The sequence below is a fragment of the Cellulosimicrobium protaetiae genome, from assembly GCF_009708005.2.
GTDB classification, from domain to species: Bacteria; Actinomycetota; Actinomycetes; order Actinomycetales; family Cellulomonadaceae; genus Cellulosimicrobium; species Cellulosimicrobium protaetiae.
In genome coordinates, this window is record NZ_CP052757.1 from 1,432,440 (window position 1) to 1,893,812 (window position 461,373).

A 461,373-nucleotide genomic window follows, 5' to 3' on the forward strand; every position below is an offset into this window, starting at 1 on the left:
CGTCGAGGAGATGCGCGCGCTGGTCGACGGCACGGACCCGGCGACGTGGCGCGACGACGGGCTGCGGACACAGCTCCTCGACGCGATCGACTACGAGGTCGACCTCTTCACCGTGCTCGCCGACTACCGCGAGGTCGTGCTCCAGCACGGGCGGTGGCTCGCGACCGGTGACGGCGCGGCCCGCGCCGCGTGGGACGACGCCCGGGTCCGCTTCGAGGCGTCCCGGTCCGCGCACGTCGAGCAGTACGGGGACGACCTCTACCTGCCCGCGTACACGTTCACCGCCGCCGACCTCGGCCTGGAGCGCGCCGGGCGGGACCTGCCCGCCGCGTGGGCCGCACGGGCGCTCGGCGTCCTGCTCGTCGCCGCGCTGCTCCTGGGCACCGCACCCGGGCAGCGCCTCCTCGCGCGGCTCGGCCGTCGCCGGCCGTCCGGTGACCCAGGCCCGGCCGGGCCGGTCGCCGGCGGTCTCGCCCTGCGCGCGCTGTGGCTCGGCGCGACCCGCCCGTGGCGCGTCGCCGCCGCCGTGACCGGCGCCGGACGAGCCGACCGCGTCGTCCTGCTGGTGCTGCCCGTGGTAGCCGTCGTGCTCAGCCGCGTCGTGTACACCTGGGCGCTCTCCTGGGTGCACCTCGCTCTCGTGCTCGGGGCGTGGGCGCTGTTCGTCGGCGTCCTGCGGCTGGTCGCCGGGAGGCGCGGCTCCCTCGCGCTCGCGGGCGCGGTCGGCGGCGCGGCGGTCCTGCGCACGGTCCTGCTGCTCGGGGCGCTCGTGCCGACGGGCCCCGGTGGGTACTGGTACGGGCTCTGGGCGGAGCCCGGCGCGCGGACGGCGTACGTGACGCTCGCGACGGCGGCGTTCGGGTGGGTCCTCGTCGCGGCGTGGTTCGCGCTGCGCTCGCTCGGCGCCGGGGTCCTGGCAGCGACGGGCCGAGTCCTCGTGGCGGTCGCGGCGCCGCTCGTCGTCGGTGGTGCGGTGGTGGCCTGGGTCGGGCTGGAGCACACGCTGACGGCCTGGAACGACCAGATGATGATCCTGCCGTGGGGGCTGTCGAGGATCCTCGGCCTCACCGTCCACCTGGGCATCCCCGCGGACCTCCCGGTCCTGGTCGCCGCGGCGGGCCTGGTGGTCGGCGGCGTCGGGGTACTGGCCTGGTGGCTCGGCCGACGGGTGCCCGGCGCCGCGTGACCGAATCGTGACCGCGTGACACGCGCCGTTAACAGCACGGGCAGATCGGGCGAAACACGGCGTCACTAGCGTCGACATCAGTGGGCACCCCCACGGGCACATGAACGTATACATGCCTGTACCCGGTGCTCCCGGCGAGCGACCGCCTGCCCGGCGGCCGCCGGCCTCCTGCTGAGAAACCTGCGGAGAACTCCGCTGTGCGAACCTCGCTGAAAGGACTCTCGTGACACCTTCACGCGCCACGACCCGTCTCGCCCCGGCCGCCGCTCTCGTCGCACTCGCGCTCACGCTCACCGCGTGCGGCGCGAAGACGGAGACCGGCGACGGCGCGAGCGCCGCGACCAGCGCCGCAGAGAGCTGCGTCGACACCTCCGGCGACACCGTCAAGATCGGCTTCCTCAACTCGCTCTCCGGCACCATGGCGATCTCCGAGCAGACCGTCGCCGACTCGCTCGCCCTCGCGGCGGAGGAGATCAACGCCGACGGCGGCGTGCTCGGCAAGCAGCTCGAGATCGTCCAGGAGGACGGCCAGTCCGAGCCCACCGTCTTCGCGGAGAAGGCGGAGAAGCTCATCACGAGCGACTGCGTCGCCGCGGTGTTCGGCGGCTGGACGTCCGCGTCGCGCAAGGCGATGCTCCCCGTCTTCGAGGCCCAGGACTCGCTGCTCTTCTACCCGGTCCAGTACGAGGGCCTGGAGTCGTCGCCCAACATCTTCTACACCGGCGCGACGACCAACCAGCAGATCGTCCCCGCGCTCGACTACCTCAAGGAGCAGGGCGTCGAGTCGATCTTCCTCGTCGGCTCCGACTACGTCTTCCCGCGCACGGCGAACAAGATCATCAACGCCTACGCGGAGGCCAACGGCATCGAGGTCCTCGGCGAGGAGTACGCGCCCCTGGGCCACACCGACTTCTCCACCATCGTCAACAAGGTGAAGTCCGCCGGCGCCGACGCCGTGTTCAACACGCTCAACGGCGACTCCAACGTCGCGTACTTCAAGGAGTACAAGAACGCGGGCCTCGGCCCGGACACGATGCCCGTCGTGTCGGTGTCGATCGCCGAGGAGGAGGTCGGCGGCGTCGGCGTCGAGAACGTCGAGGGCCAGCTCACCGCCTGGAACTACTACCAGACCATCGACAGCCCCGAGAACACGACGTTCGTCGAGGCGTTCCAGGCGAAGTACGGCGACGACCGCGTGACGTCCGACCCCATGGAGGCGGCGTACACGTCGCTGTACCTGTGGAAGGGCATGGTCGAGAAGGCGGAGTCGTTCGCCGTCGCCGACGTCCAGGAGGCCGCCGACGGTGTGACCTTCGACGCGCCGGAGGGCTCCGTCACCGTGAACGGCGACAACCACCACATCGCCAAGACCGCGCTCATCGGCAAGATCGGCCCCGACGGCCTCATCTACACCGAGTGGAGCTCGGGCGAGCCGATCGAGCCCGACCCGTACCTCGAGGGCTACGACTGGGCCGAGGGCCTCTCGTAGTGGGGGAGCTCCGCCGGGTGTGAGCCCGGCGGGGACCGGGGTGTGCGCGCCGGGTCTACCATCCGCCCGCTCGTTCCTCGCGGGCTCCGGTGTTCTCGGTCGGGATCCTCCTCCGTTCGCAAGCTCACTACGGAGTCTCCCTCGGCCAGACCCGGGCACGACCCGGCGCGCACACCCCGGTCCCCGCCTCTCCCGTCACCTCGCCGCACGCCTCACCCTGTCCACCTCGCACGCACTCACCGGAAGGCGTACCGCCCATGGATGTGCTGTTCTCGCAGCTCTTCGCGGGGCTGAGCCTCGGCTCGGTCCTGCTCCTCGCCGCCCTCGGGCTGGCGCTCACGTTCGGCCAGATGGGCGTCATCAACATGGCGCACGGCGAGTTCATGATGGCGGGCGCCTACACGGCGTTCGTCGTGCAGGGGGTCGTCGGGAACGCCGGCGTCTCGCTGCTCGTGTCGCTGCCGCTCGGGTTCCTCGTCGGCGGCCTGCTCGGCCTGCTGCTCGAGGCGACGCTCATCCACCGCATGTACAAGCGGCCGCTCGACACGCTGCTCGTCACGTGGGGCGTCGCGCTCGTGCTGCAGCAGGTCGCGCGCGACGTGTTCGGCGCGCCGAACGTCGACGTGCGCGCCCCCGCCTGGCTGAGCGGCGCCGTCGACCTGTTCGGCCTCGCCGTCCCGAAGACGCGCGTGTTCATCCTCGCGCTGGCGGTCGTCGCGGTCGTCGCGCTGGCCGTCGTGCTCAAGGTGACGCCGCTCGGGCGGCGGATCCGCGCCGTCGTGCAGAACCGCGACCTCGCCGAGGCGAGCGGCGTCTCCACGCGGACCACGGACCGCCTGACGTTCTTCATCGGCTCGGGCCTCGCCGGGATCGCGGGCGTCGCGCTCACGCTCCTCGGGTCCATCGGCCCGACGCTCGGCACGAGCTACATCGTCGACGCGTTCCTCGTCGTCGTCGCCGGCGGGATCGGCCAGATCAAGGGCACGGTCATCGCGGCATTCGCGCTCGGGCTGCTCCAGGCGACCTTCGAGTACTCCACGACGGCGAGCATCGCCAAGGTGCTCGTGTTCGTCGTCATCGTCGTCTTCCTCCAGGTGCGACCCCAGGGCCTCGTGTCGGTCCGGACGAGGAGCCTCGCATGAGCGCCGTCACGACCGGGAGCACGTCCCGGTTCTCCGCGCTGTACCGCTCGTCGCGCGCTCGCGTGATCGTCGGGTTCGCCGTCGCGGCGGTCCTGCTGTTCGCGGTCGCCCCCGCGACGCTCTCCACGTTCCGCCTCGGCCTGCTCGGCAAGTTCCTCTGCCTGGCGATGGTCGCCGTCGGCATCGGCCTCGCGTGGGGCCGCGGCGGGATGCTCACGCTCGGCCAGGGGGTGTTCTTCGGCCTCGGCGCCTACATCATGGCGATGCACCTCAAGCTCGCGGACGCCGGACCGGACGGGGTGCCGGACTTCATGATGCTCTACGGCTCGGGCGAGGTGCCGGGCTGGTGGGAGCCGTTCCGGTCGCCCGTCGTGACGATCCTCGCCATCGCGGTCGTGCCCGCCGGTGTCGCGGCGCTGCTCGGGTTCGCCGTCTTCACGCGGCGCGTGCGCGGCGCGTACTTCGCGATCCTCTCCCAGGCGCTCGCGGCGGCGTTCGCGATCCTGCTCATCGGGCAGCAGGCGACGACGGGCGGCACCAACGGCCTCAACGGGTTCCGGTCGTTCTTCGGGTACGACCTCGCCGACCCGGTGAACAAGCGCATGCTCTTCTTCATCGCCGCCGGGGCCCTGCTCGTCATGGTGGCCATCGCGCGCCAGCTCATGGTGTCCCGGTTCGGCGAGCTGCTCGTCGCCGTGCGCGACCAGGAGAACCGCGTGCGGTTCCTCGGCTACGACCCCGCGAAGGTCAAGGTCGTCGCGTACGCCGTCGCGGCGTTCATGGCCGCGGTGGGCGGCGCGCTGTTCGTGCCGATCGTCGGGATCATCTCGCCCGCCGACGTCGGCGTCGTCCCGTCGATCGGCTTCCTCATCGGTGTCGCGATCGGTGGCCGGGCGACGCTCCTCGGCCCGGTGCTCGGGTCGATCGCCGTGAGCTGGGCGCAGACGAGCCTGTCCGAGGCGTTCCCGTCCGGCTGGATCTACGCGCAGGGCGCGCTCTTCATCCTCGTCGTCGCGTTCCTGCCCGGCGGGCTCGCCGAGCTGTTCACGCGGTGGCGCCGCTCGCGCGGCGGCACCGTGCCCGACGGCGGTGCGCCCGTCCCGGTGGGCGGCGACGCCTCGGACGGGGGCCGCCCGGGCGAGCCGGACCCGGGCGACCCGACGGCCGAGGCGCCGACCGCCGTCGACCACGACCCCGCCACCCCCGGGAGGACCGCATGACCACGCAACCCACCGGACCGGCGTCGGGCACCGCGCGGGCGCCCGAGGTGGGCGCCGCCGTCCTCGAGACCGGCGTCGCGGGCGACGGGCTCGACCTCGAGGCCGCGCAGTCCGTCCTCGGCGTCGACGACTCGCGGTTCCGCCACGACTACCTCGAGGTGCGCGGCCTGCGCGTCGAGTTCGACGGGTTCGTCGCCGTCCAGGGCGTCGACCTCACCGTCACCGCGGGGGACCTGCGGTTCCTCATCGGGCCCAACGGTGCGGGCAAGACGACGATCGTGGACGCGATCACCGGTCTCGCCAAGGCGTCGGGGTCCGTGCAGTTCGGCGGGGTCGACCTGCTCGGCAGGAAGACGCACCGCATCGCGAGGGCCGGCGTCGGGCGCACGTTCCAGACGGCGAGCGTGTTCGAGGAGCTCAGCGTGCTCCAGAACCTCGACATCGCGGCGGGCGCCGGACGCGGCCCGCTCACGCTGCTGCGGCGTCGTACCTCGACGCCCGAGGCCGTCGAGCAGGCGCTCGAGACCGTGGGCCTCGCGCACCTGCGCGACGTCCAGGCCGGCATCCTCGCGCACGGGCAGAAGCAGTGGCTCGAGATCGGGATGCTGCTCGTCCAGGACGCGCGCCTGCTGCTGCTCGACGAGCCCGTCGCCGGCATGAGCCAGGCCGAGCGCGAGCAGACCGGCGAGCTGCTCCAGCGCATCGGCGCGCAGCGGACGGTCGTGGTCGTCGAGCACGACATGGAGTTCCTCCGGGCCTTCGCGTCCTCGGTGACCGTGCTGCACCTGGGCCAGGTGCTCGCCGAGGGCACGTATGCCGAGGTCCAGGCCGACCCGCGCGTGCAGGAGGTCTACCTCGGCAGCGCCGGCGCGACGCGCGGCGCCCGCCGCCGCACCCCGGGACGTGCCACGGGAGGTGACGCGGCGAGCGAGCCCGCGGCGTCGGCCACGGGGGAGCGCGCGACGAGCCCGGCGACCACCACGAACGACGACGAGGAGGCGTGATGCTCGAGCTCACCGGACTGCACGCGGGCTACGGCCGGACCATGGTGCTGCACGGCGTCGACCTCAGCGTGCCCGCGGGGGGCGTCGCCGCCGTGCTCGGGCACAACGGCGCCGGGAAGACGACGCTCCTGCGGACCGCGCTGGGGCTGCTCAAGGCCCGGTCCGGCAGCGTCGTGCTCGACGGCGAGGACGTCACCCGCCTGCCGACCCACCAGCGCGTGCGGCGCGGGCTCGCGTACGTGCCGCAGGGGCAGCAGTCGTTCGGCGACCTCACGGCGCGCGAGAACCTCCAGCTCGTCGCCGACACGTCGCGCGAGGGGCCGCGACGCCTCGACGAGGCCCTCGACCTCTTCCCGGCGCTGCGCGGGCTGCTCGGGCGGCGTGCCGGGCTCCTGTCGGGCGGGCAGCGGCAGCAGCTCGCCATCGCGCGTGCCCTCATCACCGGCCCGCGCGTGCTCGTGCTCGACGAGCCGACCGAGGGCATCCAGCCGTCGGTCGTCACCGAGATCGAGGACGCGATCCTCACGCTCACCGACGCGGGCGGGCTGTCCGTCCTGCTGGTCGAGCAGCACGTGGGGTTCGCGCTCGGCGCGGCGCGCGACTATGTCGTCCTGCAGTCCGGGCGCGTGACGAGCCGCGGCTCGGGCGGCGAGGCGGCCGAGGAGAGCGTCCGTGCCGCGATGGCGGTCTGACGGGTGCCGCGAGCAGGCGGAGGAGGCATGACGACGGCCGGGATGCGGGAGGATGGGACCAGGGCGGGACCGGACCGCGCGGCACGGACGAGCAGGAGACCCAGCATGGACATCGTGACCGCGACGCAGGCACCCGCGCCGTCCCTGCGCGAGGTCGTCTACACGCGGCTGCGCGCGGACATCCTCAACGGGCGCGTCGACCCGCGCGAGCGGCTCACCGAGCCCAAGCTGAGCAAGCGGTTCGAGGTGTCGCGCACCCCCGTCCGCGAGGCGTTGTCGCGCCTGCTGTCGGACGGCCTCATCGAGCGCACCGACTTCGGGTACGCCGTCGTCGTGCCGAGCCTCGCGGAGCTGCGCGACCTCTACGAGCTGCGGGTGACCCTCGAGCTGCGCGGCGTCGAGCGCATCATCGAGAACTCCGAGCTGCACTACGACGTCGAGGCGCTCCGCGACGAGCTCGCCCGGTGGGTCGAGCTGCGTGCCGCGCCGCCCGAGCCCGACCCGAGCTTCGTCCTCCTCGACGAGCGCTTCCACACGGTGCTGTCCCGCGCGGCGGGGAACGACCGTCTCACCGACGCCCTCGTCGAGGTCAACGAGAAGGTGCGTGCCGTCCGCATGTACGACTTCGTCGAGTCCGAGCGCATCCGCGTCACGATCGACGAGCACGTCGAGATCCTCGAGCTCGCGATCGCGGACCGGCTCCCCGAGGCGCGCACCGCGCTCCACCTGCACGTCGGCGAGTCGTTGGCCGTCGTGATGGAGCGTGCGGCGCGGGCGCTCTCGCGCATGGCGCTCGCCGGCTGATCTCTCCCTCCCGCACCGTTACGCGCGGTTAACCGGGGCCGACCTCGGGCGAAACACGGGCTTCCTAGCCTCGCAGCACTGAATACGTGGGTGTATACACCCCGTCCGCGCAGTGCTCGGAGCTGGAGGTCTCGATGTTCGACACGGTCCTGGTCGCGAACCGGGGGGAGATCGCGTGCCGGCTGCTCCGCGGCGCGCGCGAGCTCGGCATCCGCACCGTCGCGGTGTACTCCGAGGCGGACGCGGGGGCGCCGCACGTGCGGCTCGCCGACGAAGCCGTCCTGCTCGGGCCCGCCCCCGCGGCCTCGAGCTACCTCGACGCCCGCGCGGTGCTCGACGCGGCCCGGCGCACGGGCGCCGGCGCGATCCACCCGGGGTACGGCTTCCTGTCGGAGAACGCGGGCTTCGCCGCGGAGGTCGAGGCGGCCGGCCTGGCGTTCGTCGGCCCCACGCCCGAGCAGATCCGCGTCTTCGGCGACAAGGCGAGCGCCCGCGACGCCGCCCGGGCGTGCGGCGTCCCGCTGGTCGCGGGGACCGGGGTCCTCGACGGCGTGGACGACGCCGTGGCGCAGGCGGCCGTGATCGGGTACCCGGTGATGCTCAAGGCGGTCGGCGGCGGGGGCGGGATCGGCATGCAGGCGTGCCAGGACCCCGACGAGCTCGCCGCCGCCTACCGGCGGGTCGAGCGGCTGGCGGCGGCCAGCTTCGGCTCGGGCGGGGTGTTCCTCGAACGGTTCGTCTCCCGCGCCCGGCACCTGGAGGTCCAGGTCTTCGGCGACGGGCAGGGCCGGGTCGTGAGCCTCGGGGACCGCGACTGCTCGCTGCAGCGCCGGCACCAGAAGGTCGTCGAGGAGGCCCCGGCGCCCGGGCTCCCGGACGCGGCGCGCGCGGCCCTGCACGCCGGTGCCCGCGACCTCGCCGCCTCCGTCGGCTACCGCTCGGCGGGCACCGTCGAGTACGTGTACGACGTCGAGCGCGACGAGCTGTCGTTCCTCGAGGTGAACACGCGCCTGCAGGTCGAGCACCCGGTCACCGAGGCCGTCACGCGGGTCGACCTCGTGCACTGGATGCTGCGCCTGGCCCGGGGCGAGACCGTGCTCGACGGCGTCCCGGACGCCGGTCCGGCGGTGCGCGGGCACGCGGTCGAGGCGCGGGTCTACGCCGAGGACCCACGCCGCGACCACCGGCCGAGCGCCGGCCTGCTCACTCGGGTCGAGCTGCCCACGGGCGGCGCGCGCGTGGACACGTGGGTCGAGGCCGGGCAGGAGGTCACGACCCACTACGACCCCTTGCTCGCGAAGGTCGTCGTCCACGAGCAGGACAGGACGGCGGCCCTCGACGCCCTGGGCGTCGCGCTGCAGGCGTCGCACCTCGTGGGCGTGCAGACCAACCTCCCGCTGCTGCGGGCCGTCGCGGCGGACCCGGTGGTGCGCGCCGACGAGCACACGACGGGGACGCTCGCGCACGTCCGGGACGACGAGCCCTGGATCGACGTCCTCGCGCCCGGCGTGATGACCACGGTCCAGGACTGGCCCGGCCGGCTCGGGCACTGGGACGTCGGGATCAGCCCGTCCGGGCCGATGGACGACCTCGCGTTCCGGGAGGGCAACCGGGCGCTCGGGAACCCCGAGGGGGCGCCGGGCCTGGAGTGCACGCTCACCGGTCCCCGGCTGCGGTTCAGCCACGAGGCGCTCGTGTGCGTGACGGGGGCGCCCGCCCCGGTCACGCTCGACGGCCGTCCCGTCCCGCAGTGGGAGCCGGTCGAGGTCGCGGCCGGGGCCGTGCTCGACGTCGGCGCCCCGCACGACGCCGGGCTGCGGACCTACGTGCTCGTGCGCGGCGGGCTCGACGTCCCCGAGTACCTCGGCTCGGCGTCGACGTTCACGCTCGGCGGGTTCGGCGGGTACACCGGGCGCGCGCTCGCCCCGGGCGACGTGCTGGTCCCCGGCACGACCCCGGCGGTCGCCGCGCCGGGGCCCGTGCCGGAGGAGCGACGGCCCGTGCTGACCCACACGTGGGAGCTCGCGGTCCAGGAGGGGCCGCAGCCGGCGCCGTCGTACTTCACGCCGGCCGACATGGCGCAGCTGTACACCACGACGTGGGACGTGCAGTCGCACGCCAACCGCACCGGGATCCGGCTGTCCGGGCCCGCGCCGACCTGGGCGCGACCCGACGGCGGGGACGCGGGCCTGCACCCGTCGAATCTGCACGACAACCCGTACTCCGTCGGCGCGCTGAACGTGAGCGGCGACACCCCGATCCTCCTCGGGCCGGACGGCCCCAGCCTGGGCGGGTTCGCGTGCCCGGTCACGGTCGTGGCCGGGGCGCGGTGGAAGCTCGGCCAGATCCGGCCCGGCGACACGGTGCGCTTCGTCCCCGTGAGCGACGACGGGGCGCGACGCCTGCGGAACGACCCCTTGACGAAGGCGCACGGCCCCGTGCGCGGGGCGCTGCGCGCCGTGCCGTCCGACGACGGGGTGCTGGGCCGCCGGCCCGGCGACGACCGGCGACCTGCCGTGTCGTACCTGCGGGGCGGCGACGACAACGTGCTCGTCGAGTACGGCGACGCGGTGCTCGACCTCGGGGTGCGGCTGCGGGTGCACGCGCTCGCCCGGGCGCTGCGCGCCGCCGCGCCGGGCGGCGTGGTCGACGTCACCCCCGGGGTGCGGTCCCTGCACGTCCACGTGGACCCGGACGTCCTGCCCGTCGACCGGCTCGCGGGCCTGCTGGCGGAGCTCGAGGAGGACCTGCCGGCGGCCGACGAGCTCGTCGTGCCCAGCCGCCGCATCCATCTGCCCCTCAGCTGGGACGACCCGTCGATCCGCGAGGCGGTCGACCGGTACGCCGCCGGTGTGCGACCCACCGCGCCGTGGCTGCCGTCGAACGTCGAGTTCATCCGTCGCATCAACGGCCTCGCGTCGGTCGAGGACGTGCGCCGGACCGTGCTCGACGCCGAGTACCTCGTGCTCGGCCTCGGCGACGTGTACCTCGGTGCGCCGCTGGCCGTCCCGCTCGACCCGCGGCACCGCCTCGTGACCACGAAGTACAACCCGGCACGGACCTGGACGCCGTCCGACGCGGTCGGGCTCGGCGGGACGTACCTGTGCGTGTACGGCATGGAGAGCCCCGGCGGGTACCAGCTCGTGGGCCGCACGGTGCCGATCTGGAGCGGGCACCGGCAGCGCGGGGTCTTCGAGACCGGCGTGCCGTGGCTGCTGCGGTTCTTCGACCGGATCGTGTGGGAGCCGGTCGGGGCCGACGAGCTCGTGGAGCAGCGCGCCGCGTTCGCGGCGGGGCGGCTCGACGTGCGGGTGGAGGACGGCGAGTTCTCGCTGCGCGACCACCTCGCGTTCCTGGAGGCCGAGCGCGAGGACATCGAGGCCTTCCGTGCGCGGCAGGCGGACGCGTTCGCGGCGGAGCGGGCGGCGTGGGAGCGCAGCGGCGAGCTCGACCGGACGCGCACGGGGCCCGCGCCCGAGCCAGGGCCGGGGACGGCCGACGGCGCGGGCCTCGAGGTCCCCGACGGGCACCACGTGGTGCACGCCCCGATGGTGGGCAGCGTGTGGCGGGTCGCGGTCGGGCACGACCAGCAGGTCGAGGCCGGCGACGAGCTGCTCGTGCTGGAGGCGATGAAGCTCGAGCTGCGCGTCACCTCGCCTGTCGCCGGTCGGGTCGCGCGGCTGCTCGTCGAACCCGGGCAGCAGGTGACCCCGGGCACGGCCCTCGCGCTCGTCGCGCCCTGAGCGCTTCACCGCACCTGTCCACCTCTCCGCACGACCCATGGAGCACCCCCGGATGACGACGACGCTCGGCCCCACCTCGACCCGTGCCGCGGCCGCCCCCGCGACGGACCCCACGACCGCGGCCCGCTACCGGGTCCGGCGTGCCTTCGCGCGGATCGCGGAGGTGGACCGGCCCGAGGTGTGGATCACGCTGCGCGCCGAGGAGGACGTCCTCGCCGACCTCGTCGACGTCCACCGCAGGGCCGACGCCGGTCAGCGCCTGCCGCTCGCCGGCGTGCTGGTCGCGGTCAAGGACAACATCGACGTCGCGGGACTGCCCACGACGGCGGCCGCGCCCTCGTTCGCCTCGACCCCGGACGTCTCCGCGCCGTGCGTCCAGCGGCTCGTCGACGCCGGAGCCGTCGTGCTCGGCAAGACGAACCTCGACCAGTTCGCGACCGGGCTCGTCGGGGTCCGCAGCCCCTACGGCGCGGTGCGGCACGCGACCCTCCCGGACCGGGTCTCGGGCGGCTCGAGCTCCGGGTCCGCCGTGGCGGTCGCGCTCGACGTCGTCGACCTCGCGCTCGGCACCGACACCGCCGGGTCGGGTCGCGTCCCCGCCGCGCTGCACGGCCTCGTCGGGATCAAGACCACGGTCGGGCTCGTGCCGACCGACGGCGTCGTCCCGGCGTGCCGCAGCTTCGACGTGGTGACCACGTTCTCCCGCGACGTCGCCCTGGGCCGCCTCGCGACGTCGGTCATGACGCGCCCGGGTTCTCCCGCGGCGCGGTCGGCGCCCGCCGACGCGCGCCTCGGCCTGCGGTGGCGTCCCGTCGTGGCCGTCCCCGTCGCGGCGAACCTGGAGGCGCTCGACCCGGCCTGGCGCGAGGCGTTCGCGACCGTCCCGGACCGGCTCGCCGCGCTGGGGGCGGAGGTCGTCGAACGGGACGTCGCGCCGCTCCTCGACGCCGCCCGGCTGCTGTACGACGGCGCCCTCGTCGCGGAGCGCTACGCCGCCGTCGGGGCGGCGGTGGACGCGGGCGGTCCGGACCTCGACCCGACCGTCGCCGCCATCATCGGCGCGGGCCGCGACGTCCCCGCGCACCGGTACGTCACGGACCGCGCGGGCCTCGACCGGACCCGCACGGTGCTGCGGGACCTGCTCGACGGCGTCGACCTCCTCGTGACGCCCACGACCACGGAGCACCCGACGATCGCGGCCGTCCAGGCCGACCCCGTCGCGATCAACGCCCGGATGGGGACGTTCACGAACTTCGTCAACCTCCTCGACCTCGCCGCGGTCGCCCTCCCCGCGGGGGTCGAGGCGGCGGGGACGCCGCTCGGCGTCACGGTCCTCGCCCGGGCGTTCGAGGACGACCTCGCGCTCGACCTCGCCGCGCGCTGGCTGGGAGAGCCGACCGGGGCCGGCGAGGTCCCGCTCGTGAGCACGGCCGCCACGGCCCTCCTCGCGGTCTTCGGCGCCCACCTGCGCGGGCAGCCGCTCCACCACGAGCTCGAGGCGCTCGGCGCCCGGTTCCTGCACCCGGTCCGCACGAGCGCGCGCTACCGGTTGGTGGCCCTCGGCACGACGCCCCCGAAGCCGGGACTCGTGCGGGTCGGGACGGAGGGGGGCGCGAGCATCGCCGGCGAGCTCTACGAGATCTCGGTCGGTGGGCTGGGAGCGTTCCTCCGCGACCTGCCCGCGCCCATGACCCTCGGCGCGGTGACGCTCGACGACGGGTCGAGCGTCGTCGGGTTCGGGTGCACGCACGAGGCGGTCGCGGGCGCGCGCGACGTCACGGCGGCCGGGTCGTGGCCCGCGTACCTCGCGGAGCGGTCCGGCGCGGGGACGACGGGTGGTGCGTCCACCCCCTGAGCCCACGCATCCGTGGCCCCGGCCGACGAGATGACGAACTGTCCTGATCTGTCCGATCCGTGGACACGCCCTTCCCTCCGGGACTTCGCTGTGCTGAGGTAAGCCTCAGTGAGGCAAGGTTTACCTAAGTAATCCTTCCTCGCGTCGACCGAGACACCAGGTATGGGGGAACCATGGGACTGCCGACGATCGCCGCCTACGACGGGCCGGCCCCGCACGAGTACCCGGGCAACCGGGTGGGCTGGCACGTGGACCCGGCGCGCGCCGTGCTCCTCGTCCACGACATGCAGCGGTACTTCGTGGACGCGTTCGACCCGTCGTCGCCCGCGCTGCGCGACGCGGTCGACAACATCGCCCGCCTCACCGGCGCAGCACGCGAGCTCGGCGTCCCGGTGGTCCTGACGACGCAGCCGCCCGCGCAGCAGCCCGCCGACCGCGGCCTGCTCACGGACTTCTGGGGACCGGGGATCCCCGCGGGCGGGAGCGACGCCGTGATCGACGAGCTCGCGCCGCAACCCGGGGACACCGTCGTGACCAAGTGGCGATACGACGCGTTCGTCCGCACCGGGCTGCGCGACCTCCTGCGCACGCAGGGGCGCGACCAGCTCGTGGTCACCGGGATCTACGCGCACATCGGCTGCCTCGTCACGGCGTGCGACGCGTTCATGCACGACGTGCAGCCCTTCCTCGTCGGCGACGCGGTCGCGGACTTCTCGCTCGCGCACCACCGCCAGGCGCTCGACTGGGCGGCGGGCCGGTGCGCCGCCGTCGTGACGACCGACGACGTGCTGACGCACCTCGGGGCGCGCGTCCCCGCGGTGGCGGGGGCATGACCGCGCGCGTCGCGCTCGTGACGGGTGCCGCCGGCGGCATCGGTGCGGCCGTCGTGGACGTCCTGGCGGCGCGGGGCCTCGTGGTCGTCGCGGCGGACCTGGGCTCCCCGGCCACGCGGGCGCTCCCCGGCGTCGACGCGGGGAGCGTCGTCCCGGCGCGGCTCGACGTGACCGACGAGGCCGACGTCGTGCGCCTCGTCGACCGGGTGGAGAGCGAGGTCGGGCCCGTCGAGGTGCTGGTCAACGCCGCGGGCGTCCTGCACCCGGGCCCCGTGGCCACGTCCACGCTCGCGCAGTGGCAGCACATGCTCGCCGTCAACGCGACGGGGGTCTACCTCGTGTCGCGCGAGGTCTCGCGCCACCTCGCCGCGCGCCGCCGCGGTGCGATCGTCACGGTCGCCTCGAACGCCGCGGGCGTCCCTCGCGCGGGGATGGCGGCGTACGCGGCGTCCAAGGCCGCCGCGTCCAGCCTGACCCGGTCGCTCGGCCTCGAGCTCGCGCCCGCCGGGGTGCGGTGCAACGTCGTCGCACCCGGCTCGACCCGCACGCCCATGCTCGCCGCGCTCGCCGGCGCGCCGGGACCCGACGGTCCCGTGCTCGACGGCCCCACCGAGGAGCGCGTCGTGGCCGGCCGGCCCGACGAGTTCCGGCTCGGCATCCCGCTCGGCCGTCTCGCCGAGGTGCAGGACGTCGCAGGAGCCGTCGCGTTCCTCGCGTCCGACGCGGCCCGGCACATCACGCTGCACGAGCTCGTCGTCGACGGCGGCGCCACGCTCCGCTGACACGTCGCACGCCCCCTCAGAGCACCCGCACGACCTCTCGCACGTCTGCCTGCGGACGACCGCGCAGGCCACGACACCTTCGACAGGACGAGGACGCCACATGAACGGCTTCACCGTGCTCGACGACCCGACAGGGACCGTCACCGCCAGGACCACGAACCCCGACGGTGCCGCGACGCCCCGGTACGCCGAGTTCCGCCTCGCGTCGCCCGAGGTGGCGCTCGACGCGCACGGGGTGCGCGAGCGGCTCGACGTGCCGTCGTGGGACGGCCCGACGGTCACCGCGGCCGCGCGCGAGCTGCTCGGGCGCGCCGCGTCCGCACGCTGGGCGGGGGAGCCCGCGCCGATCCTCGTCGGCACGATCCCGTTCGACCCCTCGCGTCCCGCGCACCTCGTCGTCCCGGCGCACCAGTCGTGGCGGCCCGTGGCGGCCGCGTCCCGCCGCAGGACGGGGGACGTCGCGGGCGCGGCGACCCACGACCTGCCCGGGCGCGACGACGCGGTCTTCCGTGCCGCCGTCGGGCGTGCGGTGTCCCGGATCGAGGCGGGCGAGGCCGAGAAGGTGGTCCTCGCCCGTACGCTCGACGTCTCGGCCCCCGCGCCGCTCGACCGCGCTGCGCTGCGTGCCGCGATGCGGGAGGCGAACCCGGACGCGTACGTGTTCGACGTCGCGCTGCCGGGCGGGCAGGGCCACCTGGTGGGAGCGAGCCCGGAGCTCCTCGTGTCGGTCCGCGACGGCGTGCTGCACAGCCACCCGCTCGCCGGCTCCGCGCCGCGGTCCGCCGACCCCGAGGAGGACCGCGCGACCGCGCAGCGGCTCCTGGCCTCGGAGAAGGACCTGCGCGAGCACGCGTTCGTCACCGACGCGATCCGCGAGGTGCTGCGCGGGTTCGTCGAGCACGACGACGACCTCGACGTGCCGACGACGCCCGAGCTCGTCGCGACCTCGCACCTGTGGCACCTCGGCACACCCGTCACCGCGCGGCTGCGGCCGGGCACGTCGGTGCTCGACGTCGTCTACGCGCTGCACCCCACGCCCGCGGTCTGCGGCCACCCCCAGGACGTCGCGCGTGAGCTCATCGGCTCGCTCGAGCCGTTCGACCGCGGCTTCTACACCGGGCTCGTCGGCTGGGCGGACCAGGCCGGGAACGGCGAGTGGGCCATCGTGCTGCGGTGCGGCGTCGTCCGCGGCGCCGACGTCCGCCTGTTCGCGGGGGCGGGGGTCGTCGCCGGGTCGACGCCCGAGGCCGAGCACGCCGAGACCGCCGTGAAGCTCTCGACCCTGCTGTCCGCGCTGGGCGGCGTCGCATGACCGCCGGGACCGCACCGACCGCCGTCCACCCGGGCCGGCCCGTTCTCCCCGCGCCGCTCCTGCTCGACGGCGTGGTCCCGGTCCCGGCCGAGGCCGCGGAGCGCTACCGCGCGGCCGGGTACTGGACCGACCAGACGCTCGGCTCGCTCGTGCGGGACGCCGCGACTGCCACCGCCCGGCCCGACGCCGTCGCGCTCGTCGACGCGCGCCGCACCCTCACGTACGCCGACCTGGACCGCGCCGCCGACGACCTCGCGCACGGGTTCGCGGCCCTGGGCGTGCGCCGCGGCGACCGGGTCGTCGTCCACCTCCCGAGCTCGGTCGAGCTGGTCGAGGTCCTCGTCGCGCTCGGGCGGTCCGGCGTCGTCCCGGTCCTCGCCCTGCCCGCGCACCGGCGCACCGAGGTCGAGTACTTCGCGGCGCACACCGAGGCGGTCGTGCTCGTGACCACCGGCGCCGAGCCCGGCTTCGACCACGCGGGGCTCGCGCGCGAGGTCGCCGGTGCGGTCGCGTCGGTGCGGCACGTCGTCGTCGCGGGTGCGGGGTCCGCCTCGCCGGCCGAGGCCGTCGACCCGCGCGCCGTGCCCGCGACCCCGGGCGACCGCGCCCCGTTCGCGGAGCACGCGCTGGACGACCTGCGCCGGACCGACCTGACGGCGGCCCGGGGCGGGTTCGACGACGCGGCGCACCCGTCCGACGTCGTGCTCCTGCAGCTCTCGGGCGGCACCACGGGGACGCCCAAGCTCATCCCGCGCACGCACGCCGACTACCTGTACTCGGTGCGCGAGAGCGCGGCGATCTGCGGCCTGGGGCCGGGCTCGGTGTACCTCGCGACCCTGCCGGTCGCGCACAACTACGCCCTCACGTCGCCCGGCGTGCTCGGCGTGCTGCACGCGGGCGGCACCGTCGTCCTGTCCCCGCACGGCGCGCCCGACGCGGCGTTCGCGCTGATCGAGCGGCACCGCGTCACCCACGTGGCCCTCGTCCCGCCGCTCGCGCACGTGTGGGCCGCCTCGCCGCTCGTCGCGACGCACGACCTCTCGTCCCTCCGCGTCCTCCAGGTCGGGGGAGCCAAGCTCGGGACGAGCGCGGCCGAGCGGCTGCTCGCGGTCTTCGGCGACACCCTCCAGCAGGTCTTCGGCATGGCCGAAGGGCTCGTCTGCTACACGCGGGAGGGCGACCCGCGCGACGTCGTCGTCGGCACGCAGGGTCGCCCGATCTCCCCGGACGACGAGGTCCTCGTCGTGGACGACGACGACCTCCCGGTCGGCACGGGAGAACCCGGACACCTGCTGACCCGTGGCCCCTACACGATCCGCGGCTACTACCGCGCGCCCGAGCACGACGCGCGCTCCTTCACGGCCGACGGCTTCTACCGCACGGGCGACCTCGTGACGCGCGACGCCGACGGCTACCTCACCGTCGTGGGACGGGCGAAGGAGCAGATCAACCGCGGGGGAGAGAAGGTCGCGCCCGCGGAGGTCGAGAACCACCTGCGCGCCCACCCCGACGTGCTCGACGCGAGCGTCGTCGGCGAGCCCGACGAGTACCTGGGCGAGCGCGCGCTCGCGCGCGTCGTCCCCCGGCCCGGGGCCGCGCCCCCGACGGCCGTCGTGCTGCGCCGGTTCCTGCGCGAGCGCGGCATCGCCGCCTACAAGATCCCCGACCGCTTCGAGACCGTCGAGGCGCTCGCCACCACCGCGGTCGGCAAGGTCGACCGCACCCCGGCCCCCGCACCCGCGCCCGCCGGCACCGAGACCCGCACCCAGCCGTGGAGCACGCAATGAGCAACCCGAACCGCACGCAGGACCCCCACCCCCGCCGACCCGGCGCCGCGGTGGACGTCGACCTCCTCGGTCTCGGCTTCGGGCCCTCGAACATGGCGCTCGCGATCGCCGTCGAGGAGCACAACGCCATCGCCGCCGATCCCCTGCGCGCCGTCTTCCACGAGAGGCAGGCGACCTCGCGCTGGCACGACGGGATGCTGTTCGACGACGCGCACATGCAGGTCGCGTTCGCCAAGGACCTCGTGACGCTGCGCAACCCCACGAGCGACTACGCGTTCCTCGCGTTCCTGCACGAGCAGGGCCGCCTCGTCGACTTCCTCAACCGGGGGAGCCTGACGCCCCTTCGCGTCGAGTTCGCCGCCTACCTGCGCTGGGCCGCGGCCCGCCTCGGGGGCGTCGCGCGGTACGGGTCGACGGTCGAGTCCGTCGCGCCCGTGCGCGACGGCGGCCGCGTCGTCGCGTTCGACGTCACCGTGCGCGACGCGCAGGGCCCGACGACGACCCGCGCCCGGGACGTCGTCGTCGCGGCGGGCCTCCAGCCGCGGCTGCCCGAGGGCGTCGTCGAGTCGGCGCGCGTCTGGCACAACCACCGCCACCTCGACCGGGTCGCGCTCGTCGACCACGAGGTGCGGCGCGCGGTCGTCGTGGGCGCGGGGCAGAGCGCGGCCGAGGTCATGCTCGACCTCTACGCCCGCTTCCCCGGTGCCGAGGTCCGGTCCGTGTCGCGACGCTTCGGCTTCTCGCCGTCGGACTCCACGCCCTACGCCAACGGGGTGTTCGACCCGGGCACCGTCGACGTCTTCTATGACGCCCCGCCCGCAGGGCGCGCCCAGATCGTGGCGCACCACCGCAACACCAACTACTCGGTCGTCGCCGAGGAGACGATCCGGGCGCTGCACGAGCACGAGTACCGCGACCGCTGGCTGGGGACCGAGCGCCTGGGCTGGCACCGCTGCACCGAGGTGCTCGACCTGCGCGACGTCCCCGGCGACCGCGTCACCCTCACGCTCGCCGACAACCTCACCGAGACGACGACCCGGCTGGACGCCGACCTCGTCGTCGTCGCGACGGGCTACCGCCCGCTGGACGTGACGACGCTCCTGACGGGCGCCGGGCCGGACGATCGTGCGCTCGTCGTCCGCGACACCGCCGGGGCGCCGGACCTGCACCGCGACCACCGGGCGCGCCTCGCGGAGCCGTCGGACGCGGGCCTGTACCTCGTCGGGCAGTCCGAGCACTCGCACGGGCTCTCGTCGACGCTGCTCTCGACGCTCGGCGTCCGCGCCGGCGAGGTTCTCGGCTCCGTGCTCGCGCGCCGCGCGGCCCTCGGTGCGGGCGAGCCGGCGGACGCGGCGGTCACCGCGTCGGAGCATGCCCGGCCCGAGCCCGTGGGGGCACGGTGAGCCTGGCGACGACCGACCTCCGGGTCGGGTACGGCGGGAACGACGTGCTCCGCGGCGTCGACCTGGAGATCCTCGAGGGCGAGCTCACCGTGATCGTCGGGCCGAACGGGTGCGGGAAGTCCACCCTGCTCCTCGCGCTCGCGCGCGTGCTGCGACCGTCCTCGGGGACCGTCGAGCTCGACGGTCGTGCGGTCTCGGCGATGCCGTCGCGCGAGGTCGCGCGCCGGCTCGCGTTCCTGCCGCAGTCGCCGCTCGGTCCGGACGGCATACGCGTGCGCGACCTCGTGGCGCGCGGACGCCACCCGCACCAGGGTCTCCTGCGCCCGCTGACGGCCGAGGACCACCGCGTCGTCGACGAGGCCCTGCTCGCGACCGACACGCTCGACCTGTCGACCCGCCGCGTCAGCGAGCTCTCGGGCGGCCAGCGCCAGCGCGTGTGGATCGCCATGGCGCTCGCGCAGGAGACGCCGCTCCTGCTCCTCGACGAGCCGACGACGTTCCTCGACGTCGCGCACCAGCTCGACGTCCTCGACACGTGCGCGCGCCTGCACGACGACGGCCGGACCGTCGTCGCCGTGCTGCACGACCTCAACCTCGCGGTCCGGTACGCGACCCGGCTCGTCCTCATGAAGGACGGCGCGGTCGTCGCGCACGGCCGGACCGAGGACGTGCTCGACGTCGCGTTGGTCGAGCACGTGTTCGGGATCCGCGCCCACCTCGTGACCGACCCGGAGGGCTGGCCGCTCGTCGTGCCCGCCCGGTCGGACGTCCTGGCCCGGCGCGCCCGGCCCGGGGCCGTGGCCCCGAAGGCGCTGCCGACCGAGCCGCTGACCGAGCCGCTGACCGAGCCGCTGACCGAGCCGCTGACCGGACCCCTGACCGCCCCGCCCTCGACCGGAGGACCCGCATGACCACCACGGCCCCGCCCACGCGCGAGCAGGCTCTCGCCGACCTCGCGGAGGTCCTCGGCGCGGGGGCCTCCGCACCCGAGATCGGGCTCGACGACGACCTGACGGACCACGGCCTGGACTCCGTGCGCCTCATGGCCCTGGTCGAGCGCTGGCGCGGCGCGGGCTGGCCCGTCGAGTTCGCCCAGGTCGCGGTCGACCCGACGCTACGCGGCTGCCTGCGCGCCCTCGGCGTGCCGCACGACTGACCGCCCCGTCACCACCACCCATCCCGACCGCCCCGGTCACCACCCAGCCCGAGGAGAACGACCGCATGTCCCGCACCCGACCCACCACCCGCCCGACCCGTCCCGGACGGGCGGCCGCGCTGCTGCTCGCCCCGGCCATCGCCGCCGCCCTCGTCGTGAGCGGGTGCGCGCCCACGACGGACGCGGGCGAGCCCGCGTCGACCGCGGCGGAGTCCGCGACCCGCACGGTCGAGACCGCCTTCGGCGAGGTCACGATCCCGGCCGACCCGCAGCAGGTCGTCGCGCTCGAGGGCGGCACCGGGCCGCTCCTGGAGGCGGGCATCGTCCCGGTCGCTACCGCCGACGGGGACTGGCCCGACTCGTTCCTGCCCGCCGAGTACGAGCAGGTCGCGGACCTGCCGATCGTGCTGGGCGCGGACGGCTGGGACTACGAGAAGATCGCCTCGCTCCAGCCCGACCTCATCGTCGGGTTCGTGCGCGGCGGCAAGGAGGAGGAGCTCAGCGCCGAGAAGCACGCGGAGTACGACAAGCTCTCGCAGATCGCGCCGACCGTCCTCGTCCGGGCGACCGGCTCGGCGACGGTGAAGGACGCGTCGCTCGAGATCGCGAGCGCGCTCGGCGCGGGCGAGGAGGCCGAGGCGACCAAGGCGGAGTACGACGCCCGGGTCGCCGAGCTGCGCGACACGTACGGGGACGTCATCGCCGCGAACACGTTCGCGGCCGTCGACTCGTTCGAGGAGGTCACGGTCTACTCCCAGATCTCGTGGCTCGGTGGCATCCTCGACGACCTCGGGGCCCCGCTGCCCGAGGTCGTGGCGGACGAGACCGCGGAGAACGCCGCGTTCCTCTCCTACGAGCAGCTCGGGCAGATCGCGGACGCGACCGTCGTGCTCACCGAGCAGACCGTCGACGGCGCACCCGGCCCCGGCGCCGAGGAGCTCGCCGCGGCCTCGACGTACCAGGAGCTCCCGGCCGTCCAGGCGGGGCACGCCTACGGCGTCCGGTACTTCTTCGCCGACCGCTACAGCCTGGCCCTCGACGTCCTCGACCAGCTCGAGGTCGTGCTCCAGGACCTCCAGGGCTGATGACGACCTCGACCACCGCCCCCGACGCCGCGCGCACGACCAGCGGGGGGACCAGCACCGCGCGGACCGCCGTCGGCCTCCCCCTGACGAGCGCGCAGCTCGGCGTCGTCGGGGCGCAGCTCGTGCGCCCCGCCACGACGGCGTACGCGGTGGGCGAGGTCGTCGAGATCTCCGGCGACCTCGACACGGCGGTGCTCGCGCTCGCCGTGGAGATCGTCGTCGGCGAGACGGAGGCGCTGCGGACGTCGTTCGACGTGTCCGACGGCGTGACGCAGGTCCTGCACCCGGCGCCCGTTCCCGGTGCGGGGCGGGCCGGGGCGGGTGTCTCGTCGGGTGTCCGGGTGCTCGACCTGTCGGCGGACCCGGACGCCCGGTCCCGCGCGGCGGCGCTCGTGGAGGCGGACCGCGTGCGGCCCTTCGACCTCGCCGTGCCCGGCCTCGCCCGGCAGACGATCGTGCGGGTCGACGCCGGGACGGTGTGGTGGTCGGTCGTCGCGCACCACGCGATCCTCGACGCCTACGGCATCACGCTCGTCCTGCGGCGGGTCGCCGAGGTCGTCACGGCGCTCGCGTCCGGCCGCGCCGTGGGGCCGAGCCCGTTCGGCCGCCTCGCCGACGTCGTGGCGGAGGAGTCGCGCTACGCCGCGTCCGCCGAGCGCGGGCGCGACGGGTCGCTCTGGCGGTCCCGGCTCGCGGCGCTCGGGAACGCGGGTCCCGGTCGCTTCGCGGACCGGCCGGAGACCACGGGCGCGCCGGGGGACGTGCCGGACGACGCCGTCGTGCGCGTGGTGCTCGACCAGGGCTGCCCGGTCGGGCCGCTCGAGGCGGTCGCGGCACGGTCCGGCGGGGGATGGCCCGACGTCGTCGCGGCCGCCCTCGCGGTGCACCTGGCCCTGGTCTCCGGGCGCCGGCACGTCGCGCTGGGGATGCCCGCGATGAACCGCATGGGGTCGGTCGCCGCGACCGTCCCGACGATGCGCGTGAACGTGCTGCCCGTCGTGGTCGACGCCGCGCCGGGGCAACGGCTCGACGCGCTCGTCGGGCAGGTGCGCGAGCGCGTCGGCGAGCTGCGCCGCCACGGGCGCTACCCCGCCGAGCAGATCGCGCGCGACACGGGCGGCCCCGTGACGGCGGCCGAGCTCAACGTCAAGCTGTTCGACCACGACCTGCGCTTCGGCGCGGCGACCGGTCGGCTGCGCAACGTCGCCGAGGGGCCGGTCGACGACCTCGCGGTCTCGGTCGCGCGCGTGCCCGGGCCGGGCGGGGACGAGCTGCGCCTCACGGGCACCGCGCCCGCACGGCTCTTCACGGCCGACGACGTCGCGGCGCGCCTGCGCGAGCTCGCCCACCTGCTCGGGGCGGTCGGCCGGGCGGCGCCGGACGCGCGGGTCGGGAGCCTCGGCCTGGCGGACGCCGCGGCCGAGGGGGAGGCGCTCGCACGCTCGCGCGGCCCCGAGCCGGAGGAGGACGCCCCGCCGCTCGCCGGGGCGCTGTTCGACCGGGCCGTCGCCCTGCGCGGCGACGCCGTCGCGCTCGTCGCGCGCGAGACCTCGACGTTCCGCGAGCTCGACGACGCGGTCGCCCGGCTCGCGGGCCGCCTCGTCGCGGCGGGGGCGGGGCCCGAGACGCTCGTCGCCATCGACCTGCCGCGCGGGACCGACTACGTCGTGACCCTGCTCGCGCTGCACCGCTGCGGTGCGGCCGCGCTCCTCCTCGACGACCGGAACCCGCCCGCACGGCGCCTCGCGCTCGCCGACCGGCACGAGGCGCGCCTCGTCGTCACCGAGCCCGCTGCAACCGCTGCGCCCGCCGAGTCCGCGGTGCCCGCCGAGTCCGCAGTGCCTGATGTGCCCGCCGCGAGCCTGTGGGCGGGGAGGCGCGTCGTCGCGCCCCGCGAGGGGATCGCGCCGCGGGACGCCGCGTCGTCGGACGGGGTGCCACGGGACGAGGCCGCCGGGGCGGAGACCGTCCCGCTGCGGCACGCGCTCGACGTGCCGCGCGACGCGCTCGCGTACGTCCTGCACACGTCCGGATCGACGGGCGAGCCGAAGGCCGTCGGGGTCAGCCACGGCGCGCTCGCGCGCTTCCTCGCGCACCACCGGGCCCACGTCGTGCCGCGGGTCGAGGACGAGGTCCAGCGCGTCGCGCAGACCATGCCTCTCGTGTTCGACGGCTCGTGGGACACGCTCCTCGCGCTCCTGCTCGGGCACGAGCTGCACCTCCTGGACGTCGAGCAGTACCGCGACCCCGCGACGCTCGTCGACCTCGTCGTCGAGCGCGGCATCCACCGGATCGACCTCACCCCGACCGTCATGTCCGCCGTCGTGGACGCCGGGCTGCTCGACCGCGAGCACCGGCTGCGGACCGTGTCCGTCGGTGGGGAGGCGTGCCCGCCCGCCCTGTGGTCCACGCTCCGGGCGCAGCCGGGGCTCGCCGTCCTCAACCTCTACGGGCCGACCGAGTACACGGTCGACGCCGTGGGCGCGCGCGGCACGGACTCGGCCGAGCCCGTGATCGGGCGCCCGCTCACCGCGACCGCGGCGCTCGTCCTCGACCAGCACCTGCGCCCCGTGCCGGACGGCGTCGTCGGCGAGCTCTACCTCGCGGGCCCCCAGCTCGCGCGCGGGTACCTGCGCCGCCCCGACCTCACCGCCGAGCGGTTCGTCGCGTCGCCGTTCGGCGCGCCCGGCGAGCGCATGTACCGCACGGGCGACCTCGCGCGCCGCACGCCCGACGGGCTGCTCCACTACGTCGGCCGGCGCGACCAGCAGGTCAAGATCCGCGGGTTCCGCGTCGAGCCTGGCGAGACCGAGGCGGCCCTGCTCGCGCTGCCGGGCGTCGGGCAGGCCACGGTCCAGGTCCGGGGGTCCGCGCTCGGCGCGCGCCTCGTGGCGTACGTCGTGCCGGGCCTCGGCCACGAGGCCGACGCCCACGCCGTCTCCGAGCCGGACGGCGACGGCGAGCCGACGGGGGAGGGCGTGCGGGCCGCGCTCGCGCAGGTTCTCCCCGAGCACCTCGTGCCGTCCGCCGTCGTCGTGCTCGACGCGCTCCCGCTGACGACCAACGGCAAGCTCGACGTCGCGGCCCTGCCCGACCCGTCGCCGTCGTCGGCAGGACTCGCCGGTCTCCCGGGCGACGGCGCGGCCCCGGGCACCGGGCACGCGCCGACCGCGGCCGAGGCGGCCGTCGCAGCCGCGTTCGCGTCGGCGCTCGACGGCGGCCACGTGCCGCCGGACGCCGACTTCTTCGCCCTCGGAGGCGACAGCATCCGCGCGATCCACGTCGTCGCCCGGCTCCGGGAGGCGGGCTGGGGGTCGAGCGTCCAGGACGTCTTCGAGCAGCGCACGGTCGCGGCCGTCGCCGCGCGGCTGCACCCGATCGCCCCGCCCGCCGACGCGCCGACCGCTCCACAGGGAGACGACGGCGCCGGCTCGACCCGACCCGTCCAGGCACCGCTCCTCGACCTCGCTCCTGGCGACCTCGACCGGCTGGGCGCCCTCCTCGGCGACCGCCGACGGACACGGAAGGCACGACCATGAGCACGACCGACAGCATCGAGGCCGTCTGGCCGCTCACCGCGCTGCAGCGCGCGCTCACCGCGCACGCCGGGCTCGCGGCCGACGGGCGGGACCCGTACGTGGGCCAGACCCTCGTCGAGCTGCGCGGCCCGCTCGACGGCCCCGCGCTCGAACGGGCCCTGGACGTGCTCCTCGTCGCGCACCCCAACCTGCGCGCGGGGTTCGCCGTCGACGACGACCTCGACCCGGTGCAGTTCGTCCCGGCCCCGGGCGCGGCCGAGGTCTCCTGGTACGACGCCCCGGCCCCGGCTCTGGTCGCGGCTCCGGCTCTGGCCCCCGCCCCGGACGCGGCCCCGGAGGCGGCTCGGGCCCTGGCTCCGGCCGAGGTCACGGACGTCTCGACGCGACCCGGGGACGCGGCCGACGTGGTGCGTGACGCGACGCGGAGCGCCGCGACGGCCGAGCGCGCGCTCCCGTTCGACCCGGCCGACCCGCCGCTCGTGCGGTTCGCCGTCGTCGTGCTCGCGCCCGATCACCACGTGCTCGTCGTCACCGCGCACCATCTCGTGCTCGACGGCTGGTCCGTCCCCGTCCTCGTGCGGGAGGTCGCGCGGCTGTACGGGATCGAGACCGGCGCTGACGCGGCGACCGGGCTCGCGCCCGCCCGCGGCCGGTTCGCGGACCACCTCGTGTGGCTCGGGCAGCAGGACCCGGACGCCGCGCGCGCCCACTGGCGTGCAGCGCTCGCCGACGTCGACCCGTCGCCCTGGCCGGCGACGACGACGTGGGCCGACGCACGGTCGGACACTGGGTCGAGCGCAGGGTGCGGCACCGGGTCCGACACCGACACCGGGTCCGGTACGACGTCCGATACCGGGCCCGACACCGGGTCTGGCACCCGGTCCGGCCCCGGGTCGAGCGCCGAGGCAGGGTCCACCGAGACGGGCCCCGTGGGCGCCGACACCGCCACGACCAGCGGCAGCCTCGCGGCGGGGGCGGTCGAGGCCGTCGTGACGGGGGCCCGGCGCCAGGGCGTGACGCCCGCGACGCTCGTGCGGGCGGCGTGGGGCCTCGTGGTCGCCGCCTACGCGGGGACGACGCACGCGACGTTCGCCGTGCCCGTCGCGCTCCGCAGCCCGGAGGTCCCGCACGCCGACGAGATCGTCGGGATGCTCACGGAGACCGTCGTCGGCCGGGTCGACGCCGACGCCGCGACGACGCTGGGCGACGTCGTCGCCGCCCATGCCGCGCGGTGGAACGCGTCGTGGCCGCACCAGCACGTCGGTCTCCACGGTATCCAGGCCGCGACGGGGTCCGAGACGCCGGTCGCCACGACGCTCGTGTCGTTCGAGCACGCACCGACCGCGCCGGTGGCGGTGACGTCGCCCGGCGGCGCGCCCCTGACCCTGCACGTCGTCGCGACGCGCGACGCCACGCACTTCCCGCTCGCCCTGGCCGTCGAGGCCCGCGACGACGCGTGGCGGCTCGAGCTCGACGTGCGAGCCGACGTGCTCGGCGCGGCGGGTGCCCGCGCGCTGCTCGCGGCCTTCGAGCGGACGCTCCTCGCGGTCGCCACGACGCCCGAGGCCCGCGTCGCGAGCCTCGTCCTCGTCCCGCCGCGGCACGCGGCGAGCGCCGACGGCGACACGGCGACCACCGACGGCGACACGGCGACCGCCGACGGCGACACGGCGACCGCCGACGCGGACGTGCCGCCGCTCGTCACCGACGTGCTCGCGGCGTCGATCGCGCGCGACCCGCAGGCGTGCGCGCTCGTCGTGGGGGACCGGCGCTGGACGTTCGCCGAGCTCGACCTCGCGGTCACCCGTGCCGAGCGCCGTCTCGTCGCGTGCGGGGCGCGGCCGGGCGACGCGCTCGCGATCGACCTCCCGCGCGACGAGCGGATCGTCCACGTCATCCTCGCGGCACTGCGGCGGGGGCTGGCGGTGACACCCCTGCCGCACGGCGCGCCCGAGCGCCGCACCCACGTCCTGCGTCTCAGCCGCGCGCGCCTCCTGTGGGACGAGTCCGGTCCGCGGCCGCTCGGCGCCGACGGGGCGACGAGCGCCGTGTCGACGAGCGCCGCCGACGGGTCCGACCGCCCGACTGAGCTCGCACCCGCACCGGACGCCGCGACGCTGCGCGCGTGCGTGGGCAGCATCATCTTCACGTCCGGCTCGACCGGGGAGCCCAAGGGCGTCGCCGTCGGCCAGGACGCGCTCGCGCACCTGCTCGACCGGCACCGGTCCGAGCTGTACCCGCCGGGCGAGCGGCTCCGGGTCGCGCACACGGCCGCGTTCTCGTTCGACGCGCACTACGACGCGTTCCTCGCGCTCGCGGCCGGGCACGAGCTGCACGTGCTCGACGAGGACGTGTTCCTCGACCCGGTCGCGCTACGCGAACACGTGGCCGAGCACGGGATCGACTACCTCGACCTCACCCCGACCGTGTGGTCCGCGCTCCTCGCGGGCGCCGAGTGGACGTCGCTGCCGCGGATCTGCGTCGCGGGCGGGGAAGCCTTCGGGCCCGCGCTCTGGACCCGGATGCGCGCGCTCGCGGCACCCACAGGGGCGCGCGTCGTGAACCTCTACGGACCGACCGAGGCGACCGTCGACGCGCTCGCGGCCGACGTCGCGGACACGCCCGAGCCCGTCGTCGGGCACCCGGTGGGCCGCACGCAGGCCATGGTGCTCGACGCCGCGCTGCGCGAGGTCCCGGCCGGGACCGTGGGCGAGCTGTACCTCGCGGGTCCCCAGCTCGCCGAGGCGTACCTGGGCCGCGCGGGGCTGACCGCGAGCCGGTTCGTCGCACGTCCCGGCGGGGCGCCCGGCGGGCGCATGTACCGCACGGGCGACCTCGCCCGCCGCGCCGAGGACGGCACGCTGAGCCTCCTCGGGCGCAACGACGACCAGATCTCGCTCCACGGGTTCCGGATCGAGCCGGGCGAGGTGGAGCAGGCGCTCGTCGCGCTCGACGGCGTCGCCGAGGCAGCGGTGGCGCTCGCCGACCACCCGCGCTGGGGCAGCCGCCTCGTCGCGTACGTGACGGCGTCGGGCGACGACCTCGACACCGCCGCGCTGCACGCCCGGGCGGCCGAGCGCCTCGCGCGGCACCTCGTGCCGACCGCGTTCGTCGTGCTCGACGCCCTGCCGCTGACCCGCCACGGCAAGCTCGACCGTCGTGCGCTGCCCACCCCCGGGTGGGACGGGGCGCCGGCGCGCGCGGACGGGACCGAGGCGGCGGCACCCTCGCCGCTCGAGGCGCGGGTCCTCGCCGCGGCCGTGCGCGTGCTCGGGGAGGACGCCCTCGGCCCGGACGACAGCTTCTTCGCCGCGGGCGGCGACAGCATCGACGCGCTCCAGCTCGTCGCGGCGCTGCGCCGCGAGGGCCTGGCACTCGCCCCCGCGGACCTGTTCGCCGCGCGCACGCCCCGCGAGATGGCGCGCCGCGTGCGGCAGGAGGGCACGGCGCCGGGATCGGCGCAGGCCGGGACGACGCCGGACGGCACCGCGGTCGCCGGGCGCCACGGGGCGTCGGGCGACCGGGACGCCGTGCTCGTCCCGCTGACCGCCGCCCAGGCCGCGGCGTTCGAGGACCACGTGCGGGCCGTGGTCCCGGGCGCGACGCGCGTCGTCGACGTGCTGCCGCTGACCCCGGCTCAGCTCGGCATGGTCGCGGAGGGCGCGCGCGACGCCGACGACGCCTACCGCACGACGACCCGCTTCACGGTCCGCGGGCTGGGCGACGACGGCCCGGCACGAGTCGCCGAGGCCGTGCAGGCGCTCCTGCGCCACCACCCCGTCCTGCGCGGCGGCGTGCTCCAGCTCGACCTGCCCGCGCCCGTCCTCGTCGTCCCGGACCGGGCCACGGCGCCCGTCGACGTGCACGACGGGCGGGGCCTCACCGCGGCGGACCTGGCCCGCCTCGTCGACCGGGTCGACCTCGACGCGCGGTCGCGACCCGTCGACCTGTCGCGCGCCCCGCTCGTGTCGGCCGCGGTGGTCCGCAGCGCCGACGAGCTCGTGCTCGTCCTCGCGATGCACCACCTGCTCACCGACGGCTGGTCCGTCCCGCTCCTCGCGGCCGACCTGCGGGCCACGCTCGCCGCGCCCGAGCCTGAGGAGGTGAAGCACCCGGCGCCGGACGCGGTCGCTGGGCGCGCGCCGTCGTTCCGCGACTACCTGGTGTGGCTGCGTGACGCCGAGCCCCGCCGCGACGAGGTCGAGGCGCGGTGGCGCGCGGAGCTCGCGGGGGTCGACGCGCCGTCGCTCCTCGCGGGGACGCACCCCCGCACGGCGGGACTCACGACGGACCGCATGTCGGACGGCGGCGGCACCGGTAGCGCTGGCAGCGTCGACGACGACGTGGACGCCGGCGCGCGGGACGTCGCGGTCGTGCCCGTCGACGCAGGGACCGTTCGTGCGGCGGCGCGGCGGGCCGAGGTCACGCCCGCGACGGTCGTCCAGACGGCGTGGGGCCTCGTGGTCGCGGCGCTCACCGGCCGGTCCGAGGCGCTCGTCGGCTCGACCGTCGCCGGCCGCCCGACCGACCTCGACGGCGTGGACGAGGTCGTCGGGATGTTCCTCGCGACGTCGCCCGTCCGGGTTCCGGCGGGTGACCACCGGAGCGCGGACGCCCTGCTGCAGGACGTCCAGCGACGCCAGGCGGGGCTGCTCGACGCGCACCACGTCGGGCTCGCGTCGATCGCGCGGGTCGCGGGGCACCGGCTCTTCGACACGCTCGTCGTCGTCGAGAGCTACCCGCGCGACGCGACGGGCGGACCCTCCGGCCCGGTCGACGTCGTCGCGACCGGCGGTCACGACGCGACGCACTACCCCGTGACGGTCACCGTCCTGCCGGAGCCCGCGGGAGCGGCGGACGACGGGCAGCCCGGCCTGACGATCGAGGTCGAGACGCGGCCGGACACGCTCGACCCGGCCGTCGCCGCCGTGCTCCCGGGTGCGCTCGCGCGGGCGCTCGGACACCTCGCGTCCGGGGGCGACCTCCCGGCTGCGGACGACCTCGTCGGCACCGTCCGCGTCCCCGCCGGCGTCGACGCAGCCGACGAGGGGGACACCGGACCGTCCGCCGCGACGGACACCCGACCCTCGGGCGTCGACGGCCGGATCGCCACCGCCGTCCGGACGACCACCGACGGCCGGACCACCACGGACGTCCCGACGACCACCGACGACCGGACCGCTGCCGACAGCCCGGACGACGCGCACGAGCGCACCGAGCGCGTCCGGCAGGTGCTCGGTCGGGTCCTCGGGGCCGACGTCGCCCCGACGACCGACTTCTTCGCCGCGGGCGGGGACAGCATCACGGCGATGCAGCTCGTCGGCGCGCTGCGCGGGGCGGGGCTCGTCGTGACGGTCGGCGCTGTCTTCACGGCGCGGACCGCCGCGGGCATCGCCCGCGTCGCGAGCCTGGTCGAGCCGCCGGTCGGCCCGACGGACGGGCCGACCCCCGCACCGTCCCGGACGCCGTCCGGTGGACCGGGCGCCGAGGACTGCGGCGCGCGCGCGGACGTGGCGCTCGCGGAGACCGGCGACGCGCCGCTCCTGCCCGCGCTCGCGTGGCTCGTCGAGACCGGTGGCGACCACCGGGGCTTCGTCCAGGTGCGCGTGCTCCGCACCCCCGCCGACCTCGGCGAGGACGTGCTCCGCGCGGCGCTCGCGCGCCTCGTCGCCGCCCACGGGGCGCTGCGCCTCACGCTCCGCGACGGGCGCGCACGGGTCGCCGACGTCGCGTCGCCCGAGTGCGACGGCGTCCCCGATGTCCTGCGCCTCGCGGACGAGCAGGGCCTGGGCGAGGCCGTGCGCGCCGCGGCCGCCGAGATCGACCCCGCGGTAGGGCACGTGCTCCGCGCGGCGTGGGACCGCGACGGGCGCCGGCTCGCGCTCGTGGCGCACCACGTCGCGGTCGACGCCGTGTCCTGGCGCGTCCTCGTCGACGACCTGCGCGTGCTCGCGGCGGGCGGCGCGCTGCCGCCGGCGTCGGCGACCTTGCGGGAGGCCACGACCGCGGCGCACGAGGATGCCGCGCGCCGTACGGGCGAGCTCGCGGCGTGGGTCGACGTCCACGAGGGGCCCGCGGTGACGCTGACCGCGCGCCCCCTCGACCCGTCGCTCGACACGGTCGCGACCGCGCGCGAGGTGGTCGTCCGTCTGGACACCGACGACACGCGACGCCTGCTCGCGCTCGCCCCGGCCCACCGGACCGACCACGTGCTGCTCGCGGCGCTGTCGTGCGCGGCGGCCGAGGTCGCGCCGGGTGCGGGCGACCTCGTGGTCGAGGCCGAGGGGCACGGCCGCCGGCTGGACGGCGAGGGACCGGACCTGTCGCGCACGGTCGGCTGGTTCACGACGACCTGGCCCGTCCGGCTCAGCGCCGCCACGGGCGGCGCAGCGACGGCGCACCTGCGCGCGACGGCCCGGCAGGTCGCGACGGTCCCCGGCGACGGCCGCGCGTACGGGCTGCTGCGGCACCTGGTCCCGACGACGGCGCGCGTCCTGCGCGACGCGGCCGCGGCCTGCCCGCCCCAGGTCCTCGTCAACTACCTCGGCCGGGAGGTCGACGGCGCCGAGGACTGGTCGAGCGCCGACGACGCGGCGCAGGTCGAGTCCTCGCTCGCCCTGCACGCCGACCTGCCGTTGTCCCACCCGGCCGAGCTCAACGCGTACGTGGCGGACGGCCCGGACGGGCCCGGCCTGCTGGCCCGGTGGCTCCTCGCCCCCGCGGTCGACGACGCGGCCGGGGACGCGCTCGTCGAGGCGTGGGCCGCGCACGTGCGCGACCTCGTGCGGCGCGCCACGACGGAGCGTGCGGCGCCGGCGGCGGACGGCTCGGCCGACCGCGCGCCAGACGGTTCGGCTGACCGCGCGCCGGACCGGTCGGCGCACCGCGCCCCGGACGGGACCCCGTGGCCGCTGACGCCCGTGCAGCGGGGCATGGTGCTGCACGCGCTGGGCGCGCCCGTCGACCGGTACACGAGCGCCGTCGACGTGGGCCTCGACGGCCCGCTCGACGTCGAGGTCCTGCGCGCGGCCGCGGCCGACGTGCTCGCCGCGCACCCGCAGCTCCGGCTCGCGGTCGCCGCGCACGGCCCCGAGGACGTGGGGCTCGTCGTCACGGACGCCACCGAGGTACCGCTGCGCGAGGTCGCCCTGCCCGCCGCGGTCGCGGCCGACCCGGGTGCCGCGCGTCGCGCGCTCGACGACTTGACGGCCGACGAGCTCGACACCCCGTTCGACCTCGCCAGCGCCCCGCTGCTGCGCCTCGTCGTGGTGCGCCTCGGACCGGACCGGCACCGGCTCGTGGTCACGAACCACCACGTCCTGCTCGACGGCTGGTCGGTACCGCTGCTCGTCGACGCCCTGCTCGGGGCGTACGCGCGGCGGGCCCGGACCGGCGACGCGGCGTCCCGCGCGCGGCCGACCGCGCCCGCCCCGGTCACGGCGTGGCGGCTCGCCCGGCGTCTCGCGCGTCAGGACCCGGCGGCGGTCGAGGCGTGGCGCGACGCCCTCGCGGGCGTCCGCCCGGCACGGGTCGCGGAGCCCGAGGACACGGGCGAGCGCCCGGCCGTCCTGCACGCGGCGCCAGACGGGCTGGGCGTGCGGCTCGCGGAGGCCGCGAGCCGTGCGCAGGTCACGACGGCCGACGTGGTCACGGCCGCGTGGGGGACCGTGCTCGCCGCCGTCACCGGGGCGCACGACGTCGTGACGGGGACGGTCGTGGCGGGTCGCCCCGCGGACGTCGAGGGCGCGCACGCGGTGCTCGGGATGTTCGTCAACACGGTGCCCGTGCGCGTCCCGATGGGGCGGTTCACGGGCACCGGCCCGGCAGGGACCCTCCAGGACCTCGTGCGTGACGTGCACGCGAGGCAGGCGCTGCTGCGCGACGTCGACCACGTCGCGCTCGCCGACGTGCAGCGTGCGCTCGGGCAGGGAGAGCTCTTCGACACGCTCCTCGTGGTCGAGAACTACCCGCGCGACCCCGACGCGCAGCCGGGTGCGGCCGCGGGCCTCCGGGTGCTCGACGTGCAGGGCGACGACCGCACGTCGTACCCCCTCGCGCTGACGGTCGACGTGTCGGAAGAGCTGAGCCTGCAGCTCGACCATCTCGCCGTGGTCCCGCCGGCGCGGGCGGCGGCGGTGCTCGCCGCCGTGGTCGACGTGCTCGAGCTCTGCGCCGACCCGGCACCCGTCCCCGTCGCGCACGTCCTCGCGCGGCTCACCGAGCGGCACCCCGGGCTGCGCGAGGCGTCGCCCGACCCCACGGCGGCACCGGATCCCACCGCGGCCCCGGACCCCGGGGCGCCGGTCGCCGTCGTCCGCGAGGTGTTCGCGGAGGCGCTCGGCACCCCGCTCGTGGGCGACGACGACAACTTCTTCGCGCTCGGCGGCGACTCGATCGTCGCGATGCGGCTCACGACGGCGCTGCGCGGTCGGGGCTGGACCGTCGACCCACGGTCGGTGTTCGCCGCGCCCACGCCCGCGGCGCTCGCGCTGCGGTCCCGGCCCGTCGCGGTACCCGTCGCGGTACCCGCCGCAGCACCGGTCCCGGGCGCGCCCGCCCGCACGGCCGCCGACCCGGGCGCCACCGCGTCGGGGACCGCCACCGCTCCGCCGGCCGCCCCGCTCGTCTCGCTGTCCGCGGACGAGCTCGCAGGCCTCGACGACCTGATGAGGAACCTGACATGACGACGACCGACGAGCGACCCGGCACCTCGACCGGAGCCGACGCCGGCACCTCGGCCGGCACCGGGACCGCCACCTCGACGGGCACCTCGGCAGGCACGGCCGCCCCGGCGATCGCGGAGGTCCTGCCCCTCGCCCCGCTCCAGGAGGGCCTGCTGTTCCACGCGGTCGCGGAGGACACGGGCCTCGACGTCTACACCATGCAGTCGACCTACCGGTTCCCGGGCGGCGTCGACGAGCCGGCCATGGAGCGCGCGTGCGGGGCGCTGCTGCGGCGCCACGCCGTCCTGCGCGCGGGATTCGCGCACGAGCGCTTCCGTACGCCGGTCCAGTTCGTGCCGGCCGCGGTCACCGTCCCGTGGCGCGTGCAGGACCTCGGCGCCCTGGACCCCGACGAGCGTGCCGCGGCGCTCGACCGCGTCCAGTACGACGAGCGGCAGCGCCGGTTCACGATGGACCGCCCGCCGCTGATCCGGTTCGTGCTCGTGCGGCTCGGCGACCAGGGCGCGGCGCTCGTCGTGACGAACCACCACATCCTGCTCGACGGCTGGTCCGACGCGCTGCTCGTGACGGAGCTCCTGCGGCACTACGCCGCGGGCGGCGAGGACCGGAGCCTGCCGCCCGCGCCGCAGTTCCGCGACTTCCTCGCGTGGGTCGCGGCGCAGGACGCCGACGCCGCCGCGACGGCGTGGGACGCCGCCCTGGCGGGGCTCGCGCAGGGGTCGCTCGTCGCCCCGCCGGACCCGCGCCGTCGGGCCTCGATGCCCGACGTCGTCGAGCGCGACCTCGACCCGACGCTGTCCGTCGCGGTGCTCGCGCTCGCCCGTGCGTGCGCGGTCTCCGTCAGCACCGTCTACACGGCGGCGTGGGCGCTCGTGCTCCGCTCGCTCGTCGGGAGCGACGACGTCGTGCTCGGCAGCACCGTGTCGGGTCGCCCGCCCGCGCTCGACGGCGTGGAGGAGATGGTGGGGCTCTTCCTCAACACCGTCCCCGTGCGACTGGCCACGTCGCCCGGGGAGCCGTTCCGCGATCTGCTGCGCCGCTTCCAGTCCGAGCAGGCCGAGCTCATGGACCACCACCACGTGGGCCTGGGCGAGCTCCAGCGCCGCGCGGGCGTCGGGACGCTGTTCGACACGCTCTACGTCATGCGGAACACGCCCGAGGACGACGCCGAGCTCGACCGGCTCGGCGAGGCCGTGGGGCTCGCGGACGTGGAGGGCGGGGACGCGACGCACTACCCGCTGACGTTCGTCGTCCACCCCGGGACGCCGTACCGGCTCATCCTGTCCCACCGCGCCGACGTCGTGGACGCCGCCCGCGCCGAGCGCGTCCTCGACCAGGTCGAGGCCGTCCTGCGCCGCGGGGTCGAGGACCCCGGGGCACCGGTCGCGCGGGTGGGCGCGGTGCCCGACGACGCCGCCCCCGCGCTCCTGGAGCGCGGTGCGGGGGCGGTGCGGGACGGCGGCGAGGAGTCGCTGCTCGACCTCCTGGACCGTGCCGTGGCCGAGTACCCGGACCGCACCGCGCTCGTGCACGGGACGGAGACGGAGACGTTCGCCGGGCTGGGGGAGCGGGTCGCCGCGCTCGCGCGGGCGCTGCTCGCGGCGGGCGTCGGACCCGAGGACGTCGTGGCGCTCGCCGTCCCGCGGGGCATCGACTTCGTGGTCGCGCTCTTCGCGACCCTGCGCGCCGGGGCGGCGTACGTCCCGCTCGACGCGGCGCACCCGGCCGACCGGCTCTGCGGGATCGTCGATGCGGCGGGCGCGCGCGCCGTCGTGCTCGACGCGACGTTCCGCGGGCTCGTCGGGCCCGCGCTCGCGGGCCGCGCCGTGGTGCCCGTGCACCCCGGTCCGGGGGACGCGCGCGGTGCGGGGACGGCCGGGCGGGCGTGGCCGGCGTACCGGCACGACGCGCTCGCGTACGTCATGTACACGTCGGGGTCGACGGGCGCGCCCAAGGGCGTCGCCGTCGAGCACCGCGGCCTCGTCAACATGCTGCACAACCACCGGACCGAGATCTTCGCGCCGCTCGTCGCGTCCCTGCCCGCCGAGCGGCGCGGAGAGCCGGTGCGTGTCGCGCACACCGTGTCGTTCGCGTTCGACATGTCGTGGGAGGAGCTGCTGTGGCTCGTCGACGGCCACGAGGTGCACCTGCTCGACGAGGCCGTGCGGCGCGACCCGCACGCGATGGCGACGTACTGCGCCGCTGAGCGGGTCGACGTCGTCAACGTCACGCCCTCGGTGTGCTCCGCGCTCCTCGCGGAGGGGCTCCTCGACGACGGCCGGCACCGTCCGGCGCTCGTGCTCCTCGGGGGAGAGGCGGTCGGCGCGGAGGTCTGGGACGCGATCCGCACGACCCCCGGCACGCGCGGCTACAACCTCTACGGGCCCACGGAGTACACGATCAACACCCTCGGCGGGGGCACGGACGAGAGCCGGCGCCCGACCGTCGGGCGCCCGATCGCGAACACCACGGTGCACGTCCTCGACTCGGGGCTCGCGCCCGTCCCCGACGGCACGCCGGGCGAGCTGTACGTGAGCGGGGTCGGGCTGGCGCGCGGCTACCACGGCGCCCCGGGGCTGACCGCGGAGCGGTTCGTCGCCGACCCGTTCGGCGCGCCGGGCGCACGGATGTACCGGACGGGCGACGTGGTCGCCCGCCGCCCCGACGGACAGCTCGACTTCCTCGGCCGCAGCGACGGGCAGGTCAAGATCCGGGGCTATCGCGTCGAGCCCGGCGAGGCGCAGGCGGTCCTCGCCCGCGACCCGCGCGTCGCGCAGTGCGCGGTCGTCGCGCCGACCGGCCCCGGCGGCGGCCACGTGCTCGTCGGCTACGTCGTCCTCGCCGAGGGTGCGCACGACGGCAGCGCGGGAGACCCGGGCGACGGGGAGCTCGCCGACCTGCTCGCCGACGTGCTGCGGGTGATGCGCCGCGCCGTCCCGGACCACCTCGTGCCGTTGGCCCTCGTGCCGCTCGACGCGCTCCCGCTCACCCCGCACGCGAAGCTCGACGTCCGGCGCCTGCCTGCCCCCGAGCTCGTGCGCGACGGCGGTCGCGCACCCCGCACGGACCTCGAACGCGAGCTGTGCGCGATCTTCGCGGACGTCCTCGGTGTGCCGTCGTTCGCGGCCGACGAGGACTTCTACGCCGCGGGCGGGCACTCGCTGCTCGCGATGCGCGTGGTGTCCCTGGTCCGCACGCGGCTCGGGCGGCCCCTGAGCGTCGGCGTGCTCGTCACGGCCCCGACGGTCGAGGCGGTCGTCGCGCACTGGGAGGCCCCCGAGACGGACCCGTTCGCCCCCGTGCTGACGCTGCGTGGACCGTCCCACCCGGCTGGCAGCGACGACGGTGCGAGCCTGTTCTGCCTCGCCCCGGCGGGCGGCCTGGGCTGGTCGTTCGCGTCGCTCGTGCCGCACGTGCCCGCGGAGGTCTGCGTGCACGCGGTCCAGTCGCCACGGCTCCGGGGGCCCGACGGCGCCCCCGGCACGATCGACGACCTCGCCGACGCGACGGTCCGGTCCGTGCGCGCGACCCGGCCGCACGGCCCGTACCACCTGCTCGGCTACTCGTTCGGCGCGCACCTCGCGCAGCTCGTCGCGACCCGGCTGCAGGCCGCCGGGGAGCGGGTGGCGAGCCTGACGATGCTCGACGCCGAGGCCGTCCCGCAGGAGGGTCGTCCGGTCGTCGCGCCTGCGGCCGACGAGCAGCCTGGTGCCGTGCGGGACCCCGGGCCTGGCGCGCAGACCGGCACCGGACGGGAGGCAGAGGTCGACGCGGAGCCCGGCGCCGCACGGGAGGCCGAGGTCGACGCGCTGCGGTCCCTGCTCGCGGCGGGCGGCGCGGACCCCGACCTGCTCGCGGCGCCCACGCGTGACGACGTGCTCGACGTGCTCGCCGACGCGCCCGGCGCGTGGGGCGACCTCGACGAGGACGGGCTGTCCGCCGTCGTCGACACGTACCTCTACTCGTGCGACCTCATGCCCCGGGCCCGCTATGCGCCGTTCGCGGGCGACCTGCTGCTCCTCACCGCCCGCCCGGAGGCCGGGGAGCGGCCCGTCACGGCCCAGCGCGACGCCTGGGCCCCGCACGTCACCGGCACCGTCACCCAGCACACCGTGCTCGCCGGGCACCACGACATGGTGTCCCCGGCCGCGATCGGCCAGCTCGGCCCCGTCCTCGCGCGGCACCTCGCCGCCGCCAGCACCACCCGATGAGAGGCACCCCATGAACCCCTTCGACGACACCGACGGCACCTTCCTCGTGCTCGTCAACGACGAGCAGCAGCACTCGCTCTGGCCCGAGTTCGCCGCCGTCCCCGCCGGCTGGACCGTCGCGCTCGGTGCGTCGTCGCGCGCCGACGCGCTCGCGTACGTGGACGCGCACTGGACCGACCTGCGCCCCGCGAGCCTGCGCCGGGTGCTGGACGCGTCCGCACCGGCCCCCACGACGTGAGGGGACCCGGCGCCCTGCTCGCCGCGATCGCCCTGGACGTCTCGCCCTTGCGCGAGAGCCGCAGCTTCCGGCAGCTCTTCGAGGGGAGGGTCGTCTCGCTGCTCGGGCTCGGCATGCTCGTCGTCGCGCTGCCCGTCCAGGTGTACGCGCTGACGGGGTCGTCCCTGCACGTGGCCGGGGTGAACACGACCCTGGGCGTCACCGCGTTCGCGGGCACGCTCGCCGCGGGCGTCGTCGCGGACCGCGTGGACCGCCGGCGCGTCATCCTCTGGTCGCGCTCGGCCGCCGTCCTGGGCTTCGTCGCGCTCCTCGTGAACTCCCTCGTCGAGACGCCCTCGCTCCCCGTGATCTACGTGGTCGCGGCGTGGGACGGTCTCGCGGGCGGGTTCAGCGTCGTCGCGCTCGCGGCCGCCGTCCCCTCGCTCGTGCCGCCCGGGCGGCTCCCGGCGGTCGCGGCCCTCCAGGCGATCTCGCTCGACGTCGGGGCCGTCGTCTCGCCGCTCCTGGCGGGCGTCGCCGTCGCGCACGGCGGGTCGGCCCTCGTCTACGCGGTGGTCGTCGCCACGAGCGTCGTGAGCCTCGGCCTCCTCGTGCGGCTCCCGCCCCTGCCACCGGGTGGCTCCGACGACCCGGACGACGAGCCGGTCCCCGTCCGCCCGTGGGCCGACCTGGTCGAGGGCGTCCGGCACGTCGCCCGCGACCGCGTCGTCGGCGGCATCGTCCTGCTCGGGTTCGTCCAGATCCTCTTCGCGTCGCCGCACGTCCTGATCCCCGAGCTCGTCGACACGCAGCTCGGCGCGGGGCCGGAGGTCGTCGGGCTGCTCTACAGCGCGCCCGCCGCCGGCGCGCTCGTCGCGACCCTCACGAGCGGGTGGACGGGCCGCGTCCGCCGGACGGGACGCCTCCTGCTCGTCGTCCTCGCGGCCTCCGGCGCCGGGATCGTCGTGCTCGGCACGTCGCAGTCCGTCGCGCTCGCGGTGGTCGCGATGACGCTCGTCGGCGTCGGCGACGTCCTCGGCGAGATCCTGCGCTTCACGCTCCTCTACGAGCACACCCCGGACCACCTGCGCGGACGCGTGAGCGCGCTGTGGACCGCGCAGGGCACGGCCGGCGACGCACTCGGCGGCCCGCTGCTCACGCTCCTGGCCCGGGCGCTCGGCCCGGGCGGCGCGATCGCGCTCGGCGGGGCGCTCGCCGTCGTCGCGACCGGGCTGGTCGCCCTGCTCGTCCCGGGGCTCCGCCGAGCGGTGACCGAGCCCCCGCCCGCCGACGACGTCCCGCACCCCGACCCGCCCGCCCCCGACCCCGTCCCTGAACCCGCCGACGCGACCGTCGGCAGCACCCGAGGAGAGAACGCATGACCAGCACCACGAGCCCGCCCGTCGTCGACGGGACGGCCGGCCCCGTCGAGCAGGTCACGCTGCTGACCCACCCGCTGCGCCCGCGCCTGCTCACCGTCTCGGCGGTCGAGCGGATCGCCGCGCGCATGGTCCGTGTCCGGCTCACGGGCGAGGACCTCGCGGACTTCGTGACCGTCGCGCCCGAGGACCACGTCAAGCTCTTCCTGCCCGAGGAGCCGGGCGCCACGCCGGAGCTGCCCACGGTCGTGGACGACCGCTGGGCAGGCGGCCGGCACCTCACGAGCCGCGACTACACGGTGCGAGCGTTCGACCGGGAGTCGCGCACGCTCGACGTCGACCTCGTGCTCCACGACCACGGCGTCGCGGGCCGCTGGGCCGGGCGGGCGCAGGTCGGTGACCAGGTGGGCGTCCTCGGGCCGCGCGGCTCGTTCCTCGTCAACGACGTGTTCGACTGGTACGTCTTCGCCGTCGACGAGACCGCGCTGCCCGCGGCGGCACGGTGGCTCGAGGCGCTCCGACCCGACGTCCCCGTCACGGTCTTCGTCGAGGTCCAGGACTCCGGCGACGTCCTGCCGCTCACGACCTCCGCGCGCGCCGAGGTCACGTGGCTCTTCCGGGGCGACCGCGCGCCCGGCACCACGTCGCTGCTCGCCGACGCCGTCCGCGGCACCACGCTCCCCGAGGGGAACGGGTTCGTCTGGGTCGCGGGCGAGGCGACGTCGATCAAGCCGCTGCGCCGCTACCTGCGTCGCGACGTCGGGCTGGGCCGGGACAACCACGACGTCGACGGCTACTGGCGCCGCGGCGTCGCCGACCACGACCACCACGAGGACGACCCCGACGACGCGGAGGCCCCGGTCGCGCCCGACCGCCCGGGGGTGGGCGACGGGACGACCGGTGCGTGAGGTGTCGGCGCACCCCGCCCTGCGCACGCTGTCCTCGCCGCCCGGGGCGTCGTGGCGGGTCGTGGTCTGCCCGCACGCGGGCGGCTCGGCGAGCTACTACCGGCGGCTCGTCCCGCCGGGCGCCGACGGCGCGTCGCAGCACGCACGGGGACCGGCCGGTGACGGGCCGGGCCCGGACGGCCGCGTCGCGGACCGGGCGGACGGACGCGTCGCGCACCGGGCGGACGGGCCGCCGGCCGTCGTCGCGGTGCAGTACCCGGGCCGCGAGACGCGCTGCGACGAGCCCCTCGCGCGCACGATGACCGAGCTCTTCGCGAGCGTCGCGAGCCCCGTGCGCGAGCTCCTCGCGGACGACGTCCCGACCGTCCTGCTCGGGCACAGCCTCGGTGCGTCGGTCGCCGTGCGCCTCGCGGCCGGGCTGCGGCCGCAGGAGGCGCCCGACCTGCTCGTGGTCTCGGGCCGGGCCGAACGGTCCGACCGGCCGACTACCGGATCCTCGGCTGGGGCTGGGGCTGGGGCTGGGGCTGGGGCCGGGCGCCGCCCCGGCGCGCCGCCGTCCGCCGCGAGCGACGACGCGGCGCTGCGGGCCTGGGTCGCCACCCTGGGCGGGTCGCCACCGGAGCTCCTCGCCGACGACGCGTTCTTCGCTCTCCACGCGCGCGTGCTGCGGGCCGACCTCGCGGTGCACGAGTCGCTCGCCTCGACGTGGCCCGGGCCCGACGTGCACGTCCCCCTGCTCCTGCTCGCCGGTGCGGACGACGTCGCGGCACCGCCGTCCGCGATGGTCCCGTGGGGCCGTCGGGCTCGGGCCGGGTCGCGGAGCCACGTCGTCCCCGGAGGTCACTTCTTCCTCGGCGAGAGGCCGCAGGAGGTCCTCGAGGTCGTGCGGGACGCGCTGTCGGCCGCCCTCGACGGGGCGTCCGACCGGACCCTCGCGACCACGGGCGGTGCCGCGTGACGGGCGGTGCCGACCCGGGGACGCCCGTGCGGCGGCTCCCGGCGGGACCGGTGGGCGACACCGCGCGGCCGCGCCGGGCACGGATCGCGCTGCTCGCCGGTGCGGGCCTGCTGCTCGCGCTCCTGCTGGCGGTCGCCGCGAGCATCGCGCTCGGCTCCCAGCCGGTCCCGCTCCCGGACGTGCTCGCGGTCCTGCGCGCACCCGGCACCACCGCGGCGTCGGCCGTCGTGTGGGACATGCGGGTGCCACGGACGATCCTCGGCCTGCTCGTCGGCGTCGCGCTCGGCGTCGCCGGCGCCCTCACCCAGGCGCACACCCGCAACCCGCTCGCCGATCCCGGGCTGCTGGGCGTGACGTCGGGTGCCGCGTGCGCCGTCGTGCTCGCGATCCACGTCCTCGGGGTCACCGGTCCGTCGGCGGCGGTCGGGTTCGCGCTCGTCGGCGCCCTGGGCGCGGGGATGCTCGTCGTCGTGCTGTCGCAGCGCATCCGGGTGCTGGCGCCCGGCGTGACGCTCGTCCTCACGGGATCGATCGTCACGGCGCTCCTCGCCTCGATCACGTCGGGCGTGCTGCTGCTCGACCGCTCGACCATGGACGTGTTCCGGTTCTGGAGCATCGGGTCGCTCGTCGGCCGCGGCCCCGAGGTGATCTGGACCGTCGCCCCGTTCGTGCTGGTCGGTCTCGCCCTCGCCGTCGTCAACGCCCCGACGCTCCCCGCGCTCGAGCTCGGCGACGACCTCGGCGTCGCGCTCGGACGGCACGTGGTGCGGGACCGGGTCGTGGGCCTCCTCGCCGTGACGTTCCTCGCGGGAGCGGCGACCGCGGCCTGCGGCTCCATCGCGTTCGTCGGGCTCGCGGCGACGCACGCCGCGACCCGGCTCGGCCTGGGCGGCCCCGCGTGGCGCGTCCCGGTCGCCGGGCTGTGCGGCGCGGTGCTCGTGCTCGGGGCCGACGTCGTGGGGCGCGTCGCCCCCGCCACCTCGGAGGTCCAGGTCGGCATCGTCATCGCCCTCGTCGGCGCGCCGCTGTTCCTCGTCCTCGCCCGCGCGCACCGTGGAGACCCCGCATGACCCGCCCCGGACCCGCCACCCTGCCCGCCGACGGGACGGCGAACCCCGCGTCCGGTCCGGACGCGTCCGGTTCTGCCTTGTCCGACCCTGCTGCGATCGACGCTGCTGCGATCGACCCTGCTGCGGCCGGGCCAACTGCGTCCGGTCCTCTCGCGTCCGGCTCGGTCTCCTCCGGTCCGGTGACGACCGGCCGAGCCGTAGGGGAGCCCATCCTGACCGAACCCGTCGTGACCGAACCTGTCCTGGCCGAACCCGTCCTGACCGGACGCCCACCGACCGGAGCCCCGCCGACGGGCCGCAGGGCGGCGCCGTCCCCGGGGGTGCGGCTCCCGGCGTCGCGCGGTTCGTACCGCGCGCTGCGCCGGCACCCGGGCAGCAGACGGCAAGCGCTCGTCTCGGTCGCGCTCGTCCTGCTCGTGCTCGCCGCGCTCGTCACGTCGATCGCGGTCGGCGAGTACGTCCTGCCTGTGGGGGACGTCGTCCAGGTCCTCCTCGGTGGGGGCGAGCCCGGGGACCGGTTCGTCGTCCTCGGGCTGCGCGCCCCCCGCGCCCTGACCGCGCTCGTCGTGGGGTTCGCCCTGGGCGCGGCCGGCGCGATCACCCAGTCCGTCGCCCGCAACCCGCTCGCGAGCCCCGACATCCTGGGCGTCACGGCCGGGGCGACCGCCGCAGCGGTCGCGGCGATCGTGCTGGCCGGGACCGGCGCCGGTACCGTCGGCGCGTTCCTCGCCGCCGCAGGGCTGCCCGTCGTCGCCGTCCTCGGCGGCCTCGCCGCGACGGCGCTCGTGTGCGGGCTCGCGTGGCGGGGCGGGATCGACGGGTACCGGCTCGTGCTCGTCGGCCTCGGCGTCAACGCCGGTGCGTCCGCCGTGACGTCGTGGCTGCTCGTGCGTGCCGAGCTCCCCGACCTCAACGCGGCCCTCGTGTGGATGACGGGGAGCCTCAACCGCGCAAGCGCGTCCGTGGTCGGGCCGGTCGCGCTCGTCGTCGTGGTCGCCGTCGTGGCGTCGGCGCTCACGACCCGCTGGCTCGCCGTCCTGCGGTTCGACTCCCGGGTCGTCGTCACGCTCGGGGTGCGGCGGTCCGCCGCGCAGCTGGTCCAGATCGGTCTCGCGGTCGTCCTGGCTGCCGCCGCGACGGCCGCCGCCGGGCCGGTCCCGTTCGTCGCGTTCATCGCGCCGCAGATCGCGTGGCGGGCGCTCGCGACCCAGGGCCCGCCGCCGCTCGGCGCCGGGCTCGTGGGCGCCGCCGTCGTGCTCCTGGCCGACCTCGGTGCGCGCTCGCTGCCCGTCGACCTGCCGGTCGGGGTCGTCACCTCGGCGGTGGGCGCCCCGTTCCTCCTGTGGCTCCTCCTGCGGGAGAGCCGAGGGGTCCGCTGACGAGGCACCCGAGACGACCGTGTCCCGCGGTGCCCGCGGTGCCCGAGGCGTGCGGTCGCCCGCTTCCGTCCCGTGGCCCGCCCGATCCGGGTGACGGTGCTCGGCCGGTGGCCCTGCTCGGCCGGTGGCCCTGCTCGGCCGGTGGCCCTGCTCGGTCGCCGGGCGGGCCGGGCGGCGCCTGGTTCAGCCGGGCACCAGCCCGTGCCGCGCGAGCAGGTCGTGCCCGTCCGCGAGCACGGCGGCGAGCCCCGGGCCGGTGGCCGCCAGGCCGCCCGGCTCAGGGCCGGCACCTGCCCGCGATCGGGGCGGCGCGCACACGGCGACGGCGGCGAAGCAGGCGGGCCCGGGCCCGTCCGCGGGGAGCGGCAGGTCACGGACCGCGAGCCGATCGACCCCCGGGAGCGCGCCGCCGCTGTGCACGACGCGCGCCTCGTCGTCCGCCGGGGCGAGCACGAGGTCGTCCCGCGGGGCGAGGAGCCCCGTGCCCACCGCCTTGAGCACGGCCTCGCGCCGCACCCACGTCCGCGTGAACGACGCCGCGGTCCACCCGCCGGCCGGTCGCTCCTGCGGCGGGACGGCCTCGACGAGGTCGGTCAGGTGGTCGCGCGCCGGCGCGAGGGACTCGACGTCCACACCCACCTGGACGCCGGGACCGGTCCCGGCGCGACCACCCGGACCATCCCCGGCGCGACCACCCGGACCGGTCCTGCCGCGACCACCCGGACCGGGCTCCGCGCCGGAGCCCTCGACCGGCCCGTCGTCGAGCACGGCGACGAGCACCCACCGGTCGGCGTGCGCGACCGAGAACGGTGGCCCGCCGCCGACGAACGGCTTGCCCGGACGCACCCCGTCCCGGGCGCCGACGCGCACGTCGACCTCCCTCGGCGCGATCCCGCGTCGCTCGCCGACCACGGCACGCACCAGGGCGCGGCCGGTCGTGAAACGACGGCGGTCCTCCTCGCGCCGGAAGCTCGACGCCCGGGCGGCCTCCTCCGGCGTGAGCCACCCGTCGCCGTCGCCGTCGCCGGCACGCAGGGCGTGCGTGCACCACACGGTCACGGACGCGGGTGCGGAGGAGCGAGGCACGCCCGCACCGTAGCGCGGGTCTACCGGGTCGTGAACAGGCGCGCGGCCTGGGACTCGGCGTCGGCGTAGGTCTGCGCCGCCGCGCCGAGCGCGGCCGTGATGTCGTCGAGCGCGAGCTCGACCTGGTTCTGCGTGGCCTGCCACTGCGTCATCACGCCCGTGAAGGACGTCGCCGCGCCACCCCGCCACGACGCCTGCAGGTCCGTGAGGTGGCGCATCATCGCTCCGACCTCCGTGCGGATCGCCGTGACCGACCCGTTGACCGCCGCGCTCGCCTGGGCGACGCGCGTGCTGTCGACCTCGTACCGGCTCATGTCGTCCTCCGTCGTCTCGTGCTCCGTGGCCGGCGGGCCACCACGCCGACGGTCGCCGGCGCTCGTCGAGGACGCTAGGCCGCGAGGGGCCCGTGGCGTGCGTCCACCGAGACGACCTGTGGACGACGGGTCAGGCGCCCTGACCTGTGGACGGCGCCGATGCCTCGGCCAGCTTGAGCTGCTCCTTGCGCAGGCGCTGCAGCTCCGCGTCGAGGTTCTGACGCGCGGGCTCCTCCCACGCGGCACCCAACGGGCTCGAGAAGAGCGAGGAGCGGTCGAGGAGCTTGGTCAGGATCGCGATGCGGGCCCGCACGTAGTCGGGCTTCGGGATGTGCGCGTACTCGTCGCGCACGTCCTTGAGGTACTCCTTGTAACGCTGCGGCTCCGCCGCCAGCATCGCGAGGTCCGCGTCGCACAGCACCGCGCAGTCGAAGTCGGTCGCGTCCGGCGCGTGCCGCACGAGCGCGTTCACGAGGTGCGCGACCCGCCGCACCGCGGGCCCGGGCACGCCGAGGCGCGTGAGCTCGGCGTCGGCGAGCGCCGCGCTCGCCGTCTCATCCTCGCCGCCCTTGTTCGCGTACGTCGCGCGCCCCTTCGCGTCGAAGATCGCGCCGTGGTACCACGCCGCGAGGCGGACGAGGTCGGGGTCGTGCGTCTCCTGGGAGAGCTCGTCGACCCGTCCCAGCACGTCGGCGAGGTGCCGCAGGTTGTGGAAGTGGCGGCCGGGCTGGTCCCAGCGGTCGAGCAGCGCCTGCCCGACGGCGCGGACCTCGTCGTCCGAGGCGGTCGCCCCGGCGCCGCGGGCGCTGCGGACGAACGAGGAGAGGAACCACTGCGGTGCGTCGGCGCTGTTGACGCCCATGAACTTCAGCCTTCTTCGACGGACGAGGAGACGAGGCGGTCGTCACCGGGCGAGTGCCCGGAGCGGAGGCCACGACGTCGCCGCGCGACCCCACCACCAGCGTAGGTCTCGCGGGACGACCCGCCATCGTAGCCGCACTCGACGGTGTCTCGGGACCGAGGGGCGGCCTCCGCGCGTGGCGTCGAGGCGCGCCACTCACGGGGCCGCGGGTGGCGGGGGCGGGGGCGTACCCGACGGTCAGGAGGCGCGCGGGAGGTCCACGCGGACCGTGAGCCCGCCGCCCGTCGTCTCGCGCACGGACACCCGCCCGCGGTGGGCGCCCACGATCGCGGCGACGATCGCCAGGCCGAGCCCGGACCCTCCCGACGCGCGGTTGCGGGACGAGTCGGCCCGGTAGAACCGCTCGAACACCCGCTCGCGCTGCTCGCCGGGTACTCCGGGGCCGTGGTCGCGCACCTCGAGCACGGCGACCTCGTCGCCGGGCGGAGCGCCCTGCGCGGCGTCACCGGGCGGCGGCGAGGGGCGGGCGACGCCGAGCGCGATCTCGACCGGGGTCCCCGCGGGCGTGTGGCGCGCGACGTTCCCGACGAGGTTCGCGAGCACCTGCCGCAACCGGTCCTCGTCGCCCACGACCTGCAGCTCCTGCGGGGCGCCGGCGCCCGGTGCCAGCCCGACGAGCCGGACGTCGCGCGACGGGTCGAGCGCGTGCAGGTCCTGCGCGGAGTCTCGGGCGAGCGCGACGAGGTCCAGCGGGTCGTGCCGCAGCGGCCGGCCCTCGTCGAGGCGTGCGAGCGCGAGCAGGTCGTTGACGAGCGTGCCCATGCGGTTCGCCGAGTCCTCGATGCGCCCCATCGTGTCGTCGACCTTGTCGGGCGTGTCGAGCGCACCCATCCGGTACAGCTCGCCGTAGCCGCGGATCGTCGCGAGCGGCGTGCGCAGCTCGTGGCTCGCGTCGGAGACGAACCGCCGCATCCGCTCCTCGGACGCCTCCTGGACGGCGAACGCCTCCTCGATCTGGGAGAGCATCGCGTTGAGCGACGCCGCCAGCGAACCCACCTCGGTCGTCGGCGGGGCGGGGCGCACGCGCCGCGACAGGTCGCCCGCGGCGATGTCCGCCGCCGTCTCCTCGATCTCGCGCAGCGGCCGCAGCGCGCGGTGCACCGCGAGGTAGGCGATGGCGCCGCCGACCAGGGCGATACCCAACGCCGAGAGCGCGAGCGCGCGGCCCAGCACCTTGACCGTCTCGTGGATGCCGGTCAGCGGGAGGGCGACGAACGCCGTCCCCTCGCGTTCGCTCGTGAGGTTCGAGCCGTAGAAGAACGACACCACGCGCCACTGCGCGGGCTCCACGCCACCCTCGGAGTCGACCGTGAACGGGACCTGCTGGCTCGCCTGGACCTCGGGGTCGGACATCGCCGGGATGTTCGGCACGCCGTACAGGTTCACCGTCTGGGGCCACCGGAGCGGGATCTCGTCTCCTCCCTTCGGCCGCACGAGGACGAAGTAGTCGCTGGGCAGCTGTGACCCTGCACCGATCCGCTCGTTCAGGGTGATGTTCGCGACGGACTCGGCCGACCGCTCCAGCTGCGCGTCGACCTGGTCGACCAGGTAGCTCGACACGACCGTCGTCGTGACCGCCGACGCCAGCCCGAGCCCCGCGGCGAGCAGGAGCACCGTGATCGCGACGAGCCGGGCCCGCAGCGGAACGCGCGCGAACCAGCCCCACCCCTGCGTCGGGACGGGGCGGCCGTAGGGGCGCTCCGCCGTCGGGCCGCCGTCGCCCGGGGCCGCCGCGGACGCCACGCCGGGGGGCGGGTCGCCCGGCCCCGACGTCGCGGTGCCGACCGCTGCGCCGGACGCTGAGCCGGACGCTGAGCCGGACGCAGACTCGGCCTGTCTGCCCGTCGCGGAGTCGGTCGCGGTGGCGCGGCTCCCCGAGGGCGGGGGAGGCGGGGGGACCGGGCGGGCACCCGCCGTCGTGCGGTCGGGGCCGGCCGTCATGACGTCGTGGGCGGCTGGCGCAGCAGGTAGCCCACGCCGCGCTTGGTGTGGATGAGCGGCGGGAGGGCGACGGGCTCGCCGTCGGGGCCGGGCACGGTGAGGTTGTCGATCTTGCGGCGCAGGTAGGAGATGTAGGACTCGACGATGTTCGCGTCGCCGCCCCAGTCGTACTGCCACACGTGGTCGAGGATCTGCGCCTTCGACAGCACGCGGCCCGCGTTGAGCATGAGGTAGCGCAGGAGCTTGAACTCCGTGGGCGAGAGGTCGACGTCGATGCCCGCGCGGCGGACCTCGTGCGAGTCCTCGTCCATCTCCAGGTCGGCGAAGCGCAGCACCGCGTCCTCGACCGGCTCGGCGTGCGTGCGGCGCAGCACCGCGCGGATGCGCGCCACGACCTCCTCCAGGCTGAACGGCTTCGTCACGTAGTCGTCGCCGCCGACGGTGAGGCCGGTGACCTTGTCGCGCGTGTCGTCCTTCGCGGTGAGGAACACGACGGGCGTGTGCTGCCCCTTCTCGCGCAGGCGGCGCGTGACGGTGAACCCGTCCATGTCCGGCAGCATGACGTCGAGCACGACGAGGTCGGGCTCGACGTCGCGCACGAGCCGCAGGGCGCTCTGCCCGTCCGCGGCGGCGTGGACCTCGAACCCGGCGAAGCGCAGGGACGTGGCCAGCAGCTCGCGGATGTTCGGCTCGTCGTCGACGACGACGAGGCGTGCCTCAGGCGTGGTGCTCATGCTCCCAGTGTCCTCCCGTGGTCTGGGAGTCGCCTGGGAGGGCGCTCCACCGACCGAGCGTGCCGAGACGGGAAGGTCCGGCCCGAGATCGCCCGGATCCGGGGCGGATCCTCACGTCTCGGCGGGGGCGCGTGGGTGGCCTCCGGCAAGATGGTCGACGTGCGGATCACGGTGGACCAGAGGCGACGGCGGCTCGTCGCGCAACAGCTCGCGCTCGCGACGGACCAGCCCGGACGCCCGGCGGCCCGCACGCCGGAGGACGTCGTCGACCGGCTGCTCGCCCTGCACGCCACCGACGCCCCGAGCGTCTACCTGTCCGTCCTCGCGCGCGTCCCCGGGCTCGTGCTCGACGACGTCCGGGACGCCGTGTTCCGGCGGCGCACCCTGGTCAAGGTGCTCGCCATGCGGCGCACGATGTTCGTCGTGCGGCGCGAGACCGTGCCCGTCGTGCACGCGGCCGCGGCGCTCGCCGTCGCCCGGCGGCTGCGCGCCCGCCTGCTCAAGGAGCTCGCGACGCTGCCCACGGACCCACCGGTCGACGACGCGGCGACCTTCCTCGCCGCCGTCGAGGCCCAGGTGCACGGCGCGCTCGCGGAGCACGGGCCGATGGACGGCGCGAGCCTGTCGAAGGCCGCACCGCTCCTGCGCACCGCGTTCCTGCCCACGACCGACAAGTCGTGGGACGTGCGCCGCACGATGACGTCCCAGCTCATGTCGCTGCTCTCCGCGGAGGGCGCGGTCGTGCGCGGCGAGCCGCGCGGCTCGTGGTCGTCCAACCGGCACGTCTGGTCGCCCGTCGAGGACTGGTTCCCGGGCGGTATCTCCGCGATGGAGGAGGCGGCCGCGCGCACGGCGCTTGCCCGCTCCTGGCTCGAGGTGTTCGGGCCGGCGACGGTCAAGGACCTGACGTGGTGGACCGGCTGGAACCAGCGGGACACGCGCGCCGCGCTCGCACCGCTCGACGTCGTCGAGGTCGAGGTCGAGACCGGGACGCACGACGACCCGGCCCCGCAGGCCGGCGTGATGCTGCGCGGGACCGACGCGCCCGGACCCGACGACGTCTCGCTCGCGGGCCACGTCGCGCTCCTGCCGTCGCTCGACCCGACGACGATGGGCTGGGCCGCGCGCGACTGGTACCTCGGCCCGCACAAGGCGGCGATCTTCGACACGATCGGCAACGCCGGTGCGACCGTCTGGTGGGAGGGCCGGATCGTCGGCGCCTGGGCCGTCCGCCCGGGCGGGGAGCCCGCGTTCCGTCTGCTCGAGGACGTGGGTTCGGACGCCGAGCGGGCCGTCGCGACCGAGGCCGAGCGGATCGCGGCGCTCCTGGGCGGCGACGGCGTGACGGCGTCGTTCCCCACACCCCTGTACCGCGAGCTCCACGCCTGACGGCCCGGCGTCGCGTGAGTGCTGGGTATTCGTCGTCGGCGGGAAACCGTGACGACGAGTACCCAGCACTCAGCGGGTCGGTCAGAGGTAGCGCAGCGGGTCGAACTCCTCGAGCGGGATGATGCGCACGCGCGGCAGGACGGTCGTGAACGCCCCCGCGTGGTCCTCGAGGTCGAACACCTCCAGGCCGCGCCCGGTCAGCTCCGTGAGCCGCACGTTGACGAACTCGCGGAACGCGAGCACGCCCACGCGGCGGTCCGGGTCGTCCAGCAGCGTCTCGACCTGCGGCAGGAAGTCGCCGTCGTGGCTCGCGAGCAGCACGTCGCCCGGCTGGCCCGCGATCGCGTCCAGCATGCGCTGGATACCGATGTCCACGACCTTCTCGCTGCCCGAGCCGGCGAGCGGGATCGGTCGGTAGCCCATCGCGAGCAGCGCCTGCACGAACGACATCGGCATCTGGCCCGACGACGCGTTGAGGAAGAACAGCGGTGTGACGTCCTGGCCCCAGGCCTGGCGCGCGAACTCGACGATGCGGTCCCACCGTGGCCGCTCCTCCGGCGCGGGACGGTGCCCCAGGACGTTCATGCCGAGCGTCGCGTCGATGTTCTCGCCGTCGACGACGAGGTAGGTGCGGCGCGGCGTCGTCAGTGCTCGGCCGTCGGAGGTCTGGAGGTCGGACATGCCGGTCAGCCTATCCGCGCGACGGTCGCCTGCCATGTCCACGACGTGGGTGTTTGCGTCGGGGTACCCCGGAGTGGGTACCGTCGGACCTCGTGACCACGTACGACACCGACGCCACGGCCGCAACCGGAACCGTCCGGCTCACGGTCGTCCAGAACTCACCGGACGTCACGCTCGACGCCTACGCCGGCCAGCTCGCCGCCGACCTGCGGGTCGTGCGCCCGTACGACGGGGACCCGGTCCCCGCGGCAGGCGACCTCGGCGACGGCCTCGTCGTCCTCGGCGGGCACATGTCCGCGCACGACGACGAGCGCGCCCCCTGGCTGCCCGCGCTGCGCGAGACCCTGCTCGCCGCCGCGACGTCCGGCGTCCCGACGCTCGGGATCTGCCTCGGGGCCCAGCTGCTCGCCGTCGCCGGCGGCGGCCAGGTCCAGGTCGCGGCGCCCCCTGGGCGCGAGGCCGGCGCGACCCGCGTCTTCTGGCGCGCCGACGCCGAGACCGACCCCGTGCTCTCCGCGCTCGCCGCGGGCGACGCCCCGGTGCGGTACGTGACGAGCATGCACGGCGACGCGATCGTGGACCTCCCGGTCGGCGCCGTCTGGCTCGGGTCGTCCAACATGTACCCGTACCAGGCGTTCCGGCTCGGCTCCGCGCTCGGCGTGCAGTTCCACCCGGAGGCGACCCGCGCGGGCTTCGAGGCGTGGTGCGCCGCGTTCGACGACGTCGACACGGCGGCGGCCCTGGCCGGGTTCGACGAGCACGCACCGGAGATCCTCGACGGCGGCCGACGCCTCGCCGAGGCCTTCGTCGCCGAGGTCCGCGCGACCGTCGGGCAGAGCGTCCCCGCCTGACCCCCAACCTCGGCACCTCCGCGAGCCCTGCAGCGATCGGTCCCCGCGCGCAGGTTCGGCCCGCGCCCCCTGCCCCGCCGAGGTAGAACCCTGGTCGGCCGAGGTAGAACCGTGGTTCGCCGAGGTAGAACCGCGGTCGCGCAAGATGGAGCTCTGGCCTGCCCTGGTAGAACCCTGCCCGCGCGAGGGAGAGCTGCGGTCGTCTGGGTGGGCGAAGACCAGGGTGAGGCGAAGCCGGGCGGGGTGGGTGGTGGTGCCGCGTCGTGGCGGGTCTGGCGGGAGCCGCGAGGAACGAGCGGCGGATGGTAGACGCGGCACCACCACCCACCCCGACCACCCAGGGCGACCACACCGCCGTCGGGCACAAGAACCACGGTTCTACTTCGCGTGACCACGGTTCTATCTCGCGCAACCACGGTTCTACCTCGTGCGACCAGGGTTCTGTCTCGCGAAGCCTCGGGTCTCCCGCGCCAGGGTCACCAGTCGGAGGTCGGGGCGTCCTGGGTGGTGGTGCCGGACCCGATCGCGGGCGTGACCTGGGTGGGGGACACCTGCGGTGCGGCGGACGAGCCCTGCTTGAGGGCTGCGAGGCGTGCCTCGATCTCGACGGCCTCGCCGGACGTCTCGAGCTCGGCGAACTGCGAGTCGATGCTCGACGCCGCGACCTCGGCCTGGCCGAGGGCCTGCGCCTCCTCGCGGCGCACGATCTCCTCGTAGCGGGAGATCTCGCTCGTCGGGTCGAGCACGTTGATCGAGCTGATCGCGCCCTGGACCGTCTGCTGCGCCTGCGCGCTCTTCTGCCGGGCGACGAGCGAGTCGCGCTTCGACTTCAGCTCGCCGAGCTTGTCCTTCATCATCGCGAGGCCGGACTTGAGCTTCTCGACCGACTCGCGCTGGGACGCGATGAGCGGCTCCGCCTGGCGGACCTCGCCCTCGGCGGAGATCTGCTTGCCGAGCGCGATCTTCGCGAGGTTGTCGAACTTGTCGGCGTTGCCGGTGTCGCCCTGCTGCCGGTAGCGGTCGGCCTGCGCGGAGGCGGCGACGGCCTTCTGGCCCCACTCCTGGACGGCGGCGACGTCCTCGTTGTAGTCCTGCTCGGCGAGCCGCAGGTTGCCGATCGTCTGCGCCACGGCCTGCTCGGCGTCGGCGATGTTGTTCGTGTAGTCGCGCACGAGCTGGTCCAGCATCTTCTGCGGGTCCTCCGCGTTGTCCAGGAGCGCGTTGATGTTCGCGCGGGCGAGCTGCGCGATCCGTCCGAAGATGCTCTGCTTCTCCGCCATGGTCGTCCCTCTCTGGTGAGCCGGTCTCGTGTGGTCGGTGCTGCGTGCTGATCTCGTCCGTCGGTCTCGTGGGTCTGGTCGCGGGTGCGCGGTCGGGCGTGGTCAGAAGCGCCCGCCGCGGCCCGAGCGCCCGCCCGAGGACCGGCCGCCGGAGCGCCCGCCCGACCGGCCGCCGCCGAACCCGCCGCCACCGGAACCACCGCCGAAGCTCCCGCCCCCGAACCCGCCGGAGCGTCCGCCCCCGCCGCCGCGCAGGATCGAGTCGAGCAGGATGCCGCCGAGCACCATGCCCCCGACGTTGCTCCCGCCGCCACCGCCGCCCCCGAACGTCCCGCCGCCCTGCGACGACTGCCAGCTCGACGCGTCCTGCTGGGCGCGCTGGGCGGCGGACTGCGCCTGGGCGTCGGCCTGCTGCGCGCGATCCAGGGCCGCGACGGGATCGGTCGGCTGGAGGGCACGGGCCTCGCCGAGCAGGCGGATCGCCTCCGAGAGCCGGGTGCGTGCCTCCGGCCCGACGGCGCCGCGCCGGGTCTCGATGAAGTCGTTCGTCGCGCGGACCTGCGAGTCGACACGCGCGAGCGTGTCCCGCAGGAGGGCGTTGGCGCGCGCGGCCTGCTCGGCGCGCTCGCGGAACGGGGCGAGCGCGGCGTCGAGCGCGGCCTCGGCCTCGGTGAGACGGCGCAGCGCGGCGAGCGGGTCGCCGCCGTCGCGGGCCGCGCTCGCTCCCGTCGCCGCGGCCTGCGCCTCCGCGAGCGCGGGCGCCACGGCGGGGTCCGCGGGGGCGAGCCGGCCGACGTCGGCGATGTCGGACGTGATGGACGCGAGGCCCCGGTCGAGGCGCGGGCCGGACTCGGCGAGGTCGGCTCCGGCACGGTCGACGGCGTCGAGCAGCGTGACCGCCTGCCCGACGGCGTTCTGCGCGGCCCGGGCGAGCGCGACCGCCGTCGCGCGGTCCTTGGCGGCGAGCGCCTCGCGACCCCGGACGACGGACTCCTGCGCGTTCGCGACGAGCGCCCGCGCCTGGTCGGGGTTCTGGGCCACGGACGCGAGCGCCGTCGGCGGGTAGGTGCGGGCGAGACCGTCGAGCGTCGCGCGCGCGGGCTCGACGCGCGCGAGGACCTCGCTCGCTCGCTGGTCGGTCTCGTCGAGCACCTGGGGTGCGCGCGCCTGGAGGTCGCGCAGCTCGTCGAACGTGCGGGACTGGGCGTCGAGCGCGTCCGCGACCTCGTCGCACAGCGTGACGATGCGCGCCATCGCGTCCCGGGCCTGCGGCTCGGTCTCGGGGCGGTCGTCGTCGAGCTGCTGGCGCAGCGCGAACGCCTCCGAGACCTTCCGCTTGCCCTCGGCCAGCGCGGCCGAGAACTGCTGCGTCGCCTCGAGGCCGAACTGCGCCTGGGCGAAGCCGAGCTCCTGCTCCGAGGTCTTCACGGCGTCGTCGATCGCGACGAGGGCCGCGCTCGCGCGACGGCTCAGCTCGTCGGTCGGCAGGCTCCCCAGCTCGTCCCCGTCCGCGGGTGCGCCGGCAGCGTGGGAGCGGCGTCGCCTCGCGACCGCGCGCACGACCAGCACGACGACGACCACGAGCGCGCCCAGGCCCAGCAGCACCCAGAGCCAGGGCACGCCCCCGGAGCCCTGGCTCGCGCCCCGCGCCGTCTCGGCCGCCGCGATCGCCGCGCCCGCCCAGTCGTCGTCGCGCAGCTCGTCCTCGACCGCCGAGGCCATCCGGTCGATCTCGGCGTCCGTGAGGGACACGTTGTTGTCGTAGGAGATCCCGTAGCGGCGGTCCTCCGTCGCGACGGCGAGGAGCAGGTCGTCGACGCCGAGCCCGGACGCGTTGGCGGTCGCGTTCGCCCAGTCCACGCCGTCCATGCCGTCGAAGCTCGCGACGTAGACGACGAAGAGCTGCAGGTCGGTGTTCTGGGCGAGGCGGTCGAGCGCGTCCTCGACGTCTCCGGTCCGGTCGCCGAGGACCCCGTCGGGGTCGGTGATCTCGTTCGTGACGTCCATCGGGGGGACGGCCTGCGCGGTCCCGGCCGGGACGAGCAGGACGAGTGCGGCGACCGTCGCGGCGGCGACGAACGAGGTGACGAGGGCGAGGAGCGCACGGGCGCCACGGTCCGCGGCGTCGCGGGGGAGCGAGTGACGGTCGGCCGTGCTCACGCGCCGATCCTTTCCCAGCGACCGGGGTCCCGCAATCGGTACCGGAGCGTCCACGGAGCGCTCGCGCCGCGCCGTCGTGAGCCCCGGGACGACGGCGAGGCCCGCCTCCGTGGGGGAGGCGGGCCTCGCGGTGCTCAGCCGGGGCGGCCGCTCACCCGCAGGTCAGCGCCGCGTACGGCGCGCCGACCTCGCTCGTGACCCCGCCGGTGCTCGCGCTGACGACGGCGTCGCCTGCCGCCACCGAGGCGGCGCGGACGGCGAACGACTGGTACGCGTTCGCGCCCGGGGCGACGCTCGCGACGGTGCGCGACCCGAACGGCGTCGAGAGCGTCACCGCGAGCGGCGCCTCGCCGCCGTTGGTCGCCCGGACCGCGACGTACGCCTTGCCCGCGAGGCAGCGCGTCGTGGCCTCGACCGTCACGTCCGCCTCCGCGGGCAGGTCGGTCGGGTACGCGACGACCTGCGGCGAGGCGAACGACCCGACGGCGGACGCGCCCGTGTCGTTGACGACGTGCTCGATGCCGCCGGATCCGTTGAGGAAGACGCTCGTCATGGACCGGAACGTCACGCCCGCGCGGACGGGGGTCTGGATCCCGCTCGCGACGCGCACGTCGACGCCCTGGTTGAAGAACGAGTACACGCCCAGCCCGACGGCGTCGTGGCGCTGGACGTGGTCGCCCACCCGGTACGACGCGTACCCCTTGCGGTCGCCGTCCATGAACGCGGCCTGGCTCGGCGGGTCGTAGGGGATCTCGCTCTGGTAGAACACCGTGCGGCCGCGCTCGCCGTTCCAGATCGTCTGGTTCTTCTGGTAGTGCTCGACGAACAGGCCCGTGGCGGTCACGTCGTCGCCGTTCACGACGACGCCGTGGTCGCCCGTGTTCTGGTCCCACCCGATGCCGCTGCCGTGGTCGCCGCGCCAGGCCCAGATGTGGTCCATGAGCACGTGGTCGCTGTTGACCTCGATGCTCGTCGTCGCCCTGCCGACCCACGGGCCGCCGATGCGGACGAACACGTCGGTCAGCGTCGTCGGGTCGTCGGCGTCCGCCACGTGCGCGTCCGCCGGACCGACGCGCACGAGGACGTCCGACTCGACCGGGCCGGCGTCGACGGTGATGCCGGCGACCTTGACGCCCGCGACGTCGCCGATCTCCAGGGCCGCTGTGCCCGACGTCGGCGCGAGCGACGCGTAGCCGAGCCCCAGCACGACCGTGTCGGGGTTCTCGACGCGGATCGCCTCGTCGAGGTGGTAGACGCCGGGCGTGAGCAGGAGGTTCTTGCCGGTGGCGAGAGCCGCGTTGATCTCCGCCGCCGAGTCGCCCTCGTGGGCGACGAAGAAGCTGTCGAGGGACAGCTTCTGGCCCGCGTCCGCGTCCGTCGACCAGTCGACACCGCGAGTCTCGGTCCGCGCGTCCGGGACGAACACGGCGAGGTCCTCGCCGTCGCGGAAGAGGAACGGCGCCTCCCGGCTCAGCGGCGTCGTGCCGAGCGTCGTCTTGTTGCCGACGGTGCCGTCGGGCCGGGGCCCGAAGTCCGTGGCCGGGGCACCCTCGACGCCGGAGAACACCATGTTCCACACGCCGCCGTCCCAGGTACCGACCTCGGAGTTGCGGGTGTACCACTGCTGCTGCGAGCCGGTCACGAGGCGGCCCGAGACGCGCGAGTTCGCGAGGTAGCCGCCGCTGGCGTACTCGCCGAAGCGGCCGAACACGGTGAGGTCGCCCTGGATGTCGACGCGGCGCAGGGGTGCGGCCTGCGAGACCGCGAAGCGGAGCTGGTGCGGGTCGGTGATCCCGGCCGGGAACGGGCGGTTCACGTCCTCGTCGACCGGGCGCTGGATCGGGTTGATCGCGACGTTGCTCAGCGAGCGCCAGAAGCGCGTCAGCGAGCCGGGGTCCTGGCAGTCCCACGGGTTGTTCGGGCAGCTCACGACCGGCTGCACGCTCAGCGCGCCGTGGATGAGCACGTCGTCCGGCTGCGCGCCGAGACCCGCGATCGCGGTGTAGTAGCCGACCTCGGCGTTGACGATGCCGGTCGCCGTCGCCGGGTCGTCCTGACCGGACGCGTCGCCGTACACGCCGGGCTCGAAGAACACGGCGTGCCGGTCCTGGCTGAACTCCGCCTCGTCGTTGATGGACGCGAGGTAGGTGTTGATCTGGTCCACCGACCACGAGTCGTCGATGAAGACGACGTTCGGTCCGAGGTCGGGGTCGGTGGCCGGGGCTGCCGTCGCGGGCGCGCCGAGCGCCACGCCCGTCGCGGCCACGGCGAGGGCCGCCACGCCCGCGCCTGCGGCACGGGCACGACGGGCCGTCCTGCCCGTGCCGGGGATGGTCGTCGAGAGGGTCACGGTGGGTGTTCTCCTTCGAACGGGGAGCCGGCGCACGCGCCGACACCGACGCGTCGTCGCGCCGACGCGGGAAGCCTAGGGCACGACTGACTGTCTTGTCAGTAACTTCCTGGGAGCGCTCTCACATCGTGGGACGACCCCGTGAGTGCATGAAAAATGTCGCCCCGAATCGGTTCGAGACGACAGATTTCATGCACTCAACGGGGATCGGTCACTGCACGACGCCGTGGTCCCCGTGTCCTCGGTCGGACTGGGCGTCGTTCCGTGCCGGGCGGGTACCTTGCTGCGCTGCGGTCCCACCTGTCACTGCACGACGCCCAGGTCCTCCGCGTCGACGATGCGGTAGGCGTAGCCCTGCTCCGCCAGGAACCGCTGACGGTGGGCCGCGAAGTCCTGGTCGACCGTGTCCCGCGCGACGACGGCGTAGAAGTGCGCCGTCCGACCGTCGGACTTGGGGCGCATGACGCGGCCGAGGCGCTGCGCCTCCTCCTGGCGCGACCCGAACGAGCCCGACACCTGGATCGCGACCGACGCCTCGGGCAGGTCGATCGAGAAGTTCGCGACCTTCGACACGACCAGCCGCGAGATCTCGCCCGAGCGGAACGCTTCGAACAGGCGCTGGCGCTCGCGGATCGTCGTCGCGCCCGTGATGAGCGGCGCGTCGAGGTGGTTGCTCAGCTCCTCGAGCTGGTCGAGGTACTGCCCGATGACGAGCACCTGGTCGTCCGGGTGCTGCGCGACGATCTGCTCCACCACGCGGTTCTTGCCCGCGGCGGTCGCGGCGAGCCGGTACTTGTCCTCCGGCTCCGCGACCGCGTACGTCATGCGGTCGGACTCGGGCAGCGTGAGGCGCACCTCGACGCAGTCCGCGGGCGCGATGTACCCCTGCGCCTCGATGTCCTTCCACGGGGCGTCGTACCGCTTGGGCCCGATGAGCGAGAACACCTCGTCCTCGCGTCCGTCCTCGCGCACGAGCGTCGCGGTGAGCCCGAGCCGACGCCGTGCCTGCAGGTCCGCCGTCATGCGGAAGATCGGCGCGGGCAGCAGGTGGACCTCGTCGTAGACCACGAGGCCCCAGTCGCGCGCGTCGAGCAGCTCGAGGTGCGTGTACACGCCCTTCCGCTTGGTCGTGAGCACCTGGTACGTCGCGATCGTGACCGGCTTGATCTCCTTGCGGGCGCCGGAGTACTCGCCGATCTCGTCCTCGGTCAGCGTCGTGCGGCGCACGAGCTCGTCGCGCCACTGCCGCGCGCTGACCGTGTTCGTCACGAGGATGAGGGTCGTCGTGCTCGACCTCGCCATCGCGCCCGCCCCGACGATCGTCTTGCCCGCGCCGCACGGCAGCACGACGACACCGCTCCCGCCGTGCCAGAACCCGTCCACCGCCTGCGCCTGGTACGGGCGCATCTCCCACGGCTTCGGTGCCTCGCCCTCGACGCGCGGCGGCGTCGTCGGGCTGAGCGCGATGGCGTGCTTCTCGCCGTCGACGTACCCGGCGAGGTCCTCCGCGGGCCAGCCGAGCTTGACCAGCACCTGCTTGAGGTGGCCGCGCTCGGACGGGTGGACCTTGACGCACGCGACGGTCCCCTCGCCGACGGGCTCCACGTGCTCGCCCACCAGCCCGGCGGTGCGCTTGGACTTCAGCACCTCGGCGAGCACCGCACGGTCCGTCGCCTCGAGCACGAGGCCGTGCGTCGGGTGCTGCGCGAGCGTGAGCCGCCCGTACCGCGACATCGTCTCCGCGACGTCGACGAGCAGCGCGTGCGGCACCGGGTAGCGCGAGTACTCGATGAGCGTGTTGACGACCTGCTCGGCGTCGTGGCCCGCGGCGCGCGCGTTCCACAGCCCGAGCGGCGTGAGCCGGTAGGTGTGGACGTGCTCGGGGGCGCGCTCCAGCTCGGCGAACGGCGCGATCGCGCGGCGCGCGTCGTCCGCGCGCGGGTGGTCGACCTCGAGCAGCAGCGACTTGTCGCTCTGGACGATGAGGGGTCCGTCGGTCATGTGTCTCCTTGCCGAGGTAGAACCGTGGTGCCGCGAGGTAGAACCGTGGTGGCGCGAGGTGGAACCGTGGTCGCGACCAGGGTTCTCCCTCGCGGTACCAGCGTTCTACGTCCGCGGGGTGTCGGGGGCGACGGACGCGATGCGGTGCACCGCGACCGTGAGCTCGGCGTCGCGCGCCGGGTCCTGCGCGCGCAGCCGCCCTGCGTCCAGCGTGAGCGGCCGCACCCGCCGACGGTCGAGCGAGCCCGTGGCCCCGACCATCTCGAGCCAGACGGTCGCACCGTCCGAGATCGCCTCGCGCAGCAGGCCCAACGCGGCCACCGGGTCGGTTGTTCCCTCCCCGATCCCGTTCGCGCCGTGCCCGTTCGTGCCCGACGCCGCCCGCCCGGCCGGGCCCGGGCCGTCGCCGCCCCCTGCGGCGCGGTCCCTGCGGCCGTCGCCCTGCGTGGTGGCGCGGTTGTCGGCGGCCCGCAGCCGTGCCACGAGGTCCGCGAACCGCGCGTCCCTCCGGTCGTGGCCGGGGCCTGGCTCGTCGACGCGCGCACCGGAGCCCGGCACGACCCCCGCCCGTGGGCGACCGCGCCGACCCGCGGGGGCGAGCCGACCGCGTCGGGCCGGTCCGACGTCGTCGGGACCGCCCCGCCGCCCAGCCCGGTCCGCGACGAGCACGCGCCCGTCCGGGCCCTCCACGACGGCCGGGACGCCCCGCGCGCGCAGCGCGTCCTGGAGCTCTCCGGCGGGCGCCGCGGACGCGAGGACCGTCGGCGCGAGCAGCACCAGGCCCAGCCCGCGCAGGGCCGGGTCCTCCGCGATCCCCGCGAGCAGCACCGGGTCCTCCGCGCGCACGTACGACGACGCCGTCCCCACGCGCACCCGGCCGTGACGGCGGGCCGTGTCGCGCACCAGGTACTCGAGCGGCTGGGGAACGGGCGTGCGCGAGTGCGCCGCGAGCTCTCCGAGGAGGTCGTCGGCCGTCGCGCCGCGGTCGAGCGCGCGCAGGACGGAGTCGGGGGTGAACCGGACGGTGGTCGCGGCCCCGCGCGACTCGACGTCGGCGGCGACCTCCACGAGCCGTTCGAGCGTGCGCGACGGGCGGCCCGGGACGATGCCCGTGAGGTCGCCCTGGAGCAGCAGGTCGTCGATCTCGGGCGGCAGCACCGCCTCGAAGGCGGTGCCGAGGTCCGTCGGGGCGCCCGGGTCCGACGGCGCGCCGTCGTCGGACCCGACGAGCTCCCGCCCCGGGGGAGCGAGCGCGCCCGCTCCCGTCACCCCGAGCAGCGCGGCCTCCCGCAGCAGCCCCGCGACGGCCTGCTCCGGCGGCACCGCGCGCGGCGTGCGCCACCGCAGCACCGCGACGACGTCGGCCGCAGCGAGCGGGCGCCCGGGGGTGAGGTCGAGGACGTCCAGGACGGACCGACGGAGCCGGGGCACCCACGGGCGCCACAGCTCCGGGTCGAGCGCCGCCCGCAGGGCGCCCTTCTCGTCGCGGCTCCCCACGAGCCACGGCGTGCGGCGCGAGCGCCACCAGCCCCGGGCGAGCGTCGCCCACCGGTCGCCCAGGTCGTCGTCGAGCCAGTCCTCCGCGGCGAGCGTCGGGGCGAACGTCGGCGGGTCGTCGCCGTCGTCGGCCACGAGACCCGCGGCAGCCGCCAGCTCGACGACCGCGGCCGCCGTCGCGTCGTCGACCTCGAGCGCGAGCGCGGCGCGCCGCAGGTCGCGCACCCCGAGACCGCCGGCGCGCAGCACGCCCGGCGGGTGCTCCGTCCAGTGCGTCACGAGCCGGGCGACGAGCCGCACGGCCTCGAGCCCGGCGCTCGCGGACTCCGCGCCGACCGTCGCAGCCGGGAGCCCGGCCACCGCGGGGACCGGTGGGTCCGTCCGGACGTCGCGATGGGTGCGCCCGCCGCGCAGAGCGAGCCCGACCTCGCGCGGCAGCACGACGTGCCGCTCGTCGGTCGCGCGCAGGTAGCCGTGCCCGACGAGCCAGGCCGTCGCGTGCCGGGCGGACGCGTCCGAGCGGGGGGCGACGCCGACCGGCGGACCCCAGGCCAGCGCGTCGAGGATCGCCCGGGCACCCGGCGGTGCGTCGTCGGGCAGCGGGAGCGGCGCGGAACCACCCGGTGCCCCCGGGTCGGTGGCACCGACGACGTCCGGGGGTGTGGACGCGGGGCCGAGGCCGGCAGGGTGCGGCCCGAGGACCTCGGCCAGCCCCGGTGCCGGACGGAACCCGGCCGACCGCGCGCCCCGGGGCCAGACCAGCGCGAGCTCGTCGAGCACGGTCAACGACGAGGTGACCGTCCCGCGGTCGACCCCCGTCGCCCGGCCGACCGACGTCGCCGTCGCGACGGACCCCACCGAGTCGAGCACCAGGACCGACTCGAGGACCGTGAGCGTCAGCTCGTCCAGACCGGCGAGCGCGCGCTCCAGGCTCGTCCGGTTCATCGCGCGCGCGGCGAGCGAGAGGAGCGTCGAGGGGGACGGGGTCGCGAGGTCCGGGCGCCGCCGGAGCAGCGCGACCAGGGCGGCGTCGTCGCGCTGACGCAGCGACTCGCTGTACGTCGTGGGCCGCTCGGGCCGGGAGGTGGCCATCCGTTCGATGTTACGCGCCGGCTGGTACCGACGAGATCGGCGATCGTGGTCGAGGTCGGCGGTCCGGACTGCCGATCTCGGCCGGACGTGCCGACGTCGTGCACGACCGCCGAGCTCACAGCGGCGGCAGGAACGGGTCGGGTCGGAGGCCGCGGACGACGTCGGACGGGACGTGCCGGACCACGCGCGCCACGACGTGCGACGGCCGGTCCCGGGACGTGACGCGCAGCAGGCGGTTGCCTGTGCGCTCGATCGCCTCCTGTCGCAGCTTCTCCTGCACGAGCACACGCCCGGGGTCCTCGCGCGGCGCCAGCCCGGACGGTCCGGTGCGGTACTTCACGAGGCCGTCGAACTCCAGCAGCAGCCGCCACCGCGTCCAGCCCAGGTCGACCCGGACGCCGCCGACCTCGGTGCGGAGCGGAACCTGCGTCTCGGGCCGGGGCAGCCCGGTCCGGACGAGGACGTACCGCAGCCAGGTCTCGCGGGCCGACTCCGCGCCCGGGTCCGCGAGCCCGAGCACGTACCGGGACCGACGGGAACCGCGACCTCGCGGTCGACGGTCGAGGACGTCCTCGACGTCGGACCGTCGGAGGCCGCGCGCGAGGGCCGCGTCTGCGACGACGAGGGCGTCGAGCGCGGGCATCGTCCGCAGGCAGTCGGCGACGGTGCGCGCGAGCGAGGTCGTGGTGACGCCGAGGACGGTCGCGCGGTCCTCGACGCCGACCTCGGCCACGTGCCGCGTCACGTCACGCGCCGCCGAGCCCGACCGTCGGTACGACTGGACCACGTGGGTCGTCGTGGGGAGGGTCCACAGGGGCAGCCCGTGGAGGAGCGCCGCGGACGCGTGGCTCACGACGGGGTCGGCTCGGAGGGCGTGGGCGACGGCACGTGCTCGGGCCACCACGAGCGCGCGGGCCGCCGCGGCCGGCGGGCGGTCCGGTGGAGGCGCGTCGCGGTAGGCGCCGCGCCGCAGACGCTCCCACTCGCCGTCGGCCAGGCGCCGTCGGACCTCTTCGGGAAGGTGCTCGCGCGCGAGGTGCAGGGCGGGCTCGGGCTCTCGTCTCGACATGGTGACGGATCGTGCCGCTCCCGAGGCAGTCGCGGTCCTGCCCGCACCGGGGCTGTGGACGACGACGCACGGCGCCCGGGGTGTGGACGGCGTTCTCGACGCGTCTGCGCGAGCTCAGGCCCGCGCGATGTCGGCGGGTTCCGCCGACATCGGCACGTACGACCGCCGATCTCGTGCGCGACCGCCGAACTCGGCAGGAGGTGCCGACGTCGCGTGTCCGGTCAGCCGCGGGCGGTGCGGCGGCAGACCTCGTCCCAGGGGGTGGGCTCGATCCCGAAGCGGGTGCGCGCCGCCGTGTCGTCGAGGACGTAGGGGCGGTCCCACTGGTAGGCGAGGTCGCGCAGCTCGCGCAGCAGCGGGGAGAAGAGGCCGGCGGCGGCGAGCCCGGCGCCGCGCAGGGAGCGGACCCGGACGGGCGGGTGCCCGACGCTCGCGAGGACGTCGGTGAGAGCGTCGCGCTGCGTGCGCGGCGGGTTGCTCGGGGTGTGCCACGTGCGGCCGTGCGCGCCGGGGTCGGCGGCGGCCGCGACGAGGGTGCGTGCGGCGTCCCGGACGTCGGTGAACGTGTGCGGCTGGTCGGTGCGCCCGATCATCGTCACGGCCCGTCCCCGCAAGGCGGCCGGGACGACGCGCGAGACGTGGCCGTTGCCCCCGACGCCGGGGCCGACGAAGTCGGAGCTGCGCACCTCGACGACCCGCGCGCGACCGGCCCGGTGCGCGGCGAGCGCGTCGGCCCACAGGCGCGCGCGCAGGACGCCCTTGTGGTCCGTCGCGGCGTCGGGCAGGTCCTCGGTCATCGGCCCGTCGACGGGACCGTAGGGGTAGAGGTTGCCGGTGATCGCGTAGACGGCGCCCGTGCGCTCGACGGCGGTCAGCAGCGCGGCGGCGAGCGGCGGCCAGACCCGTTCCCACTGCGTGTAGTCGCCGGGGTTGGCGCAGTTGTAGAGCACGTCGGCGCCGTCGGCCACACGCGTGAGGGCGTCGGCGTCGGACGCGTCGAGGGCGAGGTGCGTGACGCCCGCGACGCCGGTGTCCCGGCCGCTGCGGGTGACGACGGTGACGTGCGAGCCACGGGTCGCGAGCTCGGCGGCGACGTGCCGGCCGACGGGCCCGGCGCCGACGACGACGTGCCGGTCGGCGGAGGTGGGGGCGCTGGACATGGTCTCTCCTTCCCGAGAGCAGTGCTCTCGTTCCGGTGCGAGCCTCGCACGCCGCGCCACGAAAGACAAGAGCGGTGCTCTCGTTTGTGGGCGCTGCTCTCGTCTGACACCCTGGCGGGATGACGGCACCCCGGACCGCCCGCGCCCTGGCACGCGAGACCCTCACGCGCGAGATCCTCGACGCCGCCCGCGCGCGACTCGTGTCCGACGGCCCCGCCGCGCTCTCGCTGCGGGCCGTCGCACGCGACGTCGGCATGGTGTCCTCCGCCGTCTACCGCTACGTCCCGAGCCGCGACGCGCTCCTCACCGCGCTCCTCGTCGAGTGCTACGACGAGCTCGGCACCGCCGTCGAGGCCGCGGAGGCCGCCGTCGCGCGCGACGACCTCCCGGGCCGGTGGCTCGCTGCGTGCCGGGCGCTGCGGGCGTGGTGCGTCGAGCGGCCGGGCGACTTCGCGCTGCTCTACGGCACGCCCGTCCCGGGGTACGCGGCGCCGCAGGACACCGTCGAGCCCGCGACGCGCGTCGTGCGCGCCCTCGTCCGCGTCGTCGCCGACTCCTGGGCCGACAGTGGGGACCCGGCGCCCGCGCCGGCGTCGGGAGGCGACGCGTCCGCGCTGGTCGCCCCCGCCCTCGCGTACGTCTCCGCGCGCGGGCTCGTCGGCGTCGACGCCCCGCCGGAGGCCGTCGTGCGCACGCTCATGGCCTGGACCACCCTGTTCGGCACGGTGTCCTTCGAGCTGTTCGGCCACCTCCACCGCACGGTGGCCGACTACGCCGACTGGTACGACGCCGTCGCGCTGCGGGTGGGGGCGGACGCGGGCGTGGTCCCGCGGTCCGCGACGCGCTGACCGGGGTGCCGCCGCGTCGCCCGGGAGCGGGCGCGCGCCGCCCGCGTGGTATCGATGCGGCTTTGCCGCCGCGTGCCCGGTAGCCTGGGGGTTCTGGTTCCTACGAGCACGAACGAGGTTCACGTGCCCACCGGCAAGGTCAAGTGGTTCGACACCGAACGCGGGTTCGGCTTCATCGCGGGCGACGACGGCGGAGAGGTCTTCCTGCACGCCTCCGCGCTGCCCGCCGACGCCGCCGCGCCCAAGCCGGGCGCCCGGGTCGAGTTCGGCGTCGCCGACGGTCGCCGCGGCCCGCAGGCGCTCGCGGTCAAGCTCCTCGACCCGGCCCCGTCCGTGGTCAAGGCGAAGCGTCGCTCGGCGGACGAGATGGCGGTCATCGTGGAGGACCTCATCAAGGAGCTCGACGGGATCGGCAACGGGCTGCGCCGTGGCCGGTACCCGGACAAGAACAAGTCCACGATGGTCGCCAAGGTCCTGCGCGTGGTCGCCGACGAGATCGAGGGCTGACATGGTCGCCGTGGCAGCTGCTGCCGAGGAGCGTTCCCGGGGAGTGTCCGCGCGCGCCGCGCGGGACGCCGTGCTCACGGGCGCGGTCGAGCTCGCGCGCGCCGCGGCCCAGGAGGTCGCCGAGAGCCCGGGGGACGTCGGGGAGCACCTCGGGACCTTCGCGGAGGCGGACCGCCTGATCTCCCACCGGTTCGCGTGCACGATGCGCGGCTACCGCGGCTGGCACTGGAACGTCACCCTCGCGCGCGTGCCGCGCGGCCGGACGGCCACCGTGTGCGAGGTCGAGCTGCTGCCCGGAGACGGCGCGCTGCTCGCACCGTCGTGGCTGCCGTGGTCCGAGCGCCTGCGCCCCGGCGACGTCGGCCCGGGCGACGTGCTCCCGTTCCGCCCCGACGACCCGCGCCTCGAGCCCGGCTACGTGCCGACGGGCGACGAGGAGCAGGACGCGGTCGCGGTCGACGAGCTCGCGCTCGCGCGCGCCCGCGTGCTGTCCCCGCAGGGCCGGGAGGAGGCCGCCGAGCGCTGGTACCGCGGCTCGCGCGGCCCGACGTCGCGCGGTGCCGTCGCGTCGGCCGCGGAGTGCGGGTCGTGCGGCTTCCTCGTGACGCTCCAGGGCAGCCTCGGCCAGGTGTTCGGGGTCTGCGCGAACGAGTGGTCGCCCGACGACGGCAAGGTCGTGAGCCTCGACCACGGCTGCGGCGCGCACTCGGAGACCGACGTCGAGCCGCAGCGGAGCGACTGGCCCGACGCCGACCCGCTCGTCGACGAGCTGCACGTCGAGATCGTCTCGCTGCTCGAGTCCGTGGCCGCGACGAAGGAGCCCGCGGCCGAGCCGGCGGCGGACGAGCCGCAGGAGTGACGGACGACGTCTTCGGGACGGCCGCGCTGCGCCGTGCGGTCCTGGAGGCGTGGCGGTCGTCCCCGACGCGGCTGCGCGAGGACGCGAACACCGAGGAGGACCACGCCCACGGGTCGTACCGCGGGCGCGTCGTCGTCGAGCTCGCGCAGAACGCCGCGGACGCCGCGACCCGCGCGGGCGTGCCGGGCCGGCTGCGCCTGAGTCTGCACGCGCCGTCGGGCACGGGCGCCTGGGTCCTGCGGGCGGCGAATACGGGCGAGCCCCTGGACGGGGCCGGCGTCGCGTCGCTCGTGGCGATGCGCGCCTCGGCCACGGGCCGGGGGAGCGGGCACGGTGTCGGGACCGTGGGCCGTTTCGGCGTCGGCTTCGCGGCCGTCCGCTCGGTCGCGGACCGGGTGCGGGTCGGCGCGGGGGACCAGGCCGTCGAGCTCTCGCTCACGCGCACGCGCGCAGCCCTGGACGATCTCACCGCCGACCTGCCCGACCTCGCCGCCGAGGTGGCGCGGCGCGGCGACCGGCTGCCGGTGCTGCGGCTCCCGTTCCCGACCCGCGTCGAGGTGCCGCCCGGCTACGACACGGTCGTCGAGGTCGAGCTGCGCGACGCCGACGCGCTCTCCGCCGTCCGCGCGGAGCTCGCCGCGGTGGACGACCCGCTGCTGCTCGCCCTGCCCGCTCTCGCGGAGGTCGTCGTGGCCGACGACGGCGCCGCCGAGCGCGGAGAGCCTGGCGAGCGTACGGTCGCGGACGTCGCCGACCGGTGGACGGTCCTGCGGCGCGAGGGGACGCTCGACCCGGCGCTGCTCGCGGACCGTCCGGTCGAGGAGCGCGCGACGACGCGGTGGGAGGTCACGTGGGCGCTGCCCCACGGCCCTGGACGGACCGACGTCCTGCACGCCCCGACACCCACCGACGAGCGCACGACCTTCCCCGCGCTCCTGCTCGCCACGTTCCCGCTGGACCCGGCGCGCCGGCACGTCCCGCCCGGACCGGTCACCTCGCACGTCGCGCACGCGGCAGGGCAGGCGTACGCGGAGCTCCTCGAGGACCTCGCGCCCGCGCGCGGCGCCGACGTGCTCGCCCTCGTCCCGACCGGGCTCCCGGGGAGCGCGGTCGACGCGGAGGTCCGCGCGTCGGCCGAGGCGGCGCTCGCCCGGACCCCGCTCCTCCCGCTCGACGCGCCACCCGCGCTCGCCGCCGAGGGGCTTCCGGTCGACGGCGGCCTGGTCGACGGCGTCATGGTCGACGACGTCGTGGTCGACGACAGACCCGCGGTCTCGGCCCGACCTGCCCTGGTCGCGCCCGCGGAGGCGTTGGTCCTCGCGGGTGACGTGGGTGACGCGCGCGTGCGGGCCCGTCTCGGCGTCGCGCACCTCGTCGACGTCCCGGGACCGCTCCGCGCGGTCGCGAGGTCGCTCGGCGCGCGGGTCGTGGACCTCGCGGACGTGGTGGACGACCTGCCGCTGGTCGCCGACCCGGCACGGTGGCGGTCGCTGTACGACGCGCTCGCGCCGCACGCCGTCGACCCGTCGGTGCGCGAGGCGCTGGGCGCGCTCCCCGTGCCGCTGCTCGGCGGCCGGGTCGTGCGCGGCGTGCGCGGGCTCCTGCTCCTGGACGTCGGGGCGGTCGACGAGCCGGACGCGAGGTCCGTCGTGGACGAGCGCGGCGGGGTGCTCGACCCCCGCGACGCGGCGGAGCTCGGGTTGCGCGTCGTCGACCCGCGTGCGGCCCACCCCCTGCTCGAGCGGCTCGGGGCGCGCGCGACCGACCTGCGGACCGTGCTCGCCGACGACGCCGTGCGCGAGCGCGTCCTCGCGGCGGCCGACGCGGCCGAGTCGGGCGACGACCCGTCGGCGGACGTGGAGCGGCTGCTCCGGCTGGTCGCGGCGGCGGTGGGCGACGTGCCGGAGCTGGCGCGCGCAGGGCTGCCGTTCTGGTGGGGCGAGCTGCCCGTCCCGACGGTGGACGGCGGGTGGTCACCCGCGCGCGGCTGCGCGCTGCCCGGGACGTGGGCCGCGGACGTGCTGGACACGCTCGACGTCGTCGACCCCGCGGTGCTCGACCGCTGGGGCGAGCCGGTGCTGGGCGCGGTGGGCGTGGCCGCCGGGCTCGGCGTGCTGCGCGTGCGCGACGTGCTCACGCCCACCTCCGTCGACGACGAGCCGGACCTGGACCCGCACGCGCCCGAGGGGTGGCTGTCCGACTGGGCCGGGTACCTCGGATACCTCGCGACGACGCTCGGCCCGGACGCCTACGTGGGCGACGTCCTCGCGGTCGCGGACCTGGACGCCGTCGCCGACGACGCGTGGCCCGACGCCCTCGCGCGCCTCGCCGCGGACCCGGCCGCGCGCGAGGCGCTGCTCGCCCCGGTCCGGGCCGAGGGCGGCCGTGCCGGGACGGCCCGCTCGTACACCGCGTGGTGGCTGCGCGAGGAGCTCGGCGGGCCGTTCGCGCTCGGTGCCGGCGAGGCCGTCCCGTTCCTGCGCCCGGCGCCGGCGGAGGTGACGGGTCTCGACGCCGAGGTGCTGGCCACGGTGGGCGGCGTGCGCGACCTCGCCGACCTCGACCTCGAGGACTGGGTCGATCTCCTCGACGACCTCCCCGCCGTGGGCGGCCCGGTCGATGCGCGGGCCGCGGTCGCATTCTGGCGCGCCCTCGGGGTCCTCGCGGGCCGGGGCGAGCGGCTGGACCCCCCGCCCGACCGGCTGCCGGCCCTGACCCGTGGCGGCGTGGTCGTGGTCGGCGCGGACGACGTCGCGGTCGCCCCCGACCCGATGTGGTCGCCCGTCCGTCCGGTCCTTCCGGCACCGCCGGGGCTCGTCGCGGACGTCGCCGACCTCCTGGACGTCGCGACCGTCCCGCACGAGGCCCCCGCCCCGGACTCGCGCGGGCGCCGCGCGGAGGTCCCCGAGGTGGCGTTCGCGGTCCTCGACGTCCCGGCTCCCCGTACCTGGGAGCGGCACGACGACCTCCGCGTGGACGGGGCCGCGGTCTCGTGGTGGGTCGAGCGGGGCGGGGGAGCGGACGCCGTCGTGCACGCGACCGGCCCGGGAGGTCTCGCCGTCGGGCTCGCGGTCGCGGCCGGGCGCTACGGCGCGCGGTCCGTGCTCGAGGAGGTGCTCCGCGACCCCGGCGCCGTGCAGGGCGCGATCGCGCGGACCGCCTGGGACGGTCCTCAGTCGTCCGACGACGCGCGGTAGCGGGCGCGGTTCCGGCGCTCCCACACCAGGCCGAGGACGCCGAGGAGGAGCCCGACCGCGCACGTGGCGACCGCGCGCGGGGGGAGCGCCCCAGTGACCAGGAGGACGGCGCACACGACGAGCGCGACGGCCCAGAGGCCCATCCCGGCGAGGATCACGGCACGCAGGTCGACCCGCCACGGCGCCGGGTCGGGACGCCGGCGGTCGGGGTGGAGGAGGAGCGTGACGGACGAGGGCACAGGGGCATCGTAGCCAGCCGCCGGCTTTTCACCCGCACCGCGACGTCACGACCGTGACCTGTGCCACATCTCTTTCGTCGTGAGCACACGTCCGGTCCACTCGCAACGCCGCGCTAGGATGCATGCGCCGCGCTCCGGGTTCCGAACGTGGTCATCTGTCCAGGTGGATGGGGTCGCCGGTGGGCGCACCCCGCTCCAGGACGTTCGTCCGGTGTCTCCGGACCTACGGCAGAACGTCAAACCTGGACGCCTGTCCAATCGATTTTCGCGAATGGTGCGCATCGCGTCGGAACCGCAGGATGCTGCGCCTCTGGTGATCGTGCGGCGGGTCTCTCCGAGCATCTTCTCACCCGGGTGAAAGCCCTCGACAGCTCTCGTTCTCGCCGTTTCTCGACCCTAGGATGAGTCGCCATGCAGGGTGTGGAACCGACCGGAGGTGGACGCATGTCCCACAGCGTCACCGAGGACGCCAGGCGGAGCCTGCGCACCCTTCTCGCGACCTCGCCCGCGGCCCGGATCCGCGCCGCTCGCGCCGCGTTCGCCGCCCAGGGGTGGGAGGTCGCCTACCGGCGACGGCTCCTGCTCACCGACACCGCGGTGATCGTCGTCGCCGTGCTCGTCGCCTACTTCCTGCGCTGGGACCAGTTCATCGACGAGCCCGTCCGTTCGACCCGGGTCCCGTACGTGGTGCTCAGCCTCCTGGTCGGTGTCGCCTGGTCGGTGTCGCTCGTCGCGAGCCGCACGCGCGACCCGCGCGTCATGGGCAGCGGGCCCACCGAGTACCACCGTGTGTTCGACGCGTCGTGGCGCCTCTTCGCCGTCCTCGCCGTCCTCGCGTTCCTGCTGCGCTTCCCGGAGGCGCGCGGGTACCTCGCGTTCGCCTTCCCGATCGGGCTCGGGGGCCTCCTGCTCGGCAGGTACGCGTGGCGGCAGTGGCTGCACCGCCAGCGTGCCCACGGGCGCATGCGCTCGGCCGTGCTCGCGATCGGGCACCGCGACCAGGCGGAGCGCCTCATCCGCGACCTCAACGGTCGTGACGAGTCGGGGTACCGCGTCGTCGGCGTCTGCGTCCCCTCCGGCGGATTCGGCGCGGGCGAGGAGATCCGCGGCGTCCCGGTCCTCGGCGAGCTGCGGCACGCGGGCGAGATCGCGACCCGGGTCGGGGCGGACGTCGTCGCCGTCTCGGGCTCGGACTCCATCACGGCCGAGGTCGTCCGGAGGCTCGGCTGGGAGCTCGAGCCGTACGGTGTCGACCTCATGCTCACGGCCGAGCTCGCGGACGTCGCGGGGCCCCGCATCACCATCACGCCGGCAGAGAGCGTCTCGCTCCTGCACGTCGACGCCCCCCGGTTCACCGGTCCCAAGTTCGCCGTCAAGTCCGTCTTCGACTGGGCGGGTGCGGCGCTCATCACGCTCGCGGCCCTGCCGGTGCTGGTCATCGTCGCGATCGCGGTGCGGCTCACGAGCCGCGGACCGGTCCTCTTCCGCCAGGAGCGGGTCGGCCGCAACGGGCGCACGTTCCCGATGTTCAAGTTCCGCTCGATGCGCACGGGTGCCGACCGGGAGGTCGAGCACCTCGAGGAGCAGAACGACGGCGCCGGCCTCCTGTTCAAGATGCGCGACGACCCGCGCGTCACCCGCGTCGGCCGGGTGCTGCGCCGCTACTCGCTCGACGAGCTCCCGCAGCTCTTCAACGTCCTGCGCGGCGACATGAGCCTCGTCGGGCCGCGACCCCCGCTGCCCCGCGAGGTCCAGAAGTACGAGAAGAAGGTGCGCCGACGCCTCCTCGTCAAGCCGGGGCTCACCGGTCTGTGGCAGGTCGGCGGAAGGTCGGACCTGTCGTGGGAGGAGAGCGTCCGCCTCGACGTCTACTACGTCGAGAACTGGACGATGTTCGGCGACTTCCTCATCCTCGCGCGCACGGCGCGCGCGGTGTTCTCCGGCTCCGGGGCCTACTGAGGCCGGCCGGGGTGCAGGGTCGGGCGCGGGGAGGTGCGTCGTGCGGGTCTCGGTCTCGGGATGCGGTCGCCGCGGCGTCCTGCACGCGGCCTGCCTCGCGGCGGCCGGGCACGAGGTCGTGCTCCACGACCCTGACCCGCGCGCCCTCGACGCTCTCCGCTCCGGGCTGACCGCGGCCGAACCGCGGCTGTACCGCCTCCTCGCGCTCGGCCTCGTGAGCGGCCGGCTCCGCCCCACGACGGACCGGACGGCGGTCGCGGGCGCCCGCGTGCACGTCCTGTGCGTCGGTGCCGGGCCGTCACCCGACCCGGACGGCGCGTCGCGCGTCGGGAGGCTCCGCGACGCGTTGGACGACCTCGCCCCGCACCTGGGCCCCGGAGACCTCGTCGTGGGACGTGCGCGCGTCCCCGCCGGGACCGCGGAGTGGCTCGCGGCGTGCCTCGTCGCGGACGGGGTGCGTGCCACGGTCGTCTGGGTCCCCGACGAGCACCGGCCCGGCCACGCGGTCGTCGACCTCCTGCGGCCGGCGCGGCTGGTGCACGGTGTCCCCGCCGGGCCCGACGGGGTGCGGGCCGCGGCGATCCTGGACGCGCTCCACGCCGTGCAGCTCGCGTCGGGTGCTGACCGGACCGTCACCGACCTCACGACCGCGGAGGCGCTCGGGCACGGGGTCGGGACGACCCGGGACACGGACCGTGGTCCCGATCGTCACGGCGACGACGTGGCGTCGCGCACACGCCGGGGGGAGCTCGCCGCCGCCGGTGCCGCCTGACGTGGGCGAACACTCGGCGCGTTGCCGGACCGTGCCCCGTGTGTTACCGCGCGGTCACACGGTTCTGGCACCATTTCTCCATGTCCACCCCCACCTCCGTCCACGAGGACGAGCAGGCGCCCGCCCCTGCGCCCGGCGCCATCGACCGCTTCTTCAAGATCACCGAGCGCGGCTCGACGATCGGCACCGAGATCCGCGGTGGTCTCGTCACGTTCTTCGCGATGGCCTACATCATCGTGCTGAACCCGCTGATCATCGGGACGGTCCAGGACGGCACCGGCCAGTTCCTCGGTGGGGGCGACGCACCCGACTTCGGCAAGATCGCCGCGGCGACCGCGCTCGTCGCGGGCGTCATGACGATCGCCATGGGTGTCTTCGCGAACTTCCCCCTCGGCCTCGCCGCCGGGCTGGGCCTCAACGCCGTCGTGGCGTACTCCATCGCGTCGCTCCCGGGGGTGACGTGGGCGGACGCGATGGGTCTCGTCGTCATCGAGGGCCTCATCATCCTCGTCCTCGTGCTCACCGGGTTCCGCGAGGCGGTGTTCCGCGCCGTCCCGGTCGAGCTGAAGACGGCGATCAGCGTGGGCATCGGCCTCTTCATCGCGCTCATCGGCCTCGTCAACGCGGGCTTCGTGACCGCGGGCAGCGGCACCCTGCTCGCCCTGGGCAACCTCGGCACGTGGCCGATCCTCGTGTTCGTGGTCGGCCTCGTCCTGACGATCGTGCTGTGGGTGCGCAAGGTCAAGGGTGCGCTGCTCGTCGCGATCCTCACCGCGACGGCGCTCGCCGTCGTGCTCGAGAACACGCTGCACATCGGGGCGAAGGCCCCCGACGGCTCCAACCCGAACGGCTTCAACCTCAACGCCCCCACGTTCGACGGCGTCGTGCAGGTCCCGGACTTCGGCCTCATCGGCCAGTTCTCGCTCCTGGGCTCGTTCGAGAACATCGCGACCGTCACGGTGATCCTGCTCGTGTTCTCGCTCCTGCTCGCCGACTTCTTCGACACCATGGGGACGATGGTCGCCGTCGGGGCCGAGGCCCGTCTGCTCGACGCCGAGGGGACGCCGCCGCGCTCGCGCGCGATCCTCGTCGTCGACTCGATCGCGGCCGCCGCGGGTGGTGCGGGGTCCGTGTCGTCGAACACGAGCTTCGTCGAGTCCACGACCGGTGTCGGCGAGGGCGCGCGCACGGGCTTCGCGTCGGTCGTCACGGGAGTCGCGTTCCTGCTCGCGACGTTCCTGTCGCCGCTCGTCGCGCTCGTGCCCTACGAGGCCGCCGCACCGGCGCTCGTCTTCGTCGGGTTCCTCATGATGACGCAGATCGCGGGCATCTCCTGGAAGAACGTCGAGATCTCGATCCCGGCCTTCCTCACGATCATCGTCATGCCGTTCACGTACTCCATCGCGGACGGCATCGGCGCGGGCTTCCTCGCGTTCGTCGTCATCAAGCTCGCGCTCGGCAAGGTGCGGGCGATCCACCCGCTCATGTGGGTCGCGTCGGCGATGTTCCTCGTCTACTTCCTCCTCGGACCGATCCGGGACGCGCTGGGCCTCTAGGCTCGGCACATGACGAGCGCGGCGGACGAGCGGTCGGGGGAGGCGTCGGTGGCCGACGCCCTCCCCGGCGCTCGTCCGTCCGCGTTCTACCGGCTGGAGAACACGGTCCAGCCGTACGACTGGGGCTCGACGTCGGCGATCCAGGACCTCCTGGGGGTGGAACCGGACGGTCGTCCGGCGGCAGAGCTGTGGATGGGCGCGCACCCGCTCGCCCCGTCACGGGTCCTGCCCGACGGCGCGGCGCGCCCGGGTGAGGACCCTCGCCCGGGCGGGGGGGCGGCGTCGGGCACGCTCGCGGACCTGGTGCGCGCGGACCCGGTGGGCGTGCTGGGGCAGCGCGTCCTCGACCAGTACGGGCCCCGGCTGCCGTACCTCCTCAAGGTGCTCGCCGCCGACCGCGCGCTGTCGCTGCAGGTCCACCCGCGCCCGCACCTCGCACGCGCGGGGTTCAACCGCGAGAACCGCGAGGGCGTCGCGCGCGACTCGCCGCTGCGCAGCTTCCACGACGACCAGCACAAGCCCGAGATGGTCGTCGCGGTCTCCCGCTTCGAGGGCCTCTCGGGCTTCCGACGGCCGACGCGCATCCTCGAGCTCCTCGGCGGTCTCGACGGCGACCTCGTCGCGCGGATGCGGTCCGCGCTCGTGGCACGCCCGACCGAGGCAGGCGTCCGCGAGGCCTTCACGCTCGCCCTCCACGCCCGGTCCGCGCCCGACGTCGCGGCGGACCTCGCGCGGACCGTCGCGTCGGTCCGGGCTCGGGCCGAGACGCCTCCTGGGTCGGGTGCGGTGGCGGCGTCGGGTGCGCCGCGCCGCACGTCGCGCCGCGCCGACGCCACGGTGCTCGCGCTCGCCGAGCAGCACCCCGGCGACCCGGGCGCCGTCGTCTCGCTCATGCTCAACCGGGTCACGCTCGCGCCCGGGGAGTCGATGTTCGTGCCGTCCGGGCACGTGCACGCCTACCTGTCCGGCTGCGCCGTCGAGATCATGGCGAGCTCCGACAACGTCCTGCGCGCCGGGCTCACGAGCAAGCTCGTCGACGTCGACGCGCTGCTCGAGTGCGCCACGTGCGCGCCCGGCCCCGCCGCGCGGCCGCGGCTGGTCGACGACGGCTCGGGCCTCGTCACGTACCGCCCGCCCGTGGCGGAGTTCGCCCTCCGGGTCGGCACGGTCTCGGGATCGGTCCCGGTGTCCCTGCCCGACGCGGGTCCGCGCGTCGTGCTGTGCCTCGACGGCGGCGTGACGCTCGCGGGGGGAGACGGCGCGGCCGCCGCGGAGACGGTGCTGGCGCGCGGCGCGTCGGTCTTCGTGCCTCACGCGACGGGCCCGGTGGTCGCACGCGGCGACGGCCGGGTCGTCATCGCCTACGTGCCCTGACCAGGGCGCGGACATCTCTCGTCCTGGCAGGGGTGACGCACGCCCTCCTTTCATTACCCTAGGTAATGAGTTAAGGTAACTACCATGCCTGCTGCGGACCCCACTGCCCCCTCCCGGAGCCAGTGCCGGCCCGGGACGCTCGGCGGCGAGCTCCGTGTGGCGCTCACCCGTGTCTCGCGTCGCCTGCGCGCCCAGCGCGGCGAGGCCGACCTGCCCGAGGGGCGGTTCGGCGTCCTCACCGTCCTGCACAAGCACGGCGCGATGTCGCCGAGCGAGCTCGCCGACCACGAGCGCGTCAAGCCACCGTCCATGACCCGGGCCGTCAACGCCCTCGTCGAGATGGGGCTCGTCGAGAAGGGTGAGCACCCGAGCGACCGCCGCCAGGTGGTCGTGCGGCTCACCGACGCCGGCGTGCGCGAGGTCAAGGAGACCCGGCGCCGTCGGGACGCGTGGCTCACGCAGCAGCTGTCCGCCCTCACGCCCGACGAAAGAGAGACCTTGGCCCGCGCCAGTGAGCTGTTGACCCGGATCGCCGCCGGATGAGCGCGACGTTCTCCTCCCTGAAATACCACAACTACCGTGTCTGGTTCGGCGCCGCGCTCGTCGCGAACGTCGGCACCTGGATGCAGCGCGTCGCGCAGGACTGGCTCGTCCTGACCGACCTCACCGACAACTCGGGCATCGCCGTCGGCGTCGTGACCGCGCTCCAGTTCGCGCCCGTGCTCGCCCTGTCCGCCTGGGCGGGCCTGCTCGCCGACCGGCTCCCGCGCCGTCGCCTCCTCATGGCCACCCAGGGCGCGATGGGCCTGCTCGCGCTCGGACTCGGTGCCCTCGTGCTGTCCGGGCACGTCGAGCTCTGGCACGTCTACGTCTTCGCCGGGCTGCTCGGCGTCGTCACCGCGTTCGACAACCCCGTGCGCCAGACGTTCGTCGCCGAGATGGTCCCCGCCGACAGGCTGTCCAACGCCGTCGGGCTCAACAGCGCGTCGTTCAACGCCGCGCGCCTCGTCGGGCCGGGCGTCGCGGGGCTGCTCATCGCGGCCGTCGGCTCGGGCTGGTTGTTCATCCTCAACGGCGTGACGTTCGGGGCGACGATCCTCGCGCTCCTGTACATGCGCACGCGCGAGCTCCACGTCCTGCCCAGCGCCCCGCGCGAGAAGGGGCAGATCCGCGAGGGCATCCGGTACGTGCGCCGGCGGACGGACATCGTCGTCATCATGGTCGTCGTCGGCGTCGTGTCGACGTTCGGGCTCAACTTCCAGCTCACGTCCGCGATGATGGCGAAGGTCGAGTTCGGCATGGGACCGAGCGAGTACGGGATCCTCGGGTCGATCCTCGCGATCGGGTCGCTGACCGGCGCACTGCTCGCCGCGCGGCGCGAGCGCCCGCGCGTCCGGCTCGTCATCGGGTCGGCGTTCGGGTTCGCCGTCGCGACGGGAGTCATGGCGCTCATGCCGACGTACCCGAGCTTCGCGATCGCCTGCATCCCCGTCGGCCTCGCGTCGCTCACGATGATGACCGCCGCGAACTCCACGATCCAGATGTCGGTCGACCCCGTCATGCGCGGGCGCGTCATGTCGCTGTACATGATCGTGTTCCTCGGCGCGACGCCGGTCGGGTCGCCGCTCGTCGGCTGGATCGCCGAGGCGTGGGGCCCGCGCTGGGCCATCGGCGTCGGGTCGATCACCGCCGGCCTCGTCGCCGTGGGTGCCGCCGTCTGGGCCGTGCGCAACTGGCACCTCGAGGTCCGCTACCGCGTCCTGCAGCGCCCGCACCTCGTGGTGCGCTACCTCGACGCGGGCACCCCGGCGGACCGGTCCGCCCGAGCCGAGACCCGCCGTCGCCTGGGTGTCGAGGACGCGGAGGAGGCGGCGCGCGCCGCATGAGGCACGGGCCCACGGGGCCGGGTCGGGTGGCGGTCGGGGCGCTCGCGCCGGGTCTACCACCCGCGGCTCGTCCCTCGCCGCTCCCGCCAGACCCGCCACGACCCGGCGCGAGCGCCCCGACCGCCCTCGTCAGGTCATCTCGTGCGGGCGCCCCGGTCGTGCAGGACGGGGGGCGTCAGACGAGGTGGCTGACGACGTGGTCGACGCAGGCCGTGAGGGCGCGGACGTCGTCGGGCTCGATCGCCGGGAACATCGCGACGCGGAGCTGGTTGCGGCCCAGCTTGCGGTAGGGGAAGACGTCGAGGACCCCGTTCGCGCGGAGCGCGGCCACGACCGCGGTCGCGTCGATCGCGTCGTCGAGGTCGATCGTCCCGACCACGGTGGAGCGCTGCGCCGGGTCGGCGACGAACGGCGTCGCCCAGTCGCGTGCCTCGGCCCAGCCGTAGAGGTGCTTGGCGGACTCGGCCGACCGGGCCGCGGCCCACGGGAGGCCGCCGTTGCCGAGGATCCACCCGACCTGCTCGGCGAGCATGACGAGCGTCGCGATCGCGGGCGTGTTGAGCGTCTGGTCCAGGCGCGAGTTCGCCGCGGCCGTGCGCAGCGACAGGGACTCCGGCACCCAGCGCGTGCCGCTCGACTCGATCTCCTCCGCGCGCGCGAGCGCGTCGGGCGAGCACAGCGCGAGCCACAGCCCGCCGTCCGACCCGAAGACCTTCTGCGGGGCGAAATAGTAGACGTCGGTCTCCGCGACGTCGACCGGGAGCGCACCGGCGCCCGAGGTCGCGTCCACGAGCGTGAGCGCACCGCGCTCGCGCGAGCCCGGGACGCGACGGACCGGGGCGATGGCGCCGGTCGAGGTCTCGTTGTGCGGCCAGGCGTGCACGTCGACGTCGTCGGCCGGCTCGGGCAGGGCGACGGACCCGGCCGGGGCCGTGAGCACCTGCGACGGCTCGAGGAAGGGCGCGGCCGTCGTCGCGGCGGCGAACTTGGCGCCGAACTCGCCGAAGGCCGCGTGCTGCGCCTTCGTGCGCACGAGGCACGCGGTCGCGACGTCCCAGAACGTCGTGGAGCCGCCGTTCCCGAGCACGACCTCGTACCCGTCGGGCAGCGAGAAGAGCTCGCCGAGACCTTCGCGCACGCGCCGCACGACCGAGCGGACCGGGGCCTGGCGGTGCGACGTCCCGAGCAGGGAGGCGCCGGCGTCCGCGAGGGCGCGGACCTGCGCGTCACGCACCTTGCTCGGCCCGGACCCGAAGCGGCCGTCGGCGGGCAGCAGGTCGGCGGGGATCGTGATCGGGACGTTCGCGGGCTCTGGCACGGACGCCACCCTACGCGTGCCGCGCGAGCGGGCGCAGCGAGGCCCGGGCCGGCGCGGCGACCCGTACGGAGCGGTCGTCACCCACGCCCTCAGGAACTCTCCACGGGCTCCCCAGTGCGCTGCCCGGAAGGTGTCATGAGTGCGTCATAGACTGGCGCCAGCGGCCCGCCGGTGCGGGCAGGCGCCCCGCGGGAGCGACGGACGGGCGCCCCGAGCCGACGAGCGACTGGGAGCGTGACGTGACCGACCTGATCGACACCACCGAGATGTACCTGAAGACGATCTACGAGCTCGTGGAAGAGGGCATCGTCCCGCTGCGCGCACGCATCGCGGAGCGCCTCGGCCACTCGGGCCCCACGGTGTCGCAGACGATCGCGCGGATGGAGCGGGACGGGCTCGTCGTCGTGACGGGGGACCGCCATCTCGAGCTCACGCCCGCCGGGAACGACAAGGCGACGCGGGTCATGCGCAAGCACCGGCTCGCGGAGCGCCTCCTCACCGACGTGATCAAGCTCGACTGGGAGTACGTGCACACCGAGGCGTGCCGCTGGGAGCACGTCATGAGCGAGCTCGTCGAGCAGCGGCTCATCGGGCTCCTCGACCACCCGCACTTCGACCCGTACGGGAACCCGATCCCCGGACTGCCCGAGCTCGGTGAGCAGTTCGAGGAGGTCGAGTTCCTCGACGGCGTGGTCTCCCTCCCCACCTACCTGGGCGAGCACGGGCGCGACGACGCCGAGGTGCGGGTGGTGCTGCAGCGGATCGCGGAGCCGGTCCAGGTCGACGTCGAGCTCCTCACACGGCTCGCGGAGGCCGAGGTGCTCCCTCGGCGCACGCTCGTCGTGCGCGCCGCCGGGGACGGTTCGCTGACCGTGCAGGGGGAGGGCGCGGAGGTCGTCCTGGACCTGCCCGACGACGTCGCGCGTCACCTCTTCGTCGCCCGGGGCTAGCCGTCCGTTCACCCGTAAACGGGCGCTGACCTGCGACGACGTGATCGTCCGCATCGATTCGTAATGGGAACGTGACTTTTGCAGAGGCGTCCTGTACGGTCGGTGCTGCTCCATCGGAATACCCATCCGGCGGAGTCCTCGCGCGGAACGCCTAACCCTGTCACCGCGAGAGGCCAACGACGACCCGATGACAGGGACGGGGGACCCACTTCCGGGTGCTGGAGACAGCGCCCTTGGGGTGAAGCCCGACGGACTCCGGTCCGGCGGGCCGGGTGACTCTTCCACCCGAACCCGACAGCTGACCTCGCAGGCGTCTTGGAGAGGCACAAAGTGACCGTGAGCACGACTCGCGCCCGCCACCGCGCGGCGCGGCGTCCCGTGACGCCACTCAGCTCTATCGCCCAGGCCGCGTCGAGCGGGATGTCGACCGCCGGTCGCCGCACCGCCGTCGTCGCCGCGTCCTCGGGCCTCATCGTCTCGATGATCGGTGCGGCCGCCCCGGCGACCGCGGCACCCGTCGACAACGAGTCCGGCAAGCTCAACGCCGTCGACCTCAGCGCCGTCACCGCGCAGGCGCGTCAGGCGCTCGAGGCCGCCCCCGCCGTGACCGTCGCGGCCGACGCCGCGTTCTCGATCGAGCAGGCCCAGGCGCCCGTCACGGTGACCCCGGCGCCCGAGCCGGAGCCCGAGCCGGAGCCCGTCCGCACCACGCAGACGAGCCGCACGCAGGAGCGTCAGTCCACCCAGTCCGAGGCTCCTGCGCAGCAGGAGGCCGCCGTCGAGGTCCCGGCCTCGGCCTACGGTTCGAGCATCGTCTCGATCGCGGCCCGCTACGTGGGCGTCCCGTACGTCTACGGCGGCACCACCCCCGACGGCTTCGACTGCTCGGGCTTCACCAGCTACGTCTACGCGCAGGTCGGCATCAGCCTCCCGCGCACCTCGGGCGCCCAGGGCTCCGTCGGGACCAAGGTCTCGCGCGACCAGGCGCAGCCGGGCGACCTCATCTGGACCCCGGGCCACATCGCGATCTACGCGGGCGACAACATGATGATCGACGCCCCGCGCCCCGGGAAGTCGGTCCAGTTCCGCCAGATCTGGCAGTCGAACCCCACGTTCATCCGCGTGGCCTGATCGCCCACGCCTCAGGACCACCACGGTCACTGGCCTGACGAACCCCGTCACCTCGCGCATCGTCGCGAGGGGGCGGGGTTCGTGGCATTCTTGACGTGTTCGTGACTCGTGGCAGACGGACGAACGGGCTGGTCTCGGCTAGGTTGGTCGTCCGATGGCACCCGGCCGTCGAGAGGAGAGTCGCTCATGACCCGCACGGAATCCGTCCTCGTCGGCGTCGACGGCTCGGCCCCGAGCCTCCACGCGCTCGACTGGGCGGCGGCGTACGCGCTCCAGGTCGGATGGCCGCTCCACGTCGTGTGCACGTACTCGCTGCCGTCCTTCACGGCGGCGTCCCTCGACGGCGGATACGCGGCACTCGACGACTCGGCGATCCAGGAGGGCGCGCGTGCCGTCCTCGAGGAGGCCCGAGCGCGGGCCGAGGCGGCGGGCGTCCGCACGAGCGCCACGGTGACGACCGGCGACGCGGCCGGGGTGCTCGTGGAGATGTCGCGCGAGCACGCGCTCGTCGTCGTCGGGACCCGTGGGCGCGGTGGCTTCACGGAGCGCCTGCTCGGCACCGTGTCCTCGGCGCTGCCGGCGCACGCCCACTGCCCGACCGTCGTCGTGCCGTACCGCACCGGGGGGAAGGGCGAGGAGGCGGCGCCGCAGGAGCTGCCCGCGGTGAAGCCGCTACGGCGCATCGTCGTCGGTGTCGACGGGTCGCCGTCCGCCGAGGTCGCCCTGCGTCACGCGATCCGTCAGGCGAAGGCGTGGGGCGCGGAGCTCGTCGCGGTCGCCGGCGTCCCGGTCGGGGCGGGCGCCGGCCTCCTGGCCTGGCTGCCTGCGTCGATCGACCACGAGCAGGTCCTCGCGGACATCACCGAGGGTCTGAACGTCATCATCGACCGTCACGAGGCGGAGCACCCGGGCCTCACGATCAAGCGCATCGTCCTCGACGGCACGGGTGCGGAGCTGCTCACGGAGTTCTCGACGGCCTCCGACCTCATCGTCGTGGGTTCGCGCGGTCGCGGGGGCTTCCGCGGGCTCCTGCTCGGCTCGACGAGCCAGGCGGTGCTCCACCACTCCGCGTGCCCCGTCATGGTCGTGACGAAGAAGTGCGACGACCACGAGGCGCCGACCGAGGACGGCTGAGCCGGGCCGCGACGACCAGGAGCGCTCCGGCTAGGGCCCCGAGGATCATCGGGGACGGGACGAGCACGATCGCACCCACGGCGAACCACGCGACGAGGGCCCAGCCCAGGGGGGTCGGTGGGATCGTGCCCTTCCCGGCGAGCCACCAGACGAGGCCGCCGAGGGCGACGAGCGGCACGGCGAAGCTGCCGACCCCGCTCCAGAACGCCGCCTGGTCCTGGAGCGTCGTCGCGCTCGGGTCGGGCCCCGGGAACAGGGGGACCGCGGCCCACAGGCCGGAGTCCGCCCAGGCGGCGAGGCGGTCGCGCCCGACCGTCGTCACGACGGCGAGGTGCCCGGATCCCAGCGCGACGAGCGTTCCCGCGGCGACGCGCGCCGTCCGGCGGGCGGTCGACGGTGCCTCGGTCATGTGTGGCTCCGATCTATACGGGGGCGTATCTTTCATGTGTACGGTACCGTATAGATCAAGCGATCACGAGAGGACGTGAGCCATGCCTGCCCGGACGCTCACCCCGCGGCACCGCTGGGTCGACGCGGGGCTCGACGCGCTCGCCACCGGCGGACCGGACGGAATCCGGGTCGAGGCCCTCGCGGCACGCCTCGGTGTCACGAAGGGGGGCTTCTACGGGCACTTCGCCGACCGGCCCGCCTTCCTGGCCGCGATGCTCGACGAGTGGGAGCGGCGCTGCACGGACGCCGTCCTCGCGGAGGCCGACGCCGAGGGAGGCGACGCGGCGGAGCGGCTCCGACGCGCCGGTCAGCTCTCGCACACCCCTGAGCAGCAGCGACTCGACCTCGCGGTGCGCGAGTGGGCGCGACGCGACGAGGAGGTCGCCGAGCGCCTGCGCCAGGTCGACGACCGCCGCATGGACCACCTGCGCGGCCTCTTCGCGACCTTCGTCGACGATCCCGACGAGGTCGAGGCCCGCAGCACGCTGCTCTTCGCGCTCGCCGTCGCGCGGCCGCTCATGGTCGCGCGGCACCCGGGGCGCTCGGCCCGCGAGGCCGTGAGCCTCGCAGGCGAGCTGCTGCTCCGGAAGGAGAGCTGATGCCGCTCAGCTGCGGTTCCGGTAGAGCCGCATCGTGATCGGGGCCAGGACCGCCGTCAGGAGGACCGAGGCGACGAGGACCCAGAGGATCCCGTCCGTCGCCGGCTCGCCCGCCATGAGTCCCCGGACGGCGGTCACGAGGTGGGTGACGGGGTTGACGTCCACGAACCGCTGCAGCGCCACCGGCATCGTGGACGGGTCGACGAAGATGTTCGACGCGAACGTCAGCGGCATGAGGATGAGCATCGACGTCCCCATGACGGCGTTCGGAGAACGCAGCACGAGCCCGAGAGCGGTGAACACCCAGCTCAGCGCGAACGCGAACACCAGGAGCAGCACGATCCCGAGCACGACTCCGACCACCCCGCCCGGCGGCCGGAAGCCCAGGACGAGTCCCAGGGCGAGCGTGACGATCGACGCGATGGTGTAGCGCACGGTGTCGCCCAGCAGCGCCCCGACGATCGGTGCCGGCCGCCAGACGGGCAGGGACCGGAACCGGTCGAACACGCCCTTGCTGATGTCCGTGTTCATCGTGTAGCCGGTGTAGATGGTCGTGAAGAGCACGGCCTGCACGAGGATGCCGGGCAGCAGGAACTGCAGGTAGCTCGTCACGTCCCCCGCGAGCGCCCCGCCGAACAGGTACGTGAACATCAGCGTGAAGATGATCGGTGACACCGTCACGTCGAAGAGCTGCTCCGGCACGTGCTTGATCTTGAGCAGCGCGCGCCACGTGTAGGTGAGGGTCGCGGAGACCGGTGACGGACGCGAGGGCCGGTGGTCGAGCGCGACCGCGGCCCGCAGCGCGTTCGCCTCGGGAGCCCGCAGCTCCGCTGCCGTGGTGGTGGGGTCGACGGCCATCAGGCCACCTCCTCGATCGTCTCGTCGTCCTCCATGGGCTGACCCGTCAGGGCGAGGAACACCTCGTCGAGGCTCGGCTGGCCGAGCGTGAACTCGGGCACGACGATGCCCTCGTCCCCGAGCGCGGGCAGGATGCGCGCGACGTCGGTCGCGCCGTCGTCGGGCACGCGGGCCGTGAACGCGTACGGGTCGTTCGCGAGCGTGACCTCCGTGCCGAGCAGGGTGCCGACCACCTCGGCGGCCCGGCCGCGCTGGGTGGAGTCGGCGAGCCGGACGTGGACCGCGCCCTCGCCCACCGAGCGCTTGAGCTCCGTCGCGGTGCCCTCCGCGATGACCTTCCCGTGGTCGATCACGGCGATCCGGTCGGCGAGCTGGTCCGCCTCCTCGAGGTACTGCGTCGTGAGCAGGACCGTCGCTCCGTCCGCGACGAGCACACGCACGATGTCCCACACCTGGTTGCGGCTGCGCGGGTCGAGGCCGGTCGTCGGCTCGTCGAGGAAGATCACGCGCGGGCTCATCACGAGGCTGGCCGCGAGGTCGATGCGCCGCCGCATGCCGCCTGAGTACGTCTTGACCTGCCGGTCGCCGGCGTCGCCGAGGCCGAACGCCTCCAGGAGCTCGGCCGACCGCCCGCGCGCCGTGCCCCCGAGGAACCCGTAGAGCCGCGCGAGCATCACGAGGTTCTCCGTGCCCGTGAGATCCTCGTCCACCGACGCGTACTGCCCGGTGAGCCCGACGACGGAGCGCACCTTGTCGGCGTCGTGCACGACGTCGTGGCCCAGCACGCGCGCCGTCCCGGCGTCGGGCCGCAGGAGCGTCGCGAGCATGCGGACGGCGGTCGTCTTGCCTGCGCCGTTCGGCCCGAGGACGCCGAACACCGTGCCCTCGGGGATGAGCAGGTCGATGCCGTCGACCGCCTTGGTCACGGACTTCCCGGACGTGAAGTGCTTGACGAGGCCGCGTGCCTCGACGGCGAGGTCGCCGTGTGCGGTGTCGGTCATGTCCCCTCCGCGGGATGGTCGTTCGCCGGAGCCGACGAGCCGCCCGGATCCCCGGGCCACCCACCCACCGACCGTCGGGGCCGGCAGAACTCATCGGTCGCGCACGTCTTCCATCCTGCGCCGGGCAGGGCCTCGAGGACCAGTGCGATTCGTCAGGTCCTGTGCCGCCTGTCCCGTCCCGCCGAGGTAGAACCCAGGTAGCGCGGGGTAGAACCGTGGTTGCGCTCTCAGGCCCGCGGGTCGGGTCCGCGGTGGGGGTGGTCTCGGTGCTCGGGGCTGCCGCGCCGTCACCTGGGTGTTTCGGGTGTGGGTTCTGGGAGCGCGGCTCTGACGCCCCTTCGCATCCGAGCCCACCCCCACCGCTCGGCCGTCGCCTCACCGTGGTCCGTGGTCCGTGGTCCGTGGTCGGTTCTCGTTCCTGGTCTGTCCTCTCTGCCTGGCAGGGTGCGTCCGGAGTCTCCCCTGATCGCCGAGGTAGAACCGTGGTAGGTCGAGGTAGAACCGTGGTCTGTCGAAGTTGAACCGTGGTCCCGCGAGGTAGAACTCTGGTCCCGCGAGGTAGGACCGTCGTCACTGTGCCCGACGGCGGTCGGGCGTCTGCCGAGGTCGGGGCACCCTCCTGTCGCCTGCCGGGTCGGGTCACCCTCTTGTCGGCGGCCGGGGTCGGGTCTCCTCCCGGCGTGGTCGTGCCCGACGACGGTCGGTCGCCCGCCGTCGTCGGTGTCGCCGCCCCGGGGTGGCTGGGTCGCCGATGGCGGCCGGGTCGCTCGGCGAGGCTGGGTACGGCGCGGCGGGCCACAGCGGGCGTACCGACGCCGGGTGCAGTCGCCCGAGGTGGGCGAAGACCAGGGTGAGTCGAAGCCGGGCGGGGTGGGTGGTGGTGCCGCGTCGTGGCTGGGCCTGGCGGGAGCCGCGAGGAACGAGCGGCGGATGGTAGACGCGGCACCACCACCCACCCCGCCCACCCAGGGCGACCACGCGCCGTCGGGCACGACCACGGTTCTACCTCGCGGGACCACGGTTCTACTTCGGTGGGGGAGGTGGTGGCTCGACCGGTGATGCGGCGGCTGTGACTACCCGGCGGCGGCCTCCGCGGCGGCGAGGAGGACGCAGGTCGCGACGCCGTCCATGGCGACGCGGACCTCCTCGATCGGGGGGAGGGTCGGGGCGAGGCGGAGGACCTTGTCCTCGGGGTCCTTGCCGTACGGGAACGGGGCGCCGGCGGGCGTGAGGGCGATGCCGGCGGCCTTGGCGAGCTCGACGACGCGCGACGCGGTGCCGGGGACGACCTCGAGGCTGACGAAGTAGCCGCCCTTCGGCTCGGTCCACGACGCGACGCCCGCGTCGCCGAGGCGGTCGGCGAGGATGCTCGTCACGGCGTCGAACTTGGGCGCGATGATGTCGCGGTGCTTGCGCATGTGGGCGCGTACGCCGTCGGCGTCGCCGAAGAAGAGCGCGTGGCGGAGCTGGTTGACCTTGTCCGGGCCGATGGACTGGGCTGACAGGTGCTTCTTGTACCAGGCGACGTTCGCGGGGGACGACGCGAGGAACGCGACGCCGGCGCCGGCGAACGTGATCTTCGAGGTCGACGCGTAGAGGAGCACGCGGTCGGGGTGGCCCGCCTCGGCGGCGAGCGAGATCGCGTCGGCGCTCGTCACCTCGTCGTCCGTGAGGTGGTGCAGCGCGTACGCGTTGTCCCAGAGGATCCGGAAGTCGGGCGCGGCGGCGGGCACGGACACGAGCGCGCGCGCGACCTCCTCGGTGACGACCGACCCGTCGGGGTTCGCGTAGGTCGGCACGACCCACATGCCCTTGATCGTCGGGTCCTCGGCGACCAGAGCCGCGACGGCGGCGGCGTCCGGGCCGTCGTCGGTCATGGGCACGGTGATCATCTCGATGCCGAGCGCCTCGCACACCGAGAAGTGGCGGTCGTAGCCGGGCACGGGGCAGATCCAGCGGACCTTCTCCTCGCGGCCCCACGGGCGCTCCGAGCCGGGGACGCCGAACAGGGTCGCGTACGCGAGCGTGTCGTACATGAGCGTGAGGCTCGCGTTGCCGCCCGCGAGGAGCTGCTCGACCGGGACGCCGAGCAGCTCGGCGAAGATCTCCCGGAGCTGCCGCAGCCCGTCGAGGCCGCCGTAGTTGCGCACGTCGGTGCCGCCGGCGTCGGTGTGCACACCCTCGCCCGGGAGCGCGAGCAGGGCCTCGGAGAGGTCGAGCTGCTCGGCCGAGGGCTTGCCGCGCGTGAGGTCCAGCTTCAGCCCCAGGGCCTGCAGGTCGGCGTACGCGCGACGCAGGTCGTCGAGGGACGGGGCGGCGCCGGCGGTGGGAACGTCGGCAGGGGCGGTGGGCTCAGGCTGCGCGGTGGTCACCCTGCGGACTCTACCGACCCCGCGCGAGCGCCGTGAGCGCGTCCTCCAGGGCGGACATCCCGGTCTCGAGGTCGTCCGCGGAGATGGTCAGCGGGGGAGCGAGGCGGATGGTCGACCCGTGCGTGTCCTTGGCGAGGACGCCCCGCGCGAGCAGCGCCTCGCACAGGTCGCGGCCGGTCCCGCGGGCGGGGTCGAGGTCGAGCCCCGCCCACAGCCCGAGCCCGCGCGCGCCGTCGAGCAGTCCCGTCTCCACGAACCCGGCGAGCCGGTCCTGGAACCGGGCGCCGAGCGCGCGCGCCCGGCGCTGCGGTTCGCCCGCCGCGAGGAGGTCCACGACGGCGAGGCCCACCGCGCACGCGAGCGGGTTGCCGCCGAACGTGCTGCCGTGCGTCCCCGGCGTGAGGACCTCGAGCACGTCGCGGCGCCCCACGACCGCGGACACGGGCAGGATCCCGCCGCCCAGTGCCTTGCCGAGCGTCACGAGGTCGGGCCGCACCCCCCACGTCTCGACGGCGAGCGTCGTGCCCGCGCGGCCGAGGCCGGACTGGATCTCGTCCGCGATCAGCAGCACGTCGCGCTCGGCGGTGAGCGCGCGCAGCCGCGGCCAGTAGTCGTCGGGCGGCACGATCACGCCGGACTCGCCCTGCACCGGTTCGAGCAGCACCGCGACGGTGGTGTCGTCGATCGCGCCGGCGACGGCGTCGACGTCGCCGTACGGGACGACCCGGAACCCCGGCGTGTAGGGGTCGAACCCGCGGCGCGCGTCCTCGTCGTCGGAGAACGACACGATCGTCGTCGTGCGACCGTGGAAGTTCCCCGATCCGACGACGATCGTCGCCTCTCCCGGCCGGACGCCCTTGACGTCGTAGCCCCACTTGCGGGCGGTCTTGATCGCGGTCTCGACGGCCTCGGCGCCGGTGTTCATCGGGAGCACGAGGGAGTCCGTCCCGCCCGTGGTGAGCGGCCCGACGAGCGCGGCGAGCGCGTCGGCGAACGGGTGCAGCAGGTCGTGGTCGAACGCGCGCGACGTGAGCGTGACACGCCCGAGCTGGGCGGTCGCGGCGGCGACGAGCGCGGGGTGCCGGTGCCCGAAGTTCAGGGCGGAGTAGCCCGCGAGGAAGTCGAGGTAGCGGCGCCCGTCGACGTCGGTCATCCACGACCCCTCGGCGGTCGCGACGGTCACGGGCAGCGGGTGGTAGTTGTGCGCGAGGGCGTCGCGGGGCCCCTCGCCCGCCGGCCCGGCGACCGCGCGGACGTCCTGCGCGGTCACGACGCGCTCCTCGACGTCGCGGCCGACCCGGCGGCGAGCTCGCGGATCTCGAGGGTGCAGCACTTGGCCCCGCCGCCTCCGCGCAGCAGCTCGGACGTGTCGACGGCGAGCGTCTCGTAGCCGCGCTCGCGCAGCGCGGCGGCGAGCCGCTCGGCGCGCGGTGCGTGCACGACGTGCGCGCCGTCGCTCACCGCGTTGAGGCCCAGCACGACGGCGTCCTCCTCGGTCGCGAGGAGCGCGTCGGGGTAGCGCTCGCGGAGCACCTCCTGCGTGGCGGGCGAGAACGCGGGCGGGTAGTAGACGACGTCCACGGGCGGTGGGCCGGTGAGGCCGGGGTGCGCGCCGTCGTCGGGCACCCGGGTACCCGGGGCCGAGCCGGAGCCCCCGCGCAGCACGGTGAGCGCGGTGTCGAGGTGGTAGAAGCGCGGGTCGACGAGCTCGAGCGTCACGACCTCGCGGCCCCACAGTGCGGCGGCCTCGGCGTGCGCGGCGCGGTCGGTGCGGAAGCCCGTCCCCGCGAGCACGACGTCGCCCGCCACGAGCAGGTCGCCCTCGCCCTCGTTGACGTGCTCGGCGAGGTGGGTGACGTAGCCGTGGTCGGCGAACCACTTGAGGTAGGCGGGGCCCTCGGGTCCGCGCTCGGGGTGCGTGAAGCGCGCGGAGTAGACGAGACCGTCGACGACGGTCGCGCCGTTGGCGGCGTAGACCATGTCCGGCAGGCCCGGGACGGGGTCGATCGTCTCGACGGTGTGGCCGAGGTCGCGGTAGGCGTCGCGCAGGCGCTCCCACTGGGCGACCGCGAGCGGGGTGTCGACCGGCGTGCGCCGGTCCATCCACGGGTTGATCTCGTAGCTCACGGTGAAGTACGTGGGCCGGCACATGAGGTAGTGCCGGGGCTGGCCTGGGCGCATCGCCGCCTCCTCGCGGGAGCCGGGCCCGCCGGGGTGGTGCGGCCCGGGTGGGTGGCCGGACGGGGGTGGCGTCCGGTGCTGCTGGTGAGCTGCCGGTTGGCTGCTGGAAGCCCAGCGTACGTCCGCGACGTGCGCGCGTCCTGGGACGACGCGCTCTCCACAGGCTGTTGACAGCGATATTCTATCGATATATCGTTAGCGTATCGCTGAGAGTCGAGACGACGACTCGCGACCATCGCGAGGCCGGCACGGCCCGCCACCGCTCCGCGGAACACCCGGAGCCCCACGAACACAGGAGACGCATCCCATGAGCTACGCACACCAGCACCGGGGCAGGACCCCGGAGAACGTCCAGAACATGTCCCAGCCGTTCGGCGAGCGTCCCGGGCCGCGGCCCGGCCGCCGTCGTCGCGACGGCTTCCCGCCCGTGCCCGACGACGCGGCCTGGTTCCGCGGCGACGGTCCCCGTGGTCGGGGCGGCGCGCGCCGCGGCGGTGGCCGCGGGTTCGGCGGCCCGGCCGACGGCGGACGGGGTTTCGGCCCCGGCGGGCCGGTCGACGACCGGCGAGGGTTCGGCCCGGGCTTCGGGCCGGGCGGTCCCGGCGGTCCCGGGTTCGGCCCGGGCCACGGCGGGCGTCGTCACGGAGGCCGCGGTCGCGGCCCCGGCCGCGCCGGCCGCGGCGACGTCCGCGCCGCCGTCCTGCTGCTCCTCGCCGAGCAGCCCATGCACGGCTACCAGGTCATCCAGGAGATCGCCGGGCGGAGCGAGGGCCAGTGGCGTCCGAGCCCCGGCGCCGTCTACCCGGCGCTGAACCTGCTCCAGGACGAGGGGCTCGTCGAGCTCTCGGCCGACGGCGGGCGTCGCCTCGCGACGCTCACCGAGGCGGGCACCGCGTACGTCGCGGAGCACGCGGCCGAGCTGGGCGACCCGTTCGCCGACGCCGCCGGTCGCGGCGGGCGCTCGCGGCGCGAGCTGCGCGCGGGCGTCGAGGCGGTCGCCGCGGCGGTCCACCAGGTCGCCCGCACGGGCACCGACGAGCAGGCGAAGGCCGCGGCGGAGCTCCTCGAGCGCACGCGCCGCGAGCTCTACCTGATCCTCGCCGGCCCGGCGACCGGCGCCCCGGTCGAGGACGTCCCCGTCGAGGACGCTCCTGTCGAGAACGAGCCCACGGCCTGACCTCGCCGCACCCCGCCGAACCCGGCGGTCGTTCCCTACCCGCAGCCGTGGGTGGGGACGATCGCCGGGTTCGCCGTCTCTGGTGCCTGCCGACCCCGCCAACCAGCGTTCTACCTCGGCCGACCAGGGTTCTACCTCGGCGGACCAGGGTTCTCTCTCGGCGGGTGGCGGAGGAGAGTGGTCTCGAGGCGGCGCAGCGACGTGCGCATCATCCAGCGCAGCGCGAGGCCGACGAGCGGCGCGGTCACCGCGCGGGGGAGCGGGCCGGCGAGGTAGGCCTCCTCCCACCACACGACCCGGCAGCGACCGTGGCCGAGCGGGACGACGTCGAACCCGGCCTCGCCGAGCAGCACCGGCCCGAGCTTGTGGACGCGCGTGAACCCGGTGCGGCCCGCCGCGACGGACGGGCGGTCGAGCACCTCGACGACCATGCGGTCCGTGAACCCGCGGCCCGTGCGACGAGCGGACGGCCCGCTCACCATCGTGAACCGGTCGCCGGCCTCCGGGCCGCGCGCGGCAGGGGTGGCCATGACCGTGAGCGGGATCCATCGCGGGTGCGTGCGCGGGTCCGCGACCCACGCGAACGCGACGGTCGCGTCGACGTCGAGCTCGCGCGCCACGGTGACCCGCCGCACGGGTCGACCCCGGCGGGGCGCCTCGTCGTCGCCCGTCACTCCGTGTCGCGCGCGGGGGAGTGGTCCCGCCGCCCGCGCCCCGGCAGGAGGCGACGACGTCGCCGGGGGTTCGTCGTGTCGTCGGGCACCGGGACGAGCCGCGGCGGCGCGTCCTCGACCGGCGACTCGACGACCTCGAGGAGCCGCCCGAACACCGACGGCGGCGGCCCGAACGCGCGCCGGGACTGGCCGATCACGCCGTGCCCGAGCGCGCGCGCCCCCGCGACGCCCACGACCGCCCCGATGCCGAACGGGACGAGGCGCCCGATCGCGAGGCCGGACTGCTTGGCGAGCTGGGTGCGCAGGAAGCGGTTGCCGAGCGCCTTGTTCACCTTGACGAGCGTCCCGGCGGGCATGCTCGTGAGCAGGACCTTGCCCCACGCGAGGCCCGAACCCTGGGTCGCGCGCTCGACGTCGCGAGCGCCCTTCTCGCCGAGCACCGTGGCGAGGAGCAGGGCGCGACGGCGCGCGACGTCGTCGACGGCGATCCCGTGCACGTCCGCCACCGCGAGCGCGAACGCGGCCGACGACGCGAAGAACGTCGCGACGTCGCTCGACGTGAGCGCGATCCCGACCCCGGTGCCCACCGACGGGATGGCCGCGGCCGCGCCCACGGCGCCGCCGGCGGCCTGGATGACGAGCAGGTACTCGCGCTCGAGGATCCGCACGATCTGCGCGGGGCTCGCCTCCGGGTTTCGCCGACGCACGCCGTCCACGTGTGCACGGATCACGTGCGACGGGATCGTCACGGCCTTGTCGAGCGCCGCGTCGAGCAGCGGCGTGGGCCGGTAGGCGGCCCAGTCCGTCGCGTCGACGGGCGCGTCCTGCGGCGCCCGCACCGCGCGGCGACCACGCCGCGCGACGGCGTCCGACGGGGGAGTCCCCTGGGGGTCCCACGTCCCGTAGTCCGGCGTGCCGGACGGCTGCTCGTGCGCCATCGCGCCTCCCTCGTCGGTCGGACCTCCCGGCCCGGTCGTCACTCGACGCTGCCGCCCGGCTGCTGGAACACCGTGTGCACGGTCGCGCCGGCCTTGATCGTCCGTCCCACTGTGCAGGTCTTCTCGATCGCCCGCTCGGCGACCGTGAGCAGGCGCTCGCGCGCCTCGTCGTCGAGCGAGGACAGGTCGATCTCGAACCGCTCCGTGATCTCGGGGTAGCGGTCCTCGGGCATGTCCTTGACGCCCTCCGCGTGGATCGTCACGGCGTAGTCGTCGCCGAGCCGCCGCGCGAACGTGCGGTCCGAGCTCATGCCCGCGCACGCGGCCAGCGCGATCTTCAGCAGCTCGCCCGGCGTGAACACCGCGCCCTCGCTCGCGGGCCCGATGAGGACCTGCGCACCGCGCGCGGAGTAGCCCGTGTACGTGCGCACGCCCGTGCGCTCGACCCACAGGGCGTCCGTGGGCGACGGCGACGACGGGGCGATCTCGTCGGGGCCCGTCTGCGGGGTCGTGGTGGCTGGCTCGGTCGTCATGCGTCGATCCTCGCACTCGTGCGGTGCCGGTGCGCTCGTCGCCCACCGGTCGGTCGCTCGCGAGAACGCCGGTGGGCACCTCCGGATTCCCGGTGCCGTCACGGACGACGGCTCCCGGCCGGGCGTCCGCGCGACAGAGGCCGTGACGGTCGTGGTCGCGTGCTCTAGCGTGGCCGCATGATCCCGTCGTCGAGCCCGCTCCCGGTCTCACGGGCGGGAGCACAGGACCCGGATGCGCTCGCCGCGTTCCTCGCGGCGCGGCCGCAGCTCTTCGGCATCGCGTACCGGATGCTCGGGAGCGCGGCCGAGGCGGAGGACGTCGTCCAGGAGGCGTGGATCCGCTGGCAGGGCACCGACCGCTCACGCGTCGAGAACCCGGTCGCGTTCCTCACGACGGTGACGACGAACCTCGCGCTGAACGTCACGACGTCGGCCCGCGTGCGTCGGGAGACGTACGTCGGTCCGTGGCTGCCGGAGCCCGTCGACACGTCGGACGACCCGGCGCTCGGTGCCGAGCGCGCCGAGGCGCTGGAGATCGGCGTGCTCGTGCTCATGGAGCACCTCACCCCGGTGGAGCGCGCGGTCTACGTGCTGCGCGAGGCGTTCGGCTACCCCTACCGGCGTGTGGCCGAGATCGTCGGGACCAGCGAGGCGAACGCGCGCCAGCTCGCGCGTCGTGCGCGGGAGCGCCTGGGCTCGCGGCCCGCGGTCCGGGCCGACCCGGCCGAGCACCGCCGCCTCCTCGAGGCGTTCGCCGCGGCCACGCACGACGGCGACCTGTCCGAGTTCGAGAGGTATCTCGCCGAGTCGGTGGTCGCCCGACCCGACGGCGGCGGCCTGGTGCACGTCTCGCACGTCGAGCTCGTCGGCGTCGCCCGCGTCTCGCTGTACCTCGGCAACGTGGTGCGCAAGTACTGGGCCCGCGCCGACGTGCGGGTCGTCGAGGCGAACGGCCTGCCCGCGCTGCTCATCGAGCAGCACGACCCGCACGGTGCGGCCACGTCGCTCCTGTCGCTGGACGTGGCCGACGGCCTGGTCCGGCGCGTGTTCCTCCAGGTGAACCCGGAGAAGCTCGCCCGCTACCAGGGCGTCTAGCCGCCCGGGCCCGCCGGTCGGGGCGGGCCGACGGACCCGGACGGCGGTCTCAGGCCGCGCGGAGGGAGTCCGGCACGGCGGGTTCGGGCTCTGGCTCGGGGCGCGGCGACGCCGGGGTGGCGCTCGTGGTGGCGACGCTCGCCGTCGCGCCGGCGACGAAGGCCTCGCGGGGCCGCTGGACTGCGGCGAGCGAGACGACGTCGCGCCCGAACAGCGCGCCCGTCGCCCACACGGCGAGCACGCGGGCCGTGCGCTCCCACGTCGGGATCGCGAGCACGTGGTACCCGCGGTGCATGAGCCACGCGAGGCGCCCGCGCACGACGAGACGGCGGTACTCGAAGACGCCCGAGCCGAGGCCGAGCGTCGCGACGACCCCGAGGCTGCCGTGCACGTACGGGCGGGTCGCCCGACCGCGGCGGGCCGCGACCAGGTTCTTGGCCAGGCGACGGCCCTGACGCACGGCGTGCTGGGCGTTGGGGACGGTGAGCGCCCCGGGCCGGGGGACGGCGAGGTCGGGGACGGCGGCGCCGTCGCCCGCGGCCCACGCGTCGGGGACCGTGTCGTCCACGGTCCCGACCCGCAGGTCCGGCCGCGTGACCAGGTAGCCGCGCGCGTCCACGGGCAGGTCCGTGTGGGTCGCGACCACCGGGTTCGCCGCGTTGCCCGCCGTCCACACGAGCAGGCCCGTGGCGAACGACTCGCCGGTCGAGAGCGTCACGACCCCGCCCTCGGCGGACACGAGCCCCGCCTCCAGGTGCACGCGCGCACCGCGGCGCTCGAGCTCGCGCACGACCCACCGCCCGGGGCGCTCGGTCACCTCCGGCAGGATCCGCGCGTTGCGCTCGACGAGGTGGAACCGCAGCTCCGCCGGGTCGATCTCGGGGTAGACGCGCGTGAGGTCGTGGGCGAGCGACAGCAGCTCGGCGAACCCCTCGACGCCGGAGAACCCGCCGCCCACGAACGTCACGGTCAGCAGGCGCTCGCGCTCCGGCCCCGAAGGAAGGCTCGCCGCACGGTCGAACGACGTGAGCAGCCGGTCGCGGATCGCGACGGCCTCCTCGACGTGCTTCATGCCGATCGCGTGCTCGGCGACGCCCGGCACGGGGAACACGCGCGTCACCGCGCCGGCCGTGACGACGACGGTGTCGTACGTCAGGTCGTACGGCTCGCCCGAGCGCGGCCGCACGACGACCGTGCGCCGCGCGTGGTCCACGCGCTCGACCGTCCCGTCGACCAGGCGCGTGCGGCGCAGGTGGCTGCGGTGCGCGACCGCGGCGTGCCGCGCCTCGACCGAGCCCGCGACGACCTCGGGAAGGAACGGCTGGTAGGTCATGTAGGGGCGCGGGTCCACGAGGACGACCTCGACCTCGCCGCGGCGCAGCTCGCGCCGCAGGCGCTTCTCGAGCTCCCGGGCCGCCGTGAAACCGGCGTAGCCCCCACCGACGACGACGATGCGTTCCATCACTGCCTCCTGTGACGTGAGCGAGCCGGGCGCCTGGTGCGCCCTTCCGGCGCGCTCACCCCTTCGACCGGGCAGCCCCGGACGGCGTGACATGACGTGCGTCACTCGCCGGGGGGCCTTGACCTGGAGCGCGCTCCAGGTCGCATCCTCGAACCATGACCGACCTGCTGATCCCGTCGCCGCCCGTCGAGGTCCCGCCCGGGGGCCTGACCATCGGCGACGCCGCGCGCGCCGTCGGGCTGAGCGTCGACACGCTGCGCTACTACGAGAAGGAAGGGCTGCTGCTCGATCCCGCGCCGCGCGACGGCGGCGGTCGGCGACGCTACGGCCCGCACGACGTCGCGTGGCTCGCCGGGCTCGTCATGCTCCGTGAGACGGGCATGTCGATCGCCGACGTGCGCGTCATCGCGGATCTCAGCCGCCGCGGGGGCACGGAGGCCGAACGGCTCGTCGTGCTCGAGCGGCACCGGGAGCGCGTGCTCGCCGAGCTGGAGCGCACGCGCCGTCACCTCGCCGCGCTCGACGCCAAGATCGCGACCTACCGCGCGGTCACGGGCGTCGGCCCCGGCACCACCGCCGACCACGACCAGGAGGACCAGTGACGAACACGTCCACGACCCCCACGACCTCTGCGAGCACGGTGACCCCGGAGACCCGCGCGACCCGCACCCGCTCGACCGCCCGACCGCCCGTCGTCCACCTCGGCGACGGACTGCGCGTCTCCGCGATCGGCCTCGGGGCGATGGGCATGAGCGCGTTCTACGGCCCGACCGACGAGACCGATGCCGTCGCGACGCTCCGGCACGCCGTCGACGCCGGCGTGACCTTCGTCGACACCGCCGAGGCGTACGGGCCGTTCGAGAACGAGAAGCTCGTCGGGCGTGCCCTGCGCGACCGGCGCGACGAGGTCGTGCTCGCGACCAAGGCCTCGGCGGAGACGGACGACGACGGCACGGTCCACGGGCGCAACGGCACGCCCGAGTACATCCGCCGCGCGGCCGACCGCTCGCTGCGTCACCTCGGCACCGACGTGATCGACCTCTACTACCTGCACCGGGCCGACCCGGCCGTGCCGATCGAGGAGTCCGTGGGCGCGATGTCCGAGCTCGTCGCCGCCGGCAAGGTCCGTCACCTCGGGCTGTCGGAGGTGTCGGTCGAGACGATCCGGCGCGCGCACGCCGTCCACCCGCTCGCGGCCGTGCAGTCGGAGCTCTCGCTCTTCTCACCGGACGTGCTGCGCAACGGCGAGAAGGCCGTCATGGACGAGCTCGGCATCGGGTTCGTCGCGTTCTCCCCGCTCGGGCGCGGCGTGCTCACGAGCAGCGTGCGCAGCCTCGACGACCTCGCGCCCGACGACGCCCGTCGCGGCCTGCCCCGCTTCCAGCCCGAGGCCTTCGCCGCGAACCTGCGGCTCGTGGACCGGGTGCGCGAGATCGCGGCCGAGAAGGGCGCGACCGAGGCGCAGGTCGCGCTCGCGTGGGTCGTCGCGCAGGGTGCGGTGCCGATCCCCGGGACCCGCCGCCCCGAGCGCCTCGACGAGAACGCAGCCGCCGCAGGCCTGGAGCTCACCGCCGACGACCTGCGTCGCCTCGCCGACGCCGTGCCGCAGGAGCAGGTCGCGGGCCACCGCGACTACGCCCCGACGCCGGACGGCCAGGACCGCTGAGGCGGTCGGGGTTCCGGTGCGATCGAGACACGACCGGCCGACCAGCGTGTTTGACCGGCCCGCGGCGACGACCGAGACTGGCGACCGTGGCCCTCGACGCGATCGACTCCCCGCCCGCCCGTGCGACCGAGGGCGAGCCCGCGCCGTCGGGCACCGTTCCTGACACGGTCCCGACCCCGTACGAGGACCTCCTGCGCGACGTCCTGGCGAACGGGACGCCCAAGGGCGACCGGACCGGGACGGGGACGCGCAGCGTGTTCGGGCGGCAGATCCGTTTCGACCTGGCCCAGGGCTTTCCCCTGATCACCACCAAGCGAGTCCACCTCAAGTCTGTCGCGTACGAGCTGCTGTGGTTCCTGCGCGGCGACTCGAACGTGCGCTGGCTCCAGGAGCGCGGCGTGAGCATCTGGGACGAGTGGGCGGACGCCGACGGCGAGCTCGGACCGGTCTACGGCGTGCAGTGGCGCTCGTGGCCGACGCCGGACGGACGCCACGTCGACCAGGTCGCCCAGGTGATCGAGCAGATCAGGGCGAACCCCGACTCGCGCCGCCACATCGTCTCCGCCTGGAACGTCGCGGAGATCGAGAACATGGCGCTGCCGCCGTGCCACGCGTTCTTCCAGTTCTACGTGGCCGACGGCAGGCTGTCGTGCCAGCTCTACCAGCGCTCGGCCGACCTGTTCCTCGGCGTGCCGTTCAACATCGCGTCGTACGCGCTGCTCGTCCACATGGTCGCGGCGCAGACCGGGCTCGAGGTCGGCGACTTCGTGTGGACCGGCGGCGACGTGCACATCTACGACAACCACGTCGAGCAGGTGCGCGAGCAGCTCACGCGCGAGCCCTACCCCTACCCGACGCTGCGCCTCGCACCCCGCGAATCGATCGACGCGTACGAGTACGAGGACATCGAGGTCGTCGGGTACCAGCACCACCCGACGATCAAGGCCCCGATCGCGGTCTGACCGCGGTCCGACGGACATGGAGCAGACGACGAGCGTCGGCGCGCCCGGAGGCCCGACGCTCGGCCTGATCTGGGCGCAGGCGCGCGACACCGCGGGTCGTCCCGTCATCGGGGCGGGCGGCACCATGCCGTGGCACCTGCCCGAGGACCTCGCGCACTTCAAGCGGGTCACGTCCGGCCACCCCGTCGTCATGGGTCGCCGCACGTGGGACTCGCTCCCGCCCCGGTTCCGCCCCCTGCCCGGGCGGACGAACGTCGTCGTGACGCGGCAGGCCGGGTGGTCGCCCGGAGGCCAGGCTCCCCGAGCCGGCACGTCCGGCGCCGGTGCGTCCGGGGTCGCGCTGCCGGACGACGCTGGCCCGGCCGCGGACGGCGGCCCGCCCGTGCGCGTGGCCGGGTCCGTCACCGAGGCCCTCGCCGCTGCCCGCGAGGCGGCGCGTGCCACCGGGTCCGGCGAGGTCTGGGTCATGGGCGGCGCGCAGCTCTACGACGCGACGCTGGCGCTCGCGGACCGGTGCGTCGTCACCGAGATCGACACCCTCGTCGAGGGAGACACGTTCGCCCCCGACGTCCCCGCCGGGTGGACGGTGCACGAGGGGGAGTGGGCGACGTCGTCCACCGGCCTGCGCTACCGGTTCGTGGACGCCGCGCGCCGCTGAACGGGTCGCGCCGCCGGATCGGCTAAACGAGTCCGGTCGGCTCGATGGGGCCGAGCCGCGCCGGCGGGACGGGGTGCGGCTCCTCGAGGGTCTCGACGTCGGCCTCCTGGGGCGTGGTGAGGCGCGCGACGGCCTCGTCGAGGTTGGTCGTGATCGCGGCGACCAGTCCGTCCGCGTCGCGTCGCTCCAGAAGGTCGACGATCACCTCGTGCGACGCGGCGGAGTCGGCCCGGACGGCGTACTCGTCGCTCACCGTGAAGCTCGCGACCCGGACCTCGACGATGAGCGTCGTCATCCAGCGCAGGAGCCAGGGGTTGCCACCGGCGGCGACGAGCGTCCAGTGCAGGTTGAGGTCCGCGTCGCCGATGCGCCGGGGGTCCTGCGAGTCGCCCGCGGCGACGAGCGCCTCGTAGGCAGCCCGCACGGTCGCGACCTCGGGATCGCGGGCCCGCTCCACGGCGAGGCGCGCCGCCGACGTCTCGACGGTCGTTCGCGCCGCGTACAGCGCCGGGATGCGGTCCCGGCCGATCGTCACGACGCTCAGCCCGCGCCCGGGCGTCGCGGTGAGCAGGCCCTCCTGGACGAGCCGCTGGGCGGCCTCGCGGAACGGTCCCCGGCTTACGCCGAGCTGCCCGGCGATCTCGACCTCGCGGATGGATGACCCGACGCGCAGCGCTCCGGAGTACACGGCGTCGCGCAGCTCTCGCGCGATGAGGTCGACCGTCGAGGGCCGGGTCACCGGCGAGAGGAACGGCGCGGCGCCGAGCGGCGCGCGCGAGGTCGGGCTCATCGAGTCCCCTTCCGCGTCGTGGTCGTGCGTGTGCCGTGGCCGTCCGGGCGTGCGCCCGCTCGGTCGAGGTCACGATCCGGTATCACATCATCCCCTGTCCGGTGGTCGTCGTGCTGCGCGGGCCGTGCTCGCGACCGTCCGTGTCGCGACGGGTCGGAGCCGGGCGCCGATGCGGGCGTCGGTGCAGGTCAGCACGCCGGGCCGGGGTGCTGGGCCGTGCCGCCCCGGTCCGGGTCCGGGGCGTCGAACTCGTTGATTGTAGACAATCGGACAGTAGGACGGTCGGATTGTCTAACGGTCGACAAGTGGTTAACGTGTTCGACCGTCCGCCTACCCCACGACCGTCCGCGACCGTCCGCGCTCGCCGGGCACGAAGGGAACCATGACTTCCACGCGAACCCCCGCGACCCGACGCCGCACCGCCCTCGCAGTCGGCGCCGCCGCACTGCTCACCCTCGCGACGGCGTGCTCGAGCGTCGACGGCGGCTCCGGCGGCACGACCGGGGAGGGCGGTGGGCTCCTCGGCGACCTCCAGGACTCCGGGACCATCACCGTCGGCTTCGCCGGCGAGGACCCCTACAGCTACCAGGACGACTCCGGCGAGCTCACCGGCGCGGCCGTCGCGCTCAACGAGGCGATCTACGCCGAGCTGGGCATCGACACCGTCGAGGGCACGCTCACCGAGTGGAACTCCCTCATCCCCGGGCTCAACGCCGACCGGTTCGACTCGATCAGCGCGGGGATGTCGATCCTGCCGGAGCGCTGCGAGCAGGCCGCGTTCAGCGAGCCGGAGATCATGTACACCACCGCGTTCCTCGTGCCCGAGGGCAACCCGAAGAACCTCTCCGACTGGCAGTCGGCCGTCGACGCCGGCGTGAACCTCGCCGTCATGTCGGGCGCGATCGAGGCCGGGTACGCCGACCGGACCGACGTCCGCACGACCCAGGTCGGGAGCCCGCAGGACGGGCTCGACGCCGTCGTCTCGGGTCGTGCCGACGCGTTCGCGCTGACCGGCATCTCGCTGCGCGCCTTGGCCGAGAGCGCGGACGCGCCCGTCGAGGCGACCGAGTCCTTCGTCGCCGTCATCGACGGGATCCCGCAGATCGGGGCCGGGGCGACCGTCTTCCGGACGGGCGACACGGACCTCCTCGACGCGTACAACGAGCAGCTCGCCGAGATCGTCGCCGACCCGCAGCGGTACGAGGACGTCCTCGGGCCGTTCGGCTTCACCGAGGCCGAGCGTCCCGTCGAGGGCCTGACCGCCGAGATGCTCTGCGAGGGCGACCTCGAGAAGATCGCGGACGAGCTCGGCCCGGAGCTCGGCCTGGACTCCTGACCCGATGTCGGACGACATCGAGACGCTCGTCGCGCGGCTCCCGCAGCTCGGCGACGCCGTCCTGGTCACCCTGCAGCTGACGGTCGGCGGCGCGCTGCTCGCCATGGTCGTCGCCCTGCTGCTCGGGTTCGGCTCGCGCACCCGCACCCTGTGGGTGCGCGGGCCCTCCCGGGTCGTCGTGGAGTTCTTCCGCGGGACGTCGCTCGTGGTCCAGTTCTTCTGGCTCTTCTACGTGCTCCCGGCGTTCGGCTTCAAGCTGGAGTCGATGGCGGTCGGGATCCTCGCGCTCGGCCTCAACTACGGGGCCTACGGCGCCGAGGTGGTGCGAGGGTCGATCAACTCCGTGCCCCGTGGCCAGTGGGAGGCGTGCACCGCCCTCAACCTGGGCCCGGTCCACCGGATCCGTCGCGTGATCTTCCCCCAGGCCTGGGCGCTCATGCTCCCGATGCTCGCGAACCTGCTCATCCAGCTGCTCAAGGGGTCGGCGCTCGCGACGTACGTCTACCTGCACGACGTCTTCTTCTGGACCGACCAGCTCCGCACGGCGACGCGCGACACGTTCTTCAGCTTCACCGTCGGGCTCGTCGTGTACTTCGTCATCGCCTACGTGCTCACGTGGGGCATGAACGGGCTCGAGGCCCGGGCCAAGCGCCGCCTCGGCGTCGTCCCGACCCGCCCCACGCTGCGTGACGTGCTCCGGGTGCGGCCCGCCGACCCCGCGTCGCCGGGGACGGCACCCTCCGGCCGGCCGGCCACCGGTGACGACGTCGCGACGGCCGGGTCGCAGGACGACGAGGCCGGTGCGCGCGTCGCCACGGGCGCCCGGAGAGGGGAGGACTCATGAACGGGGTCTGGAGCTGGGACCGTGCTCTCCAGGTGCTGCCCGAGCTGCTCGACGGGCTCGTGGTCACGGTGCTCGCGACCGTCGTCGGCATGGTCATCGCGGCCGTGCTCGGGCTGCTCGTCGCGCTCGCGGGACGCGCACCGAGCCGCTGGGTGACGGCGCCGCTGCGCCTCGTCGTGGACTTCGTCCGCATGACCCCGCTGCTCGTCCAGCTCGTGTTCGTCTACCTGATGCTGCCGGCCGTGCCCGGGATCGTGGTCGGGTGCGTCGTCCTCGGCGTGCACTACGCGACCTACATGTCGGAGGTCTACCGTGCCGGGATCGACGCGGTCCCGCGCGGCCAGTGGGAGGCCGCGACGGCGCTCAACCTGCCGCGCGGGCGCACCTGGCGTGCCGTGATCCTCCCGCAGGCGATCAAGAACACCCTGCCGGGCCTCGGGAACTACGCGGTCTCGATGTTCAAGGAGACGCCGTTCCTCTTCGCGATCTCCGTCGTGGAGATGTTCACCGCCGCCCAGACGTTCGGCGCCAACACGTTCTCGTACATCGAGCCGCTCACCATGGTCGGCCTGCTCTTCCTCCTCGTGAGCTACCCGACCTCGCTGCTCGTCCGACGCATGGAGACCCGCCTTGCCTGACCCGACCACCTCCACCGGGAGGACCACCGTGACAGACCGTGCGACCGAGGCGGGGAACCCCGCGGGGACCGTGCCGGCCATCGAGTTCCGCGACGTCGTGAAGCGCTTCGGCGACAACGTCGTCCTGGACGGGCTGAGCTTCGACGTCCCGCAGGGCGACCGCGTGACCCTCATCGGCCCGTCCGGCTCCGGCAAGACGACGATCCTGCGCCTGCTCATGACGCTGGAGGAGGCCGACGGCGGGCTGATCCACATCGACGGCGACCCCTACACGCACGAGTACCGGGGCCCGAAGCGCGTCGCGATCCCCGAGAAGCGGCGCCGTGTGGTGCGCAACCGGGTCGGGATGGTCTTCCAGCAGTTCAACCTGTTCCCCAACATGACCGTCCTGGAGAACATCGTCGAGGCCCCGGTGCACGTGCTCCGGCAGCCGAAGGACGAGGCGGTCGCGCGCGCGGAGCAGCTCCTCGACCAGGTCGGGCTCGCCGACAAGCGGGACGCGCGGTGCACCCAGCTCTCCGGTGGTCAGCAGCAGCGTGTGGCGATCGCCCGGGCGCTCGCCATGGATCCCGAGATCCTGCTGCTCGACGAGGTGACCTCCGCGCTCGACCCGGAGATCGTCGCCGACGTGCTCGGGGTCCTGCGCGACGTGGCCGCGAGCACGGACATCACGATGCTCCTCGTCACGCACGAGATGCAGTTCGCGCGCGAGGTGTCGAACCGCGTGCTCATGTTCGACCACGGCAGGATCGTCGAGGAGGCCGACCCGGAGACGATGTTCACCGCACCCCGGCACGAGCGCACGCAGGAGTTCTTGCGGGCCGTGCTCGGCTGAGGCACGAGGTCGGCGGGGAATCTCTCAGGTGCCCTCGCCGACCCGGCCCAGCGCGTCCACGACGAGGTCCCAGAACCGGGCGGGGTCGAGCGTGACCGCGACCTGGGTGCGGCACTCGTCGGGAGAGGGCTCGTCGCCGCGCAGGTCGGCGACCGTCATCCCGGTGGTCAGCGCGCCGTGGAGCTCGACGTCCAGCGGGGCGCGCCGCGTCGTGAGGACCTCCGGGTCGATGACGTAGGCCACCGCGCACGGGTCGTGCACGGGCGGGTAGGGGAAGCCCTGCGCGGTGCGGTACGTCGCCCCGTAGAAGTCGAGCAGCTCGCCGACGAACCGGGCCGCCGGGGTGTCGAGCGCGGCGAGCCGGGCGCGCACGTCCGGCGTCGCGACGGCCTGGTGCGTGAGGTCCAGCCCGACCATCGTCACCGGCCACGCCTCGTTCAGCACGACGTGCGCGGCCTCCGGGTCGGCGAGCACGTTGAACTCCGCGACCGGGGTGCGGTTGCCCACCTGGTACCCGCCGCCCATCATCACGACCTCCCGGACGCGCGGCACGATGCGCGGCTCCCTGCGCGCCGCCATGGCGACGTTCGTCAGCGGCCCGGTCGGCACGAGCGTGATCTCGCCAGGCTCCGCGCTCATCACCGTCTCGACGATGAGCTCCACGGCGTGGCGGCGGTCGACGGCACGCCGGGGAGCGGGCAGGACGGGCCCGTCCATCCCCGAGTCGCCGTGGATGTCGGGCGCGACGATCCGCGGCCGGACGAGCGGGCGGTCGCACCCCGCCGCGACCGGGACGTCCATCCCCACGAGCTCGGCGACCGCCAGCGCGTTGCGCGTGACCTTCTCCAGCGTCTGGTTCCCCGCGACCGTGGTCACGGCGACGAGGTCGACGGCGGGGCTGCCGTGCGCGAGCAGCATCGCGATCGCGTCGTCGTGGCCGGGGTCGCAGTCGAGGAGGACGCGGCGCGGCGCGTCGGCACGTCCGGTGGGCATGCGCCCATCCTCGCGCGCCCACGCGGCAACGGCCCGCGGGCGTCGCGACCGGGCGCCCGGCGCTTCGCCTCGGACCGTCACCGGCCGCTAGGCTGTCCCACGGCCCGGTCCCCGGGGCCGCGCGCCTGTAGCTCAGGGGATAGAGCACCGCTCTCCTAAAGCGGGTGTCGCCAGTTCGAATCTGGCCAGGCGCACCGAACCGCTCCGTGCACGCCGGGCGAGCCCGTTCAGCCGACCACGCGGACCGCGACCACCTCGCACTGCACCGGGTACGACTCCGCGCACACCTCGGCCCACACCTTCACGACTCCGTCCTCGGCCCGCGCGATCCTAGGCGGACGGCGGTGTGGACGGTGCGGGGGTCGGCGAGGTTCCGGTGCTCCCGCCCGTCTCGGCCTCGGCGCCCTCGCCCGACCCTGTTCCGGTGCCCTCGCCCGTTCCCGGGTCGGTCGGCGGGTCGGGCTCGGGGGTGGTGGGCTCCGGCGACGGGTCCAGCGTCGGCTCGTCGGTCGGGTCGGGGCTCGGCGTCGTGGTCGGCTCGTCGGTCGGCGTGGTCGACGGAGCGGGCGCCGGCTCCTGCGTCGGCACGGTGGACGGGTCGACGGCCGGGCTCGACGGTGCGGGCGTCGCAGGGGTGTCCGTCCCGGTCGAGCGCTCGCGGCTGATCGTCGTGCCCGAGCCCTCGACGCCGCGCACGGCGTCCGAGATCGGCTTGCCGATCGCGAGCTCGACCACGAGCACGACGCCCATCACCACGACGAACAGGGCCAGCGCCGAGACGGTCAGCACCCGCCCCCGCCCGTACCTGTCGACGAGACGCAGCCAGCGGTTCTGCGTCTCCTCGGGGGCGGGGGGCGCCCCGTCGTCCCCGGCCTGGACCTCGGCCAGGACAGCGGTCTCGCCCGGCGCGGTCGCGTCGTCGTCCGGGCCGACGGCGGCCGTCGACCCAGCGTCCGGCGGCGAGTCCTGCACGACGACCGTCCCGCGGGGCACGCTCGCGACGGCGGTCGTGACGGTGGTGGTCGTCGCGCGGTCGCGCGGGGTGCCCCCGGTGGTCACCTGGACGACCTTGCCGACGACCGGCACGAGCTGCTCCCGCGTCTTCTGGATCGACCGCGTGTAGACGTAGTTCGCGACGACGGTGAGGGCGCTCGCGATGCCGGCACCGATGATCGTCCCGGCGGTCCCGAAGTACGACAGGAGCACGGTCGTGCTCACGGCGGCGAGGGAGCTCGCGACGACCTGCGTGAGGGAGAGGCGGGCCGGGGCCTCGCGCTCCTTCGCGGGCGCGGGCTCCGCGGCGGCACGACCCGCCTCGCGGCCGGCGTCGTGGGGCGCGGGGCGCGGGGCGGACGAGTCGTCGCCGTCGGGGCGGGGTGCGGGGGGTGTCGTCACGTGGTGCGGGTTTCCGGTCGTCGGTGGGGCAGGACCACCCGCCGCCACCGACCGTGGGCGACGGTCGCGCGCCAGGGACCGGCGTCGGGCCACGGGCGTCCTCCCACGGTAGGCGGCGCGTGTGGACCTCGCCCAGGGGCGTCGTGCCGGGGCGCCAGAGGAACGGGGAAGATACTGTGACGCCGCCGGTCGGAGCCCTGCGGCGGCGCTGACGGCGCACCTCGAGTGCCTCCGGCGCTGCCGGGGCGGCTCTGACGGCGACGTATCCTGCCGAGGGACCCTCCGCCCCGCGGCGAGCGATCCGAGCGTACGAGGTGTGGCGTGCGTCACGCTGTTCGCCGGTACGGGCGTGGGTCGAATTCGCGGAATCCTGCGCATGTTGTGGACGCTCGTCCAGGTGGTTCTCAGGGGGCTCCGGGGGCGCCCTGGTGATTCACCCGTCCAGGTCGCCGGGCCGTGTTGACGCCCGGCATCCCGCCGTGCAAGATAGTCCTCGACAGCGCGCATCGCCTGCCCCCTGCGCGGTGCGCGCTGTTTCACACTTCTCCGGGAGAACACCCCGGAATTGCTCGGAACGACGGCCTCGGAACACGAATTCTCGTGATCCGGGGCCGTTCGTCGTCCCCGCGTCGGGTCGTCCGCGCGGGCGACGGCCGAGCAGACGCCGCCCGCCGGGTCCGGGTCACGCACCCTCCGGCGCGCCGCGCCGGGCCTCGCGAGGTCGACGGTTAGCGTCGGAGGGTGAACGCCGCAGCCCGCACCAGCTCAGCCGCCCGGAGCGTGGCCGATCCTGCTCGGCTGCCCGCGAACGCTCCCGACGGGACCGACCAGCCTGCCGCCGAGGCGGACGACACCGTGACGCCGTCACGCCCCGTGCTCGTCCCGGAGCCCACGACCGCCGACCTCGTCGACGAGGCCGTGGCACGGTGGCGTGCCGGCCTCGTCGAGCTCGCCGGCGGGTCGTCGCTCGCCGACGTCGCGCTCCTCGGCGACGCCGTCGTGGACCTCACGGCCGCGCACCCGTCCGGCGTCGCCCAGCTCTTCGCCGGGCGGCCGACGCGGCTCTCGAACCTCTTCCGGGAGGGAGGGTCGCTGCCCGCCGCGCGGCGCCGTGCCCGGGCCGTCGTGGTCCGCGCCGCCGAGCACGCCCAGCGCTACGGCGTCGCGCCGACCTACCTCGCGATCGGCGTCGCCACCTGGACGCAGGGCGTCACCTCCCCGTCCGCCGAGGACGACGTCGCCGCGCTCGCCCGCGTCACCGGCCGCGCGCGAGCCGCCGTCGTCCCCGGCGAGGACCCCGCCGTCGACGACGAGCGGCCGGTCGCCGGAGCCCCGGACGCGGGAGACGAGGACCCCGCGGACCGCACGACGCGACCCGACGCCGGGCACCCGGCCGAGGGGGCTGTCGCCGACACCGACGACACGCCCACGTCCCGCACCGTGCGCGCACCCGTCCTCCTGCGCCCGCTCACCGTCACGCCGCGCGGGGACGGCGAGACCGACTACGAGCTCACGCTCGAACCGACCGCGGAGATCAACCCGCTCCTCGCCCGCACGCTCCGCGCGCACGGCGCGCTGCTCGACCCGGTCACGCTCGCACGCTCCACGTTCACCGGCGCCGGGTTCGACCCCGGCGACGCGACCCGTCGCATCACCGCGCTGGGGCAGGCCGTGCTCGACGACTTCGACCTCACGCACCGCGTGCTCGTCGGCACGTTCGTGCACCCCGGGCAGGTGCTCGTCGACGACCTCGACGAGCTCGCCCCCGCGCTCGAGCGGCACGAGGTCGTCGCCGCGCTCGCGGGCGACGACGCGTCCGCGGCGGCGCTGGCCGCCGACCTGCCCACGCCCCGGGTGGGCGACGCGGACCCGGTGCACGAGCGGGGAGCCGGCGACCTCGACCCGTCCCAGCGGCACGTCGTGGACGCCCTCGCGAGCGGGTCGCACCTCTTCGTCGACGCCCCCGCGGGGTCCGACGTCGCGGGTACCCTCGCGGCCGTCGTCGCCGAGGCCGCGGCGTCCGGGCGGCACGTCCTGTACGTCCCGGGGCACCGCCGTGCGGCCGACGCGCTCCTCGCGCGCCTCGACGCCCTCGGCCTCGGGGGACTGACCCTCGACGTCGCACCCGAGCCGACGTGGCGCGAGACGGTGTCGCACCGCCTGCTCTCCGCGATGGCGGCCGAGCCCGAGCTCGTCGACGCCGACGCCGTCGAGCGCACCCGCGACGCCCTGCTGGGCTCGCGCGCCCGGCTCGCCGGGTACATCGAGGCGCTCCACCTCGTCCGGGAGCCCTGGGGCGTCTCGGCCTACGACGCGCTCCAGGCGCTCGCACGGCTCACCGCCGAGCGGCCCGCACCCGACACCCGGGTGCGGCTGACGACCGAGGTCGTGCTCGCCGTCGGGCCGCAGCGGGACCGGGCCGCGGCCGAGCTGCGCGAGGCCGCGCTGCTCGGTGCCTTCACGGCACGGGCCACCACGACCCCCTGGTACGGGGCCGCGCTCACCACCGCGCAGGAGGCGCACGACGCGCTCGTCCGTGTCGAGCGGCTGCGCACGCACACGCTGCCGCAGCTGCGCGCGCAGGTCCAGCAGGTCGCGGAGCGCACCGGGCTCACCGGCGCGACGACGCTGCGCCAGTGGGCCGGCCAGCTCACCATGCTCGGCGGGATGCGCGGCACGCTCGACGTGTTCCAGCCGCTGATCTTCGAGCGCACCGCGCAGGACATGGTCGAGGCGACCGCGACCCGGCAGTGGCGTGAGCAGCGCGGCGTCGAGATGGGCTGGTTCGCGCGCCGACGGCTGCGGCGCCAGGCACGAGACATGGTGCGCCCCGGCGTCCGCGTGCCCGACCTGCACGCCGCGCTCGTCGAGGTGCAGGCGCAGCGCGCCGTCTGGCAGGAGCAGTGCCCGCGCGGAGGGTGGCCCGTGCTGCCCGAGGGCCTGTCCGCGATCGAGGACACGCACGAGGCCGTCCGCATCGACGTCGAGGAGCTCGAACCCGCCCTGGTCGGCACACCGGACGGCGCCGGGCTGCTCGACACCCCGCTCGACGCGCTCGCCGCACGGCTCGACGCGCTCGCCGGGGACGCCGAGGCGCTCGACTCGCTCCCCGCACGCACCGCCGTCCTCGCCCGGCTCACGGGACTCGGTCTCGGCGATCTCCTCACGGACCTCACGGAGCGCCGCGTCGAGCCCGACCTCGTCGGTCCCGAGCTGGAGCTCGCCTGGTGGAGCTCGGTGTTCGAGCAGGTGCTCGCCCAGGACCAGGCCCTCGCCGGGCAGGACGGCGCCGGCCTCGACGCCCTCGCCCGCCGGTTCCGCGACCTCGACCGGGACCACGTCGCCTCCCTCTCCGCACCGGTCCGGGCAGCGGTGCGCGAGCACCTCGGGACCGCGATGCGCGACCACCGCGACGAGGCCGAGGACCTGTTCACCGAGCTCCTCGAAGGACGGCTCGTGAGCCTGCGCGAGACGGCGGAGAAGCACCCCGCCGTGCTCCGTCGGCTGCGGCCCGTGCTCGTCGCCACACCGACCCTGGTGCCGCACCTCGTCCCCGCGACCCGCACCGTCGACCTCGTCGTGCTCGACGCGATCGAGCACGCGCCCGTCGAGCTCGTGCTCGCCGCGCTCGCCCGCGGGCGACAGGTCGTCGTGGTGGGCGACTCGCGCGCGGCCTCCACGTCCACGGTCCGCGACCTCTCCGAGCTGCTGCCCACCGTCACCCTCCTCGCCGACGGCTCGCGCCGTGACCCCTTCGTCACGACCTTCCTCGCCGAGCACGGGTACGACGGGGTGCTCCGCCCCGCGCCCCTGCCCCGGCCCGAGGCCCTCGTCCAGCTCGACCTCGTCGACGGTGCCGGGATGCCCGACCCCGCGTCCGGTGCGGTCGAGAGCACCCAGGCGGAGGTCGACCGCGTCGTCGAGGTCGCGATCGAGCACGCGCTCACGCGCCCCGACGAGTCCCTCGCGATCGTCACCGTCACACCCCTGCACGCCGACCGCATCCGCGACGCGCTGCTCGTCGAGGTCAGGCAGAACCCCGCCCTCGCGGGGTTCTTCTCCGGCGCACGGTCCGAGCCGGTGGTCGTCGCCGACGTGTCCGGCGTGGCCGGCCTCGCACGGGACACCGTCGTCCTGTCGGTCGGGTTCGGCCGGACGCCCCACGGCCGCGTGCTGCACCGGTTCGGGATCCTCAACACGCCCGGCGCGGAGGCCATGCTCCTCGCGACCGTCGGCGCCTCCCGCCGCCGCCTGCACGTCGTCTCCTGCTTCACCGCGGGCGACCTCGACCCCGAGCGGCTGCGCGGTGCCGGTGCCCGGCTGCTCGCCGAGGTGCTCGACCTCGCCGAGCAGCGCAGCGGCGTCGCCGACCAGGTCACGCTCGGCAACGGCGTCGACCTCGGCGGCAGCCCCGACCGGCTCGTCCTCGACCTCGCCGAGCGTCTGTGGCGCGCCGGGCTCGTCGTCGAGACCGACTACGGCATCGGCGACGGCGACCGCGTCCCGCTCGTCGTCGGCCACCCCGACCTGCCGGGCGAGCTCCTCGTCGCCGTCCTCACCGACGACGCCGCGTACGTCGCCGAGCGCAGCGTGCGCGTGCGGGACCGGCAGGTGGCCGAGCGGCTCGAGCGCATCGGGTGGACCGTCGCGCAGGTGTGGTCCGCCGCGGCGTTCCTCGACCCCGCCAAGGAGGCCGAGCGCATCCGGCGGGTCGTGCAGGCCGTGCGCGACGAGCGTCTGCCCGAGACGGGCGGTGTCGCGCAGACGGGCGGCGGCGACCGGATCGTCGTCGTGCCGGTGATCGACGACGACGAGCAGCACGGCGACGACGAGCTCTGATCGGCCTTCTGGTTTGGGCGGCGGTCCGCTGGTCGGGCTCGCGGCTTCTGGTCGCCCTGGGTGCGGGGTCGGGGGACGTGCGCGCCGTCTACCATCCGCGCCGCTCGTTCCTCGCGGCGCTCCCGCCAGACCCGACCACGACGGCGCGCACGTCCCCCGACCCCGCCATGTCGGCTCACCGACGCGTGACTCGGCTGGCGCAGAACCCCGGTCCGCCGCCGTAAACCCTGGTTGGCCGAAGTAGAACCGTGGTCAGCCGAAGTAGACCCGTGGTCGGCCGACGTAGAACCCTGGTTGGCCGAAGTAGACCCGTGGTCGGCCGACGTAGAATCGTGGCCAGTCCAAAGCCTGTCGCCGTCTTTGCTCACCGCCGTGCCCGCCGCCGAGCCGGGTCGCCGTCGCGGTCGCCCGGTCGGGCCGTGTCGCTCTGTCGTCGCGCCGTCCGGGTCGGCTGCCGCGCCGGACCTTGTCCCGGGCGCCCTCGCGTGTCTTGTCGGTGAGGGGCGTCGCCGTCGGTCGGTCTCGGTGGTGCGACGATGGGAGGCGTGAGCAGCACGACCGAACCGAGTCCTGACCGCCCGCGCGACGTGACCGACGGCGAGGGGCGGCGTCGGCGGCCGCGGCGGGCCGTGCGGCGGGGGACGGAGAGCGAGGTCGTGTCCGGAGTGAGCGCCGACGAACGGTCCGAGGGCTGGGGCGACGCGGCGGCGCCCGGGCGGAGTGGTCGGGGCGAGAACGACGACCGTCTGCTCGGCGACGTCCCGCCGCACTACGGGCGGCACTGACCGACGGCATTGACCGCGCACCGCGCTGCCGGATCGGTGCTCCGCGCGTCGGCGTCCGGTTCCGGTGCGCTCACGTCCCGGACAGAGACGAACCCGGGGTCGTTCCCCGTCCACCGCGGTGGGTGAGGAACGACCCCGGGTTCGTCCGAGGTCCGCCGTCGCCGCACGGTCTCATGTGGCGGCGGGGCGGCTCGTGGTCAGAGGTCGCGCGGGGGCGTGGGGCTGCCCGGCGCAGTGCCGGGGCCGCCCGCCGCCTGGGCGGCGAGGAGGTCGCGGATCTCCTGGAGGACGCGCACGTCCTCGGCAGGGGCCTCCGGCTCGGGCTCGACGTCCTTCTTGCGCATCGCCGCGAGGTGGTTCATCGGCAGGACGATGAAGAAGTACAGCGCGATGGCCACGCACAGGAACTTGAAGAGGGCGTCGAGGATGAGGCCCAGGCTGAAGATGGCACCGTTGATCTCGAACGTCGCCACGTCGGTGAGGTCGGGTTCGCCGAAGATCGCTGCGATCAGCGGGTTGATGAGCCCGTCCACCACCGCGGTGATGATGGCCGAGAACGCGGTGCCGATGACGACGCCGACCGCCAGGTCGATCGCGTTGCCGCGGAGCACGAACTCCTTGAAACCGTTGAGCACGCCCTTCATGGATGAGTCCCTTTCACGTCGGTGGTCCGCGTGGCGGCGGTGCCACGACAGGTGCACGCGCGATCCTCCCAACCCGCGCTGCCTCCGGCAACGGCCTCGCCCGGCGGGTCGGCCCTCGGTGAGAGGGTCGCTCGTCAGGGCACGAGGACTGCCGTGACGGTGGTCTGCCCGCTCACCGACGCGAGCCGGACGGCCTCCTCGGGGCGTACGGCGACGAGCGTCACGGCGTCCGACCCCGGCCCGCCGGAACCGAGGAGCCCGCCGCCGTCGTCCGGCTCGGGGGCCGGGACGACGACGGCGCCGCGGGCGAGGTACGGGTCGCTCGGCGGCGCCTGCCCCTCGGACGGGGCGGCCGGCGATATCGCGGCGACCGCGAGGTCCCCGGCGGCGAGAAGGTCGACGCGGTCTCCCGGGCCGAGGAGCGTGGCGACGCCGGGATCGAGCCGGACCGGTGCGACCACGGTGCCGTCCGGTGCCGCGGCCGCGAGGTCGCCCCCGGCGACGAGGGCGGGCTGCACGAGGGTGCCCACGGGCAGGGCGACCGTCGCGCGTCGCCCGACGACGGCGTCGGGCCGTGCCGCGGCCCCGGCGGGGACGAGCCCCGCGGGCACGTCGTCCACGCGCAGGTCGGAGTCGGCGATGACCGCGCCCGCCGGGACCTCGCGCGTGGTGACGACGGCAGGTGCGGTCGGCGGCGGGGGAGGCCGGAGCGCACCCACGACGACGGAGGCCGCCAGCCCGCAGCACAGCGCGGCCACGACGAAACGAGACCTCCACCACAGACCGTGCAGCAGCCGTCGTCGCGCGGGGGAGCGGTCGGGTCGTGGGACGGGCCGGGGCACGCTGGACGAGCGGAGCATGGGCGCGACCGTAGCGGCAGGCGGCTACGGATGACGCGCGGGCGGTGCCGTCCTGTGGACGCGCGCGGGTGCCGGGGCCGGGCACGGCGGCCCGACGGGGGCCTGTGGTCGACGGCCCGCGCCCGGAAGGCGCCGGTCGGCTGACGAACGGACGCGACCGGGGCGTGACCCGGACGCCGTCGGGTCAGGACGCGGCGGCTGAGCTTCCCGACGAGCCCGAGGAGGACGCGCTGCTCGTGCTGCCCGACGTCCCGCTCGTCGAGGACGTCGAGGACGAGGACGACGCGGTCTTCGCGGCGGGCGTGGTCGCCGACTTCCCGCCGGAGCGCGAGTCCGTGCGGTAGAAGCCCGAGCCCTTGAACGTCACGCCGACGGAGGAGAACACCTTGCGCAGGCGGCCCGAGCACTCGGGGCACACCGTCAGGGCGTCGTCGCTGAACGACTGGTGGATGTCGAAGGCGTGACCGCAGGCGGTGCACGTGTACGCGTAGGTGGGCACGGGTTCTCCTCGTTCACGAGACGGCCGTCGGGCGGCCACCGGCGGTTCGGGATCGTGTCGGTCTCGGCCGGGTCGACGGTGTCAACACCGCCTGGCACTCGAAACTTCCGAGTGCTAATCATACGCGGACCGGCGCTCGGCCCCGGCCGGGTAGTCTCGCATCCGTGTCTGCGCACGAACCCGCCGAGGCCCCAGCCGGTGACGCCGTCCCCGGTGCCGACCCCGCGACCCCTGCCGAGACCGCGGTCCCACCCCGACGTCGGTCCGGCCGACGGCGCGTCCTGCTCGGTGTCGCCGTGCTCCTGGTCCTCGTACTGGTCGGCGGCGCGGCGTTCACCGTCGTGACCGTGCGCCGCCCGCTCCCGCAGACGTCGGGCGAGATCGAGCTCTCCGGGCTCGACGCGCAGGTCACCGTCCTGCGCGACGCCCAGGGCGTGCCGCAGATCTACGCCGACACCCCCGAGGACCTCTTCCGCGCTCAGGGCTACGTGCAGGCGCAGGACCGCTTCTTCGAGATGGACTACCGCCGCCACGTCACCGCGGGCCGGCTCGCGGAGCTCGTGGGCGACAACCCCGACGCCATCGCCGCCGACACCGTGACGCGGACGTTCGGCTGGCGGCAGGTCGCCGAGGAGGAGTGGGACGTCGTCGCGCCCGAGACCAAGGCGTACCTCCAGGCCTACGCCGAGGGGGTGAACGCCTACCTCGAGAACCGTGACCCGTCCGAGATCGCGATCGAGTACACCGTGCTCGGCCTCCAGGTCGAGGTCGCCGAGCCCGAGCCCTGGGACCCCGTCGACTCGCTCGCCTGGCTCAAGGCGATGGCGTGGGACCTGCGCGGCAACTACGACGACGAGCTCGAGCGCGCGCTCGCGTACGGCACCGTCCAGGACGCCGGGCGCGTCGCGGAGCTGTTCCCCGCGTACCCGTCCGACGTCAACGCGCCGATCCTGGACCCGGGCGAGCTGGACAACCCCCGGCAGGTCGCGCTCGACCTCGGCCCGACGGCGGCCGAGGAGTACGGCTCGGGCAACGTCCAGGGCGCTCTCGAGGCCGCCGAGCGCGCGCTCGACGCGGTGCCCGTGCTCATCGGTCGCGGTGAGGGCACCGGGTCGAACTCGTGGGTCGTGTCCGGCGAGCACACCGAGAGCGGCAAGCCGATCCTCGCGAACGACCCGCACCTGGCGCTCGGCGCCCCGGGCATCTGGGCGCAGGTCGGGCTGCACTGCAACGAGGTCGGACCGCAGTGCGGGTTCGACGTCGCGGGCTTCTCGTTCGCCGGGTTCCCCGGCGTCGTCATCGGGCACAACGCCCAGCTCGCGTGGGGCCTGACGAACATGGGCGCCGACGTCACCGACTTCTTCGTCGAGCGCGTGCGCGACGACACCTACCTGCGCGGCGACGAGTGGGTCCCGCTCGAGACCCGGACCGAGACGCTGCGCGTCGCGGGCGGCGACGACGTCGAGCTCGAGATCCGGTCGACCCTCCACGGTCCGATCGTCTCCGAGGCGATCCCGGCGACCGAGCTCGCCGTCGACACCCCGGCGCTCGACACCCGCCTGGGCGAGTACGCCGTCGCGCTCCAGTGGACCGCGCTCGAGCCGGGCCGCACCGCCGACGCCGTCTTCGCGTTCAACCTCGCCCAGGACGCCGCAGACATGCAGGCAGCCGCCGCCCTGTTCGAGGTGCCCGCGCAGAACATCGTCTTCGCGACCGTGGACGGCGAGATCGGCTACCAGGCACCCGGCAAGATCCCGGTGCGTCAGTCCGTGCCCGACGCGGAGGTCCCCTCGGACGGCACGTGGCCGCGCGACGGCTCCGACGAACGGTACGACTGGCAGGGGTACGTGCCCGCCGAGGACATGCCGCGCGTCGTCGACCCCGCCGAGGGGTTCGTCGTGGCCGCGAACCAGGCCGTCCTGCCCGCGGGCGTCGCACCTTTCCTCACGACCGACTGGGACTACGGCTACCGTTCGCAGCGCATCCGCGAACTGCTCGAGGCGGAGATCTCGGCCGGGCGTCCCGTCGACGTCGACACGATGAACGAGATCCAGACCGACGACCGCAGCCCCTACGCCGAGGTGCTCGTGCCGCTCCTGCTCGACCAGGAGATCGACGACGACTTCGCCGCCGAGGGCCAGGAGCTCCTCGCGGACTGGGACTACCGGACCGACACCGACTCCGCGGCGGCCGCGTACTTCGCCGCCGTCTGGCGCAACCTGCTCCAGCTCACGTTCTGGGACGACCTGCCCGAGTCCGCCCGGCCGAACGGCGGGAGCCGCTGGCTGGCCGTCGTGCAGAACCTGCTCGACGACCCCACCAACGCCTTCTGGGACGACCGGCAGACCGTGAGCGTGGTCGAGTCCCGCGACGAGGTCCTCACCCAGGCGCTCGTCTCCGCGCGACTGGACCTGACGGTCGAGCAGAGCAAGCAGCCGTCCGACTGGGCCTGGGGCACGCTCCACGTGCTCGCGCTCGAGCACCCGGTCCTGGGGGGCGAGTCCATCCCCGGGCCGGTCCGCAACTGGGTCAACCCCGACCCCGTCGGCATGCCCGGCGGCTCCTCGATCGTCAACGCGACGGCGTGGGACGCGGCGTCCGGGTCGTTCGGCGTGACGGCCGGCCCGTCGATGCGGATGGTCGTCGACCTCGACGACCTCGACCGCTCCACCTGGGTCACCGTCACCGGGACGTCGGGCCACCCGGCGTCGAAGCACTACTCCGACCAGCTCGCGACGTGGGCGAAGGGCGAGACCTACGACTGGCCGTTCTCCACCGATGCCGTCGCCGCCGCGAGCAAGGACGAGCTCACGCTCGTCCCGTAGCTCCCCGGGCCGGGTCTCGTTCTCGAGACCCGGCGGGGTCTGCTCCGGGTCAGGCCCGCTGCCCGGCGTGGACGGTCCGAGGGTGCGGGCCGGCCGTCGTGGTCGCGGAGTGGGCGGTGCGGGGCCAGGTCCAGGCGTACCGCAGGACGAGGGCGAGAAGGACGAGCTCCAGCACGACGCCCAGGCCGTAGAAGAGCAGCCAGGACTCGCCGAGCACGTTGAACGCCGTGACGGGGACGTAGAGCGAGGCCACGACGAGGTTCGTGACGCGGCTCGCCCGGGCGGGGAGCGTCATCGAGAGCGTGACCATGAGGATCGGGACGGTCATGAGGGTCAGTGCCGCGGTCGAGAAGGTCTGGGAGAGGTCGAACACGAAGACCTTCCCGTCGAGGATGTCCTCGACGACGCCGGGCGTGAAGAAGTTGAGGATGTCCACGTAGGCGTAGAGGAACATGAGGCTGGTCCACGTTGCGGCGAGCTTGGCTCGCACCGGGACCGGCCGGTCGTCCAGCGTGGTGGTGGGTCGACGTGTGCTCATCATGGGCTCCGTTGTCGTGGTGCGGATCGGAGGTTCCACGGTCTCCGAGCCCGCCGGGCCGGCACACCGGCCGGGAGGCCGGAGCTCCCTGGCCGAAGGCACGGTCTCGCTCTCGTCCTTTCGGGGGGTACGCCCACGTGCGCCGATCCCTAGGCTGGAGCCGTGGTCTCTCTCCGGCGTTCCCTCTGGCACGAGCCGCGGCCCGCCGACGCCCCGCCCGTCGGTCGTCTCGACGGGCTGCTGGTCGGTGTGTTCGCCGCCGCCGTCGTGCTCGAGGCCGTCGTCCGGCCGGACGTGGCCTGGCGACCCCTGGTGGCGGTGCTCGCCCTGGCGCTGGTCCCCGCCCTGCTGTGGCGGCGGGCCCACCCCCTGGCGGCCGCCCTGGTCGGGTGGGGCGTCGCCGCGCTGCTCTCGGTCCTCCAGCTGGCTGCGTACACCGGGGACCTCGGTCTCTCCTCCATGCTGGCCGTCCTGGTCCTGCTCTACTCCTTGGTGCGGTGGGGCTCGGGGCGGGAGGTGGTCGTCGGGACGTCGTCCGTGGCGGTCGTCGTCGCGCTGGGGATGTACGCCTCCGCCACGGGCTGGGCCGACGTCTTCGGCGGGGTCGTGCTCGTGCTGCTGGTGGTCGCGCTCGCCGTGGTGTTCCGCTACCGCGCGGACCTCTGGCACCGCCGGCAGCACGAGATCCGCAACCAGGAGCGGGTGGCGCTGGCGCGCGAGCTCCACGACACGGTGGCCCACCACGTCTCGGCGATCGCGGTGCAGGCGCAGGCCGGCGGCGTGGTCGCCGGAGTCCAGCCCGAGAAGGCGGCCGAGGTCCTGGCAGCGATCGAGTCCGAGGCGTCGCGAACGCTCGCGGAGATGCGGTCCATGGTGCGGGTGCTGCGCGAGGACGACGCCGTCACCTACTCGCCGCCGCTGGGCGTCGCGGACCTGCCTGCTCTCGCGCGAGCCGACGGGTCGCCCGTCGTCAAGGTCTCGCTCGACGACGCCTCGACCGGGCTCGCACGGCCCGTCGACGCCGCGCTCTACCGGCTCGCGCAGGAGTCGCTGACCAACGCCGTGCGGCACGCGAGGAGCGCGACCCGCGTCGGGATCGACGTCCGCCGGGAGGGCGCCGCCGTCAGGCTGCGTGTCTGCGACGACGGTCAGACCGAGCCGGGGCCGACCCCGGAACCCGGGTTCGGCCTGCTGGGCATGGCGGAGCGCGCCCAGCTCCTCGGCGGATCGCTCTCGGCGGGACCGGGGCCCGACGGCGGCTGGGTGGTCGAGGCCGTGCTGCCTGCGGAGGCGCCGGCGTGAGCATCCGCGTCGTCGTGGCCGACGACCAGGACCTGGTCCGGACCGGGCTGGTCATGATCCTCGGCGCGCACCCCGACCTCGAGGTGGTGGGGGAGGCCGCCGACGGGCTCGCAGCCCTCGACCTGGCGACCCGGCTGCGTCCCGACGTCCTCCTCGTCGACATCCGGATGCCCGGGCTCGACGGCGTCGAGGTGACGCGGCGCCTGGCCGGACCCGGCGTGACGAGCCCGATGGCGGTCGTCGTCATCACCACGTTCGACCTCGACGAGTACGTCCTCGGCGCGCTGCGCGCCGGCGCCCGGGGCTTCCTGCTCAAGGACGCCGGGCCGGAGCTCCTCGTGCAGGCCGTCCACGCGGCGGCGGCCGGGGACGCGCTGATCGCCCCCAACGTCACCCGCCGCCTGCTGGCGACCTTCGCGGACCGGGCGCCTGGGCTGCCGGTCCAGCCCACCGACCCGCTCACCGGGCGGGAGGAGGAGGTCCTCGCGCTCGTGGCACGCGGCCGGACCAACGCCGAGATCGCCGCCGAGCTCTTCGTGGGTCTGAGCACGGCCAAGTCCCACGTCGCGTCGTTGATGACCAAGCTCGGCGCCCGCAACCGTGTCGAGGTCGCGATGTGGGCCTACGACACCGGGCGTGCGAGAGCCGAGTAGCCGGTTCGGGTCGGCGCGCAGGCGCCCGGGGTCCGGCACCCGGACGAGGGTCGCGACCCGGCTACGGGAGCCAGCGCCAGCCGAGGGGGGTCGCGACGGCGTCGACGGTCCGGTCGTGGGGCTCGACCGGGAGCGGACGGTCGGAGGCGTCGTAGACCTCCTCGGGGAAGACGACGGCGACGACCTTGGTCCCGGGTCGGACGTGCTCGAGGGCGCGGTCGTACCAGCCGCCGCCCTGCCCGAGGCGGACCCCGCGCGAGTCGACGGCGAGCGCGGGTGCGATGACGACGTCGGCCTGGGCGATGGCCTCCGCCCCGAGGGCGGGGGTTCCGGGTTCGGGCGGGCGGCCGGGGGCGCGCACCTGGAGGTCGGCCGGGCCGTCGTACTGCGCCCAGTCGCGCTGGAGCCCTGCGCCGAGGACGGGGAGCAGGACGCGCACGCCGCGTGCGGCGAGGCGTTCGAGGGTCTCCACCGTCCCGGGTTCCGCGGGGCGGGCGGCGTAGGTCGCGACGCACGTCGCGGCCGCGACCTCGGGGATGGTCTCGACGACGTCGGCGATCGCGGCGGCCGCTTCCTTGCGGAGCCGCTCGGACCGCGCCTGGCGGTTGGTGCGGATGGCCTTGCGGAGGATCTCCTTCGCGTCCTCGGCTTCGATGCTTCCGTGCAGGGGGTACGGCTGGACCGGGCCACTCATGTCCCTATTGTCACCCGGCGCGGCGTTCTCCGCGGACGCGGCACGGGTGACGTTCGGCCCTGGTGGGCCGGATCGGGTTCCGTGGACGGGTCCCGGGTGCCTATGATCGGGGAGAGCCAGTAGTTCGGACTCCTGACAAATGAGTCGGGTCCGACGGAGGTCGACCAGTGAGGACGCCATGACCGCGACGACGCCCGCGATGCCCAGCGCGACGACCACGCGACCCCGAGGTGCGCGCACCCGGACGGCGAGGGCCGCCGTCGTGCTCGCGGCAGGGCACGACGACGCGTCGCGCGAGCTGCTGTCCCGGCCGCTGGGCGGTGCCACGGTCGTCGAGCTCGCCGTCGCGAACGTCCGGCGGGTCGTCGACGCGAGCCGCATCGTCGTCGTCGTGGCGCCGGACGACCCGACGGTGCGCGAGCTGCTCGGGGAGGACGTCGTCTACGTGGAGCAGGCGGAGCCGCTCGGCACGGGCGACGCGGTGCTCGCGGCGCGGGGCGCGGTCGCGTCCGTGCTCGGGGCGGGCGTCGACGAGCCGGTGCTCGTCGCGTACGCCGACACGCCGCTGCTGCGCTCGGAGTCGCTCCTCGGCCTGCTCACGCGCCACACGCTCACGGGGGCGGACCTCTCGCTGCTCTCGGCCGTCGTCGACGACCCGGACGGCTACGGGCGCGTCGTCCGCGCCGAGGGCGAGATCGCGGCGATCCTCGAGTCGTCCGAGGCCGGCGGCATCGCCGAGCCGCGCACCGAGATCAACGTCGGCGCGTACGTCGCGTCCCCCGGCCTCCTGTTCGGCGAGCTCGAGCGCATGGCGTCCGACGGCGAGCACCGGCTCACGGAGCTGGCCCGCCGCGTCATCGGCGCGGGCAAGCGGATCTCGTCGTACCGGATCGTCGACGTCGACGAGGTGCGCGGCATCAACACTCCCGACGAGCTCGCGCAGGCGGCGGACATCGTCCTCAAGCGCCTGTTCGTCCCGAAGAAGAACACGGACACGAAGATCGTCTTCGGGACGGGCGGGTGGCGCGCCGTCATCGGCGAGGGGTACACGCTCGCGAACGTGCGGCGGCTGTGCCAGGCGATCGCCAACGAGACGATCCGCCAGGGTCTCGACGCGAAGGGCGTCGTGATCGGCGGCGACCGGCGCTTCCTGTCGCGCGAGTCGGCCATCGCGGCGGCCGAGGTGTTCGCGGGCAACAACATCGCCGTCACGCTCCTGCCCGACGACGTCCCGACCCCGCTCGTGACGTTCGCCGCGCCGCACCTCGGCGCGGCGTACGGCATCATCGTCACCTCCAGCCACAACCCGCCCGAGTGGAACGGCATGAAGGTGTTCCGCCAGGACGGCTCGCTCCCGCTCGACGACGAGACGGACCGCTACCAGGACGAGGCCAACGCCCTCTCGGTGGACGACGTCATCACCCTCGACATCGACGTCGCCCGCCGCACGGGCGTCGTGGTGGACCGCGTCCTCACCGACCCGTACGTCGACGCGATCGAGCGGATCATCGACGTCGAGGCCGTCCGCGGCTCCGACCTGCAGGTGATCGTCGACCCGATGTACGGCACGAGCCAGCTCACGCTCGGGACGATCCTGTCGGACATGCGGGTGCGGTCGGAGTTCATCCACGCCACGCACAACCCGCTGTTCGGCGGCGTCGCGCCCGCGCCGGACCTGCAGCGGCTGAGCACGCTCGTGACGATGATCCAGCAGGGCGGGGGGCGCTACGACCTCGGCATGGCGACGGACGGCGACTCCGACCGCATCGGCATCGTCGACGAGACCGGCGAGTACATCTCGACCAACGACCTGCTCCTCCTCCTGTACTGGTACCTGCACGAGGTGCGCGGCGAGAAGGGCGGCGTGGTCCGCAACCTCGCGACGACGCACCTGCTCGACCGTCTCGCCGCCCACTTCGGCGAGGAGTCCCGCGAGGTCAAGGTCGGCTTCAAGCACGTCACGGCGGGCATGGAGGCCATCGACGCCGTGCTGGGCGGGGAGTCGTCGGGCGGTCTGACGATCCGCGGCTGGATCCTCGGCAAGGACGGGATCTTCGCGTGCGCGCTCGTGGCCGAGATGCTCGCCCGCACGGGCAAGCGGATCTCCGAGCTGCGCGCCATGATCTACGAGATCACCGGTCGCCTGTACACGCTCGAGGCGGGCGTCCCGGCGACTCCCGAGATGCGCGTCGAGGTGCCGCGCCGGCTGGAGGCCGAGCCGCTCACGCACGTCGGCCCGTACCCTGTCGTCTCGGTCTCGCACCTCGACGGCACCAAGATCCTCCTCGAGAACGACAACTGGGCGCTCCTGCGGTTCTCCGGCACCGAGCCCGTCCTGCGCATGTTCGTCGAGGCAGACTCGCCCGCGAAGGCCACCGAGCTCCTCGACTGGCTCCAGGGCTTCGTCACGGCCGGCGTCTGACGCCGCCCGCCCCCCGCACCCCAGCCCCCACCACCCCACGACAGGAACCAGAGCAACGATGCGCTACGGCCACTTCGACACCGCGCACGACGAGTACGTCGTCGAGCGTCCCGACGTCCCCGTCTCGTGGACGAACTACCTGGGCAGCAAGAACCTGTGCACGGTCCTGTCGCACACGGGTGGCGGCTACTCGTACTACAAGAGCTCGCAGTACGGCCGGATCACGCGATTCCGGCAGAACGGCGTGCCGGTGGACCGCCCCGGGCACTACGTCTACCTGCGCGACGACGCCGACGGCGACTTCTGGTCGGTCTCGTGGCAGCCGGTCGGCAAGCCCTTCGTCGGGCCGGGCGAGGAGCTCGACCCCGCGGGCGGCGCGGGCCGCTGGACGACGCGTCACGGGCTCGGCTACTCGACGTTCCGTGCCGAGTACAAGGGCGTGGACGCGGAGCAGACCGTCTTCATCCCCGTGGACGACGACGTCGAGGTCTGGGACGTGCGCCTGACCAACACGACGGACGAGGTGCGTGAGCTCACGGTCGGGTCGTACGTGGAGTTCAGCTTCCACACGATCACGATCGACAACCAGAACCTGCAGATGTCGCTCTACGCGTCCGGCTCCTCCTACGAGGACGGGATCATCGAGTACGACTTCTACTACGAGCCGTGGACGTACCACTTCTTCGCGTCCAGCGAGACGCCGTCGTCGTACGACTCGCTGCGCGACAACTTCATCGGCCCGTACCGCTCCGAGGCGAACCCGATCGCGATCGAGCGCGGGCACGGTTCGAACGAGTCCGCGACGACGCAGAACCACTGCGGCTCGCTCCAGCACAAGATCACGCTCGCACCGGGCGAGACCAAGCGCCTCGTCTACATGCTCGGCTACGGCTCGCGCGACGCTGCGGGGCGCGCGATGCAGGCGAAGTACTCCGACGTCGCGACGGTCGACGCCGAGCGCGCCCGGCTCCGCGCGTTCTGGCGCACCAAGCAGGACAAGCTGCGGATCCGCACGCCCCACGAGGGCATGAACACGATGATCAACGCGTGGACCCTCCTCCAGGCGGAGACGTGCGTGCAGTGGTCGCGCTTCGCGTCGTTCGTCGAGGTCGGTGGGCGGGCGGGGCTCGGCTACCGCGACACGGCGCAGGACGTCATGAGCGTCATCCACTCGAACCCGACGAAGACGCGCCAGCGCATCGTCGAGCTCCTGCGGGCGCAGACCGCGGCCGGGTACGGCCTGCACCTGTTCGACCCGAAGGCGTTCGACCCGGACGCCGAGAAGCTGCCCGACGTCCCGTCGCCGACGATCGTGCCCACGGTCGACCCGAAGGACCTCATCCACGGGCTCGAGGACACGTGCTCGGACGACCACCTGTGGCTCGTGCCGTCGGTCGTCGAGTACGTCAAGGAGACGGGGGACCGCTCGTTCCTCGACCTGGAGATCCCGTTCGCCGAGGGCACGCCCGCGACGGTCTACGACCACCTCGTCAAGGCGCTCGAGTTCTCCGCCGAGCAGGTCGGCCAGAACGGCGTCGCGCTCGGGCTGCGCGCCGACTGGAACGACTGCCTCAACCTCGGTGGCGGCGAGACGTCGCTCGTGACGTTCCTGCACGCGTGGGCGATCGGCGCGTTCCTCGAGATCGCGGAGCCGCTCGCGGCCGCGGGCGACGAGCGGGCCGAGGCCGACGTCGCGCGCTTCACGGCGGAGCGCGAGCGCATCGCGAAGGTCGCGGACGCCCAGCTCTGGGACGGCCGCTGGTGGATCCGCGGGTACACGCGCGACGGCGTGAAGATCGGCTCGGCCGAGAACGAGGAGGGCAAGATCTTCCTCGAGCACCAGGCGTGGCCGGTCATCGCGGGCATCACGAGCCAGGAGCGCGGCGAGGCGTCGATGGACTCCGTGCGCGAGCTGCTCGGCTCCGAGTACGGCAACCACCTCAACTGGCCCGCGTTCACGAAGGTCGACGACACCGTCGGGTTCGTCACGCGTGTCTACCCGGGCATCAAGGAGAACGCCGCGATCTTCTCGCACCCCAACGCGTGGCCGATCATCGCCGAGGCGATGCTCGGGCGCGGCGACGAGGCGGTCCAGTTCTACGACGCGATCCTGCCGTACCACCAGAACGACAACATCGAGGTCCGTGGCGCCGAGCCGTACGCGTACGTCCAGTTCCTCTACGGCCGCGACCACGAGTGGTTCGGCAAGGCCCAGAACCCGTGGCTCACGGGCACGGCCGGCTGGATGTACACCGCCGTGACGAAGTACGTCCTCGGCGTGCGTCTCGCGCTCGACGGCCTCGTCGTCGATCCGTCGATCCCGAAGGACTGGGACGGGTTCGAGGTGCGCCGCGAGTGGCGTGGCGCCGTCTACGACATCGAGGTCCGCAACCCCGACCACGTGTCGAAGGGCGTGCGCTCGGTGACGGTCGACGGCGTCGAGCACGACCCGACGACCCCGATCCCGGCGCTGCCGGAGGGCACCGAGGCGAAGGTCGTCGTGACCCTCGGCTGACGAGCACGGACGCGCGGTCCCAGAGGACCGGCCCTCGCGCGTCTCCCCGCGCGACCCGACGGCCCGTGCGCCCACCAGCCGGTGGCGCACGGGCCGTCGGGGGTGCCACCCTGTGCACCGAGGACCGGGCGCCCGCCCGTGCCCGCACCCAGCCCCGAGGACGGTCACCGCCGGATGACGCACAAGATCACGCGCGGCTGGACCGTCACCAAGCCGTGGCCCGTGACGCTGCGGGACGACACCCTGGGTGGGTCGATCGTCCTGCGCCCGCTGCGCCGTCGGGACGCGCAGGCATGGATGCGCCTGCGCGCGCACAACGCGGACTGGCTCGAACGCTGGGAGGGCACGTCGCCGCGCCCGGGCAGCGGGGGAGGGCCGCCGACGTTCGCCGAGTACGTCCGCGTCCTGTCCGCCCAGGCGCGCGCCGGGTCGTCGCTGCCGTTCGCCGTCGAGCTGGACGGCGAGCTCGTCGGCCAGCTCACGGTCTCCTCGATCACGTACGGCTCGCTGTGCGGCGCGAGCATCGGGTACTGGGTGAGCGAGCACGTCGCGGGCCGCGGGGTCATCCCCACCTCCGTGGCCATGGCGACGGACTACTGCTTCGCGGTCCTCGGGCTGCACCGGATCGAGATCAACATCCGCCCGGAGAACGGCCCGAGCCTGCGCGTCGTGGAGAAGCTGGGCCTGCGCGACGAGGGCGTGCGCGAGCGGTACCTGCACATCCAGGGTGCGTGGCGCGACCACCGCACGTTCGCGATCACGAGCGAGGAGGTGCCCGACGGGCTCCTCGCTCGCTGGCAGGCGACCCGCCGCGAGAGCATCTGAGCCGACCGACACGCCGGACCGCGTGCGGAGCGAGGCCGCACGCCTCGCCTACCGTCGTGATGTGGAATCGGCCTCGGGGATCGTCGCGCTCGCGGTGTTCCTGCTGTGGGTCGGGTTCTACGTCCCGCACCGGGTGCGTCACCGGCAGCAGCTGCTGGAGGCGCGCACGGACGACCGCTTCTCCGGCTCCCTGCGCGTCCTGGCCGTCGCCGGCCCGGGCGGCGGGGTCCCGGGCGGCTGGGACGCACGGCTCGACGGCGTCACGGCCGTCGCGTCGATCGGCCCGGGACCGTCCGCGGACGGGGGTCGCGCCCTCCTCGGGGGAGCGGGGCCGCAGGACCGGCCGGAGAGCCGGACGCACGACGAGGAGGGAACGCACGCCATGGGGAGCACCGTCAGCGCGTCGCCCTCGCGCGGGGCACCGCCGCGCCGTCAGCCGGCGTCCGAGCAGTCCCGCCTCGCCCTCCTCGAGCGGCGTGCCGCCGCGGCCCGCCGTCGCCTCGCGCTCACGGTCGTGCTGCTCCTCGCGAGCGTCGCGGTGTGGGTCGTCGTCGCGCTCGGGTACGTCTCGTGGTGGGCCGGCGTGGTCCCGACGGCGTTCCTCGGTCTCGTCCTCGTGCTGGGCCGTCGCGCGGTGCTCGCCGCGCAGCGGTCCGACGCCGCATGGCTGGCCGAGCGCCGGGCCGCGGCCCGAGCCGCACGCGGGACCGTCCTGGGAGCGCCGCCCGCGCCCCGGGGCGCACGTCCGCGCGTCACCGGACGTGCCGTGCACGGGTCGCAGGTGAGCACGCAGATGATCCCGCGCGTCACGCCGAAGGACCTCGCGCGGGCCAACGCCACCGCTGCCGCGCTCTCCGGGGGGTCCGCGGTCCCGTCGCCGCGCGAGCGGGCCACGTCGTCGAGCACGACGGTGGCCGAGGACCCCGGCTCCGAGGAGCCCGCCTCTGCGAGTGCCGGTCCGGCCGCCGTCGTCACGGAGGTCGCGGTCGAGGTCGCGGAGGTCGTCGAGGTCGACGTCGCACCTGCCGACGAGGACCACGTGCCCTCGGGCCGCGCCTGGGACCCGGTCCCCGTGCCGCCGCCGACGTACACGATGAAGCCCACGGCCCCGCGCCGCGAGCCCGTCCCGCTCACGGACGACGACGTCGTCTCGCCCACCCGGGCGGGCTCGACGCCCGCCCCGGTGGTCGTGGCGGAGGCGGGCGCGGACGCACCGTCGAGGGCGCCCGAACCCGCCGTGGGAGACGAGCGCAAGCCGTCGACCGAGACGCTGGGACTCGACCTCAACGAGATCCTCGCCCGCCGCCGGGCTGCGGGGCAGTAGCTCCCGCAGACCCGTCGGTCGGGTATGCCGGTTTGGTAGACCCCGCCCTCGGGGTGCTAGTCTGTTCCTCGCTTGAGGGGCTATGGCGCAGTTGGTAGCGCGTCTCGTTCGCAATGAGAAGGTCGGGGGTTCGAATCCCCCTAGCTCCACCGGAGAGACCCTCGCCAGACCAGGTCCACGACCTGCGACGGCGAGGGTCTCGTCTTTTCTCCGCAGCTCGCGGGGCGCTTCGCGAACCGCCCGCCGGTGGCTAGAAGTCCTCGCGACGGATGCCGAGGCGTGCGCGCTCGGCCGTGACGCGGTCGCGGTCCGACGTCGCCACGTGACCCACCGTCACACGGTCGCGGCGGAGCACGGCGAGCCCGTCCTCGAACGCGTCGAGGACGGGCTCGGGTGCGGGCTCTCTCCGGCGGTGGCGCACGGGTCCATCCTCTCCCGGCAGTGTGCGCAGGGGAAGCGATCGCCGTGGTCGCTGCGCCGCCCGGACGCGCCGCACCTATGCTGGCCGCGTGGCGCTCACCGAGCTCGTCCGCGTCCCCGGCGGGACGTTCCGCATGGGTTCCGACCGGCACTACCCCGAGGAAGGGCCGGCGCACGACCGGGAGGTCGAGCCGTTCCTGCTGGAGCGGCACGCGGTGACGAACGCGCAGTACGCGGCGTTCGTCGCGGACACCGGCTACGTGACCGTCGCGGAGCGCGCGCTCGACCCGGCCGACTTCCCCGGGGCCGACCCGGCGGACCTCGTGCCCGGGGGTCTCGTGTTCACCCCGACGGCGGGGCCGGTCGACCTGCGCGACTGGCGGCAGTGGTGGCGTTGGCAGCCTGGGGCGTCGTGGCGCTCGCCGCAGGGGCCGGGGTCCGAGGTCGACGACCGCCCGGACCACCCGGTGGTGCTCGTCGCGTTCGAGGACGCGTCGGCGTACGCGGCGTGGGCGGGGCGGCGGCTGCCGACGGAGGCCGAGTGGGAGCGTGCGGCCCGCGGCGGGCTGGAGGGCGCCGAGTTCGCCTGGGGCGACGAGTTCGCGCCGGGCGGACGCCCGATGGCGAACACGTGGCGGGGCCGGTTCCCCTACCTGAACGAGGGCTGGGGCGGCACGTCGCCCGTCGGCTCCTACGCACCGAACGCGTACGGGCAGGTGGACATGGTCGGGAACACGTGGGAGTGGACCGTCGACACGTTCACGCCCCGCCACGTCGTCCCGGGGGCGTGCGGCCCGGACGCCGGTGCGCGGCCGAACCTGCTCGCCCCGACGACGTCGCCACAGGTCCTGCGGGTCACCAAGGGCGGGTCGCACCTCTGCGCGCCCGAGTACTGCCGCCGCTACCGGCCGGCGGCGCGCTCGCCGCAGTCGGACGACAGCGCGACGACGCACCTCGGCTTCCGTTGCGCCGCCGACATCGCCTGACGCGGGGACGTCCCGACGCCGTGCGACGGCGGACGGGCGGGCACGACGAAGGCCCCCGCCGTCGACAGGGGCCCTCGTGGATCCGGGAGCCGGGGACGGACCCCGGTGCGGGTCAGGAGCAGGTGTAGGTGACGCCGTCCTCGAAGTGCGTGCCCGGGCCGAGCTCGGAGCACTTCTCGACGAGCGCGGCCGTCCCGATGCCCAGGATGATGCCGACCACGATCGAGATGACGAGCACGATCGCACCGACGATGATGCCGGCGAGGGCGAGGTTGTTCTTGTAGCCGGCCTTCTTCGACTTGTTGAAGGCCACGATGCTGAGGATCAGGCCGACGATCGACAGGCAGCCGAGGAACGACAGCACGAGGCCGACGATGCCCATGGTCTTGCCGGGGTCCTGCGCCGGGGCGGAGTACCCGGGCGTGCCGCCCTGCGGGGCGTTGTACTGCGGTGCCTGCGGCGCGCCGTACTGGGGTGCCTGCGGGGCGCCGTACTGCGGGGCCTGCGGCGGCTGCTGGGGCTGGCCGGGCTGCGGCGCGCCGTACGCGGGCGGGCCCGACGGCGTCGCGCCGGGCTGCGGGTTCTGGTCGGGCTGGTCGGGGGTCGACATGCGATCTCCTCGGCGGTGGGTCAGGGCCTGGCCAGTATGCCCGCCGGGGCCCCTCGGCGTCCCGTGTTTCCACGGCGCGTCCGTGACCTCGGCAGGACACGGGGTCTGCCGGCGCGGGCCCGTCCACCCGACGGGCCGACCGTCACGACTCCCTCACATCCGAGGGTCGGCGGCACGCACGCGGTGCGCGATGATGGGGTCGTGAAATCTCGGAAGGTCCGATTCGTCCCTGTCGCACTACCGGTAGTCCTCACCCTCGGCGCCGGTGCCGTGCTGGGCGGGTGCGCCGCCGAGAGCGCGAAGGCCGACGGGCCGTCGTCGGGCGAGACCGGGCTCGTCGCCCGTGCCGCCGAGCCGAGCGACAGCGTCCTCGTCCTCGACTCGACCGACCCGGCGGAGCTCGCGCTCACGAGCAGCCAGGCGTTCTTCACGTCCGCGCCGGTCGTCGTCCTCGCCGTCGCGGACGACGAGGCGGCGCGCGCCACCGCGGCGGCCGCCGCCGTCGAGCTCGCGGCTCCCGTCCTGCTGGTCGGCGGGGCGATCTCCGACGGCGGCCTGCGCACCGAGCTCGCGCGCCTGGGCGTCGTGGCCGTCGTCGAGGTCGGCGAGGCGGACGCTCCCCCGGGGCAGGAGGACACCGGCGAGGGCCCCGTGCGGGCCACGGTGGGCGACGTCGACGGCGTCGAACGAGTCCTGCTCGACGTCGGTGCCCTGGGCTCCGACGGGACGATCGACCCGCACGACCTCGACGAGGTCCGGGCCGCGCTCCCCGAGCGCGGCGAGCCGGAGACCCTGACGGAGGTCCTCGCGCTCACGGAGCCCGGAGGCCTGGACACTCCCGGCGGGCCGCAGGCGGCGGCGATCGCGACCGCCCGGGCGGCGGGCGCGGTGCCGCTCGAGGTGCCGCAGGGCGACCCGCGTGCCTCGGCGGAGGTCGTCGACGCGCTCGCCGCGGCGAAGGCGCTCGCCGTCGTCGGGATCGGGGAGAGCTTCGGTGCCGCGGACGACCTCGCGTGGCGGCTGCGCACCGCCGAGGAGGGCACCCTGCTCCCGAGCGGGTCGCAGCTCGTCCTCGCGGACGGCGTGCGCTACGTGGCGGTGGAGGCGGACGCCGTGACGTCGAGTCTCGTCGCGGTGGGTGAGCGCGCGGCGTCGGAGGCGGTCTCCCGGGCGCAGGACGCGGCCGCCTCGTACGCGGAGGCCGTGCCGGAGGAGACCGTGGTCCCGGTGCTCGAGGTCCCGGCGACCCGGGCGTCGACGAGCGCCGGGAGCGACCGGGACTACTCGACGGAGATCCCGTCCGTGGAGCTCCTGCCGCTCGTGGACGCCGCGGCGGAGGCGGGCGTGCTGGTCGTGCTGCGGCTCGAGCCGGGCCGCGCGACGTTCGACGAGCAGGTGACCGAGTACGCGGACGTCCTCGCGCGCCCGACCGTCGGTGTCGCCCTCGACGTCGACGCGCGCAGGCCGACGGACGGGTCGCCCGCCGGGACGGTCGACGCCGCCGAGCTCGGCGCGGCGATCGACGCGGTCGGCGAGGTCGTGCGGGAGGGGGCCCTCCCGCAGAAGCTGGTCGTGGTGCAGCGTCCGGACGCGGACGCGGTCCGGGACGCCGCGGCGCTGGACCTGGGTGCGGGCGAGGCCGCCGTGGTCCTGCGCTCCACGTCCGGTGACGGGTACGCCGCGCGGGTGCGGGACTGGGGTCTCCTGCTCGACGGCCTCCCGGACGGGATGGTCGGCGGGTGGACCACCGGGTCCTCCGACCCGGCCCGCGACGTCGAGGGCGTGCTCTCGCTCGACCCGAGCCCGCGGTACGTCGCTCCCTCGCCGTAGTCCCCGGGGCACTTGGCCGCTCCTCCACGTGCGGGTTAGGGTGGGTCGCTCGCAAAGCCGAATCGATTCGATCCACCGCACCAGACGACGAGGTTCCCGATGCTCTCGGTCATCCCCCAGCCCCTGCAGGTCGAGCCCGGCACGGGCCACGTGCCCGCCGCCGCTCTGGAGGTGACCGTGCTCGGGATCGAGCACGCCGCCCCGTGGCTCGGTGACCTGACCGCTGCGCTGCTGAGCGGCGTCGAGGGCGTGACCGCGACGCACGACGACCTCACGTCCGGCGGAGGGTCCTCCGCGCCCGGGACGCCGACGCCCGTCGTCCTGCGCATCGACGAGCAGGCCGGACCGGAGGGCTCCACGAGCCCCGAGCGGTACAGCCTCGTCGTCGACGACGCGGGCGTCACCGCGACCGCGGCGGAGCCCGCCGGCCTGTTCCACGCGGTGCAGACGCTGCGGCAGATCCTCGAGACGCCCGACGCGGGTGACGCGTCCGCGCGGGCGCCCCACGTCGTCGTCCACGACGCCCCCCGGTACCCCTGGCGCGGGCTGTCCGTCGACCTCGCGCGGACCTTCTTCGGCCTCGACGCGCTGCGCGCCGTGATCGACGTCGCCGCCGCGTACAAGCTCAACGTGCTCCACCTGCACCTCACGGACGACCAGGGCTGGCGCATCGAGTCGCCGTCGCGCCCCGAGCTCGCGAAGCTCTCGTCCGGCAGCGACACGACCGGCGGGAAGGGCGGGCACCTGTCGCTCGCGGACTTCCGTGCGCTGCAGGACCACGCGGCGGAGCGGTTCGTGCGCGTCGTGCCGGAGATCGACGTCCCCGGTCACATCAACGCCGCGACGCACGTGTACGGCGACCTCATGCCCGACGGCGTCCCGACCGACGCGTACACCGGGACCGAGGTCGGGTTCTCCCGCCTCACGTTCGACCTGCCCGCGACCGAGCCGTTCCTGCGCGACGTGTTCACCGACCTCGCGCACGCGACCGACGGCGAGCACGTGCACCTCGGCGGTGACGAGGTGCTGAAGATGGAGCCCGCGGAGTACGCGCGGTTCGTCGAGCTGTGCGAGCGACTCGTGGTCGAGGCCGGCAAGAAGCCGGTCGCGTGGCAGGAGGCGGCGAAGGCGCCGCTGCGCCCGGGCACGCTCGTGCAGTACTGGGACACGCACCCGATGGACCTCACGTACCTCGTCGACGCCGCGAAGGCCGGGGCCCGCGTCATCCTGTCGCCCGCGAACCGCGTGTACCTCGACATGCGGTACACGGCCGACTTCGACCCCGCCCTCGGCCAGGACTGGGCCGGTCTCGTCGAGGTCCGCGACGCGTACGACTGGGAGCCGGAGGAGGTCGTGCCGGGTCTGCCGGCCGACACGATCGAGGGTGTCGAGGCCGCCGTCTGGACCGAGAACATCCCCACGCTCGACGCGCTGTTCACCATGCTGCTGCCGCGCCTGAGCGCGGCGGCCGAGGTCGCGTGGACGGCCCCCGCGCGCAAGGACTGGGACGACTACCGTCGGCGCGTCGCCCGCGAGGCCCACGCGTGGCGACGCGCCGGGGTCGCGTTCCACGCGTCCGAGCAGGTCGACTGGTGACGCGTCAGATCCAGGTCGGCAGCCACATGTGCATGCGCCAGAACCAGTACGGCACCTGCCAGGCGGTCCAGATCGGGTAGAAGAACACGCTGACGGCACCGATCGTCGTGAGCAGCACCGTGATCCCGACGCGCACGCGTGCCCGCGCGGTCTCGCGACGCTCGGTGCGTTCGAGCGCGAGCGTCATCGCGTAGACCAGCGTGAGCACGACCCACGGGGTGAACACGATCGAGTAGAACGTGAAGATGGTCCGCTCGGCGTAGAGGAACCACGGCCCCCACCCGGCGACGATCCCGCTCAGCACGGCGAGCGCCCGCCAGTCCTTGAGCCGGACGAGCGCGTACAGCGCGACGAGGATCGCGAGCGCCGCCGTCCACCAGAGCACGGGGTTGCCGATCGACGTGATCGCGCGGGCGCACCGCTCCACCTCGCACCCGGCCTCGCCGGGGTCGTAGGAGCGCCAGTAGAACGACGTGGGCCGCCACTGGAGGATCCACCCGAGCGGGTGCGCCTCGTACGTGTGCTCGGACGTGAGCCCGTTGTGGAAGTCCCACATCTTGAGGTGGTACTCCCACAGGGACCGTAGGCCGGGCGGGAGCCACTGGACGCCCTCCCCGGGGTGCTCGACCGCCCACTGGCGCATGTACGCGCCGGGGGTGCGGAACCACGACGTCCACGCGCCGAGGTAGGCGAGCGCCGCCGTCGGGAGCATGACGAGCGCGGCCGGGATCGCGTCGCGCACGAGCGCGTCCTCCCACCAGCGCCCGACGCCCGCGGTGCGCCGCGCCGTCGCGTCCCACAGCACCGACACGACGGCGAAGACCGCGAGGAAGTACAGCCCCGACCACTTGACCCCGCACGCGAGACCCAGCGCGACGGCCGCGGCGAACCGCCACCACCGCCACCCGAGGCCGGGCCCGTAGCGCCCGATCGCCCCGCCCGCGTCGAGGATCGCCCCGCAGCGGTCGGCGAGGCGGCGTCGTGCCTGCTCGCGGTCGAGGAGCAGGCACCCGAACGCGACGAGCACCCAGATCATGAGCATGTTGTCGAGAAGGCCGGTGCGGGAGTGCACGATCGCCTCGCCGTCGACGGCCATGAGCGCGCCCGCGACGATCCCCATCGCGGTGGAGGAGAAGAGGCGCCGCGCGATCCGCGCCACGAGCACGACGGCGACCACCCCGACGACCGCGGAGGCGATGCGCCACGACCACGGGTTCTCCGCGCCACCGAAGAACCTCATCCCCAGCGCGATCATCCACTTGCCGAGCGGGGGGTGGACCACGTAGTCGGCCGTCGGGAGGAACGAGTTCACGTCTCCGGCCTCGAACGCCGGGTTCGGCTCCTCGGGCCAGTCGGCCTCGTACCCGACCTGCAGCAGCGTCCACGCCTGCTTGACGTAGTACGTCTCGTCGAACACCAGCGTGCCCGGGCGGCCGAGGTTCCACAGCCGCAGCACCGCCGCGACGGCGGCGACGATCGCGACCCCGAGCCACCCCCACAGGCGGTCGTGCGCGGTCGCGCCGAGGGCCAGACGGCGGGGCCCGAGCAGCGCGAGCAGGAGGCGCTCGCGGTGGGTCAGGTCGGGCGAGTCGTCCCGGCCGTCCGCGGTGCCGCCGGCCGGAGCCTCGTCGGGCCCGGCGCCGGGCTCGTCGTCCGACGGTCGCGGAGGGTCGACGGCGGGGTCGTCGGAGACGCCGGTCGCGGGGAGAGGCCCGGGGTGCGCGTCGGCGGGCGGCTGGGACACGCAGGCCATCGTAGGGGCACGTCCGTGTGGAACCCTGGGAGCCATGTCCTCCTCGACCGACGCGCCCGACGCCGACCGGCCCACGACCCCGCGGGAGGCCGGGCACCTGGTGCTGGGCGGCACCCCCATCGGCAACGCGGAGGACGCGAGCCCGCGGCTGCGGCGCCTGCTCGCGGAGGCCGACGTCGTCGCGGCGGAGGACACGCGCCGCCTGCACGCGCTCGCGGGCCGCCTGGGCGTGCAGGTCGGCGGGCGGGTCCTCAGCTTCCACGAGCACAACGAGTCCGACCGCGCGGACGACCTGCTCGACATCGTCGACGGGGGTGGGACGGTGCTCGTCGTCTCGGACGCGGGGATGCCGAGCGTGTCCGACCCCGGGTTCCGCGTCGTGGCACGCGCCGTCGAGCGCGGCGTCCCGGTCACGACGGCGCCGGGGCCGAGCGCGGTGCTCACCGCCCTCGCGCTCTCCGGGCTCCCGACGGACCGCTTCTGCTTCGAGGGGTTCCTGCCGCGCAAGGCCGGCGACCGGTCGCGCGCGCTCGCCGCGCTCGCCGACGAGCCGCGCACGCTCGTGTTCTTCGAGGCGCCCCACCGGGTGGCGGAGACGCTCGCCGCGATGGCCGAGGCGTTCGGCGCGGACCGGGCCGCCGCCGTCGCGCGCGAGCTCACCAAGACGTACGAGGAGGTGCTGCGCGGCCCCCTCGCCGAGCTCGCGGAGCGCGCCGCCGACGAGCAGCTCCGCGGGGAGATCTGCGTCGTCGTCGGCGGGGCGCCGCCGCGCGGTCCCGTGCCGCTCGCCGAGCTCGTGCCGCACGTCCTCGCGCGCGTCGACGGCGGGGAACGGCTCAAGGAGGTCGTCGCGGACGTCGCCCAGGACGCGGGCGTCGCGAAGCGCGACCTCTACGCGGCGACGCTGGAGGCGCGCAAGCGCTGACCTGCTCGCTCCCGGGCCGTCCGCAGGAGGGCGCCCGACCGCCCCCACCCGCCGACGGCTCGCGGGGTCAGCGCCCGACGGCGGTGCTCGGCTCCAGCGCGACACCCGCCGCCGCGAGCTCCTCGCGCGCCGCGGCACCGAGCTCGGGCGTGACCGGCACGGTGAGGTCGGTCAGCACCCGGGTGGCGAGGCCGAGCGCGTGGGCGTCGAGCGCCGTCGCGCGCACGCAGTGGGACTCGGCGATGCCGACGACGTCGACCGCCTCGATCCCGGCGTCGCGCAGGAGGTCGGCCAGCGGCCGGCCACCGACGTCGACCCCCTCGAAGCCGGAGTATGCCGCCTGGTACTCGCCCTTCTTCACGCCGGCGTCGGGCGCGAGGCCGGCGAGCGCGGGGTGGAGCTCGGCGTTCGGGCTGCCCGCGATCCCGTGCGGCGGCCACGTGTCGACGAAGTCCGGCTCGGGGCTCCAGTGCTCTCCCGGGTCCACGTGCCAGTCCTGGGTCGTGACGACGAGGTCGTAGGCGTCGCGGTGGTCGCGCGCGTGGTCGGCGATGCGCTGCGCGACCGCGTTCCCGCCCTCGACCCCCAGCTCCCCGCCCTCGCAGAACGTGGGCTGGACGTCGACGACGATCAGCGCGCGGCGCACCGCGGGAGTGTTCTCGCTCATGGACCCACCCTCCCATGGCGGGTACGGGTGACGCCGGGTCGGGCTGCCGTCGTTGACTGACCGACCGGTCTATCAGTAGGGTCCCCGCGGGGGGCAACAGCCTCGCCTCACGATGACGAGAGGAGAGACACATGTCAGTCATGACGAGCGACGTCCGTGTCGCACACGCCGAGGTCGTACCGGGGGAGACGCGCCGCCCGCGACGCGGTCGAGTCCGCCGGGCGTTCATCGGTGCGGCGCTGAGCGTCGGGATCGTCGCGGCCGGTGCGACGGCGGCGTACGCGACCCGGGTCTCGGCCGGTGGCGGGACATGGGACTACGGCGTCACGAGCCTGACCGCGAGCTACAACTGGTCGGACTACTACCACGGCTCGCGCTCGCACGGCTCGAGCGTCACCGGCGACGACGGTCTGGACCGTTCGCCCTGCCGGTCTCGCGGCACCTGGTCGTACTCCAGCGCCTGGGACAGCAACCCGTTCCGGGTCGACAAGGCGTACTGGCGCTACTGCTGATCACGGGAACCGCATGACACCGGGCCGGGCGCTCACGAGCACCCGGCCCGGTGGGTGCGGCGCGTCGGGCCGGCGCTCGAGAGGAGGGGACGAGCATGAGGAGTCGAGGGATCCGGCTCGCCTACGCGATCCTGGCCGTGTACGCGTCGCTCGCGGCGTTCGTGTTCCTGCGGGCGATGGACGACCTCGGGCCGCTCGGCGCGACGGACATCGTGCACGTGAGCGGCTCCGCCCCGAGCGTGCCGAGCGCCGAGACGATCGCGACGATCGAGCACGTCGCCGCGCAGCACGACGTGAACGTCGTGCGCTTCGTCGAGGACCTCGACGACCCGGCAGGAGCCCGGCACCTGTTCCTCGCGGTCGGCGACCCGCAGCTCGCGTCCGGGTCGTGGCTGGAGGACGGCTACCCGTCGTTCAGCCAGGACGTGCGCACGAGCGTGCACCCCCTGGCGGAGCGCGCGGACATGGACCCGCGGGGGCACTACTTCACGTTCGGCGAGGCGGCGGCGACCCCCGTCCTCGCCCAGGCGCTGCGTGCCCAGGGGTACACGGTCGAGACGCGGGCCTACTACGCACCCCCGCAGATCATGGGGTGGCTCGTCACGCAGCCCCTGGCCCTGAGCGCGCTCGTGGCCGCACTCCTCGTGGTCGTGGTCGTGGCCGCGAGCGTGCTCACGAACGTCCGCGGCTACGCGGTCCAACGGCTGCACGGCGTGGCGCCGGGACGTGTCCTCGCCCGGGACCTGCGCCGGGCACTCCCGTCGCTCCTCGCGACGCTCGTCGCCGTCGCGATCGCGGACGCCGTCCTGCTGGCCGTGTACAACGGCGGAGCGCAGTGGCCCGCGTTCGCCGCCGCCACGGCGATCCTGACCGCGGCCTTCGTCCTTCTCGCGCTCGGCACGCACGCGCTGGCACTCGCGCTCGCGGCCGAGCGCCCCGTCCTGGAGGCGTTGAAGGGCAGGCTGCCGGCGCGGGCGACCGGTGTCGCCGTGTACCTGGTGCGCCTACCGGCACTGCTCGTCGCGATCGCCGCCGTGGTGGGGGCAGGTGTCGCAGGCGTCCAGCTCGTCGCGCAGGCCGAGGCGAGCGAACGCTGGGCGGCCGCGGGCACAGCCGTGCACGTCCTGTTCTCACCCAACCTCTCCCAGGAGGAGTTCGACGCGCTCGCCGTGCCCGCGGGCGAGTGGATGCTCGCGGCGGAGGCCGACGGGGAGATCGCCCTCGCCGCGCAGGAGGAGGTCGTCTGGGGTCAGGGGCTGCCCGGACGGCACGAGTCGTTGCTCGTCAACAACGCCTACCTCGCGCAGCAGGACGTGCGGGACGTCGAGGGAGCGCGGATCGTCGACCTTCCTCAGGACGTGGTGACCGTGCTCGTCCCGAGCCGTTACGCCGACGCCGCGGCGTCGATCGCCGACGACGTGCGGACCTGGACCGACGGGGTCTCCCGGGGCGTCCAGGGCGTCGAGATCCGCACGCGCGTCCTCGCGCCGGGTCAGGAGCTGTTCACGTACGGGGGAGCGTCGCGACCGAACCAGCCTCCCCTGCTGCGCGACGCCGTCGCCGTCGTCGTGAACGGTGGGTCCGGGGTCCTCGACCCCGACACGTACACGTCGCTCGCGACCGGGCAGGGCGTGGTGGTCGACGACGCCGAGACGGCGCGTGCCGGGTTGACCTCGGTCGGCGCGCAGGAGATCGCGATGGCGTTCCGGCCGGTCGCGCTCGACGCGGCGCAGGAGCGTGCGGCGCTCGTGAACGACACCCGGCTCCACGTGTTCAACGCCGTGGTGGCGCTCGCCGTCCTGCTGGCCACGTCCGTCGCCGTCGCCCAGGTCTCCACGCGCAAGAACGCCCAGGCGATCTTCGCCCGGTCCATCAGCGGGTGGGGCTTCGTCCGCACGCACCGGGGTCTGCTGGGGGCCGAGCTCGTGCTGGCGCTGGCGGTCGTGGCGTGGTCCGCGTGGAGCACGGTCGTCGGTCTCACCGCCACCGTGCGGCCCGGGGGCGCCGCGACGTCGTCGCAGGCGCTCGTCGTCCTCGGCCCATGGCAACCGGTGCTCCTCGCCGGCGTCGTCGCGGCGAGCCTCGCCGCGCTCGCGGCCGCGCTCAGCGTCCTCGGGCGCCGCCTCGTCCGTACCCGATCCTCGGAGGCCTGACCATGACCCGACCGACGACCCTCGTGGTCGACGAGCTCAGCAAGGCCTTCGGCCGCCGAGTGCTGTGGGAGGGGCTGTCGTTCACCGTGGAGCCCGGGAGCATGGTCGCGCTCACGGGCCGCAGCGGGTCGGGCAAGTCCACGCTCCTCAACTGCGTCGGTCTGCTCGAGCCCGTGACCGCGGGCCGGATCGTCGTGGACGGCGCCGACCTGACCAGGTTCGGGCGTCGTCGCACGCGGCAGTTCCGTCGGGACGCGCTGGGCTACCTGTTCCAGAACTACGCCCTGATCGACAACGCGTCGATCGACGAGAACCTCGCCGTCGTGGCCCGCGGACGCGGCCGTGCGAGCCGCCGGGCGGCGTTCGACACCGCGCTCGAGCAGGTCGGGCTCGCGGGCCGGGGTGGCGAGCCGGTCTACCAGCTCAGCGGAGGGGAGCAGCAGCGGGTCGCGCTCGCACGCCTGGTCGTCAAGGCGCCGTCCGTCGTCCTCGCCGACGAGCCGACCGGCGCGCTCGACCACGACAACGCCGACATGGTCGTCGCCTCGCTCCGGTCGTTCGCCGAGGGCGGCGCGACCGTCGTCGTCGCGACCCACTCCGAGCAGGTGGCCGCGGCGTGCGACCGCCGCGTCGACCTCGACGGGGTACGCACGGAAGGGCTCACGACCTCGATCGGTGCGTGACGCGCGCGGGCGCCGTCGTCTCGTACCCTGGCGCAGGGGGGAGCGATCCTGGACGACGACGTGAAGAGGTGCCGTGCCCCCGACGACCCGAAGCGAGCAGAAGGCAGCGACCCGACGGCGGATCCTCGAGGTCGCCGCTCAGCACTTCGCCGCGAGGGGCTATGCCGCGACGTCGCTGAACGACCTCTCCACCGCGCTCGGCCTCACCAAGGGCACGATCTTCTTCCACTTCACCTCCAAGGCAGAGCTCGCCCGCGCGATCTCCGAGGACGTCGCCGACCAGTGGGTCCCGTTGCACGCAGCGCACGAGGAACGAGGAACCCGGGGCCTGGTCGCGCTCGTCGAGTCGTCGCGACAGGTGGCGCACCTCTACCGGGAGAGCGCGGTGTTCCGCGCGGCGTCCCGGTTGCGGCTCGAGGCGGAGAACATCGACGCGGAGCTTCCCGTCCCGTTCGTCGGCTGGATCGACCTGGCGCGGACCTACCTCGCCCAGGCGCAGGCGGACGGCGAGCTGGTCGAGGGAGTCGACGTCGACGAGACGGCGTGGCACGTCGTCGCCTGGTTCGCCGGGGTGCAGGAGGTGTCGACCCATCTCTCGCACCTGGACGACCTCACGTCCCGGGTCGAGGGCATGTGGCGGATCCTCCTGCGCGCCGTCGCGCGCGATCCGGAGGCCGTGCTCGGCACGTCGGGGCGCTGACCGCCGCAGCGCTGACCGTCGCGGCGCTGACCGGTCGCGCGGCGTGGCGGGCGTGGGGCCGGGGTGCGAGAGTGGACGGACCCGCCGACGACGAGCACCGGAGGTTCCGTTGACCGACCAGGAGTCGCCCCCGCCCGGCCCGCCGGAGCGCCCCATCGGGTACTGGCTCAAGCTCGTGGACCGGCTCATCGACGAGAACCTCGACGGTGTGTTCCAGCACTCGGGGCTCACGCGCCGGCACTGGCAGGTGCTCAACACCATCCGGGACGGGGTGAGTGAGACGACGGCGATCGACGGCGTCCTGTCGCCGTTCACGGGCGGCGCGTCCGGCGCGACGGCGGCCGTGGCCGCGGAGGTCGACGACCTCGTGCGACGCGGCTGGGTCGCCCGGTCGGACGCGGGCCTGGCGGTGACGGTGGCGGGCAACCACGCCTACCACGACCTGCTCGACGCCGTGTCGCTCTCCCGCGAGCGCGTCGCCGAGGGCGTGAGCCGCGAGGAGTACGCCCAGACGGTCGCGACGCTCGAGCGCATGGCGCGCAACCTCGGCCGGCAGGGCTGAGCCTCCTGCGAGTCGTCAGCGGCTCGTCGCGCCCCCGCGCGACCACGTGCTGACAGGTCGGTGCGGCACGCGCGAGACGCGACGACGGGGCGTCGGGCAGCAGGCGTACGCTGCGAGACCCGCGACCCGCGCGCACCCCCGCGCCCGGGCGCCCGCACAGAGCTGGAGCACTGCGATGGAGTTCCGCCGGATCCCCGGTCTGCCGCCCTACGTCTTCACGATCATCGACGGGCTCAAGATCGAGGCACGCCGAGCGGGACGCGACGTCGTGGACCTCGGGTTCGGCAACCCCGACCTGCCCAGCCCGCAGATCGCCGTCGACAAGCTCGCCGAGGCCGCGCAGAACTCGCGCAACCACCGCTACTCCGCGTCGCGCGGCATCCCCAAGCTCCGCGAGGCCGTCGCGGGCCTCTACCAGCGCCGGTTCGGCGTGAGCCTCGACCCGGACACCGAGATCATCTCGACCATCGGCGCCAAGGAGGGCTTCAGCCACCTCATGTGGGTGCTGCTGCAGCCGGGCGACGTCGCGCTCGTCCCGACGCCGAGCTACCCGATCCACATCTGGGGCCCGTACTTCGCCGGCGCCGACGCGCGCCAGGTGCCCATCGGCGACGGGACCGACGCCGCGGGGTACATCGACCGCATCATCGAGGCGTGGGAGCTGGGCTGGCCCAAGCCGCGCGTCGTCGTGCTGTCGTTCCCGCACAACCCGACGACGACGGTCGCGACCAAGGAGGACCTGCAGCGCCTCGTCGACTGGGCGCGGGACAAGGACGTCGTGCTCGTGCACGACCTCGCCTACGCGGACATGACGTTCGACGGGTTCGAGCCGCCGTCGATCATGGAGTGCGAGGGCGCGCGCGAGGTCGCGGTCGAGCTCTACTCGATGACCAAGTCATTCTCCATGGCAGGCTGGCGCGTCGCGTTCCTCGTGGGGCGCCGCGACGTCGTCGGGGCGCTCGCCAAGCTCAAGAGCTACCTCGACTACGGCACGTTCCAGCCGATCCAGATCGCCGCGACCGTGACGCTCAACGAGGCGACGGAGTTCCCGCAGGAGATCTCGTCCGTCTACGAGTCGCGACGCGACGCCCTCCACGACGGTCTGCAGCGGATCGGCTGGGACATCCACAAGCCCGGCGGCACCATGTTCGCGTGGGCCCGCATCCCCGAGCCCTACCGCGACATGGGCTCGATCGAGTTCGCGACGCACCTCGTCGAGGAGTGCGACGTCGCGGTCTCCCCGGGCGTCGGGTTCGGGCCCGGCGGCGACGAGTTCGTCCGGTTCGCGCTCATCGAGAACGAGCACCGCATCGGTCAGGCCATCCGCGGCCTCAAGCGCGGACTCACCCGGCTCGCGTAGGCGTCGTCGCCGTCCACACGTCGTCCCCGCGCAGCACGGCGTCGGCGCCGCCGTCGTCGTAGATCGTCTGCCCGGTGACGTGCGTGTTCGCCGGGTCGGTGAGCCAGAGCAGCAGGCTCGCGACCGACTCGGGCGACTGGTGCCCGTGCAGGGGCATCGGGACGGCGGCGTCGACCATCGCGGCGGACTCCGGGGTCGCGAGCAGCGAGGACGTCATGGGCGTGAGCACCGTCCCTGGGGCGACAGCGTTGAGCGGGATCCCCCGACCCGCCCACGCCGGGGTGACGCACTCGCGCCGCACCCACCGCGAGAGCGCGCGCTTGGACGACGGGTAGCTGAGGTAGCCGACCTCGGGCCCCTGGTCCGCGAGCGCCGCGGCGACGCGCAGCGCCGCGTCCTCGTCGTCCGCGAGGCAGGCGGCGACGAGCTCGTCGGACACCGTCTGCAGGGTCGCCATCGACGACACGACGGCGACGCGCGGCGCGTCCGACCGCTCGAGCGCCGGGAGCAGCGCGGCGAGGAGCCGCGTTACGCCGAAGAAGTTCACGGCGACGGTCTTCGGCACCGGGGCGGCGATACCCGCGCACGCGACAACCCCGTCGACGCGGCCGTCGGTGAGCGTCGTGACGCGGTCGACGGCGGCCGCCCGGCCGTCGGGGGTGCTCAGGTCGGCCTCGACCTCGGCGTCGCGCAGGTCGACACCGACCACGCGGTCTCCCCGGCCGCGCAGCAGCGCGGCGGTGGACGCACCGACTCCCGACGCCGAACCCGTGACCACGTACGTCCGCGACATGCGTACCGACCTCCTCGCCGGGTCCTCCGGCCCTCGGAGGAGACCCCGGTACCAGCGTGCCTGGCCGCGGGCGCGTGCGTGGCCGCCGAAGGGCCGCTGCGTCGGGCCGGAGGTCCTGAGGAGCCGGGCGTCAGGCGGGCGCCGCCGTCGGCGGGGTCCGGCCGTGCCGCCCCCGGCGGTCGTCGATCTGGCGGCCCGCCGCGGCGACGGCGCGGTCGTCGACGAGGTCGTACACGACCGTCCCGACCCAGACGATGAGCGTCGCCCACACCCAGGTCCAGAACCCGTCGATGTCGAACCCGCTCGACGGCGAGAGCAGGGTCGTGACGATCAGCGAGCCGAGCACGGTGACGATCCCGAGCGTCCAGGTCCAGCCGTGGACGTGCTTGCCGAGGAGCCGCACCACGAGCGGGCGCAGGAGGGTGATCGTCACGGTGAACAGCGCGACCGCGACGAGCCCCCACAGCCAGCCCATGGTCATCCCCTCGAGCACCAGGTTGGCGATGACGAGCGTCACCCCGTACGCGACCGCGGCGACGACGAAGCTGAGCACCTTCGGGTTCATGGCGCCCCTCCCTGTGGGCCGGTGAGGCGGGAGGACCCGCCTCCTTCTCTCCAGTGTGGCGCGGATCGGCCGTCGTGCGCGCCGAGACCGGCTCGTGCGGCGGCGGCCCGTGCGCGCGACGATGGGCACATGCGTGCCAACGGGTCGTCGTCCCGCCGTGCGCGGCTCACCGTCGCCGCGGGAGTCGCCGCCGCCGTGCTGCTGGCCGGGTGCACGGGCGACGACGGCGGGGAACCCTCGCCGGTGCCGTCGGCCTCGACGGCCACGCCCGAGACGACGGAGCGCACCGAGCCCACCGAGCCGGAGCCGTCGTCCCCCACGCCGGAGCCGGGTCGCGTCGTCGTGCCCGAGGTGCGGGTGAACGTGACCGAGGTGGCGACAGGGCTCCCCGCGCCGTGGGGGATGGCGGCGCTCGCGGACGGGACCCTGCTGGTCTCGTTGCGGGACGAGCGCCGCCTGGTCGTCGTGGACCCGGCGTCGGGCGCCGTCGAGCCGGTCACGGGGCCGGGCGCGGACGACCTGCGCGACGGCACGGTCGCACGGGGCGAGTCGGGCCTGCTCGGGGTCGCGGTCGGGCCCGACGGGAGCGCCGCGCCGGGGGAGGTGTTCGTCTACCGCACCGCCGCGGACGGCAACGAGGTCCTGCGCGGGACGCTCGCGGGCCGGGAGCTGTCCGCGCTCACGCCGATCGTGCAGGGCATCCCCGCGGCGTCGACGCACGACGGCGGACGGCTCGCGTTCGGGCCGGACGGCTCTCTCCACGTGACGACGGGGGACGCGCAGCAGCGCGGCGCGGCGCAGGACGCGGGTGCGCTGAACGGCAAGATCCTGCGCGTCGCGGTCGACGGTGCGCCGGCACCAGGCAACCCGGACCCGGCGTCGCCCGTGTGGAGCCTGGGGCACCGCAACGTCCAGGGGGTCGCGTGGGACGTGACGGGCCGGATGCTCGCGTCGGAGTTCGGGCAGGAGACGTTCGACGAGCTCAACGTCGTCGTGCCGGGCGGGAACTACGGCTGGCCCGACGTCGAGGGCGTGGGCGGCGCGGGCGCCGGGTTCGTCGACCCGGTGGTGACGTGGTCGACGTCGGACGCGTCCCCGAGCGGTCTGGCCGTCACGCGGGAGGGCGCCTATCTCGCGGGCCTGCGCGGCGAGACGCTGTGGCGCGTGCCGTTCGCGTCGCCCGACGGCGGGGCGTCGGCGGACGCGTTCGGCGCGCCCCAGGCGGTGCTCACCGACCGGGGGCGGCTGCGCGCGGTGCTGGTCGACCCGGCGACGCCGCTCGGGGACGACGGGAGCGCGGTGCTCTACGTGCTGACCAACAACACGGACGGGCGGGGGGACCCGCGCGACGGCGACGACCGGCTGCTCCGGGTCGTGGTGACGCCGACGGGGTGAGCCGTCGCGTCTCTGCCGCTGACCAGTCGGTTTGGAGCACGATAACGAATCGGTTACGGTCGAGTGTCTCGCGTTGCCGCTCACCGGGTACAGGTGTAATGGCCGGCCGTGAGGCGCGGTCTCCGCAGAGCACCGAGGGTGCCGGGGTCCGCAGGACGGCCGGATCGGCTGGTCGAGTGACGCCCGCGCCGTGGCGCGGAGCGCCCTGGCGCGTGCGCGCCGTCGACCCCGTGCCCGGGACCCCCGACGACTGGACCCAGAGTTGCACAACCTCTTCCGCTTCCGCGCGCCCCAGAACCGCGACGTCTCGACCACCACTTCGGACGCCGCCCCCGCCGAGACCGCACCGGAGACCACCGAGACGCCCAGCCGTCGCGCCGCCCGCTCCGCGCGGGCCCTCAGCGCGACGCGCCGGCGCCGCTGGTCGATCGTCGGTGCCGCCACCGCCGTCGTCCTGGTCGGCTCGGGTGCCGTCGCCTACGGCGAGGCCAGCAAGACCGTGACGATCGACGTCGACGGCGAGCTGACGACCGTCAGCACGCTCGCCGGCTCGGTCTCCGGCGCGCTCGACGCGGCCGGCGTCGAGGTCGGCGCGCGCGACCAGGTCGCGCCCGAACCCGGCTCGGCGCTCGACGACGGCGACCAGGTCGTGGTCCGCCTCGGCAAGAAGGTCACCGTCCAGACCGACGGCGCGCAGTCCGACGTCTGGCTCACCGCGCTCGACGCGGACGAGGCGCTGAAGTCCCTCGCGGAGCGCGGCGGCGACGTGCGCCTCGTCGCGTCGCGGTCCGGTGAGCGCGCGTCGCTCGACCTGCGCCTCGACACCGACGGCCCGGTGAACGTCGTCGCCGACGGCACGACGGCGGTCGCCCCCGACGGCAGCATCGGCATCTCCGCGATCCTCGAGCAGCAGGGCGTCGAACTCACCGACCTCGACCGCGTGAGCGTCCAGCGCGTCGACGCGACCGAGCCGGGCGCACCGACGGTCTCCCTCGTCGTCCAGCGCGTCGTCGTCGAGCAGCAGCAGACGGCGACGCCCGTCCCGCACGGGACGGTCCAGCAGCCTGACGACTCGAAGTACACGGACGAGTCCGCCGTCGCCCAGGCCGGGGCCGACGGCGTCACCACGACGACGTTCGAGGTCACCCTCGTGGACGGCGTCGAGGAGTCGCGCGAGCAGCTCTCGCAGGAGGTCACGACCGCGCCCGTGGACGAGGTCGTCGTCACCGGCACGCAGGAGCGCCCGAAGGACCCGCGCACGATCGGGCAGACCATGGCCGCCGCGCGCGGCTGGACCGGGTCGCAGTGGACGTGCCTCGAGAAGCTGTGGACCAAGGAGTCCAACTGGAACCCCTCGGCGGACAACCCGACGTCCAGCGCCTACGGCATCCCGCAGTCGCTGCCCGGCTCGAAGATGGCGAGCAAGGGCGCCGACTGGGCGACCAACCCCGCGACCCAGATCGCGTGGGGCCTCGACTACATCGCCGGCTCCTACGGCTCGCCGTGCGGCGCCTGGTCCCACTCGCAGGCCGTCAACTGGTACTGAGCCGTCGGACGTAGCGCGCCGGGTCGGGTCCGCGGTCCTGCACCGAAGGGCACGCGGACCAGGGCGAGCGAGCAGCTGAGGACGGGACGGGCGGACGGGGCGACGGGTCGTGGCGGGCCTGGCGGGAGCCGCGAGGCACGAGCGGCGGATGGTAGACCCGTCGCCCCGTCCGCCCGTCCCGTCCGGACCTGACCTTCCCGGAGACCGGACGGCACCCCGACCCGGCGGTGGTCCCGACTAGGATCGGGCACCATGACCCACATCCTCTCGGCCGTGGCCTGGCCGTATGCCAACGGGCCGCGCCACATCGGCCACGTCGCAGGTTTCGGTGTCCCGTCGGACGTCTTCAGCCGGCACATGCGCATGGCGGGTCACGACGTCCTCATGGTCTCGGGCACCGACGAGCACGGGACGCCGATTCTCGTCCAGGCCGACAAGGAGGGCGTGACGCCTCAGGAGCTCGCGGACCGGTACAACCGGGTCATCGTCGAGGACCTGCACCAGCTCGGGCTGTCGTACGACCTGTTCACGCGGACCACGACGCGCAACCACTACGCCGTCGTGCAGGAGATGTTCCGCACGGTCCACAAGAACGGGTACATGGTCGAGCAGACGACCATGGGAGCGATCTCGCCGTCGACGGGCCGCACGCTGCCGGACCGCTACATCGAGGGCACGTGCCCCATCTGTGGCTACGACGGCGCGCGCGGCGACCAGTGCGACAACTGCGGCAACCAGCTCGACGCGATCGACCTCATCAACCCGCACAGCCGCATCAACGGCGAGACGCCCAAGTTCGTCGAGTCGAACCACTTCTTCCTCGACCTGCCCGCGTTCGTCGACGCGCTCGGGGACTGGCTGCGCACGCGCACCGAGTGGCGCCCGAACGTCCTGAAGTTCTCGCTCAACCTGCTCGACGACGTGCGCCCGCGCGCCATGACGCGCGACATCGACTGGGGCATCCCCGTCCCGCTGGAGGGTTGGGAGTCCAACCCGAGCAAGCGCCTCTACGTGTGGTTCGACGCGGTGATCGGCTACCTGTCGGCGTCGATCGAGTGGGCGCGGCGCAGCGGCGACCCGGACGCGTGGCGCGCGTTCTGGAACGACCCCGAGGCCCGCTCGTACTACTTCATGGGCAAGGACAACATCACGTTCCACTCCCAGATCTGGCCGGCCGAGCTGCTCGGCTACGACGGTCGGGGGAGCAAGGGCGGTGCGCCGGGTGCCTACGGGAACCTCCAGCTCCCGACGGAGGTCGTGTCGAGCGAGTTCCTCAACGTCGAGGGCCAGAAGTTCTCCTCGTCGCGCGGCGTCGTGATCTACGTGCGCGACATGCTGGCCCGCTACCAGCCGGACGCGTTCCGGTACTACGTGGCGTCGGCCGGTCCGGAGACGCAGGACGTCGACTTCACGTGGGCGGACTTCCAGCGCCGCACGAACGACGAGCTCGTGGCCGGCTGGGGCAACCTCGTGAACCGCACGGCGAACCTCGTGCACAAGAACTTCGGGGCGATCCCGGAGCCGGGGCAGCGCCAGCCGATCGACGAGGGCGTCCTCGCCACGACGACGACCGCGTTCGGGCGCGTGGGGGAGCTCATCGCGACGCACCGCCAGCGTGCGGCCGTCGCGGAGGCGATGAAGACCGTCGGCGAGGTGAACAAGTACGTGTCCGACACCGAGCCGTGGAAGCTCAAGACCGACCCGGACCGCCTCGCGACCGTGCTGCACACCGTGACCCAGGCGGTGAGCGACCTGAACACGATCCTGTCGCCGTTCCTGCCGCACTCGGCGCAGCAGGTGCACGAGGCGTTCGGCGGCACGGGCACCATCGCGCCGCAGCCGCGCATCGACGAGGTGACCGACCTCGACGACGACTCGCGCCACTACCCGATCATCACGGGCGACTACCGGGCCGAGGGTCTGGCGACGTGGGAGCCGAAGGCCGTCGTGCCGGGCACCCCGGTCGCCAAGCCGACGCCGATCTTCACCAAGCTCGACGACTCGATCGTCGAGGAGGAGCTCGACCGCCTGCGCGAGACCGCCTGACCCGTGGCGAAGCAGCGCGAACGCGGGTGGCCGCCCGACCCGGAGCCGCTGCCCGTCCCGGTGGTGGACAACCACACGCACCTCGACTCGATCGCTCACGTCCTCCCCGAGGACGAACGGGCGCCGAGCGTGTCGGATCACCTCGCACGCGCGGTGGCCGCGGGGGTGGACCGCATCGTGCAGGTCGGCTGCGACCTCCCCGCGGCCCGCTGGACCGACGCCCTGCTGCGCGGCGACCAGGCGATCTGGGGGGTCGAGCAGGCGGATCTGGCGCGTCCATCGGCGCGGACGAGCCAGGACCGCCTGGTCGGCCGCGCGGGGGCGGTCGGGGTGGGGCGGGTGCTCGGGGCGGTTGCGATCCATCCCAACGAGGCGGTGCTGCACGGTGGGGTGCGCGAGGTGGGGCCGGACGGGCTCGCGCCCGACCCTCGGGCGCACCACGACGTGCCCCTCGACGACGCCGTCGCCGAGATCGCCGCGATCGCGCGCGGCAACGACCGCGTGCGGGCGATCGGCGAGACGGGCATGGACCTGTTCCGTACAGGAGCACAGGGCGAGGCTGTACAGCGGGAGTCGTTCCGCGCGCACGTCGCGCTCGCGAAGGAGCTGGGCCTCGCGCTGCAGATCCACGACCGCGACGCGCACGCCGAGGTGCTCGACGTCCTCGCCCGCGACGGAGCGCCCGAGCGGACCGTCTTCCACTGCTACTCGGGCGACGCCGCGATGGCCCGGTTCTGCGCGGACCAGGGCTGGTTCCTGTCGTTCGCGGGCCCGGTGACGTTCCGCGCGAACGACGAGCTGCGGGCCGCGCTGCGCGACGTCCCGCTGGGTCAGGTCCTGGTCGAGACGGACGCGCCGTACCTCACGCCGCACCCGTACCGCGGCCGCCCCAACGCGCCGTACGTCCTGCCGGCGACCGTCCGTACCGTCGCCGAGGTGGTGGACCTGCCGCTCGCGGACGTGTGCGAGCGCCTGGCCGCGACCTCGGTCGGGGTCTACGGGCCCTGGTGACGCGGGACGGGGCGGCGAGCCGCCCGTCACGACCGGTCGCCGCCCGTTCCGGGCGAACCGGAGGTTTCGCCCGGGGTCACGGTTCGGCTACGGTCGGGTCCGTGCGTCGCGCGCAGTGCGCCGACGACGCGCCCCACCTCGCCCCCGGCGCTCGCCGAGGGCCGTTGCCCCGCAGAAGGGACCGCGCGCGTGCTCGCACCTGACGGAACCGGTCGCCGACGCCTGCAGCGTCTGGCGGCCCAGGGCGTCGTCGTCGCGAGCCTCGTGGTCGTCACGGGCGCGTTCGCCTCGCTCCAGAAGAGCGTCACGCTCGACGTCGACGGGGAGCTGCACGACGTCTCCGCCTACGGGCGCACGGTCGCGGAGGTGCTCGACTACCAGGACGTCGCGGTCGGCGCCGAGGACCTCGTCGAGCCGGGCCTCGCGGACCCGGCGCGCGACGGCGCCACCATCGTCGTCCGGACCGCTCACGACGTGACGATCGAGATCGACGGGCAGGTGCAGACGATCTCCACGACGGCGCGGACCGTCGGCGAGCTCCTCACGTACCTCGGCCCGCGCGCCGAGGGCGCCGTCACCGAGGTCTCCCGCACGCAGGCCCTGGGCCGCGACCCGATCCGCGTCTCGACGCTCAAGACCGTCCACGTCGCCGTGGACGGCGCCGTCCTGCCGATCACGACGGCGGAGCCGACGGTGCGCGGCGTGCTCGCCACCGCGGGCATCGTCCTCGCGGAGGGTGACGGCACCTCGGCGCCGCTCGACGCGGCCGCGGTGGACGGCATGCTCGTCCTCGTGAGCCGAGCCGCGGCGACGGCCGCCACGGTGACCGAGGTGCTCCCGTTCACGACGGAGGAGGTCGAGGACCCCAACCTGCCGGAGGGGCACCGGGTCGTCGTCCAGTCGGGCCGGGTCGGCGAGGCGGTCACGACGTACTCGGTCCAGACCCTCGGCGGCGCCGAGGTCTCGCGCACGGTGCTCACGCGCACGGTCACGACCGAGCCGCGCAACGAGATCATCAAGGTCGGGACGATGGACGTCTCGGTCTCCGTGGACCCCGGCTCGGCGCGGGCGATCGGCCGCTCGCTCGCGGCCCAGCGCGGCTGGGGCGACGACGAGTTCACGTGCCTCGACAAGCTCTGGACCAAGGAGAGCAACTGGCGCGTCGACGCCGACAACCCGAGCTCGAGCGCGTACGGGATCCCGCAGGCGCTGCCCGGGTCGAAGATGTCGAGCGCGGGCGCCGACTGGCGCACGAACCCGGCGACCCAGATCACCTGGGGTCTCGGGTACATCGAGGGCCGGTACGGCACCCCGTGCTCGGCCTGGTCGCACTCGGTCGCCAAGGGCTGGTACTGACGCTCGCGACGGCACGACGGCGGCGCCCGCGGTCCGCAGGCACCGCGCCTCGGGCAGGTCGGCGGGAGATCGGCTAGCGCTCGAGCATCTCCAGGTAGTGCGGGTTCTGCATGATCCCCAGCACGTTGCCGAACGGGTCCACCACCGACGCCGTGACGAAGCCCTCGCCCTCCCCGCGCTCGACCACGCCCTCGTACTCGGTCGCGCCCAGGGCGAGCAGCCGGGCGAACGCGTCCCGCACGTCGTCGACGTGCCAGTTCACGATCGCGCCCCCGGGCGTCTCCGGCTGCGGTCGCGGTGACCACGACCGGGCGATGATCCCGAGCTCGTCCTGACGGTCGCCGACGCGGAACTCCACGTACCCGCCCGGCACCACGTAGTAGGGCTCCGTCCCGAGCACCTCGGCGTACCACGCGGACGCGGCCTCCAGGTCGTCGGCCCACAGGTTCAGCGTCGCCATCCCACGCAGCATGCTCGTCTCCTTCGTCGTCGCCCGGGCTCGTGCCCGAGGTTCGCGGCCGTCGTGTCCCCGGCGGGACCGACACCACGACAGTAGGACGCCATGCGGAACGTGCGGTTCCGCATGGTGCGCGAGGATGGGTTCCGTGCTCGACACCTCCGTGCGACTCCTGCGCCTCCTCGCGCTCCTCCCCACGCGGCCGACGTGGTCGGGCCCCGAGCTGGCCGAGCGGCTCGGCGTCACGACCCGCACCGTCCGCAGCGACGTGGAGCGGCTGCGGATCCTCGGGTACGAGGTCCGCTCGGCGCCGGGGGTCGCGGGCGGCTACCGCCTCGGGTCGGGGACGGCGCTGCCGCCGCTCCTGCTCGACGACGAGGAGGCCACCGTCGTCACCGTGGCCCTGCGGGCGGCGGTCGCCGGGTCGGTCACCGGCGCCGAGGACGCCGCGCTCCGGGCGCTCGGCAAGCTCGACACGGTCCTGCCCTCCCGGCTGCGCGCCCGTGCGGACGCGTTGCGTGCCGCCGTGGCGAGCGCGCCCGAGGCGGGGTCGGGGGTCGACGCGGGGGTGCTCGCCGAGATCGCGACGGCGGTCGCCTCCCGGACGGGACTGCGCCTCGAGTACCGCGCCCACGACGGGACGACGACGTCCCGTGCGGTCGAGCCGTACCGCCTCGTCCGCGTCGGGCGTCGGTGGTACCTGCTGGCGTTCGACCTCGACCGCGACGACTGGCGGACGTTCCGCGTCGACCGACTGCGGTTGCGCACACCCGGGGGGCGTCGCTTCGTGCCGCGCCCCGTCCCGGGCGGGGACGCCGTCGCCCACGTCGTGCGAGGCGTGGGGTCGGTCGCGTGGGCGTACCCGGCCCGGGTGCGGCTGCACGCACCCGCGAGCGCGGTGGCCGACCGGCTCGCGCCGGGATCGGGCGTGCTCGTCGACGACGGCCCGGACGCGTGCGTGCTGGAGGCCGGGGGGACGTCGCTCGTCCAGCTCGCGGGGTTCCTGCTCGGGCTCGACGTCGACCTCACGGTGCTGGCCCCGCCCGAGCTCGCGGCGACGCTCGCGCGGGTCGGGGACCGGGCAGCGCGCGCCGGGCGCTCGCGCGGGGCGTCGGGCGCCGGCGTCGAGCGTGCCCCGGACGGTGGTGTCGGGTGAGGAGCGCGTGGAGATGCTCGTGACATACGAGCAGAAATCCGGACAGAACCTCTCACCGTACCGGCCCAGGGGTTGGAGTTCGATAACGGATCGGTTACGGTCGATCGTCGCTCGCGCGTGAACGGCAGCCTCCCGCGGTCCGCCCGGACCGGAGGAGTCGTGCCCGGACCCCGCGAGCGGTGCGCCGTCGTCGGGCCCTGGGGAAGGGGCGCCGGGGTTGGCGCCGGCAGCCGGATCGGCCGCTCGAGACCCGCGGACGCACCTGTGCGCCCGCCACGGAGGACGCACGTCCGCCGTGGGCCGCGGGTGGTGCTCACGCGCCGTCGAGCCCCCGTGCCCGGGACCCCCGACGACTGGACCCAGGTGAAGAACCCCTTCCACCGGACCGCTGACGCGGCCGGCGCCCCCGAGAGCGCCGACACGAACCCCCAGACCCCCTTCGAGACCTCCACCGACGGCCCCGCGGAGAGCCCCCAGAGCCCCGCGACCACCGCCCGCCGTCGCCGCCGCTGGCCTCTCGTGGCCGGCGCCACCGCCGTCGTCCTCCTCGCGACCGGCGCCGTCGCCTACGGCAACGCGCGCAAGACGGTCCAGCTCGACGTCGACGGCCAGATCACCACCGTCACGACCTTCGCCGGGTCCGTCGAGGGCCTGCTCGCCGAGCAGGAGGTCGCCGTCGGGGACCGCGACCTCGTCGTCCCCGACGTCGACTCCGCCCTGCGCGGCGGCGGCGACGTCGTCGTCCGCTACGGGCGCGAGGTGCCCGTCCAGGTCGACGGCTCCCAGTCCTCCGTCTGGCTCACCGCGCTCGACGCGGACGAGGCCCTGACGACCCTCGCCTCGCGCGGCAGCGACGTGCGCCTCGTGGCGTCGCGCTCCGGCGAGCGCGCGTCGCTCCCGATCCGCCTCGACGCGGACGGCCCCGTGAACGTCGTCGCCGACGGCGAGACCAAGGTCGCGCCCGACGGCAGCATCGGCATCGACGCGATCCTCGACCAGCAGGGCGTCCAGCTCGGCGACCTCGACCGCGTCCACGTGGAGAAGTCGGACCAGATCGCCGCGGCCCAGGCTGACGCCGCCGCCGAGGCGGCCCCCGCCGCCGCGACCGAGGACGCCGAGGCCGCGGCCGACGCCGCGCCGGTCTCGCTCGTCGTGCAGCGCGTGAAGGTCGAGGAGGTGCCCACCACGACGGCCGTGCCGTTCGAGACGGTCACCGAGGAGGACGCGAACCGGTTCAAGGACCTCGACCCCGCCGTCAAGCAGGAGGGCGCGGACGGCGTCCACACGACCGTCCACCGCGTCACGACCGTCGACGGCGTGGAGGAGTCACGCGAGCTCGTCTCCGAGGGCGTCACGACGCCCCCGGTGAACAAGATCCTGGTGCAGGGCACCAAGGAGCGCCCGAAGCCGGAGCCGAAGGCCACGACGCCGCAGCGCTCGTCGTCGTCGTCCTCCTCGTCCGGGGCGTCCCCCGCGCCGGCCGCGGACCTCGGCTCCGCGCCCGAGGGTGTCTGGTCCGCGCTCGCGCAGTGCGAGTCGGGCGGCAACCCGGCGACGAACACGGGCAACGGCTACTACGGCCTCTACCAGTTCTCGCTCCCGACGTGGCGCGCGATGGGCGGCTCCGGCCTCCCGTCCGAGGCCTCGGCCGCCGAGCAGACGCAGCGCGCCCAGGCGCTCCAGGCCCGTTCGGGCTGGGGCCAGTGGCCGGCGTGCGCGCGCAAGCTCGGGCTCCTCTGAGCCTGGCCTGAGCGCGGAGGCGTGAACGGACGGAGGGCGGGTCGCACGGCGGCCCGCCCTTCGTCGTCCCCGGCGGGTCGGTAGGCTTGCCGACCATGAACGACACCCGAGGCGCCCTGCTGGGTCCGGCCGAGATCCGCGACCTGGCAGGGCGCCTCGGCGTCCGCCCGACCAAGACGCTCGGCCAGAACTTCGTGCACGACGGCGGGACCGTCCGCAAGATCGTCCGCGCGGCCGACGTGCGGTCGGGGGAGCGTGTCGTCGAGGTCGGACCGGGCCTCGGCTCGCTCACGCTGGGCCTGCTCGAGGCGGGCGCGAGCGTCGTCGCGGTCGAGATCGACCCCGTCCTCGCGAAGCAGCTCCCCACGACCGTCGCCGGGCACGTCCCGGACCTCGGCGACCGGCTCGAGGTCGTCGGTGCCGACGCGCTGGAGGTCACGACCCTCCCCGGGGAGGCGCCGACGGCGCTCGTCGCGAACCTCCCGTACAACGTGGCCGTGCCCGTGCTGCTCACGTTCCTCGAGCGGTTCGACTCGCTCGAGCGCGTGCTCGTCATGGTGCAGGCCGAGGTCGCGGACCGGCTCGCCGCGCCCCCCGGGTCGCGCACGTACGGCGTCCCGTCGGTCAAGGCCGCCTGGTACGCCGACGCCCGCCGCGCCGGGACCATCGGGCGTAGCGTCTTCTGGCCCGTGCCGAACGTCGACTCGGCTCTCGTCGCGCTCGACCGGCGCGAGCCGCCGGTCACGGCCGCGACGCGCGAGCAGGTGTTCGCCGTCGTCGACGCCGCGTTCGCCCAGCGCCGCAAGATGCTCCGGTCCGCGCTGTCCGGGATCGCCGGCTCCGCGACGGCCGCCGCGGAGGCGCTCGAGGCCGCCGGGGTCGACCCTCAGGCACGCGGGGAGGTGCTCGACGTGGAGGCGTTCGCGCGCGTCGCCGAGCAGCTCGTCCACCGTGGCGTGCTCGACGAGCGGCCGTCGCGCGGTCAGGCGCCCGCCGCGGGGCGCTCCACGGACCGACCTGGCACAGTGGACGCGTGACACCCCCGCCACCGCCGAGCATCGCCCTCGCGCCGCCCCCGTCCGTCCGCGTGCGCGCACCCGGCAAGGTCAACCTCTCGCTGCGGGTCGGGGCGCTGCAGGACGACGGCTACCACCCCCTCGTGACGATCTTCCAGGCGGTCGGGCTCAGCGAGGACGTCGTCGCGCACCAGGTGCCGCCCGGCTCGGGCGTCTCGCTGAGCGTGACCGGTCTCCAGGCCGACGCCGTGCCGACCGACGAGACGAACCTCGCGTGGCGGGCCGCCGTCGCGCTCGCCGAGCACGTCGGAGTCGACCCCGACGTGCGGCTCGAGATCCACAAGGAGGTCCCCGTCGCAGGGGGCATGGCGGGCGGCTCCGCCGACGCCGCGGCCGCGCTCGTCGCGTGCGACGCGCTGTGGGAGGCCGGGGTGTCGCGTGCGGACCTCGTCCGCATCGCCGCGGGGCTCGGCGCCGACGTCGCGTTCGGGCTCGTGGGCCACACCGCCGTCGGGACGGGCCGGGGCGACGTGCTCACGCCCGCGATGACGCGCGGGGAGTTCCACTGGGTCTTCGCGGTCCAGGCCGAGGGCCTGTCGACCGCGCAGGTCTACCGGACGTACGACGAGACCGTCGGAGGCCCGGCCGAGCTCGACCTCACCGAGGACACCGCGCTCATGCAGGCGCTGCGCGCCGGCGACGCCGTCGGCCTCGGGCAGGTGCTGCGCAACGACCTCCAGGGCCCCGCGCTCGCCCTGCGCCCCGAGCTGCAGCGCACGATCGACGTCGCGACCGAGGCCGGCGCGCTCGGTGCCGTCGTGTCCGGATCCGGCCCGACCGTCGCCGCCCTCGCGCGCAGCCGCCAGCACGCGCTCGCGATCGCCGCGTCGTGGACCGCGAACGACGCGTGCGACACCGTCTGGTGCACCACCGCCCCCGCCGCCGGCGCCCGCGTGGTCGCCCACTGACGGTCGCGCGAGATAGAACCCTGGTCGCGCGAGGTAGAACCCTGGTCGGCCGAGGTAGAACCCTGGTTCTTGTGCCCGACGGCGCGTGGCTGGGTGGGGTGGTCGGGGTGGGTGGTGGTGCCGCGTCTACCATCCGCCGCTCGTTCCTCGCGGCTCCCGCCAGGCCTGACCACGACGCGGCACCACCACCCACCCCGCCCGGCTTCGTCTCACCCTCGGCGTCGCTCACCTGGGCGACTACCCGCGGTGTCGGGTCCTCCCATCCCGTCCCGTCCCGCGCGTCGGTGCCGGGCCGTGTCGGGCCGGCGCCGAGCGGTAGGTCGGTCGGGCCGCGGCCTGCCTGGTCGACACCGGGACCGCCTAACCTGATCAGAGGCCGCGTGACCCGGGCGATCCGACCGCAGCACGGGGCCGTCGTCAGGCAGATCTACGGCTCTTCCCCGCGCGACCAGGGTTCTACCTCACGCGACCAGGGTTCCATTTCGCGTAGTCAGGGTTCTATTTCGCGCGACCAGGGTTCTCCCTCGCGCCACCGGGGTTCTGCTTCGACGGGCCAGGGGTCCCTCGCGCGACCACGGTTCTGAGGGGACGGCCGCGCGGGGTCGTGCGGGTGCGGTGCGCGGGGAGCTATCGGGTGTGCTCGCGGAGCCAGGCGAGCTGGCGGGCGAAGCGGTAGGCCTGGCCGCCCTCGTGCTCGTTGAAGCGGTAGACGTCGATCGCGCGCTCGACGCGCTCCGAGCCGTCGGCGCCGGTGGCCCAGCCGTTGTAGGCCGCGTAGACGGTGGACGGCGGGCAGACGGGGTCCATGAGCGCCACGGAGAACAGGCCGGGCGCGGTCGCGCGGCGGGCGAGGCTCGCGCCGTCGAGGTAGGAGAGGGTGCGGAAGACGACGTCCTCGTGCTCGCGGTGGACGGCGAGGTAGCGCGTGATCTCGGAGTACGGGGCGCGGTCGGTGATCTCGACGGCGCGGCGGTAGTGGCTCAGGAACGGGACGTCGGGCATCGCGGCGACGAGGCCGTCGGACAGGCCGGCGACGGCGATCGTCAGGCCGCCGCCCTGGCTCGCGCCGGTCACGGCGACGCGCGCAGGGTCGATCCCGTCGACCGCACGGACGGCGTCGACCGCACGGACGGCGTCGGTGATCACTCGGCGGTAGTAGTGCTCGTGCGGGTCGAGGATGCCGCGCGTGAGGTAGCCCGGGGTGGCGGGGCCCGAACCGACCGGGTCGGGGGTGTCGCCGCCCGCGCCCCAGCCGCTGCCCTGGCCGCGCGTGTCGACCACCAGGTGCGCGTACCCCGCGCTCGCCCACACCAGGTGCTCGTGCGGCAGGCCGCGCCCACCCCCGTACCCCAGGTACTCGACGACGGCGGGGAGCGGTGCGCCACCCCCGGCCGCCGCCGCGCGTGCGGCCGCGGCCGGCCGCACGAGCCAGCCCTTGACCGGCTGGCCATGGAAGCCCGGGAACGTGACGTCGTCGACGACGACCGTCTCCAGCCCGGCGTCGACGCGCTCGAGGCGGACGGTCTCGGCGAGGTCGCCGCCCGCTGCGCGGGACTCCGCGAGCGTCCGTGCCCAGAACGCGTCGAGGTCGGCGGGCTCGTCGAGCGTGGGAGCGTAGGCCTCGAGCTCGGCGAGGGGCAGGTCGAAGAGCGGCACGGTGGCGATCCTCCGGGGGCGCGCATCAGTCTGATGTCGGACATCGAGGGCGGGTCGGGAAGACTCTAGCGCCGCCGCGAGGACGCCGGGCCACGCTAATAATGCGCATCATCCCTTTGACCGGGGCGGGGCCGGTCCGGCGAGACTGCCATCAGCCGTCGCCGTGCGCGCGGCGCCCGGTCGGCGACGAGGCCACCGGTGAGGAACCGATGGAGGTCCCCCTGTGAGAACCCGAGCAGCAGCCCTGCGCGGCAGGCCCGGCGTCGTCGCGACGGCGGTCGCCGCCCTGACGGCCGTGCTGGCCGCCGGTGCCGTCGTCCCCGCGAGCGCGCAGACCGGAGCGCCCCCGGCGGTCGGCGCGAGCGTGCCCGACGCGGGGCTCGCCACGGCGCCCGTTGCGGCCCGCACCGCCGCGGACGACGGTCCGTCCGCGTCCGACCTCCCGATGTTCGAGTACCGCGGCGTGATCACCGACAAGGAGTCGATGATCTACAACCCGACGGACGAGTTCATCTTCCCGAGCGTCTTCCACGCGGGTGCGTACCTCGACGACCCGCTGGGGGAGTGGTACCTGTACTACGCCCCGCACGACTCCCCGGGTGGCATCTCCCTGATGTACGCCGACTCGCTCGAGGGCCCGTGGACGGAGTACGCGCACAACCCGATCGTCGCGAACGAGTGGCTCCCGTTCTACGAGCGCGTCTCCCACGTCTCGTCGCCCGACGTGCTGTGGGACGACGAGGCCGGGCAGGTGCTGCTGTACTTCCACGGCGAGAACTCGACGACCCGGTGGGCGACGTCGTCCGACGGCGTCACGTTCGACGACTCCGGCGTCGCCGTGACCAACGCCGACGGCGGGGCCGGCACGACCGAGACGTCGTACGCGCGCGTCGTCGAGCACCCGGACCCGTCGTCGGGCTACCGGTTCGCGATGACGTACATGCAGAACCGGACGGACAACATCCGGCGCATCAAGGTGGCCGAGTCGGTCGACGGCAAGGCGTGGGTCGTGCGACCCGACCCGCTCGTCGTCCCCGACGCCGCGACCGGGACGAACGTGTCCGGCGGCAACCTCTGGGTGTGGGAGGGGCAGCTCTACGTCGTCTACCACGGTTCCACGGGCATCACGTTCGCCCGCACGCTCGACCCGACGATGACCCAGGTCGGCCCGCGGTGGGAGCTGCACCGCGCCAGCGGGGCCGGTGCGGACACGGGCCGGGTCGCCGCGCCCGAGATCGTCACCGACGGCGACGAGACGTACCTGTTCTACGAGTCCGGGGACCGCCTGGGCGCGACGGTCGCGTGGGCGCAGCGCGACCCCGACGCGGTCCGGCCGCCCGAGCCCGGCCAGGACCCCGACCCGCTGCGCGAGCAGTGCAGCGGCGCCGCCTCCGACGAGTTCGACGGCACCGCCCTCGACCCCGCGCTGTGGTCCGTCGTCCGCGGTGGCACGGCCCGGCACGAGCTCGCCGACGGCGCGCTCCGCGTCCCGACGTACCCGACCGGCGTCGCGGGCGCGTCGCTGCCGCTCCAGGCCGTCCCGAGCGGTCCGTGGGAGGTCACGACGGCCGTGTCCGTCTCCCCGACGGAGCGCTTCCAGCAGGGCGGCCTGCTGCTGTACCGCGACGACGCGAACTACGCGAAGCTCGACCTGGTGCACGGCTCGCTCGGACCCCGCGTGGAGTTCATCTGGCGCCAGAACGGCACGGACCGCAACACGGGGTTCGACTCGGTCGTGCCGCCGGCGGGCCTGGGCGACACCTTCTGGCTGCGTCTCACGAGCGACGGGAGCCTCGTGCAGGCGTCGGTGTCGGTCGACGGGGTCGACTTCGCCCCGTGGGGCCGGACGGTGGACGTCGGCGCGCTCGGCGCGACGGGCGTCGGTCCGTTCGCGATGCGCGGGTCGGCGACGCCCCCGGAGATCGTCGCGTCCTTCGACTGGTTCCGGTGGACGCCGACCGCCGAGGAGGCGGCCGCGTGCGAGGACGACGGCCCCGCCGTCGAGGTGCAGACCGTGACCCGCTGCCTCGCGGGCCGCGCGTACGTCGCGGTGACGGCGCGCAACGAGGGTGACGGCCCGGCGACGGTCCGGCTCGTGACGCCCTTCGGGGAGCGCACCGTGGCCGACGTCGCGACCGGCCGCAGCGCCTACCAGTCCTTCGCGGCGCGGTCGACGGCGGTCGTGGCCGGCACGGCGACGGTCGAGGTCGTCCGCGCTGACGGTGCGGGCGGCTCGACGTCGGTGGCCTACGACGCGCTGACCTGCGGGTAGCCCCGCCGTCGAGCGCCGCCCGACCGGGCCCGGGAACGCACCGCGAGGTGCGTCCCGGGCCCGTCGTGCGTCTCCCGCCGATCCGGCGCCCCTCGGCCGAGGACCGACGCCCGCGGCCATTATGCGGATCACCGCGGGTACGTCCAGGCCCGGAGTCCCGGCCCTCCCGACGTAATAATGCGTATTACCGCGTTGACCCGTGGGCACCGCGCTGGCGAGACTCCAGGCACGTCATCGACGACGTGATCGAGGAGGATCCATGCCGAGGCACCGCATCACCCAGGCCGACGTCGCCGCCATGGCCGGCGTCAGCCAGGCGACGGTCTCGTTCGTGCTGAACGACAGCACGCCCGCCGGGGTGCGGATCAGCGAGGAGACGCGTCAGCGCGTGCTCGACGCCATCCGGATCACGGGCTACTCGGCGAACCCCGTGGCGCAGCGCCTCGCGGGCGGGCACAACCAGATCCTCGGCGTCTTCACCTACGAGGCGACGTTCCCGCGCGCGGGTCGCGACTTCTACGGCCCTTTCCTCGTGGGGATCGAGCACGCGGCCGAGAAGCTCGGCATCGACATCCTGCTCTTCACGAGCGCGCGCGTCGTCGACGGCCGCCGCCGCCTCACGCGCGACGGCTGGCAGCGGCTCGGGATCGCCGACGGCTGCCTGCTGCTCGGCCAGCACGAGGACCGCGGTGAGCTCCAGCACCTGCTCGACACGAACTACCCGTTCGTCTTCATCGGCAAGCGCGGCAGCGACGGCGGCCGCCTGCCCTACGTGGGCGCCGACTACGTCGCGGCGACGGCGCGCCAGGTCGAACGCCTCGTGGAGCTCGGGCACGAGCGCGTCGGCTACGTCGGGCCGCGCGGCACCGACCAGCCGACGCTCGACCGCGTGGACGCCTACCGCGCGACGATGAAGGCGCACGGGCTCACGGTGCGCTTCGTCGAGCTGGACGACGTCCCCGCGACGGCGGCGGAGATCGTCGACCAGCGCCTCACGGCCGTCGTCGTCGCCCCGGAGAACTACCCGGAGGAGCTCGTCGACGAGCTCGAGCGTCGCGGGGTCCGCGTTCCCGAGGACGTGTCCTTCCTCCTCCTGGGCCAGCCCCACCACGGGCGCCCGGGCGGGCGCCGGTGGTCCGGGTTCTCCATCCCGCGCGAGGAGATGGGCGCACGCGCGCTCGTCCTGCTCTCGCGCCTCGTCGCCGAGTCCGGGTCGGGTCGCTCCGACCGCAAGGCCGCGCGCGCCGCCCGGGTCCCCGAGGACGAGCTGCACCAGCTCCTCGAGTGCGTCGACGTCGACGGCGAGACCGTCGCGGCGCCGCCGGTCCCGGCGCACGTCCCCGGCGCCTGACCACCGTCCAGACCTCAGAGCACCAGAGCACCAGAGAAACGGAACCCCAGCGTGACCCATCCAGACCTCCAGGCAGACGTCCTCGTCGTCGGTGCCGGGCTCGGCGGCGTCGCCGCCGCGCTCGCCGCGGCGGAGCGGGGCGCCCGCGTCGTCCTCACCGAGGAGCACCCGTGGATCGGCGGGCAGCTCACGTCGCAGGCGGTGCCGCCGGACGAGAGCGCGTGGGTCGAGCGGTTCGGCGTGACCGCGCGCTACCGCGCGCTGCGCGACGGCATCCGCGACGTCTACCGCCGCTCCTACCCGCTCACCGACGCCGCGCGCACGTGGGACGCCCTCAACCCCGGCGCGGGCTGGGTCTCCAAGCTGTGCCACGAGCCGCGCGTCGCGGTCGGGGTGCTCGAGGAGATGCTCGCCCCGTGGCGGTCCGCGGGCCGGATCCGCCTCCTCGAGCGCGTGCGCCCGACGGCGGCCACGACCGACGGGGACCGCGTCACCTCGGTAACCCTCACCCCGGTCACCGACGGCGCGGCGGCGGGGGTCGGCGAGAGCGTCACCGTTCACGCCGCGTTCGTCGTCGACGCCACCGAGACGGGCGAGCTCCTGCCCCTCACGGGCACGGAGTACGTCACGGGCTTCGAGTCCAACCGCGAGACGGGGGAGCCGAGCGCGCCCGACGAGGCGCAGCCGGACAACGTGCAGGCGCTGAGCGTGTGCTTCGCCGTCGAGCACGTGGACGGCGACCACACGATCGACCGGCCCGAGCGCTACGACTTCTGGAGCACGTACACACCGGGCCCGTGGAACGGGCGGCGCATGCTGTCGTGGGAGGCGCCGAACCCGCGCACGCTCGCGATGGACGTGCGGTCCTTCACGCCGAACCCGGGCGACGACGCGCGCGCCGTGGACGCCGACCAGTCGAAGAACCCGGGCGACGGCAACCTGTGGACGTTCCGGCGCATCGCGGCGCGCGACCTGTTCGCGCCCGGCCACTACGCGAGCGACCTGTGCCTCGTGAACTGGCCGAGCATCGACTACTTCCTCGCGCCGGTGCTCGACGTGCCGCGCGACGTGGAGGAGGCGCGGATCGCCGACGCCCGGCAGCTCAGCCTCTCGATGCTCTACTGGATGCAGACCGAGGCGCCCCGCCCCGACGGCGGGACGGGGTTCCCCGGACTGCGCCTGCGACCGGACGTCATGGGCTCGGCCGACGGCCTCGCCCAGGCGGCCTACCACCGCGAGTCCCGCCGCCTGCGCGCGGTGACGACGGTGACGGAGAACGACGTCTCGTACGCCGTGCGCGGGGACCGGGGCGCGACGCGCTACGACGACTCGGTCGGCGTCGGCATGTACCGCATCGACCTGCACCCCTCGACGGGCGGCGACACGTACATCGACGTCGCGTCGACCCCGTTCGAGATCCCGCTCGGCGCGCTCCTCCCGCAGCGCGTGACCAACCTGCTCGCGGCCAACAAGAACATCGGCACGACGCACGTCACCAACGGCTGCTACCGCCTGCACCCGGTCGAGTGGAACATCGGCGAGGCCGCCGGCCACCTCGCGGCCCACTGCCTCGCGACCGGGCGCACGCCGCACGCCGTCCAGTCCAAGGCCGACCTGCTCGCCGACTACCAGGACGAGCTCGTCCGGGCCGGCGTCGAGCTGCGCTGGCCCGCCGAGGCGCACCCCTACTGACGCGGGCCCCGCCCGCACCGACACGGCCACCCTCAGTCCGAAGGAGAACTGATGACCCCCCTGACCCCCCGCCGCGCACCCCGCCCGGCCCGCATCCGACACCGCCTCGTGAGCGCACCCCTGGCCGCAGGCGGCGTCGCGCTCGCCCTCGTCCTCACCGCGTGCTCCGGCGGCGGCGACGACGTCGCCGGCGAGCCGAGCACGCCGAGCGAGCCCGTCGAGCTGCGCATGACCGTCTGGACGGCCGACGAGACGCAGCTCGCGCAGTTCCAGGAGATCGCCGACGCGTACGTCGCGGACAACCCCGACCTCGTCTCGGGCGTGACGTTCGAGACGATCCCGTTCGAGGACTACACGACGTCGCTCACGACGCAGCTCGCGGGCGGCAACGCCCCGGACCTCGCGTGGATCCTCGAGAGCTACGCGCCCGAGTTCGTCGCGAGCGGCGCGCTCGTGGACGTCGCCCCCAAGCTCCAGGAGGCCGAGGGGTACGAGTACGACGACCTCCTGGACTCCTCGCTCGCGCTGTGGGAGAAGGACGGCGGCCTCTACGCCTACCCGTTCTCCAACTCGCCGTTCGCGATGTTCGTCAACACCGACCAGGTCGCCGCCGCGGGCCAGCCGAACCCGGCCGACCTCGTCGCGTCGGGAGACTGGACCTACGACCAGGCCCGCGACATCTCGGCGGCCGCCGCGGCGACGTCGGGCAAGCAGGGCCTCGTGGTGCGCGACTTCGACTTCAAGGTGTGGGAGAACCTGTCGACCGTCTGGGACGGCTGGGACGCGGCGCCGTGGAACGAGGACGGCACGCAGTGCACGTTCACCGACCCGGAGATGGTCGACGCGCTCACGTGGATCCACGACGCGACGTTCGTGGACAAGGCGATGCCCGGTCCGGGCACGACGGCCGACTTCTTCGCGGGCGACGCCGCGATGACGATCACGCAGATCAGCCGCGCGTCCGCGCTCGACGACTCGTTCGCGTGGGACGTCGTGCCGCTCCCGGCCGGTCCCGCGGGTCAGCAGAACGTCATCGGCCAGGCGGGCATCGGCGTCTTCGCGGCGGGCGAGCACCCGGACGTCGCCGCCGACTTCCTCGCGTGGTTCACCAACCCGGAGAACGCCGAGACGCTCGCCGCGTACTTCCCGCCGCCGCGCGAGTCGCTCCTGAACGCGGAGACGCTCGGCGCGGCGAACCCGAAGCTCAGCGAGACCCAGCTCCAGGCGGTCGTGGTCGACGGCATCCAGGGCGCGGTGACCAAGCCGTCGCACCAGAACTTCGCCAAGCTGCAGGACACGGTGCGGGCCCAGCTCGACGCGCTGTGGACCGCGGACGCCGACGTCGAGGGCGTGCTCGCCGACACGTGCGCGGCGATCCAGCCCCTGCTCGGGGACTGAGCGTGGCGTCCTCCGCACTCGCACGACGGGACGCGGCCGTGGGGTACACCATGGTCGCGCCCGCCGTGCTCGGCGCGCTCGCGTTCGTCGTCGCGCCGCTGGTCGCCGTCGTCTGGTACTCGCTGCACGAGTGGAACGTCCTCGCCAACACGTTCACGTTCGCGGGCGCCGACAACTACGAGCGCATGCTCTCCGACCCCGGCCTGCGCGACTCGCTCCTCGCGAGCCTGTGGTTCTCGATCGGCCTCGTGGTCCTCAACATCTCGCTCGCGCTGCTCCTCGCGGTGCTGCTCAACCAGAGGCTCCCGGGCACGACGACGTTCCGCACGTTCTTCTTCTCGCCGGTGGTCGTGTCGCTCGTCGCCTGGACGATCGTGTGGAGCTTCCTGCTCCAGGCGGACGGCGGGATCAACGGGTTCCTTTCGCTGCTCGGCATCGAGGGACCGAACTGGCTGCGCGGCGAGACGACGGCCATGATCTCGGTGATCGTCGTCCAGGTGTTCAAGAACGTCGGCCTCAACATGATCCTGTTCCTCGCGGCGCTGCAGGGGGTACCGGAGGAGGTCCAGGAGGCGGCGCGCATCGACGGCGCGGGCGCCTGGCGACGCTTCCGGTCGATCACGCTCCCGCTCATCAGCCCGACCCTCCTGCTCGTCTCGATCCTCACGATCGTCGGCTCGCTCGAGGTGTTCGCGCAGATCGCCGTGCTCACGGGTGGCGGCCCGGGGAACTCGACGACCGTGCTCGTCTACTACCTGTACCAGCAGGCGTTCCGCTTCAACGACTTCGGCTACGCGAGCGCGATCTCCGTCCTGCTGTTCGTCATCGTCCTCGTCCTGACACTCGTGCAGTGGCAGACGCGCAAGAGGTGGGTCTTCCATGAAGTCTGACGTGATGCCCGGCCCGGCCACGCTCCCGGGCGCGGACGGCGGACCGGACCGGCCTGCGCCGTCGGGCGACGGCACCGACGGGCCGCGGCACGCACCCGCGCGGCGCGACCGGGCCGCGCGGTCCCGGCGCCGGTGGGGACGCTGGGCCCTCGTGGCGCTGCTCGTCGTGCTCAGCGTGCCGTTCGTGTTCCCCACGTGGTGGATGGCGACGTCGAGCCTCAAGCCGATGAGCGAGATCCTGCGCGCCGTGCCGACGCTGTGGCCGCAGGACCCGTCGTTCGCGGCGTACGGGGAGGTGTTCCGGCTGCAGCCGTTCGCGCAGCAGTACTGGAACAGCCTCTACATCGCCGCGCTGGTGACGGTCGGGACGATCCTCGTGTCGTCGATGGCCGGGTACGCGTTCGCGCGCATCCGGTTCCCCGGGGCGAACGCGCTGTTCCTGCTCGTCCTCGTGGGGCTGCTCGTGCCGTCGGAGGTGACGATCGTCCCGCTGTTCCGGATGGTCAACTCGCTCGGGCTCATCGACACGCACTGGCCGCTCGTGGTCATCCCGATCCTCGGGGCGCCGAGCGTCCTGGCGACGTTCATCATGCGGCAGTTCTTCCTCGGGCTGCCGGGCGAGCTCGAGGAGGCCGGACGCATGGACGGACTGGGCCGCTGGGGGATCTTCTGGCGGATCGCGTTCCCGCTGTCGCGCTCGGCGATCTCGGCCGTCGCGATCTTCACGTTCCTCAAGTCGTGGAACCTGTACCTCGAGCCGATCGTGTACCTGTCGAGCAAGGACCGGTTCACGCTGCCGCAGGCGCTCACGCAGTACGTCGACGCCTACGGCGGCCCGATGTGGAACGTGCAGCTCGCCGCGACGACGCTCACCGTGCTGCCGGTCCTCGCGGTGTTCCTCGTCGCGCAGAAGCAGTTCGTCCAGGGCCTGGCCCACTCGGGCCTCAAGGGCTGACGGACCGCCCACCCGTGAGTGCATGAAATAGTCGCCATCCTGCCCAGGATCGGCGACTATTTCATGCACTCACCGGGGGCGGCCTAGGCTCGACCGCGTGGCTCACCTTCTCGGTGCCGACGGCATCTCGCTGACCGTCGGCACCCGCACCCTGCTCGACGACGTCTCGCTCGGCCTCGACGACGGCGACCGCGTCGGCATCGTCGGCCCCAACGGTGCCGGCAAGTCGACGCTGCTGCGCCTGCTCGCCGGCACGCAGCAGCCCGACGGCGGTCGCGTCACCCGGGTGGGCGGGCTGCGGGTCGGCCTGCTCGACCAGCGCGACGACGTCGGCACCGGCGCGACGATCCGCGACCTCGTGCACGGCGACGCCGAGACGCACGCGTGGGCGTCCGACGCGAGCATCCGTACCGTGCACGCCGGCCTGCTGGCCGACCTCGACCTCGACGCCCCCGCGGACACGCTGTCCGGCGGGCAGCGTCGTCGCGTCGCGCTCGCGGCGCTGCTCGTCGCCGACCACGACGTGCTGTTCCTCGACGAGCCGACGAACCACCTCGACGTCGAGGGCGTCGCGTGGCTCGCCGCGCACCTGGGCGACCGGTTCGCGCGCCCGGGCGCGAAGGGCGCGCTCGTCGTGGTGACGCACGACCGCTGGTTCCTCGACGCCGTCTGCTCGCGCATGTGGGAGGTGCGCGGCGACGGCTCCGGCGCGGTCGAGGGCTACGAGGGCGGGTACGCCGCCTACGTGCTCGCGCGCGCCGAGCGCCAGCGCACCGCGGCCGTCGCCGCGGAGAAGCGCGACAACCTGCTGCGCAAGGAGCTCGCGTGGCTGCGGCGCGGGGCGCCCGCGCGCACGTCCAAGCCCAAGTTCCGGCTCGACGCGGCGGCGGCGCTCATCGCCGACGTGCCACCCCCGCGCGACACGCTCGAGCTCACGCGCACCGCGACCAAGCGGCTCGGCAAGGACGTGCTCGACCTCGAGGACGTCACGGTCGCGGTGCCTCGCCAGGACGGGCAGGGTGAGCGGGTGCTGCTCGACGACGTCACGTGGCGCCTCGGCCCGGGCGACCGGTACGGGGTCGTCGGCGTCAACGGCGCCGGGAAGACGACCCTCCTCGCCCTGCTCGCCGGGCGGCGCGGGCCCGACGCGGGCCGGGTCAAGCGCGGCAAGACGGTGCACGTCGCCGAGCTGTCCCAGGACGTCGGCGAGCTCGACGACATCGCCGGGTCGCGCGTCATCCAGGTGATCGAGGACGAGAAGCGGTCGGTCGTCGTGGACGGCAAGGAGCTCACCGCGTCCCAGCTCGTCGAGCGGCTCGGGTTCACGCGCGAGCGGTCGCAGACCCTCGTGCGCGACCTCTCGGGCGGCGAGCGCCGCCGCCTCCAGCTCCTGCGCCTGCTCGTCGCCGAGCCCAACGTGCTCCTGCTCGACGAGCCCACGAACGACCTCGACACCGACACGCTCGCCGCGCTCGAGGACCTGCTCGACGGCTGGCCCGGAACGCTGATCGTCGTCTCGCACGACCGCTACCTGCTGGAGCGCGTGGCGGACCGCCAGGTCGCCCTGCTCGGGGACGGCAAGGTGCGCGACCTGCCGGGCGGCGTCGAGCAGTACCTCGAGCTGCGGCGCGCGGCGCTCGCGGGCACGACGTCGGGCGGGTTCGCGTCGTCGAGCGGCTTCGCGCCGTCGGCCGGGGGCGACGGCGTGGACGAGGGGTCCGCTGCGGACGTCCCGGCGGGCCCGAGCGCTGCCGAGGTGCGGGCCGCCAAGAAGGAGATCAACCGCATCGAGCGGCGGCTGTCGAAGATCGCCGAGGTCGAGGGCCGCCTGCACGAGAAGATCGCGGCGAACGCGACCGACTTCGCCGCCGTCGCGGAGCTCGACGCCGAGCTGCGCACGCTCGCGGCCGAGAAGGACGAGCTCGAGGCCGCCTGGCTCGAGGCGGCGGAGATCGCGGGATGACGGCGGGGGCGACACCCGGGCCGCGCGGGATGCGGGTCGGCGTCTCGGCGCGCGGCGTCGAGGTCGACGACGGGCAGGGCGGGGTCCTGGCCCCCTGGGCGGACGTGCGCCGCGTCACGGCGTTCGCGCTCGACGCCGTGGTCCGCACGGTGCGCTACGTGTCGTTCGACCTCGTGAACGGGCACAGCGTCGAGGTGGACGACGCCGCCCCCGAGTGGGGCGACCTGGTCGCCACGCTGCCGGGCGTCGCGCGCCTCGGGGTGGCGGACCTCCCGGCGGCGCTGGACGCGCTCGCACCGGGGGGCGACGTGCTCGTGCTGGCGGAGCCCGCCCGCTCGCGCTGAGCCCCGGCCCGGGCGGGCGCGGGGAGCTGCGCGGAGCCGCGGGCAGGCGGCGCGGTGCTCAGCGGCGCAGGAAGCCCATGCGGTCGTCGGGGTCGACGCGCTCGAGGATCGCCCCGGCGATGGCGTCGAGCTGGGCGACCTGCTCGTCGGTGAGCGGGTCGATCACGTGGTCGCGGACGGTCGCGACGTGGCCCGGTGCGGTGGCGACGACCTTCTCCCACCCGGCGTCGGTGAGGTGCGCGTTCGTGGCCCGGCGGTCCTCGGGGCACGGGACGCGCTCGACGAGCCCGCGCTTCTCCAGGCGCGCGACGACGTGCGAGAGCCGGGGGAGCGTCGCGTTGGTGGCGCCGGCGAGGTCGGTCATGCGCAAGGTCCGGTCACGGGCCTCGGAGAGCATGGCGAGCACGTAGTACTCGAAGTGGCTGAGGTCGGCGTCTCGCCGGAGCTGGGAGTCCAGGACGCCCGGCAGCAGCTCCACGACCGCCACGAGCCGCTTCCACGCGTCGAGCTGCTGGTCGTCGAGCCAGCGGGGTTCAGTCGTCATCGGGCCTCCTCCGGTACGACCATCGTAATAGTTGACGCTACAAGTTTAGCGCGCTACCGTGATGGTTGTAGCAACAACCAATAGCCGACCGTGCGGCCGGCGCAGGAAGGGAAGCCACCATGAGCAGCATCACCATCATCGGCGCGGGCAACATGGGCTCCGCGATCACCGGCCTCGCGCTCGCCGCGGGCAGCGAGGTGCAGGTCCTCACACGCGAGGCGACCGACCTGGACCCGCGGGTCGCGGCCGGCACGGTAGGCGACGAGCTCAAGGGCGACGTCGTCGTCCTCGCCCTCCCGTACGGGGCCGTCGCGGAGGTCGTCGACCTCTACGCCGACCGCCTCGACGGCAAGGTCGTCGTCGACATCACCAACCCGCTCGACTTCGCCACCTTCGACGCCCTCGTCGTGCCCGACGGCTCGTCGGCCGCGGCGCAGCTCCAGCAGCGTGTGCCGGGCGCGCGCGTGCTCAAGGCGTTCAACACGAACTTCGCCGCGACCCTCGCGTCCGGGCAGGTCGGCCCGCTCCCGACGACGGTCCTCGTCGCAGGCGACGACGCGGACGCCAAGGCGGCGCTCGCCGGCGCGGTGTCCGGCGTCCGCGTGGTCGACGCCGGCTCGCTGAAGCGCGCGCACGAGCTCGAGGCCCTCGGCTTCCTGCAGCTCACGCTCGCCGCGGGGGAGAAGACGTCCTGGACGACGGGCTTCGCGCTCGCCGAGTGACGACGCGTCCTCCTGCGCACGGCGGCCGGCCACCCCGGAGGAGGGTGACCGGCCGCCGTGGTGCGCCCTGGGTCAGCCGCGAGCCTTCTCCACCGCCGCCCGGGCCGTCTCGCGCTCGGCCTTCTCCGCCTCGCGCAGCGCCTTCTCGAGCTCGCGCACCCTCTTCTGCGCCTCCCGCACCCGACGCTCGGCGTCGCGCCGCTTGAGCGTCGCCTTCTTCACCTTCGGGTCCTTGACGTGCACAGCCACCTCTGGCGGGGCGACGGCGTCGCGCGGGTCGGTCTCCGTGCCCGTGCCGTGGGCCGGGCCGACCGCGTCGTCGGACGTACCGCCCGGGGCGGAGGAGTCTCGCCCCGCGCCGGGGGCACCCGCGTCCCGTGCGTCGACGTAGACCGCGATCCCGTCGAGGACGCGCTCGAGGCCCCACGCGGTGTCATCGATCTCGCCGTCCTCCGCGTACGTGCCTGCCTCGACGAGCGGGCGCAGGTAGGGGAAGCGCACCTCGTCGACGAGCTCGCGCAACGCACCGCCCCAGCCGCCGCCCAGGACGGCCTCGTCGCCGCCGGCCGCGGTGACCGCGCGGGCCAGGTCCGTCTGGAGGCGGGCGGCGTTCCGCGCGTACCCGCTCACGAGGAGGATGACGGACATCTTCTCCTCGTCGTCGAGCGGCGTGGAGCGCAGGGCGCGCAGCCCGCTGTCCGCCCCGCGCAGGTTGTTCGGCGTGAGGGGCGCGCCGGTCACCGGGATGTCGAGGAACCACGGGTGGGACGCGAACACCGCCATGGTGAACTGCGCCCACTCGCGCAGCTCCGCGCGCCAGTCCGCGGGGTCGTGCGCGGGCGGGTACTCGACGTCGAGCGCGGCCTCCTGCATGAGGAGCAGCAGGTCGTCCTTGCTCGTCACGTACCGGTAGAGCGACATCGTCGTGAAGCCGAGGCTCTGCGCGACCTTCGCCATGGAGACCGCGCCCAGCCCGTCGGCGTCGGCGATCTCGATGGCGGTCTCGACGATCCGCTCGATGCTCAGCTCGCGCTTGGGCGTGCGCTCGGGACGTTCGGCGACGCCCCACGCGAGCGCGAGCCGGGGCGGGAGGTCGGGTGCGTCCGTCATGGGTTCATCCTCCCCGACCGACGCCGGTCCCGTACGGACCGTCGCCGACCAGGCCCTCCCGGCGGCGCGAGCAGGTGGTCTTGGCGCGTCCGGTCGGCGGGACGCGCCAGGACCACCTGCTCGGCCGAGGTGGGGGTGGGGTGGGGGCGGGGGGTCAGCGGGCTGTGCGGCGGCGGTAGAGGATCGAGCCGGTGGCGCAGCTCGCGGCCAGGAAGCCGACGAGCCACGCGATCGCGGTGAGGACCGTCGTCGCGTCGGGTGCACCGGCCAGGAGGCCGCGGAACGTCTCGATGATCGGGGTGAACGGCTGGTTCTCGGCGAACCCGTGCAACCACGACGGCATCGTCTCGATCTCGACGAAGCCCGAGCTGAGGTAGGGCACGAACAGGAAGAGGAAGTTCACCGACTGCGACGCCTCGACGCTCAGGACCAGGCCGAGCGCGACGCTCAGCCAGGTGAAGGTGAGCACCGCGAGCACGGCGAACGCGACGAGGCCCAGCCAGTCGCCCAGCCCGGCGTCGGGGCGGAAGCCCAGCGCGAGCGCCACGGCCACCACGACGACGGCGGACGCGAGGTTGCGCGCGACGCTCGCCACGACGTGCCCCCACAGGGCGGACGGCCCGAAGATCGGCAGCGTCTTGAACCGGTCGATCGTGCCCGACGTCATGTCCTGCGCGACGCCGACGGCGGCGGTCGCCGAGCCGAACCCGAGGCACATCACGAGCACGCCCGGGACGACGTAGTCGATGTAGTCGTCCCCGCCGATCGCGCCGCCGAAGATGACGACGAACACGAGCATGATCATCACGGGCAGCGCGAACGCGGTGATGAGCCCGTCGACGCTGCGGAGCTGTCGTCGCGTCTCGCGCGCGACCATGGTGCGCACGTCGCGCGCGGCGGTCGCCGGGGTCTGCCGTGCGCGCGACGGCGTGGCGCTGCGGGGGCGGTCCAGGGTGGTCGCGGTCGAGGCGCTCATCGGGCGCCCTCCTTCCGGGTCAGGGCGAGGAAGACGTCGTCGAGCGTGGGCTTGACGACGCTGACCCCGACGACGGCGAGATCGTGGGAGTCGGCCGCGGCGAGCACGTCGCGGATCGTGCGGACGGGGTCGTCGCTCGGCGCGGTGAGCGACAGGTCCTTCTCGTCCGTGGTCGTGCGGGCGAGCCCCAGCGTCGGCGCGAGCCCGACGGCGGCCGCGAGGCTCGCGGGGTCGTCGAACGCGACGCGCACGTGGTCGCCCGCGACGAGAGCCTTGAGCTCGGCCGTCGTGCCACGCGCGGCGACGCGGCCGTCGTGCAGGACGGCGATCGTGTCGGCGAGGCGGTCTGCCTCCTCCAGGTACTGGGTCGTCAGCAGGACCGTCGTCCCGTCGGCGGCCAGGCCGCGGACGACGTCCCAGAGCTGGGCGCGCGACGCCGGGTCGAGTCCCGTCGTCGGCTCGTCGAGGACCAGCACCGCCGGGTCGGCGACCAGGCTGATCGCGAGGTCGAGGCGACGGCGCATGCCGCCCGAGTACGTCCCGACCCGGCGGTCGGCGGCGTCGGTGAGGTCGAAGCGGGCGAGGAGCTCGTCCGCGCGTCGCCGCACCGCGCGCCGGGGGAGGTGCGCGAGCTCGCCCATCATGACGAGGTTCTCGCGGCCCGTCTGGAACTCGTCCACCGACGCGTACTGGCCCGTGAGCGCGATCGTCTCGCGCACCCGCGCCGCGTCGTGCACGACGTCGGCGCCGGCGACGCGGGCCGTGCCGCCGTCGGGCCGCACGAGGGTCGTGAGGATGTTGACGGTCGTGGTCTTGCCCGCGCCGTTGGGCCCGAGCAGCGCGAAGATCTCGCCGCGGCGCACGGTCAGGTCGACACCGCGCAGCACGGCGTGGTCGCCGTAGGACTTCTCGAGCCCCTGCACGGCGATCATCGGTTCGGTCATCGCCTTCTCCTTCTCGGTGGGACGTGCTACCTGTGTGCGGTGCACACTAGCGTGTATGGCATACACGACGTGTACACCATAAACATGTGCTCCGAGGTCGGTCAAGGACTCGGGTGCACCGAAGGAGAACGGCGGTCTCAACTGGTCATCGCAACATCCTGATTCGAGGGGTGTTTTCGGATGGTGCGTGGTGGGGTGTCGGTGCCGCGGCAGTGGCGGCGGGAGTTCTGGCGGGCGTTCGTCGATGGCGTGCCTGTGGTCGCGGCGGCCGCGGGGGTGGGCGTGTCGACCCGCACGGTGCAGGCCTGGATCGCTGAGTCTGGCGGGGTGCCTGATATCGATCTCGCCGCGCCCACGGGCCGGTTCGTGTCGTTCGAAGAACGCGAGCGGATGGCGTTGCTGCGTGCCGAGGGTCATTCGTACGCGGCGATCGGGCGGCGGCTGGGCCGTCCACGCTCGACGATCTGGCGTGAGTTGACCAACCCGGGCCGGCGGGCGAGCGATGGTCGGTATGTGCCCTCGGTCGCGCAGGCCCACCGCGACCGGCAGGCCGCGCGTCCCAAACAGGATCGGCGCAAGCTCGCGCTCGACCCGCGCCTGGCGGGCTATGTCTGCGACCGGCTGGACGGCACCGTGCGACCGGACAGCCGCCGCGCACGGGTGTGGAGCCCGCAGCAGATCGCGAACCGCCTCCCGGTCGACTTCCCCGATGATGAGTCGATGCGGATCAGTCACGAGGCGATCTATCAGGCGTTGTATGTCCAGGGCCGTGGCGGGCTGCGCGCCGAGCTGCACACCGCGCTGCGGACCGGACGCGCCCGCCGCCGCCCTCGGGCCCAGGCCCGCACCAAGCGTCAGGGGCAACGCCTGCTACCGCCCGATGTCCTGATCAGCGAACGCCCGGCCGAGATCGCCGACCGCGCCGTGCCGGGCCACTGGGAGGGCGATCTGATCATCGGTGCCGGCAACAAGTCCGCGATCGGGACCCTGGTCGAGCGCAGCACCCGGTTCGTGATGCTGCTGCACCTGCCGCACGGCTACGCCGCCGAGCAGGTCGCAGAAGCGATGCGGACCAAGATCCGGGCCCTGCCCGAGCACCTACGACGCACCCTCACCTGGGACCGGGGCCGAGAGATGACACCGAACGTCGGCATCGACATCGGATTCACCGATCCCATCGACCTGTTCTTCTGCGACCCGCACGCACCCTGGCAGCGCGGCAGCAACGAGAACACCAACGGGCTCCTACGCCAGTACTACCCCAAAGGCACCGACCTGTCCGTGCACCCCGCATCCGACCTCGAAGACGTCGCAGACGCCCTCAACACCCGACCCCGCCAAACCCTCGGCTGGGCCACCCCCGCCGAGAAGCTCGCCGCGCTACTCTCACCAACCTGACCAACCCGATGTTGCGATGACCGGTTGAGACCAAGAACCCCGGTACCCCGAGGTAGAAGCCTGGTCCCGCGAGAGAGAACCGTGGTCCCGCGAGAGAGAACCGTGGTCGCGCGAGGTAGGGCGGTGGTTCGCGAGGGAGAACCCTGGGAGCGCCGGCCCTACCTTGCGCGGGGGCGGGGGGAGCCCGTAAGTGCGAGGCCGATCACCGTCATCGCCACGAGCGCGCCGAGCACGACGGCGACCGGTGCGGCCCACGTGCCCGTCGCCGAGTGCAGGGCGCCGGCCAGCGTCGGGGCGACCGCCGCGAGGCAGTACCCCACGGACTGCACCGTCGCCGACGCCTGGCGCCCGCGCCGGATGGTCGGGAAGTGCTGCGCGACGAGCGTGAAGATGACGACGAAGTTCGCCGCCTGCGCGACACCCGCCATCGACGCCCACACCGCCCACAGACCGGGCGCGGCGAGAAGGCCCACGGGCAGCGCGAGCCACAGCACCGCGATCACGGCGAAGCTCGTCCGCATCGACCAGCGGCGCACTGCGAGCGGCACCGCGAGCCCGCCGACGATCGCGAAGCCCTGGAACAACGACGCCGCGCCACCCGACGCCGCGCGCGGGATCCCCGCAAGGTCCTCCAGGATGAGCGGCAGCCACGCCGTGAGCGCGTAGAAGCTCGACGACTGGAGCGCGAACATCGCGCACAGCCACCACGTGAACGGCGTCGCGAGGACGTGGCGCTCGCGCGCGGCGGAGGGGTCGGTTCCCGTGACCCCCTCGGCCGCCGCGGTGGCGAGAGCGTCGGCGTCGGCGTCGGGGTCGGGACCGGTCGAGCCCGGGTCGCTCGACCCGCCCCTGTCGCCCGGCCGCGCGGTGTCGGGCGAGGATGTCGTTCCTGACGACGTCCCGCTCCCCGTGCCCTGTGCCGTCGGTCGCGGCGCGCTCGCCTCGCGCGGGACGGCGCGCAGCCACCAGACGAGCGCGACGACGGCGAGCACGGACCAGGACGCCAGCGCCCAGCGCCACCCGACGGCGTCGGCCAGGGGTGCGGTGAGCGCCGTCGTCGCGACGGTCCCCACGTTGATCGCCGCCGTGTACAGGCCGGTCACGGTCGCGACGTGCCCGGGGAAGTCGCGCTGCGCGATCATCGGGACCGCGAGGTTCGCCGTCGTGATGCCGAGCCCGAGGAGCACCGTCCCGGCGAAGGTCCCCGCCGTGCCGAGGGTGTCGGCGCCGAGGGCGGCGAGGTCCGCCGACCGCAGGAGCGTCCCGGCGAGGATCAGCCCGAGCGCGACCGCGATCGCCGTCCGCAGCGACGATCGTCCGAGCAGCCCGGCGACGGCGGGGGTCGCGAGCGCGAAGCACAGGACGGGGATGCCGGTGAGCAGGCCCGCGGCCGCGGCCGTCAGGTGGAGGTCGGCGGCGACGTCCGCGACGACGGGCGGCAGCGCCGTGAGCGGCGCGCGCAGGTTGACCGCGACCAGCAGCACCGCGACGAGCAGCACGCCGTCGATCCCGCCGCGGAACGTGCTCGGGCGGGGCGGCCGGGACGGCGGCATCGGGCGGTGACCTCCGGGTGCGGGGCGTGAGCGACGCCGCACGCCCGGTCAGCCGGGCCGTCGGTCAGTCGTCGAACTGTCCTCCGACTGTACGCAGGAGCGCCGCGAGCGCAGGGCGGCCGCCGGGCTCGAGCGCGTCGAGGATGCGGGCCTCCACCGCGAGCAGGTCGGTCATCGCCGTGTCCACGCGTTCCAGTCCCTCGGGCGTGAGCTCGACGAGCACACCGCGCCGGTCGTCGGGGGACCGGCGGCGCACGACGAGCCCGCGCTCCTCCAGCCGGTCGATGCGGTTCGTCATGGTCCCGCTCGTCACGAGCGTCTGCGTGACGAGGGCCCCGGGCGAGAGCCGGTACGGCTCGCCGGCCCGCCGCAGCGCGGACAGGACGTCGAACTCCCACGTCTCGAGGTGCCCCCGCGCGAACGCGGTCCGGCGCGCGCGGTCGAGGTGCCGGGCGAGGCGGTCGACGCGCGAGAAGACGGTGAGCGGCTCGACGTCGAGGTCTGGCCGCTCGCGCTGCCAGGCCGCGACGATGCGGTCGACCTCGTCCTCGTGCTGCTGCTCCATGACGCGAGGGTACTCGATATGTCTCGACATCAAGACTCTTGATGCCCGCCCGCCTAGCTGTAGCCGGCCGAGAGAACCGCGGTCGCGCGAGAGAGAACCGTGGTCGCGCGAAGTAGAACCGTGGTCAGCCGAGGTAGAACCCTGGTCTCCCCGAGTGCGGCACGCAGGGCGAGGCGAGGACGATCCTGGCACCGCGGGCAGTCGCCCGGGTGCGCCAAGACCAGGGTGGGACGACGCCGGGCGGGGTGGGTGGTGGTGCCGCGTCGTGGTCGGGCCTGGCGGGAGCCGCGAGGAACGAGCGGCGGATGGCAGACGCGGCACCACCACCCACCCCGACCACCCAGCGCGACCACGCGCCGTCGGGCACGACCACGGTTCTACGTCGCGAGACCACGGTTCTACCTCGGCAGACCACGGTTCTACTTCGGCCCACCAGTGTTCTGTCTCGTGCGACCGGGGTTCTCCCTCGGCGTCAGGTGGTGCGGAGGGCGTCCTTGAGGCGGACGCGGGCTCCGGTACGCAGGACCGCGTTGGAGTAGATCTTCGCGGCGAGCCACACGAGGACCGGGATGACGACGATCGACAGGCCGAGCGCGAGGAGGGCCTCCCAGGTCTCGGCGCTGCCGAGCGCGATGCGCACGGGCATGAGGAGCGGCGAGCACAGGGGGACGTACGACAGCCACACGACGAGCGGGTTGTCCGGGGCCCACGGCGCGACGGACACGCCGACGATGTACGGCACGACCATGAGGAACGTGACGGGCGTGGTCACCGCCCCGACGTCCTCCTGGCGCGAGACGAGCGCGCCGAGCCCGGCCATGAGGAGCGCGTAGCTGACGAACCCGACGACGAACCAGACGAGTGCCCAGACGGCAGCGGTGCCGAGGTCGATGGTCGACGTGTCGACCAGACCGAGGCCGAGCGCGGTGCCGACGCCCGCGAGCACGACGAGCGCGACCTGCCCGAGCCCGACGAGCCCGATGCCGAGCACCTTGCCCGCCATGAGCTGCCAGGGCCGGACGGTCGAGAGCAGGAGCTCGACGACGCGGCTCGTCTTCTCCTCGACGACGCCCTGCGCGATGAGCTGCCCGCTGATCATGATGGCCATGAAGAGCAGGATGCCGGTGACGAGGCCGGTGACGTAGCGGGTCGGGTCGAACTCGCTGGGCTCGCCGATCGTGCGGACGGTCGGCGCGGCCGTCGCGACGTCGCCCGCGACCTGGGCGGGGTCGCCGCCGAGGCTCGCGACGGCGTCGGACAGCGCGGTCTGCTGGGCGAGGGTCGTGAAGACCGCCGTGAGACCGGGGGAGAGCTCGGTGTCCACGACGACGGTGGGGGCGTCGGCCGTCCCGGTGACGAGAGCGTCGAGATCCCCGTCCTGTACCTGGGCCTCGCCTGCGGCGTCGTCCGCGACGTCGACCGTCTCGACCTCGGTCCCGAGCGTGCTGCCCGTGGTCTCGATCGACTCCGCGAGGGCCGACGTCTCGGGCGTGACGCCCACGCGCTCGGCGGTCGGGCCGGACGAGCTCGCGGCGTTGAGCACGAACCCGCCGAGCACGACGGCGCCGACGAGGATCACCGTCAGCCACACGAACGACTTCGAGCGCAGCCGCGTCATGATCTCGCGGCTCGCGACGAGGCGGATGGCGCCCCAGGACGTCAACGAGGTTCCCGTGCTCATGCCCCCACCCCCACGGTCTCGGCGGCCGCGTCGGCAGGCGCATCCTCGGCGCTGACGACGTCGCGGTACAGCTCGGTGAGCGACGGCCGCACGAGCGAGAACTCGTGCACCGGCCCGGCGGCGAGCGCGGCGCGCAGCACGGCCTGCTCGCGCCCGCTCGTCCCGTCGATCCCGGTCCCGTCGCCCGGCGTGAGCTCGACGACGCTGCGCGACCCCTCGAGGCGGACGGCCCGCGCGTCGGGCACGGCCCCGATCCAGCTCGCTCCCGGCGGCCCGTCCACGACCCATCGTTCGGTCTCGGTCCGCCGCAGCTCGTCGATCGTGCCGACCTCGACCATCGCGCCGTCCTTGATGATCCCGACGCGGTCGCACAGGCGTTCCACGAGGTCGAGCTGGTGCGAGGAGAAGACGACGGGGACGCCCGCGTCCGCGCGGTCGCGCAGGACGCCGCTCATGACGTCGACGGCGACCGGGTCGAGCCCGCTGAACGGCTCGTCGAGCACGAGCAGCTCCGGGTCGTGCGTGAGCGCCGCCGCGAGCTGCACGCGCTGCTGGTTGCCGAGCGAGAGCTTCTGCACCTCGTCGCCGCGGCGGGCGTCGACGCCGAGCGTCTGGGTCCAGCGCTCCATGGCGTCCTTCGCCTCGGTCGCTGACAGGCCGTGGAGCCGGGCGAGGTAGACGAGCTGCTCGCCGACCTTCATGCGCGGGTAGAGCCCGCGCTCCTCGGGCATGTAGCCGATGCGGCGGCGCGCGGCGAGGTCGATCGGCCTGCCGTCCCACCGCACCTCGCCGCCGTCGGCGGCGAGCACGCCGAGGACGATGCGCATCGTCGTGGTCTTGCCGGCCCCGTTGGAGCCGACGAAGCCGAAGATCTCCCCGGCACGCACGTCGAACGACGTCCCGCGCAGGGCGCGCACGTCGCCGTAGGTCTTGGTGAGCGAGTCGATCTCGAGTGTCGCCATGCGCCCAGACAACCACGGCCCCGCGCGGGGGGCACGGGACAGATGTCATGTCCTGCCCCTGCGGAGGGCGGGGGCAAGGACCTCCCGACGTCGGGGGCCGGCGCGGTCAGCCCAGGTGCTCGTCGCGCACGGGCGGCAGCGGCGTGCGCGCGGCGCGCACGGTGAGCCGGAGCATCGCCCCGGTCGCCTCGTCGACGGCCGCGACGTCGTCGCGCCGGACCGCGTCGAGCGCGACCCACAGGAGCTCGCGCGCGATCGCCGCCTCCCGATCGTCGAGCCGGCCGGAGATCGACTCGACCGCGCTCATCGAGACGAGGACCCGCATGCCCGCGGACGTGGGCGGTGCGACGCGGACGCGCCGGATCTCGACGGCGTCGCGCAGCGCCCTCCGCTCGGCGCGCGAGAGCCGGGGGCCGGCGACGTGCAGCAGCCCGCGTGCCAGCAGCGCGGCCGCGACGCCGAGCGTCGCCGCGACGACGACGAGGGTCGCGGGCGACTGACCTTGTGCCGCGCCGACCCCGAGCACCGCGAGCGCGGTCAGCGTGCCCGCGACCAGGCCCAGCCGGACCCCGTCGACCGACGCGTGCCACTCGGCGTGCCGCCGCACCCGGTCGAGCTCGCGCGGCGTCAGGCCGGGGACCAGCACGTCGGTGCGCTGGACGATGCGACCCGGCGACCCGGCGACGCCGCCCTGGGCGCAGCGCGCCGTCGTCCAGGTCGAGTATCCCCAGACCGTGGGACGGATCTCGTCCCGGCAGTCGTCGTGCGTGCGGTCGGTGGACCGGTCGTGCCCGTTCATGAAGTGCCCCGTCTTCGTCGGTCTGTCGTTCCGTCTGGAGAGACCGGAACGGTCGCGGGTCATGACGCGGGTTCTGGGAAGTTTCCCGGGGCGACCGGTGGAGGTGCGTGTCGGTCCGCGCTCACGAGCCGGGTGTCGTGATGAGGCGAGGTCGCTTCTCCATGTCGGCCAGGCCGTTCCACGCGAGGTTGACGAGGTGGGCCGCGACCTCGGTCTTCTTCGGCGAGCGCGCGTCGAGCCAGTACTGCCCCGTGAGGGCGACCATGCCGACGAGCATCTGCGCGTAGATCGGCGCGACCTTCGGGTCGAGCCCGCGCGTGCGGAACTGGTGGGCGAGCAGGTGCTCGACCTGGGTCGCGACGTCGCCGATGAGGCTGGAGAACGTGCCGGTGGCCTGGGCGACGGGGGAGTCGCGGACGAGGATGCGGAACCCGTCCTCGGACGCCTCGATGTACGACAGCAGCGCGAGCGCGGTGCGCTCGAGCAGGACCTTGGGGTGCCCGCCCTCGTCGAGCGCGCCGGAGAGCGCGGCGGTGAGCGCCTGGACCTCGCGGTCGACGACGACGGCGTAGATGCCCTCCTTGCCCCCGAAGTGCTCGTACACGACCGGCTTGGACACCTCGGCGCGCGCCGCGATCTCCTCGACGCTCGTCCCGTCGAACCCCTTCTCGGCGAACAGGCCGCGGCTCACCGCGAGCAGCTGCTCGCGCCGCTGGCTCGCGGTCATGCGGGATCGGGGGGTACGTCTGGACTCGGCCACGAGGACCATCATGCCGTGCTGTGCGCGACGGCGTCCGGAGCGTCCGACGCGCCCGGGTGCGGCCCGGTGCGCCTCGGGTGTGGCGCGGCCCACGCCGCGACCGGGGTGCGGATGGGGCGAGACGGGCGCAGGCGGCGTCGGGCACGCAGGCCGACCTGGCAGACTGTTCCAGGACCCACCCCGCACGGCAGCGGGTCCGATCCGCCTTGGTGTAATCGGCAGCACAAGGGTTTTTGGTGCCCTTGGTCCAGGTTCGAGTCCTGGGGGCGGAGCTCGTGCCACCGATCCCGAGGGGAACACCCATGGAAGCTCAGCAGGGCACCGACACCACCGTCGCCCCCGCTGCCGTGATCGTCCTCGCCGCAGGCGAGGGCACGCGGATGAAGTCGTCCACCCCCAAGATGCTCCACACCCTCGCGGGCCGCAGCCTGCTCGGGCACGTGCTCGTCGCGGCGCGCTCGCTCGACCCGGCGCTGCTCGCCGTCGTCGTGCGGCACGAGCGCGACCGCGTCGCCGAGCACGCGGTCTCGGTCGACCCGGACGCCGTCGTCGTGGACCAGGACGAGATCCCCGGGACCGGGCGCGCCGTGCAGTGCGCGCTCGTCGCGCTCGACGCGAAGGCCCACGCGCAGGCCCTCGTGGCCGGGGTGCCCGACGGCGAGGAGGGGCGCGGCCTGGGCGACGGGCTGGAGGGCCCGGTGGTCGTCACGGCGGGCGACACCCCGCTGCTCGACGGCGGCACGCTCGCCCAGCTCCTCGCCGCGCACGTCGCGGACGGCAACGCGGTGACGATGCTGACGACGGAGCTCGAGGACGCGACCGGGTACGGGCGCGTCGTGCGCGACGGCGCGGGCGACGTGCAGCGGATCGTCGAGCACAAGGACGCGTCGGCCGACGAGCGTGCGATCCGCGAGATCAACGCGTCGATCTACGTGTTCGACGCCGCGGTCCTGCGCCGCGGCCTGGGCACGCTCGGTCGCGACAACGCGCAGGGCGAGGTGTACCTCACGGACGTCGTCGCGGCGGCGCGCGCCGAGGGCGGCTCGGTCCGGGCGCTCGTGTCGGCGGACCCGACGATCGTCGAGGGCGTCAACGACCGCGTGCAGCTCGCGACGCTGCGCGCGGAGCTCAACCGCCGGATCCTCGAGGACTGGATGCGCGAGGGCGTGACCGTCGTCGACCCGACCTCGACGTGGGTCGACGTCGACGTCGAGCTCGCGCGCGACGTCACCCTGCTCCCGGGCACGCAGCTCCACGGCGCGACGGTGGTCGCCGAGGGCGCCACCATCGGCCCGGACACGACGCTCACGGACACCGAGGTCGGTGCGGGCGCGACCGTGACCCGCACGCACGGCTCGCTCGCGGTCCTGGGCGCGGGGACGTCCGTCGGCCCGTTCGCCTACCTGCGCCCCGGCACCGTGCTGGGCGCGCGGGGCAAGATCGGCACGTTCGTCGAGACGAAGAACGCGGAGATCGGCGAGGGCTCCAAGATCCCGCACCTGTCCTACGTGGGCGACGCGACGATCGGCGAGCACACGAACATCGGCGCCGCGTCGGTCACGGTCAACTACGACGGCGTGCACAAGCACCGCACGGTGATCGGCTCGCACGCGCGCACGGGCGCGGACAACATGTTCGTCGCTCCCGTGAGCGTCGGCGACGGCGCGTACACCGCGGCCGGGTCCGTCATCCGCCGCGACGTGCCCGCGGGTGCGCTCGGTGTGAGCGGTGGCCAGCAGCGCAACATCGAGGGCTGGGTCGAGCGCCGTCGCCCGGGCACCGCCGCCGCCGACGCCGCGGCCGCCGCGCGCGCGAACGACCCCGAGGCGCCTCCGCTCGGCGCGCAGGCGCAGGCACAGCTCGCCGACCAGAACGTCGCCGCGACCGCCGAGCGCCCGACCCCGCCCCCGCCCGGCCCCGAGCTCGAGCACACGCTCGAGGCGCTGCGTGGCGGTCGCCCCGCCGCCACGGCAGACTGACCGCGACCGGCCGAGACGTCTCAGAACCGCCCCCGTACCCGGAAACACCACCGAAGGAACCCACAGGTATGAGCAGCACGATCGCCGGAAACGGGGAGAAGTCCCTCGTCCTCGCCTCGGGACGCGCGCACCCCGAGCTCGCCAACGACGTCGCGCGGGAGCTGGGCATCGACCTGCTGCCCACGACCGCGTACGACTTCGCCAACGGCGAGATCTACGTCCGGTTCGGGGAGTCGGTGCGCGGCGCCGACGTCTTCATCCTCCAGAGCCACACCGCGCCGATCAACCAGTGGATCATGGAGCAGCTGCTCATGGTCGACGCCGCCAAGCGCGCCTCGGCCCGCACCATCACGGTCGTCCAGCCGTTCTACGGCTACGCGCGCCAGGACAAGAAGCACCGCGGCCGCGAGCCGATCTCGGCCCGCCTCATGTCCGACCTGTTCACCGCCGCGGGCGCCGACCGCCTCATGAGCGTCGACCTGCACGCCGCGCAGACGCAGGGCTTCTTCGACGGGCCGGTCGACCACCTGTGGGCCATGCCGATCCTCACCGACTACGTCCGCTCGCGCGTCGACACGTCGAACGTCACGGTCGTCTCGCCCGACGCCGGCCGCATCCGCGTCGCCGAGCAGTGGGCGGCGAAGCTCGGCGGCGGCCCGCTCGCGTTCGTGCACAAGACGCGCGACATCACGCGCCCCAACCAGGCCGTCGCCAACCGCGTCGTCGGCGAGGTCGAGGGCCGCGACTGCGTGCTCGTCGACGACCTCATCGACACCGGCGGCACGATCGCCGAGGCGGTGCGCGTCATCCTCGCCGCGGGCGCCCGGTCGGTCATCGTGGCCGCGACGCACGGCGTGCTGTCCGACCCGGCGGCGCAGCGCCTCTCGGAGTGCGGGGCGAGCGAGGTCGTCATCACCGACACGCTGCCCATCGCCGCGGAGAAGCAGTTCCCGCAGCTCACCGTGCTCTCCATCGCGCCGCTCGTCGCGCGCGCGATCCGTGAGGTGTTCGACGACGGGTCGGTCACCTCGCTCTTCGACGGCAACAGCTGACGCACCACCACCGGACGCCCCGCCGCGCACCCGCGCGGCGGGGCGTCCGCGTACGTAGACGCCGGGGCCGAGCGCGCGTGGCGCGGCGCGACGGCGGACTGCCGCGTAGCGTGAGCGCGTCGCCGACTGGTGCCGCCCGGCACCGCGACGCCGCGGGAGGAGACGCGATGGGTACCTCGGGAGTGACGACCACCGGCCAGGGCGCCGTGACGGCGACGCCGGACGTCGCCGTCGTCGAGCTGGGCGCGGAGTCGAGCGCCCCCGGGGTGCAGGAGGCCCTCGACCGGGCGAACGCCGGCCTCGCCGCGGCGCGCGACGCGCTCGTCGCGGCGGGTGTCCTACAAGCAGACGTGCGCACGTCGCAGACCTCGACCTGGACCGAGCAGCGCGACGACGGACCGCGCACGACGGCGCGCCTCACGCTGCGCGCGACCGTGCGCGACGTCGCGGCGTGCGGCGAGATCGTCCGTGCCGCCCTCGACGCGGCAGGGCCCGTCGCGCGGCTCGACTCGACGAGCCTCGCCGTCGGCGACCCCGGGCCGCTCGCCGTGGCGGCGCGCGACGCCGCGTACGCCGACGCGCGGTCCCGCGCCGAGCAGTACGCGCGCCTCGCCGGTCGGTCGCTCGGGCCGGTCGTCGAGATCCGTGAGGACTCCGGCGGCCCCGGCCCGATGCCGCGGATGATGGCGGCCAAGGCGGCGACCGACGCGCTCGTCGTCGAGCCGGGTACGCAGGAGGTCCGCGCGAGCGTCACGGTGCGCTGGGAGCTCGCGGACTGATCCGCTAGGTGTGCTCGAGGTCGAGCCACACGTCCAGGTGGTGACGAGCCTCTGTCGTCCTCGCGTCGCTGAGAGCGAGTACCCCGAGCCGTCGGTCCACGGCGCCGTGGAGGACCAGTCGCTTCGCCTCCGGCAGCGTGGGCAGGCTCATGTCGTACGGACGACCTGTCGTCCCGATGGCCGCCTCGGCGATCTCGTATCTGATGGTCGCGAGCGAGTGCGGCACGGCCAGGACGAGTCGAGCGATCTGCACGATGTCGGCGGCGTTGCGCGGGGAGAGCGCAAGGCAGCTCTGGAGCAGCAGCCCCGGTGACGCGGGGACGTCGTCCTCCCTGCGGATCCCTGCTTGCTCGAGGAGGTCGCGGTGCCGCGCGATCTCACCGATCGCCAGGAAGGATCCGAGCGGCTCGGCGCCGAACACGACACGGTACGACTCGCTCGTGCGGTAGGTCGTGAGCACCGGGTCGGTCTTGATCCACGTCCGCGCGGACGGGTGCACACGCGCGCGGAGGAACTGCTCGGTGGCGAGCGCGTCGTCGATCCTGGCTGCTTCACTGGTGGCGGGACGCGAGGCGTAGTAGCACCCGAGGTTGTACCAGCTCGCCGGTGTCGTCGCGTCGTCCGGGTCCAGCGGCTCGACCCGCGAACGGGGTTCTTTCCCGGGTTCGCCGGATGTCGGCCCCGTGGAGAACCGGACGACGCACGTGGTGTCGACCGTGATCGGACCGAGGAAGAGAGCTGATTCCGCCCGGACACGGATCGTGCGGTGCCGACTGTTCTCGGACCCCTCGATGATCAGGGTTCCCCCGGGGAAGGCGGCGTCCTCCGCGATGACCCGAACCGACCTGTCGTCGGCCACGCAGAGCGCGAGGGGCCCTGCGGGCAGCGCGAGCGTCGCGATCACCTTGACCGGAACGACGTGCGCGCACCCCCGGTGTGCGGCGTGATCGCACGGCGGCGCGCCCTCTGCCGTGCGGACGACAGGACCCGGGGCGGGCGGGATCGTGATGGTCTCGACCGTCGTCCACAGCCGGTAGGACATGGCGGTGGCCGCGGCTCGGACGCGTTCGACGACCTGCTCGCCCTCCCGACCGGCCGGCCTCGAGTGCAGCTCGGCCTCGAGCTCCTCGACCGCGCTGCGCGCCCGGCCGTCGGGTCGAGATCGCCGACCGTCGTTGGCGGCGAACGACGCGTTGATCGCCACGGCCGCCCGCGTGTACAGGGCGCGGAGGACGAGCACCTCGTGCCCGGGTCGTGGCGAGCCGTCGACACGGGCACGCCCGACCAGCTCCGTGAGCCATCGGACGTACCGGTCGGCCTTCTCGAACGTGTCGCTGCGTCGCATCGTCACCCTCGCGAGGGCGACCTGCGCCGGGAGGTTGCCGGGGTCGTCGGAGCAGGCCGCGGCGAGCAGCCCCTTCTGGGTCTCCTCGTCGTGGTCGTACACCGACGTCGCCAGGTCGAAGAGCGCGAGGCTGCGCCAGCTCGTCGTCCCGCACAGGCCCTCGAACCCGGTGTGGTGCCGGGCGAGCGTCGTCAGCACGACGGCGGCCGCCGCCCGCTGGAGATCCGACCACGAGTCCGCGGGCGTCGCGGCGGCATCGTCCTCCGGCTCCGGCTCCTGTGCCCCGTCCCGGACGGGAGCGACACGCCCGACCAGGCGGTCGTGCGAGACGACCGCGGACCCTGCGAGTCGCCCGTTGCGCGTGATCACCACGGCCAGGGACGTGCCGCGCTCCTCGACCACGACGCGCCACGGAAGCGAACCCGCGAGGCCCGTCACGAGGCTGGTCAGCACCTTCAGGACGGCGTTCTGCGGGAGCTCGGAGAGCACGCCGCCGCGCAGCGTCTCGACGTCGGTGCCGCGGGGCATCTCGAGTCCGCGGGCCGAGGTGCCGCCCAGCTCGCGCAGGAGCGCGACCAGGTGCCCGGACTCCAGGGCGGGATCCTTCGCCTCCTCTCCCCGCACGTCGACGCGGACCCGCAAACGGGTCGCGAGGAAGACGGTCGTCAGGCCGACTCCGAGGACCGCGAGCGAGAGGCCGGCGGCCGCGACGGGGACGTCGCCCGCGCGGCTCGGATCGGGCGGGACCGCGCCGTCCCTCCCGACCAGGAACACGAACACGAGGGTGGCTCCTGCGCCGATCGACAGGACGACGGGCCAACCCCCGAAGCCCTGAGCCCCCGAGCCCGGCGTGGCCTTCGGCAGCCGGGCGAACAGGACGACGGTCATGACCGCGACGACCACGGCCCCGAGGCCGACAACGACCCAGACGACACTCGCGCCGCGCCACCATCCGTCGCCCACCCGCGCCCGGGTGCCCATCAGGTCGAGCGCGGTCGCCCACGTCAGGGTGAGCGCGGCGGTGACGATCGACACGGCACCGGTGACGCCGACCGTGCGGGCCGTCCGCGGGCCGAGGCGCGGCCAGGACAGCGTGGTCGGCGTCAGGGCCCGGGCCACGACGAAGAGCCCGGCGAGGACGACGACGAGGACGACGGCCGGCTGGGTGAGCGGCTCGACGTACCGGTCGACGAAGCGGGTCCACGCTGCCGAGAACGTGCCCACCGGCTGCGCCAGGGCCGCGTCCGCCGCGCTCTTCGCCTCGGCCGCGGTCTCGTTCTCCGCGTCGACGGCGAGAGCCTCCTGGGCCTTCTCCTGGGCGCCGCGCGCATCCGTCGGGACGAGCGCGGCGGCCTCGTCCGCGAGCGCCTGCGCACGCTCGATCGCGTCGAGGGCGAGCGCTTCCTCGTCCGCACAGGGGAGAGCAGGGCTCTGCGACTCCTCGACGGCGGTGGACGCGCCCTCGTCGTCGAAGGTCGTCGTGGTCCCCGACGACGTGGTGGGGGTTCCGACGTCCTCGGCACGCAGCGCGGTGACCTGAGCGAGCGCAGCCTCCGGCTGCGCGGCGTCCACCAGCGTGCGGACGCCGTCGCACACGTCCGAGACCCCGGCGGGGGTGCCCAGGGCGGGGGCGGCGACGGCCAGGGACGCGAGGGCGAGCGCTGCCGCGGCGAGCAGGTGTGGCGCCGACGGGCCGGGTCGCGACAGGCCGGGTCGGTGGCCCTCGCGGAGGGTGCGTGCTCGCATGTCGTGCTCCCGGAACGGTCGGGGCAGCGGCGTTCGACGGCGAACGCGACGAGCCGCGGCGTCGAGGCTCGGAACAGCGGCGTGCAGGCGGTGCTCTTGAGTCGCAGGGTCCCACCGGCAGCGTCGGGGTGCTCGGTGGGCCCGGGTGAAATCTCGGAGAGGCCACGTCGGCGGTCGACGTGAACGGGTACGACGTCGTGCACGCCGGGCGGGACGCCCGTGACATTCGGCACCTCCCGCGTCCGCGGCGCCGCCGTAGCGTGGGGTCATGCTCATCCTCGAGGACTACCTGCTGCTCACGCTCGACGACGTGACGGGCAAGGCCGTCGTCGACGCGTCGTACCGCGAGCAGGTCGCGGCCGGTGCGCTGCTCGTGGAGCTCGCGCTCCTGGGCCGGGCGGACCTCGCGGGCGACGGGGACGGCGGTCGGATCGGGCGCATCGTCGTGCGGGACGCGTCGCCGACGGGCAACCGTCTGCTGGACGAGGCGCTCGACGTCGTCCGGTCGCGCGAGGGATCGAAGCCCAAGGCGCTCGTGGCGCCCATCGCGAAGCTCAAGCCCGCGTCGCGCGCGATCGGTTCGCTCGCCGAGCGCGGGGTCCTGCGACGCGAGGAGGGCCGCGTCCTCGGGATCTTCCCGACCACGCGGTGGCCCGCGGCGGACTCGCGGCACGAGGACTCCGTGCGCGCGGACCTGTGGCGCGTGCTGGTCGAGGGCGGGGTGCTGGATGATCGGACCGCGGCGCTCGTCGCGATCCTCTCGGCGACCGGCCAGGCGGGTCGTGTCCTCGCCGCGGGCGGCGACCGCGGGGCCGCGGCGGTCGCCGACGGCGGTCAGGAGTGGACGGGCGCGCGACGGCGCGCCGTGGACGGGCGCGCGAAGGACATCGCTCGCGAGAGCTGGGCGAGCGAGGCCGTGCGCGCGTACGTCGAGGAGATCACCGCTGTGCTCCTCGTCGGTGCCACGGTGGCGGCGACGGCCGCGGCGACGAGCTGACGGCGTCGAACCGAAGGAAGGTCGCGAGCGTCAGGGACGGCCCAGGGCCCGGTAGGCCCAGCCCGCGTCGCGCCAGACCGTCGGGTCGAGGGCGTTGCGTCCGTCGAGGACCCGCCGGTGCGCGACGTGCTCGCCGAGCGCGCGCGGGTCGAGCTCGCGGTACTCGCGCCACTCGGTGAGCAGGACGACGACGTCGGCCTCCTGCACCGCCTCCTCGACGGTGGCCGCGTACTTCAGCTCGGGGGCTGTGCGCCGGGCGTTCTCGACGGCGCGCGGGTCGGTCACGACGACGTGCGCGCCCTGGAGGTGCATCTGCATCGCGACGTTGAGCGCGGGGGAGTCGCGCGTGTCGTCGCTGTCGGGCTTGAACGCAGCGCCGAGGACGGCGACGTTGCGCCCGACGACCGACCCGCCGCAGACCTCGCGGGCGAGGTCGACCATCCGGACGCGGCGCCGCATGTTGATCGAGTCGACCTCGCGCAGGAACGACAGAGCCTGGTCGACGCCGAGCTCGCCCGCGCGGGCCATGAACGCCCGGATGTCCTTGGGCAGGCAACCGCCGCCGAACCCGAGCCCCGCGTTGAGGAAGCTGCGACCGATGCGCGCGTCGTGGCCGATCGCGTCCGCGAGCACGGTGACGTCGCCGCCTGTGGCCTCGCACAGCTCGGCCATGGCGTTGATGAAGGAGATCTTCGTCGCGAGGAACGAGTTCGCCGCGACCTTGACGAGCTCGGCCGTCGCGAAGTCCGTCACGACCTTCGGTGTGCCGTCGCCGAGGAGGCTCGCGTAGACCTCGTCGAGGACCCGCTCGGGGACATCGTCCGCCGCCGGGTCGAGCCCGTAGACGAGCCGGTCGGGGTGCAACGTGTCCTGGACCGCGTGGCCCTCGCGCAGGAACTCCGGGTTCCACACGAGATGGGCTTCCGGCTGGGCCTCGCGGACGCGTGCGGCCAGCCGTAGGGCCGTCCCCACGGGGACCGTGGACTTGCCGACGACGACGTCGCCCGGCGACAGGTGCGGCAGGAGGGACTCGATCGCGGCGTCGACGTAGCGCAGGTCCGCCGCGTACTCACCCTGCTTCTGGGGCGTGCCCACGCACACGAAGTGGACCCGTGCGCCCCGGACCTGCGAGACGTCGGTGGTGAACGAGAGGCGGCCGCTCGCGAGCTCCTGGCCGAGCAGGTCGGGCAGGTCGGGCTCGAAGAACGGTGCCCGCGCCGCGGTGAGGGACACGACCTTGTCCTCGTCGACGTCGACGCCGACGACGTCGTGGCCGAGCGAGGCCAGGCTGGCTGCGTGCACCGCGCCGAGGTAGCCGCACCCGACGACGGAGATGCGCATCGAGTCCTCCGGTGGGATCGGTCTGAGTGACGGCTCACGCTACTCCGGACCGGCGGTGCGGCACCCCGCCCGGGGAGGGTGAAATGACGGACACGACGCCTCTTCCGCCCGCCGCCGGGGCCCTTCGCGGGTGAACTTCGGCGGACGGTGTCGCCGCACGGGTCCTGGGAGTGGTTCGATGCGCGGGAGGGTGCGTGCGGGGGGTGGCGGTCACGTGGTGTCGCCGCAGTCTCGACGAGCACGCGAGAAGCAGGACGCACGAACATGTCGCAGACCTCTCCCAGGCCCGAACGGAGCGGCATCCCCCGCCGTCGGTGGGCCGTCGCCACGGCCGGGGCGGTGGCCGGCGCGCTCGCGCTGGTCGGCATCGGTACCGCGCTCCCGGGTCTCCCGGGCGGCGCCGGTACCACCCAGCTCACCGACGTCGTCGGCGACGCGGAGGCGGAGAGCGTCGCCATCGGCGGGACGGTGGGCCAGGAGGTCGCCGCGAACTTCGCTCCCGGGGAGTCCGGGCCCGAAGGTCCCGGCGCGACCGCTGCGTCGATGTGGTGGCGCTGGACGGCGCCCGAGTCCGGCCCCATCACGTTCTCGACCCACGGCAGCGAGCTCGACACGCTGCTCACCGTCTACCCGCGGAGCGCGAGGAACGCGCCCGTCGCCACCAACGACGACGAGGGCGACGTCCGGACCTCGTCCGTCACGTTCGACGCCGTCGCGGGCGACGAGTACCTCGTCGAGGTCTCCTCGAAGTCCCCCGACCCGGGCCTGCTGACGCTCTCCTGGCAGCCTCCCGCGCCCGCCGCGGCGGCGGCAGCACCCGAGGCACCGGCCACGACGGCGATCACCTCGACCGGGATCCCGCTCACGGGGAACACCGGTGAGAAGCCGCAGTCGAAGCTGTGGTCCGCGGGCGGCACGTGGTGGGCGGTGCTCGCGTCTGCGAGCGCCTCGCCGGCCGGGACGTGGGTCTGGCGCTACGACGCCGCGGCGCAGACGTGGACGAACGTGAGCCGGATCTCCGAGCGGACCGACGTGCGCGCTGACGTGAAGGTCGTGGGCGACGTCGCCCACGTCCTGCTGCACGGCCCCACGACGACGCTCGTCTCGATCCAGCGCGACGCGGCGACCAACACGTACATGCCCTGGACGCAGCGCACGGTTCCGACCGCCGTCTCCCTGCCGGGCAGCGAGACGGCGACGATCGACGTCGACTCGACGGGCCGCATGTGGGTCGCGTGGGACACGGCGAGCCAGGTGCAGGTCCGGTACAGCGACTCGCCCTACACGGCGTTCTCGTCGCCGGTCACGGTCGCGTCCGGGATCACGGACGACGACATCGCCGTCGTCACCGCCATGCCGGGCAACAAGATCGGCGTCCTGTGGTCCAACCAGAGCACGAAGCGCTTCGGCTTCCGGACGCACGCGGACGGCGCCTCCCCCTCGACCTGGACCGCCGACGAGGTGCCAGCGGCGGGTTCCGCGCTCCCGGTGGGCGGCGGCATGGCGGACGACCACCTCAACGTCGCGCTGTCGGAGGACGGCACGCTCTACGCGGCCGTGAAGACGTCCTACGACTCCTCGAGCCGGCCGGTGATCGGCCTGCTCGTGCGGCACCCGAACGGCACCTGGGACCCGCTCCACGAGGTCGACCGCATCGGGACGCGCGGGATCGTCCTCGTCGACGACGTCACCGACCGTCTGCGCGTCGTCTACACGCGCAGCACGGAGCTGGACGACATCCTCGTCAAGGAGACGTCGCGCCTCGCGCCCGACTTCGACGGAGCGGCCGAGACGGTGCTCGACGGCACGTGGAACAACGCCACCGCGACGAAGTCCAACGTGCCCGGCGAGGTGCTCGTGATGGCGGCGTCGGCCTCGACGGCGCGCGCGGCCCGTCTCGCCTGGACCCCGGCGGGTGCACCTGCCGTGCAGGACTCGACCGTCTCGACGACCGCGGGCGGCTCGGTGAGCGGGACGCTCGCGGCGCAGGCCGCGACCGACGACCCGCTGACGTTCGAGATCGTGACGCCGCCGAGCTCGGGGACGCTCACCGCTCTCAACCCCGCGACCGGGACGTTCACGTACCGCGCCGGGAGCACGAGCGGAGCCGACTCGTTCACGTTCCGCGCGGGCAGTGGCGGGGTCTGGTCGGGCACCGCGACCGTGAGCGTCCGCGTCTCGTCCGCGGACGGGCTCGTCGGTGCGTGGAACCTCGACGAGGGCCAGGGCCTCGTGACCACGGACTCGTCCGGCTGGGGCGGGACCGGTTCCCTCGTCGGCGCGTCGACGTGGGTGCCAGGTGTCGCCGGGTCCGCGGTGCGGTCCGACGGCTCGACCGGCTACGTGCGGGTGCCGGACTCCGCGGCCCTCGACCTGACGACGCGGCTCACCGTGGCCGCGTGGATCCGTCCCGAGCAGCGCGCCACGCAGTACGTGGTGAAGAAGGCGACGCAGGGTGCGACCGACGGCTACGAGCTCGGCCTGGCCTCGGGAGGGAAGCCGTTCCTGAGGCTGAACCACGGGGCGTCGGGCGACACCTTCCGGGTCGAGGCGACGTCGTCGTACCCCACGAACGGGACCTGGATGCACGTCGTGGGGACGTACGACGGGACACGCATGAGGATCTACGTCGACGGCGTCGAGCAGGCGTCCAAGGCAGGGCCGGCGAGCATCGCCGCGAACGCGCTGCCCCTGGGCATCGGCGCCGAGCCCAACGGGTACCGGCCGATGAAGGGCGCGGTCGACGGCGTCCGGCTCTACGACCGGGCGCTGTCCGCGACCGAGGTCGCCGTTCTGTTCCAGGGTGGGTCGACGCAGCCGAACCCGGCGCCCGTCGCCCAGGACCTGGCGGTCTCGACCTCGCTCGGGACCGCGGTCTCGGGCACCTTGGCGGCGACGGTCCCGCAGGGCACGACGCCCCGGTTCGAGGTCGTGTCCCCGCCGGCGCGCGGCACGGTGGCGCTGACCGGTACGACGACGGGGGCGTTCACCTACACCCCGGGGGCTTCGGCGGGTGTCGACACCTTCACCTTCCGCGTCGGAGCCGGTGGGCAGTGGTCCGCCCCGGCCACCGTCCGGGTCTCGGTGACGTCGCCGGACGGCCTCGTCGGCGCGTGGGACCTCGACGAGGGACAGGGGCCGGCGACGGCGGACGCGTCCGGATGGGCGAACGACGGCGCGCTCGTCGGCAACGCGACGTGGGCGACCGGTGTCGTGGGCTCGGCGGTGCGCTCGGACGGTACGACCGGCTACGTCCGCGTGCCCGACGCTCCCGTCCTCGACCTGACCACCCGCATGACCGTGGCAGCCTGGGTCCGCCCGGAGCAGCTCGCGACGCAGTACGTCGTGAAGAAGGCGGCCCAGGGGACGACGGACGGCTACGAGCTGGGTCTGGCGTCGGGCGGCAAGCCGTTCGTCCGCCTGAACCACGCGTCGTCCGGGGACACGTACCGGGTCGACGCGACGTCGACCTACCCGACGGACGGGACGTGGATGCACCTCGTCGGGACGTACGACGGTGCTCGCGTGCGGATCTACGTGAACGGCGTCGAGCAGGCGTCGAAGGCAGGTCCTGCGAGCATCGGCACGAACACGCTCCCGCTCGGCATCGCCGCGGAGTCCAACGGGACGCGACCCACCAAGGGGCGGGTCGACGGCGTCCGCGTCTACGACCGGGCACTCTCGTCCGCCGAGGTCGGGGCGCTCTACTCGGGCGCAGACGAGTCGACGCCAACGCCGGACCCCACACCGACGCCGGACCCGACGCCGACGCCGGACCCCACACCGACGCCGGACCCGACGCCGACGCCGGACCCGACGCCGGATCCCACGCCGACGCCGGATCCCACGCCTGACCCGACGCCGGATCCCACGCCTGACCCGACGCCGGATCCCACGCCTGACCCGACGCCGACCCCGGATCCCACGCCTGACCCCACGCCCGCGCCGCCTGCGGGGGCGATCGGGGTGTGGGCCTTCGACGAGGGACAGGGGACGGTGGCCGCCGACACGTCGCCGAACGGCAGTGCGGCGTCCCTGCGCTCGGGAGCGACATGGGCCACCGGTCTGTCCGGCAGCGCGCTGAGCCTCGACGGCGTGGACGACTACGCGCGCGTGGACGACAAGGCTGCGTTGCGGCTGTCCGGCCCGATGACCGCCTCGGCATGGGTGCGCCCCGAGCAGGTCGGCACGCAGTACGTCGTGAAGAAGGCGGCCCAGGGGGTCACCGACGGCTACGAGCTCGGGCTCGCGTCGTCGGGCAAGGCCTTCCTGCGGTTCAACCACGCGTCGTCCGGTGACACCTTCCGTGTGGACACGACGTCCGCGTACCCGACGGACGGGACGTGGGTGCACCTCGTCGGGACGTTCGACGGGACACGGATGCGCATCTACGTGAACGGCGTGGAGCAGGCGTCCAAGGCCGGACCGGCGAGCATCGGCACGAGCTCGCTGCGACTCGGGATCGGTGCGGAGTCCGACGGCACGCGTCCGATGAAGGGGCGGATCGACGGCGTGCGCCTGTACGACCGCGCTCTGTCCTCCGCCGAGGTCGCGCAGCTGTACGCCGCGCGCGGGCAGTAGGAGAGCGGGGGGCGCCGGCGGCTGCGCGGGTTTCGCGGGGCCGTCGCGGCCGGGTACAGTAGTCAGGTTGCCTCGGCGAGGGACGTCTGACGGCCGGCAGCGCCGCACCGGTGAGCACACCGGCGGCGCGGGACCGTGAGTGTCAGCCAGACCTGTTGGATCTCCGTTATCGACTGGGCGGTCGTCCTCCTGCGCGCCCGTCACACGTCCCGCGCCGACGCAGCCGCCCGTCCGGGTGGCCCTCTCAACCGTCCGGACAGCCGACCGCTCCCCACTGGTGGCCGGCCCGCAACGTTCTTCCAGGAGTGATCCACGTGTCTGAGATCAAGCTCGCCGCCGAGGCCCGCACCGAGTTCGGCAAGGGTGCCGCCCGCCGCGTCCGCCGCGCCGGCAAGATCCCCGCGGTCCTCTACGGCCACGGCACCGACCCGCTGCACGTGACCCTGCCGGGTCACGAGACGATGATGGCGCTCAAGCACTCTAACGCCCTCTTCTCGATCGAGCTCGACGGCAAGTCCCAGCTCGCGATCACCAAGGACGTCCAGCGCGAGCCGGTCCGCAACGTCATCGAGCACGTCGACCTGCTCATCGTGAAGAAGGGCGAGAAGGTCGCCGTCGACGTCCCCGTCGTCGTCACGGGCGAGTCCGCGCCCGGCACCATCCACCTCGTCGACCTGCAGACGCTCGCGATCGAGGCCGAGGCGACGCACCTTCCCGAGTCGATCGAGGTCTCCATCGAGGGCCTCGAGGCCGGCACGCAGGTGCTCGCCGGCGACGTGAAGCTCCCGAAGGGCGCGACGCTCACGGCCGACGCCGAGCTCATCGTCGTCTCCGTCACGGAGCCGCAGGCCGAGGAGCCCGCGGAGGAGGCGGCCGAGGCCGCCGAGGAGGCCGCCCCGGAGGCTGCCGAGGCCGAGTGACCTCGCACTGACCACCGCGCAGCGCCCGGCACCCTCGCGGTGCCGGGCGCTGCGCGTACCCGCCGGGCTCGACCGCGGGGCGGGAGCCGTCCCCGCCGCCCGACGACCGCTCCAGACCACGAAGGACCGTGAATGACCGACCAGCCGTGGCTCGTCGTCGGGCTCGGCAACCCCGGGCCGACGTACGCGGGCAACCGCCACAACCTGGGCCACATGGTGCTCGACGTCCTCGCGGGCCGCGCTGCCGCCCGGTTCGCGCGCCACCCGCGCGCGCAGGCCGCCGTCGCCGAGGCCCGCCTCGGCGTGCTCCCCGGCGGGCGGCCGGGGCCCCGCGTCCTCCTGGCCAAGCCCACGACGTACATGAACGTCTCGGGCGGGCCGGTGGCGGGGCTCGCGAAGTACTACGGGATCGACCCGGACCACGTCGTCGTCGTCCACGACGAGGTCGACATCCCGTTCGGCGCCGTGAAGCTCAAGGTCGGCGGTGGCGAGGGCGGGCACAACGGCCTGCGCGACATCTCCAAGGCGCTCGGCACCAAGGACTACGTCCGGGTGCGTGGTGGCGTCGGGCGCCCGCCCGGCCGCCAGGACACCGCCGACTTCGTGCTCAAGGACTTCAAGGGCACGGAGGCGAAGGAGCTCCCGTTCCTGCTCGACGACGCCGCGGACGCCGTCGAGATGCTGCTCACCGACGGTCTCCTCGCGGCCCAGGGGAAGTACCACACGAAGGCGTAGCGTCGTACGGAGCGGGCCAGGACGCCCGTTTTCACCCGGGTGACGTCGCTTCGTCCCCCCTCGCGCGTGCCGCGCCCCGCCTAGGCTGGGTGCCTGCGTTCGCGAGGGAGGACCGATGACCCACGGTGTCGCGCTCGCGCACGACTACGCGACCCAGCGTGGCGGCGCGGAGCGGGTCGCGCTGCTGCTCGCCGACGCGTTCCCCGGCTCGCCCATGTACACGACGCTGCACGACCCGGCGGGGACGTTCCCCGAGTTCGACGGGCTCGACCTGCGCACGTCCGCGCTCGACCGCGCCGGGCTCCTGCGTCGGCACCACCGGGTCGCGCTGCCGTTCCTCGCGCCCGCCGTGGACCGTCAGCGGGTCGACGCCGACGTGCTCCTCGCGTCCTCCACCGGCTGGGCCCACGGGTACCGCGGCGCACGGCGCACGGTCGTCTACTGCCACGCCCCCGCGCGCTGGCTCTACCAGCGGGACCGCTACCTCGGCCCCGCGGAGGGCTCCACCGCGCACCGCGCCCGCCGGCGTGCCGCAGCGGCGGCGCTCGGCCTCCTGTCGCCGGGCCTGCGCCGGTGGGACGGCGCGGCCGCGCGGCGCGCGGACGTCTACCTCGCCAACTCGACCGTGACGCAGCGCGCGATCCGCGACGCGTACGGCATCGAGGCCGAGGTGCTCGCGCCGCCGCCCGCGATGCTGCCCGACGGCGAGGAGCGCGCGGTCCCGGGCGTGGAGCCCGGGTTCCTCCTGTGCGTCGCGCGGCTGCTGCCGTACAAGAACGTCGACGTCGTCGTCGCGGCGGCGCAGGCGACCGGCCGCGAGCTCGTGGTCGTCGGCGACGGACCCGACCGGGCGCGTCTCGACGCGCAGGCCGCGCGCGGTGGTGGGCGGGTGCACCTGCTCGGCCGGGTCGACGACGCCACGCTGCGCTGGGTCTACCGGAACGCGGCCGCGCTCGTCGCCGCGTCGTACGAGGACTACGGGCTGTCGCCGCTCGAGGCGGGGGCGTTCGGGCGGCCGAGCGTGGTGCTGCGCGACGGCGGCTACCTGGACACCGTCGTGGAGGGCGTCAACGGCGTGTTCTTCGACGCGCCGCGCCCGGAGCTCGTCGCGGACGCCGTCGAGGCCGCGGTGGCGCGCACGTGGGATGATGGCGCCGTGACGGCGCACGTCGCGACCTTCGGCCGCGACCGGTTCGTCGAGCGGCTGCAGGGCGTCGTGGCCGAGCAGCAGCAGGACCGCACCGCGAGCGCGGCACGACCCGGTGGGGGGAGAGCACGGCGATGACGATCAGGGAGTTCGTCCGCACCGTCTGGGCGGGCAAGTACTACGTCCTCGCGGCGGTGCTGGTCGTCGTGGCGGGGGCGCTGTTCTACCTCGACCGTCAGGAGACGATGTACCGCGCGACCGCGACGGTCCAGCTCTACGGCGTGCAGAGCGCGCAGGGCGGGGAGTCGCTCGTCGAGGTGACCGTCATGACGGACCCGGACGACGTCACGTCGTCCGAGGTCGCCCAGGCCGCGGCGACGGCTCTCGGGGACCCCGCCGCGGCCGACGAGCTCGCCGACCTGGTGACGGCGGAGGTTGACGGCGAGACCAGAATGGTCGCCGTGCAGGCGACCACGCCGGACGAGGCGTGGTCCGTGGACGTCGCCAACGCGTTCGCGGAGGCGTACGCCGCGGAGCTCGTGAACATCCAGGCCGCGCAGGTCGCGGAGCTCGAGGCGCGTCGTCAGGCGCTCGCCGAGCAGCTCGGTGGCGTGCGCCAGCGGCTCAACGTCGATGGTGACGACCCCCTCGCGCTCGCCGAGCAGGACATCATCGTGGGCGACTACTCGGCGCTCACCGTGCAGGTCAACTCGCTCCGCGGGATCGCGGTCCCGGGCGAGGTCGTCACGGCCGCGACCGGTGCCGAGGCTCTCGGACTGTCCCGAGCCACGGTCCTCGCCCTCGCGGTCCTCGTCGGGCTGGTCGCCGGGATCGGCCTCGCGTTCGCGCGCCGCGGCCTGGACATCCGCGTCCGCAGCGCGGCGGAGTCCACGCGGCTCACCGAGACCCCGGTCCTGGCCGAGCTGTACGGGACTCGACCCGCCGAGAAGGAGTTCGCGCACACGCACGCGCTCCCGGTCGCGAGCAAGGTCGCGACCCCCTTCACGGAGTCGATCCGCGAGCTGCGCACCGCCGTCCAGGTCTCGACCGCGGGCATGAAGCACGCGGTCGTCGTCGTCACGGCCGCCGACCCGTCGGCGCCCCGGTCGTTCATCACGGCGAACCTCGCGGCGTCGTTCGCGCTGAGCGGCCGGCGCACCGTGGCGCTGTCGGGCGACCTGCGACGCCCGCAGCTCGACCGGATGCTCCCGGCGCCGGACGACTGGCACGGGCTCGAGCAGGAGCTGCGTCCGACCGGTGTGCCGAACCTGCGCGTCATGCCCGTCCCCGAGGAGGAGATGGACCCGGCGGACTTCCTCGCGACGGAGCGGGCCCGGGGCCTCGTCGGGAGCCTGCGCGACCACGCGGAGGTCGTCGTCGTCGATGCGCCCCCCGTGCTCGCGGCCGCCGACGCGACGATCCTCGGCGGCTACGCGAACGGCGTCGTCCTCATCGCGTCCGCGGGCCGGACCGACCGCGCCGTGCTCGCGGAGGCGGCCGAACGGCTGCGCGTGAGCAACGTCCCGCTTCTCGGGATCGCGCTGACCGGCGTCACGGGCGACCGTCGCATGCTCTACGCCTCGACGTACGGCGACGACGAGGCCGTCGGCCCGGCCGACACCGCGTCGGGAGACGAGGAGACGTCGGCGCCGCCGGCCGAGGGTCCTGCTCGCCGACCCTCCGGGTCGGGTCCGCGCCCGGGCGCCGACGAGCCGGCGGAGCCCGGTGGGGTCCGTGCGTCCGGCACCGCGGAGGTGCCAGAGACGGGCGACGGGCAGTCGGTCGGGACGCGCCGCGCGTCCGTCGCCGCCGCGGCGGTCGCGGTCGAGGACGCGTCCGCGCGTGCCGCGGCACCCGTCGGGGCGGGCGACGAGCCCGCGACCGGCCCGGGTTCCCCGTCACCGGGCTCGTCCTCGGGCTCGCCCGCGCGCCCGGCGTCGGCCCCGTCGACCGGCACCGACGCCGGCACCGCGCACGGTCGGCGCACGCCCCAGGGCGGTGGCAGGCGCAACGCGGTCCTCGCCCCGGCCTGGAGCAAGGTCGAGCCGGCCGCCCCGGCCGCGACCGGTGACGAGCCGGAGAACGACGAGCGCAAGCGTCCCTTCCGGTGGTGACCGCCCCGGGCGGTCCGCCGCTCCGGGTCCTCGTCCTCGACCACACGGCGGAGCTCGGCGGTGCCGAGCTCGCGCTCGTCCGCACGTGCGCAGCGCTCGGTCCGGCCGTCGACGTCCGGGTGCTGCTCTTCGCCGACGGGCCGCTGCGCGCTCGGCTGGCCGAGGTCGGGGTGCGGGTCGACGTCGTCCCGCTCGCGTCGTCCGTGGCGACGACCGACCGGGCGAGCGCCGGACGCCTCTCGGCCGCGACGGTCGCGGGGGCCCTGCGCACGCTTCCCTTCCTGTGGCGGCTCTCCCGTCGGGTGCGGGCTCTGCGCCCCGACGTCGTGCACACGACGTCGCTCAAGGCCGACCTCCTGGGGATCGTCCCCGCGGCGGTCGCCCGCCGGCCCCTCGTGTGGCACGTCCACGACCGGATCGCGCCCGACTACCTCCCGGGACCGCTGGTGCGGGTCGTCCGCGCGCTGGCGCGCCGGGCCCCGGCGGCGGTCGTGGCGAACTCCCGTGCGACGGCGGGCACGCTGCCCGCGGTGACCGCCGTCGCGTACCCCGGGTTCGCGCGGGAGCAGGCGGCCGGGGCGGACGCGCCCGCCGCAGCCCGCGCGGACGTGCCCGGGCCGACGGTCGTCATGGTCGGCCGGATCAGCCCGACCAAGGGCCAGCTCGAGGTCGTCCGGGCGCTGCGCGCCGTGGTGGACGCCGTGCCCGCGGCGCGGCTGCGCATCGTCGGCGAGCCCGCCTTCGGCGCCGAGGACTACGCGGCGCTCGTCCGAGCCGAGGTGACCCGGCTCGGGCTCGACGACCACGTCGACCTCGTGGGGTTCGTCGCCGACCCGCGCGCGGAGCTCGACGCCGCCGCCGTGTGCGTGCATGCGTCGCCGGTGCCGGAGCCCTTCGGGCAGGTCGTCGTCGAGGCGATGGTGCGGGGCGTCCCGGTGGTCGCGACGCGTGCGGGCGGGGTCGAGGAGATCCTCGTCGACGCCGAGGACGCCGAGGACGCCGAGGCCGCCGACGAGGGCGACGCGCCGCTCGGACTCCTGGTCCCTCCTGGCGACTCCGACGCCCTCGCGACGGCGGTGCTCGACGTGCTGCGCGACCCGGCGGCGGCCTGCGAGCGCGCGCAGCGGGCCCGTGCGTCGGCACTGCGCCGGTTCCCCGTCGAGCGCACCGCGCGGGTGCTCACGGACGTCTGGACGTCCGTGTCCGGCGGAGCGCGTCGCGCATGAGCGCGGCCTGACCGCGCCAGGTCGGCACGTCCGGCGGGTCGTCGTCGAGGCGGGCCACGCGCGGCGGGGGTGCGTCGTCGAGCGCGGCACGCACCGCGGCGGGGAAGCTGCCGGCGTCCGCGACCCGTACCTGCGGGTCGTCCCGGAACCCGGCGACCGGCGTCGAGACGACGGGGCGCCCGACGGCGCGGTACTCGTACAGCTTGATGGGGTCGAGGCTGTCCGTGAACGCGTCCACGACGTGCGGGACGAGCAGGACGTCCGCGTGGCGCAGGTAGGCGGGGACCGTGGTCCACGGACGTGGCCCGAGGACGACCACACCTGCACGGGCGAGCTCGGCGTGCTCGTGCGGCGCGAGGTCGACGACCGGCCCGACGAGGACGACGCTCGCCCGACCGGCGAGGGCACGCGCGGTCGCGAGCAGCAGCGGCACGTCGAACCGGTCGGGGTGCACGGTCCCGGCGTACAGCGCGACCCGGCCCGCCGGGAGGTCGGCCGGTCGCTCGTGCGCGGCACGGTAGCGGTCGAGGTCGACGCCGTTCGTCACGAGCGTCACGTCGCGCACCGTCCCCTTGCGTGCGACGAGACCCGTCGAGCACACGGTGACCTCCGCGCACCGGTCGAGCAGGGTGGCCTCGTCGTCGACGAGCCGGGCGTGCTCGGCGGGGGACCGGTCGGCGGCGAGCCAGTCGTCGGTGACGTCGTAGAGGGCGGGCCATCCCGTGCGCCGCACGACGGCGGCACCGGACGGGTCGTTGACCCACAGCACGGGGCGGCGCAGCCCGGCGCGGGCGACGGCGCGCTCGACGGACCGGGCGAGGCGCGCGTCCACGTGCGGGTCGACCCTGCGGGGGAGCCACTTGGTCGGCTCGTGGAGGAGCACGCGCCCGGAGGCGATCCCGTCGAGGTCGGGTGCCGCGCGCAGCCCGCGGCCGGGGCGGGGCGTGCTGCGACGGCTGAGCCGGTGCAGCGGGTCGGCCGCGGGCTCGACGAACAGCACCCGGGCCGTCGGGTCGGCGCGGCACAGCTCCGCCACGAGGTACTGGTTGCGGCGCCACACGTCGTCCCAGCGCTCGAGCGACAGGAAGACGACGTCGCCGACGGCCGCCGCGCTCTCGCCGCGCGTCACGTGAGCACCGCGCGGTAGACGGCGTCCGTCCCGGCGACCTGGGCCGCGGGCGTGAACCTCTCGCGCTGCGCGGCGCGGCCGGCGGCGGCGCACGCGTCACGGCGTGCGGGGTCCGCCGCGAGGGTGGCCAGGGCCTGGCCGGCGGCCCCCGGGTCGAGCGCCGGGTAGAGCGTGAGCGGGTCGATCCCGGCCAGCGTCTCGCGGTGCCCGCCCGCAGCGGAGGCCACCACCGGGAGCCCGCTCGCCATCGCCTCCAGGACGCTCAGGCCGAGCCCCTCGACCGGGCACGGCGCGACGAGCAGCCCTGCCCGGTCCAGGAGCGCGTCGACGTCGTCGCGCGCCCCGAGGAACGACGTGGCGTCGCCGATGCCGAGCGACCGGGCGAGGTCCTCGAGCGCCGCGCGCTGCGCGCCGTCGCCCGCGACCTCGAGGCGCCACCCCCGGGCGGAGAGCCCGGACGCGGCGAACGCCTCGAGCGCGAGGTCGGTGCGCTTCTCCGTCTCGAGCCGCTGGACGACGAGCACGACGTCGTCGCGCTCGGCGGCGGCGCGGCCGTCGGGACGGTCCGCCACGCCCGGGTGCACCACCACGCACTCACCCTCGACGTGCTCGGCGACGTACCGGCTGATGGCGACCTGCGCGCGGACCGACGACGCGGCGACCACCGCGACGAGCCGTCCCCGGGCGCCGGTACCGCGGCGCCGCGCGAAGTGGCGCGTCGAGACGACCGGGGGGAACGCGCGCGTCGTCCGGGCCGCGACCGCCGCCGCGATCTCCGCCGCCGTCATGTGCACGTGCACGACGTCCGCCGTCGCGCCGTGGCGGCGGAGCGCGCGCACGACGTCCCCCGTCGAGGCGGCGGGCAGGAGCGGCACGGTCGGGTCGTCGACGGTCGCCGACATCCCGGCCGGCGCGCCGCCCACGACGGCCACGTCGTGCCCGGCGGCGGACTGCGCGCGCGCGAGCCGGGCGACGTGCCGCTCGACGCCGGCGAAGCCGTCGGACCGGACGGCGTGCAGGATCCTCACGGGCGGTCCTCCGATCGTGCGGCGACGAGCGCCGCCGCGAGGTCGAGGTAGCGACGCGCGACCGCGTCCCAGTCGTGCCGCTCGGCGGTGGCGCGGGCGGCGAGCGCGACGGCGCGGCGCGCCTCGTCGTCGAGCGCCGCGACGGCGGCGATCCCCGCGCGGACCCCGTCGACGGACCGGTCGACGAGCCAGCCGTTCCGGCCGTCGTCGACGACGTCGGGCGCGTAGCCGACGGGGGTCGCGACGACCGGCACCCCGCACGCGAGCGCCTCGAGGACGACGAGCGCGTTCGCCTCGTACGCGCTCGGCAGGGCGAGGGCGTCGGCCGCGCGGAGCCAGGGCCGCGGGTCGGGCACGCGGCCGGCGAGGTGCACGCGGTCGGCGGACCCGAGCCGGGTGACCCGCGCCCGGACGTCGGCGAGCATGTCGGGCGTCCCGCCGACCACGCTGACGTGGACCCGGGGCAGGTCCGCGGCGGCGGCGAGCAGGAGGTCGAGCCCCTTGCGGTCGAACTCGTGCCCGACGAAGACGACGTGGACGGCCCCCTCGGGGATCCCGACCGCGGCACGGGCCGCCGCGCGCTCGTCGGGAGTCGGCGGGAAGAAGCGGTCCACGTCGACCCCGTTTCCGATGACGACGGCGCGTGCCCGCAGCCGCGGGTAGGTGGCGCGCAGCGCGTCGCGCTCGGACCGTGTGAGGTTGACGACCACGCGGTGGGCCCGGCCGCGGTACCGGACGGCGTCGCGCGCCGCCGTGAAGAGGTGCAGGGGGTTGCGGACCATGCGCCACGCGTACCCGCCGCGCGCCCGCATCGCGACCCGCAGGATGCCGTGGTTGACGTACACGTCGCCCGCGAGGACGTCGTTGTGGCAGATCGCGACGACGGCGTCGCCCGCCCCCTGGGGTGCTCGGCGCTCGCGGGCGACCCGGCGTCGCGCGAGGGCCGTCCCCACGGTGGAGAACCACACGACCCGCGCGAGGAGCACGAGCCGCCCCCGGACGCCCGGCCCGGGCTCGGGGAGCCACGCCCCCCGCGCGTCGGCGAGCGTGAAGCGCGCGGTCTCGACGCCCGCCCGCTCGAACGCCTCCTCGAGGTGGTGCGCGACGCCGCCCACGCCGCTGCCGGGCGCGATCTCCGGCGCGATCTGCAGGATCCGCAGGTCTGTCATCGTTCGGCCATCTCCCGGACGGATCGCAGCTCGTCGAGAGGGAGCTCTCGACCGGTCTCGTCCCGCAGGTTCTGCCGGGACTCGGCGTACGCCTCCGCGCCGAGGCACACGCCGACGATGACGAACGGCACGGTCACCTGGACGGAGACCCAGAACAGGTCGAACTGGCCCTGGACGAAGCGCATCATGAGCATCGAGAACGCGAGCGTGCCGAAGCGCGGGTTGATGCGCCAGAGCACGACCATGCCCCCGAGGAACAGCGCGAGGAAGCCGACGAGACCGACGATCCCGGCGGACGTCAGCACCTCGAGCTCGACGTTGGGCGGCTGGAAGACGAACTCCGTGACGCCCGCCGTCCACCAGCGCAGCCCCATCCCGACCCACGGGCTGCGCTGCCAGACGTCGATCGAGTCCGCGTACCAGGTGAGGCGCTGGTTCGCGGAGTTGAACTCGTTGCCGGACTCGAGCTGCTCCTGCACGGCGAGCACGACGAAGTAGACGGCCGGGACGGCGGCGAGCAGGATGAGCTTGGACCGCTTGCGGTCGGGGTCGCCCCGCAGCGTGATGAGCATGATGCCGATCGCGAGCCCGATGAGGGCCTGGCGGGCCTGGGCCGCGAGCACCCCGAGCGAGCACAGCCAGAACGCGCCGAGCGAGAACCACCGCGGCCAGCCGACCCACCACGGTCGCGCGTACGCGGTGAGCGCCGCGAAAGCGAGCACGCACCCGATGAAGTTCTTGTGCATCGCGATCGGCGAGTCGATGTAGACCGGGCCCGAGATGCCCGCGGCGAGCTGCTGGAGCGCGACGACGCACGTCTGCGCGGCGATCGCGAGGCAGGGCACGAGGAAGAGGGTCAGCCCGAGCCGTGCGCGCCCGGACCGCCCGACGGCCCAGCCGAGCACGAGCGCCCCGGCGACCGAGAGCCACGCGTGGAACCACTCCACGACGTTCGCGCTGAACGGGTTGACGATCACGGTGAAGAGCGTCGCGACCTGGTACACGAGCGACAGCCACAGCATGGCCCGCATCGGCCGGGAGAACGGACGTGGCGAGAAGAAGAGCGCGAACCAGAACGCGCCGAAGAGCGCGAAGTCGCTCAGCGAGAGGTCGACGCCGCCGCCGCCGACGCGCTGGACGACGACGAGCGCGGGCATCGCGAGGATCGGGAGCGCGACGGGCTCGTAGGCCGTGAGCCCGACGATCAGCACGAGCAGGGCGCCCCCGACGGCGGCCGTCTGCAGCGCGGGCACCACGAACCCGAGCACCGCGAGGAGCGCGACCACGATCGCGCCACCCGCCACCCAGCCCGCCACGGTCCGCGTCCGCGCGAGCGCGGCCCCCCGCACGCGCGGCGCGCGGTAGAGGACGGGGCGTCGCCGGGGCAGGCGGACGGCGGGCAGGTTCACAGGGCGGACTCCGCCCGCACCGGACCGGTGAGGTAGAGCCGCAGGCGGCGCCGGGCGCTCGCCCGGCCCTCGCCCGTCAGCGCGACGGAACGCACGGCCGCGCCGAGCACGGCGCCGACGCGCGCGACCGCCCACCCGGCGCGGCCGTGGTGCTTGCGCAGGTAGCGCTCCTGCGAGGCGTGGAAGTGCGTCTCGCGCCGGGTCGGGTCGGTGCTGGTCGCGCCACCGAGGTGCGTCGCGCGCGCCTCCGGCACGACGGCGTGCCGCCAGCCGGCCCGGACGGCGCGGTACGCCCAGTCGGTCTCCTCCGCGTAGAGGAAGAACCGCTCGTCGAGGCCGCCGAGCTCCTCGACCGCGGCGGCGTCGAGCAGCAGCACCGACCCGATGACGAACGAGCGGTCCGCCGGGGTCCGTCGCAGCCGCGCGAGGCCGACGGCCTCGATCCACGTGGCCGCGGGCGAGGGGAACGGCCACACGACCCGGGCGGGCGTCCCCTCGTCGTCGACCTGCTGCGGCCCCACGCTCGCGACCCGGGGGGACGCGTGCAGCGCTCGGTGCAGGGTCTCGACGTCCTCGGGCGTCACGACGGCGTCCGGGTTGAGCAGCAGGACGTCGGCCCCCGGCGCCTGCCGGTGGGCGAGCGCGTGGTTCACGCCGGCGGCGAAGCCCCCGTTGCGCCCGGGGTCGAGGTAGCGACCCCCGGCCAGCTCGGTGATCTCCCGGATCTCGGGCAGCGACGAGTTGTCCACGACCGTGATCGGGTACTTCCCGGCGAGCGGGGCGAGCGCGTCGCGCACCATGGCGGGCGACCCGTAGGCGACGACCACGACCTCGGGCGGCGTGGACGCCGACGCGCCGCGCGGCGCCGTCGTGGGGGTGGTTGGTGCCGCGCCCCCGGAGACGGCGGTGGTGTACAGGTCCTCGTAGCGGCGGGCGACCTCGGCCCAGGAGCACGACGCCGCACGGTCCGCCGCCGCGGCGCGCAGCCGGTCGGCGAGGCCGTCCTCGTCCAGGACGCGCACGAGGGCGGCGCGGAGCGCGTCGGGGTCGTCGGGCGGCACGAGCAGGCCGGCACCGCCCACGACGTCGGGCAGCGCGCCCGTCCGGCTCGCGACCACGGGGACGCCGCACGCCATCGCCTCGACCGCGACCCGGCCGAACTGCTCGACCCAGCCCGGCGTCTCGCGCGACGGGACGGCGAGCGCGTCGAGGTCGCGGTAGAAGGCGACGAGGTCGTCGCCGTCGAGCGCGCCCACGAACCGCACCCGGTCCCCGAGCGGGCGGGCGGCCCGTTCGAGGGAGGCGCGGTCCGGACCCTCCCCGGCGAGGACGAGGTCGAGCCGGTCGTCGGCCGCGACCGCGGCGAGGAGCGCGTCGACGCCCTTGTGGGACGCGAGCCGCCCGGCGTACCCGACGCGGAGTCGCCTCGGGGTGCGACCCGTGCTGGGTCCCGGGGGGACGGCGTCGGGTGCGGGGGAGAAGACCGCCGGGTCCACGCCCAGCGGGACGGTCTCGACGCGGCCGCGTGCGCCCTTGGCGCGCACGATCCGCCCGGCCTCGTCGTTGCAGACCGACACCGCGGCCGCGCCGCGGAGCGCGCGCGCCTCGAACCACCGGAACGGCCACGGGTAGCGCTTGGCGAGGTTCTGCGCGGAGTACAGGACGTAGGGCGGGGCCGGGCGGCGACCGAGGAGAGCACGCAGGCGGCGCAGGGCCAGGACCTCCGCCGTCGCGAGCGCGAACGGCTCCTCGTGCAGGTCGAGGACGTCCCAGTCCTGGCCGAGCGCGCGCCACAGGGGGACGGGGTCGTAGACGAAGAGCGCCGGGTGCGTCCCGAACGTCCGCACCCCCCGCACCGGCTCGCCCGGGCGCGGCACGAGCGGGACCGTCGTGCCGCCCTCGTCCCACGCGCGCGCGGACAGGAGCCGCACGTCGAGGCCACGCGCCCGGAGCGCGCGCTCGCGCTCGCGCCAGGCGTCGACGACGGCGCTGTGCGAGACGCGGAGGACCTTCATGTGGGAGATTGTCCCCCAGCGGAGGGCGGATCCCGCGGGATTCTGCCGATTTCACCCCGTCCGTCCGGTGCCGTCGTCCCGACCCCGGGAGGCGCCGGGCCGGACCGACGACCCAGGAGGAGCCAGGTGAGCGACGCACCCCGGGCGGGCGGCCCGCGCGCCGCGTACCCGCGCGTCAGCGTCGTCCTCGCGACCAACCGCGGCGGCCCGTTCCTCGCCGAGGCCCTGGCCTCGGCCCTCGCCCAGTCCCTGCCCGCGGCCGAGCTCGTGGTCGTCGACGACGGCTCGCCCGACCCCGCGACGCTCCGCGGGATCGTCGAGGCGGTCCCGGTCCCGGACGGCGCCCCCCGCCCGCGGCTCGTGCGGCGCGCGCCGTCCGGGGTGTCGGCGTCGCGCAACGCCGGGGTCAGCGAGACGACGGGCGAGCTCGTCGCGTTCCTCGACGACGACGACCGCTGGCACCCCGACCGGCTCCGCCGCCACGTCGAGGCCATGGTCGAGCAGCCCGGGACCGTCGTGAGCTACTGCGCGATGCGGACCGTCGACGCCGACGGCGCGGAGCTCGTCGCGGCGGACCAGCGCGCCGCGCACGACCGGCGGGACGTCATCCGTGGGCCCGGCGTCATGCTCCCCAACCTCGTCGTCCGGCGCGAGACGTTCGACGCCGTCGGCGGGTTCGACCCGGCGTACCGGCAGGGCGAGGACCTCGACCTCGTGCTCAAGGCCGCGGCCCTCGGACCCTTCGTGTTCGTCGACGACGTGCTCGTCGACTACCGCCACCACGCGTCGAACACCACCCGGTCGTACCGCGACCTGGCCACGAGCATCCGGAGGATCCTGCGCCGGCACCGCGACTCGGCCGTCGCAGCGGGTCGTCGCGACCTCGTCGACGCCTACGACGACCGCCTGCGCGCCAACGACCGGTTCGCCTGGTGGAGCGCGGGACGCGCGGCGCGTGCTGCCTGGCGGGATCGTCGAGTCACGGCTGTGATCGCGGACGCCGCCTGGGTCGCGGCCTTCGCTCCGACGGCACCGGTCGCACGGACGGCGGGGCGTGTCCGGGCACGGTGGCGGTCGCGAGGCGGGCCCGCTGGTTGAGTTCGCGGTCGGCGGGAACTGGTGGAAAGCCGCTCCCTCCGTTCGCCGGTCACGGTGACGGCCGACCGCGTCACCCGCGCCCGGAGGAGCGCGACCCCGCGGAGGTCATCGTTCGCAGCGACGGAGGATCTCCTCGACGACGCCGGCGGCCAGCAGCGACGCGTCCTGCGCTCGCGTGGTGTCGACGACCAGACCGTCCGGACCCCGGGCGGCGGCGATCCGGCGGTTCCAGCGCGAACGGAAGACGTGGTTGGCGAGAAGCTCTTCGTCGGTACGGCCCCGGGCGTGAGGCCGACCGTTCGAGCGCATGCGGTCGAGGCGAACCGGGAAGCTGCACACGACGTTCACGGCCAGGTCCGGCGAGGGCATCGACCGGTAGAGCAGATCCGGTCGTCGCGAGCCCTCGGCGAGGGTCGCGTACCGCTTCAGGGGTCCCTCGTCGAGGAGGACGATCTGTCCCGCACCGACGTGCGCGTGCAGCTCCCGCGCCTTGGCGATGACGTAGGCGAACGCGCGAGCACGGGGACTCAGCGCAACTCGTGGATTGACGAGCGCCCAGAGGAGGAAGTCGACGTTCGTGTAGCCCGCCGCGACAGCGCGTGCCCGATCGAGCGAACGATCTCCCGGGTCGATGTCGACGAGACGGAACTCGTCCGCCCGCACCTGGAGCGCGCTCACGATGCCGGCGACGAGCGTGGACTTCCCGGCGCAGGAGAGCCCGAAGATCTCGACGACCTGGTGGGACCCGCCTCGCTCCGTCGTGCGGCCCGACCGGACACCGCGGCACGGCTTCGTCATGAGGACCGGCCCGCAGACCGTGCCCGCCACCGTGCCCAGAGCGTGTAGCGCCACAGGATCGTGCCCTTGGCGCCCCGTGCGGCACCGTAGGCGCGTCGCGCGAGCCCCGTCGCCCGCACGCGAGGCACGCCGACGAGGCTCCGAGCACGATGACGCCGGCGGTGCGAGCGCTGCTCCTGCTCCGAGCCGTCGAGCAGCACCGCGAGCGGCATCCCCGTGTACGGCAGCCAGCGCTTGTCGTACGACATGTCGCCGACAGGGCGGTCCGGTGCGAAGCCAGGCGCCACGTCGACGAAGGTCGCGCTCCGCTCGAGCGGCGGCGGGTCGCCCTCGTAGCGGTACATGAACTCGAAGTCGACGATCCGGAGACCGAGCGCACGGTCGACGACGAAGTTCTGGGGCTTCGCGTCGACGAGGTCGTACCCGAGCTCGTGGAGACGGCGGAGCACCACGACCATCTGGCGCAGGACCGGGAGCGGGACGAGACGCGGGCTCCTCGGCGTGTCGAGAGGACCGAGGACGTCGTCGTAGAACGGGCACGTGAACCAGTTCGGCCCGGAGTCCAGGACGGGCGGGACAGCGTCCACGAGGCCGGAGAGCTCGCGCATCGCCCAGACCTCGCGCTCCATGAAGCGCAGGAAACCGCGGGCGAACGTCTTGCGCACGACGGGGCCGTCCGAGCCGGCGACGATCTCGACGCGGGCTCGCCGCCCGCGGCTCAGCGTCCGGAGCACCGAGACGTCGGTCCGGAGCTCCGCGCGGCGCTCGTCCACGTCGGCACGGATCCTCTCCACGGCGTCCGGGACCGCGACCTCGAGGTACTCCCAGGCCTCCTCCTCGTTGTCGGACGAGTGGATCGGGTTGAACGCACCGTCGCCGTCGGTCCGCGCCTCGATCGCGCGCCGGACCCGTTGCTTCGCGACGACCACCTCGGCGTTGGTGAGGTGCGGGTAGCGGCCCTGGAGGTCGGGGCCGGGCGGGTCGGGGTCGTGGTGGAGCGCGGCGACGACGACGACCGGGTCCCCACCGCTCACCGGGAACGGCCCCTGCCCCCAGTTGCCGCCGCGCAGGCTCCGCGCCGTGCGGGCGCGCGCCTCGTCGTCCAGCTCGATCACCTCGACGACGTCGAACCCGACGTGCTCGAGCTCGTCCAGGACGTCCGCCGTCGGCAGCGTGGCGAGCGTGCGTCGGCGGACGAGGAAGACGGTGAGCTCCGAGTCCTCGCGCGGGACACCCGTGCTCGTGCCGAGAGCCGCCTCGATCCACGGGTTGGAGGGCGCGAAGCGACGCAGCGCGTCCAACGGCGGCCGCCAGCCCACCGCGGCGAGGTAGTCGTCGACGTCCTCGAGCGTGCGCATCGTGGAGGCGCCGAGGGGCGCGGCCAGCCGGGCGACCTCCGCCGGGTAGTCGTGCTCGGGGTCCGGGTCCGTGCGGCCCAGGAGCACGGAGGGGAACCCAGAGGACGGACCCTTGTGGTAGACGGCGTGGTAGGCGAGCGAACGCAGGTGGTCCTCCGGGGCCGGCACGAGGAACCCGCTCGTGTGCACCACCGCCCGGTCGAGGAGCCCCGTCGCGAGCGGGGGAGGGTAGTAGGCCGCGCCCTGGAAGTCCGAGTGGTCCAGCCCGGAGGCGCTGTAGAGGTCGACGGGCAGGACCCCGGGCTCCGACTCGAGGAGAGCGCGGAGCGCGTCGGTGTCGTCGTCCGCGACGAGGACGTCGAGGTCCTCTCCCGGCGCGATGTCGGGCAACGTCTCGAACCAGCGGAGCACGGCATACCGCAGCCCCGCCTCCTTGAGGCGCTCCGCCAGGCCGGCGGGCCCCCAGACGGGGGAGAAGTAGGTCCGCGGCGCGGGCTCGCGATGCTGCGGGACCTCGTAGACGTCGAGGCGGATCCCGTCGCACACGACGTGGCCCTGGTCACGGAGCCGCCCGATCGTCCGGCCCGCGAGCGCGGCGGCCCGGCGCTCGACGTCTTGCGCGCCGGTGCTCCGCTCGACGACGACCTGGCCGACGTGGTGGAGGTCGCGGTGCGCCCACAGGGCCCGTGCCCACCGACCACGGAGGACGAGCACGTCGGTGCTGTTGCGGATCGCCTGGTCAGGCGACGTCAGCGGGTGGACGCGGTGCGCGAGGTCGTCGCCGACGTCCGAGCGGACCGCCGCCAGGTGCTCGGGCGGGACGAGCCCCAGGTAGCGGCTGGTGAGCCCGGACCGTTCGAGGGCACGCGCGAGCACCCCGTCCGTGGCCCCGATCTCGAGGACACGCGCACCGGGTGGCACGACAGACGCGAGATCCACACGGCGACCCTATGGCAACGGAAACCGTGCACGAGCCGCTCATCCGGAATTCACCCGGGCGACATCGGGACGTGCGCGTCGGTGTCGCCCGGACGGCGGGTCCGAGCGACCCGGGCCCCGCTATGCTCGGCGGGTCGTGGACGACCCCGCGATCCCGGACGAGGAGAGGCGCATGGAGGACGCTCCCCGTCGGGCTGACGACCTGCCGAGAGTCACGGTCATCATCCCGGTGTACAACGACGTCGAGCGTCTGAGGCTGTGCCTCGACGCCCTCGCTCAGCAGGACTACCCGGCCGACCGGCTGGACGTCGTCGTGGTCGACAACGCGTCGACCGTCGACCTGCGCCCGGCGCTCCCCGACGACGACCGGTTCGTCATGGTCCGTGAGCTGCGGAAGGGGTCGTACGCGGCACGCAACGCCGGGCTCGAGGTCGCGACGGGCGAGGTGCTCGCCTTCACGGACGCGGACTGTCGACCCTGGCGGGACTGGCTGAGCACCGCGGTCGCCATGCTGAAGGCGCCCGGCGCACCCGACGCGGTCGGCGGACGGATCCGGCTGGTGTTCCGGGACGGCCCGGAGCCCACGACGGGACCCGAGCTGTACGAGTCGGTCCACGGGTTCGACCAGGAGCGCTTCGTCACGACGTTCCACTTCGCCGCGACCGCGAACCTCGTCGCGACGTCCGAGGCGGTCCGCGGCGTCGGTGGCTTCGACCCGGCGCTCCAGTCCGGAGGGGACGACGACTTCGGTCACCGGTTGGCAGCGAGCGGCCGCCGCCTCGCCTACGCGCCGGACGCGGTCGTCGACCACCCCTCCCGGCCGTCGTGGTCGGAGCTCACCACCAAGTCGGTCCGCATCGCCAAGGGGATGGCGGACCTCAGCGCGTCGGGACCGTTGCGGGAGGCCGGGCGTGCCGCGGTGGGCGAGCTTCGTGCCGGGACGTCCGTCTGGCTGACCATCTGGCGCAAGCCGTGGCCGACGACGCCGCGGGGAAGGGCCGGCTACGCCGCGGCACTGAGCTGGGTGAGCGTCATCCGGCTGGCGACCTGGACGCCGCGGCTGGTCCGTCGGTCCCTGCGCCGCGGCTGACGGTCACGCCGCCGGTCACGCCGGGTCGCGGCCGTCGACCGATCGGTCCGGCGGGGCGACCTGCGGCATCGTGGCAGGGGGAACCACCCGGCGGCCTCGTGACCAGCCTGCGCGCCACACGACGTCGGCGATGTCGGCCGGGTTCCAGAGGCGGGCCACCTTACGCAGGGCGCGAGCCGCGGCCGCGCGCCGGGCGGGCGACGTCGAGACGGATCCCTGACGGGTGGTGACGATCCCGTCGCCCCTCGGCACCTCGGCGGTCGACCGCACCAGGGATCGCGCGACGAGGGCGTACCGGTACTCGAGCCAGCGCGAGCCGACGCCGTAGGCGTACGCCTGCCGGTAGACGGCCAGCACACCCTCCCGTCGGCGCACCCGCAGCACGAGCGCGGGGTCGAACGCGAGCCGGTAGCCGGCGATCTGCAGACGGAGGCACAGGTCGTCGTCCTCGCGCGTCGCGGCCGTCTCGTCGAAGCCGCCCACCGAGCGGAACGCCGCGGACCGCACACCGAGGTTGCCGGCACCCGCGGTCACGAACCCGGGGAGGAAGTCGAGCGTCGTCAGCCCGTGCTCCTGGGGCGACCAGGTCACCGCGACCCGGTGCCGGGGTGTCGGGACCGTCTCGAACCGTCCCGCGACCACGTCGTGCGCGTCGAGGGCGCGGCGCATCCCGGCCACCCAGCCTGGACCGACCCGGTCGTCGGCGTCGCAGAACGCGAGCCGCGAGGACCTGGCCACCGCGGCGCCGGCGTTGCGTGCCGCACCGGGGCCGCGGACCGCGGACGCGTCGACCAGCCGCAGCTCCGGCATCCGGCGCCCCCACCGGCGGACGAGGTCCGGCGTCCCGTCGGTCGACCCGTTGTCGCAGACGAGGACCTCCCAGGGGTGCTCGGGCCGCTGCTCGAGGAGAGCGCCGAGCTGGACCTCGATCGTCCCGGCCGCGTCGTACGCGGGGACGATCACCGAAAGCTCCGGGACGGCCGCCTCGTTCCCGCTCACGGGCGGACCATCCGTTGACGCGCGACGCTCGCCACGCGACGGTGGCGCGCCACGAGCTCGCCGGCGGTCACCTCGCGAAAGCCTGCCGCACGGGTCCGCTCGAGCAGGAGGTCCAGCACGGCGGCGCGGTCGAAGGTGGGGAGCCGCTCGCCGGGGCGGATCGTCTCGGGGTCGGCCCGCGTGTCGTGCAGGAGCAGGATGCTCCCCGGGAACACCGACCCGGCGGCCCGGTCCGCGATGGTGGTCTCGTTGCCGTCCAGCCAGTCCACCGCGTCCCCGGACCACAGCACCAGGTCGAGCCCCAGCCGCCGCAGGCCGACCGCCTGGCGCAGCGTGTGCGCGCCGTAGGGCGGCCGGTACAGACGCAGGGGGGTGCCGACGATCTCCTCGACGGTCTCCTTCGCCCGACGCACCGTCGCGACCGCCTCCCGACCGGAGAGCGTGAGGAGCGAGCGGTGGTCCGCACCGTGGAGCGCGAGCTCGTGCCCGTCCGCGACGATGCGGGCCGCGACGTCGGGGTGCCGGCGCACGGCGTCCGACAGGACGAAGAAGGTCGCGCGCGCGCCCCTGCGCGCCAGCACGTCGAGGATCGGCGGCGTCTGCTCCGGGTCCGGTCCGTCGTCGTAGGTGATCGCGTGCACGCGCTCGTCCGTGTCGACGCAAAAGGTCCCGAGGGGGGACGTGGCCACCAGCGGAACGAGCCCGCGGGCGACCGCGACGTCCCGGAACCGGCCGCCGGTCGTGGACGCGGACTCGACGTCGCGGAGCCGGACGAGGAGGGGTCTCGAGGGGCGCGGGCTCATGCGGCTTCCAGACCGGGCGACCTGCGGCCGAGGCGCTCGCGCAGGGTGGTACGCACCGCGGCGGCCCGCGGGAGCGCGCGCACGAGCGTGCGGTTCACCACGCCCCGGGGCGCGAGGAGCAGCCCGACGAACGCTCGACGCTGCGGGTAGAGCGCGGAGCTCTCGACGTGCTTCGGGTGCATGCACTGGTCGAACACGTCGACGCCCGCAGGGTCGGCCAGGAAGTGGTCGACCTCCGCGGCCCTGCCGACGACTCCCGGGCTGAGCCGGGCGAAGCGCTCGTCGTAGGTGTCCATGAGTGCGAACACCCCTCGCCCGCACACGAGCGACACGGACATGAAGAGCGTCTCCTCCCCGACGCTCAGGGTGAAGATCCGCAGGAGCCCGCGCTCGCGGAAGCCGTCTGCCACCTCGGTGAACCACTCGACGCCGTTCGGGGTGACACGGAGAGCCCCGCCCCGCTCGGTCGTGCCCTTCCAGCCTGCCGCCTCGAGGTCGAGGAACTCCTCCAACGCCCGAGGGTCTGGGCCACGGTCCTCGGCGACGAGCGGCGCGCCGAGCTCCCGCTCGACGTTACGGGCGAGCCGTCCCAGCTTCTTGCGTCGGCTCGTGCTGAGGCCGTCGCGCCAGCTCGAGCCCTCGGGCACCGGTCGCATGCTCGCCCGCTCGAAGCGGTAGCGCTCGAGCAGCGGGGTGCGGGTCTCCCGTGCGGCCTCGAGGATCGCGCCGTGCAGTGCCCCGGTCCCCGGCAGGAGCGTGAGCTCGACGAGGCCCGGCAGCCCGGTTCCCCGTTCGGAGAGATACCTCAGGAGCGCCGTCAGGGCGTCCACGGGCGACCCGTCGTCGACGAGCGGTGCGCACAGGGGAGCGCGGCGCGACAGGAAGGGACCTGCCGTCGTCGCGTAGGGGAGAGGCAGCCCCTGGAAGCGCGGTTCGACGCTCAACGGCAGCAGCGCGAGCATGCGGTCCACGTCCTCGACCACGACCAACCGGATGCCGGCGGTCGCGGGGAACCAGCGCGCTGCCGTGAGCAGGAACGCCGGGTCCAGGAACGGGTTCGGCTCGACGGCGCGCGCCGCGAGCCCGCGCCAGCGGGCCTCGTCCTCGGCCGTGACGTCCGAGAGCAGGAGGGTCCGTGCGTGCATCGATGTCATCGGGCCTCCGCGTCGTGCCCGATGGTGCCGGAGAGCGCGTCGTCGAGCCTCTCTCTCGCGTGCGCCCAGGTCAGCCTCCCGGCCCGGCTGCGCCCGGCGGCCTGCGTCCGCCCGAGCAGCCCGGCGTCGTCCGCCAACGCCTCGAGGGCCTCGGCGAGCGCCGCGACGTCGCCCGGGGGGACGAGGAGACCGCCGTCTCCGACCGCCTCGGGCAGCCCGCCGACGTCGGACGCGACGACCGCCGCCCCGGCGGCCATGCCCTCGAGCGCGGTGAGCCCGAAGGGCTCCGGCCACGCCGACGGCACGACGAGGACGTCCGTGCTTCGCAGGATCGCGGGCAGTGCCGGACGGGGGACGAACGAGGCGAACTCGACGGTCGTGCGCGTGCCGGCCGCTGCCCGCCGCAGCTCCTGCTCGTAGGCGGTCAGGGGAGCGTCCGCGGCGAACCCCGGACGGCCGACCACGGTGACCTGGAGGTCCGGGCGGTCGAGCCGGCGGACGGCGTCGAGCAGGACGTGCACCCCCTTGTCCCGGATCACCCGGCCGACGAACGCGACCCTCGTGACTCCCTCGCGCGGTGGGCGTGGGCCGTCGAACGCCTCGACGTCGACCCCGTTGGGTACGGCACGGACACGATCGCGCAGCCGGGGCGGGAGCATCCGCGCGGTCTCCTCGGCGAGGTACTCGCTCACGCAGACGACGGCGGACACCGGGTCGAGCACCCGCCCGGCTTCGCGCTCGCCGTAGGTCCGCAGCAGCTGGTTGTGGGCGTAGAGGACCGGTGCGTGCCGCGCTGCGACGAGCGGCACCGCCTGCGGCGCGTTGTGCGCGAGGACCACCGAGCCGGGCCACGAGTGCTGCGCGCGGAGCGCCGCGGCGAGCCGCCGGCGTGCGCCGGGGCGCGTCACGCCGATCGTCCCGGCCACGAGGTCCAGGTACCGGTCGGTCCGTCGCGGCGGGGCGTCGTCGTACTCGACCACGTCGGCGCTCGTGTACCTGGGCGTGTAGGTGCCGCGCGCCACGAGGACCGCGGCCCGCGGCCCGGTCCCGGCAGAGGCGAGCCCGTGCACGACGGTGGGGACTGCGCTGCCGGTGCGTGGCGAGAAGTGGTCGCCCGGCGTGAGGAGGTGGACGTGCCGACCGGACATCGGCTCACCCCGCGAGGGCGGGCGTCGCGACGCCCGCCCGGACGTCCCGGCGACGGGCGACCGCGGCCGCGGGGACCCCGGCGGCGAGCCCGGCGAGCTCGGCGACCGCGCGGGTGAGCACGATCACCGACTTCGCCCGCTTGCGCAGCGGACGACGCGTGCCGTCCTCCTTGACCGAGCCGAGCCGCCGCCTCGCTTCGTGGAGGTAGGCGTGCTGTGCGCGCAGCGCGGTGCGCACGTAGCGGCGGGCGAGCGGGTCGCGCCAGCCGAAGTTCCGGACCAGCATGACCACGTGGTTGCGGCGCAGGTAGTACAGGTAGCGGCGGTCGAACCGCTTGCCGCCGATCCCGTACGGGGCCGCGACGTGCCGGACGACCGCGCGTGGCGTGAAGAGCAGCGTGCCACCGGTGGCGCGCAGCCGCAGCGAGATGTCGGACTCCTCGCACAGGCACGTGCCCGGATAGTTGCCGCGGATCCCGCCGATCGCGGCGAGCGCGCTGCGCCGGAACGACATGTTGGCGCCCAGCAGGTGGTCCACCTCGATGACCCGGCCGGGATCCGCACCGAAGTGGCCCGTGAGCCGACCGTCGGGGAGCAACCTGCCGATCCGTCCGAGCCCTTCGGACTCCTCGCCGGGTATCCCGTTGTCCGCGCGGCCCCCCACCGCGACGACCGCAGGGTCCTCGTAAGGGGCGACGAGCTCGTCGAGCCAGTCCGGCGCGACGTACGCGTCGTCGTCGATGAACGCGACCACGTCTCCCCGCGTGACGGCGAACCCCATCTGCCGCGACTCCGGCGTCGTGCCCCGGCCGAGGGTGCTGTGGAGCAGCCTGACCTCGGGGAACTCCCCACGCACGAGCCGCCGCGTGGTGTCCGCCGGGGTGGCGTCGACGACGATCACCTCGAGCGGTGCGGTGCGCAGCCGCGCCAGGTGCGTGAGGCACTCGCGCACGCTGTCGGGCCGTCCGTACGTGACGACGACGACGCTCACGGTAGGGCTCACGGCTCGCCTCCCGGCGGCTCGGGGACGGTCACGAGACGGAACCAGTCGCGCCGACGCAGGGGGGAGGTCAGGACTGCGCGCCGCGGGTTGCGGGACCGCGCGACCCAGGACTCGTAGACGTCCGGCCGGGAGTAGTGCGCGGTGTGGCCGGACCATCCGAACTTCTTGCGCATCGCCTCCGGCGTCCGGACCCAGGAGAAGTGGAGCACCGCGTCGCCGGGATCGACGACCTCGTGGACGATCTCGTCGTGGCGGTGGCTCGGGTCGGTGTTCCAGGGGCGCAGGTCGACCCGGTAGAGCGGAGCGTCCGTCTGGCGCGCATGGGTGAGGGTCGTGCCGGCGCGTACGGCGAGCGGTCCGGGGTAGGACGCGACGGGCCGGCCGAACCGGCTGCTCGCCTCGAGGTACCGTCCGGGCGCGACACGCGAGTACAACCATCGTGCGGGGTAGTCCAGCCCGGACGCGCCGGCGGCCTCGGCCCGCTCGAGCGACGCGAGGAAGGCGGCGGGGGAGAGCATCACCTCGTCGGTGTCGAGCTGGAGCACCCAGTCGGCACCCTCCGAGGCCTCGTCGAGCGCGACCTGCCGCTGGAACGTGTCGTTGTCGAGCGGGTGCTCGTCGAGCCGTGCGAAACGTCCTGGCGCGTGCACGCACTTGCCGTCGCGGTCGACCTCCTTGGCGATCGCGAGGCATTCGTCGACGGGGATCGGGGTGCCGGTCCAGGAGGTCGACGTCTCGTCGTACGACAGGACGATCCGGTCGACGTGGTCGTAGTAGGCGCGCAGGCTCGCCGCGAGGAAGCTCGGGTCGGCCAGCAGCACGTACGCGGTGAGGCGCATCAGATGAAGTCCGCGAACTCGCGCTCGTTCTTCTGGAAGACGAGCGTCCCGACCAGCAGGATGAGCGGAGCGGCGACGACGAGCGCGACGACCTGCCACGCGACCGGCGCCTCGGTGCCGAGCAGGGACCAGCGGAAGCACTCGAGGAACCACGTGATCGGGTTGATGTCGAACAGCCAGCGCAGGTTCGCGGGGACCTCCGAGAGCGCGTACGCCACGGGGCTCGCGTAGAGCAGGATCTGCACGAGCCACGGCAGGACGTAGCCGACGTCGCGGTACTTGACCATGTACGCGGCGGCGGCGAGACCGATGCCGGTCCCGATCATGAGGACGAGGACGATCCAGACGGGGAGGAGGAGGACGGGCCAACCCGGGTTGATGCCGTACACGAACAGCAGCACGATCGCCAGGACGAGCGCGACGAGGAAGTCGACGACCACCGACGCGAGGCTCGAGATCGGGACGAGCAGCCGCGGGAAGAACACCTTCTGCACCAGGGACTGGTTGCCGACCATCGACCCGGACGCCTTGCCGAGCGACCCGTTGAAGAGGTTCCACGCGAGCATGCCGGCGAGCGTGAAGAGGAAGTAGGGGATGCGATCGTCGCCGGTCGAGAGGTCGGCGATCTGGCCGAACACGACGGTGAAGACGCCCGCGCTCACGAGCGGCTGGGCGATGACCCACGTGACGCCGAAGATCGTCTGCCGGTAGCGCACGATGATGTCGCGCTGGGCGAGCCGCACCGCTACCTCACGCGCGCCCCACAGCTCGCGCAACGACGGCAGGTTGAGGCGCCCGGGGGGCGCGATGACGGTGCGCTGGACGGTGTGCTCCACGTCAGACCCCCTCGTAGTCGAAGTTCACGAAGACCATGCCCTTCTCGGTGCTCGACGCCTCGGTGAACTCCGGGTACGGGAGGTCGGGCAGCACCTCGAAGCGCCACGCGCCCTCCCACGCGTCCAGGACCCCCGCCTGGCACGCGTACACGTCGACGGTGTACTGGCCGGGCTTGAGCCACAGGTCGCGGACCACGAGGCGGCCCTTCTGCGGCTTCTCCGGGTCGAACCACCTGCCCACGAGGCGGGAGTCGCACTGCGCGATGACGGTGCCCTGGTCGTTGTTGATGTGCATCGAGACGAAGTAGGTGCCGACGAGCTTCTTGCTCGCGGGCGCCTCGAATTCCACGACGACGTCCTGCGAGGACTTGACGAACTCGTCCTCCATGCGGACCGAGGAGAGCCGGACCTTGCCGTTCCCGGGGCGTGCCTTGGGGTCGGACTGCGCGGCCGCGAAGCTCTCGAAGCTGTCCCGGTACGCCTGGAGCGTGCCCTCGACGGTGCCCGAGTACTTCAGCGTGCCCCGGTCGAGCAGCACGGCGGACGTGCACAGCGCCTGGACGGTCTGGAGCTGGTGGCTCACGTAGAGCACCGTGCGGCCACCCTGCGCGGCCTCGCGCATCTTCTGGATCGAACGGCGCTGGAACTCGGCGTCACCCACGGCCAGCACCTCGTCGATCGCGAGGATCTCGGTGTCGAGGTGGGCCGCGACGGAGAAGGCGAGGCGCACGTACATTCCGGACGAGTAGCGCTTGACGGGCGTCGCGAGGAACTTCTCGATCCCGGAGAACGCGACGATCTCGTCGTAGCGCGCGTTGATCTCCTTGCGCGTCATGCCGAGGATCGCGCCGTTGAGGTAGATGTTCTCCTTGCCGGTGAGCTCCGGGTGGAACCCCGTCCCGACCTCCAGGAGCGACCCGACGCGACCGTTGAGCTCGATGCGCCCCCGCGTGGGCGCGGTGACGCGCGTGAGGATCTTCAGCAGCGTCGACTTGCCCGCACCGTTGCGTCCGACGATCCCGAGCGCCTCACCCTTCGGGACCTCGAACGACACGTCGTCGAGCGCGTCGAACAGCGTGTACTTCTGCTTGCCGGTCGACCGGACCCACTGGATCGCCGCCGCGGCCGCCGTCGAGGGACGCTCGCCGAACGCACCGAGCCGGTAGGTCTTGCCCAGCCCGGCGACGCGGATCGCGGGTTCCGTGGTCGCCTGCACAGATGAAAGATAGTCGGCCCGCCGGCGCCCGAGGCCGGGTGCGTCGGGTGAATCGTGCGCAGAACCGGACGAACGCGGGTGAAAGTGCCCCGGAGCACTGGGTCGACCGCACGACGCGGCCCTACGCTCGCCAGAGCGGTACGTGGTACCGCGCCTCCCGACGGCAGGGGCGTCCGATGACCTCGCACGACGACGACGGCGTCCGTCCCGCCCGGCGCAGGGACGTCACCGCGGTGAGCGGTGCGATCGCCGCGGTCCTGGGCGTGGCCGCGGCCGTCGTGGTCGGCGGTGCCGGACCCACCGCCACGACCGGTGCCTCGGACGCCTTCACCGCGTCGCCCGTCCCGGCGTCGGCGCCCGTCACGCAGCAGGGTGTGCTCCCGCTGTGCGGCTTCCCCCTGCTGGGTCAGGTCACGGACGACGGCGTCGCGAACCGCGACCTCGACGGGATCCGTGCGGTCGTGGACGACGTGGTCACGGTCGCCGACGGCCGGCTCGTGACCTTCCGTGTGCTCGACGGGTCGGCGTACGTCCTGGAGTGGGACCGCGAGGCCACGTACACCGTGACGCGCTACGACCTCGGGACCGGCGACGTCGTCGCGACCACCCCCGTGGAGCTCGAGTGGGACGGCACGAGCGAGACCTTCTCCACCGACTCGTTCGAGGTCGACGCCGACGGGAGCGTCTACCTGCTCGACACGCTCATGCAGCGTCGCGACCTCCTCAAGGTGGCGCCCGACGGCTCCACGACGTGGACGGCGACCGTCCCCGACGGGGAGCACACCACGGGCGGCCTCCTCGACCTCTACGGCACCGTGCGCTGGACGGTCGACGGCCGGACCGTCGTCGGCGTCCAGGAAGCAGGTGACGTGCTGCACGAGGTCTCCGGGGACGGCGACCTCCTCACGTCGGTCCCGTTCGACGGCGCGGTGCTCGCCCAGCTCCCGGACGGAACCGCCCTGGTCCAGACGGACGTGCGCGACGGCGATCGTCGCACGGTCGACCTGCGCGCGGTCGGCCCCGACGGCGACGACCCGGACCTCCACCTCGGCGCTTCGTGGGTGCGCGGGCGCGCGTTCGGCGTCCCGCGCGTGCCGTGGCTGGACGACACGACGGGTGCGACCACCGGGCCGTCGGCCGGGCCGGAGGACGACGGCCTCGTCGTCGCCGACGAGAACCTCGGGTTCCGGTGGTGGGCGAGCGACGGCGTGTTCCGGGGCGTGTGGCCCGACACGCACAAGGACCTCGAGCAGCCGTTCGCGCTGTGGGAGAGCACGCCCGTCCTGCGCGACGGCACCGCCGGGGACGCGCCGTACTACGTGCTCACGCACGGCGAGGACGGCGGGTTCTCGATCACCGAGATCACGGCGGAGCGCATGGCCTACCAGCTCGGCGCGCCGGTGAAGTACAACGCGGCGAACGAGGAGCTGTTCGGCGGCCTCGGGCTCGGTGCAGGGCTGCTCGTGGACGTCCCGTACGGCGTCTTCCCCGACGGGACCGCACCACGCGTGGTCGCGGCCTTCGACGACGCGTGGGGCGCGTCCGCCGGGACGTACCGCCTGCGGTACCAGGTGCGCGGCGACCCGCGCGTGTGGGACCCGGTGGCCGGCGAGGAGACCGTCGTCGACCTGCCCGCGGACGGCGGCGAGCTCCCGCTCGTCCTGCCGCCCACCCGGCCGGGGGTGTACGAGGTCGACGCGGCGCTCGTGGACGCCGCGACGGGGGAGCCGGTCTCGGGCACGTGCCTGCGCTACACGGTGGCCGCGCCGGGCAGCGGCCTCGACCCGGCGGCGCTCGCGGACGGCGCGGACTGGGGCGGCGCGGGACCGCTGCGCGGCGTGCAGCTCGCGGACCAGCTCGGTGTGGGCAGCCACCGCACGCAGCTCGACTTCGGGGCGATCGTGCCCGACCCGACCGCGGAGCCGGACGCCGACGCGCTCGTCTGGGACTCGCTGCCGAACGCGGCGTTCGCGCCCGACGAGGAGGAGGGCGAGGAGCCCGCCGACGTCGACCCGTTCGCGGAGCTGACGGCCGCGGCCGCGCTCGCCGAGGAGACGGGGGTGATCCTCACGCTCCAGCTCGGCTCGGGCGGCGAGGCGGAGCAGGCCGCGGTCGAGGCGGGGACGTGGGAGGGCTGGGCGCGCGAGATCGTCGCCGCCGTCCACGAGCGCGCCCCGCAGGTCCGGTACTGGCAGCCGTGGAACGAGCCGAACAACACGGGCTACGAGGACGCGGCGGCGTACGAGGAGGAGGTCGGGGCGCCGTTCGCGGCGGGGGCTCGGGCGGCCTCCCGGGACGTCCTGGTCGTCGGCGGGAACACGCTCGGGATCGAGCCCGCGTGGTGGGCCGACCTCGTCGCGGCCGGCGGCTGCGACTCTCTCGACGCGATCGGGATCCACCCCTACACGGGCCTCAACCGGTCGTGGGAGGAGGAGGGGTTCTCCGTGGAGGGCGCGGAGCTCGACGACCTGCGGGAGGCGGTCTCCGCGTGCGGCGACGTCCCGGTGTGGGACACGGAGACGGGCTGGTGGTCCGACGGCGTCGCGAACTTCTGGGCCGGAGGGTCCGACGCCGTGCGCAAGCTCCTCTGGTACGGGCTGGAGGGCGTGGACGAGTGGACGTACTTCTTCTCCGAGGGCGGGTTCGGCGAGGCGGGGAACTCGTGGTCGCTCCTCCAGTACGGGCAGTACGTGAAGCCCGCCGGCGCGGCGTTCGCGGCGAGCGCGCCGTTCCTCGGCGGGTTCGGGGCCCCTGAGACGGTCGAGACCGGGACGCCCGGGGTGCACGCGCTGCGCGCGCCCGGGACCGGTGACCGCGGCGGTGCGGAGCTGCTCGCCCTGTGGAGCGAGGACCTGTCGACGTCCGTGCGGCTCGCGGCGCCCGGCGGCGCGGTCACCGTGACCGCGCGGGACCAGTTCGGGGCCGAGCGCGGGCTCGAGGTCCCGGCGGGCGGCGTCGAGGTCCCGGTGAACGGGGCTCCCGTGCTGCTCGTGGCGCCCGCGGGTACCGGGCTCGCCGTCGAGCCCGTCGAGGCGTTCGGCGAGGACGTGCTGGAGGGGCGTCCGGCGACCGCCACGTCGACCCACGAGGAGGCGAACGACGCGGACGTCGTCACGTCGGGCACCTTCGCCGTGCGCGAGCCGTGGCGGTCCGGGCGCCTGCCCGACGGCTCCGTCGACGAGGCGCCCGCGGTCGAGGTCACGACGGACGGCCCGCGCACGATCGACCGTGTCGCCGTCGCGACGGCCGGCATCCGCTGCTGCACGTCGGGTCTTCGGGACTACACCGTCTCCGTCCGGACGCCCGACGGCGCGTGGCACGACGTCGCGCAACCGACCGACCAGTTCTTCGACCGCGTCGCGCTGTTCTCGTTCGACCCGGTCGAGGTGACGGCGGTACGTGTCTCCCTCCCGATGACGACCGAGCGCGACGTGCCCGTGCTCGCCGCGAACTACTCGGGCATCGTCGGCGGTCTGCACCCGGACTTCATCCCGCTCGCCACGGAGAGCGAGTGGATCGCGACGATCAGCGCGGTCCGGGCGTGGGAGCCCGCGAGGTGAGGGTCCGTCCGGGACGGGCTGGTGCCTCGCGGCCCGCGGGACGGTCAGCCGCGTGCGGCGACGGCGCGCCAGATCTCCGCGTGCTGGGCGGCGCTGCGCTCCCACGTGAACGTCGCGGCGCGCTCGCGGCCACGACCCACCAGGGTCTCGACCTCGGCGTCCCGCGTCGTCACCCACAGCAGCCCCTCGGCGAGGCTCGCGCCGTCGGGCTCGGCGAGGACGCCGCCGTCGCCCACGACCTCAGGCAGCGAGCTCGTCCGCGCCGCGACCACGGGGACCCCGGCCGCCATGGCCTCCAGCGCGGGGAGCCCGAACCCCTCGTAGCGCGACGGCACGACGACGGCCGCCGCGCCCGCGACGAGGCCCGGCATGAGCTCCGCGGGCAGCCGCCCGACGAGTCGCGTTCCCGGCAGCCCGCCGAACAGGTCCGTGCGGCGCGGGTGCGGGGGCCCGCTCATGACGAGCGTCAGGTCGGGCCGCGCCGAGCGGACCGCGCGCCACGCGACGGCGAGCTCCTCGAGGTTCTTGCGCCGCGACGCGCCCCCGGCGTGCAGGACGTACGGGCCGTCCACCCCGAGCGTCGCGAGACGCTCGGCGGACAGCGGCTCGGCGGTGAAGTACACCGGGTCGACGCCGTTGTAGGCGACCGCGGGGCGCTCGGAGAGACCGAGGACGTCGGCGGCCTCGTCCGCGCTGAACTCGGACACGCACACGACGGCCGCCGCCCGGCGGACCTCCTCGGCCGCGGCGCGCACCGGCGCGGACTCGTCGTCGTAGCGCCACGACACGACGTCCTGCACGGTCACGACGTCGCGCGTCGGGTGCGGCGGCAGGTCGAGCCCCACCCGGTGCACGACGGCGCCGCGCGGGTACACGGCGCGGCCGACGGCCCGGCGCAGGGCGGGGCCGGCGCCGGAGAGGCGGCCGAGCGGGAGCCGGTGCGTCCCGGCGAGCGGCGAGCGCAGCGAGCGGAAGACGGCCCGGTCGACGGACCACGCGCCGGTCACGTCGGCGGGACCGTCCGCGAGCGCCGTCGCGGCACGCGCCGCGACCTCCTCCTGGTACACCTGGGCCCCCATGGGGACCTCGACGGCGACGGTCGCCACGACGAGCTGCGGCATCGGGAGGCTCCCCCTCGGGGCGTGGTGCGCGGCGGGTGCGCGACGGTCGGCGCGACCGGAACGGTCGGTAGAGTGGCCCACTCTAGTGGCGCCGACGCCCGGCCGGACCTGCGGGAGCGGGTGATGAACGGGTGATCGTGGAGGGGTCGCGGGACGTCCCGCGAGAGGGTGAGGGACCCATGGCAGGGCGCCGTCGCGTGGCTCTGGTCGCGAGCTCGTTCGAACCGCACACGGGCGGTGTCGAGTCGCACGTGCGGCACGTCGCGCGCGTGCTGGCCGCGCGCGGCACGCCGGTGGAGGTCTGGACGGTCGACCGCGGCGAGCACCTGGGCACGCGCCGCGTCGACGGCGTCCTCGTGCGCTACCTGCCCACGCCGCAGCCGTCGAGCAGGCCGGGCGACGTCGCCCGGTTCGCCCTCGCCGCGCCCGGGGCCGCGCTCGCGTGGGGCCGGGCCTTCCGGTCCTTCCGGCCCGACGTCCTGCACGTGCAGTGCTTCGGCCCCAACGGCGCGTACGCGCTCGGCCTGCGCACGCTCACGCGCACCCCGCTCGTCGTCAGCTCGCACGGGGAGACGTTCGCCGACGACTACGCCGTGTTCGAGCACTCGCGACTGCTGCGGTCGGCGCTGGAGCGGTCGATCGGCGTCGCGGGCGCGGTGACGGGGTGCTCGCGCGTCGTCGCGGACGACCTCGTCCGGTTCGGCGCCGAGGACGCCGTCGTCGTCCCGAACGGCGTCGACCTGACGGGCCACGACCCGAAGAGCAGCACGGAGAGCGGCACCCGGGCCGCGCCGCCCGCCGGGGCGGGACCGGCCGAGCCCGTGGTGGTCGCGGTGGGACGCATCGAGCACGTCAAGGGCTTCGACCTGCTCGTGGACGCGTTCGCCGCGTCGCCTCTGCGCGAGCGAGCGCGTCTCGTGGTCGTCGGCGACGGGAGCGAGGCGGGTGCGCTGCGCCGCCGGGTGACGTCCGCGGGCCTCCAGGACCGCGTGGACCTTCCCGGGCGGCTCGACCCCGCGGAGGTGGCGGCCCGGCTCGCGGCCGCCGACGTCGTCGTCGTGCCCAGCAGGGCGGACGCCGCACCGCTCGTCGTCCTCGAGGCCTGGCGGTCGGGCCGGCCCCTCGTCGCGACCGTGCGCGGCGGACCGCCGGAGATCGTCACGGACGGCGTCGACGGCGTGCTCGTCGACCCGCAGGACACGACGGCGCTCGCGGGCGCCGTGCTCGGTCTGCTCGACGACCCGGCGCGCGCGGCCCGCATCGGGGCGGCGGGACGCCGGCGGGTCGAGGACTTCACGTGGGAGCGTGTCGTCGACCGGTACGAGGGTCTCTACGCGGGCCTCGGCGCGGCCGGCGGGGCGGGCGGGGCTACGTCGTCGTCGGGAGGCTGACCCGCGACGGGCACCGGGTCGTCGTCAGGCGGGGTGGACGGGCTGCCGTCGCCGGGGGAGACGGCCCGGGGGACGTCGAGCAGCCACGCCACGGCGATCGCGACCGCCGCGGCGACCAGCAGGGAGCCGACCACGTCGCTCGGCCGGTGCGCGTACGTCACGACGGACGCGAACGCCGCGACCGCGGTGGCGCCGAGCCCGACCCAGCCGGCGAGGGACCGGGAGGCGGGCCACGGCCACAGGAGCCAGATCGCGACGCACAGCCCGCCGACCACCGCGACGTGCCCGCTCGGGAACGTCTGGTGGGCGTAGCCGAACCCGCCGAGGTCGGGGCGCACGAGGACCGCGCGCAGGCCGAGGGCGATCCCGACGGTCCCGAGCACCACGAGGAGGGCCGCGACGAGGTCGCGCCACGCGCGGCGCACGATCGCGACCACGCCGAGCACCGCGACGACGCCCGCGCACACGACGGGAAGCCCCCGGCGCAGGGCACCGGCGGTCCCGAGGCCGACGTCGTGGAGCGGGGCGACGGTCCGGAACACGCCCGCGTCGGCCTGCTGGCCCGCGGCGGTGAGGTGGGACGCCGCCCAGAGCGCGACGAACGCGAGGACGAGCAGGAGGATCAGGGTGGCGGCGGCCCGAGGACGCTCACCCATCGTCGTCCCTCACGACCGCGGGTTCCGGGGCGGGGGAGTCGGTGGGCCCGCGCCGCCTGGTCCGCACGAGCGCCGCCCGCAGGGTGTGCCGGTCCACGTCCTTGAGCCGGGTCGCCCAGTGCATCGCCGGTGTCTCGACCCAGCGGTGGAGGATCGCCGCGGCCCCGAACGCCACCGCGCCGGCGACGACGTAGGCCGCGAGCGCCCCCGCCGCCGACTCTCCCGTGACCTTGTAGGCACCGGCCATCACCGTGTCGACGACCGGGAGGTGCACGAGGTAGAGCGAGTAGGAGAGCGTCCCGAGGTAGAGCACCGCGCGCGGCGGTCGCCACGACATCGTGCGGGTGACGAGGAGCGCGAGGATCGTCACGCCGGTGAGCCACGCGAACCAGTGGCTGCCCCAGGGGTCGGCCACCGGGGCCCAGAGCGTCACCGCGAGGCACCAGAGGCCGACGACCGCGGACGCGGCGACCACGACGGCGAACGGGAGCCTGCCGATCATGAACCAGGCGACGACGGCGCCGTAGCAGAACATCCACCACGTCCCGATGAACCAGGGCCCGCCGTCGGTCCCGAGGAAGGGGAGCGCCAGGGACACGACGCCGAGGGCGATCGCCGCGACGCTGACCGCGAGCCCACGTGCCGCGGTGCGTGCCGGGCCCGGGAGCACGCGTCCGGTGATCCAGACGAGGAGGACGACGACGAGGTAGAACTGGACCTCCAGGCAGAGCGTCCAGGCGACGGCGAGGACGGGCTCGGCGCCGACGATGTCCTGGAGGTAGACCATGTTGAGCAGGACGTCGCCCGCCGAGAACGACCGGGTCTCGAGCCCGGGCACGAGTCGTTCCAGGCCCGAGAGCGCGACGACGACGGCGATCATCACGTAGTACGGGGGGTCGAGCCGCACCTGTCGGCGGAGGGCGAACCGCGCGCCGTCGCGCGCCCGGGTACCGAGGTCGCGCGTCGTGTACGCGATGACGAACCCCGAGATCACGAAGAACACCGCGACGCCGCTCCGCGCCAGGTCCGACACCGTGACCCAGAACGCGGGGAAGGTGGCCGCGAGGACGTCGGCCTGCGGCGGGCTGCGGAACAGGTGGAAGAGGAGCACCGAGACGGATGCGGCCCCGCGCATCGCGTCGATGGGCAGGAACCGGCCGGCGGGTGGTGGCTTCATCGGCTCGCCTCCCCGTGCGCGCGGGCGGCCGGGCGGCCGTCGACAACGAGTGTGCCGCCGGAGGGGCGGACGGCACCAGGGTTCGCGCCCGGGACGGTCGCGGCACGCGCGGATTTCACCCGGGGCACCGGCGGCTGCGGGCGCCGTGGGTGGCGGGGCGTACGCTGGTCGCGTCGTCTCGCACGGCACCAGCCCGGACCTGCTCGCCCCTCGGAGAGCCTCGGTCCGGGCCGTTCGTGCTGCCCCGTCGTGTCCGCTGCCCGTCTCCCGGCACCACCCGGCCCGCCCCGCGCGCGGTCGCCGACGCTCCCGACCACCGTCCTCGGAGGGACCCCACCGCATGAACCTCACCGGCATCCTGCCCGCGCTGCTCGCCGACCCCGCCGCGTCGGCGGCGGTCGAGCACGTGCGCGCCCGCGGCGAGGCGGACGTGGTCGGCCCGGCAGGGGCTCGCCCGCCGCTGCTCGCGGCGATGACCGGCGCCCGCGCGACCGGCCCCGTGCCCGACGGCGACGGTACCGCCGGCGGTGACACCGCGCCGTCGGGCACGGCGTGGGCGGCGGGCTCGCGCCCGCTCGTCGTGGTGACCGCGACCGGGCGGGACGCCGACGAGCTCGCGGCGAGCGTGCGCGCGTACCTGCCGGACGAGCTGGCGGACGTGGTCGCCGTCCTGCCGAGCTGGGAGACGCTGCCGCACGAGCGGCTGAGCCCGCGCGCGGACACCGTCGCCAAGCGCATCGCGGTGTTCCGCCGCCTCGCGCACCCGGACGCGGAGGTGGGGCTGTCGGGCCCCGTGCGCGTGCTCGTCATGCCCGTGCGCGCGCTCCTGCAGCCGGTCGTGGACGGGCTGGGCGAGCTCGAGCCGGTCGAGCTGCACGCCGGGTCGACGGCAGACCTCACCGACGTCGCGGAGCGCCTCGTCGCGGCGGCCTACACGCGCGTGGACATGGTCGAGCGTCGCGGCGAGTTCGCGGTGCGCGGCGGCATCCTCGACGTGTTCCCGCCGACCGAGGACCACCCGTTGCGCGTCGAGTTCTGGGGCGACGAGGTGTCGGAGATCCGCTGGTTCGCGGTCGCGGACCAGCGCAGCCTGGAGATCGCCGAGCACGGTCTGTGGGCGCCGCCGTGCCGCGAGATCCTGCTCACCGAGTCGGTGCGGGCACGGGCCGCGGCGCTCGTCGAGGACCTGCCGGGGGCCACGGAGATGCTGGACAAGCTCGCGGCGGGCGTCGCGGTGGAGGGCATGGAGTCGCTCGCGCCGGTCCTCGTGGACCGCATGGTGCCGGTGCTCGAGCTCGTCCCCGACGACGCGCTCCTGGTCGTGGACGACGCCGAGCGCGTGCGCCGCCGTGCCCACGACCTGGTCGCGACGACGGAGGAGTTCCTCGCCGCCGCGTGGACCGGCGCGGTGGCGGGCGGCAAGGCGCCGGTCGACCTGTCCGCGGCGTCGTTCGAGACGTTCGCCGAGGTGCGCGCGGTCGCGCAGCGCCGTGGGCTGGGCTGGTGGACGCTGTCGTCGTTCGCGCTCGACAACCCGGACCTCGACGTGCCGACCGAGGTGGCCCCCGACGGAGGTGCGCGGGCCGCGGCCGGCGCGGGCGCGCCGACGGGCACGACGGCCGCGCACGTGGGGGAGACCGCCGACGGCATCCCGACCTTCACGATCGGCGCGCGCGACGTCGAGTCCTACCGCGGCGACGTGTCACGGGCCCTCGACGACGTGCGCGGGCTCCAGCACGCAGGCTGGCGCCTCGTGCTCACGACCGAGGGGCACGGGCCCGCCAAGCGCATGGTCGAGCAGCTCGGCGCCGTCGACACGCCCGCGCGCCTCGTGCCGCGGCTCGACGACGAGCCCGAGGGGGGCATCGTCCTCGTCACGCCGGCGATGGTCGGCAAGGGATTCGTCGCACCCGAGCTGCGCCTCGCCGTCTTCTCCGAGTCCGACCTGACCGGCCGCGCGGGGACGAGCACGCGCGACATGCGCAAGATGCCGAGCCGGCGGCGCAACGTCGTCGACCCCTTGCAGCTCAAGGCGGGCGACTTCGTCGTGCACGAGCAGCACGGCGTGGGGCGGTTCGTCGAGCTCGTGCAGCGCACGCTCGGGACGGGCGGTAACGCCGCGACGCGCGAGTACCTCGTCATCGAGTACGCGTCGTCGAAGCGGGGCCAGCCCGGGGACCGGCTGTTCGTCCCGATGGACCAGCTCGACCAGGTCACCAAGTACACGGGCGGCGAGTCGCCGAGCCTCAACAAGATGGGCGGCGCGGACTGGTCGAAGACGAAGTCCCGGGCGCGCAAGCACGTCAAGGAGATCGCGGGCGAGCTCATCCGCCTGTACTCGGCGCGCATGGCGACGCAGGGCCACGCGTTCGGCGCCGACACGCCGTGGCAGCGCGAGCTCGAGGACGCGTTCGCGTACGTCGAGACGCCGGACCAGCTCGCGACGATCGACGAGGTCAAGGCGGACATGGAGAAGACGGTCCCCATGGACCGGCTCGTGTGCGGCGACGTCGGCTACGGCAAGACGGAGATCGCGATCCGCGCGGCGTTCAAGGCGGTCCAGGACGGCAAGCAGGTTGCGGTGCTCGTGCCGACGACGCTCCTGGTCCAGCAGCACCTCGAGACGTTCTCCGAGCGGTACGCGGGCTTCCCCGTCACCGTGAAGGCGCTCTCGCGCTTCCAGACGGCCAAGGAGTCCGAGGAGACGATCGAGGGGCTGCGGCAGGGGAAGGTCGACGTCGTCATCGGCACGCACCGGCTCATCACGGGCAGCATCCGGTTCAAGGACCTCGGGCTCGTCATCATCGACGAGGAGCAGCGGTTCGGCGTCGAGCACAAGGAGACGCTCAAGCAGCTCCGCACCAACGTGGACGTCCTCGCGATGTCCGCGACCCCGATCCCGCGCACGCTCGAGATGGCGGTCACGGGCATCCGCGAGATGTCGACGCTCGCGACCCCGCCCGAGGAGCGCCACCCCGTCCTCACGTACGTGGGCGCGTACGAGGAGAAGCAGATCGCGGCGGCGCTGCGGCGCGAGCTGCTGCGCGAGGGCCAGGTGTTCTACGTGCACAACAAGGTCGAGACGATCGACCGGACGGCCCAGCGGCTGCGCGAGCTCGTGCCCGAGGCCCGGGTGGGCGTGGCGCACGGCAAGATGAACGAGAACCAGCTCGACCAGGTGATCCGGGCGTTCTGGGAGAAGGAGCTCGACGTCCTCGTCTGCACGACGATCATCGAGACCGGCCTCGACATCTCCAACGCGAACACGCTCATCCTGGAGCGGGCCGACATGCTCGGCCTGTCGCAGCTCCACCAGCTCCGGGGGCGGGTGGGGCGCGGCCGCGAGCGCGCGTACGCATACTTCCTCTACCCGCCGGAGCGGCCGCTCACCGAGACGGCGCACGACCGCCTCGCGACCATCGCGGCCCACACCGACCTCGGCGCGGGCATGCAGGTCGCGATGAAGGACCTCGAGATCCGCGGCGCGGGCAACCTGCTCGGCGGTGAGCAGTCGGGGCACATCGCGGGCGTCGGGTTCGACCTGTACGTGCGCATGGTCGGCGAGGCGGTCGCGAACTTCCGGGGCGACGGTCCCGAGGAGCAGCCCGAGATCTCCATCGAGCTCCCGGTCGACGCGCACCTGCCCGAGTCGTACATCGCGACCGAGCGCCTGCGCCTCGAGGCGTACAAGAAGATCGCCGCCGCCACGGACGCGCCGGAGCTCGCCGAGGTGCGGGCCGAGCTCGTCGACCGGTACGGCGCGCTGCCCGACGTCGCGTCCGCGCTGTTCGACGTCGCGGACTTCCGCAACCACGCGCGCCGCGCGGGGCTCACGGACGTCACCGCGCAGGGCAAGTTCATCCGGTTCGCGCCGGTGGACCTCGCCGAGTCGGCACAGCTCCGGCTCAAGCGCCTGTACCCCGGCACGCTGCTCAAGCCGGCGATCCGCGCGTTCCTCGTCCCGTACCCGACGACGGCACGCATCGGCGGCCGCCCGCTCCGCGGCGCCGAGGTCCTCACGTGGGCGCGCCAGCTCATCGACGCCGTGGTCCTCGGCGAGGTGAGCGCGGCGGCGACGGTAGGGACGTCACCAACCACCCGCTGACGGACCCACCCCCACCCCTGCCGCCGAACAGGTGGTCCTGGTGCGTACGTCACCCGTGACGTGCCAGGACCACCTGCTCGGGCGACCAGGACCACCTGGTCGGCGTGGTGTGGTCAGAACTTGCGGCCGTCGAGGAAGTAGGCGATGGGGCCGACCCAGTTGACGAGCAGCGCGAGGCCCCACGCGAGCTTGGTGCCGTTCACCTGCTCCGCCGGGCGGCGCAGCAGGTCGCGGTAGGCCGCGGCGGTGAGCGTGACCTGTGCCGCGCCCACGACCCCGACGGCGATCTTCTGACCCCTGGTCAGGTCCTTCCAGCGGCGCTTGGTCCCCATGTCGTCGTCTCCTCCCGTGGTGCGTACCGCTCGACGCTATGCCGTCGGGGCCCGCGGTGCACGGCCCGCGGGTCAGCCACGAGGTCCCGCCGGCGAGAGCTGCGCGGCCGGGTAGTGCACCCCGACGCGCGTCACCCGGCCCGGAGCGCGTCGCTCGGCACGGGCGGGTCGACCGGCCGCCACGGAGGAGGCGTGACAGCGTGGGGGTTGCTCTGTAAGGTTGCAGCAACATCCGGAAACTCTCTGCAACGCCGCCGAGTCCGGACGCGCCCGACACCCCGGGGCGCCGTCAGCACCGCGTGGCCCTCCGTGCTCGATGCCGAGCGCGCCGTCGGCCGCAGCACCTCGAAGGAGCAGCAATGACGCGCACCACTGATCCCGCCGGTCCGCCGGCACCCACCCCGACGCCCGTCGCCGGTCGCAGTCCCCGGCGAACGTCCAGGCGCACGAACCGCGGGGACGGTCGCCTGCGGCGTCTCGCCGCGGCCACGGCGTCGGCCGCCCTCGCGCTCGGGGCGGTGCTCGCCGCCACGGCCCCGGTCGCCGCACCCGCCGCGGCGGCGCCGCCCGTGCCCACGCCCGTCGTCGACTCCCCGAACGGCCGGGGCGACGTGATCCTCAACCTCTTCCAGTGGACGTGGGACTCCGTGGCCGCCGAGTGCACCAGCACCATCGGGCCGGCCGGGTTCGGCTACGTCCAGGTCTCCCCGCCGCAGGAGACGATCCAGGGCACGGCCTGGTGGACGTCGTACCAGCCCGTGAGCTACCGGATCGACTCGAAGCTCGGCACCCGGGCGGAGTTCGAGAACATGGTCGACACGTGCCGTGCGGCCGGCGTCGGCGTCGTCGCGGACGCGGTCCTCAACCACATGGCGGGGGCGGACCAGGGCGGCGGGACGGGGGTCGCGGGCTCGTCGTACGGCGTCGAGAGCTACCCCGGCCTCTACGGCCCGAACGACTTCAACGACTGCCGGTCGAACATCAGCAACTACGGCGACCGGTACCAGGTGCAGAACTGCCGCCTGGTCTCGCTCCAGGACCTGCGGACGGGCTCGGAGTACGTCCGCGGCACGATCGCGGGCTACCTCAACGACCTGCTCTCCCTCGGCGTCGCCGGGTTCCGCATCGACGCCGCGAAGCACATCCCGGCCGCCGACCTCGCGGCGATCAAGGGGAAGCTCACGAACCCGAACGTCTTCTGGGTGCACGAGGTCATCGGCGCGCACGGGGAGCCGATCCAGCCCACGGAGTACCTCGGCTCGGGCGACTCGCACGAGTTCCACTACGGGCGCGACCTCAAGTCCCGGTTCGACGGCCAGATCAAGGACCTGCGCACCATCGGGGACGGCAAGCTGCCGTCGGACCGGGCGGGCGTGTTCGTCGACAACCACGACACCGAGCGCAACGGCGAGACCATGAGCTACAAGTGGGGCGCCAAGTACAAGCTCGCCAACGCGTTCATGCTCTCGTGGCCGTACGGCGCGCCGAGCGTCTACTCGGGCTACACGTGGACCGACAAGGACGCGGGCGCACCCGGGGCCTCCGCGACGGCGGTCCCCGACGCGAGCTGCGCGAGCAGCGCGTGGGTCTGCACGCAGCGCTGGACCGAGATCGCGGGCATGGTCGGCTTCCACAACGCCGTCGCCGGGACCGCGGTCACGAACTGGTGGGACGACGGGAACAACCACGTCGCGTACGGCCGCGGTAGCAAGGGGTACGTGACGCTCAACAACACCGCGAACGCCGTCACCCGCACCTACCAGACGTCGCTCCCCGCCGGGACGTACTGCGACGTCGTCGCCTCGAAGGACTGCTCGAAGACGGTCACCGTCTCGGGGTCCGGCACCTTCACCGCGACGGTCCCGGCGTACGGGGCGCTCGCGCTGCACGTCGAGGCCGCGGACGACGGCGGCACCGGCGGCCCCGGACCCGTCGACCCGTCAGGGACGACGACCGTCTTCTACGCGACGGGCGGCTGGAACGCGTACAACGTCCACTACCGCGTCGGCACGGGTGCCTGGACCGCCGTGCCCGGCGCCGCGATGACCGCCGCCTGCACGGGCTGGGTCTCGAAGGAGATCGCCCTGCCGGACGGGGCGACGGGACCGGCCGCGACCATCACGGCGGCGTTCACGAACGGCTCCGGCTCGTGGGACAACAACGGCGGAAAGGACTACTCGCTGAGCGGCGCCGCCGTCGCGGTCTCGGGTGGGACGGTTACGGCCGGGGACCCGTGCGACGACGACGGCGAGGGGCCCGGACCGGTCGACGGCCAGGGCGACGCGTCGTTCGCCGTGACCGCGACGACGACCTGGGGGCAGGGCGTGCTCGTCGTCGGGAGCATCCCCGCGCTCGGGTCGTGGGCGCCCGCGAACGGCGTCGCGCTCTCCGCGGGGACCTACCCCGTCTGGACCGCGACCCTCGACCTCCCGGCCGGGACGTCGTTCGCGTACAAGTACGTCAAGCGCGACGGCGGCGGCAACATCGTCTGGGAGAGCGGGAGCAACCGCACCGCAACCGTCGGTCAGGACGGCACGGTGACCTTGTCGGACACCTGGCGGTCGTAGACCGCACCTGCCCATCCCGCCGAGCGTGCGGTCGTGGCGCGTGCCGACGACCGCGTGGGCCACGACCGCATGCTCGACCGGCGCGCGAACCGCGGGCTCGACCGGCGCGAACCGCACGCTCGGCGAACCTACGATGAACCGGTGACCGCCCCCGAGCCCCCGGCCGCACCGGCCGAGCACGAGCCTGCGCGCGACCGGGCGTCCGGTGCCGCGACCGACCCGCTGCGCGACGTCGTCGCCGTCATGGACCGGCTCTACTCCCCGGGTGGGTGCCCGTGGGACCGCGAGCAGACGCACGAGTCGCTCGTGCGGTACCTGCTCGAGGAGGCGCACGAGCTCGCCGACGCCATCGAGACCGGAGACCGCGCGGGGATGCGCGAGGAGCTCGGCGACCTGCTGCTCCAGGTCCTGTTCCACGCCCGCATCGCGAGCGAGGAGCCGGACCCCTTCACCGTCGACGACGTCGCGGCGGACCTCGCGGCCAAGCTCGTCCGGCGCCACCCGCACGTGTTCGCCGACGCCGAGGCGACCGACCTGCACCAGCAGTGGGACGCGATCAAGAAGGCCGAGAAGCAGCGCACGTCCGTGCTCGAGGGCATCTCGCACACGCAGGGCGCGCTCGCCCGCGCGCAGAAGGTCCTCAGCCGCGCCGCACGCGGCGGCCTCGCGGACGTCGTCGGGGAGGCGCTCGCCGGTGGGGCACGCGCCGACACCGACACCGACACCGACGTCGGCCCCGACGGCGGCGCGGACCCGACGGCGGACGAGAGGCTGGGGCGCGAGCTGCTCGCCCTCGTGGCGCGCGCCGAGGCAGACGGGATCGACGCGGAGGCCGCGCTGCGTCGCGAGCTGCGGCGGGTCGAGGGCGTGATCGTCGTCGCCGAGAGGAGCGGCGACTGATCCCGCAACCGCTGGCACGACGGGGGGGTCCGTCGCCGGAGCGACGGACCCCCTCGCCGTCAGGAGGGCGGCCCGGTGGAGAGGGGACCGGTGCCGGCCGGGCCCCGCGGGCCGCTCTACCTTGTCAGGGGCCACCCGTCACCGTGGAGACGGTCGAGACCACCGTCTCCACGGTGCCCTGGTCGTCCGTGTAGGCGACCACGACCCGGATCTGGTGACCGGCCTCGGCGGCGGTCACCTGGAAGGCCGTCGGCACCACGTTGCCCAGGACCCGCACCGTGGCGAACCCGTCGGTCGACGCCTGCCACGTGTACGTGATCCCCGCCTCCGACGACTCCTCGAGCCCGTCCCCGTCGGTGAACCCGCCGAGGTTGAGCCCGCTGCCGACCGTCACGACCTCCGGCGACAGCACGGGCTGCGTCGGGACGTCGTTGACGTTCACGACCGCCGGGAGCGCGTCGGAGACGATCGACCGGAGCTGGCCCTGGTCGTCACGGAACGTGACCACCACCCGGAGCAACATCCCGCCGTCCCCGTCACCCGGGGTGAACGTGTCGACGCGACCGTTCGGCGCGTCGGGCAGGGTGTCGCCCGTGGCGGAGGGCTCCCACTCCTCGCCGCCCTCTCCCAGCTGCCACGCGAACCGGATGTTCGTCGGGTTCTGGACGAGGGAGTCGTCGAAGACGACCGTGGCCGCGAGGGGCAGGTCCTCCGTCGGCGGGTCGATCTGGCCTGCGAACGTGACGGACCCGAAGGACGGGCACGCCTCCATCGTGGCCAGGACGAGGCAGCCGTCGCCGAACTGCAGCATCTCGACGTTGCGGAGGACGTCGCGACCGTCGCTCTCCTCGAGTTCTGCCGCGCCCGTGTGCTCGACGGCGGTGTAGCCGTCGCCGAGGTCGGTCACCTCGTACGCCTCCCGGTCGAACTGATAGACCGCCGTGTCGATCACGCCGTCCGCCTCGTCGTCCTCAACGATCTCGCGGACGATCGAGATGTCGCCCGGGTTGATCTCGCCCGAGAAGACTCGGGTCTGGAGCTGCGCCGCGTTGTCGAAGCGTTCGTCGCCGACGGCGAGCTGCACGCGCAGGTATGCGTCGCCGTCGATGAAGTCGTTCCCGCCCCGACCTTCGACGAGGTCGGAGCCCGGCCCCCCGATGAGCAGGTTGCTCTGCCCGTCCTGGTCGGCCGCGAGAGGGTCGTCCATGAACCGCAGCGCGTAGTCCTCGTGCCCGCCGCCCGGTCGGAGGATGGCCTCCAGCCCGGGGAACAGGTCGAGGGTCTCCTGCGTCATCTTGTGCAGCGGCACCTCGTTGTCCGGGATGTCGTCGACGCCGAAGCCCTGCCCGCGCAGGACGTCGTTGCCGCCACCGCCGGAGAGCGCCTCGACGAGGTCGTACCGGTCGCGGACCGCCTGGACGTCCGGGCGCTGCAGCGTTGAGAACCTCAGATCGGCGTCCACGCCGCCGTTCTCGCCGTAGTACGTCACCCAGTCGTAGCCGATGGCGCCCTCGTGCCGGTCAGTGCCGAAGGCTCGGCCGACGAGCACGTCGTCGCCACCCTCACCCTCGATGTCGTCGTTGCCCGGTCCGCCGACCACGACGTCGTTCCCTCCGATCGTGTCGTTCTGGAACTGGTTCGCGTTGTCGCCCTGGGCCAGGTCGGCGTGCGAGCCGCCCTGGATCCAGTCGTCACCCTCGCCGCCGAAGACGTTCGTGCGCCCGGCACCGCCGAGCACCACGTCGTTCCCCGTGCCGGCGAAGATGTCGTTCGGCGTGTCGTTGCCGCCCACCACGAAGTCGTTCCCGTGGCTCGCGAGCAGCAGGTTCACGCCGGGACCGCCGTTGATGGCGTCGTTGCCGAGGCCACCCTTGATGTTGTCGTCGCCGAAGCTGTCCGTGAGGATGTCGTCGCCCGGTCCACCGATGATCTCGTCGTTCCCGGAACCACCCTCGATGCGGTCGTTCCCGCCGTAGCCCCACAGCGCGTCGTCACCCTGGCCGCCGCGGATGCGGTCCGCCTCGGTCCGGTTGCCGTGGATCTCGACGTGCTCGTCGCCGTCCCACCGATACGTTCCGTCGCCCATCTGGGTCAGCTGCGACGGCCAGGGGTCGGGCAGGTTCTCGAGGTCGAGCGACGGGTCCGGGACGGAGAAGATGTCCGCCGGGAGGAGCGACGCGTCCGTGTTGCGCTGGATGAGCTTGGCGAACGAGTTCGCCTCGAGCGCCGCGAAGAGCTGGTTCCCCTGGTTGCGGAACAGGTAGTAGAACCGGTCGCCGAACTGCAGGTTCTCCAGCTGCTTCTCGAACACGAAGTTGAACGTCGAGCCGAGCATGCCGCCGAACGGGTCGAGAGCCTCGGCGAGGCCACCCGTCCAGAAGTCGACGTTCTCGAGCCCCGTCGTCGTCAGGCCGTCGGGCTGGTTCGCCCACGCGCCCGTGCTGTGCACGAAGTCGAGCCGGTCGGCCGGGAGGTCGGCAGGCACGGGAGGTGGCGGGGTGAGCTGCTGCTGGATCGCCGGGCTGATGACGCCCGTACCACCGAGCAGCGTGACGCGGTCCGCGCCGAGGCGAGCGAGCTCCGCCAGCACTCCCGGAGGAGCAGCCGTCGGCGGGACGAGCAGGAGCGGAGCACCGCTCAGACCGGCGACGGGTGCTGCCGCCAACGCGTCCGGGAAGTTGCTCCCGGTCGCGACGAACGCCGCCGGCGCACCTGACGGGTAGGCGTACTGGCTGATGAGCAGCGCCGTCTGGTATCGGTCTGCTCCACCCAGGCGGGTGACCCCGCCGTCGGTGTAGGTGCCGAGCTGGGTCTGTACGGCAGGACTGACGACGCCCGCGCCGCCCAGGACGACGATCCGACCGGGGTCCAGACGATCGAGCTCTGCCTGGACCGCGGCCGGGATCGAGCCCTGCGTGACGAGCAGGATGGGTGCGCCGTCGCGAGCGGCGACCGCCCCGCCGGCGAGCGCGTCGGGGAAGTTCTCCCCGCTCGCGACGTAGACGACGTCGACGCCCGGGGCGAAGACCGTGGCGCTGATGTTCGCCGCCGTCTCGTACCGGTCCGCCCCGAAGACGCGGGTGACCGCGCCCGACGTGTACGTCCCGAGACCGTTGAGGACGGTCTGGCTGACCGCTCCCTCGCCGCCGAGCACGACGATCCGCTGCGGCTGCAAGCGGGCGAGCTCGGTGGAGGTCGCGTCGGGGATCGACCCGGGTTGGACGAGCAGGACGGGTCCACCACCCGCGGCCGCCGCCGGACCGCCGGCGAGCGCGTCGGGGAAGTTCATCCCGCTGGTCACGTAGGCGACCGGGACGCCGGTGCCGAAGTACCCGGCGCTGATCTGCGCGGCGGTGGCGAACCGGTCGCCCCCACCGACCCGGAAGGTCACCTCCTGACCCTGGAGCGTGCCGTTGACCAGCAGGGACGCTGCGTCACGCTTTGCCTCGACGGTGTTCGCGGAGAGGATCGTCGGGTGGGTGCCGTACGCGGCGACGAAGTTGATCAACGACGCGTTGCTGCCGCCGCGACCGAAGTTGTTGCCGTTCTTGAGGCCGACCCCGAAGTCGTACCAGCTCTCGTAGGGTTCGAGCGTCGGCGACCCCGTGGTGGCGAAGAACGTCCGGCGGGCCTCCTGGAGACCGGGCGTCCCCGTGTCACGGCCACGCAGCATGTTGATCGTCGCGAGGTCGAGCGGCAGGCCGAGCAGGTTGTTGCGCAGCGTGCCGATCACGTGCTCGTCGATCTGGCCCGCGACCTGGTTGGTCGTGCCGTTGACGACGGCCCCGGCGGCCTGCTCGGGGGTCAGCGTCCCGTCGTCGTCGTACGTGCGTGGGTTCAGGAAGCCGTCGAGCAGGCTGACGCTCTGTGTCCCGAAGCCCGTGCGATCGATCTCCTCCGTGAGCATCGAGTGCCCGAACCGGTACACGACGTGCGCGTACTCGGCCACGATCGCCGGGTCGACCGTCGCGTCATAGCTGTTCTCGTTGAACACGATCGGGTCGACGTTCGGCTGGATCTTGCGGGCGAACTCCTCGAAGACGAGGTGCTGGTACTGCATCTCCGTCGCGAAGCGTGCCGCCTGGAAGAGCCGCTGCTCATAGCTCCAGTCGTCGTCCTCCGGTCCCGGGAGCTCGTCGCCCGACCGCTTCGTCGGCCACTGGTGCTCGAGGCCCTGGTACGCCTTCTGGAGCTCCGGGTTCTCCGCGAGCACGCCGTCGATGTACCCGACGAGCCGGTTGTGCTCGGCGTGGAACACGTGGTGCACGGCCGTGAGCCCGATGTTCTCGTTGCCGCGGCCGTCACCGGTAACGAAGTGCTCGTCGAGCGAGACGTTGTCGTAGCCGGCGAGCGACTGGTCCGTGACCGGTGACCCGTCCGCGTTGAACAGGGGGACACCCGGCGGGATCGGGCTGCCCTCGTCGTCGAACTGCTGCGGGACGAGGTTGCCGTCGGCGTCGAACAGCGGGGTCGAGCCGTGCGCGATGTCGTCGAGGAAGGCGTGCGCGGTGCCGAGCGCGTTCGTCGTGGCGACCGGGTCGGCCAGGTCGCCCTCGACGTTGAGAGGGTCCTCCGTCGCAGGATCGCCGTCCTCGTCGGTGACGAGCAGCGGGAACCCGCCCGGGCCCGGGACGAAGTTGCCGTAGAGGTCCACGGCGACCTGCGGCACGTTGAGCACGTCGGCGTCGGTGAGCGCGATCCCGAGGACCTCGTTCGCCTGGCGCTTGACGTCGGCCCACGTGGTGAGGCCTCCGGTGCCCCCGCCGGGGAGCGTGCCGTCCAGCAGCCGGCCCGTGTCGTGCGGGACGCCGTCCCGCAGCTCGTACTCCCGCAGGAAGACCTGGTGCGCGGGGTGCGACGTGTACGTCTGGTTCTGGTCGACCCACGGTGTGGTCTGGTTGTTGTGCTCGTCGTCCGAGGTCCCGACGACGCCGTCGGGGCCGGGGAGGCGCGTGGCACGCGTGAGGACGAGGAAGTTGGTCCGCGACGCCGGGTCGTACAGCGGGTCGTCGGGCTGCAGCGGGACGACGAGCGTGCCGTTGCCCCCCTTGTTCACGAGGTCGAGGCCGTGGTCGAAGAACTGGCCGAAGAACGTGAACCAGGCGTTGAAAGGGGCGGAGAGGCCCTCGTCCGGCGCCGTGTTCGGGATGTACACGGAGCCGTCGGGACGGACCTCACCGCCCTCGGTGCTCTCCGCCGCGTTGACGGCGGCAGGGTTGTCGGCGCTCTGGTCGACGATCAGGTTCGAGATGACGCGCGGGTCGGCGTCGTAGACGAAGCTGCCGGGCGCGAACATCGAGTAGCAGGTCGTGCCGGCTGCGCACACGTCCGTCGCGCCGGGAGGGTTCGGCGGCGAGAACGGTGGGCCGGGATCGGCCTCGCGCCACGTGGTCCCCAGGTGCCGGGGGAACGGGCGGTCGGCGCTGCCGTACTCCTCCTGGCCGGCGAGCAGGTTGTTGAACGAGCCGTCGACGGTGCGCAGACCGAACGGGAGGGCAGGGCTCGGGACGCACTTGCCGCTCCTGTCGGTCGGTTCGTCGCAGAGCAGCGTGCCGCCCGCGGAGTGCGCCTCGGAGACGTGGATCTGCTTGAGGATGAACTCGAGGTCGTGCGCGGTCAGGCGGAACGACGGGTCGGGATCGGTGACCGCCGCAGCCGGGGTGCTCACGAGTGTGCCCGCGAGGATAAAGGCGAAGAATGCGGCGATGAGCCTTCTGGTCCGCCCATTTCGCCGCGCTCGTTCCGAGCGCATTTCATAGAGCTTCATGGTGTCTTGTACCCCTTTGAACGGTGCTGTCTTCGTTGGCAGCACTACGGTTCGTGGCGTCACGCTACTGCTGGACCAAGGTGAACGGTAGGTGAACACCGGGTGAACTTGCCCGGTATTGCGCGCCCCGGCGAATGGCAGCGGCAGGCAACGAGTTGGACGGTTGTGGGGGTCAATTGAGCCGGATTCTCCGAGATTAGACCTGGTCGATCGTCCGACTCGCCGCGCGTCGTCCTCCCCTGCGGGACCAACGTCACGGGCGCTCCCGTCGAGGGTCCCGCGTGCGGGACCACGGACCGGACGCAGCGGCGCAGGTCACATCCGGGCACTAGGCTGGGGTCGTAAACCCACCACCGTCGCGGGCGCGCACGCGGCGTCCCGGGTTTCCCTGCCCGGGTCGGCCCACACTTTCCGAAGCGCCCGCAGCCCTGCCCCGAAGGAGCACCTGTGGCCAGCATCGAAGCCGTTGGAGCGCGCGAGATCCTCGACTCCCGCGGAAACCCGACCGTCGAGGTCGAGGTCGTCCTGGACGACGGGACGTTCGCCCGCGCCGGAGTGCCGTCGGGCGCGTCGACCGGTGCGTTCGAGGCCGTCGAGCGCCGTGACGGCGACAAGTCCCGCTACCTGGGCAAGGGCGTCGAGGGCGCGGTCAACTCCGTGATCGACGACATCGCCCCGGAGCTCATCGGCTTCGAGGCCGAGGACCAGCGCCTCATCGACGCCGCCCTGATCGACCTCGACGGCACCCCGAACAAGGGCAAGCTCGGCGCGAACGCGATCCTCGGCGTCTCGCTCGCCGTCGCGAAGGCCGCCGCGAAGAGCGCGGGCCTCGACCTGTACCGCTACGTGGGCGGCCCGAACGCGCACGTCCTGCCCGTGCCGATGATGAACATCCTCAACGGCGGGTCGCACGCGGACTCGAACGTCGACATCCAGGAGTTCATGGTCGCCCCGATCGGCGCGTCCTCGTTCCGTGAGGCGCTGCGCACGGGCGCCGAGGTCTACCACTCCCTCAAGTCCGTGCTCAAGGGCAAGGGCCTCGCGACCGGCCTCGGCGACGAGGGCGGCTTCGCCCCGAACCTGCCGAGCAACCGCGACGCGCTCGACCTCATCCTCGTCGCGATCGAGCAGGCCGGGTTCGTCCCGGGCAAGGACGTGGGTCTGGCGCTCGACGTCGCCGCGACCGAGTTCTTCAAGGACGGCGCCTACCAGTTCGAGGGCAAGGCGACGAGCTCGGAGGACATCATCGCGTACTACGAGCAGCTCGTGCGCGACTACCCGCTGGTCTCCATCGAGGACCCGCTGTCCGAGGACGAGTGGGGCGCCTGGTCGCAGCTCGTCGCCGAGGTCGGCGACAAGGTGCAGATCGTCGGCGACGACCTGTTCGTCACCAACCCGGAGCGCCTCGCCAAGGGCATCGAGCTCAAGGCCGCGAACTCGCTCCTGGTGAAGCTCAACCAGATCGGCACGCTCACCGAGACGCTCGACGCCGTCGAGCTGGCGCAGCGCAACGGCTTCACCGCGATGGTGTCGCACCGCTCGGGCGAGACCGAGGACACGACGATCGCCGACCTGTCCGTCGCGACCAACGCCGGCCAGATCAAGACGGGTGCCCCCGCCCGCGGCGAGCGCATCAACAAGTACAACCAGCTCCTGCGCATCGAGGAGGCGCTGGACGACGCCGCGCGCTACGCCGGTCGCGGCGCGTTCCCGCGCTGGTCGGTGCAGGGCTGACCTGCAGCTGACCGTCCGGTCACGCAGCACGCCGCCGGGGCGACCCGGCACCCGGAGCCCGGTGGGCCGCTCGTCGGCCCGCCGGGCTCCGGCGCGTCCGGGGGCGTGCGGCGGGCGGGCGGGGCTCCGTCGCAGGTCACGGTCGCGGGTGAAGAATCGGTGTCGATCGGCTCACGTTCGCGGACGCACCGCGCGTGCTCCCGGGGCCAGCCCCGTCGCGGCAGCACAATCGGGGCATGCCGTCCTCGCGCCGCCCTCCGCGCCCGGGTGCGCCCGCGCGCCCCGGGACCGGGCCCGCGCGCGGGTCGACCGGGTCGAAGCCTGCGCCCCGGTCCGGCTCGACGGCTTCCGGGGCGTCCCGTCCCGCGGCGTCGAAGCCCACCTCGCCGAAGGGCGCGTCGGGCGCACGGCCGACGGCCGGCAAGAGCTCCACGACGGGCCGGACGACGGGCGCGAAGGCCGCCGCGTCGTCGAGCGCCCGCCGGCCCGCCTCGCGGGCCACGCGGTCGGCACCCACGCGCCGGGCCGCGGGGCCCGCACCGGAGGACCGGCGCCGGAGCCGGTACGGGTTCCTGCTGCCCGAGGTGGTGACCGTCCGGACCCTCGTGCTGTCCGTCGTCGTGCTCCTCGCCGTCGTGCTCCTGCTGCCCACCCTGCGCGCCTACGTCAACCAGACGGGCGAGCTGCGCGAGCTGCGCGGCGACCTCGCGCAGGCGCAGGAGCAGCACGACGAGCTCGAGTCGGAGCTCGACCGCTGGGACGACCAGGCGTACGTCGAGCGGGAGGCGCGGGACCGGCTCAACTTCGTCATGCCGGGGGAGCGTCCGTGGCGCGTGCTGGACCCCGAGACGGTCGTCGACGACATCGACCCGCAGACCGGGCGGACGATCACCGACGGCCCGGTGCAGGGCTACGAGGACGGCACGCCCTGGTACGAGGCGATCTGGGCGTCGGTGCAGGTCGCGGGCGAGCAGCCGGCGCCGTCCGGCAGCGGGGCGGACACCGGTGGAGGCGCCGGGACGGGTGGCGACGGGGCCGGCGAGGAGGCACCGCCGACGGGCGACGAGCCGGCCAACGACGGCTCGGCGCCGCCGAGCGGGGAGAATGGGTGACGCGTCGCCCCGACGCGCCCGACCGACCCGAAGGAAGACCCGTGCCCGACGCCCGCCTGGCCATCCCCGCCGACGACCCGGACGCCGTCGTCACCGAGCGTGACCTCGAGACCCTCGCGGAGCAGCTCGGGCGCACCCCGCGCGGCGTGGTCGGCATCGCCGCGCGGTGCGCGTGCGGGCGGCCGCTCGTGGTCCGCACCGCCCCGCGCCTCGAGAACGGCACGCCGTTCCCCACGACCTTCTACCTCACGCACCCGGGCGCCGTGGCGGCCGCGTCGACGCTCGAGGCGAACGGCGTCATGAAGGAGATGTCGGAGCGGCTCACCGAGGACGAGGTGCTCGCTGCCGCGTACCGGCGAGCGCACGAGCACTACCTCGCGCAGCGCGAGGCGCTCGGCCACGTCGAGGAGATCGACGGGATCTCGGCCGGCGGGATGCCGACGCGTGTGAAGTGCCTGCACGTCCTCGTCGGGCACGCCTTGGCCGCCGGCCCCGGTGTGAACCCCCTGGGGGACGAGGCGCTCGAGCGCGTGCGCGACGTCTGGCGCCCCGACCGCTGCACCTGCTGACGACGTGGCACGCTTGGTCGCATGACCTCAGGCTCCAACTCTCGGCTCGCTCGTGAACCGGGTGCGCTCGCCGCACCGGCTCCCTCGCCCGCACCCGTCCCGCCCGGCGCCTCGCGCGTCGCCGCGATCGACTGCGGCACCAACTCGATCCGCCTGCTCGTCGCGGACGTCGACCCGTCCGCGGGCACGCTCGTCGACCTCGACCGGCGCATGGAGGTCGTCCGGCTCGGCCAGGGTGTCGACCGCACGGGGCGTCTCGCGCCCGAGGCGCTCGCGCGCACGCTCGACGCCGCGCGCCGCTACGCCGACGTCGTCGCCGAGCTCGGGGCGACGCGCACGCGGTTCGTCGCGACGTCGGCCACGCGGGACGCCGAGAACCGCGACGAGTTCGTCGCCGGGGTCCTGGCGGCGCTGGGCGTGGAGCCCGAGGTCGTCTCGGGCGAGGAGGAGGCCGCGCTGTCGTTCCGCGGCGCGACCTCGACCGTCGCCGCGGTGCGCCCCGGTCCGTACGTGGTCGTGGACCTCGGCGGCGGCTCGACCGAGCTCGTGCTCGGCACGGCGACGCAGGACGCCGCGTTCTCGATGGACGTCGGGTGCGTGCGTCTCACCGAGCGGCATCTGCGCTCCGACCCGCCGACCGCCGACGAGGAGGCCGCGGCCCGCGCGGACGTGCGTGCCGCGCTCGACGAGGCGGCGACGGTCGTGCCGCTGGGCGCGGCCGCGACGCTCGTCGGCCTCGCGGGGTCGGTCACGACGGTGACGGCTCACGCGCTGCGCCTCGCGCGGTACGACCGGGACCGGATCAACGGTGCCGTGCTGTCCGTCGACGAGGTCCTCGCGGCGTGCGACGACCTGCTCCACCGCACGCGCGCCGAGCGCGCAGCCCTCGGGTTCATGCACCCGGGCCGCGTGGACGTCATCGGTGCCGGCGCGCTCGTGTGGTCGGAGGTCGTGCGCCGCGTGCGCGACGACGTCGCCGCCGCGGGCGGGTCGCTCACCGACGTCGTCACGAGCGAGCACGACATCCTCGACGGGATCGCCTGGTCGATCGCCTGACGTTCGCCGAGCCCGGGGTCGCTCCCCACCCGAAGCCTGGGCTGAGGAGCGACCCCGGGTTCGGCGTCTCTCCGGCCGGCTCGGCGGAGTGTCGGCGTGCACGGTACTGCGTATCGCGCGGTAGTGTGCATCGCGTGAGCCCGCCACGTCCGGCGGGCCGAGTGCCGGGACGGACCAGGGCCACGCCCGACGGAGGGTCGGATGGACACCACGCAGCTGCTCAAGGGGGTGCTCGACGCCGCGGTCCTCGCGGCGGTCGAGGCCGAGGACGGGTACGGGTACGACGTCGTGCGGCGCCTGCGGGCCGCGGGGCTCGACGACGTCGGCGACGCGTCGGTCTACGGGACGCTGCGGCGCCTGTACGCGAGCGGGGCGCTGACGACGTACGTCGTGCCGTCCGACGCCGGGCCGCACCGCAAGTACTACGGGATCAACGCGCAGGGCCGAGCGGTGCTCGACCTGCACCGCAAGGAGTGGCAGACGTTCGCGGGCACCGTGTCCGCGCTGCTGCGGACCGGAGAGGTGGCCGCCTGATGAGCACGACGACGTCCGCGCAGCCGCCCGCCGGCGCACCCGTGGGGCTGGCCTTCTACGGACATGTCCACGCGTACGCGCAGCAGGTGCGCGCGCACCTCGCCGACCTGCGCCCGGAGCAGGTCGAGGAGCTCACCGACGGGCTCGAGGCCGACCTCGCCGAGGCCGTCGTCGACGCGCCGGGTGCGCTCCCGCGCCGCGCCGCCACGGAGACGGTGCCCGACGGCGGCCCGAACGTCCCCGCCGGCGCCGCCGAACCTGCCGCCCCGGCCTCGGCGCTCCACGACGACGCGGGCCTCGACCTCGTCGCGTTCTTCGGCGAGCCTGCCGCCTACGCGGTCGAGCTCCGGTCAGCCGCCGGCCTCCCGCCCGCCCCGGCGCTGGGCGGCACCCCGGGCGGGCGCCGCCCCCGCATCGGCGTGCGGGGCCGGCTCCTCGTGCTCGGCGGGATCCTCGGGTCGGGGTGGCGTTCCCTGTGGCGGCCCGTCACGTCGACCCCGCAGTGGGGCTCGGTCATGGAGTTCTTGCGGACGCTGACGCCCGCGTGGTGGATCCTGCGCGGCTGGGTCGTCGCGACGGTCGTCCTGTGGGCGTTCGGCGGCTACCAGGTCGCGGTGCTGCCACCGGACCTGTCGGCGCGCGTCGTCGTGCTCGGCGCGGTCGTCGTGAGCGTGCAGTGGGGCCGGGGTCGCTGGCTGCCCACGACGTGGTTGCCCAGGGTCGTGCGCCCGCTGTCGGTCGCCGCCGCCGTCGCGGCGGTGCCCATGGCGCTCGTCGTCGCGGGCGCGAGCGCGGCGGACCCGTACGACTGGGACCGCGGCTACGAGCAGGGCCGCGCCGACGCGGGCGTCGGGGTGAACCAGGTCGCCTACGACGGCGGCGGGCCCGGTGGTGACGGCGTGTGGGTCGACGGGATGCAGGTGTCGAACCTGTTCGTCTACGACGCGGCGGGCGACCCGGTGCGTGACGTGCAGGTCTTCGACGACCGCGGCCGTCCCGTGCGCACCGTGACCGAGGAGGGCACGTACGGGGTCTGGGCGGTCCCCGACGTCGAGGGTTCCTGGTACTTCCAGCCCACGCTGTCGACGGACGGGCGCGAGCGGTGGAACGTGTACCCGCTGCGCGCGGTCGCCGAGGAGGACGTCGAGTACCCGGACGACGGCGGACGCCCGGTCCCCGCGACGGGGACCCGCACGCAGGAGATGCCGTGGCCGTTCCTCAAGGCGCCCACCGCGGTGCCGTCGAGCGTCGGGTCGGGGGACGCGCCGTCGGGCACGGGCTCGTCCGGTACGGACGCACCGGGAGCCGGTGACGCCGACGACCCCGCGCCGTCGGGCGACGCGCCCGACCCCGCCGACGGCACGGGTCCCGAGCCTGCGCCCACGCCGCCCGCGGGCGGCTCGCAGCCGCAGCCGACGGGCCCGACCCCTGTCGTCGGCGCGATCGGCTGACCCGGAGGCGCCGACCCCGGGTCGCTCCCCAGCCTGGTGGCATCGTGGGGAGCGATCCCGGTCGGGCACCGTCTGTGCCGCGTGGAATGTCGCGTCTGCCCCCTGCGCGGGGCGAGCGTGGGGCGCCTCACGCCCGCCTGACGGACGCTCCGGCTCGCCTGTGCCGCAACCGGTAATACTCTGGAACCATGCCTCAGAATGACCTGACCTCGGTCAGCCGTGCCCAGACCGCTTCGCCGCGGCCCCGCAAGGTGCCCCGCGTCGTCGTCCTCGGCGGCGGCTCCGTGGGTCTGTACGCCGCGCGCCGACTCCGCAAGAAGCTCGGTCGCCGCGAGGCGGCGATCGTCGTCGTCGACCCGCGCCCGTACATGACGTACGCGCCCTTCCTCCCCGAGGCGGCCGCGGGCTCGATCGACGGTCGCGACGTCGTCGCGCCCCACCGCCGCGCGCTCAAGGGCGTCGACGTGCTCCAGGGCAAGGTCGTCTCGATCGACCACGCCAAGCGCCAGGTGACGATCCACCCGGAGGAGGGCGACGACTACTCGGTCACGTACGACCACCTGATCGTCGGCCTCGGCTCGGTGTCGCGCACGCTGCCCATCCCGGGGCTCGCGGAGAACGCGATCGGCTTCAAGAACGTGGAGGAGGCCATCGCGGTCCGCAACCACGTGCTCAACCGCATGGACGTCGCGTCGTCCACGTGGGACGAGCAGCTGCGCCGCCGCATGCTGACGTTCACCTTCGTGGGCGGCGGGTTCGCGGGCGTCGAGGCGATCGCCGAGATCGAGGACATGGCGCGCTACGCGACCCGCAACTACGCGACGATCGAGGAGAAGGACCTCCGCTTCGTCATGATCGAGGGCGCCGGGCGCATCCTGCCCGAGCTCAGCGAGCCCATGGCGGGCTACGCGCTCGAGGAGCTGAAGAAGCGCGGGATCGAGTTCCACCTCAACACGTTCCTGTCGTCGTGCGTGGACGGTCACGTCGTCACGTCGACGGGCGTGGAGTTCGACTCCGACACGATCGTGTGGACCGCGGGCGTCAAGGCGAACCCGGTCATCAAGGAGGCGTCCGACCTCCCGGTCGACAAGATGGGTCGAGTCACCGTCCTCCCGACGCTCCAGGTCGCGGACGCCGACGGCAACGTCGTCCCGAACGCGTGGGCCGCGGGCGACTGTGCCGCCGTCCCGGACCTGCTCAACCCGGGCAAGTTCTGCCCGCCGAACGCGCAGCACGCGATCCGCGAGGCGACGCGCCTGGCCGACAACCTCGCGCTCGAGCTGCACAGCGAGAAGCCGGTCGAGTACCGCCACAAGAGCGTCGGCACGGTCGCGTCCCTCGGCCTGTACAAGGGCGTCGCGGAGCTGTTCGGCGTGTTCAAGCTGCGCGGTGTGCTCGCGTGGCTCATGCACCGCAGCTACCACGTCCTGGCGATGCCGACCGGCAACCGCAAGATCCGCATCTTCATCGGCTGGATCGGTCAGTTCCTCATGGGTCGCGAGCTCGTCTCGCTCGGTTCGCTGCACGACCCGCGCGCGGAGTTCCGCGCCGCGTCGGTCCCGCCCAAGAAGGACGGCGAACCGGTGAAGCAGACCGCGCAGGGCTCCGCTGCGGCGGCCGAGGCGGGGGACTCCGCCGCCACCGCCGAGAAGGTCCCGGCCAAGGCGTCCTGACCGCCCTCCGGGGAACCGTGCCCGACGACGAGGGGCGAGCCGCGCGTGCGGCTCGCCCCTCGTCGCGTCCCGAGCGTTCCCCGGGCGCGTCTCGCGCACGTCCGTCGCGGGCGCGACCGGGCCCGGCGCGTCCCGCGGTCGCGGTAGATTCGGGCCGCGCCCCCATGGCCCAACTGGCAGAGGCGGCCGGCTTAAACCCGGCGTGTTCCGGGTTCGAGTCCCGGTGGGGGCACCGACGCTACGAGAGGCCCGTCGGGCCCTCGGGCTCCGGTGGCGGCGCGGCCTCCTGACCGAGGACCACGACCGTGCCGTCCGGGTCCTGCACGCGCGCGACGCGCTCGCCCCACGGCTGGTCCGTCGGCGGCTGCAGCACCGGCACGCCGGCGGCGGCGAGGTGCTCGACGGCCCGGTCGCAGTCGTCCACGTACACCCACAGCGCGGTGCGCGCGACGCCGTCCGGCATCGTGCCGTCGTCGAGCCCGATCCCGAGGGGCGAGCCACCGACGTGCACGCTCACGTACACGGGCGGTCCGTCCTCGGGGAACACGTACTCGACCGTCCCGCGCAGCAGGTCGCGGTAGAAGACGAGCGACCGCTCCACGTCGGCCACGGAGAGGATCGGGAAGAGGCTGCGGAACATCGGCCTGGCTCCTCGGTGCGCGACGGCTGGGTGTGCTCCCCATCGTGCGCCTCCGACGCCGAGCGCGCGTCCCGGAGGTGGCTCACCCACCGGGCTCACGTGCGGGACGGGCTCCCGGTCGCAGACCCGCGGGGGAGCGGACCGCGACGAGGGCGTCCCGTGCGCTCAGCGGGCCAGCAGCTCGTCGGTCGTCGTGCCGGGCACGGCGAGCGTGACGCGCGTGCCCCACGGGTCGTGCACGACGACGGAGCGGCCGTCGTCGGCGTGCTGCAGGCCGCGGGCCTTCAGGCGGGCGACGAGCGCGTCGAGGTCGTCGCGTCCGGGGACGGTGACCGCGACGTCGCCGAGCCCGAGGCTCGCGGCGCGCGGGCCCGCGCCGGCGCTGTTCCAGACGTTCATCGCGACGTGGTGGTGGTACCCGCCCGCGGACGCGAACAGGGCGCCGCTGTACTCGGTGACCGTGGCCTCGAAGCCGACGGCGTCGACGTAGAAGTCGCGCGCGGTCGCGATGTCGCCCACCTGGAGGTGCACGTGCCCGACGCGCCCGGCGAGCGCGGGCCCGGCGTCGACCGCGTCCTGGGAGAGGTGCGCGCGCAGGTACGCGTTCGGGTCCAGGAACTCGGTCGCCATGAGGATCTGGCCCCGCTCGCGCACCCATGTCTCGCGCGGGCGGTCGGTGTACAGCTCGACCCCGTTGCCCTCGGGGTCGGTGAAGTAGAACGCCTCGCTGACGAGGTGGTCGCTCGACCCGACGAACGACCCGCGGCGGTCCTGCGCGGCGCGGTAGACGGTCGCGGCGAGGCTCGCCGCGTCGCCGAACAGGAACGCGGTGTGGAACAGGCCGGCCTGGCGCGGGTCGACGGCGGGCAGGCCGGGCGTGTGGACGAGGCGCAGCATGGGCGTCGTGCCGCGTCCGAGCACACGGTGCACCTCGGCGCCGCGCGAGCGCTCCTCGAGCGGGGCGAGCGCGAACGCGCCGGTGTAGTAGGACGTCATCTGCTCGAGGTCGCCGGCCCGCAGCGTGACGGCGTCCATGCTCGTGGACGGGGACAGGAGGCGGTCGGTCGGCGCGCCCGGGGTGCTCGTGGTCATGTCTGCTCCAACTTGTTGTCGCTACAACTATATTCCCACATCCCGTGCCCGGCATCCGCACCCCGGGCTTCCTTGCTAGGGTCGCCCACGAACCACGCGGGGTGTCCCGTCCGGCGTCGCCGGACCGAGGGACTGAGACGAGCGGTGCGGCCGCTCGGACCCGTCGAACCTGATCTCGCTAGCACGAGCGGAGGAACGTGGGCATGACGACGCCTGCTGCCATCACCACCCCTGTCCTGACGGACCCGACCGTCCTCGTCGCCGACGACGAACCCGGCTTCACCGCCGGTCTCGGACGCCGGTACGCGCACCTCTTCGACGAGTTCTACGACCACCCGTTCCTCGCGGGGCTCCGCGACGGGTCCGTCGCTCCCGCGTCGGTGCGGCACTACGTGGGCCAGGACCACCGGTACCTCACCGCGTACCTGCGCTGCTACGGCCTGGGCATGACGCTGGCCCCCGACCGCGCGTGGGCCGGCTGGTTCCACGACAAGGCCGGCTTCCTGCTCGACGACGAGTCCCACGCCCACCACGCGATGTGCGACTTCCTCGAAGTGACGTACGAGGAGGCGCAGACGAACCGCCTCGCCCCGAGCGCGCAGGCGTACGTCGACCACATGCTCGCCGCGGGCCGGGACTCCCTCGGCGTGCTCCTCGCCGCGCTCCTGCCGTGCCCGTGGACGTACATCTGGTCGGCGCGCCGGTTCTGGCTCGCCGAGCGGGAGACGACGCCCGGCGGCATCGCGGACGACCACCCCCTCGCGGGCTGGTGGGAGTTCTACGCCGCCGAGCGCACCGAGGGCGTCCTGGACGACCTCCGGTCTCGCCTCGACGCGCTCGCCGCCGACGCGGGCGAGGCGGAGCGCGCCCGCATGGAGCGCGCGTTCGAGCTGAGCTGCCGGCACGAGATCCGGTTCTGGCAGATGGCGTGGTCGCTCGAGCAGTGGTGACGCCCCTCCCGGGGCCGTGAGCGCCCGACGTCGGGCCTTACGCCAGGAGCAGATCCCTGCCTGGGTGCCTCGGCACCCGGGCGGGGCGCGGGTAGCGTGACCGCATGGACCCGACGAGCGCAGTGCCGAGCGGAGCGCCGAACGCACTGCCGCGCGGAGCGACGGCGAGCCACCGGCCCCGAGGGGGCGGGCGGCCGGAGCCGCTCCTGCGCCACGTCATCGGCGGGATCCTCCGCCGGGCGCGGCTCGCGCAGGGTCGCACGCTCGTCGACGTCGCCGCTGCGGCGCGCGTGTCGACCGCCTACCTCTCCGAGGTGGAACGTGGCCGCAAGGAGGCGTCCTCCGAGGTGCTGGCCGCCGTGTGCGGCGCCCTCGGCCTGCGCCTCGTGGACCTCGTCGCCCGCACGGGGGAGGAGCTGCGACCCGTCGCACCCGTGCGCGTGCTCTCCTCCGTCCGGGAGCGCGGCGCGCTCTCGGCGCCGCGGCACCCCGCGCCCGCGGGCGAGCCCGTGCGCGACCTCCCGGTCGCGCGGGCCAGGATCACGTCGTCCGCACCGGCGGCACGCACCACCACCGACGTCCTGCTCCTCGCGGCCTGAACGCAGACCGCCCGAGCGTCGCGGGGCCGGCGGGGACGGCGGGCGACCGGGAGACACCGCGTGTCGCGCCCCGGTGCGGCGAGGTGGGCGCCGCTACCGTCGAGGCATGACGGAGCCGCAGACCGCGCACGGCACGGCGGAGCAGACCGCCCCGGCGCTCCAGGAGCTCGTCGACGACGCCGCGTTCCTCTCGCACGAGCACCAGCTCCACCTCGCCGACCTCCACGGCGACGACGCGTGGGGCGCCGAGATGTCGACCGGCACGTTCACGTTCACCGCACCCGGCGGGGAGACGGCGACGTGCCGGCTCCAGTTCCTCGGCACCGCCGCTCCCGGGCCCGGGAGCTGGATGTGGGCGTGGCACAACGTCAACGGCTTCCCCGACGACGTGCTGCGCGCCGCGGGACGGACCCGCGAGAGCGGGCTGCGCGAGGCGGGAGAGCCGGAGCTGCCGCTCACGGACGACCTGCCCTACCGCCTCGCGCTCGCGACCAAGGCCGTCACCGGCTCCTGGACCCACTACAGCGCGCCCGTCGGCGGCGGGACGCGCGCCTGGTTCCTCCTGGAGGACGAGAGCCTCGTCCTGCCCGCGCCGAGCGTGCCGCGCGTCGTGCGGGTGCTGAGCGAGGGCCTGCTGTCGGTCACGGTGGTCGACCACCGGCGAGCGGTCGCGTCCTACTCGTCGGCGCGGGGCCTCGAGGCGACGGACGACGGCGGCACGGCCGAGCTCACCCTGCCCGACGGGCACGTGACGGTCCGGTTCGACGAGCACGATCGGATCGCCGGTATCCAGGCGACCGCGCGCCGCGCGCCGGAGCCCGACCCGACCCAGCCCGGCGCCGGCGAACCCGCGGAGGGCACCGTCGTCGTCGTCGAGCCCGGGCTCGAGGCGTCGGGACCGGAGGCGCCGGAACCCGACGACTCCGGACCAGACGACTCGGGAGACGCCCCCTCGGGACCCCACGGACCGGCCGCCACGGCACCGGCGGCCACGGCACCGGCGGCCACGGCACCAGCGGACGAGCCCGCACCGGAGCCGCGCCGGCGGTCGTGGTTCCGGCGCCGCGGGTAGGCGCGCGCCCGCGGCCTGCCCTGACCCCGGCTCAGGCGGCCGCCGCGGCGAGCTTGCGCGACGTGACGATGGCGTCCGCGACGCCGTACTCGACGGCCTGGCGCGCCGTGAGCACGAGGTCGCGGTCGGTGTCCGCGCGCAGGCGCTCGACGGTCTGCCCCGTGTGGCGGGACAGGACCTCCTCGGTCTCGGAGCGGATGCGCAAGATCTCCTCGGCCTGGATCGACAGGTCGGAGATGGTGCCCTCGCCGCCGCCCGAGGGCTGGTGCAGCAGGACGCGCGAGTGCTCGAGCACGAACCGCTTGCCCGGCGTCCCCGCCGCGAGCAGCACGGCCGCGGCCGACGCGGCCTGGCCCATGCAGATGGTGGACACGTCGCAGCGGACGAACTGCATCGTGTCGTAGATCGCCATGAGCGCCGTCGCGGAGCCGCCGGGGGAGTTGATGTACAGGCCGATCTCCTGGTCCGGGGCGTCGGACTCCAGGTGCAGGAGCTGGGCCATGACGACGTTCGCGACGCCGTCGTCGATCTCCGTGCCGAGGAAGACGATGCGCTCCGAGAGCAGGCGGGAGAAGACGTCGAACGCGCGCTCGCCGAGCGGGGTCTTCTCGACGACGGTCGGGATCGTGTAGCTCGCCATCACAGCCCCACCTTCCGGGTGGAGCGGGCCGGGCGGACGTCGTCGACGGACTCGACGATCCGGTCGACCATGCCGTACTCCAGCGCCTGCTGCGCCGTGAACCAGCGGTCCCGGTCGGAGTCCCTCGCGATGGTCTCGACGCTCTGCCCCGTGCTCTCGGCGGTCAGCCGGTGCATGAGGCCCTTGGTGTACACGAGGTTCTCGGCCTGGATCGCGATGTCGACCGCGGTGCCGCCGATCCCCGCCGAGGGCTGGTGCATCATGATCCGCGCGTGCGGGAGCGCGTACCGCTTGCCCGGCGTGCCCGCGCACAGCAGGAACTGGCCCATGCTCGCGGCGAAGCCCATCGCGACGGTCGAGACGTCGTTGGGGATGAGCCGCATCGTGTCGTAGATCGCGAGCCCGGCGCTCACCGAGCCGCCGGGGGAGTTGACGTAGAGCGCGACGTCTGCGCGCGGGTCCTCCGCCGAGAGCAGGAGGAGCTGCGCGCACAGGCGGTTCGCGACGGCGTCGTCCACCGCCGTGCCGAGGACGACGATGCGCTGGTGCAGCAGGCGCGTCGTGAGCTGGTCGTCGAAGGACGCCGCCGGGGCGACGGCCTCCGCGTGCGGTGGGCGTGCGGTGTACGTGGTCATGGGACCACCGTGCCCCGGGGACGGACCGGACCGACGGGTGATCTGCCGTCGGCACATTCGCCGACGGCAGATCACGTGCGGTGACCCTCCGCTACTTGTTGGGCCAGGTGTTCCTCTGGACCTCCACACGGGCCGGCGCCGGGCTCACCGAGATCCAGTTCTGCGGCGCCGGGTAGTAGTTGCCCATGATGCAGGGGAGGTCGAACGACGCGTTGGGACCGAACTCGCGGGTGTACCCACCGGTGATGGCGTGGTCGTAGCCGCCCGCGTTCGTCATGCACTGCACGGTGTACGTGTCCGTCGGGAAGGTCGCGTTCGTGTTGAGCCTGTACTTGGTGCACACGCTGAGGTCGTTGCAGTCACCGTAGGAGCCGGTCGTGGCAGGGGCGCCTCGCGACGCCCAGATCCGTGGTGGGTCGGGACGCTTGTCGGTCGTGAACGTGGCCTGGTTGCCCCACGCGCTGCACCCGGCGGCGTTGCAGGCGCGGGCCTGGAGCCGGAACGTCTGGTCGTAGTCGGAGCCGACGTCCACGCGCTGGCCGGTGCCGGAGCTGTTCTGAGCTCCGGAGAGCTGCCACTCGTAGCGCGAGATGCCGTCGCCCCCGTTGGAGGACGGGGCCGAGATCGTGAAGCGGCCCCGGTTCTCCCCGATCCTCGACGCGGAGGTGCTGGGTTGGCCCGGCTTCCCGTAGGCGCGTGCCTGCCCTGACGCCTGGCTTGACGTCGAGGTTCCGCCCGCGTTCGTCGCGGTCACGGTGAACGTGTACGTGCCGGCCGGGAGTCCCGTGAAGTCCACCGACGTCCCGGCGACCTGCTTGGTCGCGCCGCCGGGTGCCGCGGTCACCGTGTAGGCGGTGATCGGGCTGCCGTTGGCGTCGGCGGCGCCCCAGGAGACGCGCGGGATGCCGCTGTCCTGCGATCCGGAGCCGACGTTCTGCACGCTCGGGCGCGGCGGGGCCTCGGGTCGACCGAACGGGACGACGGCGGCGGACTGACCGCTCGGCGCCGTCACGCCCGCCTTGTTCTCCGCGGTGACGGTGAACGTGTACGACGACTCGTTGTCGAGGCCGGTCGCCTTGTGGCTGAGCCCGGTGAGCGTCAGCGCGGCGCCGTCGGGCGAACCGTTCCGGTACCGCTGGAGGTGGTACGCCTTGACGGCGTCGCCGTTCTCGAACGGTGCCTTCCACGCCACGTCGATCGAACCGCCGTTGAGCGGGGAGTCGGAGGCGCGGCTCGCGCTCGGGGTCTCGGGGACGTCCGGGAGCCCCGCGGGGATCTCCTCGGCGGAGTAGTCGCCCCAGTCGGACGGGTCGGGCGCCCGGTTGACCGCCTGGACACGCACCCGGTAGGCGACGCCGTTCGTGAGGCCGGTCCACACGACCTGGTTCCCCGACAGGGCCTGCATCTGGATCGCGCCGCCCGGGGGTGCGGGGGAGATCTCCAGGTTGACCGTCTCGATCGCGGAGCGGTCGGTGTAGGTCTTGTTCTCCCACGTGACGGTGAGGGACTTGTCGCCGAACTCGAGGGTGGGTGCGGCGGGCGGGTCGGGCTTCTCATCGGGGCGGGCGACCTCGGAGGGCGGGGAGGCGGGTCCGTCGCCGACGGCGTTGGTCGCGAACACGGTGAACGTGTACTCGACGTCGTTGGTCAGGCCGTCGAGGGTGCAGGTGGTGGTGCCGCAGGCCTTCTCGTAGCCGTTCTGGGAGCGGACGGTGTAGCCGGTGATGTCGGCGCCGTTGTTGTTCGGCGGGTCCCAGGACAGCACGACGGTCTTCGAGCGGACCTCGTCGACCTGCGGGGTGGCGGGCGCCTCGGGCTTGCCGAGCACCTTGAGCTGGACGCGACCCTCCACGAGCCGGTCCTGGTCCTTGGTCGCGTCCTGCACGCGGTAGACGACGACCATCACGCCGACGAAGCTCTCGGCCGGGGTGACGGTCACGCTGTCACCCGTGAACGCGACGTCACCCGATCCGGTCTCGACGACCGCGCCCGTCACGGTGAGCGGGGTGTCCGGGAACGGGTTGGAGTCGTTCGCGAGGACGGGGACGGTCGTCGGCTTGCCCTGGTGGGCGTCGTCGACGGTGTCCTGGTTGGCGCGCGCGAGGGGTCGGGTGGACGCAACGACGGTGAGGGTCGCGGTGCCCTCGACCGGGGGGTGCTCGCCGTCGGTGACGGAGATGGGGACCTGGACGACCGAGCCCTTGGGGACGTCCGGGGTGGCCTGGGCATGCAGCGTCGAGCCCTCGACCGTGACGGTCACGCCCTGCGCCTGGCCCGTGGCCTTGAACGTCAGGGGGTCGCCGTCGGCGTCGGTGGCGAACCGTGCGAGGTCGATCGAGGCCTCCTCGCCCGCCGCGACGTCGAGCGTCGGGGTGGAGAGCTCCGGCGGCAGGTTCTCCGGCGGGACCACGGTGATCGGCAGCGTGAGCAGCGCCGTGTGCCCGTCAGGGTCGTCGGGGCCGCTGCCGTCGGTCACCTCGAAGGTGACGGCGGCAGGTCCGACGTACTCGGCGTTCGACGTGTAGACGATCTCGGTGGTCGAGGGCACCTCGCGGGTCCCCTCGAGCGCGGTGACCTTCTCCTCGGTCGTGAGGCGGGGCGTCTTGCCCTCGACGACCAGCACGTAGTCCGTGATGTCGATCGGCAGCGGCTCGCCGCTCACGACCTCCAGGGGCGTGATGCCGGGGCGCAGGGTCGGGGCCTGGTCGGTGAGGCCGGGGACCTTGACGAAGGCCTTGGCGGTGAGGCCGTCGACGTCGGTGACGGTGTAGGTCACGACCTGGCGGGTCTCGGTGAGGGTGACGACGAGCTCGCCGGTGTCGGTGACGGTGGTGGTGGTCGCGTCGGTGGTGACGGTGAGCTCGGTCGCGGCGCCGTCGGGGTCGTCGTCGTTGTCCAGGACGGGGACGGTGACCTCGGTCTTGCCGAGGATGTCCTCGACGGGCACGGTGTCGTCGCGCGCGACGGGGGGCAGCAGGGGGGCGTCGGCGGCGACGTTGACGGTGACGGCGCCGGTGGCGCGGGCGCCGTAGGTGTCCTGGACCTGGTAGTAGAACGTGTAGGCGCCGTCCTGATCGGGGCTGGTGAGGACGATGCGGTCGGTCACGACCTCGGCGTCCAGGTCGTGGGTGTCCTCGATGCCGCCGGGGACCAGGCCGACCTGGTCGCCGTCGGGGTCGGTGTCGTTGGCCACGGCCGCGACCGAGACCGTGCGCCCGGGGCGCACCGTGATCTCGTCGTCCACCGCCACGGGCGGCTGGTTCGTCTCGGCGGGCCGGGCGATGCCGACCTGGACCGTCCCGACGGCGGTGGCGCCGCGCGCGTCGAGCACGGAGTAGGTGAACGTGTCGTGCCCGGTCGCGTTCTTGGACGCCGCGTACTCGATCTGGCCGTCCACGACCCGGGCGGTGCCCTTGCCCGCGGGGGTCGCGATGCCGGTGACCTGCACGGAGTCGCCGTCGGGGTCGATCCCGTCGAGCGGGACCGCGATGCGCACGCTGGACCCCGACAGCACGCGGGCCTGGATCTCGCGGGGTTGCGGGGGCGCGTTGTCCTCGCCGTCGCGGATGCGGATCGTGACCTGGGCGGAGTCCTCCTGCCCGTTGACGTCGCGCACCCGGTAGATCGCGTACGCCGTCCCGGCCTCGGGGCCGGCCTTGAACCGCAGCGTGTCCTCCGAGACGAACGCCTCGCCCAGCGCGGGGTCGACGTCCTGCTCGAGCTCGGGCTGCAGGAACAGCTCCAGCCCGTCGGGGTGCGTGTCGTTCTTCAGCACCGGGACCGTCACCACGTCCCCGGCGTGCACCGTGACCTCGTCCGCCGCGGCCTGCGGCGGCTGGAGACGCGTCGGCGCCGGCACGGGGATCACCCGCACCTGCCCGGTCGCGGTCTCGGTCCCGTTGGAGGCCGTGTACTCCACCGTCACCGGCGCGTCCAGGCGCCGGATCTCGGTCACCCGGAGCATCTGGTGCGCCAGGATCGCCACCGAGACGCCCGCGTCGGCGGGGACACGCACGGACTGGACGACGAGCACCCCACCGGCGGGGTCGGTGTCGTTGGCCAGCACGTCCACGAGCGTGGACCCGCCCGCGGGGAGCAGCGCCGTGTCGGTCACCACGATCGGGGCACCCGCGGCCTCCGACGGCGGCAGCACGTCCACCCGCACCAGACCCGTCGTCGCGTTCGGGCCGTCCGTGACCTGGTACGTCAGGTCGTACGACCGCGGCTCCATCGACAAGAACGTGAACGTGCCCGCGTCGTAGTTCGGCGTGATCTCCGCCGGCGCGGACTCCGACACCGACGCCAGACGCAGCTCGTCGCCGTTCGGGTCGGTGTCGTTGCGCAACGGCTCCACCGTGACCGGCTGCCCCGCCGGCACCACCACGTGGTCGTTCACCGCGACCGGCGGCTGCGGCCCGGGCACCACGTCCACCAGCAGCTTGCCCTCGAAGGACATCTCGCCGTCGGAGACGAGGAGGGTCACGATCTTGCGGCCCGTCGAGCCGCCACCGTCGCGGAACTCGACCGTGCCGTCCGGGCGCGAGCGCACGTCGTCACCCGCGACGGTCGCCGCGGCCGAGGCGAGGTACAGGTCGTCGCCGTCCGGGTCCTTGAAGTACGGCAGCACCTTGATCGAGGCCCGACCACCCTGAGCCACCCGCAGCACCGGGTCACCCGTCTGCTCCGGCGCCGCGTTCTCCCCCCACGGCGACACCTTCAACGTCACCCCGGCCTCGGCCACGCCCCCGCGCCCGTCCGCCACCGCATACCGGAACGTGCCGGTGCCCTGCGCGTCCTCGGGCACCACGGCCTGCAACGCCGCACCACCCATGATCGCCTGCACCGTCGCGTTCGCCGGGGAGTCCCCCGCGAGCGACGCCGTCATCACGTCCCCGTCCGGGTCCACGTCGTTACCCAGCACCGGCAGGATCGTCGTGCGCCCCGGGCGCACCCCGAACGAGTCGTCCTTCGGCTGCGGCGGCTTGTTCGGCTGGGTCCGGTCCGCGATGAACTGGTCCACCTGCTCCGGGTTCGTCAGCTCCGCGTCCGACTCCTCGCCCTCGGCCTCCTCCGGCATCTGCACGTCCCAGTCGTCGACCTTCTGGTACTCGTCCGCCGCCATCCACAACGTCCCCGCCGACAGGTCGTTCAGCACGATCACCTGCCGGTTCACCCGATACTCCAACCGGGTCTGCGGGTCCAGGCCCTCGAGCCGCTCGTCCACGTCGCGACCCGTGCCGTCGCAGTCCCGGATCACCTGACCCGTCGAGGCCCACGCCCCGTACGTGCACACACCGAGCTGGACGGGCGCCGCCGGCACCCCCTGCGCGGCACGACGCTGCGCGTCCCCACCCTTGAGCGGCTGGGACACGAGCGCGTCCGTCGTGGCCACCACGACCACGTCCGAGGACTGCGACGGCTGCTGGAGGCGCGCGTCGCCACCACCCTCGACCGCCACGCTCTCGCCGCCCGGCAGGATCAGGTGCGACGCTGACCGGTCGAGCACGACCGGCTCGTCGCCCACCGCGGTCACGTCGACCTCGGCACCCTTGCTCACCGGCAGGGCGGACGAGGACGGCTCACCCTCGACCGCGCCCTTCGACGTCGTCGCCACCGTCCACAACGTCCCCGTCGAGGGGATCGCCGCGAACACCGTCCCGTCCCGCGACACCGTCAGCGCGCCCTCGCCACCGACCTCCGCCACCGGGTCCAGCTTCTCCGCGTCGAACGACGCCGCGCCGTCGAACGGCAGCACCCACAACAGGCCCTCCTCGCCGTCGAGGATCGCCGTCGTCGCACCACCCGAGACCACCTGCGCCCCCGCCGGGAGACGGATCTGCCCGTCCAGCTTGAGGTGCGCGACGCTCACCGGGGACGCCGTCCCCGTCCCCGCGTCGTCCAGCAGCACCCGGCCGGCGTCCTGCTGCACGTCGAACGACGCGCTGCCCGCGTTCAACGTCCCGTCCAGGGCCTGCGACTCCGAGTTGAACCGACCCAGCAACCCGGCCGACGTCTTCGTCACCCACACGCCCGAGTCGTTCAGGTCCACGTCCGCCGTGGCCTCGCCCTCGTAGAACAGCGCCAGCCCCACCAACGCGGTCGAGAACACCGACACGGTGCTCACCGACGCGACGGTACGACGATGCTCGCGGATGCTCGAGAGAAGGCCCACCAATGCTCCCTAAGTTCCTGGTCGGGGCACACGGGACCGCGTCATCCTGTCGAGCCGAGATGGCGAGAGGAGAAGGAGACGCGCGTCAGTGCCCACAGAACGCCCCGTCGAGGGTAACCGAGCGGACCCGGCTCTCGATATGGGGAGGAGTCCCCACGGGGGTGGAATCTCCGGGTGTTCAGGGCAGAAGGGACGCGCGCGACACCGCCGCGCGGTCGAGGGTGCGCTCCGTGGCGGCGTGGAGCCGGTCGGTCGAGATCGCGGGCGCCGTCTCCGGGGCCTCGGTGAGGCGGTCGCGACGAGCCTGAGCTCTCGCCGCGGCGCGGCGGCGACCGAGGTCGCTCAGCGCCGAGCCCACGACGACGAGCAGGCGGTCGGCGCCGCGCGGCTCGACGGTGCGGGGCAGGGTGGGGGAGTACGCGCTCATGAGGGGTTCTCCTTGCCGTCGATGGTGGGGAAGACGTTGAAGTGGATCTGCACGGGCCGGGCGCCCGGCGTCTGCTCCTGGCCCTGGAAGCGGTGGAGCGTCGCGTCGAGCGCGTCCCAGGCCTCCGCGACCTCGACCATCTGGTCCGCCGTGAGCCACATGCTCGCGGTGGTGAGGCGCGCGCCGTCGAGCCACCGCGGGGGGAGCTCGGAGGAGCGTTCCAGGAAGGTCTGGATCTTGCGTGCACGGGCGTTCTCGAACTCCCGGCTCACCATCGCTCCGGCGAGGGTGGCCGCGGTGTCCTCGGTCTGGTCGTCGGGCATGCTCACGGTGAACCCACCCGGCGGGCGTTCCCACCACCGCTCCCGTGCCGTGCCCTTTCCGGCGACCTCGCGGACGAAGCCGTGCCGCGCGAGCTGGCGCAGGTGGTAGCTCGTCGACCCGCTGGACTCGCCGACGAGGTCGGCGAGGCGGCTCGCCGTGAGCGCGCCGTGGGTGGAGAGCAGGTCGAGGATCTGGACCCGCAACGGGTGCGCGAGCGCCTTGAGCTGCGCCGGGCCGAGCGCGGGGTGGCGCTCGGCGCTCGGGGGTGTGGTGTCGCCGTCGGTGCTCATGCGACGAGACTATCTATCCAAAGACATGTTTGCAAGAGGTTCTTTGCAACATGTTCTTTGGACAGTCGGACGACCCGGTCCACGACCCGGTCCACAGCCCGGTCCACGGTTCGGTCCACCGTGGGGCGCGCGAGGTGCGGGAGGGGGTGCGAGCATCGACGCCATGGCGCACGTCGTGGAGCGGGCACGCGGTGCGGCGGAGCGCGCGATCTTCCTCCGGGTCGCGGGCCCGGACGCGACCGCCACGAGGGCGCGCATCCGCCGGACACCGGGGCCACGGTGGTTCCGACCGGGTTCACCGGTCCAGCGGGTGCACGGTGACGCGTCGATGTTCGTCGGGGGTCTGCGCGCCCTGCTGCTGCAGAGCCTGCACCCGCTGGCCATGGCGGGTGTCGCGGCGCACTCGGGCTATCGCGGCGACCCGTGGGGACGGCTCCAGCGCACGTCGACCTTCATCGCGGTCACCACCTTCGGCACCGCCGAGGACGCCGAGCGGGCGGTCGCCGCGGTGCGTGCGGTGCACGAGCGCGTCCGCGGTCGGTCGCCCGACGGTCGTCCCTACCGTGCGAGCGACCCCGACCTGCTGCGCTGGGTCCACGTCGCCGAGACCCAGAGCTTCCTCGTCGCGCACCAGTCGTTCGGCCGGGACCCGCTCGACGCGCGGGGGTGCGACGAGTACGTAGCCCAGGCCGCGGTCGTCGGGCGGGCGCTCGGGGTGGTGGACGCGCCGCGCACGCGGAGCGCGCTCGACGCAGCGGTCGAGGGCTACCGGCCTGCGCTCTCGCTCACGCCGGCCGCGACGGACGCCGCGCGGTTCCTGCTGCTCGAGCCGCCGCTCCCGTGGTTCGTGCGTCCCGCGTACGCGGGGCTGGCCGTCGCCGCGCGCGAGTCGCTGCCCGCGTGGGCGCGCGCCGGCATGCCGCGGGTGCGTGGACTGCCGGCGCGGTGGGCACGACCTGCGGGTGCCGTCGTCACGCGGTCGATCCGGTGGGCGCTCCCGTCACCGTGAGCCCACGTTCCTCGACGGGCTGCCGAGCCGCTGCGGGGCCCCGTCGCGCGACCGGTGCGTGGGGCTCGTGCGCGGATCCGGGTCAGTCGGGGCTCATGGGTCGTCGCGGCGCCGACGGTAGGCGTCGAGGTCGTCGTTGAGGCGCGTCAGGAGCTCCGCGAGCAGCGCGCGGTCGAGGCGGGACCAGCCGCCCAGCACGTCGGCGTAGAGCGCGGTCCGGGCGTCCCGGTGCGCGGCGAGCTCGTCGAGGCCTGCGCTCGTCGGCTCCACCACGACCGCCCGGCCGTCGTGGGGGTCGCGGGCGCGGCGTGCGTTACCCGCCCGCTCGAGCGCGACGACCTGGCGGGTGACGGTGGAGGCGTCGAGCCCGAGCCGCTCCGCGAGAGCGTTGACGTGGAGCGGGCCGTGCGTCCCGAGCGTGTGGAGCAGGAGGTAGCCCGAGCGGTCGAGCGTCCCGCCGCGACGCGAGGTGCCCGGCGCTCCCGAGGCGCGCGTGCGCTCGGCGCGACGCAGGAGCTGGGCGACCTCGAGCTCGATCTCGCCGAGCACGTCGTGCGCGGTCGCGTCGTCGCGCGCCGAGGCACCGCCGACGGGCGAACCGGGCACTCGATCGTTTCCTTCGGCAACCGTCATGGGTGTATTCTACAGATACTTACCTGTCAGATACAGATAAATCTCCCCGCCCAGCCCGATCCGGCCGGGCGGCCCTCTCCCACGACCAGGAAGTGCGACGCAGTGGCCTCCCCACGCAACGAACCGAACCGCACCGCCATCTACGCGACCGCCCTCACGGCGTTCTTCGCGATCGCCGGCATCGCCGTCGTCGACCCGATCCTGCCGGTCATCGGCGAGGAGATCGGGGCTTCGACCTGGCAGATCGAGCTCTTGTTCACGGCCTACATCGCCGTCATGGCGCTCGGCATGATCCCCGCCGTCATGGCGACCGGACGCTTCGGGTACAAGAAGATCCTCGCGACCGGCGTGAGCCTCGTCGCCGTGGCCGCGGTGCTCGCGGCGCTCAGCACGAGCATCGGCCAGCTCGCCGCCCTGCGCGGGTTGTGGGGTCTCGGCAACGCGATGTTCTTCGCGACCGCGATGGTCCTGCTCGTCTCGCTCGCGAACGACCGCGAATGGGTCGTCGAGCTCTTCGAGACGTGCGTCGGCCTCGGCTTCGCCGTCGGGCCGCTGATCGGCGGGCTGCTGGGCGGGATCTCCTGGCGGGTGCCGTTCTTCGTGTGCGGCGTGTTCATGCTCGTCGCGCTGCTCGTGTCCGTGACGCGTCTCAAGGACCCGGCCGAGAAGCCCGCGCCCCTGCGGCTCGGCCAGGTGTTCCACCTCTTCCGCAAGCCCGGCTTCCTCGCGCTCGCCGCGGTCACCGCCGCGTACAACTTCTGCTTCTTCGTCGTGCTCGGGTACACGCCCGTCTTCCTCGGGCTCGACGTCGTGCCGCTCGGCCTGGTCTTCACCGCCTGGGGCGTGGGGCTCGCGGTCGGGATCCTCGTCGTCGGGCACCGGCTCGCACACCGCGTCGGCGCCGTCCAGACGCTCGGCGTCGCGATCGTGGGGGTCCTGGTCGCGCTGGTCCTGCTGGCGCTCGACCTCGGGACGGCGTGGTCCGTCGTCGTGCTCGTGGGCGCCGGCGTCTTCATGGGCATCGCGAACGCGAACCTCACCGACCTGTCGCTCGCGCTCGGCGACCCGGACCGGCGCGTGACGACCGGCGCCTTCAACCTCGTCCGGTGGGGGTTCGCCGCGCCCGCGCCGGTCATCGCGGGCCTGCTGCACCCGGTCTCCGCGACCGCGCCGTTCTGGCTGGGCGCGGGGATCCTCGTGCTCGGCGTCGTCGTCTTCGTGGCGTTCGGCCACCGCATGGCGGGCGAGCTCGGCGAGCGCGTGCTGTGGTCGCGCTGGAACCGCCGGGCGCGCGCCGTCGAGGGGACGCCGGAGGAGGCGCTCGGCGAGGTCTGAGCCACCGGCACCGCCGCAGGGGAGGGTCTCGGGCCGCGTGGCTCGGGACCCTCACTCCTCCGGCGCGGTCGAGGTGTCCGTCGAGGCGTCCGTGGCGGACGCCTCCGCGACCTCGGTGAGGGCCTCGATCCCGACCGTGAGCGCGCGCAGGTCCTCGACGGCGAGCCGGTCGAGCAGGTCCGTGAGGGGCTCGTCCTCCTGAGCCGCGATCCGGCGCACGGCCGCGGCACCGCGCGGCGTCGCGGCGACCAGCCGCACGCGACCGTCCTGCGGGTCGGGGCGGCGTGCGGCCATCCCCGCCGCCTCCAGCCGGTCCACGATCCCCGAGAGCGTCGCGGGGGAGATGCCCAGAACTTCCGCGAGCCGGTGGGAGCTCGTCTCGCCGTCGAGCTGGAGGACGGCGAGCGCGCGGAGCTGCGGGACCGTGAGGGTCGTGCGGAGGAGCGGCTCGAGCCGCTGGGCGAGGAGCAGGTCGGCGAGGCGGCGCTGGGCGTCCTCGAGACGCCGGGCGAGCGCCGCGCGCTCGTCGTCGGCAGGGGAGGTCACGGCGCAGACTCTATCGGTGAGCGCGGGAACCAACCCGAGATGCTTCGCGTTACGCTAACGAAATCGCGACGCCGACGTCGTCTCCCACCCGACCTGGAACCCTGGAGGCTCCGTGTCCCGTCTTGCCCGGCTGTCGCTGGCCAACCGCGCGCTCGTCGCGCTCGCCACGGTCGCGATCGCGATCTTCGGCGTCATCAGCATGGGGTCCCTCAAGCAGGAGCTCATCCCGAGCCTGCAGATCCCGACCGCCGCCGTCGTCGGCGTCTACCCGGGCTCCGCCCCGGCGATCGTCGAGCAGCAGGTGACCGTCCCCGTGGAGACGGCCGCGCGCGCGGTCAAGGGCGTCGAGGACGTGACGTCGACGTCGTCCACGGGCATGTCCGTGACGACCGTCCAGTTCGCGTACGGCACCGACATGGACGCCGCGGCGTCCCAGCTCCAGACGGCCGTCACGCGGTTGCAGTCGCAGCTCCCGGAGGACGTCGAGCCGCAGGTCGTCACGGGGTCGATCGACGACCTGCCCGTGATCCAGCTCGCCGTGTCGGGCGGTGCCGACGACGCCGCGCTCGCCGACACGGTGACGTCGAGCGTCGTCCCGGCGCTGGAGGACGTCGAGGGCGTGCGCAGCGTCGCGGTGAGCGGCATCGCCGACCAGCAGGTGACGGTCGACCTCGACCCGGCCGCGCTCGCCGCCGCCGGGCTCAGCCCCGCGCAGGTCTCCACGATCCTCCAGGACAACGGCGTCGTGATCCCCGCCGGGACCGTCTCCGACGGAGACCGCACCCTCAGCGTGCAGGTCGGCACCGCGGTGACGACCGTCGACGAGCTCGCCGCGCTGCCGCTCGTCTCGCCGACCGCCGCCCCGGGCACCGCGCCCGTCGCGCTCGGCGACGTCGCGACCGTCACCGCGGGGCCCGAGCCCGCGACGTCGTACTCGCGTCTCGACGGCGAGAACGCGCTGGCCGTCGCGATCACCAAGACGCCCGCCGGCAACACGGTCGAGGTCTCGCACGCGGTCCAGGACGCGGTCGACGACCTCTCGGGCGTGCTCGAGGCGCAGGACGTGCGGGTCGAGGTCGTGTTCGACCAGGCGCCGTTCATCGAGGAGTCGATCGAGGGCCTCGCGACCGAGGGCCTGCTGGGTCTCGTCTTCGCCGTCGTCGTGATCCTGCTGTTCCTCGCGTCGCTCCGCTCGACGCTCGTGTCCGCGGTGTCCATCCCGCTGTCGCTGCTCGTGACCTTCATCGTCATGAACGCCACGGGCTACACGCTGAACATCCTCACCCTCGGTGCGATGACCGTCGCCATCGGTCGCGTGGTCGACGACTCGATCGTCGTCATCGAGAACATCAAGCGCCACCTGTCGTACGGCGAGGAGAAGCGCGGCGCGATCATCGGCGCGGTCCAGGAGGTCGGTGGCGCGATCACGTCGTCGACCGTCGCGACGGTCGCCGTGTTCCTGCCCATCGCTCTCGTGGGCGGCATGGTCGGGGAGCTCTTCCGGCCGTTCGCCCTCACCGTGGCGATCGCGATGCTCGCGTCGCTCTTCGTCGCGCTGACGATCGTCCCCGTCCTCGCGTACTGGTTCATCAAGTCCCCGCCCGTCCCGGCGGACCCCGAGGCCGCGCGCCTCGCGGGCGAGCGCGCCCGCGCCGCGGCGGAGGCCAAGGAGCGCCGCGGGCTGTGGCAGCGTGCCTACGTCCCGACGCTGCGGGCGGCGTTGCGCCACCCCGTGGTCACGCTCGGCGTCTCGGTCGCGATCCTCGCGGGCACGCTCGCGCTCGTGCCGCGCCTCGAGACGAACTTCCTCGGCGACACGGGTCAGGACACGCTCACCGTCACCGAGTCGTTCGCCCCCGGCACGTCGCTCGAGGCGCAGGACGCCGCCGCGCGCGACGTCGAGCAGGCGCTCCTGGGCGTCGACGGCGTCACGACCGTGCAGACGACGGTCGGCACCGCGGGCGGGCCGGAAGCCGCGTTCTTCGGCGGCGGGGGCTCCCCGACGGCGACGTTCGCCGTCACGCTCGACGAGGACGCCGACGCCGTCGCCGCCCAGGAGGACGTGCGCGACGCCGTCTCCGGGCTGGGCGGCGAGGCGAGCGAGGGCATCGAGGTCGCCGGCGCGGACGCCGCGTTCGGCAGCTCGACGGTCGACCTCGTCGTGCGCGCCCCCGACACCGAGACCCTCGCGGCCGCCGCGGCGGACGTGCAGGAGCTCGCCGAGGACGCCGACGGCGCGGCCCAGGTGACCAACAACCTCGCCTCCGCGCAGTCCACGGTCCAGGTGACCGTCGACCGCGACGCCGCGGCCGCCGTCGGGCTCACCGAGACGCAGGTGGCCGGGACGGTCGCGGGGACGATGTCGCCCGCGCCGATCGGCACGGTGAACCTCGGCGACGGCCCGGTCCAGGTCCGCGTCCTCGCGGGCGAGGCCCCGGCGACCGTCGCGGAGCTCGAGCAGGTCGTGCTGCCCACCGCGGCCGGGCCCGTGCCGCTCACGCAGGTCGCCGAGGTCGCCGAGGTCGAGGTCCCCACCTCGATCACGCGCGTCGACGGCGAGCGCAGCGCGACCATCTCCGTCACGCCCGCGGGCCAGGACCTCGGTGCGCTCACCACCGAGCTCACGACCGCGATCGACGGCCTCGAGCTCGAGGGCGGCGCGACGGTCGAGATCGGCGGCGTCGCGTCCGACCAGGCCGACGCGTTCGCCGACCTCGGGCTCGCGCTGCTCGTCGCGATCCTCATCGTCTACCTCGTCATGGTCGCGACGTTCCGCAGCCTCCTCCAGCCGTTCATCCTGCTCGTGTCGATCCCGTTCGCCGCGACGGGTGCGCTGCTCCTGCTGCTCGCCACCGCGACGCCGCTCGGCGTGCCGGCCCTCATCGGCCTGCTCATGCTCGTCGGCATCGTCGTGTCGAACGCGATCGTGCTCATCGACCTCATCAACCAGTACCGCGAGCGCGGCCGGTCGCTCGACGACGCCGTCATGGAAGGCTCGCGCAAGCGCCTGCGTCCCATCGTCATGACGGCCGCGGCGACGATCTTCGCGCTCACCCCGATGGCGATCGGCATCACCGGCGGCGGGGCGTTCATCTCCCAGCCGCTCGCGCTCGTCGTCATCGGCGGCCTGCTCAGCTCGACGCTGCTCACGCTCGTCGTCGTGCCGGTGCTGTACACGCTCGCCGAGCGCCGCGGCGAGAAGCGCGCCGCCCGGCGCGCGGCCAAGGAGGAGGCGGCAGCCCAGGCCGAGGCGAAGAAGGCCGCTGCCGAGGAGGCCGCCGCGACCGCCTGACCCGCCCGACCTTCCTCGGCCCGCCGGGACCCCGCCGACCAGGCGATCCCGGTGGGCCGAGCAGGTGGTCCCGGCGCGTCAGGAGCTCAGGACGTGCCGGAACCACCTGCTCGGCGTCGGGGGAGAACCGTCAGGAGGGGCGGGCGACGCCCGTCTCGTACGCCAGGACGACGGCCTGGACGCGGTCGCGCAGGCCGAGCTTGCCGAGCACGCGGCCGACGTGGGTCTTGACGGTCGCCTCGGACAGGACGAAGCGCTCGGCGATCTCGGCGTTCGTCAGCCCCTCGCCGAGCGCCTCGAAGACCTCGAGCTCGCGCGCGGTGAGGTCGGCGAGGCGGGGGTCGTGCAGACCGGTCTGGGTGGGAGCGGCAGCGGCGCCGCCGTCCTGGGGGAGCTGCCCGGAGAACATCTCGAGCATGCGGCGCGTGATGCGCGGGGACACCGCGGCGTCGCCGCTCGCGACGGCGCGGATCGCGCCGACGAGCTCGCCCGGCTTGGCGTCCTTGAGCAGGAACCCGCTGGCCCCGGCGCGCAGGGCCGCGAACGCGTACTCGTCGAGGTCGAACGTCGTGAGGATGATGACGCGCGACCCCGGCTGCGCGGCGACGATGCGCTCGGTCGCCTCGATGCCGTTCGTCCCCGGCATGCGGACGTCCATGAGCACGACGTCGGGCCGCAGGGCCGCGGCCTGCGCGATCCCGGTCTCGCCGTCCCCGGCCTCGCCGACGACCTCGATGTCGTCCTCGGCGGCGAGGATCATCCGGAATCCCATGCGCAGCAGCGCCTGGTCGTCGACGAGGAGCACCCGGGTCGGTGCCGCGCTGTCCGTCATGTGCGTTCCCGTCCGTCGTCGCGTCCGCCGTCCTGGCGGCCGGGGTCGAGGTCGAGGCGCAGGCTCGCCCGCACCTCCCAGCCGGTGCCGCTCGGCCCCGCCGACACCGTACCGCCGTACACGGCCGCCCTCTCGCGCATCCCGATGATGCCGCGGCCGGTCCCCACCGGGACGCCGGGCGGGTGCTGCGCCGCGACCGAAGGCGGCAGGTCGCGACCGTCGGCGCCGTCGCCCTCCCCGGGGCGACGGCCCGCCTGGTTGACGACCCGCAGCTCGAGCCAGTCGGCCCCGGGCTCGGCCCGGCGCGAGACCTCGACGAGCACCATGGGGGACAGGGGGGCGTAGCGCAGCACGTTCGTCAGGGACTCCTGGACGATGCGGTGCGCCGTCTGGCGCAGCGCGGGGCCGGGCGTCGGCTGGGGACCGGAGCGCACGAGGCGCACGGGCAGGCCCGCGGTGCGGAAGCGCTCGACGATCTCCTCGAGCTCGGGCGTCTCGTGCGCCGGCGCGAGCGGCACGGTCTGCTCGCCGCCGGGCTCGCGCAGGACGCCGAGCACGCGGCGCATGTCGGCGAGCGCGGCACGTCCGGTCGCGGTGAGCTCGTCGAGAGCATGCCCCGCGAGCTCGGGGTTCTTCGCGCCCGACGCCTTGGCGCCGTCCGCGAGGGCGACCATGACCGTGAGGGAGTGCGCGACGACGTCGTGCATCTCCCGGGCGATGCGCGTGCGCTCGGCGGCGGCGGCGAGCTGCGCCTGCTGGTCCCGGTCGCGCGCGATGGAGTTGGCGCGCTCGACGAGGTCGGAGACGTGCTGGCGACGAGCGCGCACGTTGGTGCCGATCGCGAGCGCGATCAGGCACAGGATCGTGGTGACGAGGATGCCGACGACGCGGTCGACGGTCGCGCGACCGGGCTCGACGCTCTGGCGCAGCACCTCGCCGTCGGCGGTGGTGACGATGTCGTACCAGAGGAGCGTCGCGGCGGAGAGGGAGAGGACGACGATCGCGAGGACGGGCCAGGCGATGCGTGACGGCCGCGACGCCGCGACCGCGTAGACGGCGAACATGCCGGCGACCTCGAACCCGGCGGTGTCGCCGGTGACGGCGATCGCGACGACGCCCAGGGCGGCCAGCCCGAGAGCGACGGTCACGGGCCGGCGGCGTCGCCAGTACAGCAGCGCGCCGCCGAGGAGGAAGAAGACGAGCGACAGCGACGTCGAGCCGCCCGGCTGCTCCGCGAGGAGCGCGTAGAGCACGCCCGGCACGACGAACACCGCGACGATCACCCAGTCCATGACGACGGGGTGGCGCGCGAAGTATCGACGCACGGGGCCGAGGCGCCGGGCGTCGAGCTCGGTGAAGGGCTCGGGCGCGGCCCGCAGGGGGAGGGGGGCGACCGGACCTGGTGCACCCTGCGGGGCGGCGTCCGGGCGCGCCACGGCCGACGCCGGACGAGCGGTGGGCTCGTCCGGCGTCGGCGGGGTGGTGAGCGGGGAGGTCACGCGTCCCGGCGCTTGAGCACGACCGCTGCGGCACCGAGGGAGACCACGGCCCAGACGACCATCGCGATCGTCGCGCCACCGGGCGACAGGACCTCGACGCCGCCGGCGTCCGCCTCCGTCACGGCCATCATCGCGGTCGCGAGGTTCATGGGGAGGAACTTGGCGATGTCCTGCACCCAGTCCTGGCTGAGGAAGCTCGCGACGAGGGGCAGCACGAAGAGGAACGCGACGAGCGTGAAGATGGATCCTGCGGAGTGCCGCATGATCGTCCCGACACCGACCGCGACGAGCGCGACGAGCGCGAGGTAGCCGGCGCACGCGAGCACGACACGCTGCACGACGGAGTCGCCGAGATCGGGGACGAGGTCGTTCCCGGACAGCATGGGCATCGTCACGAGGTAGGACAGGGCGATGCCGACGACCCCGACGACGAACGTCACGACGCCGATGATGCCGGCCTTGGCCCAGAGCGCGGGAAGGCGCGTGGGGACCGCGCTGAGGGTCGAACGGATCATCCCGGTGGAGTACTCGCCGGTGATGACGAGCGCGCCGAGCACCGCGACGGAGAGCTGGGCGAAGATGTAGCCCAGGACGATCGCCTGGACGGTCGAGATGTTGCCCATCTCGGCGGCCATCTCCGGCGTCTCGGCGGCGAAGTTGAGCGATGCGGCCATCGACATGCTGAACAGCACCATGACGACGATCGTCGTGCCGATCGTCCACCACGTGGAGCGCAGCGAGCGGAACTTGATCCACTCCGAGCGCAGCACGTGGCCGAACGTGAGGCGGTAGGGGGACGTGCGGGACGCCGTCGGGCTCGTGGCGCCGGGGGCGAGGGTCGTGGCGCTCATCGCTGCGCTCCTTCGAGGGAGTCGGAGGGGGCCGGGGCGCCCGCGGGCGCGCCCGCCGCACCGTGGCCGATGTGGGCTTGCGCGGACTCGGTCTGGTACTCGACCGAGTCGGCGGTGAGGGCCATGTAGGCGTCCTCGAGCGTCGAGGTGACGGGCGTGAGCTCGTGCAGGACGAAGCCCTTCGCGGCGGCGAGCTCGCCGATCCCGGGCGCGTCCGCGCCGGTGACCACGAGCAGGCTCGGCTCGTCGCTCGTGACGGTCGCGCCGTCGCTCGTGAGCAGCTCGGCGAGCTGCGTCGCGTGCGGCGTGCGCACCCGGACGGTGCGCTGCTGCGCGCCGTTGACGATGTCGCTCACCGGGGCGTCCGCGATGATGCGGCCCTTGCCGATGACGACGATGTGGTCGGCCGTGAGGGCGACCTCGCTCATGAGGTGGCTCGACAGGAAGACCGTGCGGCCCTCCGACGCGAGGTAGCGCGCGAGGTTGCGCACCCACAGGACGCCCTCGGGGTCGAGGCCGTTGACGGGCTCGTCGAGGATGAGCGTCTTCGGGTCGCCGAGCAGCGCGGACGCGATGCCCAGGCGCTGCCCCATGCCGAGCGAGAAGCCGCCGACCCGCTTCTTCGCGACCGACTGGAGGCCGGTCATGTCGATGACCTCGTCGACGCGCTTGGTCGGGATGCCGTGCGTCGCCGCCATCGCGAGGAGGTGGTTGTAGGCGGTGCGCCCGGTGTGGACGGCCTTCGCGTCGAGCAGCGCGCCCACCTCGGTGAGGGGGGAGCGGTGCTGCGCGTACGGGCGCCCGTTGACGGTGACGGTCCCCGCGGTCGGACGGTCCAGGCCCATGATCATGCGCATGGTCGTGGACTTGCCGGCGCCGTTGGGGCCGAGGAAGCCGGTCACGGTCCCGGGACGCACGGTGAACGTGATGCCGTCCACCGCGGTCTTGGGCCCGTACCGCTTGGTCAGGCCGCGTGCTTCGATCATGGCTTCGCCCCTCCGAGGGTCGTTCGTCCGTGACGGTTCTGGTGCTCGCGGGCGGGGTCGCGCCGGTCCGGCCGGGGGCCTCTCCGCGAGGTACGTCTCGAGCCTAGGGACGTGCACGACGTCCCACAGCCCCCGTGCGACGTATCTTGCCCGCGGTGTGGGCCGGGCGGCGTACACCGCGCGGCGTACGCCGCACGCCGTCGGGTGGTCCGCTGGTCGGCACTTCGCTCCCCGCAGGGCGAAAGTTCGGCGGGAACAGTGGCCACGGCTCGCACGTTCCCTAGGATGAACACAGGCCAGCGACACCCGACTCGAGGCGAGACGCCGATGACGAGGCCCGCTGAGAGGTAGTGGACGCCGCGACCAGGAGGAGCTCATGAGCAACCCCGTCTTCAACAACAGCGCGGTCTTCGGGGATCCGAAGAACCAGCGCGGTGGGGCGGCCACGCAGGCCGGTCCCGCCTACGGGACCCCGCCGCAGCAGGGGAACCCCGCGTACGGCACGCCGCCCGCGGGCCAGTGGGGCCAGTACGGCGCCCAGGCCGCCGACGCGGCGACGCTGAACCAGATGTACGACGCGCCCTCGGCCACGACGGCGGACACGAAGCGGCTCACCTACGACGACGTCATCATGAAGACGGGCGGCCTGCTCGCCCTGCTCGTGGTCGTCGCGGCCGGGTCCTGGTACCTCACGCCGCAGATGCCTGCGCTGTGGATCGGTGGCGCGGTCGTCGGCCTCGTGCTCGGTCTGGTCAACGCGTTCAAGCGCAACCCGAGCCCGCTGCTCATCACCCTCTACACGGTCGCGCAGGGCGCGTTCCTGGGCGGGATCAGCCGGTTCTACGAGGCGCAGTGGAGCGGTGTCGTGCCGTCCGCCGTCGTGGCGACGATCGCGACGTTCGCGGCCGCGCTCTTCCTCTTCAAGTCCGGCAAGGTCCGCGTCACGCCGAAGTTCACGCGCTGGCTGCTCATCGCGATGGTCGGGTACCTCGCGTTCTCGCTCGTCAACGTCGTGCTCCTCATGTTCGGCGCGCTCGACGGCTGGGGCCTGCGCGGCGGTGCGCTCGGCATCGTCGTGAGCCTCGTCGCGGTCGGCCTCGCGGCGGCATCGCTCATCGTCGACTTCGACTCGATCAAGCGCGGCGTCGAGGGCGGTGTCCCCGCCAAGTTCGCGTGGTCGGCGGCGTTCGGCCTGCTCGTCACGCTGATCTGGCTCTACCTCGAGTTCCTGCGCCTCTTCGCGATCCTGCAGAGCAGCGACTGACGGTGGCGCGCAGCACCCGTGAACCGGCACCCGCGGCGGACCTCCCGCCGCGGGTGCCGGTCTTTGCCGCCGGTCTCGTCGTCGCCGCGGCGGCGATGCTCGCCGTCCAGGTCCTCTACATGGTCGTCTCGGGCGCGCCGCCCGCGTGGCTCGCGTTCGCGGCGCTCCTCATCCTCATCAGCGTGCCGACGGCGGGGTCCGCGGTGGCGTGGCTCGGCACCCGGATCACGCGTGACGCGTCCGAGCGCCGCGCCGCGCTGGTCTTCGCCGCGCTCGGTCTCGTCGCCGGCGCGGTCTGGGGGTCGCTGCTCGCCGGCGGCCTCGCGGCACAGCTCGCCGACGCGGGCGCGAGCGGCGGGGGAGCGCTCATCGCGGGCGCGGCCGCCGTCGTCGGAGTGACCGCGGCGATCGGTGCCGGCCTGGGCCGCCTCGCCGCGCGCGAGGCGTCCGACCGGCCGCTCCTCGTCGTCGTGCTCGGCGTCGTCGTGGTCCTCGTCGCCCTCCGGGGCCTCTTCGGCTGACGACCCCGCCATCACGTGAGTGCATGGAATAGTCGCGGTCGAACCGTTTCGACCGCGACTATTCCATGCACTCAGCGGGCGGGGTCAGGCGGGGAGGCGGCCCGTGGTCGAGGCGAAGCCGAGCCAGGTGTGGCGGTTGCCCGCCCAGCACCAGCCGACCTTCGGGGCGCCGCGACGCTCGCGGCCGTCGCGACCCGTGCCGTTCGAGATCCACAGCGCCGGGGTGCGGGCGTCGAGACGGCCATCGGGCTTGCGCAGGCGCGACCCGATGGTCATGTAGCAGAGGTTGCGCGTGAGGACGCTCGGGGCCTGGAGCGCCCAGTGGATGCCCTCGTGCAGCAGCAGCGGCGTCCGGCCCCGGGCGGTGAGCTCGGGCAGCGCCTCGTCCGGCGACCAGTTCGCCAGGTCGTCGCCGCGGTCCGGCTCGGCGACAGCGTAGAGGGGGCCGTCGGGGACCTCGACGCCCTCGATCGGCGCGAACCGGTCGACGTCCGTCATGTCGACGACGACGAAGCCCTCCTTCTCGCCGTCGCGCGCCGGGAGCCGCAGCAGGGGAGCCAGGGCCGACGGCGGCGCGAGCCGGGGGTCGACGACGAGCAGCGACCCGGCGGGTGCGGTGGCGGCGAGCCCGGTCGCGGCGGCACGGAACGCGTCGGGCGCCAGGCCGGCGAGCTCGTGGACGCCGAGCGCGACGAGGCGCTCGGCCTGGGCGGCGAGGCCGGGCAGGTCGGGGAGGGGCGTCGCGGGGGCGGTCGGGCGCGGGGCGGCGGTGGTCGTCTCGGGCACTGGTCACCTCTCGGTCGGGGCAGTCGGAGGGCTCAACGCTGTACACCGTACGGAAATTCCCTCCGTCGTGGCGCTGAGGGGTCGAACGACACACGCGCGCCGCGCGGATCGGGGATGATCGAGGCATGAGATACGCAGAGCACGTCTCGGAGCTCGTCGGCGGTACCCCGCTCGTCCGGCTGTCCCGTGTCACCGAAGGCCTCAGCGCGACGATCCTCGCCAAGGTCGAGTACGTGAACCCCGGCGGCTCGGTCAAGGACCGCATCGCGCTGAAGATGGTCGAGGCCGCAGAGGCGTCGGGAGAGCTGGCGCCGGGCGGCACGATCGTCGAGCCCACGTCCGGCAACACCGGCGTCGGCCTCGCGCTCGTCGCGCAGCGCAAGGGGTACGACTGCGTGTTCGTCTGCCCGGACAAGGTGAGCCAGGACAAGCGGGACGTGCTGCGCGCGTACGGCGCGCGCGTCGTCGTGACGCCGACCGCCGTCGCGCCGGACCACCCGGACTCCTACTACTCCGTGTCGGACCGCCTCGTCCGCGAGATCCCGGGAGCGTGGAAGCCGAACCAGTACGCGAACCCCAACGGTCCGGCGTCGCACTACGAGTCCACCGGGCCGGAGGTGTGGGCGGACACGGACGGCCGCGTGACCCACTTCGTCGCGGGCGTCGGCACGGGTGGCACGATCACCGGCACCGGGCGCTACCTCAAGGACGTCTCGGCGGACCGCGCGGAGGCCGAGGGCGGCCGCGTGCGCGTCGTCGGCGCCGACCCGGCGGGCTCGGTGTACTCCGGGGGCGACGGGCGCCCGTACCTCGTCGAGGGCGTGGGGGAGGACTTCTGGCCGGCCGCCTACGACCCGTCGGTCCCCGACGAGGTCATCCCCGTGACGGACGCGGACTCGTTCGCGATGACGCGGCGCCTCGCGCGCGAGGAGGGCCTGCTCGTCGGCGGGTCGTGCGGCATGGCGGTCGAGGCGACGCTGCGGCTCGCGCGCCGGCTCGAGGAGGAGGACCCGGAGGCCGCGGCCCGGGCCGTGATCGTGGTCCTGCTGCCCGACAGCGGGCGCGGCTACCTGTCGAAGATCTTCAACGACGCCTGGATGCGGTCGTACGGGTTCCTGCCCGACGAGGAGGGCGTGACCGCGGGCGACGTGCTGCGCGCCAAGGACGGGCGCCTGCCCGACCTCGTGCACACGCACCCGAGCGAGACCGTGCGCGACGCGATCGAGATCCTGCGCGAGTACGGCGTCTCCCAGATGCCGGTCGTGGGCGCCGAGCCGCCGGTAAAGAGCGGAGAGGTCGCGGGGTCGGTGAGCGAGCGCGAGCTGCTCGACGCCGTGTTCTCCGGCCGCGCCTCCCTCGCCGACCGCGTGGACCAGCACATGGAGCCCCGGTTCCCGCTCATCGGCGCGGGCGAGGGCGTCGAGGCCGTGCGGGCCGCGCTGCACGACGCCGACGCGCTGCTCGTCGTCGAGGACGGCGACCCGGTGGGCGTCCTCACCCGCCACGACCTCCTCGGCTTCGTCGCCGCCCACTGACGCCTCCGCATCCCGCCGAGCACGACATGGGGGTCGGTATCCGACGGATACCGACCCCCATGTCGTGCTCGGCAGCGATCAGGATCGTGGTGGGCGGAGAGCCACAAGGGCGAGGAGCACGCAGCCGGTGCCGAGGAGGACGCCGTGCGCGACCCGCAGGCCCGGACCGCCCCAGAACTGCGGCAGCAGCAGGACGAGGCCGAGGGCGAACGGCAGGGTGGACCACCAGCGCGCGACGCGCCGGAGCGCGACGGCGGTCAGCAGGCCGCCCGCCGCGAGGAGGATCAGGCCCGCCCCGAAGAGCGTGACCGCGAGCGGTCCCGTGCGCAGGTCCGTCACGACGTCGAGGAACCCGGTCGTGGCGGTGTCGCTCGCGGGGGCCGCGGCGCGCGCGACCGCCTGGATCCCGAACATCTCCGCGCCGAAGAAGAGCGCGGCGAGGAATCCTCCCGCCCACACCAACCAGGTCGCCGACGCGAGCAGGTCGGTCGTGCGGCGTGGGGCCCGGGCGACGAGCGTCGACCGCAGTCCCAGGAGCGCCGGCGCGAGCAGGCCGATCGCGAGGATGCCGCAGAGGTGCGCGACGACCCACCGGTCGGACGCGAACGCGACCGCGAGCTCGGCGGTCGGGCGCGCCTCGTCCGGCCAGGGCCGCAGCACGGGGAAGAGGACGAAGCCCGCACCCGCCGCGACGAGCGCGGCGGCGGTCAGGCGTCGGGTCGGGGTCGACGACGTGGTCGTGGCAGGCGCTGCGGTGGTGGTCGAGCTCATGGGAGCCTCCGGAGGGTTCGCGGGAACGGGTGGGTGTCCGCCCGGTCCGACGTGCGGTGCAGGACGGGCGCGTGGTCAGGAGCCACCGGTGAGCGCCGTGAGACCGGCGAGCATCGAGCGGACGTGGACCTCGAAGCTCTGGTCGAGGTCGTCCGGGAGCCGGAAGCCCCCGCCGAGCTCGAGGGCGACGAAGCCGTGCAGGCTCGCGCGCACGGACCGGATCGCGTCGATCGTCCGGTCCTCGGGGAGGTCGAAGCCACGCAGCACGGCCGCGACGACCTGGACGCTGCGCCCTGCCGCCGCGGAGAGCGCTGCGTCGGCGGGGTCGTCGGGGTCGGGCGCCACCTGGACGGCCGCGTACCGCCCGGGGTGTGCGCGCGCGTAGCGCCGGGTCGCGTGCGCGAGGGCGGCGACGGCGTCGGGACCGGCGAGGCCGACCGTCGCGTCGGTGAGCGCGCGCGTGTAGTCCTCGACCGACACGACCGCGACCTCGCGCCGCAGGGCCGCGAGCGACCCGACGTGCTTGTAGAGGCTGGGCGTCGCGACGCCCGCCTGCGCGGCGACCTTCGCGAGCGCGAGGTCGGCGAACCCGGTCGGGCCGCCCGCGTCGACCAGGTCGACGGCGATCCGCACCACGGCGGCCTGCGAGAGCCCGGCCCTAGCCACGGGTGCCCTCCGATCCCTCGCCGCGCGCACCGGCGGGGTGCGCGTCACCGTCGGGCAGTCCCGCGAGGAACGCGAGCGTCGCGGCCACGACCTCCTCGGGCGCCTGGAGCTGGGGGTAGTGGCCGACCTCCGGGAGCACGAGCGTCGTCGCACCCAGCGACTCCGCGGCCCACGCGGCCTCGGCGGCGGGGTCGACGTAGTCGGGGTCGAGCGCCCCGAAGACCGCGAGCGCGGGCGCCTGGACCTGCGCGACGCGTGGCTCGACGACGCGGTGGTCGAGCTGCAGGGTCAGGTCCCGGAAGGAGCGCAGGCGACCCGGCTCGGAGAGGTTGGCGCGGATCGCGGCCTGGTGCTCCGCGAGGCGCGCGGGCTGGCGGCCCTTGTTCAGCGACCCGTAGAACGACGCCCAGAACGCGGCCCCCCACGGGCGGGCGAGCGCGAGGCGGTAGAGCACGCGCATCGCGCGGAGCTTCGCAGGTGACGACGGCTCGCGCAGGAACCCGTCGAGGAGCACGAGCCCGCGCACGAGCTCGGGCCGCTCGGCGGCGGCGATCACGGCGGCCGATGCTGCCATCGAGCTCCCGAGCAGGATCGCGGGCCCGGCGTCGAGGTGCTCGACGAGCGCGACGTAGTCGGACGCGGTCGCCTCGTCGCCGTGGGTCGAGAACGTCGTGTCGCTGTCTCCGTGGCCGCGCAGGTCCGCGACGACCACGCGGTACCCCGCTGCCACGAGGTGGGGGGTCACGTCGTCGTAGGTGGCGCGCAGGTCGCCCATGCCGGGCGAGGCGACGACGAGGGGGCCGGTGCCCTCGTCGGTGTAGGCGAGGCGCCCCTCGGCCCGGGCGAGGTGGTGCACGGTGGGCTGCTGGCTCGTGTTCATAGCCATGAGGCTAATGCTATTAGCCAGATTGCGCAAGAGGTCGTGGGCGGCCGCTCCGGCCGCGCCCGGACGACCCGCGTAGGGTAGGGAGACCCGCGCCCGCGCGGGCTTCCTGCACCCGACGAGAGGCACCCTCGTGACCGATCAGCCCACCCTTCCCGCCGCCTCGGGATCCTTCGGCGACAAGCCGACGCTCACCTTCCCGGAGACGGGCGCACCCAGCGGTCTGCAGGTCGTCGTGCTCAGCGAGGGCGACGGCCCGGCCGTCACGTCGGGGCGCAACATCGTCGTGCACTACCTCGGCCAGACGTGGGGCGGGCACGTGTTCGACAACTCGTACGACCGCGGCGACACGATCGCGTTCCCGATCGGCGTCGGCGCCGTGATCGGCGGTTGGGACAAGGGCCTCGTCGGCCAGAACGTCGGCTCGCGCGTGCTGCTCTCGATCCCGCCGGAGCACGGCTACGGCCAGCGCGGCGTGCCGCAGGCCGGCATCGCGGGCACGGACACGCTCGTCTTCGTGGTGGACGTCGTCGACGTCCAGTGACACCTCCCCGCTGAGTGCTGGGTATCTGTCGTCGCGGAGCCGTCGTGACGACGAACACCCAGCACTCAGCGGCGTGCGGAGCGGGTCACGGTGAAGCGGGGGGTACGGGCGACCTGGGTGGTCGGGCCGACCGCGCGCTCCAGCGCCGGGCGGTAGCGCAGGTGCGAGTTCCACACGCACCACAGCTCCCCGCCCGGGCGCAGGACACGCCCCGCCGTCGCGAACATGCGGTGCGCCGTGTCCGTGCGCAGCGCGGCGCCGTCGTGGAACGGCGGGTTGAGCAGCACGACGTCGGCGCTCTCGTCGGCGAGCGTCGCGCCCGCGTCGTCGCGCACCGTGCGCACCCGGTCGCCGACCCCGTTCTCCCGCGCCGTGAGCGCGGCCGACCGCACCGCCGCGTCGGAGCGGTCCGCCGCGACCACCCGCGCGTCCGGCCAGCGCCGGGCCGCCCACGCCGCCAGCAGCCCCGTCCCGCAGCCGAGGTCGACGACGTCGCGCGGCCCCGCGACCGTGACCTCGGACGCCGACGCGCCCGCGGGCCCGCCCGCGGAGCCGAGCTGCTCGAGCAGGAGCCGCGTGCCGAGGTCGAGGCCCGCCCCGGCGAACGCGGCCCCGAACGCCGCGACCCGCAGCCCGACGTCGGGCAGGTCGGTCGTCACGGGATAGGTGAGCGGGCCGCGCGCAGATCGGGGCGACGACGCGACGAGCACGCGCGACTTCCCGCGCGCGAGGCTCGCGCGCACGTCCTCGAACGACTCGGCGAGGACGTCGTTCATGGTGTGCGTCATGTGCTTCACGCGCCCGCCCGCGAGGAGCACGACGTCGGGCGCCGCCTCGCGCGCCACGTGCTCCGCGACGTCGCGCAGGGGCGCGAGACCGCGGGGGAGGCGCAGCAGGACGACGCGCGCGCCGGCCAGGAGCCCGGGCCCGAGAGCGTGGTGCTCGAACGCCCCGCCGAGCCCCAGGGCCGCCGTGTTCGCGTCGAGCGCGGACTCCGCGGTGCACGCGTCCTGGTGGACGCGCACCGCCGCGGTCGTCCCGCTGCCCGACGCCGGTCCGTCGCCGGGCGTCGCGGGGGAGGTCATCAGGGCGGTGCCGAGCGTGAGAGCCCCGTACCGGTCGTCGACGACGGCCACGTCCCCTGGGCGCGCGTCCGCGAGCCACGGCGCCGCCTCGTCGAGCAGGAGCCGGTCCGCCGCGTCGACCGCCACCGGGGCGTCCTCGCGGTCCGGGCCGGTGTCGTCGGTCCGCAGGCGGGCCAGCAGCGCGGCGAGGTCGGGGTGCGAGGTCGTCACGGTCCTAGTGTCCCCGACGGCACGCCGCTCCCCGTCGCTCGCGCCTGCGCCGACGCTCCGCCCGGACCTCACCCGGCGTCGCCGCGCCGTGCGCCGCCGCGAGCGCTAGTGTGCGGTTCCCGGACAGCGAGGAGGCACCCGTGGACGTCCCGCGAACCCTGGCCGAGTCCCGCGCGGCGGGGCGCGCCCTGCGCGACCGGGTGCCGCGCCGCACCCAGGGGGCGCTGCTGCTCCCCGAGCGCGACCCGGTCGCCGTCATCGAGGAGCAGAACCGCGACCGGCTCCAGGAGCTCGTCCCGCTGCGGGTCGGCCGGATGCTCGAGTCGCCGTTCGCGTTCTACCGCGGCACGGCCGCGACCATGGCCCACGACCTGCGCGACGGCCCGCAGACCGGGGTGCACGTCGTGGCGTGCGGGGACGCGCACGTCTCGAACTTCGGCCTGTTCGCGTCGCCGGAGCGGCGGCTGGTGTTCGACCTCAACGACTTCGACGAGGCGAGCGACGCGCCGTGGGAGTGGGACGTCAAGCGGCTCGCGGCGAGCATGTACGTCGGCGGCCGGGACAAGGGGATGTCGGAGGCCGAGTGCGGCGAGGCCGCGAGGGAGGCGGTGCGCGGGTACCGGGAGGCGCTGGCCGACCTGTTCGCGCGCAGCGCCCTCGAGCGGTTCGCGTACCAGGTCGAGACCGACGCGATCGAGCCTCTGCTGCGCAAGGAGGGGCGCGACGAGCTGCGCCGGACGGTGAAGAAGGCGCGCAAGCGCACCTCGGAGCAGGTGGTGCAGAAGATCACGACGCGCACCACCGACGGCCGCCCGCGGATCGTCGACCAGCCGCCCGTGACCCAGCACGTCGACCGCGTGTCGGTCGAGGAGCTGACGGTGCTCTTCCAGCAGTACCGCGAGCCCTTGCGGGCGGACGTCCGACTCCTGCTCGGCCAGTTCGAGCTCGTCGACTTCGTGCTGCGCGTCGTCGGGGTCGGCAGCGTCGGGACCCGCTGCTACATCCTGCTGTTCGAGGGACCCGAGGGCGAGCCGCTCGTCCTCCAGGCCAAGGAGGCAGGGACGTCGGTCCTCTCGCGGTACGGCGGGATGCCCGACGCGCTGCCGTCCGGGCTCGTGCCCGCCGGGGCGCTCCCGGCGCAGGGCCGACGTGTCGTGACGTCCCAGCGCATCCTCCAGGCCCACTCGGACCCGTTCCTGGGCTGGATCACCATCGAGGCGCCGGAACGCACGGGTCGCCCGCGCGTGGACTACTTCTTCCGGCAGTTCCGCGACATGAAGGGTTCGGTGGAGCTCGACCGGCTCGGCGCGGCGCAGTTCGTGCGGTACGGCGAGCTCTGCGGGCGCGTGCTCGCCCGGGCGCACAGCCAGTCGCCCGGTGCGCGGGTCGCCCACGGCTACCTCGGGCGCTCCGACACCTTCGACCAGGCCATCGCGCGCTGGTCGCGTGCCTACGCGGACGTCGTCGAGGGTGACTTCGCCACGCTCGAGGCCGCCGTCGCGAGCGGTCGGGTCCCGGCCGAGCGCGGGACGTGAGCCGAGGCCGGGCCTGCGTGCCCGCTCGCCCGGTCCGGCGCACCGACCACCGACCGTAGGCTGGGCGCCATGTCGCACGACGCCGGGTCCACGAACCCCGAGGCAGCCGATCCCGCCGAGGTGTCGACCGTCGTCCCACGCGGGACGGCACGCGTGGCGATCGAGTACTGCACGCAATGCCGGTGGCTCCTGCGCGCGGCGTGGGTCGCCCAGGAGCTCCTGCAGACGTTCCGCACGCGCCTCGGCGAGGTCGCCCTGGTGCCGGGGACGGACGGGGTCTTTCGCGTCACGCTCGACGCGGGCGACGGGCCGGTGCTGCTGTGGGACCGCAAGACCGACGGGGGCTTCCCCGAGATCCCGGACCTCAAGCGGCGCGTGCGCGACGCGGTCGCCCCGGACCTCGCGCTCGGGCACACCGACCGGGCCGCCGCGCGGTCCGCCGGAGCAGGCGAGGCCGCGCCGGCGGAGTGACGGGCGGGCGCGTCAGGCGCCGGCGGGCGGCTCGATCAGGTCCCACGGCATCCCGTGCAGGTCCTCGAACACCGCGACCGTGCCGTAGGGCTCGTGGCGCGGCTCCTCGCGGAACACCACGCCGTGCGCGAGCATCCGCGCGTGCTGGGTGGTGAAGTCGTCGGTCTCGAGGAACAGCGCGACGTCGCCGCCCGCCTGGCGACCCAGGACGTCGCCCGTCGTGGGGACGAGGACGAGCCCGGTGCCACCGTCGGGCGGGCCGACGACGACCCGCCGCCACGACCCGCCGACCACCTCGTCCTGCCGGACGGCGAAGCCGATCGCGTCGACGAAGAACGTGATCGCCTCGTCGAGGTCACGGACGAGGAAGGTGACGTCGGAGATGCGCAGCATCCCCGCAGGCTAGACCACCCCGGGCTGCGGGTACGGAGGGTGCTCAGCCCTTCTTGGTGCGGGCGGCGGCGAGCCGCTCCTCCTCGGCGCGGACCTTCTTCTGCACCTCGCGCTCGGTCGCGAGCCACGCGGGCGGGTCCTGGCGCAGCGCGTCGATCTCCTCCGTCGTCAGCGGCTCGGTGAGCCCGCCGCGCGTGAGGCCGGAGATGGAGACGCCCAGGCGCCCCGCGACGACGGGTCGCGGGTGGGGGCCGTTGCGGCGCAGGTCGGCGAGCCACTCCGGCGGGTTCTTCTCGAGCTCCTCGAGCTGGGCCCGCGTGATCGTGCCCTCCTGGAACGCCGGCGGCGTGGCGGGCAGGTACACCCCGAGCTTCTTCGCCGCGGTGGCGGGCTTCATGGTCTGCGCGGACTGCTTGGGGGTCATGGGCTCCAGGGTAGTCGGCCGGTCGGGCATCGGCGGCCCGCGTCCCGGCGCCGACGGGAGCGTGTCCGGCGGCGCGCCTAGGCTGGTCGGGTGGACGACGACGCGGGCACGGCCCCCGAGGTGACGAACGGCGAGACCTCCGACGACGGCGCTGCGGTGCGGCGGTTCCGGCTCGCGTACGTGCCGGGCGCGACGCCGGCGAAGTGGGTGCGCACGTGGCGCGAGCGGCTTGCCGACGTGCCGCTCGACCTCGTCGCCGTCGAGGCGGGCGACGCCGAGCGGGCGCTGCGCGACGAGGAGGCCGACGCCGCGATCCTGCGCCTGCCCGTCGACCGCGACGTGCTCAGCGCCATCCGGCTCTACGAGGAGACGCCCGTCGTGCTCGTCTCGCGCGACCACCTGCTCGCGGCGCTCGAGCCCGAGGAGCCGGTCGCGCTCGCGGACCTCGACGACGACGTGCTGCTGCGACCCCTCGACGACGTCGTGCCCTGGGCGGGAGCGCCGGGCGCCGCGGACGACGCCCCGGAGCCCCCGGGCAGGCCCGCGGTCGAGCGTCCCGCGACGACGGCCGACGCCGTCGTGCTGGTCGCGGCGAACGTCGGGGTGGCGGTCGTGCCGCAGTCGCTCGCGCGCCTGCACCACCGCAAGGACGTGACGTACCGACGCCTCGACGACGCGCCGACCGCCCCCGTCGCGCTGGCTTGGGTCGCGGACCGCGACGACGAGCTGGTCGAGGAGATGGTCGGGATCGTGCGGGGTCGCACCGTCAACAGCTCGCGGGGCCGTCGTGCCGTGGCCGTGCCCGAGGAGCCCGCGACGCCCCGGGCGCAGGGTGGCCGCGGCGGACCCGCGAACCAGGGCTCGCGCGGTGGCTCCGGCGCCCGGGGTGGCTCGGGCGGCGGGCGTGCCGGTGCCGGGAAGCAGGGGCGCGGTGGCCCCTCGAAGGGACGCGGCTCGCGCGGGAAGGGCGGGAAGCGGCGGTGACCGCCCGGCCCGAGGCCCGTGCGGCGTCGGACCCGTTGCCGCCGGGCTCCCGTGCCGGAGACCGGCTCGAGCTCGTGCTGATCGACACCGTGCCCGCCGCCGATCGCGACGACCTCCTGGCGGCAGCCCGCGCGCTGCGGCTCGGTCCCGGGCAGGACGCGTTCGTCCCGCCGGCCGCCGACGTCGTGGACGCGGCCCTGGTGGACCCCGACCGGCACCTCCTGGTCGCGCGTGCCGCCGGGGGCGCCGTCGTCGCGCTCGGGGTGCTGCACCCGGGCGGCGCGCCCGACGAGGTGGTGGCGCTGCTCGGTGGCACCGCCCCGGCGGACGTGGTGCTCTTCCGTGGGTTCCTCGTCGACGTCGCCGCGCAGGGCGCGGGGGTCGGCTCGCGCGTGACGGCCCTGCTCCCCGGCGCGGTCGCGGACCTGGCGCGCGTGCGCCGTCGGGCCACCCCGTACGCCGTCCTGGTCCTCACGGTCAACGACCGCAACGCGGCGGGACGGCGCGCCTACGCCCGTGCCGGTCTGACCGACCGGGGCGCCTACCTCGGGGGGAGCGCAGGCCCGCAGCGCGTCATGGCGCGGTCGCTTCATCGGTATTGACTTATATAAGTGAGAGATGAAGGATAGGTCCCATGGAAGCGTTCGACGTCCTCGGGGACCCGGTGCGGCGACGGATCCTCGAGCACCTCGCCCGGGGCGAGCGACCGGCGGGGGAGCTCGCCGCGCTCGTGGGCGAGGAGTTCGGGATCAGCCAGCCGGCCGTGTCCCAGCACCTCAAGGTGCTCCGGACGAGCGGCTTCGCGACCGTGCGTCCCGAGGGGACCCGGCGCCTCTACGCGCTGGACCCCGCGGCGCTCGACGAGGTCGAGGACTGGGCCGCGAGCCTGCGCGGGTTCTGGGAGCAGCGGCTCGACGCGCTCGGCACCGAGCTCGCTCGCGGTGCCCGTGAGCGGCGCCGCGCCGCGGCCGCCGCAGAGGACGCCGGACGTCCGACCGACACCACCAGGAGGACAGCATGAAGGACTTCATCGCCGAGCTCGAGGCCGCGCGACGCGCCGTCGGGACGGGGGTGCTCCCCGCGGGCGAGGCCCGCGTCCTCACGATCGAGCGGACCTACCCCGCCGACGTCGAGGACGTGTGGGACGCCGTCACCGACCCCGCGCGCATCCCGCGCTGGTTCCTGCCCGTCACGGGCGACCTCCGCGTCGGCGGCACGTACCAGGTCGAGGGGAACGCGGGTGGCGAGATCCGCGCGTGCGACGCGCCGACCCTTCTCCGGCTCACCTGGGTCATGGGACCGCCGACGCCGGAGGACTCGTCGGTCGTCGAGGTCCGCCTCGTGCCCGCGCCCGACGGCGGCACGACCCTCACGCTCGAGCACACCGCGGTCGTGCCGCCCGAGATGTGGGACGTGTACGGCCCGGGGGCCGTCGGCGTCGGCTGGGACGGCGCGCTGCTGGGTCTCGCGCTGCACCTCGACGGTGCCGGACCGCTCGACCCCGAGGAGGTCCTCGCGAGCCCCGAGCTGCGGGCGTTCAACGTCGCCAGCAGCGAGGCGTGGGGAGCGGCGCTCGCGGCCGCGGACGGGCTGGGCGCGGACGAGGTCGCCGCGCGCGTCGCCGCCACGACGGCGTTCTACGTCCCCGCGGACGACGCCGCCGAGCCGAGCTGACCGGGGTCGTGCGGGCGCGAGGCCGGACCGTGCCTCGCGCCCGCGGGGCCGTGCCCCGACGTCGTCGCGCGGGTGTCCGGCCACGGGGGGAGGCCCGGCGGCGGACATCCCCCGGGGGGCGGATGTTCACCCGCCGTTCACCCGGCTTACCCTCGTGCGATGACTCCGCCCGATTCGTCCCGTCCCTCGACCCTGCTCGACCGCCCCGACGCACCCCTCGGCACCCTGTCCGACACGGTGCCCGACACGGTGACCGACGCGGCGTCACGCCCGCTGCCGGAGCCGCTCGCGGACGCGTCGTCCCGGGCCGCGGGCCAGGTCCTCGTCGCGGTGTCGTGGCTGGTCGGGGCGGCGCTGGTCGTGCTGGCCGCGCGGCTCCTGCGGGGACCGAGCGAGGCGCTCTACCTCGCGATCACCGCGCGCACCGCGGACCTCCCGGGTGCCGAGCTCGTCGCCGAGGGCGGGGTGCTCGTGCTCCTCGGGCTGTGCGCCCTCGTCGCGTGGCGGTCGCGTCGTGCGGGCGCGTCCGCCGTCGCGACGACGCTCGTCGCCGGGGTGGGCGCCGTCGCCGCCTACGCGGCGAGCGAGGCCGTGAAGTCCCTCGTGCGCCAGCCCCGGGGGTGCTGGGAGCTCGTCGAGGTCGCGCACTGCCCGCCCGCGGGCGACTGGTCGTTCCCCAGCAACCACACCGCCATCGCGTTCGCCCTCGCCACGGCGGTCGTCCTCGCCGGCGCCCCCGCCGTCCGCGTCCCCGGGTCCGTGCCCGCACGGCACGCGTACCGGTCGCCGGTGCGCGACGTCGCGGTGTGGGTCGTGCTGCCCGTGGCGCTCGCGGTCGCGGTCGCCTCCGCGCGGGTCGCCCAGGGCGTGCACTTCCCGCACGACGTCGTCGCGGGCGCGGCCGTCGGGGTCGCGTTCGTCGTGGCGGCGGTGACGGTCCTCGCCGGTCCGGCGACGGTCGCGGTCACCGCCGCGTGCCGTGTCGACGGCGTGCGCCGGGTCCTGCTCGCCCGGCCGTCCTGACGGAGGTTCAGCGGCTGCGCCGTACGCGCACCGTCCCCACGACCCCCAGCACCAGCGCGGCGACGAGCAGCACCGTACCGAGCGCCGCCTGCCCCAGGTCGAGCGACGGCCCGACGGCGAACGTGCCGTCCGTCGTCGTGCCCTCCGACCAGCACGCGAGGCTCACGGTGCCCGCGTCGCTCGCGAACGAGGACTGCGCACGCCAGTGCCGGGGTACACGGAGGTCCTGCTGCGACATCGAGACGCGGAGCCCGACGTCGTCGCCGTCGGGTCCGGTGCCCTCGCACCGGACCTCGCTCCAGGCGGCAGCCGTGTCGGCGTAGACCGTGTGGTTGCCCGCGGCGACCTCGACGTCCGCCGTCCCGCCGAGCGGGGTCGTGCCCTGGACCTGGAGTCCCGGGAGCACCCACAGCCACAGCACGCCGAGCAGGCACGCGCCCGCGAGCAGCAGGGGGACGAGGCCGGGGCGCGGGCGGTCGCGTCGTGCGGTCATGCGGGCACCGTACCGGCGAGGGCCCCGGGCGCGGTCAGCGCGGCGCGGTGACGAACACGTCGAACAGCTCGGGGTGGTGGGCGTGCACGAGCACGGCGAACACCACGACGTCGAACAGCAGGTGCACCGCGACGACGTACGTGAGCGACTTGCTCCACGAGAAGATCCAGCCCTGGACCAGGGCGAACGGGATCGTGAGGAGCGGACCCCACTCGCGGTACCCGAGCTCCCACAGGAACGACACGAAGACCGCCGCCTGGAGCAGGTTCGCCGTCCACAGGCCGAAGTGCTCGCGGTACAGCGCGAACACGACGCACACGAAGAACAGCTCGTCCCAGATCCCCACCGCGTTGACCCCGACGAACAGGCGCGCGATCTCCTGCCCGCCCGTGATCTCGGGCCAGTTGAGGTAGGCGCCCGACCCGATGAAGTAGAACGGCAGGATCAGGTACCCGGCTGCGACGACCACGACGAGGTAGACGATCATCCCTCGGGTCCAGCGCCGACCGGTCGCGACGGGGAAGCGGATCACGTGCTCGTGGAACACGAACCGCGAGAGCGCCCACGGCACGAGCACCGCGAGAGACAGCACGACGGCGAAGCGCGCGATCCCGGCGTCCGACAGGTCCGCCTCGAGCGAGATCGTCGAGATGATCGCCATACCCGTGCCGACGAGCGCGAGGTCGCGGCCCAGGCGGCGGTCAACGGCGAGCCCCAGCACGACCCCGAGCACGAGCGGCACGTAGCCCAGCGGGCGCACGTGCACCGCGAACAGCAGCACCGCGGAGCCGGAGACCAGCACCGCGGCGAGCAGCCGCAGCGGTGAGCCGACGGCCCAGGGCGGGCGTGCGGCGTCGGGCAGGGGGGCGAGGGCCGGTGACGTCACCCGCACACGGTGCCATGATGCGAGGCGTGGAGCGAGACCCCGCATCCCCACCGGACCGGCGTCGTGAGCTCGACGCGGTCCGTGCGGTCGTCGTCGTGGGGCTCGTGCTGTTCCACGCCGCGCTCGTGTTCGACGCGCGCGACGACTTCTACGTGAAGAACGCCGAGACCACCGAGCTCACGACGTTCGTCGTCGCTCCCGTCGTGGTGTGCGCGATGCCGCTGCTCTTCGCGATCGCCGGGATCGGGGCGTGGCACTCGGTGCGGTCGCGCGGGGCCGGCGGGTTCGTCCGAGAGCGCATGCTCCGGATCGGGGTCCCGCTGCTCGTCGCGCTCGTCCTGCTCCTGCCCTTCCCGCAGTTCCTCCGGGCGCGGTCGGAGGGCACGTGGACCGGCTCGTACCTGGCGTTCTGGCCGCGGTTCTTCGACGTCCGGCTCGAGCCCGGGGACTTCCCGTTCGTGCTCGACGGGGAGCACTTCGAGACCGGCCACCTCTGGTTCCTGGTCATGCTCCTGACCTGGGCGGTCGTGCTCGCCGTGCTCGTGCGCCTCGTGCCGGACGACGTCGCGCGCCGGACGCGCGGGCGGCTCGCCCAGGCGGTGGGGGCGCGGGGGGCGGTGCTCGCGCCGGCCGTGGTCGTCGGCGTCGTGTGCGCGCTGCACGAGCTCGAGGAGGGGTTCGCGGCCTGGAGCCGCTGGGGCTACCTGCTGTTCTTCCTCGGCGGCCTCGTGCTCGCGTCCGACGCGCGGTTCCGGGCCGCGGTGCGCCGGTACGCCGGGCTGGTCGGGGTGGGCGTGTTCGCGGTGGGCATGGTGCTGTTCCTCGGACCCGCCGGCGAGGTCGACGCGTTCACGGGTCGCGGGGCCGGTGCGGTCGCGTTCCGGTTCCTGTACGGCGTCGCGGGGTGGTGCTGGGTGCTCGCGCTCCTCGGTCTCCTGGACCGGTGGGGCGCGCGCCGGCGCACACCGTCCGCTGATCCTGCGGCCCCGGGTGCCCTGGGGGTGGCGAGCGCCCACCGGGGAGACGCCGTCGCCCACGGTCCGTGGCGACGTCGGGCCTGGGCCTACCTCGGGGCGGCGATGCTGCCGCTGTACGTGCTGCACCAACCGGTCGTCGTCGCGGTCGCGTACCCCGTCGTGGGATGGGACCTGCCTGCCCCGGCGAAGTATGCGGTGATCGTCGCGGTGTCGTTCGGCGTGCTGCTCGCGGTCTACGACCTGCTGGTCCGGCGCACGCGCATCACGCGCGTGCTCCTCGGGATGCGGGCCTGAGCCGTCACAGCTCCTCGTAGACCGCCGGGTCCTGGTCGTTCGTGCGGCCGTCGGGTCGCGCGAGGCCGGTGAGGGCGTTCATCTCGTGCGTCGTGAGCTCGAACGAGAACACGTCGAGGTTCTCGCGCTGCCGGTCGGGCGACGACGCCTTGGGCAGCGGGACGACGCCGAGCTGCACGTGCCAGCGCAGGATCGCCTGGACGGGGGAGATGCCGTGCGCGGCGGCCACCGCCGCGACGACCGGGTCGCGCAGCAGGTCGCTCGCGCGACCGATCGGGCTCCAGGCCTCGGTGACGATCCCGCGCTCGGCGTCGGCCGCCCGCTGCTCCCCCTGCGGGAAGTACGGGTGCAGCTCGACCTGGTTGACGACCGGCGTCACGCCCGTCGCGGCGATCACCGCGTCCAGGTGCTCGGGCAGGAAGTTCGAGACGCCGACGTGGCGGACAAGCCCGCGCTCGCGGCACTCGACGAGCGCCTCGTACGCCTCGACGTACCGCCCGATGCGCGGGTTCGGCCAGTGGATCAGGTAGAGGTCGATGTGGTCGAGCCCCGTGCGGAACAACGACTCCTCGACGGTGCGGACCGCGTCGTCGTGCGCGTGGTACCGGCCGGGGAGCTTGGACGTGACGATCACGTCGTCGCGCGCGACGTCCGCGCGACGGACGGCCGCCCCCACGGCGCCCTCGTTCTCGTAGCTGAACGCCGAGTCGACCAAGCGGTAGCCCGCGTCGATCGCGCGGGCGATCGTGTCCGCGCCCTCCTCGCCGCCCAGCCTGTACGTGCCGAACCCGATCGCGGGGATCGTCGTGCCGTCCTGGGCGCCGAGGGTGGGGATCGTCATGAGCCCATCCTGCGTCGGGGCCCGCGCGACACGCACCCCGACGGGCCGGGGCGCCGGCCGTCGCGGGCGAGAGACGGGAAGTGGCCCCCGATCCGCAGGGATCAGGGGCCACGTCTCAGTTCTCGGCGGACGCTACGCGGCGTCCGGGAACGGGACGCCCGTGGTCGCGTGGCAGCGGTAGCCGTTCGGGTTCTTGTCGAGGTACTGCTGGTGGTAGTCCTCGGCGTAGTAGAACGGGCCGGCCTCGACGGCGGGGCGCATCTCGGTCGTGACCGGGTCGTACCCCTTGGCCTCGAGCACCGCGGAGTAGCGCGCGGCGGTCTCCCGGACCGCCTCCTCCTGCTCCGGCGTCGTCCAGTACACGGCGGACCGATACTGCGTGCCGACGTCGTTGCCCTGGCGGTAGCCCTGCGTCGGGTCGTGCCGCTCCCAGAAGATCTTGAGGAGCTCCTCCTCCGTGACCTTCGTGGGGTCGTACGCGACGAGCGCCGTCTCGGTGTGGCCCGTGCGCGCGGTGCACGCCTCCTCGTAGGTGGGGTTCGGCGTCGTGCCGCCCATGTACCCGACGGCGGTGCTCACCACGCCCGGGACCTGCCAGAAGATCTCCTCGGCGCCCCAGAAGCAGCCCATCGCCAGGTAGAGCACCCGTGTGCCCTCGGGCCACGGCCCGGTGAGGGAGGTGCCGAGCACGGTGTGGGGACGCGGGTTCTGCAGCACGGGCGACTGGCGGCCCGGCAGCGCGTCCTCGGGGGCGATCATCGTCGTCTTGCCGGACGAGCCGAAGATCGCGTCGAAGATCGAGTTCATCGCTTACCTCCTGAGTTGCCCGGACGACCGGGGCGCTGGCCCACGACGCATCATCCTGGCACGGGGTAGAACGCGGCACGGCCAACAGGTGTTCCTGGGCTGCCGACCAGGTGGTCGCGGCTCGTCCGGGTGACGAGACGGACCAGGACCACCTGCTCGGCGCCGGGGGTGCGCCGTAGGGTGGGCGGGTGAGCAACCACCGCGGCGAGCACCCCGACTGGACCACGACCGGCTTCTCCACGCGTGCGATCCACGCGGGCCAGGACCCGGATGCGACGACCGGCGCCGTCGTGCCGCCGATCCACCAGGTGTCGACGTACAAGCAGGACGGCGTCGGGGGGCTGCGCGGCGGGTACGAGTACTCGCGCTCCGCGAACCCGACGCGCACCGCGCTCGAGGAGGCGCTCGCAGCGTCGGAGTCCGGGGGACTCGGCCCGACGGCGGACGGGTCGCCCGCCGCGCGCGGGTTCGCGTTCGCGTCCGGGCTGGCCGCGGAGGACACGCTGCTGCGCGCCGTCGTGCGCCCCGGCGACCACGTGATCGTGCCCGACGACGCGTACGGGGGCACGTACCGGCTCATCGCCCGGGTGTTCGGGCCGTGGGGCGTGGAGCACACGCCCGTCGACCTCACGGACGTCGAGGCCGTGCGCGCGGCGGTGCGCCCCGAGACGCGCGTCGTCTGGGTCGAGACCCCGACCAACCCGCTGCTCGGGGTCTCCGACATCGCGGCGCTCGCGGGCGTCGCGCACGACGCCGGGGCGCTGCTCGTCGTCGACAACACCTTCGCGACCCCGTACCTCCAGCAGCCGCTCGCGCTGGGGGCGGACGTCGTCGTGCACTCGACCACGAAGTACATCGGCGGGCACAGCGACGTCGTCGGGGGAGCGCTCGTCGTCGCGACGGGCGCCCGGCTCCCGGGCGGTCTCGTGTCGCCCGCGGGCGGGACGGACGTCGCCGGGGCGGTCGGGTTCCACCAGAACGCGTCGGGCGCCGTCGCCGGGCCGTTCGACGCGTGGCTCACGCTGCGCGGGCTCAAGACGCTCGCGGTGCGCATGGACCGCCACCAGGCCAACGCGGCCGCGGTCGCCGACTTCCTCGCCGCCCACCCCGCGGTCACCGAGGTGATCTACCCGGGCCTCGCGTCGCACCCCGGGCACGAGCTCGCCGCGCGGCAGATGCGCGGGTTCGGCGGCATGGTCTCGTTCCGTGCGGGCAGCGAGGCGAAGGCGCTCGACGTGTGCGCGCGCACCCAGGTCTTCACGCTCGCGGAGTCCCTGGGCGGTGTCGAGTCGCTCATCGAGCACCCGGGTCGCATGACCCACGGCTCCGTCGCCGGGACCGCGCTGGAGGTCCCCGACGACCTGGTGCGGCTCTCCGTCGGCATCGAGGACGTCGAAGACCTGATCGCGGACCTCACCCAGGCGCTGGCGTAGCCTGCGGTCCCGCGCGCTCCGGGCCGTGGGGAGATCCTGCGCACACCGGGCGTGCCGCGGGGTATTCAGCGCCGCGCGCGGAGGGTCGCTCACCTAGGGTTGCGCTGTGAGCGCGCAGACGGACCAGCACAGGACCCCCGACCCGCTTCCTCCCGCGCGCCCCGGCGCGACGGCGGTGCCTGACTCGGTGCGCTCCGCCGCCGCCTGGTCGTGGCGGCTGCTGCTCATCGGCCTGACGATCGCGGCGGGCCTGTGGCTCGTCACGCAGCTCAAGGTGATCGTCGTCCCCATCGCGGTGGCGCTGCTGCTCACGGTGCTGCTCACGCCGCTCCAGCGCTTCTTCCGGCTCCGCCTGCGGATGTCGCGCGGCCTCGCGTCCGGCGCGTCCCTCATCGCGCTCATCGTCGTCGTCGCGGGGCTCGTGGCGATCGCGGGGCAGCAGATCGTCAGCGGCTTCCAGGACCTGCGCGACCAGGCGGTCGAGGGCTTCGAGCAGTTCACCGCGTGGCTCGCCGACGGTCCGCTCGGCCTCGACTCGACGACGATCTCGCACTGGCTCGACCAGGCCGGGACCGCGGTCTCGGAGAACCAGGACTCGATCGTCTCCGGCGCGCTGGGCGCGGCGACGACGATCGGCCACGTGGTCGCGGGCGCCCTCATCGCGCTCTTCTGCACGTTCTTCTTCCTGCTCGACGGGCGCACGATCTGGTCGTGGGTCGTCGGGCTGCTGCCGCTGCGCGCGCGCGACAACGTCCACCAGGCGGGGCGCCGGGGCATCGTGACGCTCGCCGCGTACACGCGCACGCAGATCCTCGTGGCCGCGGTCGACGCGGTCGGCATCGGGATCGGTGCCGCGTTCTTCGTCCCGTCGCTCGCCCTGCCGCTCGGCATCCTCGTGTTCGTGGGCTCGTTCATCCCGATCGTCGGTGCCATCGTCACCGGGTCCATCGCGGTGCTCGTCGTGCTCGTCGCGCAGGGCTGGGTCCAGGCGCTCGTCATGCTCGGCATCGTGCTGCTCGTGCAGCAGATCGAGGGCCACATCCTCCAGCCGTTCCTCATGGGCCACGCCGTGTCCCTGCACCCGGTCGCCGTGCTGCTCGTCGTCGCAGCGGGCAGCTTCGCGGCGGGGATCGTCGGCGCGCTCTTCGCGGTCCCGATCGCCGCGGTCCTCAACACCGTCGTCCTCTACCTGCACGGGCACGACAAGTTCCCCGAGCTCGGGACCGACGACCGGGTCGTGGTGCGGGGAAGCCCCCAACCCCCGGTCGTCGCGCGCGCGGAGGCGGACCTCGAGGACGTGGGCACGCGCCGTCGGGCGCGCAGGGCGGAGCGCCCCGGCGAGGACTCGGCCGTGGCCGGCCCGCAGGACGCGGGAACCGTCGACGACGCCGCGCCCGGGGAGACGCGGTGACCTCGGGACCGGTACCGGTCACGCTCGACGACGTCCGCGACGCCGCGCGCCTGCTCGACGGCGTCGCGTACCGCACCCCGGTCCAGACGACGCGCGCGATCAGCGAGGCTGCGGGCGTCCGCGTGCTGCTCAAGTGCGAGAACCTGCAGCGCGCGGGGTCGTTCAAGGTGCGCGGCGCGTACGTGCGGATGGCGCGCCTCAGCGACGACGAGAGGGCCCACGGCGTCGTCGCGGCGAGCGCCGGCAACCACGCGCAGGGCGTCGCGTTCGCCGCCGGTCTGCTCGGCATCCGCGCGGTCGTGTACATGCCGGTGGACGCCGCGCTGCCCAAGGTCGCGGCGACGCGCCAGTACGGGGCGGAGGTCCGGCTCGTCGGCGCCGACGTGGACGAGACGCTGGCCGCCGCACGCGCGGAGGCCGAGCGGACGGGCGCGGTGTTCATCCACCCGTTCGACCACCCCGACGTCGTCGCCGGGCAGGCGACGATCGCGCTGGAGATCCTCGAGCAGGTGCCCGACGTCCGGACCGTGATCGCACCGCTCGGTGGCGGCGGGCTCGTCGCGGGCCTCGCCGGGGCGTTCGCGCAGACGGCGCCGCACGTGCGCGTGATCGGGGTGCAGGCGGAGCGCGCCGCCGCCTACCCCGGCTCGCTCGCCGCGGGGGAACCGACGACGGCGCGGCTCGCCGCGACGATGGCGGACGGCATCGCGGTCGGCACTCCGGGCGCGGTGCCGTTCGGGATCCTCGCGCAGCACGGCGTCGAGGTGCGCACCGTGACCGAGGAGGAGATCTCCCGCTCGCTCCTCATGGTCGCCGAGCGCGCCAAGCTGCTCGTCGAGCCCGCCGCGGCGACGGGCGTCGCCGCGCTCCTCTCGGGGACGGCCGCGGTCGACGCGGGCGCCGCCGACCCCGTCGAGGGGCCCGTCGTCGTCGTGCTGTCCGGGGGGAACGTCGACCCCCTCGTGCTGCTGCGCGTCGTGCGCCACGGCCTCGCCGCGGCCGGCCGGTACATCCAGCTCCAGGTGCTGCTCGACGACCGTCCCGGTGCCCTCGCGCGCATGCTCGAGGTCATCGCCACGAAGCGCGGCAACATCATGCACATCGACCACGACCGCACCGACGTGGGTCTCGCGATCGGCGAGGCCTGGGTGCGCATGCAGGTGGAGACCAAGGGCCCGGAGCACTGCGACGAGCTCGTCGCGCACCTGCGCTCCGAGGGCTACCGGGTCGAGCGCAGCGACGGCGGCTCGCCCCGCCTCTGACGAGGAACGAGAAGTGGCCCCTCCGAGACGTCTCGGAGGGGCCACATCTCACGTCTCACCGGCGGTGGCCGCCGGGGGCGCGTCAGCCCGCGAAGGGCTTCGCGGCGACGACCTTCACGGCGATCTCGTTGCCGTTCGGCGCGGTGTAGCTCGTCTCGTCGCCGACGGCCTTGCCGTCGATCGCGGCGCCGAGCGGCGACGTCGGCGAGTACACGTCGAGGTCGGTCGTGCCGGCGATCTCGCGCGAGCCGAGCAGGAACGTCATCTCGTCGCCCGCGACGAGCGCGGTGACGACCATGCCGGCCTCGACCATGCCGTCGTCCGGAGGGGTGCCGATCTGCACGTGGCGCAGCTTCTCCGTGAGCTCGCGGATGCGGGCCTCGTTCTTGGCCTGCTCCTCGCGCGCGGCGTGGTAGCCGCCGTTCTCCTTGAGGTCGCCCTCGTCGCGGGCGGCGGCGATGCGCTCCGCGATCTCGGTGCGGCCCTCGCCGGACAGGTGGGCGAGCTCGGCCTGCAGCCTGTCGTGCGCCTCCTGGGTCAGCCAGGTGACGGTGGTGTCGGTCACGGTTCGCTCCTTCCTTTCCATGGTCGACGGCCGGGTCGGTCGCACGGCCGTGCGGGTACGGGCAGCCGGGGCGCGTGCGGTCGCGGTGCGCCTGCCTGCCCGGGTCGGTGACGCTGGCCGGGTGGCAGCGCGTAGGACTGGTCTCCCGCCGGGAACCGGGGCGCCCGGCGGGTGCGTGCCTGTCACCGGCACGCTGTCTCGGGCTCCACACGGTCGGGTGCGGGAATCCCTCAGGATAGCAAAGCACAGGGTGCCGACAGCGACGGCGCAGGTCAGCGGGCGCGCGGCCGGCACGCGGCGGGGTGCGTCAGGGCGCGGGCCGGCAGGACTGGACGATGCCCGTCGTGGCGAGCTCCGACGTCGCGACGCTCACCGTGTAGCGGGACTCGGTGACCTCGACCGGCCCGACCGTCACGTCGACCGTCCCGACCTGCGCGTAGCTCTCGGCGAGGGCGTCGAGCGTGCACGTCGCGGTCGTCCCCGGGTCCATGTAGACCTCGAACGTCACGTCGACGCGCTCCGGGCTCACCACGGTGTACCCGAAGTCCTTGAACCGCACCGGCTCGTTCGCGTAGCGCAGCCCGATGACGAGCGTGATCGCGACGCCGACGATCGCGACGAGGACGATCCCGACGACCGCGAGGCGGCGGCGTCGCTCGGTCGGCTCGGGACCGTACCGGCCTGCCGGCGGTCGCAGGGGCGCGCCCGGGGCGGGCTGCGGGGCGGTGGTCTCGTTCGTCATGGTGCGGTCCCGTGGTCGGTGCCGCCGCGTCCGGTCGCTGGCCCCGGCGTCGGGCCGGTGGTTCCCGGCGGTTCGTCAGGTGTGGGCGCGGTGGGGGATCATGTCCTCGACCCATCTTCGCAGAGCCCCGGCGCTCGTCGTGCACCCGCGACGTGCCCGGTCGCGCGATGAGACGTACGACGCACCCGGGAGGACCCGTGGCCGAACCCGCGGCCGGATCGACCACCCACGGCGAGCAGCCGGAGACGCTCCGGCTCCTGGCCGTGCACGCGCACCCCGACGACGAGTCGAGCAAGGGCGCCGCGACGGCGGCGCGCTACGCGGCCGAGGGCGTCGACGTGCTCGTCGCGACGTGCACCGGCGGCGAGCGCGGCGACATCCTCAACCCGAGCTTCGGCGAGGGGCCCGAGGGCATCGACGGCATGCGTGCCCTGCGGCGCGTCGAGATGGCGTCCGCGGCTCGTGCGCTCGGGGTGCGTCAGCAGTGGCTCGGGTTCGTCGACTCGGGGCTCCCGGAGGGCGACCCGCTGCCGCCGCTGCCCGAGGGCTCGTTCGGTCTGGTCCCGCTCGAGGAGGCGGCCGCGCCGCTCGTCGAGCTCGTGCGCGAGTTCCGCCCGCACGTCGTGACGACGTACGACCCGTCGGGCGGCTACCCCCACCCGGACCACGTCATGTGCCACCGCGTCGCGTTCGAGGCGTTCCACGCCGCGGGCGACGCCGACCGCTACCGCCGCGAGGGCGGCGCGGCCCCGTGGTCGCCGCTCAAGCTGTACTACAACCACGACTTCTCGATGAACCGGATCCGCACGCTGCACGAGGCGATGCAGGGCGCCGGCCTGGAGTCGCCGTTCGGCGACTGGGTCGAGTCGCGGTCCGCGCGAGAGATCCCCGAGCGTGAGGTCACGACCCGCGTCCACGTCGCGCGCTACTACGCGCAGCGCGACGCGGCGCTCATCGCGCACGCCTCGCAGATCGACCCCGACGGTTTCTTCTTCGCGATCCCGCGCGACCTCGAGGTCGACGTGTGGCCGTTCGAGGAGTTCGAGCTCGCCGAGTCGCGAGTGCCCACGCAGCTCCCGGAGGACGACCTGTTCGCCGGCGTCCGCGAGCTCGTCACGACCGAAGGAGCGGGCCAGTGAGCACGACGACGTCCCTCGTGGACTCCTGGGCGCCGACCGGGGCCGGTGGCCCGGGATGGGCGGCCGACGTGGTCGCCGAGACCGCGACGCCGAGCCCCGCCGACGACCCGCTGCGCGAGGACCTCGACCCGAACGACGTCTCGCCGGGACTCGTCGGCTTCGTCGCGATCTTCGCGGTGGCGCTCGCGACCGTCGGCCTCTTCTTCGCGCTGTCCCGTCAGCTGCGGCGCATGCGGCACAACGCCGAGGTGCAGGGGATCGGCGCGGACGGCCCGCTGGAGCCGGGCGACGGCGCCGACGGCGAGGCGCCCGGCACGGCGGGCCCCGATGCTGCGAGCCCGGGCGCCGCGACGGGCGACGACGGTGCCCCCGACGGTGGCACCCCGGGCAGCGAGCCGGGCGACGTACCCGGGAGCGCACCCGGCAGCGGTCCCGCGCGGCGGGGCTGACCGTGGCCGCCGGGGCGCGGGTCACGATCGGCCAGATCGAGGTCTCGGCCGACCACGCGGCCAACCTCGTCACGGTCGGTGCCGCGTTCCGGGAGGCGGCGCGCGTGCGCGCGGACCTGCTCGTGCTGCCCGAGTACGCGGCGGGCTTCGACCCGCGGGGCACGGGCGTCGAGCACGCCGAACCGCTCGACGGGCCGTTCGTCACCACCCTGCGCAGGCTCGCCCGCGAGCACGGGGTCGCCGTGGTCGCGGGTACCCTCGTGCCGGGCAGCGCCCCCGGACGCGCGGTGAACGTGGTCGTCGCGGTGGACGCGTCCGGCGAGATCGTGGGCACCTACCGCAAGGTGCACCTCTACGACGCGTTCGGGCACCGCGAGTCCGACCGGCTCGACGCCGGCGACCCGGCGGCACCCCCGCTGGTCCTGCGCCTCGGCGACCTGACCTTCGGCGTCATGACGTGCTACGACCTGCGGTTCCCCGAGAGCGCGCGGCGGCTCGTCGACGCCGGTGCGGACGTGCTCGTGGTGCCCGCGGCGTGGGCGGCGGGCGACCTCAAGGCCGACCAGTGGCGCACTCTCGCCCGGGCGCGCGCGATCGAGAACACCGCCGTCGTGCTCGCGGTGGGCCAGGCGGGCAGGGGCGTGACCGGCCGGTCGCTCCTCGTGGGACCCGACGGTCAGGTGGGTCTCGAGCTCGGCGAGCGTGCCGAGCTCCGCAGCGCCGACCTCGACCCCGACGCCCTGGCGAGCGTGCGCGAGCGCAACCCGTCCCTCACCAACCGCCGCTACTCCGTCGTCCCTCGGGACTGAACCCGAGGCGGCTCAGCGCGCAGCGACCGCCGCCAGCATGATCGCGACGTAGTGGCACGTGAACCCGACCACGGTGAGCACGTGGAAGATCTCGTGGAAGCCGAACCAGCGCGGGCTGGGGTTCGGCTTCTTGATGCCGTAGACGACGGCACCGAGCGTGTACGCGAGGCCGCCGGCCGCGACGAGCCAGACGATCGCGGGACCGTTCGTCGTGGTCCAGAACTGCGGCATGTAGCCGACCGCGACCCACCCGAGGGCGACGTAGATCGGCACGTACACCCAGCGGGGGGCGTCGAGCCACAGGATCCGGGCGAGGAGCCCGAGGACGGCGCCGCCCCACACGATCGAGAGCAGGATCGTCGCGGTCCGCTGCGGGAGCAGGAGCACGGCGAGGGGCGTGTAGGTCCCGGCGATGATGAGGAAGATGTTGGAGTGGTCGGCGCGTCGGAGGACTCCCGCGACGCGGGGCGACCACGTTCCGCGGTGGTAGACCGCGCTCGTGCCGAAGAGCAGGCACGCGCTGAGCCCGAAGATCGCGCACGACACCTTGCCCGCGACCGGGGGCGCGACGACGACGAGGACGATGCTGGCCGCGAGGACGAAGGGGAAGGTCCCGGCGTGGATCCAGCCGCGCAGACGTGGTTTGACGGCCTCGACGACCTTCTCGACGGCGTCGCCCACGCTCTCGCGGACGTTCCCCGCTGCCGGGGATCCGGCCGCGTCCTCCCCGGTCGTGGCAGGGGCGGGGTTGCCGGCGCTGCGGTCGGTCGGTCGGTCCACGGCGTCTCCTCGGGGTGGGGCGGGTCGGCGGACGGGGCGGTCGGGCGCGGTGCCCGGTACGTTCAACCTACGCCATCGTAAGTTACGGCAGCGTAGGTTCGTGACGGACGGGCGACGCGCGGTGTGAAGATCCTGGGCAGGGGCGTGCACGGCGGCGGCCACCCGGCCGGGGGGACGTCGGAGAGCGGTAGCGTGTGCGGGTTCGGCCTGCGCGTCCCGACCAGGACCAGCCCGCCGGGCGACACCCGTCCTTCCACCGTCGAGGAACCGTCGTGCGCCTGCCCCGCCCTGTCTACGGACTCTACGAGCGTCGCCTCGCCGCGACCCTCTCGCACGAGAGCGTGCCGCGCCACGTGGGTGTCATCCTCGACGGCAACCGGCGCTGGGCGCGCTCGTTCGGGGAGTCGACCGCGACCGGCCACCGCCGCGGCGCGGACAAGATCACGGAGTTCCTCGGCTGGAGCGAGGACCAGGGTGTCGAGGTCGTCACGCTCTGGATGCTCTCGACCGACAACCTCTCGCGCTCGCAGGAGGAGCTCTCCGCGCTGCTCGACATCATCGAGGACGCGGTACGCGACCTCGCGGACTCCGGTCGCTGGCGGCTGCGCGTCATGGGCCGTCTCGACCTGCTCCCCGAGCGCCTCGCGGGCGCGCTGCGCGAGGCGCAGCAGCGCACGGCCTCGGTGGACGGGCTCCAGGTGAACGTGGCGATCGGCTACGGCGGCCGCCACGAGATCGCCGACGCCGTGCGCTCGTACCTGCGCGAGCAGGCGGCCGCGGGCGCGCAGCTCCAGGACCTCGCGGAGAACCTGGACGTCGAGCACATCGAGGAGCACCTGTACACCAAGGGCCAGCCGGACCCTGAGCTCGTCATCCGCACGTCGGGCGAGCAGCGCCTCGGGGGCTTCCTGCTGTGGCAGAGCGCGCACTCGGAGTTCTACTTCTGCGAGGCGTACTGGCCGGACTTCCGGCGCGTCGACTACCTGCGCGCGCTGCGTGCCTACTCCCAGCGCGAGCGTCGCCTCGGCCGCTGAGCCTCGCCCGAGCCGGTAGGGTCGATGCGAACGCATCGGTCGAGCCGTCCGGGGGTGCCATGGCGGGGCAGGGCCACCGCGAGGAGGAGCCCGGCCACGGGCACGCCAACCCACGACTCGCGGTCGAGACGTGGGAGTCGCTCTTCCGGGCCCAGGTGACGATCATGCGCCGGCTCCAGTCCGACCCGGTCTGGGACGGTCTCACCCTGCGCGAGTACGACGTGCTGTTCTCCCTCACCAAGGGCCCCGACGACGGGATGCGCCTGCGCGACCTCAACGCCTACATCCTGCTCAGCCAGCCGTCGCTGAGCCGCATGGTGGACCGGCTCGCGACCCGCGGCCTCGTCGAGCGCACGTCCGCACCCGACGACGCTCGCGGCACGCTCGTCCGGCTCACCCCCGCGGGCCGGGACATCCAGCGAACGACCGGTCGTGCGCACGCGCGCGCCATCGCGACCTACGTGGGCGGCGCGCTCGACGACGACGAGCTCGTGACGCTCGGCCGGCTCCTCGAGCGCCTGCGCGCCGCACAGCCCGGGATCGCCGACGCGGTGCCGGGCGGCGCCACCGCCGCCCCGCCGCACGACCCGGCCAGCGACCCGCGCGGCGGCGCGCCCGCCCCCGACTGAGCGCTGTGGCGGGGAACACGTCCGGTCCGCCCGTTCCTGGGCGGACCGGGACGGGTCCCGCTGCCTAGGATGCGAAGCGTGTCCTCAACGCCGAGCACCACCCAGACCGGTTCCCCGCAGCGCCCCGACGGCTCGCTGCGCGTCGTCGTCGCACCCGACTCGTTCAAGGGCAGCCTGAGCGCCGCGGACGTCGCGCACGCCGTCGCCACCGGGGTGCGCAGCGTCGTCCCGGACGCCGAGGTCGTCGAGCTGCCCATGGCCGACGGCGGCGAGGGCACCCTCGACGCGCTCCTCGCCGTGTGGGGCGTCCCCGCGCGGGAGGTCGCGACGGTCGACGCGATCGGGCGGCCGCGCACCGCGCGGTTCGGGGTCTCCGCCGACGGCCGCCTGGGCGTCGTGGAGCTCGCGGAGGCGAGCGGCCTGCCGCAGGTCAGCGACGTCGCGCTGCAGCCCCTGCACGCGCACACGCTCGGCACGGGTGCGGCAGCGGCCGCCGTGCTCGACGCCGGGGTGGACGAGGTGATCGTGTGCCTCGGTGGGTCGGCCTCGACCGACGGCGGTTCCGGCATCCTCACCGGCCTGGGCGCGCGGCTCCTGGACGCCGCGGGCCAGCAGGTGCCCGACGGCGGCGAAGGGCTCGCGCAGGTCGCGCGCCTCGACCTGTCCGGGCTGCACCCCCGCGCCCGCGACGTGCGCTGGCGTCTCGCGGTCGACGTGACCAACCCTCTGCACGGCGAGCGGGGCGCGGCGCACGTGTTCGGCCCGCAGAAGGGCGCCCAGGACGCGGACGTCGCCTTCCTCGACGACGCGCTGCGCCGCTGGGCGGGCGTTCTCGTCGAGGAGGCCGGTTTCGACGTCTCCGAGCTCGCGGGTGCGGGCGCCGCGGGCGGCGTGCCCGCGGCGATGGTCGGCGTCCTCGGCGCCGAGCTCGAGCCGGGCGCGCGCCTCGTCGCCGAGGCGGTCGGGCTGCCGGACGCGATCCGCGTCGCAGACCTGGTGCTCACCGGCGAGGGGTCGTTCGACTCGCAGTCGGTCAACGGGAAGGTCGCCGACGCGATGGGTGCGCTCGCCGCCGAGGCGCCGCACCGTCCGCCGGTCGTCGTCCTCGCGGGGCGCGTGCTGCTGCCCGCCCACCAGGCACGGGACGCCGGGATCGCCGCGGCGTTCAGCATCGCGCCGGGGCCGATCGCGCTCGACGAGCTCCTCGACCGCACCGCGTCCCGGCTGACCGACCTCGCCGCGACGGTCACGAGCCTGCACATCGCCTCGCGACACTGACCCCGAGACCCGAGACCCGAGACCCGAGACCCGAGACCGTCGGTGTCAGCGCCGGGGCCAGGTCCACGGCGGTTGGTCGAGCAGACCCTCGCGGCCCGCGACCGTCGTCTCCCCGAACGGTGAGCGGACGAGCTCGACCTCCTGGAGGTCGTCGGAGCCCGGTAGGTCCCTCGTGCCCGCCGCCGTCGCGTCCCGCAGCGCCTCGACGAGCGGCGTCGCATGGGTCACCACGACCACCTGCGTCTCCCGGGCCGCGGCGTGCACGAGCGCGCCGAGCGCGGGCAGCAGGTCGGGGTGCAGGCTCGTCTCGGGCTCGTTGAGCACGAGCAGCTCGGGCGGGCGCGGCGAGAGCAGCGCGGCGACGAGGAACAGGTAGCGCAGCGTGCCGTCGCTCAGCTCGGCGGCGGTGAGAGGCCGCAGCAGACCGTCCTGGTGGAGGGCGATCTCGAACCGTCCGTCGTCGGCGTGCACCGCGAGCCGGCTGCCGGGGAACGCACGGGAGACGGCGTCGTCGAGCTCGTCGCCGCGGCCGAGGTCCCGCACCGTCTCGAGCGCGGCCGCGAGGTCCGCGCCGTCGTGCGCGAGGACGGGCGTGCGGGTGCCGACCTGCGGCGCGCGGGCCGGCGCTGCCGCGTCGGTGCGGAGCTGGTCGTAGAACCGCCACGAGCGCAGGGCCTCCCGCACCGCGACGACCTCCGGCGCGCCTACCGGGTCGACGAGCTCGGTGAGCACGCTGTCGAACGACCGGAGCCGGGCGGGGGAGGAGACCCAGCCTCCGGAGTCGTCCCGCACACGGACGGCGGGCCCGCGGCGCTCGACCTGGAGAGCCGCGGGGCGCGGGACGGGTCCGGACCAGATCGACTCGACCTTGATCTCCGGGTCGAGGCCGAACGCCGAACCCGGGTGCTGCGGCAGCCCGAGGTCGACGGCGTAGCCGAGGTCGGAGGGCGCGGCGCCTGCGAACCCCAGCCGCAGCGCGACGGGCGCGGTGCGCCGCGTGCCCTGGACCGCGCCGCCGTCGCGCACCGCGCGGCCGCCGCCGTGCTCCGGCCCGGCCCACAGCGTCGAGCGCAGCCCGCCCTCGCGCGCGACCGCACCCACGGCGCCCCCGAGCGCGCACCCGGCGAGCAGACGCAGCGCGCGGTACAGGCTCGACTTGCCCGTCCCGTTCGCACCGGTCACGACCGTGAGCCGGCCGAGCGGCAGGACCAGGCCGCGCAGGGACCGGTACCCCTCCACGGCGATCGTCGCGAGCATCCGTCACCTCCCGCCGCGCATGCTACGTGCCGCGTCCCACAGTGCCGGGGGTCGGGCCGTCGTGGGAACAGGGAAGGGCCCGGCCCTCGACGGAGGACCGGGCCCTGCGCGCCCGCAGCGTGGCGCGAGGTCAGTCGGTGATGGCGAAGGCGTCGATCTCGACGAGCATCTCCTCGCGCGGCAGGCCGGTGAACACCGTGGTGCGGCTGGGGAGCACGCCCTTCGTGGTGTGCTGCGCGACGAACGCGCCGTACGCGTCGTTCATGATCGGGAAGTCCTCGCGCTTCGTGAGGTAGACGCGCAGCATGACGACGTCGTCGAACGTGGCGCCGGACGCCTCGACGATGGCCCGCACGTTCTCGAGCGTGCGCGTGGTCTGCGCGGCGACGTCGCCCGGGTACAGGTACTCGTTCGTCGCGGGGTCCACGGGGCCCTGGCCGGAGACCTGGACGAACGGGCCCTTGCGCACGCCCTGGTGGAACGTGTGCGCGGGCGCCGGGGCGTCGGGGGTCGAGATCGCGGTCTTCTCGCTGGTCATGGTGTCCTCTCGGGATCTTCGGTGTGTCGTTCGGCGGGCGTGGTCAGAGATCGATGGTCGCGAGGTCCACGACCTCGTCGCCGCGCACGACGGCGGCAACGCGCCAGCGGTCGAACGTCGTGCAGGGGTGGGAGATGCCGAACCCGACGACGTCGCCCGGGCGGACCTGGGCGGTCGCGGGGCCGGTGACCTGACTGGCGCCTGCCTCGTCGGCGTCGAGCGCGAGGTAGAGGTGCTGGTCGTTGAGCGCGGTCACGCGCGTCCCGGCGAGCTCGCGCGCGGGCAGCCAGCCGTCGTCGGACTGCGAGCGCAGCCAGAGCGCGACGGGCAGGTCGATGTCGAACGACACGTCGCGGCGCCCGATGCCGCAGACCGCGAGGCCGGGCTCGGGGACGGACAGGACCTGGCCCCAGACGGTCGCGGCGCCCTGCAGCGGCTCGGCGCCGGGGATGCGGCTCCACGGGTCGGTGCGCGAGTAGAAGCCGTGGTCGTGCGTGACGTACGCGCCCGAGCGCACGACGACGCGGACCTCGACCTCGCGACCGTCGGCGCCGGCGACCGGCCCGGGCAGCTCGGCGAGCACGACGTCGAGGAACGAGCTGCCGCCCGCGGACAGCACGAGCGGCTCGTCGACGCCCGCGAGGCCCTCGCGGACGAACGCGGCGCCGAGGTCGCGCAGACCGTCGCACCACGCGGCGACGGCGGCGAGCTCGTCGGCGCTCGTGCCGCCCGCGACCGAGCCCTCGTACCCCGTCACGCCGAGGAGTCGTAGGCCCGCCGCGTGGACGGCGCGCGCGAGGTCGAGCGCGGCGGCGGTGCTGCGCACGCCCGTGCGCCCGCCCGGGACGCCGAGCTCGACGAGCACACCCAGGCGTGCCCGGACGGCGGCGGGCGCGGCGGCGAGGCCGCGCGCGAGCAGCTCCACGCCGTGCGGCGAGTCGACGCAGAGCCACACCTCGTCCGCGCGTCCGGCCGCGTCGGCGCGCGCCAGGTCCTCGCGCAGCGATGCGATCTCGCGCGGGTCGAGCAGCTCGTTCGCGAGCAGCACGCGCGGCACGCCCCAGTCGCGCACCGTGCGGAGCTGGGCGGGCGTGGCGACCGTCGCGCCCCACGCGCCCGCGGCGGCCTGGCGCGCGAACAGGGCGCGCGACATGGTCGTCTTCACGTGGGGCGCGTGCTCGACGCCACGCTCCGCGCACACGCGCGCGACGACGCCGACGTTGTGGTCGAGCGTCGCGTCGTCGAGCGTGAGCAGCGGCCAGGAGAAGGCACCGTCCGTGACGCGCGGCGAGCCCGCGAGCACGTCCGCGACGGTCGCCGGGCCGTCGAGCCGCAGGCCCTTGGTCCGGGGCCCGACGGCGTCGTGCGCCCAGGGTCGGTCGGGTGCGGGACGCGCGGCGTCGTCCGTCGTGCCGGTCATGTGGTCCTCCTCGGGAGTGGGGCTCTCGTGCTGGACGGCTCGCGGCTCACGCCAGCGGCACGCCCGCGCCCGGGCGCAGCGGCCGGCCCGGGAGGGCGTCGGTCAGCGAGCCGTCGCGCAGGACGGGGACGCCCGCCACGAGCACGTCGTCCACGCCCGACGCCGGGCGGCGCGGGTCCTCGTACGTCGCCTCGTCGCGCACCCGGTCGGGGTCGACGAGCGCGAGGTCCGCGACCGCCCCCGGCACCACCACGCCGCGCCCGGCGAGCGCGAACCGCGCGGCGGGCCGTGTCGAGAGGTGCGTGAGGGCGTCGTGCCACGTCCAGTCCCCGAGCGTACGCACGTGCTCGGCGAGGAAGCGCGCGAAGGCACCCCACCCGCGCGGGTGGGGGCGGCCGCCGGCGTAGATCGCGTCGGACCCGCCCACGTGCGCGTCGTGGCGCAGCAGCGCACGGACGGACTCGGGGGAGTTGGTCGGGGGCTGGGCGAACACGCACGAGGCGCGCAGGTGCGTCGCGACGAGCAGACGCACCGCGGCCTCGGCCGGCGCCAGGCCCAGGCGGGCGGCGACGTCGGGGAGCGTCATGCCCTCGGCCCAGGTCAGGTCCTCGGCGGGCTCGCCGGCGGGGGCCCCAGCAGCGGCGCCCGTGGGGACGGCCGCCATCGTGACGCGGGGCCACAGGTCGGCCAGGGCGGGGAAGTGCTCGCGGTGCAGGCGGTCGAGCACGGCGGGGTCGGCCAGGGCGGCCACGGTCGCGTCGACGTCGGCGATCGGCAGCCACGTCGGCAGCGACACCATCGACAGGATCGAGCACCCGCGCAGGTAGGGGTAGGAGTCGAACGTGACGTCCAGGCCCTGGGCGTGGGCGTCGTCGACGTACCCCAGGAGCTCCGCGGCCGGGCCGTGGTAGTGCGAGACGTGCGTCGCGACGCCGGACGCGCGTGCGACGCGCACGAGCTCGGCGAACGCCGGGCCGGCCTTGTCCTCGTAGCCACGCATGTGCGACACGTGGGGGAGTCGGCGGGCCGCGAGGACGCCGGTGAGGGCGACGAGCTCGGCCTCGTCGGCGTACGTCGCCGGGACGTACTCCAGGCCGGTCGACATGCCCAGCGCGCCGTCGTCGAGCGCGGCCGTGAGCAGGGCGCGCATCCGGTCCGTCTCGGCGGGCGTCGCGGTGCGTGCCGCAGCCCCCAGGACGGCGTAGCGGATCGTGCCGTGCGGGGCGAGGTAGCCGACGTTGACCCGGGTCGAGCGGTCGTAGGTCGCGAGCAGGTCCGCGACGGACCCGCCGCGGAACGTCGGGTGCTCGCCGTTGATCGCGGCGAAGTACCCGCTCGCCCAGGTGGCGGCGTCGTGCAGGCCCGACGCCGTCTCGTCGCCCGGCCCGGACGCCTCGCCCGGCGCGGGCGAGGGCGCGTAGGACACGCCGTCCTGCCCGACGACGACGCTCGTCACGCCCTGGCGCAGCATCGCGAGCTGCACGTCCTCGTCCAGGACCGCGGCCTCGCCGTGCACGTGCGCGTCCACGAAACCCGGCAGCAGCAGGCGCTCGCCCGCGTCCAGCACGTCGGCGTCGGCGGGGGCGGTGGCCGCGGCCGGGGCCACGCTCTCGACGCGGCCCGCGCGGACTGTGACGTCGACGGGGGAGGAGGCGCCGCCGTCGGGCAGGACGAGGCGCGCGCCGCGGACCACGAGCGCGCTCATGCGGGGCCGCCCTCGTCCTCGTCGCGACCCTCGACCCAGCCGCCGACGCCGCGCAGCCCGCCCGCGGCGAGCTCGGCCGCGCGGTCGCGGGGCCAGCCCGCGACGCCGGGCCGGGTCTGCCACGGGTGCGGTCCGTCGAGCGGGCGGTACTCGACCCCGTACGCGTCGAGGCGCGGCAGGTGGTGCGTCACGAGGCGCTCGCGGAAGTCGATCGAGGCGGGCGAGCCCGGGGACCGGTCCGTCGCCGCCGACCACATCACCTCCGCGAACGCCGCGAGGCGCGGGAACGCGGCGTAGTCGACGCGGCGAGCGGAGTCGAGGTGCTCGGACCACAGCTCGGCCTGGCCGCCCAGGAGGGCGCCGGTGCGACCGTCGCTCGTGCCTGCGTCCTGTCGCGTGCTCGCGAGCCCGGCCGGCAGCGGCTCGAACGCGTACACGTCGTCGAGCGTCGTGAGGAAGCCGACCGGCACCGGCTCGTCCGGGGCGTCGCCGCCGCGGTGGTCGAGGTAGACGACCTGCTCCGGGGCCATGACGACGTCGTGGCCGGCGGCGAGCGCGTCCGCCCCGACGGCCCAGCCGCGCCACGACGTCACGACGACGTCGCGGGGGAGCGCGGGCCCGAACGCCTCGTCCCACACGACCGCGCGGCGCCCGCGGGACGCGACGTGCTCCGCGAGCCGGGCGAGGAACCAGCCGTGCAGCCCGCCGACGTCGTCGAGCCCGAGCGCCTCCGCACGCGCGACGATCGCCGGGTTCTCGCGCCACAGCGTCGTGGGGACCTCGTCACCGCCGATCGCGACGAACGGCGCGTCGAACACGTCGAGCACCTCGTCGAGCACGTTCCGGAAGAACTCCAGCGACTCCTCGGACGGGTCGAGCACCTCGGTGCTCACGCCCCAGGTCGTGCGGACCTCGTGCCGCTGCTTGCGCGTGCCCAGCTCCGGGTAGGCCGCGACGGCCGCCTCCACGTGACCCGGCGCGTCGATCTCCGGCACGACCGTCACACCCCGCTCGCGCGCGTACGCGACGATCTCGCGCAGGTCGTCCTGCGTGTAGAAGCCGCCGTGCGGGCGGCCGTCGAACACCCCGGCGCGCCACGTCCCGACGCCCGACTCGCGCCGCCACGCCCCGACCTCCGTGAGCCGGGGATAGCGCGCGATCTCCATGCGCCACCCCTGGTCGTCGGTGAGGTGGAGCTGGAGCACGTTGAGGCGGTGCGCCGCGGCGAGGTCGACGAACCGCAGCACGTCGGCCTTCGGGAGGAAGTGGCGCGCGACGTCGAGCAGCACGCCGCGCCACGGGAACCGGGGGTGGTCGGTGATCGTGACGTGGGGGAGCACGAGCTGCCCGTGGTGGTCGTCCGCTGCCGCGCTCGTCACGGCCGGGACCGGCGCCCGGCGGAACGCGGCCGGGCCGGCGAGCTGGCGGAGCGTCTGCGCGGCCGCGTGCGCGCCGTCGAGGTCACCGGCGTCTACGCGGACCCCGGCGGCGTCGACCGTGAGGCGGTAGCCCGACGGCGGGAGGCCGCGGTCGAGCGCGAACGTCACCGTGGCCTGGCCGACGTGGGACCCCCGCGCGGGCACCTCCGGAGAAGCGTCAGCGGGGCGAGGTGCCGGGGTGTCCGCGGCGGGATCGACGGGCACGAGGTCGATGCCGAAGGCGTCCTCCGTGGCGCGGCTCCACCAGCGTGCGGCTGTGCGCAGCGCCGGGTCGGCGAGGACCCGCGTCCCGTCGGCGACGACGGTCGTGCCGTCCCCGGGCGTCAGCGCCACCGGAGCCGGGAGGATCCCGGAGGGGTCCGTCGTGAACTCGGAGCGTGACGTGGGCACCTTTTGGAAGGACACCGAACGAGCCTAGCCGCAACCGCCGTCGACTCCCCACTCGCCCCGGGCAAGGCGGGCCTCTCCCCGTCCCGCCCACCCCGCCCAGCGCTGAGAACGCCGCCATCCGCACCGAGAACGACATGGCGGTCGGGAGGAGCGTCATGGCGACCCCCATGTCGTGCTCGGCGGGAGCGGGAGCGAGAGGGGCGGGGGTGGGACTCGCGACCCGGCGAGGGTCGGGCGACGCAAGCATGCGTTCGGCGGTCCCGGATTCACGCAAGCGGCTTGCAACCGCGCGTATAGTCGACGGCATGTCGAGACGTCTGGCGGAGGTCGCCACCAAGGTCGGTGTCAGCGAGGCCACGGTGAGCCGCGTGCTCAACGGGAAGCCCGGCGTCTCGCAGGCGACGCGCGACGCGGTGCTCACCGCGCTCGACGTGCTCGGCTACGAGCGGCCGACCAAGCTGCGCGGCGAGCGCGGGCGCCTCGTGGGGCTCGTGCTCCCCGAGCTCGTCAACCCGATCTTCCCGGCGTTCGCCGAGGTCATCGGCGGTGCGCTCGCGCAGCAGGGCTTCACGCCGGTGCTGTGCACGCGGACCGCGGGCGGCGTCACGGAGGCCGAGTACATCGACCTGCTCCTGGGTCAGCACGTGTCGGGCGTGATCTTCGCGGGCGGGTTCTACGCGGAGCGCCTGGCCGACCACGCGCACTTCCGCCGGCTCGAGAAGCTCGGGCTGCCGGTCGTGCTCATGAACGCCTCGATCGAGGACCTCGACTTCCCGCGCGTCTCGTGCGACGACCTCGTCGCGATGAACCAGGCGCTCGGCCACGTGCTCTCGCTCGGCCACGAGAAGGTCGGCCTGCTGCTCGGGCCGGCGGACCACGTGCCATCCGAGCGCAAGCTCGCCGCAGCGCAGGCGTTCGCCGAGCGGCAGGGGCACGTGCTCGACCCGACCCTCGTCGTGCACAGCCAGTACTCGCTCGAGAGCGGGCAGGCCGCCGCGAACCGGCTGCTCGAGGCCGGCGCGACGGCGATCGTGTGCGCGAGCGACCCTCTCGCCCTCGGTGCCGTGCGCGCGGTCCGGCGCGCGGGTCTCGACGTCCCGACGGACGTGTCCGTCGTCGGCTACGACGACTCGAACCTCATGAACTCCACCGACCCGGCGCTGACCACGGTCCGCCAGCCCATCGAGCCCATGGGCCGGGCGGCCGTCGACCTGCTCGCGAGCATGATCGCGGGTGCCGACGTCTCGCGCGACGAGCTCCTGTTCGAGCCCGAGCTCGTCGTGCGCGGCTCGACCGCCGCGGCGCACGCCGCCGGCCGTGAGGCCACCGCCTCCTAGTCCGTACCGACTCCTCCAGGGCCCCGGCCCGGCCGCTCGCACGCGCCGGACCGGGGCCCTCGTCGTCGTGCCCTCCCGCGGTCGCCGAACCCGGGGTTGTCGGCACGACGGAGCCCGGGTCCGCCGATATCCCCGGGATCGGCGCGCGCGGAGGTCCGTGGTCGGTGCGGCGCGCGGCGCCCACGGCGCTCCCGCAAGCGTCGGTAGTTCTCTCGACGTCAAGAGATAGCGTTTCGATAACGGCACTGTCAGATTCTTGCGCGGATCATGTCGTCTAGTTACAGTCGTCCACGACGGCGCGGTCGGCACCCGGTGCACGACGACCGTCCCGGGGAGTCCCCCGGTCGGATCGGACGCAGTGCGCAGCAGCAGGCGAGGCGCGGCCCCCGGGTCGCGTGGCCCACGAACTCACGGAAGAGGACGCGGTGAGCAACGATCACCCCCGAGTCGCCGACGGCGAACCCACCCCCGACGCGACCCTCGCGCAGGCGGTGCGGGAGCCGGCGGCGGCGTCGCCCGACTGGTGGCGCAGCGCCGTGATCTACCAGGTGTACGTGCGCAGCTTCGCGGACGGGAACGGCGACGGCACCGGCGACCTCGCGGGCGTCCGGCAGCACCTCGGCTACCTGCGCGACCTCGGCGTCGACGCGATCTGGTTCACCCCCTGGTACGTGTCCCCGCTCGCGGACGGCGGCTACGACGTCGCCGACTACCGCGCGATCGACCCCCAGTTCGGCACGCTGGCCGAGGCGGAGCAGCTCATCGCGGAGGCGCGCGACCTCGGGATCCGCACGATCATCGACGTCGTCCCCAACCACGTCTCGTCCGAGCACGAGTGGTTCAAGGCCGCTCTCGCCGCAGGTCCGGGATCGCCCGAGCGCGAGCGCTTCTGGTTCCACCCGGGCAAGGGCGAGGACGGCTCCGAGATCCCGACGCGCTGGGTCTCGGAGTTCCAGGGCAGCACGTGGACGCGCACGACGAACCCCGACGGCACCCCCGGCGAGTGGTACCTGCACGTGTTCGCGCCCGAGCAGCCGGACCTCAACTGGAACCACCCCGACGTGCGCCGCGAGCACGAGGACATCCTGCGGTTCTGGTTCGACCGCGGCGCCGCGGGCATCCGCATCGACTCCGCGGCCCAGCTCGTCAAGGACCCGGCCCTGCCCGAGGTCCCGGCCCACCCCGGCCCCGGCGAGCACCCCCACGTCGACCGCGACGAGCTGCACGACATCTACCGCGGCTGGCGCGCCGTCGCGGACTCCTACGAGGAGCCGCGCGTGCTCGTCGGCGAGGTGTGGCTCGCGGACCGCGCGCGGTTCGCCCAGTACCTGCGCCCGGACGAGATGCACACGGCGTTCAACTTCGACTTCATGGCGCGGCCATGGGACGCGAAGGCGCTGCGCGAGTCCGTCCAGACGACGCTCGACGCGCACGCCCCGGTCGCCGCGCCGGCGACGTGGGTGCTCTCGAACCACGACGTGACGCGCCCGGTGACGCGGTACGGCCGCGAGGACAGCTCGTTCGCGTTCACGGCCAAGCGCTTCGGCACGCCGACGGACCTGGAGACCGGGCGCCGTCGGGCCCGGGCCGCCGCGCTGCTCTCGGCCGCGCTGCCGGGGTCGCTGTACCTCTACCAGGGCGACGAGCTCGGCCTGCCCGAGGTCGAGGACCTGCCGCTCGACGCGATCCAGGACCCCATGCACTTCCGCTCGGACGGCGTCGACCCCGGCCGCGACGGCTGCCGCGTCCCGCTCCCGTGGACGCGCGGCGGCACGAGCCACGGGTTCGGGCCGGACGGCGGGGCGCAGCCCTGGCTTCCCCAGCCGCACGGCTGGGGTGAGGTGTCCGTCGAGGCGCAGTCCGACGACGAGACGTCGGTGCTCGCGCTCTACCGCCGCGTCCTCGCGACGCGACGGGCCGAGCCCGCGCTGCACGGCGAGGCGTTCCGCTGGCTCGACTCCCTCGGCGGGGTCGCGCTCGGCGACGACGTGCTCGCGTTCCGTCGCGGTGACACGCGCGACGACGCGCACGGTGACGACGACGGCGTGCTCACGTGCGTCGTCAACCTCGGGACCGAGGACGTGCCGCTGCCCGCGGACGCCGAGGTCCTCCTCCACAGCGGCACCCCGCACGGGGCGGACACGTCGGAGCCACCGACGCGGCTCGCCCCCGACACCGCGGTCTGGCTGCGCGCATGACGTCGCGCACGAGCCGTCAGGCCTGACCGCCACAGTCCCCGGGCCGCGAGCCGGTCGGCCCGGACACCCAGCACCCACCCGCACACACACCCAGCACCACCGGAACACAGGAGTGACGATGAAGTCCACACGTCAGGCGATCGCCCTCACCCTCGCGGGTGCGCTCGCGATCAGCACGCTCGCCGCGTGCTCGAGCGGCGGCTCGGGCAGCGACGACGAGAGCAGCGGCTCGGACGGCGACGGGAAGGTCACCCTCAAGGTGGTCTCCCTCCTCCCGGGCTCCGAGCAGGAGGCGATCGACGCCTTCAACGCGCAGGTCGAGGAGTTCGAGGCCGCGAACCCGGACATCGACATCGTGCCGGAGGAGTACGAGTGGAAGGCGACGACGTTCGCCCCCCAGCTCGCCGGCGGCACGCTGCCCGACGTCTTCGAGATCCCGTTCACCGACGCGAAGACGCTCGTCGAGAACGGCCAGCTCGCCGACCTCGACGAGCAGTTCCGCACCCTGCCGTACGCCGACAAGTTCAACCCGGCGATCATCGAGGCCGGGACGGGCGCCGACGGCCACGTCTACGCGATCCCCGCGAAGAACGTGTACGGCGTGGGCCTGCACTACAACCGCGCGCTGTTCGAGTCGGCCGGGCTCGACCCCGACCAGCCGCCGGCCACGTGGGACGAGGTCCGCGAGGCGGCGAAGAAGATCGCGGACGCCAACCCGGGCGTCGCGGGCTACATGCAGATGTCGCAGAACAACACGGGCGGCTGGCAGCTCACGGTCAACACGTTCGCGCGCGGCGGTCGCACGCAGGAGGTCGCCGAGGACGGCAAGGCCACCTCGACGCTCACGAACGACGGCACCAAGGAAGCGCTCGAGTGGCTCAAGGCCATGCGCTGGGAGGACAACTCCCTCGGGAGCAACTTCCTCCTCGACTGGGGCACGATGAACCAGGCGTTCGCCGCCGGCCAGGTCGCGATGTACACGTCGGGCTCGGACGTCTTCACGTCGCTCGTCCAGACGAACGCGGTCGACCAGTCGACCTACGGCCTCGCGGCGCTCCCGCTCGAGGGCGACGACGCCGGCGTCCTCACGGGCGGCACGCTCGCCGCGATGCCCGCCAACGTGGACGAGTCGAAGAAGGAGGCCGCGATCAAGTGGATCGACTTCTTCTACCTCGCGAAGCTCGTCGACGAGAAGCGCGCCGTCGCGGACGCCGAGACGCTGGTCGCCAACGACCAGCCCGTCGGCACCCCGGTCCTGCCGATGTTCTCCGAGGAGCAGTACCTCCAGAACCAGGAGTGGATCGCCGACTTCATCAACGTGCCGCTCGACCAGATGACGAGCTACACGGACACGATGTTCGACCTGCCGCTCGTCGGTGAGCCGTCGCAGAAGACGCAGGAGATCTACGCCCTGCTCGACCCCGTCGTCCAGGCCGTCCTGACCGACGAGAACGCCGACGTGGACGCGCTGCTGGAGCAGGCGAACACCGAGGCGCAGGCCCTGCTCGACCAGGGCTGACGCCCCAGGTCGCGCGGTCCGCACCGGGCCGCGCGACCCGCAGACCCGGGCCGGCCGGCAGCGCCCCCTGCCGGCCGACCCGTACCCCGCCGGTGCCCGACGGCGCGACGCACCTCGCGTCGTCGGGCACCTCCCACCGCACCGAAGGACGTTCGCCCGTGACCGCCACCACCGCCCCGCCGCGACGGGGACCCGCCTCCCACGCGCGGGCCGACCGCGGCCGACGCCGCAGCCCCGTGACGTGGTTCCGTGGCGGCGGCCTGAGCAACCTCGTCTTCCTGCTTCCGCTGATCCTCATCTTCGGGGTCTTCTCGTGGTTCCCGATCGTGCGCGCGGTGATCATGAGCTTCCAGGAGACGAACCTCGTGAGCGACCCGACGTTCGTCGGGCTCGACAACTTCCGTCAGGTGCTGGCCGACCCGCTCCTGTGGAAGGCCGTGAAGAACACGCTGTACTTCGCGTTCCTCGCGCTGCTGTTCGGGTACCCGATCCCGCTGGTCGCGGCGGTGCTCATGCGCGAGGTCCGCCGGGCGCGCGGGCTGTACTCCGCGCTCGCCTACCTCCCGGTCGTCGTCCCGCCGGTCGTCGCCGTGCTGCTGTGGAAGTTCTTCTACAACGGCAGCCCGACGGGCGTGTTCAACACGATCCTCGGCTGGGTCGGGCTCGGCCCGTACCCGTGGCTCCAGGACGCCTCGACCGCGATGCCGTCGCTCGTGCTCGCCGCCACGTGGGCCGGCGCGGGCGGGACGATCATCATCTACCTCGCCGCCCTGACGAGCGTGCCGCCCGAGCTCTACGACGCCTCCGAGGTGGACGGCGCGGGGCTGTGGCGCAAGATCTGGCACGTGACGCTCCCGGCGCTGCGCGGGGTCCTGTTCATCACGCTGATCCTCCAGGTGATCGGCACGGCGCAGGTCTTCCTCGAGCCCTACCTGTTCACGGGCGGCGGGCCCAACAACGCGACGCTGACGATCCTGCTGCTCATCTACCGCTACGCCTTCCAGAACAGCCTCGGCGGCGACTACGGGGCGGCGACCGCGCTGTCGATCATGCTCGCGGCCGTCCTCGCCGTCTTCTCGGTCCTCTACTTCCGGCTCACCCGGTCCTGGAGCACGTCATGACTCTCTCGCCCACCGACAACCCGAGCGAGATCGGCGTCGTCTCGCAGGACTCCGCGGCCACGACGGACGCGGTCGACGACCCGGCGGGCACCTCGCGCCGCGCCGCGGAGGCCAGCCGCAACCGGCGCGAGTCCGAGCGCCGCAGGGTGCGCGCTCGGCGGCGTAGGGCGCTCGACGGCGTCGAGGACCGCGGCGCGCTCTCCGAGGCGGACTGGCGCCGCCCGTCCATCCGGTGGGGGATGGGCACCACGCACGTGCTGCTGCTCGTGATCCTCGTCGTCGCGGGCCTCGGCCCGATGCTGCTGCTCGCCAAGTACGCCGTCACGCCGACGCAGGACATCCTGCGCACGCCGATGGCGATCTTCCCGAACGGCATCGCGTGGGACAACCTCGACAAGGCGTGGAACGACGTCCAGGTCAGCCGGTACTTCCTCAACACGATCTGGCTCGCGGTCGGGTCGTGGGCGTCGCAGATCCTCGTCGCGACGACGGGCGGCTACGCGCTGTCCGTCCTGCGGCCCCGGTACGGGAAGGTCGTGCAGGCGCTCGTGCTGTCGACGATGTTCGTCCCGGCGATCGTCCTGCTCGTGCCGCTGTACCTGACGATCCTCGACCCGCCGCTGCTCGGCCGGTCGCTCATCAACAGCTTCTGGGCCGTGTGGCTGCCGGCGGGCGCGAGCGCGTTCAACGTGCTGCTCGTCCAGCGGTTCTTCGACAGCCTGCCGCGCGAGGTGTTCGAGGCCGCGCGCATGGACGGCGCCGGGCCGTACCGGCTGTTCTGGTCGGTCGTGCTGCCGATGTCCAAGCCGATCATCGGCGTCGTGTCGGTGTTCGCGGTCATCGCGGCCTGGAAGGACTTCCTCTGGCCGCTGCTCGTCCTCAAGGACCCGGCGATCCAGCCGCTGTCCGTGCGCCTGCCGTCGATCGAGGCGTCGACCGACCTCGGGGTGTTCCTCGCGGCGCTCGCGATCTCCACGCTCATCCCGGTCGGCCTGTTCCTCGTCTTCCAGCGCATGTTCCTCCAGGGCGCGGGCCTGGGAGGAGCGGTCAAGGGCTGACCCTGCCTGCTGCCGAACACGACCTGGGTGCCGTTGTCCGCCGGACAACGGCACCCAGGTCGTTCTCGACCGCGCGCGGTGTCGTGCTCGACGGCGCACGCGGCCCGGGCGGTCGGGTCGCCTCAGCCGCGGCCCCGGCCCTGCATCGCGCGCAGGACGGCGTCGTGGACGTCCGTGTTGCGCTGCGCGCCCGCGAGCCGCTCGGCGCCCGGCCCCTGCGCGGTGATCGGCGTGGCCTCGCCGGTGTGGCCGCCCGTCGTCCAGTCGACCGTGAACTGGAGGTCGGAGCCGGCGAGGTCGAACGGGCCGTCCTCGGCGGTCGCGCCCTCGCCGCCCTCGTCCTCGGGGTCGACGTTCTCGATCGCGAGCCCACCCGTCGCGTGGTCGCCCACGACCAGGACGAGCGTGCCCCGGTTCTTCTTCGCGAAGTCGAGCGCGAGCGCGACGGTCTCGTCGAGCGCCTGCCCGGCCTGGATCGTCCGCGTCGCGTTGCTGCGGTGCGCGAACTCGTCCACCGCCTCCTCCTCGACGAGCAGGAAGAACCCGTCGCGGTCGCGCTTCAGCACGTCGAGCGCCTTGGCCGTCATGTCGACGAGCGGCACCTCCGGCTCGTACAGGTCGCCCTCGCCCTCGTTGCGCTGCTCGAACATCTCCTCGTTGGCGAACAGACCGAGCAGCTTGCGTCCGTGCGCGTCCGCGAGCCCCTCGGCGTCGCTCACGTAGGTGTAGCCGAGGTCCTGCGCGCGCTCGACGAGGTTCCCCTTCGTCCCCTTGCTCTGCTCGGTCGGGTCCTTGGCGGGGTTGTCCTCCCACGCGCCCGGCTCGCCCGCCGGGAACCACCAGTCCTCGCCGCCGCCGAGGACGACGTCGGGCCGCGAGCTCTCGAGGAACTGGCGCGCGATCTCGCTCTGGTCGCCGCGGTCGGGCACGTGCGCCCCGAACGCCGCGGGGGTCGCGTCGGTGACCTGTGCCGTCGTGACCAGACCGGTGGCCTTGCCCGCGCCGCGGGCCGCCTCGAGGAGGGTCGGGACCGGGTTGCCGTCGACGTCGACGCCGACCGCCCCGTTGTACGTCCGCACCCCGGACGCGAACGCGGTCGCGCCCGCGGCCGAGTCGGTGACGGCCTCCTCGGGATCGGCCGAGTCCGTGGTGGTCCAGCCGGCGTGCTCGAGCGAGTCCATCGCGAGCTGCCCGTCCTTGCCGACCGTCGCGAGCCGGATCAGCTCGCGGTGCGACAAGCCGAGCCCGTCGCCCTGGATGAAGATGACGTTGCGGGCGCGGTCGTTCCCCTGGCCCTGACCCTGGCCGTGGCCTTGGCCGTCGCCGCGCTCGCTCCCGCCGAACGGCAGGAGCATCACGAGCGCCGCGGCCGCCGCGACCCCCGTGGTGCCCGCCCGGAGCTGTCCTCGTCGTGACTGCATGAGCCTCCCCTTCCCACCGGCGTCGCTGCCGGTGCCGGCACGGCCGCGGAGGGGACGGGTTCGCCGTCGCGCGCGGGCCGCGCCCGACGGCGTCGGTGCCGCCGGTCGCAGTCCACGCTAGGCAGGGGGCCCGCACTGGCAACCCGGGTCGGGACACGAGCCGCTCACCAGCGGTTGTGGACCTCCTCGGCCCAGCCGACGAGCCCGTCGAACCGCACCGGCGGGGTGGTCGCCTCGCCGTCGGGCGAGGTGAACGTGCCCGACCAGGTGCCGAAGCACTGGTCCGTCGACGACGACACGACGCCGAGGTGCGTGCGCGTGACCTTGGTGTGGAAGGGCTCGAACGTCGCGTCGAGCCCGCCCCCGGTCACGCGCCACGGTCGGTGCGGGTCGGCGAGGTCGTAGTCCCAGGCCAGCTCCTCGGGGAGGTGGTGGATCCTCCCGTCGAGGTGGACCGCGTTCTCGGTCGAGCCCGTGCCGACCGTCCAGCGTCCGCCCATCTGGACCCCGACGACCCGCCCGTGGCTCTCGCCCGAGCCCGCGCCCCAGTTCCACCGGACGTCGTACGGCCAGCGCCCACGGCCGTGGTCGAGGACGGCCCACGAGGGCCCCGCGGGGACGTCGACCGTCCGGCCGTCGACCCACAGCGTGCCGTGCGCCGGGCGCGCGACGTCCTTGACCGTGTACTGGAAGCGTGTGTCGCTCCACGGCACGACGACGGCGAGCCGCTCGTGCCCGGGCGGCAGCTCGGCGACGACGTCGAACGAGACGTCGCGGGTCCGCGCGCGCAGGCGCGTCCCGCCGTCGACCTCGTCGAGGTCGATCGCGAGGTTCTTCGCGCGCGCCCGGGCGGGTCCGTCCCCGAGCGAGCCTGGCAGCGAGACCCCGCGCGCCGGCACGACGGTCGCGTCGGCGCCCCAGGTGCGCCCGGACTCCCGGTCCAGGACCCAGACCTCGTGCACCGCCGCGTAGTCGAGCGACGACACCGTCAGGGCGAGGACGTGGGTCGGGGTGACGACGCCCCAGTACTCCCAGCGCTTGTTCCGGCCGGTGTGGCGGGTCCAGCGCCGCAGCCCGTCGCGGGCGATGCCGGACGTGTCGACGAGCGGCTGGCGCGCCCAGCCGACCGCACGTCGGTCGAGGCTCCCGTCGGGCAGGGTGAGCGCGACGCGCTCGGTGATCTCCGGGAGCGCCACCGCTCCACCTCCACGTGGTCCGGCTCGGGCGGCTCTGCGCGGCGGGCGACGGTGCCCGGTGCCCGGCCCGAGGAGCGAGCGGGCCGAGTCTAGGGGCTGCGGGGACACCAGCGGACGAGGTGACACTCTGTCCCGTCAATGTCACGTCCGCGCGGTCCGTTTCCCGGCGGGCGGGCCCCGGAGCAGGTGCCATGATCGGGAGCATGCCCCCGTTCTCCCCCCAGGACGTCGCTGCCGACACGGGCCGTGCCGCTGAGCCCGCCGCTGCCCCCGCGAGCGTCGTCGACCCCGGTCCCACCCCCGACCTGAGCCCCTACGACGCGCTCCTGCTCTACTCGTTCGGCGGGCCCAACAAGCCCGAGGACGTCGTGCCGTTCCTGCGCAACGTCACCGCGGGCAAGGGCATCCCGGACGCGCGCCTCGAGGAGGTCGGCGAGCACTACTACGGCTTCGGCGGCAAGAGCCCGATCAACGAGCAGAACCTCGCGCTCAAGGCCGCGCTCGAGGCCGAGCTCGCGCGCCGCGGCGTCGAGCTGCCGGTGGTCTGGGGCAACCGCAACTGGGAGCCGTACACGACCGACGCGATCGACGAGCTCGAGGCGCTGGGCGCGAAGAACGCGGTCGCGCTCGTGACGTCCGCGTACTCGTCGTACTCGGGCTGCCGGCAGTACCGCGAGGACCTCGCGGTCGTGCTCGACGGGCGTGGCCAGCTCGGCCCCGACGGCTCGACGGGCGTGCAGTTCGACAAGGTGCGCTCGTACTTCAACCACCCCGGCTTCGCGCAGGCGAACGTCGACGCGGTGCTCGACGGCTACGCGGCGCTCGCGGACAAGGGCGGCGACGGCTCTGCCGCGCGCCTCGTGTTCGTCACGCACTCCATCCCGGACACCATGGAGGCGGCGTCACGCATCTCGTTCGCGACGTACTCCGAGCAGCACCTCGACCTCGCGCGCGTGATCGCCGCGGAGGTCTCGGCGCGGCTCGGCCACGAGGTCGCCTGGGACCTCGCCTACTGCTCGCGGTCGGGCCCGCCGAGCCAGCCGTGGCTCGAGCCCGACGTGAACGACCACCTGGAGGCCCTCGCGCAGGACGGCGTCCGCGACGTCGTGCTCTCGCCGATCGGCTTCGTGTCGGACCACATGGAGGTCGCGTACGACCTCGACACCGAGGCGATGGAGACCGCGACGGGGCTCGGGATGACCGCGGTCCGCGCGGGCACCGTGAGCACGCGCGAGCCGTTCGTGCGCGGCCTGGTCGACCTGCTCGTCGAGCGCGCCGCGCTCGCGCGCGGCGAGACCGTCGAGGAGGCCACGGTGGGTGACCTCCCGGCGTTCCGGTCGGTGTGCGCGCCGGGCTGCTGCCTGCGCCGCGACGGCGAGCCGAGCGGAGTCCCGGCGCTGTGCAGCACGGACGTCCACAGCTGAGCCCGTACCGACGATCTCGCACGACCAGGAGGAGCCCCCGATGAACGACGCCGCGCGCGTCCCTACGGACCACGAGCAGATCAACACCACCATCCGCTACGCGATGTGGTCCGTCTTCGCGACGGCGGCGCCGCTGCCCGCCGACGCGGACGAGCGCGCGGGCCTCGTGGCCGACGCGCTGACCGCCGTCGGCGGCGGGGACGACCCGGCCGCCACGAACGGCGACCTCGTCGTGCGCGGCTGGTACGACGTCGCCGGCCTGCGCTCGGACGCCGACCTCATGGTGTGGTGGCACGGCCCGACGATCGAGTCCGTCCAGGGCGCCTACCAGCGCCTGCGCGCGAGCGGCCTCGGGGCGCACCTGGAGCCCGTGTGGTCGAACGCGGCGCTGCACCGTCCCGCCGAGTTCAACCGGGGCCACGTGCCGGCGTTCCTCGCGGGCGAGGCGCCGCGCGACTACCTGTCCGTCTACCCGTTCGTGCGGTCGTACGACTGGTACCTGCTGCCCGACGCCGAGCGCCGCACCATGCTGCGCGACCACGGCCTCGCAGCGAAGGACTACCCGGACGTGCGCGCCAACACGGTCGCGTCGTTCGCGCTCGGCGACTACGAGTGGATCCTCGCGTTCGAGGCCGACGAGCTGCACCGCATCGTCGACCTCATGCGCGAGCTGCGCGCCACGGAGGCCCGCCGCCACGTGCGCGAGGAGGTCCCGTTCTTCACGGGCCCGCGCACGACGCTCACGGCATGGGCGGACCGCCAGCCCCTGGCCTGACCGCGTGCTCGGCGGCGGGCGTGTCGTTCTCGGCTCGCGGGGACGGTGCCCGGCTCGTCTTGGCACGTACCTGCTCCCAGGATGCTCAGCATGCTGAGTGATGCCACGCTGGGGTCATGACCACCGCATCCGTCCCGGCCGGCGCCGTCTCCGCGCCCGCCCCCTCCGACCGTGTCCGCCAGGTCGTCGTGCTCGTCGGCTCGCTCGTCGCCGCCGGCGCCGCCGCGTACGGCGCCGGGGCGTTCGGCGGGACGGCCGTCGAGCAGACCGCCGGCGGCGCGCTGTCCTCGACCGCCACGCCCGTCGCGCCCGACAACCCCGCGTTCCGGATCTGGTCGCTGATCTACCTCGGCCTCTTCGTGTTCGCGGTCTACCAGGTGCTGCCGCGGCACGCGACGAGCCCGCGGCTGCGCGTGACCGCGTGGTGGGTCCTCGTCTCCATGATCCTCAACGCGGCGTGGATCGGCGTGGTGCAGGCCGGGTGGATCCCGCTCAGCGTCGTCGTCATCGCGGCACTGCTCGCGGTCAACGCGGTGGTCGTCGTGCGGCTCGTGCGCCGGCGGCCCGAGTCGACCGCGCAGGCCGTCGTGCTCGACGGGACCATGGGCCTCTACACCGGCTGGGTGAGCGTCGCGACGCTCGCGAACGTCGCCGCGGCGCTCGCGGACGCGGGTGCCGGAGACCTCGGGCTCGGCGCGACGGGCTGGTCGGTCGTGCTCGTCGTGCTCGCCGCGGCGCTGTCCGTCGCGTGGGCGGTGTTCACCGCCGGACGCCGGGCGGTCGCGCTCGGCATCGGTCTCGCGATGGCGTGGGGTCTCGCGTGGATCGCCGTCGGGCGGTTCCAGGGTCCCCTCGTCGACACGACCGTCGCGTGGACTGCGGCGATCGCGTCGGTGGTGGCGCTCGCCGCGGCCGTCGTCGTCCCGCGCCCTGCGAAGGCCTAGCCGGACCGCGGTCGCCGCGCCCGCCCCCGCGGCCGAACGTCCGTTGACGGAGCGCACCTGCACGACGCTATCCTCGCGCGAGGTCACCGTGGGACGCGGTGCGTGTGCGAAAGGCCGTGCATGTCCATCCACCTCCGCGCTGCCCTCAGCGTGCTCCTTCTCGTCGGCTTCTTCACCCTTGCCTTCGGCACTGTCATCGGTCTCGTCGTCCTGACGGTCTGGCTGCTCGTGGAGCACGACGGGGCCGGTGCGGGCGGGCTTGCCCTGCTCGCCGCCGTTCTGGGTGCAGGGCTGGGCATCGCCGTCCGGAGGGTGGCGCAGAGCGTGCGTGGAGTCCGGTCGTTCGGGACGGTGCTCACCGAGGACGACGCTCCGGAGCTGTGGGCGACGGTGGGCGAGGTGGCTAGCGCGGTGGGCACTCGGGCTCCTACGTCGATCCGGCTCACTTTCGAGGTCAACGCTTCGGTGAGCGAGGATGTGCGGCTGCTCGGGCTCACTGGGGGCACGCGCCGAATGGCCCTGGGCCTGCCGCTGCTGCAGGGCTTGGACGTGAGCCAGCTCCGTGCCGTCCTCGCGCACGAGATGGGCCACTTCTCCCGTCGGCACACCTATCTGGCACCCCTCGTGCGGCGAGGTGAGGCGCTGGTGGTCGCTTCTGTCCAGGAGCTTCGAGACAACCGCGTCGGACAGTTGCTGCTGAGTCCCTTCGCGCGGCTCTTCCTCCGGGTCTCGGCCGACGTCCGGCGGCGCCAAGAACTGGAGGCCGATGCGTTCTCGGTCCGCGTCGCTGGGCGCGACGTGGCCGCGAGAGCCTTGAGAGAGCTCGACGTCATCAGCACGACCTGGCAGGTCTTTCTCCACTCCTACGTGACGATCGGATGGGACGACGGTCTCGGGCCCCCGCCGGCCGAGCTGCTACCGGGCTTCGCGCTCATGACGCGGGGGTACGCCGCGGCCATCGGTGTACTCCGGGCCGAGGCGCCCTCGGAGGAGTCCTCACCGTGGGACGCGCACCCGTCGACGGCCGCGCGCCTCGTCGCGATGGCGACGACGCACGAGCCCCGCGCCGTACCGGTCGACAAGCGGCCGGCGTCCGTGCTCGTGCCGGACCTGGAACGGCATGCCGAACAGGTTGCCTGGGAGGAGTTCGCGTACGGGTCGCGAGCCGTCCTGCCCTGGGACCAGCTCGCCGCTGCGGCGTTGCCGCGCCACGACCAGCGGGAGGCGGACGTCGTCTACCGGGCGGTCGGGAGGCTGAGCGGGCGCGGGCGCGGCGATCTCGATGACCTCCTCGGCCTGCTGGCGACCGGCGGCGCGCCCGCTCTCGCGCGGGACGTCGCCCGCGGGCTCCCTGACGAGCGTCAGCGGGAGGTCCTTGTCGCGGGCGTCACGTGTGCGCTGCGTGCTGCGGCGGTCTGGTCAGGCAGCGCGTCATGGCAGCTGTCGTGGTCCGCGCCGACGACGCTCATCGACATCTCGGGCGAGCCGGTGGACTACGTGCATGTCGCCCGCCTCGCGGTGGATCCCGCGACGACGGACCAGGCACGGACAGTGCTGGCGGAGTGCGGCGTGGACCTGGCCGAGGGAGTGCAGGTCAGCGAGGGGGCGTCGATCGAGCGCTCGTCGGTGCTCACGGGCATCGCCAACGTCAAGGCGAACCGTCGGTTTCACGACCTCCTGGTCCTGGACACGGGCCTCGTCCTCGTTCCGTCGCCGGCGCGGGCGCTGGACGGTGCATTTCGCCTGCACCGGCTCCTGCGGTCTGGAACCCCCGCGCAGCTCGTCGCGCAGCACTGGTTCGTCCCGTACGACGCCGTCACGACGGTTCGCGTGCGCAAGGCGGTGCCTGCGCGGCTCGAGCTCGCGATGGTCGACGGATCGACCCTCCTTCTGCGCGAGACCTGGGGTGGTGCGCGACTCCACCCCTCGAGCAGCCGGACGCTTGTCGCGGGGGTGTCCTCGCACGCGCAGGTGGAGGAGGCGCCGGCGCGCTGACGGCGGCGACGGCCGGGCGCCGGCCGCCGTCAGCGCCGGCGTCAGGGGTAGAGCCCGCGGATCTGGTGGGCCTCCGCGACGCGCTGCACGCCGATGACGAGCGCGGCGTCGCGCAGGCTGAGATCTTCGCGGCGCGCGAGGCCGGCCACCTCGTCGTACGCGTGCAGCATGCGGTGCTCGAGCTTCTCGCCGATCTCCTGCTCGGTCCACCAGTACGCCTGGTTGGCCTGCACCCACTCGAAGTAGGAGACGACGACGCCGCCCGCGTTCGCGAGCACGTCCGGCACGACCGTCACCCCGTTCTTCGCGAGCACGCGGTCGCCCTCGGCCGTCGTCGGGCCGTTCGCGCCCTCGACGACCCAGCGGGCGCGCACCGTCCGCGCGGTGTCGCCGTCGAGCACGCCCTCCACCGCGGCCGGGACCAGCACGTCGACCTCCAGTGCGAGCAGCGCGTCGTTGTCGATCGGGTCCGCGCGGTCGAACCCGACGACGCTGCCCGTCTCCGCGACGTGACCGATCAGCCCGCGCACGTCGAGCCCGTCCGGGTCGTGGACGCCGCCGTACTGGTCGGAGACCGCGACGACGCGCGCCCCGCGCGCCGCGAACAGCGCCGCCGCGTGCGAGCCGACCTTGCCGAACCCCTGGATCGCGACGCTCACCTCCGACAGCGGCACGCCCGCCTCGTCGAGCGCCGCGGCGGTGACGTGCACGACGCCCGCGCTGGTCGCCGTCGTGCGCCCGAGCGACCCGCCCACGGTGATGGGCTTGCCCGTCACGACGGCCGGGATCGTGTAGCCCTGGTTCACCGAGTACGTGTCCATGACCCACGCCATGGTGCGTTCGCTCGTGCCCATGTCGGGCGCCATGATGTCCCGCTCCGGGCCGATCACCGGCATGATCTCCGACGTGTAGCGGCGCGTGACGCGCTCGAGCTCGGCCTCGGAGTAGCAGCGCGGGTCGATCGCGACCCCGCCCTTCGCCCCGCCGTACGGCAGGTCGACGATCGCGCACTTCCACGTCATCCACATCGCGAGCGCGCGCACCTCGTCGACGTCGACGCTCGGGGAGTAGCGCAGCCCGCCCTTGCCGGGGCCGCGTGAGACGTTGTGCTGGACGCGATAGCCGTGGAAGAGGACGGTGCGGCCGTCGTCTCGCCGCAGCGGGACGGCGACGTTCACCTCGCGCCGCGGCGTCGCGAGCATCTCGTGCAGGCCGTCGTCGTAGCCGAGGAAGCCGACCGCGCCCGCGAGCTGCGCGTGCGCGGTGTCGAGGGCGGACGCAGGGCCGGTCTGTCGGGTCGTGCGGGGAGTCGGGTCGTGCGGGGTGGGTTCGCCGCTCGTGAGTGTGGGCGGCACGGACGTCGTCGTCACGGTTCCTCCGGTTCGAGGTTCTCCTCGGTGCCGCGGGGGTGTGCGGCACCGAGGATCACGCTACCTCCGGAGCGGGCGCTCGCCGGTCATGCTCCCCGGCGGTGCCCGAGGGCGTCGATCGCGGCGAGCTCGTCCGCGGCGAGCGAGAACCCGGTCACCTGGAAGTTCGCCTCGATGCGCGACGGCGTCACCGACTTCGGGATGACGACGAACCCGTGGTCGAGGTGCCAGCGCAGCACGACCTGGGCAGGCGTGACGCCGTGCGCCGCGGCGACCTCCGCGAGGACCGGCGCGTCGAGGTCGGTGCGCTTGAACGGGCTGTACCCCTCGAGCACGACGCCGCGCTGCGCGAGCTCGTGCGCGAGGCGGTGGTCGTAGTCGGCGGGGCTCCACGGGATCTGGTCGACGGCGGGCGCCTCGCCGACCTGCTCCGAGATGACGTCCACCTGCTCGACCGAGTAGTTGCTCACCCCGATCGACCGCGCCTTGCCCTCGTTCCGCAGCTCGACGAACCGCTCCCAGACCCACGGCGACGCCTCGCCCGCCGGCGGCCAGTGGATGAGCCACAGGTCCACGTGGTCCGTGCCGAGGTCGCGCAGCGACGCCTCGAGCGTCTCGCGCTCGCGTCCCGCGGCGTCGGGCGGGAGCTTGGTCGTGACGAACACGTCGGCGCGGTCGACGGACGAGTCGGCGAGCGCGCGTCCGACCTGCGCCTCGTTGCCGTAGCCCGTCGCGGTGTCGACGTGCCGGTAGCCCACGTCGAGCGCGTGGCGGACGGCGCGGTACGCGTCGTCGCCCTCGGACTGCCACGTCCCGAGCCCGAGCAGCGGCATCGGGCCGCCGGGCAGGTCGACGGTCGGGACAGGGCCGGCGGAGGCGCCGGGGAAGGAGCTGGTGGAGGTCATGCCGCCAGTCTCCGTGCCCGTCGCCGTCGCTCGCCACCGCGCGCGCCTCGCCCCCGCCTCGCCCGCCCCTGGTGCTGAGCCGGCCGACATGCCCGGGTTCGGCGCCCGAGACGACCACAACCCCGGGTTCGGCGGGGGGAGGTGGGTGCCGTCAGCGGCGGGTGCGGCGGCGGTACTGGGCCGGGGTCTCGCCCGCGAGGCGCGCGAAGGTGCGCGTGAACGACGGCTGGTCGTAGAAGCCGCCCTCCGCCGCGACCTCGCCGATCGACGCCGCGCTCCCGGCGAGCAGGCGCGTCGCGTGGTCGACCCGGGTCCGCAGCACGAGCTGGCGCGGCGTCACGCCGTACACACGCCGCACGCGCCGGTCGAGCACCGCGGGCGTGGACCCGGCCGCCTCGGCGAGCCGCGCCGTCGTCCAGCGCGCCCCGAGGTCCGCCTCGACCGCGGCGACGAGCGCGGCGAGGGAGTCCATCGTCGCGTCGTCCGCCGCGCCCGCGCGCAGGTCGTGCGAGACGGAGACGATCCCCACGAGGTGACCGGCGTCGTCGTGCACGGGGAGCTTGGAGGTGAGGAACCAGCCCGACGTGCCGCCGAGCCGCCGGATGCGCTCGAGCTCGCCGCGCAGCGCGCGCCCGCGCAGCACCTCGGCGTCCTGCTGCTCGTAGCGCTCGGCGAGCTGCGCGACGAACAGGTCGCGCGCGCGTCGGCCCAGCACCGCGCGGCGGGAGCGCTCGTTGGTCCGCGCGACGAACACCGGGTTGACCGCGACGTACCGGCCCGTGACGTCCTTGGCGCAGAACATCGTGTCGGGCAGCTCGTCCATGAGCGCGACCATGGCGGGGCTGAGCGCGGCGAGGAGCGCCGCGCCCTCGGGCCACTGGTTGTCTCGGACGGGTGCCATGTCGCCCCGGATCGTACAAGACGAGTCACGGCGACCCGAGGCACCCTGGAGGGATGAGCAACGACGCGCCCGCCCGGCCGCTCCCCACCCCCGGAGCCGTCGGCGGAACGACCCTCACCTCCCCGGAGGACCTCGTCGAGGAGGCCGTCGCCCTGGCCGGCCGCTGGCTCGCAGCCAGCGAAGGTGCGGGTGACGCGCGCGCCCGGAGGACCGCCGAGCGGCTCGGCGCGCTCGTCTCCGACCCCGCGGGCCTCGAGCTCGCGGTCCGGTTCGTCGACGACGTCGCGCGCCCCCAGGACGTGCACGTCGCCGCGCGGGCGCTCGGTCGCCTCGGCGAGCTCGCCGGGAGCGCAGGCTCGTTCCTCGGGCCGGTCGACCGGACGCTGCTGCGCGTCGGGGCGGGCGTCGCTCCCGTGCTGCCGCGCGTCGTCGTGCCCGCCGCGCGCGTGCGGCTGCGCCAGCTCGTGGGTCACCTCGTGGCCGACGCCGGTCGCGGCCTCGGCCCGCACCTCGCCCGGACCCGGGCGGAGGGCTACGCGCTCAACGTCAACCTGCTCGGCGAGGCCGTGCTCGGCGAGTCCGAGGCGGACGCGCGGCTCGAGCGCACGCTCGCGCTCGTGCGGCGGCCCGACGTCGACTACGTGTCGGTCAAGGTGTCGTCCGTCGCGTCGCAGCTCGTCACGTGGGACCTCGACGGGTCGTGCGAGCGCGTCGTCGAGCGGCTGCTGCCGCTGTACCGGGCCGCGCGCGACCACGGGGTGTTCCTCAACCTCGACATGGAGGAGTACAAGGACCTCGCCCTGACGACCGCGGTGTTCCGCGAGATCCTCGCGCACGACGACCTGCACGACCTCGAGGCCGGGATCGTGCTCCAGGCGTACCTGCCGGACGCGCTCGGCGCGCTCGGCGGGCTCACGCGCTTCGCGACCGAGCGTGTCGCGGCCGGGGGAGCGCCCGTCAAGGTACGCCTCGTCAAGGGCGCGAACCTCGCGATGGAGGCCGTCGAGGCCGAGCTGCACGGCTGGCCGCAGGCGCCCTACCCCACGAAGCCCGACGTCGACGCGAACTACGTCCGCCTCCTCGACCACGCCCTGCGCGCGCCGCGGACCGACGCCGTCCGCATCGGCGTCGCGAGCCACAACCTCTTCCACGTCGCGCTCGCCGTGCTCCTCGGCCGGGCCCGCGGCGTGAGCCACGCGCTCGACGTCGAGATGCTGCAGGGCATGGCCCCCGGCGAGGCGCGCGCCGTGCGCGACGAGGTCGCGGCCGACCGCGTCGAGAGCGGCCCGCACGCGGGGCGGGGCGGGCGGGTCGTGCTGTACACGCCCGTCGTGCGCGACGAGGACTTCGACGTCGCGATCTCTTACCTGGTGCGCCGCCTCGAGGAGAACGCCGCCGAGCAGAACTTCCTGCACGCCATGTTCGCGCCCGACGGGTCGCCCGCGGGCAGCCCCATGGAGCGTCAGGAGGCCGCGTTCCGCGCGTCCGTGCGCCACGGCGTCCACTACACGGAAGCCGACGTGACCCCCCGCCGCCTTCCCCGCCCCGCCGTCGAGCCCGGGGTCGCTCCCGACGAGGCGACCGTCGTGGGGACAGGTCCCGGGTTCGGCACCGGGTTTGCGAACGCCGCCGACACCGACCCCGCCGTCGCGGCGTCGCGCGACTGGGCGCGACACGTCACCGGCCCGGACTCCGGGTTCGTCCCCGTCCGCTCGGCCGAGCTCACGTCCGCCGCGCAGGTGGACGACGCCGTCGCGACCGCCGTGCGCGCGACCGCGGCGTGGTCGCGGGTCGCCCCGGCTGCCCGGGCCGCCGCGCTGCGCGCCGTCGCCCGGCGGCTCGAGGAGGCGCGCACCGACCTCGTCGCCGCGATGGTGCACGAGCCGGGCAAGACCGTCGCCGAGGCCGACCCCGAGGTGAGCGAGGCCGTCGACTTCGCGACCTACTACGCGCGCTCCGCCGAGGACCTGGACCGCGTCACCGGGGCACGCTTCACGCCCGACGGCGTCACGCTCGTCACCCCGCCGTGGAACTTCCCCGTCGCGATCCCCGTCGGCGGGGTCCTCGCGGCGCTCGCGGCCGGGTCCGCGGTGCTCGCCAAGCCCGCGCCCCCGACGCCGCGCTGCCTCGAGGTCGCCGTCGAGGCGATCCACGCGGGCCTGCGTGACGCCGTCGCGGCCGCGCCGGGGGAATTCGCCGGGCTGGACGCGGGCTCGGTCACCGACGTCGTGCAGTACGTCCGCGTCCCCGACGACGAGCTCGGGACGCGCCTCGTCACGCACGACGACGTCGCGCGCGTCGTGCTCACGGGCTCGATCGAGACCGCGCAGCTCTTCGCGCGGTGGAAGCCGTCCCGGCCCGTGCTCGCGGAGACGTCGGGCAAGAACTCGCTCGTCATCACGCCGTCGGCGGACCTCGACCTCGCCGTCGCGGACCTCGTGCGCTCGGCGTTCGGGCACGCGGGGCAGAAGTGCTCGGCCGCGTCGCTCGCGATCCTCGTGGGGTCGGCGGGCGACCCGCGGACCGAGACGGGGCGCCGCGTGCGGCGCCAGCTCGTGGACGCGGTGCGCTCGCTCGCCGTCGGCCCGGCCACCGACGTCTCGACGACCATGGGCCCGCTCACCGAGCCTGCCTCGGGCAAGCTGCTGTACGCGCTGACGACCCTGGATCCGGGGGAGTCGTGGCTCGTGCGGCCGCGGCAGCGGGACGGCGGGCCGGACCTGGAGGGCCGCCTCTGGACGCCCGGCCTCAAGGAGGGCGTCGCGCCCGGATCGCCGTTCCACCTCACCGAGTACTTCGGTCCCGTCCTCGGGATCATGACGGCCGCGACGCTCGACGAGGCGATCGCGCTCCAGAACGCCGTCCCGTTCGGGCTCACGGGCGGCATCCACAGCCTCGACGACGCCGAGGTCGCGCGCTGGCTCGACGCCGTCCAGGTGGGCAACGCGTACGTCAACCGGCACATCACCGGGGCGATCGTGCAGCGGCAGTCGTTCGGCGGCTGGAAGCAGTCGGCCGTCGGGCCGGGCGCCAAGGCAGGCGGGCCGAACTACGTCGCGCAGCTCGGCCGCTGGGCCGACGCGCCGGGCGAGGGCACTGATAGTGGCGCCGTCACGTCGTCGGGCACCCCTGCCTCCGGGACCGCCACGCCCGACGCGGCACCGCCCGCGCGCGAGGCCTCGCCCGAGGCGTGGCTCGCGTGGGCGCAGGCCGACGACGCGCGGTGGTGGCAGCGAGAGTTCTCCGTCGGCCACGACCCCTCGGGCCTGCACGTCGAGTCGAACGTGTTCCGCTACCGCCCGGTCGACGTGCTCACCGTGCGCGTCGGGACCGACGCGCTGCCGGTCGAGGTCGAGCGCGTGCTGCACGCCGCGCGGACGGCGGGCGTGCCGGCGGTGGTCGTGCCGTCGGCCGGCGACGCGGCGGTGAGCGACGGCGACTTCGCGCGACGCGTCGCGTCGGGTGCTGTCCGGGGACGCGTCCGCGTGGTCGGGTCGGCGCCGGGCCTGCACGAGGCCGCCGCCGAGCGCGTCGGCGACGTGACCGTCCTGGACCACCCGGTCGTCGCGAGCGGACGCCGCGAGCTCCTCACGGTGCTGCACGAGCAGGCGGTCAGCCGCACCACGCACCGGTACGGCCACGTCAAGCACTGAGCCCGCGTCGCCACCGCGGGAGAGGCCCGGCCAGGACGGGTCGCTCCCGCGGTGGAACAGGCGCTACCGCGGGGCGACGGTGACGGAGGCCGCGTCGCGGAAGCCGCGCAGGCGTTCCGCCTGCTCGGCGACGGCGTCCGTGAGGCGCGCGTCCCACGGGACCCACGGGTCCGTGAGGACGGTGAGCCGTCGGCCCGACGCGCGGGGCCGCCACGTCCCGACGACCTCACCGTCCGCGAGCACGGCCCCGGGCCGGCCGAGCACACGCCAGAGGTCCTTGGCGCGGGACGCGTCCGGGACGAGCGTGACGCGGTCGCGGAGCTGGAGGGAGAGGTCGTAGGGGCCGACGAGCCGGACGACGGGCTCGCCCGCCGCGCGCGCGTCGCGGAGCCGCGCCGCGGCGCCGACGAGCCGCTCGACGTCGTCGGCCAGGACCCAGCGCTCGGCCGGGCGCGCACCCGGGTCGGCGTCGGCGACCTCGGCACGTACCGCATGCTCGGGCCAGTGGGTCCGCACCTCCTTGACCGGGGCGTCGAGGAACCCGGCGACGTCCTGGACGCTCGCCGCGGGGAAGAAGCGCAGGTAGCCGCGCACGACGTCGAGGCGCGGCACGGCCTCGGACCCGAGCCGGGCGTACAGCGGCGGTTCGAGGTCCGGGATCCGTCGCAGGACCGGTGGCGACGTCCCCGGCTCGAGCTCGAGGCCGGCCTGGAGCGCCGCGAGCCGGAACGTCTGCTCGTAGCTGTGCGTCGCGCCGCACGGGCGGCACCAGCGCAGGTAGGGCTCGTCGAGGCGCTCCGTCACCCGCGTCGAGAGGTCGCCCTTGACCGTGGGCGCGTCGACGAGCTCGCGCTCGAGCCGCGCCTCGGTGCGCAGCGCGTCGAGCACCGCGACGCCCGCAGCGCGCAGGGGCCGGCTCGCGTCGAAGACGCGCTTGGCGGCGTCGGCCTCCGAGAACGGGGCGGTCGCGACCGCGACGTCGCCCAGGTCCACGCGGCGGTAGACGTGCGGCGCGCCCCGCAGCGTCCAGGCGAGGGCGAGGTCCGGCGGCAGGCTGCCCGGCCGCACGTCCGGGGCGCCGCGGAGCGCGAGCGCCCAGGCGGCGCCGTCGGGCCCCGTGTCCTGCACGCCCAGGTCGAGCGCCGCGACGTCGACGGGCGAGGCGGCCGAGCCTGGCGCCCGGTCGAGCTGCTGGGCGTGCCAGCGGGCCGCGAGCACGTCGGCGCGCGAGATCGTGACGGAGGCCGGGGTCGGGTCCACGACCTCAGGCTACGGGCGACCACCCACCCTGAGCCGGGTCCGCCCGGCCCGCCGACGCCGCTCCCGACGCGCCTCGGCGCCGGGAGCGTCAGACCGAGTCGCGCTCGACGAGCTCCGGCGCGAGCACGTGCGACGCGATCTCGTCCCCGCGTCCACCGACGAGGTCGAGCAGGAGGTCCGTCGCGCCACGGACCATCTCGACCATGGGGTTCTGGACCGTGGTGAGCGGCGGGACCGTTGACGCGGCGGTCGCGAGATTGTCGAAGCCGACGACGGACACGTCGCGCGGCACCTCGCGACCGTGCGCCGCGAGGACGCGCAGCGCGCCCTCCGCCATGAGGTCGGAGGCGACGAACAGTCCGTCGACGTCGGGGTGCGTCGCGAGGATGCGTTCCATCGCCACGGCGCCGCCCGCGACGGCGAAGTCGCCGATCTCGACCGCGTCGTCGGGCAGACCGGCACCCTGGAGCACCTCGCGCCAGCCCGTGAGCCGGTCGACGCCGGCCGTCATGTCCTGCGGGCCGGCGATCGTCGCGATGCGCTTCCGCCCCGCCTCGACGAGCCGGCGCGCGGCCAGGCGGCCGCCCTCGACGTTGTCGACGTCGACGTAGAGCAGGTCGGGCGTCGGGCGGAACGGTCGCCCGACGAACACCGCGGGCAGCCGGGCGGCGAGCAGCGCCTCCTCGAGCTCGTCGTCGCGGTGGTGCGACGCGACGATCGCGCCGTCCACGTGCCCGCTGCTCAGGTACCGCACGATGCGCCCCGGCTGCTCGTCGGGCCGTGCGAACAGCAGCACGAGCTGGAGGTCCGTGCCGCCGAGCGCAGCGCTGACGCCGCGCATCGTGCCCGCGAGGAACGGGTCGGTGAGGATGCGCTCGTCCGGCTCGGGGACTACGAGGGCGATCGAGTCGGTGCGGCGGGTCACGAGGGAGCGGGCGGCGCGGTTGGGCGTGTAGCCGAGCTGGGCGACGGCGGCGTCGACGGCCGCCTGGGCCTCGGGCGACACGCGCAGGCCGCCGTTGATCGCGCGCGACGCGGTCGAGCGCGAGACACCCGCCGTCTGGGCCACCTCGTCCAGGGTCGGCGCGGAGCGCAGGCTGTTCATCAGGACAGTATCCCGCGCGCGCTCGCCCGACCGCACCGCCCCGCTCACCGTGTCGTCACTCCCCGGCGGCGGTGTCCGCGGCGGACGCGTCGCGCGCGGGGACGGCGTTGTCGCGCGCGACCTGCGCGTACCAGGCGCCGCTCGCCTTGACCGTGCGCTCCTGCGTCTCGTAGTCGACGCGGACGATGCCGAACCGCTTGGTGTACCCGAGCGCCCACTCGAAGTTGTCGAGGAGCGACCACGCGAAGTACCCGCGCACGTCCGCGCCGGCGTCGATCGCGTCGCGCGTCGCGCGCAGGTGCGCGTCGAGGAACTCGAGCCGGTCCTGGTCGTCCACCGCGCCGTCCTCGGCCACCTGGTCGGGGTAGGCCGCGCCGTTCTCGGTGATGTACATCGCCACGCCGCGCGGGCCGGTGAAGTCCTGCTGGAGGCGCGTGAGCAGGCGCGTCAGCCCCTCGGGCTGCACCTCCCAGCCCATGTCCGTGCGGGGCAGGCCGCGCGAGCGGTCGTGCGCGTCGTCCGCGGCCGGGAAGGGGGACGCCGTCGAGCGCACCGGCGCGTCGTCCGCGGGCTCGTCGCGCACGCCCTCGGGGCGCGTCCCGCCGCCGGCCTCGGTCGCGGGCAGCGGGTGCCCCGACACGGCGCCGCCGTTGTAGTAGTTCACCCCGAGCGTGTCGATCGGCGTGGAGATGATCTCGAGGTCGCCGTCCTTGACGTGGTCGAGCAGCCCGTAGGGCGCGACGTCCTCCAGGACGTCCGCGGGGTACTCGCCGTGGAAGACGGGGTCGAGGAAGATCCGGTTGAACTGCCCGTCGATGCGGCGCGCGGCGTCGACGTCGGCCGGGTCCTGCGGGTCGACCGGGTCGGAGACCGTGAAGTTCAGCGTGAGGCCGAGGTTCGCCTCCGGCGCGCGCTCGCGCAGCGCCTGGACGGCGAGGCCGTGGCCGAGCAGGAGGTGGTGCGCCGCGGCGAGACCGTCCTCGCGCGACTGGCGGCCGGGCGCGTGCACGCCCGCCGTGTAGCCGAGGAAGGCCGAGCACCACGGCTCGTTGAGCGTCGTCCAGACGCCCACGCGGTCGCCGAGCGCCTCGTGCATCGTCACGGCGTACTCGGCGAAGAGGTAGGCCGTGTCGCGCGAGGTCCAGCCGCCCTTCTCCTCGAGCGCCTGCGGCAGGTCCCAGTGGTACAGGGTCAGCCACGGCAGGATGTCCGCGCCGAGCAGCTCGTCGACGAGGCGGTCGTAGAAGGCGATGCCCGCCGGGTTGGGCGCGCCGCCGTCGGGCCGGACGCGCGCCCACGACGTCGAGAACCGGTACGTGCCGAGGTTGAGCTCGCGCATGAGCGCGACGTCCTCGCGGTACCGGTGGTAGTGGTCGCACGCGACCATGCCGTCGTCTCCGTTCACGACAGCGCCCGGGACGCGGGCGAACGCGTCCCACACCGAGTCCGTACGGCCGTCGGTGTGCCCCGCGCCCTCGATCTGGAACGCGGCGGTCGCGGCCCCCCAGAGGAAGCCCGGGGGCATCTCGACGCGTCCGGTCGCGGTCGCCGGGTTCGGGAGGAGGGGCGCGGACGGGACGAAGCTGGTCATGGGTCGATTGTCCTTCGAGAGGTCGAGGATTGGCGCGCGGGCGGGCCGGTGGGCCCGCCCGCGCGACGGTCTGCCGCGCGGGCGTCGCGCACCGGGGTGGTGCGCGGCCGCGCGGTGGCGCCGGGCGTCAGCCCTTGACGGCGCCCTGCATGATGCCCGCCACGAGCTGGCGGCCGGTGAAGATGAAGATGACGATCAGCGGCAGGGTCACCAGGAAGATCCCCGCCATGACGAGCGAGTAGTCGACGAAGAAGTTCGCCTGGAGGGACCGGACGACCAGCGGCAACGTCGGGTTGTTCTGGTTGAGCACGATCGACGGCCAGAAGAAGTTCGTCCACTGCTGCACGAAGGTGAACAGACCGAGCATCGCGGCGGCAGGGCGCGCCGCGGGGAGCGCGATGGACCAGAACGTGCGGAACATCGACGCGCCGTCGACGCGGGCCGCCTCGATGAGCTCGTAGGGCAGCGCCTCGCCGAGGTACTGCGTCATCCAAAACACGCCGAACGCGGTGACGAGCGCCGGCACGATGACGGCCTGGAGCTTGCCGATCCACCCGAGGTCCGACATGAGGATGTACATCGGGATGACGCCCAGCTGCGTCGGTACCGCCATCGTCGCGATGACGAACACGAGCAGCGGCCCGCGGCCGCGGAACCGGAGCTTGGCGAACGAGAAGCCGGCGAGCGTCGAGAAGAGCACGACGGACAGCGACGTGAGCACCGCGACGACCACCGAGTTCCAGGCGGCCTTCCAGAAGTTGATCGCGTCGGAGTTCATGACCTCGGCGAACCGGTCGAACAGGCTCGCGTCCGGCAGGAGCTGCGGCAGCGCGCTCCGCGAGATCTCCTCCGGCGTGGAGGACCCCAGGATCAGCGTGAAGTACAGCGGGAAGATCGAGACCAGCAGGACGACCCCGAGGATCGTGTAGGTGACCCAGCGGGGGCGGCGCTGGGTACCGCCGACGTTCTTGCCGGCACCACGGCGTCGGGCGGCGGCGCGGGCCGCGCCCGGGCCGGCGGTCTGGGCGATGACGGGGACGGAGCTCATCGCTTCCTCCGGTCGGTCGTGCGGGCGGCGGTCGGTGCGGACGCCTGGTCCCCGGCGGCGGAGCGCTGGGCGGACATGGCGCCCTCGGCGCGCAGGCGCTTCTGGGTCTCACGACGCCGTCTGACCCACCGCGGCGGGCGCGGCTGGGCGTTGGAGGTGGCGATCCGCCGGGTCACGAGGAAGTTGATCATCCCGATGACGAGGATGAGGAGGAACAGCAGCCAGGCGACCGCGGCCGCGCGGCCGAAGTTCTTCTGGTTGCCCCACGCGACGTCGTAGAGGTACAGCACGGTGGTCATCCACTGCCGGTCGGCGCCGCCGAGGCCCTGCGCGTCGTACATGCGCGGCTCGTCGAAGATCTGGAGGCCACCGATGGTCGACGTGATGACCACGAAGATGATCGTCGCGCGGATCTGCGGGACGGTGACGGAGAAGAACTGGCGCACGCGGCCGGCGCCGTCGATGATCGCGGCCTCGTACAGCTCGCGCGGCACGGCCTGCATCGCGGCGAGGAAGATCAGCGCGTTGTAGCCCGTCCAGCGGAAGTTCACCATCGACGCGATGGCGACGTGGCTCGCGAGCGCGTCCGCGTGCCAGCGGATCGGCTCGATGCCGACGAAGCCGAGGAGCTCGTTGATGAGGCCGTACTGGTCGGCGAAGAGGCGGCCGAAGATCATCGACACCGCGACGGGGGCGACGACGTAGGGGAGCAGGACCCCCATGCGCCAGAACGTGGCGGCACGCAGGTTCTGGTCGAGCAGCGCGGCGATCGCGATGGCGGCGATGACCTGCGGCACGGAGGAGAGCAGGAAGATCGAGAACGTGTTGCGCAGCGACTTCCAGAACGTGGGCTGCGCGAGGACGTCCGTGTAGTTCTGCAGGCCGACGAAGTCGCCCTGCCCACCGAGCAGGTTCCAGTCGTAGACCGACACCACGGCGGTGTACACGAGCGGGAAGAGCCCCGTGATCGCGAACAGGATGAAGAACGGCGAGATGTAGAGGTAGGGCGAGACCTTGACGTCCCAGCGGCTCAGGCGCTGGGAGAAGCCGACGCGGCGCGGCGTGCGCGGCGACGGCCCGCTGAGCCCGGGCGTGGGCTGGGTGGGCGAGAGGACGGCCATGTGGGATTCCTGGGCTGCTGGGTGGCTGCCGGGTGGCTGCCGGGGCGGCTGCGGGCGGAGCGCCCGGTGGGTCGACGCGAGCGGGGCCGGGGCGGCAGGTCGTGCCGCCCCGGCCCCGTCAGGTCACAGGCCCAGGTCCTGGAAGGACTGGAGCGTCTTCTGCCACGAGGCCGCGGCGTCGTCGGTCTTCTCGACGTCCACGCGCTTGATGCCGTCCTGGACCGTCGTGTGGATCGCGAAGTAGTTCGCGCCCTTGAACGGTGCGCTGTCGATGCCGGCCGCGCGGGCGGCGAAGATCTCACCGACGGGCGCGTTGTTGAAGAAGTCGTTGGTCGTCGACTTCACCTCGTCCGTGCTCTGCACCTCGACCTGGGACGGGAACGTGCCGGCGTTCGAGAACGCGATGGTCTGCTGCTCGGGGGCGGTCAGCCACGCGGCGAGCTCCTTGGCCGCCTCGGCGTGCGGGCCGGAGGCCGGGACGGTGAGGAACGAGCCGCCCCAGTTGAGACCGCCGCCGGGGAAGACGTCGGCGACGTTCCAGCCGGTGACGCCGCCGGCGCGCTCCTCGATGGGGCCGGTCATCCAGGACGGGCAGATCATCGTCGCGAAGCCGTCGTTCTGGAACGCGGCGTCCCAGTCGGGCGTCCACTGCTCGAGGCCCGCGGAGAGCTCGTTGGTCGTGGACTGCTCGACGACCGTGTTGTAGATGTCGATGATCGGCTGGTTCGTCGCGAGGTCCTTGGGCGTGCCGTCGGACTCCTCGTAGGCGTTGTCGATCTGGTTGACCATGCCCTGCGAGATCGACATGGCGGAGTCGTACCAGGCCGCGTCGCTCGCCTCGACGAAGGTCTTGCCCGCGGCGAAGTAGTCGTCCCACGTCGCGTCCTCGCCGCCGAGGAGCTCCGCGACCTCGGCGGGGTCGGTCGGCAGGCCGGCGGCCTCGAAGAGGTCCTGGCGGTAGCAGATCGCGCTCGGGCCGATGTCGGTGCCGTAGCCGATGAGCTTGCCGTCCGCCGTCGTGGCCTGCTGGACCTTCCAGTCCAGCCAGCGGCCGTCGAGCTCCGGGTCGGCCAGGTCGGTGAAGAGGTCGGGGAACTGCACGAGCTCGGGGATCCAGTCGACCTCGATGGCCTCGATGTCCGCCAGGCCCTCGCCGCCTGCGGCGAGCTTGGTGGTGAGGTTGGTGCGCGCGTCCTCGGACTTCGCCGCCTTGGTCTGCTTGACGGTGACGTTCGGGTGCTCCTCCGTGTACGCGGCGAGGAGCTCGTCGCTGTAGCCGAAGTCGTTGAACGTGGCGACGGTCAGCGTGATCTTCTCGCCGTCGCCGGAGCCCGTCTCGTCGTCGTTCGAGCCGGAGCCGCTCGAGCACGCGGTCAGGGTGAGGGTGATGGCCGCGAGGCCTGCGACGGCGGTGATCGCCTTGCGGGGCCGGCGGGTCGTACGGGTGCTGCTCAGCACGGTGACTCCCTTGTCGGTGGGGCGGGGTCGTGGCAGCGCTCCCACCTCCAATGTGGTAGCGCTTCCACACAACGGAGTGATCGTGCTTTCCCCGCCGAACCCGTGTCAAGCGCCGATCACCCTCGACGCAGTGTGGTCGCGCTCCCACACATGCATAACCGCAGGTCAGGGCGCTTCTCGCGCCTACCGATCGGTCGGGTTCGGCGGAAATCGTTACCGGTTCGAGACCGCCTCCGCGGGCGCGCGAGGGTCGGCGCGCGACCTCAGCGGGCGAGCCACTCCCGGCCCGCCGCCTCCTCAGCCGCCAGGGCGGCGCGGACCGCCTCCGCGGCGGCCTGCTCGATCGCGCCACCGAACAGCGGCACCGAGGCCTTCACCTCGCCCGCGTAGCGCTCCACGGTGCCGTCGCCGTCGGGCGAGAGCGTGACCGTGCCCGTGAGCCGCACCGGGGCGCCGGTGATCTCGAGCGAGACGGTCCCGGACCGCTCGCCGTCGCGCTCCGGCTCCCACGCCTCCGCCTGCCGGATCTCGAGCTGGCCCCCGACGAAGGACCGGACGTGGGCCGGGATCTGGTCGGTGGGCAGGGTGCGGCGGACCGTCACCGTGAACCCGTCGACTGCGCCGCCCGTGACGTCGACCTGCTCGACGTGGGCGCCGTCACCACCCGAGCGTGCGGCGCGCCAGCGGACGAACTCCTCGTCGGCGAGCATCGCGCCGACCACGGGGACGGCGGCGGGGTAGCGGAGCTCGACGCTCAGGTGCACGGGACCTCCTCGGGCCACGGGCCGACCTGCCGCCGACCCGTGCAGGTCGGCCGCCGGGCCGGTCGGCGGGTTCGGGCGACCGCGCGCGCGGGCGCTGAGGGGACTCTACCGGTCCGACCCCCTTACGCTGGGGTCCGTGTCTGCCATGAGTGACCTCATCTCCCGCCACGCCGACCTCAGCCCGGCGGACAACGAGTGGTTGCACCTGCTCGTCGGCGACTGGCAGGTGATCTCCGACCTCGCGTTCGCCGACCTCGTCCTGTGGCTCCCCACGTCCGACGGCAACTTCGTCGCGGTCTCGCAGTGCCGTCCGTCGACCGGCGCGACCGTCCACTACGACGACATCGTGGGCTCGCTCGCCCCCGAGGGGCAGCGCCCGCAGCTCGAGCGCGCGCTCACCGAGGTCCGCTCCCAGCGTTCGCGCGAGCCGCGCTGGTTCGGCGCGTACGCGGTCCGGGAGGAGGCGATCCCCGTCCTGCACGCCGGGCGCGCGATCGCCGTCGTCGCGCGGCAGACCAACCTCGGCAGCGGACGCACGCCCTCCCGCCTCGAGCTCAACTACGTCGAGGCCGCGGACGACCTCATCGCGATGATCTCGCGCGGGGAGTTCCCGTTCCCCAACGCCGCGACCGGACCGCGCCGGGGAGCTCCCCGCGTCGGTGACGGCCTCATCCGGCTCAACTCCGAGGGCGAGGTCCTCTACGCGAGCCCCAACGCGCTGAGCTGCTTCCACCGCCTCGGGGTCATCGGCCCGCTCGTCGGGCGCTCGCTCGCCGAGGTGACCGCCGACCTCATCGAGCACCAGACCCCCGTCGACGAGTCGCTCCCGCTCGTGGTCATGGGTCGCGCGCCGTGGCGCACGGAGATCGAGGCGCAGCGCGTCGCGCTGTCGCTGCGTGCGCTGCCGCTCACCGAGTCGGGGCAGCGGATCGGCGCCGTCCTGCTGTGCCGCGACGTGTCCGAGCTGCGGCGCCGCGAGCGCGAGCTCATCACCAAGGACGCGACGATCCGCGAGATCCACCACCGCGTCAAGAACAACCTGCAGACCGTCGCCGCGCTCCTGCGCCTGCAGGCCCGCCGCATGGACGTGCCCGAGGCGCGCGCGGCCCTCGAGGAGGCGATGCGCCGCGTCGCGACGATCGCGCTGGTGCACGAGAGCCTGTCGCAGACGCTCGACGAGGAGGTCGAGTTCGACGACATGGTGGGCCGCGCCCTGCGCCTCGCCGCCGACGTCGCGTCCGCCGACACGAGCGTGCGCACCGTCCGGACCGGGAGCTTCGGCCTCGTGCCCGCGGAGGACGCGACGCCGCTCGCGCTGATCCTCACCGAGCTCGTCACCAACGCGGTCGAGCACGGGCTCGCGAAGCAGGACACGGGGACCGTCGAGGTCGCGGTCGAGCGCGAGGGCTCGGCCCTGCGCATCGTGGTCGCCGACGACGGCATCGGGATGCCGGACGGTGACGTCGCCCGCGCGGGCAAGGCCGCGAAGAGCGGGCTGGGCACGCAGATCGTGCGCACGCTCGTGACGAACGAGCTCGGCGGCACCATCGAGTGGTCGCCGCGCCCCGGTGGGGGGACGCAGGTCGTGCTCGCGCTCGTCCTGCGGGACGGCGCGCGCCAGGGCTGACGGTGCGCCGACGTCCGCGGAGCGTCGGGTCGGCGCGTCGGGCGGTCGTGGAGCCCGCGTCGCGCGGTCGAGGTCGTGGGGCCTCGGGTCGCCCGGCAGGGGCGGGGAACGCGAACGGGCCGCCACCCGGAGGGTGACGGCCCGTGTCGGCGAGCTTGGTGCTCGACGCCCGGAGGCGGAGCGGTGTCAGCCGGCGCGGCGAGCGCGGGCCGTGCGGCGCTTGAGGGCGCGGCGCTCGTCCTCGGAGAGGCCGCCCCAGACGCCTGCGTCCTGCCCGGACTCGATGGCCCACTTCAGGCACGTGTCGACGACGTCGCAGCGACGGCACACGGCCTTCGCCTCCTCGATCTGCAGGAGCGCGGGCCCCGTGTTGCCGATCGGGAAGAAGAGCTCGGGGTCTTCGTCGAGGCATGCTGCGCGGTGGCGCCAGTCCATGGTCGTCGTCTCCTTGGCTGTGGGTGAGCCTGGTCGCGAGGTGATGACTCGTCGCGTTGCGCACCGGGCAGGGGGCTGCCCGGACCAGGGCTCGAGGCGGGGGTGATTGATGCTTGAACCAGGTTCACACCTCGTGAAGCGCAGCACAAGGGGTTACGAGAAAGTTTCCGTCGCATGAATCGTGAGGTCTTCGTCACACGGGTGTGAAGCCGCAGGTCGGCGCGTAGGCTGGGTGATCGTGCCCCCTCGCAAGACGCCCGCGGACCAGCCCGAGCCCCGACCCGTCACGCCCGGCGCGGCGTCCGGCGGTGCCTCCGACGACGCGTCCCGACCGCCCGCGCTGACGGCACTGCTCGCGGGTGTCGGCGTCGAGGTCCTCGCCCTCGTGGTAGGTGCCGCCGTCATCCTCGTGGAGCTCGTCGGCGGTGGTTCGCAGTCCGTCGGGGTCAGCGCCTTCCTCGTCGTCTTCGCGCTGGGTGTCGCCGCGGTGCTCGCCGCGAGCCTGCGCGGGCTCCTCCAGGGTCGGCGCTGGGCGCGGTCGCCCGTGGCGACCTGGCAGATCCTGCAGGCCGTGGTCGCCGTCAGCTCGCTCCAGGTCGGGGTCACCCCGTGGGTCGTCGTCGCGCTCGTGCTCGCCGTCGCCGTGCTCGTCCTGCTCATGCTGCGCCCGGTGGTCGAGGCGACGACCCGGGACGCCCGCCCCGACGCCTGAGGGCGGGCGCGTCCGGGCTCGTGCGCCGCGCGACGGGCTCACGGCGTCGCGACCTGCACGGGGGTGAGACGCGACCCCCGCACGAGGACGCCGCGCCCGGGCCGGGGCCGGCCCGGGTCGGCGAGCAGGTCGACCCTGTGCCCGAACACCTCGCCGCTGCCTCGCTCGCCCGGCGCGAGGACGATGCCCGTGCGGGTGCCACGCAGGTCGGCGAGCGCCCCGCGCAGCGCCGTCGCGGCGCCGCCCGTCGTCGCGGAGGCGAGCAGCACGAGTCCGTCCCGGCACGCCGTCGCCAGCCGGTCCGCCTCGAGCACGCAGAGCTGGGCGAGGAGGTCCAGGTCGTCGACCACGACCGTGCCGGGCGCGCCGGCGCCGCTGATCGTGTCGAGAACCGCGCCGAGCTCCGCCGGGGCGTAGCGGCCCACGTGGTGGGCCCCGGCACCGGCCGCCACCGCGGCGAGCGCGTCGTCGCGAGCCACGACCGCGCGGAGCGCCCCGGAGCGTGCGACGTGCCGGGCGAGGAGCGTCAGCGCGCTCGTGCGGCCGCTGCCGGGCGGCCCCGCGACGAGCGCACCGCGCGACACGTCCAGGCAGACCGTCGTCGCGTCGTCGCCCCCGAGCCCGACGGGCACGAGCAGACCGGGGTCCGCCCCGGGTCCGACCCCCGTCGCGGCGCGTCCCGGACGAGTGTCCGTCGCGGGGTCGGCGAGCTCTGCGGACCGGACCCGGTCGGGGAGCCGGAGCAGCCGTACCCGGCCCGGCGGCACAGCCGCAGCCGGGCCGGCGCCCGCCGCGTCGCGGCCCCGGGCGCCGGGTGTCGGCCCGTCGACGTCGGGGAGCGCGACCTGGCACAGGAGCGGCTCGCCGGGCCCGAGCCACACGGCCCGTCCCGGCGCCCCGCCCTGCCCGGCGAGCGGGGTCGGGACGCCGCGGGACACGTCGTCGTGGCGGTCGCGCGACGCCAGCACGCACCGCACGCCGACGAGCGACACGAGCCCGCCGACCGTCGGCCCGCTCCCGCTCACGACGAACGCCGCGGGGGAGTCGGCGAGGGCGTCCCCGAGCGCGTCGGCACCCGCCCCGTTCGCCACCGCCGCGAGCGTGGCACGGACGGCCTCGACGTCGTCGACCAGGACCAGGACCCGCCCGGCGGCCGCGCCGTGGCCCGGTGGCCGGTCCTGGCCGTCGTCGTGCCCGACGAGGAGCCGCAGGAGCCGGACGAGGCGTCGAGGGTCGGTGCGGTCGACCACGGTCCCCGCCGCCGGGTGGCTGCCGAGGTCGCCGAACCGCGACCCGACGGCGTGCACCGTCCACCCGCGCGCCAGGGCTGCCCGTGCGAGCGTCCGCAACGCGGTCGTGCGGCCCGACCGGGCGCCGCCCAGCACCGCGAGGTGCCCGTCGCGCGGGTCCCAGCGCACGACCTCGCGGCGCTGCGACGCGGGCAGGTCGCCCAGCGCGACGGGCAGGCCGTCGCCGCCGGTGCTGTCGTCCGGTGCGTCGGCGAGGTCCGCGGCCCGGACCGACGTCGGGAGCGCAGGCAGCCACGGAGGTGGGGAGTGGGGTCGTGCGGACCCGCCGGCGGCCTCGCGCGCGGCGTCGACGAACCACGGCACGAGGTCCTCCGCGGCGGGCGACCCGACCCGCCCCGGCAGCGGACCGCCGTCGTCCGGCGCGGGCTCGGGTGCTCGTCCGGAGCCCCACGCGGGCGCGAGGCGCACGAGCGCGTCGGTCGACGGCGGTGGCGCCCCGGCACGGGCGCACTGCACCGCGAGCGGCGGCTCGGCGCCGCGGCGCAGGACGAGCCGACCCGGCGTCGAGGCCGGGACGAGCGCGGCGAGCGGCGACTCCACGACGTCCCGCGAGTCGGCGGCGTCGACCACCCGCAGGGCGAGGCGCAACGTGATGTTGGCGCGCACGTCCGCACCGACCGCTCCGGCGGGTCGCTGGGTCGCGAGCACCAGGTGCACGCCCAGCGAGCGGCCCTGGGCGGCGATCCGCAGCAGACCCGGGAGCAGGTCGGGGAGGTCGTCGGCGAGCGCGCGGAACTCGTCCACCACGACGACGAGCCGGGGCAGGCGTCCTCGCGGCAGGTCGTCGACGTCCGTCGCGCCGACCGTCGCGAGGACGCGCTCGCGACGGTGCAGCTCGGCCCGCAGTCCCGCGAGCGCGCGCCCGGCGAGGCCGGGGTCGAGGTCGGTGACCTGGCCCACCACGTGCGGCAGCCCACCGCAGGCCCCGAACGACGCTCCACCCTTGAAGTCGACCAGCGCGAACGACAGCTCGTCCGGCGACCGCCCGAGCGCGAGCCCGACGACCAGGGTCTGCAGGAGCTCCGACTTCCCCGCGCCCGTCGTCCCGGCGACGAGCACGTGCGGGCCGTCACGGACCAGGTCCACGGGCACGGCGTCCCCGCCCGGCCCCGCCCCGAGGACGACGCGCAGCCCGTTCCCGTCCCGGCGTGCCGCGGTCTCCCAGCGCCGCCGGACCCAGCGGACGAGCTCGTCGGGGTCGGACGGCGCGTCGAGCAGGTGGCCGAGCGCGACGTCCCCCGGCAGGGCGGGCGACGTCGGGTCGCCCGGGTCCGGCTCCTCCGGGTCCGCCCCGACGAGCCGACCGAGGTGGTCCGCGGCGGCGAGCCGTCGCGTCAGGCCGGTGGCCCATCGGTCGCTCACACCGACGTGGTCGCGCGCGGTGCGAGCGCCGTCCGGACCCGTGACGACGGCGAGCGTGCCGGTCACGTCGAGCACCGTGCGGCACCAGGCCGGCACCTGCCGTGCGTCGTCGACCACGAGGAGCACGTCGGTGCCGGTGGGGCGGAGCCTGTCCCAGGCTCGCGTGAGGGCGCCCGGGGGCGGTGCGCCGTCGACGACGAGCACGGCCCTCCCGGACCGCGGCGCCGGGACGTCGTCGAGGGCCGGGCTCCAGGACGCGCCCGGGAACCAGCGGCACCACGCCCAGTCCCGCGCGCGGCCGTGCGCGTGCACCGTCGGCGCGACCCCTGAGGCCAGGAGCTCGGCGAGCACGGCCCGGGCCGCGGCGAGCGCCCGGTCCCGCGGGCCGACGACGGCGGCGCACCCGTCGGGGAGCCGCGCCGCGGCGGGCGTCCCGGCCGGTGCGGCGACCGCGTCGGCGGCGACGGGGTGGGAGCGGGGCGTCCCCCTGGCCGTGCCCGTGGCCGGTGCGGTGACGGCGACGGCCGCCCACGTGAGGACGTCCGCGGGTCGGGGCCGCAGGGGGTCGACCGGGGCTCGGGCGTCCTCGTCGTCCGCGTGCCGGGCGTCCCCGATCCGACCCGGACCGACCGTGCCCCGGTGGGCGGCCGACCGTGCTGCCCGTCGCCTGCGCGCCTCCACGAGCGCCGGGACGAGGAGCGCCAGCGGGCCGACGAGGGCGAGCAGCGCGTAGAGGGGCTGGCGGAAGGTGACGGCCAGGGCGAGCGACGCGACCGCGGGCGTGAGCGCGGTCGCGAGGTGGGCGGCGCTCGGGCGACCCGGGTCGTCGCGGCGGGACGTCGGGGCGGTCGGGCCGGTGCGCGGTCCGTGCGCGAGGAGGGGGCGTGGCCGGAGCGCGTACGCGCCGTGCGGGGTCACGAGGACCTGCCCGGGCCGCCACACGGTCCGCCGCCACCGTGCGACCGTGCGGCCGGCCCTCGCGGCGCGGGCGACGGGGACGTCCGCGTCGTCCGGCACGCGCCGGGTACCACGCGGGGCGCGGACCCGGACCCGCGGGCCCCGCCGACCGGTGCGCCACCGGACGTCGAGGTCGTCCAGCGAGAGCCGGCCGCGGGCGGTCGCCGCCACGGGCACCAGTCGCCCGGAGTCGGCACCGCAGTGCACCGCGAGGTGCAGCGGAGCGGCGAGCACCTCGTCGGCGCGGCGCGGGTCGCCGACCGGCTGCTCGACCGCCGACGACCGGGACCGCGGCCGTGCCACGGCGACGGTGGCGCCGGGGAGCAGCGGGCGCGTGCCGCACCGCTGGTCGTCGTCGACGGGGACGCCGTCCACGACCAGCGGCGCCGTCCGCAGCTCGGGCCGGCACGTGAGCTCGGCGAGCGTCTCCCGGGCGTCTCCGAGGCGGGTTCCGACGCCCAGCAGGACGTCGGCACCCGGGAGGACCGTGACGCGCACCGCCGCCTCGGCCGGGTGTCGGACGGCGGAGGGCACCCGCGGCGGACCGGCGTGGCGGACGTGGAGCGAGGACGCGAGGGGCACGCCGCGATCGTGCCCGAGGCGGGTGCCCCGGCGACGGGCGCGAGCGCGCCCCTGTGGACGGTGGTCCGTCCACAGGGGCGCGCGTCGGCCGTCAGGCCCGGCGAGGAGCGGCTCAGTCCACGGCGAGCGCCGCGACGGGCGACGTGCGTGCGGCCGTCCGGCCGGGCACGACCGACGCGACCAGCCCCGCCACGAGCGCGACGACGAGCACGAGCGCGACGTCCCGCCACGGCACCGCGAGCGACACGTCGCCCATGACGCTCAGCGCCGTCGCCGCCCCGGCCCAGCCGTACAGGACTCCGAGCACGATGCCGAGGACCGCCCCGACGCCCGCGATGAGCATGCCCTCGATCGCGAGCATCCACCGCAGCTGTGCCCGGCTCAGGCCGATCGCGCGCAGCGTCGCGGACTCGCGGCGCCGCTCGATGACCGAGAGCGACAGCGTGTTCGCCACGCCGATGAGGGCGATGACGACGGCGACCGCGAGGAGACCCACGATCACACCGAGGATCGTGTCGATGACGCTCTGCATCGCGGCACGCTCGACCGCGATGCCGGCCACCTCGACGGGCGTGTCCGACTCGACGATCGCGTCCTGGATCGCGGGCACGACCTGCGTCGCGTCGCCCGTGTCGTCGAGCCCGACCCACAGCCGCGACACGACGGCGTCCGGGGCCAGGGTCCTCGCGTCGTCGGCGTCGAGGAGCCAGCCGTCCCCGATGGCACCGACGTGCGCGGTCACCTCGAGCGTCGACCCGTCCGGACCTGTGAGCTCCAGCGTGTCGCCCTCGGCGACGTCCCAGGCCTCGGCGTCGCCCGCGGGGACCATGACGGTGCCCGGCGCGAACGCGGCGAGCACGTCGGGCGAGCGCACGACCGCGCGCGCCTGGTCCGGGTCGACCCCGTGCATCGTCATCTCGGCGCCGTCGAGCAGCGTGACCGTCACGCCGGAGAGCTCGACGACGCGCGAGACGCCCTCGGTCCCCGAGACGGCGCGCACCACGTCGCCCGGCACCGCGTCCTCGGCCGACCCGTAGGCGTCCGTCGCGACGAGGACGTCGACCGGGTACTGGTCGTCGAGCGCCGCGTCGAGGGACGTGCGGGCGCTCGCGGCTCCGGTCGACATCATCGCGACGAGCGTGACGCCGATGAGCAGCGCGGTGCTGGTCGCCGTGGTGCGGCGCGGGTTGCGCAGCGTGTTCGCGGTGGCGAGCCGCGCCGTCGAGCCGGTGCCGGCGAGCAGCCGGCCCACGAACGAAACCACGCCCGGCAGCCAGTACACGGCACCGACGAGGACGCCGACGAACGACAGCGCGCCGCCCGCGACCCCCGCGAGGAGGCCCGCCTCGGCGCTGCCGTTGCTGCCGAGCCAGATGCCGCCGCCGAGGACGGCGAGGCCCCCGAGGGTGAGCAGGCTCGCGACGACGAGGCGCACGCGACCCCCGCCGCGCGTGAGGCTCGGCGCGTCGGCGGGGCGGAGCGCCTCGAGCGGCGCGACGCGCGTGGCGGCGCGCGCCGGGGCGAACGACGCGACGACGGTCACGAGGGTCCCGACGAGCAGCGGCACGAGGACGACCGCGGGCGTCACCGCGATGGTGGCGGGGATCGGCACCCCGAGGTCGGCACCGCGTGCCACGAGGAGCGCGACCTGCGTGAGCAGGCTGCCCAGCAGGATGCCGCCGAGGGACGAGGCGACGCCGAGGATCGTCGCCTCGGACAGGACGGACCGCGCGAGCTGCGACCGGTTCGCGCCGACCGCGCGCAGGAGGGCGAGCGTGCGCGTGCGCTGCGCGACGAGCACCTGGAACGTGTTCGCGATGACGAGCGCGGCGACGAGCAGGGCCACCGCGGCGAAGCAGAGGATCACGTACGTGAAGACGTCCTGGTCGCCGGTCATCTTGCGGGCCTGCGCCTGGGCGTGCTCGTCGGGCGTCACGGCCTCGGCCTGGTCCGGCGAGGCGGCGACGAGGTCCGCGCGCGCCGTCTCGAGGTCCGTGCCCGGCGCGAGGCCGACCATCGCCGCCGAGTACAGGCGCTCCGCGTCGTCGGGGCTCGCCTGCGCGGCCTCCCACGCGGCGACGTCCTGCGCCGTCACGACGACGGCCCCGCCCATCTGGGCGTACGCGCCGTACGGGTCGTCGGTCGTGCCGACGACGGTCAGCTCGTCGCGGACCTCCTCGTACGTGCCGCCGTCGGGCGCGGAGTCGTCCCACACGTTGCGCGAGCTCGTCACCGTGTCGCCGATCCCGACGCCCAGCCGCTCGGCCACCGAGGTCGGGAGCGAGACCTGCCCGGACGCCGTCGGCATCGAGCCCTCGACGACGTCGAGCGCCTCGAAGCGCGGGTCGGACGGCGCCGGGACGCCGAGCTGGAACACGCGCTTCGCGCCGTGCGCCAGGTCGAGGTAGGTGAACTGGACCGCGTCGACGGCGTCGACGCCGTCGACGGAGCGCAGGGCCTCGACGTCGGACGCCGTGAGGTCGCTCGGTGCGGACACGACGAGGTCGGCGTCCGCGAACTGCGCGGCGATCGAGTCGTTCGTGGTCCGGGTCATGACGTCGCCCGCGATGAGCGTCGCCGTGACGAAGGCCGTCCCGATGACGATCGCGACGCCGGCCGCGACGAGGCGGCCGAGGCTGCGGCGCATCTGCGCCAGGGTGAGGCGCAGCATCAGGCGCGCACCGCCTGCGGGGTCGACCCGGCGGCGTCGGCACCCGGCGCCTCGAGCGTGCGCAGCGCGTCGAGACCCGCGAGCACCGACTCGGGCGTCGGGTCGGTGATGTCGCCCGCGATGCGGCCGTCCGCGATGAGCACCACGCGGTCCGCGTACGCCGCGGCCGTCGGGTCGTGCGTGACCATGATGATCGTGCGGCCGAGCTCGCGCACCGAGCGGCGCAGGAAGCTCAGCACCTCCGCGCCGGAGCGCGAGTCGAGGTTGCCCGTCGGCTCGTCGGCGAAGACGACCTCCGGGCCGGCGATGAGGGCGCGCGCGATGGCGACGCGCTGCTGCTGGCCACCGGACAGCTCGCTCGGCCGGTGGCTCAGGCGCGCCTCGAGGCCGAGCGTGCGCACGAGCGTGCCGAACCACTCCCGGTCGACCTTGCCGCCCGCGAGCTCGACGGGCAGCGTGATGTTCTGCTCCGCGGTGAACATCGGCAGCAGGTTGAAGGACTGGAACACGAAGCCCACGCGGTCGCGGCGCAGCTGCGTGAGCGCGTTGTCGTTCAGGCCCGTGACCTCGGTGTCTCCGATGAAGGCGTGCCCGCTCGTCGCGGTGTCTAGGCCCGCGAGCAGGTGCATGAGCGTCGACTTGCCCGAGCCCGACGGGCCCATGATGGCGGTGAAGTGGCCGCGCTCGAAGTCGACGTCGACGCCGTCGAGCGCGTGCACCGCGGCCTCGCCCGTGCCGTAGGTCTTGCGCAGCGAGCGGGCCCGCACCGCGGGCGGGCCGGCGGGGGCTGGGTCGGCGGGTCGGTACACGGTCGTGTCCACGTTCGTCTCCTGGGTCGGTGTTCGGGCCGGACGGCGGTCCCCGCGCGGCGGGCCGACGGCGGGCCGGGAGGCACGCGCCGGGGACTGTGGACGACGCTACGGACGGGGCCACGCCCACCGCGTCCGGCGACGGTCGGGTCCTGCGGGCGGCGCGGGTCATCCCCTGGTCGTAGGGGCACCGCGCGGTGGGCGGACGCACCGGCGCCCCACGGGTCCGTGGACCGGTGGGGCGCCGAGGGGACGGGGTCACGCGCCGGGGCGGACCAGTCCCGTCTCGTAGGCCGTGACGACCGCCTGGACGCGGTCGCGCGCGCCGAGCTTGGCGAGGATGCGGCCGACGTGCGTCTTGACCGTCGCCTCCGCGACGAACAGGTCGCTCGCGATCTCGGTGTTCGAGCGACCGCGCGCCATGAGGACGAGGACCTCGCGCTCGCGCTCGGTGAGGCCCTCGACGGCGGCGTGCGCGGGGGAGTCCTCGACCTGCTCGGCGGGCAGCGCGGTGACCAGGTGCTCGAGCAGCCGTCGCGTCGAGGACGGCGCGATCACGGCGTCGCCGCGGTGCACCGTGCGGATCGCGGCGAGCATCTCCTCGGGCGGCGCGTCCTTCAGCAGGAACCCGCTCGCGCCGGAGCGGATCGCCTCGAGCACGTACTCGTCGAGGTCGAACGTCGTGAGCACGATGACCTTGGGCGCGTGCCCGCCGTCGGCCGCCGCGGCGGTGAGCCGGGCGGTCGTCTGGAGCCCGTCGAGGTGCGGCATGCGGACGTCCATGAGCACGACGTCGACCGGGTGGTCCGCGAGGAGGCGCAGCGCCTGCAGCCCGTCGCCCGCCTCGACCGCGACGGTGAGGTCCGGCTGCGAGTCGATGACCATCCGGAAGCCGGCGCGCACGAGCTGTTGGTCGTCGACGAGCGCGATGCGCACGGGCTCGAAGGGCTCGTGCGGGTCGGGGACGGAGAAGGCGTCGGTCATGGTGTCCTGTCGGTCGGGCTGCGGGTGGGGCTGCCGTGAGGGGCTGCGGTCGGGGGTCGTGGCCGCGGTCAGGCGGGCGGCGGGGGCGGCGGGGACGTCGTCCCGGGCGCGCCGGTCGGTCCTGCCCGGCCCGGTCCCATCCTGCCCGACGGCGCGGGCGCGGGCGGTGCCCAGGGGTTCGGCGGGTGCGCGTGCCCCGGGCCCGGCGCGGGCCGGGTGTCGCCCGACGAGGCCGGCGCCGGTGCGCTCCGGGGCGCGGGCGGGACCGGGGGCACGGGGATGCGCAGGTGCACCCGGAAGCCGCCGCCCGCGCGCGGGCCCACCTGGACGGTCCCGCCGAAGAGCGCGGCGCGCTCCCGCATGCCGAGGACGCCGTACCCGCCGGGCCGGGAGTCCTGGCGGTTCTCCGCCGCCGTGGAGGCGCCGCGCCCGTCGTCCTCCACCTCGAGGTCGAGGGTGGTGGCCCCCCAGCGGACCACGACGGTGACCTCCGGGTCGGGTCCGGCGTGCTTGAGCACGTTGGTCAGCGCCTCCTGGCACACGCGGTAGACCGTGAGCCCGGCCCCGGGCGGGAGGGGACGCGACTCGCCGACCCGCACGAAGGAGACGCGCATGCCGCTGTCGCGCACCTGGGCGACGAGCGACTCCAGGTCGGCGGTGTCGGGCTGGGGGGCGCGTTCGAGGGCGGCCGCCGCACCGCCCGACGGCGAGCGCGCGTCGGTCCCGGCCGGCCCGTACGGGGAGGGGCCCGCGGTCGTGGGCCGGAGGGTCGTGCCGGGCGAGCGCCCCGACGGGAGCGCGAGGGTCCCGCCCGGTCCCACGGCAGCGGTCGGGGACGTCGCGGGGCGGGGTGGCTCGGACCGCAGCACACCGAGGAGCCGCCGCATGTCCGCGAGCGCCGCGCGCCCCGTCTCGGACACGGTCGTGAGCGCGCGCGTCGCGGCGTCGGGGTCGTTCGCGGCCGCGTACCGGCCGCCGTCGGCCTGGGCGATGATCACGGAGAGGGAGTGGGCGACGATGTCGTGCATCTCGCGCGCGATGCGGGCGCGCTCGGCGGCGGTCGCGATCTGCGCCTGCTGGTCGCGCTCGACCTCGAGGCGTTCGGCACGGTCGACGAGCGCCGCGATGGTCTCGCGCCGCGACCTGCGCACGAGGCCGAACGCCCACACGGCCAGGAAGGTCATGCCCCCGAACGCGGACGTGAAGAAGACCATCGTGGCGAGGTCGGCGAGCCGACCGGAGAGCAGGCCGAGCGCGATCCCGAGGACGACCGCCCCGACGAGGGACGCGACGATCGCGGTGCGGTGCGCCCAGCGCGGCCCGTAGACCGTGACGGAGTACAGCGCGACGAGCACCGCGAAGTCGGCGGGGAAGATCACGAGGTAGCCGGCGAGCAGGTGGACGAGCGCGACGGAGTACACGGTGACCGAGGAGGCGAGGGGGTGGGACCGGCGCCAGGGCAGCGGGGCGAGGATCAGGAGGGCCCAGAACGCGGCCCACCCGGCGCTGGTGCCCACGCCGCTCGCGCCGCCGGACGAGAACGCGGCCGACGCCGGCACGAACACGACCGCGAGGACGAGGGTGACGGTGAGGTCCACACCGAACCGGTGCTCGTCGGACCACTGCCCGAGCCGCTCGTACCATCCCATGCGTTCCAGCCTAGGCAGGGGGCGCGAGCGGGGCGTCCGACCACGGTCGCAGAGTTCGCAGGACACGATGGGACCGAAGTCGTAGGGATGCCCTAGCATGAGCGAATGACCCACGTACTGCTAGCGGAGGACGACCCGGCGATTGCCGAACCTTTGGCGCGCGCACTGACACGTGAGGGTTACAACGTCGTCGTCCAAGGAACTGGTCAAGGAGCGATCGACTCCGCGAGCGGTGCGGACATCGTGGTGCTCGATCTGGGCCTTCCGGACATGGACGGCCTCGACGTCGCGCGCGAGATCCGTCACAAGGGGCTCACGACGCCGGTGCTCGTGCTCACGGCACGCGCCGACGAGGTCGACCTCGTCGTGGGCCTCGACGCGGGCGCCGACGACTACGTCACGAAGCCGTTCCGGCTCGCGGAGCTGCTCGCCCGGGTGCGGGCGCTCCTGCGCCGCTCGCACGGCGAGCAGGTCGACGAGGAGGAGCTGGCCGCGCAGGACGTGCGGATCGACGTCTCCGCGCACCGCGCCTTCCAGGGCGAGCGCGAGCTCCACCTGACGACCAAGGAGTTCGAGCTGTTGCGCGTCCTCGTCGCGAGCGCGGGCTCGGTCGTCGTGCGCGACGCCCTCATGCGCGACGTGTGGGGCTCCGAGCCGGTCGGCTCGACGAAGACGCTCGACATGCACGTCTCGTGGCTGCGCCGCAAGCTCGGTGACGACGCGAACGCGCCGCGCTACATCTCGACCGTCCGCGGCCTCGGTTTCCGCTTCGAGACCGGCGAGAGCTGACCGGCCCCGAGCGGGGTACCAGGACACGGGGAGCGAGGGGCAGCGTGCGGCGTCGGATGCTGCAGGCGACGGTGGCGGCCGTGGCCGTCGCCGTCATCCTCCTCGGCTTCCCCCTCGCCTTCTACGGTGCGCGCTTCGTGCTGCAGGGCGAGGTCGACGACGTCACGTCGCGCGTCGAGCGCCTCGCACGGTCCATCGACGCGCGCCTCGCCGCGGGCGACGACATCCCGGACTACGTCATCGAGGACGCCGTCCAGCCGCGCGCGAGCGACCCTCCCGCGCACGTCTACGTCACCCTGCCCGACGGCACCGTGCTCACCGCGGGCGAGGAGATCACGGGCCGGGGGATCGAGCAGCCGCTGCACTCCGAGTCGGGCGCGCTCGTCACGATCTCCGTCTCGTACTGGGACGCCTACCTGCGTGCCGCGCAGGTCGTGCTCCTCGTCGTGGCCGCGGCCATCGTGGCGTTCGGCGCCGGGATCGGCATGGCGGTGTGGCAGGCCAACCGCATCGCAGCGCCGCTCGTCTACCTCGCGGCGTCCGCGGAACAGCTCGGCTCCGGGCAGGTGCGTCCACGCCTGGAACCCTCGGGGGTCGAGGAGATCGACCTCGTCGCGGCCGAGCTCGCGCGCAGCTCCGACCGGCTCGCGGGCAGGCTCGCGGCGGAGCGCCAGTTCGCCGCCGACGCCTCGCACCAGCTCCGCACGCCGCTGACGGCGCTGAGCATGCGGCTCGAGGAGATCTCCATGGCCTCGGACGACCCCGCCGTGCAGGAGGAGGCCCGGATCTCGCTCGAGCAGGTCGAGCGGCTCGTCGGGGTGGTGGACGACCTCCTGGCGTCCTCGCGGCGGTCGCAGGGCGGGACGACGGAGGCCGTGAGCCTGCTCGACGTCGTGCACCAGCAGGAGGAGGAGTGGGTCCCGACCTTCGCCAAGGCGGGGCGCGAGCTCGTCGTCGACGTCCCGGCGGAGTACCAGGTGCTCGCGACCCCGGGCGCGCTCGCGCAGGTCCTCGCGACGCTCATCGAGAACTCCCTCAAGCACGGCGGCGGCACGACGACGGTGCGTGCGCGCCCGTCGGGCACCAGCGGGGCGATCGTCACCGAGGTGTCGGACGAGGGCGCGGGCGTGCCCGACGACCTCGCACCCCGGATCTTCGAGCGCGAGGTCACGTCCGGTGCGGGGACCGGGCTCGGGCTCGCGCTCGCCCGGGACCTCGCAGCGTCCGACGGGGGCCGCCTCGAGCTCGCGCAGCGCCGGCCCGCCGTGTTCGCGCTGTTCCTCGCGGGCGTGCCGCGCCGCCTGGACCCGCGCGTGGTCCTGCCGACGGGAGTGGCGGTGTCGGCCCGGGGTCGCCGTCGGCGCCGACGGGTCTGACGGCCGCCCGGTGCGGGCGTGCTCCGGCCGCAACCGGCCCGTCGTGCTCCCTCAGCGTGCTCGGGCGGTCGGGCGCGCGTCGTCCGCCGCCCGGTCGCCCGTGAACACGAGGCGGCGATACGCGACGTAGCGGAACGCCGTGCCCAGCGCGAGGCCGACGACGTTCGCGGAGACGTTCTTGGCCAGGGGCGATGTGAGGCCGAGTGCGTAGGTCGAGATCGCGAGGCAGCCGACCGCGACGAGCATGCCGCCGACGTTCACGACGACGAAGGTCGCGAGCTCGCGACCGCGCGCCTGCGTCCGGCGCGCGGAGAACGTCCAGTAGCGGTTGCCGACCCAGGCGACGAGCGTCGCCACCGCGACCGAGACGATCTTCGCGGTGAGCGGCTTGTGGCCGAGGATCTCGCCCGGACCGAAGCTGAGCAGGTTGAACAGGCCCAGGTCGACGACGTACGCGACCGCGCCGACGGACCCGAACTTCGCGAGCTCGCGCACCCGGGCGGTGACCCGCTCGCGGCGCGTCGACGACGGCGCGGTGGTCTCCGCACGCCGGTCCAGGTCGCTCGTCACCCCCCGAGGCTACCGGGCGCACCTGAGCGGCGCCCGGGTGCTGCGCGCGGTCTCGCGCCGTCCAGGCACTAGGGTGGGTGCACGTGGCAGCCCCAGTGATCGCCGTGGTCGGCGGAGGACAGCTCGCACGGATGATGGCCCCCGCGGCCGGAGAGCTCGGCGTGCACCTGCGCGTGCTCGTCGAGGCCCCGGACTCGTCCGCGGCCCAGGTCGTGGTCGACGCGCCCGTGGGGGTCGCGTCGGACGAGGCCGCGATCCGCTCGCTCATCGCCCCCGATACCGGCGAGCCCGCGGCCGTGCTGACGTTCGAGCACGAGCACGTCCCGAACGCGCTGCTCATGGACCTCCTCGAGCACGGGACGCCCGTGCGCCCCGGCCCCGACGCGCTCGTGCACGCCCAGGACAAGATCGTCATGCGGCGCCGGCTCACCGAGCTGGGCGTGCCCTGCCCGCGCTGGGCCGCGCTCCCGACCGCGCCCGACGCCGCCCGCACCGCCCTCGCGGACTTCCTCGCCGAGGTCGGGGGAGAGGCGGTCGTGAAGACGGCGCGCGGCGGGTACGACGGCAAGGGCGTCCGGGTCGTCTCGGTCGCCGACGGCGGGCCCGAGCAGGTCGCCGAGTGGATCGAGGCGGCCGCCGCGGGCGGCCCCGCGCTGCTCGTCGAGGAGAAGGTGCCCTTCACGCGCGAGCTGGCCGTCCTCGTGGCGCGCCGCCCGTCCGGGGGGACCGACGGTCGCGGCGAGGTGCGGACCTGGCCCGTGGTCGAGTCGATCCAGCGCGACGGCGTGTGCGCGGAGGTGATCGCGCCCGCGCCCGGGCTCACGGACCCCGAGGCGGAGCGCGCCCGCGACGCCGCGGTGCGGATCGCGGAGGGCCTCGGCGTCACCGGGGTGCTCGCGGTCGAGATGTTCGAGGTCGCGGGCGAGGACGGGCCGCGCGTGCTGGTCAACGAGCTCGCGATGCGCCCCCACAACTCCGGCCACTGGACCATCGACGGCGCCGTGACGAGCCAGTTCGAGCAGCACCTGCGGGCCGTCCTGGACCTGCCGCTCGGCGACACGGCGGCCACGGCGCACTGGACCGTCATGGCGAACGTGCTCGGCTCGACGCTCGGCGCGCTGACCGACGCGCTGCCCGACGTCCTCGCCGCCCACCCCGACGCGAAGGTCAACCTGTACGGCAAGGGCGTACGCCCCGGGCGCAAGCTCGGGCACGTCAACGTGAGCGGCGACGATCTGGACGAGGTCCGGCGTCGGGCGCTCGCCGCGGCCGCGATCCTGCGGGGCGAGCGCCCCGAGAGCACCGTCGAGGACTCCGAGAACGAGGAGCGAGCATGAGCGAGAACCCTGTCGTCGGCATCGTCATGGGGTCGGACTCCGACTGGCCCGTCATGGAGGCCGCGGCCGACGCGCTCGCCGAGTTCGGCGTTCCCGTCGAGGTCGACGTCGTCTCCGCGCACCGCATGCCCGTCGAGATGATCGACTACGGCCGCACCGCCGCCGAGCGTGGCCTGCGCGTGATCGTCGCGGGCGCCGGGGGAGCGGCGCACCTGCCGGGCATGCTGGCCGCCGTGACGCCGCTCCCGGTGATCGGTGTCCCCGTGCCGCTGCGCCACCTCGACGGCATGGACTCGCTCCTGTCGATCGTCCAGATGCCCGCGGGCGTCCCCGTCGCGACGGTCTCCGTCGGCGGGGCGCGCAACGCGGGACTGCTCGCCGCGCGCATCCTCGCGACCGGCACCGACGACGCCTCGGCGCGACTGCGCGAGCAGATGGTCGCGTTCCAGGCCGACCTCGGCGACCAGGCGCGCGCGAAGGGCGCGCGCCTGCGCGCCTCCCGCTCGGGGGAGCAGCGCACGGGCTTCGGCGCCTAGATCACGCTCGTCCGCGGGCGGCCGACTCTCGCGGACGCGATCGGCCCGTCGAGGGTCCGGTGTGACGACGCCCTGCTCGACGGCTACTGCGGGAGCCCGCCGACCGGGCCCGGAGGAAGGTTGCCGTCGCGGACGTCGACCCAGAACTGCCCGACGGTCTCGGGGTCGAGCTGCACCGTCGACCCGACGTTCCCGCCCGGGCGGTAGTCCGGGTTCGAGATCGGTGGCGTGCCCGTGACGCCGTCGGGGCCGTTGGCCTTGCGGAACGCGAGGGCGAGCTTGCCGAGGTCGATGATCCCGGTGCTCTGGTCGACCGTGAGCGCCCCGATGCCGGAGTCGAGGAGCGCGACCTGGTCGCCGGGTCGGAAGACGATGCTCGGGTTCGCCGCCTTCGCGCTGATCGCACCGATGACCTGGCGCTGACGCTCGGCGCGTCCGATGTCGCCCTTCGGGTCGGAGTAGCGCATCCGCGAGAACGCGAGCGCGGTGTGCCCGTCCGCGACGTGGCACCCCGCCGTCCACACGAGCTCGCTGCGCTCGTCGTTCACGTCGTAGTCGAGGCACAGCTCGACGCCACCCACGGCGTCGACGATGCCCTCGACGCCGCCGAACCCGACCTCGACGTAGTGGTCGACCGTGAGGCCGGTGAGCTGCTCGACGGTCTGCACCAACAGGGGTGGACCGCCCCACGAGTACGCCGAGTTGAGCTTGCTCGCGCCGTTGCCGGGGATCTCCGCGTAGGTGTCGCGCGGGAGGCTGATGAGCGAGACGGGTCCGCTCGACGGCGCGTGCAGGACCATGATCGTGTCCGTGCGCGCTCCTTCGGTGCCGTCCTCGCTGATGCCCTCGCCCCGCGCGTCGGAGCCGGCGAGGAGGTAGGTGTTCCCCGGGGTGCCGGGCGCGCCCGAGAGGGCGTCGACGTGCTGGATCTTGCCGTTCGCCCAGATCAGCAGGCCCACGGGCCACGCGAGGAGCGCGACGAGCAGGACGCACGCGGTGAGACCGATCACGCGTCCCTTGCGGACCCGGAAGCCACCCCCTCCGGTTCGCGGCGCCCCGGTGCCGGACGGGGGACGTCCACCCCGGTCGCCGGGCCCGCCCGTGCGGGGGCGGGTCGCTGCTGCCGGTCGGCTCCGTGCCGTCGTCGGGGCGGCGGCCCGGGCACCCGCGTGCTGCGACGAGGAGATGCGTGCGGGCGCCGGCGCCGGGCTCCGGGGGTGTTGCCGCTCCGGGGCGACCGACGGGGGCAGAGCCCCGGCCGCGGTACCGCTCCGCGTGCGCGCGGCCCGTGCGGGAGGCGCCGGCGGGAGTGTGCCCTGGCGTGCAGGGGTCACCGGGATCTCGCGCGACGACTGGCGCTTGATGCGGGGCTCGAGCCGTACGGCGTCGTCGGGGGCGGAGGACCGCGGGCGCGTGCGACCGCTGTTCCCCACGGCGATCGCGTCGTCGACGGACGACGGTCGCGGCGCGCGCCCGCCCTGGGGCGTGAAGCTCGGGGGCAGCGACCGGGGGTCGCGGGACGGGTCGGTCATGGCGTCACCCGCACTGGGCGGTCTCGTCGGCGGCGGAGAACGCCTCCTTGCCGGCTTCCTTCGTCTGCACCGGCGTGGGCTCCGTCGCGCCCGTGCCCTCGGTGGCGCCCCCGTCGGACGACGAGGGCGCGTCCGCGCCGTCCGTCGACCCGGCGCCGCCCTCGGCGGCGGTCTCGGGGGCGGGCTCCTCCTCTGCCGGTGCGACGACCGGCTCGTCGGCACGGACCTTCGCCCAGAGCTCGTCGGCCTCCGACGTCCACACGACCTTGGCGTCGGGGTCCTTCGGGTCCGGCGCGTTGGGAACCGTCATGAAGGTGATGTTGCCACTGGTCGCGCCCTTGAGGCTGAAGGCGAGCCCGGCGAGGCTCGGGATCGACGACAGGTTGTCGCTCATGGTCAGCGACCTGGTGCCCGCGTCGACGAAGCCGTAGATCTGCCCGAGGTCCGACAGGAGGTTCTTCGACAGGACCTGGTTCATGGTGGCGGCCAGGAGCTGCTGCTGGCGACCGATGCGGCTCAGGTCGGACCCGTCGCCGACGCCGTACCGGGCACGGGCGAAGCCGAGCGCCTGGGCCCCGTCGAGCGTCTGCCAGCCCGCGGCGAGCTGGAGGTCGGCCTTCGGGGAGTCGATCGCCTCGGGGATGCAGATGGGGACGCCCCCGATCGCGGTGACCATGTTCTGGAAGCCGGCGAAGTCGACGACGACGAAGCCGTCCACGAACACGTCGGTGAGGCTCTCGACGGTCTGGGTCGTGCACGCGGCGGCCGAGTCGACGTCGCCGCCGACGGTCGCGCCGTTCGCGAACGCGGCGTTGAAGCGCGTGTTCGCGGGCGCGGTGGTCTTGCCGTTCGTGGTGTTGCACGCGGGCACGTCGACGCGGGAGTCGCGCGGGATCGAGATCATCTCGATGCGCGTCCGGTCGGCGGACACGTGCAGGAGGATCGTCGTGTCCGAGCGCATGCCCTCGACGCCCGCGACCTCGTGGCCGTTCTCGCCGCCGCGCTCGTCGGAGCCCATCACCAGGACGTTCAGCGGCTTCCCCGCGTTGGGGTCGCTCGGGTCCGGGACCGACTGCTCAGGTCGGTCGGTGACGAGCTCGAGGCCGTTCGACGACGAGATGTTGCCGCCGATGCTCGAGAGCGCCGAGGCACCACCGACGGCGCCGAACGCGAGCGCAGCGGTGGCGACGAGCCCGATCGAGCGCGCGACGCCGTGCGTCCGGATCGCCCGGGCGTGCGCCGGCCCGCGCGACGGCCCGGCGGCCGCCGCTGCGCGGCTCTGTGCACGGGAACGGGAGTTCACGGGAGTCGAGCATAGGTGGCGGGTGCGGGTCCGAGGAGCGGGCACGGGGCCCAGCGGGTGGAGGACCTGTGGAGGCTCACACGGGTTCGTCGCGCCGCGACTCGGCCGTGCCGTCGGTTCCGGGAGCGCCGTCCTCGGGACGTGCGAGCCTGGCCTCGGCGAGGCTGAGCTCGCGGGCGAGCAGCGTGATCTTCCGGGAGAGAAGGTTGGCCCGCCGGTGGCTCGTCGCGATGTAGCTGACGAACGCGATGACGAGCGCGTAGAGGAGCAGGTCGGTGCCGCGGCCGACGCCCATCGCCTTGGCGAGGTAGGTCAACCAGGCTGGGTACAGGACGGACACCACCGCGACGACGACGAACCCCACGAGGAGCAGGCGTCGGATGGCCTGGTGCCGCGCGTTGGCCGTCGACCGCGTGAGGAGGACGGTGACGACGCCGATCGCGACGACGAGGACGATCTCGATGAGCATGACGTGCTCCGCCCTACTTGAAGACGAGGTCGACGAGGATGTTGACCGAGTTCCAGAGCGACTGGCCCTTGGACCGTGAGTAGTCCGTGTACAGCAGGTGCACGGGGTACTCGCGCCAGGGCAGCCGCGTGCGACCGAGCTGGAGGACGATCTCGCTCGCGTGGGCCATGCGGTCCTGCTGCAGGTTGATGCCGCGCGCCGCGTCCACCCGCACGACGCGCAGTCCGTTGTGCGCGTCGGTGAGCCGCAGACCCGTGCTCATGTTGGTGAACCAGACGGCCGTTCGCAGGACGACCCGCTTCACCAGGCCGGGCCGCGTCCGGGAGTCGAGGAAGCGCGACCCGAACACGATGGCGACGTCCTCCTCCCGGGCGAGGTCGACCATCGCCGCAGCGTCGTCCACCTGGTGCTGCCCGTCGGCGTCGAACGTGACGAGGTACCGGGTACCGGGAAGGGTGCGGGCGTACTCGATGCCGGTCTGCAGCGCGGCCCCCTGACCGAGGTTGACCGCGTGCCGCAGGACGATCGCCCCTGCGGCGTGCGCCCGCTCCGCCGAGTCGTCCGTGCTGCCGTCGTCGACGCAGACGACGTGCGGGAACGTCACCGTCGCGTCCTTCACGACCTGACCGATCACGGCACCCTCGTTGAACAGGGGTACGACGAGGCAGACGTCGTCGTAGCGCGCCGTCTCGATGGGCGCGCGACGAGGTGCCACGGCGTCCGGTTCGTGCATGGCGACCATTGTTGCAGCCCCCGGCGCAGGCTCAGGACCTTGGTCGGTCGTTGCGACGCGCGGGGGACCGGTAGCCTTGCCGTCGCGGCGCCGGGACCGGCCCGCGGCAAACGGCTCGACGAAGGGCACCTAGGGCATGGGCGTGCGCATCGCGCAGAGCGCCGACGTCGCCGAGGACGCGACGATCGGTGACGGAAGTCAGATCTGGCACCTCGCACAGGTACGCGAGGGTGTCACGATGGGGGAGGGCTGCGTCGTCGGGCGCGGTGCCTACGTCGGCACCGGCGTGCAGATGGGCCGGAACTGCAAGGTGCAGAACTACGCGCTCGTCTACGAGCCGGCGTCCCTGGCAGACGGCGTGTTCATCGGCCCGGCCGTGGTGCTCACCAACGACACCTACCCGCGCGCCGTGAACCCCGACGGGTCGCTCAAGAGCGCGGACGACTGGCACGCGGTGGGGGTGACGATCGGCGAGGGTGCTGCGATCGGGGCCCGTGCGGTGTGCGTCGCGCCCGTGACCGTCGGGGCGTGGGCCACGGTGGCCGCCGGTGCGGTGGTGACCAAGGACGTGCCCGACCACGCGATCGTCGTCGGGGTTCCCGCACGACGCGTCGGCTGGGTGGGCCGCGCCGGGCAGCCGCTGCAGCAGGACGGCGAGCACTGGGTGTGCCCCGTCACGGGCACCCGATACGAAGAGCACGACGAGACCATCAGAGAGGTAGCGGCCGAATGAGCCAGACACTGATCCCCGCGGCGAAGCCGATCGTCGGCGACGACGAGCGTGCGGCCGTGGACCGCGTCCTGCGCAGCGGGATGATCGCGCAGGGCCCTGAGGTCGCGGCGTTCGAGCAGGAGTTCGCCGACGTCCTCGTCGGGGGACGCACGTGCGTGGCGGTGAACTCGGGCACGTCGGGCCTGCACCTCGGGCTCCTGGCCGCGGGCATCGGTCCCGGCGACGAGGTGATCGTCCCGTCGTTCACGTTCGCGGCGACCGCCAACTCGGTCGCTCTCACGGGTGCGACCCCGGTCTTCGCCGACATCGAGCCGGACTACTTCTGCCTCTCGCCCGACGCGGTGCGCGCCGCGATCACGGAGCGCACCAAGGCGATCATGCCCGTGCACCTCTACGGGCACCCGGCCGACATGGTGGCCCTCGGTGCGATCGCCGACGAGCACGGCCTCCAGCTCTTCGAGGACGCCGCCCAGGCGCACGGAGCGTCGCTCGACGGACGCCCGGTGGGCTCCTTCGGCTCGTTCGCGATGTTCAGCCTCTACCCGACGAAGAACATGACCTCGGGTGAGGGCGGCATGGTGTCGTGCGCGACGGACGAGATCGCACGGAACGTCCGCCTCCTGCGCAACCAGGGGATGGAGCGCCAGTACGCCAACGAGGTCGTCGGGTTCAACGCGCGCATGACGGACGTCCACGCGGCCATCGGCCGCGTGCAGCTCACCAAGGTCCAGGGCTGGACGGCGGACCGTCAGCGGAACGCCGCGTTCCTCTCCGAGAACCTCGACGGCGTCGTCACGCCGCCCGTCGCGGACGGCGCGGTGCACGTGTACCACCAGTACACGATCCGCGTCGCGGACGACCGTGACGGCGTGGTGAAGGCCCTGCGCGAGGAGCACGGCGTCGGGTCGGGCGTCTACTACCCGATCCCGAACCACCGCCTCGAGAGCCTCAAGCACTTCGCACCCGGGCTGGAGCTTCCCGAGACCGAGATCGCTGCGCAGCAGGTCATCTCGCTGCCCGTGCACCCGTCGCTGACCCAGGAGGACCTGGAGCGGATCGTGACCGGGGTCGACGCGGTCGTGAAGGCCGGTGCGTGACCGCAGTCCGGCAGTGACTCCCGGCGCGTCGCGACCGGGTCGGACGCAGGGGCGGGTCCGGGCGTGAGCGCCCGGACCCGCTCACGGCGCCGGGCGGAGCCCATGGATCGCGTCGAGAGAGGGTACGGTCGCCCGGTGGAACGCCCGACCCGCGTCACGCTCGCCACGCGGATCTACCTGCCAGAGCCCGCTGCAGCGTCCTTCCGGCTCGCGGCCCTGACGTCGGCGCTGGCCGACGAGGGCGCCGACGTGACCGTCGTGACGTCGTCGGTGCCCGCCTCGATGGGGGTCGAGCAGCACCGTCGTGGTGTGCGCGTCCGCCGCCGCCCCGTGCTCCGGGACGCCAGCGGATACGTGCGCGGGTACCTGCCGTACCTGAGCTTCGACGTGCCGCTCTTCTTCCGGCTGCTCACGGGTGGACGACCGCACGTCGTCGTGGCCGAACCGCCCCCGACGACGGGAGCGGTCGTACGCCTGGCGTGCGCGCTGCGGCGCGTGCCCTACGTGTACTACGCCGCGGACATCGTCTCGGACGCCGCGGGCTCGACGGGTGCGCCTCGGTTCGTCGTCGGCGCGGTGCGCGCGCTCGAGCGCTTCGCCCTGCGCGGCGCCTCGACGGTGCTCACGGTGACGGAGGCCGTCGAGGCACGGGCCTCGCAGCTCGGTGCCGCGCGAACGGCCATCGTGCGGCACGGCGTGGACACGGACGTGTTCAACGCCGAGGTCGCGCCGCTCGAAACGGGGCAGCACGGCCCGTACGCCGTGTACGCCGGCAACGCGTCGGAGTGGCACGGCGCAGAGGTGTTCCTCGAGGCGTGGCCGGACGTCGTCCGGGCAGTGCCCGGCGCGCGCCTCGTGTTCCTCGGGCGCGGCAGCATGCACGGGCGCCTCGCAGAGCTGGCGGCAGCGATGCCCGACGGCGGCGCGAGCGTGACGTTCCTGCCTCAGCAGCCCGCCGACCAGGCCGCCCGCTGGCTCCGTGGCGCCGACGTCGCCCTGTCGAGCATCCGGCCGGAGTCGGGCTACGAGTTCGCGATCCCTACCAAGGCGCTCGCCGCGATCGCGGTCGGCACGCGCGTGCTCCAGGCCGGGCCCGGTCCCGTCGGGCAGATCATCGAGCGGGCTGGCGCCGGGCAGGTAGTCCCGCACACGGCGGACGCGGTCGTGCGCGCGCTGGCCACGATGCTGGAGACGCCGCCGTCGCGCGACGAGCGGGTCCGGGTCGCGGCCTGGGCCGAGGAGCACCTCTCGCTGCGCTCGACGTCGGCGTTCGCCGCTCGGTGCGTCCTCGGCGCGACCGTGTCCGGAGGCGGACCGAGGTCGAGGGACGGGAGCCGTGGTGCAGTTCACTGAGCCCGGGCTCGACGCGCTGCGCGTCGGCGCGCACCGCCCACCACCTCGGGGTCCCGTGACGGTTCGCCGGCCCGGGCCGATCCGCAGGGCCGTGTGGTGGATCGCCTCGTGGCTTCCGCCTGCCTTCTTCCTCCGGATCGTGCGGCCGACCGAGGGCGGGGACTCGTCTGCGTTCCCGCGGGTCCAGGTCCCGGCGACGCCTGTGCGCCTGTTCGTCGGACCGACGAACGCCGCCGGACAGGGCTGGGCCTGGGCGCGTGCCGTGGAACGGTTCGCCGACGACGTCGGTGCGCAGAACATGGCCTATCGGCGCACCCTGGCGTTCCCGGCCGATGTCGACGCCCGGAAGGCGTTGCGCGGCTCGCGAGCGTGGCAGTCTGCTCAGCGCCGTGAAGTGCTGCGTTTCAGCCACGTGGTGATCGAGGCGCAGGAGTCGCTGTTCCCCGCGCTCGGGCGGGGGGTCGCGGGCGAGGTGCACGAGCTGCGCGACGCGGGAGTCGCGGTCGCGACGCTCTGCCACGGCAGCGACGTCCGCCTCCCGAGCGCTCACGCGCAGCGAGACCCATGGTCGCCGTTCCTGCTCGAGTCCTACACCGACACCCCGCTGCTCCAGGCCCGCGCGGAGCGCAGCCACGAGCTGCTCCGGCGGCTCCACGAGGAGGGTGTTCCGGCCTTCGTCTCGACCCCCGACCTGCTGCTCGACGTCCCGTGGGCGACGTGGCTCCCCGTCGTGGTCGACGTCGACCGGTGGAGGACGGACACCGCGCCGCTCGAGCGCGACGTCCCCGTCGTCGTGCACGCTCCGAGTCGCGCCGCGCTGAAGGGGACGGACCTGGTGGAACCCGTGCTCCGCGCGCTCGAACGAGAGGGCCGCGTGGTGTACCGGCAGGCGACGGGGCTCGACCGCGACGGGATGCTCGCGCTCTACCGCGACGCGGACGTCGTCGTCGACCAGCTCCGCCTGGGGATCTACGGGGTGGCGGCCTGCGAGGCGATGGCCGCGGGCAGGGTCGTCGTCTCGCACGTCTCCCAGCAGTCGCGTCGCGAGGCGAGGAAGGCCGCCGGGCAGGACCTGCCCGTCGTCGAGGCGACGGCGGACACCCTCCGCGACGTGCTGCTCGACGTGGTCGACGGCCGGGACCGGGCACGTGCTGTCGCGGCTCGCGGCCCCGGGTTCGTTCGGGTGCTGCACGACGGTCGCGCATCCTCTCGGGCCCTGGGCGACTTCCTGTCGTCCCCTGGCGGCACGAGCGTCCCCGGAGGCACCCGGCGTACGGCCGACGTGCGGGCGTCGAGTGTGAGGAGGCAGTCGTGAGCGTGGTCAACAGGCTGGTCAGCACCCTGGTGGCGAAGCGATCCCGGCTCCCACGTCGGGTCAACGCGATGATCGACCGCCTCGTCGCGCCTGGGTCGGGGCCGCTGGGCCGGTTGCTCCAACGAGTCGCCGGCGTGACGGTGGCACGCAGCGTCGCCCCTCCGCCGCCGATGCCCGAAGAGGCTGTGCGGCTGTACGTCGGGCCGACGAACTATGCCGGGCAGGGGTACCTGTGGTGCCGGGCCGTGGAGCGCGAGATCGACGGGGTCGCCGCGGTCAACATGGCCGCCGAGGCCGACCACGGCTTCCGTTTTCCAGCGGACGACGCCGTGCCGATCGCCACCTACCTGATGAGCCACCGCTGGCAGCAGGACCGTGAGGCGTACGTGCGGAGGTTCACGCACGTCGTGTTCGAGGCGGAGCGTCCGCTCTTCGGCCGGCTCCACGGGGGTGACGCCTTCGCCGAGGCACGGATGCTGCGCGACGCCGGCCTGCGCGTCGCGATGATGTGCCACGGCACCGACGTGCGTCTGCCGAGCCGCCATCGGCAGGGGAGCCGCTGGTCGCCGTTCCACGACGACCCACGCTTCGAGGTTCTCGAGGACGCCGCACGTCGCAACCTGGCGGGCCTGGCCGCTCTGGGTGCCCCCGTCTTCGTCTCGACACCGGACCTGCTGGACGACGTGCCGTCGGCGACGTGGTGCCCTGTGGTGGTCGACGCCTCGCGCTGGCGCAACGACGTGGCCGTGCTCGAGCGGGAGCGGCTCCGCGTCGTCCACGTCCCGAGCAGCTCAGGGGTGAAGGGCACCGCCCTCATCAGCCCGGTGCTGGAGCGCCTCGCCTCGGAGGGCGTCGTGGACTACGAGCACGTCCAGGGTGTGCCGGCGGACGAGATGCCCGCCCTCTACGCGGGCGCCGACGTCGTCCTCGACCAGTTCCGGCTCGGGAGCTACGGCGCGGCGGCGTGCGAGGCGATGGCGGCGGGACGAGTCGTGATCGGTCATGTCACGCGGACGGTGCGGGAGCGCGTCCGCGACGCTACCGGACGAGAGCTGCCGATCGTCGAGGCGACGCCCGACACCTTGCGGGACACGCTCATCGACATCGCCGCACGCCGCGACACGTATCGTGCCGAGGCCGCGGCCGGACCGGACTTCGTCGCGTCGGTGCACGACGGCGTGCACTCCGCAGCGTCGATGCGAGCGTTCCTGGCGTTGTGACGGTCGTGACGGTCGTGACCGTCGCGTCCTGGCGTCGCGTCACGAGCCGCCTGGTGCCACGAGAGTTGAAGGACCGAGCAGAGGAGCAGTGAGTGGTGCAGCCGTCCGACCCCGTCGTCGACCTCGTGGTCGCCGTCCACAGCACGGCGCGACCCGTCGAGCGAGCCGTGGCGTCGGTGCTCGCGCACACGCGGACGCCGCTCCGCGTCACGGTCGTCTGCCACGACGTCGACCCGGGGCTGATCACCGAGAAGCTGGGCGCGTCGGCCGACGATCCGCGGGTACGCCTGATCGAGCACCGGGACGGGGTCCGCTCGCCGTCCGGTCCTTTCAACCGCGGCATGGACGAGGCGACGGCCCCTTTCGTCTCCATCATGGGCTCCGACGACCTGCTCGAGCCGGGAACGGTCGACTCCTGGGTGGAGCGCCAGCGTGCCGGCGACGCCGACGTGGTGGTGACCCACCTGCGGCACGCGGCCGGCGCCTACGTCCCGACGCCGCCGGTGCGGCCGTGGCGGACGCGCCGTCTCGACGGTTCACGCGACCGGCTCGCCTACCGGAGCGCACCGCTGGGCCTCGTCCGGCGCAGCGCCTTCCCCGGGCTGCGGCTCACGGAGGGCGCACCGGTGGGAGGCGACATCGCGTTCGTGCTCGCGCTGTGGTTCTCGGGTCGGCGCATCAGCTACGACCGAACGGGGCCGGCGTACGTCATCGGGGCCGACGCCGCGGACCGGGTGACCTTCCGCCCGAAGCCCGTGGCCGAGGAGTTCACCTATCTCTCGAGCCTGCTGAGCGATGAGTCGTTCCTGGGCCTGGGCCCGCGGGAGAAGGCCTCCTACGCCGTGAAGTTCTTGCGCGTCCAGGTCTTCGGGGCCGTGCACAACCGCCCGGACCCCGACTTCTGGACGGTGGACGAGCGTGCGGCGCTCCGCGCGGTGACCCTGCGGGTCCTCGCCCTCGCGCCCGGGGCCGAGCGCGTCCTCTCGATCGCGGACCGTCGCGTCCTGGACGCGGTGCTCGACCCGGGGACCCCCGTCGAGGTCCTCTTCGAGCGCAGCGTCGCACGTCGCCGGTTCCGCAGCCCGGCCGCCCTCGTGACGCGCGACCTGACGAGGCTCCTGGCGCGGGAGGCTCCCCTGCGCTTCATGGTCGCCTCGGTGCTCTCGCGGCGGTAGGGGAAGAACGCCCCGAGACGTGGGTCCAGGCGGGACCAGCGGGTTCGGGACCCCGGACGCGCTTCGGTAGACTCGCCCGGTTCTCGAACTCTGACCTGGAGACCCATGCGCATCGCATACATCGTCCACAACGACACCCATGGCGACGCGCGGGTCCTGAAGTACCTCGACTCCGCTGCCGCGAACGGGAACGAGGCGCGGCTCTTCGCCGTGGGCGGTGGAGTGACCCGGTTCCCCCCGGGCGAGGAACGTCGGCCGAGCGGTGGTGTGATCGTCCGGCTGGGTCCCCGTCTCCGGACGGTGGACAAGGTCAAGCCCGGCCCGAAGTCCCGACGCCGGTGGCTCCAGCTCGGCCTGCGGCAGTGGACGTTCGCGTTCCGCGCCGCCGCGGCGATCCGCCGCTGGAAGCCGGACGTCGTGCACGCGCACGACGCCGACACGCTGTTCGCCGCCCTGCTGGTGCGCCTGGTGAGCAGGACGCCGTTCGTCTACGACGCGCACGAGATCTGGGAGGCGCAGACGCTCCCGCCGAGGATCGCGGCCTACTACCGATGGATCCTCGACCGTTCCTCGTCGCGTTGGGCGGGGACCATCACCGTCTCGCGGGGGATCCAGCGCTGGATGACCGAGCGTTTCACGCTCCGTACCGAGCCGTCCCTGGTGCGCAACGTCCCGCTCGCCGCGTCCTTGCCGGTTCCCGGCAGCACGGGCATCCTGCGGTCGGCGGCAGCAATCCCCGAGGGCGCCCGCCTCATCGTCCACGTCGGCCTCATCGGTCCCGCGCGCGGGGTGGCGGAGACGGTCAAGGCGCTGGCGTTCCTGCCCGACGACGTGTACCTCGCCCTCATCGGGCCGGCACCGAAACGCTCACGCGACCACATCGCCTCGGTGGCGAGAGAGCACGGGGTGGCCGACCGGGTACGTTTCGTCGATCCGGTGGAGTCCGACGCGGTGCCCACCGCGATCTCGGACGCCGACGTCTCGGTCGTCTACCCGCAGCCCGTCAGCCTCAACTCGATCTACAGCCTGCCGAACAAGCTGTTCCAGTCCATCCAGGCCGGCCTGCCCGTCGTGGCCTCGGACGCCGAGGACGTCGCCGAGGTCGTCACGTCCCTCGAGATCGGCGTCGTCGCCCCTGCGCGCGACGTCGCGGCGCTCGCACGCGCGATCGCCGACGTCCTCGCGTCCGGCGACGCGTACCGGGAGGCGGCGCGACGCGCCGCACCGGACATGACCTGGGAGCACGAGTTCGCGCGCGCGGCCGAGCTCTACGACGCGGTGGTGGCACGATGAAGCGGCTCCTCGACCAGTACCGCTCGATCTCGCCGTACCTGCCGCGCAGCGCCCAGCGGTTCCTCGTGTTCTTCTCGATCGGTTCCGCCTTCCTCTCGGTGCTCGACGTCGTGGCGCTCCTGCTGCTGTCGAGCGTCCTGGCGGCCGCGGTCGGCGGGGGCGAGTTCTCGATCCCGCTGCTCGGCACGATCCCCGCGGACGCCGTCCCGGCGCTGATCCTCGTCCTCTCGGGCGTCGTCCTCCTCAAGTCCGCGATGGGGGTCGCCCTGCAGTGGAAGGCGACCCGCCACTTCGCCGGCTTCGAGCTCTCGGTCGGCGACCACCTCTTCCGCTCCTACATCCACTCCCCGTGGACCGAGCGGATCAACATCAGCACGCCGAGGGTCATCCAGCTCACCGACGGCGGCGTGTCGAGCGTGGTGGGCGGCTTGCTCCTGCCCCTGACGACGGTCCCCGGACTGCTCGTGACCGCGGTCGGCGTGGTCGTGATCATCTTCCTGCAGCAGCCGTTCACGGCGGTCATCACCCTCGCCTACCTCGGGGGGATCGGCGTCCTCCAGTACTACGTGCTCGGCAGGCGCACCCGGGTGGCCGCGCGGGTGGCTCGCGACTCGTCCCTCAAGGTCGCGGGCCTCCTCACGGGCATGATGGCGGCGCTCAAGGAGATCACGCTCCGGGAGAAGGAGGACGAGGTCGCGCAGGCGGTCGCGCGGACCAGGGCACGGACGTCGCGGGCCCGGTCCAACCTGTACTTCCTGCGGGCGGTCCCACGGTTCGTGCTCGACGCCGCCGTCATCGGCGGGTTCGTGCTGACCGGTGGCGTGGGCTACGCCATGGGCGGCATGACGGAGGCGGTCTCGGCGCTCGCCCTGTTCGGGATCGCCGGCTTCCGGCTGGTGCCGTCCATCACCTCGTTCCAGTCGATCGTCACCAGCTCCGTGTCGGCAGATCCCTACATCCGCACGATCATCGGGGACATCGAGCGCTCGCAGCGGCCGGCGGCCGCCGAGACCGGCGGGGACGACGCCGGCCCCGCGCTCCCCAACTCGTTGGCGATCGAGATGCGGCACGTCTCCTACACGTACCCGACGGGGACCGAGCCGGCCCTGCGCGACGTCGACCTGACGATCCCGTTCGGGTCGACGGTCGGCATCGTCGGCGCGTCCGGCGCGGGTAAGTCGACGCTGGTCGACATCTTGCTCGGGCTGCTCGAGCCGAGCGACGGAACCGTGTCGTTCGGTGGCGGGGCCCACGCCCAGCGCCCGTCCGAGTGGAGGCGGCACGTGGGCTACGTGCCGCAGGCGGTTGCCCTCTTCGACGGCTCGATCGCTCAGAACGTGGCACTGACGTGGGGCGGCGACTTCGACCGGGAGCGTGTCGAGAGGGCGCTGCGACGTGCGCAGCTCTGGGACGCGGTCACCGCTCGGGCCCGCGGGATGGACGAGCGGATCGGCGAGGGCGGGCTGGCGCTGTCGGGCGGACAGCGCCAGCGTCTGGGGATCGCGCGGGCGCTCTACTCGGACCCGCTCGTGGTCGTCCTCGACGAGGCGACGAGCGCTCTCGACACGAAGACGGAGGCGGACGTGGCAGCGGCGATCAACGAGCTCGCGGGCGACGTGACGGTCATCTCGGTCGCGCACCGGTTGTCGACGATCCGGGACGCCGACACGATCCTCTACATGGAGTCGGGTGAGATCGTCGCATCCGGGAGGTTCGACGACGTCGTCGCTGCAAGCCCGGCGTTCCACACGCAGGCCAGCCTCGCCGGCCTGGTCTAGCGCGCGGTCAGGACGAACCGTGAAGACGACGGACACGTTGCTCATCCTGTCCTTCTCCCGGCTGGAGCAGGACGCCCGCCTGCGGCGCCAGATCGCCCTGTTCGCCGACAGGTACCGCGTGGTCACCGCAGGGTGGGGGCCGCCGGTGCAGGGCGCGGAGCGGCACGTCGAGCTCCCCGTCCCGGTCTCGGCGGGCTGGCGCCGACGCGTACGGTTCTACGTCGAGGCCGTCCTGCTGCGCCTGCGCGCCTATCGGCTCCTCTACTGGACCCAGCCCGCCGTGCGGACGGCTCGTCGCGTGGTGCGGCGGGAACGCCCGGACAGGGTCCTTGTGAACGACATCGAGACGCTGCCGCTCGCCCTCGGGCTCGCGCCCGGGGCGAGCGTGCACGCGGACCTGCACGAGTTCTACCCGGGCCTGCACGACGACAACCCCCGCTGGGTGCGGGTGCGCAAGCCGTACCTGGAGTGGTTGATCCGGCGGTACGCGCCTCGTGCGGGCTCGCTCACGACCGTCGGGGCGAGCGTCGCCGACGCCTACCGGCCGTTCGGGCTCGACCTGGAGGTCGTGACGAACTCGCCCTCGTTCGTCGCGATGGAGCCGACACCGGTCGGGGACCCCATCCGGATCGTGCACCCCGGTGCGTCGCTCCGGAGCCGGCGGCTCGAGAACATGGTGGTCGCCGTGGCCACCTCGGCCGCGGACGTCCGTCTCACCCTCTTCCTCACGGGGAACGACCCCGCCTACGTCGCGGAGCTCCGAGCCCTGGCCGAGGGACTCGGTGATCGCGTGCGCGTCGAGGACGCCGTCCCGCACGACGAGCTGCTCGCGCTCGTCAACACGTACGACGTCGGCATCCACGTCCTGCCCCCGACCGTCACCAACAACGCGCTCGCGCTGCCGAACAAGTTCTTCGACTACGTCCAGGCACGGGTCGGGGTCGTCGTCGGCCCGAGCCCCGCGATGGCCCGTCTCGTGCGGGAGCACGGTCTCGGCGCGGTGACGGACGGCTTCGACGTGGACGCGATCCGCGCGGTCGTCGACGCGCTCACGCCGGAGCGGGTCGCGGGATGGAAGAGCGCCGCGGACGCCGCTGCGCAGGAGCTCTCCGCCGAGGCGCAGCTGCCGGTGTGGGTGAGCGCCGTGGAACGGCTTCGGCCGGCCCGGCGGTCGGGCGACTGAGCGGACGGGGTCGCGGCCGGGCGACGTCATCCCTCAGCGGGCGTGGGCGTCGCTCTCGACCGCGGCAAGGAAGGCCTCACGCTCGACCTCGGCGTTCAGCACGTCGGCAGCGCGGTGCGACGCAGCCTTGAGGCGCACGACGTCGGCGATCGTCAGGTCAGCCAGCGACGCGGCGAGGTCTGCGGCGTCGAAGCCGGGGACCACGACGCCGATGCCGAGCTCGCGGACGATCTCGGCCATCGCCGGGCTCTCGCCGACGACGACTCCGAGTCGTCCCTGGACCGCCTCGAAGAACTTGTTCGGGAGCGCGAACTCGAGGTTCCGTTCCAGCGGCCGGTAGAAGATGATCTCGAGGTCGTACTCGTTGATCCGCTCCGCCAGCTCGCGCATGGGCGCTGGAGGCACGATCCGGATGCGTGCGGCCGCCGGGTGCGCCGCGATCGACTCGCGAAGACGTGCCTCGACGGCCGGGTTCGGCATGAGCATGAAGGTCATCGAGAAGTGCTCCGGGAGCACGCGCATCGCGTCGAGGATCGCGTCGAACCCCCGCTTCCACGACGCGAGGCCGTGGAAGAGCAGCCGGATCTCGCCCGGGTCGACGGGGCTGGGCTCCTGGTCGACGAACGGCGGGATGTTGCGGACCGGGACCAGGGCGTCGACACCGAACTCGTCGACGTAGAGCCGACCGATCGGGGCGTTCACGACGGAGCGCGACGTGAACGCCGGGTGCCCGATGAAGCCGCGCACCCATCGGTAGTGCGACCCTGTGATCCGCGCACCGAGAGTCTGGCGGCGTTGGGCGGGGTTGTGGTACTCGTGCAGGTCGAGGTGGAGCCGTGCCCGGCGGGCCGCCGGCGTGAAGACCGACGGGTCTGCGAGGAGTGGCCCGAACTCCGTCTCGTTGAACACGACCAGGTCGTACCGCCCGGAACGCAGGCGTTCCTGGGCGGCGCGCGGGATCCGGTCGACGACCTGCCGCCGGAAGCGGACCCTCGCGGGCAGCACGAGCTGGGCGGCGAGCACGCCCGCTCGCGTCGTCACCCAGCGGGACGGTGCCTCGAGCGCGAAGTGGTCCCTGACGGCCGGGGTCGGACGGCCGCCGAGCCCCAGCGTGTCGACCTCCCACCCCGCACCGGCGAGCCAGTCGACCTGCCGACGGACCCGAGGGTCCGACTCGATGACCGAGTACGAGAGCACGAGGGCTGATCGTGTTCCGTTCGAGCTGGTCACTCAGGCCTCACCTCTCGTCGACAGGCGCCCCACGACGCCGACCGCGATCCTATCGGAGGCCGTCAGGCAGGGGAGGGCGCCGACGGGGCGAGCTCCACGAGCGTCTCGACGACCCGTCGAGCGGCGTTCCCGTCGCCGTAGGGAGCCTCCTCGGTCGCGCCCGGCACCGGGCGCGCGACGGCCCCGCGGATGGCGTCCGCGTCGTTGGCGAGCACGTTCCAGCCGAGGTCGACCGTCTCGACCCACTCGGTCTCCGTGCGGATCGTGGTGCACGGGACCCGCAGGAGGAACGCCTCCTTCTGCAGGCCTCCCGAGTCGGTGACGACGCCGCGGCTGCGCAGGGCCGCCGCGACGAGGTCGGGGTAGGCGAGCGGCGCGTGGGAACGGAGCGAGCCCGCGTCGAGCGAGAGCCCGTGCTCGGCCGCCTTCGCGACGACCCGCGGGTGGGCCAGCAGCACGACCGAGCGGTCGAGGCTCGAGAGGGCCTCGACGATCATCGCCATCCGGTCCCGGTCGTCGGTGTTCTCCGCCCGATGGATCGTGGCGAGGTGGTACTCCCCGGGCTCCAGGCCGAGCTCGGTGAGGAGCGGGACGTCGCGGCCGACGACGGAGTCCCGCACCTGGAAGAGCACGTCCGTCATCACGTCGCCGACCAGGACGGAGCGTCGGCCGAGCCCTTCGGAGGCGAGGTGGTCCATCGCCACCTGCGTCGGCGCGAGGCAGAGGTCGGCGGCGTGGTCCGTGAGCACGCGGTTGTGCTCCTCCGGCATGCGCCGGTTGAACGACCGGAGACCCGCCTCGAGATGCGCGAGGGGAACGTGCAGCTTCACCGCCGCGACCGCGGCGGCGAGCGTGGAGTTCGTGTCGCCGTACGCGAGCACCCAGTCGGGCCGGTGCTCGTCGAGCACCGCGTCGAGGGCCCCGAGGATGGCACCGGTCTGCACGCCGTGGCTGCCCGACCCGACGCCGAGGTGCACGTCCGGGGCAGGGATCCCCAGGTCGCGGAAGAACACGTCCGACAGCATCGGGTCGTAGTGCTGGCCGGTGTGGACGATGACGTGCTCGACACCCGCCGCGGTCGCCGCCTGGGCGATCGGGGCGAGCTTGACGAACTGCGGGCGCGCGCCGACGACGCTGAGGATCTTCACGAGCGTCGATGCTAACGGGCGCCACGCCGTCGAGACGCTCCCCGGATCGACGACGTGGCCGCGAGTGCTCACGATCGGACGGTTCCCGTCATGTCCGACTCCCGAGGCATCCCATGAGTCGGATGCGGCACCGGTAGTCTTTCTCGCCGATCCCTTCCGCTCGTAGAGAGGCCCAGCGCCCGTGCCCTCGCCCACCCGCCACGCGCGATCCCGCGGCGTCGCCGTCGCGGTTCCTGGTGCTCCGGGCGGTCCGACCTCGGCGGCGCTGCCAGACCGCTTCCGCCTCGACGTCCAAGGGCTCCGGGCCGTGGCGGTCGGTGCGGTCGTGCTCTACCACGCAGGTGTGCCCTGGCTCCCCGGTGGCTATGTCGGTGTCGACGTCTTCTTCGTCATCTCGGGGTTCTTGATCACCGGTCACCTGCTCCGATCCCTCGAGACCGACGGGAGGGTCAGGTTCGCCGAGTTCTACGCCCGTCGCGCTCGCCGGATCCTGCCTGCCTCGTTCGTGGTCCTCCTGGCCACCCTCGTCGTGGCCGCCCTCACGCTGGGACCGGTGCGGGTCCGGGAGGCAGCCGTCGACGCCGTCGCCACGGCCGCCTACGTGCCCAACCTGCTCTTCGCCCACCAGGGGACGCAGTACCTCAACGAGACGGACCCGCCGTCGCTCTTCCAGCACTACTGGTCCCTGGGGGTCGAGGAGCAGTTCTACCTGCTGTGGCCGCTGCTGCTCGTGGGCTTCTTCGCGGTCCGCCGGTCGCACCGGGTCCTGACCGTGCTGGTCGGCGCGGTCGTCGTGGTGTCCTTCGTGGCGTGCCTCGTCCTCACGGTTCGGGCTCAGCCGTGGGCGTTCTTCGGCCTTCCCACACGAGCCTGGGAGCTCGCCGCCGGGGGTCTGGTCGCGGCGATGATCGGTCGAGGAGCCGCCCTGCGTCGCACGCTCGCGGTCCCGCTGGGATGGGCGGGGCTCGCGGCGGTCGTCGCCTCCGTGCTCCTGCTCGACGCGTCGACGCCGTTCCCCGGCCCGTGGGCAGCTCTTCCCGTGGCGGGGACGGCATCGGTGATCCTTGCCGGGGCGAGCGCCGGGGCGAGCGGCCCGTCCGCCGTGCTCGCGCGCGCACCCATGGTCTGGGTCGGGGGGATCTCCTACTCGCTCTACCTGGTCCACTGGCCCGCGATGACGCTGCCCCAGGCCATCCTCGGTCGGACCGAGCCGGTACCGGTGCCGTGGCAGCTGCTCGTGGCCGTCGCGTGCGTGCCGCTCGCGTGGCTCTCCTACCGGTTCGTCGAGACCCCGTTCCGCACGGCGCCGCGACTGCGGTCCGCCCGACCGCGGCGGGTCGGGCTCGCCGTGCTCGCCGCGACGACCGTCGTCGTCGCGTCCGCGGGACTGGCGGTCTGGGGTGCGGAACGAGCGCCGCAGTCGTCGACGACCGTCGTCACCGCGACGGATCTGCGCCGCTCGCCCGCTGGGACACCGGTCGTCCCCGCGAACCTCGAGCCGTCGCTCGCCGAGGCAGCGGACGACCTCCCGGTCGTCTACGACGACGGCTGCCAGCTCGACGTGTCCGGTCAGGAGCCTCCCTCGTCGTGCGTCTACGGCGCCGACGCGACCGCGCCGCGCGTCGTGCTGTTCGGCGACTCCCATGCGAGCCAGCTCGTACCCGCGCTCAGCACGCTCGCGGACGCAGGGTCGATCCGCCTCGACGTCGTGACCAAGAGCGGCTGCCCGGCGACCGACCTCGAGGTGGTCACGGGCAGGGGGCAGCCCTACCCGACGTGCTCGCCGTGGCGTGCGGCCGTGCTCGACCGGCTGCGGGCCGACCCACCCGCGGTCGTGGTCCTCGCCGACTACGCCGGTGAGTCGGGCGACGCGGAGGGCGCGCGGTTCAGCGCGGACGAGTGGGGCGCCGCGCTCGGTCGCACGCTGGAGATGCTGCCGGCGACGACCCCGGTGCTCGTCGTAGGGGACACCCCGACGCCGGGTACGGCGCCGAGCGCGTGCCTCTCCGACCACGTCGAGGACGCGGCGAGGTGTGACCTGGGCGGCGAGGCGCGCAACGTCGAGGTGCAGGAAGGGCAGCGGGCCGCGGCGCAGGACGCGGGGGCACGTTTCGTCACCCTCGACGAGTACCTGTGCAACGCGCGTGCCTGTCCTGCGATCATCGACAACACCCTCGTCTACCGGGATGGCACACATCTCACGGCCACGATGTCGGCCCGACTGGGCGAGGTGCTCGGGCCGGAGGTCCTCGCGCTGCTGCCGAGGTGACGTGCCGTTCGCGTATCCTGCACGGTGGTCCGACCGCTCGACGCTCAACGACACCGTCGTGGTCCCCCGATCCGGGGACTGCCGCCGGACCGACCACCCGCTCGCCGGAAGGAACACTCGATGCGCATCGCCGTCGTCGCCCTGGGGAAGATCGGCCTTCCCCTGGCCGTCCAGTTCGCGTCCAAGGGACACGAGGTGGTCGGTGTCGACGTCAACGCCGGAACGGTCGCCGCCGTCAACGAGGGCAGGGAGCCCTTCCCGGGCGAGGCGCAGCTCGCGGAGAAGCTGGCCGACCTCGTCCCCGCCGGCAAGCTGCGCGCCACCACCGACTACGCCGAGGCCGTCCCGGGCGCCGACGCCGTCGTGCTGGTGGTCCCGCTGTTCGTCGACGAGGAGACGGCCCAACCCGACTTCGGCTGGATGGACGCCGCGACGAGGTCGATGTCCGAGCACCTCGACGCCGGCACGCTCGTCTCGTACGAGACGACGCTGCCGGTCGGCACGACGCGCAACCGCTGGAAGCCGATGATCGAGGAGATCTCCGGTCTGGTGGAGGGCGAGGACTTCCACCTGGTCTTCTCGCCCGAGCGTGTCCTGACGGGTCGGGTGTTCGCCGACCTGCGCCGCTACCCGAAGCTCGTCGGAGGGCTGTCGCCCGAGGGCTCGGCTCGAGCCCGCGAGTTCTACGAGGCGGTCCTCGACTTCGACGAGCGTCCGGACCTGCCCCGACCGAACGGCGTCTGGGACCTCGGCACGGCCGAGGCCTCCGAGCTCGCGAAGCTCGCCGAGACCACCTACCGCGACGTGAACATCGGTCTCGCGAACCAGTTCGCGCTGTTCGCGGACTCGCAGGGCATCGACGTCCACGCGGTCATCGAGGCGTGCAACTCCCAGCCGTACAGCCACATCCACCGTCCGGGGATCGCCGTCGGCGGGCACTGCATCCCGGTCTATCCCCGGCTCTACCTGTCGGTCGACCCGGCGGCGTCGATCGTCCGCGAGGCGCGCGCCGTGAACGCCGCGATGCCGGAGCGCGTGGTCGAGCGAACGGCAGGTCTGCTCGGATCGTTGGACGGCTTGCGCACCGTCGTGCTGGGAGCCTCCTACCGGGGCGGAGTCAAGGAGACGGCGTTCTCGGGCGTCTTCGCGACGGTCGAGGCGCTCGCTTCCCGCGGTGCCGTCGTGACGGTGCACGACCCCCTCTACTCCGACGACGAGCTGCGGGGTCTCGGCCTCGCTCCGCACACGCTGGGGGCCGAGGTGGACGTGGCCGTGGTCCAGACGGACCACTCCGTCTACCGGACCGTCGGACCGGACGACCTGCCCGGAGTCCGCCTCCTGGTCGACGGTCGGGGGATCACGGACGCGGCGCTGTGGACGGGGACGCCGCGGGTCGTCCTCGGCCGTGGCGACACCGTCCCGGCGACCTGACGACCCCGCGAGACCACGCCGACGCCCGTCCTACCCCGAGGAACCCCGCCATGCGTATCACCGCGGTCGTCGTCGCCTACGACCGACGCGACCTGCTCGTCGAGGCGCTCGACGCCCTCTCCGCGCAGACTCGTCCGCTCGACGAGGTCGTCGTGATCGACAACGCCTCGCACGACGACTCGGCCGCCGTCGCGGCCGCGCACCCGATCGGGGCGGACGTCCTGACGCTCGCCCGCAACACCGGCGGGGCGGGCGGCTTCGCGGCCGGGGTCGCGCACGCCGTCGCGCGCGGGGCCGACCTCGTCTGGCTCATGGACGACGACACGATCCCCACCCCGTCGGCGCTGGCCGAGCTCCTCGTCGCGCGTGACGCCTACCCGGGTCCGGTCGCACTTCTCGGGAGCCGCGTCGTCTGGCACGACGGTCGCGACCACCCGATGAACACCCCGCGGCGCAGACCGGGGGCTTCGGCGGAGCAGATCGCCCGTGCCCGCGAGGTCGGGGCGCTCCCGGTGCGGTCCTCGTCGTTCGTCTCGATGCTCGTGGACTCCCGGGCGATCCGGCACCACGGCCTGCCGGTCGCCGACTACTTCATCTGGAACGACGACTTCGAGTACTCGGCCCGCCTGCTGCGGCGGGGGACGGGCCTGCACGTCCCGGCGTCCGTCGTCGAGCACCGGACCAAGACGTTCGGTGCGACCGACGCCGACCCGGGCGCGCGCTTCTACTACGAGGTGCGCAACAAGCTGTGGATGCTCGTGTGGTCCCGCGCGCTCTCTCCCGCGGAGCGCGTCCTGTACCTCGGCGCGTCGCTCCGCCGCTGGGCGCGGACGTTCCTCCGGTCGTCGGACCGTGGCACGCTCCGCGGAGCCGGCGCCCGGGGCCTGCGCGACGGCCTCACGAGCCGGCCCCGCTCGAGCGCGACGGTCCTCACCGGCCTCGGGTCGGTGTCCGAGGACGTCGCCGTCGTCGACGGGTCGGCACGGGGGAGGACGGCGTGACGGGAGCGCCCGCGACCTTCTCGCTCCTCCTGCCCGTCTACCACGGTGACGACGCCGCCCACCTGCGCCGCGCCTTCCGGTCGGCGACGCTCGACCAGGTCCTGCCGCCCGACGAGGTCGTGCTGGTCCAGGACGGCCCGGTCGGACCCGCGCTCGGCGCGGTGGTCGACGAGATCGAGTCGGGCCCCGTCCCGACGACCGTCGTCCGGCTGCCGCGGAACGTCGGTCTGGCGCTCGCGCTCCAGGCAGGGCTCGCGGCCTGCAGCCACGAGATCGTCGCCCGCACCGACGCCGACGACGTCTGTCTGCCGGACCGGTTCGCGCGGCAGGTCCCCCTGGTCGCGGGAGGCTACGACATCGTGGGCTCCGCGATCCAGGAGTTCGTCTCGGAGGACGAGCCCGGAATCGTCCGCGTCCCCCCGCTCACCACGGAGCAGATCACGGAGGGGGCGCGGTTCCACTCCCCGTTCAACCACCCCACGGTGGTGTTCCGCCGGTCCGCCGTCTCACGGGCCGGGGGATACCAGGACCTTCCGTTGCTGGAGGACTACTGGCTCTTCACCCGCATGCTGGCCGGTGGCGCGCGTGGGCTGAACCTGCGCGAGCCGCTACTGCTCTACCGGGTCGGCGCCGGCGCGTACGCGCGCCGCGGAGGGGTGCGGCTCCTGCGGTCCGAGATCGAGCTCCAGCGGCGCATGCGCCGCATCGGCTTCACCACGACGGCGCAGTGGGCGCGCAACGTGGTCGTCCGCGGCGGCTACCGCCTGGTGCCCGAGAAGATCCGGGTGCTCCTGTACCGCGGGCTCCTGACCGACAGGGCACGGTGACCGGATGAGCCCGGACTGGTTCGCCACCTGGCCGGTCGCGGTCGCCGCGCTGGCGGTCCTCGTCCTGCCCGGCGTGCTGCCCGCCTACGCCCTGCGGCTGCGCGGTGCCGTCGCGTGGTGCGCCGCCCCCCTGCTCTCCGCGGCCGTGATCGGGTTGTCCGCGATCGTCGGCGGTGCGACGGGGATCACCTGGAGCGTCTGGGTCGTGGTGGGAGGGTCGGTCGTCGCCGGCGCTCTCGCCTGGCCGCTCGCGCGGGGCGCGCGTCGCGCCGGTCCGCGTCTGCTCGTCGGACCGCGGACCGTGGTCCCGGGCGCCGTGATCGCCCTGACGACCGTCCTCGCGGTGCTCGCCCAGCTGCGGCGGATGCTCGGGGCGGTCGGGGGACCGGAGCGCGTCGCGCAGACCTACGACACGCCCTACCACCTCAACAGCGTCCGGATGATCCTCGAGAACGGGGACGCGTCCTCGCTCCACATGACGCTGACCGTCCCCGAGCGGGCGACGGTGTTCTACCCCGCGGCGTGGCACGGCGCGACGTCGCTCGTCGTCCAGCTCAGCGGGGGCAGCGTCCCCGCGGCGGCGAACTGGGTCACGCTCGTCGCGTGCGCCGTCGTCTGGCCTGCAGGGATGCTGCTTCTCGCCCGTGCGCTGCTCGGGCCTCGTGCGCTGTTCCTCGCCCTCGCGGCTCCGCTGGCCTTCGCGCTCACGCAGTTCCCCAACAGGCTGTTCTCGTTCGGTCTCCTGTACCCCAACGTGTACTCGTACGCGCTTCTGCCCGCTGCGCTCGGGCTCGTCGTCGTGGGCGCGCTCCTCACGCACGGTCGGGGCAGGATCCCCGCGCTCGCCGGGGCGGCGGTCGGGGCCCTCGGGATCGGGCTCGCGCAACCCAACGGCACGTTCGCCCTGCTGTACGTCTCCGCCCCCGTCCTGGTGCTCGCCCTCGCCCGGGCGACAGCACGGTCGCGCCGACGTGGCCGCCCGTGGTGGAAGGCGCTGCTCCCGTGGCCGGTGGCCGCAGCGGCGGTCGCGTGCGTCTTCGGGCTGGTCGTGACGCTCCCGCTGCTCTCCGGTTTCGTCGGCAAGGCCAACTGGGCGGTGACGAACACGCCCGTGGGCGCGCTCCGCGAGGCGGCCACGCTCACGGCGATGCACCCGTCGATCACGCCGAACTTCCCGGCCTCGGAGAACTTCGCCGGGGGTGTGCCGAACTGGCCGGTCGCGGTCCTCGTCGTGGTCGGCGCGATCCTCGCTCTCGTCGTCCGGCGCTGGCGCTGGCTCCCGTTCTCCTACGCGATCCTCGTCGGCCTGTGGCTCCTCGTCCGTGGCCTCGACGTCCCTCTCCGCGGCGCGCTCACGGGCTTCTGGTACGCCGACCCGCAGCGCATCGCGGCCCTTCTCCCCCTGGTGGCCGTCCCCCTCGCCGTGATCGGGCTGGCTGCGCCGGTAGGCCTGCTCCTCCGGCAGCTCCTCTCCGGGCGCTCGTCGAGGGCACGGCGGGCGGCGCCGCTCGTCGTCGCGGTCCTGCTCGCGCTGGCGGTCGTGCTCGTGCTGCCGCGCTCGGAGCACTTCCGGTCGTCGTTCGGCTACGTCGCGCACGCCTACCGCGCCGACCCCGACTCGATCGGTTCGGACGGGCTGCTGGACGCCAACGAGAGCGAGTTCATGGACGAGGTCGAGTCGGTCGTCCCTCCCGGTGTGGCGATCGCAGGCGACCCGTGGGACGGCAGCGCGCTCGCCTGGGCGATCGCCGACCGGCCGGTCATCTACCCGCACATGGGCATCGTCAAGGACCCCGCCCGCGCCCTCATCGCGTCGTCCCTGGTCGACGCGAACACCGACCCCGCGGTGTGCGAGGCCGTGCACGAGCTGAACGTCGGCTACGTGCTCGACATGGGTCAGCGCCTCAACGGCGAGGTCACCGTCGGCTACCCCGGGCTCCTCGGTCTCGAGGAGGCGGGAGTCGCCCGCGTGGTCGCGCAGGAGGGGCCGGCGCGGCTCCTCGAGATCACCGCCTGCTGAGGTGTCGCCGTCCCTCCCGTGAAGGTCTTGTGCCGACCCCGACGGTCCGCCTTCGCTGGTCGGAGCGGTCCGGGCCAGAGGCTAGGCTGGGGCGGTTGCCGTTCGAGAACGAGGAGTATGTGTGGACGCGGATCTTGTCGTCGTGGGTTCGGGCTTCTTCGGCCTGACCGTCGCTGAGCGGATCGCGGAGGAGTACGGCCGCAAGGTGCTCGTCATCGACCGCCGCCCGCACATCGGGGGGAACGCCTACAGCGAGGCCGAGCAGTCGACCGGGATCGAGGTCCACCGCTACGGCGCGCACCTGTTCCACACCTCCAACGAGCGTGTCTGGGAGTACGTGAACCGCTTCACCGCGTTCACGAGCTACGTCCACCGCGTCTACACGACGCACCGGGGCGAGGTCTTCCCGATGCCGATCAACCTCGGCACGATCAATCAGTTCTTCCGCTCCGCGCACGGCCCGGACGCTGCGCGCGAGCTGGTCAAGGAGCTCTCCGCGGAGCTCGGCGGCAAGAAGCCCGAGAACCTCGACGAGCAGGGTGTCTCGCTCATCGGCCGCCCGCTCTACGAGGCGTTCATCCGCGAGTACACCGCGAAGCAGTGGCAGACCGATCCTCGTGAGCTGCCGGCCTCGATCATCTCGCGACTGCCCGTGCGGTACACGTACGACAACCGCTACTTCAACGACACCCACGAGGGTCTGCCCGTCGACGGCTACACGGCCTGGATCGAGCGCATGGCGGACCACAAGAACATCGAGGTGCGCCTCGACGTCGACTTCTTCGACGAGTCGCAGCCCGTGAACAAGAGCAACGTGGTCGGCAACGTCCCCGTCGTCTACACCGGCCCGGTGGACCGCTACTTCGACTATGCCGAGGGCGACCTCTCGTGGCGCACGCTCGACTTCGAGGAGGAGGTGCTCCCGGTCGGCGACTTCCAGGGCACCCCCGTCATGAACTACGCGGACGCCGACGTGCCGTACACGCGGATCCACGAGTTCCGTCACTTCCACCCCGAGCGGGAGTACCCGACGGACAAGACCGTCATCATGCGGGAGTTCTCCCGGTTCGCGGAGAAGTCCGACGAGCCGTACTACCCCGTCAACACGACGGCTGACCGGCAACGCCTCCTCGCCTACCGCGACCTCGCCGCGAACGAGAAGGACGTCCTCTTCGGCGGTCGGCTCGGGACCTACAAGTACCTCGACATGCACATGGCCATCGGAGCCGCGCTGTCGATGGTCGACAACAAGCTCGCGCCGCACTTCGGGGCCGGAGCAGGGATCGAGAGCGGGGGCGTCGACGCGTGACCCTCGACGCCGCACCCGTGCGGCGTCATGACGGCGAGAGCTCGTGGCCTGTCGTGCAAGAGCTCGCGCTCCATGACGACCACGTCCTTGGAACGAGTCTCCACGCGCTGGGGGACGTGACAGCCGTCGCCGACGGGTGGGAGGTCGCCCCGGGGGGGAGGGCCTCGTTCCTCACCTACTTCAACGCCTTCCCGGCCTCGTACTGGAGCAGGTGGACGCCGCACACGCAGGTTCGCCTCGAGGTGGACCTCTCGTCGGACGACGCACGAGTCCAGGTGTGCGCGAGCGACGCCCACGGGGAGCGGCGCCGGGTGGGGGAGCCGCTGTCCCCGGTCGGAGGCACAGTCGTCCGCGAGCTCCGGCTCGTCGGGCTGGGTGACGGGGGCTGGTACTGGTTCGACGTCACGAACACCGGTGGAGAACCGCTCAGGGTCCACGCCGCGCGGTGGCGGGTTCCGCCCGCTGCCCGGCCGACCCCCCCGGTCTCGCTCGCGATCACGACGTTCGACCGCGTGGAGGACTGCCTGCGTGTCCTCGGCCAGATCGGGCGCGACCGCAGGCTCGCCGAGAGGTTGCGGCGCGTCGTCGTCGTCGACCAGGGCACCCGGTCGATCACCGACAGCCCTCGCTTCCCTGACGTCGCACGCGAGCTCGGGAATCTCCTGCGCGTCGTGCGGCAGACGAACCTGGGAGGGTCCGGCGGATTCGCCCGCGGTCTCACGGAGTCGCTCAACGACGGCGCCGAGCGAGTGGTCCTCCTCGACGACGACGTCGCGCTCCCGGCGGGCACCCTCTCTCGCATGATCGCGCTCTCGGACCATGCGGAGGGGCCGCTCCTGGTGGGTGGTCAGATGCTCGACATGTCGCACCCGACGGTCCTGCACGCCTTCACGGAGACGGTCGACCGCCGCACGGTCATGCCCGCCCTCGACGAGGGTGGGGTACGCCGTCACGACTTCGGCGAGCAGACGCTGGCGGCGACGTCCTGGATGCACCGTCGTGGCCGTGCCGAGTACAACGGGTGGTGGGCGTGCCTGATCCCACGGGAGGCGGTCGACCGCGTCGGGCTCCCGCTGCCGTTCTTCATCAAGTGGGACGACACCGAGATGGCGCTCCGGGCCGGTGGTGCGGGCATCCCGACCGTCACGCTTCCCGGCGCGGGGATCTGGCACGTCGCCTGGGGTGAGAAGGACGATCTCGTCGGCTGGCAGGCGTACTTCTACGAGCGCAACCGCCTGGTCACCGCGCTGCTCCACTACGGGCGGAGCACGTGGCGGTCCGCGCTCCTGTACTCCTTGGCGGTCGACGTCAAGCACGCCGTCGCGATGCAGTACTCGGCCCTCGACCTCAGGGTGGCTGCGGCGGAGGCGGTCCTTGCCGGTCCTCGGGACCTCGCCGCGTCGCTCCCGACGGCGCTGAGCGAGGTACGTGCCCGCGCACGCGCCTACGACGACGCGCGGTACGACCTGCCGGCACGACCCCCGGGGACGGCCGCCCCTCGCGTCGGCTCGACCGTGACGAGCTCGGCGGGAGCGCTCCGGGCGCTGCTCCGAGGGAGGCTGCGGCTCCCGCGTGCCTCTGCAGGGGCGCGGACGGTGTACCTTACGCATGCGCAGGCGACCTGGCGGGTGCTCGCGACGATGGACGAGGCCATCGTCGAGAACGCCGACGGCACAGCGGCCGCACGGCTCCGACGGGACGTGCGGACCCGTCGCGAGCTGCTCGGCCGCTCCCTGCGCGCCCGGGGCAGGCTCCTGCGGCGTCATGGCGCACTGAGCCGGGCCTACCGGTCGGGGCTGGCACGACTCGCCGGCACCGACTCCTGGAACGACATCTTCGAGAACGCGAAGGACTGAGACGTGGCGACCGTCGGCAGCGCCGGCATCGAACCGACCGAACCCGGCATCGGGCACGGGTTGCTCGATGTGGCCAAGAACCGCTTCCTCCTGCACCTGCTGGTGAAGAAGGAGCTGCGCGTCCGCTATCAGGCGTCGATGCTCGGCATCCTCTGGTCCTACGTGAAGCCGGCGGTCCAGTTCGTCGTCTTCTACCTGGCCCTGGGCGTGTTCCTGGAGCTCAACAAGGGCACCGAGGACTACGCCGTCTATCTCTTCTCCGGCGTCGTGGTGATCAACCTCTTCGGCGAGGCTTTCGGCAACGCGACCCGCTCGATCGTGGGCAACGGTGCGCTGGTGCGCAAGATCTACCTGCCCCGGCAGCTCTTCCCGCTCGCCTCGCTCCAGGTCGCCTTCGTGCACTTCTTGCCCCAGCTGCTCGTGCTCGTGGTCGGCACTCTCGTCGCGGGCTGGAGACCCAACCTCGCCCAGCTTGCCGGGGGTCTCCTCGCGATCTTCATCGTCTGCACGCTCGCCTTCGGTCTCGGGCTCCTCTTCGGCGCCGTCAACGTGATGTTCCGGGACGCCGAGAACTTCGTGGACCTCATCATCATGGTCGCCACCTGGCTGTCCCCGGTGCTCTACACCTGGGACCGGGTGGCGAACGCCCTCTCCGACGTCCCGTGGCTCTTCACGATCTACCAGCTGAACCCCCTGACGGCGGCGGTCGAGCTGTTCCACTGGTGCTTCTGGTACCCCGCCACGTCGGGCACCTCCGAGCTCCCGCCGAACATGCTCGCGTTCGGGTTCGCCGGACTCGCCATCTCGTTGTTGATCCTCGCCTTCGGAGACTTCGTGTTCCGTCGGCTCGAGGGCCGATTCGCACAGGAGCTCTGATGACGACCAGCATCGAGATCGCCGGGGTCGGCAAGGACTTCCGCCTGAACCACAGCCGATCGCTCAAGGACATGGTGGTGTCCAAGGTCCGCAAGAGGGACCGCCATGAGACCTTCCAGGCGCTGGACGACGTCTCCGTCCAGGTCCAGCAGGGGGAGAGCGTCGCCCTGCTGGGGCTCAACGGCTCCGGGAAGTCGACCCTCCTGAAGCTCATCTCCGGCGTCATGCGGCCCGACCGCGGGTCCATCCGGGTCCGCGGGCGTCTCGCCGGCCTCATCGAGGTCGGGGCGGGCTTCCACCCCGACCTCACCGGCCGGGAGAACGTCTTCCTCAACGGTGCGATCCTCGGCATGGACGAGGCGACGATCCGTCGCCGGTTCGACGACATCGTCGCGTTCTCGGAGATCGAGAAGTTCATCGACACCGAGGTGAAGTTCTACTCCTCGGGCATGTTCCTCCGGCTCGCCTTCTCGGTGTGCGTCTACACGGAGCCCGAGGTGTTCCTCGTCGACGAGATCCTCGCCGTGGGCGACGAGCCCTTCCAGCAGAAGTGCCTCGCGCGCATCCGCGAGATCCAGGACGAGGGCCGCACGCTCGTCATCGTGAGCCACGACCTCGACATGGTGCAGAAGATCTGCGAGCGCGGTGTCGTGCTCGAGCGCGGCCACGTCGTGTACGACGGCGAGTCCGCCGGCGCGGTGCAGCAGCTCCGGCGCTGACCGCCCTGCCCAGGGCGTGGTCGAGCCCGATGGCGCGACGACCGTCGGCATCCTCCGGACATCAGAAGGCCCCGGTGCCCACCTCCTCTCGGAGGCAGGCACCGGGGCCTTCCTGGGTGAACCGCTCTCAGTCGCCGGAGGCGTAGAGACGCTCCCAGCTCTCGCGGCTCGTGAGCCGCGGCAGCGCGTCGCGCCACGCGTCGCGCGCAGCGGCCCCCTGGCGGCGGAGGCGCCACAGCGCCGCGCTCGCGTCGCGCGAGAGCTGCCGGACGGCCTTCGGGTCGTAGGTGCGGACACGGAACGCGTCCTGCGAGGCGTCGGTGACGACGACCTGGCGGAACAGCGCCGTGTGCCACCACTGGGAGTCCCCGGCGGTGATGTTCGCAGCGCCACGCGTGTGCCCGAGGGCCTGGGAGGCGAGCCGCTTCGCCAGCACGAGCGACGGGAGGCTCGGCGTCCCCTCGAGCTTGACCGTCGGTACGGCGTCGAGCCCGGCGTCGGCCAGGTCCTCGGGCGTCCGACGGATCGTGTCGGGGTACTCCTTGCGGAGGGCGAGCACGTCCTTGAGCGCCTGCTCGCCACCGTCCGCGAGCACCGACGGACCGGCGAGGAAGTCGTCGATGGCCTTGATGAGCGTCGCGGTCATCCCGTACTGGTGCCCGGCGATGTACCGCGCGAACTGCTTCCCGAGCGTCTTGGTGACGTCAGCCGGCACGGCGTCCGAGTGCAGCGCCGCGGTGATCAGCGAGTTGCGGTGGGAGAAGTACCGGGACCAGTCGTCCCAGTCCTTGAGCGAGAAGTCGGCGTGCCACACGCCGGCACCAGGGAGGGTCGTCGTGGGGATCCCGTGCTGTCGCGCGCGCACCCCGTACTCGATGTCGTCCCACTGGAAGAACATCGGCAGCGGGAAGCCGATCTCCCGCACGACCTCCGCGGGGATCAGGCACGACCACCAGGCGTTGTAGCCCGCATCCATCCACTTGCGCGGAAGGCGCTGGAGCAGGTTGACGTCGTGCGACTTCTCGTCGACGGGAAGCCCGGCCCGGAGGGCGTGGAGGTTGACGGTCTCGGCGTTCGTGTGGAGCCGCGTGGGCTGGTACAGGTAGAGCATCTGGCCGCCGACGATCATCGGCCGGATCGCGTGGTTCGCGAAGGCCGTCATCCGCAGGACCGTCTCCGGCTCGAGGACGATGTCGTCGTCCATGAAGAGGACGTTCGCGTGCTCCTCGGACTTCTTGCCGGTGATCTCGAAGAGGCCGCGGGTGAACCCGCCGGCGCCTCCGAGGTTGCGCTGCTCGATGACCTGCAGACGGTCGCCGAAGCGCGAGCGGACGTCGCCGAACCCCGGCTGGTCCGTGACACGGGACGTGCCCTGGTCCACGACGTACACGGTCTCGACGACCTCGAGCACCTCGGGGTCGCGGGAGAGCGAGTCGAGCGTCGCCAGGCAGTCCGCGGGGCGGTTGTACGTGCAGATGACCACGGAGGTCGGGCGGTCCTGAGCGGGCGACCCGGCGACCACCCGGACGTCGGCGAGGGTGAGCGAGTCGTCGCCTGCCTGCGCCTCGAGCCAGAGGTAGCCCCCGTCGAGGTACTTGTCGAGCGCGACGTCGAAGACGACGTCGGTCGGCGTGTCGAACGCGACCTCGCGCACCTCCACCGGTCGCGAGGTCGGGGCCGTGCCGTTGGCCACGACCGAGACGAGCCCGCGACCCGTGACGGTCAGGGAGATCCGCAACGAGCGCGCGGTCGTCCAGCGCTGGAGGTAGGCCGCCGGGATGCGGCCGAAGTACGTCTCCGTGGTCAGGCGCGCGTGCGGGGGCAGAGTGGCGCTCGTCCTCGACAGCTCGGCGTCGCCGTGCGCGGTCTTGACGTACAGGCCCACGGCCGCGTCGGTCGCGGGACCGAAGTGGACCCGCTGGATCGTGTTCCCCTGCGCCTCCTGCGGCGAGCCTGCGGACGGGTTCGACGTCGTGGCAGAAGGTGATGTCATCGGCGGTCTCCGGGTCTTCTCTTCGTGGTCGTGTGGCGTCGCGCGATCCAGGGCGTCGGCCACCGGGACGGAACGGGCTGTCGGAGACCCGCGCCGGGTCGATCGGCGCAGGGACTCGTCGTGTTCAGGATGCGACGACCTCGCTCGAGGCTAGCGCCGACGCGTCGTCGCCCGCACCTCCGCGGCGCTTGCGACGCCGGTCCCGGGTCGCGATCACGACGGTCTGGGCGGCGACGACGAGCGCGCCGAGACCGACGAGCGCCCACCCGCTCCGGACGCCGGGGACGGCGAACTCCAGCACGACCTCGGACGTCCCTGCGGGTACGTCCACCGTCAGGAGCCCGGCATCGGTCGTCCCGACCTCGACCTCCCGTCCGTCGACGGTGGCCGTGTAACCGGGCCAGGAGAGACGGGCGAACGTGAGCGTCCCTTCGCCCTCGACCGTCACGAGCTCGGTGTAGTCCGTGGCCTCCGAGGTGACGACGCGCAGCCCCTCCGAGACACCGGAGACGCGCCCCGGCAGCTCGAGGGCTTCGGTCCTGGTCCAGACCTCGCGGACGTCGTCCGACTCGGCGACGGCCCAGCCCGCGGGGGGACCGTCGTCGATCGCGTCCTCGAAGGCCGTGCGCTGCAGCACGAGCGTCTCGAGGCGGAGCGCGTCGGCGAGGTCGCCCGCGGTGCCCGCGACGGGCTCCCACAGCCGGTCGTAGGACTCCTCGCACACGTTGCCCTTGTAGTCCATGCAGAGCGCGTCGCTGAAGGCCTTGAACCCGATGCCCGTGTAGCGCACGACGCTCTCGTGATCCGTGACGACGTGGAGGTTGCCGAACATGATGCGCGCCGACTCGACCGCGTCCTTGCCCGCAGACCCCTGCTGGGCGAGCTGGAGGTAGGTGCCCTCGTAGGACTCGGCGGCCTCGCGGATCGTCGAGACCGAGGTCGGGGGATAGATCGCGTTGTCGATGGCTCCGGGGAACACCGACGTCTGGAAGAACGTCACGACGAGGGTCCCCGCGACGAGGGTCGAGGCGAAGACGCGGTCCCCGTACCGGCGGTAGCTCCACACGGCGGCCGTGATCAGCCCGGCGACCATGACGAGGCTGAGCATGTGGCGGAACGCCTGGTTCGGGGTGACCGAGAAGGCGATGTAGGTGCCGAAGACGATGACGGCGCCGGTGAGGATGGCGCGCAGGCGGACGTGCTCCCGCGCCAGCCCCGCCGTCAGCGCGACCGCGAGGATGCCCAGGAGACCGAGGTAGGTGTACTCGATCACGCGGATCGGCCACCGGAAGAGCCAGAAGTTCGACGGTCCGAGCGTCATCGCGCCGTAGATCGCCGTGAACACCACGATGCTGAGCGATCCCCTGAGGCGGCTCGCGAGCGTCCGCCACCGGAGCCACGGGAGCAGCGGGAGGAAGAACCAGGCGAGGTAGACCGAGGGCAGCGACTCGAGGAGCGCCCCGCCCCAGTTGGTCACCGACGGCAGGTAGGAGGGGGTGCTGGCGCCCGAGAGGTCTCCCAGGTCGGGGACCATGAAGGTGTCGTTGCTGATCATCGCGAGCTCTTGACGCAGGGTCACCTCCTGCGTGCCGAGGAGCGGGCCGAAGACCAGCCAGGCGCACAGGCCCACGGCGGCGCCCGTGACCACGAGGTGGACCAGCTCGCGGACCTTGCGACCCACACCGAGCTCGACCGCGAGGGCGGCCAGCACGATGATGAGGCCGAGCGCCGCGTAGGGGTTCCCCGAGGTCATGGCCAGGAACCCGAAGACGAAGGTGGGCCACGGGGCGCCGCCACGGCTCGCCTGCCGGTGGGCGGCCCACCAGAAGAAGGTCACCCAGACGAGGGCGGTGAGCCCGGCCGGCCAACCGGCTGCCTCGTAGAAGAGCGTGAAGCCCGTGACGGGCATCGCGGTGGCCATCGCGAACGCGGGCCACGCGCCGGCCCCGTACGACCGGAAGAGCAGGTAGGCGGCCACGGCGAGCAGCGCGAGGAGCTGGATCATCACGAACGCCGCCGCGTGCGAGAGGTCGTCGAAGAACGAGACCACCACGTAGTCGACCAACGAGACGGGGTTCCACTGGTTGTACGCGGCCTCGGCGGCGTAGTTGCCGCCCATCCAGCCGGAGGGCTCCATCTGGGGCCACGTCCCGTTGCGCAGCTGGCTGCCGAAGTGGTGCCAGAGCGGGACGAAGGACTCAGGTGCGTCGCCGACGTAGTAGAAGAGCGTGCCGCGCCACGCGGCGACGAGGCCGAGCAGGACGGTCACCACGGGCGTCAGGACGGCCGGCAGCCACCGAGACCGTCCGGTCTCGGTGGAGGTCGAAGAACGCATGGACGAGTGATTCCCCCAAGATCGGCGGGTCCGGCGGCAGGGTGACCTGCGGCTGTACGGGCGCTCGATGGTATCGCGCGTCGTCGCACGGGCGTGAACGCGGCAGGACGGCGGCTAGCATGGCACGGTTCGGGCGGTACCAGGCCGCCTCGCGCCGGGAGAGGAAGAGGATGGCAGACCGCCGACCGCGGCTCAGTTTGATCGTGCCGGCCTACAACGAGCAGGAGAGCGCGGGCGAGATCGTCGGCTTCTACCGCGAGATCGCACGGGCGCACGCCTCGCTTGAGGTCGAGCTCGTCCTCGTGGACGACGGGTCGGACGACGGGACCGCCGAGGCCGTGCGCGCGCACCTCACGGACCAGGACCCCGCGGTCGTCGTCTCGCTCTCGCGCAACTTCGGCTCGCACGCCGCGATCACGGCGGGGCTCTCCGCGTGCACGGGCGACGCCGCGCTCACGCTGAGCGCCGACAGGCAGGAGCCCCTGTCGGCCGTCGCCGACTTCGTGGCGGAGTGGCAGGACGGCGCCGACGTGGTGTGGGGGCTGCGTTCCGTGCGCGCGACGCGCAAGGGAGCGTCGGAGACGTTCGCCACGACCTTCTCGCGCGTGTTCAACAAGGCGTCGACGGTCCCGACGTACCCGCAGGAGGGCCCGTCGCAGATCCTCGTCACGCGGCAGGTCATCGACGTGCTGGAGGCGATGCCGGAGAACAACCGCAACGTCCTGGCGATGGTGGCGTGGTCGGGGTTCGAGCAGCGTCGGATCTTCTTCGAGCAGCTGCCGCGCCCGCACGGCGTGAGCAAGTGGACGTCCTCGAAGAAGATCAAGCTCGTCGTCGACTCGTTCGTCGAGTTCTCCTCCGCCCCCGTGCGGTGGGTCACTCTCGCCGGCGTCGGCCTGGGCGCGCTCGGCGCGCTGCTCCTCCTGGCGGCCCTGGTCCTCGCCCTGGTCCCGGGCACGAGCGGTACGGTCGCGCTCGTCTGCGGCCTCGTCCTGCTGGTCGGGGGGCTCAACCTCTTCGCCCTGGGTGTCGTCGGCGAGTACGTCTGGCGCGCCGGCGACGACGCTCGGCGGCGGCCCGTCTACATCGCGAGAGGGACGTGGCGCACCGGCTCGTCGGCCGCGCCGTCCCCCTACGAAACCGACGTGTGAAGGTTCCAGCCGGTCCCGACGGCGGTCCCGGGGGAGACGGCCCCGCCCGGTCCGACCGGGTAGCGCACGAGCGTGCCGCCCGCGCCCCCGGGGGCGCGGGCGTAGACCGCTGAACCCGCGGAACCGCTGGCGCCGACGAGCATGTCGAAGGGAGCCCACCCGCGGTTGACGACGGTCGCGCCGACGACGGTCCCGTCACGCCGCAGCGGGTACAGCACGAGCGCGCCGTCGTTGCGTCGTCGGCCGAGGAGGTCCGGGACTCCGTCCGAGGTCACGTCTCCGATCCCGAGGACGGCGTCGAGCGTGTGCCAGCCGGCGTCGACGGTGCGGGGCGGCTGGAGCGCTCCTCCGCCAGCACCTGCGTAGAACTGCAGGTTCCCGGTCGCCGCGTTGCGTCCGTAGACGTCCGGGACGCCGTCGCCGGTGACGTCGCCCGGCAGGACGATCTGGTCGACGGTGTGCCAGCCGGTGCCGACCGCGCGACGCGAGCGGGCGACGCCCGTGCGGTCGAGCTCGTAGAGCCACAGCACGCCGGTCGCGGCCTCCCGCGCGTACAGGTCGGGGACGCCGTCCCGGTCCACGTCGCCGGGGGAGCCGATCCAGTCGTGCATGCCCCACCCCGTGCCGACGACGCGCGGTGCCGAGAAGCTCCCGTCGGCACGCCCGGCGTAGAACGAGAGCGTGCCGCGCGACCCGTCGCGTCCGAAGGCGTCCGGGATCCCGTCGCCCGTGACGTCGCGCATGACCCCGCCGGCGGTCTGGGTGGGCCGTGCCGTGCTCCACCAGGTGGAGCGCAGCCCGGTCGCCGTGCGGAACGCGTCGCCGCTCACGGTCACGCTCCCGGCCGAGCCCTCGACGCGCAGGAGCGAGATGCGCCCGCCCCACTCGCCGCGCCCGTCCCGCCCCAGCACCGTGAGGCGCTGCGGCCGGCCCACCGCGGGGTACGCCGCAGCGACCCGGGAGGCGGCGACGGACTGCGTCCAGCGGTGGACCCCGTTCGGCACCAGGCCGTCGTAGGGATCGGGCTTCGCGACGAGATAGGGCTGGCTGCCCGCCGCGCTCCAGCCGCCGTTCGAGGAGCTGAACTGCGTGAACGCGTAGGAGAAGGCTCCGCCGGTGACGAGCACCTGGTTCGCCGTCGCGGTGACCGCCGTCGTCGTGGGCGTCGCCTCGTACGACCTGACCAGCCGACCGTCGAGAGCGTAGAGCGCGACCCCGGGGTAGACCTGGCACGCGGTGGTGTCGCACGTGTGGGTCGGCCCGGTGGCGAAGTGCCGTTGGTGCGAGGCGTAGGTGCGTGCCGCGACGGCCTGCGCGCGCAGCGCGGCGGGCGGCCACGACGACGGCATCTCGGCGGGCAGGACCGACGGCACGTACTGCTCCATGCGGACCGCGTTGAACGTGAGGACGCCTGAGGTCCCCGAGGTCAGGAGACCGAGACCGCCCCGGTACTCGCGGCGCTGGAAGTCGGGCTGGACGAGCCGGAGCCGGCCGGTCGACGAGAGGAAGGTGGCCGACGAACCCGGGACGACGCTGTAGCGACGCCACACCGGCGCGCTCGTGTCGACGAAGTCGAGGAGGAGAGAGGTCGGGCCGCGGAAGAGCCGCCAGCTCAGGATCCGGTTCCCCGTCGACGTGGTGGGCAACGGCAACGTCCCGCCCTGCCAGCGCAGGGCGAGCCCGGGGGCCGTGTCGACGGCGAGCTCGTTCGATCGTCCCGTCGTGAGCCGGACGGTGATGTCGGTGTCGGGCTGACCGGTGATCGAGGTGCCGGGGTAGTAGAAGGCGAGGATCTGGTTGGTCGTCAGCCCGGCCACCGCTGCACCGTGCGCACCCCACTGGGACAGTCCTCTGCCGTGCCCGTACCCGTGCCCGACGAAGGTGAAGGTCCCCTCGGGCTCCACGGGGTAGGACTCCTCGGCCTGGGCCGGTGCGGGCAGGAAGACGAGCGAGGCGACGAGCACGAGGCCGAGCGCCGCCCCCCTGCGCCCCCCGCGCCGTGGGTACGAGCTCCGCATGTGCTTCTCCCGTCCGTGGCCGGTGCCACCCCCGGCGTTGCTAGACTGCGACGGACCTAGGAGGAACATGACACGGAACGTCGCACTCGGCCAGCCCACCGTCGGAGAGGAGGAGCTGGCGGCAGTCGCAGACGTCTTCGCCTCAGGGTGGCTCTCGGGAGCCGGGCCTGCCTGTGTCGCCCTCGAGAGCGACTTCGCGGCCGTGGCAGGCGTGGATCACGTCCTCGCGACGTCGAACTGCGGTTCCGCGCTCCACCTCGCGCTCCTGGCGCTCGGTTCCGGGCCCGGGGACGAGGTGATCGTCGGCGACTACACGTTCCCTGCGACGGGCCACTCGGTCATGTGGACCGGTGCCCGCCCGGTGTTCGCGGACGTCCGGCCCGACATCTGGTCGCTCGACCCCGCGGCCGTCGAGGCCGCGATCACGCCGCGCACCGTGGGGATCGTCGCGGTCGACGTCTTCGGCCAGCCCGCCGACTACGACGAGCTCCGGGCGATCGCCGACAAGCACGGCCTGTGGCTCCTCGAGGACGCCGCGTGCGCCGCCGGGGCCACCTACAAGGGTCGGCCGGCGGGCAGCCTGGCGGACGCCGCGGCGTTCAGCTTCCACGGGCGCAAGGGCATCACGGCGGGCGAGGGCGGGGCGCTGGTGAGCGCGCGCAAGGACCTCGTGGACCACGCGCGCAAGCTGCACACGTACGGCATCTCGCCGGCGATCGTGCGCGACGCCTCCGCCGAGCTCCCCGTGCCGAGCTTCGACGAGCTCGGGTACAACTACCGTCTCTCGGACGTGGCCGCCGCCATCATGCGGGTCCAGGTCAAGCGGCTCCCGACCCTCGTCGAGAACCGCGCCAAGGCCGCCGCCGGCTACGCGCAGCTCCTCGGTGACGTGGAGCAGCTCACGCTGCCGGTCGAGCTCGCGGACCGCACCCATCCCTGGCAGTCGTACGTGCTCACCCTCGCCCCGGAGCTCGACCGCGGCGCCGTGGCGATGGCGCTGCGCGCCCAGGGCGTCGGCTGCAACTTCGGCACCTACGCCAGCCATGTCCAGCCGTTGTACGGTGACACGGCGCCCTGCCCGGTGTCGGCCGACCTGTTCGCCCGTCACGTCGCGATCCCGATGCACGCGAACCTGACCGAGGACGACGTCGAGTACGTCGCGACCGTGGTCCGGGACGTCGTGTCGAGCGCGGCCGTCCGCCGCTGAGCACCCAGTCACTAGCCGCAACCTCGAGGAGCAGTTCCAGCATGCCTGAATCACGTACCGCGTTCGTCACGGGCGGCGCCGGCTTCATCGGTCTTCACGTCGTCCGACAGCTCCTGGAGAAGGGCTACTCGGTCCGGATCTTCGACAACATGTTCCGAGGTGACCGTGACGCCGTGGCGCAGCTCGCCTCGGAGGGCGCGGTCGAGCTCATCGACCAGGACATCCGCTACGGCGGCGCCGTGCACGCCGCCATGAAGGGCGCCACGCACGTGGTGCACCTCGCGGCCGTCTCGATCAACAAGAGCCAGGCGGACCCGTACGAGTCGATGGAGATCAACACCATCGGCGAGCACAACGTGTTCGCCGCCGCCGCCGACCACGGGGTGGAGCGGCTCGTCTTCGCGTCGAGCGCCTCGGTGTACGGAGACCCGAAGAAGCTGCCGATGCACGAGGACGACGAGCTGTCGCCCCTCACGCCGTACTGCATCTCCAAGCGGACGGGCGAGGACCTGCTCGGCTACTACCAGCGCCGGAGCGGCCTGTCGTGGATCGCCCTGCGCTTCTTCAACGTCTACGGCCCCGGCCAGAAGACCACCGCGTACTACACCTCGGTGATCAACCACTTCGTCAACCGCATCCGCAACGGCGAGCCCCCCGTCATCGACGGCAAGGGCGAGCAGTCGATGGACTTCATCCACGTCCACGACATCGCTCGCTCGGTCGTCCTCGCGATGGAGTCGGAGCAGGCGAACGTCCCCGTCAACGTGGGGACGGGCATCGACACCACGATCGCGGACCTCGCCCGGATCCTCATCGACGCGGTGGGGGCGGACGTCGAGCCGATCTTCAACCCGCGCGACGTCCTGGTGAGCCGTCGTGCTGCCGACGTGACGCGCGCGAAGGAGGTGCTCGGGTTCGAGCCGACCATCTCCGTCGAGGACGGCATGGCGGAGCTCATCCGCATGGGCGGCTGATGCCTCCGCGCGAACCGGGGCGCCTCCCGGCGAACCGGTATCACGAGCAGGCGTGGGTCGTCGGGGATCCCCAGGTCGGCGAGGGCACCTGGATCGGGGCCTTCACCGTGATCGACGGCTCGGGTGGTCTGACGATCGGCGCGGGCTGTGACATCTCCTCCGGCGTCCAGATCTACACGCACTCGTCCGCCCGGCGCTGCATCAGCGGCCGACGCTACGAGCAGGTGGACCGGGCGCACGTCACGATCGGGGACCGCGTGTTCATCGGCGCGGGCGCGGTGGTGAACATGGGCGTGACGATCGGCGACGAAGCGGTGATCGGTGCGGGTGCCGTGGTGACACGGGACGTGCCGGCCAGGACGGTCGTCACCGGTGTCCCGGCGCGGGTCGTCGCGGACGTCGTGTTCGACCAGGACGGGACGCCGACGTTCGACGCGCGCGCCGCGTCCGGGGACTCGGACACCTGACGCGACGGGGCCCTGCAGGCGAACCTGCAGGGCCCCGTCGCGTCAGGTGCGATCGGCGGCGTCAGACGGTGACGTCGGCGCGCGCCGAGGTGCTCAGCGCGCGGGACACGATGCGGTGGGACGGCAGGATCGAGGCCCGCTCCTCCTCGGCGTCCACCCGGCCCTCGACGAGGTCGACGAAGCGGTTCAGCTGGGTGACGAGCGGCTCGGCTCCGACGATCTCCGGAACCTCCATCTCGGTCGCCTGACGGAAGCCGGGACCACCGTCCCGCGGCTCCTCGATGGTCGTGTGCCGGTACGCGGTGACGCCGCGTCGCAGAAGATCCACCTCGATCATCCGGTCGAGCTCCTGGATCACGAGCGTCCGGACCTTGCGCTGCCCGATCCGGCTCGCCGACACGGTCGCGATACCACCGGACTCGAACCGCATGGACGTCTCGATGACGTCCTCCGCCCCGGGCGCCGACGAGGGGTTGTAGTGGCCCACCTCGACCGCGAGGCTCGCGGGGTCGGCGTTGCCGAAGAACCGGCTCACGAGGTCGACGTCGTGGACGAGCAGGTCCCACGCCACCCCCGTCCGGATCCGGGGGGCGTACGGGGAGTGGCGCTCGGCCCGGATGAGGTAGGGCTGTTCCACCATGGACAGGGCGACCATGACCGCGGCGTTGTAGCGCTCGAGAAGACCGCACATCACGGGGACGTCGGCACGCCGCGATGCCTCCAGGATCTCCTCCGTCTGCTCGAGCGACGGGCAGACGGGCTTCTCGACGAGCAGGGGCAGCCCGGCTCCGATCACGTCCTTGGCGATCGTGTAGTGGTGCTCCGTCGACGCAGCCACCACGACGGCGTCGACGCCGTCCAACGCGTGCAGGTCCGGCGCCCAGCGCGCACCGTAGCGGTCTGCGACGGCGCGACCGGTCTGCTCGCTCGGGTCGATCACGAGCGCGAGCTCAGCAGCCGGTGAACCGGCGATCACTCGTGCGTGGTTCTGTCCCATCGAGCCGGCGCCGACGAGTGCGATGCGTGGAGTTGCCATCTGGCCTGGACCTTCCGTTGTGCGGTGGCGACCGCCGCGACGTCCCCGGCGGTTCGTGGGGCGGGAGGGAGGCGGCTCGACGGCCCGTGCTGCGGGCGCCGGACGGTCTCGCGGGACCGTCGTCGCGCACGCGTCCCCGCGCCGCGGGGTGACCCCGTGAGCATACGAACGGCCTACCTTCCGGTGACTGTGCGACCACGAACGATCGCGAGCGCCCGACCGCGGTTCGTCCGTGACCTCGCCGAGACCCTGGTTAGAATCGGCGGGTCAGCTGTCGTCGCCCCATCCTAGTCACGTCACCGTGCGCGTGGCCGTCCGTCGCCGGACGAGCGGGCCGACTCGTGAGCCGCCCGCGGAGCGCACCCTGCGCCGCCGAGAAGGAGTCCTGTGGTCCGGGAGCCCGCCACGCCGTCGTCGTTCGTCGCGCTCGGGAGCCGCCGGCTGCTCGGAGGGGCGACCTGCCCCCGGAGAGGCCCGCAGCCCTGGACCGGAGGGAGAGCCGCGTGAGCGACGAGTCAGCGCACGCCGTGACGGGAACGCCCGTCGAGTCGGACGAGACGCCGCCCACCCCGGGTGCCCCCGCGAAGGGGCGCCGCGAGCTGCTTCTCAACATCGCGCGCTACCTGCTCCTGGCGGTCGTCGTCGTCGCGGCACTGGCCTATCTCTGGACCAACTGGGACGAGGTCGCCCCCCGTCTCGCCGAGATCTCGCCGTGGACCCTCGCGCTGTCGCTGGTGGCGGTCGTGGTCGGGATCGGTTGCGCGACCATGAGCTGGCAGGTGCTCGTCGACGACCTGGGCAAGCCGATCGGCGCGGGTCGTGGCGCGCAGGTCTTCCTCGTCGGTCAGCTCGGCAAGTACCTTCCCGGGTCGGTGTGGGCGTACGTCCTGCAGCTCGAGCTGGGGCGCAAGGCCGGCCTGGCGCGGGCACGCGTGTTCGCCGCCACCGTCTTCTCGATCGCGGTGGCCATCGTCGCGGCGCTGCTGGCGGGTGCTCTCGCGGTTCCGGAGATCGTCGAGGACCGTCCTGACCTTTCCTGGCTGTACTGGTTCTACCTCGCGCTGCCCGTCGCGCTCGTGTGCCTCCACCCGCGGATCCTCACGGCAGCGGCACGGTTCGGGTTCAAGGTGCTTCGTCGTCCGCGGCCCGACCACCCGGTCTCCTACCGCACCGTGCTGACCTCCCTCGCCTGGGCGCTCGCGTCGTACCTGAGCAACGGCGCCCACCTGTGGCTCCTCGCCCGCTCCGGCGCTGCGGACCTCGGGTTCCGCGCCTGGCTCTTGTGCGCAGGGGCGATGGCGATCGCCATGCTCGCCGGGCTCGTCGCCTTCGTGCTGCCGTCCGGGGCGGGGGTCAGGGAAGTGGTGATCGTCGCTGCGCTCTCGCCGTTCGTCGGCGTCCCCGCCGCGGTGGCCTACGCCACCGTCTCACGTCTCCTCTTCACCGTCGCCGACCTCGCGACGGCCGGCGGCGCGGCCCTGCTCGCCGTCTGGGCGAAGCGCAGGCTCGGCCACTACCACGGTGACCCGGGCATCGACTGAGAGTTCCTCCTACACTGGCCGGGGGCCGGTCGAGGAGGTCGGGCCCCCCGCGCGAGGAGGGGGTACGACGATGTCAGGTGTTCGACGGAACCGAGGGGTCGTTCACACGGCCGTGGCGGCGCTGGTCCTGACCGCGGCCGTCGGGGTCGCCCCTGCAGCGGCAGGTTCGCCTCCCGCCCCGACGCCGGCGGCGGCCCCGACGGCGACGCCGGTGGTGTCCGCAGACGGTCTCGCGCATCCCGACGTTCCCGCCCAGAGCCCCGACACCGACATCGCCGAGATCCCGCTCGAGAGCGAGGCGGTCGTCCCGCAGGAGGCTGCCGGGGACGTCCCCACGGACCTCGGCGCCGCGGCGGCGCTGGACGACGAGCCCCTTCTCGACACCGTGGACGCCCGGCAGGTCGACGTCGCCGGAGCCGACCTCGTCGGTGTCACCTGGACGGGGCCGGGCCCCGATCGGGTCGAGGTGCGCTCGCAGTCGACCGCCGGGCGGTGGAGCGACTGGACGGTGCTCGAGGGCGAGCAGGACCCTGACGGGGACAGCGGGGGGACCGACCCGTGGTGGACCGGGGGCAGCGCCTCCGTGGAGGTGCGCGCGTGGCGGGACGGCTCATCGGTGGCCGAGGAGCTCTCCGTCGCGGCGATCAGCACGGCGGTGACGTCGGTCGACCGGGATCTCGCGGCGCAGGCTCCCAGCGCCGGGGTGGCTTCGGGCGGCCGGGGGAGCAGCGTCGGTTCGCCGGCGCCGTCGACTCTCGCGTTCGCACCCGCTCCCGCCATGCCGGCGGTGATCACGCGGGCGCAGTGGGGCGCCGATCCCGCGCTGATGACCTGGACCCCCCAGTACGCGAACTCGACGCTCGCCGCGGTGCTCCACCACACGGCCGGCTCGAACACCTACACCCCGGCACAGTCCCCGGGGATCGTCCGCGGCATCTACGCCTACCATGCCGTCTCGCGCGGGTGGGGAGACATCGGGTACAACGTGCTCGTCGACCAGTACGGGCAGATCTTCGAGGGACGTGCGGGTGCTCTCTCGCTCCCGGTGACCGCCGCGCACGCCGGCGGGTTCAACACGGGGACCTTCGGCGTGTCCATGATGGGGGACTACTCCTCGGTGGCCCCGTCGGCGGCGATGCGCGAGTCCGTGGCGCGCATCATCGCGTGGAAGCTCGGGGGCTCCTACCACTTCGGTGCGTGGGAGATCGAGCGCTACACGACACCTGGCCACTCGACCTCCAAGTTCTCCCCGGGGCAGGTGGTCCAGATCTACCGGATCCTTGCGCACCGGGACGTGGCGTACACGTCGTGCCCGGGGAACGCGGGGTACTCCATCCTGCCGTGGCTGAGGAACCGGGTGACCGAGCTCACCGCGTCCGCGCGTACACAGATCTGGAGCAACTGGAACCGGCTCGGGGGGTTCGGCGGCGCGTGGGGCGCGGTGCACCAGGTCGAGACCGACGTCTCCGGGGGATCCGCCGCGTACTTCTCCGCCGGCTACACGGTGACCTACCAGCCGTCGGTGGGCGTCCACCAGATCTCGCCGCGCATCCGGCCGGGCTGGATCGCGGGCGGTGGTCTCGGTGCGGCAGGGTTCCCGACGACGTTCGAGTTCGCGGTGGGGGACGGGCGGGGACGAGCCCAGGAGTTCCGGGGTGCAGGGTCGGTGATCTACAGCCCGACGACAGGGTCGCGCTGGCTCTCCGGCGCGCTGCGCAGCGAGTGGTGGCGCACCGGCGGGGCCACCGGGTCGCTCGGCTATCCGACGCGGTCCCAGGGCGCGGTCGGTGACGGGAGAGGGCTCTTCCTCGAGTTCGAGAAGTCGGGGTCGATCGTGTGGACGCCGACGACGGGGGCGAGGACGATCGCCGGCCCGACCAGGAGCTACTGGTGGAGCAGGGGCGGAGCGACGGGTGGGCTGGGCTACCCCACCACGAGCCAGGCCCGCACGAACGACGGACGTGGGGTCCAGACCGACTTCGAGAAGGGGGTGACCGTCGTCTGGAGCGAGGCGACCGGAGCGCACTCGGTCTGGACGACGATCCGTGACAAGTGGCGCCAGGCGGGTGCGGCCGCCACGGTCGGGCTCCCAGACGCAGAACCGGTGAACTTCAGGACCCGCGCGGGGGGCTACAGCTCCTTCTCGACCGGCTCGCTGATCGTGTGGAGCTCCGGCACCGGCGCCCGGCTCGTGCCGCAAGCCTTCAAGGACGCGTGGCGCGCCCGGAACGCCGAGCGCGGCTACCTGGGCCTTCCCGTGTCAGATCCGCAGGTCTCCGGGTCGACGACCACCCAGCGGTTCGAGGGCGGGACCTTGGTCCTCTCCGGCGGGGTGGTCACCGGCTGAGCCTCCGAACCCGCAGGTACCGTCGCCCTCGGGACGTAGACTCTGCGTCGGCACCGGCCGGGCGGCCGGTGCGTCGAGACGGAGAGAGGTGCCGGACGTGCCGCACGTCGTAGTGGTCGGAAGCGGGATCGTCGGGCTCGCGTCAGCCCGTGCGCTGGCGCAGCAGGGACACGACGTGACGGTCCTCGAGAAGGAGGAGCGTCTCGCCTCGCACCAGACGGGCCGGAACTCCGGGGTGATCCACTCCGGCCTGTACTACAAGCCCGGGAGCCACAAGGCGCTCATGAGCAGAGCGGGCGTCCGGTCGATGACGGCGTACGCCGAGGACCGGGGGATCGCCCACGAGATCTGCGGCAAGCTCGTCGTCGCGACCCGCGAGTCCGAGGTGCCCGCGCTCCGGGCCCTCGCGGAGCGGGCCCAGCAGAACGGCGTGCCGAGCCGTCTGGTCTCTGCCGCCGAGGCGCGCGAGCACGAGCCCCACGTCGCGGCCGTCGAGGCGCTGCGGGTCGACTCGACGGGCATCATCGACTACCCGGGCGTCTGCGTGGCGCTCGCCGAGGACGTCACCGAAGCCGGGGGCCAGGTCCTCCTGGGCGCGCGGTTCGAGAGGGCACGCTCCACGACCGACGGCGTCGACGTGCTGACGTCGCAGGGGAGGATCTCCGCCGACTGGCTCGTGAACTGTGCTGGTCTCCAGTCGGACGTGGTCGCCCAGCGTTCGGGCCTGGTTCCCGAGGCGAGGATCGTCCCGTTCCGCGGCGAGTACTTCGAGCTCGTCCCAGGTCGGGAGGATCTGGTCAGGGGGCTCATCTACCCGGTCCCGGACCCGGCACTGCCGTTCCTGGGCGTCCACCTGACGAAGATGATCAACGGTTCGGTGCACGCCGGCCCGAACGCCGTCTTCGCGTTCGCCCGCGAGGGCTACCGTTGGCGCGACGTGAACGTGCGCGAGACGGCGAGCGCGCTGGCGTGGCCCGGGCTGTGGCGCCTTGCCGGCCGGTTCGGCACGACAGGTGTCGGTGAGGTCGTGCGGTCCGCCTCACGACGCGTCTTCGCTCGCTCGCTGGCACGCCTGGTCCCGGACATCGGCGTCGACGACATCACCCCGTCGCCCGCGGGCGTGCGGGCGCAGGCACTGCGCCGCGACGGGACGATGGTCGACGACTTCCTGATCCAGCGGGCGCAGAACCAGGTGCACGTGCTCAACGCCCCGTCGCCGGCGGCGACGTGCGCTCTGGAGATCGCGGACCATGTCGCTCGCCAGGTGACGCAGGGCGCCTGAGCCGGCGTCCGCCGGCGGTCACGCGGTGTCGCCGGCCCGGAAGCGCTCCGGCAGGTCGGTGACCCCCTCGCCGTCGACGAGTCGCCTCGCCCGGTCGGGCGAGGCGACGAGCGCGTCGCCTGCGGCGGCGGACACGAGCACCACGGACCCTTCGGCGCACCACGTCCCGACGGCTGCCACGAGCACGTCGCTCGCGCGCTCGACGGGTGCTCCCGGGTCCGGGGACTCGAGAAGGACGCGCCCACCGCCGCGGCTGGGGCGGACCAGCTCGTCGTGGCGCAGGAGCGACCCCGACACCGTCTCCACCGCGGTCGACCGCAGATCGACGACGGGCACCCAGCCGACCTGGTCCCCGTAGGTCATGACGGCGGACGCGGCGTCGATCGCCCCGGCGGGGAGGTCGCCGTCGAACCGCCGCGCGAGCGCGGGCAGGGAGACGGCGACCAGCTCGGCACGGGTGCCGTGCCAGCTGCCCGGGCGCGTCGTCACGACGACGTCCGGTCGCGTGGTGCCCTCGTCCGTCGTACGGTCTTCCTCGGCGGCCACGAGGACGACCGTCGCTCCGACGCGCCATGCGGCCAGCGCCCAGACGATCGTGCGCCAATGCACCGGAAGGTCGAGAACGACTCGTGCACCGGGGCCGGCGTCGAATTCCTCGACGAGAAGGTTGGTCGTCTTGTTGACCCAGTTCTCGAGCACTGCGCCCGAGAGCTCGACGCGCTCGCCGTCGTCGCCGTACCACGTGAGGCGGGGGCGGCCGGGCTCGCGCGTGAGGAGTCGGAGCAGGTCAGCGACGTGCGCGGGGCGGTCCGAGCGAGGGCCGGGGGGAGGGGGAGCTGTCACCATGGACACCACCCTAGAACGCTGATAGCGGCTCCCGACATGTCGGAATTTCACCCCTCGCCTCCTCGTCGCTATCACATTTCGGCTTGACGCCCGCGGACGACACGCGTGTAATTTCTTCAATGCAGTTTCCGGCGGGGTTCTCGCCACGAGGCCCGGCGAACGGCATGAAGGGGCGCACGATGTGGAACATGCTGGACGGGACGGGAGGGGTCTTCCCCTCCGACGCTGAACGAGAGGTGGAGCGCGTGGCACCGGTGCTGCCGCTCTTCGGCGAGCCGGTCGACGACTCGCTCATGGGATGGCAGGAGCGGGCGCTGTGCGCCCAGACCGACCCGGAGGCCTTCTTCCCGGAGAAGGGCGGGTCCACGCGCGAGGCGAAGAAGGTCTGCACCGGCTGCGAGGTCCGTGCGGAGTGCCTCGAGTACGCGCTCGAGAACGACGAGCGCTTCGGCATCTGGGGCGGTCTCTCCGAGCGGGAGCGTCGCAAGCTCAAGCGCCGCGTCGTCTGACGCGACGGCACGCCGACCGGCCGGGCGCGCTCGCGCCGTCGGGCCGTCCTGTGACGGGGTGACGACGCCCCGCCACACCGGGGCGCGCAAATACCGCGCTGGGGGCCGTGTCCGTCGCATGATCGACGGGACATGACTTCCTCCGACCTCACCACGCCCGCGCGCAGCGCACGCCCCGGCGACGTCACCCCCGGGGCGGCCGCGCGTGCCGCCGCGGTGCCGGGCCTCGTCGCGGCACCCGAGATCGTCGCTGCCGTCACGGGGGCGCTGCCGGTGGTCACGACCGTCACCGCGGTCGTCGTGACGCGCGGGAGCACGCCGTTCCTCGCCCACACGCTGGCCGCGCTGCGCCGGCAGACGACGAGCCCGCGCGACGTCGTCGTGGTCGACGCGGCGACGGGCGACGTCGGCGGCGAGCACGACGGGCTCCAGCTCGGGGACGCGCGGTTCGTGGCCGCCCCCCGCGCGCGCTCGTTCGGCGACGCGGTCGACGTGGCGCTCGCGCACGTCGATCCGGGCACGTGGCTCTGGCTCCTCCACGACGACTCGGCACCGGCCCCCGACGCGCTCGCCGAGCTCCTGCGCGCGGTCGAGCACTCCGCCGCGGTCGCGGTCGCGGGCCCGAAGCAGGAGCGCTGGACGGTGGGCACGGGGACCGAGCCCGCCCCGCCGTTCGAGCCCGGGTCCGCGAGCCGGCTCGTCGAGGTGGGGGTCACCACGACGCCGCTCGGCCGCCGCATGACGGGCATCGACGAGGACGAGATCGACCAGGGCCAGCACGACGCCCGCGACGACGTCCTCGCGGTCGGGCTCGCGGGCGCGCTCGTGCGCCGCACCGTGTGGCAGGAGCTCGGCGGGACGGACCCCGAGTACGGGCCGTTCGGGGACGGTCTCGACCTGTGCCGGCGCGCCCGCCTCGCCGGCCATCGCGTGATCGTCGTCCCCTCCGCGGTGGTGCGGCACGCGCAGGCGTCGCTGCTGGGTCTGCGGGAGCGCCGCCGCGGGAGCGCGACGGTCCCGGCCCCGGACCCCGACTCCTCGTACGTGGCGCGTCGCCGGGCGCAGCTCCACGCCCGGCTGGTGGGGGTCGCCGCGCCGTGGCTGCCGTTCGTCGCGCTCGCGATGGTCCTCGGCGCGCCGTTCCATGCCGCGTACCGCCTGCTCGTCAAGCAGCCGGGGCACGCGCGCGACGAGCTCGTCGCGCCCCTGTGGGCGCTCGTCCGGGTGGGACCCGTGGCGCGCGCCCGCCGCCGGGCCCGGCGGACGCGGCGGCTCCCGCGCCGCGCCCTGCGCGCCCTGCGCGGGACGTGGCGCGAGGTGCTCGCGGAGCGCCGGGACCGCCGCCTGGCCCGCGCGGAGCGCCGCCGCACCGCGTGGGCACCCACGGACATCGAGCGACGCGAGCTGCGCGCCCTCGCCGTACGTCGCCGGGCCGGCCTCGCCGGCGCGGTCGTGGCGCTCGTCGCGTACTCCGCCGTCGTGTTCGGCCCGCTGGTCGGGTCGTTGCTCGCCGGCGGGCGCCTCGTCGGCGGGTCTCTCCTGCCTGCGACGGGCACGCTCGGCGACGTCTGGCGCGCCGCGACGACGGGCTGGGTCACGACCGGGCTCGGCGCACCCGCCCCGGCCGACCCCTACGTCACGGCCCTCGTGCCGGCGTCGCTCCTCGCCGGGGGCGCGACGCAGAGTGCGGTGAACCTCCTGGTGCCGGCGTGCTTCGTGGTGGCCGGTGCCGGGGCCTGGTTCGCGGCCGGCGCGGTCGTGCGCTCCGTGCCCGCACGCGCCTGGGCGGTCGTGGTCTGGGTCGCGGCTCCCGCGCTCCTCACGGCCGTGGGGGGCGGACGCGTCGGGGCGGTGCTCGTGCACGCGACCCTGCCGTGGCTCGCGCTCGCCGTGGTCCGCGCGCTCGGCCTGCAGCGCGTCGACGTGGTCGCCCCGCCCACCGCCGACGGCGTCCGGCGGGGAGCGCGGCCCGAGCCGGGATCGCTCGCCGCGGCCGCCACGGCCGGGCTCCTGTTCGCGGTCGTCGTCGCCGGTTCGCCCGTCCTCCTCCCGGTCGGCGTCCTCGTGCTCCTGGTCGTCGCGCTCGGCGTGCGGTCCCACCGCCGCTACCTGGCGCTCGTCCCCGTGCCTGCCGTCGTGCTCTTCGCGCCGTTCCTCGTGCACGTGGCCCGGACGGCCACCGACGGCGGGTGGCGGCTGCTGCTCGCCGACCCGGGGGCGCCGGCCGCGGCCACGGCCGCGGACCCGTGGCAGCAGCTCCTCGGGCTGCCGACCTCGCCGGACCCCTGGTTCGGGATCGAGGGCGGCGGGACGCTGGACCTGCTCGCCCGGTGGGCTCCCTTCGTGGCCGGAGCCGTGGTCGTCGGGCTCGCCCTCGTGGCGGTGCTGCGCGGGCGCCGCCTCGCCGTCGGCGCGTGGTTCGTCGCGGCGCTCGGGCTGGCCACCGCGGTCCTCGCCGGCTCGACGGTCGTCGCGGCCGGGGCGTCGCCGGACGACCCGGTGACGGGCTGGCCCGGCGCCGGGGTCTCGCTCGCGCTGCTCGCGCTCCTCGGCGCCGCGCTCGCCGGCGCCCCTCGGCTGCCCGACGGCGGCGCTCCCGCCTGGCAGACCGGCGCGGTCGTCGCGCTGGGCCTGGTGATGACGCTGCTCCCGCTCGGGAGCGCGGCCTCGTGGACGGCCGGGGTGCTGCAGCGGGACGACGCACGCGTGGGCGCGGTCCGCGCGACGACGGCACCCGTGGTCCCACCCGTGGGCCGCCAGATGCAGTCGTCCCCGAACCAGGCCCGTGTCCTCAGCCTCGAGCTCGGCCCCGGCGGGGTGGTCGAGTACGCCGCGCTGCGCTCGGACGGACCGCAGGCGGTCGACTCGTCGGTCGTCGTGCACGCGTGGCAGACCGCGGACCCCGGCGCGACCGAGGGCGACCTGCCGCGCCTGGTCGCCGAGCTCGTGTCGGGCACCTCGGCGGACGTGACGGACGGCCTCGGGCGCCTCGGCGTCGGCGCCGTCCTCCTGCCCGCCGCGGGGGAGACGGACCAGGCCCGCGCCGAGCTCGTGGCGCGGCTCGACATGGTGCCCGGGCTGGAGCGGATGACCGAGGGCCAGGCGGGGCTCGTGTGGCGCGTCGCACCCGAGGGCGGCGAACCGTCCTGGGCGCGCGTGGTGTCCGGCCCCGGGAGCGAGCCGCTCGCCGCGGACCGCGAGGCCCTGCGACCCGTGGACACGACCGTGGGCGACGGGCCCCGGGACCGCGTGGTCGTGCTCGCGGAGGCCGCGTCGTCCGGATGGCGCGCGACGCTCGACGGCCGGCCCCTGCAGGCGGTGGACCCGGGGACCACCGGGGGGCTGCAGGCGTTCGACCTCGGTCCCGACGCGGGACACCTCGAGGTGTTCCACGCGGCGGACCACCGGTCGGGGTGGATGACGGTGGCAGGGGTGACCCTGCTCGTGTACGTGCTGCTCGCGGTGCCGGTCCGGCGCCGGCGGGCGGGAGTGAGGTAGACGCGGTGCCGACGGACGAGACAGCTCACGAGGGCGGGTCGCGCGGGGCGCCGCCCGGGCGGGCGCGCGCGGTGCTGCGCCGGGTCACGACGACCGGCGCGGGACTCGTGGGCGTGCTCACGGTGGGGGCCGTGGCGGCGCTCGGCGCGACGGGGGCGACGTTCCTCCCGGCCGCGCCCGCCCCCGCCGACCCGGTGCAGCAGGTGACGGTGGAGCCGGCCCAGGAGCTCACGGTCTGCCCCGGCCCCGCACGCCTCACCGACCCCGAGACGGTCGGCGACGCGCAGTTCGGCCCCGCCCCGGTCGGCACGACGAGCGCCCTGCGCGCCGTCGTCGAGGGTGACGGGTCCGCGGAGCTCGGCGCGTTCGACGGCACGGCCACGCGGGACGGGGCGCAGGAGCTCGAGCGGTCGCAGGGCGCCGACGCCACGGTGGCCACCGTCGAGGACCCGGCCGAGGGGGCCGTGCTCACGGTCCGTCCGGGCGCCGACGACGCGCCGCGCGTCGCGGCGTCGATCGGGTCCGTCACGACCGCCGGGGACCTGCGCGGCCTCGCCGCCGCGAGCTGCTCGCGCCCCGGCATCAGCCAGTGGCTCGTCGGCGGGAGCACCCAGATCGGCAGCAGCGCTCAGCTCGTCCTGCAGAACCCCGGGCTCACGCCCGCCGTCGTCCAGGTCGACGTGTGGGGGCAGGGGGGCGAGGCCGTGCTCTCCGGCGGCGGCCGACACCTCGTCGGACCGGGCGAGGAGGTCGTGACGCTCGTCGAGGCGGCGGCACCGGAGCAGCGGCGCCTCGTGGTGCACGTGACGGCGTCGGGCGGGCTCGTGTCCGCCTACCTGCAGCACTCGACCCTCGACGGGCTCGTCCCGCTCGGCGTCGACCTCGTCGTCCCCGGGGCCGAGCCCGCCCAGGACCTGGCGCTCGCCGGCGTCACGAGCGTCGGCGAGGCGGTCGACGACCCGCACGCGCCCCAGCTCCGCCTCCTCGCCCCGGGCGAGACGGGAGGGACCGCGCGCGTCACCGTCTACGGCGAGGACGGCGCGGTGCCGCTGCGCGGCGTGGAGGACGTCGCCCTCACGCCCGGGGTCGTCACGGACGTCTCGCTCGGCGGCCTTCCGGAGGGGTCGTACGCCGTGGCCGTGCACGCGGACGTCCCCGTCGTCGCGGGGGCGTCGGTCGACCGGCGCGGCGAGCCGGACCCCGACCTGCTGCACGAGGAGCGCCAGTACGACCGCGCCTGGATCGCCGCGCGGGCGGTGGCACCTGCACCCGCCGGCGACCCGGACGGGGTCGGCGCGCCCGGCGACGAGGACGCCGCGCGGGCCGGCCAGGTCGCGCTCGTCCCCGGGACGACGTCGGAGCTCACGCTCGCGGCGGTCCCGACGACGGTTGTGGCGGACGGTGGCGACGACCCGGCCGGCCGCCTCGAGCTCCGCGTCCGCGCCTACGACGAGGACGGCGCCGAGATCGGGTCGACGACCGTGACGCTCGCCGCCGGCACGGCGCAGACGCTCGACCCGTCCACGCTGCGCGACCAGGGATCGGAGGCCGTGGTCGCCGCCGTGACGGTCGACGTCGTCGGTCCGCGCGGGGACCTGGACCCGGTCTGGTCGGTCACGGCGAGCGCCGGTCCGCCGAGCGGCGACGACGGCGACGAGACGCCGAGCCTGGTGTCCGTGCTGCTGCCCGTCACCGACGCGCCCGCGCCCGGCGCGGTCGCGGTCCGCGCCACGGACACCGCGGGCCTCGGGGACTGACTGTCGTCCCTCAGCGGTCGCCGGTGTACCGGGGGTCGATCTCCTCCGGGGTCCGCGCGAGCAGGTGCGCGACCTGCTCGACGAGCACGTCCCGCACGAGGTCCTCGAGGTCCTCGGCGTCGAACGCGCGTGCCTCGACCGGGCGCCGGTAGACGACGATCCGCGCGGGCTGGCCCGACTCCGCGGGGAAGCACCGGCCGAGCGGCACGCCACCGTCCTCCCACGGTGCGGGGTCGGACGGCGGGACGTCCTCGACCGCGAACTCCGTCCCGCGCAGCTGCTTCGCCCACGAGTGCTCGACACGTTCCACCACGTCGACGACGACGTCGTCGAACTTCTCCGCCCGCGTCCGGCTCGCCGGTGCGGTGGGCGGCAGGAGCGGCCCGCGGATCCCGCGACCACGGCGGTCCCGACGTCGCGGCACCGGGCCCTGGCCGCTCGGCCCCGGTGCGCGGGGAGGGATGACGAGCTCGTCGAACGAGACCGGGGGAGGGGCGGCGGCACCGCTCCGTGACCAGCGGTCGCGGGCCCGGCGCCCCTTGCCGGCGGGCTCGGGCCGCGAGCCGGGGGACGGAGAGTTGCCACGCACACGACGACTGTAGCCCGCCGACGCCCGCCGCAGCGCGCCCACCTGCGGCGGCGTGGGGTCCCGGACGGCGTGTGCCGGTCCCAGTACACGCCCGGAGGGCGTAAGGTCAGCGCGTGAGATCCGTCAGGCAGTGCTCGCGCACGGCGTGCGTCCGTGCCGCCGTCGCGACCCTCACCTACGTCTACGCCGACTCCACGGCGGTCCTCGGCCCGCTCGCGCACCTCGCCGAGCCCCACAGCTACGACCTGTGCGCCGAGCACGCCGAGCGGCTCACCGCGCCGCGCGGCTGGGAGGTCGTGCGCCTGTCGCCGCAGTTCGTCGAGACCGGCCCGAGCGCCGACGACCTGTCGGCGCTCGCGGACGCGGTGCGCGAGGCGGGCAAGGTCCGGACGGAGCCCGAGCCGCCGGACGTCACCGAGGTCGGACGACGCGGCCACCTGCGCGTGCTGCGCGCCGAGGGCGACTGACCCGTCAGGCCCTGAGCGTGCGCACGAACGCGTCGACCTCCTCGGCGCGCGGCAGCGCACCGGCCTCGAGCGCGGCCCGGAGCGACGGGGCGGCGGCGTCCTTCGCGGAGAACGACGGGACGAGCGCGCGCCCGTGCGGCCCTGTCGTCGGCCAGTCGATCGCCAGGTCCGGGTCGGTCGGGTCCACGCCGTGCTCACGCTCGGGCGCGTAGCCGCTCGAGCACAGGTAGACGACGGTCGACCCGTCCTCGAGCGCCATGAACGCGTGCCCCATGCCTTCCGGGAGGAAGACGGCGCGGCGCTCGTGCGCGTCGAGGGTCACGGCGTCCCAGCGCCCGAACGTCGGGGAGCCGACGCGCAGGTCGACGACGACGTCGAGCACGGACCCTGCGACGCACGTCACGTACTTCGCCTGACCGGGCGGGACGTCGGCGTAGTGCACGCCGCGGACCACGCCCGCGGCGGACACCGAGGCGTTCGCCTGCGCCAGGTCGAGGTCGCGACCGGTCGCCTCGCGCAGGGCCGGGGCCTTGAACCACTCGAGGAACACCCCGCGCTCGTCGGCGTGCTGGCGCGGCGTGAGCTCCCACGCCCCGGGGACGGTCAGCTCACGGGCGTTCATGCTGCTCCTCGATAGGGTGCGTGCGGAGGTGGTCGCGGTGCGATGGACGGTCACGGGTGCCGGGGGGATGCTCGGCACGGACCTCGTCGCGCTGCTGCGCGACCGCGGCGAGGACGTCCGAGCGCTCGACCGCACGGGCCTGGACGTCACGGACGCCGCGGCGGTCGACGCGGCGGTGCGCGGGGCGGACGTCGTCGTGAACGCCGCCGCGTACACCGCGGTCGACGCGGCGGAGGAGGACGAGGCCGGGGCGTTCGCCGTGAACGCGGTCGGTGCGCAGCACGTCGCGCGGGCCGCGGCGGAGCACGGTGCCCGCCTCGTCCACGTCTCGACGGACTACGTCTTCGACGGCGTCGTGCCCGACGGCGGTCGGACGCCCTACCCGGAGGACACCCGGCTCGCGCCGCGCTCGGCGTACGGGCGCTCCAAGGCGGCCGGGGAGTGGGCGGTGCTGTCCCAGCACCCCGAGGCCCTGGTCGTCCGCACGGCCTGGCTCTACGGCGCCCACGGCACGTGCTTCCCCCGGACGATCGTGCGCCTCGTGCGCGAGCGTGGCGCGGTCGAGGTCGTCGACGACCAGGTCGGTCAGCCGACGTGGACCGTGGACCTCGCCGACCTCGTGGTGCGTCTCGTCGGGGCGGGAGCGCCCGGCGGCGCCTACCACGGGACGGCCCAGGGCCAGGCGTCGTGGTGGGAGCTCGCGCGGGAGGTGGTCGCGACCGCGGGGCTCGACCCCGAGAGCGTCCGGCAGACGTCGAGCGCTGCCTTCGCCCGCCCCGCGCCCCGCCCCGCGTGGTCCGTCCTGGGGCACGACGCGCTGCGCGGGCTCGGGATCGAACCCGTCGGGGACTGGTACGACCGGTGGCGTGCGGCGGCGCCGCTCGTGCTCGCCGGTCTCGGGGGACCGGGCGCTCACGAGTCGAGCAGCGACAGCAGGTAGGTGCCGTAGCGCGACGGCGCGAGCGCGGTCGCCCGCTCGCGGAGCTCGTCGTCCGAGAGGAAGCCGCGTCGCCACGCGACCTCCTCCGGTGCCCCGATCTTCAGCCCCTGCCGGTTCTCGATCGTGCGGACGAAGTCGCTCGCGTCGAGCAGCGAGTCGACCGTCCCGGTGTCGAGCCACGCCGTCCCGCGCGGCAGGACCTCGACCTGGAGCCGCCCCTCGCGCAGGTAGTGCAGGTTGACGTCGGTGATCTCGTACTCGCCGCGAGCCGACGGCCGGAGCGAGCGCGCGACGTCGACCACGTCCGCCGAGTAGAAGTAGAGGCCGGGGACGGCATAGCTGCTCCGAGGCCGCGCCGGCTTCTCCTCGATGCTCAGCGCACGCCCGGACCCGTCGAACTCGACCACGCCGTACGCCGTCGGGTCGGCGACGCGGTAGGCGAAGACGGCCCCGCCGTCGATCCCGGCGAAGCGCTGGAGCCGGTCGCCCAGCCCGGGCCCGTAGAAGATGTTGTCGCCGAGGACGAGCGCCGCCGAGTCGCCGTCGAGGAAGTCGGCCCCGAGCACGAAGGCCTGGGCGAGGCCGTTCGGCTCGGCCTGCACGGCGTACGAGATCGAGACGCCGAGCCGCGACCCGTCCCCGAGCAGGCGGTGGAACGCCTCCGCGTCGTGCGGCGTCGTGATGACCAGCACGTCGCGGACCCCGGCGAGCAGGAGCGTCGAGAGCGGGTAGTAGATCATCGGCTTGTCGTAGACGGGCAGCAGCTGCTTGCTCACCCCGAGCGTGATCGGGTGCAGACGCGTGCCCGCGCCACCTGCCAGGACGATCCCCTTCATCCCGGCAGGCTCTCACGAGTGCGGTGTCCGGTGAGGGTGAAATGCCGTGCGGGGCGCCGGTGCGCGCACCGTCCGTCGCTAGACTCGCGGCGGCAGGAGAACGGGTCGAGGAGGTCGTCGGTGCGGGTGCTCGTGACCGGCGGTGCCGGGTTCATCGGGGCGAACTTCGTGCGGCGCACGGTCGAGACGCGGCCCGACGTCGAGGTCGTCGTGCTCGACGCCCTCACGTACGCGGGCGACGAGCGCTCGCTCGACCCCGTGCGCGACCGCGTCGACCTCGAGGTCGGTGACGTGGCGGACACGGACCTCGTCGACCGGCTCGTGAGCGCGGCGGACCTCGTCGTGCACTTCGCCGCGGAGTCGCACAACGACAACTCCCTCGCCGACCCGTCACCGTTCGTGCGGACCAACGTTCTCGGGACGTTCACCCTCCTCGAGGCCGTGCGCCGCCACGACGTCCGCCTGCACCACGTCTCGACCGACGAGGTCTACGGCGACCTGGCGCTCGACGACCCGGCGCGCTTCACCGAGGCCACCCCGTACAACCCGTCGTCGCCCTATTCGTCGACCAAGGCGTCGAGCGACCTGCTCGTGCGTGCCTGGGTGCGCTCGTTCGGCGTCCGGGCGACGATCTCCAACTGCTCCAACAACTACGGCCCGTACCAGCACGTGGAGAAGTTCATCCCGCGACAGATCACGAACCTGATCGACGGTCACCGCCCCAAGGTCTACGGCGCGGGGGCGAACGTGCGGGACTGGATCCACGTGGACGACCACAACGACGCGGTGTGGGCGATCGTCGAACGAGGCGTGCTCGGCGAGACGTATCTCGTGGGAGCCGATGGCGAGCGGTCCAACCTCGCGGTGGTCCAGGACCTGCTCGAGATCTTCGGACGCGACCGGGACGACTACGACCTCGTCGCCGACCGCGCCGGGCACGACCTGCGGTACGCGATCGACGCCACGCGCCTGCGCACCGAGCTCGGCTGGGTCCCGCGCTACACCTCGTTCGGCGAGGGGGTCGCGCGGACGGTCGACTGGTACCGCGACAACGAGGCGTGGTGGCGCCCCACGAAGGCGCGCACGGAGGCCCGGTACGCGGCGAGCGGGCAGTAGCCCTCTCCCGTCCCGGGGCGGCGGTCGGCACGCGCGCCGATAGGCTGGGCCGGTGACGACCGACCTCTCCCACCTCATCAAGGCGTACGACGTCCGCGGCACCGTCCCGGACCAGCTGAACCCCCAGGTGGCGGAGGCCATCGGCGCCGCGTTCGCCCGTGCGGTGGCCCTGCCCGAGGCGCCAGCTCCGGCCGGTGACGCGCCCGGCCGGGCGAGCGTCGTCGTCGGGCACGACATGCGCGACTCCGGGCCCGACCTCGTGGACGCGTTCGCCGCCGGGCTCACCGCGGCGGGTGTCGACGTCGTGCGGATCGGCCTGTGCTCGACGGACGGCCTCTACCACGCGTCGGGCGTGCTCGGGGTGCCTGGTGCGATGTTCACGGCGAGCCACAACCCGGCCGTCTACAACGGGATCAAGCTGTGCCGCGCGGGTGCCCGGCCCGTGGGGCAGGACTCGGGGCTCGCGGAGGTCCGGCGGCTCGCGGAGGGGTTCCTCGACGACGGGCTCCCGGGCGCCGCGGGCGAGCCGGGGACGGTCACGGACCGCGACGTGCTCGGTGACTACGCGGCGTTCCTGCGTGGCCTGGTGGACCTCTCGGGGATCCGCCCGCTCAAGGTCGTCGTCGACGCCGGCAATGGCATGGGCGGCTACACCGTGCCGGCCGTCCTCGGCACCGGTGCCGGCCTGCCCGCGCTGCCGCTCGACGTCGTGCCGCTCTTCTTCGAGCTCGACGGCACGTTCCCGAACCACGAGGCGAACCCGCTCGACCCGAAGAACCTGCTCGACCTCCAGGCCGCCGTCGTGGAGCACGACGCCGACCTCGGGCTGGCGTTCGACGGCGACGCCGACCGCTGCTTCGTCGTCGACGAGCACGGCGACCCGGTGTCGCCGTCGGCGATCACGGCGCTCGTCGGCCTGCGCGAGGTCGCCACGGAGGTCGAGGCGGGCCGCACGCCGACGGTGATCCACAACCTCATCACGTCGCGTGCCGTGCCCGACTTCCTCGGGGCGGCGGGCGCGCGGACGGTGCGCACGCGCGTCGGGCACTCGTTCATCAAGGCGCAGATGGCCGACCACGACGCCGTCTTCGGCGGCGAGCACAGCGCGCACTACTACTTCCGCGACTTCTTCTTCGCGGACACGGGGATGCTCGCCGCGATGCACGTGCTCGCCGCGCTCGGGTCGCAGCCGCACCCGCTGTCGGCGCTGGGCGAGATGTACGAGCCGTACGTCGCGTCGGGCGAGATCAACTCGACCGTGGCCGACGTGCCCGCGGCCCGGGCGCGCGTCGTCGAGGCGTACGTGACGCAGCAGGGCGGCGGCCCGGTCGAGGTCGACGAGCTCGACGGGCTGACCGTCTCGCACTGGGACTCCCACCCGCAGTGGTGGTTCAACCTCCGCGCCTCGAACACCGAGCCGCTGCTGCGGCTCAACGTCGAGGCCGCCGACGAGGACATCATGGAGAAGGTGCGCGACGACGTGCTGTCGCTCGTGCGCGAGACTCGTTAGGGGAACGTCCGAACCACCGCTACTCTCAGCGCACCCTGTACAACCGCTGAGAGGAAACAAGAATGGCAACACCCCTGCGGGGCGCGGACCTCGACCGCCGCACCCCCGTCCGCGCGCGCCGCGTCGCGCGTGCACTCCTCGCCTCCACGCTGGCGTTGACCGTCGTCGGCGCCGTGGGCACCGTCGCCGGGGCGCACACGCTCTCGACGCCCGACACGACCGTCGGGATCGACGGTCTCGGCGGCGAGGCGCAGGCGTTCCGCGAGGTGCTCGCGTCGCGGGTCACCCCCGAGCGTGCCGCGGAGCTCGAGGAGCAGGCCGCGACCCTGGCCGCCACACTTGCCGGGACCGATCGAGTCTCCGGTAAGGACCGGTACGAGACCGCCGCGGGTGTGTCGTACGGGATGTTCGACTCCGGCGTCCCTGTCGTCTACATCGCGAGCGGTGCCGGCTTCGCCGATGCGCTGAGCGCTGCACCCGCAGCGGCGGTCCAGGGCGGACCGCTCCTGCTCGTCCAGCCCAACGGCATCCCGGCAGTGGTCGCGGCCGAGCTGCAGCGTCTCGCCCCCCAGCGGATCGTGGTCGTCGGCGGAACGGGAGCCGTCTCGAACGCGGTCTACAGCCAGCTCGCGGCGTACGCGCCGTCGATCCGTCGTGACTCGGGCGCGGACCGCTACGCGACGTCTCGTCTCGTGAGCCAGCGCGCTTTCGGAGGAGGTGTGGCTGTCGAAGCGGCCTACGTCGCGACCGGAACCGACTTCCCGGACGCGCTCTCCGCCGGCGCGGTGGCCGGCGGCGCAGGTGTGCCCGTGATCTTGGTCAACGGCAAGGCGGGCAGCGTCGACGCGGCGACCAAGCAGCTGCTCCAGACGCTCGGCGTCTACGCCGTCGGCATCGCCGGTGGCAACGGTGCCGTGAGCGCCGGCATCGAGGCCGACCTGGCGGACGAGCCGAACATCGACGGCTTCGTCGCGAGGTACGCGGGGAAGAACCGCTACGAGACGTCTGTCGCCTTGAACCAGGACGCCTACCTCTGGGCGAACGGTGCGTTCCTCGCCACCGGCGCAGGGTACGCGGACGCGCTCGCTGGTGCCGCTGCCGCTGGCTCCGTGTCGGTGCCGCTCTGGGTCGTCCCGAGCTCGTGCGTGCCAGGCGCCGTTCTCACCAAGGGCAGCGAGCTCGGTGTGGGCACCTACATCCTGCTGGGTGGGCGTGGGGCGCTGGGCGACGGCGTCGCGGCTCTGTCGCGCTGCTGAGCTCTCGGCGACGGCAGGTGCGGGAGATCTCGCGCCTGCCGTCGCTCGTGCCGCGACACGTAGACTCGTGCGGGCGCTGTGCCCGGACGACGACGAGGAGCGAGCATGAGCCTGCAGATCGACCCCTGGGTGCGCGAGGCGCTGCGCTGCCCCGTGACGGGCGCGCCGCTCGTGGACGGTACCGGGCCGTCGGGCGAGCCCGAGCTGCACTCCACCGACACGGACCGACCGCTCGCGTACCCAGTCCGTGACGGGATCCCGGTGCTGCTGGAGGACGACGCGCGCCCGCTGTGAACGTGCTCGTCGGTGACGACGACGCGCCGAAGGCCGGCTTCCCGCACGGGGAGCCGGCCTTCGTGCTCGGGGGCCGGTCGCGTCAGACGCCCGCGGACTCCTTGAGGTCGTCGACGAACGTCGGGTTCGCCTCGAGCCAGGCCTGGACGGCCTCGGCCTCGTCGGCGTACTCGTCGGAGTTGAACATCATGTTCTCGAGCGAGAACAGCTGCTCGTCGTCCAGCGTGAACGCGCCGAGCATCTTGGTCAGCGTCGGGTAGCGCTCCTCGAAGTCGGACGAGCCCCACATGTGGATCTTCTCGGCCTCGCCGAGCGCGCCCTCGGGGTCCTCGAGGTCGCGGACGGGGAACTCGTCGTACGCCCAGTGCGGGCGCCAGAGGGTGACGGCGATGTTCTCGCCGGCGTCGGTCGCGCCCTTGAGCTCGGCGAGCATCGCGGGGGTCGAGGAGATCGAGTAGTCCATGCCCTCCAGCCCGTAGGTGGGGATGACCTCCTCCTGGGTGATCTTGGTCAGGCCGGCGCCGGCCTCGATCCCGACGAGCTTGTCGCCGTACTCGCCCGACATGCCGGCGAGGTCCTCGAGGGACTGCGCGGGCGAGTCCTCGTTCACCGCGATGGTGAGCTTGGCGTCGTCGTACCAGTACCCGAGGTCGGTGACCTCCTCGCCGTACTCCTCCTCGTAGGAGGCGTGCGTGTAGGGCAGCCAGACGTCGAGCGTGACGTCGAAGTCGCCGCCGGCGAGGCCGGTGTAGACGACGCCGACGTCGGCGGTCTGGGAGGAGACGTCGTAGCCCTCCTCCTCGAGGATCGCGGTCCACAGGTGGGAGACGGCGATGCCCTCGTCCCAGCCGGAGGGGATGCCGATCGAGACGGCGGCCTCGTCGTCCCCGTTCATGGGGACGTCGGAGTCGCCACCGGAGCCGGAGCCGGAGTCGGTCGCGCAGGCGGTCAGGGCGAGGCCGAGGACGGCGGTCGCGGCGACGGCCGCGGTGCGGCGGACGGGGCGGCGGGTGGTGCGGGTGCGTGCGGGGGTCATGCTGTCCTTCCGTGGGTCCGGGGGACCCGGTCGGTGTGCCCGACGGCGGGGGCTCGGCGGGCGGTCTCCGGCTCTCGGGCCGGGGCGGGTTCTGTCTCGCGCGTCGGATGCGCGCGTCAGACGCGCGCCGCGGCGAGCGCCCGCGCGACGGGGGCGCGGTCGCCGAGCGCCGACGTGACGCGGTCGAGGAACATCGCGAGGATGACGACGGCGAGGCCGGCCTCGAAGCCGAGGGCGACGTCGACGCGCTGGAGGGCGGCGACCACGGGCTCCCCGAGGCCGCCGGCGCCGACCATGCCGGCGATGACGACCATGGACAGCGACAGCATGATCACCTGGTTGACCCCGGCCATGATGGTGGGCAGGGCGAGCGGGAGCTGGATCTGGCGCAGGATGCGCCCGGGGGTGGAGCCGAAGGCGTGCCCGGCCTCGACCACCTCCTTGTCGACCTGGCGGATGCCGAGCTCGGTGAACCGGACGCCGGGAGCCATGGCGAAGACGATGGTCGCGATGATCCCGGGCACCGGGCCGGTGAGGAAGATGACCACGGTCGGGATGAGGTAGACGAACGCCGGCATGGTCTGCATGAAGTCGAGCACGGGGCGGACGACCGCGCTGACCCGGTCGTTCCGCGCGGCCCAGATGCCGAGCGGGATCGCGATCGCGAGCGCGATCACGGCGGCGACGATGACCAGCGCGAGGGTGTCCATCGCGTTGTCCCACTGGTCGACGCCCGCGATCACGACGAAGCCGACGAGCGACCCGAGCGCGAGCTTCCAGCCCTTGACGAAGAACGCGAGCGCGGCGAGCACGACGGCGACGACCCAGAACGGCGGGCTGGAGAGCACGACGTCGAGGGCGTCGTAGACGCCGACGAGGAGGTCCTTGACGAACCGGAACAGCGGCCGGAACGTCGTCGTCATCCAGGAGACGAAGGCGTCGACCCACTCGCCGAGGGGGAGGCGGGGCACGAGGTAGTCGGTCATGTCCATCAGCGGGCACCCCCGTCCTGGCGGTCGGCGCCGAGGTCGACGGCGTCACCTGGCGGGGCGTCGGCCACGCGGGGGTCGTCGACGGGTGCGGGCTCCGCGGGCGTGTCCGGGCCGAGGTCGATCTCGCCGGTGCGCGGCTGGTCGCCGGGGACCATCGCCTCGAGGAGCGTCACGCGCGGCACCACGCCGACGAGCCGTCCCTGCTCGTCGGTCACGGGCACGGGGAGCGAGGACTCGGCGGCGGGCGCGAAGATCTCCGCGAGCGGGGTGTCGGGGGAGACGGGTACGACGCCGTCGCGCACGAGGCCGTCGAGGCTGTCCTTCCCCTTCTTCAGCGCGGCCACGGCGTCGTCGTCGCGCACGACGCCCTGCAGGTGCCGCTGGCGGTCGACGACGTAGGCGGCGGACACCTGCGCCTCGCGCATGGCCCGGCTCGCCTGGCGGGGGCCGCCGGAGAGCGGCACGACGACCGCGGGCCGCACCATGACGGAGGACGCGGTGAGCACGCGAGTGCGGTCGACGTCGGCGACGAACTGCGCGACGTAGTCGTTCGCCGGGTCGGACAGGATCTCCTCGGCGGTGCCGATCTGCACGATCCGGCCGTCGCGCATGACGGCGATGCGGTCGCCGAGGTGCATGGCCTCGTTGAGGTCGTGCGTGATGAAGACGATCGTCTTGCCGAGGCGCTGCTGGAGGTCGAGGAGCTGCTCCTGCATCTCGCGACGGATGAGCGGGTCGAGCGCGCTGAACGCCTCGTCCATGAGGAGGACGTCGGTGTCGGCGGCGAGCGCGCGGGCGAGGCCGACGCGCTGGCGCATCCCGCCGGAGAGCTGGGACGGGAGCGAGTCCTCCCAGCCGCCGAGACCGACGAGGTCGAGCGCGGTGCGCGCCCTCTCGCGACGCTCGGCCTTGCCGACGCCCTGGATCTCGAGCGGGTAGGCCGCGTTGTCGAGCACGGTGCGGTGGGGGAGCAGCGCGAAGTGCTGGAACACCATGCTCACGCTGCTGCGGCGCAGGGCGCGCAGCTGCTTGGCGTCGGTGGACGCGAGGTCGGTCCCGCCGACGAGGACGTGGCCCGCGGTCGGCTTCCACAGGCCGTTGAGCATGCGGATGAGCGTCGACTTGCCCGAGCCGGAGAGGCCCATGACGACGAAGATCTCACCGCGCCGGACGTCGAAGGACGCGTCGATGACCGCGGCGGTGCCGAGCGTCTTGACGTCGTCGCGCGACGCGCCCTGCTCGAGCCGGCGGATCGCCTCGACCGGCCGACGGCCGAAGACCTTGTACACGTCGCGGACGGAGACGGCGACGTCGGTGGGGGGCGTGCTGCTCGGGATGCCGGGTTCGGCGGCCGTGGAGGCGCTGTCGGGCGGGGTGATGCTGGGTGCGGTCATGCGGGCGGGTCTCGCCACCTTCCGTGCGGGGGACCGGCACGCCCCGCGCGAGGACGGCGCCAGAGGGGTCCGGCGGCGGCGTCTCGGGAGCGTGGACATGACCTGTGGACGCGTCGCGGTCGGCTGCCCGGGGGGCGACCTCCGCGCTCTGCGCACAGCGGGCCACATGCTGGTCCGACGTCAATCGGTACCTACGCACCCTGCCTGATTCGAGGTTCAACTTCTACCCAGCACCCGGGTATCAGGGGGTGTTCTAGGACGATTCTTGACCGAACATCGTTGGAACGATGCGGATGACGAACGATCGCGGATCGTTATCCCTTTGTGACCTTGAGATGGTCAAGCAATCGTGTTACGCGCGCGCCCGGGCGCGCGCGCCGGACGAACGGTGTGACCTGCGTCGGACGTCCCGCTCGCCGGGGCTGCTCGACGCGGTCGTCGGTAGGCTGGTGACCGGGCGGGCCGAGGTCCCGTCCGGCGCGGACGGGAGCCCCCAGCGCAGCCACCGGCCGGTCATCAGCAGGGTCGGCACCACCGGCCCGACCGGCACCGAGAGACGCACAGGAGAACCATGTCCACCACAGCGCCAGCCCCGACGACCGGCACCCCGGGAGCGGCTCCCGGCTTCGACGAGGCCCCCGGCCGCTACAAGGTCCGCGACCTGTCCCTCGCGGAGGCGGGCCGTCACCAGCTCCGCCTCGCCGAGCACGAGATGCCCGGCCTCATGGCGCTGCGGGCCGAGTACGGCGAGTCGCAGCCCCTCGCCGGGGCAAGGATCGCCGGGTCGCTCCACATGACGGTGCAGACCGCCGTCCTCATCGAGACGCTCGTGGCGCTCGGGGCGCAGGTGCGCTGGGCGAGCTGCAACATCTTCTCCACGCAGGACGAGGCCGCGGCCGCCGTCGTCGTCGGGCCGCACGGCACGCCCGAGGACCCGCAGGGCGTGCCCGTCTTCGCCTGGAAGGGCGAGAGCCTCGAGGAGTACTGGGACTGCACGGAGCAGATCCTCCTGTGGCCCGGGGACGAGTCGCCCAACCTCATCCTCGACGACGGCGGCGACGCGACGATGCTCGTCCACCTCGGCCTGCAGTACGAGCGCGCGGGCGTCGTCCCGCCCGACACGCTGCCGGGCGAGCCCGACCACACGCACGAGATGAACGTCGTGCGCGCCGTGCTGCGTCGCGCGCTCGACGCCGACCCCCTGCGCTGGACGACGATCGCCCAGGCGGTCCAGGGCGTCACCGAGGAGACGACGACGGGCGTGCACCGCCTCTACCAGCTCGCCGAGGCGGGCGAGCTGCTGTTCCCGGCGATCAACGTCAACGACTCGGTCACCAAGTCGAAGTTCGACAACAAGTACGGCATCCGCCACTCGCTGCCGGACGGCATCAACCGCGCGACCGACGTCCTCATGGGCGGCAAGGTCGCGTTCGTCGCCGGGTACGGGGACGTCGGCAAGGGCGCGGCCGAGGCGTTCCGCGGCCAGGGCGCGCGCGTCATCGTGTCCGAGGTCGACCCGATCTGCGCGCTCCAGGCCGCGATGGACGGCTACCAGGTCGCCCGGATCGAGGACGTGCTCGGCGTGGCGGACTTCTTCATCACGACCACGGGCAACAAGGACGTGATCCGCGCCGAGCACCTCGTCGCGATGAAGGACAAGGCCGTCGTCGGGAACATCGGCCACTTCGACAACGAGATCGACATGGCCGGCCTCGCCGAGACGCCCGGTGTGACCCGCACCGAGATCAAGGCGCAGGTCCACGAGTGGACGTTCGCCGAGCCCGGTCCGGGCGGGCAGGCCGCGGGCCGCTCGATCGTCGTGCTCTCCGAGGGGCGCCTGCTCAACCTCGGCAACGCGACCGGTCACCCGTCGTTCGTCATGAGCAACTCGTTCTCCAACCAGGTGATCGGCCAGATCGAGCTCTTCGAGGACGCCCGCCGACCCGAGGCGGAGCGCGCCTACGCCCGCCAGGTCTACCGCCTCCCGAAGGTTCTCGACGAGAAGGTCGCGCGCCTGCACCTCGACGCGCTCGGCGTCCGGCTGACCGAGCTCTCGCCGAGCCAGGCGGACTACCTGGGCGTCCCTGTCGAAGGGCCGTACAAGCCGGAGCACTACCGCTACTGAGCACGGCGCGCACCGCCCGCGCCAGGAGGAGGCCGTATGGAGCCGACGTCCGACGAGCGTGCCCCCGTCGTGCCCTCGCGCCCCGAGGGCGCGGGTGGCGACGCGGGTGGTGGCGAGGCCGGGAGCGGAGCGGGGAGCTCGGTCGGGGGCGAGCCCGTCGGCCCGCCCCCGGGCCGCCTCCGGCTCCTGTGGCACCGCGTCGGCAACCGGTGGGAGCGTGAACCCCCGCACGACCTCCTGTACGGCGCCATCGTCGCGGGCTTCGTCATGGCGGTGTCGAGCGTCCACGCCCCGACGGGCGACCGGGTCGTGCTCGCCGTCTCGCTCGTCGCCGTGGGCTACTGGCTCGCGCACTGCTACGTCGACGCGGTGAGCGGCCGGTTCCGCGACACCGGGCACTCCCTGTGGGACCGTACCCTCACGGCTCTTCGGCTCAACGTGGGGGTGTTGCTCGGTGCGGTTCCCGGGATCGTGGTCTACCTGCTCGCCTACGTGCTCGGGGCGGGCGTCGAGGACGCCGCGCTCGTCGCGGTGTGGTTCACCGTCGTGCTCCTCGGCGTCGTCGGCTTCCTCGCCGCCTACCGGGCAGGTGCCCGGGGCGGCCGTCTCGTCGGGGAGACCGCCCTCGCGGCGGCGTTCGGCGGCGTCGTCATCGCCGTCAAGTACCTCCTGCACTGACCGGGCCGCTGTGACCGTGCCGGCGGTCGCCCGGTGAGCGCCGAGACCGTGCCGGAGCGCACGCGCGAGGCCACGGCGCCCGCCGCTCCGGCGCGCCCGCGCCGCGCGGTGCCGGGATGGGTCCGCTGGACCGCCGGGGGGCTCCTCCTGCTGCTCGGCGGCGTCCTCGCGATCGCCGCGCTCGTGGCGCGGTACGCCGACGGCACGCTGCTCGACACCGACCGGTACGTCGCGATCGTGCGGCCCCTCGCGTCCGACGAGTCCGTGCGGGCCCAGGTCGTCGACACCGTCACCGACCAGGTGATGGCCCGCGTCGACGTCGAGACCATGACCGCGGACGCTCTGGACGGGCTCGCCGCGTCGATCGACCCGACCGAGCGCCCGATCCTGTCGGACCAGGCCACGCAGCGGTCCGAGGCGGCGGCCGCCGCGCTCGCCCCCCTGCTGTACGACCAGGTGGAGCGGCTCGTCCGCGGGGTCGTCGAGCGCGTGGTCGGCTCCCAGGCGTTCGCGACGGCGTGGGAGCAGGTCAACCGGACCGGGCACCGTGCGGTCGTGTACGTCGTCACGGGGGAGGGCGACGTCGTCCGTGCGTCCGAGGACGGCGTCGTCCGGCTCTCCCTGGGACCCGTCGTGGACGACGTGCGCACCGCGCTCCAGCTGCGCGGCTTCTCGTTCGCCGAGCGCATCCCCGACCTCGACCCGCAGCTCACGCTCGGGCAGTTCCCCCAGGTCACGGTCGTCCAGACCGGGGTCGCGTGGCTCGGGCGCGCCGCGGCGTGGCTGCCGTGGATCGTGGTCGGGCTCGCGGCGCTCGCGGTGTGGGTCGCCCCGGAGCGGCGTCGAGGCGTCGCGCTCGTCGCCGGGACCTGGACGGCGGCGGGGCTCCTCCTCGTCGGCGCGATCGCGTTCGGGCGCGCGAAGTACCTCGAGGCGCTGCCGCCTGCGGTGGCCGAGAACGCGACGGGTGTCGTGTACGACCGGCTCCTGGGACCGCTGCGCGTCGACGGGTGGTGGCTCGCGGCCGTCGGGGTCGTCCTGCTCGCGGGCGTCCTCCTCTGGCCGGCGCTGCGCACGACCGCCCGGCGCCACCCGGCCGGGACGACCGGCACGACCGGTCCGACCAGCACGACCGAGAGGGCCGACGAGGCGACCGCGCCGGCTGTCACGACCACGCCCTGACCGGAGGACACGGGGGTTGTCCCCACCCCGGCGCGGCGGACGCCACCCTGTCGCCGCCGCAGCGGGGCGCCGAGACTGGCACCATGACTGCCGTGACCCCTGACCAGCCGAGCGTCGCGCCCGCCGGAGACCCGTCGTCGTCCGGCACCCCGGTGCCGGGACCTGCGACGCAGCCGCTCGCCGCCGACGTCGCGCCCCCGAAGGCCGGGGACGTCGTGGCGTTCACCGGGTCGCGTCCCGACCCGCGCTACGTCGACCACCGCGAGCACGTCGGGTTCGCGCGCGCCCCGTTCGCGGCGCGGACGTGGCGCGAGTACGGGTACCTGTGGCTCGCGATCCTCCTCGCGCCCTTCGCGTTCACCTACGGGCTGTTCGCCGTGGTGTTTCTCGTGGCGATGCTCGTGCCCGTCATCGGGCTCGTCGTCGCGGGCTGGGTCGTCGTCGGCGGCCGCGGCTGGGGCTCGATGTACCGGTCGCTCGCACGGTCGGCGCTCGGCGTCGACGTCGCCGCCCCCGCGCCCTACGTACGGCGCCGCGGGTTCTGGAGCACGCTGTGGAGCGGGATCGGCGACGGGACGGGCTGGCGGGCGGTGCTCTTCCTCCTCGTCACGTTCCCCCTCGCGATCGTGTCCTTCGTGGTGAGCACGGTCTTCCTCGCCGTCGGCCTCGGGGGCATGACGCACTGGTTCTGGTCGCGGTGGCTCCCGCTCCAGCAGGCGAGCGACGGGTCGTGGCACCGCGGCGCGTCCTTCGGCACCGACTGGTTCGTCGACACCCCGGTGCGCCAGCTCGGGCTCGTCCTCGTCGGTCTGCTCTTCGTGTTCCTCTGGGCGCAGATCAACCGGGGCTTCGTCCAGCTGTTCCGGGCGCTCACCGTCGCGCTGCTCGGGCCCACGCTGTCGAGCCTGCGCGTCGCCGACCTCGAGGAGTCGCGCGGCCGCACCGTCGAGGACGCGGACGCGAAGCTGCGGCGCATCGAGCGCGACCTGCACGACGGCACGCAGGCGCGCCTGGTCGCCGTCGCGATGCAGCTCGGGGAGGCCAAGGAGCAGCTCGCCACGGGAGGCGACCCCGGGGAGGCGCTCGATCTCGTCGACCTCGCCCACTCGTCGACCAAGGAGGCGCTCGTCGAGCTCCGCGAGCTCGCGCGCGGCATCCACCCGCCCGCGCTCGACAACGGTCTCGCGGTCGCGCTCGAGACGCTCGCGGCGCGCTCGCCGCTCCCGGTCACGGTCGACGTCGACCCCGAGGTCGAGGCATCGGGACGCCTGGCGCCCGCCGTCGAGTCGATCGCCTACTTCTGCGTCGCCGAGCTCGTGACGAACGCGGTCAAGCACGCGCGCGCCACGGGCGTGTACGTGCTCGTCGAGCGGCAGGGCAGCGGCCGCGGCGCCCGGCTGCGCCTGCGGGTGCGCGACGACGGCCAGGGCGGCGCGCGCGTCGTGCAGCCGGGGTCCGACGGCCAGCGGTCGGGTCTCGCGGGCCTCGCGGAGCGCGTGCGCTCCGTGGACGGCTCGTTCGAGCTCACGAGCCCGGTCGGCGGCCCGACGGTCGTCACCGTCCTCCTGCCCGTGCGGGTCTGACGTGCGCGCGGACGTCCGTGTCCTGCCCGGGCGCACCGCCGCCGTCGGGCACGATGTCCCGGGGAGGACCCACCCGCCCGGGCCGGACGGCCCGCCCGACCGGAAGGACACCATGCGACTCGTCATCGCCGAGGACTCCGCCATCCTGCGCGACGGCCTCGTCGCGCTCGTCACGCGCCGCGGCCACGAGGTCGTGGCCGCGGTCGCGGACGGCGACGAGCTCGTCGCGCAGGTCGCGCACCTCGCCGCCACCGGCGTGCTGCCCGACGTCGCGGTCGTCGACATCCGCATGCCCCCGACGTTCACCGACGAAGGGCTGCGCGCCGCCCTCGCGCTGCGCGCGGCGCACCCCGAGCTGGGCGTGCTGCTCTTCTCCCAGTACGTCGAGACGCGGTTCGCGAGCGAGCTGCTCACGGGCGGAGCGCGCGGCGTCGGGTACCTGCTCAAGGACCGCGTCGCCGACGTCGGCGAGTTCGTCGACGCGCTCACGCGCATCGCGGCCGGGCAGACCGTGCTCGACCCGGAGGTCGTGAGCCAGCTCATGGGCGCGTCGCGGTCCGACGACGGGCTGGCGCGCCTCACGCCGCGCGAGACCGAGGTCCTGGAGCTCATGGCGCAGGGTCGGTCGAACTCCGCCATCGCCGAGGCGCTGTTCCTCTCCTACGGCGCGGTCGAGAAGAACGTCACGTCGATCTTCGGCAAGCTCGGGCTGCCCCAGGACGCGGGCGACCACCGGCGCGTGCTCGCCGTGCTGCGGTACCTCAAGATCTGACGGGCGCTGCCCGGGGGACAGCCCCCGTCCGGCCGGGTGGGCTGCCGCGACAGGGTCGGGGGACCGTCCCGTACCGGGACGAACGGGATGTTTCGAGACTGGTGAGCACCGGGGATCCTCCCGGGAACGCCGACCTTGGAGCATCCCGTGGCCGTCCTGTCGCCGCCCCCCTCCCCGCCCCGCGCGCCGTCCCGGGCGCGCCCCCTGCCCGCCCGGCCCGCGTCGCCGGGCGGGCGGCCCGCCCTCCGGGACCGACCGTCGTCGGGCCCGGCGCGGACGCCCGGCGACGTCCCGACCCGCCTCCCCGCACCGGACGGACCACGCCGGCCCCGGCGCGACGTGTTCGTCGACGCCGTGCGCGCCCTGGCGACGCTCAGCGTGCTCACCGTGCACTGGCTCATGGCGGACGCGACGTGGGACGGCGAGCACCTGCGCACCGGCAACGCCCTGGCGCACGGCGCGGGCTGGACGGTCACCTGGGTGCTCCAGGTCCTCGCGCTGCTGTTCTTCGCCGCGGGCGCCTCGGCGGCCTACGGGCTGCAGCGCGGGGCCGACGGCGCTCGCCCGGCCGGGCCGGCGGGCGCGGGTCGGGTCGTGGCCCGCCCGAGCGTCCTCGCCGACCTCGCCTCCGGGGTACGGATCGCCGGGCGGCGCGTGCCGCGGCTGCTGCGCCCCGTCGGGGTCTTCGTCGGGGCCTGGGTGGTCGCGATCGGGGTCCTGCTCGCGGTCGGGCTGCCGGGCGACGCCGTGCGGTCGCTCGCGACGCTCGCGCCGCAGCTCCTGTGGTTCCTCGCGGTCTACCTCGGTCTCGTGGTGCTCACCCCGCTCCTGCGGCGCGCGCTGCACGCCGCGGGCTGGTGGGCCGTCGCCGCGCTCGTCGCCGCGCCGCTCGCGGTCGAGGCGCTGCGCTTCGGTGCCGGGCTGGAGCGCCTCGCGCTCGTGGACGTCGTGCTCGTCTGGGCGGTGCCCTACGCGATCGGTCTCCTCTACGCCGACGCGCGCTCCGGGGCTCGGGTCGTGCGCCGCGGTCGCGTCGTGCCGGTCGCCGTCCTCCCGCGTCCGCTCGTGCTCGTCGGGGTCGGGCTCGCGGCGGCGGCGCTCGCGGCCCTGCTCGTCGCCGTCGGGCCGTACCCGGTCTCGCTCATCGGCATGCCGGGGGACGCGATGTCGAACCTCGGCCCGCCGACGGCGCCCGTCGTCCTGCACGCGGTCGCGCTCGTCGCGCTCGCGCTCGCCGCCCGAGGTCCGCTCGCGCGCTGGGCGGACGGGCGCGGCCGGGCCGTCGTCGCGGGCCTCGCCCGCCGGTCCATGACGGTGTACCTGTGGCACCTCACGGCGATGATCGTCGTCGTGGGGACGGTGCTCGTGGTGCTCGGCCAGGAGCTCCCGGCGCCGGGCGGCGCCGACTGGTGGGCGAGCCGACCCGTGTGGTTCGGCGCCTTCGCGCTCGTGCTCCTGGGCATCTCCCGGGCGGTCGGCCGCTTCGAGGACGCACGCCCCGCGCAACCTGTCAGCGCGTCGTCGCGCTCGGTCACGACGAGGCGCTGACGGGTGCGGGTCAGCGTGTCGGGTCGGGGACGGAGTAGGGGAGCCGGTGGAGCAGCTCGGCCTGTTCGTGCGCCGCGGCCTGCGCGCGCTGCGCCGTGGCCCGGTCCCGGTCCCGGCGCTCGGCGAGCACGGCCAGGAGGAACGTCTCGGGGTGCGTCCCGGGCGGCGGGCCCGGCGCGACGTACCGTTCGACCTGCCCCGCGAGCTCCTGCCCGAGCCGCGCCCGAGACGCCGGGTGCAGCCGGTCAGCGCGCCCCAGGAACTGCCGCGCGGCGAGCGCGAGACCGTCGGGGAGCCGCCGCATGTCGGCGTGCGACGCCCAGGCGCCGAGGAACGGCGGCATGACGAGCGGCACGAGCGTCGGCCGCCCGCCCCGCACCCGGATCGCGTACGTCCCGGCGGCCATGTCGCCGAGCCGCTTGCCCTTGTCGTTCGTCAACGACGCGACCAGCGCCACCGAGCCGAAGGTCAGCCAGATCTCGCCCACCCCGACCAGGGCGCGCAGGAACGCGTGCCGGAAGCGGACCGGGCCGCCGTCGTCGCGCACGACCCGGATGCCGAGCGCGAGCTTGCCGAGCGACCGCCCGCGCGACAGCGTCTCGACCGTCGTCGGGATCACGACCATGACGAGGACCGAGAACGCGATGACGATCGCCGTGGCCATGTCGAGCTCGAGCGAGTCGAGCGACCACGCGAACGCGAAGAGCGACGCGAGGACGAGCACGAGCAGGACCAGCATGTCGAGGAAGAGCGCGAGCCCGCGCGTCGCGAACGACGCGGGCCGGGCGTCGAGGACGACGCCCTCGCCGATCAGGATGCCGTCGCGCACGTCCGCCTCGCTCTCGTCGTCACGGGCCCAGCACCCGCCGTCGGTCGGCGCACCGGCGGCACGCCCCGTGTGGCAGGGTATCGGTCGTGGACCTCGACGCTCTCCGTGCGGCACGTTCCCGGGTGGTGCCCGGCTGATGGACATCGACGCCTTCACCGACGTGCACCGCGCGGAGTGGGACCGCCTCGAGGCGCTCACCTCGCGGCGCACCCTCGACGGCGCCGAGGCGGACGAGATGGTCCGGCTCTACCAGGCCGTCGCGACCCACCTGTCGACCGTCCGGTCCGTCGCACCGGACCCGGTGCTCATCTCGCGGCTCTCCGTCCTCCTCGGTCGCGCGCGGACGCGCATCGCCGGGGCCCACGAGCCCGCGTGGCGCGACGTGGTGCGGTTCCTCACGGTCGCGCTCCCGGCCGCCCTCTACCGCATCCGCTGGTGGTCCGTCGGGGTGACGGCGGCCTGCCTCCTCGTCGCGCTCGTCGCGGGCACGTGGGTCGCCACGACGCCCGAGGGTCTCGCCTCGATGGGGACGCCGAGCTCCCAGGAGGAGTACGTGAACGACGCGTTCGCGTCGTACTACGACCCCGGCGTCGACTTCGCCGCCGTCGTGTGGACGAACAACGCGCGCATCGCGATGTTCTGCATCGGCCTCGGGATCACGGGCCTGTTCCCCGTCTGGGTCCTCTTCCAGAACGCCCTCATGGTCGGCTCGATCGGCGGCATGATGGCCGCGCACGGCGAGCTGGGGCTGTTCCTCCAGCTCATCGCGCCGCACGGCCTCCTCGAGCTCATGTCGATCTTCGTCGCGGGCGCCGCGGGCCTGCGCATCTTCTGGGCGTGGGTCGACCCGGGGCCGCTGCCCCGGTCGCGTGCGCTCGCCCAGGAGGGGCGCGCGCTCGTCACCGTCGCGATCGGGCTCGCGATCGCGCTCGCGGTCTCCGGCGTCATCGAGGGCTTCGTCACGGGCTCGACCCTGCCGTGGTGGCTCAAGATCGTCGTCGGCGCGATCGCCCTCGCCGCGTTCTGGGTCTACACGATCGTCCTCGGCCGTCGTGCCGTGCAGGCGGGCGAGACGGGCGACCTCACCGCCGACCACGCGGGCGACGTCGCCCCCGTCGCGGCCTGAGCGGCGGTCGTCGGGGATCTCCGGGGACTGCCGGGGATCTGCTGGGGGAGTCGAGGTCTCCGTCGGGTAGGCGCGACCGGCTCATTCCAGCACGGCGACGTGCGCCCGGGCCCCGGGCCAGGCGCACCGCACCCAGTCCTCGGCACGGGCGACGAGCGCGTCGATGACGGCCGGGTCACCGAGCCGGTCGGCCGGCGAGCGGCGAGCGTCGCGCGCCGTGACCGCGTCCGACCCGGCGGCCGTCGGCGCCGCACGCGCGGACGTCGCGCCCGCCGGACCGTGCAGGGGCCGCACCTCGACCTCCACGACGGCGTGCGCGGTCGCGCTCGTCGGCGTGCCCTCGGCCGTGGCGCGCACCGCACGCCGGGACGCCGTGGCTCCGGCGGGCCGGGCCGTCCACGCCCCGGCCACCCGGCCGTCGACCAGCACCGTCGCCGCGACCTGGCCGTTGACGCTCACGACGCTCTTGACCGGGACGTCGCCGAGGACCCGCGTCCGGTCGTCGTGCGCGAGGACGAGGTTGTCGAAGTCGCCCGCGAGGATCGTCGGCACGGGCGCGTCCCCGGGTGGGCGCGGCGCGTCGGGGAGGTCGAACAGCTCCTTGCCGTCCGGGCCGGTGAACGTCACGAGCCCGGGACGCAGGACGTCGAACGCGGCCTTGAGCCGGGTGAGCCCCGCCCAGCGCTGCGCGTCGACCACGGACGCCGGGCCGAACGCCGCCAGGTAGCGCCGCACGAGCCCGACGCGCGTCGCGAGGACGGCGTCAGGATCCGTGTCGTGCGCGACCGCGTCGAGGACCGCGTCGGTCCGGCCCAGCCACGCCTGCGCCGTCGTCCACGTGGTCGTGGTGCCCGGCCCGCTCGCGCCCCAGAGCCCGCGCGGCGGCACCTGCACGAGCGGCAGCAGGCAGCGCGCTCCGTACGCGAGGTGCTTGGGGTCGACGTCGGGCCACCGCCGGGCGAGTCGCTGCCCGAGCTCGACCGAGGTCAGCGGCTCGGCGAGGAGGTCGCGCGCGACCTCCTCCAGGTCGTCGAGGTCGACGTCCGCGAGCGAGGTGCCGTGCTGGTTCTTCGCGCGCAGGTACGCGGCGAGCGTCGGACGCACCAGCGCCGTGAGCCCGAGCGCGTCCTCCGCCGCGACGAGGTGGACCGTCCCGCGCAGCGTCGCCACGCGCACGACCTCGCGGTCGGTGAGGAGCGAGCCCAGGTCGTCCGGCGCGAAGGCCGCGAGCCGCGACCACAGGGCGGGGTACGGCGACGACGGCACCTGTGACTGCAACCCCACGAGGTGCCGCACCTCGTCCACGACCGACGCGTCGCGCGGGGCGTCGAGGTGCTGCCGCGCGAGCAGCGCACGGTTCAGGTCGTCGTGGCTCAGCCGCGGCCCGAACCGCCCGTCCGGCATCGGCGGGTCAGGACAGCACGATCGCGAGCGCGGGGATGAGGAACGTCGCGAGGAGCGCCGCCACGACGATCATCGCGACACGGCGGTTGCGCCGTTCGCGCTGCCGGGGATCGGTCGGCTGCCAGGCCACGGGTTCTCCTGAGGTCGATGGACGTACCCGCACGACCCTACCGCCCGCGAGGGAGAACCCTGGTCCGACCACGGTTCTCCTCCGGCGGAGCCGGGTTCTCCCTCGGCAGAGCGGGGTCAAAGGCGGCCTGCCGCCTTGAGGGCGAGGTAGGTGTCGGCGAGGCGGGGGGCGAGGTCGTCGGGGAGGGCGTCGACGACCTCGACACCACGACGGCGCAGCACGGTCGTCACGGCGGCGCGCTCGATCTCCCCGCGTGCGGCCGCGGCGGCGTCGTAGATCTCCGCGGTGCCCGACCGGTCGTCGCGCAGGGCGACGACCTCGGGGTCGGCCGCCGCGGCGAGGACGACCTGGTGCTTCGCCGTGAGCTGCCCGACGACGGGCAGCAGCCCGGTCTCGACGGCGGCGGCGTCCAGCGTCGACAGGAGCACGACGAGCGCGCGCTGCGACAGACGCTCGTGCACCGCGCCGACCAGCCCGGGCCAGTCGGTCTCCAGGAGCGCGGGCTCGAGCGGCGCGAGCGCGTCCGCCATCGCAGGCATGAGGCGCGGGCCGGCCGCGCCGGCGACGCGCGAGCGCACGGTGCGGTCGTAGGCGATGAGCTCGACGCGGTCGCCCGCGCGCCCGGCGAGCGCGGCGAGCAGCAGCGCGGCCTCGATGCTCGCGTCGAGGCGCGGCTCGTCGCCGACGCGCGTCGCGGACGTCCGGGACGTGTCGACGACGACGAGCACGCGCCGATCGCGCTCGGGCCGCCACGTGCGCACGACCATGTCCCGCCCGCGGGCGGACGCGCGCCAGTCGATCGAGCGGACGTCGTCGCCGAGGACGTACTCGCGCAGCGAGTCGAACTCGGTGCCCTCGCCGCGCACCTGGACCGCTGCGCGGCCGTCCATCTCCCGCAGGCGCGCGAGGCGGCTCGGGAGGTGGCGGCGGGACGCGAACTCGGGGAGCACGCGCAGGCGTCCGGGCACGGGGATCGACGCCTGGCGCGCGGCGAGCCGCAGCGGGCCGAAGGACCGGATCGTGACCCGGTCGGCCACGCGCTCGCCGCGCCGCGTGGGGACGAGCGCCGTGGTCACGCGCGCGGCCTCGCCGGGCGGGAGGTCGACCGGGTGCCGGTTGACCTGAGTCCCGGCCGACGGCGGCCACGCGTCGCGCACGAGCGCGCGCAGCCGCCGCGACGCGAGGTTGGTGAGCGTGAGGCGCGAGGTCGTCGTGTCCGTGAGGCGGACCGACCCCGGGACCCGGCGCTCGACCGCGACCCGGCGCGGGGACGCCGCGAGGGCCACGTCGAGCGCGCACAGCGCGACGACGAGCAGCGTCCACACGAGCACCGTCCCCGGCACGGGGAACAGGAGCACGGGGACGACACCGAGCGCCGTCAGCACGACGGCGCGCCACGTCAGGGCCACGAGCGGCGCCTCAGCGGGGGACGGGGACGGACGCGAGCACCGTGTCGAGCACGCTCTCGGCCGTCACGCCCTCGAGCTCGGCCTCGGGCCGGAGCTGCACGCGGTGGCGCAGCGTCGGGTGCGCGAGCGCCTTGACGTCGTCCGGGGTCACGTAGGAGCGGCCGGACAGCCACGCCCACGCGCGCGCCGTCGCGAGCAGCGCGGTGGCTCCTCGCGGCGAGACGCCGAGGGACAGCGAGGGGGAGTGTCGCGTCGCCCGGCACACGTCGACCGCGTAGCCGAGCACCTCGCGCGCGACCTGCACGCGCGCGACCTCGGCACGCGCCCGGTCGAGGACGTCGCGCCCGGCCACGGGGCGCACGCCCGCGCCCGCGAGGTCGCGCGGGTTGAACCCGGCGGCGTGGCGCGCGAGCACCTCGACCTCCTGCTCGCGCTCGGGCAGGGGCAGCACGACCTTGAGCAGGAAGCGGTCGAGCTGGGCCTCGGGCAGCGGGTACGTGCCCTCGTACTCGACGGGGTTCTGCGTGGCGATGACGAGGAACGGGTCGGGCAGCGGGCGCGGCGTCCCATCGACCGACACCTGGCGCTCCTCCATCGCCTCGAGGAGCGAGGCCTGCGTCTTGGGGGGCGTGCGGTTGATCTCGTCCGCGAGCAGCAGGTTCGTGAAGACCGGGCCCTCGCGGAAGGAGAACTCGGCGGTCCGCGCGTCGTACACGAGCGAGCCGGTGACGTCGCCGGGCATGAGGTCGGGCGTGAACTGCACGCGCTTGGTGCCGAGGTCGAGCGACGCGGCGAGCGTGCGCACGAGCAGCGTCTTCGCGACGCCGGGCACACCCTCCAGCAGCACGTGGCCCTTGCACAGCAGCGCGATGAGCAGGCTCGTCACGGCGCCGTCCTGCCCGACGACGGCCTTGCCGACCTCGGTGCGCACGGCGGCGAGCGCCTGGCGCAGCTCGGGCGACGGCGCCGGGGGCGCGTCGTGCACGGGTGCCGGCGTCGGGGTCGGCGCGGGGACGATCGGCGGGCCGTACGCGGCCTGCGGCGCGGGGGCGTAGCCCGGCGCCGGGGCGCCGGGGCCCTGCGGTCCGGGCTCGTTGCCGGGCGCACCGGCGGCCGCGCTCACGCGGTCGGCGACGCTCGGGTCCGCAGGAGCCTGCTGGTCCTGGCGCGGTGGCGGCGCGTAGCGGTCGGGCTGCGGCACGGAGCCGTCGGGGTGGTGCGTCACGAGTGGTAGACCTCGCTCTCGATCCGGTCAAGGTGACGCGCGAGCTCGAGCAGCGCCGCGTCGTCGGCGGGTGGTGGTCCGTACAGGAGCTGGGCGACCTGCTCGCCCGGTCGGCCCGTCGCGCGGGCGACGGCGTCGACGAGGGCGGGCGCGTCGGCGGAGCGTGGGAGGCCGAGGCGGCCCGCGAGCCGGTCCGCGGCGCTCGCGCGCAGCCCGGCCGCGGCGTGCCCGCGGGCCCCGGCGCGCCGGTAGAGGCGGCCGCGGCCGCGCGTGGTCTCCGCGGCGCGCACGACGACCGGCAGGTCCTCGGTGACGAGCGGGCCGAGCCGGCGGCCGCGCCACAGCATGACGACCAGCGCGACGACGAGGGCCTGGAGCGCGACCACGCCGAACCACGGCGGCAGGGAGAGCGCCGGCGTCTGCGCGTCCTCGCCGCCGAGCGACGTGTCGAACGGGTCGGGCACGAGCCACACGAGCCGGTCGTTCGCGCCGAGCGTCCACAGCGCGAGCGCGGCGTTGCCGTCCTCGGCGACCGCGTCGTTGCGCAGCACGGCCGTCGTGTCGACGGCGCGCACGCTCCGCCCGTCCGTCTCCTGCACGAGGTACGCGCCGGTCGTCGGGTCGTCGGGGGAGGGGAAGCAGAGGGTGGCGCGCGCCCCGTCGACGAGGAAGAAGCCGACACCGTCCGAGCGCAGAGTCCCCGCGGCCTGCGCGGCCGGGTCCTCGCAGCGCGCGGGACGGTCCGCGGTGCCCGACCCCCAGTCGTAGGCGAGCCCGGCGTCGCCGCCGGTCGCGACGTCCAGCAGGTGCTCGGGGGGCGCGACCAGCACGAGGTCGGTGGGCGTCCGCACGAGGGCGTCGACCTGCTCGTCCAGCAGGTAGTCGCCCTGCGCGACGAGCAGGGTGCCGCCGTCGGCGGACGCCGCGACGGCGTCGGCGACGGTGGTCACGTAGGTCACCTCCACGCCCTGGTCGCCCAGCACCTCGGCCACGGCCCGCGCGCCCGCGGGCCCCGGGTTGTCCGGGGCGAGCGGTGTCGACGACGTCGTGGGCCGGGCGATCGCGGACAACCCGGCGAGCACGAGGAGGGCGACGACGATCATGAGCGGCCAGCGGGCGCGGCGCCACCGGCTCCGGGCGCGGGACCCCGTCGTCGTGCCGTCCCCGACGACGGGGTCGTGCGTCGTGGTGACGGCGCGGGGGTCGCCGCCCGCCGAGCGCGCCGGGGGCGCGGGCCGGGAGGTCGGGGGTGCGGGGACGCTCACGCGACGTCACCCCCGCCGGACGGGGCGGACGCCGCGACCTGCGTGCGCAGCACGGGCCGGGTCGCGAGCGCGCGCTCGTCGAGGGCGCGCAGGAACGCGTCGGCCTCCGGCCCGACGTCCGCCTTGCCGTACGCGACGTCGTCGAACAGGTGCGCGCCGCGCGCGAGGCCGTCGGCGACGTCGGGCACGCGCTCGCCCGCGGCCTCCGCCGCCTCCCAGGCGGTGCGGCCGGGGCGGGCGTCGAGGACCGCGCGCTCCTCGAGCGAGCGCACGACGGCGCGGAAGCGCTCGAGCGTGGCCGTCGCCCAGTCGCCCCGTGCCGCGGCCGCGTCGGCCGCCGCGCGCATCTCGGCGGCGGTCCGTGCGTCGTCGTCGAGCAAGACGGCCGAGGCCGCCGCCCGGCGCGACAGCCGCACCGGTCCCGCGACCCAGTACGCGATCCCGGCGACGATCGCGACGGCCACGACGACGACCACCGCGGTGAGCGGGCCCCCGAGGTCGAGCGCGGGGGCACCGTCGAAGAGACCCTGGAGCCACTCGAGGAGCCGCTGCAGGAGCGACGGGTCGGTGCTGTACTCCGGCTTCGTGAGCTCCTCGACGAGCCAGCGGCGCGCCTCGTCGGCACCCGGCTGCACGGGCACGTCGGCCGCGAGCGACCGCAGGGTCATGCGCGCGGCTGCTCGTTCGCCGCGGCCGCGAGCTCGACGTCCAGCCCCTCACGCCGCATGCGCACGTCGATGTAGAGCAGCGCGACGACGCTCCCGATGAAGAGGGTCAGGACCGTGGTCGAGACCGCCGTCCCGAGGGTCGTGACCGCCGTGCTGACGAACGCCTGGCCCGCGCCGAGCGCGATCCCGCTGACCAGCCCGAACGGCATGGCGATGATCTGGTTGACCACGAGCATCGCGACGTAGGCCAGGAGGTAGATGCCCACGAGGCGCCAGAAGCTCCCGCGGGTGAGCCGCCACACACGGGTGATCGTCGTCCAGAAGGGCTGGCCCTCGAGCGCGAGCGCGGCGGGGGCGAGCCCCGTCCGCGCGCCCAGCCACACGTAGAGGGCGAGGTAGGCGAGGATGCCGACGAGGACGAGGACCACCCCGAGCCCGACGTTCACCGCGAAGCCCAGCACGACCAGCAGGGCGAGGAGGACGCCGGCGGCCGCCATGGCGAGGCCGAAGAGCAGGGAGTAGGCGATGAGGAACCAGGCCCGGCGCCCGACCTGCGCCCAGACCTCGCCGACGGTGGCCTTGCGCCCGATGACGGACTGGCCGATGGACACCGTGAGCAGGCCGCTGACGATCGGCGTCGCGAGGCCCATCGTCAGGCCGGTGCCGACGGCGCTCGCGTAGAGGGTCGCGAAGTCGTTCTCCAGGCCGCCGAGCCCGGCCTCCGACGGCAGGGAGACGAAGAGGTCGGCGACGTACCCCGAGAACGCCCACCCGAGGAGCGCCCCGATCACGGTGGCGATCACGACGACGAGCGTGCTCATGCCGAGCATCACGCGCGGGTTGTGCCGGATGGCCCCGAACGCGCCGTCGAAGATCTCACCGAGCGACAGCGGCCGCAGCGGCACGATGCCGGGCTTCGCGGCGGGCGGTGCGTAGGGCGCGCCGGCGAGGCCGGGCGGCGGCCCGTACCCGGGGGCGCCGTACTGACCCTGCCCGTACTGGCCCTGCCCGTACTGGCCCTGCCCGTACTCGCCGTGTCCGAACTGACCCTGCGGGCCCGGGGCGTACTGCGGCTGCCCGTACCCGGGCCCGCCGTACGGCTGCTGGTCGGCCGGCGTCCCCGCCGGACCAGCGGGCTGGCCCCAGGCCCCGGGCGCCGCGGGCGGGACCGCCGGACCCTGGCCGGGACCGTACCCGGGCGCGTACTGCCCGTACTGCGGCTGCGGTGCGGGGTGCCCGGGCGCGCCGTAGCCGGGCTGCCCGTGCGTCGGGGCCCCCCACCCGCCGGCGTCGCCGGACTGCCCAGGACCGGCGGGCGTCGTCGGGCCGGGCGTCGCCGTCGGGTCCGGCGTGGCACCGTCCGGCGCGCCGGAGGTGTCGGGTGTGCTCATGTGCTCGTGGTCCCCCGGGTCGGCTCGGGCGTCGTTCCAGGCCGCCGGGCGAGGATCGGCAACGGCGGCGAGGCCACCCTAGTACGCGCCCCTGTCCGTCGTGCCGCGTCGGAGGTCTGGTGACGTGACGGAGAGGCGTGGTCATACCCGCCGACGCTGCCGCCACTCGGGTGACCAGGCCTCGACCTTCGGTGCGCGACGTGGCGGGTTCACCCGCGCCGCGGCGCCGGGCCGCCCCGAGGAGCGACCTGTCGATGGCAAGATGTCCGCATGAAGGTTCGTGTGCTCGTGGTCGACGACGACACCGCCCTGGCCGAGATGATCGGCATCGTCCTGCGCTCCGAGGGCTTCGAACCCGTCTTCTGCGCCGACGGCGACCTCGCGCTCGAGACGTTCCGCAGCACCCAGCCGGACCTGGTGCTGCTCGACCTCATGCTCCCGGGCAAGGACGGCACCGAGGTGTGCCGCCTCATCCGCGCGGAGTCGGGCGTGCCGATCATCATGCTCACCGCGAAGAGCGACACGGTGGACGTCGTGCTCGGGCTCGAGTCCGGCGCGGACGACTACATCTCCAAGCCCTTCAAGCCCAAGGAGCTCGTCGCCCGCATCCGCGCGCGCCTGCGCCGCACGGAGGAGCCGGCACCGGAGCACCTGTCGATCGGCGACGTCGAGATCGACGTGACCGGGCACCGCGTCTCGCGCGGGGGCGACCAGGTCGCGCTCACGCCGCTCGAGTTCGACCTGCTCGTGGCGCTCGCGCGCAAGCCGTGGCAGGTCTTCACGCGCGAGGTCCTGCTCGAGAAGGTGTGGGGCTACCGGCACGCCGCGGACACACGCCTCGTCAACGTCCACGTGCAGCGCCTCCGCTCGAAGATCGAGCACGACCCCGAGAACCCGGAGATCGTGCTGACCGTGCGCGGCGTCGGGTACAAGGCGGGCGCGACCCGCACGTGAGCACGACGGCCGGCACCACCGACCGGCGCCGGCAGGGGTTCTGGCGCCGGTCCCGGCGCCGCGTGCGCGCCGCCGCCCGCCGCGTCGTCTGGCGGTGGCGCTCCTCGATGCAGCTCCGCGTCGTCACCTCGGCGCTCGTCGTGGGCGTGCTCACCGTCGGCGCTCTCGGCGCCTACCTGACGGACGCGATGCGCGACGGGCTGTACGAGCGGCGCGCGGCCGAGGTCGACCTGGAGAGCGCGCAGTCGACGCAGCAGGCGCGCAGCACGCTCGACGCGTCGCCCGCGTCTACCGCGACCGAGGCGCAGTCGCTGCTGTTCGACCTCTTCTCCATGCTGCAGTCCACCGGGTCGTCGCGCGACGTCTTCCTCTGGCAGGCCGGGGGGTCGAGCACGGTGGGCTTCCTCGACCAGTCGACGAACCCGCAGCTCGCCGACCTCGTCTCTCCCGAGATGCGCGAGGCGACCGTCGCCGCCGACGGCGAGCAGTACCTCCAGTCGGTCGCGATCCCGGTCGACCCGGCCCGCCCGGGGAGCTCCGGGGTGGTGCCGGGCATCGTCGTCGGCTCGACGGTCGAGGTGCCCGTCGCCGGGACGTACGAGCTCTACTACCTCTACGACCTCGAGGCCGACCAGGAGACGCTGCGCTTCCTGCAGTCGGTCCTGCTCGTGGGCGCGCTCGTGCTGCTCGCGCTGCTCGTCGGCATCACCGCGCTCGTCACGCGGCAGGCGGTGCTGCCGGTGCGGCAGGCGGCGGACGTCGCGGAGCGTCTCGCCGACGGACGCCTCGACGAGCGGCTCCCCGTCAAGGGGCACGACGAGATGGCGTCGCTCGCGCACTCGTTCAACGAGATGGCGCGGAGCCTGCAGGACCAGATCGGCCGCATGGAGGAGCTGTCCATGCTCCAGCGCCGGTTCGTCTCCGACGTCTCGCACGAGCTGCGCACGCCGCTCACGACGATCCGCATGGCGTCGGAGGTGCTGCACTCCTCCCGCGAGGACTTCGACCCGGTCTCGAAGCGGTCGACCGAGCTGTTGCAGACCCAGCTCGACCGGTTCGAGGACCTCCTCGCCGACCTGCTGGAGATCAGCCGGTTCGACGCCAACGCGGCGGTCCTCGACGCGGAACGGCGCGACCTGCGCGACGTCGTCAACGCCGCCGTCGACCACGCCGCCCCGCTCGCCGAGCGCAAGGGGGTCTGGCTCTCGGTGCACCTCGGCGACGAGGCCGTGACCGCCGACATCGACCCTCGGCGCGTCGAGCGCATCGTGCGCAACCTCGTCGTCAACGCGATCGAGCACGCCGAGGAGCGTCCGGTGGAGATCACGGTCGAGGGAGACGGGCACGCGGTCGCGGTCGCGGTGCGCGACCACGGCGTCGGCATGACCGCCGGCGAGGTCCAGCACGTGTTCGACCGGTTCTGGCGCGCCGACCCCGCGCGTGCGCGCACGACGGGGGGCACGGGACTCGGCCTCGCGATCTCCCTCGAGGACGCGCACCTGCACGGCGGCTGGCTCGAGGCGTGGGGACGTCCCGGGCGCGGCGCGAGCTTCCGGCTCACCCTCCCGCGCCGCGCCGGCATCCGTCTCCAGTCGTCCCCGTTGCCGCTCGTGTCCGAGGCGGCCGCGGGGCGCGGGCTCCCGGCGGAGTGGAGCGACGGCACACCGGTCGTCGAGGACGTCGAGGGGACGGCGGGGCCCGCCGACCTGCCGTCCGTCACGGGCGGCATCCCCGTCGTCCTCCCGACCGAGCACGCGCAGCACCCGGGACGGGGCGCGGAGCCGCCCACGGGCACGGGTGCGGGGTCCGTGGCCACCGACGACGTGCAGGAGGCGCGATGACCACGACCGGAGTCCCGCTGCGCAGAGCCGGGCGTGCGCTCGCGGCCGGGCTCGCGACGGCGCTCGTCGTCGCGCTCGGGGCGTGCGCGTCGATCCCCACGTCCGGGCCCGTCACCGAGGGTCAGGCGACGCCCGAGGACCCCGGCCAGCCCTTCGTCAGCGCCGCGTCCCCGATCCGTGACGCGTCGCCGGACCAGATCGTGCGGGGCTTCCTCACGGCCCAGGCCCAGGGCGCGCGCAGCTCGTTCGACGTCGCCTCCGAGTTCCTGACGGACGACGCGCAGGCCTGGTCGCCGCTCGCCCAGGTGGCCGTCCTCGAGGACGTGCCGCAGCTCGAGGTCGACGAGGCGACCCTCGAGGAGGGCACGACGACGGTGCGCGCGACGGCGGACGTCGTCGGGACGGTCGACGAGCGCGGCGTGTACACCGAGGAGGTGCCGGGCCGGACGGTCGAGATCTCCTACGGCCTCGTGCGCGACGCCGACGGGCAGTGGCGCATCGCGACCGTCGAGGACGGGCTGTCGATCACCGCGACCAACTTCGCGCGGACCTTCAAGCAGGTCAACCTCTACTTCCCGACGCTCGACCGCACGTACCTCGTGCCCGACGCGCGCTGGTTCCCCAGCCGCAACTGGCAGACGCTCGCCGTGCGCGAGACGGTGCGCGGCCCGTCGGAGTGGCTCGCCGGATCGGTCGGCACGGTCGTCCCCGAGGGCACCGCGCTGAGCATCGACTCCGTCACGCCCTCCGACGAGGGCACGGTCGCCGTCCCCCTCAACGACGCGGTCACGGCGGCGTCCTCCGCCGACCGGGCGCTGCTTCTCGCGCAGCTCCAGGCGGCGCTCGGTGGGCGCGTCGAGATCACGATCGGCGTGGGCGGGACGACGCTCTCGGCCGACGACGTCCCGGCGATCGGCGTCGCGACGACACCCGACGATCCCGTGGTGCTCGCGGGTGACCAGATCATGAGCCTCGAGGGCCGGACGACGCAGCCCGTCGGGTCGGCCGCCCCGCTCGCGGGCCTGCAGCCCACGGCGCTCGCCTTCCGGGGGAGGTCGTCCGACGCGTCGTACGTCGTGCGGGACGGCGCGATCCGGATCGTCACGGCTCCCACGGCCGACGCGGGCCCGACGACGCTGCTCACGGGGGCGAACCTCCTCGCGCCCTCGATCGACCGCTTCCAGTTCCTGTGGAGCGGCCCCCAGGTCCAGCCCGGCTCGCTGCAGGTGGTCGACCTCCGGGAAGGGGGGTCGGACACCGCCGTCTCCGAGGTCGCGGTGCCCTGGCTCGACGGGCGCACGATCATGTCGGTGCGTGTCGCGCCGGACGGCGCGCGCATCGCCGTCGTGAGCGACGCGGGGAGCGGCGCGCAGATCCACGTCGCCGGGATCGTGCGGGACGAGGCCGGGCGACCGACCCAGCTCTCGGACCCGATCAGGGTCGGTCAGCCCGTCCTCACGGCCACCCAGGTCACGTGGGTGGACCGCGTCCTCCTCGGCGTGCTGGGCCGTGCCGCCGGGCAGGCCGAGCCCGTCGTCCAGCGGGTGCCCGTCGGAGGGCCGACGGTCGCCGCATCACCGGTCGAGGACGCCGTCTCGCTCGCTTCCGCGACCGGTGTCGGCACGATGCTCGTCGGGACGAGCGACAGCAGCCTCTACGCGGCGGGCACCTCGACGCTCTGGACGCGTGTCGCGACCGAGGTGCGCCTGCCCACCTACCCCGGCTGACGTCGTCCGGGACGACGGCACGATCCGCGGTCGACCACAGGTGACGTCGCCGTGGTGCAGGGCCGGGGTCGTCCACAGGCCGGCCGGTCCCCGGCGCCAGCGGGACGCGGCTGGTGCACGCTCGTCCGGTGCTCCGCCAGGCCCTCGACGACGTGACCCGCCTCGTGCTCCCCGTGGCCTGCCCGGGCTGCGGGCTGCCCGACGTCCGGTGGTGCCGTGCGTGCGTCGCCCCGCTCGTCGCCCCGCCCCGTCGCCGCGAGCGGGGCGTGCCGCGCCTCGACCGCCTCGACGGCGTACCGCCCCTGCCCGTCTGGGCGCCGGCGGACTACGCCGGGCCGGTGCGCGGCGTCGTCGTCGCGTGGAAGGACCGTGGCCGCGCGGACCTCGACCGGCCGCTGGGGGGCGCCGCGTCGCGTGCCGGCGCGGCGGTGGGCCGACTCCTCCTCGCGGGTTCGCCCGCACCCCTCCCGCCCCGGGCCGCCGTGCTGGTCGTGCCCGCGCCGACCTCGGCCGCGGCCCGACGGGCGCGGGGGCGGGACCCGGTCGCCGTCCTCGCCCGGTCCGTCGCGTCCGGGCTCGTCGCGACGGGGGTCGCCGCCCGGACCGCGCCCCTCCTCGGGCAGCGGGGCCACCCGCGCGACCAGGTCGGCCTCGGCGCGCGGGCGCGCGGGGCTCGCCTCGGCACGGTCGGGCTCGCCACCGGTCCCGCGGCGCGCCGCCGCGCCGAGGACGCCCGGCGGGACCGCGTCGCGTGCCTCCTCGTCGACGACGTCGTCACCACGGGCGCGACCCTCGCGGCGTGCGAGACGGCGCTCGCGGACGCGGGCCTGCCCGTTCTCGGAGCCCTCGTGCTCGCCGCGACCCCCGCCCCGGCGGAGCGTCGGGAGCCCGTCGTCGGGCCGTCGCGGGGCGCTCCGTGGCAGCCGGGTCGAAGGTCCTCCGGTTCACCTCCCGTTGGTGCTGCCGACACCCTCGCCCGCGGGTTAGTCTGAGGGCCAGTCGCCGCGGACGACGGTCGTGCGGAGCACGTCCGGCGCCGCGCGAGCGTACCGAGCGCGCGGCCCTGCGCCGCAAGGAGGTGGTAGCCCACCGCACCCGCAACGGGTGCACCTACCGAATCCGAACGAGGCGCTCGGACGCAACCAGCCGGGCGCCGCACCAGATCCTCGCGGAGGCTCACATGGAGATCGTCGTCGTCGGCAGGCACACGGAAGTGGCAGACCGCTTCCGCCGACACGTGGAGGACAAGCTCGCCAAGGTCCAGCAGCTCGCGCCCACGGCGCAGCGCGTGGACGTCGAGGTCACCCACGAGAACAACCCGAGGCTCTCCGGGGTCCGCGAACGCGTCGAGCTCACCGTGCGGGCCAAGGGCCCCGTCGTCCGCGCCGAGGCAGCGGCCGACGACCGGTTCGGCGCGCTCGACCTCGCGATGGACAAGCTCGCCGAGCGCCTGCGTCGCGCCCGCGACCGTCGCAAGGACCACCGCAACCACACCGTCGTGCCGCCCGTCGACGTGCGTCCCTACGACCCGTCCACGCACGACGCACCCCCGCCGCCGACGCCGACCGCGCCGACCGAGCCGGGGGAGGCCGTCGAGACGACCCTCGGTGACTCGCCCGTCGTCATCCGGCAGAAGCTGCACACCGCCGAGCCCATGACCGTGGACGACGCTCTGTACGAGATGGAGATGGTCGGTCACGACTTCTTCCTCTTCGTCGACGTCGAGACGTCGCGCCCGTCCGTCGCCTACCGGCGCCGCGGGTGGACGTACGGGGTCGTCGCGCTCGACACGTCCTGCGACTGCGCCACGCCCTCGGTCGAGAAGACCGCCTGACCTCACCCGACGCGCCCGGACCCTCGACGGGTCCGGGCGCGTCGCGCTGCCCGACCGGGTCTGGTGCCGCCCCGCCGAGGCAGCACCGCAGCCCACCGAGGTAGAACCGTGGTTGGCCGGGGTAGAACCGTGGTTCATGTGTACGTCGGACCGTACGAGCGGCTCGGTGCAGCGAGGCAGGTCCGGCACCACCACCCAGCGCGACCACCCGAGCGAGCCACACGCCGTCGGGCACGGTGACCAGGGCTCTACCTCGGGCAACCAGAGTTCTACCTCGGGCAACCAGGGTTCTACCTCGGCGGAGCGGGGTCGTGCCTCGGTCGCGTGTGGGTGGGGTCGGGCAGGATCGGGGGGTGGTCGCCACCCCGTCGAGGTCCGAGTCGATGTCCCTGTCCCAGGCGCGCCGTGTCGCTCTCGCCGCGCAAGGGCTGCACCGCCCGCGCCCGGACGTCGGGACCGGCGGCACGCCCGGTCGGCGCACGCCGACGATGCGGCAGGTCCAGGGCGTGATCGACCGGCTCGGGCTGCTGCAGATCGACTCGGTGAACGTGCTCGCGCGGGCGCACCTCATGCCGCTGTACGCGCGCCTCGGCCCGTACGACACGGCGCTGCTGGACCGCGCGGCGGGACGCGCCCCGCGCCGGCTGGTGGAGACGTGGGCGCACGTCGCGTCGTACGTCCCGCCGAGCACGTGGCCGCTGCTCGAGTGGCGACGCCGCCGGTACCGGACGGAGGCGTGGGGCACGATCAGCGCGGTCGAGATGAGCCACAGCGACGCCGTGGAGGACGTGCGGCGCCTGGTCACCGAGCGCGGGCCGATCACGGCGAGCGAGGTGCACGAGATCCTCGAGGCGGAGGGGCGTGCGCACCCCAGGGACCGGTCGCAGTGGGGCTGGAACTGGACCGTCGCCAAGCAGGCGCTCGAGTTCCTCTTCTTCACGGGCGAGATCACGTCGGCGCGTCGCAACGGGGCGTTCGAGCGCTGCTACGACCTGACGGAGCGCGTGCTCCCGCCCGAGGTGGTGGCGGCCCCGCCCGTCGCGGACGCCGACGCCGTCCGGGCTCTCCTGGAGATCGGCGCGCGGGCGCACGGCGTCGGCACGCTGCGCTGCTTCAAGGACTACTTCCGGCTCAAGGGCCCGGCGGTGCGCACGGCGCTCGACGAGCTCGTCGAGGCGGGGACGCTGCGGCCGGTGACGGTGCGGGGCTGGGACGAGCCCACCTACCTGCACGCCGACGCGACGCTCCCTCGCCGGGCGACCGCGACGACGCTGCTGAACCCGTTCGACCCGCTCGTGTTCGAGCGCACGCGGCTGGAGCGGCTGTTCGACGTGCACTACCGGATCGAGATCTACGTGCCGGCAGCGAAGCGGGTGCACGGCTACTACGTCCTGCCGTTCCTCGAGGGCGAGGACCTCACGGCGCGCGTCGACCTCAAGGCGGACCGGCGCGCGGGTGTCCTGCGCGCCCTGTCGGCGCACCGCGAGCAGGCGGCGGGGGAGCAGACGGCGGCGCGGCTCGCGGCGGAGCTCCGGGTGCTCGGGGGGTGGCTGGGCGTGCCCGAGGTCGAGGTGGCACCCTCGGGCGACCTGGCCCCGGCACTGGCGGCCGAGGTGGCTGTCGCCTGACGGGACGCCCGTCGCCGCCGGTGGGCGGGGCCGACAGACGGGGCGCGGTCGTCGTACCCTGGCGCGCGGGTCTCGTCGGCGAGGTTCGTCGTCGGCGAAACCCGGGCGGGTCCGACGTCGCTCCGACTCGCCTACGATGTTGTGTGACGTTGCCGACGTCCGCTGCCGTGCGCGCCCGTGCGGGAGAGCGTCGGCGCTGCTCCCGGACCAGCCGGCCCGGGCACCGATCGATACGGGAGTCCTGCGTGCCTTCGATCCTCGACAAGGTCCTTCGCATCGGCGAGGGCCGGATCCTCAAGAAGCTGTCCGGCATCGCCGACCAGGTCAACAAGCTCGAGCCGGGCTTCGAGGATCTCACCGACGAGGAGCTGCGCGAGGAGACCGACCGCTTCAAGGCGCGCCTCGAGGCGGGCGAGACCCTCGACGACCTCCTCCCCGAGGCGTTCGCCGCGGTGCGCGAGGCGTCGCGCCGCACGCTCGGCCAGCGCCACTTCGACGTCCAGCTCATGGGCGGTGCCGCGCTGCACCTCGGCAACATCGCCGAGATGAAGACCGGTGAGGGCAAGACCCTCGTCGCGACGACGGCCGCGTACCTCAACGCGCTCGAGGGCAAGGGCGTGCACGTCGTCACGGTCAACGACTACCTGGCGAAGTACCAGAGCGAGCTCATGGGCCGCGTCTACCGCTTCCTGGGCCTGACGACCGGCGTCATCCTGTCCGGCCAGACGCCCGCGCAGCGCCGCCAGGAGTACGCCGCCGACATCACGTACGGCACGAACAACGAGTTCGGCTTCGACTACCTGCGCGACAACATGGCGTGGTCCACGGACGACCTCGTGCAGCGCGGCCACCACTTCGCGATCGTCGACGAGGTCGACTCGATCCTCATCGACGAGGCGCGGACGCCGCTCATCATCTCGGGTCCCGCGTCGGGCGACACGAACCGCTGGTTCGGCGAGTTCGCGAAGGTCGTGCGGCGACTGAGCCAGGGGTCCGACTACGAGGTCGACGAGAAGAAGCGCACGGTCGGCGTGCTCGAGCCGGGCATCGAGAAGGTCGAGGACTACCTCGGCATCGACAACCTCTACGAGTCGCTCAACACCCCGCTCATCGGGTTCCTCAACAACGCCATCAAGGCGAAGGAGCTCTTCAAGCGCGACAAGGACTACGTCGTGCTCAACGGCGAGGTCATGATCGTCGACGAGCACACGGGGCGCATCCTGCCGGGCCGCCGGTACAACGAGGGCATGCACCAGGCCATCGAGGCGAAGGAGGGCGTCCAGATCAAGGCGGAGAACCAGACCCTCGCCACGATCACGCTCCAGAACTACTTCCGCCTGTACTCCAAGCTCTCGGGCATGACCGGTACCGCCGACACCGAGGCGGCCGAGTTCCAGGGCACGTACAAGCTCGGCGTCGTGCCGATCCCGACGAACCGGACGATGCAGCGCGTCGACCAGGCGGACCTCGTGTACAAGAACGAGGAGGGCAAGTTCGACGCGGTCGTCGCGGACATCGTCGAGCGCCACGCGCAGGGCCAGCCGGTGCTCGTCGGCACGACGAGCGTCGAGAAGTCCGAGCTGCTGTCGTCCAAGCTGAAGAAGCAGGGCGTGCCCCACGAGGTCCTCAACGCGAAGCAGCACGAGCGCGAGGCGTCGATCGTCGCGCTCGCGGGCCGCAAGGGTGCCGTCACGGTCGCGACGAACATGGCCGGCCGCGGTACCGACATCATGCTGGGCGGCAACGCCGAGTTCATGGCGGTGGCCGACCTCGCGGCACGCGGGCTCGACGCCGCGGAGCACCCGGAGGAGTACGAGGCCGCCTGGCCCGACGCGCTCGAGAAGGCGAAGGCCGCGGTCGCGGCGGAGCACGACGAGGTCAAGGATCTCGGCGGCCTCTACGTGCTCGGCACGGAGCGTCACGAGTCGCGGCGCATCGACAACCAGCTCCGCGGTCGTTCCGGTCGTCAGGGCGACCCGGGCGAGTCCCGGTTCTACCTGTCGATGCAGGACGACCTCATGCGCCTGTTCAACTCGACCCTCGCCGAGTCGATGATGAACCGCGCCGGGTTCCCCGACGACGTGCCGCTCGAGTCGAAGATGGTCACGCGCGGCATCGCGAGCGCGCAGGGCCAGGTGGAGTCGCGCAACTTCGAGATCCGCAAGAACGTCCTCAAGTACGACGACGTCCTGTCGCGCCAGCGCACCGTCATCTACGACGAGCGTCGCCGCGTGCTCGAGGGCGAGGACCTGCAGGAGCAGGTGCAGCACTTCCTCACCGACGTCGTCACCGCGTACGTCGAGGGCGCCACCGCCGAGGGCAACCCGGAGCACTGGGACCTCGAGGGGCTGTGGACCGCGCTCAAGGCCGTCTTCCCGATCTCGATCACGGTGGACGAGGTCGTCGAGCAGGCCGGCGGCGAGACGCGCGTGACGAGCGAGATGCTGCTCGAGGAGATCCTGTCCGACGCGCGCATCGCCTACCAGAACCGCGAGGAGCAGCTCGGTGCGGCGAACATGCGCCAGCTCGAGCGGCGCGTGACGCTCTCGGTCCTGGACCGCAAGTGGCGCGAGCACCTCTACGAGATGGACTACCTCAAGGAGGGCATCGGCCTGCGCGCGATGGCCCAGCGCGACCCGCTGGTCGAGTACCAGCGCGAGGGCTTCCAGCTCTTCCAGGCCATGACGGAGGCCATCAAGGAGGAGACGGTCGGCTACCTCTTCAACCTCGAGGTCAAGGTCGCGGAGCCCGGTGCGGCCGACCCCGCCCAGTCCCCGGCGCTCTCCGCGGCGGCGGCGGCGCAGGCCGCCCAGTCCGCTGCGGGCCAGGCGCTCGGCGGCGCCGCGGGTGCGGCGTCGGCAGGCGCTGCCGCGGGGCTCGCGGCAGCTGCCCAGCAGGCCGCGGCGGCCGCCGCCCCGGTCGAGGACTCGACGACCGAGGACGCCCCGGTGCAGGACGCGCCCGTCGAGGACGCCCCGGCCGAGCCGGAGCCCGTGACCGCCCCCGCGGCGTTCGGCGGCCCTGCCGGCGATCGCCCGGGCACGCTCATCGCAAAGGGGCTCGACGGTCCGGACCGGCAGGTCCCGCTGTCCTACAGCGCTCCGAGCGAGGACGGGACGGGTCAGGCCGTCGTCTCGGGCGACGCGAGCCGTCGGTCGCGCCGCGCCCTGCACGGCGAGGCGAGCGCGGTCGAGAGCGACGGCCGGACGTTCCCCGGCACGCCGCGCAACGCGCAGTGCCCGTGCGGCTCCGGCAAGAAGTACAAGGTCTGCCACGGTCAGAACGAGGAGTGATCCTCACCCCGTCCGGCCCAGGCCGTGACGGGACGACGACGGCGGGGCTCCCTGAGCGGGGAGCCCCGCCGTCGTCGTCCGGACGCAGCCCGGGCCGGGCGGTCACCCGATCTCGAGCGCCACGACGCGCCACGCGCCGCGGCGTGCCTCGAGGCGTGCCGCCGCGGCCCGCACGCGGTCGCCGTCCTCGACGACGACCGTCCCCTCCGCGACGCCCTCGCCGATCCTCAGTACCCGGGCACGCAGGACGGCGGCCGGCCGGGTCGTGGTCTCCCGCGGTCCGTCGGCGACGATGCGCGCACGCCGGGCGAGGGTCTCGTAGATCTCGGGAGAGACCCAGCGGGCGAGCTGGCTCACGGTGCGCTCGCCGCGGAGCACCTCGACGGCGGCACGCACGACGGCGCAGCACAGCGCGGTCGGGTCGGGCAGCGGGACCGGGGAGGTCGGCGGCGCGAGAGGGCGGCCGCGGACGACGTGCCGCGGCACGGTCGCGCCCGGGTCGGTCAGGTCGACGGCGGGTGCGGCCCGCTCGCCGACGCAGCGCAGGAGACGTGCCCGTGCGTCGGCCGGGACGCTCGTGGCGCGCACGGGACGGGTGCGCGTCGAGCTCGGCTCCCGGTGGCGCGGGGAACGGTCGGTCGTGGTCCGGGCGTCGACGTCGTCCTGCAGCGGGACGTCGGTCAGCAGGGGAGCGGTCATGGTCGGGCTCCTTCGTCGAGCGGATGGCCGTCAGGCGGACGGTGCGGCGAGCACCTGGCCGGGACGGATGAGGTCCGGGTCGTCGCCGACGACGTCGGCGTTCGCCACGTACCAGCGCTGCACCGCCGTGGCCACGTCGGCGTCGGCAGAGCCCGGGGGCAGTTGCCGCGCCGCGATGGACCACAGCGAGTCCCCGCGCAGGACGACGACCTCGCGGGGCACGCCGTCGGTGTCGTCGACGGCAGCGCGGGAGACCGACAACGCCGCGTCGCGCGACGCGGTCGGCTCTACCGACAGGGCGACGTCGCCCGACGCGGACGCCGAGCCGAGGCCGGTCCGCCCGGCGTCGTCCGCCGAGGTCGGGGACGGTGCAGCGGGTGCAGCGGGTGCAGCGGGTGCAGCGGGTGCAGCGGACGCGGCGGTGGGCACGTGGGCAGGTGCCTGCGCGGGGGGCGCCTCGGAGGTGGCCCCTGGGGATGGCGAGGTGGCGGTGTCGTCCCCCGGGGCAGGGGTCGCCGGAGCTTCCTCGTGCGTCCGGGGCGGCGTCGGGGCGGTGGCCGTGCCGTCGGCCGGGGCGCCGGTCGTGGCCGGGGCCGGCGCGTGGTCGGCTCCCGGGGCGTCGTCCGGCGTGAGGGCCGAGCTCTGCCACCCGAGATCGACGGCCACGACAGGTTCCGCGTCCGGCGCCGGTGCGGCGTGCGCGGTGCCCGCGCCGAGGACGAGGCCCGCACCGACCGTGAGCCCGACCCCGACCCGGGCGGCCCGGCGGACCACGGCCGGGGCCGCCCGAACGACGAGGCGCTCGCCGGCACCCCAGGACCGCCCCAGCGAGCGCGCGGCGACGCACGCGAGACCCAGCAGGGCGCTGCCGCCGACCCACGCCGCGGTCGACGCCCCCACGGCGAGGGCGAGGAGCTCGAGGTAGGGCTCCGCGCGACCGGTGGTCAGGGACGTGGCGACCTGGATGCCGCGCAGCGCGAGCACCGTGACGGCGGCGCTCATGGTGACGAGCAGGACGAGGAGGACGGCGAGCCCCCCGGCTCGTCCGGGTACGGCGGTGCGACGCTTCATCTGTGCCCCCTGCCTGTCGCTGTCGAGCGACAGTCATTGATGTCGTTTGATGCTGTTTGATGTGTCCGAGGCGATCTAAGCGTGCCTGGGGGTGGCCTGTCCAGAGGGTCTTCTCGTGATGTGGACGTGCCCGGGTCCCGAGGCGCCGGGCACCGCTACGGTGTCCGGGTGCGATGGGACGCCCTCTTCGACGACCTCGCGGCCCAGCTCGCCGCGGCCCGGTCGCAGGACCGGTCCGTCGCGGTCGCGGACCTCACGCGCGCGGAGCACGCGACCATCTCGCTCGTCGAGCGGCTCCGGGGTGCGCCCGGTGCGGTCACGCTCGAGCTGCGCGACGGCTCGACCGTGACGGGCGCGCTGCGCGACGCGGCGGACGAGTGGGTGCTCGTCGGGGAGTCCCGGCGTCAGCACCTCGTCCCGACGGGGGCGATCTCTGCTGTTCTCGGCCTGGGCCGGCACGCGGAGCCCGCGCGCTCGGCGCGAGCGGCCCGGCTGGGTCTCGGGCACGCCCTGCGCGCGCTCATGCGCGACCGCCGGCCGGTCCAGGTGCGGACGCCCGCGGGCACCTTCCCGGGCTGGGTCGCGCGCGTGGGCAAGGACCACGTCGACCTCGAGGTGTCGCCGGGAGTCGCGCACGGGTCGCGGGTCGTCCCCTGGTCCGCGGTCCTGTGCGTCAGCGACACGGAGACGGGGCACGTGCCGAGGTGACGACCGGGCAGGGGGAGCTCGCGGAGGACGACCGACGGACCACCGGGCGGGTGGAGGCGCATCCGACGGGGCGACGGCGGCGCGCCGCCGAGCGGTCAGCCGTCGAAGTCGCCGGCCTCGATGCGCTGGCGCGTCTGCGCGTACATCCGCTGGATGTAGGCCTCGAGCTCGCTCACCTCGACGCGCCACTGACCCCGGCCGCCCACCTGGATCGCGGGCAGCTCCCCGGAGCGCACGAGCGCGTACGCCTGCGCCGCGGAGATGTTCAGCTCGTCCGTGACGTCGGCGAGGGTGAGGAACCGCTGGGTCATGGCGTCAGTCTGGCACGCGAGCCACGCGCACCGGTGCTCGTCCACAGGCCTCTGCGCGCACGACGCGGACCAGGGATCATGAAGCCGCGGCACGGCTGACGTGCCGGACCACCGAGGGGGAGATCGATGACGACGACTGTGGGGCGACGACCCGAACCGGTCGTGACGACGGCACCGCCGGTCGCGCGACTGAGACGACCGGGCTGGAAGGACCCACGGCTCCTCGTGGGGATCGTCGTCGTGGCGCTGTCGGTCGCGCTCGGCTCGTGGGCTGTGAGCGCGGCGAGCCGAACGGTCGCCGTGTTCGCGGCCGGGTCGGCATTGACCCCCGGGACCGCCGTGACGGCGTCGGACCTGCGGACCGTCGAGGTGCGCCTCGGGTCTCAGACGGACCGCTACCTCCTCGCCGAGGAGGGGCTCCCGGACGACACCGTCGTGCTGCGGACCGTCGGAGAGGGCGAGCTGCTCCCGGCCTCGGCCCTCGGTGCGGCGACGGAGCTCGCGGTGCGCGCCGTCGCGGTGCCGGTGGCGACCGGGCTCTCCGAGCGGATCGTGGCCGGTGCGGCGGTCGACGTCTGGTACGTCCCGGGGCAGGACGACAGCGCTCCCGTGGCCGACGACGACGTCGCCGACGAGGGCTCGAGCGCGGAGCCGGAGCTGCTCGTCGGTGGTGTCGACGTCGCCCAGGTCGACGAGGGCGACGGGTCGCTCGTCGTGGGCGGTCCCGTGACGGTCCACCTCCTCGTCGGCGTCGACGACCTCCCCGCCGTGCTGGCCGCGGTCGCGGGCGAGGGGACGATCGCGCTCGTCCCGGTCGGCGGTGCCGGATGAGCGGCGCGACCACCCTGGTGACCGTCCTCTGCGCGGTCCGCGGGGCGCGCGAGGCCGACGTGGTCACGACCCTCGGCGCGAGCGGGCTCCAGGTCACCCGCAGGTGCGCGGACGTCGTCGAGCTGCTCGCCGCCGCGGCCGCGGGCGCCGGGCGCGTCGCCGTGGTCTCGTGCGACCTCCCGGCGCTGGACCGCCAGGTCGTGGCGGACCTGCACGCGCACGGCGTGCGGATCGTCGCGCTCGCGCCGCCGGGGACGTGGGAGGAGGGCAGGCTGCGGGCCTTCGGGGTCGACGCCGTCGTCGACGTGGACCCCGCACCCGACATCCTGCGCGACGCGGTCCGCGCGGTCCTGCCCGAGCGGTCGACCGACGGCGGGGCGCCCGGAACCCCCGGGCGCCCCGCCGGCACGGGCTCGGCGGGACTCGTCCCGGAGCGGCGCCCCGGGCGGGTCGTCGCCGTGTGGGGCCCGACCGGTGCGCCCGGCCGCACGACGGTCGCGACGAACCTGGCGGCCGAGCTCGCGGGGGCGACGCCGGCGCGACGCGCACCGCACCGCCGCGGGCGCCGGCGGACGGACGTGGTCGCCCCGGCCACGGTGCCGCCGGCTCCCGACGCGGAGGTCCTGCTCGTCGACGCGGACACCTACGGCGGGAGCGTCGCCCAGCGGCTCGGACTGCTCGACGAGTCGCCCGGACTGGCGGCGGCCGCCCGCAGCGCGGGCCAGGGCGTGCTCGACGCCGCGGGCCTGCTCGCCCTCGCCCCCTCGGTCGTGGCGCGCCTGCGGGTGCTCACCGGCCTGACCCGGGCGGCGCGCTGGCCGGAGCTCCCCGGGGCGTCGCTCGACGCCGTGTGGGAGGTCGCACGCTCGGTCGCGGACTGGACGGTCGTGGACTGCGGGTTCGGCATCGAGCGCGACGAGCCGCTGACGTACGACACGCGCGCGCCCCAGCGCAACGACGCGACGCTCAGCGCGCTCGCCGCGGCGGACGTCGTGGTCGTCGTCGGAGCGGGCGACCCCGTCGGGCTCCAGCGGCTGGTCCGCGGGCTCGACGAGCTCGCCGAGGCGGGCACGGCCGTGGGCGCGTCGCGGCTCGTCGCGGTGAACCGCGTGCGCGCGAGCGTGGTCGGCCCCCGGCCGGAGCGTGCCGTGCGCGACGCGCTGGCGCGCTACGCAGGGGTGGAGGACCTGCACGTCGTCCCCGAGGACGGCGCCGTCGACCTCGCGCTCCGCGAGGGGCGCACGCTCGTCGAGGTGGCACCGACGAGCCCGGCCCGGCGCGCGCTCGCGCGTCTGGCCGCGGACGTGCGCGAGGCCGTGCCGTCCGGGCGTGGTGCGGCGCACGGTGCCGTGCTGGAGGCGGCACACTGAACCCATGCGCATCTACCTCCCCGCGACGCTCGACGAGCTCGACGCCGTCACCGTCACCGCCGACGCCGCCCGCTGGACCGTCGCCCCGCGGGGCGCCCACGCCGTGACGGCCGCGCTGACGCGCGCGCTGCCCGACGAGGACGAGGAGGGCCTGGAGTACGCGGCGGCGCTCGAGGCGGCGGACGACTCGCTCGCGCTCGTCGCGGCGCGCCCGGACGCGCCGCGCCAGCGGCTCGTCGTCACGGTCGAGGTGCCCGACGGCGCGGTGCAGGTCGTGGGCGCCGACGACTCCGACGACGAGGACGCCCCCGCACCCAGCGCGGTCGAGGTCCTGCGGACCGTGACCGACGTCGCGATCGTGTGCGTGCACGTCGACGAGCCCGAGGCGGTCGCGGACGTCGAGGCGGTGCTCGCCGCTGCCGACGACGACGGTCCCGACGCCGACGCCGCGCTCGACGCCGCGATCGACCGCGTGGGCGAGCGCGACCTGCTCTGGTACGACTGGTCGGAGCTCAAGGACGTCCCGCGCGGCTGACTAGGTCGCGCCGCGCCGTCGCACGGCGCGGCGGGGTGGTCAGCCCAGGCGGCCCAGCACCTCGTCGTGCAGGAGGCCGTTCGTCGCGACCGCGTCGCCGCCCCACGGGCCGTCGGCGCCGTCGAGCGACGTGAAGCGGCCGCCGGCCTCGGTGACGATCGGGACGAGCGCCGCCATGTCGTAGAGCTCGAGCTCGGGCTCGGCCGCCGCGTCGGCAGCGCCCTCGGCGACGAGCATGTACGACCAGAAGTCGCCGTACCCGCGCGTGCGCCACGCGTCGCGCATGAGGCCGAGGAACGGGTCGAGCTTCCCGCGCTCCTCCCACCCGGAGAGCGACGAGTAGGCGAGGGACGCGTCGGACCACGACGAGACGCCCGAGACCTGCAGCCGCGTCGCCGCGGCGAGCGACTTGCCCGTCCACGCGCCGGTGCCCTTCGCCGCCCACCAGCGCCGCCCCAGCGCGGGTGCCGAGACGAGCCCGACGACGACCTCGTCGCCGTCGGCGAGCGCGATGAGCGTCGCCCAGACGGGGACGCCGCGCACGAAGTTCTTGGTCCCGTCGATCGGGTCGACGATCCAGCGCCGCGCGCCGTGGCCCGTCTCGCCGAACTCCTCGCCGACGATCGCGTCGCGGCCCCGCGCCCGGCCCAGCTGGCCGCGGATGATCTCCTCCGCGGTGCGGTCGGCGTCGCTCACGGGCGTCGAGTCCGGCTTCGACTCGACGTGCAGGTCGAGCGCCTTGAACCGGGACATCGTGTGCGCGTCGACCTGGTCGGCGATCACGTGGGCGAGGCGCAGGTCGTCGTCGTAGCCGCGCGTCGAGGGGGGAGTCATGGCTCACACCGTAGCGGTGCGGGTCCCGGTGGGGGAGTCGCCGCGCGGGCCTCGCGCGGGGGCGGTGCGGTGCCGGGACGGTGCGGCGCCGGGGTGGTGCGTGCTCAGGCCGCGCCGGTGCGCGACGCGAGCACGCGGCGGAACGACTCGAGCCGGGCGGCACGCGCGGCACGGGTCTCGTCGTCCGGTGACGTCTCGACCCAGTCGTCGAGCGCGCAGTCCGGGGCGTCGTCGAGGTGCGTGCACCCGCGCGGGCAGTCCGCGGCGACGGCGTCGAGGTCCTCGAACGCGCGCAGCAGGTGCTCGACCTGCACGTGCGCGAGCCCGAACGACCGCACGCCGGGCGTGTCGATGACCCACCCGCCGCCCGGCAGGCGCAGCGCGACGGCCGACGTCGACGTGTGGCGGCCGCGCCCCGTGACGTCGTTGACGTGGCCCGTCGCGCGCTGCGCGTCCGGGACGAGCGCGTTGACGAGGGTCGACTTGCCGACGCCCGAGTGCCCGACGAACACCGACGTGCGCCCGGCCAGCGCCTCGCGGACCGCCCCGAGAGGCTCGATCGCCCAGCCGTCCGGCGCCAGGCCGTCCGGCGCGCGGCGTGTCACGACGACGGACACCCCGAGCGGCTCGTACAGCGCCCGCAGGGGTCCCGGGTCGGCGAGGTCCGCCTTGGTGAGGCACAGGAGGACGTCCATGCCGGCGTCGTACGCGGCGACGACGCACCGGTCGATCATGCGCGTGCGCGGCTCCGGGTCGGCGAGAGCGGTGACGATCACGAGCTGGTCGGCGTTCGCGACGACGACCCGCTCGTACGGGTCGGTGTCGTCGGCCGTGCGCCGCAGGACCGACGAGCGCTCCTGGATCCGCACGATCCGGGCGAGCGTGCCGTCGTCGCCGCTGACGTCCCCCACGAGGTCGACCCGGTCTCCGCAGACCACCCGCGTGCGGCCGATGTCGCGGGCCTTCATCGCGACCACCGTGCGCTCCTCACCGGCCGCGACGTGCTCGTCCTGGTCTCCTCCGCCGACGAGCAGCGTGTAGCGCCCCCGGTCCACGCCCGTGACGAACCCCGTCACCGCGTCCGCGTGCTCGGGCCGCTGCTTGGTGCGGGGCCTGCTGCCGCGCTTGCCGGGGCGCGAGCGGAAGTCGGACTCGTCCGGGACGCGGCGCGCCATCAGCGGGCCGCCGCTCCCGTGCCGGATCCGGTCCCGCCCCCGAGCATGCGCTCCCACATCCCCGCGAACCCGGGCAGCGTCTTGGCCGTCGTCTCGACGTTCTCGATGCCGACCCCCGGGACGCGCAGGCCGATGACGGCCGCGGACGTCGCCATGCGGTGGTCGTGGTAGGTGCGGAACAGCGCGCCGTGCAGCGGGCGCGGCGTGATGACGAGGCCGTCGCGCGTCTCCTCCGCCTGCCCGCCGAGGCGCGTGATCTCGGTCGCGAGCGCGGCGAGCCGGTCGGTCTCGTGCCCGCGCAGGTGGGCGATGCCGCGCAGGCGGCTGGGGGAGTCGGCGAGGGTGGCCAGCGCCGCGATCGTCGGCGCGAGCTCGCCGGCGGCGTGCAGGTCCACGTCGACGCCGCGCACCTCGCCCGTGCCCGTCACGGACAGCACGTCGCCGTCGAGGGACGCGGTGGCGCCCATGGACTCGAGCAGCTCGGGGACCATCGCGCCGGGCTGGGTCGTCGCCGTCGGCCAGCCCGTGACGCGCACGGTGCCGCCCGCGACGAGCGCGGCCGCGAGGAACGGCGCGGCGTTCGACAGGTCGGGCTCGACCTGCACGTCGCGCGCCGCGATCGGGCCCGGCTCGACCCGCCAGATCGCCGGCCGCGAGTCGTCGACGACGACGCCCACCTCGCGCAGGACCGCCACCGTCATCTCGATGTGGGGGATGCTCGGCAGCGTGTGGCCGATGTGCCGCACGGTGAGGCCCTGGTCGTAGCGTGCCGCGGCGAGCAGGAGCCCGGAGACGAACTGGCTCGACGCCGACGCGTCGACGTCGACCGACCCGCCGCGCACCCGGCCGCGGCCGCGGATCGTGAAGGGGAGCGTCGTCGGCAGCCCGTCGCCGTCGCCCTCGACCGGGACGTCGAGCGCGCTGAGCGCTGCGAGCACCGGGCCCATGGGGCGAACGCGCGCCTCCGCGTCGCCGTCGAAGCGCACCGCGCCGTCGGCGAGCGCCGCGAGCGGCGGGAGGAAGCGCATGACGGTGCCCGCCAGGCCGCAGTCGACCTCCACCGGCCCGCGCAGCGCGCCGGGCGTGACGAGCAGCTCGCTCGGCGACGCCCCCTCCTCGACGGCGACCCCCAGCGTGCGCAGGGCGGCGATCATGAGGTCCGCGTCGCGGCTGCGCAGGGCGCCGCGCAGCGTCCCCGGCCCGTCCGCGAGCGCGGCGAGCACGAGCAGCCGGTTCGTCAGCGACTTCGAGCCCGGGACCTCGACCGTCGCGTCGAGCGGCCCGTCCGCCGTGGGCGCGGCCCAGCCCTGGTCGGCGGAGGGGGGCACGGGCGCGGCGGAGGGCGTGGTCGTCATGGCCTCCAGGCTAGTGGAGGCGCACCGTCCGACGGCGGACGGTCCCGCCGGACGGACGGGTCGCCTCCGGTGTCAGGCGACCTTCGCGCGGACCGCGGCCTCGGCGTCGTGCACGGCACCCGCGGCGAGGCTGGCAGCGTGCTCGGCGGCCTCCTGCGCGGCCTTGGTGGCACGCCTCGCGGAGCGGGCCGCCTCCTTCGCGGCGTCCTTCGTGGAACGCCCCGCCTCCTTCGCCGCGCCCCGCACCGAGGACGAGACATCCTTCACGGCGCCCTTCGTGCCCGCGACGACGGCCCCCTGCTTCGCCTGCCGGGCGAGCGCGAGGTCGTGCCGGGCCTTCTCGAGACGCCACTGCACGCCCGGGCGGCCCTCGTAGTCCGCGCCCGCGATGAGCGCCGCCCCGATGGCCCCGACGTTCGCGACGAACTTGCGCGTGCGCTCGGCGCGCGTCGCCTCGCCGGACGTGAAGGGCTGGTTGACGACGGCGAGCGGGACGGTGAGCGCGGCGAGCGTCAGGGCGGCGGTGCGGGGAGCCTTCCCGACGGCGAGGAACAGCCCCGCGACCGCGGTGGCTGCCCCGTGCGCACGCACGAGCGCCGTGACCTGCTTCTCGCTGAGCGGGGCCTCGATGCCGGCGCTCTTCTCGACGAGCTCGACGCCCGAGCGCGCGGCTCGCACGTGCTCGGCGGGCTTGAGCGCGGCCTGGACCCCGTCGTAGACGAACCACGAGGCCAGCATGGGCCTCGCGAGGTGACGCAGCAGCATCGGTTCTCTCCTCATCGCCGGTGACTCGCCGGTGTCCGCCTCGGGCGTCCGCCGGTCGGTCCCAGCCTGCCGCGCCGGTCGGGACGGCGCCACCCACGGGCCGTGAGGCCCACGTCACGACGGCTCGTCAGAGCGCACCGCCGGCGGCCTCGGGCGCGTCGGCCGACTCGCCGGAGTCGCCGATCGTCTCGCGCGCGACGAAGTTCTCGAGGTCGAACAGGTTGTCGCCCGCGCGCTGCGCCACGGTGAGCAGCGTCGTCGCGGACGCGACCTCCTCCACCTGCTCCTTGAGGAACCACAGGAGGAACTGCTCGCCCAGGGCGTCGCCCTCCTCGCGCGCGGCGCGGAAGATCGCCTCGATCTGGGCCGTGACCTGCTTCTCCTGGTCGAGCGCGAGGCGCAGGGGCTCGACGACGTCCGCGAAGTCGTTGCGGACCGGTCCGGAGCCGGGGATCTCGACGGGCAGGTCCCGGTCGAGGTGGTACTGCACGATCATCATCGCGTGGTTGCGCTCCTCCACCGACTGCCGGTAGAAGTGCGCGGCGAGCTGCGGCAGGTCGTGCGCGTCGAACCACACGGCGATCGCGATGTACTGCTGGTGCGCGTCGAGCTCGTGCCCGACCTGCTCGCGCAGCAGGGTGAGGAAGCGGGACGGGGTCTGCGAGGTCGTCATGGCGCCACGCTAGCGACGCCGCGCCCACCGCGCGCCCGGGGCCGCGCCGGGATCGCCCGACGGCGGCCCGTGCGGCGGGAATGCGCGAGGGCGTACTCGGGTTGCACCACTCGTGACCGTCGTGCTCGATACCTCCGCACCCGCTGCCCGGGCCGCGTCGTCGACCCGCGAGGCGTCGACGACGGACGCGGCGT

At 74.3% G+C, this 461,373-nt stretch carries 366 protein-coding genes, 4 tRNA genes, 1 pseudogene and 2 riboswitches (1 of these 373 cut by a window edge); of the genes and pseudogenes, 214 read left to right on the forward strand and 157 right to left on the reverse strand.

Annotation, left to right across the window (positions count from 1 at the left end; all coding sequences use genetic code 11):
* From FIC82_RS06170 to FIC82_RS06295, 26 genes are all read left to right on the forward strand, one after another.
* Positions 1-1,186 carry the end of a hypothetical protein gene (locus FIC82_RS06170; protein ID WP_168731551.1) on the forward strand. The gene continues 1,949 nt to the left of window position 1, outside the view, so the window shows 1,186 of its 3,135 coding nt (coding positions 1,950-3,135); the start codon falls outside the window, past its left edge; it ends in the stop codon at positions 1,184-1,186.
* A gap of 223 nt (positions 1,187-1,409) precedes the next feature.
* A complete protein-coding gene (gene urtA, locus FIC82_RS06175) occupies positions 1,410-2,675 on the forward strand; it encodes an urea ABC transporter substrate-binding protein (RefSeq protein ID WP_168731552.1) in 1,266 nt (421 codons plus the stop codon).
* A gap of 257 nt (positions 2,676-2,932) precedes the next feature.
* Complete coding sequence (urtB, locus tag FIC82_RS06180) at positions 2,933-3,817, forward strand: urea ABC transporter permease subunit UrtB (RefSeq protein ID WP_141390001.1); 885 nt, start codon at positions 2,933-2,935, stop codon at positions 3,815-3,817.
* On the forward strand, positions 3,814-5,037 hold the full coding sequence (gene urtC, locus FIC82_RS06185) for an urea ABC transporter permease subunit UrtC (protein WP_154797934.1): 1,224 nt from the start codon (positions 3,814-3,816) through the stop codon (positions 5,035-5,037). The genes urtB and urtC overlap by 4 nt, the downstream gene beginning before the upstream one ends.
* A complete protein-coding gene (gene urtD, locus FIC82_RS06190) occupies positions 5,034-6,041 on the forward strand; it encodes an urea ABC transporter ATP-binding protein UrtD (protein WP_154797935.1) in 1,008 nt (335 codons plus the stop codon). Before urtC ends, urtD begins: the two co-directional genes overlap by 4 nt.
* The gene (gene urtE / locus FIC82_RS06195; protein WP_154797936.1) at positions 6,041-6,733 is read left to right on the forward strand and encodes an urea ABC transporter ATP-binding subunit UrtE; all 693 of its coding nucleotides are present in this window, start codon (positions 6,041-6,043) and stop codon (positions 6,731-6,733) included. Before urtD ends, urtE begins: the two co-directional genes overlap by 1 nt.
* Positions 6,734-6,838: 105 nt before the next feature.
* Positions 6,839-7,537, forward strand: a complete 699-nt coding sequence (locus tag FIC82_RS06200; RefSeq protein ID WP_154797937.1) for a GntR family transcriptional regulator — start codon at positions 6,839-6,841, stop codon at positions 7,535-7,537.
* Positions 7,538-7,671: 134 nt separating this feature from the next.
* A complete protein-coding gene (gene uca / locus FIC82_RS06205; protein WP_154799910.1) occupies positions 7,672-11,280 on the forward strand; it encodes an urea carboxylase in 3,609 nt (1,202 codons plus the stop codon).
* Between the two features lie 52 nt (positions 11,281-11,332).
* Positions 11,333-13,135, forward strand: coding sequence for an allophanate hydrolase (atzF, locus tag FIC82_RS06210; protein WP_154797938.1), 1,803 nt, complete (start codon positions 11,333-11,335; stop codon positions 13,133-13,135).
* Between the two features lie 173 nt (positions 13,136-13,308).
* Positions 13,309-13,968, forward strand: coding sequence for an isochorismatase family protein (locus FIC82_RS06215; protein WP_154797939.1), 660 nt, complete (start codon positions 13,309-13,311; stop codon positions 13,966-13,968).
* Positions 13,965-14,750 carry an SDR family oxidoreductase gene (locus tag FIC82_RS06220; RefSeq protein ID WP_154797940.1) on the forward strand — a complete coding sequence of 262 codons (786 nt, stop codon included), beginning with the start codon at positions 13,965-13,967 and terminating at the stop codon, positions 14,748-14,750. The genes FIC82_RS06215 and FIC82_RS06220 overlap by 4 nt, the downstream gene beginning before the upstream one ends.
* Positions 14,751-14,850: 100 nt before the next feature.
* Positions 14,851-16,062: an isochorismate synthase gene (locus FIC82_RS06225; RefSeq protein ID WP_154797941.1), complete on the forward strand. Its 1,212-nt coding sequence runs from the start codon at positions 14,851-14,853 to the stop codon at positions 16,060-16,062.
* Entirely contained in the window at positions 16,059-17,849 is a 1,791-nt protein-coding gene (locus tag FIC82_RS06230; protein ID WP_154797942.1) for a (2,3-dihydroxybenzoyl)adenylate synthase, read from the forward strand. The genes FIC82_RS06225 and FIC82_RS06230 overlap by 4 nt, the downstream gene beginning before the upstream one ends.
* Entirely contained in the window at positions 17,846-19,252 is a 1,407-nt protein-coding gene (locus FIC82_RS06235) for a lysine N(6)-hydroxylase/L-ornithine N(5)-oxygenase family protein (protein WP_154797943.1), read from the forward strand. Before FIC82_RS06230 ends, FIC82_RS06235 begins: the two co-directional genes overlap by 4 nt.
* Positions 19,249-20,163, forward strand: a complete 915-nt coding sequence (locus FIC82_RS06240; RefSeq protein WP_168731553.1) for an ABC transporter ATP-binding protein — start codon at positions 19,249-19,251, stop codon at positions 20,161-20,163. The genes FIC82_RS06235 and FIC82_RS06240 overlap by 4 nt, the downstream gene beginning before the upstream one ends.
* Positions 20,160-20,408 (forward strand): phosphopantetheine-binding protein, encoded by a 249-nt coding sequence (locus FIC82_RS06245; protein ID WP_154797944.1) that lies wholly within the window; start codon positions 20,160-20,162, stop codon positions 20,406-20,408. The genes FIC82_RS06240 and FIC82_RS06245 overlap by 4 nt, the downstream gene beginning before the upstream one ends.
* 65 nt (positions 20,409-20,473) lie before the next feature.
* On the forward strand, positions 20,474-21,493 hold the full coding sequence (locus tag FIC82_RS06250) for an ABC transporter substrate-binding protein (RefSeq protein WP_154797945.1): 1,020 nt from the start codon (positions 20,474-20,476) through the stop codon (positions 21,491-21,493).
* Complete coding sequence (locus FIC82_RS06255; RefSeq protein ID WP_154797946.1) at positions 21,493-25,032, forward strand: non-ribosomal peptide synthetase; 3,540 nt, start codon at positions 21,493-21,495, stop codon at positions 25,030-25,032. Before FIC82_RS06250 ends, FIC82_RS06255 begins: the two co-directional genes overlap by 1 nt.
* Positions 25,029-33,716, forward strand: coding sequence for a condensation domain-containing protein (locus tag FIC82_RS06260; protein WP_154797947.1), 8,688 nt, complete (start codon positions 25,029-25,031; stop codon positions 33,714-33,716). The genes FIC82_RS06255 and FIC82_RS06260 overlap by 4 nt, the downstream gene beginning before the upstream one ends.
* Entirely contained in the window at positions 33,713-37,927 is a 4,215-nt protein-coding gene (locus FIC82_RS06265) for a non-ribosomal peptide synthetase (RefSeq protein ID WP_154797948.1), read from the forward strand. Before FIC82_RS06260 ends, FIC82_RS06265 begins: the two co-directional genes overlap by 4 nt.
* A 10-nt stretch (positions 37,928-37,937) precedes the next feature.
* Complete coding sequence (locus FIC82_RS06270; RefSeq protein WP_154797949.1) at positions 37,938-38,165, forward strand: MbtH family protein; 228 nt, start codon at positions 37,938-37,940, stop codon at positions 38,163-38,165.
* Positions 38,162-39,526, forward strand: coding sequence for an enterobactin transporter EntS (gene entS, locus FIC82_RS06275; RefSeq protein ID WP_168731554.1), 1,365 nt, complete (start codon positions 38,162-38,164; stop codon positions 39,524-39,526). The genes FIC82_RS06270 and entS overlap by 4 nt, the downstream gene beginning before the upstream one ends.
* Positions 39,523-40,431, forward strand: a complete 909-nt coding sequence (locus FIC82_RS06280) for a siderophore-interacting protein (RefSeq protein ID WP_154797951.1) — start codon at positions 39,523-39,525, stop codon at positions 40,429-40,431. Before entS ends, FIC82_RS06280 begins: the two co-directional genes overlap by 4 nt.
* Positions 40,424-41,389, forward strand: a complete 966-nt coding sequence (locus tag FIC82_RS06285; RefSeq protein ID WP_154797952.1) for a thioesterase II family protein — start codon at positions 40,424-40,426, stop codon at positions 41,387-41,389. The genes FIC82_RS06280 and FIC82_RS06285 overlap by 8 nt, the downstream gene beginning before the upstream one ends.
* Complete coding sequence (locus tag FIC82_RS06290; RefSeq protein WP_253691520.1) at positions 41,386-42,459, forward strand: FecCD family ABC transporter permease; 1,074 nt, start codon at positions 41,386-41,388, stop codon at positions 42,457-42,459. The genes FIC82_RS06285 and FIC82_RS06290 overlap by 4 nt, the downstream gene beginning before the upstream one ends.
* Positions 42,460-42,686: 227 nt before the next feature.
* On the forward strand, positions 42,687-43,838 hold the full coding sequence (locus tag FIC82_RS06295) for a FecCD family ABC transporter permease (protein WP_216609996.1): 1,152 nt from the start codon (positions 42,687-42,689) through the stop codon (positions 43,836-43,838).
* A 183-nt stretch (positions 43,839-44,021) separates the two neighbouring features.
* Here FIC82_RS06295 and FIC82_RS21245 read toward each other — a convergent pair whose 3' ends face one another.
* The 5 genes from FIC82_RS21245 to FIC82_RS06320 form a co-directional block, all read right to left on the reverse strand.
* A complete protein-coding gene (locus FIC82_RS21245) occupies positions 44,022-44,924 on the reverse strand; it encodes a 4'-phosphopantetheinyl transferase family protein (RefSeq protein WP_154797954.1) in 903 nt (300 codons plus the stop codon).
* Positions 44,925-44,944: 20 nt separating this feature from the next.
* Positions 44,945-45,238: a WXG100 family type VII secretion target gene (locus tag FIC82_RS06305; protein WP_154797955.1), complete on the reverse strand. Its 294-nt coding sequence runs from the start codon at positions 45,236-45,238 to the stop codon at positions 44,945-44,947.
* A 130-nt stretch (positions 45,239-45,368) separates the two neighbouring features.
* Positions 45,369-46,100 carry an HD domain-containing protein gene (locus FIC82_RS06310; protein WP_154797956.1) on the reverse strand — a complete coding sequence of 244 codons (732 nt, stop codon included), beginning with the start codon at positions 46,098-46,100 and terminating at the stop codon, positions 45,369-45,371.
* A gap of 237 nt (positions 46,101-46,337) precedes the next feature.
* On the reverse strand, positions 46,338-47,903 hold the full coding sequence (locus FIC82_RS06315; RefSeq protein WP_253691521.1) for a sensor histidine kinase: 1,566 nt from the start codon (positions 47,901-47,903) through the stop codon (positions 46,338-46,340).
* Between the two features lie 194 nt (positions 47,904-48,097).
* The gene (locus FIC82_RS06320) at positions 48,098-48,835 is read right to left on the reverse strand and encodes a response regulator transcription factor (protein WP_154797958.1); all 738 of its coding nucleotides are present in this window, start codon (positions 48,833-48,835) and stop codon (positions 48,098-48,100) included.
* Positions 48,836-48,970: 135 nt separating this feature from the next.
* Between FIC82_RS06320 and FIC82_RS06325 the strand changes: the two genes are divergently transcribed.
* Positions 48,971-50,224, forward strand: a complete 1,254-nt coding sequence (locus FIC82_RS06325; RefSeq protein ID WP_216609997.1) for a winged helix DNA-binding domain-containing protein — start codon at positions 48,971-48,973, stop codon at positions 50,222-50,224.
* Positions 50,225-50,305: 81 nt separating this feature from the next.
* On the opposite strand, the gene FIC82_RS06330 is transcribed toward FIC82_RS06325, so the two are convergent.
* The gene (locus FIC82_RS06330; protein ID WP_154797959.1) at positions 50,306-50,905 is read right to left on the reverse strand and encodes an NYN domain-containing protein; all 600 of its coding nucleotides are present in this window, start codon (positions 50,903-50,905) and stop codon (positions 50,306-50,308) included.
* 92 nt (positions 50,906-50,997) lie between these two features.
* Here FIC82_RS06330 and FIC82_RS06335 point away from each other — a divergent pair, with 92 nt between their 5' ends.
* Complete coding sequence (locus tag FIC82_RS06335; protein WP_168731555.1) at positions 50,998-51,756, forward strand: type 1 glutamine amidotransferase; 759 nt, start codon at positions 50,998-51,000, stop codon at positions 51,754-51,756.
* Between the two features lie 476 nt (positions 51,757-52,232).
* Here the strand turns inward: FIC82_RS06335 and FIC82_RS06340 are convergent, their stop codons facing one another.
* From FIC82_RS06340 to FIC82_RS06370, 7 genes are all read right to left on the reverse strand, one after another.
* The gene (locus tag FIC82_RS06340; protein ID WP_154797961.1) at positions 52,233-53,036 is read right to left on the reverse strand and encodes a PspA/IM30 family protein; all 804 of its coding nucleotides are present in this window, start codon (positions 53,034-53,036) and stop codon (positions 52,233-52,235) included.
* A gap of 102 nt (positions 53,037-53,138) precedes the next feature.
* Entirely contained in the window at positions 53,139-55,196 is a 2,058-nt protein-coding gene (locus FIC82_RS21250; protein ID WP_269808403.1) for a TPM domain-containing protein, read from the reverse strand.
* 151 nt (positions 55,197-55,347) lie between these two features.
* On the reverse strand, positions 55,348-57,546 hold the full coding sequence (locus tag FIC82_RS06350; RefSeq protein ID WP_253691523.1) for an adenylyl cyclase: 2,199 nt from the start codon (positions 57,544-57,546) through the stop codon (positions 55,348-55,350).
* Between the two features lie 303 nt (positions 57,547-57,849).
* Complete coding sequence (locus FIC82_RS06355) at positions 57,850-59,547, reverse strand: DNA repair helicase XPB (RefSeq protein ID WP_154797962.1); 1,698 nt, start codon at positions 59,545-59,547, stop codon at positions 57,850-57,852.
* 105 nt (positions 59,548-59,652) lie between these two features.
* Entirely contained in the window at positions 59,653-62,136 is a 2,484-nt protein-coding gene (locus tag FIC82_RS06360; protein WP_154797963.1) for a helicase-associated domain-containing protein, read from the reverse strand.
* A gap of 115 nt (positions 62,137-62,251) precedes the next feature.
* Positions 62,252-63,205: a hypothetical protein gene (locus FIC82_RS06365; protein ID WP_154797964.1), complete on the reverse strand. Its 954-nt coding sequence runs from the start codon at positions 63,203-63,205 to the stop codon at positions 62,252-62,254.
* 221 nt (positions 63,206-63,426) lie between these two features.
* The gene (locus tag FIC82_RS06370; protein WP_154797965.1) at positions 63,427-64,365 is read right to left on the reverse strand and encodes an NAD-dependent epimerase/dehydratase family protein; all 939 of its coding nucleotides are present in this window, start codon (positions 64,363-64,365) and stop codon (positions 63,427-63,429) included.
* A 119-nt stretch (positions 64,366-64,484) separates the two neighbouring features.
* Here FIC82_RS06370 and FIC82_RS06375 point away from each other — a divergent pair, with 119 nt between their 5' ends.
* The 4 genes from FIC82_RS06375 (at position 64,485) to FIC82_RS06390 (ending at position 69,776) form a co-directional block, all read left to right on the forward strand.
* Positions 64,485-65,213, forward strand: a complete 729-nt coding sequence (locus FIC82_RS06375; RefSeq protein ID WP_154797966.1) for a TetR/AcrR family transcriptional regulator — start codon at positions 64,485-64,487, stop codon at positions 65,211-65,213.
* Between the two features lie 123 nt (positions 65,214-65,336).
* The gene (locus FIC82_RS06380) at positions 65,337-65,720 is read left to right on the forward strand and encodes a cold-shock protein (protein ID WP_253691525.1); all 384 of its coding nucleotides are present in this window, start codon (positions 65,337-65,339) and stop codon (positions 65,718-65,720) included.
* Position 65,721: 1 nt separating this feature from the next.
* Entirely contained in the window at positions 65,722-66,579 is an 858-nt protein-coding gene (locus FIC82_RS06385; protein WP_154797968.1) for a DUF3027 domain-containing protein, read from the forward strand.
* Positions 66,576-69,776, forward strand: coding sequence for a sacsin N-terminal ATP-binding-like domain-containing protein (locus FIC82_RS06390; RefSeq protein WP_216609998.1), 3,201 nt, complete (start codon positions 66,576-66,578; stop codon positions 69,774-69,776). Before FIC82_RS06385 ends, FIC82_RS06390 begins: the two co-directional genes overlap by 4 nt.
* On the opposite strand, the gene FIC82_RS06395 is transcribed toward FIC82_RS06390, so the two are convergent.
* Positions 69,752-70,015: a DUF2530 domain-containing protein gene (locus FIC82_RS06395; protein WP_168731556.1), complete on the reverse strand. Its 264-nt coding sequence runs from the start codon at positions 70,013-70,015 to the stop codon at positions 69,752-69,754. The two genes, FIC82_RS06390 and FIC82_RS06395, sit on opposite strands and share 25 nt — an antisense overlap.
* A 444-nt stretch (positions 70,016-70,459) precedes the next feature.
* Between FIC82_RS06395 and FIC82_RS06400 the strand changes: the two genes are divergently transcribed.
* The 6 genes from FIC82_RS06400 to FIC82_RS06425 all read left to right on the forward strand — a co-directional run bounded on the left by FIC82_RS06400 (position 70,460) and on the right by FIC82_RS06425 (position 77,562).
* Entirely contained in the window at positions 70,460-71,974 is a 1,515-nt protein-coding gene (locus tag FIC82_RS06400) for a sugar transferase (protein WP_154797969.1), read from the forward strand.
* Positions 71,975-72,014: 40 nt separating this feature from the next.
* A complete protein-coding gene (locus FIC82_RS06405) occupies positions 72,015-72,746 on the forward strand; it encodes a hypothetical protein (protein ID WP_154797970.1) in 732 nt (243 codons plus the stop codon).
* 80 nt (positions 72,747-72,826) lie between these two features.
* The gene (locus FIC82_RS06410) at positions 72,827-74,302 is read left to right on the forward strand and encodes an NCS2 family permease (RefSeq protein WP_154797971.1); all 1,476 of its coding nucleotides are present in this window, start codon (positions 72,827-72,829) and stop codon (positions 74,300-74,302) included.
* 9 nt (positions 74,303-74,311) lie between these two features.
* The gene (manA, locus tag FIC82_RS06415; protein WP_154797972.1) at positions 74,312-75,676 is read left to right on the forward strand and encodes a mannose-6-phosphate isomerase, class I; all 1,365 of its coding nucleotides are present in this window, start codon (positions 74,312-74,314) and stop codon (positions 75,674-75,676) included.
* Between the two features lie 84 nt (positions 75,677-75,760).
* Complete coding sequence (locus FIC82_RS06420; RefSeq protein WP_154797973.1) at positions 75,761-76,219, forward strand: MarR family winged helix-turn-helix transcriptional regulator; 459 nt, start codon at positions 75,761-75,763, stop codon at positions 76,217-76,219.
* Positions 76,216-77,562, forward strand: a complete 1,347-nt coding sequence (locus FIC82_RS06425; RefSeq protein ID WP_154797974.1) for an MFS transporter — start codon at positions 76,216-76,218, stop codon at positions 77,560-77,562. The genes FIC82_RS06420 and FIC82_RS06425 overlap by 4 nt, the downstream gene beginning before the upstream one ends.
* Before the next feature lie 175 nt (positions 77,563-77,737).
* Here FIC82_RS06425 and serC read toward each other — a convergent pair whose 3' ends face one another.
* On the reverse strand, positions 77,738-78,889 hold the full coding sequence (gene serC / locus FIC82_RS06430) for a phosphoserine transaminase (protein ID WP_418884345.1): 1,152 nt from the start codon (positions 78,887-78,889) through the stop codon (positions 77,738-77,740).
* A 230-nt stretch (positions 78,890-79,119) separates the two neighbouring features.
* Here serC and FIC82_RS06435 point away from each other — a divergent pair, with 230 nt between their 5' ends.
* From FIC82_RS06435 to FIC82_RS06445, 3 genes are all read left to right on the forward strand, one after another.
* Complete coding sequence (locus tag FIC82_RS06435) at positions 79,120-79,830, forward strand: metal-dependent transcriptional regulator (RefSeq protein ID WP_168731557.1); 711 nt, start codon at positions 79,120-79,122, stop codon at positions 79,828-79,830.
* 167 nt (positions 79,831-79,997) lie between these two features.
* Positions 79,998-80,158, forward strand: a riboswitch (cyclic di-AMP (ydaO/yuaA leader).
* 2 nt (positions 80,159-80,160) lie between these two features.
* The gene (locus tag FIC82_RS06440) at positions 80,161-80,961 is read left to right on the forward strand and encodes a C40 family peptidase (protein ID WP_253691529.1); all 801 of its coding nucleotides are present in this window, start codon (positions 80,161-80,163) and stop codon (positions 80,959-80,961) included.
* A 186-nt stretch (positions 80,962-81,147) separates the two neighbouring features.
* On the forward strand, positions 81,148-82,095 hold the full coding sequence (locus FIC82_RS06445) for a universal stress protein (protein WP_154797976.1): 948 nt from the start codon (positions 81,148-81,150) through the stop codon (positions 82,093-82,095).
* Here the strand turns inward: FIC82_RS06445 and FIC82_RS06450 are convergent.
* Positions 82,040-82,504: a DUF6463 family protein gene (locus FIC82_RS06450; protein ID WP_154797977.1), complete on the reverse strand. Its 465-nt coding sequence runs from the start codon at positions 82,502-82,504 to the stop codon at positions 82,040-82,042. The genes FIC82_RS06445 and FIC82_RS06450 overlap by 56 nt on opposite strands.
* Positions 82,505-82,586: 82 nt before the next feature.
* Between FIC82_RS06450 and FIC82_RS06455 the strand changes: the two genes are divergently transcribed.
* The gene (locus FIC82_RS06455) at positions 82,587-83,144 is read left to right on the forward strand and encodes a TetR/AcrR family transcriptional regulator (protein ID WP_154797978.1); all 558 of its coding nucleotides are present in this window, start codon (positions 82,587-82,589) and stop codon (positions 83,142-83,144) included.
* A 6-nt stretch (positions 83,145-83,150) separates the two neighbouring features.
* On the opposite strand, the gene FIC82_RS06460 is transcribed toward FIC82_RS06455, so the two are convergent.
* The 5 genes from FIC82_RS06460 to ddaH all read right to left on the reverse strand — a co-directional run bounded on the left by FIC82_RS06460 (position 83,151) and on the right by ddaH (position 89,556).
* Entirely contained in the window at positions 83,151-84,002 is an 852-nt protein-coding gene (locus tag FIC82_RS06460) for an ABC transporter permease (protein ID WP_154797979.1), read from the reverse strand.
* Positions 84,002-85,003 carry an ATP-binding cassette domain-containing protein gene (locus tag FIC82_RS06465; protein WP_154797980.1) on the reverse strand — a complete coding sequence of 334 codons (1,002 nt, stop codon included), beginning with the start codon at positions 85,001-85,003 and terminating at the stop codon, positions 84,002-84,004. The genes FIC82_RS06460 and FIC82_RS06465 overlap by 1 nt, the downstream gene beginning before the upstream one ends.
* 1,073 nt (positions 85,004-86,076) lie before the next feature.
* A complete protein-coding gene (locus FIC82_RS06470; protein ID WP_168731558.1) occupies positions 86,077-87,375 on the reverse strand; it encodes an aspartate aminotransferase type Ic in 1,299 nt (432 codons plus the stop codon).
* Positions 87,376-87,385: 10 nt separating this feature from the next.
* On the reverse strand, positions 87,386-88,645 hold the full coding sequence (gene rocD / locus FIC82_RS06475; protein WP_168731559.1) for an ornithine--oxo-acid transaminase: 1,260 nt from the start codon (positions 88,643-88,645) through the stop codon (positions 87,386-87,388).
* Positions 88,642-89,556, reverse strand: a complete 915-nt coding sequence (ddaH, locus tag FIC82_RS06480) for a dimethylargininase (RefSeq protein ID WP_154797981.1) — start codon at positions 89,554-89,556, stop codon at positions 88,642-88,644. The genes rocD and ddaH overlap by 4 nt, the downstream gene beginning before the upstream one ends.
* A 307-nt stretch (positions 89,557-89,863) precedes the next feature.
* On the opposite strand from ddaH, the gene FIC82_RS06485 reads away from it, so the two are divergent.
* Positions 89,864-90,733: a PadR family transcriptional regulator gene (locus FIC82_RS06485; protein WP_253691530.1), complete on the forward strand. Its 870-nt coding sequence runs from the start codon at positions 89,864-89,866 to the stop codon at positions 90,731-90,733.
* Between the two features lie 131 nt (positions 90,734-90,864).
* Here FIC82_RS06485 and FIC82_RS06490 read toward each other — a convergent pair whose 3' ends face one another.
* Genes FIC82_RS06490 through FIC82_RS06500 form a run of 3 tightly spaced genes read right to left on the reverse strand, consistent with a single transcriptional unit; the run spans position 90,865 to position 92,878 of the window.
* Positions 90,865-91,368: an SRPBCC family protein gene (locus tag FIC82_RS06490; RefSeq protein WP_154797982.1), complete on the reverse strand. Its 504-nt coding sequence runs from the start codon at positions 91,366-91,368 to the stop codon at positions 90,865-90,867.
* Positions 91,369-91,403: 35 nt separating this feature from the next.
* A complete protein-coding gene (locus tag FIC82_RS06495) occupies positions 91,404-92,345 on the reverse strand; it encodes a hypothetical protein (protein ID WP_253691531.1) in 942 nt (313 codons plus the stop codon).
* A 38-nt stretch (positions 92,346-92,383) separates the two neighbouring features.
* Complete coding sequence (locus FIC82_RS06500; RefSeq protein WP_154797983.1) at positions 92,384-92,878, reverse strand: OsmC family protein; 495 nt, start codon at positions 92,876-92,878, stop codon at positions 92,384-92,386.
* 177 nt (positions 92,879-93,055) lie between these two features.
* Here FIC82_RS06500 and FIC82_RS06505 point away from each other — a divergent pair, with 177 nt between their 5' ends.
* Positions 93,056-93,973 (forward strand): sigma-70 family RNA polymerase sigma factor, encoded by a 918-nt coding sequence (locus FIC82_RS06505; RefSeq protein WP_154797984.1) that lies wholly within the window; start codon positions 93,056-93,058, stop codon positions 93,971-93,973.
* A 49-nt stretch (positions 93,974-94,022) separates the two neighbouring features.
* On the opposite strand, the gene FIC82_RS06510 is transcribed toward FIC82_RS06505, so the two are convergent.
* Complete coding sequence (locus FIC82_RS06510) at positions 94,023-95,435, reverse strand: NAD(P)/FAD-dependent oxidoreductase (protein WP_154797985.1); 1,413 nt, start codon at positions 95,433-95,435, stop codon at positions 94,023-94,025.
* Positions 95,436-95,590: 155 nt separating this feature from the next.
* On the opposite strand from FIC82_RS06510, the gene FIC82_RS06515 reads away from it, so the two are divergent.
* From FIC82_RS06515 to FIC82_RS06530, 4 genes are all read left to right on the forward strand, one after another.
* Positions 95,591-96,037, forward strand: a complete 447-nt coding sequence (locus FIC82_RS06515; RefSeq protein ID WP_154797986.1) for a MerR family transcriptional regulator — start codon at positions 95,591-95,593, stop codon at positions 96,035-96,037.
* Between the two features lie 110 nt (positions 96,038-96,147).
* The gene (locus FIC82_RS06520; RefSeq protein WP_418884353.1) at positions 96,148-97,101 is read left to right on the forward strand and encodes an aldo/keto reductase; all 954 of its coding nucleotides are present in this window, start codon (positions 96,148-96,150) and stop codon (positions 97,099-97,101) included.
* Positions 97,102-97,292: 191 nt separating this feature from the next.
* The gene (locus FIC82_RS06525; RefSeq protein ID WP_253691759.1) at positions 97,293-98,063 is read left to right on the forward strand and encodes a thymidylate synthase; all 771 of its coding nucleotides are present in this window, start codon (positions 97,293-97,295) and stop codon (positions 98,061-98,063) included.
* A gap of 16 nt (positions 98,064-98,079) precedes the next feature.
* A complete protein-coding gene (locus FIC82_RS06530; protein WP_154797987.1) occupies positions 98,080-98,721 on the forward strand; it encodes a dihydrofolate reductase in 642 nt (213 codons plus the stop codon).
* Positions 98,722-98,743: 22 nt separating this feature from the next.
* Here FIC82_RS06530 and FIC82_RS06535 read toward each other — a convergent pair whose 3' ends face one another.
* Positions 98,744-99,511, reverse strand: coding sequence for a GntR family transcriptional regulator (locus FIC82_RS06535; RefSeq protein WP_154797988.1), 768 nt, complete (start codon positions 99,509-99,511; stop codon positions 98,744-98,746).
* Positions 99,512-99,893: 382 nt separating this feature from the next.
* Between FIC82_RS06535 and FIC82_RS06540 the strand changes: the two genes are divergently transcribed.
* The 4 genes from FIC82_RS06540 to ehuA are packed head-to-tail and all read left to right on the forward strand — an operon-like array spanning position 99,894 to position 103,164.
* The gene (locus FIC82_RS06540) at positions 99,894-100,847 is read left to right on the forward strand and encodes a transporter substrate-binding domain-containing protein (protein WP_154797989.1); all 954 of its coding nucleotides are present in this window, start codon (positions 99,894-99,896) and stop codon (positions 100,845-100,847) included.
* A gap of 4 nt (positions 100,848-100,851) precedes the next feature.
* A complete protein-coding gene (gene ehuC / locus FIC82_RS06545) occupies positions 100,852-101,691 on the forward strand; it encodes an ectoine/hydroxyectoine ABC transporter permease subunit EhuC (protein WP_154797990.1) in 840 nt (279 codons plus the stop codon).
* Positions 101,688-102,329, forward strand: a complete 642-nt coding sequence (gene ehuD / locus FIC82_RS06550; RefSeq protein ID WP_154797991.1) for an ectoine/hydroxyectoine ABC transporter permease subunit EhuD — start codon at positions 101,688-101,690, stop codon at positions 102,327-102,329. The genes ehuC and ehuD overlap by 4 nt, the downstream gene beginning before the upstream one ends.
* A gap of 28 nt (positions 102,330-102,357) precedes the next feature.
* Positions 102,358-103,164, forward strand: coding sequence for an ectoine/hydroxyectoine ABC transporter ATP-binding protein EhuA (ehuA, locus tag FIC82_RS06555; protein WP_269808404.1), 807 nt, complete (start codon positions 102,358-102,360; stop codon positions 103,162-103,164).
* 24 nt (positions 103,165-103,188) lie between these two features.
* On the opposite strand, the gene uriH is transcribed toward ehuA, so the two are convergent.
* Complete coding sequence (uriH, locus tag FIC82_RS06560; RefSeq protein WP_154797993.1) at positions 103,189-104,157, reverse strand: uridine-preferring nucleoside hydrolase UriH; 969 nt, start codon at positions 104,155-104,157, stop codon at positions 103,189-103,191.
* Between the two features lie 121 nt (positions 104,158-104,278).
* Between uriH and FIC82_RS06565 the strand changes: the two genes are divergently transcribed.
* Positions 104,279-104,351: transfer RNA gene (locus FIC82_RS06565), tRNA-Arg, on the forward strand.
* A 136-nt stretch (positions 104,352-104,487) separates the two neighbouring features.
* Here the strand turns inward: FIC82_RS06565 and FIC82_RS06570 are convergent.
* Entirely contained in the window at positions 104,488-105,552 is a 1,065-nt protein-coding gene (locus tag FIC82_RS06570) for a hypothetical protein (protein ID WP_154797994.1), read from the reverse strand.
* Positions 105,553-106,293: 741 nt separating this feature from the next.
* Here FIC82_RS06570 and FIC82_RS06575 point away from each other — a divergent pair.
* Both FIC82_RS06575 and FIC82_RS06580 read left to right on the forward strand, forming a co-directional pair.
* Entirely contained in the window at positions 106,294-110,391 is a 4,098-nt protein-coding gene (locus FIC82_RS06575; RefSeq protein WP_168731560.1) for a hypothetical protein, read from the forward strand.
* 545 nt (positions 110,392-110,936) lie between these two features.
* Positions 110,937-111,176, forward strand: coding sequence for a hypothetical protein (locus tag FIC82_RS06580; protein ID WP_154797995.1), 240 nt, complete (start codon positions 110,937-110,939; stop codon positions 111,174-111,176).
* A gap of 197 nt (positions 111,177-111,373) precedes the next feature.
* On the opposite strand, the gene mscL is transcribed toward FIC82_RS06580, so the two are convergent.
* Together mscL and FIC82_RS06590 are read right to left on the reverse strand one after the other, a co-directional pair.
* Positions 111,374-111,820, reverse strand: coding sequence for a large conductance mechanosensitive channel protein MscL (mscL, locus tag FIC82_RS06585; RefSeq protein ID WP_154797996.1), 447 nt, complete (start codon positions 111,818-111,820; stop codon positions 111,374-111,376).
* A 134-nt stretch (positions 111,821-111,954) separates the two neighbouring features.
* On the reverse strand, positions 111,955-112,680 hold the full coding sequence (locus FIC82_RS06590; RefSeq protein WP_154797997.1) for an SAF domain-containing protein: 726 nt from the start codon (positions 112,678-112,680) through the stop codon (positions 111,955-111,957).
* A gap of 164 nt (positions 112,681-112,844) precedes the next feature.
* Here FIC82_RS06590 and FIC82_RS21290 point away from each other — a divergent pair, with 164 nt between their 5' ends.
* Complete coding sequence (locus FIC82_RS21290) at positions 112,845-113,024, forward strand: hypothetical protein (protein ID WP_336240520.1); 180 nt, start codon at positions 112,845-112,847, stop codon at positions 113,022-113,024.
* 14 nt (positions 113,025-113,038) lie between these two features.
* Here FIC82_RS21290 and FIC82_RS21295 read toward each other — a convergent pair.
* Positions 113,039-113,218 (reverse strand): annotated as a pseudogene (locus FIC82_RS21295) (FmdB family zinc ribbon protein); the annotation flags it as partial.
* 125 nt (positions 113,219-113,343) lie between these two features.
* On the opposite strand from FIC82_RS21295, the gene FIC82_RS06600 reads away from it, so the two are divergent.
* On the forward strand, positions 113,344-116,004 hold the full coding sequence (locus FIC82_RS06600; RefSeq protein ID WP_418884346.1) for a penicillin acylase family protein: 2,661 nt from the start codon (positions 113,344-113,346) through the stop codon (positions 116,002-116,004).
* A gap of 49 nt (positions 116,005-116,053) precedes the next feature.
* Here the strand turns inward: FIC82_RS06600 and FIC82_RS06605 are convergent, their stop codons facing one another.
* Positions 116,054-116,542 (reverse strand): DUF6326 family protein, encoded by a 489-nt coding sequence (locus FIC82_RS06605; RefSeq protein ID WP_154797998.1) that lies wholly within the window; start codon positions 116,540-116,542, stop codon positions 116,054-116,056.
* A gap of 162 nt (positions 116,543-116,704) precedes the next feature.
* On the opposite strand from FIC82_RS06605, the gene FIC82_RS06610 reads away from it, so the two are divergent.
* Positions 116,705-117,844 (forward strand): sensor histidine kinase, encoded by a 1,140-nt coding sequence (locus tag FIC82_RS06610; protein WP_168731562.1) that lies wholly within the window; start codon positions 116,705-116,707, stop codon positions 117,842-117,844.
* Positions 117,841-118,497 carry a response regulator gene (locus FIC82_RS06615; protein ID WP_168731563.1) on the forward strand — a complete coding sequence of 219 codons (657 nt, stop codon included), beginning with the start codon at positions 117,841-117,843 and terminating at the stop codon, positions 118,495-118,497. The genes FIC82_RS06610 and FIC82_RS06615 overlap by 4 nt, the downstream gene beginning before the upstream one ends.
* Before the next feature lie 61 nt (positions 118,498-118,558).
* On the opposite strand, the gene FIC82_RS06620 is transcribed toward FIC82_RS06615, so the two are convergent.
* Positions 118,559-119,191: a 5-formyltetrahydrofolate cyclo-ligase gene (locus tag FIC82_RS06620; protein WP_154797999.1), complete on the reverse strand. Its 633-nt coding sequence runs from the start codon at positions 119,189-119,191 to the stop codon at positions 118,559-118,561.
* Positions 119,192-119,369: 178 nt separating this feature from the next.
* Here FIC82_RS06620 and FIC82_RS06625 point away from each other — a divergent pair, with 178 nt between their 5' ends.
* The 5 genes from FIC82_RS06625 to FIC82_RS06645 all read left to right on the forward strand — a co-directional run bounded on the left by FIC82_RS06625 (position 119,370) and on the right by FIC82_RS06645 (position 126,426).
* On the forward strand, positions 119,370-121,613 hold the full coding sequence (locus tag FIC82_RS06625) for an NTP transferase domain-containing protein (protein WP_253691533.1): 2,244 nt from the start codon (positions 119,370-119,372) through the stop codon (positions 121,611-121,613).
* Positions 121,614-121,671: 58 nt separating this feature from the next.
* Positions 121,672-124,128 (forward strand): glycoside hydrolase family 94 protein, encoded by a 2,457-nt coding sequence (locus tag FIC82_RS06630; protein ID WP_154798000.1) that lies wholly within the window; start codon positions 121,672-121,674, stop codon positions 124,126-124,128.
* A 174-nt stretch (positions 124,129-124,302) separates the two neighbouring features.
* On the forward strand, positions 124,303-124,953 hold the full coding sequence (locus tag FIC82_RS06635; protein WP_154798001.1) for a GNAT family N-acetyltransferase: 651 nt from the start codon (positions 124,303-124,305) through the stop codon (positions 124,951-124,953).
* A gap of 61 nt (positions 124,954-125,014) precedes the next feature.
* The gene (locus FIC82_RS06640; RefSeq protein ID WP_154798002.1) at positions 125,015-126,277 is read left to right on the forward strand and encodes a hypothetical protein; all 1,263 of its coding nucleotides are present in this window, start codon (positions 125,015-125,017) and stop codon (positions 126,275-126,277) included.
* Between the two features lie 76 nt (positions 126,278-126,353).
* Positions 126,354-126,426 (forward strand) — tRNA-Ala (locus FIC82_RS06645).
* Positions 126,427-126,527: 101 nt separating this feature from the next.
* Here FIC82_RS06645 and FIC82_RS06650 read toward each other — a convergent pair.
* Positions 126,528-126,698 carry a hypothetical protein gene (locus tag FIC82_RS06650; protein ID WP_154798003.1) on the reverse strand — a complete coding sequence of 57 codons (171 nt, stop codon included), beginning with the start codon at positions 126,696-126,698 and terminating at the stop codon, positions 126,528-126,530.
* Between the two features lie 88 nt (positions 126,699-126,786).
* Here FIC82_RS06650 and FIC82_RS06655 point away from each other — a divergent pair, with 88 nt between their 5' ends.
* Positions 126,787-127,683 (forward strand): formylglycine-generating enzyme family protein, encoded by an 897-nt coding sequence (locus FIC82_RS06655; RefSeq protein WP_168731564.1) that lies wholly within the window; start codon positions 126,787-126,789, stop codon positions 127,681-127,683.
* A 112-nt stretch (positions 127,684-127,795) separates the two neighbouring features.
* Here the strand turns inward: FIC82_RS06655 and FIC82_RS20825 are convergent, their stop codons facing one another.
* Positions 127,796-128,293 (reverse strand): DUF4190 domain-containing protein, encoded by a 498-nt coding sequence (locus tag FIC82_RS20825; RefSeq protein WP_154798004.1) that lies wholly within the window; start codon positions 128,291-128,293, stop codon positions 127,796-127,798.
* 201 nt (positions 128,294-128,494) lie between these two features.
* Here FIC82_RS20825 and FIC82_RS06665 point away from each other — a divergent pair, with 201 nt between their 5' ends.
* Together FIC82_RS06665 and FIC82_RS06670 are read left to right on the forward strand one after the other, a co-directional pair.
* Positions 128,495-130,123 (forward strand): hypothetical protein, encoded by a 1,629-nt coding sequence (locus FIC82_RS06665; RefSeq protein ID WP_154798005.1) that lies wholly within the window; start codon positions 128,495-128,497, stop codon positions 130,121-130,123.
* A gap of 99 nt (positions 130,124-130,222) precedes the next feature.
* Positions 130,223-131,719, forward strand: coding sequence for a family 20 glycosylhydrolase (locus tag FIC82_RS06670; RefSeq protein WP_154798006.1), 1,497 nt, complete (start codon positions 130,223-130,225; stop codon positions 131,717-131,719).
* 4 nt (positions 131,720-131,723) lie between these two features.
* Here the strand turns inward: FIC82_RS06670 and FIC82_RS06675 are convergent, their stop codons facing one another.
* Positions 131,724-133,472 carry a dolichyl-phosphate-mannose--protein mannosyltransferase gene (locus FIC82_RS06675; RefSeq protein WP_154798007.1) on the reverse strand — a complete coding sequence of 583 codons (1,749 nt, stop codon included), beginning with the start codon at positions 133,470-133,472 and terminating at the stop codon, positions 131,724-131,726.
* A gap of 34 nt (positions 133,473-133,506) precedes the next feature.
* On the opposite strand from FIC82_RS06675, the gene rsmI reads away from it, so the two are divergent.
* Positions 133,507-134,397 carry a 16S rRNA (cytidine(1402)-2'-O)-methyltransferase gene (gene rsmI / locus FIC82_RS06680; protein WP_154798008.1) on the forward strand — a complete coding sequence of 297 codons (891 nt, stop codon included), beginning with the start codon at positions 133,507-133,509 and terminating at the stop codon, positions 134,395-134,397.
* Positions 134,398-134,464: 67 nt separating this feature from the next.
* On the opposite strand, the gene FIC82_RS06685 is transcribed toward rsmI, so the two are convergent.
* Positions 134,465-135,064 (reverse strand): isochorismatase family protein, encoded by a 600-nt coding sequence (locus tag FIC82_RS06685; RefSeq protein WP_154798009.1) that lies wholly within the window; start codon positions 135,062-135,064, stop codon positions 134,465-134,467.
* A gap of 131 nt (positions 135,065-135,195) precedes the next feature.
* On the opposite strand from FIC82_RS06685, the gene FIC82_RS06690 reads away from it, so the two are divergent.
* The 6 genes from FIC82_RS06690 to FIC82_RS06715 all read left to right on the forward strand — a co-directional run bounded on the left by FIC82_RS06690 (position 135,196) and on the right by FIC82_RS06715 (position 141,034).
* Positions 135,196-135,576, forward strand: coding sequence for a lactococcin 972 family bacteriocin (locus FIC82_RS06690; RefSeq protein WP_154798010.1), 381 nt, complete (start codon positions 135,196-135,198; stop codon positions 135,574-135,576).
* A 95-nt stretch (positions 135,577-135,671) separates the two neighbouring features.
* Positions 135,672-137,729 (forward strand): hypothetical protein, encoded by a 2,058-nt coding sequence (locus FIC82_RS06695; RefSeq protein ID WP_154798011.1) that lies wholly within the window; start codon positions 135,672-135,674, stop codon positions 137,727-137,729.
* A gap of 2 nt (positions 137,730-137,731) precedes the next feature.
* Positions 137,732-138,412: an ATP-binding cassette domain-containing protein gene (locus FIC82_RS06700; RefSeq protein ID WP_154798012.1), complete on the forward strand. Its 681-nt coding sequence runs from the start codon at positions 137,732-137,734 to the stop codon at positions 138,410-138,412.
* Between the two features lie 73 nt (positions 138,413-138,485).
* The gene (locus FIC82_RS06705) at positions 138,486-139,112 is read left to right on the forward strand and encodes a ScbR family autoregulator-binding transcription factor (protein ID WP_154798013.1); all 627 of its coding nucleotides are present in this window, start codon (positions 138,486-138,488) and stop codon (positions 139,110-139,112) included.
* A gap of 109 nt (positions 139,113-139,221) precedes the next feature.
* A complete protein-coding gene (locus tag FIC82_RS06710; protein ID WP_154798014.1) occupies positions 139,222-139,674 on the forward strand; it encodes a MarR family transcriptional regulator in 453 nt (150 codons plus the stop codon).
* Between the two features lie 175 nt (positions 139,675-139,849).
* Complete coding sequence (locus tag FIC82_RS06715; RefSeq protein ID WP_154798015.1) at positions 139,850-141,034, forward strand: aminotransferase class I/II-fold pyridoxal phosphate-dependent enzyme; 1,185 nt, start codon at positions 139,850-139,852, stop codon at positions 141,032-141,034.
* Here FIC82_RS06715 and FIC82_RS06720 read toward each other — a convergent pair.
* Entirely contained in the window at positions 141,018-141,827 is an 810-nt protein-coding gene (locus tag FIC82_RS06720; protein ID WP_154798016.1) for an SDR family oxidoreductase, read from the reverse strand. The two genes, FIC82_RS06715 and FIC82_RS06720, sit on opposite strands and share 17 nt — an antisense overlap.
* A 130-nt stretch (positions 141,828-141,957) precedes the next feature.
* On the reverse strand, positions 141,958-142,392 hold the full coding sequence (locus tag FIC82_RS06725; protein ID WP_154798017.1) for a phage holin family protein: 435 nt from the start codon (positions 142,390-142,392) through the stop codon (positions 141,958-141,960).
* A 129-nt stretch (positions 142,393-142,521) separates the two neighbouring features.
* On the opposite strand from FIC82_RS06725, the gene FIC82_RS06730 reads away from it, so the two are divergent.
* The 5 genes from FIC82_RS06730 (at position 142,522) to FIC82_RS06750 (ending at position 149,746) form a co-directional block, all read left to right on the forward strand.
* Positions 142,522-143,787: a PQQ-dependent sugar dehydrogenase gene (locus FIC82_RS06730; protein WP_154798018.1), complete on the forward strand. Its 1,266-nt coding sequence runs from the start codon at positions 142,522-142,524 to the stop codon at positions 143,785-143,787.
* A 262-nt stretch (positions 143,788-144,049) separates the two neighbouring features.
* Positions 144,050-145,333 carry an aggregation-promoting factor C-terminal-like domain-containing protein gene (locus FIC82_RS06735; RefSeq protein ID WP_154798019.1) on the forward strand — a complete coding sequence of 428 codons (1,284 nt, stop codon included), beginning with the start codon at positions 144,050-144,052 and terminating at the stop codon, positions 145,331-145,333.
* Between the two features lie 252 nt (positions 145,334-145,585).
* Positions 145,586-147,379, forward strand: coding sequence for a methionine--tRNA ligase (gene metG, locus FIC82_RS06740; RefSeq protein ID WP_154798020.1), 1,794 nt, complete (start codon positions 145,586-145,588; stop codon positions 147,377-147,379).
* 3 nt (positions 147,380-147,382) lie between these two features.
* Entirely contained in the window at positions 147,383-148,390 is a 1,008-nt protein-coding gene (locus FIC82_RS06745; protein ID WP_168731565.1) for a TatD family hydrolase, read from the forward strand.
* 189 nt (positions 148,391-148,579) lie between these two features.
* Positions 148,580-149,746 carry an aggregation-promoting factor C-terminal-like domain-containing protein gene (locus FIC82_RS06750; RefSeq protein WP_168731566.1) on the forward strand — a complete coding sequence of 389 codons (1,167 nt, stop codon included), beginning with the start codon at positions 148,580-148,582 and terminating at the stop codon, positions 149,744-149,746.
* A gap of 73 nt (positions 149,747-149,819) precedes the next feature.
* On the opposite strand, the gene FIC82_RS06755 is transcribed toward FIC82_RS06750, so the two are convergent.
* Entirely contained in the window at positions 149,820-150,218 is a 399-nt protein-coding gene (locus tag FIC82_RS06755) for a VOC family protein (RefSeq protein ID WP_154798021.1), read from the reverse strand.
* A gap of 133 nt (positions 150,219-150,351) precedes the next feature.
* On the opposite strand from FIC82_RS06755, the gene FIC82_RS06760 reads away from it, so the two are divergent.
* The 4 genes from FIC82_RS06760 to FIC82_RS06775 all read left to right on the forward strand — a co-directional run bounded on the left by FIC82_RS06760 (position 150,352) and on the right by FIC82_RS06775 (position 155,083).
* Positions 150,352-151,359, forward strand: a complete 1,008-nt coding sequence (locus FIC82_RS06760; RefSeq protein ID WP_168731567.1) for a helix-turn-helix transcriptional regulator — start codon at positions 150,352-150,354, stop codon at positions 151,357-151,359.
* 333 nt (positions 151,360-151,692) lie between these two features.
* Positions 151,693-153,099, forward strand: a complete 1,407-nt coding sequence (locus FIC82_RS21255) for a resuscitation-promoting factor (RefSeq protein WP_269808405.1) — start codon at positions 151,693-151,695, stop codon at positions 153,097-153,099.
* Positions 153,100-153,194: 95 nt separating this feature from the next.
* Positions 153,195-154,136, forward strand: coding sequence for a 16S rRNA (adenine(1518)-N(6)/adenine(1519)-N(6))-dimethyltransferase RsmA (gene rsmA / locus FIC82_RS06770; RefSeq protein ID WP_154798024.1), 942 nt, complete (start codon positions 153,195-153,197; stop codon positions 154,134-154,136).
* Positions 154,133-155,083: a 4-(cytidine 5'-diphospho)-2-C-methyl-D-erythritol kinase gene (locus FIC82_RS06775; RefSeq protein ID WP_168731568.1), complete on the forward strand. Its 951-nt coding sequence runs from the start codon at positions 154,133-154,135 to the stop codon at positions 155,081-155,083. Before rsmA ends, FIC82_RS06775 begins: the two co-directional genes overlap by 4 nt.
* Positions 155,084-155,710: 627 nt before the next feature.
* On the opposite strand, the gene FIC82_RS06780 is transcribed toward FIC82_RS06775, so the two are convergent.
* A complete protein-coding gene (locus FIC82_RS06780; protein ID WP_168731569.1) occupies positions 155,711-156,739 on the reverse strand; it encodes an acetylxylan esterase in 1,029 nt (342 codons plus the stop codon).
* A gap of 223 nt (positions 156,740-156,962) precedes the next feature.
* On the opposite strand from FIC82_RS06780, the gene FIC82_RS06785 reads away from it, so the two are divergent.
* The 8 genes from FIC82_RS06785 to FIC82_RS06820 all read left to right on the forward strand — a co-directional run bounded on the left by FIC82_RS06785 (position 156,963) and on the right by FIC82_RS06820 (position 167,604).
* Positions 156,963-159,011: a beta-xylosidase family glycoside hydrolase gene (locus FIC82_RS06785; protein ID WP_154798025.1), complete on the forward strand. Its 2,049-nt coding sequence runs from the start codon at positions 156,963-156,965 to the stop codon at positions 159,009-159,011.
* Positions 159,012-159,270: 259 nt separating this feature from the next.
* On the forward strand, positions 159,271-160,362 hold the full coding sequence (locus FIC82_RS06790) for a LacI family DNA-binding transcriptional regulator (RefSeq protein WP_154798026.1): 1,092 nt from the start codon (positions 159,271-159,273) through the stop codon (positions 160,360-160,362).
* A 51-nt stretch (positions 160,363-160,413) separates the two neighbouring features.
* Positions 160,414-162,054, forward strand: a complete 1,641-nt coding sequence (locus FIC82_RS06795) for an FAD-dependent oxidoreductase (RefSeq protein ID WP_168731570.1) — start codon at positions 160,414-160,416, stop codon at positions 162,052-162,054.
* A gap of 51 nt (positions 162,055-162,105) precedes the next feature.
* Complete coding sequence (locus tag FIC82_RS06800) at positions 162,106-163,452, forward strand: ABC transporter substrate-binding protein (protein ID WP_154798027.1); 1,347 nt, start codon at positions 162,106-162,108, stop codon at positions 163,450-163,452.
* 2 nt (positions 163,453-163,454) lie between these two features.
* Positions 163,455-164,342: a carbohydrate ABC transporter permease gene (locus tag FIC82_RS06805; RefSeq protein ID WP_253691539.1), complete on the forward strand. Its 888-nt coding sequence runs from the start codon at positions 163,455-163,457 to the stop codon at positions 164,340-164,342.
* On the forward strand, positions 164,332-165,297 hold the full coding sequence (locus tag FIC82_RS06810) for a carbohydrate ABC transporter permease (protein WP_253691541.1): 966 nt from the start codon (positions 164,332-164,334) through the stop codon (positions 165,295-165,297). Before FIC82_RS06805 ends, FIC82_RS06810 begins: the two co-directional genes overlap by 11 nt.
* Before the next feature lie 97 nt (positions 165,298-165,394).
* On the forward strand, positions 165,395-167,260 hold the full coding sequence (locus tag FIC82_RS06815; protein WP_168731571.1) for an ABC-F family ATP-binding cassette domain-containing protein: 1,866 nt from the start codon (positions 165,395-165,397) through the stop codon (positions 167,258-167,260).
* The gene (locus tag FIC82_RS06820) at positions 167,257-167,604 is read left to right on the forward strand and encodes a hypothetical protein (protein ID WP_154798028.1); all 348 of its coding nucleotides are present in this window, start codon (positions 167,257-167,259) and stop codon (positions 167,602-167,604) included. Before FIC82_RS06815 ends, FIC82_RS06820 begins: the two co-directional genes overlap by 4 nt.
* Positions 167,605-167,662: 58 nt before the next feature.
* Here FIC82_RS06820 and FIC82_RS06825 read toward each other — a convergent pair whose 3' ends face one another.
* Positions 167,663-168,148 (reverse strand): MarR family winged helix-turn-helix transcriptional regulator, encoded by a 486-nt coding sequence (locus FIC82_RS06825; RefSeq protein WP_154798029.1) that lies wholly within the window; start codon positions 168,146-168,148, stop codon positions 167,663-167,665.
* Positions 168,149-168,267: 119 nt separating this feature from the next.
* On the opposite strand from FIC82_RS06825, the gene FIC82_RS06830 reads away from it, so the two are divergent.
* Positions 168,268-168,870, forward strand: a complete 603-nt coding sequence (locus FIC82_RS06830) for an NADPH-dependent F420 reductase (protein ID WP_154798030.1) — start codon at positions 168,268-168,270, stop codon at positions 168,868-168,870.
* A gap of 72 nt (positions 168,871-168,942) precedes the next feature.
* On the opposite strand, the gene FIC82_RS06835 is transcribed toward FIC82_RS06830, so the two are convergent.
* The 3 genes from FIC82_RS06835 to FIC82_RS06845 all read right to left on the reverse strand — a co-directional run bounded on the left by FIC82_RS06835 (position 168,943) and on the right by FIC82_RS06845 (position 171,900).
* Positions 168,943-169,980, reverse strand: coding sequence for a TetR/AcrR family transcriptional regulator C-terminal domain-containing protein (locus FIC82_RS06835; protein WP_154798031.1), 1,038 nt, complete (start codon positions 169,978-169,980; stop codon positions 168,943-168,945).
* Between the two features lie 154 nt (positions 169,981-170,134).
* The gene (locus FIC82_RS06840; protein ID WP_216609999.1) at positions 170,135-170,956 is read right to left on the reverse strand and encodes an ABC transporter permease; all 822 of its coding nucleotides are present in this window, start codon (positions 170,954-170,956) and stop codon (positions 170,135-170,137) included.
* On the reverse strand, positions 170,953-171,900 hold the full coding sequence (locus FIC82_RS06845) for an ATP-binding cassette domain-containing protein (protein ID WP_154798032.1): 948 nt from the start codon (positions 171,898-171,900) through the stop codon (positions 170,953-170,955). The genes FIC82_RS06840 and FIC82_RS06845 overlap by 4 nt, the downstream gene beginning before the upstream one ends.
* Before the next feature lie 180 nt (positions 171,901-172,080).
* Between FIC82_RS06845 and FIC82_RS06850 the strand changes: the two genes are divergently transcribed.
* Positions 172,081-173,298 carry an IS30 family transposase gene (locus FIC82_RS06850; protein WP_154797467.1) on the forward strand — a complete coding sequence of 406 codons (1,218 nt, stop codon included), beginning with the start codon at positions 172,081-172,083 and terminating at the stop codon, positions 173,296-173,298.
* A gap of 158 nt (positions 173,299-173,456) precedes the next feature.
* Here FIC82_RS06850 and FIC82_RS06855 read toward each other — a convergent pair whose 3' ends face one another.
* From FIC82_RS06855 to FIC82_RS06880, 6 genes are all read right to left on the reverse strand, one after another.
* A complete protein-coding gene (locus FIC82_RS06855) occupies positions 173,457-174,851 on the reverse strand; it encodes an MFS transporter (RefSeq protein WP_154798033.1) in 1,395 nt (464 codons plus the stop codon).
* Positions 174,852-174,915: 64 nt separating this feature from the next.
* A complete protein-coding gene (locus tag FIC82_RS06860) occupies positions 174,916-175,416 on the reverse strand; it encodes a MarR family winged helix-turn-helix transcriptional regulator (RefSeq protein ID WP_168731572.1) in 501 nt (166 codons plus the stop codon).
* A gap of 472 nt (positions 175,417-175,888) precedes the next feature.
* Entirely contained in the window at positions 175,889-177,097 is a 1,209-nt protein-coding gene (locus FIC82_RS06865) for an ABC transporter permease (protein ID WP_154798035.1), read from the reverse strand.
* Complete coding sequence (locus FIC82_RS06870; protein ID WP_154798036.1) at positions 177,094-178,059, reverse strand: ABC transporter ATP-binding protein; 966 nt, start codon at positions 178,057-178,059, stop codon at positions 177,094-177,096. The genes FIC82_RS06865 and FIC82_RS06870 overlap by 4 nt, the downstream gene beginning before the upstream one ends.
* Positions 178,060-178,165: 106 nt before the next feature.
* Positions 178,166-178,858, reverse strand: a complete 693-nt coding sequence (locus FIC82_RS06875) for a hypothetical protein (RefSeq protein WP_154798037.1) — start codon at positions 178,856-178,858, stop codon at positions 178,166-178,168.
* Between the two features lie 121 nt (positions 178,859-178,979).
* Positions 178,980-179,585: a TetR/AcrR family transcriptional regulator gene (locus FIC82_RS06880; protein ID WP_154798038.1), complete on the reverse strand. Its 606-nt coding sequence runs from the start codon at positions 179,583-179,585 to the stop codon at positions 178,980-178,982.
* Between the two features lie 233 nt (positions 179,586-179,818).
* On the opposite strand from FIC82_RS06880, the gene FIC82_RS06885 reads away from it, so the two are divergent.
* The 4 genes from FIC82_RS06885 to FIC82_RS06900 all read left to right on the forward strand — a co-directional run bounded on the left by FIC82_RS06885 (position 179,819) and on the right by FIC82_RS06900 (position 183,428).
* Positions 179,819-179,890: transfer RNA gene (locus tag FIC82_RS06885), tRNA-Gln, on the forward strand.
* Positions 179,891-179,920: 30 nt separating this feature from the next.
* Positions 179,921-181,597 (forward strand): bifunctional UDP-N-acetylglucosamine diphosphorylase/glucosamine-1-phosphate N-acetyltransferase GlmU, encoded by a 1,677-nt coding sequence (gene glmU / locus FIC82_RS06890; protein WP_154798039.1) that lies wholly within the window; start codon positions 179,921-179,923, stop codon positions 181,595-181,597.
* Between the two features lie 68 nt (positions 181,598-181,665).
* The gene (locus FIC82_RS06895; protein WP_154798040.1) at positions 181,666-182,649 is read left to right on the forward strand and encodes a ribose-phosphate diphosphokinase; all 984 of its coding nucleotides are present in this window, start codon (positions 181,666-181,668) and stop codon (positions 182,647-182,649) included.
* Positions 182,650-182,816: 167 nt separating this feature from the next.
* A complete protein-coding gene (locus tag FIC82_RS06900) occupies positions 182,817-183,428 on the forward strand; it encodes an SIMPL domain-containing protein (RefSeq protein WP_154798041.1) in 612 nt (203 codons plus the stop codon).
* Positions 183,429-183,432: 4 nt separating this feature from the next.
* On the opposite strand, the gene FIC82_RS06905 is transcribed toward FIC82_RS06900, so the two are convergent.
* Positions 183,433-186,519, reverse strand: coding sequence for a hypothetical protein (locus FIC82_RS06905; RefSeq protein ID WP_154798042.1), 3,087 nt, complete (start codon positions 186,517-186,519; stop codon positions 183,433-183,435).
* A gap of 268 nt (positions 186,520-186,787) precedes the next feature.
* Between FIC82_RS06905 and FIC82_RS06910 the strand changes: the two genes are divergently transcribed.
* The gene (locus FIC82_RS06910) at positions 186,788-187,516 is read left to right on the forward strand and encodes a GOLPH3/VPS74 family protein (protein ID WP_154798043.1); all 729 of its coding nucleotides are present in this window, start codon (positions 186,788-186,790) and stop codon (positions 187,514-187,516) included.
* Between the two features lie 30 nt (positions 187,517-187,546).
* Here the strand turns inward: FIC82_RS06910 and FIC82_RS06915 are convergent, their stop codons facing one another.
* On the reverse strand, positions 187,547-188,857 hold the full coding sequence (locus FIC82_RS06915) for a UDP-glucose dehydrogenase family protein (RefSeq protein WP_154798044.1): 1,311 nt from the start codon (positions 188,855-188,857) through the stop codon (positions 187,547-187,549).
* A 264-nt stretch (positions 188,858-189,121) separates the two neighbouring features.
* Here FIC82_RS06915 and FIC82_RS06920 point away from each other — a divergent pair, with 264 nt between their 5' ends.
* From FIC82_RS06920 to FIC82_RS06945, 6 genes are all read left to right on the forward strand, one after another.
* The gene (locus FIC82_RS06920; RefSeq protein ID WP_154798045.1) at positions 189,122-193,438 is read left to right on the forward strand and encodes a LamG-like jellyroll fold domain-containing protein; all 4,317 of its coding nucleotides are present in this window, start codon (positions 189,122-189,124) and stop codon (positions 193,436-193,438) included.
* Between the two features lie 314 nt (positions 193,439-193,752).
* Entirely contained in the window at positions 193,753-194,358 is a 606-nt protein-coding gene (locus FIC82_RS06925; RefSeq protein ID WP_168731573.1) for a 50S ribosomal protein L25/general stress protein Ctc, read from the forward strand.
* 132 nt (positions 194,359-194,490) lie between these two features.
* The gene (pth, locus tag FIC82_RS06930) at positions 194,491-195,093 is read left to right on the forward strand and encodes an aminoacyl-tRNA hydrolase (protein ID WP_154798046.1); all 603 of its coding nucleotides are present in this window, start codon (positions 194,491-194,493) and stop codon (positions 195,091-195,093) included.
* A 115-nt stretch (positions 195,094-195,208) separates the two neighbouring features.
* On the forward strand, positions 195,209-196,378 hold the full coding sequence (locus FIC82_RS06935; RefSeq protein WP_154798047.1) for a glycosyltransferase: 1,170 nt from the start codon (positions 195,209-195,211) through the stop codon (positions 196,376-196,378).
* Positions 196,375-198,354, forward strand: coding sequence for a polysaccharide biosynthesis tyrosine autokinase (locus tag FIC82_RS06940; protein WP_154798048.1), 1,980 nt, complete (start codon positions 196,375-196,377; stop codon positions 198,352-198,354). The genes FIC82_RS06935 and FIC82_RS06940 overlap by 4 nt, the downstream gene beginning before the upstream one ends.
* Positions 198,351-199,580, forward strand: a complete 1,230-nt coding sequence (locus FIC82_RS06945; protein WP_154798049.1) for a glycosyltransferase family 4 protein — start codon at positions 198,351-198,353, stop codon at positions 199,578-199,580. Before FIC82_RS06940 ends, FIC82_RS06945 begins: the two co-directional genes overlap by 4 nt.
* On the opposite strand, the gene FIC82_RS06950 is transcribed toward FIC82_RS06945, so the two are convergent.
* From FIC82_RS06950 to FIC82_RS06970, 5 genes are read right to left on the reverse strand one after another with little or no spacing between them, the layout of a single operon-like run.
* Positions 199,534-200,709 (reverse strand): glycosyltransferase, encoded by a 1,176-nt coding sequence (locus FIC82_RS06950; RefSeq protein WP_168731574.1) that lies wholly within the window; start codon positions 200,707-200,709, stop codon positions 199,534-199,536. The two genes, FIC82_RS06945 and FIC82_RS06950, sit on opposite strands and share 47 nt — an antisense overlap.
* Positions 200,706-201,737 (reverse strand): glycosyltransferase family 4 protein, encoded by a 1,032-nt coding sequence (locus tag FIC82_RS06955; protein WP_168731575.1) that lies wholly within the window; start codon positions 201,735-201,737, stop codon positions 200,706-200,708. The genes FIC82_RS06950 and FIC82_RS06955 overlap by 4 nt, the downstream gene beginning before the upstream one ends.
* Positions 201,734-202,906 (reverse strand): glycosyltransferase family 4 protein, encoded by a 1,173-nt coding sequence (locus FIC82_RS06960; protein WP_154798051.1) that lies wholly within the window; start codon positions 202,904-202,906, stop codon positions 201,734-201,736. The genes FIC82_RS06955 and FIC82_RS06960 overlap by 4 nt, the downstream gene beginning before the upstream one ends.
* On the reverse strand, positions 202,903-204,315 hold the full coding sequence (locus tag FIC82_RS06965) for an O-antigen ligase family protein (RefSeq protein WP_154798052.1): 1,413 nt from the start codon (positions 204,313-204,315) through the stop codon (positions 202,903-202,905). The genes FIC82_RS06960 and FIC82_RS06965 overlap by 4 nt, the downstream gene beginning before the upstream one ends.
* Entirely contained in the window at positions 204,312-206,330 is a 2,019-nt protein-coding gene (locus tag FIC82_RS06970; RefSeq protein WP_154798053.1) for a glycosyltransferase, read from the reverse strand. The genes FIC82_RS06965 and FIC82_RS06970 overlap by 4 nt, the downstream gene beginning before the upstream one ends.
* A gap of 126 nt (positions 206,331-206,456) precedes the next feature.
* Here FIC82_RS06970 and FIC82_RS06975 point away from each other — a divergent pair, with 126 nt between their 5' ends.
* Entirely contained in the window at positions 206,457-207,428 is a 972-nt protein-coding gene (locus tag FIC82_RS06975; protein WP_168731576.1) for a glycosyltransferase family 2 protein, read from the forward strand.
* Between the two features lie 105 nt (positions 207,429-207,533).
* On the opposite strand, the gene FIC82_RS06980 is transcribed toward FIC82_RS06975, so the two are convergent.
* Both FIC82_RS06980 and FIC82_RS06985 read right to left on the reverse strand, forming a co-directional pair.
* Positions 207,534-208,226 (reverse strand): hypothetical protein, encoded by a 693-nt coding sequence (locus FIC82_RS06980; RefSeq protein ID WP_168731577.1) that lies wholly within the window; start codon positions 208,224-208,226, stop codon positions 207,534-207,536.
* A complete protein-coding gene (locus tag FIC82_RS06985; RefSeq protein WP_154798056.1) occupies positions 208,223-210,523 on the reverse strand; it encodes a hypothetical protein in 2,301 nt (766 codons plus the stop codon). Before FIC82_RS06985 ends, FIC82_RS06980 begins: the two co-directional genes overlap by 4 nt.
* A gap of 172 nt (positions 210,524-210,695) precedes the next feature.
* Between FIC82_RS06985 and FIC82_RS06990 the strand changes: the two genes are divergently transcribed.
* Positions 210,696-211,613: a glycosyltransferase family 2 protein gene (locus FIC82_RS06990; RefSeq protein WP_154798057.1), complete on the forward strand. Its 918-nt coding sequence runs from the start codon at positions 210,696-210,698 to the stop codon at positions 211,611-211,613.
* Between the two features lie 15 nt (positions 211,614-211,628).
* Here FIC82_RS06990 and FIC82_RS06995 read toward each other — a convergent pair whose 3' ends face one another.
* Genes FIC82_RS06995 through FIC82_RS07030 form a run of 8 tightly spaced genes read right to left on the reverse strand, consistent with a single transcriptional unit; the run spans position 211,629 to position 219,611 of the window.
* Positions 211,629-212,612, reverse strand: a complete 984-nt coding sequence (locus FIC82_RS06995) for a glycosyltransferase family 2 protein (protein WP_168731578.1) — start codon at positions 212,610-212,612, stop codon at positions 211,629-211,631.
* Positions 212,609-213,415: a polysaccharide deacetylase family protein gene (locus FIC82_RS07000; protein ID WP_154798059.1), complete on the reverse strand. Its 807-nt coding sequence runs from the start codon at positions 213,413-213,415 to the stop codon at positions 212,609-212,611. The genes FIC82_RS06995 and FIC82_RS07000 overlap by 4 nt, the downstream gene beginning before the upstream one ends.
* A complete protein-coding gene (locus FIC82_RS07005) occupies positions 213,412-214,560 on the reverse strand; it encodes a GNAT family N-acetyltransferase (RefSeq protein WP_168731579.1) in 1,149 nt (382 codons plus the stop codon). The genes FIC82_RS07000 and FIC82_RS07005 overlap by 4 nt, the downstream gene beginning before the upstream one ends.
* Positions 214,561-214,565: 5 nt before the next feature.
* The gene (locus FIC82_RS07010; RefSeq protein ID WP_154798061.1) at positions 214,566-215,717 is read right to left on the reverse strand and encodes a glycosyltransferase family 4 protein; all 1,152 of its coding nucleotides are present in this window, start codon (positions 215,715-215,717) and stop codon (positions 214,566-214,568) included.
* A 4-nt stretch (positions 215,718-215,721) separates the two neighbouring features.
* Positions 215,722-216,720, reverse strand: coding sequence for a glycosyltransferase family 2 protein (locus FIC82_RS07015; protein ID WP_168731580.1), 999 nt, complete (start codon positions 216,718-216,720; stop codon positions 215,722-215,724).
* Positions 216,717-217,559, reverse strand: coding sequence for a glycosyltransferase family protein (locus FIC82_RS07020; RefSeq protein ID WP_168731581.1), 843 nt, complete (start codon positions 217,557-217,559; stop codon positions 216,717-216,719). Before FIC82_RS07020 ends, FIC82_RS07015 begins: the two co-directional genes overlap by 4 nt.
* Entirely contained in the window at positions 217,559-218,395 is an 837-nt protein-coding gene (locus FIC82_RS07025) for an ABC transporter permease (protein ID WP_154798062.1), read from the reverse strand. The genes FIC82_RS07020 and FIC82_RS07025 overlap by 1 nt, the downstream gene beginning before the upstream one ends.
* A gap of 1 nt (position 218,396) precedes the next feature.
* A complete protein-coding gene (locus FIC82_RS07030) occupies positions 218,397-219,611 on the reverse strand; it encodes an ABC transporter ATP-binding protein (protein WP_154798063.1) in 1,215 nt (404 codons plus the stop codon).
* A 176-nt stretch (positions 219,612-219,787) separates the two neighbouring features.
* On the opposite strand from FIC82_RS07030, the gene FIC82_RS07035 reads away from it, so the two are divergent.
* On the forward strand, positions 219,788-223,171 hold the full coding sequence (locus tag FIC82_RS07035) for a hypothetical protein (protein ID WP_154798064.1): 3,384 nt from the start codon (positions 219,788-219,790) through the stop codon (positions 223,169-223,171).
* Positions 223,172-223,215: 44 nt separating this feature from the next.
* Here FIC82_RS07035 and FIC82_RS07040 read toward each other — a convergent pair whose 3' ends face one another.
* Positions 223,216-224,292: a glycosyltransferase family 4 protein gene (locus FIC82_RS07040; protein WP_154798065.1), complete on the reverse strand. Its 1,077-nt coding sequence runs from the start codon at positions 224,290-224,292 to the stop codon at positions 223,216-223,218.
* Between the two features lie 179 nt (positions 224,293-224,471).
* Between FIC82_RS07040 and FIC82_RS07045 the strand changes: the two genes are divergently transcribed.
* The gene (locus tag FIC82_RS07045; protein WP_154798066.1) at positions 224,472-225,683 is read left to right on the forward strand and encodes a glycosyltransferase family 4 protein; all 1,212 of its coding nucleotides are present in this window, start codon (positions 224,472-224,474) and stop codon (positions 225,681-225,683) included.
* On the opposite strand, the gene FIC82_RS07050 is transcribed toward FIC82_RS07045, so the two are convergent.
* Together FIC82_RS07050 and FIC82_RS07055 are read right to left on the reverse strand one after the other, a co-directional pair.
* Positions 225,623-226,339, reverse strand: a complete 717-nt coding sequence (locus tag FIC82_RS07050; protein ID WP_154798067.1) for a phosphatase PAP2 family protein — start codon at positions 226,337-226,339, stop codon at positions 225,623-225,625. The two genes, FIC82_RS07045 and FIC82_RS07050, sit on opposite strands and share 61 nt — an antisense overlap.
* On the reverse strand, positions 226,332-227,516 hold the full coding sequence (locus FIC82_RS07055; protein ID WP_168731582.1) for an acyltransferase family protein: 1,185 nt from the start codon (positions 227,514-227,516) through the stop codon (positions 226,332-226,334). The genes FIC82_RS07050 and FIC82_RS07055 overlap by 8 nt, the downstream gene beginning before the upstream one ends.
* A 340-nt stretch (positions 227,517-227,856) precedes the next feature.
* Here FIC82_RS07055 and mfd point away from each other — a divergent pair, with 340 nt between their 5' ends.
* On the forward strand, positions 227,857-231,621 hold the full coding sequence (gene mfd, locus FIC82_RS07060; protein WP_154798069.1) for a transcription-repair coupling factor: 3,765 nt from the start codon (positions 227,857-227,859) through the stop codon (positions 231,619-231,621).
* Positions 231,622-231,734: 113 nt separating this feature from the next.
* Here mfd and FIC82_RS07065 read toward each other — a convergent pair whose 3' ends face one another.
* Positions 231,735-231,953 (reverse strand): PLD nuclease N-terminal domain-containing protein, encoded by a 219-nt coding sequence (locus FIC82_RS07065; protein ID WP_154798070.1) that lies wholly within the window; start codon positions 231,951-231,953, stop codon positions 231,735-231,737.
* A gap of 359 nt (positions 231,954-232,312) precedes the next feature.
* Between FIC82_RS07065 and FIC82_RS07070 the strand changes: the two genes are divergently transcribed.
* Positions 232,313-234,520, forward strand: a complete 2,208-nt coding sequence (locus FIC82_RS07070; RefSeq protein ID WP_154798071.1) for a carbohydrate-binding module family 20 domain-containing protein — start codon at positions 232,313-232,315, stop codon at positions 234,518-234,520.
* A gap of 141 nt (positions 234,521-234,661) precedes the next feature.
* On the forward strand, positions 234,662-235,420 hold the full coding sequence (locus FIC82_RS07075) for a nucleoside triphosphate pyrophosphohydrolase (RefSeq protein ID WP_253691544.1): 759 nt from the start codon (positions 234,662-234,664) through the stop codon (positions 235,418-235,420).
* Positions 235,421-235,544: 124 nt separating this feature from the next.
* On the opposite strand, the gene FIC82_RS07080 is transcribed toward FIC82_RS07075, so the two are convergent.
* Positions 235,545-241,088: a cell wall-binding repeat-containing protein gene (locus FIC82_RS07080; RefSeq protein WP_168731583.1), complete on the reverse strand. Its 5,544-nt coding sequence runs from the start codon at positions 241,086-241,088 to the stop codon at positions 235,545-235,547.
* A 546-nt stretch (positions 241,089-241,634) separates the two neighbouring features.
* Between FIC82_RS07080 and eno the strand changes: the two genes are divergently transcribed.
* The 8 genes from eno to FIC82_RS07120 all read left to right on the forward strand — a co-directional run bounded on the left by eno (position 241,635) and on the right by FIC82_RS07120 (position 249,548).
* A complete protein-coding gene (eno, locus tag FIC82_RS07085) occupies positions 241,635-242,921 on the forward strand; it encodes a phosphopyruvate hydratase (RefSeq protein WP_168731584.1) in 1,287 nt (428 codons plus the stop codon).
* A gap of 236 nt (positions 242,922-243,157) precedes the next feature.
* Positions 243,158-244,033, forward strand: a complete 876-nt coding sequence (locus tag FIC82_RS21050; RefSeq protein ID WP_154798073.1) for an FtsB family cell division protein — start codon at positions 243,158-243,160, stop codon at positions 244,031-244,033.
* Positions 244,034-244,074: 41 nt separating this feature from the next.
* The gene (locus tag FIC82_RS07095) at positions 244,075-244,602 is read left to right on the forward strand and encodes a DUF501 domain-containing protein (protein WP_253691546.1); all 528 of its coding nucleotides are present in this window, start codon (positions 244,075-244,077) and stop codon (positions 244,600-244,602) included.
* A gap of 21 nt (positions 244,603-244,623) precedes the next feature.
* On the forward strand, positions 244,624-245,658 hold the full coding sequence (locus tag FIC82_RS07100) for a Ppx/GppA phosphatase family protein (RefSeq protein ID WP_154798074.1): 1,035 nt from the start codon (positions 244,624-244,626) through the stop codon (positions 245,656-245,658).
* A gap of 201 nt (positions 245,659-245,859) precedes the next feature.
* Positions 245,860-246,192, forward strand: a complete 333-nt coding sequence (locus FIC82_RS07105) for a PadR family transcriptional regulator (RefSeq protein WP_154798075.1) — start codon at positions 245,860-245,862, stop codon at positions 246,190-246,192.
* On the forward strand, positions 246,192-247,643 hold the full coding sequence (locus FIC82_RS07110) for a hypothetical protein (protein WP_154798076.1): 1,452 nt from the start codon (positions 246,192-246,194) through the stop codon (positions 247,641-247,643). Before FIC82_RS07105 ends, FIC82_RS07110 begins: the two co-directional genes overlap by 1 nt.
* Positions 247,644-247,831: 188 nt before the next feature.
* Entirely contained in the window at positions 247,832-249,316 is a 1,485-nt protein-coding gene (locus FIC82_RS07115; RefSeq protein WP_154798077.1) for an NAD(P)/FAD-dependent oxidoreductase, read from the forward strand.
* 158 nt (positions 249,317-249,474) lie between these two features.
* Positions 249,475-249,548: transfer RNA gene (locus tag FIC82_RS07120), tRNA-Leu, on the forward strand.
* 6 nt (positions 249,549-249,554) lie between these two features.
* On the opposite strand, the gene FIC82_RS07125 is transcribed toward FIC82_RS07120, so the two are convergent.
* Together FIC82_RS07125 and FIC82_RS07130 are read right to left on the reverse strand one after the other, a co-directional pair.
* A complete protein-coding gene (locus FIC82_RS07125; RefSeq protein WP_154798078.1) occupies positions 249,555-249,956 on the reverse strand; it encodes a VOC family protein in 402 nt (133 codons plus the stop codon).
* Between the two features lie 165 nt (positions 249,957-250,121).
* Positions 250,122-251,048: a VOC family protein gene (locus FIC82_RS07130; protein ID WP_154798079.1), complete on the reverse strand. Its 927-nt coding sequence runs from the start codon at positions 251,046-251,048 to the stop codon at positions 250,122-250,124.
* An 87-nt stretch (positions 251,049-251,135) separates the two neighbouring features.
* A riboswitch (TPP riboswitch) is annotated at positions 251,136-251,261 on the forward strand.
* Between FIC82_RS07130 and FIC82_RS07135 the strand changes: the two genes are divergently transcribed.
* From FIC82_RS07135 to FIC82_RS07145, 3 genes are all read left to right on the forward strand, one after another.
* Positions 251,252-251,998 carry a TenA family protein gene (locus tag FIC82_RS07135; protein WP_154798080.1) on the forward strand — a complete coding sequence of 249 codons (747 nt, stop codon included), beginning with the start codon at positions 251,252-251,254 and terminating at the stop codon, positions 251,996-251,998. It overlaps the preceding riboswitch by 10 nt.
* A gap of 104 nt (positions 251,999-252,102) precedes the next feature.
* Positions 252,103-252,597, forward strand: a complete 495-nt coding sequence (locus FIC82_RS21330; protein WP_154798081.1) for a helix-turn-helix domain-containing protein — start codon at positions 252,103-252,105, stop codon at positions 252,595-252,597.
* A 106-nt stretch (positions 252,598-252,703) separates the two neighbouring features.
* A complete protein-coding gene (locus FIC82_RS07145; protein WP_154798082.1) occupies positions 252,704-253,669 on the forward strand; it encodes a DUF6882 domain-containing protein in 966 nt (321 codons plus the stop codon).
* A gap of 31 nt (positions 253,670-253,700) precedes the next feature.
* Here the strand turns inward: FIC82_RS07145 and FIC82_RS07150 are convergent, their stop codons facing one another.
* The 5 genes from FIC82_RS07150 to FIC82_RS07170 form a co-directional block, all read right to left on the reverse strand.
* The gene (locus FIC82_RS07150; RefSeq protein ID WP_154798083.1) at positions 253,701-254,309 is read right to left on the reverse strand and encodes a ClpP family protease; all 609 of its coding nucleotides are present in this window, start codon (positions 254,307-254,309) and stop codon (positions 253,701-253,703) included.
* A complete protein-coding gene (locus FIC82_RS07155) occupies positions 254,309-254,944 on the reverse strand; it encodes a ClpP family protease (RefSeq protein ID WP_154798084.1) in 636 nt (211 codons plus the stop codon). Before FIC82_RS07155 ends, FIC82_RS07150 begins: the two co-directional genes overlap by 1 nt.
* Before the next feature lie 91 nt (positions 254,945-255,035).
* Positions 255,036-261,068: an Ig-like domain-containing protein gene (locus tag FIC82_RS07160; RefSeq protein ID WP_253691548.1), complete on the reverse strand. Its 6,033-nt coding sequence runs from the start codon at positions 261,066-261,068 to the stop codon at positions 255,036-255,038.
* 226 nt (positions 261,069-261,294) lie between these two features.
* Positions 261,295-261,543 (reverse strand): hypothetical protein, encoded by a 249-nt coding sequence (locus FIC82_RS07165; protein ID WP_154798086.1) that lies wholly within the window; start codon positions 261,541-261,543, stop codon positions 261,295-261,297.
* Positions 261,540-262,157: an ArsR/SmtB family transcription factor gene (locus FIC82_RS07170; protein WP_154798087.1), complete on the reverse strand. Its 618-nt coding sequence runs from the start codon at positions 262,155-262,157 to the stop codon at positions 261,540-261,542. The genes FIC82_RS07165 and FIC82_RS07170 overlap by 4 nt, the downstream gene beginning before the upstream one ends.
* Positions 262,158-262,320: 163 nt before the next feature.
* Between FIC82_RS07170 and FIC82_RS07175 the strand changes: the two genes are divergently transcribed.
* Positions 262,321-263,166 carry an oxygenase MpaB family protein gene (locus FIC82_RS07175; RefSeq protein ID WP_154798088.1) on the forward strand — a complete coding sequence of 282 codons (846 nt, stop codon included), beginning with the start codon at positions 262,321-262,323 and terminating at the stop codon, positions 263,164-263,166.
* Positions 263,167-263,259: 93 nt separating this feature from the next.
* Here the strand turns inward: FIC82_RS07175 and FIC82_RS07180 are convergent, their stop codons facing one another.
* Entirely contained in the window at positions 263,260-263,799 is a 540-nt protein-coding gene (locus tag FIC82_RS07180; RefSeq protein ID WP_154798089.1) for a MarR family winged helix-turn-helix transcriptional regulator, read from the reverse strand.
* A gap of 102 nt (positions 263,800-263,901) precedes the next feature.
* Between FIC82_RS07180 and FIC82_RS07185 the strand changes: the two genes are divergently transcribed.
* Positions 263,902-265,134, forward strand: coding sequence for an MFS transporter (locus FIC82_RS07185; RefSeq protein ID WP_168731585.1), 1,233 nt, complete (start codon positions 263,902-263,904; stop codon positions 265,132-265,134).
* A 51-nt stretch (positions 265,135-265,185) separates the two neighbouring features.
* On the opposite strand, the gene FIC82_RS07190 is transcribed toward FIC82_RS07185, so the two are convergent.
* Complete coding sequence (locus FIC82_RS07190) at positions 265,186-265,680, reverse strand: MarR family winged helix-turn-helix transcriptional regulator (protein WP_168731586.1); 495 nt, start codon at positions 265,678-265,680, stop codon at positions 265,186-265,188.
* Positions 265,681-265,792: 112 nt separating this feature from the next.
* On the opposite strand from FIC82_RS07190, the gene FIC82_RS07195 reads away from it, so the two are divergent.
* The gene (locus tag FIC82_RS07195; protein WP_168731587.1) at positions 265,793-268,972 is read left to right on the forward strand and encodes an efflux RND transporter permease subunit; all 3,180 of its coding nucleotides are present in this window, start codon (positions 265,793-265,795) and stop codon (positions 268,970-268,972) included.
* A gap of 130 nt (positions 268,973-269,102) precedes the next feature.
* Here FIC82_RS07195 and FIC82_RS07200 read toward each other — a convergent pair whose 3' ends face one another.
* Genes FIC82_RS07200 through FIC82_RS07215 form a run of 4 tightly spaced genes read right to left on the reverse strand, consistent with a single transcriptional unit; the run spans position 269,103 to position 273,140 of the window.
* Positions 269,103-269,804: a response regulator gene (locus FIC82_RS07200; RefSeq protein ID WP_154798091.1), complete on the reverse strand. Its 702-nt coding sequence runs from the start codon at positions 269,802-269,804 to the stop codon at positions 269,103-269,105.
* A complete protein-coding gene (locus FIC82_RS07205) occupies positions 269,801-271,303 on the reverse strand; it encodes an ATP-binding protein (RefSeq protein WP_154798092.1) in 1,503 nt (500 codons plus the stop codon). Before FIC82_RS07205 ends, FIC82_RS07200 begins: the two co-directional genes overlap by 4 nt.
* Positions 271,300-272,154 (reverse strand): ABC transporter permease subunit, encoded by an 855-nt coding sequence (locus tag FIC82_RS07210; protein ID WP_154798093.1) that lies wholly within the window; start codon positions 272,152-272,154, stop codon positions 271,300-271,302. The genes FIC82_RS07205 and FIC82_RS07210 overlap by 4 nt, the downstream gene beginning before the upstream one ends.
* Positions 272,151-273,140 (reverse strand): ABC transporter ATP-binding protein, encoded by a 990-nt coding sequence (locus FIC82_RS07215; protein WP_154798094.1) that lies wholly within the window; start codon positions 273,138-273,140, stop codon positions 272,151-272,153. The genes FIC82_RS07210 and FIC82_RS07215 overlap by 4 nt, the downstream gene beginning before the upstream one ends.
* 376 nt (positions 273,141-273,516) lie before the next feature.
* Here FIC82_RS07215 and FIC82_RS07220 point away from each other — a divergent pair, with 376 nt between their 5' ends.
* Entirely contained in the window at positions 273,517-274,404 is an 888-nt protein-coding gene (locus FIC82_RS07220; protein ID WP_154798095.1) for a Bax inhibitor-1/YccA family protein, read from the forward strand.
* Positions 274,405-274,406: 2 nt separating this feature from the next.
* Entirely contained in the window at positions 274,407-274,925 is a 519-nt protein-coding gene (locus FIC82_RS07225) for a hypothetical protein (RefSeq protein ID WP_154798096.1), read from the forward strand.
* 84 nt (positions 274,926-275,009) lie between these two features.
* On the opposite strand, the gene FIC82_RS07230 is transcribed toward FIC82_RS07225, so the two are convergent.
* Positions 275,010-275,711: a DUF5701 family protein gene (locus FIC82_RS07230; protein WP_253691551.1), complete on the reverse strand. Its 702-nt coding sequence runs from the start codon at positions 275,709-275,711 to the stop codon at positions 275,010-275,012.
* A 125-nt stretch (positions 275,712-275,836) separates the two neighbouring features.
* Here FIC82_RS07230 and FIC82_RS07235 point away from each other — a divergent pair, with 125 nt between their 5' ends.
* Entirely contained in the window at positions 275,837-277,246 is a 1,410-nt protein-coding gene (locus FIC82_RS07235) for a cystathionine beta-synthase (RefSeq protein ID WP_154798097.1), read from the forward strand.
* Between the two features lie 78 nt (positions 277,247-277,324).
* On the opposite strand, the gene FIC82_RS07240 is transcribed toward FIC82_RS07235, so the two are convergent.
* The 3 genes from FIC82_RS07240 to FIC82_RS07250 form a co-directional block, all read right to left on the reverse strand.
* Positions 277,325-278,017 carry a hypothetical protein gene (locus FIC82_RS07240; RefSeq protein ID WP_154798098.1) on the reverse strand — a complete coding sequence of 231 codons (693 nt, stop codon included), beginning with the start codon at positions 278,015-278,017 and terminating at the stop codon, positions 277,325-277,327.
* Between the two features lie 75 nt (positions 278,018-278,092).
* Positions 278,093-278,683 carry a TetR/AcrR family transcriptional regulator gene (locus tag FIC82_RS07245; protein WP_168731588.1) on the reverse strand — a complete coding sequence of 197 codons (591 nt, stop codon included), beginning with the start codon at positions 278,681-278,683 and terminating at the stop codon, positions 278,093-278,095.
* Positions 278,676-279,563 (reverse strand): alpha/beta fold hydrolase, encoded by an 888-nt coding sequence (locus FIC82_RS07250; RefSeq protein WP_154798099.1) that lies wholly within the window; start codon positions 279,561-279,563, stop codon positions 278,676-278,678. The genes FIC82_RS07245 and FIC82_RS07250 overlap by 8 nt, the downstream gene beginning before the upstream one ends.
* Positions 279,564-279,699: 136 nt before the next feature.
* Between FIC82_RS07250 and FIC82_RS07255 the strand changes: the two genes are divergently transcribed.
* A complete protein-coding gene (locus tag FIC82_RS07255) occupies positions 279,700-280,110 on the forward strand; it encodes an FKBP-type peptidyl-prolyl cis-trans isomerase (RefSeq protein WP_168731589.1) in 411 nt (136 codons plus the stop codon).
* Between the two features lie 65 nt (positions 280,111-280,175).
* On the opposite strand, the gene FIC82_RS07260 is transcribed toward FIC82_RS07255, so the two are convergent.
* A complete protein-coding gene (locus FIC82_RS07260) occupies positions 280,176-281,405 on the reverse strand; it encodes a class I SAM-dependent methyltransferase (RefSeq protein ID WP_168731590.1) in 1,230 nt (409 codons plus the stop codon).
* Positions 281,406-281,545: 140 nt separating this feature from the next.
* Between FIC82_RS07260 and FIC82_RS07265 the strand changes: the two genes are divergently transcribed.
* Together FIC82_RS07265 and FIC82_RS07270 are read left to right on the forward strand one after the other, a co-directional pair.
* Complete coding sequence (locus FIC82_RS07265; protein ID WP_168731591.1) at positions 281,546-282,940, forward strand: DUF2252 domain-containing protein; 1,395 nt, start codon at positions 281,546-281,548, stop codon at positions 282,938-282,940.
* A gap of 69 nt (positions 282,941-283,009) precedes the next feature.
* Positions 283,010-283,411: an Rdx family protein gene (locus FIC82_RS07270; RefSeq protein WP_154798101.1), complete on the forward strand. Its 402-nt coding sequence runs from the start codon at positions 283,010-283,012 to the stop codon at positions 283,409-283,411.
* Positions 283,412-283,423: 12 nt separating this feature from the next.
* Here FIC82_RS07270 and FIC82_RS07275 read toward each other — a convergent pair whose 3' ends face one another.
* Together FIC82_RS07275 and FIC82_RS07280 are read right to left on the reverse strand one after the other, a co-directional pair.
* The gene (locus tag FIC82_RS07275; RefSeq protein ID WP_154798102.1) at positions 283,424-283,804 is read right to left on the reverse strand and encodes a VOC family protein; all 381 of its coding nucleotides are present in this window, start codon (positions 283,802-283,804) and stop codon (positions 283,424-283,426) included.
* Between the two features lie 43 nt (positions 283,805-283,847).
* Positions 283,848-284,228: a DUF5997 family protein gene (locus tag FIC82_RS07280; RefSeq protein WP_154798103.1), complete on the reverse strand. Its 381-nt coding sequence runs from the start codon at positions 284,226-284,228 to the stop codon at positions 283,848-283,850.
* A 90-nt stretch (positions 284,229-284,318) separates the two neighbouring features.
* Between FIC82_RS07280 and FIC82_RS07285 the strand changes: the two genes are divergently transcribed.
* The 5 genes from FIC82_RS07285 to FIC82_RS07305 all read left to right on the forward strand — a co-directional run bounded on the left by FIC82_RS07285 (position 284,319) and on the right by FIC82_RS07305 (position 287,909).
* Positions 284,319-285,212, forward strand: coding sequence for a LysR substrate-binding domain-containing protein (locus tag FIC82_RS07285; RefSeq protein WP_253691554.1), 894 nt, complete (start codon positions 284,319-284,321; stop codon positions 285,210-285,212).
* A complete protein-coding gene (locus tag FIC82_RS07290) occupies positions 285,209-285,814 on the forward strand; it encodes a GNAT family N-acetyltransferase (RefSeq protein WP_154798104.1) in 606 nt (201 codons plus the stop codon). The genes FIC82_RS07285 and FIC82_RS07290 overlap by 4 nt, the downstream gene beginning before the upstream one ends.
* 32 nt (positions 285,815-285,846) lie before the next feature.
* Positions 285,847-286,233 carry an ArsR/SmtB family transcription factor gene (locus tag FIC82_RS07295; protein WP_154798105.1) on the forward strand — a complete coding sequence of 129 codons (387 nt, stop codon included), beginning with the start codon at positions 285,847-285,849 and terminating at the stop codon, positions 286,231-286,233.
* Positions 286,230-286,886 (forward strand): SRPBCC family protein, encoded by a 657-nt coding sequence (locus FIC82_RS07300; RefSeq protein ID WP_154798106.1) that lies wholly within the window; start codon positions 286,230-286,232, stop codon positions 286,884-286,886. Before FIC82_RS07295 ends, FIC82_RS07300 begins: the two co-directional genes overlap by 4 nt.
* A gap of 159 nt (positions 286,887-287,045) precedes the next feature.
* Complete coding sequence (locus tag FIC82_RS07305) at positions 287,046-287,909, forward strand: phosphatase PAP2 family protein (RefSeq protein WP_154798107.1); 864 nt, start codon at positions 287,046-287,048, stop codon at positions 287,907-287,909.
* 7 nt (positions 287,910-287,916) lie between these two features.
* On the opposite strand, the gene FIC82_RS07310 is transcribed toward FIC82_RS07305, so the two are convergent.
* Together FIC82_RS07310 and FIC82_RS07315 are read right to left on the reverse strand one after the other, a co-directional pair.
* Positions 287,917-288,402, reverse strand: a complete 486-nt coding sequence (locus FIC82_RS07310; RefSeq protein ID WP_154798108.1) for a hypothetical protein — start codon at positions 288,400-288,402, stop codon at positions 287,917-287,919.
* Between the two features lie 34 nt (positions 288,403-288,436).
* Positions 288,437-289,288 (reverse strand): CPBP family intramembrane glutamic endopeptidase, encoded by an 852-nt coding sequence (locus FIC82_RS07315; protein WP_253691556.1) that lies wholly within the window; start codon positions 289,286-289,288, stop codon positions 288,437-288,439.
* 26 nt (positions 289,289-289,314) lie between these two features.
* Here FIC82_RS07315 and FIC82_RS07320 point away from each other — a divergent pair, with 26 nt between their 5' ends.
* Complete coding sequence (locus tag FIC82_RS07320; RefSeq protein ID WP_216610000.1) at positions 289,315-290,559, forward strand: acyltransferase family protein; 1,245 nt, start codon at positions 289,315-289,317, stop codon at positions 290,557-290,559.
* A 4-nt stretch (positions 290,560-290,563) separates the two neighbouring features.
* Here FIC82_RS07320 and FIC82_RS07325 read toward each other — a convergent pair whose 3' ends face one another.
* Together FIC82_RS07325 and msrA are read right to left on the reverse strand one after the other, a co-directional pair.
* Positions 290,564-291,400, reverse strand: coding sequence for an aldo/keto reductase (locus FIC82_RS07325; protein WP_154798110.1), 837 nt, complete (start codon positions 291,398-291,400; stop codon positions 290,564-290,566).
* 132 nt (positions 291,401-291,532) lie between these two features.
* Positions 291,533-292,207 (reverse strand): peptide-methionine (S)-S-oxide reductase MsrA, encoded by a 675-nt coding sequence (msrA, locus tag FIC82_RS07330; RefSeq protein WP_154798111.1) that lies wholly within the window; start codon positions 292,205-292,207, stop codon positions 291,533-291,535.
* A 188-nt stretch (positions 292,208-292,395) separates the two neighbouring features.
* Between msrA and FIC82_RS07335 the strand changes: the two genes are divergently transcribed.
* The 3 genes from FIC82_RS07335 to ilvA all read left to right on the forward strand — a co-directional run bounded on the left by FIC82_RS07335 (position 292,396) and on the right by ilvA (position 296,313).
* Positions 292,396-293,640 (forward strand): cystathionine gamma-synthase, encoded by a 1,245-nt coding sequence (locus FIC82_RS07335; protein WP_168731592.1) that lies wholly within the window; start codon positions 292,396-292,398, stop codon positions 293,638-293,640.
* 106 nt (positions 293,641-293,746) lie between these two features.
* The gene (locus tag FIC82_RS07340) at positions 293,747-295,051 is read left to right on the forward strand and encodes an AI-2E family transporter (RefSeq protein ID WP_168731593.1); all 1,305 of its coding nucleotides are present in this window, start codon (positions 293,747-293,749) and stop codon (positions 295,049-295,051) included.
* On the forward strand, positions 295,048-296,313 hold the full coding sequence (gene ilvA / locus FIC82_RS07345) for a threonine ammonia-lyase (protein WP_168731594.1): 1,266 nt from the start codon (positions 295,048-295,050) through the stop codon (positions 296,311-296,313). The genes FIC82_RS07340 and ilvA overlap by 4 nt, the downstream gene beginning before the upstream one ends.
* A gap of 82 nt (positions 296,314-296,395) precedes the next feature.
* Here ilvA and greA read toward each other — a convergent pair whose 3' ends face one another.
* Complete coding sequence (gene greA, locus FIC82_RS07350; RefSeq protein ID WP_168731595.1) at positions 296,396-296,878, reverse strand: transcription elongation factor GreA; 483 nt, start codon at positions 296,876-296,878, stop codon at positions 296,396-296,398.
* A gap of 307 nt (positions 296,879-297,185) precedes the next feature.
* On the reverse strand, positions 297,186-297,620 hold the full coding sequence (locus tag FIC82_RS07355; protein WP_154798113.1) for a DUF4307 domain-containing protein: 435 nt from the start codon (positions 297,618-297,620) through the stop codon (positions 297,186-297,188).
* Positions 297,621-297,817: 197 nt separating this feature from the next.
* On the opposite strand from FIC82_RS07355, the gene mca reads away from it, so the two are divergent.
* Genes mca through FIC82_RS07370 form a run of 3 tightly spaced genes read left to right on the forward strand, consistent with a single transcriptional unit; the run spans position 297,818 to position 300,017 of the window.
* Positions 297,818-298,759, forward strand: coding sequence for a mycothiol conjugate amidase Mca (gene mca / locus FIC82_RS07360; protein ID WP_253691559.1), 942 nt, complete (start codon positions 297,818-297,820; stop codon positions 298,757-298,759).
* Positions 298,756-299,208, forward strand: coding sequence for a hypothetical protein (locus tag FIC82_RS21060; protein WP_168731329.1), 453 nt, complete (start codon positions 298,756-298,758; stop codon positions 299,206-299,208). The genes mca and FIC82_RS21060 overlap by 4 nt, the downstream gene beginning before the upstream one ends.
* Before the next feature lie 2 nt (positions 299,209-299,210).
* Positions 299,211-300,017: a carbon-nitrogen hydrolase family protein gene (locus FIC82_RS07370; protein WP_253691561.1), complete on the forward strand. Its 807-nt coding sequence runs from the start codon at positions 299,211-299,213 to the stop codon at positions 300,015-300,017.
* A 12-nt stretch (positions 300,018-300,029) separates the two neighbouring features.
* On the opposite strand, the gene trhA is transcribed toward FIC82_RS07370, so the two are convergent.
* Positions 300,030-300,797, reverse strand: coding sequence for a PAQR family membrane homeostasis protein TrhA (gene trhA, locus FIC82_RS07375; RefSeq protein ID WP_168731596.1), 768 nt, complete (start codon positions 300,795-300,797; stop codon positions 300,030-300,032).
* 272 nt (positions 300,798-301,069) lie between these two features.
* On the opposite strand from trhA, the gene FIC82_RS07380 reads away from it, so the two are divergent.
* From FIC82_RS07380 to FIC82_RS07390, 3 genes are all read left to right on the forward strand, one after another.
* Positions 301,070-301,831, forward strand: coding sequence for an isoprenyl transferase (locus tag FIC82_RS07380; RefSeq protein ID WP_168731597.1), 762 nt, complete (start codon positions 301,070-301,072; stop codon positions 301,829-301,831).
* A 59-nt stretch (positions 301,832-301,890) separates the two neighbouring features.
* On the forward strand, positions 301,891-302,460 hold the full coding sequence (locus FIC82_RS07385; RefSeq protein ID WP_154798116.1) for a MarR family winged helix-turn-helix transcriptional regulator: 570 nt from the start codon (positions 301,891-301,893) through the stop codon (positions 302,458-302,460).
* A 78-nt stretch (positions 302,461-302,538) separates the two neighbouring features.
* The gene (locus FIC82_RS07390) at positions 302,539-303,738 is read left to right on the forward strand and encodes a glycerate kinase (protein ID WP_253691563.1); all 1,200 of its coding nucleotides are present in this window, start codon (positions 302,539-302,541) and stop codon (positions 303,736-303,738) included.
* Positions 303,739-303,783: 45 nt separating this feature from the next.
* Here FIC82_RS07390 and FIC82_RS07395 read toward each other — a convergent pair whose 3' ends face one another.
* The 5 genes from FIC82_RS07395 to FIC82_RS07415 form a co-directional block, all read right to left on the reverse strand.
* Entirely contained in the window at positions 303,784-304,995 is a 1,212-nt protein-coding gene (locus FIC82_RS07395; protein WP_154798118.1) for an AAA family ATPase, read from the reverse strand.
* A 130-nt stretch (positions 304,996-305,125) separates the two neighbouring features.
* On the reverse strand, positions 305,126-305,533 hold the full coding sequence (locus tag FIC82_RS07400) for a RidA family protein (RefSeq protein WP_087469635.1): 408 nt from the start codon (positions 305,531-305,533) through the stop codon (positions 305,126-305,128).
* Positions 305,534-305,576: 43 nt separating this feature from the next.
* On the reverse strand, positions 305,577-306,953 hold the full coding sequence (locus tag FIC82_RS07405) for an alanine racemase (RefSeq protein WP_154798119.1): 1,377 nt from the start codon (positions 306,951-306,953) through the stop codon (positions 305,577-305,579).
* Positions 306,954-306,999: 46 nt separating this feature from the next.
* A complete protein-coding gene (locus FIC82_RS07410) occupies positions 307,000-308,658 on the reverse strand; it encodes an N-acyl-D-amino-acid deacylase family protein (protein ID WP_154798120.1) in 1,659 nt (552 codons plus the stop codon).
* Positions 308,655-310,502 (reverse strand): beta-N-acetylhexosaminidase, encoded by a 1,848-nt coding sequence (locus tag FIC82_RS07415; RefSeq protein ID WP_253691565.1) that lies wholly within the window; start codon positions 310,500-310,502, stop codon positions 308,655-308,657. The genes FIC82_RS07410 and FIC82_RS07415 overlap by 4 nt, the downstream gene beginning before the upstream one ends.
* Before the next feature lie 290 nt (positions 310,503-310,792).
* Here FIC82_RS07415 and FIC82_RS07420 point away from each other — a divergent pair, with 290 nt between their 5' ends.
* The 5 genes from FIC82_RS07420 to FIC82_RS07440 all read left to right on the forward strand — a co-directional run bounded on the left by FIC82_RS07420 (position 310,793) and on the right by FIC82_RS07440 (position 317,720).
* Positions 310,793-311,824, forward strand: coding sequence for a LacI family DNA-binding transcriptional regulator (locus FIC82_RS07420; RefSeq protein ID WP_154798121.1), 1,032 nt, complete (start codon positions 310,793-310,795; stop codon positions 311,822-311,824).
* Positions 311,825-312,315: 491 nt separating this feature from the next.
* On the forward strand, positions 312,316-314,022 hold the full coding sequence (locus tag FIC82_RS07425; RefSeq protein ID WP_171445730.1) for a glycoside hydrolase family 13 protein: 1,707 nt from the start codon (positions 312,316-312,318) through the stop codon (positions 314,020-314,022).
* 118 nt (positions 314,023-314,140) lie between these two features.
* Positions 314,141-315,541 carry an ABC transporter substrate-binding protein gene (locus FIC82_RS07430; RefSeq protein WP_154798122.1) on the forward strand — a complete coding sequence of 467 codons (1,401 nt, stop codon included), beginning with the start codon at positions 314,141-314,143 and terminating at the stop codon, positions 315,539-315,541.
* A 158-nt stretch (positions 315,542-315,699) separates the two neighbouring features.
* Positions 315,700-316,662, forward strand: coding sequence for a carbohydrate ABC transporter permease (locus FIC82_RS07435; RefSeq protein WP_171445694.1), 963 nt, complete (start codon positions 315,700-315,702; stop codon positions 316,660-316,662).
* Entirely contained in the window at positions 316,659-317,720 is a 1,062-nt protein-coding gene (locus FIC82_RS07440) for a carbohydrate ABC transporter permease (RefSeq protein ID WP_253691567.1), read from the forward strand. Before FIC82_RS07435 ends, FIC82_RS07440 begins: the two co-directional genes overlap by 4 nt.
* A gap of 122 nt (positions 317,721-317,842) precedes the next feature.
* Here the strand turns inward: FIC82_RS07440 and FIC82_RS07445 are convergent, their stop codons facing one another.
* Positions 317,843-319,141, reverse strand: coding sequence for an alkaline phosphatase (locus FIC82_RS07445; protein WP_253691569.1), 1,299 nt, complete (start codon positions 319,139-319,141; stop codon positions 317,843-317,845).
* A gap of 164 nt (positions 319,142-319,305) precedes the next feature.
* Complete coding sequence (locus FIC82_RS07450; RefSeq protein WP_168731599.1) at positions 319,306-320,337, reverse strand: DUF2804 domain-containing protein; 1,032 nt, start codon at positions 320,335-320,337, stop codon at positions 319,306-319,308.
* A 203-nt stretch (positions 320,338-320,540) separates the two neighbouring features.
* On the opposite strand from FIC82_RS07450, the gene FIC82_RS07455 reads away from it, so the two are divergent.
* The 4 genes from FIC82_RS07455 (at position 320,541) to FIC82_RS07470 (ending at position 325,475) form a co-directional block, all read left to right on the forward strand.
* On the forward strand, positions 320,541-321,761 hold the full coding sequence (locus tag FIC82_RS07455) for a ferrochelatase (protein WP_154798123.1): 1,221 nt from the start codon (positions 320,541-320,543) through the stop codon (positions 321,759-321,761).
* A gap of 40 nt (positions 321,762-321,801) precedes the next feature.
* Positions 321,802-322,536: a hydrogen peroxide-dependent heme synthase gene (gene hemQ, locus FIC82_RS07460; RefSeq protein ID WP_154798124.1), complete on the forward strand. Its 735-nt coding sequence runs from the start codon at positions 321,802-321,804 to the stop codon at positions 322,534-322,536.
* A gap of 116 nt (positions 322,537-322,652) precedes the next feature.
* Positions 322,653-323,480: a tryptophan-rich sensory protein gene (locus tag FIC82_RS07465; protein ID WP_154798125.1), complete on the forward strand. Its 828-nt coding sequence runs from the start codon at positions 322,653-322,655 to the stop codon at positions 323,478-323,480.
* 120 nt (positions 323,481-323,600) lie between these two features.
* The gene (locus FIC82_RS07470) at positions 323,601-325,475 is read left to right on the forward strand and encodes a M48 family metallopeptidase (RefSeq protein WP_154798126.1); all 1,875 of its coding nucleotides are present in this window, start codon (positions 323,601-323,603) and stop codon (positions 325,473-325,475) included.
* 41 nt (positions 325,476-325,516) lie between these two features.
* On the opposite strand, the gene FIC82_RS07475 is transcribed toward FIC82_RS07470, so the two are convergent.
* From FIC82_RS07475 to FIC82_RS07485, 3 genes are all read right to left on the reverse strand, one after another.
* Positions 325,517-326,845 carry a Glu/Leu/Phe/Val family dehydrogenase gene (locus FIC82_RS07475; RefSeq protein WP_253691579.1) on the reverse strand — a complete coding sequence of 443 codons (1,329 nt, stop codon included), beginning with the start codon at positions 326,843-326,845 and terminating at the stop codon, positions 325,517-325,519.
* A gap of 86 nt (positions 326,846-326,931) precedes the next feature.
* Positions 326,932-327,750, reverse strand: coding sequence for an aldo/keto reductase (locus tag FIC82_RS07480; protein ID WP_216610002.1), 819 nt, complete (start codon positions 327,748-327,750; stop codon positions 326,932-326,934).
* Between the two features lie 151 nt (positions 327,751-327,901).
* A complete protein-coding gene (locus FIC82_RS07485) occupies positions 327,902-328,651 on the reverse strand; it encodes a helix-turn-helix transcriptional regulator (RefSeq protein ID WP_154798127.1) in 750 nt (249 codons plus the stop codon).
* A gap of 53 nt (positions 328,652-328,704) precedes the next feature.
* Between FIC82_RS07485 and FIC82_RS07490 the strand changes: the two genes are divergently transcribed.
* Complete coding sequence (locus FIC82_RS07490) at positions 328,705-332,304, forward strand: proline dehydrogenase family protein (RefSeq protein ID WP_154798128.1); 3,600 nt, start codon at positions 328,705-328,707, stop codon at positions 332,302-332,304.
* A 63-nt stretch (positions 332,305-332,367) separates the two neighbouring features.
* Here FIC82_RS07490 and FIC82_RS07495 read toward each other — a convergent pair whose 3' ends face one another.
* From FIC82_RS07495 to FIC82_RS07525, 7 genes are all read right to left on the reverse strand, one after another.
* The gene (locus FIC82_RS07495; RefSeq protein WP_168731600.1) at positions 332,368-333,564 is read right to left on the reverse strand and encodes a DNA glycosylase AlkZ-like family protein; all 1,197 of its coding nucleotides are present in this window, start codon (positions 333,562-333,564) and stop codon (positions 332,368-332,370) included.
* A gap of 88 nt (positions 333,565-333,652) precedes the next feature.
* Positions 333,653-334,669 (reverse strand): LacI family DNA-binding transcriptional regulator, encoded by a 1,017-nt coding sequence (locus FIC82_RS07500; RefSeq protein WP_154798129.1) that lies wholly within the window; start codon positions 334,667-334,669, stop codon positions 333,653-333,655.
* 55 nt (positions 334,670-334,724) lie between these two features.
* The gene (locus tag FIC82_RS07505) at positions 334,725-336,260 is read right to left on the reverse strand and encodes a glycoside hydrolase family 1 protein (protein WP_154798130.1); all 1,536 of its coding nucleotides are present in this window, start codon (positions 336,258-336,260) and stop codon (positions 334,725-334,727) included.
* 127 nt (positions 336,261-336,387) lie between these two features.
* The gene (locus tag FIC82_RS07510) at positions 336,388-337,308 is read right to left on the reverse strand and encodes a carbohydrate ABC transporter permease (protein ID WP_154798131.1); all 921 of its coding nucleotides are present in this window, start codon (positions 337,306-337,308) and stop codon (positions 336,388-336,390) included.
* Positions 337,305-338,429, reverse strand: coding sequence for a carbohydrate ABC transporter permease (locus FIC82_RS07515; RefSeq protein WP_154798132.1), 1,125 nt, complete (start codon positions 338,427-338,429; stop codon positions 337,305-337,307). The genes FIC82_RS07510 and FIC82_RS07515 overlap by 4 nt, the downstream gene beginning before the upstream one ends.
* 123 nt (positions 338,430-338,552) lie before the next feature.
* Positions 338,553-339,887 carry an ABC transporter substrate-binding protein gene (locus FIC82_RS07520; RefSeq protein WP_168731601.1) on the reverse strand — a complete coding sequence of 445 codons (1,335 nt, stop codon included), beginning with the start codon at positions 339,885-339,887 and terminating at the stop codon, positions 338,553-338,555.
* 263 nt (positions 339,888-340,150) lie between these two features.
* Positions 340,151-340,651: a DUF2505 domain-containing protein gene (locus FIC82_RS07525; protein ID WP_168731602.1), complete on the reverse strand. Its 501-nt coding sequence runs from the start codon at positions 340,649-340,651 to the stop codon at positions 340,151-340,153.
* 145 nt (positions 340,652-340,796) lie between these two features.
* Between FIC82_RS07525 and FIC82_RS07530 the strand changes: the two genes are divergently transcribed.
* Positions 340,797-342,278 (forward strand): sensor histidine kinase, encoded by a 1,482-nt coding sequence (locus FIC82_RS07530; RefSeq protein ID WP_154799959.1) that lies wholly within the window; start codon positions 340,797-340,799, stop codon positions 342,276-342,278.
* A 186-nt stretch (positions 342,279-342,464) separates the two neighbouring features.
* Here the strand turns inward: FIC82_RS07530 and FIC82_RS07535 are convergent, their stop codons facing one another.
* Positions 342,465-342,713, reverse strand: a complete 249-nt coding sequence (locus FIC82_RS07535; protein WP_021481972.1) for a WhiB family transcriptional regulator — start codon at positions 342,711-342,713, stop codon at positions 342,465-342,467.
* Positions 342,714-342,951: 238 nt separating this feature from the next.
* On the opposite strand from FIC82_RS07535, the gene FIC82_RS07540 reads away from it, so the two are divergent.
* A complete protein-coding gene (locus tag FIC82_RS07540) occupies positions 342,952-343,425 on the forward strand; it encodes a hypothetical protein (protein ID WP_154798133.1) in 474 nt (157 codons plus the stop codon).
* Positions 343,426-343,463: 38 nt separating this feature from the next.
* On the opposite strand, the gene FIC82_RS07545 is transcribed toward FIC82_RS07540, so the two are convergent.
* The 5 genes from FIC82_RS07545 to FIC82_RS07565 form a co-directional block, all read right to left on the reverse strand.
* On the reverse strand, positions 343,464-347,636 hold the full coding sequence (locus tag FIC82_RS07545) for an FtsK/SpoIIIE domain-containing protein (RefSeq protein ID WP_154798134.1): 4,173 nt from the start codon (positions 347,634-347,636) through the stop codon (positions 343,464-343,466).
* A 112-nt stretch (positions 347,637-347,748) separates the two neighbouring features.
* On the reverse strand, positions 347,749-350,307 hold the full coding sequence (locus FIC82_RS07550; RefSeq protein WP_154798135.1) for an ABC transporter permease: 2,559 nt from the start codon (positions 350,305-350,307) through the stop codon (positions 347,749-347,751).
* Complete coding sequence (locus tag FIC82_RS07555; protein WP_168731603.1) at positions 350,307-351,128, reverse strand: ABC transporter ATP-binding protein; 822 nt, start codon at positions 351,126-351,128, stop codon at positions 350,307-350,309. Before FIC82_RS07555 ends, FIC82_RS07550 begins: the two co-directional genes overlap by 1 nt.
* A 246-nt stretch (positions 351,129-351,374) precedes the next feature.
* The gene (locus tag FIC82_RS07560; protein ID WP_154798136.1) at positions 351,375-352,100 is read right to left on the reverse strand and encodes a response regulator; all 726 of its coding nucleotides are present in this window, start codon (positions 352,098-352,100) and stop codon (positions 351,375-351,377) included.
* 68 nt (positions 352,101-352,168) lie between these two features.
* Complete coding sequence (locus tag FIC82_RS07565; protein WP_154798137.1) at positions 352,169-353,749, reverse strand: sensor histidine kinase; 1,581 nt, start codon at positions 353,747-353,749, stop codon at positions 352,169-352,171.
* A 105-nt stretch (positions 353,750-353,854) separates the two neighbouring features.
* Between FIC82_RS07565 and FIC82_RS07570 the strand changes: the two genes are divergently transcribed.
* Together FIC82_RS07570 and FIC82_RS07575 are read left to right on the forward strand one after the other, a co-directional pair.
* Positions 353,855-354,538 (forward strand): response regulator transcription factor, encoded by a 684-nt coding sequence (locus FIC82_RS07570; RefSeq protein WP_031316534.1) that lies wholly within the window; start codon positions 353,855-353,857, stop codon positions 354,536-354,538.
* A gap of 44 nt (positions 354,539-354,582) precedes the next feature.
* Positions 354,583-355,914, forward strand: coding sequence for an ATP-binding protein (locus FIC82_RS07575; protein ID WP_168731604.1), 1,332 nt, complete (start codon positions 354,583-354,585; stop codon positions 355,912-355,914).
* Positions 355,915-355,965: 51 nt separating this feature from the next.
* On the opposite strand, the gene FIC82_RS07580 is transcribed toward FIC82_RS07575, so the two are convergent.
* Positions 355,966-356,484, reverse strand: coding sequence for a GtrA family protein (locus tag FIC82_RS07580; RefSeq protein ID WP_168731605.1), 519 nt, complete (start codon positions 356,482-356,484; stop codon positions 355,966-355,968).
* Positions 356,485-356,567: 83 nt separating this feature from the next.
* Here FIC82_RS07580 and FIC82_RS07585 point away from each other — a divergent pair, with 83 nt between their 5' ends.
* Positions 356,568-357,821, forward strand: coding sequence for a 5-(carboxyamino)imidazole ribonucleotide synthase (locus FIC82_RS07585; RefSeq protein ID WP_168731606.1), 1,254 nt, complete (start codon positions 356,568-356,570; stop codon positions 357,819-357,821).
* Entirely contained in the window at positions 357,818-358,357 is a 540-nt protein-coding gene (gene purE / locus FIC82_RS07590) for a 5-(carboxyamino)imidazole ribonucleotide mutase (protein WP_154798139.1), read from the forward strand. Before FIC82_RS07585 ends, purE begins: the two co-directional genes overlap by 4 nt.
* 83 nt (positions 358,358-358,440) lie before the next feature.
* Here purE and FIC82_RS21065 read toward each other — a convergent pair whose 3' ends face one another.
* The 4 genes from FIC82_RS21065 to FIC82_RS07610 all read right to left on the reverse strand — a co-directional run bounded on the left by FIC82_RS21065 (position 358,441) and on the right by FIC82_RS07610 (position 362,394).
* Entirely contained in the window at positions 358,441-359,367 is a 927-nt protein-coding gene (locus FIC82_RS21065) for an LCP family protein (protein ID WP_253691581.1), read from the reverse strand.
* Positions 359,368-359,893: 526 nt separating this feature from the next.
* Entirely contained in the window at positions 359,894-361,192 is a 1,299-nt protein-coding gene (locus FIC82_RS07600; RefSeq protein ID WP_253691586.1) for an LCP family protein, read from the reverse strand.
* Between the two features lie 76 nt (positions 361,193-361,268).
* Positions 361,269-361,661 carry a DUF2304 domain-containing protein gene (locus FIC82_RS07605; RefSeq protein WP_154798142.1) on the reverse strand — a complete coding sequence of 131 codons (393 nt, stop codon included), beginning with the start codon at positions 361,659-361,661 and terminating at the stop codon, positions 361,269-361,271.
* Between the two features lie 13 nt (positions 361,662-361,674).
* Positions 361,675-362,394, reverse strand: coding sequence for a glycosyltransferase family 2 protein (locus FIC82_RS07610; protein WP_154798143.1), 720 nt, complete (start codon positions 362,392-362,394; stop codon positions 361,675-361,677).
* A 136-nt stretch (positions 362,395-362,530) separates the two neighbouring features.
* On the opposite strand from FIC82_RS07610, the gene FIC82_RS07615 reads away from it, so the two are divergent.
* The 9 genes from FIC82_RS07615 (at position 362,531) to FIC82_RS07655 (ending at position 373,541) form a co-directional block, all read left to right on the forward strand.
* Entirely contained in the window at positions 362,531-363,127 is a 597-nt protein-coding gene (locus tag FIC82_RS07615; protein WP_154798144.1) for an acyltransferase, read from the forward strand.
* Complete coding sequence (locus FIC82_RS07620; RefSeq protein ID WP_154798145.1) at positions 363,124-364,224, forward strand: DegT/DnrJ/EryC1/StrS family aminotransferase; 1,101 nt, start codon at positions 363,124-363,126, stop codon at positions 364,222-364,224. The genes FIC82_RS07615 and FIC82_RS07620 overlap by 4 nt, the downstream gene beginning before the upstream one ends.
* 135 nt (positions 364,225-364,359) lie before the next feature.
* Positions 364,360-365,577, forward strand: a complete 1,218-nt coding sequence (locus FIC82_RS07625) for a glycosyltransferase family 4 protein (protein ID WP_253691588.1) — start codon at positions 364,360-364,362, stop codon at positions 365,575-365,577.
* Positions 365,561-366,892: a hypothetical protein gene (locus FIC82_RS07630; RefSeq protein WP_154798146.1), complete on the forward strand. Its 1,332-nt coding sequence runs from the start codon at positions 365,561-365,563 to the stop codon at positions 366,890-366,892. The genes FIC82_RS07625 and FIC82_RS07630 overlap by 17 nt, the downstream gene beginning before the upstream one ends.
* Positions 366,889-368,112 carry a YjeF N-terminal domain-containing protein gene (locus FIC82_RS07635; RefSeq protein WP_154798147.1) on the forward strand — a complete coding sequence of 408 codons (1,224 nt, stop codon included), beginning with the start codon at positions 366,889-366,891 and terminating at the stop codon, positions 368,110-368,112. The genes FIC82_RS07630 and FIC82_RS07635 overlap by 4 nt, the downstream gene beginning before the upstream one ends.
* 92 nt (positions 368,113-368,204) lie before the next feature.
* Positions 368,205-369,287, forward strand: coding sequence for a glycosyltransferase family 2 protein (locus FIC82_RS07640; protein WP_154798148.1), 1,083 nt, complete (start codon positions 368,205-368,207; stop codon positions 369,285-369,287).
* Between the two features lie 105 nt (positions 369,288-369,392).
* Complete coding sequence (locus FIC82_RS07645; RefSeq protein WP_154798149.1) at positions 369,393-370,580, forward strand: glycosyltransferase; 1,188 nt, start codon at positions 369,393-369,395, stop codon at positions 370,578-370,580.
* The gene (locus FIC82_RS07650) at positions 370,577-372,358 is read left to right on the forward strand and encodes an ABC transporter ATP-binding protein (RefSeq protein WP_154798150.1); all 1,782 of its coding nucleotides are present in this window, start codon (positions 370,577-370,579) and stop codon (positions 372,356-372,358) included. The genes FIC82_RS07645 and FIC82_RS07650 overlap by 4 nt, the downstream gene beginning before the upstream one ends.
* Before the next feature lie 19 nt (positions 372,359-372,377).
* Entirely contained in the window at positions 372,378-373,541 is a 1,164-nt protein-coding gene (locus FIC82_RS07655) for a glycosyltransferase family protein (RefSeq protein ID WP_154798151.1), read from the forward strand.
* 33 nt (positions 373,542-373,574) lie between these two features.
* Here the strand turns inward: FIC82_RS07655 and FIC82_RS07660 are convergent, their stop codons facing one another.
* Both FIC82_RS07660 and wecB read right to left on the reverse strand, forming a co-directional pair.
* Positions 373,575-374,771, reverse strand: coding sequence for a glycosyltransferase family protein (locus FIC82_RS07660; protein ID WP_154798152.1), 1,197 nt, complete (start codon positions 374,769-374,771; stop codon positions 373,575-373,577).
* 62 nt (positions 374,772-374,833) lie between these two features.
* Entirely contained in the window at positions 374,834-375,919 is a 1,086-nt protein-coding gene (gene wecB, locus FIC82_RS07665) for a non-hydrolyzing UDP-N-acetylglucosamine 2-epimerase (protein ID WP_168732231.1), read from the reverse strand.
* Positions 375,920-376,100: 181 nt separating this feature from the next.
* On the opposite strand from wecB, the gene FIC82_RS07670 reads away from it, so the two are divergent.
* The 9 genes from FIC82_RS07670 to FIC82_RS07710 all read left to right on the forward strand — a co-directional run bounded on the left by FIC82_RS07670 (position 376,101) and on the right by FIC82_RS07710 (position 388,227).
* Positions 376,101-378,188: an acyltransferase family protein gene (locus FIC82_RS07670; RefSeq protein ID WP_253691590.1), complete on the forward strand. Its 2,088-nt coding sequence runs from the start codon at positions 376,101-376,103 to the stop codon at positions 378,186-378,188.
* A gap of 120 nt (positions 378,189-378,308) precedes the next feature.
* Positions 378,309-379,619 (forward strand): nucleotide sugar dehydrogenase, encoded by a 1,311-nt coding sequence (locus FIC82_RS07675; RefSeq protein ID WP_154798153.1) that lies wholly within the window; start codon positions 378,309-378,311, stop codon positions 379,617-379,619.
* A 50-nt stretch (positions 379,620-379,669) separates the two neighbouring features.
* Positions 379,670-380,620: a glycosyltransferase gene (locus tag FIC82_RS07680; protein ID WP_154798154.1), complete on the forward strand. Its 951-nt coding sequence runs from the start codon at positions 379,670-379,672 to the stop codon at positions 380,618-380,620.
* On the forward strand, positions 380,617-381,447 hold the full coding sequence (locus tag FIC82_RS07685) for a glycosyltransferase (protein WP_168731607.1): 831 nt from the start codon (positions 380,617-380,619) through the stop codon (positions 381,445-381,447). Before FIC82_RS07680 ends, FIC82_RS07685 begins: the two co-directional genes overlap by 4 nt.
* Positions 381,448-381,451: 4 nt before the next feature.
* Entirely contained in the window at positions 381,452-383,467 is a 2,016-nt protein-coding gene (locus FIC82_RS07690) for a DUF6541 family protein (protein ID WP_154798155.1), read from the forward strand.
* Positions 383,468-383,588: 121 nt separating this feature from the next.
* Positions 383,589-384,776 carry a UDP-galactopyranose mutase gene (gene glf / locus FIC82_RS07695; RefSeq protein WP_168731608.1) on the forward strand — a complete coding sequence of 396 codons (1,188 nt, stop codon included), beginning with the start codon at positions 383,589-383,591 and terminating at the stop codon, positions 384,774-384,776.
* A 116-nt stretch (positions 384,777-384,892) separates the two neighbouring features.
* Positions 384,893-386,632: a glycosyltransferase gene (locus FIC82_RS07700; protein ID WP_154798156.1), complete on the forward strand. Its 1,740-nt coding sequence runs from the start codon at positions 384,893-384,895 to the stop codon at positions 386,630-386,632.
* A gap of 3 nt (positions 386,633-386,635) precedes the next feature.
* A complete protein-coding gene (locus tag FIC82_RS07705; protein ID WP_168731609.1) occupies positions 386,636-387,508 on the forward strand; it encodes an ABC transporter permease in 873 nt (290 codons plus the stop codon).
* Positions 387,508-388,227, forward strand: a complete 720-nt coding sequence (locus tag FIC82_RS07710) for an ABC transporter ATP-binding protein (protein ID WP_154798157.1) — start codon at positions 387,508-387,510, stop codon at positions 388,225-388,227. Before FIC82_RS07705 ends, FIC82_RS07710 begins: the two co-directional genes overlap by 1 nt.
* A gap of 127 nt (positions 388,228-388,354) precedes the next feature.
* Here the strand turns inward: FIC82_RS07710 and FIC82_RS07715 are convergent, their stop codons facing one another.
* Positions 388,355-390,220, reverse strand: coding sequence for a glycosyltransferase (locus tag FIC82_RS07715; RefSeq protein WP_154798158.1), 1,866 nt, complete (start codon positions 390,218-390,220; stop codon positions 388,355-388,357).
* A gap of 124 nt (positions 390,221-390,344) precedes the next feature.
* Positions 390,345-392,555, reverse strand: coding sequence for a hypothetical protein (locus FIC82_RS07720; protein ID WP_154798159.1), 2,211 nt, complete (start codon positions 392,553-392,555; stop codon positions 390,345-390,347).
* Between the two features lie 170 nt (positions 392,556-392,725).
* On the opposite strand from FIC82_RS07720, the gene FIC82_RS07725 reads away from it, so the two are divergent.
* Positions 392,726-393,706, forward strand: a complete 981-nt coding sequence (locus tag FIC82_RS07725; protein WP_154798160.1) for a glycosyltransferase family 2 protein — start codon at positions 392,726-392,728, stop codon at positions 393,704-393,706.
* On the opposite strand, the gene FIC82_RS07730 is transcribed toward FIC82_RS07725, so the two are convergent.
* Complete coding sequence (locus tag FIC82_RS07730; protein ID WP_168731610.1) at positions 393,688-395,724, reverse strand: SpoIID/LytB domain-containing protein; 2,037 nt, start codon at positions 395,722-395,724, stop codon at positions 393,688-393,690. The two genes, FIC82_RS07725 and FIC82_RS07730, sit on opposite strands and share 19 nt — an antisense overlap.
* Before the next feature lie 67 nt (positions 395,725-395,791).
* Here FIC82_RS07730 and FIC82_RS07735 point away from each other — a divergent pair, with 67 nt between their 5' ends.
* The 3 genes from FIC82_RS07735 to FIC82_RS07745 are packed head-to-tail and all read left to right on the forward strand — an operon-like array spanning position 395,792 to position 398,372.
* The gene (locus FIC82_RS07735) at positions 395,792-396,931 is read left to right on the forward strand and encodes a DegT/DnrJ/EryC1/StrS family aminotransferase (protein WP_154798162.1); all 1,140 of its coding nucleotides are present in this window, start codon (positions 395,792-395,794) and stop codon (positions 396,929-396,931) included.
* Positions 396,932-396,972: 41 nt separating this feature from the next.
* The gene (locus FIC82_RS07740; RefSeq protein ID WP_154798163.1) at positions 396,973-397,905 is read left to right on the forward strand and encodes an NAD-dependent epimerase/dehydratase family protein; all 933 of its coding nucleotides are present in this window, start codon (positions 396,973-396,975) and stop codon (positions 397,903-397,905) included.
* Positions 397,905-398,372 carry an acyltransferase gene (locus FIC82_RS07745; protein WP_154798164.1) on the forward strand — a complete coding sequence of 156 codons (468 nt, stop codon included), beginning with the start codon at positions 397,905-397,907 and terminating at the stop codon, positions 398,370-398,372. The genes FIC82_RS07740 and FIC82_RS07745 overlap by 1 nt, the downstream gene beginning before the upstream one ends.
* A 61-nt stretch (positions 398,373-398,433) precedes the next feature.
* Here the strand turns inward: FIC82_RS07745 and FIC82_RS07750 are convergent, their stop codons facing one another.
* Positions 398,434-399,408: a Gfo/Idh/MocA family protein gene (locus tag FIC82_RS07750; RefSeq protein WP_154798165.1), complete on the reverse strand. Its 975-nt coding sequence runs from the start codon at positions 399,406-399,408 to the stop codon at positions 398,434-398,436.
* A gap of 503 nt (positions 399,409-399,911) precedes the next feature.
* Here FIC82_RS07750 and FIC82_RS07755 point away from each other — a divergent pair.
* The 3 genes from FIC82_RS07755 to lhgO all read left to right on the forward strand — a co-directional run bounded on the left by FIC82_RS07755 (position 399,912) and on the right by lhgO (position 404,578).
* Positions 399,912-400,949, forward strand: coding sequence for a lysylphosphatidylglycerol synthase transmembrane domain-containing protein (locus FIC82_RS07755; protein ID WP_253691592.1), 1,038 nt, complete (start codon positions 399,912-399,914; stop codon positions 400,947-400,949).
* A 211-nt stretch (positions 400,950-401,160) separates the two neighbouring features.
* Positions 401,161-403,296, forward strand: coding sequence for an N-acetylmuramoyl-L-alanine amidase (locus FIC82_RS07760; RefSeq protein WP_154798166.1), 2,136 nt, complete (start codon positions 401,161-401,163; stop codon positions 403,294-403,296).
* A complete protein-coding gene (lhgO, locus tag FIC82_RS07765) occupies positions 403,214-404,578 on the forward strand; it encodes an L-2-hydroxyglutarate oxidase (protein WP_336240498.1) in 1,365 nt (454 codons plus the stop codon). The genes FIC82_RS07760 and lhgO overlap by 83 nt, the downstream gene beginning before the upstream one ends.
* Before the next feature lie 18 nt (positions 404,579-404,596).
* Here lhgO and FIC82_RS07770 read toward each other — a convergent pair whose 3' ends face one another.
* Complete coding sequence (locus FIC82_RS07770) at positions 404,597-405,424, reverse strand: TIGR03089 family protein (protein WP_154798167.1); 828 nt, start codon at positions 405,422-405,424, stop codon at positions 404,597-404,599.
* 179 nt (positions 405,425-405,603) lie between these two features.
* Between FIC82_RS07770 and FIC82_RS07775 the strand changes: the two genes are divergently transcribed.
* From FIC82_RS07775 to FIC82_RS07785, 3 genes are all read left to right on the forward strand, one after another.
* Positions 405,604-405,933: a WhiB family transcriptional regulator gene (locus FIC82_RS07775; RefSeq protein ID WP_082141085.1), complete on the forward strand. Its 330-nt coding sequence runs from the start codon at positions 405,604-405,606 to the stop codon at positions 405,931-405,933.
* Between the two features lie 132 nt (positions 405,934-406,065).
* Positions 406,066-409,431: a glycosyltransferase family 2 protein gene (locus FIC82_RS07780; RefSeq protein ID WP_154798168.1), complete on the forward strand. Its 3,366-nt coding sequence runs from the start codon at positions 406,066-406,068 to the stop codon at positions 409,429-409,431.
* A 5-nt stretch (positions 409,432-409,436) separates the two neighbouring features.
* A complete protein-coding gene (locus tag FIC82_RS07785; RefSeq protein ID WP_154798169.1) occupies positions 409,437-411,188 on the forward strand; it encodes a DUF5719 family protein in 1,752 nt (583 codons plus the stop codon).
* Positions 411,189-411,198: 10 nt separating this feature from the next.
* On the opposite strand, the gene FIC82_RS21300 is transcribed toward FIC82_RS07785, so the two are convergent.
* A complete protein-coding gene (locus FIC82_RS21300; RefSeq protein WP_336240403.1) occupies positions 411,199-411,777 on the reverse strand; it encodes a metallopeptidase family protein in 579 nt (192 codons plus the stop codon).
* Positions 411,778-411,890: 113 nt separating this feature from the next.
* On the opposite strand from FIC82_RS21300, the gene FIC82_RS07795 reads away from it, so the two are divergent.
* Entirely contained in the window at positions 411,891-412,244 is a 354-nt protein-coding gene (locus FIC82_RS07795; RefSeq protein ID WP_168731612.1) for a DUF3499 domain-containing protein, read from the forward strand.
* 4 nt (positions 412,245-412,248) lie between these two features.
* Here FIC82_RS07795 and FIC82_RS07800 read toward each other — a convergent pair whose 3' ends face one another.
* Complete coding sequence (locus tag FIC82_RS07800; RefSeq protein ID WP_154798170.1) at positions 412,249-412,866, reverse strand: dTDP-4-dehydrorhamnose 3,5-epimerase family protein; 618 nt, start codon at positions 412,864-412,866, stop codon at positions 412,249-412,251.
* Positions 412,867-412,903: 37 nt separating this feature from the next.
* Here FIC82_RS07800 and rfbD point away from each other — a divergent pair, with 37 nt between their 5' ends.
* The gene (gene rfbD, locus FIC82_RS07805) at positions 412,904-413,806 is read left to right on the forward strand and encodes a dTDP-4-dehydrorhamnose reductase (RefSeq protein ID WP_168731613.1); all 903 of its coding nucleotides are present in this window, start codon (positions 412,904-412,906) and stop codon (positions 413,804-413,806) included.
* On the opposite strand, the gene rfbA is transcribed toward rfbD, so the two are convergent.
* Positions 413,779-414,642: a glucose-1-phosphate thymidylyltransferase RfbA gene (gene rfbA, locus FIC82_RS07810; RefSeq protein WP_154798172.1), complete on the reverse strand. Its 864-nt coding sequence runs from the start codon at positions 414,640-414,642 to the stop codon at positions 413,779-413,781. The genes rfbD and rfbA overlap by 28 nt on opposite strands.
* Before the next feature lie 120 nt (positions 414,643-414,762).
* Here rfbA and rfbB point away from each other — a divergent pair, with 120 nt between their 5' ends.
* The 4 genes from rfbB (at position 414,763) to FIC82_RS07830 (ending at position 418,818) form a co-directional block, all read left to right on the forward strand.
* Positions 414,763-415,758 (forward strand): dTDP-glucose 4,6-dehydratase, encoded by a 996-nt coding sequence (rfbB, locus tag FIC82_RS07815; RefSeq protein ID WP_168731614.1) that lies wholly within the window; start codon positions 414,763-414,765, stop codon positions 415,756-415,758.
* Between the two features lie 52 nt (positions 415,759-415,810).
* A complete protein-coding gene (locus FIC82_RS07820) occupies positions 415,811-417,268 on the forward strand; it encodes a phosphomannomutase/phosphoglucomutase (protein WP_168731615.1) in 1,458 nt (485 codons plus the stop codon).
* Positions 417,269-417,330: 62 nt separating this feature from the next.
* Complete coding sequence (locus FIC82_RS07825; RefSeq protein ID WP_154798173.1) at positions 417,331-418,524, forward strand: cell wall-binding repeat-containing protein; 1,194 nt, start codon at positions 417,331-417,333, stop codon at positions 418,522-418,524.
* 105 nt (positions 418,525-418,629) lie between these two features.
* Complete coding sequence (locus FIC82_RS07830; RefSeq protein WP_154798174.1) at positions 418,630-418,818, forward strand: Trm112 family protein; 189 nt, start codon at positions 418,630-418,632, stop codon at positions 418,816-418,818.
* A gap of 82 nt (positions 418,819-418,900) precedes the next feature.
* Here FIC82_RS07830 and FIC82_RS07835 read toward each other — a convergent pair whose 3' ends face one another.
* The 3 genes from FIC82_RS07835 to FIC82_RS07845 form a co-directional block, all read right to left on the reverse strand.
* Positions 418,901-419,854, reverse strand: coding sequence for a glycine betaine ABC transporter substrate-binding protein (locus FIC82_RS07835; protein ID WP_154798175.1), 954 nt, complete (start codon positions 419,852-419,854; stop codon positions 418,901-418,903).
* 116 nt (positions 419,855-419,970) lie between these two features.
* A complete protein-coding gene (locus FIC82_RS07840) occupies positions 419,971-420,840 on the reverse strand; it encodes an ABC transporter permease (RefSeq protein WP_154798176.1) in 870 nt (289 codons plus the stop codon).
* A 5-nt stretch (positions 420,841-420,845) separates the two neighbouring features.
* Positions 420,846-422,240: a quaternary amine ABC transporter ATP-binding protein gene (locus FIC82_RS07845; RefSeq protein WP_154798177.1), complete on the reverse strand. Its 1,395-nt coding sequence runs from the start codon at positions 422,238-422,240 to the stop codon at positions 420,846-420,848.
* A gap of 571 nt (positions 422,241-422,811) precedes the next feature.
* Here FIC82_RS07845 and ahcY point away from each other — a divergent pair.
* The 6 genes from ahcY to FIC82_RS07875 all read left to right on the forward strand — a co-directional run bounded on the left by ahcY (position 422,812) and on the right by FIC82_RS07875 (position 430,128).
* Positions 422,812-424,365, forward strand: coding sequence for an adenosylhomocysteinase (ahcY, locus tag FIC82_RS07850; protein WP_154798178.1), 1,554 nt, complete (start codon positions 422,812-422,814; stop codon positions 424,363-424,365).
* A gap of 36 nt (positions 424,366-424,401) precedes the next feature.
* Entirely contained in the window at positions 424,402-425,043 is a 642-nt protein-coding gene (locus FIC82_RS07855; RefSeq protein WP_154798179.1) for a hypothetical protein, read from the forward strand.
* 33 nt (positions 425,044-425,076) lie between these two features.
* Positions 425,077-426,225, forward strand: coding sequence for a hypothetical protein (locus tag FIC82_RS07860; RefSeq protein WP_154798180.1), 1,149 nt, complete (start codon positions 425,077-425,079; stop codon positions 426,223-426,225).
* An 83-nt stretch (positions 426,226-426,308) separates the two neighbouring features.
* Complete coding sequence (locus FIC82_RS07865) at positions 426,309-427,808, forward strand: sensor histidine kinase (protein ID WP_154798181.1); 1,500 nt, start codon at positions 426,309-426,311, stop codon at positions 427,806-427,808.
* Between the two features lie 112 nt (positions 427,809-427,920).
* Positions 427,921-428,580, forward strand: a complete 660-nt coding sequence (locus tag FIC82_RS07870; RefSeq protein WP_154798182.1) for a response regulator transcription factor — start codon at positions 427,921-427,923, stop codon at positions 428,578-428,580.
* 339 nt (positions 428,581-428,919) lie between these two features.
* Positions 428,920-430,128 carry an acyltransferase family protein gene (locus FIC82_RS07875; protein WP_418884354.1) on the forward strand — a complete coding sequence of 403 codons (1,209 nt, stop codon included), beginning with the start codon at positions 428,920-428,922 and terminating at the stop codon, positions 430,126-430,128.
* A gap of 10 nt (positions 430,129-430,138) precedes the next feature.
* On the opposite strand, the gene FIC82_RS07880 is transcribed toward FIC82_RS07875, so the two are convergent.
* Positions 430,139-430,957, reverse strand: a complete 819-nt coding sequence (locus FIC82_RS07880; protein WP_168731616.1) for an RDD family protein — start codon at positions 430,955-430,957, stop codon at positions 430,139-430,141.
* A 136-nt stretch (positions 430,958-431,093) separates the two neighbouring features.
* Here FIC82_RS07880 and FIC82_RS07885 point away from each other — a divergent pair, with 136 nt between their 5' ends.
* Positions 431,094-432,083, forward strand: coding sequence for a stage II sporulation protein M (locus FIC82_RS07885; protein WP_154798184.1), 990 nt, complete (start codon positions 431,094-431,096; stop codon positions 432,081-432,083).
* A gap of 81 nt (positions 432,084-432,164) precedes the next feature.
* Here the strand turns inward: FIC82_RS07885 and FIC82_RS07890 are convergent, their stop codons facing one another.
* The 7 genes from FIC82_RS07890 to FIC82_RS07915 all read right to left on the reverse strand — a co-directional run bounded on the left by FIC82_RS07890 (position 432,165) and on the right by FIC82_RS07915 (position 439,575).
* A complete protein-coding gene (locus FIC82_RS07890) occupies positions 432,165-433,487 on the reverse strand; it encodes a winged helix DNA-binding domain-containing protein (RefSeq protein WP_154798185.1) in 1,323 nt (440 codons plus the stop codon).
* Between the two features lie 7 nt (positions 433,488-433,494).
* Complete coding sequence (locus FIC82_RS21180; RefSeq protein ID WP_256390414.1) at positions 433,495-433,617, reverse strand: hypothetical protein; 123 nt, start codon at positions 433,615-433,617, stop codon at positions 433,495-433,497.
* A 116-nt stretch (positions 433,618-433,733) separates the two neighbouring features.
* Complete coding sequence (locus tag FIC82_RS07895; protein WP_168731617.1) at positions 433,734-435,026, reverse strand: DUF58 domain-containing protein; 1,293 nt, start codon at positions 435,024-435,026, stop codon at positions 433,734-433,736.
* A gap of 10 nt (positions 435,027-435,036) precedes the next feature.
* Complete coding sequence (locus FIC82_RS07900) at positions 435,037-436,044, reverse strand: AAA family ATPase (RefSeq protein WP_168732234.1); 1,008 nt, start codon at positions 436,042-436,044, stop codon at positions 435,037-435,039.
* 203 nt (positions 436,045-436,247) lie between these two features.
* On the reverse strand, positions 436,248-437,516 hold the full coding sequence (locus tag FIC82_RS07905) for a DUF4350 domain-containing protein (protein WP_253691597.1): 1,269 nt from the start codon (positions 437,514-437,516) through the stop codon (positions 436,248-436,250).
* Positions 437,513-438,184, reverse strand: a complete 672-nt coding sequence (locus FIC82_RS07910; RefSeq protein WP_154798186.1) for a DUF4129 domain-containing protein — start codon at positions 438,182-438,184, stop codon at positions 437,513-437,515. Before FIC82_RS07910 ends, FIC82_RS07905 begins: the two co-directional genes overlap by 4 nt.
* On the reverse strand, positions 438,181-439,575 hold the full coding sequence (locus tag FIC82_RS07915) for a hypothetical protein (RefSeq protein WP_154798187.1): 1,395 nt from the start codon (positions 439,573-439,575) through the stop codon (positions 438,181-438,183). The genes FIC82_RS07910 and FIC82_RS07915 overlap by 4 nt, the downstream gene beginning before the upstream one ends.
* Positions 439,576-439,845: 270 nt before the next feature.
* Between FIC82_RS07915 and mtrA the strand changes: the two genes are divergently transcribed.
* From mtrA to secA, 7 genes are all read left to right on the forward strand, one after another.
* Entirely contained in the window at positions 439,846-440,529 is a 684-nt protein-coding gene (gene mtrA / locus FIC82_RS07920) for an MtrAB system response regulator MtrA (protein ID WP_154798188.1), read from the forward strand.
* Positions 440,526-442,370, forward strand: a complete 1,845-nt coding sequence (gene mtrB, locus FIC82_RS07925; RefSeq protein ID WP_336240406.1) for an MtrAB system histidine kinase MtrB — start codon at positions 440,526-440,528, stop codon at positions 442,368-442,370. Before mtrA ends, mtrB begins: the two co-directional genes overlap by 4 nt.
* Positions 442,367-444,097 carry an LpqB family beta-propeller domain-containing protein gene (locus tag FIC82_RS07930; RefSeq protein ID WP_154798189.1) on the forward strand — a complete coding sequence of 577 codons (1,731 nt, stop codon included), beginning with the start codon at positions 442,367-442,369 and terminating at the stop codon, positions 444,095-444,097. Before mtrB ends, FIC82_RS07930 begins: the two co-directional genes overlap by 4 nt.
* Before the next feature lie 128 nt (positions 444,098-444,225).
* Complete coding sequence (locus FIC82_RS07935; protein WP_216610003.1) at positions 444,226-445,089, forward strand: ComF family protein; 864 nt, start codon at positions 444,226-444,228, stop codon at positions 445,087-445,089.
* 188 nt (positions 445,090-445,277) lie between these two features.
* Complete coding sequence (gene hpf, locus FIC82_RS07940; RefSeq protein ID WP_154798190.1) at positions 445,278-445,931, forward strand: ribosome hibernation-promoting factor, HPF/YfiA family; 654 nt, start codon at positions 445,278-445,280, stop codon at positions 445,929-445,931.
* Positions 445,932-446,314: 383 nt separating this feature from the next.
* A complete protein-coding gene (locus FIC82_RS07945; protein WP_154798191.1) occupies positions 446,315-447,559 on the forward strand; it encodes a winged helix-turn-helix domain-containing protein in 1,245 nt (414 codons plus the stop codon).
* A 245-nt stretch (positions 447,560-447,804) separates the two neighbouring features.
* The gene (gene secA, locus FIC82_RS07950; RefSeq protein WP_168731618.1) at positions 447,805-450,852 is read left to right on the forward strand and encodes a preprotein translocase subunit SecA; all 3,048 of its coding nucleotides are present in this window, start codon (positions 447,805-447,807) and stop codon (positions 450,850-450,852) included.
* A gap of 102 nt (positions 450,853-450,954) precedes the next feature.
* Here secA and FIC82_RS07955 read toward each other — a convergent pair whose 3' ends face one another.
* Together FIC82_RS07955 and FIC82_RS20835 are read right to left on the reverse strand one after the other, a co-directional pair.
* On the reverse strand, positions 450,955-451,551 hold the full coding sequence (locus FIC82_RS07955) for an Rv3235 family protein (RefSeq protein WP_154798192.1): 597 nt from the start codon (positions 451,549-451,551) through the stop codon (positions 450,955-450,957).
* 30 nt (positions 451,552-451,581) lie between these two features.
* On the reverse strand, positions 451,582-452,622 hold the full coding sequence (locus FIC82_RS20835) for a LysM peptidoglycan-binding domain-containing protein (RefSeq protein WP_154798193.1): 1,041 nt from the start codon (positions 452,620-452,622) through the stop codon (positions 451,582-451,584).
* Positions 452,623-452,790: 168 nt separating this feature from the next.
* Here FIC82_RS20835 and FIC82_RS07965 point away from each other — a divergent pair, with 168 nt between their 5' ends.
* Positions 452,791-453,330 (forward strand): hypothetical protein, encoded by a 540-nt coding sequence (locus tag FIC82_RS07965; RefSeq protein WP_253691599.1) that lies wholly within the window; start codon positions 452,791-452,793, stop codon positions 453,328-453,330.
* Positions 453,331-453,425: 95 nt separating this feature from the next.
* Here FIC82_RS07965 and FIC82_RS07970 read toward each other — a convergent pair whose 3' ends face one another.
* On the reverse strand, positions 453,426-453,641 hold the full coding sequence (locus FIC82_RS07970) for a helix-turn-helix domain-containing protein (protein WP_154798194.1): 216 nt from the start codon (positions 453,639-453,641) through the stop codon (positions 453,426-453,428).
* 126 nt (positions 453,642-453,767) lie between these two features.
* Here FIC82_RS07970 and FIC82_RS07975 point away from each other — a divergent pair, with 126 nt between their 5' ends.
* The 3 genes from FIC82_RS07975 to FIC82_RS07985 are packed head-to-tail and all read left to right on the forward strand — an operon-like array spanning position 453,768 to position 456,377.
* A complete protein-coding gene (locus FIC82_RS07975; RefSeq protein ID WP_154798195.1) occupies positions 453,768-454,472 on the forward strand; it encodes a hypothetical protein in 705 nt (234 codons plus the stop codon).
* The gene (locus FIC82_RS07980) at positions 454,469-455,842 is read left to right on the forward strand and encodes a CpaE/TadZ family protein (protein ID WP_154798196.1); all 1,374 of its coding nucleotides are present in this window, start codon (positions 454,469-454,471) and stop codon (positions 455,840-455,842) included. Before FIC82_RS07975 ends, FIC82_RS07980 begins: the two co-directional genes overlap by 4 nt.
* A 4-nt stretch (positions 455,843-455,846) precedes the next feature.
* Positions 455,847-456,377 carry a DUF6912 family protein gene (locus tag FIC82_RS07985; RefSeq protein WP_154798197.1) on the forward strand — a complete coding sequence of 177 codons (531 nt, stop codon included), beginning with the start codon at positions 455,847-455,849 and terminating at the stop codon, positions 456,375-456,377.
* 39 nt (positions 456,378-456,416) lie between these two features.
* Here FIC82_RS07985 and hisN read toward each other — a convergent pair whose 3' ends face one another.
* From hisN to FIC82_RS08010, 5 genes are all read right to left on the reverse strand, one after another.
* On the reverse strand, positions 456,417-457,211 hold the full coding sequence (gene hisN, locus FIC82_RS07990; protein WP_154798198.1) for a histidinol-phosphatase: 795 nt from the start codon (positions 457,209-457,211) through the stop codon (positions 456,417-456,419).
* Positions 457,212-457,315: 104 nt separating this feature from the next.
* Complete coding sequence (gene rsgA, locus FIC82_RS07995) at positions 457,316-458,386, reverse strand: ribosome small subunit-dependent GTPase A (protein WP_154798199.1); 1,071 nt, start codon at positions 458,384-458,386, stop codon at positions 457,316-457,318.
* On the reverse strand, positions 458,386-459,741 hold the full coding sequence (aroA, locus tag FIC82_RS08000) for a 3-phosphoshikimate 1-carboxyvinyltransferase (RefSeq protein ID WP_154798200.1): 1,356 nt from the start codon (positions 459,739-459,741) through the stop codon (positions 458,386-458,388). Before aroA ends, rsgA begins: the two co-directional genes overlap by 1 nt.
* Positions 459,742-459,813: 72 nt before the next feature.
* Positions 459,814-460,506, reverse strand: a complete 693-nt coding sequence (locus FIC82_RS08005; RefSeq protein WP_154798201.1) for a DoxX family membrane protein — start codon at positions 460,504-460,506, stop codon at positions 459,814-459,816.
* Positions 460,507-460,633: 127 nt separating this feature from the next.
* Positions 460,634-461,179 (reverse strand): ferritin, encoded by a 546-nt coding sequence (locus FIC82_RS08010; protein ID WP_154798202.1) that lies wholly within the window; start codon positions 461,177-461,179, stop codon positions 460,634-460,636.
* Positions 461,180-461,373 lie beyond the last annotated feature (194 nt).

What these genes read in the sequence shown, in the direction of transcription:
- FIC82_RS07710 (WP_154798157.1), top strand. Translation starts at nt 387,508, where the DNA reads ATGACGACCAGCATCGAGATCGCCGGGGTCGGCAAGGACTTCCGCCTG.
- FIC82_RS07570 (WP_031316534.1), top strand. Translation starts at nt 353,855, where the DNA reads ATGACCCACGTACTGCTAGCGGAGGACGACCCGGCGATTGCCGAACCT.
- FIC82_RS07430 (WP_154798122.1), top strand. Translation starts at nt 314,141, where the DNA reads ATGAAGTCCACACGTCAGGCGATCGCCCTCACCCTCGCGGGTGCGCTC.
- FIC82_RS07675 (WP_154798153.1), top strand. Translation starts at nt 378,309, where the DNA reads ATGCGCATCGCCGTCGTCGCCCTGGGGAAGATCGGCCTTCCCCTGGCC.
- FIC82_RS06330 (WP_154797959.1), bottom strand. Translation starts at nt 50,905, where the DNA reads ATGTCCGACCTCCAGACCTCCGACGGCCGAGCACTGACGACGCCGCGC.
- FIC82_RS06505 (WP_154797984.1), top strand. Translation starts at nt 93,056, where the DNA reads ATGATCCCGTCGTCGAGCCCGCTCCCGGTCTCACGGGCGGGAGCACAG.
- FIC82_RS07680 (WP_154798154.1), top strand. Translation starts at nt 379,670, where the DNA reads ATGCGTATCACCGCGGTCGTCGTCGCCTACGACCGACGCGACCTGCTC.
- FIC82_RS06540 (WP_154797989.1), top strand. Translation starts at nt 99,894, where the DNA reads ATGACTTCCACGCGAACCCCCGCGACCCGACGCCGCACCGCCCTCGCA.
- FIC82_RS06465 (WP_154797980.1), bottom strand. Translation starts at nt 85,003, where the DNA reads ATGACCGACACCGCACACGGCGACCTCGCCGTCGAGGCACGCGGCCTC.
- FIC82_RS07855 (WP_154798179.1), top strand. Translation starts at nt 424,402, where the DNA reads ATGGAGCCGACGTCCGACGAGCGTGCCCCCGTCGTGCCCTCGCGCCCC.
- ahcY (WP_154798178.1), top strand. Translation starts at nt 422,812, where the DNA reads ATGTCCACCACAGCGCCAGCCCCGACGACCGGCACCCCGGGAGCGGCT.
- FIC82_RS07280 (WP_154798103.1), bottom strand. Translation starts at nt 284,228, where the DNA reads ATGACCCCCAAGCAGTCCGCGCAGACCATGAAGCCCGCCACCGCGGCG.
- FIC82_RS07470 (WP_154798126.1), top strand. Translation starts at nt 323,601, where the DNA reads ATGTCCATCCACCTCCGCGCTGCCCTCAGCGTGCTCCTTCTCGTCGGC.
- FIC82_RS07020 (WP_168731581.1), bottom strand. Translation starts at nt 217,559, where the DNA reads ATGCGCCTCACCGCGTACGTGCTGCTGGCCGACCCGAGCTTCCTCGCG.
- FIC82_RS07175 (WP_154798088.1), top strand. Translation starts at nt 262,321, where the DNA reads ATGGCGCACGTCGTGGAGCGGGCACGCGGTGCGGCGGAGCGCGCGATC.
- FIC82_RS07870 (WP_154798182.1), top strand. Translation starts at nt 427,921, where the DNA reads ATGCGACTCGTCATCGCCGAGGACTCCGCCATCCTGCGCGACGGCCTC.
- FIC82_RS06215 (WP_154797939.1), top strand. Translation starts at nt 13,309, where the DNA reads ATGGGACTGCCGACGATCGCCGCCTACGACGGGCCGGCCCCGCACGAG.
- FIC82_RS07910 (WP_154798186.1), bottom strand. Translation starts at nt 438,184, where the DNA reads ATGACCCTGCGGTCGCTCGCGGCCGACGTGCCCGTGCAGCCGGGTGCC.
- uriH (WP_154797993.1), bottom strand. Translation starts at nt 104,157, where the DNA reads ATGCCCACCGGACGTGCCGACGCGCCGCGCCGCGTCCTCCTCGACTGC.
- FIC82_RS06485 (WP_253691530.1), top strand. Translation starts at nt 89,864, where the DNA reads ATGAGCTACGCACACCAGCACCGGGGCAGGACCCCGGAGAACGTCCAG.
- FIC82_RS06870 (WP_154798036.1), bottom strand. Translation starts at nt 178,059, where the DNA reads ATGGCGACACTCGAGATCGACTCGCTCACCAAGACCTACGGCGACGTG.
- FIC82_RS06410 (WP_154797971.1), top strand. Translation starts at nt 72,827, where the DNA reads ATGTCCACCCCCACCTCCGTCCACGAGGACGAGCAGGCGCCCGCCCCT.
- FIC82_RS07035 (WP_154798064.1), top strand. Translation starts at nt 219,788, where the DNA reads ATGACCTCGCACGACGACGACGGCGTCCGTCCCGCCCGGCGCAGGGAC.
- metG (WP_154798020.1), top strand. Translation starts at nt 145,586, where the DNA reads ATGACCCACATCCTCTCGGCCGTGGCCTGGCCGTATGCCAACGGGCCG.
- FIC82_RS07725 (WP_154798160.1), top strand. Translation starts at nt 392,726, where the DNA reads ATGGCAGACCGCCGACCGCGGCTCAGTTTGATCGTGCCGGCCTACAAC.
- FIC82_RS07970 (WP_154798194.1), bottom strand. Translation starts at nt 453,641, where the DNA reads ATGACCCAGCGGTTCCTCACCCTCGCCGACGTCACGGACGAGCTGAAC.
- FIC82_RS08005 (WP_154798201.1), bottom strand. Translation starts at nt 460,506, where the DNA reads ATGCTGCTGCGTCACCTCGCGAGGCCCATGCTGGCCTCGTGGTTCGTC.
- FIC82_RS06860 (WP_168731572.1), bottom strand. Translation starts at nt 175,416, where the DNA reads ATGGAGCAGCAGCACGAGGACGAGGTCGACCGCATCGTCGCGGCCTGG.
- FIC82_RS07565 (WP_154798137.1), bottom strand. Translation starts at nt 353,749, where the DNA reads ATGGGATGGTACGAGCGGCTCGGGCAGTGGTCCGACGAGCACCGGTTC.
- FIC82_RS06515 (WP_154797986.1), top strand. Translation starts at nt 95,591, where the DNA reads ATGACCGACCTGCTGATCCCGTCGCCGCCCGTCGAGGTCCCGCCCGGG.
- FIC82_RS07200 (WP_154798091.1), bottom strand. Translation starts at nt 269,804, where the DNA reads ATGACGGACAGCGCGGCACCGACCCGGGTGCTCCTCGTCGACGACCAG.
- FIC82_RS07235 (WP_154798097.1), top strand. Translation starts at nt 275,837, where the DNA reads ATGAGATACGCAGAGCACGTCTCGGAGCTCGTCGGCGGTACCCCGCTC.
- FIC82_RS07220 (WP_154798095.1), top strand. Translation starts at nt 273,517, where the DNA reads ATGAGCAACCCCGTCTTCAACAACAGCGCGGTCTTCGGGGATCCGAAG.
- mtrA (WP_154798188.1), top strand. Translation starts at nt 439,846, where the DNA reads ATGAAGGTTCGTGTGCTCGTGGTCGACGACGACACCGCCCTGGCCGAG.
- FIC82_RS06630 (WP_154798000.1), top strand. Translation starts at nt 121,672, where the DNA reads ATGCGCTACGGCCACTTCGACACCGCGCACGACGAGTACGTCGTCGAG.
- FIC82_RS06695 (WP_154798011.1), top strand. Translation starts at nt 135,672, where the DNA reads ATGAGGAGTCGAGGGATCCGGCTCGCCTACGCGATCCTGGCCGTGTAC.
- FIC82_RS06260 (WP_154797947.1), top strand. Translation starts at nt 25,029, where the DNA reads ATGAGCACGACCGACAGCATCGAGGCCGTCTGGCCGCTCACCGCGCTG.
- FIC82_RS06690 (WP_154798010.1), top strand. Translation starts at nt 135,196, where the DNA reads ATGTCAGTCATGACGAGCGACGTCCGTGTCGCACACGCCGAGGTCGTA.
- FIC82_RS06400 (WP_154797969.1), top strand. Translation starts at nt 70,460, where the DNA reads ATGTCCCACAGCGTCACCGAGGACGCCAGGCGGAGCCTGCGCACCCTT.
- FIC82_RS06235 (WP_154797943.1), top strand. Translation starts at nt 17,846, where the DNA reads ATGAGCAACCCGAACCGCACGCAGGACCCCCACCCCCGCCGACCCGGC.
- FIC82_RS07165 (WP_154798086.1), bottom strand. Translation starts at nt 261,543, where the DNA reads ATGAGCGCGTACTCCCCCACCCTGCCCCGCACCGTCGAGCCGCGCGGC.
- FIC82_RS06755 (WP_154798021.1), bottom strand. Translation starts at nt 150,218, where the DNA reads ATGCTGCGTGGGATGGCGACGCTGAACCTGTGGGCCGACGACCTGGAG.
- msrA (WP_154798111.1), bottom strand. Translation starts at nt 292,207, where the DNA reads ATGAACTCGATCTTCGACGCGATCTTCGGCTCGTCCGGCAAGACGACG.
- FIC82_RS07730 (WP_168731610.1), bottom strand. Translation starts at nt 395,724, where the DNA reads ATGCGGAGCTCGTACCCACGGCGCGGGGGGCGCAGGGGGGCGGCGCTC.
- FIC82_RS07745 (WP_154798164.1), top strand. Translation starts at nt 397,905, where the DNA reads ATGCCTCCGCGCGAACCGGGGCGCCTCCCGGCGAACCGGTATCACGAG.
- FIC82_RS06670 (WP_154798006.1), top strand. Translation starts at nt 130,223, where the DNA reads ATGCTCTCGGTCATCCCCCAGCCCCTGCAGGTCGAGCCCGGCACGGGC.
- FIC82_RS07750 (WP_154798165.1), bottom strand. Translation starts at nt 399,408, where the DNA reads ATGGCAACTCCACGCATCGCACTCGTCGGCGCCGGCTCGATGGGACAG.
- FIC82_RS07715 (WP_154798158.1), bottom strand. Translation starts at nt 390,220, where the DNA reads ATGACATCACCTTCTGCCACGACGTCGAACCCGTCCGCAGGCTCGCCG.
- FIC82_RS07775 (WP_082141085.1), top strand. Translation starts at nt 405,604, where the DNA reads ATGTGGAACATGCTGGACGGGACGGGAGGGGTCTTCCCCTCCGACGCT.
- FIC82_RS07890 (WP_154798185.1), bottom strand. Translation starts at nt 433,487, where the DNA reads ATGCCGGACGGGCGGTTCGGGCCGCGGCTGAGCCACGACGACCTGAAC.
- FIC82_RS06530 (WP_154797987.1), top strand. Translation starts at nt 98,080, where the DNA reads ATGGAGCAGACGACGAGCGTCGGCGCGCCCGGAGGCCCGACGCTCGGC.
- FIC82_RS07325 (WP_154798110.1), bottom strand. Translation starts at nt 291,400, where the DNA reads ATGACGATCCCCACCCTCGGCGCCCAGGACGGCACGACGATCCCCGCG.
- FIC82_RS07100 (WP_154798074.1), top strand. Translation starts at nt 244,624, where the DNA reads ATGACCTCAGGCTCCAACTCTCGGCTCGCTCGTGAACCGGGTGCGCTC.
- FIC82_RS06590 (WP_154797997.1), bottom strand. Translation starts at nt 112,680, where the DNA reads ATGCTCCGCTCGTCCAGCGTGCCCCGGCCCGTCCCACGACCCGACCGC.
- FIC82_RS06895 (WP_154798040.1), top strand. Translation starts at nt 181,666, where the DNA reads ATGAGCAGCACGATCGCCGGAAACGGGGAGAAGTCCCTCGTCCTCGCC.
- FIC82_RS06320 (WP_154797958.1), bottom strand. Translation starts at nt 48,835, where the DNA reads ATGAGCACCACGCCTGAGGCACGCCTCGTCGTCGTCGACGACGAGCCG.
- FIC82_RS06810 (WP_253691541.1), top strand. Translation starts at nt 164,332, where the DNA reads ATGAAGTCTGACGTGATGCCCGGCCCGGCCACGCTCCCGGGCGCGGAC.
- rsgA (WP_154798199.1), bottom strand. Translation starts at nt 458,386, where the DNA reads ATGGCGCGCCGCGTCCCGGACGAGTCCGACTTCCGCTCGCGCCCCGGC.
- purE (WP_154798139.1), top strand. Translation starts at nt 357,818, where the DNA reads ATGAGCGAGAACCCTGTCGTCGGCATCGTCATGGGGTCGGACTCCGAC.
- FIC82_RS07505 (WP_154798130.1), bottom strand. Translation starts at nt 336,260, where the DNA reads ATGACCAGCTTCGTCCCGTCCGCGCCCCTCCTCCCGAACCCGGCGACC.
- FIC82_RS07980 (WP_154798196.1), top strand. Translation starts at nt 454,469, where the DNA reads ATGAGCGGCGCGACCACCCTGGTGACCGTCCTCTGCGCGGTCCGCGGG.
- ehuD (WP_154797991.1), top strand. Translation starts at nt 101,688, where the DNA reads ATGAACGGGGTCTGGAGCTGGGACCGTGCTCTCCAGGTGCTGCCCGAG.
- FIC82_RS07770 (WP_154798167.1), bottom strand. Translation starts at nt 405,424, where the DNA reads ATGGTGACAGCTCCCCCTCCCCCCGGCCCTCGCTCGGACCGCCCCGCG.
- FIC82_RS06425 (WP_154797974.1), top strand. Translation starts at nt 76,216, where the DNA reads ATGAGCGCGACGTTCTCCTCCCTGAAATACCACAACTACCGTGTCTGG.
- FIC82_RS06675 (WP_154798007.1), bottom strand. Translation starts at nt 133,472, where the DNA reads ATGGCCTGCGTGTCCCAGCCGCCCGCCGACGCGCACCCCGGGCCTCTC.
- FIC82_RS06420 (WP_154797973.1), top strand. Translation starts at nt 75,761, where the DNA reads ATGCCTGCTGCGGACCCCACTGCCCCCTCCCGGAGCCAGTGCCGGCCC.
- FIC82_RS06940 (WP_154798048.1), top strand. Translation starts at nt 196,375, where the DNA reads ATGACGATCAGGGAGTTCGTCCGCACCGTCTGGGCGGGCAAGTACTAC.
- hisN (WP_154798198.1), bottom strand. Translation starts at nt 457,211, where the DNA reads ATGACTCCCCCCTCGACGCGCGGCTACGACGACGACCTGCGCCTCGCC.
- FIC82_RS07840 (WP_154798176.1), bottom strand. Translation starts at nt 420,840, where the DNA reads ATGACCGACTACCTCGTGCCCCGCCTCCCCCTCGGCGAGTGGGTCGAC.
- FIC82_RS07115 (WP_154798077.1), top strand. Translation starts at nt 247,832, where the DNA reads ATGCCTCAGAATGACCTGACCTCGGTCAGCCGTGCCCAGACCGCTTCG.
- FIC82_RS06250 (WP_154797945.1), top strand. Translation starts at nt 20,474, where the DNA reads ATGTCCCGCACCCGACCCACCACCCGCCCGACCCGTCCCGGACGGGCG.
- FIC82_RS07650 (WP_154798150.1), top strand. Translation starts at nt 370,577, where the DNA reads ATGAAGCGGCTCCTCGACCAGTACCGCTCGATCTCGCCGTACCTGCCG.
- mscL (WP_154797996.1), bottom strand. Translation starts at nt 111,820, where the DNA reads ATGAAGGGCGTGCTCAACGGTTTCAAGGAGTTCGTGCTCCGCGGCAAC.
- FIC82_RS06280 (WP_154797951.1), top strand. Translation starts at nt 39,523, where the DNA reads ATGACCAGCACCACGAGCCCGCCCGTCGTCGACGGGACGGCCGGCCCC.
- FIC82_RS06605 (WP_154797998.1), bottom strand. Translation starts at nt 116,542, where the DNA reads ATGAGCACACGTCGACCCACCACCACGCTGGACGACCGGCCGGTCCCG.
- FIC82_RS06245 (WP_154797944.1), top strand. Translation starts at nt 20,160, where the DNA reads ATGACCACCACGGCCCCGCCCACGCGCGAGCAGGCTCTCGCCGACCTC.
- FIC82_RS07610 (WP_154798143.1), bottom strand. Translation starts at nt 362,394, where the DNA reads ATGCACGAACCGGACGCCGTGGCACCTCGTCGCGCGCCCATCGAGACG.
- ehuC (WP_154797990.1), top strand. Translation starts at nt 100,852, where the DNA reads ATGTCGGACGACATCGAGACGCTCGTCGCGCGGCTCCCGCAGCTCGGC.
- FIC82_RS06510 (WP_154797985.1), bottom strand. Translation starts at nt 95,435, where the DNA reads ATGGAACGCATCGTCGTCGTCGGTGGGGGCTACGCCGGTTTCACGGCG.
- urtC (WP_154797934.1), top strand. Translation starts at nt 3,814, where the DNA reads ATGAGCGCCGTCACGACCGGGAGCACGTCCCGGTTCTCCGCGCTGTAC.
- FIC82_RS06915 (WP_154798044.1), bottom strand. Translation starts at nt 188,857, where the DNA reads ATGCGCATCTCCGTCGTCGGGTGCGGCTACCTCGGCGCGGTGCACGCA.
- FIC82_RS06970 (WP_154798053.1), bottom strand. Translation starts at nt 206,330, where the DNA reads ATGAAGGTCCTCCGCGTCTCGCACAGCGCCGTCGTCGACGCCTGGCGC.
- FIC82_RS07440 (WP_253691567.1), top strand. Translation starts at nt 316,659, where the DNA reads ATGACTCTCTCGCCCACCGACAACCCGAGCGAGATCGGCGTCGTCTCG.
- FIC82_RS06620 (WP_154797999.1), bottom strand. Translation starts at nt 119,191, where the DNA reads ATGAGTGGCCCGGTCCAGCCGTACCCCCTGCACGGAAGCATCGAAGCC.
- FIC82_RS07130 (WP_154798079.1), bottom strand. Translation starts at nt 251,048, where the DNA reads ATGACCACGAGCACCCCGGGCGCGCCGACCGACCGCCTCCTGTCCCCG.
- FIC82_RS07005 (WP_168731579.1), bottom strand. Translation starts at nt 214,560, where the DNA reads ATGCACGCACGGACCCTCCTGCTCTCGGACGTCACGGCCGAGGACGAG.
- FIC82_RS07385 (WP_154798116.1), top strand. Translation starts at nt 301,891, where the DNA reads ATGGCGGGGCAGGGCCACCGCGAGGAGGAGCCCGGCCACGGGCACGCC.
- glmU (WP_154798039.1), top strand. Translation starts at nt 179,921, where the DNA reads ATGGAAGCTCAGCAGGGCACCGACACCACCGTCGCCCCCGCTGCCGTG.
- FIC82_RS07720 (WP_154798159.1), bottom strand. Translation starts at nt 392,555, where the DNA reads ATGCGTTCTTCGACCTCCACCGAGACCGGACGGTCTCGGTGGCTGCCG.
- FIC82_RS06855 (WP_154798033.1), bottom strand. Translation starts at nt 174,851, where the DNA reads ATGCCGCCGTCCCGGCCGCCCCGCCCGAGCACGTTCCGCGGCGGGATC.
- rsmI (WP_154798008.1), top strand. Translation starts at nt 133,507, where the DNA reads ATGTCCTCCTCGACCGACGCGCCCGACGCCGACCGGCCCACGACCCCG.
- FIC82_RS06455 (WP_154797978.1), top strand. Translation starts at nt 82,587, where the DNA reads ATGCCTGCCCGGACGCTCACCCCGCGGCACCGCTGGGTCGACGCGGGG.
- FIC82_RS06370 (WP_154797965.1), bottom strand. Translation starts at nt 64,365, where the DNA reads ATGTCCAGCGCCCCCACCTCCGCCGACCGGCACGTCGTCGTCGGCGCC.
- urtD (WP_154797935.1), top strand. Translation starts at nt 5,034, where the DNA reads ATGACCACGCAACCCACCGGACCGGCGTCGGGCACCGCGCGGGCGCCC.
- FIC82_RS06685 (WP_154798009.1), bottom strand. Translation starts at nt 135,064, where the DNA reads ATGAGCGAGAACACTCCCGCGGTGCGCCGCGCGCTGATCGTCGTCGAC.
- FIC82_RS06960 (WP_154798051.1), bottom strand. Translation starts at nt 202,906, where the DNA reads ATGACAGACCTGCGGATCCTGCAGATCGCGCCGGAGATCGCGCCCGGC.
- FIC82_RS06905 (WP_154798042.1), bottom strand. Translation starts at nt 186,519, where the DNA reads ATGCGAGCACGCACCCTCCGCGAGGGCCACCGACCCGGCCTGTCGCGA.
- FIC82_RS06495 (WP_253691531.1), bottom strand. Translation starts at nt 92,345, where the DNA reads ATGGCGCACGAGCAGCCGTCCGGCACGCCGGACTACGGGACGTGGGAC.
- FIC82_RS06340 (WP_154797961.1), bottom strand. Translation starts at nt 53,036, where the DNA reads ATGGCGGAGAAGCAGAGCATCTTCGGACGGATCGCGCAGCTCGCCCGC.
- FIC82_RS21050 (WP_154798073.1), top strand. Translation starts at nt 243,158, where the DNA reads ATGCCGTCCTCGCGCCGCCCTCCGCGCCCGGGTGCGCCCGCGCGCCCC.
- FIC82_RS07000 (WP_154798059.1), bottom strand. Translation starts at nt 213,415, where the DNA reads ATGAGCCCGCGCCCCTCGAGACCCCTCCTCGTCCGGCTCCGCGACGTC.
- FIC82_RS07975 (WP_154798195.1), top strand. Translation starts at nt 453,768, where the DNA reads ATGACGACGACTGTGGGGCGACGACCCGAACCGGTCGTGACGACGGCA.
- FIC82_RS06840 (WP_216609999.1), bottom strand. Translation starts at nt 170,956, where the DNA reads ATGAGCGCCTCGACCGCGACCACCCTGGACCGCCCCCGCAGCGCCACG.
- FIC82_RS06875 (WP_154798037.1), bottom strand. Translation starts at nt 178,858, where the DNA reads ATGAACGGGCACGACCGGTCCACCGACCGCACGCACGACGACTGCCGG.
- FIC82_RS06790 (WP_154798026.1), top strand. Translation starts at nt 159,271, where the DNA reads ATGCCGAGGCACCGCATCACCCAGGCCGACGTCGCCGCCATGGCCGGC.
- FIC82_RS07985 (WP_154798197.1), top strand. Translation starts at nt 455,847, where the DNA reads ATGCGCATCTACCTCCCCGCGACGCTCGACGAGCTCGACGCCGTCACC.
- FIC82_RS06720 (WP_154798016.1), bottom strand. Translation starts at nt 141,827, where the DNA reads ATGTCGCGGACGTACGTGGTCACGGGTTCGGCGTCGGGAGTCGGTGCG.
- FIC82_RS07530 (WP_154799959.1), top strand. Translation starts at nt 340,797, where the DNA reads ATGAGTGACCTCATCTCCCGCCACGCCGACCTCAGCCCGGCGGACAAC.
- FIC82_RS20835 (WP_154798193.1), bottom strand. Translation starts at nt 452,622, where the DNA reads ATGAAGCGTCGCACCGCCGTACCCGGACGAGCCGGGGGGCTCGCCGTC.
- FIC82_RS06445 (WP_154797976.1), top strand. Translation starts at nt 81,148, where the DNA reads ATGACCCGCACGGAATCCGTCCTCGTCGGCGTCGACGGCTCGGCCCCG.
- FIC82_RS07405 (WP_154798119.1), bottom strand. Translation starts at nt 306,953, where the DNA reads ATGACCGGCACGACGGACGACGCCGCGCGTCCCGCACCCGACCGACCC.
- FIC82_RS06625 (WP_253691533.1), top strand. Translation starts at nt 119,370, where the DNA reads ATGACCGCGACGACGCCCGCGATGCCCAGCGCGACGACCACGCGACCC.
- mfd (WP_154798069.1), top strand. Translation starts at nt 227,857, where the DNA reads ATGAACCTCACCGGCATCCTGCCCGCGCTGCTCGCCGACCCCGCCGCG.
- FIC82_RS07305 (WP_154798107.1), top strand. Translation starts at nt 287,046, where the DNA reads ATGACTCCGCCCGATTCGTCCCGTCCCTCGACCCTGCTCGACCGCCCC.
- FIC82_RS06880 (WP_154798038.1), bottom strand. Translation starts at nt 179,585, where the DNA reads ATGACCGCGAGCCAGCGGCGCGAGCAGCTGCTCGCGGTGAGCCGCGGC.
- FIC82_RS06900 (WP_154798041.1), top strand. Translation starts at nt 182,817, where the DNA reads ATGGGTACCTCGGGAGTGACGACCACCGGCCAGGGCGCCGTGACGGCG.
- FIC82_RS07150 (WP_154798083.1), bottom strand. Translation starts at nt 254,309, where the DNA reads ATGGCGAGCTACACGATCCCGACCGTCGTCGAGAAGACCCCGCTCGGC.
- FIC82_RS07825 (WP_154798173.1), top strand. Translation starts at nt 417,331, where the DNA reads ATGGCAACACCCCTGCGGGGCGCGGACCTCGACCGCCGCACCCCCGTC.
- FIC82_RS07835 (WP_154798175.1), bottom strand. Translation starts at nt 419,854, where the DNA reads ATGACCCCCGCACGCACCCGCACCACCCGCCGCCCCGTCCGCCGCACC.
- FIC82_RS07240 (WP_154798098.1), bottom strand. Translation starts at nt 278,017, where the DNA reads ATGAGCTCGACCACCACCGCAGCGCCTGCCACGACCACGTCGTCGACC.
- FIC82_RS07740 (WP_154798163.1), top strand. Translation starts at nt 396,973, where the DNA reads ATGCCTGAATCACGTACCGCGTTCGTCACGGGCGGCGCCGGCTTCATC.
- FIC82_RS07410 (WP_154798120.1), bottom strand. Translation starts at nt 308,658, where the DNA reads ATGAGCGCGCTCGTGGTCCGCGGCGCGCGCCTCGTCCTGCCCGACGGC.
- FIC82_RS07480 (WP_216610002.1), bottom strand. Translation starts at nt 327,750, where the DNA reads ATGACCTCCACCAGCTCCTTCCCCGGCGCCTCCGCCGGCCCTGTCCCG.
- FIC82_RS07180 (WP_154798089.1), bottom strand. Translation starts at nt 263,799, where the DNA reads ATGACGGTTGCCGAAGGAAACGATCGAGTGCCCGGTTCGCCCGTCGGC.
- FIC82_RS07620 (WP_154798145.1), top strand. Translation starts at nt 363,124, where the DNA reads ATGAGCCAGACACTGATCCCCGCGGCGAAGCCGATCGTCGGCGACGAC.
- FIC82_RS07420 (WP_154798121.1), top strand. Translation starts at nt 310,793, where the DNA reads ATGTCGAGACGTCTGGCGGAGGTCGCCACCAAGGTCGGTGTCAGCGAG.
- FIC82_RS06225 (WP_154797941.1), top strand. Translation starts at nt 14,851, where the DNA reads ATGAACGGCTTCACCGTGCTCGACGACCCGACAGGGACCGTCACCGCC.
- FIC82_RS07485 (WP_154798127.1), bottom strand. Translation starts at nt 328,651, where the DNA reads ATGGCACCCGTCCGAGACAACCAGTGGCCCGAGGGCGCGGCGCTCCTC.
- rsmA (WP_154798024.1), top strand. Translation starts at nt 153,195, where the DNA reads ATGAACGACACCCGAGGCGCCCTGCTGGGTCCGGCCGAGATCCGCGAC.
- FIC82_RS07445 (WP_253691569.1), bottom strand. Translation starts at nt 319,141, where the DNA reads ATGCAGTCACGACGAGGACAGCTCCGGGCGGGCACCACGGGGGTCGCG.
- FIC82_RS07845 (WP_154798177.1), bottom strand. Translation starts at nt 422,240, where the DNA reads ATGACCGCACCCAGCATCACCCCGCCCGACAGCGCCTCCACGGCCGCC.
- FIC82_RS07515 (WP_154798132.1), bottom strand. Translation starts at nt 338,429, where the DNA reads ATGGCCGTCCTCTCGCCCACCCAGCCCACGCCCGGGCTCAGCGGGCCG.
- FIC82_RS07830 (WP_154798174.1), top strand. Translation starts at nt 418,630, where the DNA reads ATGAGCCTGCAGATCGACCCCTGGGTGCGCGAGGCGCTGCGCTGCCCC.
- FIC82_RS07355 (WP_154798113.1), bottom strand. Translation starts at nt 297,620, where the DNA reads ATGACGAACGAGACCACCGCCCCGCAGCCCGCCCCGGGCGCGCCCCTG.
- FIC82_RS06255 (WP_154797946.1), top strand. Translation starts at nt 21,493, where the DNA reads ATGACGACCTCGACCACCGCCCCCGACGCCGCGCGCACGACCAGCGGG.
- aroA (WP_154798200.1), bottom strand. Translation starts at nt 459,741, where the DNA reads ATGACGACCACGCCCTCCGCCGCGCCCGTGCCCCCCTCCGCCGACCAG.
- FIC82_RS06910 (WP_154798043.1), top strand. Translation starts at nt 186,788, where the DNA reads ATGCTCATCCTCGAGGACTACCTGCTGCTCACGCTCGACGACGTGACG.
- FIC82_RS07535 (WP_021481972.1), bottom strand. Translation starts at nt 342,713, where the DNA reads ATGGACTGGCGCCACCGCGCAGCATGCCTCGACGAAGACCCCGAGCTC.
- FIC82_RS07615 (WP_154798144.1), top strand. Translation starts at nt 362,531, where the DNA reads ATGGGCGTGCGCATCGCGCAGAGCGCCGACGTCGCCGAGGACGCGACG.
- FIC82_RS06200 (WP_154797937.1), top strand. Translation starts at nt 6,839, where the DNA reads ATGGACATCGTGACCGCGACGCAGGCACCCGCGCCGTCCCTGCGCGAG.
- FIC82_RS07155 (WP_154798084.1), bottom strand. Translation starts at nt 254,944, where the DNA reads ATGACCACGTACACCGCACGCCCACCGCACGCGGAGGCCGTCGCCCCG.
- FIC82_RS06385 (WP_154797968.1), top strand. Translation starts at nt 65,722, where the DNA reads ATGGTCGCCGTGGCAGCTGCTGCCGAGGAGCGTTCCCGGGGAGTGTCC.
- FIC82_RS06990 (WP_154798057.1), top strand. Translation starts at nt 210,696, where the DNA reads ATGGAGGACGCTCCCCGTCGGGCTGACGACCTGCCGAGAGTCACGGTC.
- FIC82_RS06220 (WP_154797940.1), top strand. Translation starts at nt 13,965, where the DNA reads ATGACCGCGCGCGTCGCGCTCGTGACGGGTGCCGCCGGCGGCATCGGT.
- FIC82_RS07045 (WP_154798066.1), top strand. Translation starts at nt 224,472, where the DNA reads ATGGCAGGGCGCCGTCGCGTGGCTCTGGTCGCGAGCTCGTTCGAACCG.
- FIC82_RS07295 (WP_154798105.1), top strand. Translation starts at nt 285,847, where the DNA reads ATGGAAGCGTTCGACGTCCTCGGGGACCCGGTGCGGCGACGGATCCTC.
- FIC82_RS06715 (WP_154798015.1), top strand. Translation starts at nt 139,850, where the DNA reads ATGGAGTTCCGCCGGATCCCCGGTCTGCCGCCCTACGTCTTCACGATC.
- urtE (WP_154797936.1), top strand. Translation starts at nt 6,041, where the DNA reads ATGCTCGAGCTCACCGGACTGCACGCGGGCTACGGCCGGACCATGGTG.
- FIC82_RS06980 (WP_168731577.1), bottom strand. Translation starts at nt 208,226, where the DNA reads ATGACGAAGCCGTGCCGCGGTGTCCGGTCGGGCCGCACGACGGAGCGA.
- FIC82_RS06460 (WP_154797979.1), bottom strand. Translation starts at nt 84,002, where the DNA reads ATGGCCGTCGACCCCACCACCACGGCAGCGGAGCTGCGGGCTCCCGAG.
- urtB (WP_141390001.1), top strand. Translation starts at nt 2,933, where the DNA reads ATGGATGTGCTGTTCTCGCAGCTCTTCGCGGGGCTGAGCCTCGGCTCG.
- FIC82_RS06920 (WP_154798045.1), top strand. Translation starts at nt 189,122, where the DNA reads ATGTCGCAGACCTCTCCCAGGCCCGAACGGAGCGGCATCCCCCGCCGT.
- FIC82_RS07110 (WP_154798076.1), top strand. Translation starts at nt 246,192, where the DNA reads ATGAGCACGACGACGTCCGCGCAGCCGCCCGCCGGCGCACCCGTGGGG.
- FIC82_RS06360 (WP_154797963.1), bottom strand. Translation starts at nt 62,136, where the DNA reads ATGGCCACCTCCCGGCCCGAGCGGCCCACGACGTACAGCGAGTCGCTG.
- FIC82_RS06305 (WP_154797955.1), bottom strand. Translation starts at nt 45,238, where the DNA reads ATGAGCCGGTACGAGGTCGACAGCACGCGCGTCGCCCAGGCGAGCGCG.
- FIC82_RS07170 (WP_154798087.1), bottom strand. Translation starts at nt 262,157, where the DNA reads ATGAGCACCGACGGCGACACCACACCCCCGAGCGCCGAGCGCCACCCC.
- FIC82_RS07065 (WP_154798070.1), bottom strand. Translation starts at nt 231,953, where the DNA reads ATGGGGACCAAGCGCCGCTGGAAGGACCTGACCAGGGGTCAGAAGATC.
- FIC82_RS20825 (WP_154798004.1), bottom strand. Translation starts at nt 128,293, where the DNA reads ATGTCGACCCCCGACCAGCCCGACCAGAACCCGCAGCCCGGCGCGACG.
- FIC82_RS08010 (WP_154798202.1), bottom strand. Translation starts at nt 461,179, where the DNA reads ATGACGACCTCGCAGACCCCGTCCCGCTTCCTCACCCTGCTGCGCGAG.
- FIC82_RS07055 (WP_168731582.1), bottom strand. Translation starts at nt 227,516, where the DNA reads ATGAAGCCACCACCCGCCGGCCGGTTCCTGCCCATCGACGCGATGCGC.
- FIC82_RS07215 (WP_154798094.1), bottom strand. Translation starts at nt 273,140, where the DNA reads ATGATCGAAGCACGCGGCCTGACCAAGCGGTACGGGCCCAAGACCGCG.
- FIC82_RS06500 (WP_154797983.1), bottom strand. Translation starts at nt 92,878, where the DNA reads ATGACGACCGAGCCAGCCACCACGACCCCGCAGACGGGCCCCGACGAG.
- hpf (WP_154798190.1), top strand. Translation starts at nt 445,278, where the DNA reads ATGGAGATCGTCGTCGTCGGCAGGCACACGGAAGTGGCAGACCGCTTC.
- FIC82_RS07145 (WP_154798082.1), top strand. Translation starts at nt 252,704, where the DNA reads ATGACGGAGCCGCAGACCGCGCACGGCACGGCGGAGCAGACCGCCCCG.
- uca (WP_154799910.1), top strand. Translation starts at nt 7,672, where the DNA reads ATGTTCGACACGGTCCTGGTCGCGAACCGGGGGGAGATCGCGTGCCGG.
- FIC82_RS06700 (WP_154798012.1), top strand. Translation starts at nt 137,732, where the DNA reads ATGACCCGACCGACGACCCTCGTGGTCGACGAGCTCAGCAAGGCCTTC.
- FIC82_RS07125 (WP_154798078.1), bottom strand. Translation starts at nt 249,956, where the DNA reads ATGTTCCGCAGCCTCTTCCCGATCCTCTCCGTGGCCGACGTGGAGCGG.
- FIC82_RS07275 (WP_154798102.1), bottom strand. Translation starts at nt 283,804, where the DNA reads ATGCTGCGCATCTCCGACGTCACCTTCCTCGTCCGTGACCTCGACGAG.
- FIC82_RS07395 (WP_154798118.1), bottom strand. Translation starts at nt 304,995, where the DNA reads ATGCTCGCGACGATCGCCGTGGAGGGGTACCGGTCCCTGCGCGGCCTG.
- FIC82_RS07955 (WP_154798192.1), bottom strand. Translation starts at nt 451,551, where the DNA reads ATGACCGCTCCCCTGCTGACCGACGTCCCGCTGCAGGACGACGTCGAC.
- FIC82_RS07250 (WP_154798099.1), bottom strand. Translation starts at nt 279,563, where the DNA reads ATGAACACGAGCCAGCAGCCCACCGTGCACCACCTCGCCCGGGCCGAG.
- FIC82_RS06265 (WP_154797948.1), top strand. Translation starts at nt 33,713, where the DNA reads ATGACGACGACCGACGAGCGACCCGGCACCTCGACCGGAGCCGACGCC.
- FIC82_RS06730 (WP_154798018.1), top strand. Translation starts at nt 142,522, where the DNA reads ATGCGTGCCAACGGGTCGTCGTCCCGCCGTGCGCGGCTCACCGTCGCC.
- FIC82_RS07500 (WP_154798129.1), bottom strand. Translation starts at nt 334,669, where the DNA reads ATGAACAGCCTGCGCTCCGCGCCGACCCTGGACGAGGTGGCCCAGACG.
- FIC82_RS06450 (WP_154797977.1), bottom strand. Translation starts at nt 82,504, where the DNA reads ATGACCGAGGCACCGTCGACCGCCCGCCGGACGGCGCGCGTCGCCGCG.
- pth (WP_154798046.1), top strand. Translation starts at nt 194,491, where the DNA reads ATGACCGACCAGCCGTGGCTCGTCGTCGGGCTCGGCAACCCCGGGCCG.
- FIC82_RS07135 (WP_154798080.1), top strand. Translation starts at nt 251,252, where the DNA reads ATGACGACGCCTGCTGCCATCACCACCCCTGTCCTGACGGACCCGACC.
- rfbA (WP_154798172.1), bottom strand. Translation starts at nt 414,642, where the DNA reads ATGAAGGGGATCGTCCTGGCAGGTGGCGCGGGCACGCGTCTGCACCCG.
- FIC82_RS07915 (WP_154798187.1), bottom strand. Translation starts at nt 439,575, where the DNA reads ATGAGCACACCCGACACCTCCGGCGCGCCGGACGGTGCCACGCCGGAC.
- FIC82_RS06825 (WP_154798029.1), bottom strand. Translation starts at nt 168,148, where the DNA reads ATGACGACTGAACCCCGCTGGCTCGACGACCAGCAGCTCGACGCGTGG.
- FIC82_RS07885 (WP_154798184.1), top strand. Translation starts at nt 431,094, where the DNA reads ATGGACATCGACGCCTTCACCGACGTGCACCGCGCGGAGTGGGACCGC.
- manA (WP_154797972.1), top strand. Translation starts at nt 74,312, where the DNA reads ATGACGAGCGCGGCGGACGAGCGGTCGGGGGAGGCGTCGGTGGCCGAC.
- atzF (WP_154797938.1), top strand. Translation starts at nt 11,333, where the DNA reads ATGACGACGACGCTCGGCCCCACCTCGACCCGTGCCGCGGCCGCCCCC.
- FIC82_RS07300 (WP_154798106.1), top strand. Translation starts at nt 286,230, where the DNA reads ATGAAGGACTTCATCGCCGAGCTCGAGGCCGCGCGACGCGCCGTCGGG.
- FIC82_RS07310 (WP_154798108.1), bottom strand. Translation starts at nt 288,402, where the DNA reads ATGACCGCACGACGCGACCGCCCGCGCCCCGGCCTCGTCCCCCTGCTG.
- FIC82_RS06845 (WP_154798032.1), bottom strand. Translation starts at nt 171,900, where the DNA reads ATGACCGAACCGATGATCGCCGTGCAGGGGCTCGAGAAGTCCTACGGC.
- FIC82_RS06820 (WP_154798028.1), top strand. Translation starts at nt 167,257, where the DNA reads ATGACGGCGGGGGCGACACCCGGGCCGCGCGGGATGCGGGTCGGCGTC.
- FIC82_RS07040 (WP_154798065.1), bottom strand. Translation starts at nt 224,292, where the DNA reads ATGCCGCAGCTCGTCGTGGCGACCGTCGCCGTCGAGGTCCCCATGGGG.
- FIC82_RS07490 (WP_154798128.1), top strand. Translation starts at nt 328,705, where the DNA reads ATGAGCAACGACGCGCCCGCCCGGCCGCTCCCCACCCCCGGAGCCGTC.
- FIC82_RS07690 (WP_154798155.1), top strand. Translation starts at nt 381,452, where the DNA reads ATGAGCCCGGACTGGTTCGCCACCTGGCCGGTCGCGGTCGCCGCGCTG.
- FIC82_RS07210 (WP_154798093.1), bottom strand. Translation starts at nt 272,154, where the DNA reads ATGAGCGCCACGACCCTCGCCCCCGGCGCCACGAGCCCGACGGCGTCC.
- FIC82_RS06230 (WP_154797942.1), top strand. Translation starts at nt 16,059, where the DNA reads ATGACCGCCGGGACCGCACCGACCGCCGTCCACCCGGGCCGGCCCGTT.
- hemQ (WP_154798124.1), top strand. Translation starts at nt 321,802, where the DNA reads ATGAACGACGCCGCGCGCGTCCCTACGGACCACGAGCAGATCAACACC.
- FIC82_RS06355 (WP_154797962.1), bottom strand. Translation starts at nt 59,547, where the DNA reads ATGACCGACGGACCCCTCATCGTCCAGAGCGACAAGTCGCTGCTGCTC.
- FIC82_RS06865 (WP_154798035.1), bottom strand. Translation starts at nt 177,097, where the DNA reads ATGAGCACGGGAACCTCGTTGACGTCCTGGGGCGCCATCCGCCTCGTC.
- FIC82_RS06375 (WP_154797966.1), top strand. Translation starts at nt 64,485, where the DNA reads ATGACGGCACCCCGGACCGCCCGCGCCCTGGCACGCGAGACCCTCACG.
- FIC82_RS07070 (WP_154798071.1), top strand. Translation starts at nt 232,313, where the DNA reads ATGACGCGCACCACTGATCCCGCCGGTCCGCCGGCACCCACCCCGACG.
- FIC82_RS07780 (WP_154798168.1), top strand. Translation starts at nt 406,066, where the DNA reads ATGACTTCCTCCGACCTCACCACGCCCGCGCGCAGCGCACGCCCCGGC.
- FIC82_RS06635 (WP_154798001.1), top strand. Translation starts at nt 124,303, where the DNA reads ATGACGCACAAGATCACGCGCGGCTGGACCGTCACCAAGCCGTGGCCC.
- FIC82_RS07865 (WP_154798181.1), top strand. Translation starts at nt 426,309, where the DNA reads ATGACTGCCGTGACCCCTGACCAGCCGAGCGTCGCGCCCGCCGGAGAC.
- FIC82_RS06935 (WP_154798047.1), top strand. Translation starts at nt 195,209, where the DNA reads ATGACCCACGGTGTCGCGCTCGCGCACGACTACGCGACCCAGCGTGGC.
- FIC82_RS06830 (WP_154798030.1), top strand. Translation starts at nt 168,268, where the DNA reads ATGAGCAGCATCACCATCATCGGCGCGGGCAACATGGGCTCCGCGATC.
- FIC82_RS07105 (WP_154798075.1), top strand. Translation starts at nt 245,860, where the DNA reads ATGGACACCACGCAGCTGCTCAAGGGGGTGCTCGACGCCGCGGTCCTC.
- FIC82_RS07270 (WP_154798101.1), top strand. Translation starts at nt 283,010, where the DNA reads ATGTCGCACGACGCCGGGTCCACGAACCCCGAGGCAGCCGATCCCGCC.
- FIC82_RS07050 (WP_154798067.1), bottom strand. Translation starts at nt 226,339, where the DNA reads ATGGGTGAGCGTCCTCGGGCCGCCGCCACCCTGATCCTCCTGCTCGTC.
- ddaH (WP_154797981.1), bottom strand. Translation starts at nt 89,556, where the DNA reads ATGCGCCCAGGCCAGCCCCGGCACTACCTCATGTGCCGGCCCACGTAC.
- FIC82_RS07550 (WP_154798135.1), bottom strand. Translation starts at nt 350,307, where the DNA reads ATGCTGCGCCTCACCCTGGCGCAGATGCGCCGCAGCCTCGGCCGCCTC.
- FIC82_RS06365 (WP_154797964.1), bottom strand. Translation starts at nt 63,205, where the DNA reads ATGTCGAGACGAGAGCCCGAGCCCGCCCTGCACCTCGCGCGCGAGCAC.
- FIC82_RS21330 (WP_154798081.1), top strand. Translation starts at nt 252,103, where the DNA reads ATGGACCCGACGAGCGCAGTGCCGAGCGGAGCGCCGAACGCACTGCCG.
- FIC82_RS07560 (WP_154798136.1), bottom strand. Translation starts at nt 352,100, where the DNA reads ATGACCGACGCCTTCTCCGTCCCCGACCCGCACGAGCCCTTCGAGCCC.
- FIC82_RS06800 (WP_154798027.1), top strand. Translation starts at nt 162,106, where the DNA reads ATGACCCCCCTGACCCCCCGCCGCGCACCCCGCCCGGCCCGCATCCGA.
- FIC82_RS07800 (WP_154798170.1), bottom strand. Translation starts at nt 412,866, where the DNA reads ATGAACGCCCGTGAGCTGACCGTCCCCGGGGCGTGGGAGCTCACGCCG.
- FIC82_RS07930 (WP_154798189.1), top strand. Translation starts at nt 442,367, where the DNA reads ATGACCACGACCGGAGTCCCGCTGCGCAGAGCCGGGCGTGCGCTCGCG.
- FIC82_RS07605 (WP_154798142.1), bottom strand. Translation starts at nt 361,661, where the DNA reads ATGCTCATCGAGATCGTCCTCGTCGTCGCGATCGGCGTCGTCACCGTC.
- FIC82_RS07465 (WP_154798125.1), top strand. Translation starts at nt 322,653, where the DNA reads ATGACCACCGCATCCGTCCCGGCCGGCGCCGTCTCCGCGCCCGCCCCC.
- FIC82_RS07735 (WP_154798162.1), top strand. Translation starts at nt 395,792, where the DNA reads ATGACACGGAACGTCGCACTCGGCCAGCCCACCGTCGGAGAGGAGGAG.
- FIC82_RS06725 (WP_154798017.1), bottom strand. Translation starts at nt 142,392, where the DNA reads ATGAACCCGAAGGTGCTCAGCTTCGTCGTCGCCGCGGTCGCGTACGGG.
- FIC82_RS07010 (WP_154798061.1), bottom strand. Translation starts at nt 215,717, where the DNA reads ATGTCCGGTCGGCACGTCCACCTCCTCACGCCGGGCGACCACTTCTCG.
- FIC82_RS07400 (WP_087469635.1), bottom strand. Translation starts at nt 305,533, where the DNA reads ATGACCAGCGAGAAGACCGCGATCTCGACCCCCGACGCCCCGGCGCCC.
- FIC82_RS07455 (WP_154798123.1), top strand. Translation starts at nt 320,541, where the DNA reads ATGCCCCCGTTCTCCCCCCAGGACGTCGCTGCCGACACGGGCCGTGCC.
- FIC82_RS07510 (WP_154798131.1), bottom strand. Translation starts at nt 337,308, where the DNA reads ATGAGCTCCGTCCCCGTCATCGCCCAGACCGCCGGCCCGGGCGCGGCC.
- FIC82_RS06850 (WP_154797467.1), top strand. Translation starts at nt 172,081, where the DNA reads ATGGTGCGTGGTGGGGTGTCGGTGCCGCGGCAGTGGCGGCGGGAGTTC.
- FIC82_RS06535 (WP_154797988.1), bottom strand. Translation starts at nt 99,511, where the DNA reads ATGAGCCCGACCTCGCGCGCGCCGCTCGGCGCCGCGCCGTTCCTCTCG.
- FIC82_RS07945 (WP_154798191.1), top strand. Translation starts at nt 446,315, where the DNA reads ATGTCCCTGTCCCAGGCGCGCCGTGTCGCTCTCGCCGCGCAAGGGCTG.
- FIC82_RS06310 (WP_154797956.1), bottom strand. Translation starts at nt 46,100, where the DNA reads ATGGGCGTCAACAGCGCCGACGCACCGCAGTGGTTCCTCTCCTCGTTC.
- FIC82_RS07645 (WP_154798149.1), top strand. Translation starts at nt 369,393, where the DNA reads ATGCGCATCGCATACATCGTCCACAACGACACCCATGGCGACGCGCGG.
- FIC82_RS06270 (WP_154797949.1), top strand. Translation starts at nt 37,938, where the DNA reads ATGAACCCCTTCGACGACACCGACGGCACCTTCCTCGTGCTCGTCAAC.
- FIC82_RS06835 (WP_154798031.1), bottom strand. Translation starts at nt 169,980, where the DNA reads ATGACGGACGCACCCGACCTCCCGCCCCGGCTCGCGCTCGCGTGGGGC.